General features: G+C 34.0%; 422 protein-coding genes, 2 tRNA genes, 2 pseudogenes and 2 riboswitches (2 of these 428 only partly in view). Of the genes and pseudogenes, 202 read left to right on the top strand and 224 right to left on the bottom strand.

The window, feature by feature from the left end; genetic code table 11:
• Together PXD56_RS10265 and PXD56_RS10260 are read left to right on the top strand one after the other, a co-directional pair.
• A protein-coding gene (locus PXD56_RS10265; protein WP_276493242.1) for a penicillin acylase family protein crosses the window boundary here: on the top strand, positions 1-621 show its end. Its footprint begins 1,773 nt before the window's first position; 621 of the gene's 2,394 nt are visible here — the last part of the coding sequence; its start codon lies beyond the left edge, outside the window; its stop codon occupies positions 619-621.
• 2 nt (positions 622-623) lie between these two features.
• On the top strand, positions 624-2,159 hold the full coding sequence (locus PXD56_RS10260) for a YifB family Mg chelatase-like AAA ATPase (protein WP_276493241.1): 1,536 nt from the start codon (positions 624-626) through the stop codon (positions 2,157-2,159).
• A 213-nt stretch (positions 2,160-2,372) separates the two neighbouring features.
• Here PXD56_RS10260 and PXD56_RS10255 read toward each other — a convergent pair whose 3' ends face one another.
• A complete protein-coding gene (locus tag PXD56_RS10255; RefSeq protein WP_276493240.1) occupies positions 2,373-2,936 on the bottom strand; it encodes a hypothetical protein in 564 nt (187 codons plus the stop codon).
• Between the two features lie 10 nt (positions 2,937-2,946).
• A complete protein-coding gene (locus PXD56_RS10250; RefSeq protein ID WP_036153892.1) occupies positions 2,947-3,393 on the bottom strand; it encodes a hypothetical protein in 447 nt (148 codons plus the stop codon).
• A gap of 214 nt (positions 3,394-3,607) precedes the next feature.
• On the opposite strand from PXD56_RS10250, the gene PXD56_RS10245 reads away from it, so the two are divergent.
• The 11 genes from PXD56_RS10245 (at position 3,608) to PXD56_RS10195 (ending at position 16,802) form a co-directional block, all read left to right on the top strand.
• Entirely contained in the window at positions 3,608-4,801 is a 1,194-nt protein-coding gene (locus tag PXD56_RS10245; protein WP_276493239.1) for an Nramp family divalent metal transporter, read from the top strand.
• On the top strand, positions 4,802-5,545 hold the full coding sequence (gene pxpA / locus PXD56_RS10240; RefSeq protein ID WP_276493238.1) for a 5-oxoprolinase subunit PxpA: 744 nt from the start codon (positions 4,802-4,804) through the stop codon (positions 5,543-5,545).
• Positions 5,542-6,279 (top strand): 5-oxoprolinase subunit PxpB, encoded by a 738-nt coding sequence (pxpB, locus tag PXD56_RS10235; RefSeq protein WP_338088451.1) that lies wholly within the window; start codon positions 5,542-5,544, stop codon positions 6,277-6,279. Before pxpA ends, pxpB begins: the two co-directional genes overlap by 4 nt.
• Positions 6,272-7,111: a 5-oxoprolinase subunit C family protein gene (locus tag PXD56_RS10230; protein ID WP_276493237.1), complete on the top strand. Its 840-nt coding sequence runs from the start codon at positions 6,272-6,274 to the stop codon at positions 7,109-7,111. Before pxpB ends, PXD56_RS10230 begins: the two co-directional genes overlap by 8 nt.
• A 392-nt stretch (positions 7,112-7,503) precedes the next feature.
• On the top strand, positions 7,504-9,180 hold the full coding sequence (gene ilvD, locus PXD56_RS10225; protein ID WP_276493236.1) for a dihydroxy-acid dehydratase: 1,677 nt from the start codon (positions 7,504-7,506) through the stop codon (positions 9,178-9,180).
• Between the two features lie 93 nt (positions 9,181-9,273).
• A complete protein-coding gene (ilvB, locus tag PXD56_RS10220; protein WP_276493235.1) occupies positions 9,274-11,007 on the top strand; it encodes a biosynthetic-type acetolactate synthase large subunit in 1,734 nt (577 codons plus the stop codon).
• Between the two features lie 17 nt (positions 11,008-11,024).
• The gene (locus tag PXD56_RS10215; protein ID WP_276493234.1) at positions 11,025-11,603 is read left to right on the top strand and encodes an O-methyltransferase; all 579 of its coding nucleotides are present in this window, start codon (positions 11,025-11,027) and stop codon (positions 11,601-11,603) included.
• Positions 11,604-11,666: 63 nt separating this feature from the next.
• The gene (gene ilvN / locus PXD56_RS10210) at positions 11,667-12,185 is read left to right on the top strand and encodes an acetolactate synthase small subunit (protein ID WP_036153906.1); all 519 of its coding nucleotides are present in this window, start codon (positions 11,667-11,669) and stop codon (positions 12,183-12,185) included.
• Between the two features lie 40 nt (positions 12,186-12,225).
• The gene (gene ilvC / locus PXD56_RS10205) at positions 12,226-13,701 is read left to right on the top strand and encodes a ketol-acid reductoisomerase (protein ID WP_276493233.1); all 1,476 of its coding nucleotides are present in this window, start codon (positions 12,226-12,228) and stop codon (positions 13,699-13,701) included.
• 157 nt (positions 13,702-13,858) lie between these two features.
• Positions 13,859-15,124 carry a threonine ammonia-lyase gene (gene ilvA, locus PXD56_RS10200; protein ID WP_276493232.1) on the top strand — a complete coding sequence of 422 codons (1,266 nt, stop codon included), beginning with the start codon at positions 13,859-13,861 and terminating at the stop codon, positions 15,122-15,124.
• A 91-nt stretch (positions 15,125-15,215) separates the two neighbouring features.
• Positions 15,216-16,802: an NADP-dependent glyceraldehyde-3-phosphate dehydrogenase gene (locus tag PXD56_RS10195; protein ID WP_276493231.1), complete on the top strand. Its 1,587-nt coding sequence runs from the start codon at positions 15,216-15,218 to the stop codon at positions 16,800-16,802.
• A 35-nt stretch (positions 16,803-16,837) separates the two neighbouring features.
• On the opposite strand, the gene PXD56_RS10190 is transcribed toward PXD56_RS10195, so the two are convergent.
• Positions 16,838-17,476 (bottom strand): tetratricopeptide repeat protein, encoded by a 639-nt coding sequence (locus tag PXD56_RS10190; RefSeq protein ID WP_276493230.1) that lies wholly within the window; start codon positions 17,474-17,476, stop codon positions 16,838-16,840.
• A gap of 110 nt (positions 17,477-17,586) precedes the next feature.
• A complete protein-coding gene (locus PXD56_RS10185; protein WP_276493229.1) occupies positions 17,587-19,740 on the bottom strand; it encodes a TonB-dependent receptor in 2,154 nt (717 codons plus the stop codon).
• Positions 19,741-19,997: 257 nt separating this feature from the next.
• Between PXD56_RS10185 and PXD56_RS10180 the strand changes: the two genes are divergently transcribed.
• On the top strand, positions 19,998-21,197 hold the full coding sequence (locus tag PXD56_RS10180; protein ID WP_276493228.1) for an MFS transporter: 1,200 nt from the start codon (positions 19,998-20,000) through the stop codon (positions 21,195-21,197).
• Positions 21,198-21,399: 202 nt separating this feature from the next.
• Entirely contained in the window at positions 21,400-22,668 is a 1,269-nt protein-coding gene (locus PXD56_RS10175; protein ID WP_276493227.1) for a serine hydrolase domain-containing protein, read from the top strand.
• A gap of 75 nt (positions 22,669-22,743) precedes the next feature.
• On the opposite strand, the gene leuB is transcribed toward PXD56_RS10175, so the two are convergent.
• From leuB to leuC, 4 genes are all read right to left on the bottom strand, one after another.
• Entirely contained in the window at positions 22,744-23,799 is a 1,056-nt protein-coding gene (gene leuB, locus PXD56_RS10170) for a 3-isopropylmalate dehydrogenase (protein ID WP_276493226.1), read from the bottom strand.
• A gap of 75 nt (positions 23,800-23,874) precedes the next feature.
• Positions 23,875-25,392: an alpha-isopropylmalate synthase regulatory domain-containing protein gene (locus PXD56_RS10165; protein ID WP_276493225.1), complete on the bottom strand. Its 1,518-nt coding sequence runs from the start codon at positions 25,390-25,392 to the stop codon at positions 23,875-23,877.
• 83 nt (positions 25,393-25,475) lie between these two features.
• Complete coding sequence (gene leuD, locus PXD56_RS10160) at positions 25,476-26,072, bottom strand: 3-isopropylmalate dehydratase small subunit (protein WP_276493224.1); 597 nt, start codon at positions 26,070-26,072, stop codon at positions 25,476-25,478.
• Between the two features lie 99 nt (positions 26,073-26,171).
• Positions 26,172-27,584 (bottom strand): 3-isopropylmalate dehydratase large subunit, encoded by a 1,413-nt coding sequence (gene leuC / locus PXD56_RS10155; protein ID WP_276493223.1) that lies wholly within the window; start codon positions 27,582-27,584, stop codon positions 26,172-26,174.
• Positions 27,585-27,785: 201 nt separating this feature from the next.
• Between leuC and PXD56_RS10150 the strand changes: the two genes are divergently transcribed.
• Together PXD56_RS10150 and PXD56_RS10145 are read left to right on the top strand one after the other, a co-directional pair.
• Positions 27,786-28,973, top strand: a complete 1,188-nt coding sequence (locus PXD56_RS10150) for a hypothetical protein (protein WP_276493222.1) — start codon at positions 27,786-27,788, stop codon at positions 28,971-28,973.
• 1 nt (position 28,974) lies between these two features.
• Positions 28,975-30,171, top strand: coding sequence for a hypothetical protein (locus PXD56_RS10145; protein ID WP_276493221.1), 1,197 nt, complete (start codon positions 28,975-28,977; stop codon positions 30,169-30,171).
• Here the strand turns inward: PXD56_RS10145 and recG are convergent.
• Entirely contained in the window at positions 30,164-32,269 is a 2,106-nt protein-coding gene (recG, locus tag PXD56_RS10140; protein WP_276493220.1) for an ATP-dependent DNA helicase RecG, read from the bottom strand. The genes PXD56_RS10145 and recG overlap by 8 nt on opposite strands.
• A 78-nt stretch (positions 32,270-32,347) precedes the next feature.
• On the opposite strand from recG, the gene PXD56_RS10135 reads away from it, so the two are divergent.
• Both PXD56_RS10135 and PXD56_RS10130 read left to right on the top strand, forming a co-directional pair.
• A complete protein-coding gene (locus PXD56_RS10135; RefSeq protein WP_276493219.1) occupies positions 32,348-34,417 on the top strand; it encodes a M1 family metallopeptidase in 2,070 nt (689 codons plus the stop codon).
• Positions 34,418-34,419: 2 nt separating this feature from the next.
• On the top strand, positions 34,420-35,334 hold the full coding sequence (locus tag PXD56_RS10130) for a patatin-like phospholipase family protein (protein WP_036153933.1): 915 nt from the start codon (positions 34,420-34,422) through the stop codon (positions 35,332-35,334).
• A gap of 92 nt (positions 35,335-35,426) precedes the next feature.
• Here the strand turns inward: PXD56_RS10130 and PXD56_RS10125 are convergent, their stop codons facing one another.
• From PXD56_RS10125 to PXD56_RS10110, 4 genes are all read right to left on the bottom strand, one after another.
• Complete coding sequence (locus PXD56_RS10125; protein ID WP_276493218.1) at positions 35,427-35,945, bottom strand: DUF7935 family protein; 519 nt, start codon at positions 35,943-35,945, stop codon at positions 35,427-35,429.
• A gap of 82 nt (positions 35,946-36,027) precedes the next feature.
• On the bottom strand, positions 36,028-36,798 hold the full coding sequence (locus tag PXD56_RS10120; protein WP_276493217.1) for an OmpA family protein: 771 nt from the start codon (positions 36,796-36,798) through the stop codon (positions 36,028-36,030).
• A gap of 25 nt (positions 36,799-36,823) precedes the next feature.
• A complete protein-coding gene (locus PXD56_RS10115) occupies positions 36,824-38,380 on the bottom strand; it encodes an FMN-binding glutamate synthase family protein (protein ID WP_276493216.1) in 1,557 nt (518 codons plus the stop codon).
• Positions 38,381-38,385: 5 nt separating this feature from the next.
• The gene (locus PXD56_RS10110; RefSeq protein ID WP_276493215.1) at positions 38,386-39,696 is read right to left on the bottom strand and encodes an amidohydrolase; all 1,311 of its coding nucleotides are present in this window, start codon (positions 39,694-39,696) and stop codon (positions 38,386-38,388) included.
• A 197-nt stretch (positions 39,697-39,893) separates the two neighbouring features.
• On the opposite strand from PXD56_RS10110, the gene PXD56_RS10105 reads away from it, so the two are divergent.
• Together PXD56_RS10105 and PXD56_RS10100 are read left to right on the top strand one after the other, a co-directional pair.
• On the top strand, positions 39,894-42,221 hold the full coding sequence (locus tag PXD56_RS10105; RefSeq protein ID WP_276493214.1) for an ATP-dependent helicase: 2,328 nt from the start codon (positions 39,894-39,896) through the stop codon (positions 42,219-42,221).
• A 45-nt stretch (positions 42,222-42,266) separates the two neighbouring features.
• The gene (locus PXD56_RS10100; RefSeq protein ID WP_276493213.1) at positions 42,267-42,890 is read left to right on the top strand and encodes an L-threonylcarbamoyladenylate synthase; all 624 of its coding nucleotides are present in this window, start codon (positions 42,267-42,269) and stop codon (positions 42,888-42,890) included.
• 70 nt (positions 42,891-42,960) lie between these two features.
• On the opposite strand, the gene PXD56_RS10095 is transcribed toward PXD56_RS10100, so the two are convergent.
• The 3 genes from PXD56_RS10095 to PXD56_RS10085 all read right to left on the bottom strand — a co-directional run bounded on the left by PXD56_RS10095 (position 42,961) and on the right by PXD56_RS10085 (position 45,377).
• Positions 42,961-43,815: an OmpA family protein gene (locus tag PXD56_RS10095; protein WP_276493212.1), complete on the bottom strand. Its 855-nt coding sequence runs from the start codon at positions 43,813-43,815 to the stop codon at positions 42,961-42,963.
• 101 nt (positions 43,816-43,916) lie between these two features.
• Complete coding sequence (locus tag PXD56_RS10090) at positions 43,917-44,918, bottom strand: glycosyltransferase family 2 protein (protein WP_276493211.1); 1,002 nt, start codon at positions 44,916-44,918, stop codon at positions 43,917-43,919.
• A 12-nt stretch (positions 44,919-44,930) separates the two neighbouring features.
• Positions 44,931-45,377, bottom strand: a complete 447-nt coding sequence (locus tag PXD56_RS10085; RefSeq protein WP_276493210.1) for a type I restriction enzyme HsdR N-terminal domain-containing protein — start codon at positions 45,375-45,377, stop codon at positions 44,931-44,933.
• Positions 45,378-45,403: 26 nt separating this feature from the next.
• Between PXD56_RS10085 and holA the strand changes: the two genes are divergently transcribed.
• A complete protein-coding gene (gene holA, locus PXD56_RS10080; protein WP_276493209.1) occupies positions 45,404-46,405 on the top strand; it encodes a DNA polymerase III subunit delta in 1,002 nt (333 codons plus the stop codon).
• 89 nt (positions 46,406-46,494) lie between these two features.
• On the opposite strand, the gene PXD56_RS10075 is transcribed toward holA, so the two are convergent.
• From PXD56_RS10075 to PXD56_RS10040, 8 genes are all read right to left on the bottom strand, one after another.
• A complete protein-coding gene (locus PXD56_RS10075) occupies positions 46,495-46,872 on the bottom strand; it encodes a DoxX family protein (protein ID WP_276493208.1) in 378 nt (125 codons plus the stop codon).
• Between the two features lie 238 nt (positions 46,873-47,110).
• Positions 47,111-49,522, bottom strand: a complete 2,412-nt coding sequence (locus PXD56_RS10070; protein WP_276493207.1) for an alpha-ketoacid dehydrogenase subunit alpha/beta — start codon at positions 49,520-49,522, stop codon at positions 47,111-47,113.
• Between the two features lie 157 nt (positions 49,523-49,679).
• Complete coding sequence (locus PXD56_RS10065) at positions 49,680-52,529, bottom strand: M1 family aminopeptidase (RefSeq protein WP_276493206.1); 2,850 nt, start codon at positions 52,527-52,529, stop codon at positions 49,680-49,682.
• An 8-nt stretch (positions 52,530-52,537) separates the two neighbouring features.
• Positions 52,538-53,224: an LOG family protein gene (locus PXD56_RS10060; protein ID WP_276493205.1), complete on the bottom strand. Its 687-nt coding sequence runs from the start codon at positions 53,222-53,224 to the stop codon at positions 52,538-52,540.
• A gap of 38 nt (positions 53,225-53,262) precedes the next feature.
• Entirely contained in the window at positions 53,263-56,094 is a 2,832-nt protein-coding gene (uvrA, locus tag PXD56_RS10055) for an excinuclease ABC subunit UvrA (protein ID WP_276493204.1), read from the bottom strand.
• Positions 56,095-56,209: 115 nt separating this feature from the next.
• Positions 56,210-57,046, bottom strand: coding sequence for a universal stress protein (locus PXD56_RS10050; protein WP_276493203.1), 837 nt, complete (start codon positions 57,044-57,046; stop codon positions 56,210-56,212).
• Positions 57,047-57,114: 68 nt separating this feature from the next.
• Positions 57,115-58,167: a response regulator gene (locus PXD56_RS10045; RefSeq protein ID WP_276493202.1), complete on the bottom strand. Its 1,053-nt coding sequence runs from the start codon at positions 58,165-58,167 to the stop codon at positions 57,115-57,117.
• 3 nt (positions 58,168-58,170) lie between these two features.
• Positions 58,171-59,682 carry a sensor histidine kinase gene (locus PXD56_RS10040; RefSeq protein ID WP_276493201.1) on the bottom strand — a complete coding sequence of 504 codons (1,512 nt, stop codon included), beginning with the start codon at positions 59,680-59,682 and terminating at the stop codon, positions 58,171-58,173.
• A 92-nt stretch (positions 59,683-59,774) separates the two neighbouring features.
• On the opposite strand from PXD56_RS10040, the gene PXD56_RS10035 reads away from it, so the two are divergent.
• Positions 59,775-60,176 (top strand): hypothetical protein, encoded by a 402-nt coding sequence (locus PXD56_RS10035; RefSeq protein WP_276493200.1) that lies wholly within the window; start codon positions 59,775-59,777, stop codon positions 60,174-60,176.
• On the opposite strand, the gene PXD56_RS10030 is transcribed toward PXD56_RS10035, so the two are convergent.
• The 13 genes from PXD56_RS10030 to PXD56_RS09970 all read right to left on the bottom strand — a co-directional run bounded on the left by PXD56_RS10030 (position 60,173) and on the right by PXD56_RS09970 (position 72,513).
• On the bottom strand, positions 60,173-61,654 hold the full coding sequence (locus tag PXD56_RS10030) for a mannitol dehydrogenase family protein (RefSeq protein ID WP_276493199.1): 1,482 nt from the start codon (positions 61,652-61,654) through the stop codon (positions 60,173-60,175). The two genes, PXD56_RS10035 and PXD56_RS10030, sit on opposite strands and share 4 nt — an antisense overlap.
• A 2-nt stretch (positions 61,655-61,656) precedes the next feature.
• Positions 61,657-63,375, bottom strand: a complete 1,719-nt coding sequence (locus tag PXD56_RS10025; RefSeq protein WP_276493198.1) for a purine-cytosine permease family protein — start codon at positions 63,373-63,375, stop codon at positions 61,657-61,659.
• A gap of 290 nt (positions 63,376-63,665) precedes the next feature.
• The gene (locus PXD56_RS10020; protein WP_276493197.1) at positions 63,666-64,481 is read right to left on the bottom strand and encodes a DUF6503 family protein; all 816 of its coding nucleotides are present in this window, start codon (positions 64,479-64,481) and stop codon (positions 63,666-63,668) included.
• 15 nt (positions 64,482-64,496) lie between these two features.
• Positions 64,497-65,231, bottom strand: coding sequence for an SDR family oxidoreductase (locus PXD56_RS10015; RefSeq protein WP_276493196.1), 735 nt, complete (start codon positions 65,229-65,231; stop codon positions 64,497-64,499).
• A gap of 12 nt (positions 65,232-65,243) precedes the next feature.
• On the bottom strand, positions 65,244-66,023 hold the full coding sequence (locus PXD56_RS10010) for a haloacid dehalogenase type II (RefSeq protein WP_276493195.1): 780 nt from the start codon (positions 66,021-66,023) through the stop codon (positions 65,244-65,246).
• 54 nt (positions 66,024-66,077) lie between these two features.
• Complete coding sequence (locus PXD56_RS10005) at positions 66,078-66,680, bottom strand: TetR/AcrR family transcriptional regulator (RefSeq protein ID WP_276493194.1); 603 nt, start codon at positions 66,678-66,680, stop codon at positions 66,078-66,080.
• A gap of 159 nt (positions 66,681-66,839) precedes the next feature.
• Positions 66,840-67,754, bottom strand: coding sequence for a helix-turn-helix domain-containing protein (locus PXD56_RS10000; protein WP_276493193.1), 915 nt, complete (start codon positions 67,752-67,754; stop codon positions 66,840-66,842).
• Positions 67,755-67,764: 10 nt separating this feature from the next.
• The gene (locus tag PXD56_RS09995; RefSeq protein ID WP_276493192.1) at positions 67,765-68,871 is read right to left on the bottom strand and encodes an MBL fold metallo-hydrolase; all 1,107 of its coding nucleotides are present in this window, start codon (positions 68,869-68,871) and stop codon (positions 67,765-67,767) included.
• 28 nt (positions 68,872-68,899) lie between these two features.
• Complete coding sequence (locus PXD56_RS09990) at positions 68,900-69,718, bottom strand: oxidoreductase (protein WP_276493191.1); 819 nt, start codon at positions 69,716-69,718, stop codon at positions 68,900-68,902.
• A gap of 218 nt (positions 69,719-69,936) precedes the next feature.
• Entirely contained in the window at positions 69,937-70,992 is a 1,056-nt protein-coding gene (arsB, locus tag PXD56_RS09985) for an ACR3 family arsenite efflux transporter (protein ID WP_276493190.1), read from the bottom strand.
• A 2-nt stretch (positions 70,993-70,994) separates the two neighbouring features.
• Complete coding sequence (locus tag PXD56_RS09980) at positions 70,995-71,606, bottom strand: arsenate-mycothiol transferase ArsC (protein ID WP_276493189.1); 612 nt, start codon at positions 71,604-71,606, stop codon at positions 70,995-70,997.
• 37 nt (positions 71,607-71,643) lie between these two features.
• Positions 71,644-72,111: a DUF6428 family protein gene (locus PXD56_RS09975; protein ID WP_276493188.1), complete on the bottom strand. Its 468-nt coding sequence runs from the start codon at positions 72,109-72,111 to the stop codon at positions 71,644-71,646.
• A gap of 72 nt (positions 72,112-72,183) precedes the next feature.
• Positions 72,184-72,513 (bottom strand): ArsR/SmtB family transcription factor, encoded by a 330-nt coding sequence (locus PXD56_RS09970; RefSeq protein WP_276493187.1) that lies wholly within the window; start codon positions 72,511-72,513, stop codon positions 72,184-72,186.
• Between the two features lie 273 nt (positions 72,514-72,786).
• Between PXD56_RS09970 and PXD56_RS09965 the strand changes: the two genes are divergently transcribed.
• Positions 72,787-73,443 (top strand): helix-hairpin-helix domain-containing protein, encoded by a 657-nt coding sequence (locus tag PXD56_RS09965; protein ID WP_276493186.1) that lies wholly within the window; start codon positions 72,787-72,789, stop codon positions 73,441-73,443.
• Positions 73,444-73,525: 82 nt separating this feature from the next.
• On the opposite strand, the gene PXD56_RS09960 is transcribed toward PXD56_RS09965, so the two are convergent.
• The 16 genes from PXD56_RS09960 to PXD56_RS09885 all read right to left on the bottom strand — a co-directional run bounded on the left by PXD56_RS09960 (position 73,526) and on the right by PXD56_RS09885 (position 89,253).
• Positions 73,526-73,960, bottom strand: coding sequence for a hypothetical protein (locus PXD56_RS09960; RefSeq protein ID WP_276493185.1), 435 nt, complete (start codon positions 73,958-73,960; stop codon positions 73,526-73,528).
• A gap of 74 nt (positions 73,961-74,034) precedes the next feature.
• The gene (locus tag PXD56_RS09955) at positions 74,035-74,637 is read right to left on the bottom strand and encodes a hypothetical protein (RefSeq protein WP_276493184.1); all 603 of its coding nucleotides are present in this window, start codon (positions 74,635-74,637) and stop codon (positions 74,035-74,037) included.
• Positions 74,638-74,695: 58 nt separating this feature from the next.
• The gene (locus PXD56_RS09950) at positions 74,696-75,370 is read right to left on the bottom strand and encodes a DUF2625 domain-containing protein (protein ID WP_276493183.1); all 675 of its coding nucleotides are present in this window, start codon (positions 75,368-75,370) and stop codon (positions 74,696-74,698) included.
• 264 nt (positions 75,371-75,634) lie between these two features.
• Positions 75,635-76,204, bottom strand: a complete 570-nt coding sequence (locus PXD56_RS09945) for a hypothetical protein (RefSeq protein WP_276493182.1) — start codon at positions 76,202-76,204, stop codon at positions 75,635-75,637.
• 29 nt (positions 76,205-76,233) lie between these two features.
• Positions 76,234-76,980, bottom strand: coding sequence for a hypothetical protein (locus tag PXD56_RS09940; RefSeq protein WP_276493181.1), 747 nt, complete (start codon positions 76,978-76,980; stop codon positions 76,234-76,236).
• Positions 76,981-77,045: 65 nt separating this feature from the next.
• Entirely contained in the window at positions 77,046-77,582 is a 537-nt protein-coding gene (locus PXD56_RS09935) for an ankyrin repeat domain-containing protein (protein ID WP_276493180.1), read from the bottom strand.
• 98 nt (positions 77,583-77,680) lie between these two features.
• A complete protein-coding gene (locus PXD56_RS09930) occupies positions 77,681-78,367 on the bottom strand; it encodes a hypothetical protein (RefSeq protein ID WP_276493179.1) in 687 nt (228 codons plus the stop codon).
• Positions 78,368-78,439: 72 nt separating this feature from the next.
• Positions 78,440-79,579 (bottom strand): alpha/beta fold hydrolase, encoded by a 1,140-nt coding sequence (locus PXD56_RS09925; RefSeq protein WP_276493178.1) that lies wholly within the window; start codon positions 79,577-79,579, stop codon positions 78,440-78,442.
• A 217-nt stretch (positions 79,580-79,796) separates the two neighbouring features.
• Positions 79,797-81,098, bottom strand: a complete 1,302-nt coding sequence (locus tag PXD56_RS09920; protein ID WP_276493177.1) for a metal-dependent hydrolase family protein — start codon at positions 81,096-81,098, stop codon at positions 79,797-79,799.
• A 107-nt stretch (positions 81,099-81,205) separates the two neighbouring features.
• Positions 81,206-81,586, bottom strand: coding sequence for a hypothetical protein (locus PXD56_RS09915; RefSeq protein WP_276493176.1), 381 nt, complete (start codon positions 81,584-81,586; stop codon positions 81,206-81,208).
• A 65-nt stretch (positions 81,587-81,651) separates the two neighbouring features.
• Complete coding sequence (locus PXD56_RS09910; protein WP_276493175.1) at positions 81,652-82,215, bottom strand: Crp/Fnr family transcriptional regulator; 564 nt, start codon at positions 82,213-82,215, stop codon at positions 81,652-81,654.
• A gap of 291 nt (positions 82,216-82,506) precedes the next feature.
• A complete protein-coding gene (locus PXD56_RS09905) occupies positions 82,507-85,620 on the bottom strand; it encodes an NACHT domain-containing protein (RefSeq protein ID WP_276493174.1) in 3,114 nt (1,037 codons plus the stop codon).
• A 98-nt stretch (positions 85,621-85,718) separates the two neighbouring features.
• Positions 85,719-87,356: an ABC-F family ATP-binding cassette domain-containing protein gene (locus PXD56_RS09900; RefSeq protein ID WP_276493173.1), complete on the bottom strand. Its 1,638-nt coding sequence runs from the start codon at positions 87,354-87,356 to the stop codon at positions 85,719-85,721.
• 94 nt (positions 87,357-87,450) lie between these two features.
• On the bottom strand, positions 87,451-87,609 hold the full coding sequence (locus PXD56_RS09895) for a lmo0937 family membrane protein (protein WP_276493172.1): 159 nt from the start codon (positions 87,607-87,609) through the stop codon (positions 87,451-87,453).
• A gap of 2 nt (positions 87,610-87,611) precedes the next feature.
• Positions 87,612-87,956 (bottom strand): hypothetical protein, encoded by a 345-nt coding sequence (locus tag PXD56_RS09890; protein ID WP_276493171.1) that lies wholly within the window; start codon positions 87,954-87,956, stop codon positions 87,612-87,614.
• A 133-nt stretch (positions 87,957-88,089) separates the two neighbouring features.
• On the bottom strand, positions 88,090-89,253 hold the full coding sequence (locus PXD56_RS09885; protein WP_276493170.1) for a DUF3095 family protein: 1,164 nt from the start codon (positions 89,251-89,253) through the stop codon (positions 88,090-88,092).
• Positions 89,254-89,511: 258 nt separating this feature from the next.
• Between PXD56_RS09885 and PXD56_RS09880 the strand changes: the two genes are divergently transcribed.
• From PXD56_RS09880 to PXD56_RS09850, 7 genes are all read left to right on the top strand, one after another.
• Complete coding sequence (locus PXD56_RS09880; RefSeq protein WP_276493169.1) at positions 89,512-91,362, top strand: tetratricopeptide repeat-containing sensor histidine kinase; 1,851 nt, start codon at positions 89,512-89,514, stop codon at positions 91,360-91,362.
• A complete protein-coding gene (locus PXD56_RS09875; RefSeq protein WP_276493168.1) occupies positions 91,362-92,099 on the top strand; it encodes a LytR/AlgR family response regulator transcription factor in 738 nt (245 codons plus the stop codon). The genes PXD56_RS09880 and PXD56_RS09875 overlap by 1 nt, the downstream gene beginning before the upstream one ends.
• 107 nt (positions 92,100-92,206) lie before the next feature.
• On the top strand, positions 92,207-92,617 hold the full coding sequence (locus tag PXD56_RS09870) for a hypothetical protein (RefSeq protein ID WP_276493167.1): 411 nt from the start codon (positions 92,207-92,209) through the stop codon (positions 92,615-92,617).
• 42 nt (positions 92,618-92,659) lie between these two features.
• The gene (locus PXD56_RS09865) at positions 92,660-93,631 is read left to right on the top strand and encodes a hypothetical protein (RefSeq protein WP_276493166.1); all 972 of its coding nucleotides are present in this window, start codon (positions 92,660-92,662) and stop codon (positions 93,629-93,631) included.
• A 12-nt stretch (positions 93,632-93,643) separates the two neighbouring features.
• Entirely contained in the window at positions 93,644-94,297 is a 654-nt protein-coding gene (locus tag PXD56_RS09860; RefSeq protein ID WP_276493165.1) for a hypothetical protein, read from the top strand.
• Positions 94,298-94,339: 42 nt separating this feature from the next.
• Positions 94,340-95,509, top strand: a complete 1,170-nt coding sequence (locus tag PXD56_RS09855; protein ID WP_276493164.1) for a DUF6882 domain-containing protein — start codon at positions 94,340-94,342, stop codon at positions 95,507-95,509.
• A 5-nt stretch (positions 95,510-95,514) separates the two neighbouring features.
• Positions 95,515-97,011 (top strand): M48 family metallopeptidase, encoded by a 1,497-nt coding sequence (locus PXD56_RS09850; RefSeq protein ID WP_276493163.1) that lies wholly within the window; start codon positions 95,515-95,517, stop codon positions 97,009-97,011.
• A gap of 70 nt (positions 97,012-97,081) precedes the next feature.
• Here PXD56_RS09850 and PXD56_RS09845 read toward each other — a convergent pair whose 3' ends face one another.
• Together PXD56_RS09845 and PXD56_RS09840 are read right to left on the bottom strand one after the other, a co-directional pair.
• Entirely contained in the window at positions 97,082-97,684 is a 603-nt protein-coding gene (locus tag PXD56_RS09845; RefSeq protein ID WP_276493162.1) for an MORN repeat-containing protein, read from the bottom strand.
• Positions 97,685-97,739: 55 nt separating this feature from the next.
• Positions 97,740-98,258, bottom strand: a complete 519-nt coding sequence (locus PXD56_RS09840; protein WP_276493161.1) for an NUDIX hydrolase — start codon at positions 98,256-98,258, stop codon at positions 97,740-97,742.
• A gap of 163 nt (positions 98,259-98,421) precedes the next feature.
• On the opposite strand from PXD56_RS09840, the gene PXD56_RS09835 reads away from it, so the two are divergent.
• The gene (locus tag PXD56_RS09835; RefSeq protein WP_276493160.1) at positions 98,422-102,015 is read left to right on the top strand and encodes a BamA/TamA family outer membrane protein; all 3,594 of its coding nucleotides are present in this window, start codon (positions 98,422-98,424) and stop codon (positions 102,013-102,015) included.
• A 139-nt stretch (positions 102,016-102,154) separates the two neighbouring features.
• Complete coding sequence (locus tag PXD56_RS09830) at positions 102,155-102,922, top strand: DUF481 domain-containing protein (RefSeq protein WP_276493159.1); 768 nt, start codon at positions 102,155-102,157, stop codon at positions 102,920-102,922.
• Positions 102,923-103,328: 406 nt separating this feature from the next.
• Here the strand turns inward: PXD56_RS09830 and PXD56_RS09825 are convergent, their stop codons facing one another.
• From PXD56_RS09825 to PXD56_RS09800, 6 genes are all read right to left on the bottom strand, one after another.
• The gene (locus PXD56_RS09825; RefSeq protein ID WP_276493158.1) at positions 103,329-106,445 is read right to left on the bottom strand and encodes a DUF5107 domain-containing protein; all 3,117 of its coding nucleotides are present in this window, start codon (positions 106,443-106,445) and stop codon (positions 103,329-103,331) included.
• Complete coding sequence (locus tag PXD56_RS09820; RefSeq protein WP_276493157.1) at positions 106,445-109,738, bottom strand: VCBS repeat-containing protein; 3,294 nt, start codon at positions 109,736-109,738, stop codon at positions 106,445-106,447. Before PXD56_RS09820 ends, PXD56_RS09825 begins: the two co-directional genes overlap by 1 nt.
• Positions 109,739-109,843: 105 nt before the next feature.
• Positions 109,844-111,403 carry a SusD/RagB family nutrient-binding outer membrane lipoprotein gene (locus PXD56_RS09815; RefSeq protein WP_276493156.1) on the bottom strand — a complete coding sequence of 520 codons (1,560 nt, stop codon included), beginning with the start codon at positions 111,401-111,403 and terminating at the stop codon, positions 109,844-109,846.
• 28 nt (positions 111,404-111,431) lie between these two features.
• Positions 111,432-114,485 (bottom strand): SusC/RagA family TonB-linked outer membrane protein, encoded by a 3,054-nt coding sequence (locus PXD56_RS09810; protein ID WP_276493155.1) that lies wholly within the window; start codon positions 114,483-114,485, stop codon positions 111,432-111,434.
• A 175-nt stretch (positions 114,486-114,660) separates the two neighbouring features.
• Positions 114,661-115,698 (bottom strand): substrate-binding domain-containing protein, encoded by a 1,038-nt coding sequence (locus tag PXD56_RS09805; protein WP_276493154.1) that lies wholly within the window; start codon positions 115,696-115,698, stop codon positions 114,661-114,663.
• Positions 115,699-116,658: 960 nt separating this feature from the next.
• Positions 116,659-116,732 (bottom strand) — tRNA-Met (locus PXD56_RS09800).
• A gap of 138 nt (positions 116,733-116,870) precedes the next feature.
• On the opposite strand from PXD56_RS09800, the gene PXD56_RS09795 reads away from it, so the two are divergent.
• Together PXD56_RS09795 and PXD56_RS09790 are read left to right on the top strand one after the other, a co-directional pair.
• Entirely contained in the window at positions 116,871-117,254 is a 384-nt protein-coding gene (locus PXD56_RS09795) for an START-like domain-containing protein (protein ID WP_036154073.1), read from the top strand.
• Positions 117,255-117,306: 52 nt separating this feature from the next.
• Positions 117,307-118,164: an aminotransferase class IV gene (locus PXD56_RS09790; RefSeq protein WP_276493153.1), complete on the top strand. Its 858-nt coding sequence runs from the start codon at positions 117,307-117,309 to the stop codon at positions 118,162-118,164.
• On the opposite strand, the gene PXD56_RS09785 is transcribed toward PXD56_RS09790, so the two are convergent.
• The 5 genes from PXD56_RS09785 to PXD56_RS09765 all read right to left on the bottom strand — a co-directional run bounded on the left by PXD56_RS09785 (position 118,161) and on the right by PXD56_RS09765 (position 122,691).
• Positions 118,161-118,721 (bottom strand): YqgE/AlgH family protein, encoded by a 561-nt coding sequence (locus PXD56_RS09785; RefSeq protein ID WP_276493152.1) that lies wholly within the window; start codon positions 118,719-118,721, stop codon positions 118,161-118,163. The two genes, PXD56_RS09790 and PXD56_RS09785, sit on opposite strands and share 4 nt — an antisense overlap.
• A gap of 111 nt (positions 118,722-118,832) precedes the next feature.
• The gene (locus tag PXD56_RS09780) at positions 118,833-119,105 is read right to left on the bottom strand and encodes an HU family DNA-binding protein (RefSeq protein WP_027066835.1); all 273 of its coding nucleotides are present in this window, start codon (positions 119,103-119,105) and stop codon (positions 118,833-118,835) included.
• Positions 119,106-119,278: 173 nt separating this feature from the next.
• Positions 119,279-120,226, bottom strand: coding sequence for a methionyl-tRNA formyltransferase (fmt, locus tag PXD56_RS09775; protein ID WP_276493151.1), 948 nt, complete (start codon positions 120,224-120,226; stop codon positions 119,279-119,281).
• Between the two features lies 1 nt (position 120,227).
• Positions 120,228-122,123 (bottom strand): RecQ family ATP-dependent DNA helicase, encoded by a 1,896-nt coding sequence (locus PXD56_RS09770; RefSeq protein ID WP_276493150.1) that lies wholly within the window; start codon positions 122,121-122,123, stop codon positions 120,228-120,230.
• The gene (locus PXD56_RS09765) at positions 122,116-122,691 is read right to left on the bottom strand and encodes an AAA family ATPase (protein WP_276493149.1); all 576 of its coding nucleotides are present in this window, start codon (positions 122,689-122,691) and stop codon (positions 122,116-122,118) included. The genes PXD56_RS09770 and PXD56_RS09765 overlap by 8 nt, the downstream gene beginning before the upstream one ends.
• An 81-nt stretch (positions 122,692-122,772) precedes the next feature.
• Here PXD56_RS09765 and PXD56_RS09760 point away from each other — a divergent pair, with 81 nt between their 5' ends.
• From PXD56_RS09760 to murA, 3 genes are all read left to right on the top strand, one after another.
• Positions 122,773-123,060: a DUF493 family protein gene (locus PXD56_RS09760; RefSeq protein WP_276493148.1), complete on the top strand. Its 288-nt coding sequence runs from the start codon at positions 122,773-122,775 to the stop codon at positions 123,058-123,060.
• A gap of 81 nt (positions 123,061-123,141) precedes the next feature.
• A complete protein-coding gene (locus PXD56_RS09755) occupies positions 123,142-123,801 on the top strand; it encodes a DUF4290 domain-containing protein (protein ID WP_276493147.1) in 660 nt (219 codons plus the stop codon).
• A gap of 16 nt (positions 123,802-123,817) precedes the next feature.
• Positions 123,818-125,125, top strand: a complete 1,308-nt coding sequence (gene murA, locus PXD56_RS09750; RefSeq protein ID WP_276493146.1) for a UDP-N-acetylglucosamine 1-carboxyvinyltransferase — start codon at positions 123,818-123,820, stop codon at positions 125,123-125,125.
• An 83-nt stretch (positions 125,126-125,208) separates the two neighbouring features.
• Here murA and PXD56_RS09745 read toward each other — a convergent pair whose 3' ends face one another.
• Complete coding sequence (locus PXD56_RS09745; RefSeq protein ID WP_276493145.1) at positions 125,209-126,207, bottom strand: pirin family protein; 999 nt, start codon at positions 126,205-126,207, stop codon at positions 125,209-125,211.
• A gap of 132 nt (positions 126,208-126,339) precedes the next feature.
• Positions 126,340-127,767: an amidohydrolase gene (locus PXD56_RS09740; RefSeq protein WP_276493144.1), complete on the bottom strand. Its 1,428-nt coding sequence runs from the start codon at positions 127,765-127,767 to the stop codon at positions 126,340-126,342.
• 261 nt (positions 127,768-128,028) lie between these two features.
• Between PXD56_RS09740 and PXD56_RS09735 the strand changes: the two genes are divergently transcribed.
• Positions 128,029-129,078, top strand: coding sequence for a DUF6340 family protein (locus PXD56_RS09735; protein WP_276493143.1), 1,050 nt, complete (start codon positions 128,029-128,031; stop codon positions 129,076-129,078).
• 3 nt (positions 129,079-129,081) lie between these two features.
• Here the strand turns inward: PXD56_RS09735 and PXD56_RS09730 are convergent, their stop codons facing one another.
• Genes PXD56_RS09730 through PXD56_RS09720 form a run of 3 tightly spaced genes read right to left on the bottom strand, consistent with a single transcriptional unit; the run spans position 129,082 to position 131,580 of the window.
• Positions 129,082-130,392, bottom strand: coding sequence for a cryptochrome/photolyase family protein (locus PXD56_RS09730; RefSeq protein ID WP_276493142.1), 1,311 nt, complete (start codon positions 130,390-130,392; stop codon positions 129,082-129,084).
• Positions 130,393-131,082, bottom strand: a complete 690-nt coding sequence (locus PXD56_RS09725; protein WP_276493141.1) for an SDR family NAD(P)-dependent oxidoreductase — start codon at positions 131,080-131,082, stop codon at positions 130,393-130,395.
• On the bottom strand, positions 131,083-131,580 hold the full coding sequence (locus PXD56_RS09720; protein WP_276493140.1) for an SRPBCC family protein: 498 nt from the start codon (positions 131,578-131,580) through the stop codon (positions 131,083-131,085).
• Between the two features lie 171 nt (positions 131,581-131,751).
• Here PXD56_RS09720 and PXD56_RS09715 point away from each other — a divergent pair, with 171 nt between their 5' ends.
• Both PXD56_RS09715 and PXD56_RS09710 read left to right on the top strand, forming a co-directional pair.
• Complete coding sequence (locus tag PXD56_RS09715) at positions 131,752-133,038, top strand: hypothetical protein (protein ID WP_276493139.1); 1,287 nt, start codon at positions 131,752-131,754, stop codon at positions 133,036-133,038.
• A gap of 77 nt (positions 133,039-133,115) precedes the next feature.
• Positions 133,116-133,961 (top strand): DUF2911 domain-containing protein, encoded by an 846-nt coding sequence (locus tag PXD56_RS09710; protein WP_276493138.1) that lies wholly within the window; start codon positions 133,116-133,118, stop codon positions 133,959-133,961.
• 71 nt (positions 133,962-134,032) lie between these two features.
• Here the strand turns inward: PXD56_RS09710 and galK are convergent, their stop codons facing one another.
• From galK to PXD56_RS09670, 8 genes are all read right to left on the bottom strand, one after another.
• The gene (galK, locus tag PXD56_RS09705) at positions 134,033-135,190 is read right to left on the bottom strand and encodes a galactokinase (protein WP_276493137.1); all 1,158 of its coding nucleotides are present in this window, start codon (positions 135,188-135,190) and stop codon (positions 134,033-134,035) included.
• A 19-nt stretch (positions 135,191-135,209) separates the two neighbouring features.
• The gene (locus PXD56_RS09700) at positions 135,210-136,946 is read right to left on the bottom strand and encodes a sodium:solute symporter family protein (protein WP_276493136.1); all 1,737 of its coding nucleotides are present in this window, start codon (positions 136,944-136,946) and stop codon (positions 135,210-135,212) included.
• A gap of 111 nt (positions 136,947-137,057) precedes the next feature.
• On the bottom strand, positions 137,058-139,589 hold the full coding sequence (locus PXD56_RS09695) for a PIG-L family deacetylase (RefSeq protein ID WP_276493135.1): 2,532 nt from the start codon (positions 139,587-139,589) through the stop codon (positions 137,058-137,060).
• Between the two features lie 82 nt (positions 139,590-139,671).
• The gene (locus PXD56_RS09690) at positions 139,672-140,250 is read right to left on the bottom strand and encodes a mechanosensitive ion channel domain-containing protein (protein WP_276493134.1); all 579 of its coding nucleotides are present in this window, start codon (positions 140,248-140,250) and stop codon (positions 139,672-139,674) included.
• A 1-nt stretch (position 140,251) separates the two neighbouring features.
• Positions 140,252-141,199 (bottom strand): septum formation inhibitor Maf, encoded by a 948-nt coding sequence (locus PXD56_RS09685; RefSeq protein ID WP_338088449.1) that lies wholly within the window; start codon positions 141,197-141,199, stop codon positions 140,252-140,254.
• Between the two features lie 22 nt (positions 141,200-141,221).
• Complete coding sequence (locus tag PXD56_RS09680; protein ID WP_276493132.1) at positions 141,222-141,809, bottom strand: Maf family nucleotide pyrophosphatase; 588 nt, start codon at positions 141,807-141,809, stop codon at positions 141,222-141,224.
• Positions 141,810-141,812: 3 nt separating this feature from the next.
• Positions 141,813-142,340: a KdsC family phosphatase gene (locus PXD56_RS09675; RefSeq protein ID WP_276493131.1), complete on the bottom strand. Its 528-nt coding sequence runs from the start codon at positions 142,338-142,340 to the stop codon at positions 141,813-141,815.
• Positions 142,324-143,088 (bottom strand): Rossmann-like and DUF2520 domain-containing protein, encoded by a 765-nt coding sequence (locus PXD56_RS09670; RefSeq protein ID WP_276493130.1) that lies wholly within the window; start codon positions 143,086-143,088, stop codon positions 142,324-142,326. Before PXD56_RS09670 ends, PXD56_RS09675 begins: the two co-directional genes overlap by 17 nt.
• A gap of 139 nt (positions 143,089-143,227) precedes the next feature.
• On the opposite strand from PXD56_RS09670, the gene PXD56_RS09665 reads away from it, so the two are divergent.
• Complete coding sequence (locus PXD56_RS09665) at positions 143,228-146,407, top strand: cytochrome c biogenesis protein (protein WP_276493129.1); 3,180 nt, start codon at positions 143,228-143,230, stop codon at positions 146,405-146,407.
• A 75-nt stretch (positions 146,408-146,482) separates the two neighbouring features.
• Here the strand turns inward: PXD56_RS09665 and PXD56_RS09660 are convergent, their stop codons facing one another.
• Positions 146,483-147,754 (bottom strand): M14 family metallopeptidase, encoded by a 1,272-nt coding sequence (locus PXD56_RS09660; RefSeq protein ID WP_276493128.1) that lies wholly within the window; start codon positions 147,752-147,754, stop codon positions 146,483-146,485.
• A 277-nt stretch (positions 147,755-148,031) separates the two neighbouring features.
• Between PXD56_RS09660 and PXD56_RS09655 the strand changes: the two genes are divergently transcribed.
• Positions 148,032-149,183: a trans-sulfuration enzyme family protein gene (locus PXD56_RS09655; protein WP_276493127.1), complete on the top strand. Its 1,152-nt coding sequence runs from the start codon at positions 148,032-148,034 to the stop codon at positions 149,181-149,183.
• Between the two features lie 25 nt (positions 149,184-149,208).
• Positions 149,209-149,925, top strand: a complete 717-nt coding sequence (gene bshB1 / locus PXD56_RS09650; RefSeq protein ID WP_276493126.1) for a bacillithiol biosynthesis deacetylase BshB1 — start codon at positions 149,209-149,211, stop codon at positions 149,923-149,925.
• Here the strand turns inward: bshB1 and PXD56_RS09645 are convergent.
• Both PXD56_RS09645 and PXD56_RS09640 read right to left on the bottom strand, forming a co-directional pair.
• On the bottom strand, positions 149,922-151,958 hold the full coding sequence (locus tag PXD56_RS09645; protein ID WP_420828445.1) for a tetratricopeptide repeat-containing sensor histidine kinase: 2,037 nt from the start codon (positions 151,956-151,958) through the stop codon (positions 149,922-149,924). The two genes, bshB1 and PXD56_RS09645, sit on opposite strands and share 4 nt — an antisense overlap.
• Before the next feature lie 273 nt (positions 151,959-152,231).
• A complete protein-coding gene (locus PXD56_RS09640) occupies positions 152,232-154,280 on the bottom strand; it encodes a tetratricopeptide repeat-containing sensor histidine kinase (protein ID WP_276493124.1) in 2,049 nt (682 codons plus the stop codon).
• Between the two features lie 157 nt (positions 154,281-154,437).
• Here PXD56_RS09640 and PXD56_RS09635 point away from each other — a divergent pair.
• A tRNA-His gene (locus PXD56_RS09635) sits at positions 154,438-154,513 on the top strand.
• 132 nt (positions 154,514-154,645) lie between these two features.
• Here PXD56_RS09635 and PXD56_RS09630 read toward each other — a convergent pair.
• From PXD56_RS09630 to PXD56_RS09620, 3 genes are all read right to left on the bottom strand, one after another.
• Positions 154,646-156,196 (bottom strand): M28 family peptidase, encoded by a 1,551-nt coding sequence (locus PXD56_RS09630; protein WP_276493123.1) that lies wholly within the window; start codon positions 156,194-156,196, stop codon positions 154,646-154,648.
• An 86-nt stretch (positions 156,197-156,282) separates the two neighbouring features.
• Entirely contained in the window at positions 156,283-156,972 is a 690-nt protein-coding gene (locus PXD56_RS09625) for an SGNH/GDSL hydrolase family protein (protein ID WP_276493122.1), read from the bottom strand.
• A 10-nt stretch (positions 156,973-156,982) separates the two neighbouring features.
• A complete protein-coding gene (locus PXD56_RS09620; RefSeq protein WP_276493121.1) occupies positions 156,983-157,441 on the bottom strand; it encodes a hypothetical protein in 459 nt (152 codons plus the stop codon).
• 113 nt (positions 157,442-157,554) lie between these two features.
• Here PXD56_RS09620 and PXD56_RS09615 point away from each other — a divergent pair, with 113 nt between their 5' ends.
• A complete protein-coding gene (locus PXD56_RS09615) occupies positions 157,555-158,001 on the top strand; it encodes a YfiM family lipoprotein (protein WP_276493120.1) in 447 nt (148 codons plus the stop codon).
• Between the two features lie 14 nt (positions 158,002-158,015).
• Here the strand turns inward: PXD56_RS09615 and PXD56_RS09610 are convergent, their stop codons facing one another.
• On the bottom strand, positions 158,016-159,500 hold the full coding sequence (locus PXD56_RS09610) for a S10 family peptidase (RefSeq protein ID WP_276493119.1): 1,485 nt from the start codon (positions 159,498-159,500) through the stop codon (positions 158,016-158,018).
• A gap of 220 nt (positions 159,501-159,720) precedes the next feature.
• Between PXD56_RS09610 and PXD56_RS09605 the strand changes: the two genes are divergently transcribed.
• The 3 genes from PXD56_RS09605 to PXD56_RS09595 all read left to right on the top strand — a co-directional run bounded on the left by PXD56_RS09605 (position 159,721) and on the right by PXD56_RS09595 (position 164,568).
• Entirely contained in the window at positions 159,721-160,857 is a 1,137-nt protein-coding gene (locus tag PXD56_RS09605; RefSeq protein WP_276493118.1) for a Gfo/Idh/MocA family protein, read from the top strand.
• Positions 160,858-161,046: 189 nt separating this feature from the next.
• On the top strand, positions 161,047-162,660 hold the full coding sequence (locus PXD56_RS09600; RefSeq protein WP_276493117.1) for a PhoX family protein: 1,614 nt from the start codon (positions 161,047-161,049) through the stop codon (positions 162,658-162,660).
• Between the two features lie 75 nt (positions 162,661-162,735).
• Positions 162,736-164,568, top strand: coding sequence for a cytochrome-c peroxidase (locus PXD56_RS09595; RefSeq protein ID WP_276493116.1), 1,833 nt, complete (start codon positions 162,736-162,738; stop codon positions 164,566-164,568).
• Here PXD56_RS09595 and PXD56_RS09590 read toward each other — a convergent pair.
• Genes PXD56_RS09590 through PXD56_RS09580 form a run of 3 tightly spaced genes read right to left on the bottom strand, consistent with a single transcriptional unit; the run spans position 164,565 to position 166,573 of the window.
• A complete protein-coding gene (locus PXD56_RS09590; RefSeq protein WP_276493115.1) occupies positions 164,565-165,329 on the bottom strand; it encodes a TIGR02757 family protein in 765 nt (254 codons plus the stop codon). The two genes, PXD56_RS09595 and PXD56_RS09590, sit on opposite strands and share 4 nt — an antisense overlap.
• The gene (locus PXD56_RS09585) at positions 165,326-165,883 is read right to left on the bottom strand and encodes a CPBP family intramembrane glutamic endopeptidase (protein ID WP_276493114.1); all 558 of its coding nucleotides are present in this window, start codon (positions 165,881-165,883) and stop codon (positions 165,326-165,328) included. The genes PXD56_RS09590 and PXD56_RS09585 overlap by 4 nt, the downstream gene beginning before the upstream one ends.
• A 9-nt stretch (positions 165,884-165,892) precedes the next feature.
• Positions 165,893-166,573 (bottom strand): ABC transporter ATP-binding protein, encoded by a 681-nt coding sequence (locus PXD56_RS09580; RefSeq protein ID WP_276493113.1) that lies wholly within the window; start codon positions 166,571-166,573, stop codon positions 165,893-165,895.
• 234 nt (positions 166,574-166,807) lie between these two features.
• Here PXD56_RS09580 and folE (PXD56_RS09575) point away from each other — a divergent pair, with 234 nt between their 5' ends.
• The 4 genes from folE (PXD56_RS09575) (at position 166,808) to PXD56_RS09560 (ending at position 169,538) form a co-directional block, all read left to right on the top strand.
• Positions 166,808-167,407: a GTP cyclohydrolase I FolE gene (folE, locus tag PXD56_RS09575; RefSeq protein WP_276493112.1), complete on the top strand. Its 600-nt coding sequence runs from the start codon at positions 166,808-166,810 to the stop codon at positions 167,405-167,407.
• A gap of 83 nt (positions 167,408-167,490) precedes the next feature.
• Entirely contained in the window at positions 167,491-167,790 is a 300-nt protein-coding gene (locus tag PXD56_RS09570; RefSeq protein ID WP_276493111.1) for a hypothetical protein, read from the top strand.
• Positions 167,791-167,843: 53 nt separating this feature from the next.
• The gene (locus tag PXD56_RS09565; RefSeq protein ID WP_276493110.1) at positions 167,844-169,064 is read left to right on the top strand and encodes a sulfite oxidase; all 1,221 of its coding nucleotides are present in this window, start codon (positions 167,844-167,846) and stop codon (positions 169,062-169,064) included.
• Entirely contained in the window at positions 169,065-169,538 is a 474-nt protein-coding gene (locus PXD56_RS09560) for a monoheme cytochrome C (RefSeq protein ID WP_276493109.1), read from the top strand.
• Positions 169,539-169,601: 63 nt separating this feature from the next.
• Here PXD56_RS09560 and PXD56_RS09555 read toward each other — a convergent pair whose 3' ends face one another.
• The 9 genes from PXD56_RS09555 to PXD56_RS09520 form a co-directional block, all read right to left on the bottom strand.
• The gene (locus tag PXD56_RS09555) at positions 169,602-170,156 is read right to left on the bottom strand and encodes a type 1 periplasmic binding fold superfamily protein (protein ID WP_276493108.1); all 555 of its coding nucleotides are present in this window, start codon (positions 170,154-170,156) and stop codon (positions 169,602-169,604) included.
• A gap of 34 nt (positions 170,157-170,190) precedes the next feature.
• Positions 170,191-172,584, bottom strand: a complete 2,394-nt coding sequence (locus tag PXD56_RS09550; RefSeq protein ID WP_276493107.1) for a TonB-dependent receptor — start codon at positions 172,582-172,584, stop codon at positions 170,191-170,193.
• A gap of 67 nt (positions 172,585-172,651) precedes the next feature.
• Positions 172,652-172,957 carry a DUF2645 family protein gene (locus PXD56_RS18625; RefSeq protein ID WP_420828444.1) on the bottom strand — a complete coding sequence of 102 codons (306 nt, stop codon included), beginning with the start codon at positions 172,955-172,957 and terminating at the stop codon, positions 172,652-172,654.
• Positions 172,958-173,015: 58 nt separating this feature from the next.
• On the bottom strand, positions 173,016-173,330 hold the full coding sequence (locus PXD56_RS09545) for a DUF6787 family protein (protein ID WP_276493106.1): 315 nt from the start codon (positions 173,328-173,330) through the stop codon (positions 173,016-173,018).
• Positions 173,331-173,360: 30 nt separating this feature from the next.
• Complete coding sequence (locus PXD56_RS09540) at positions 173,361-173,825, bottom strand: DUF6146 family protein (protein ID WP_276493105.1); 465 nt, start codon at positions 173,823-173,825, stop codon at positions 173,361-173,363.
• A 67-nt stretch (positions 173,826-173,892) separates the two neighbouring features.
• Positions 173,893-174,525, bottom strand: a complete 633-nt coding sequence (locus PXD56_RS09535; protein WP_276493104.1) for a DUF937 domain-containing protein — start codon at positions 174,523-174,525, stop codon at positions 173,893-173,895.
• Between the two features lie 70 nt (positions 174,526-174,595).
• The gene (locus PXD56_RS09530) at positions 174,596-175,546 is read right to left on the bottom strand and encodes a D-2-hydroxyacid dehydrogenase (protein ID WP_276493103.1); all 951 of its coding nucleotides are present in this window, start codon (positions 175,544-175,546) and stop codon (positions 174,596-174,598) included.
• 62 nt (positions 175,547-175,608) lie between these two features.
• Positions 175,609-176,673, bottom strand: a complete 1,065-nt coding sequence (serC, locus tag PXD56_RS09525) for a 3-phosphoserine/phosphohydroxythreonine transaminase (RefSeq protein ID WP_276493102.1) — start codon at positions 176,671-176,673, stop codon at positions 175,609-175,611.
• 70 nt (positions 176,674-176,743) lie between these two features.
• Complete coding sequence (locus tag PXD56_RS09520; RefSeq protein WP_276493101.1) at positions 176,744-177,808, bottom strand: acyl-CoA reductase; 1,065 nt, start codon at positions 177,806-177,808, stop codon at positions 176,744-176,746.
• 89 nt (positions 177,809-177,897) lie between these two features.
• On the opposite strand from PXD56_RS09520, the gene PXD56_RS09515 reads away from it, so the two are divergent.
• Positions 177,898-178,248, top strand: a complete 351-nt coding sequence (locus tag PXD56_RS09515; RefSeq protein WP_276493100.1) for a 4Fe-4S dicluster domain-containing protein — start codon at positions 177,898-177,900, stop codon at positions 178,246-178,248.
• A gap of 170 nt (positions 178,249-178,418) precedes the next feature.
• On the opposite strand, the gene PXD56_RS09510 is transcribed toward PXD56_RS09515, so the two are convergent.
• The 3 genes from PXD56_RS09510 to PXD56_RS09500 all read right to left on the bottom strand — a co-directional run bounded on the left by PXD56_RS09510 (position 178,419) and on the right by PXD56_RS09500 (position 183,199).
• The gene (locus PXD56_RS09510) at positions 178,419-181,181 is read right to left on the bottom strand and encodes a TonB-dependent receptor (RefSeq protein ID WP_276493279.1); all 2,763 of its coding nucleotides are present in this window, start codon (positions 181,179-181,181) and stop codon (positions 178,419-178,421) included.
• A gap of 365 nt (positions 181,182-181,546) precedes the next feature.
• Positions 181,547-182,563, bottom strand: a complete 1,017-nt coding sequence (locus PXD56_RS09505) for a FecR family protein (protein ID WP_276493099.1) — start codon at positions 182,561-182,563, stop codon at positions 181,547-181,549.
• 57 nt (positions 182,564-182,620) lie between these two features.
• Positions 182,621-183,199 (bottom strand): RNA polymerase sigma factor, encoded by a 579-nt coding sequence (locus tag PXD56_RS09500; RefSeq protein ID WP_276493098.1) that lies wholly within the window; start codon positions 183,197-183,199, stop codon positions 182,621-182,623.
• A gap of 201 nt (positions 183,200-183,400) precedes the next feature.
• On the opposite strand from PXD56_RS09500, the gene ychF reads away from it, so the two are divergent.
• Positions 183,401-184,495, top strand: coding sequence for a redox-regulated ATPase YchF (gene ychF / locus PXD56_RS09495; protein WP_276493097.1), 1,095 nt, complete (start codon positions 183,401-183,403; stop codon positions 184,493-184,495).
• Here the strand turns inward: ychF and PXD56_RS09490 are convergent.
• Together PXD56_RS09490 and PXD56_RS09485 are read right to left on the bottom strand one after the other, a co-directional pair.
• Positions 184,492-184,785: a chaperone modulator CbpM gene (locus tag PXD56_RS09490; RefSeq protein ID WP_276493096.1), complete on the bottom strand. Its 294-nt coding sequence runs from the start codon at positions 184,783-184,785 to the stop codon at positions 184,492-184,494. The genes ychF and PXD56_RS09490 overlap by 4 nt on opposite strands.
• Position 184,786: 1 nt before the next feature.
• On the bottom strand, positions 184,787-185,692 hold the full coding sequence (locus PXD56_RS09485; RefSeq protein ID WP_276493095.1) for a J domain-containing protein: 906 nt from the start codon (positions 185,690-185,692) through the stop codon (positions 184,787-184,789).
• A 238-nt stretch (positions 185,693-185,930) separates the two neighbouring features.
• On the opposite strand from PXD56_RS09485, the gene PXD56_RS09480 reads away from it, so the two are divergent.
• From PXD56_RS09480 to PXD56_RS09465, 4 genes are all read left to right on the top strand, one after another.
• Complete coding sequence (locus PXD56_RS09480; protein WP_276493094.1) at positions 185,931-187,796, top strand: DNA topoisomerase IV subunit B; 1,866 nt, start codon at positions 185,931-185,933, stop codon at positions 187,794-187,796.
• Between the two features lie 25 nt (positions 187,797-187,821).
• Positions 187,822-190,482: a DNA gyrase/topoisomerase IV subunit A gene (locus PXD56_RS09475; RefSeq protein ID WP_276493093.1), complete on the top strand. Its 2,661-nt coding sequence runs from the start codon at positions 187,822-187,824 to the stop codon at positions 190,480-190,482.
• 8 nt (positions 190,483-190,490) lie between these two features.
• Positions 190,491-190,919 carry a large-conductance mechanosensitive channel protein MscL gene (gene mscL, locus PXD56_RS09470; protein WP_276493092.1) on the top strand — a complete coding sequence of 143 codons (429 nt, stop codon included), beginning with the start codon at positions 190,491-190,493 and terminating at the stop codon, positions 190,917-190,919.
• A gap of 110 nt (positions 190,920-191,029) precedes the next feature.
• Positions 191,030-191,986: a sterol desaturase family protein gene (locus PXD56_RS09465; protein ID WP_276493091.1), complete on the top strand. Its 957-nt coding sequence runs from the start codon at positions 191,030-191,032 to the stop codon at positions 191,984-191,986.
• 114 nt (positions 191,987-192,100) lie between these two features.
• Here PXD56_RS09465 and PXD56_RS09460 read toward each other — a convergent pair whose 3' ends face one another.
• From PXD56_RS09460 to PXD56_RS09450, 3 genes are all read right to left on the bottom strand, one after another.
• Positions 192,101-192,910, bottom strand: coding sequence for a TerC family protein (locus tag PXD56_RS09460; RefSeq protein WP_276493090.1), 810 nt, complete (start codon positions 192,908-192,910; stop codon positions 192,101-192,103).
• Between the two features lie 2 nt (positions 192,911-192,912).
• The gene (locus tag PXD56_RS09455; protein WP_276493089.1) at positions 192,913-193,290 is read right to left on the bottom strand and encodes a hypothetical protein; all 378 of its coding nucleotides are present in this window, start codon (positions 193,288-193,290) and stop codon (positions 192,913-192,915) included.
• Positions 193,291-193,360: 70 nt separating this feature from the next.
• On the bottom strand, positions 193,361-193,717 hold the full coding sequence (locus PXD56_RS09450) for a helix-turn-helix transcriptional regulator (protein ID WP_276493088.1): 357 nt from the start codon (positions 193,715-193,717) through the stop codon (positions 193,361-193,363).
• A 260-nt stretch (positions 193,718-193,977) separates the two neighbouring features.
• Between PXD56_RS09450 and PXD56_RS09445 the strand changes: the two genes are divergently transcribed.
• From PXD56_RS09445 to PXD56_RS09435, 3 genes are all read left to right on the top strand, one after another.
• Positions 193,978-195,081, top strand: coding sequence for a M14 family metallopeptidase (locus tag PXD56_RS09445; RefSeq protein WP_276493087.1), 1,104 nt, complete (start codon positions 193,978-193,980; stop codon positions 195,079-195,081).
• Positions 195,082-195,197: 116 nt separating this feature from the next.
• Positions 195,198-195,677, top strand: a complete 480-nt coding sequence (locus PXD56_RS09440; RefSeq protein ID WP_027066901.1) for an Lrp/AsnC family transcriptional regulator — start codon at positions 195,198-195,200, stop codon at positions 195,675-195,677.
• Between the two features lie 84 nt (positions 195,678-195,761).
• Positions 195,762-196,283 carry a DinB family protein gene (locus tag PXD56_RS09435; RefSeq protein ID WP_276493086.1) on the top strand — a complete coding sequence of 174 codons (522 nt, stop codon included), beginning with the start codon at positions 195,762-195,764 and terminating at the stop codon, positions 196,281-196,283.
• Here the strand turns inward: PXD56_RS09435 and PXD56_RS09430 are convergent.
• Together PXD56_RS09430 and aroB are read right to left on the bottom strand one after the other, a co-directional pair.
• Positions 196,280-196,609: a hypothetical protein gene (locus PXD56_RS09430; protein WP_276493085.1), complete on the bottom strand. Its 330-nt coding sequence runs from the start codon at positions 196,607-196,609 to the stop codon at positions 196,280-196,282. The genes PXD56_RS09435 and PXD56_RS09430 overlap by 4 nt on opposite strands.
• Before the next feature lie 108 nt (positions 196,610-196,717).
• Positions 196,718-197,779, bottom strand: coding sequence for a 3-dehydroquinate synthase (gene aroB / locus PXD56_RS09425; protein WP_276493084.1), 1,062 nt, complete (start codon positions 197,777-197,779; stop codon positions 196,718-196,720).
• A gap of 110 nt (positions 197,780-197,889) precedes the next feature.
• Here aroB and PXD56_RS09420 point away from each other — a divergent pair, with 110 nt between their 5' ends.
• Positions 197,890-199,056, top strand: a complete 1,167-nt coding sequence (locus tag PXD56_RS09420; RefSeq protein ID WP_276493083.1) for a proline dehydrogenase family protein — start codon at positions 197,890-197,892, stop codon at positions 199,054-199,056.
• Between the two features lie 7 nt (positions 199,057-199,063).
• Here the strand turns inward: PXD56_RS09420 and PXD56_RS09415 are convergent, their stop codons facing one another.
• The 6 genes from PXD56_RS09415 to porX form a co-directional block, all read right to left on the bottom strand.
• Positions 199,064-199,453, bottom strand: coding sequence for a DUF4258 domain-containing protein (locus PXD56_RS09415; protein ID WP_276493082.1), 390 nt, complete (start codon positions 199,451-199,453; stop codon positions 199,064-199,066).
• Positions 199,454-199,524: 71 nt separating this feature from the next.
• Positions 199,525-200,724, bottom strand: coding sequence for an alanine dehydrogenase (locus tag PXD56_RS09410; protein ID WP_276493081.1), 1,200 nt, complete (start codon positions 200,722-200,724; stop codon positions 199,525-199,527).
• Positions 200,725-200,804: 80 nt separating this feature from the next.
• Positions 200,805-201,431, bottom strand: a complete 627-nt coding sequence (locus PXD56_RS09405; protein WP_276493080.1) for a hypothetical protein — start codon at positions 201,429-201,431, stop codon at positions 200,805-200,807.
• Positions 201,432-201,573: 142 nt separating this feature from the next.
• Positions 201,574-201,705 carry a hypothetical protein gene (locus PXD56_RS09400; RefSeq protein WP_276493079.1) on the bottom strand — a complete coding sequence of 44 codons (132 nt, stop codon included), beginning with the start codon at positions 201,703-201,705 and terminating at the stop codon, positions 201,574-201,576.
• A 220-nt stretch (positions 201,706-201,925) separates the two neighbouring features.
• The gene (gene tsaE, locus PXD56_RS09395; protein WP_276493078.1) at positions 201,926-202,339 is read right to left on the bottom strand and encodes a tRNA (adenosine(37)-N6)-threonylcarbamoyltransferase complex ATPase subunit type 1 TsaE; all 414 of its coding nucleotides are present in this window, start codon (positions 202,337-202,339) and stop codon (positions 201,926-201,928) included.
• Positions 202,340-202,349: 10 nt separating this feature from the next.
• Complete coding sequence (porX, locus tag PXD56_RS09390; RefSeq protein ID WP_276493077.1) at positions 202,350-203,894, bottom strand: T9SS response regulator signal transducer PorX; 1,545 nt, start codon at positions 203,892-203,894, stop codon at positions 202,350-202,352.
• An 86-nt stretch (positions 203,895-203,980) separates the two neighbouring features.
• Between porX and PXD56_RS09385 the strand changes: the two genes are divergently transcribed.
• From PXD56_RS09385 to hisIE, 22 genes and pseudogenes are all read left to right on the top strand, one after another.
• Positions 203,981-205,210: an HD domain-containing protein gene (locus PXD56_RS09385; RefSeq protein WP_276493076.1), complete on the top strand. Its 1,230-nt coding sequence runs from the start codon at positions 203,981-203,983 to the stop codon at positions 205,208-205,210.
• Positions 205,211-205,233: 23 nt separating this feature from the next.
• Entirely contained in the window at positions 205,234-206,250 is a 1,017-nt protein-coding gene (gene lpxD / locus PXD56_RS09380) for a UDP-3-O-(3-hydroxymyristoyl)glucosamine N-acyltransferase (protein ID WP_276493075.1), read from the top strand.
• A 2-nt stretch (positions 206,251-206,252) separates the two neighbouring features.
• Positions 206,253-207,653: a bifunctional UDP-3-O-[3-hydroxymyristoyl] N-acetylglucosamine deacetylase/3-hydroxyacyl-ACP dehydratase gene (locus tag PXD56_RS09375; RefSeq protein WP_276493074.1), complete on the top strand. Its 1,401-nt coding sequence runs from the start codon at positions 206,253-206,255 to the stop codon at positions 207,651-207,653.
• Position 207,654: 1 nt separating this feature from the next.
• The gene (lpxA, locus tag PXD56_RS09370) at positions 207,655-208,440 is read left to right on the top strand and encodes an acyl-ACP--UDP-N-acetylglucosamine O-acyltransferase (RefSeq protein ID WP_276493073.1); all 786 of its coding nucleotides are present in this window, start codon (positions 207,655-207,657) and stop codon (positions 208,438-208,440) included.
• A gap of 45 nt (positions 208,441-208,485) precedes the next feature.
• Positions 208,486-209,052 carry an elongation factor P gene (gene efp / locus PXD56_RS09365; protein ID WP_276493072.1) on the top strand — a complete coding sequence of 189 codons (567 nt, stop codon included), beginning with the start codon at positions 208,486-208,488 and terminating at the stop codon, positions 209,050-209,052.
• Positions 209,053-209,091: 39 nt separating this feature from the next.
• Positions 209,092-210,027, top strand: coding sequence for a UDP-3-O-(3-hydroxymyristoyl)glucosamine N-acyltransferase (locus tag PXD56_RS09360; protein ID WP_276493071.1), 936 nt, complete (start codon positions 209,092-209,094; stop codon positions 210,025-210,027).
• Positions 210,028-210,099: 72 nt separating this feature from the next.
• Complete coding sequence (sucD, locus tag PXD56_RS09355; protein ID WP_276493070.1) at positions 210,100-210,972, top strand: succinate--CoA ligase subunit alpha; 873 nt, start codon at positions 210,100-210,102, stop codon at positions 210,970-210,972.
• 106 nt (positions 210,973-211,078) lie between these two features.
• Positions 211,079-211,828, top strand: a complete 750-nt coding sequence (gene fabG, locus PXD56_RS09350) for a 3-oxoacyl-[acyl-carrier-protein] reductase (protein WP_276493069.1) — start codon at positions 211,079-211,081, stop codon at positions 211,826-211,828.
• A 67-nt stretch (positions 211,829-211,895) separates the two neighbouring features.
• Positions 211,896-213,923, top strand: coding sequence for a VWA domain-containing protein (locus tag PXD56_RS09345; RefSeq protein ID WP_276493068.1), 2,028 nt, complete (start codon positions 211,896-211,898; stop codon positions 213,921-213,923).
• A 10-nt stretch (positions 213,924-213,933) separates the two neighbouring features.
• Positions 213,934-214,749: a prohibitin family protein gene (locus tag PXD56_RS09340; protein WP_276493067.1), complete on the top strand. Its 816-nt coding sequence runs from the start codon at positions 213,934-213,936 to the stop codon at positions 214,747-214,749.
• A gap of 235 nt (positions 214,750-214,984) precedes the next feature.
• Positions 214,985-215,842, top strand: a complete 858-nt coding sequence (hisG, locus tag PXD56_RS09335; protein WP_276493066.1) for an ATP phosphoribosyltransferase — start codon at positions 214,985-214,987, stop codon at positions 215,840-215,842.
• 96 nt (positions 215,843-215,938) lie between these two features.
• Complete coding sequence (gene hisD / locus PXD56_RS09330; protein ID WP_276493065.1) at positions 215,939-217,222, top strand: histidinol dehydrogenase; 1,284 nt, start codon at positions 215,939-215,941, stop codon at positions 217,220-217,222.
• A 43-nt stretch (positions 217,223-217,265) separates the two neighbouring features.
• Complete coding sequence (gene hisC, locus PXD56_RS09325; RefSeq protein WP_276493064.1) at positions 217,266-218,306, top strand: histidinol-phosphate transaminase; 1,041 nt, start codon at positions 217,266-217,268, stop codon at positions 218,304-218,306.
• Between the two features lie 17 nt (positions 218,307-218,323).
• The gene (locus PXD56_RS09320) at positions 218,324-219,289 is read left to right on the top strand and encodes a DUF2167 domain-containing protein (protein WP_276493063.1); all 966 of its coding nucleotides are present in this window, start codon (positions 218,324-218,326) and stop codon (positions 219,287-219,289) included.
• A 119-nt stretch (positions 219,290-219,408) separates the two neighbouring features.
• A complete protein-coding gene (gene hisB / locus PXD56_RS09315; protein WP_276493062.1) occupies positions 219,409-220,545 on the top strand; it encodes a bifunctional histidinol-phosphatase/imidazoleglycerol-phosphate dehydratase HisB in 1,137 nt (378 codons plus the stop codon).
• Between the two features lie 32 nt (positions 220,546-220,577).
• Positions 220,578-220,922, top strand: a pseudogene (locus PXD56_RS09310) (four helix bundle protein).
• Between the two features lie 65 nt (positions 220,923-220,987).
• Positions 220,988-221,569, top strand: a complete 582-nt coding sequence (gene hisH, locus PXD56_RS09305) for an imidazole glycerol phosphate synthase subunit HisH (protein ID WP_276493061.1) — start codon at positions 220,988-220,990, stop codon at positions 221,567-221,569.
• On the top strand, positions 221,569-221,991 hold the full coding sequence (locus PXD56_RS09300) for a GNAT family N-acetyltransferase (RefSeq protein WP_276493060.1): 423 nt from the start codon (positions 221,569-221,571) through the stop codon (positions 221,989-221,991). Before hisH ends, PXD56_RS09300 begins: the two co-directional genes overlap by 1 nt.
• A gap of 3 nt (positions 221,992-221,994) precedes the next feature.
• Positions 221,995-222,726 (top strand): 1-(5-phosphoribosyl)-5-[(5-phosphoribosylamino)methylideneamino]imidazole-4-carboxamide isomerase, encoded by a 732-nt coding sequence (hisA, locus tag PXD56_RS09295; protein WP_276493059.1) that lies wholly within the window; start codon positions 221,995-221,997, stop codon positions 222,724-222,726.
• Positions 222,719-223,234, top strand: a complete 516-nt coding sequence (locus PXD56_RS09290) for a DinB family protein (protein WP_276493058.1) — start codon at positions 222,719-222,721, stop codon at positions 223,232-223,234. Before hisA ends, PXD56_RS09290 begins: the two co-directional genes overlap by 8 nt.
• A gap of 122 nt (positions 223,235-223,356) precedes the next feature.
• On the top strand, positions 223,357-224,112 hold the full coding sequence (gene hisF, locus PXD56_RS09285) for an imidazole glycerol phosphate synthase subunit HisF (RefSeq protein WP_276493057.1): 756 nt from the start codon (positions 223,357-223,359) through the stop codon (positions 224,110-224,112).
• A gap of 219 nt (positions 224,113-224,331) precedes the next feature.
• Positions 224,332-224,940 (top strand): bifunctional phosphoribosyl-AMP cyclohydrolase/phosphoribosyl-ATP diphosphatase HisIE, encoded by a 609-nt coding sequence (gene hisIE / locus PXD56_RS09280; protein ID WP_276493056.1) that lies wholly within the window; start codon positions 224,332-224,334, stop codon positions 224,938-224,940.
• A gap of 45 nt (positions 224,941-224,985) precedes the next feature.
• Here the strand turns inward: hisIE and PXD56_RS09275 are convergent, their stop codons facing one another.
• The 4 genes from PXD56_RS09275 to PXD56_RS09260 all read right to left on the bottom strand — a co-directional run bounded on the left by PXD56_RS09275 (position 224,986) and on the right by PXD56_RS09260 (position 226,866).
• Complete coding sequence (locus PXD56_RS09275; RefSeq protein ID WP_276493055.1) at positions 224,986-225,684, bottom strand: DJ-1/PfpI family protein; 699 nt, start codon at positions 225,682-225,684, stop codon at positions 224,986-224,988.
• A 151-nt stretch (positions 225,685-225,835) separates the two neighbouring features.
• Positions 225,836-226,270, bottom strand: coding sequence for a GNAT family N-acetyltransferase (locus PXD56_RS09270; RefSeq protein ID WP_276493054.1), 435 nt, complete (start codon positions 226,268-226,270; stop codon positions 225,836-225,838).
• A gap of 20 nt (positions 226,271-226,290) precedes the next feature.
• The gene (locus PXD56_RS09265) at positions 226,291-226,479 is read right to left on the bottom strand and encodes a hypothetical protein (protein WP_276493053.1); all 189 of its coding nucleotides are present in this window, start codon (positions 226,477-226,479) and stop codon (positions 226,291-226,293) included.
• A 66-nt stretch (positions 226,480-226,545) separates the two neighbouring features.
• The gene (locus PXD56_RS09260) at positions 226,546-226,866 is read right to left on the bottom strand and encodes a winged helix-turn-helix transcriptional regulator (protein ID WP_276493052.1); all 321 of its coding nucleotides are present in this window, start codon (positions 226,864-226,866) and stop codon (positions 226,546-226,548) included.
• 116 nt (positions 226,867-226,982) lie between these two features.
• Here PXD56_RS09260 and PXD56_RS09255 point away from each other — a divergent pair, with 116 nt between their 5' ends.
• Positions 226,983-227,495 carry a lactoylglutathione lyase family protein gene (locus PXD56_RS09255; protein WP_276493051.1) on the top strand — a complete coding sequence of 171 codons (513 nt, stop codon included), beginning with the start codon at positions 226,983-226,985 and terminating at the stop codon, positions 227,493-227,495.
• A 78-nt stretch (positions 227,496-227,573) separates the two neighbouring features.
• On the opposite strand, the gene PXD56_RS09250 is transcribed toward PXD56_RS09255, so the two are convergent.
• The 3 genes from PXD56_RS09250 to PXD56_RS09240 form a co-directional block, all read right to left on the bottom strand.
• Positions 227,574-229,382 carry a glycoside hydrolase family 2 protein gene (locus PXD56_RS09250; RefSeq protein WP_276493050.1) on the bottom strand — a complete coding sequence of 603 codons (1,809 nt, stop codon included), beginning with the start codon at positions 229,380-229,382 and terminating at the stop codon, positions 227,574-227,576.
• Between the two features lie 394 nt (positions 229,383-229,776).
• Positions 229,777-230,628 (bottom strand): hypothetical protein, encoded by an 852-nt coding sequence (locus PXD56_RS09245; RefSeq protein ID WP_276493049.1) that lies wholly within the window; start codon positions 230,626-230,628, stop codon positions 229,777-229,779.
• 146 nt (positions 230,629-230,774) lie between these two features.
• The gene (locus tag PXD56_RS09240) at positions 230,775-231,494 is read right to left on the bottom strand and encodes a DUF1853 family protein (protein ID WP_276493048.1); all 720 of its coding nucleotides are present in this window, start codon (positions 231,492-231,494) and stop codon (positions 230,775-230,777) included.
• Between the two features lie 481 nt (positions 231,495-231,975).
• On the opposite strand from PXD56_RS09240, the gene PXD56_RS09235 reads away from it, so the two are divergent.
• The 3 genes from PXD56_RS09235 (at position 231,976) to PXD56_RS09225 (ending at position 235,974) form a co-directional block, all read left to right on the top strand.
• A complete protein-coding gene (locus tag PXD56_RS09235) occupies positions 231,976-233,127 on the top strand; it encodes a vWA domain-containing protein (RefSeq protein ID WP_276493047.1) in 1,152 nt (383 codons plus the stop codon).
• Between the two features lie 15 nt (positions 233,128-233,142).
• Positions 233,143-234,612 carry a MoxR family ATPase gene (locus tag PXD56_RS09230; protein WP_276493046.1) on the top strand — a complete coding sequence of 490 codons (1,470 nt, stop codon included), beginning with the start codon at positions 233,143-233,145 and terminating at the stop codon, positions 234,610-234,612.
• Positions 234,613-234,825: 213 nt separating this feature from the next.
• Positions 234,826-235,974 (top strand): Calx-beta domain-containing protein, encoded by a 1,149-nt coding sequence (locus PXD56_RS09225; RefSeq protein ID WP_276493045.1) that lies wholly within the window; start codon positions 234,826-234,828, stop codon positions 235,972-235,974.
• An 83-nt stretch (positions 235,975-236,057) separates the two neighbouring features.
• On the opposite strand, the gene PXD56_RS09220 is transcribed toward PXD56_RS09225, so the two are convergent.
• The 3 genes from PXD56_RS09220 to PXD56_RS09210 form a co-directional block, all read right to left on the bottom strand.
• Positions 236,058-237,554, bottom strand: coding sequence for a sensor histidine kinase (locus PXD56_RS09220; protein WP_276493044.1), 1,497 nt, complete (start codon positions 237,552-237,554; stop codon positions 236,058-236,060).
• The gene (locus PXD56_RS09215; RefSeq protein ID WP_276493043.1) at positions 237,551-238,249 is read right to left on the bottom strand and encodes a response regulator transcription factor; all 699 of its coding nucleotides are present in this window, start codon (positions 238,247-238,249) and stop codon (positions 237,551-237,553) included. The genes PXD56_RS09220 and PXD56_RS09215 overlap by 4 nt, the downstream gene beginning before the upstream one ends.
• 231 nt (positions 238,250-238,480) lie before the next feature.
• Entirely contained in the window at positions 238,481-238,966 is a 486-nt protein-coding gene (locus PXD56_RS09210; protein WP_276493042.1) for a hypothetical protein, read from the bottom strand.
• Positions 238,967-239,253: 287 nt separating this feature from the next.
• On the opposite strand from PXD56_RS09210, the gene PXD56_RS09205 reads away from it, so the two are divergent.
• From PXD56_RS09205 to PXD56_RS09195, 3 genes are all read left to right on the top strand, one after another.
• Positions 239,254-240,039, top strand: coding sequence for a tRNA pseudouridine synthase A (locus tag PXD56_RS09205; protein WP_276493041.1), 786 nt, complete (start codon positions 239,254-239,256; stop codon positions 240,037-240,039).
• A 27-nt stretch (positions 240,040-240,066) separates the two neighbouring features.
• A complete protein-coding gene (gene corA / locus PXD56_RS09200; RefSeq protein ID WP_276493040.1) occupies positions 240,067-241,161 on the top strand; it encodes a magnesium/cobalt transporter CorA in 1,095 nt (364 codons plus the stop codon).
• Between the two features lie 188 nt (positions 241,162-241,349).
• Positions 241,350-241,892, top strand: coding sequence for a hypothetical protein (locus PXD56_RS09195; RefSeq protein ID WP_276493039.1), 543 nt, complete (start codon positions 241,350-241,352; stop codon positions 241,890-241,892).
• 73 nt (positions 241,893-241,965) lie between these two features.
• On the opposite strand, the gene cysM is transcribed toward PXD56_RS09195, so the two are convergent.
• Both cysM and epsC read right to left on the bottom strand, forming a co-directional pair.
• A complete protein-coding gene (gene cysM, locus PXD56_RS09190; protein ID WP_276493038.1) occupies positions 241,966-242,850 on the bottom strand; it encodes a cysteine synthase CysM in 885 nt (294 codons plus the stop codon).
• A complete protein-coding gene (epsC, locus tag PXD56_RS09185) occupies positions 242,843-243,634 on the bottom strand; it encodes a serine O-acetyltransferase EpsC (protein ID WP_276493037.1) in 792 nt (263 codons plus the stop codon). The genes cysM and epsC overlap by 8 nt, the downstream gene beginning before the upstream one ends.
• Positions 243,635-243,728: 94 nt before the next feature.
• Here epsC and PXD56_RS09180 point away from each other — a divergent pair, with 94 nt between their 5' ends.
• On the top strand, positions 243,729-244,409 hold the full coding sequence (locus tag PXD56_RS09180; protein ID WP_276493036.1) for a DUF2461 domain-containing protein: 681 nt from the start codon (positions 243,729-243,731) through the stop codon (positions 244,407-244,409).
• Here PXD56_RS09180 and PXD56_RS09175 read toward each other — a convergent pair.
• Positions 244,398-244,805, bottom strand: coding sequence for a glyoxalase (locus PXD56_RS09175; RefSeq protein WP_276493035.1), 408 nt, complete (start codon positions 244,803-244,805; stop codon positions 244,398-244,400). The genes PXD56_RS09180 and PXD56_RS09175 overlap by 12 nt on opposite strands.
• A gap of 286 nt (positions 244,806-245,091) precedes the next feature.
• On the opposite strand from PXD56_RS09175, the gene PXD56_RS09170 reads away from it, so the two are divergent.
• On the top strand, positions 245,092-245,496 hold the full coding sequence (locus PXD56_RS09170; protein ID WP_276472572.1) for an acyl-CoA thioesterase: 405 nt from the start codon (positions 245,092-245,094) through the stop codon (positions 245,494-245,496).
• Here PXD56_RS09170 and PXD56_RS09165 read toward each other — a convergent pair.
• A complete protein-coding gene (locus PXD56_RS09165; RefSeq protein WP_276493034.1) occupies positions 245,493-246,782 on the bottom strand; it encodes a dipeptidase in 1,290 nt (429 codons plus the stop codon). The two genes, PXD56_RS09170 and PXD56_RS09165, sit on opposite strands and share 4 nt — an antisense overlap.
• A gap of 142 nt (positions 246,783-246,924) precedes the next feature.
• Between PXD56_RS09165 and PXD56_RS09160 the strand changes: the two genes are divergently transcribed.
• The 6 genes from PXD56_RS09160 to PXD56_RS09135 are packed head-to-tail and all read left to right on the top strand — an operon-like array spanning position 246,925 to position 256,634.
• Positions 246,925-248,685 carry an ATP-binding protein gene (locus tag PXD56_RS09160; RefSeq protein ID WP_276493033.1) on the top strand — a complete coding sequence of 587 codons (1,761 nt, stop codon included), beginning with the start codon at positions 246,925-246,927 and terminating at the stop codon, positions 248,683-248,685.
• 1 nt (position 248,686) lies between these two features.
• Positions 248,687-249,052, top strand: a complete 366-nt coding sequence (locus PXD56_RS09155) for a response regulator transcription factor (protein ID WP_276493032.1) — start codon at positions 248,687-248,689, stop codon at positions 249,050-249,052.
• 14 nt (positions 249,053-249,066) lie between these two features.
• Positions 249,067-251,511, top strand: a complete 2,445-nt coding sequence (locus PXD56_RS09150; protein ID WP_276493031.1) for a HEAT repeat domain-containing protein — start codon at positions 249,067-249,069, stop codon at positions 251,509-251,511.
• Positions 251,504-252,934 carry a glycosyltransferase family 2 protein gene (locus tag PXD56_RS09145; protein ID WP_276493030.1) on the top strand — a complete coding sequence of 477 codons (1,431 nt, stop codon included), beginning with the start codon at positions 251,504-251,506 and terminating at the stop codon, positions 252,932-252,934. Before PXD56_RS09150 ends, PXD56_RS09145 begins: the two co-directional genes overlap by 8 nt.
• A 5-nt stretch (positions 252,935-252,939) precedes the next feature.
• Positions 252,940-255,321 (top strand): sulfatase-like hydrolase/transferase, encoded by a 2,382-nt coding sequence (locus tag PXD56_RS09140; RefSeq protein ID WP_276493029.1) that lies wholly within the window; start codon positions 252,940-252,942, stop codon positions 255,319-255,321.
• A complete protein-coding gene (locus PXD56_RS09135) occupies positions 255,321-256,634 on the top strand; it encodes a YaiO family outer membrane beta-barrel protein (RefSeq protein WP_276493028.1) in 1,314 nt (437 codons plus the stop codon). The genes PXD56_RS09140 and PXD56_RS09135 overlap by 1 nt, the downstream gene beginning before the upstream one ends.
• Here PXD56_RS09135 and PXD56_RS09130 read toward each other — a convergent pair.
• Both PXD56_RS09130 and PXD56_RS09125 read right to left on the bottom strand, forming a co-directional pair.
• The gene (locus PXD56_RS09130; protein WP_276493027.1) at positions 256,624-257,916 is read right to left on the bottom strand and encodes a PI-PLC domain-containing protein; all 1,293 of its coding nucleotides are present in this window, start codon (positions 257,914-257,916) and stop codon (positions 256,624-256,626) included. The two genes, PXD56_RS09135 and PXD56_RS09130, sit on opposite strands and share 11 nt — an antisense overlap.
• Positions 257,917-258,675: 759 nt before the next feature.
• Positions 258,676-259,539, bottom strand: a complete 864-nt coding sequence (locus tag PXD56_RS09125) for a sigma-70 family RNA polymerase sigma factor (protein ID WP_036154298.1) — start codon at positions 259,537-259,539, stop codon at positions 258,676-258,678.
• 172 nt (positions 259,540-259,711) lie between these two features.
• Here PXD56_RS09125 and PXD56_RS09120 point away from each other — a divergent pair, with 172 nt between their 5' ends.
• The 4 genes from PXD56_RS09120 (at position 259,712) to PXD56_RS09105 (ending at position 265,143) form a co-directional block, all read left to right on the top strand.
• Positions 259,712-260,221 carry a DUF6155 family protein gene (locus PXD56_RS09120; protein WP_276493026.1) on the top strand — a complete coding sequence of 170 codons (510 nt, stop codon included), beginning with the start codon at positions 259,712-259,714 and terminating at the stop codon, positions 260,219-260,221.
• A gap of 3 nt (positions 260,222-260,224) precedes the next feature.
• On the top strand, positions 260,225-261,154 hold the full coding sequence (locus PXD56_RS09115; protein WP_276493025.1) for a 2-hydroxyacid dehydrogenase: 930 nt from the start codon (positions 260,225-260,227) through the stop codon (positions 261,152-261,154).
• Positions 261,155-261,252: 98 nt separating this feature from the next.
• Positions 261,253-262,764 (top strand): DEAD/DEAH box helicase, encoded by a 1,512-nt coding sequence (locus tag PXD56_RS09110; RefSeq protein ID WP_276493024.1) that lies wholly within the window; start codon positions 261,253-261,255, stop codon positions 262,762-262,764.
• 165 nt (positions 262,765-262,929) lie between these two features.
• Entirely contained in the window at positions 262,930-265,143 is a 2,214-nt protein-coding gene (locus PXD56_RS09105) for a hypothetical protein (RefSeq protein WP_276493023.1), read from the top strand.
• 49 nt (positions 265,144-265,192) lie between these two features.
• Here PXD56_RS09105 and PXD56_RS09100 read toward each other — a convergent pair whose 3' ends face one another.
• Both PXD56_RS09100 and PXD56_RS09095 read right to left on the bottom strand, forming a co-directional pair.
• Positions 265,193-265,429, bottom strand: a complete 237-nt coding sequence (locus PXD56_RS09100; protein ID WP_276493022.1) for a hypothetical protein — start codon at positions 265,427-265,429, stop codon at positions 265,193-265,195.
• A 410-nt stretch (positions 265,430-265,839) separates the two neighbouring features.
• The gene (locus PXD56_RS09095; protein WP_276493021.1) at positions 265,840-266,076 is read right to left on the bottom strand and encodes a hypothetical protein; all 237 of its coding nucleotides are present in this window, start codon (positions 266,074-266,076) and stop codon (positions 265,840-265,842) included.
• Positions 266,077-266,508: 432 nt separating this feature from the next.
• Between PXD56_RS09095 and PXD56_RS09090 the strand changes: the two genes are divergently transcribed.
• Complete coding sequence (locus PXD56_RS09090) at positions 266,509-267,747, top strand: glycosyltransferase (protein ID WP_276493020.1); 1,239 nt, start codon at positions 266,509-266,511, stop codon at positions 267,745-267,747.
• Between the two features lie 78 nt (positions 267,748-267,825).
• Entirely contained in the window at positions 267,826-268,707 is an 882-nt protein-coding gene (locus tag PXD56_RS09085; protein WP_276493019.1) for an NAD(P)-dependent oxidoreductase, read from the top strand.
• Positions 268,708-268,954: 247 nt separating this feature from the next.
• On the opposite strand, the gene PXD56_RS09080 is transcribed toward PXD56_RS09085, so the two are convergent.
• The 10 genes from PXD56_RS09080 to PXD56_RS09035 form a co-directional block, all read right to left on the bottom strand.
• On the bottom strand, positions 268,955-270,118 hold the full coding sequence (locus PXD56_RS09080) for a hypothetical protein (RefSeq protein WP_276493018.1): 1,164 nt from the start codon (positions 270,116-270,118) through the stop codon (positions 268,955-268,957).
• A 304-nt stretch (positions 270,119-270,422) separates the two neighbouring features.
• Positions 270,423-271,523, bottom strand: a complete 1,101-nt coding sequence (locus PXD56_RS09075) for an SAVED domain-containing protein (protein ID WP_276493017.1) — start codon at positions 271,521-271,523, stop codon at positions 270,423-270,425.
• Positions 271,516-272,001, bottom strand: coding sequence for a Mov34/MPN/PAD-1 family protein (locus PXD56_RS09070; RefSeq protein ID WP_276493016.1), 486 nt, complete (start codon positions 271,999-272,001; stop codon positions 271,516-271,518). The genes PXD56_RS09075 and PXD56_RS09070 overlap by 8 nt, the downstream gene beginning before the upstream one ends.
• Positions 271,986-273,674 carry a ThiF family adenylyltransferase gene (locus PXD56_RS09065; protein ID WP_276493015.1) on the bottom strand — a complete coding sequence of 563 codons (1,689 nt, stop codon included), beginning with the start codon at positions 273,672-273,674 and terminating at the stop codon, positions 271,986-271,988. Before PXD56_RS09065 ends, PXD56_RS09070 begins: the two co-directional genes overlap by 16 nt.
• On the bottom strand, positions 273,675-274,736 hold the full coding sequence (locus PXD56_RS09060) for a cyclic GMP-AMP synthase DncV-like nucleotidyltransferase (RefSeq protein ID WP_276493014.1): 1,062 nt from the start codon (positions 274,734-274,736) through the stop codon (positions 273,675-273,677).
• 206 nt (positions 274,737-274,942) lie between these two features.
• Positions 274,943-276,130: a TlpA family protein disulfide reductase gene (locus tag PXD56_RS09055; RefSeq protein WP_276493013.1), complete on the bottom strand. Its 1,188-nt coding sequence runs from the start codon at positions 276,128-276,130 to the stop codon at positions 274,943-274,945.
• Positions 276,131-276,328: 198 nt separating this feature from the next.
• Positions 276,329-277,315 carry a hypothetical protein gene (locus PXD56_RS09050; RefSeq protein WP_276493012.1) on the bottom strand — a complete coding sequence of 329 codons (987 nt, stop codon included), beginning with the start codon at positions 277,313-277,315 and terminating at the stop codon, positions 276,329-276,331.
• Positions 277,316-277,367: 52 nt separating this feature from the next.
• Positions 277,368-278,024 (bottom strand): suppressor of fused domain protein, encoded by a 657-nt coding sequence (locus tag PXD56_RS09045; protein ID WP_276493011.1) that lies wholly within the window; start codon positions 278,022-278,024, stop codon positions 277,368-277,370.
• Between the two features lie 69 nt (positions 278,025-278,093).
• Positions 278,094-278,924: a hypothetical protein gene (locus PXD56_RS09040; RefSeq protein ID WP_276493010.1), complete on the bottom strand. Its 831-nt coding sequence runs from the start codon at positions 278,922-278,924 to the stop codon at positions 278,094-278,096.
• 67 nt (positions 278,925-278,991) lie between these two features.
• A complete protein-coding gene (locus PXD56_RS09035; RefSeq protein WP_276493009.1) occupies positions 278,992-279,279 on the bottom strand; it encodes a hypothetical protein in 288 nt (95 codons plus the stop codon).
• A 131-nt stretch (positions 279,280-279,410) separates the two neighbouring features.
• Between PXD56_RS09035 and PXD56_RS09030 the strand changes: the two genes are divergently transcribed.
• Positions 279,411-281,255 carry a PLP-dependent aminotransferase family protein gene (locus tag PXD56_RS09030; protein WP_276493008.1) on the top strand — a complete coding sequence of 615 codons (1,845 nt, stop codon included), beginning with the start codon at positions 279,411-279,413 and terminating at the stop codon, positions 281,253-281,255.
• Between the two features lie 17 nt (positions 281,256-281,272).
• On the opposite strand, the gene PXD56_RS09025 is transcribed toward PXD56_RS09030, so the two are convergent.
• The 21 genes from PXD56_RS09025 to PXD56_RS08925 form a co-directional block, all read right to left on the bottom strand.
• Entirely contained in the window at positions 281,273-282,253 is a 981-nt protein-coding gene (locus PXD56_RS09025; protein WP_276493007.1) for a PLP-dependent cysteine synthase family protein, read from the bottom strand.
• A 113-nt stretch (positions 282,254-282,366) separates the two neighbouring features.
• Complete coding sequence (locus tag PXD56_RS09020) at positions 282,367-282,741, bottom strand: VOC family protein (RefSeq protein ID WP_276493006.1); 375 nt, start codon at positions 282,739-282,741, stop codon at positions 282,367-282,369.
• 82 nt (positions 282,742-282,823) lie between these two features.
• Positions 282,824-283,639 (bottom strand): helix-turn-helix domain-containing protein, encoded by an 816-nt coding sequence (locus PXD56_RS09015; RefSeq protein WP_276493005.1) that lies wholly within the window; start codon positions 283,637-283,639, stop codon positions 282,824-282,826.
• A gap of 190 nt (positions 283,640-283,829) precedes the next feature.
• Positions 283,830-284,642, bottom strand: coding sequence for a bifunctional hydroxymethylpyrimidine kinase/phosphomethylpyrimidine kinase (gene thiD / locus PXD56_RS09010; RefSeq protein WP_276493004.1), 813 nt, complete (start codon positions 284,640-284,642; stop codon positions 283,830-283,832).
• Positions 284,630-285,283 (bottom strand): thiaminase II, encoded by a 654-nt coding sequence (gene tenA, locus PXD56_RS09005; protein WP_276493003.1) that lies wholly within the window; start codon positions 285,281-285,283, stop codon positions 284,630-284,632. Before tenA ends, thiD begins: the two co-directional genes overlap by 13 nt.
• Complete coding sequence (gene thiE, locus PXD56_RS09000; RefSeq protein WP_276493002.1) at positions 285,262-285,903, bottom strand: thiamine phosphate synthase; 642 nt, start codon at positions 285,901-285,903, stop codon at positions 285,262-285,264. The genes tenA and thiE (PXD56_RS09000) overlap by 22 nt, the downstream gene beginning before the upstream one ends.
• Positions 285,896-286,687: a hydroxyethylthiazole kinase gene (thiM, locus tag PXD56_RS08995; RefSeq protein ID WP_276493001.1), complete on the bottom strand. Its 792-nt coding sequence runs from the start codon at positions 286,685-286,687 to the stop codon at positions 285,896-285,898. The genes thiE (PXD56_RS09000) and thiM overlap by 8 nt, the downstream gene beginning before the upstream one ends.
• Positions 286,688-286,896: 209 nt before the next feature.
• A complete protein-coding gene (locus PXD56_RS08990; protein WP_276493000.1) occupies positions 286,897-287,595 on the bottom strand; it encodes a thioredoxin family protein in 699 nt (232 codons plus the stop codon).
• 2 nt (positions 287,596-287,597) lie between these two features.
• Positions 287,598-288,116, bottom strand: coding sequence for a TlpA family protein disulfide reductase (locus PXD56_RS08985; RefSeq protein ID WP_276492999.1), 519 nt, complete (start codon positions 288,114-288,116; stop codon positions 287,598-287,600).
• A 95-nt stretch (positions 288,117-288,211) separates the two neighbouring features.
• On the bottom strand, positions 288,212-289,312 hold the full coding sequence (locus tag PXD56_RS08980; protein WP_276492998.1) for a polysaccharide lyase family 7 protein: 1,101 nt from the start codon (positions 289,310-289,312) through the stop codon (positions 288,212-288,214).
• A 98-nt stretch (positions 289,313-289,410) separates the two neighbouring features.
• Entirely contained in the window at positions 289,411-290,367 is a 957-nt protein-coding gene (locus tag PXD56_RS08975; RefSeq protein WP_276492997.1) for an NAD(P)-dependent alcohol dehydrogenase, read from the bottom strand.
• A gap of 17 nt (positions 290,368-290,384) precedes the next feature.
• The gene (locus PXD56_RS08970; protein WP_276492996.1) at positions 290,385-291,317 is read right to left on the bottom strand and encodes a carbon-nitrogen hydrolase family protein; all 933 of its coding nucleotides are present in this window, start codon (positions 291,315-291,317) and stop codon (positions 290,385-290,387) included.
• 34 nt (positions 291,318-291,351) lie between these two features.
• Positions 291,352-292,077, bottom strand: a complete 726-nt coding sequence (locus PXD56_RS08965) for a siderophore-interacting protein (RefSeq protein ID WP_276492995.1) — start codon at positions 292,075-292,077, stop codon at positions 291,352-291,354.
• Between the two features lie 71 nt (positions 292,078-292,148).
• Positions 292,149-293,000 (bottom strand): SDR family oxidoreductase, encoded by an 852-nt coding sequence (locus PXD56_RS08960; protein WP_276492994.1) that lies wholly within the window; start codon positions 292,998-293,000, stop codon positions 292,149-292,151.
• A gap of 25 nt (positions 293,001-293,025) precedes the next feature.
• Complete coding sequence (locus PXD56_RS08955) at positions 293,026-293,652, bottom strand: ferric reductase-like transmembrane domain-containing protein (protein ID WP_276492993.1); 627 nt, start codon at positions 293,650-293,652, stop codon at positions 293,026-293,028.
• A 1-nt stretch (position 293,653) separates the two neighbouring features.
• Positions 293,654-293,851 (bottom strand): hypothetical protein, encoded by a 198-nt coding sequence (locus PXD56_RS08950; RefSeq protein ID WP_276492992.1) that lies wholly within the window; start codon positions 293,849-293,851, stop codon positions 293,654-293,656.
• Position 293,852: 1 nt separating this feature from the next.
• A complete protein-coding gene (locus PXD56_RS08945; protein WP_276492991.1) occupies positions 293,853-294,479 on the bottom strand; it encodes an O-methyltransferase in 627 nt (208 codons plus the stop codon).
• Between the two features lie 78 nt (positions 294,480-294,557).
• On the bottom strand, positions 294,558-296,012 hold the full coding sequence (locus PXD56_RS08940; RefSeq protein ID WP_276492990.1) for a hypothetical protein: 1,455 nt from the start codon (positions 296,010-296,012) through the stop codon (positions 294,558-294,560).
• A gap of 206 nt (positions 296,013-296,218) precedes the next feature.
• Positions 296,219-297,076 (bottom strand): helix-turn-helix domain-containing protein, encoded by an 858-nt coding sequence (locus PXD56_RS08935; RefSeq protein WP_276492989.1) that lies wholly within the window; start codon positions 297,074-297,076, stop codon positions 296,219-296,221.
• Positions 297,077-297,179: 103 nt separating this feature from the next.
• Positions 297,180-297,692: an ankyrin repeat domain-containing protein gene (locus PXD56_RS08930; RefSeq protein ID WP_276492988.1), complete on the bottom strand. Its 513-nt coding sequence runs from the start codon at positions 297,690-297,692 to the stop codon at positions 297,180-297,182.
• 55 nt (positions 297,693-297,747) lie between these two features.
• A complete protein-coding gene (locus tag PXD56_RS08925) occupies positions 297,748-299,268 on the bottom strand; it encodes a catalase (protein WP_276492987.1) in 1,521 nt (506 codons plus the stop codon).
• Between the two features lie 108 nt (positions 299,269-299,376).
• Here PXD56_RS08925 and PXD56_RS08920 point away from each other — a divergent pair, with 108 nt between their 5' ends.
• Positions 299,377-300,300, top strand: a complete 924-nt coding sequence (locus PXD56_RS08920) for a hydrogen peroxide-inducible genes activator (protein ID WP_276492986.1) — start codon at positions 299,377-299,379, stop codon at positions 300,298-300,300.
• 9 nt (positions 300,301-300,309) lie between these two features.
• On the opposite strand, the gene PXD56_RS08915 is transcribed toward PXD56_RS08920, so the two are convergent.
• From PXD56_RS08915 to PXD56_RS08895, 5 genes are all read right to left on the bottom strand, one after another.
• Positions 300,310-301,299 carry a 2-hydroxyacid dehydrogenase gene (locus tag PXD56_RS08915; protein ID WP_276492985.1) on the bottom strand — a complete coding sequence of 330 codons (990 nt, stop codon included), beginning with the start codon at positions 301,297-301,299 and terminating at the stop codon, positions 300,310-300,312.
• Between the two features lie 74 nt (positions 301,300-301,373).
• Positions 301,374-301,946 carry a DUF2911 domain-containing protein gene (locus PXD56_RS08910; protein WP_276492984.1) on the bottom strand — a complete coding sequence of 191 codons (573 nt, stop codon included), beginning with the start codon at positions 301,944-301,946 and terminating at the stop codon, positions 301,374-301,376.
• A gap of 165 nt (positions 301,947-302,111) precedes the next feature.
• Positions 302,112-302,666 carry a porin family protein gene (locus PXD56_RS08905; RefSeq protein ID WP_276492983.1) on the bottom strand — a complete coding sequence of 185 codons (555 nt, stop codon included), beginning with the start codon at positions 302,664-302,666 and terminating at the stop codon, positions 302,112-302,114.
• A 213-nt stretch (positions 302,667-302,879) separates the two neighbouring features.
• Positions 302,880-303,641 (bottom strand): SDR family NAD(P)-dependent oxidoreductase, encoded by a 762-nt coding sequence (locus PXD56_RS08900; RefSeq protein WP_276492982.1) that lies wholly within the window; start codon positions 303,639-303,641, stop codon positions 302,880-302,882.
• Between the two features lie 113 nt (positions 303,642-303,754).
• A complete protein-coding gene (locus PXD56_RS08895) occupies positions 303,755-304,483 on the bottom strand; it encodes a phosphatase PAP2 family protein (RefSeq protein ID WP_276492981.1) in 729 nt (242 codons plus the stop codon).
• A gap of 182 nt (positions 304,484-304,665) precedes the next feature.
• On the opposite strand from PXD56_RS08895, the gene PXD56_RS08890 reads away from it, so the two are divergent.
• Entirely contained in the window at positions 304,666-305,508 is an 843-nt protein-coding gene (locus PXD56_RS08890; protein ID WP_276492980.1) for a 1,4-dihydroxy-2-naphthoyl-CoA synthase, read from the top strand.
• A 391-nt stretch (positions 305,509-305,899) separates the two neighbouring features.
• Complete coding sequence (locus PXD56_RS08885) at positions 305,900-307,816, top strand: hypothetical protein (RefSeq protein ID WP_276492979.1); 1,917 nt, start codon at positions 305,900-305,902, stop codon at positions 307,814-307,816.
• Between the two features lie 283 nt (positions 307,817-308,099).
• Here PXD56_RS08885 and PXD56_RS08880 read toward each other — a convergent pair whose 3' ends face one another.
• Together PXD56_RS08880 and PXD56_RS08875 are read right to left on the bottom strand one after the other, a co-directional pair.
• Complete coding sequence (locus tag PXD56_RS08880; protein WP_276492978.1) at positions 308,100-309,434, bottom strand: serine hydrolase domain-containing protein; 1,335 nt, start codon at positions 309,432-309,434, stop codon at positions 308,100-308,102.
• A gap of 64 nt (positions 309,435-309,498) precedes the next feature.
• On the bottom strand, positions 309,499-309,903 hold the full coding sequence (locus PXD56_RS08875) for a DUF2452 domain-containing protein (protein ID WP_276492977.1): 405 nt from the start codon (positions 309,901-309,903) through the stop codon (positions 309,499-309,501).
• A gap of 107 nt (positions 309,904-310,010) precedes the next feature.
• Between PXD56_RS08875 and PXD56_RS08870 the strand changes: the two genes are divergently transcribed.
• From PXD56_RS08870 to PXD56_RS08855, 4 genes are read left to right on the top strand one after another with little or no spacing between them, the layout of a single operon-like run.
• Entirely contained in the window at positions 310,011-311,522 is a 1,512-nt protein-coding gene (locus PXD56_RS08870) for an FG-GAP-like repeat-containing protein (protein ID WP_276492976.1), read from the top strand.
• A 5-nt stretch (positions 311,523-311,527) separates the two neighbouring features.
• The gene (locus PXD56_RS08865; RefSeq protein ID WP_276492975.1) at positions 311,528-311,953 is read left to right on the top strand and encodes a 3D domain-containing protein; all 426 of its coding nucleotides are present in this window, start codon (positions 311,528-311,530) and stop codon (positions 311,951-311,953) included.
• On the top strand, positions 311,950-312,612 hold the full coding sequence (locus PXD56_RS08860; protein ID WP_276492974.1) for an N-acetylmuramoyl-L-alanine amidase: 663 nt from the start codon (positions 311,950-311,952) through the stop codon (positions 312,610-312,612). The genes PXD56_RS08865 and PXD56_RS08860 overlap by 4 nt, the downstream gene beginning before the upstream one ends.
• A 22-nt stretch (positions 312,613-312,634) precedes the next feature.
• The gene (locus PXD56_RS08855) at positions 312,635-314,098 is read left to right on the top strand and encodes a M14 family metallopeptidase (RefSeq protein WP_276492973.1); all 1,464 of its coding nucleotides are present in this window, start codon (positions 312,635-312,637) and stop codon (positions 314,096-314,098) included.
• Between the two features lie 72 nt (positions 314,099-314,170).
• Here PXD56_RS08855 and PXD56_RS08850 read toward each other — a convergent pair whose 3' ends face one another.
• Positions 314,171-315,001 (bottom strand): OmpA/MotB family protein, encoded by an 831-nt coding sequence (locus tag PXD56_RS08850; RefSeq protein WP_276492972.1) that lies wholly within the window; start codon positions 314,999-315,001, stop codon positions 314,171-314,173.
• 204 nt (positions 315,002-315,205) lie between these two features.
• Positions 315,206-316,297: a vWA domain-containing protein gene (locus PXD56_RS08845; RefSeq protein WP_276492971.1), complete on the bottom strand. Its 1,092-nt coding sequence runs from the start codon at positions 316,295-316,297 to the stop codon at positions 315,206-315,208.
• A 210-nt stretch (positions 316,298-316,507) separates the two neighbouring features.
• On the opposite strand from PXD56_RS08845, the gene PXD56_RS08840 reads away from it, so the two are divergent.
• The 3 genes from PXD56_RS08840 to PXD56_RS08830 are packed head-to-tail and all read left to right on the top strand — an operon-like array spanning position 316,508 to position 319,228.
• On the top strand, positions 316,508-317,512 hold the full coding sequence (locus PXD56_RS08840; protein ID WP_276492970.1) for an XdhC family protein: 1,005 nt from the start codon (positions 316,508-316,510) through the stop codon (positions 317,510-317,512).
• A gap of 2 nt (positions 317,513-317,514) precedes the next feature.
• Positions 317,515-318,141, top strand: coding sequence for a nucleotidyltransferase family protein (locus PXD56_RS08835; RefSeq protein WP_276492969.1), 627 nt, complete (start codon positions 317,515-317,517; stop codon positions 318,139-318,141).
• A 1-nt stretch (position 318,142) separates the two neighbouring features.
• The gene (locus tag PXD56_RS08830; protein WP_276492968.1) at positions 318,143-319,228 is read left to right on the top strand and encodes an amidohydrolase family protein; all 1,086 of its coding nucleotides are present in this window, start codon (positions 318,143-318,145) and stop codon (positions 319,226-319,228) included.
• A gap of 3 nt (positions 319,229-319,231) precedes the next feature.
• Here the strand turns inward: PXD56_RS08830 and PXD56_RS08825 are convergent, their stop codons facing one another.
• Complete coding sequence (locus tag PXD56_RS08825) at positions 319,232-319,378, bottom strand: hypothetical protein (protein ID WP_276492967.1); 147 nt, start codon at positions 319,376-319,378, stop codon at positions 319,232-319,234.
• Between the two features lie 147 nt (positions 319,379-319,525).
• Between PXD56_RS08825 and PXD56_RS08820 the strand changes: the two genes are divergently transcribed.
• Together PXD56_RS08820 and PXD56_RS08815 are read left to right on the top strand one after the other, a co-directional pair.
• Positions 319,526-320,014 carry an RNA polymerase sigma factor gene (locus tag PXD56_RS08820; RefSeq protein WP_276492966.1) on the top strand — a complete coding sequence of 163 codons (489 nt, stop codon included), beginning with the start codon at positions 319,526-319,528 and terminating at the stop codon, positions 320,012-320,014.
• A gap of 2 nt (positions 320,015-320,016) precedes the next feature.
• Complete coding sequence (locus tag PXD56_RS08815; RefSeq protein WP_276492965.1) at positions 320,017-320,616, top strand: hypothetical protein; 600 nt, start codon at positions 320,017-320,019, stop codon at positions 320,614-320,616.
• 2 nt (positions 320,617-320,618) lie between these two features.
• Here PXD56_RS08815 and PXD56_RS08810 read toward each other — a convergent pair whose 3' ends face one another.
• Positions 320,619-321,248: a GntR family transcriptional regulator gene (locus tag PXD56_RS08810; protein WP_276492964.1), complete on the bottom strand. Its 630-nt coding sequence runs from the start codon at positions 321,246-321,248 to the stop codon at positions 320,619-320,621.
• 153 nt (positions 321,249-321,401) lie between these two features.
• On the opposite strand from PXD56_RS08810, the gene PXD56_RS08805 reads away from it, so the two are divergent.
• The 3 genes from PXD56_RS08805 to PXD56_RS08795 all read left to right on the top strand — a co-directional run bounded on the left by PXD56_RS08805 (position 321,402) and on the right by PXD56_RS08795 (position 325,110).
• A complete protein-coding gene (locus PXD56_RS08805; RefSeq protein ID WP_276492963.1) occupies positions 321,402-322,184 on the top strand; it encodes a hypothetical protein in 783 nt (260 codons plus the stop codon).
• Between the two features lie 1,494 nt (positions 322,185-323,678).
• A complete protein-coding gene (locus tag PXD56_RS08800; RefSeq protein ID WP_027067021.1) occupies positions 323,679-324,137 on the top strand; it encodes a cold-shock protein in 459 nt (152 codons plus the stop codon).
• A gap of 16 nt (positions 324,138-324,153) precedes the next feature.
• Positions 324,154-325,110, top strand: a complete 957-nt coding sequence (locus PXD56_RS08795; RefSeq protein WP_276492962.1) for an EamA family transporter — start codon at positions 324,154-324,156, stop codon at positions 325,108-325,110.
• Here the strand turns inward: PXD56_RS08795 and PXD56_RS08790 are convergent.
• Complete coding sequence (locus PXD56_RS08790) at positions 325,082-325,666, bottom strand: pseudouridine synthase (RefSeq protein WP_276492961.1); 585 nt, start codon at positions 325,664-325,666, stop codon at positions 325,082-325,084. The two genes, PXD56_RS08795 and PXD56_RS08790, sit on opposite strands and share 29 nt — an antisense overlap.
• Positions 325,667-325,786: 120 nt before the next feature.
• On the opposite strand from PXD56_RS08790, the gene PXD56_RS08785 reads away from it, so the two are divergent.
• Positions 325,787-327,340, top strand: coding sequence for a DEAD/DEAH box helicase (locus PXD56_RS08785; protein WP_276492960.1), 1,554 nt, complete (start codon positions 325,787-325,789; stop codon positions 327,338-327,340).
• 96 nt (positions 327,341-327,436) lie between these two features.
• Here the strand turns inward: PXD56_RS08785 and PXD56_RS08780 are convergent, their stop codons facing one another.
• The 5 genes from PXD56_RS08780 to PXD56_RS08760 all read right to left on the bottom strand — a co-directional run bounded on the left by PXD56_RS08780 (position 327,437) and on the right by PXD56_RS08760 (position 332,020).
• On the bottom strand, positions 327,437-327,865 hold the full coding sequence (locus tag PXD56_RS08780) for a hypothetical protein (protein WP_276492959.1): 429 nt from the start codon (positions 327,863-327,865) through the stop codon (positions 327,437-327,439).
• A 65-nt stretch (positions 327,866-327,930) separates the two neighbouring features.
• Positions 327,931-328,464 carry a carboxymuconolactone decarboxylase family protein gene (locus PXD56_RS08775; RefSeq protein WP_276492958.1) on the bottom strand — a complete coding sequence of 178 codons (534 nt, stop codon included), beginning with the start codon at positions 328,462-328,464 and terminating at the stop codon, positions 327,931-327,933.
• 113 nt (positions 328,465-328,577) lie between these two features.
• Positions 328,578-328,754 carry a hypothetical protein gene (locus PXD56_RS08770; RefSeq protein ID WP_276492957.1) on the bottom strand — a complete coding sequence of 59 codons (177 nt, stop codon included), beginning with the start codon at positions 328,752-328,754 and terminating at the stop codon, positions 328,578-328,580.
• Positions 328,755-328,844: 90 nt separating this feature from the next.
• Positions 328,845-329,687 (bottom strand): helix-turn-helix domain-containing protein, encoded by an 843-nt coding sequence (locus tag PXD56_RS08765; RefSeq protein WP_276492956.1) that lies wholly within the window; start codon positions 329,685-329,687, stop codon positions 328,845-328,847.
• An 80-nt stretch (positions 329,688-329,767) separates the two neighbouring features.
• Positions 329,768-332,020 (bottom strand): TonB-dependent receptor, encoded by a 2,253-nt coding sequence (locus PXD56_RS08760; protein WP_420828443.1) that lies wholly within the window; start codon positions 332,018-332,020, stop codon positions 329,768-329,770.
• Positions 332,021-332,233: 213 nt separating this feature from the next.
• On the opposite strand from PXD56_RS08760, the gene PXD56_RS08755 reads away from it, so the two are divergent.
• Positions 332,234-333,334 carry an alkene reductase gene (locus PXD56_RS08755; protein WP_276492955.1) on the top strand — a complete coding sequence of 367 codons (1,101 nt, stop codon included), beginning with the start codon at positions 332,234-332,236 and terminating at the stop codon, positions 333,332-333,334.
• Between the two features lie 64 nt (positions 333,335-333,398).
• Here PXD56_RS08755 and PXD56_RS08750 read toward each other — a convergent pair whose 3' ends face one another.
• On the bottom strand, positions 333,399-333,683 hold the full coding sequence (locus PXD56_RS08750) for a hypothetical protein (protein WP_276492954.1): 285 nt from the start codon (positions 333,681-333,683) through the stop codon (positions 333,399-333,401).
• 185 nt (positions 333,684-333,868) lie between these two features.
• On the opposite strand from PXD56_RS08750, the gene PXD56_RS08745 reads away from it, so the two are divergent.
• The 3 genes from PXD56_RS08745 to PXD56_RS08735 all read left to right on the top strand — a co-directional run bounded on the left by PXD56_RS08745 (position 333,869) and on the right by PXD56_RS08735 (position 336,828).
• The gene (locus tag PXD56_RS08745) at positions 333,869-334,498 is read left to right on the top strand and encodes an SDR family oxidoreductase (RefSeq protein ID WP_276492953.1); all 630 of its coding nucleotides are present in this window, start codon (positions 333,869-333,871) and stop codon (positions 334,496-334,498) included.
• A gap of 145 nt (positions 334,499-334,643) precedes the next feature.
• Positions 334,644-335,834, top strand: coding sequence for a PQQ-dependent sugar dehydrogenase (locus PXD56_RS08740; protein ID WP_276492952.1), 1,191 nt, complete (start codon positions 334,644-334,646; stop codon positions 335,832-335,834).
• Positions 335,835-335,988: 154 nt separating this feature from the next.
• Positions 335,989-336,828, top strand: coding sequence for an aminotransferase class IV (locus PXD56_RS08735; RefSeq protein WP_276492951.1), 840 nt, complete (start codon positions 335,989-335,991; stop codon positions 336,826-336,828).
• A gap of 14 nt (positions 336,829-336,842) precedes the next feature.
• Here the strand turns inward: PXD56_RS08735 and PXD56_RS08730 are convergent, their stop codons facing one another.
• The gene (locus PXD56_RS08730) at positions 336,843-337,685 is read right to left on the bottom strand and encodes a hypothetical protein (RefSeq protein ID WP_276492950.1); all 843 of its coding nucleotides are present in this window, start codon (positions 337,683-337,685) and stop codon (positions 336,843-336,845) included.
• 292 nt (positions 337,686-337,977) lie between these two features.
• Here PXD56_RS08730 and PXD56_RS08725 point away from each other — a divergent pair, with 292 nt between their 5' ends.
• Positions 337,978-338,169, top strand: a complete 192-nt coding sequence (locus PXD56_RS08725; RefSeq protein WP_027067037.1) for a cold-shock protein — start codon at positions 337,978-337,980, stop codon at positions 338,167-338,169.
• Positions 338,170-338,225: 56 nt separating this feature from the next.
• Here PXD56_RS08725 and PXD56_RS08720 read toward each other — a convergent pair whose 3' ends face one another.
• A complete protein-coding gene (locus PXD56_RS08720; RefSeq protein ID WP_276492949.1) occupies positions 338,226-338,981 on the bottom strand; it encodes a helix-turn-helix domain-containing protein in 756 nt (251 codons plus the stop codon).
• A gap of 240 nt (positions 338,982-339,221) precedes the next feature.
• Here PXD56_RS08720 and PXD56_RS08715 point away from each other — a divergent pair, with 240 nt between their 5' ends.
• The 19 genes from PXD56_RS08715 (at position 339,222) to PXD56_RS08625 (ending at position 365,708) form a co-directional block, all read left to right on the top strand.
• On the top strand, positions 339,222-339,617 hold the full coding sequence (locus PXD56_RS08715) for a type III secretion system chaperone family protein (RefSeq protein WP_276493277.1): 396 nt from the start codon (positions 339,222-339,224) through the stop codon (positions 339,615-339,617).
• Positions 339,618-339,629: 12 nt separating this feature from the next.
• Positions 339,630-340,343: a PspA/IM30 family protein gene (locus PXD56_RS08710; protein ID WP_276492948.1), complete on the top strand. Its 714-nt coding sequence runs from the start codon at positions 339,630-339,632 to the stop codon at positions 340,341-340,343.
• 4 nt (positions 340,344-340,347) lie between these two features.
• Positions 340,348-341,058, top strand: a complete 711-nt coding sequence (locus tag PXD56_RS08705; protein WP_276492947.1) for an OB-fold-containig protein — start codon at positions 340,348-340,350, stop codon at positions 341,056-341,058.
• Positions 341,059-341,072: 14 nt separating this feature from the next.
• Positions 341,073-343,139, top strand: a complete 2,067-nt coding sequence (locus PXD56_RS08700) for an SPFH domain-containing protein (RefSeq protein WP_276492946.1) — start codon at positions 341,073-341,075, stop codon at positions 343,137-343,139.
• Positions 343,140-343,198: 59 nt separating this feature from the next.
• Positions 343,199-348,088 (top strand): DNA repair ATPase, encoded by a 4,890-nt coding sequence (locus PXD56_RS08695; protein WP_276492945.1) that lies wholly within the window; start codon positions 343,199-343,201, stop codon positions 348,086-348,088.
• Between the two features lie 209 nt (positions 348,089-348,297).
• Positions 348,298-348,744, top strand: a complete 447-nt coding sequence (locus PXD56_RS08690) for a KTSC domain-containing protein (RefSeq protein WP_276492944.1) — start codon at positions 348,298-348,300, stop codon at positions 348,742-348,744.
• A gap of 29 nt (positions 348,745-348,773) precedes the next feature.
• Positions 348,774-350,075, top strand: coding sequence for a DEAD/DEAH box helicase (locus PXD56_RS08685; protein ID WP_276492943.1), 1,302 nt, complete (start codon positions 348,774-348,776; stop codon positions 350,073-350,075).
• A 36-nt stretch (positions 350,076-350,111) separates the two neighbouring features.
• Positions 350,112-351,662, top strand: a complete 1,551-nt coding sequence (locus PXD56_RS08680) for an SDR family NAD(P)-dependent oxidoreductase (protein WP_276492942.1) — start codon at positions 350,112-350,114, stop codon at positions 351,660-351,662.
• Between the two features lie 121 nt (positions 351,663-351,783).
• A complete protein-coding gene (locus tag PXD56_RS08675) occupies positions 351,784-353,742 on the top strand; it encodes a hypothetical protein (RefSeq protein ID WP_276492941.1) in 1,959 nt (652 codons plus the stop codon).
• Positions 353,743-353,745: 3 nt separating this feature from the next.
• On the top strand, positions 353,746-354,573 hold the full coding sequence (locus PXD56_RS08670; protein ID WP_276492940.1) for a DUF2490 domain-containing protein: 828 nt from the start codon (positions 353,746-353,748) through the stop codon (positions 354,571-354,573).
• Between the two features lie 21 nt (positions 354,574-354,594).
• Positions 354,595-355,431, top strand: coding sequence for an MORN repeat-containing protein (locus PXD56_RS08665; protein WP_276492939.1), 837 nt, complete (start codon positions 354,595-354,597; stop codon positions 355,429-355,431).
• A 169-nt stretch (positions 355,432-355,600) separates the two neighbouring features.
• Positions 355,601-358,594: a WD40/YVTN/BNR-like repeat-containing protein gene (locus PXD56_RS08660; RefSeq protein ID WP_276492938.1), complete on the top strand. Its 2,994-nt coding sequence runs from the start codon at positions 355,601-355,603 to the stop codon at positions 358,592-358,594.
• A 158-nt stretch (positions 358,595-358,752) separates the two neighbouring features.
• The gene (locus tag PXD56_RS08655) at positions 358,753-360,084 is read left to right on the top strand and encodes a TolC family protein (RefSeq protein ID WP_276492937.1); all 1,332 of its coding nucleotides are present in this window, start codon (positions 358,753-358,755) and stop codon (positions 360,082-360,084) included.
• Between the two features lie 5 nt (positions 360,085-360,089).
• On the top strand, positions 360,090-361,301 hold the full coding sequence (locus PXD56_RS08650) for an efflux RND transporter periplasmic adaptor subunit (RefSeq protein WP_276492936.1): 1,212 nt from the start codon (positions 360,090-360,092) through the stop codon (positions 361,299-361,301).
• Between the two features lie 5 nt (positions 361,302-361,306).
• Positions 361,307-362,050 carry an ABC transporter ATP-binding protein gene (locus tag PXD56_RS08645; protein WP_276492935.1) on the top strand — a complete coding sequence of 248 codons (744 nt, stop codon included), beginning with the start codon at positions 361,307-361,309 and terminating at the stop codon, positions 362,048-362,050.
• A 2-nt stretch (positions 362,051-362,052) separates the two neighbouring features.
• Positions 362,053-363,273 carry an ABC transporter permease gene (locus tag PXD56_RS08640; protein WP_276492934.1) on the top strand — a complete coding sequence of 407 codons (1,221 nt, stop codon included), beginning with the start codon at positions 362,053-362,055 and terminating at the stop codon, positions 363,271-363,273.
• Positions 363,274-363,301: 28 nt separating this feature from the next.
• On the top strand, positions 363,302-364,312 hold the full coding sequence (locus tag PXD56_RS08635; RefSeq protein ID WP_276492933.1) for a sensor histidine kinase: 1,011 nt from the start codon (positions 363,302-363,304) through the stop codon (positions 364,310-364,312).
• A gap of 1 nt (position 364,313) precedes the next feature.
• Entirely contained in the window at positions 364,314-365,057 is a 744-nt protein-coding gene (locus tag PXD56_RS08630) for a LytR/AlgR family response regulator transcription factor (protein ID WP_276492932.1), read from the top strand.
• Between the two features lie 147 nt (positions 365,058-365,204).
• Positions 365,205-365,708: a GreA/GreB family elongation factor gene (locus PXD56_RS08625; protein ID WP_276492931.1), complete on the top strand. Its 504-nt coding sequence runs from the start codon at positions 365,205-365,207 to the stop codon at positions 365,706-365,708.
• Positions 365,709-365,802: 94 nt separating this feature from the next.
• Here the strand turns inward: PXD56_RS08625 and PXD56_RS08620 are convergent, their stop codons facing one another.
• The 3 genes from PXD56_RS08620 to PXD56_RS08610 form a co-directional block, all read right to left on the bottom strand.
• Positions 365,803-366,360 carry a DUF4494 domain-containing protein gene (locus PXD56_RS08620; protein ID WP_276492930.1) on the bottom strand — a complete coding sequence of 186 codons (558 nt, stop codon included), beginning with the start codon at positions 366,358-366,360 and terminating at the stop codon, positions 365,803-365,805.
• Positions 366,361-366,527: 167 nt separating this feature from the next.
• The gene (locus tag PXD56_RS08615; RefSeq protein ID WP_276492929.1) at positions 366,528-367,202 is read right to left on the bottom strand and encodes a LytR/AlgR family response regulator transcription factor; all 675 of its coding nucleotides are present in this window, start codon (positions 367,200-367,202) and stop codon (positions 366,528-366,530) included.
• The gene (locus PXD56_RS08610) at positions 367,195-368,259 is read right to left on the bottom strand and encodes a sensor histidine kinase (RefSeq protein WP_276492928.1); all 1,065 of its coding nucleotides are present in this window, start codon (positions 368,257-368,259) and stop codon (positions 367,195-367,197) included. The genes PXD56_RS08615 and PXD56_RS08610 overlap by 8 nt, the downstream gene beginning before the upstream one ends.
• A 191-nt stretch (positions 368,260-368,450) precedes the next feature.
• Here PXD56_RS08610 and PXD56_RS08605 point away from each other — a divergent pair, with 191 nt between their 5' ends.
• The 8 genes from PXD56_RS08605 (at position 368,451) to PXD56_RS08570 (ending at position 375,002) form a co-directional block, all read left to right on the top strand.
• Positions 368,451-368,732, top strand: a complete 282-nt coding sequence (locus PXD56_RS08605) for an EF-hand domain-containing protein (protein ID WP_276492927.1) — start codon at positions 368,451-368,453, stop codon at positions 368,730-368,732.
• Positions 368,733-368,761: 29 nt separating this feature from the next.
• The gene (locus tag PXD56_RS08600) at positions 368,762-370,222 is read left to right on the top strand and encodes a CotH kinase family protein (RefSeq protein WP_276492926.1); all 1,461 of its coding nucleotides are present in this window, start codon (positions 368,762-368,764) and stop codon (positions 370,220-370,222) included.
• A gap of 92 nt (positions 370,223-370,314) precedes the next feature.
• Complete coding sequence (locus tag PXD56_RS08595) at positions 370,315-371,067, top strand: hypothetical protein (RefSeq protein WP_276492925.1); 753 nt, start codon at positions 370,315-370,317, stop codon at positions 371,065-371,067.
• A 32-nt stretch (positions 371,068-371,099) separates the two neighbouring features.
• Positions 371,100-372,137 (top strand): YHYH protein, encoded by a 1,038-nt coding sequence (locus PXD56_RS08590; protein WP_276492924.1) that lies wholly within the window; start codon positions 371,100-371,102, stop codon positions 372,135-372,137.
• Between the two features lie 10 nt (positions 372,138-372,147).
• Entirely contained in the window at positions 372,148-372,780 is a 633-nt protein-coding gene (locus PXD56_RS08585) for a hypothetical protein (protein ID WP_276492923.1), read from the top strand.
• Positions 372,781-372,904: 124 nt separating this feature from the next.
• Entirely contained in the window at positions 372,905-373,702 is a 798-nt protein-coding gene (locus tag PXD56_RS08580) for a YHYH protein (protein ID WP_276492922.1), read from the top strand.
• A gap of 5 nt (positions 373,703-373,707) precedes the next feature.
• Entirely contained in the window at positions 373,708-374,331 is a 624-nt protein-coding gene (locus tag PXD56_RS08575; RefSeq protein ID WP_276492921.1) for a toxin-antitoxin system YwqK family antitoxin, read from the top strand.
• Positions 374,328-375,002: an SCO family protein gene (locus tag PXD56_RS08570; protein ID WP_276492920.1), complete on the top strand. Its 675-nt coding sequence runs from the start codon at positions 374,328-374,330 to the stop codon at positions 375,000-375,002. The genes PXD56_RS08575 and PXD56_RS08570 overlap by 4 nt, the downstream gene beginning before the upstream one ends.
• An 81-nt stretch (positions 375,003-375,083) precedes the next feature.
• Here the strand turns inward: PXD56_RS08570 and PXD56_RS08565 are convergent, their stop codons facing one another.
• From PXD56_RS08565 to PXD56_RS08545, 5 genes are all read right to left on the bottom strand, one after another.
• The gene (locus tag PXD56_RS08565) at positions 375,084-375,761 is read right to left on the bottom strand and encodes a type 1 glutamine amidotransferase domain-containing protein (protein WP_276492919.1); all 678 of its coding nucleotides are present in this window, start codon (positions 375,759-375,761) and stop codon (positions 375,084-375,086) included.
• 42 nt (positions 375,762-375,803) lie between these two features.
• On the bottom strand, positions 375,804-376,802 hold the full coding sequence (locus PXD56_RS08560; RefSeq protein WP_276492918.1) for an NADP-dependent oxidoreductase: 999 nt from the start codon (positions 376,800-376,802) through the stop codon (positions 375,804-375,806).
• Positions 376,803-377,031: 229 nt separating this feature from the next.
• On the bottom strand, positions 377,032-378,426 hold the full coding sequence (locus PXD56_RS08555; protein WP_276492917.1) for an NAD-dependent succinate-semialdehyde dehydrogenase: 1,395 nt from the start codon (positions 378,424-378,426) through the stop codon (positions 377,032-377,034).
• A 20-nt stretch (positions 378,427-378,446) separates the two neighbouring features.
• Positions 378,447-379,187: an SDR family oxidoreductase gene (locus PXD56_RS08550; RefSeq protein WP_276492916.1), complete on the bottom strand. Its 741-nt coding sequence runs from the start codon at positions 379,185-379,187 to the stop codon at positions 378,447-378,449.
• Between the two features lie 358 nt (positions 379,188-379,545).
• Entirely contained in the window at positions 379,546-380,442 is an 897-nt protein-coding gene (locus PXD56_RS08545) for an AraC family transcriptional regulator (protein ID WP_276492915.1), read from the bottom strand.
• A 188-nt stretch (positions 380,443-380,630) separates the two neighbouring features.
• Here PXD56_RS08545 and PXD56_RS08540 point away from each other — a divergent pair, with 188 nt between their 5' ends.
• The 12 genes from PXD56_RS08540 (at position 380,631) to PXD56_RS08485 (ending at position 390,572) form a co-directional block, all read left to right on the top strand.
• Complete coding sequence (locus PXD56_RS08540; protein ID WP_276492914.1) at positions 380,631-381,680, top strand: L-dopachrome tautomerase-related protein; 1,050 nt, start codon at positions 380,631-380,633, stop codon at positions 381,678-381,680.
• A 57-nt stretch (positions 381,681-381,737) separates the two neighbouring features.
• A complete protein-coding gene (locus PXD56_RS08535; RefSeq protein WP_276492913.1) occupies positions 381,738-382,514 on the top strand; it encodes a glycine betaine ABC transporter substrate-binding protein in 777 nt (258 codons plus the stop codon).
• A gap of 75 nt (positions 382,515-382,589) precedes the next feature.
• Positions 382,590-383,219, top strand: coding sequence for an alpha-ketoglutarate-dependent dioxygenase AlkB family protein (locus tag PXD56_RS08530; RefSeq protein WP_276492912.1), 630 nt, complete (start codon positions 382,590-382,592; stop codon positions 383,217-383,219).
• Positions 383,220-383,285: 66 nt separating this feature from the next.
• Positions 383,286-383,585 carry a putative quinol monooxygenase gene (locus tag PXD56_RS08525; protein ID WP_276492911.1) on the top strand — a complete coding sequence of 100 codons (300 nt, stop codon included), beginning with the start codon at positions 383,286-383,288 and terminating at the stop codon, positions 383,583-383,585.
• Between the two features lie 210 nt (positions 383,586-383,795).
• On the top strand, positions 383,796-384,455 hold the full coding sequence (gene nfsB / locus PXD56_RS08520) for an oxygen-insensitive NAD(P)H nitroreductase (protein ID WP_276492910.1): 660 nt from the start codon (positions 383,796-383,798) through the stop codon (positions 384,453-384,455).
• Between the two features lie 15 nt (positions 384,456-384,470).
• Positions 384,471-385,478, top strand: a complete 1,008-nt coding sequence (locus PXD56_RS08515; RefSeq protein ID WP_276492909.1) for a zinc-binding alcohol dehydrogenase family protein — start codon at positions 384,471-384,473, stop codon at positions 385,476-385,478.
• A gap of 30 nt (positions 385,479-385,508) precedes the next feature.
• On the top strand, positions 385,509-385,976 hold the full coding sequence (locus PXD56_RS08510; RefSeq protein ID WP_276492908.1) for a cupin domain-containing protein: 468 nt from the start codon (positions 385,509-385,511) through the stop codon (positions 385,974-385,976).
• 1 nt (position 385,977) lies between these two features.
• A complete protein-coding gene (locus tag PXD56_RS08505) occupies positions 385,978-387,084 on the top strand; it encodes an L-dopachrome tautomerase-related protein (RefSeq protein WP_276492907.1) in 1,107 nt (368 codons plus the stop codon).
• Between the two features lie 146 nt (positions 387,085-387,230).
• Positions 387,231-387,704: a Dps family protein gene (locus PXD56_RS08500; RefSeq protein ID WP_276492906.1), complete on the top strand. Its 474-nt coding sequence runs from the start codon at positions 387,231-387,233 to the stop codon at positions 387,702-387,704.
• Positions 387,705-387,754: 50 nt separating this feature from the next.
• Positions 387,755-388,024, top strand: a complete 270-nt coding sequence (locus tag PXD56_RS08495) for a UBP-type zinc finger domain-containing protein (protein WP_276492905.1) — start codon at positions 387,755-387,757, stop codon at positions 388,022-388,024.
• A gap of 11 nt (positions 388,025-388,035) precedes the next feature.
• Positions 388,036-389,682 (top strand): FAD-dependent oxidoreductase, encoded by a 1,647-nt coding sequence (locus PXD56_RS08490; protein ID WP_276492904.1) that lies wholly within the window; start codon positions 388,036-388,038, stop codon positions 389,680-389,682.
• Positions 389,683-389,696: 14 nt separating this feature from the next.
• Positions 389,697-390,572 (top strand): AraC family transcriptional regulator, encoded by an 876-nt coding sequence (locus PXD56_RS08485; RefSeq protein WP_276492903.1) that lies wholly within the window; start codon positions 389,697-389,699, stop codon positions 390,570-390,572.
• On the opposite strand, the gene PXD56_RS08480 is transcribed toward PXD56_RS08485, so the two are convergent.
• A complete protein-coding gene (locus PXD56_RS08480) occupies positions 390,569-390,979 on the bottom strand; it encodes a hypothetical protein (protein WP_276492902.1) in 411 nt (136 codons plus the stop codon). The genes PXD56_RS08485 and PXD56_RS08480 overlap by 4 nt on opposite strands.
• 170 nt (positions 390,980-391,149) lie before the next feature.
• On the opposite strand from PXD56_RS08480, the gene PXD56_RS08475 reads away from it, so the two are divergent.
• The 12 genes from PXD56_RS08475 to PXD56_RS08420 all read left to right on the top strand — a co-directional run bounded on the left by PXD56_RS08475 (position 391,150) and on the right by PXD56_RS08420 (position 402,227).
• Positions 391,150-391,995 carry an enoyl-CoA hydratase/isomerase family protein gene (locus PXD56_RS08475; RefSeq protein WP_276492901.1) on the top strand — a complete coding sequence of 282 codons (846 nt, stop codon included), beginning with the start codon at positions 391,150-391,152 and terminating at the stop codon, positions 391,993-391,995.
• 186 nt (positions 391,996-392,181) lie between these two features.
• A complete protein-coding gene (locus PXD56_RS08470) occupies positions 392,182-392,457 on the top strand; it encodes an alcohol dehydrogenase catalytic domain-containing protein (RefSeq protein ID WP_276492900.1) in 276 nt (91 codons plus the stop codon).
• Positions 392,458-392,541: 84 nt separating this feature from the next.
• A complete protein-coding gene (locus PXD56_RS08465) occupies positions 392,542-393,165 on the top strand; it encodes a zinc-binding dehydrogenase (RefSeq protein ID WP_276492899.1) in 624 nt (207 codons plus the stop codon).
• Positions 393,166-393,414: 249 nt separating this feature from the next.
• Positions 393,415-394,380, top strand: coding sequence for a 2OG-Fe(II) oxygenase (locus tag PXD56_RS08460; protein ID WP_276492898.1), 966 nt, complete (start codon positions 393,415-393,417; stop codon positions 394,378-394,380).
• Between the two features lie 84 nt (positions 394,381-394,464).
• Positions 394,465-395,253 (top strand): SDR family NAD(P)-dependent oxidoreductase, encoded by a 789-nt coding sequence (locus PXD56_RS08455; protein WP_276492897.1) that lies wholly within the window; start codon positions 394,465-394,467, stop codon positions 395,251-395,253.
• Between the two features lie 81 nt (positions 395,254-395,334).
• Positions 395,335-396,453, top strand: coding sequence for an esterase-like activity of phytase family protein (locus PXD56_RS08450; protein WP_276492896.1), 1,119 nt, complete (start codon positions 395,335-395,337; stop codon positions 396,451-396,453).
• A gap of 184 nt (positions 396,454-396,637) precedes the next feature.
• Positions 396,638-397,261, top strand: coding sequence for a MarC family protein (locus PXD56_RS08445; RefSeq protein ID WP_276492895.1), 624 nt, complete (start codon positions 396,638-396,640; stop codon positions 397,259-397,261).
• Between the two features lie 44 nt (positions 397,262-397,305).
• Positions 397,306-397,857, top strand: a complete 552-nt coding sequence (locus tag PXD56_RS08440) for an NAD(P)H-dependent oxidoreductase (RefSeq protein WP_276492894.1) — start codon at positions 397,306-397,308, stop codon at positions 397,855-397,857.
• A 40-nt stretch (positions 397,858-397,897) separates the two neighbouring features.
• Positions 397,898-399,805: a monovalent cation:proton antiporter-2 (CPA2) family protein gene (locus PXD56_RS08435; protein ID WP_276492893.1), complete on the top strand. Its 1,908-nt coding sequence runs from the start codon at positions 397,898-397,900 to the stop codon at positions 399,803-399,805.
• A 232-nt stretch (positions 399,806-400,037) separates the two neighbouring features.
• Positions 400,038-400,628: a DUF6515 family protein gene (locus PXD56_RS08430; RefSeq protein ID WP_276492892.1), complete on the top strand. Its 591-nt coding sequence runs from the start codon at positions 400,038-400,040 to the stop codon at positions 400,626-400,628.
• A 181-nt stretch (positions 400,629-400,809) separates the two neighbouring features.
• Positions 400,810-401,421, top strand: a complete 612-nt coding sequence (locus PXD56_RS08425) for a DUF6134 family protein (protein WP_276492891.1) — start codon at positions 400,810-400,812, stop codon at positions 401,419-401,421.
• Positions 401,422-401,447: 26 nt separating this feature from the next.
• Positions 401,448-402,227: a patatin-like phospholipase family protein gene (locus tag PXD56_RS08420; protein WP_338088445.1), complete on the top strand. Its 780-nt coding sequence runs from the start codon at positions 401,448-401,450 to the stop codon at positions 402,225-402,227.
• Here the strand turns inward: PXD56_RS08420 and PXD56_RS08415 are convergent.
• The 6 genes from PXD56_RS08415 to PXD56_RS08390 form a co-directional block, all read right to left on the bottom strand.
• The gene (locus PXD56_RS08415; protein WP_276492890.1) at positions 402,224-402,835 is read right to left on the bottom strand and encodes a DEAD/DEAH box helicase; all 612 of its coding nucleotides are present in this window, start codon (positions 402,833-402,835) and stop codon (positions 402,224-402,226) included. The genes PXD56_RS08420 and PXD56_RS08415 overlap by 4 nt on opposite strands.
• 111 nt (positions 402,836-402,946) lie before the next feature.
• Positions 402,947-403,846, bottom strand: coding sequence for an EamA family transporter (locus PXD56_RS08410; RefSeq protein ID WP_276492889.1), 900 nt, complete (start codon positions 403,844-403,846; stop codon positions 402,947-402,949).
• A gap of 137 nt (positions 403,847-403,983) precedes the next feature.
• Positions 403,984-405,141 carry an iron-containing alcohol dehydrogenase gene (locus PXD56_RS08405; RefSeq protein WP_276492888.1) on the bottom strand — a complete coding sequence of 386 codons (1,158 nt, stop codon included), beginning with the start codon at positions 405,139-405,141 and terminating at the stop codon, positions 403,984-403,986.
• Between the two features lie 45 nt (positions 405,142-405,186).
• Positions 405,187-405,819, bottom strand: a complete 633-nt coding sequence (locus PXD56_RS08400; RefSeq protein WP_276492887.1) for an NAD(P)H-dependent oxidoreductase — start codon at positions 405,817-405,819, stop codon at positions 405,187-405,189.
• A 10-nt stretch (positions 405,820-405,829) separates the two neighbouring features.
• Positions 405,830-406,501 carry a Rossmann-fold NAD(P)-binding domain-containing protein gene (locus PXD56_RS08395; RefSeq protein WP_276492886.1) on the bottom strand — a complete coding sequence of 224 codons (672 nt, stop codon included), beginning with the start codon at positions 406,499-406,501 and terminating at the stop codon, positions 405,830-405,832.
• 1 nt (position 406,502) lies between these two features.
• Entirely contained in the window at positions 406,503-407,087 is a 585-nt protein-coding gene (locus PXD56_RS08390) for a TetR/AcrR family transcriptional regulator (protein ID WP_276492885.1), read from the bottom strand.
• Positions 407,088-407,333: 246 nt separating this feature from the next.
• Between PXD56_RS08390 and PXD56_RS08385 the strand changes: the two genes are divergently transcribed.
• The 3 genes from PXD56_RS08385 to PXD56_RS08375 all read left to right on the top strand — a co-directional run bounded on the left by PXD56_RS08385 (position 407,334) and on the right by PXD56_RS08375 (position 411,248).
• A complete protein-coding gene (locus tag PXD56_RS08385) occupies positions 407,334-408,548 on the top strand; it encodes a patatin-like phospholipase family protein (RefSeq protein WP_276492884.1) in 1,215 nt (404 codons plus the stop codon).
• A gap of 125 nt (positions 408,549-408,673) precedes the next feature.
• The gene (locus PXD56_RS08380; protein ID WP_276492883.1) at positions 408,674-409,714 is read left to right on the top strand and encodes a leishmanolysin-related zinc metalloendopeptidase; all 1,041 of its coding nucleotides are present in this window, start codon (positions 408,674-408,676) and stop codon (positions 409,712-409,714) included.
• 199 nt (positions 409,715-409,913) lie between these two features.
• The gene (locus PXD56_RS08375; protein WP_276492882.1) at positions 409,914-411,248 is read left to right on the top strand and encodes a DEAD/DEAH box helicase; all 1,335 of its coding nucleotides are present in this window, start codon (positions 409,914-409,916) and stop codon (positions 411,246-411,248) included.
• Positions 411,249-411,323: 75 nt separating this feature from the next.
• Here the strand turns inward: PXD56_RS08375 and PXD56_RS08370 are convergent, their stop codons facing one another.
• On the bottom strand, positions 411,324-412,184 hold the full coding sequence (locus tag PXD56_RS08370; protein ID WP_276492881.1) for a sigma-70 family RNA polymerase sigma factor: 861 nt from the start codon (positions 412,182-412,184) through the stop codon (positions 411,324-411,326).
• Between the two features lie 181 nt (positions 412,185-412,365).
• On the opposite strand from PXD56_RS08370, the gene PXD56_RS08365 reads away from it, so the two are divergent.
• Entirely contained in the window at positions 412,366-413,490 is a 1,125-nt protein-coding gene (locus PXD56_RS08365) for an aminopeptidase P N-terminal domain-containing protein (RefSeq protein WP_276492880.1), read from the top strand.
• Positions 413,481-413,720, top strand: coding sequence for a M24 family metallopeptidase (locus PXD56_RS08360; protein ID WP_276492879.1), 240 nt, complete (start codon positions 413,481-413,483; stop codon positions 413,718-413,720). The genes PXD56_RS08365 and PXD56_RS08360 overlap by 10 nt, the downstream gene beginning before the upstream one ends.
• Positions 413,721-413,775: 55 nt before the next feature.
• Here PXD56_RS08360 and PXD56_RS08355 read toward each other — a convergent pair whose 3' ends face one another.
• Complete coding sequence (locus PXD56_RS08355; protein WP_276492878.1) at positions 413,776-414,468, bottom strand: nitroreductase family protein; 693 nt, start codon at positions 414,466-414,468, stop codon at positions 413,776-413,778.
• A 269-nt stretch (positions 414,469-414,737) separates the two neighbouring features.
• Between PXD56_RS08355 and PXD56_RS08350 the strand changes: the two genes are divergently transcribed.
• From PXD56_RS08350 to PXD56_RS08330, 5 genes are all read left to right on the top strand, one after another.
• Positions 414,738-416,006, top strand: a complete 1,269-nt coding sequence (locus PXD56_RS08350; protein ID WP_276492877.1) for an aryl-sulfate sulfotransferase — start codon at positions 414,738-414,740, stop codon at positions 416,004-416,006.
• Between the two features lie 209 nt (positions 416,007-416,215).
• A complete protein-coding gene (locus PXD56_RS08345; RefSeq protein WP_276492876.1) occupies positions 416,216-416,956 on the top strand; it encodes a hypothetical protein in 741 nt (246 codons plus the stop codon).
• Between the two features lie 153 nt (positions 416,957-417,109).
• Entirely contained in the window at positions 417,110-418,414 is a 1,305-nt protein-coding gene (locus tag PXD56_RS08340) for an NCS2 family permease (RefSeq protein ID WP_276492875.1), read from the top strand.
• The gene (locus tag PXD56_RS08335) at positions 418,405-419,205 is read left to right on the top strand and encodes a 5'-methylthioadenosine/adenosylhomocysteine nucleosidase (protein WP_338088444.1); all 801 of its coding nucleotides are present in this window, start codon (positions 418,405-418,407) and stop codon (positions 419,203-419,205) included. The genes PXD56_RS08340 and PXD56_RS08335 overlap by 10 nt, the downstream gene beginning before the upstream one ends.
• Before the next feature lie 163 nt (positions 419,206-419,368).
• Positions 419,369-419,668, top strand: a complete 300-nt coding sequence (locus PXD56_RS08330) for an EF-hand domain-containing protein (protein WP_276492874.1) — start codon at positions 419,369-419,371, stop codon at positions 419,666-419,668.
• 101 nt (positions 419,669-419,769) lie between these two features.
• On the opposite strand, the gene PXD56_RS08325 is transcribed toward PXD56_RS08330, so the two are convergent.
• Positions 419,770-421,113, bottom strand: a complete 1,344-nt coding sequence (locus tag PXD56_RS08325; protein WP_276492873.1) for a hypothetical protein — start codon at positions 421,111-421,113, stop codon at positions 419,770-419,772.
• Between the two features lie 119 nt (positions 421,114-421,232).
• Here PXD56_RS08325 and PXD56_RS08320 point away from each other — a divergent pair, with 119 nt between their 5' ends.
• The gene (locus PXD56_RS08320; RefSeq protein WP_276492872.1) at positions 421,233-422,519 is read left to right on the top strand and encodes a putative glycoside hydrolase; all 1,287 of its coding nucleotides are present in this window, start codon (positions 421,233-421,235) and stop codon (positions 422,517-422,519) included.
• 25 nt (positions 422,520-422,544) lie between these two features.
• On the opposite strand, the gene PXD56_RS08315 is transcribed toward PXD56_RS08320, so the two are convergent.
• The 8 genes from PXD56_RS08315 to PXD56_RS08280 all read right to left on the bottom strand — a co-directional run bounded on the left by PXD56_RS08315 (position 422,545) and on the right by PXD56_RS08280 (position 434,549).
• Positions 422,545-424,572, bottom strand: a complete 2,028-nt coding sequence (locus PXD56_RS08315) for an NADPH-dependent 2,4-dienoyl-CoA reductase (RefSeq protein ID WP_276492871.1) — start codon at positions 424,570-424,572, stop codon at positions 422,545-422,547.
• Positions 424,573-424,829: 257 nt separating this feature from the next.
• Positions 424,830-425,690: an outer membrane beta-barrel protein gene (locus tag PXD56_RS08310; RefSeq protein ID WP_276492870.1), complete on the bottom strand. Its 861-nt coding sequence runs from the start codon at positions 425,688-425,690 to the stop codon at positions 424,830-424,832.
• 396 nt (positions 425,691-426,086) lie between these two features.
• Complete coding sequence (locus PXD56_RS08305) at positions 426,087-427,298, bottom strand: cytochrome-c peroxidase (RefSeq protein ID WP_276492869.1); 1,212 nt, start codon at positions 427,296-427,298, stop codon at positions 426,087-426,089.
• 144 nt (positions 427,299-427,442) lie between these two features.
• A complete protein-coding gene (locus PXD56_RS08300; protein ID WP_276492868.1) occupies positions 427,443-428,897 on the bottom strand; it encodes a vanadium-dependent haloperoxidase in 1,455 nt (484 codons plus the stop codon).
• A gap of 171 nt (positions 428,898-429,068) precedes the next feature.
• On the bottom strand, positions 429,069-431,564 hold the full coding sequence (locus tag PXD56_RS08295; RefSeq protein ID WP_276492867.1) for a TonB-dependent receptor plug domain-containing protein: 2,496 nt from the start codon (positions 431,562-431,564) through the stop codon (positions 429,069-429,071).
• 31 nt (positions 431,565-431,595) lie between these two features.
• Positions 431,596-432,504 carry a FecR family protein gene (locus PXD56_RS08290; RefSeq protein WP_276492866.1) on the bottom strand — a complete coding sequence of 303 codons (909 nt, stop codon included), beginning with the start codon at positions 432,502-432,504 and terminating at the stop codon, positions 431,596-431,598.
• A gap of 37 nt (positions 432,505-432,541) precedes the next feature.
• On the bottom strand, positions 432,542-433,063 hold the full coding sequence (locus PXD56_RS08285) for an RNA polymerase sigma factor (protein ID WP_276492865.1): 522 nt from the start codon (positions 433,061-433,063) through the stop codon (positions 432,542-432,544).
• A 187-nt stretch (positions 433,064-433,250) separates the two neighbouring features.
• A complete protein-coding gene (locus PXD56_RS08280; protein ID WP_276492864.1) occupies positions 433,251-434,549 on the bottom strand; it encodes a Na+/H+ antiporter NhaC family protein in 1,299 nt (432 codons plus the stop codon).
• Positions 434,550-434,595: 46 nt separating this feature from the next.
• A riboswitch (SAM-I-IV-variant riboswitch) is annotated at positions 434,596-434,692 on the bottom strand.
• A gap of 196 nt (positions 434,693-434,888) precedes the next feature.
• On the opposite strand from PXD56_RS08280, the gene PXD56_RS08275 reads away from it, so the two are divergent.
• The gene (locus PXD56_RS08275) at positions 434,889-435,971 is read left to right on the top strand and encodes a serine hydrolase domain-containing protein (protein WP_276492863.1); all 1,083 of its coding nucleotides are present in this window, start codon (positions 434,889-434,891) and stop codon (positions 435,969-435,971) included.
• Between the two features lie 15 nt (positions 435,972-435,986).
• Here the strand turns inward: PXD56_RS08275 and PXD56_RS08270 are convergent, their stop codons facing one another.
• The 9 genes from PXD56_RS08270 to PXD56_RS08230 all read right to left on the bottom strand — a co-directional run bounded on the left by PXD56_RS08270 (position 435,987) and on the right by PXD56_RS08230 (position 446,665).
• Positions 435,987-436,736, bottom strand: a complete 750-nt coding sequence (locus PXD56_RS08270) for a hypothetical protein (RefSeq protein WP_276492862.1) — start codon at positions 436,734-436,736, stop codon at positions 435,987-435,989.
• Positions 436,737-436,858: 122 nt separating this feature from the next.
• Positions 436,859-437,233: a response regulator gene (locus PXD56_RS08265; RefSeq protein WP_276492861.1), complete on the bottom strand. Its 375-nt coding sequence runs from the start codon at positions 437,231-437,233 to the stop codon at positions 436,859-436,861.
• A 112-nt stretch (positions 437,234-437,345) separates the two neighbouring features.
• Entirely contained in the window at positions 437,346-439,409 is a 2,064-nt protein-coding gene (locus PXD56_RS08260; protein ID WP_276492860.1) for a tetratricopeptide repeat-containing sensor histidine kinase, read from the bottom strand.
• A 213-nt stretch (positions 439,410-439,622) separates the two neighbouring features.
• Entirely contained in the window at positions 439,623-440,963 is a 1,341-nt protein-coding gene (locus PXD56_RS08255; RefSeq protein ID WP_276492859.1) for a DUF3526 domain-containing protein, read from the bottom strand.
• Positions 440,964-442,403 carry an ABC transporter permease gene (locus PXD56_RS08250; protein ID WP_276492858.1) on the bottom strand — a complete coding sequence of 480 codons (1,440 nt, stop codon included), beginning with the start codon at positions 442,401-442,403 and terminating at the stop codon, positions 440,964-440,966.
• 2 nt (positions 442,404-442,405) lie between these two features.
• On the bottom strand, positions 442,406-444,886 hold the full coding sequence (locus PXD56_RS08245) for a TonB-dependent receptor (protein ID WP_276492857.1): 2,481 nt from the start codon (positions 444,884-444,886) through the stop codon (positions 442,406-442,408).
• Positions 444,887-444,909: 23 nt separating this feature from the next.
• On the bottom strand, positions 444,910-445,599 hold the full coding sequence (locus PXD56_RS08240; RefSeq protein ID WP_276492856.1) for an ABC transporter ATP-binding protein: 690 nt from the start codon (positions 445,597-445,599) through the stop codon (positions 444,910-444,912).
• 240 nt (positions 445,600-445,839) lie between these two features.
• The gene (locus tag PXD56_RS08235) at positions 445,840-446,142 is read right to left on the bottom strand and encodes a hypothetical protein (RefSeq protein ID WP_276492855.1); all 303 of its coding nucleotides are present in this window, start codon (positions 446,140-446,142) and stop codon (positions 445,840-445,842) included.
• Between the two features lie 142 nt (positions 446,143-446,284).
• The gene (locus PXD56_RS08230) at positions 446,285-446,665 is read right to left on the bottom strand and encodes a Fur family transcriptional regulator (protein ID WP_276492854.1); all 381 of its coding nucleotides are present in this window, start codon (positions 446,663-446,665) and stop codon (positions 446,285-446,287) included.
• 81 nt (positions 446,666-446,746) lie between these two features.
• On the opposite strand from PXD56_RS08230, the gene PXD56_RS08225 reads away from it, so the two are divergent.
• The 9 genes and pseudogenes from PXD56_RS08225 (at position 446,747) to PXD56_RS08185 (ending at position 454,806) form a co-directional block, all read left to right on the top strand.
• Positions 446,747-447,151: a MerC domain-containing protein gene (locus PXD56_RS08225; RefSeq protein WP_276492853.1), complete on the top strand. Its 405-nt coding sequence runs from the start codon at positions 446,747-446,749 to the stop codon at positions 447,149-447,151.
• Positions 447,141-447,809, top strand: a complete 669-nt coding sequence (folE, locus tag PXD56_RS08220; RefSeq protein ID WP_276492852.1) for a GTP cyclohydrolase I FolE — start codon at positions 447,141-447,143, stop codon at positions 447,807-447,809. Before PXD56_RS08225 ends, folE (PXD56_RS08220) begins: the two co-directional genes overlap by 11 nt.
• Before the next feature lie 22 nt (positions 447,810-447,831).
• Positions 447,832-448,092, top strand: coding sequence for a hypothetical protein (locus tag PXD56_RS08215; protein ID WP_276492851.1), 261 nt, complete (start codon positions 447,832-447,834; stop codon positions 448,090-448,092).
• A gap of 33 nt (positions 448,093-448,125) precedes the next feature.
• Positions 448,126-448,203: pseudogene (locus tag PXD56_RS08210) on the top strand (DUF4625 domain-containing protein); the annotation flags it as partial.
• A gap of 215 nt (positions 448,204-448,418) precedes the next feature.
• Positions 448,419-449,192: a 3-keto-disaccharide hydrolase gene (locus PXD56_RS08205; RefSeq protein WP_276492850.1), complete on the top strand. Its 774-nt coding sequence runs from the start codon at positions 448,419-448,421 to the stop codon at positions 449,190-449,192.
• Between the two features lie 34 nt (positions 449,193-449,226).
• On the top strand, positions 449,227-449,991 hold the full coding sequence (locus tag PXD56_RS08200; protein WP_338088452.1) for a DUF5995 family protein: 765 nt from the start codon (positions 449,227-449,229) through the stop codon (positions 449,989-449,991).
• A gap of 327 nt (positions 449,992-450,318) precedes the next feature.
• Positions 450,319-453,813: a prolyl oligopeptidase family serine peptidase gene (locus tag PXD56_RS08195; RefSeq protein WP_276492849.1), complete on the top strand. Its 3,495-nt coding sequence runs from the start codon at positions 450,319-450,321 to the stop codon at positions 453,811-453,813.
• 430 nt (positions 453,814-454,243) lie between these two features.
• Positions 454,244-454,408: a Lacal_2735 family protein gene (locus PXD56_RS08190; RefSeq protein WP_276492848.1), complete on the top strand. Its 165-nt coding sequence runs from the start codon at positions 454,244-454,246 to the stop codon at positions 454,406-454,408.
• A gap of 44 nt (positions 454,409-454,452) precedes the next feature.
• On the top strand, positions 454,453-454,806 hold the full coding sequence (locus PXD56_RS08185; RefSeq protein ID WP_276492847.1) for a DoxX family protein: 354 nt from the start codon (positions 454,453-454,455) through the stop codon (positions 454,804-454,806).
• Positions 454,807-454,812: 6 nt separating this feature from the next.
• Here PXD56_RS08185 and PXD56_RS08180 read toward each other — a convergent pair whose 3' ends face one another.
• Positions 454,813-455,175, bottom strand: a complete 363-nt coding sequence (locus PXD56_RS08180) for a DoxX family protein (RefSeq protein ID WP_276492846.1) — start codon at positions 455,173-455,175, stop codon at positions 454,813-454,815.
• Between the two features lie 98 nt (positions 455,176-455,273).
• Here PXD56_RS08180 and PXD56_RS08175 point away from each other — a divergent pair, with 98 nt between their 5' ends.
• Positions 455,274-456,527: an NAD(P)/FAD-dependent oxidoreductase gene (locus PXD56_RS08175; RefSeq protein WP_276492845.1), complete on the top strand. Its 1,254-nt coding sequence runs from the start codon at positions 455,274-455,276 to the stop codon at positions 456,525-456,527.
• Between the two features lie 2 nt (positions 456,528-456,529).
• On the opposite strand, the gene thiH is transcribed toward PXD56_RS08175, so the two are convergent.
• The 5 genes from thiH to thiS all read right to left on the bottom strand — a co-directional run bounded on the left by thiH (position 456,530) and on the right by thiS (position 459,946).
• Positions 456,530-457,642: a 2-iminoacetate synthase ThiH gene (gene thiH / locus PXD56_RS08170; protein WP_276492844.1), complete on the bottom strand. Its 1,113-nt coding sequence runs from the start codon at positions 457,640-457,642 to the stop codon at positions 456,530-456,532.
• A 3-nt stretch (positions 457,643-457,645) separates the two neighbouring features.
• Positions 457,646-458,410, bottom strand: coding sequence for a thiazole synthase (locus PXD56_RS08165; protein WP_276492843.1), 765 nt, complete (start codon positions 458,408-458,410; stop codon positions 457,646-457,648).
• A 66-nt stretch (positions 458,411-458,476) separates the two neighbouring features.
• Positions 458,477-459,064, bottom strand: a complete 588-nt coding sequence (gene thiE, locus PXD56_RS08160; RefSeq protein WP_338088442.1) for a thiamine phosphate synthase — start codon at positions 459,062-459,064, stop codon at positions 458,477-458,479.
• Between the two features lie 21 nt (positions 459,065-459,085).
• Entirely contained in the window at positions 459,086-459,721 is a 636-nt protein-coding gene (locus tag PXD56_RS08155; protein ID WP_276492842.1) for a thiamine phosphate synthase, read from the bottom strand.
• 36 nt (positions 459,722-459,757) lie between these two features.
• Positions 459,758-459,946, bottom strand: coding sequence for a sulfur carrier protein ThiS (thiS, locus tag PXD56_RS08150; protein WP_276492841.1), 189 nt, complete (start codon positions 459,944-459,946; stop codon positions 459,758-459,760).
• Positions 459,947-460,063: 117 nt separating this feature from the next.
• A riboswitch (TPP riboswitch) is annotated at positions 460,064-460,157 on the bottom strand.
• Between the two features lie 164 nt (positions 460,158-460,321).
• Here thiS and PXD56_RS08145 point away from each other — a divergent pair.
• Positions 460,322-461,373: the 5' portion of a hypothetical protein gene (locus PXD56_RS08145; protein WP_276492840.1), read on the top strand. Its footprint extends 559 nt past the window's final position; 1,052 of the gene's 1,611 nt are visible here — the first part of the coding sequence; it begins with the start codon at positions 460,322-460,324; the stop codon falls past the right edge of the window.

Genomic DNA, 461,373 nt, shown 5'->3' with positions numbered 1-461,373 from the left:
AGATGGGTGTATTACTTTTTAGAAAATACCTTTGAAGACGAATTGGATGAAGAGTTGTTCAATCAGTTTATAAATACCCACTTTGTAAAGCGATTAATTGCGCCGTTATCTAAAGATGAGGAATCTGTATGGTTAGATGATGTTAATACATCCGATATTCAAGAAAGCATGGTAGATATTGTGAACAAATCTTTTATGGATGCAGTAGCTTCATTAGAAAAAGATTTTGGTAATAACATGAATTATTGGCGATGGGAGAGGGTTCATAGTCTTGAGCATCCTCATCCTATTGGTCAAATAGCGGCATTACGCTCCTTTTTTAATGTAGGTCCTTTTTCTGTTAACGGTACAAGGGAAGTGATTAATAATTTGGCATTCTCATATGACGAAACTGGTTTCTACAAAACTACTTCAGGACCTTCTACAAGAAGGCTTGTAGATTTTTCTGATGTAGAGAACAGTATTAGTATTCTACCTACCGGGCAATCAGGTAATCCGTTTAGTAAACACTACAGAGATCAAGCGGAAATGTATGTAAACGGAAAGTTTCGTAAAATGATGATGAATAAGAATGAAATTCAAAAGAGTAAAGAAATCCTTACATTTAAGCCAAAGGATTAAAAATGCTTACAAAAGTTTATGGGAGTGCAGTATTTGGTGTAGAGGCCACTACGATAATTGTTGAAGTAAATATTGATAAAGGAATTGGTTATCATTTAGTAGGGTTGCCAGATAATGCTATTAAAGAGAGTAATTATAGAATAGCAGCCGCACTACAGAATAACGGATATAAAATTCCGGGCAAAAAAATCACTATAAATATGGCTCCTGCAGATCTTCGAAAAGAAGGCTCTGCTTATGATCTTACCTTGGCTATTGGCATATTAGCTGCATCTAGTCAAATAAAATCAGAAAATATAGATAAGTATATTATCATGGGCGAACTGTCTTTAGATGGTAGCTTGCAGCCTATAAAAGGAGCTTTGCCAATTGCTATTAAAGCGCAAGAAGAAGGTTTTACAGGTTTTATTCTACCAACTGCCAATGCTAAAGAAGCGGCAATTGTTGGAGATTTAAAAGTATATGGAGTTGATAACATAAGACAGGTTTTAGACTTCTTTGATCAAGGTACTCCGCTTGAGCAAACCATCATAGATACTAGAGAAGAGTTTTATAAGAATCTTGATTTTCCAGAATTTGATTTTTCTGACGTAAAGGGGCAAGAAAGTATTAAACGCTGCATGGAGATTGCTGCTGCTGGCGGTCATAATATAATTCTAATTGGTCCGCCAGGTGCTGGTAAAACCATGCTTGCAAAAAGGTTGCCTTCAATTTTACCACCAATGACCTTGCATGAAGCTTTAGAAACCACTAAAATTCATAGCGTGGTCGGTAAGATTAAGAACATGGGATTAATGAGTCAGAGACCTTTTAGAAGTCCCCATCATACAATTTCGGATGTCGCCCTTGTAGGCGGCGGAGCATACCCGCAACCGGGAGAAATTTCCCTTTCTCATAATGGGGTTTTGTTCTTAGATGAATTGCCAGAATTTAAGCGTGGAGTATTAGAGGTAATGCGCCAACCTTTAGAAGATAGGGAAGTAACTATTTCTAGAGCTCGTTTTACCGTTACCTACCCAAGTAGTTTTATGTTGGTGGCAAGTATGAACCCAAGTCCGGGCGGATACTTTAATGACCCAGATGCTCCCGTAACTTCATCACCTGCTGAAATGCAGCGGTATCTAAGTAAAATATCTGGTCCTTTGTTGGATCGAATAGATATTCATATTGAGGTTACTCCCGTACCGTTCGAAAAATTATCCGAAGAACGAAAAGGGGAGAGTAGTGTAGACATTAGAAAGCGGGTTACTGCAGCTAGAGAATTACAGACTGCTAGATTTGAGGGTATGGAAAATGTGCACTACAATGCTCAGATGAATACCAAGCAAATTCGTGAATATTGTAAGTTAGATGATAAGTCCAAAGCCTTGTTGAAAAATGCGATGGAGAGATTGAACCTTTCCGCCAGAGCGTATGATAGAATTTTAAAAGTAGCAAGAACTATAGCTGATCTAGGCGGCGCTGAAAATTTAGATGGCAACCATATTTCTGAAGCCATTCAATACCGCTCATTAGATAGAGAGGGGTGGTTGGGGTAATCTTTAAAGCTAATTTAATCTGCACGTTGTAATTTTTATTAATTAAGCTGTAGTAGACGGGATCTAACCAACATGAACGTGCAAAGAGAAGTTCTTTAGATTTTAAATGAACAAGAATTGAATGGTAATTATATTTCAAAAAACCATTCAAAACTGTTCACCAACTTGAGAGGGTTGGTTGGGGTATTACTGTTTGTAAAAGAGTAGTATTCCTTAAGAATATAACTCTTCATTATTAATATCGTCTTCGTTATTTTTTGGTGTTGTAAAAATGTCTTTAAGTATGTAACTGGTTACAATGGTTAAACCAAGTGTAAGTACAGGTATAGAGTAATTCCATGTTAATAAATGCATGAGTCCACCACAGATAAGGGTGATTACACCTATAACCATTACAAAATTCCATATAATTTCTGTCATGCTATTGTTTACATCTCCGTCTTTAGACATGAAGTAGGAGGTGCCTTCCATTGCAAACCATGCAATAAAAGTAAATGCCGTTCCAATTTGAAAAAATAAAGTATGGGTAAAATCTAAAATTGTCAATATTCCGTTGGTGGTCCAAAAAAGTACCAAAGCCATTTTAATTAAATCGACCGATTTTTTTTCTTCCTTTTTTGAAAAGCGGACTGTATATAATATCAGTATGGCGGCAAAGGATATAAAAATTATTCCTTCAGAAAACGGATAATGAAGTATTCGCATAACCATACCAATTAAAAGAGTTGCTATTGCAGCCCTAATGGGGTTTCTAAATGCTTTTTTAGAATTTTCCATATCTAGTTTTTTAGTTAATAACTTTAATGTTGGCTTTTAAGCCTTCCATTATTCCAATAATATTATTTACGGTTTCATTTAAATAATAGCGTACTACAATATGCGGAATTCTAATGGTGGTAAAACCATTTTTAAATGAGTGCATTGCTTCTTCTAAATTATTGATAGCCTCATGTTCTGTCAGCTTTTCATATTCAGAATCAATTTCAATATTGAGTTTTACACGAGAAATGGCAATGTCAATAGACTTTTTACCGTCCCACCATTCTAACATAGAATTTACACCTGCTTCTTTCAGCGCATAATAAAGCTGTATAGCCTCTAGTGGTGTGTTGTGTTTATTTATCAATAACTTAATTCGTTCATGGTGTTTGGCACAAAGCTCTACACCTGCACTTTCCATTGCATTTTTGTGATCTAAATAACCGAGTTCTTTCTTACATTCTAAACAAATCATTAATAGGTTAAGTTTAAGGTTTGGGGATAGCTATAACCTACTTCTTTTTGGATTATTATGTAATCTCGATGAATGACATCCAAGTTTTAGACGAACTGCATTTTTTTAGATTAACGGCATTTTGAAATGTTAAAATTGTGGTGAAAATGTTTCTGAGTAAGGTGAAGAAAGTCAGATTTACGAATTATATTTACATGAACTATAATTTTAATAGATGTTTAAGAAATTAGGTCCGGGAGTACTGGTGGCTGCGGCGTTCATTGGTCCGGGAACGGTTACGGCATGTACCTTGGCAGGAGTGGATTTTGGGTTTAGTTTGTTGTGGGCCATGTTGTTATCTATCATAGCAACATATATTCTTCAAGAAATGTCTGCACGTTTAGGTATAGTAACACAAAAGGGATTGGCAGATGTAATTAAGCAAGAGCTGCATAATCCTTGGATTCGTAATAGTGTTATCGCTCTTATCTTTTCTGCCATTATAATAGGTAATGCTTCTTATGAAGCTGGTAATATTGGTGGTGCCACCTTAGGTATGGAAGCCTTGTTTGGAATGGAATACAGTAATTTATACCCTTTTATATTAGGTGGTCTTGCATTTCTCTTGTTATATCTAGGTAGTTATAAAGCCCTAGAGAAAGTGTTTATAGTGTTGGTCCTTATTATGAGTTTGTCTTTTGTTATGACAGCTATATTGACCAAGCCAGATGTTTGGCAACTATTAAAAGGTCTTTTGGTACCTATGGTTCCTGAAAAAGGTATTCTTACCATAATAGCTTTGGTTGGTACAACCGTTGTTCCATATAACCTCTTTTTACATGCTGCCTTGGTCAGTGAGAAATGGAAATCTAAAGATGATCTAGAATTGGCTAAAAGAGATACTTTGGTATCTATAATATTAGGGGGGCTGGTTTCTGTTAGTATAATTATTTCTGCTGCGGCTATAAATTCATCTGAGGTCAATAATGTAATTGATATGGCAAAAGCTTTGGAACCACTGTACGGGTCTGCTGCTTTGTATTTTTTAGGTATTGGTATGTGTGCTGCTGGTATTACTTCGGCAATTACGGCGCCCTTGGCTGCAGCTTATGTTGCCAATAGCTGCTTTGGTTGGAAAGCTGAGTTTAAAGATGCTAAGTTTAGAATGATTTGGATGGTTATTTTAGGGCTGGGTGTTTTCTTTTTGTCCTTCGGAATTAAACCTATTGAGATTATCAAATTTGCTCAGATAACAAATGGATTGTTGTTGCCTGTTATTGCGGTCTTTTTATTGTGGGTTGTAAATAGAGCGGGAGTGATGGGAAAATATAAAAATTCTATGTTGCAGAATATTTTCGGCGGACTAATTATTCTCCTTTCCGTTTTATTAGGTGCTAAAAGTATACTAACCGTTTTAGGTGTTTTATAGATGACGAAAAGAAGTATAGATATTAATTGTGATGTTGGGGAAGGTATAGGTAATGAGAAAGACCTGTTTCCAATGATAAGATCTTGTAACATTGCCTGCGGTGGTCATGCAGGTTCAAAAGAGATTATTCAATTTTGTTTAGAACTGGCAAAGAAACATCAAGTTAAGGTTGGTGCGCATCCGTCATATCCCGATAGCCAAAATTTTGGACGGGTAAGTATGTCAATTCCGAATGATGAGCTTGTTGAAAGTATTCAAACACAGTTGGAGTTATTTGAATCTGTTCGCGAAGAATTAAATATACCATTGCATCATATAAAACCTCATGGTGCTTTATACAATGACATAGCTAAAGATGAGCATTTGGCAGAAACCTTTTTATCTGCAATTGCACCTTATAAAAGTAGTGCTTTGTTATACGTTCCTTTTAATAGTGTCATTCACAAACTTTCAATTAAAAACGGATTCAAAGTTTTAGTAGAAGCTTTCGCAGATAGAAATTATAATGATGATTTAAGTTTGGTGTCAAGGAAAGAGAAAGACGCCTTGATTACGTCTGGAGAAGAGGTCTTAAATCATATTTTATGCATGTATAATGATAAGGTCGTAAAAACCATAACAGGCAAGAATGTAAATATTAATGCTGATACCTATTGTATTCATGGAGATACTCCCACTGCATTGCAAATTTTGGCGTATCTTTCAAATGAATTGCCACATCATAATCTACAAGTAAAATCGTGAATTCCCCTAAAATAAATATTAAACCATTTGGTGCTCATTCTGTCTTGATAGAATGGCCAAACGAGGTCAGTGAAATTATATTAGAAAAGATTTTACATTTCGAAAGGTTTTTGACCAAAGAAGTGTTTACTGATAAAGCGTGGGAGCTAGTACCTTCTTATAATTCTCTTTTGATTATAAACAGAACAAAACAACTTGATTTTCAAAAATTATCCTCTGACATACATAAGTGGTACATACAATTGAAAGAGTCGCCAAAGCCAGATAGATACTTATGGCGATTACCTGTTTCGTATGACTTGGAGTTCGGTCTTGATTTAGAGGAAGTGGCAAATCAGCTTCATAAAACAAAAGAAGAAATTATTGCTATGCATACGGGAGCTACATATACCGTTTTTGGTATTGGCTTTTTGCCCGGCTTCATGTATCTAGGTGGTATTGATAAGGAATTAGAATTACCAAGAAAAGCTACTCCAAGACCTAAAGTAATAAAAGGTGCTGTTGGTATAGCAGGAAAACAAGCAGGTATTTATCCGCAAGAGTCACCTGGTGGTTGGAATATTATAGGTAATTGCGCGGTGCCAATTTTTGATGCTACAAAAGAGAATCCCTGTTTTGTGAGTGTTGGTGATAAAATTGAATTTTATAGAATATCAAAAGCTGAACATGACCTTCGTAAGATAGAAGCTGAAGTAGGAATTTATAAACCTGAAAAAATTAAGATAGATGCTTAAAATTCTAAAAGCAGGTTTTTACACAACCATACAAGATGCAGGTAGATTTGATTATAGAAATAAAGGTGTGCCGGTTTCAGGAGTTATGGATGAGATTTCGGTTTTTAAAATCAATTCTTTACTTGAGAATGAAGAATCTGCAGCAGTGTTAGAAATTACCATGACAGGACCAACGCTTATCTTTGAAAAAGAAACATATATAGCACTTGGTGGGGCAAAAATGTCAGCTACGTTAAATAACCTACCTATTCAAAATTATAAGGTATATACGATAGAAAAAGGAGATATACTTTCTTTCGGTAAGTTAGAAAAAGGTTTTAGATCGTACTTGGCCGTAAAAGGCGGATTTACTTCTGAAGAAGTTCTAGGTAGTAGGTCTTTTTACCAACCGATAACAAAATATAATAGATTAACAGATAATGATGCCGTGTCTTTTTCTGTTCAACAAGATTTTCAACCTAAAATATCTGAGATTAAGGTAGATTCATTTTTAAATGAGTCTGTTCTTGAAGTAAATAAGGCCCCTGAATTTGATATCTTGACCGATAAGCAGTTAGAAGAAATTTTCTCTAGAACATTTACCGTTGCACATGAGAATAATAGAATGGCTTATCAGTTAAGTGAGACTATACAGCCCCATACCGTTTCAATGCTTACTTCTGCAACTATACCTGGCACGGTTCAGCTGACACCGGCAGGCAAACTAATTGTATTAATGAAAGACGGTCAAACCACTGGTGGCTACCCCAGAGCTGTTCAGTTAACCGATAAGGCTATTTGCATATTGGCACAAAAGAAGGGTGGAGATTCTGTAAGTTTCAAATTGGTGTAATTTATTACTTTTTGTACAGATTTTGTTAAGCTGTTAATTATGACCTATTTTTTAAGTACTATTGTAGTATGATAATATCAAAATTAAATATTGAACTAGTCATTGTCATTCCTATGTAGGGGTGATATAGCTTTTCATTTTATAGAAAAACCTGTATCAGAATTAGTTGATACAGGTTTTTTTTATAATGCTATAATAAAAATGGTCAGTTTTGAAGTATTGAATATGATATAAATTGACTATTTAAATTATTGATATTTAGTTATTTATGTGGTTTTTTGATAAAATGAATTTGTATTGTCTATTATAGTTAAAAATTGAAATTTTTATAAACTTTTATCTTTGGTTTAGTAGTATTTAAGAAATCAAGATAAGCATACGAGATTTATATTATGGAATTAAATAAATACAGTAAAAACGTTACTCAAGATCCAACACAACCAGCAGCACAAGCAATGCTTTATGCAATTGGTTTCAAAGATGAGGATTTTAATAAACCTTTAGTTGGTATTGCAAGTACAGGTTATGAAGGCAACCCTTGTAATATGCACTTAAATGATTTAGCAAAATTGGTAAAAGAAGGCGTTAATTCTAAAGAAACTGTAGGATTGATTTTTAATACTATTGGTGTTAGTGATGGTATTTCTATGGGTACACCAGGAATGCGTTTTTCATTACCATCTAGAGATATTATTGCAGATTCTATGGAAACTGTAGTACAAGGTATGTCTTATGATGCATTAGTAACAGTTGTAGGTTGTGATAAGAATATGCCAGGTGCATTACTGGCAATGTTACGTTTAAACCGTCCTGCAATATTAGTATATGGTGGTACCATAGCTTCTGGTTGTCATGAGGATAGAAAATTGGATATTGTTTCTGCGTTCGAGGCATGGGGAGAGAAAGTAGCTGGCACCATGGACGAGAAAAATTATAGATCTATCATTAAAAAATCCATACCGGGAGCTGGTGCTTGTGGTGGTATGTATACGGCAAATACAATGGCTTCTGCCATAGAAGCTTTAGGTATGTCCATGCCATATAACTCTTCTAACCCTGCAATTAGCAACAATAAAGAAGAAGAGTGTATCGCAGCGGGTAAACAAATGCGTATTCTTATTGAGAAAGATATTAAACCTCTGGATATTGTTACCCGTAAGTCTTTGGAGAATGCTATTCGTTTAGTAACCATTATGGGAGGTTCTACCAATGCGGTTTTACATTTCTTGGCAATTGCAAGAGCTGCGGATATAGATTTTACGCTAAAAGATTTTCAACATATAAGTGATACTACACCATTTATTGCAGATTTAAAACCTAGTGGTAAATACTTAATGGAAGATGTTCATAGAATAGGAGGTATACCAGCTGTTTTAAAATATTTATTAAGAAACGGTCTTTTACATGGAGATTGTTTAACCGTAACCGGAAAAACCTTAGCGGAGAATCTAGAGAATGTTCCAGATTTAGAAGAAGGTCAAGATGTTATTATGCCTTTAGATAAGCCTATTAAGGCAACAGGTCACTTAAGAATGTTATATGGTAATTTGGCAGAGAATGGTTCTGTAGCAAAAATTACAGGTAAAGAAGGTTTGTTGTTTAAAGGAACAGCAAAAGTATTTAATAGTGAGTATGATGCCAATGATGCTATACGCGGAGGTGAAGTGGAGAAAGGAAATGTAGTCGTCATTAGATATGAAGGTCCTAAAGGAGGTCCGGGAATGCCAGAAATGTTAAAACCTACTGCTGCTATTATGGGTGCAGGTCTAGGTAAAGAAGTAGCATTAATTACAGATGGTCGTTTCTCAGGTGGTACACACGGTTTTGTAGTAGGGCATATTTCGCCAGAAGCACAAGAAGGTGGTACTATCGCTTTAGTTAAAGATGGAGATACAATTACTATAGATGCTGAGACAAATTCTATAAATGTAGAAGTGTCAGATGAGGAATTGGCAAAGCGTAAAGAAGCTTGGGTAGAACCTGCTTTAAAGTTTAAAAAAGGAGTGTTATACAAATATGCTCGTTCCGTATCTTCTGCAGCACAAGGTTGTGTTACCGACGAGTTTTAAATAACACCGACTAGATTTTAATTAATACTAGACGGATTTTAATATCAGGTTATTGTAACTCATATATACAATACTTGAATTTGATTATTAATTATGAAAACAGTAAAAGAGAAGAAAAAAGGTACAGATTCCAAGAAAACTATAAAGATTTCTGGAGCAGAAGCAATAATTCATTGTTTGTTGGCTGAAGGTGTCGAAACAATGTATGGCTACCCTGGTGGTGCAATTATGCCCGTCTATGATGAGCTATATAAATTTCAGGACAAGTTGACCCATATTCTTACAAGACATGAGCAGGGTGCTACGCATGCAGCGCAAGGATATGCTCGTGTTTCTGGAAAAGTGGGTGTCGCTATCGCAACTTCTGGTCCTGGTGCTACCAATTTAGTCACAGGTCTTGCAGATGCACAGATAGATTCTACCCCTATGGTATGTATTACTGGTCAAGTTACTAGGCAACTGTTAGGTACCGATGCTTTTCAAGAAACTGATATTATTGGTATCTCTACTCCGGTAACGAAGTGGAACTATCAAATTACCGAGGCTTCTGAAATTCCTGAGGTAATGGCAAAAGCTTTCTATATTGCTAAATCTGGTAGACCTGGACCGGTTTTAGTTGATATTACTAAGAATGCACAAATAGATGCGTTTGATTTTGCATACGAGAAGTGTACAGCAGTTAGAAGTTATAAGCCGGTACCTAAACCAAAAATGAGTGCTATAGAAGCTGCTGCAGATTTAATCAACAGCGCTAAAAAACCATTTATAGTTTGGGGACAAGGTGTAATTCTTGGTCAGGCAGAACAAGAATTGAAAGATTTGGTCGAGAAAGCTGGTATTCCTGCTGCATGGACTATTATGGGTGCATCAGCTTTAGATACGGCTCATCCTTTAAATGTAGGTATGGTGGGTATGCACGGTAATTACGGACCAAACCTAATGACCAATGAGTGTGATCTATTAATTGCCATAGGTATGCGTTTTGATGATCGTGTAACGGGTAGGTTAGAAGATTATGCAAAACAGGCCAAGGTTATTCATTTTGAAATTGATCCTGCTGAAATAAATAAGAATGTTCACGCAGATGTGGCTGTTCTAGGGAATTCAAAAGATACTTTAGGTCTATTATTGCCATTGATAAAAGAGAACAAGCATGAAGCTTGGCATAACGGTTTTAAGGAGAAATATAAAATAGAGTTTGATACGATTATAAAAAATGATATTCACCCAACCAAAGCTGGTTTGACCATGGGTGAGGTAATCGAAGAAATAAATTTAGCATCTAATAACAAAGCGGTTATAGTTTCTGATGTAGGTCAGCACCAAATGATTGCTTGTAGATATGCCAAATTTTCTCAGTCTAAAAGTAATATTACTTCTGGCGGATTAGGAACTATGGGCTTCGCATTACCAGCTGCTATTGGTGCCAAAATGGGTGCTATGGATAGGGAAGTGGTTGCTATTATCGGTGATGGTGGTTATCAAATGACCATTCAAGAATTGGGTGTTATTTTTCAGCATAAAGTACCTGTTAAGATTGTTGTATTGAACAATGAGCACTTAGGTATGGTACGCCAATGGCAAGAGTTGTTCTTTGAGAAGAGATATGCATCAACCGTAATGGTGAATCCTGATTTTGTGAAAATAGCTGAAGGATACAGTATTGAGGCAAAGCGAATTTCTGAGCGTAAAGATTTAAAATCTACTATTCAAGAAATGATGGCTTCTAAAGAGCCTTATTTCTTAGAAGTTAAGGTAGAACAAGAAGATAATGTTTTTCCAATGATACCTTCTGGAGCTTCGGTTTCTGAAGTTAGATTGAAATAGCAGCAATATTAAATCTCATGAACGATACTAACATACAGGACATTCCAAAAATACACACGGAGATAATTCGTAAATCTGAGGAAATAGGATTTACAATGCCGTCAGACTTGTACGTTGGTAGCTTTCTCAAAACCTTGATAGCTTCAAAACCAAGCGGAAGATTTTTGGAAATAGGAACTGGTATTGGTCTTAGCCTTTCTTGGATGATAGAGGGTATGGATGCTGATTCTAAATTAATATCCGTAGATAACGATCCAGAGTTAATTTCAATAGCCACTAGTTATTTTGGTGATGATAATAGGGTTGAGGTTGTTTGTAAAGATGGTGCTGATTGGATTAAAGAGTTCTCAGGTGCTAAATTCGATTTAATTTTTGCAGATGCTTGGCCTGGTAAGTATAGTGAAATCGATGAGGTTTTGGATTTGATAAATGTTGGCGGATTTTATATTATCGATGATATGACCAAACAACCCAATTGGCCAGCAGGTCATGAGGATAATGTTATTGAACTAACGGCATATTTAGAACAACGTAAAGATTTACAATTGACCAAAATGAATTGGTCTACAGGCTTAATAATGGCCGTAAAGAAATAGTATAGAATAATTATAATGACACCATAAAATCCTTTTGTAGAAAGGAATAGGTAATTAAAGCTTATGGAAAATAAATGGTTTACAATATCGGTATATTCAGAAAATAATGTTGGATTACTGAACAGAATATCTGGTATCTTTTTAAAGAGACATATTAATATTGAGAGTTTAAATGTCTCTAAATCAGAGATTGATGATGTTTCTAAATTTACGATTGTAGCGCATACGACGGAGAAATGGGTACATAACATTGTCGGTCAGATTGAGAAACAAATTGAGGTTATAAAAGCATATTACCATACTGATGATGAAACCATTTATCAAGAATCTGCTTTGTTCAAAATAGCATCGGGACTTCTGTTTGACGAGCGTCAAATTCAGAATATTATTAAGGATAATAATGCGCAGATCGTAACAGTATCAAGAGACTTTTTTGTCATCGCTAAAAGTGGCAGAAGAAATGAAATTGATGAAATGCACGATCAGCTAAAGCCCTACGGTATTATGCAGTTTGTACGCTCTGGTCGTATTTCTGTTACTAAAGATGAAATGAAAATTTCAGCGATACTAAAAGAATTTTAAATAAAGAATCTAAACAATAATCAAATAAAGTAAAAACAAAATGGCCAATTATTTTAATACGCTATCATTAAGAGATAAATTAACGCAACTTGGAAAATGCCGCTTCATGGATTCGTCTGAGTTTGCAGATGGCGTAAATGCTTTAAAAGGCAAAAAAATTGTAATCGTAGGTTGTGGTGCACAAGGTTTAAACCAGGGGTTGAACATGAGAGATTCTGGTTTGGATATCGCTTACACACTTCGTGATGCTGCTATAAAAGAAAAAAGACAATCTTTTGTAAATGCATCTGAAAACGGATTTACAGTAGGTACCTACGAGGAATTGATTCCTACTGCCGATGTTGTGATCAACCTTACACCAGACAAGCAGCATACTGCCGTAGTAGGTGCTGTTATGCCATTAATGAAAAAAGGTGCTACACTATCTTATTCTCACGGTTTTAATATTGTAGAGGAAGGTACGCAGGTTCGTGAAGATTTAACTGTGATTATGGTAGCTCCTAAAAGTCCAGGTTCAGAAGTACGTGAAGAATACAAAAGAGGGTTTGGGGTACCAACTTTAATTGCGGTGCACCCAGAGAATGATCCAGAAGGTAAAGGTTTAGCTCAGGCAAAAGCTTATGCTGCTGGTACAGGTGGTCACAGAGCCGGTGTATTAGAGTCTTCTTTTGTTGCAGAGGTAAAATCAGATTTAATGGGAGAGCAAACTATTCTTTGTGGTTTGTTACAAACAGGTTCTATTCTTTGTTTCGATAAAATGATCGAAAAAGGTATTGATGCCGGTTATGCCTCTAAATTGATACAATACGGATGGGAAACTATTACTGAAGGTATGAAGTATGGCGGTATTACACATATGATGGACCGTCTTTCAAATCCTGCTAAAGTAAAGGCATTTGAATTATCTGAAGAATTAAAAGATATTATGCGTCCGTTGTTCCAAAAGCATATGGATGATATTATGACCGGTCATTTCTCAAAAACTATGATGGAAGATTGGGCAAATGATGATAAGAACTTGTTAACGTGGAGAGCTGCAACAGGAGAAACTGCTTTCGAGAAAACGCCTGCAGGTAGCCAAGAGATTACGGAGCAAGAATTTTATGATAATGGTGTTCTAATGGTGGCTATGGTAAGAGCTGGTGTAGAATTGGCTTTTGAGGCAATGACAGAATCAGGTATTATTGCTGAGTCTGCATACTACGAGTCTTTACATGAAACTCCGTTAATAGCAAACACGATTGCACGTAAGAAATTGTTTGAAATGAACCGTGTTATATCTGATACGGCAGAATATGGTTGTTACTTGTTTGATCATGCTTGTAAGCCTTTATTAACTGATTTTATGAAAGGTATTGAGACCGATGTTATTGGTACAAACTTCTCAGGAGATATTGATAATGGCGTTGATAATGCACAATTAATTGCTATTAATAAAGCGTTACGTACGCATCCGGTAGAGATTGTTGGTACTCGTTTGCGTGAGTCGATGACGGCTATGAAGCCTATCGTATAAATTTATAATCTTTTATAGATATACCGATTGTCCGGTTGAGTGCATTCTTAAAATTGTAAACCTTTGTGGTATAGCAGTTTTTAAAGAGTTGCCCTTAAGCGGACAATTTAGGTTTCATACTGATTTATAAAGTTTACAATTAAAGAATTTGAATACTATGAAAGGGACAAAGCCGGCATATTTTCCGCAATTAGATGATGTATTACAAGCGGCACAGACCATTTCTGAAATTTCAGAAGTAACGCCACTAACTGAAAGTATAAGATTGTCAAAGCAATTTAATTGTCAGGTGCGTCTAAAACGCGAGGATCTACAGCGCGTTCGGTCTTATAAGATTAGAGGTGCATTCAATAAAATAAGTTCTTTAACAGAAGATGAACGAGCAAAGGGTGTTATTTGTGCAAGTGCGGGTAATCATGCTCAAGGTGTTGCTTTTGCCTGTTATCACTTAAAGATTAAAGGCACCATTTACATGCCTTCGGTAACGCCAAAACAAAAGGTGGAGCAAACGAAATTATTTGGTGCAGAATGGGTAGAAATAGTTTTAGAAGGTGATACGTTTGATGATGCTTCTTTAGCGGCTAAAACTTTTGGTGATAGTACGGGTAAAATATTCGTTCACCCGTTTGATGACCCCAAGATTATTGAAGGTCAAGCTACCGTGGGTCTAGAGTTGATTGAGCAGGCAAAAGAACCTATAGATTATCTTTTTGTTTGCATTGGTGGTGGAGGTCTAGCATCTGGACTAATTAGTGTTTTTAGTCAACTTTCACCCAGTACCAAAATTATTGGAGTAGAACCTAAAGGTGCTCCTTCCATGAAAACTTCTATTGAATCTGGTGAAGTAGTTGCGCTTAACCATATCGACAAATTTATTGATGGTGCTGCGGTCAAGAAAGTAGGTAGTTTAACGTATCCTATCTGTAACTACTATTTAGATAATATGATTACGGTAGATGAGGGGAAAGCATGCCAAACTATTTTAGATCTTTATAATAGAGATGCCATAGTGGTAGAACCTGCAGGTGCATTATCTATAGCTGCCTTAGATCAATATAAAGAAGAGATTACCGGAAAAAATGTCGTCTGTATTATTGGCGGAAGTAATAACGATATTACAAGAACCGCAGAGATCAAAGAGCGTGCTTTATTGTATGGTAAATTAAAGCATTACTTTATTATTCGTTTTCCTCAAAGACCAGGGGCGTTAAAAGAATTTGTGGTAGATATTTTAGGACCTAACGATGATATTACACATTTTGAATATTCTAAGAAATCTAGCAGAGAAAATGCGCCTGCGGTAGTAGGTATAGAACTTAAGCATCCAGAAGATTTAAAACCTTTGATAGAACGCATGAAAACTAACAATTTTTATGGCGATTATATAAATGACAAACCAGATTTGTTTGAATATTTGGTTTAAACTACTTTTAGTATATCAGATTCAATTTCTATTAATTTCAGAAATTAATCTACTATACAATTATCAATCATAGTACAAAATAGAAAATGAAATGAGCGATATTAAAATTCCAGAAGAATTTCAGATTACGTCTACTATAGACCAAAAGCATTACTTGGTCAACGGTGAATTAAAGGAATGGAAAGGAGATACCACAGCGGTTTATTCTACTATTTCTTCGACCAAGGAATATAAACCAACTTTACTGGGGAGTATTCCAGATTTGCAAGAAGCAGAGGCTTTAGATGCTTTAAATGGTGCGTTGAGTGCATATGATAAGGGAAAAGGTGTTTGGCCAACCATGCACGTTAAAGACCGTATTGAGTGTATGGAGGTTTTTGTAACCAAAATGAAAACCAAAAGAGAAGAAGTTGTAAAATTATTGATGTGGGAAATTGGTAAATCGTTACCGGATTCTCAGAAAGAATTTGATCGTACGGTAGAGTACATTGAAGATACTATTGAAGATTATAAGCAATTGGATCGTGACGCTGCTAAGTTTACAAAACACGATGGCGTATATGCGCATATAAAAAGAGGACCTTTAGGGGTTGTTTTGTGTTTGGGACCATATAACTATCCGTTAAACGAAACATTTGCGTTGTTGATTCCTGCAATTATTATGGGGAATACTACCATTTTTAAACCTGCAAAACATGGGGTTTTATTGATTACCCCACTTTTAGAAGCTTTTCAGACTAGTTTTCCAAAGGGTGTGGTAAATGTATTGTTTGGTCGTGGTAGAACCGTTGCTGCACCAATTATGCAGACAGGTAAAGTAGATGTTCTTGCCTTAATAGGTAATAGTAAATCTGCCAATGCTTTACAAGATCAACATCCTAAAAGCAATAGGTTGCGTTTGGTGTTAGGTCTAGAGGCTAAAAACCCAGCTATTATTTTACCTGATGCCGATTTAAATTTGACTGTTAATGAATGTTTAGCAGGTACATTATCTTTTAATGGTCAACGATGCACTGCGTTGAAAGTAGTCTATGTTCATGAAGAAATTAGTGAAGAGTTCAATAAGAATTTTGCGAATAAGGTTGATGAATTAAAATTTGGAAATCCGTGGGAAGATGGAGTAAAATTAACTCCGTTACCAGAACCTGATAAGGCAGCTTATATTCAAGAGTTAATTGATGATGCCCTTTCTAAAGGAGCAAAGATTATCAATAAAAAAGGAGGGAAGCATTTTGATAATTATATATGGCCTGCAGTTCTTTATCCTGTAACTAAAGACATGAGGGTGTATAAAGAAGAACAGTTTGGTCCAATAATACCAATTGTACCTTTTGCTGATATTGAAGAGCCTTTAGATGATATGGCAGAAAGCAACTATGGTCAACAAGTAAGCTTGTTCGGTAAAGATGTATATGCTCTTTCTCCGTTAATAGATACTTTGGTGAATTTGGTTTGTCGTGTAAACTTAAACAGCTCTTGCCAAAGGGGACCAGACGTTTATCCGTTTACCGGAAGAAAAGATTCTGCTCAAGCAACCTTAAGTGTTCATGATGCATTGCGTTCATTCTCTATTAGAACATTTGTAGCATTTAAAGACAATGAATTGAATACTGAAATTATTGAAAATCTATTAGAAGCTAAACTTTCTAATTTTGTAAGTACGGATTATATATTATAAGGGTCCTAAATTAAGACTTAAAATAACCTCTCCTATTAATTAGGGGAGGTTTCTTTTTTACAGTTGCTGCTGATCTCATTTGCTCGTTCTAAACCTGAGTATGGGTAGTAGGGTATGGTTTGTTCTTCTTCGTTAAATAATATAATTGCACGTTCAATATCTTCACAATACGGAGCTATAGATTTACCGAAGAATTTAGCGGTTCCCATATCCCATTCGGTTTTACCTAATAATACTCTTGGGTTGTTTGGTGCTATAGCTTGTGCTTTTTGATAGATAGCAATATTCTCACCTGATAAGGTCATGCCATATTTTGCACCATCAAAAGCAATATATGCAGTATTCAAAAGGGCATATGAAATCATAATTTCTGGGTTGTCTTTTGATATTGCCGATGCATTATCCAAAAAGCCTTTTGCCCTGGTTAACTTTGATGTTAATAGAGCTTCGTCTTTTAAACCAAAACTACTTACAATTTCAATCAGTCCGGCATAATAAGCGGGTAGCCAATTGTCGGTTTCTGCAGATGCTATTCTTTCAAATAGTTGTACGGCTTCTGTATTTTTTTGTTGTTCCCATAAAGCAAAAGCATCGTTCATCCCTTTTTCATAAGGTGTTTGTGCGCTTATACTAAGAGTGAAAATAAATGTGGCAATTAGTAATACTGATTTCATGATGTATAGTTTTTTGATGTTATTTATTGTTGTTCAAATATCTTTTAATTCCCTTGTTTTTGATAAAATAGATGACTCAGTTGTAGGTTCTTTGTAGTGAATCGTAATTTTTAAAGATTATCTAACTGATTGTCATTTTTATTGTCGCTTATCGTCCAAAAGAAACCTATGAAAAAGAAGCGGTCTGCTGCGGGTGTAATTGTTCTTCTATCGAATATTCCGTCCATATTGGTTTGGTCAGCGTATTGGTATCCGTTTACATTTTTGGTTCCTAATACATTGCTGACAGATAGGTATAATATTTTCTGCGGACTTATTAAATACGCATAGTTGACATTTAAGGAATTGAAACTTTTTGCTTGTTCTGTTAAGAAACCGCCTTTATTTGGGTCTGTATATGTTCTACCCGAAGCATAATTATAACTGAAGCCTACTTGACTTTTCCAATCTTCTACCCATCGCTTTACCACTAAAGACGCATTGTGTTTTGATGCAAAATCAGGTGTTGCAGATGTTGGGTAATTCTGGTAATCCCTTTCTGTATCTAAGTAAGAGTACGACATCCAGTATTCTGTATTTTTAATTGACTTATTATCTCTCCAGAAAATATCCAATCCTTTAGCATATCCACTTCCTTCATTGTTATAAGTAGAAGTAGGCAAAGCGAACGGAGTGTCATATTTTACTAAATCTCCGTAATTCTTATAATATGCTTCAGCTCTGAATATCTGCTTATTTTTTACATACTGGTAGTTGGCAATATAATGGGTGGTGTTTTCGGCAATGAAATCACTACTATATTTTAAGTAATCGTTTTTGGGGTTTTGAAAGAACTCACCATATGCCAATGAGAATTGCGAATTTGTGCCAGCTTTATATGCCAATGATAATCTTGGTGAAATAGTAAATTCTTGCAGTAGTTCAGAATATTCTCCTCTAATACCAATCTTAGTGGCAAATTTTTTAGAGAAGAATACATCTGTTTCTATAAAGCTGCTGAGAATATTGTTATCTAATTCAAAATCGTTTTCAAAGTTTGTATCTAAATAGTTTTCTGTAAAGTTTGTTGCGAAATATTCTGCACCAAAGTTTAATTTGTAACGACTAGAAAAGAATTTTTTAAATGCGATTTTTAGATGAGCGGAGTTTTCAACATCCGTAATGTCAGCATCACTATACTTTATTTCAGAACGGTCATTGGCAAAGCTAACACCTGTGGCAATACTCCAGTCTTTTTCTAAAAAATCTTGATAAGATGTATTAATGTATAGATTTCTATTTTTTAACCCGAAGCGAATACCATCTACTTCATTGATATCTTCTTGTGTTAAATCAAAATTTGCAGAACTGTAGGCTCCGTATACTTTTAGTAATCCGTCATTATTGAATTTATATCTATACACAGCTTCACCACCAACAGATTCAATTGGCTTGTGCCATTCATTATTGTCAGGATACAGTTTTTGGTAAGGGGCTAGATTTATATAAGATGTATTTATACTCAAAGAGCTTTTTTTCCATTTTTTAGTATTGCCAAGACCAAAACCAACTGTCATAATAGAAATTTCGGTTTTTTCTTCTTGTGGTTCGTTTATACTATTTAAAAGTAGAACACTTGATAATGCTTGACCGTATTCTGCAGAATAGCCGCCGGTAGAAAATGTAATTCCTTTAAATAAGAATGGAGACAATCTACCTCTTGCCGGTATATTATTTGCAGAAGGGGAGTAGGGTGTAAACACGCGCATGCCGTCTACAAAAATTTGGGTTTCTTCAGCATCACCACCTCTAACGAACAATCTGCCATCTTCCGCAACATTAGATGTACCTGGTAACGTTTGTAAAGCTCCTACAAAATCGCCAAGTGCACCTGCCGTAGTTACAATATCTAATGGTTTTAATGCGGTTACCTTGGCATTATCGCCAGCGTTGAAAGTTCCTGCGTTTACGGTTACGGCATCTAAGGTATTAACATCATCTTTTAGCTTAATTGTAATACTGCTGAAATTGGCAATGTCGTCTGTGTTAGAATATGTTTCAAATGAAATAGATGAAGCTATCAATGTTTGTGTGCCAGTTGTAGTTGTTTCAAAAGTAAATAGTCCATTTTCATTGGTAGCGGTACCATCATAAGTTCCGCTCAAATAAACATTTGCTCCCATGATGGGTGTTCCCTGTTGGTCAATCACTTTCCCTGATATAGTAGATTGAGCAAATAAACTATAACAGAAAAGTGTAAGTAATAAGAATAATAGCGTCTTCATTGTTGATTATATTTTTTGATTGATATCACAAATATGAATCGTAAGAGAAGGTTTAAATAAAATGGTTTTCTCAATTGTAGTATTTGGGTACTGAATTGATAGAATTCATTCTTTTGAAGAAATTATAGTAGGTTAATTATTAACATAAATATGGTAATTAATGCGTGTTTTAACCCGTATAATGGTTTTAACTTTGCGTTTGTAAACTATTGATCGAGAACCTATAGTGTATATGTTGAACTTAAAATTTATAAGTTATGGATACTATAAAATCAAATAAAAAAGCGCTATTTGCTTTAGCCATTGGTGGTTTTGGAATTGGACTTACCGAATTTGTTATCATGGGAATTTTGACCGAAGTTTCAGGTTCTTTAGGAATTACGATTCCTCAAGCCGGTCACTTTATTGCAGCCTATGCACTAGGTGTAGTGGTAGGTGCGCCGTTGTTAACGGGATTAGGTTCTAAGCTAACTCCTAAAAAAATGCTATTTCTTTTAATGATATGGTTTACCGTTTTCAATACTTTATCTGGACTGGCAACGGGCTATACGAGTTTGTTGTTCATGAGATTTCTGTCTGGTATACCTCATGGTGCCTTTTTTGGCATTGGTGCTGTTGTTGCTACAAAATTGGCAAAAAAAGGAAAAGCTGCTCAAGCTATTTCAATTATGTTTTCAGGTCTTACGGTTGCCAATGTAATTGGAGTACCAATAGGTACCTATTTAGGACAACAGTTTAGCTGGAGTGTTTCTTTCTTTCTAGTAGGCTTTGTCGGTTTATTGGCTTTAGGAAGTATTTACCTGTGGATGCCAAAAATTGAAGTCGAAGAGGCAGAAGAGAAAGTCAGTGTTTCTCAAGGATTGAAAAATACAGAGCTTTGGGCTTTGATCGCGCTAACCACTATTGGTACAGGTGGGTTCTTTGCATGGTATAGTTATGTTGCTCCATTAATTACAGATGTTGCAGGTTTGCCAAACCATTTTGTTGGCTATGCTATGATGTTGGCCGGTTTAGGTATGGTAGTCGGTAATTTCTTAGGAGCGAAAATGGCAGAGTTGTTTTCTCCATTGAAAGCAGTAATCATTAGTTTATCGGTAATGAGTGGTATTCTTATTTTAAACATGTTTATAGCAACTAACCCATATTTGTTAATGGCATTGACTTTTGTTATTGGAGCAATATCTTTTACGGTTGCAACTCCTATTCAAATGGCTATAATAAATACTTCAAAAGGCTCAGAGATGTTAGGGTCTTCTATGAACCAAAGTGCGTTTAACATGGGTAATGCTTCTGGGGCTTATTTAGCCGGATTACCAATTGCATTTGGCTACGGAATTATTTACTCTAGTTTAGTAGGTGCCGTTCTAGCTTTTTCAGGCGTTGCTATTGCTATAGCTTTATTAATAGTTAGAAAAAGAAAAGAAATTAAATATAGAAAAATGGCGATGAGCTGTTAAGATATAGATTTAATAATTGTAAAAAAGGAACTTGGGAAACAAGTTCCTTTTTTTTGTCGTAATATTCAGGCGGACGTTAATTTGTACTTTTCTTTTTGCCTTATAATCAGTCCGTTTGGATGTTAAAATTTTCAATTTGTGCAGTTCATCGGTAATTTTATTCTTTTTATCACGTTGTTAGAAAACCAAAACTTACAACGCTGTGTCACGTACCAAACTATTTCTTGGAGCCATAATAATGGTTCTTCTACTATTTGTTCTTACGGCTTCTTCATTTAAGCCAGAGCATTCTAAAGCGATTATTTCAAATCCTAATTCCCTTAAAACTCTTGCTGAGAAAAGGGAAATCAAACTATATAACATACGTCAAAAAGCATTGAAAGATGCACTGACCGATTATTTTAATAAAGCCATTAATTCTGGTGATATTGTTGGCGCAGGTGTTAGTATTGTTAGTGGAGATTCTGTTATTCTTTCTGATGGATATGGTAAAAGAAGCTATAATGGTAAAGAATCTGTTGACGGGGAAACCTTATTTAGATTAGGTTCTATCTCAAAAGGATTTACCGGTGTTCTAGCAGCTAATTTAGCGAGTGAGGGAAAACTAAGCCTAAACGATAAAGTAGCAGATTATTTACCTGATTTTCATTTTGGTAATCAAAATAACACCCAAAAAATTGAAGTTGCACATTTACTTTCGCATACAACAGGAACCCCGTATCATAGTTATACAGATTTGGTAGAGGCTGGGTATACTATGTCATCCATCAGTGGAAAATTTGATAAAATTAATCCAATAGCTGCACCTGGTGCGCAATATAGCTATCAGAATGCTATGTTTTCCGTATCACAAGAAGTAATGCTAAAAGCCACAGGAAAAGATATTCAGACCTTATTGACAGATAAATTCTTTGAACCTTTAGGGATGAATTCTGTTTCTATGGATCATAAGACATTGATGAATTCAGAGAATATTGCTTTGCCACATGTAAGAAGAGGACATAGATGGAGAACTGTATTGCCAAGGGATAATTATTATAATGCAATTGCTGCTGGCGGAATTAATGCTAACTCAGAAGATATGGCAAAATGGATGCGTTTTTTATTAGGTCATAATTCTGATGTAATGTCCAAAGATGCTATGTCACAAGTTTTTGAACCTTTTGTTGAATTGAAAGGACATCGTAAATATTATCAAAAATGGCCTGGGCATGTGAGTTCAGGTTACGGATTTGGATGGAGAATACACACGGTAAAAGAAAATGAGAATGCACCTGTAGAAACTATTTGGCACCATGGAGGTAGTGTAAACAACTATAGAAATGAAATTGCTCTTTTTCCTGAATCTGATTTAGGTATTTGTGTGTTAATCAACGGACCATCTAAATTGGTGAAAACGGTTATACCAGATCTTCGAGCAATTGTAAAGAGTATTTACGAACAAGAAATTGCAATAGCTACAAGCATTTAAGTAGGCTGTAATTAGTAGATATAAAAAATCCCTTTAATCATTGATTAAAGGGATTTTCATTTTTAAGTATATTTTTTAAATGTTGCTAGCTAACCAATCGCCAACTTCACTAGTTTTATAACTCTTACCGCCATCGGCCAGATCTTCGGTTACATAACCTTCGGCTAAAGATTTGTTTACTACGCGTCTAATTTCTTCAGCTTCTTCTGTCATATTCATATCTTCAAAAAGCATAGCTGCAGAAAGTACGGTAGCTAAAGGATTAGCAATGTCTTTACCGGCTGCTTGCGGATAAGAACCGTGTATTGGTTCATATAAAGATACTTCGCTACCTACCGAAGAAGAAGGCATAAGACCCATTGAACCTGCAATAACAGAAGCTTCATCGGTTAAGATATCTCCAAATAAGTTTGCTGTAATGATTACATCGTATCCTTTTGGCCATTGAATTAAACGCATAGCTACTGCGTCAATGAACTCATATGAAACTTCAACCTCAGGATAATCTTTTTCCATTGCCTGTACAGTCTCTCTCCAAAGTCTAGAAGACTCCAATACGTTGGCTTTATCAACACAACATAACTTTTTAGAACGCTTCATTGCAAATTCAAAGCCTTTTTTGGCTAATCTTTCAATCTCAAAACGTTGGTATGTCATGGTGTCATATGCAGTATTGCTGTCATCTTTTCTTCCGCGTTCACCAAAATATATACCACCGGTTAATTCTCTTAATATAATTAAGTCAGTACCTTCTATACGGTCTTTCTTTAAAGGAGACTTTTCTATTAGTGAAGGGAAGGTAAAGGTTGGTCTTACGTTTGCAAACAAACCTAGTTTTTGTCTCATTTTTAATAATCCTTGCTCTGGACGGACTTTTGCCGATGGATCATTGTCAAAACGAGGATGACCTATAGCACCGAATAAAACGGCATCTGCATTTGCACAAATTTCATGTGTTTCATCTGGATAAGGCTCACCAACGGCATCAATTGCCGCAGCACCGGTTAGAGCCGGTTCCCATGTGATATTGTGCTCATATTTTTTAGCAATGGCATCACATACCTTTACTGCTTGATCAATAACTTCAGGACCGATACCATCACCGGCCAATAAGGCAATATTTAATTTCATGGTTTAATTGCTTTTCGCTTTTCGCTATGCGCTACACGTTATACTATCATCGTATTACGTTTAAGCTATTTATTATTAAATTATGTTTAACATTTTCTCGGTAGCTTTAATGGCGCTTACCGTTTGGTCAGAATCTAGCCCTCTAGAGGTAAACTCTTTTCCATCCAATTCCCAAGTGATAACTGTTTCGCATAATGCATCAGAAGTACTACCTGGTGGTATACGTACAGCATAATCGGTTAATTTTGGTAATGGTTTTTTCTTTGCCAGATATACTTTTTTTAGTGCATTCATAAAAGCATCATACTGTCCGTCTCCTTGTGCATGGGCTTCGATTACTTTACCGTCTATTTCTACTGATAGGGTAGTGGAAGGCATTAATCCCATAGCATGAGTTAATACATATGATTTTATAAACACTTTCTGCTTATAATCCGCAGTATCCAAAACATCGGAAATAATGAAGGGAAGGTCATCTTTAGTAACACGCTCTTTTTTATCACCTAGTTCTATAATTCTAGCAGTAACTTTTTTTAACTCTTCATTGTTTAAGGTTAAACCAAGCTCTTGTAAGTTTTTTTGAATGTTGGCCTTACCAGACATTTTACCTAATGCATATTTACGTTTTCTACCAAAACGCTCTGGCATAAGTTCACTAAAATATAAATTGTTTTTACTATCGCCATCGGCATGTATACCGGCAGTTTGCGTAAATACATTGTCACCAACAATGGGTTTGTTGGCAGGTATGGTAAACCCTGTAAATGCTGAAACCAGTTTACTTACCTCGTATAGAGATGTTTCGTTTACATTGATTTCAACTTCTGGTAGAAAGTCGTTGATTACGGCTACGGCACTTGCCATAGGTGCATTACCGGCTCTTTCTCCCATACCGTTTACGGTAAGGTGAAGTCCATGACAGCCTGCTTTTACAGCTTCCATGATATTGGCTACCCCTAAATCGTAGTCGTTGTGACCATGAAAATCGAAATGGAGTTTTGGAAATTTTTCAATGATTTCAGATAGATAGGCATATGTTTCTGTATGCGTTAAAATGCCTAAAGTATCTGGCAATAGAATTCTTTTTACATTCTGGGTAGAAAGAAATTCTAAAAACTCAAAAACATATTCTTTTGAATTTCGCATACCGTTACTCCAATCCTCCAAATAGATATTATTTATAATACCTTTTTCAGTGGCTTGTCTAAATATTTCGGCAATTTCAGAAAAATGCTGTTCAGGAGTTTTCTTTAACTGATACTTTAAATGGTTCATAGAACCTTTAGTCAGCAAGTTTTGGGAAATTGCCCCAGATTTCTGCATCCAATCTAAAGAGATACCGCCATCTACAAAAGTTAGTACTTCTACACGTTCAAGAAAACCGTTTTCCCCAGCCCATTCGGTAATCTTTTGAACAGCATCTAACTCTCCATCAGATACACGAGCAGATGCAATTTCAATTCGATCTACTTTTAGTTCTTCTAAAAGTAATTTAGCCAAGGTCAGTTTTTCCGATGCAGAAAAGGATACGCCTGAGGTTTGTTCACCATCCCTAAGGGTGGTATCCATTATTTCTAACTTTCTTTTTTTCATGTGTTCTAAATGCCATTTTTCAAAAGGAGAAATGGCATTGGGTTAGTTAACGTAAATGCTCTGTACTGTTGTGATATTTCAAATTATAGCGGAGTGTTCTCAGCAAATGTCTCAATATCTTTTTTGATGTTCAATAAATAATCGATATCATCAAAACCGTTAAGCATGTTGTTTTTCTTATAATCGTTAATGTCAAAAGACTCACTTTCACCAGTTGGCAATAATGTGATTTTTTGCTCTGGAAGATTAATTTCCAATTCAGTAGATGGGTCAGCTTCTACAGCATCAAAGATTTTTTGTAAAAACTCAGCGCTTACCTGTACTGGCAATACACCAATATTTAAACAGTTACCTCTAAAAATATCTGCAAAGAAACTTGAAACTACGCATCTAAATCCGTAGTCATAGACCGCCCAAGCGGCATGCTCACGAGAGGATCCTGAACCAAAGTTCTTACCACCAACTAAGATTTTTCCGCTGAATTTATCTTGATTCAAAACAAAGTCTTCTTTCAACGTATTGTCTTGATTGTAACGCCAATCTCTAAATAGGTTGTCGCCAAAGCCTACACGCTCTGTAGCTTTTAAAAATCGTGCAGGAATTATTTGATCTGTATCTACGTTCTCTATTGGTAATGGAACCGCAGTTGAAGTTAATATGTCGAATTTATCGTATGCCATTTTTTATAGCTTTTTGCTTCTGGCTATTAACCATCAGCTTGTATTATTATCAATATTGTTTTGCTAAAAGCCAATGGCTAATAGCTAAAAGTAGACTTGTTATACAAGTTCAACCATTAATTCTCTTGGATCTGTTACTTTACCGGTTACGGCAGCTGCAGCAGCAACTAGCGGACTAGCCAATAAAGTTCTTGAACCAGGTCCTTGTCTTCCTTCAAAGTTTCTGTTAGATGTACTTACCGCTAATTTACCAGCCGGTACTTTATCATCGTTCATAGCTAAACAAGCGGAACAACCAGGTTCGCGAAGTTCAAAACCAGATTCTGTCAAGATATCAAGTATACCTTCTTCTTTTATTGCAGATTCAACTTTATGTGAACCAGGTACCAACCATGCCGTAACATTGTCAGCTTTCTTTCTTCCTTTTACAATAGAGGCAAAAGCTCTAAAATCTTCTATACGTCCATTGGTACAGCTACCAAGGAAAACAAAATCAATTGGTTTGCCCATCATACTATCACCTTCATTGAAATCCATATATTTCAATGATTTCTGGTAGGTAGTAGCACCACCTTGAACAGCATTGGCCATAGGAATGTCATTGGAGATTCCCATACCCATACCTGGGTTGGTACCGTAAGTGATCATAGGTTCTATAAGGGAACCGTCAAAAGTTAATTCTTTATCGAAAATAGCATCCGCATCTGTATACAAAGTTTCCCAGTATGCCATTGCTTTATCCCAATCTGCACCTTTAGGTGTAAATTCACGTCCTTTTACATATTCAAATGTCTTTTCATCAGGAGCGATCATACCACCACGGGCACCCATTTCTATACTTAGGTTACAAACGGTCATACGACCTTCCATACTCATATCTCTAAAAATTTCACCAGCATACTCTACAAAGTATCCTGTTGCACCAGAAGTGGTTAATTGAGATATGATAAATAGAGCAACATCTTTAGGTGTAACCCCTTTGCTCATTTTACCGTTAATATTAATACGCATTCTCTTTGGCTTAGGCTGCATAATGCATTGTGTAGCCAATACCATCTCAACTTCAGATGTACCAATACCAAAGGCAATAGCACCAAAAGCACCGTGTGTAGAAGTGTGCGAATCTCCGCAAACAATAGTAGCACCTGGTTGGGTAATACCATATTCAGGTCCTACAACGTGTACAATACCGTTTTTAGCATGACCTAATCCCCAATATGATATACCATATTCATTGGCATTTTCTTCTAACATTCTTAATTGGTTTGCAGAAAGTGGATCGGCAACCGGCAAATGTTGGTTAATTGTAGGAGTGTTATGGTCAGCCGTTGCAAATGTTTTCTCAGGATGCATAACAGGAATACTTCTGTTCTTAATTCCTAGAAAAGCAACAGGGCTAGTTACTTCGTGTACCATATGTCTGTCAATGAACAGTACATCTGGACCATCTTGTATTTTATGTACTACGTGGGAATCCCACACTTTGTCAAATAATGTTTTTGTTGCGCTCATGTTCTATATAATCTAAGTACACAAATCTATTAAAATCAAGGATTTCTTGGAAATTAACACACTTGAAAATTACGATGTTCAACGGGAAAGTTGTGATATTTTGACAGATTGATAGTACCGCTTATAAGGGTAAAATGTCTTTTTATCTAAAGTTTGTTTTATTGAGTTTCGTACTTCTTTTTTTAGTGCTAAATTTCTGACATGAAAAAACTGACCGTACTGGTATTGGCCATTTTGTTTATTTCTTGTGATAAGGATAGCGCTGAAGATTTTGAAAATAATTCTTCTAGTTCTGATTTAGGTTATAGAATTATTGGAAGATATTATGATTTAAATATAAACGGAGGAACAGCAAGCCAAGAATTATATGAATATGAGAATTATGATAATGACTATGACCCAAATAGCTACTCTAATTTAATTTCTGAAACTGGCATAGATATTTTAAACTATAGGGATTATTTTGCTAATGAGTATGGTATAACCTTAAGAGAGAATAATTTTAATGTTGATAACTCTTTTTACTATAAAGATTTTAAAACCAATCAAATTTTAAAAATTAATATGCCTCATATACCAACTAATGAATGGTCTTATTGGCACTATGAACGTTCATTTTATTTTCTATATAGAGATGATTCTACCTATGATAGCAACGATGATTCTCTAGAATATAAATTGAAAATTATAAACTTTGAAACTAATCAGGAATCTGAACTCAATGTTGGTAGATTTATATCAGCTGAGTATGGAAAATTTCAGGTTGAATTAATTGGGAATATTGTTTACTTTTTAAGACTTCCAGATTTTTTTATCAATGAAGGTGAAGTTTCATTAGTGTCAATTAATCTTGATAGTTTAGAAATTATTGAAAACAGTTCCAACTTTAAATCTGACAGGTACAATTTAATAACAGATAGCTCAAAAGATTGTTATCTTTTTGGGCAGGATTTTAATTATAAATATAATTTGAATTCTAACTCTTTTGAAGAATTAAGTATACCTGGAGAATCAAATTATTTAGACCCTGGATTTACCAATAAAAGGTATGATCAGATAGTTGTTAACAATAAAGTAATCTCATATTTTACTCCTCCTGCTCCAAGTGCAGAGCTGGCGCTCCCAGTAGTTTTAGATTTAGAAACTGGTCAAGTTACCATTATTCAGTTTAGTGAGGAACCAACTCAATTTGAAGATGATGAAATTGGACCTTGGAGACCATTTATAAAGTGCTTTAGTGTTGATTCTAAAACTGAAACAATTATTGTAGGAGTAGAGAATCAATTGGGTGCAGAATTCCAATCTCAAGGTGTGTTTACAGTTGATTTTACAGGTAACATTTTAAATAAACAAATGATTCCTATTTTGCCCATTCAAATAATTAAATAGTATGAAAATAAAACTGACCTTAATAATATCAGCCATTTTGTCTATTTCTTGTAGTGATGATTCTGTTGACCCCATAACACCAGATGTTATTGTTGAGGAAGAAATTATTGAAGATGAAGAAGTGGTTGAGGAAGTTTCATTTCCTACCTTAGTTGCAATTAGCAAGAACGTTGGATATTATTATGGGATGAAGATAAATTCTCTTTCTGATAATGTTGAAATAACAAATTTGTCCGAAACATTGGATTTAGGAAATTTTGGATCTTCAAATGTCAGTTTTTATGATGGTATTTTTACACATGGTTCATTAGATTATAATATGGATACAGGATATCAAGCTAAAATTTCACAATTTAATTTTATTGAATCCAATACTTTTGTGTTAGATGGTTTTTGCGACCCTTTAAATCTTCCTGCTTCTAGTCAGGCTGGTATTAGCGGCTCAGAAAATTATTTTGTACATACCTACTTAAATTCTTTATATAGTGTTGATGTACCTCTTTATTTGAATTCTTGGAATAATACGGATGAAAGTTGTAATGAATTTTTATTAGGGAACGGACCACTTTATAATTCTAAATTATTTGGCAATTACTTTCTTGGTTTCAAGTTTAGAGAGGTGCAAGACGAGAATATTACTTTAAACAAAGAATTATGGTTAGTTGATTTAGATAGAAATCAAGAACCATTAATGTTTGAAATGGACTCAAGTTTCAATTTTGCAACCATAAACTCAGATACGCTTTACTTAACATATATCAATGGTGATTATAAAGTATATGATATTAAGACCAACACATTGATTAATGAGGGAAATAACAATGTGTTTTCAGAGTATAATGGAAATTATATATTTAAAACTTCTTTTTCCGACAATCAAATGGTTTTTTATAAACCTACTTTAGAGTTCAATACTTTGTCTGCATTTACACCTATATTATTCAATTTTAGGGAAAATAAAATTGTTGATTTGAATGTTAAATTTGAAGAAATTTATACTCATTTAGTTGAGAGATACAATGAATCATATGCGGTAATTAATTGTTCTTTAGATTTTGAGAATGAAGTAGTAATAATAGGGTGCAATAATTCTAGACCTGATGATATAGGTTTATTGCTCTATTGTGATTTTTATGGTAATATTTTAAGAGAAGTAGAATTGCCTTATTCACCGGATTTTGTCAATATAATTAACTAATATAAGTCCAGATATTCTTATGCCTCACCAACTGGGCATACATGTGTCTAATAATTAGATTCTCTGGTTTGCTTAGTGAAGGATCTTCTTTTAACAATTGTAATGCGTAATAGCGAGCCGATTTTAAGATGTCGTTATCCTTTACGATATCAGCTATTTTTAGATTCAACAATCCACTTTGTTGGGTACCCATAATATCTCCGGGTCCGCGAAGTTTTAAATCTACTTCTGCAATTTCAAACCCGTCATTAGTGGCTACCATGGTTTCTAATCTAGTTTTAGCTTCTGTAGATAATTTATGACTTGTCATTAGAATACAAAAACTTTGATCGGCACCACGACCAACACGACCACGTAATTGATGTAGTTGCGAAAGCCCGAATCGTTCTGCACTTTCAATAATCATAACCGATGCATTAGGCACATTTACACCAACTTCAATTACGGTGGTGGCAACCATTATTTGTGTTTCACCTTGTACAAAACGGTTCATTTCAAATTCCTTATCCGCCGGTTTCATTTGTCCGTGAACAATGGATATTTGATATTTTGGCTGTGGAAAATCACGCGCTATACTTTCGTAGCCATCCATTAAATCTTTATAGTCCATGGCTTCAGACTCTTGAATTAATGGGTAGACGACATATATCTGTCTGCTTTTTTCAATTTCATCACGTATAAATCTAAAAACTTTTAATCTATTGGCGTCATAGCGGTGTACAGTCTTGATAGGTTTACGACCAGGTGGTAATTCATCAATGACCGAAATATCTAAATCGCCATACAAACTCATGGCTAATGTTCTAGGTATTGGTGTTGCTGTCATTACCAATATGTGAGGTGGAAACTCATTTTTGTGCCATAATTTAGAACGTTGGGCAACTCCAAAACGGTGCTGCTCATCAATAATGGCTATTCCTAAATTCTTATATTTTACCTTATCCTCTAAAAGGGCATGGGTACCAATAAGTATACTTAATTCTCCATTTTCTAATTGTTCGTGAATTGGTTTACGTGCCGATTTCTTAACGGAACCAGTAAGTAAAGCACAGGTGATTTCAGTGCCTTCAAGTAGCTCAGAGATACCTTGAAAATGCTGGTTGGCAAGAATTTCTGTGGGTGCCATTAAACATGCTTGAAATCCGTTATCAATAGCCAAAAGCATGGTCATTACCGCTACAATGGTTTTACCAGAACCTACATCTCCCTGTAATAAACGGTTCATTTGGGCATTGCTTCCTAGATCTGAGCGTATTTCTTTTATGACTCGTTTCTGCGCTCCGGTAAGTTCAAAAGGCAATTTATTTGAATAAAAGTCTTTGAAATATTCGCCTACTTCATTGAAGGGAAAGCCCTTTATCTTTTTCTTTCGAGAAACATTTTTACCAATGAGTTGTAGCTGAATATAAAAGAGCTCTTCAAACTTTAAACGCCATTGCGCTTTTGCCAATAATTCTTGACTTTTAGGAAAGTGAATATTGAACATTGCTTCGCTTTTGTTCAATAATTTAAGGTCGTGCAGTAATTTATCGGATAGGCTTTCCGTGAATTTACCGTTGATTTCAATAAATAGTTGCTGCATCAATTTACTGATGACTTTATTGGTAACTCCTTTATTACTTAACTTTTCTGTAGATGGGTATACGGGTTGCATGTACACCTTGGTACCTTGTTCGTGCGCTTTCAAAGGTTCCATCTCTGGATGTGGCATTGAAAATGTACCGTTGTACCAGTTGCATTTTCCAAAAATGACATATGGTACATTTAGTTTTAAATTCTCTCGTAACCACTTTTGACCACGAAACCAAACCAATTCTATTTCACCTGTATCATCTTTAAAACGAGCTACTAAACGCGAACCTCTTTTTTGCTCTACTGTTTTTAAATGAACGATTTTTCCAATAATCTGAACATCGGCACTGCTACGTTGTAATTGACTTATTTTATAATATTGGGTTTTATCAATGTACCGATTAGGGAAAAGATTCAGCAAGTCTTGGTAAGTGCTTACTCCTAATTCAGACTTTAAGGTTTCGGCTCTATTAGGACCAACACCTTTTAAGTACACAACGGGAGTTTGCAAGAAGTTTGCGTTCATGGCACTAAAATAGGCTTTAGGTAGATTTGCGACAAACTAAAGTATTAAATTTGATTTTCTACTAGCTTATTAATTTGCATGAAAAAAATAGTTTTAGCCTTTATTCTTTGTTTTTGTTTCTATTCTTATGGTCAACATCAAGATAAAGTAGATTTCATTAAAGCTAAGGTCTATCTGAGCCCAATACCCAAAGAGAAAACGATTAAAGGCGGAGTAATTTATCGTTTTAATGTATTGCAAAATGTTGATTCTGTATTTCTTGATGCAAAGAATATAGCTATTTCAAAAGTAGAACTCAACGGAGAAAAGGCAGATTTTACAACCACAGAAAAGACGATTTCCATTAAACATAAATTCAAAGAGGGAGAATCGCATAAACTGATGATTGAATATATAGCCAAGCCTAAACAAACAGTCTATTTTATTGGTTGGGATGATGATTTAGAAGGCAATGAACAAATATGGACTCAAGGTCAAGGAAAATATACGAGCCATTGGCTTCCTAGTTTTGATGACATGGAAGAAAAGATAGAATTTGACCTGACTATTGAAGTTGCTAAGAAATACCAAGTTATTGCAAATGGTCATTTACTCATGAAGACTAACCTTGCGGATGAAGATCCCATTTGGATATTTGATATGAAAAAACCAATGAGTAGTTATTTATTGGCTTTTGCTATTGGTAATTATGATAAGCAAGTTTTAGAATCTGAAAGCGGTGTAACGATTGAAAATTACTATTATCCTAATGATAGTCTAAAAGTTGAACCTACATATAGATACACTAAAAAAATTTTTGACTTTTTAGAAAATGAAATTGGTGTAGAGTACCCTTGGCAAGATTATAAACAGGTGCCTGTACATGATTTTTTATATGCAGGCATGGAGAATACAAGCGCTACTTTTTTCTCTGATGCCTATGTTATTGATTCCACTTCATTTGTTGATAGAAATTATGTGAATATCAATGCGCATGAATTAGCACACCAATGGTTTGGTAACTTGGTGACGGAAAAGAATAGCGAACATCATTGGTTGCATGAAGGCTTTGCTACATACTATGCATATTTGGCTGAAAAAGAAGTTTTTGGTGATGATTATTTCTATTGGAAATTATTTGACACGGCTAAAACATTACACGAGATATCTGAAAGGGGAGAAGGAGAGAGTTTATTGAACCCCAAAGCTAGTAGTCTTACGTTCTATGAAAAAGGAGCTTGGGCTTTAGCCGTCTTAAAAGATAAAATAGGTGAAACTGCTTTTAAAGAAGGTATAAAAACATACTTGGATAAATTTGAGTACCAAAATGTGACTGTTGCCGATTTTATGGATGTGATGGAAGAGACGAGTGGAAAAGATTTGAGTGAATTTAAAGAGGTTTGGTTGAAAGGAAAAAATTTTCCTGAAGAGAGCGCTAAACTCTTTTTGATGAAAAATAACGCTTCATTAAAAATGTTTTATACTCTAAAACATGATGATGAAAGTACTTTTATTTCATCTGAAATTTTAAAGGACCCAGAACTTACTACTAGACTAAAGCTTGAATTACTCAAGTTAAAAGATGATATTTCTGAATTGGAACTTTCTTCTTTAATTGCAAGCGATGATATAAGAATACGACAATTTGCAGCTCAGAAAATGAGCGAGATTCCAGAGGTTTCAAAAGAATTGGTTGAGCCGTTGTTATTGGATGATAGTTACATTACTAACGAACTCATGCTTTATAATTTGTGGAGTAGTTATGACTATAATAGAAGTATTTATTTAGAAAAAACTAAAAACATAGTTGGTTTACCAAATAAGAATGTGCGGTTACTTTGGTTAACATTAGCTTTGTTTACGCCCGACTATAGACCTACAGAAAATGTTTATTTTCATCGAGAGCTTGTTGGTTATACTAGTGATATTTATAATCCAGAAATACGACAAACAGCTTTTCAATACCTTTCAGAAATAAAAGCGCTTAATGGAGATGCGTATGCTAATGTAATAAAGGCGACCAACCATCATTCTTGGCAGTTTAGAAATTATGCGAGAAAGTTATTTGATACCTTGTGGAGCGACCAAGAACAGAAAAAAGAAATTGAAAAGATTGTAAATCAACTAAATTCATCAGATTTGCGTTATCTTAAAACGAAATTAAATTAATAATGAAAGCATTAGTTATTTCTGGTGGTGGTAGTAAAGGAGCCTTTGCAGGTGGCGTTGCCCAATACCTTATTCAAGAAGAAGGAAGAAAGTATGATATTTTTGTGGGTACTTCTACCGGTAGTCTACTTATCTCTCATTTAGCACTAGGCAAACTAGATAAGATCAAAGAAATATATTCTAATGTTAATCAGAAAAGTATATTTAATAACTGTCCTTTTTTAGTAAAGAATATTCGTGGTAATGAAGAAATTTCAATTAATCATTGGAACGTGTTTAGAAACTTCATGACCGGTAAAAAGACCTTTGGCGAAAGTGAAAACTTGCGTAAGCTAATAGAAAATAGTTTAACAATAGAAGAGTTTGAAACTCTAAAGAACGGTGATTCTGATGTTGTAATAACTGTGTCTAATCTTTCATTGAATCAAGTAGAGTACAAGTCTATTAAAGATTGTACTTATGAAGATTATTGTGATTGGATTTGGATATCGGCGAACTATACACCATTTATGAGTTTGGTACGCAAAAACTACTGCGAATATGCCGATGGTGGCTTAGGTAGTATTGTACCTATTGAAGAAGCAATAAAAAGAGGTGCTACAGAAGTAGATGTCGTTGTGCTTCATACAGAGGTCAACTACATGAATAGGGTAGCTTCGCGTAATCCTTTTGAGCTGATCACAACAATGATGAGTTTTATTTTAGATCGAATAGAACATCAGAATATTAGAATCGGAAAATTGGTTGCCAATCAAAAAAATGCAATCATCAATTTATTTTATACACCTACTATTTTAACAACTAATTCTTTAATTTTTGATAAGGCAAAAATGACACTGTGGTGGAAGCGGGGTTACCTTTATGCAAAGAATAAGAATGAAGAAACGAATCCTATTGAACCCAACGAGCATGAATAAATATTATAATGTAGTTCATTGGTAATGATATAAAACGAAAAAAGCTTTCCATATGGAAAGCTTTTTTATTCTTGTAAAGACTATTTAATCAACTACCATAAATCGCCAATTTCTCTTTTTACAAAAGATAGGGCAGTAGCTGAAGGTGAAGTTTTATCCATAGTTTCATTAAGGATATCTTCTCTTAATTTATCTGCAGTTTCTGTATTACTCATGGCTGCTTTTCTAATCATTTGTATCGTAGCACTTTTTGCAGCTTTGATAACGTTCCAGCATTCATCTGTCATATAGATTTGCTGAGAAAGGTTATGTTCAAATTCAGTTTCAACGCTTTTAATCAATAGATTTTCATAAGCGTTTTTATCATCGCTTTGTGGAGCAACACGAACTACCAAGCTAGGTATTGCTATGCGTTCCAAAAATAACGCCATTCTCTCATAAGCTTGTAAACGTACGGGTAATGTGTCTTTTTGTGAATCTTTATGTAATAGAAAACGCCTTCTTCCTTCTTCATTATTAGTGTGCATTCTAAAAAAATAGAAAGCAATGGCACCAGTAATAACTGAGGGTATTAAATAAGCGAAAAGTTGAAAAATTTGGTCGGAGTTCATTTTTTAATTAGTTATTATTTACGAAATAAGAACGTCCAAATTTCTCAATTAGTATAGTGGTTTATCGATGAAATGCTTAAAATTAATTTTTAGCGTCTCCCTTCGCCATATCATAAAATGCTTTATAATCTGGTTGAAACTTTATTTGTAGTGATTCACGTAAGCCACCATCTTGCCCAACAGCTACAATTCTTTCTCCGTTAACGCCAAAATCTTTAATTAAAATACTGGCAATAGCAGTGGCTTGCTGTAATGCTATATTCATTTCACCTGTAATATTAAGGCTTGCAACTGTAATGACACTTTTTGGATTTGCATTTGCAACCTTAGCTACATTCTCGATCCAAGTTCTAGATTCGCTAGAAGGGTTAATACCAACACCATCTGTAAAGAAGAAGTCTAACTTTTCTGAAATAACTACAGAACCCTCGGTTACACCAACTTTTGCGTTTTCGCCTAGTACTTGTTTTGCATTGGTCAATATTACAACCGCCGTAGAATCATTACTGGCAACGGCATCGGTTACCCCTTTTAGCTGCTTTTCTTTTCTTTCTAAGGCAGCCATGGTTTTATTGATATTCTCTGAATTCTGACTAGATAATGCAGCAAAACTATTTAAGTTCTTCATTAACGTAGCATTTGCATCTTGCAATTCTGTTACTTGAGACTGGTATTCATCTGAGCGTTGGTCTGCAAGTTTCTCATTACGTTGAGATGTGCTTACCATTTTAGAAATAGAATCTAGTTTAAATTTTAATTCTTGATTTTGCTCAATCAATTCACTTTTTTTCTGAGCCTGAATTGTGCTTAATCCTAAAAGGAATAAAGAAGCACCTATAAAAAATCGTTTCATAGTAATATGCATTAAATAGTTTAATCTACATTTTGCCGCCAAGATACGAACAGTCTTTTAAATCTTGAACTCCCGTGAACGGTACTTTCGCTTTATTATACCCGTAAGTAGAAGCTAAACTTTTATTTAGGTCGTTGTCATCTACGTTGACCTGAACATCATCCATAGTAAATTGACTTGGATGCTCATAGCCTGCAGCATGTGTTATTTCTAAAAACTCTTTTCTGAAAGTAGTGAAATATTGTGCCAGCCTATCAGATTTTAATGGCACATTTATACCTTTTTGCAACCATTTGCTTTGCGTAGCAATACCTGTTGGGCAAGTATTGTTGTGGCAAACCTGAGCTTGAATACAACCAATACTCATCATGGCTTCACGAGCAACATTTATACAATCTACCCCCATGGCAAATGCCATAGCCGCTTTTGCAGGAAAGCCTAATTTTCCGGAACCAATAAAGACAATTCGTTCTGTAAGTTTTCTGTTCAAGAATACTCTGTACAGACTTGAAAAGCCATATACCCATGGCAAAGAAACGTGATCGGCGAATGAAGGGGGAGCGGCACCGGTACCACCTTCACCACCATCTACGGTGATGAAATCAGGTCCTTTTCCTGTTTCTAACATAATATCAGCCAATTCTTCCCATTGATCTAATTTTCCTATGGCTCCTTTAATTCCTACCGGTAAGCCAGTTTCATTGGCAATATTTTCTATGAGTGCCATTAACTCGGTTACATTAGAAAAAGCTTTATGCGTTGCAGGTGATAATACATCTTTACCTACTTCAACACCTCTAATTTCAGCTAGTTCTGGAGTAATTTTTGCACCTGGTAAAACCCCTCCTTTTCCTGGTTTCGCACCTTGGGATAATTTTATTTCAATAGCTTTAATACAAGGATTGTCTTCTACTAGCTTTTTCATTTTCTCCATAGAGAAGTTGCCGTCTTCTGTTCTTACTCCAAAGTAACCGGTACCAAAATGAAATACGATATCTCCACCATGCTTGTGATAAGGAGATAAGCCACCTTCGCCGGTATTATGATAAGCACCTGATTTTTGGACACCTTTGTTCATTGCTTCGACCGCAGCAGCAGATAAAGACCCAAAACTCATGGCAGATACATTGACTATACTACCTGGTCTAAACGGTTTTCTACGATTGTTATGCTGACCCATAACTTTTGCACAAGGTATGAAACTGGGCTCCGTTGCATTTGGGTGATTTGCAGGCACTTCATAACCTATCATTCTATTCTTAACGAATATATGCTGATGTGCATATAAATCACGATCAGAACCAAAACCTTCATAGTTGTTCTCCTTTTTTGCAGAAGCATAGATCCAGCCTCTTTCAATTCTATTAAAAGGAAGCTCTTCTCTATTATTGGCAACAAAATATTGTCGCATTTCTGGACCAATGCTTTCTAGCCAATAGCGTAGGTGACCTACAACGGGGAAGTTGTGTTTTATTGTATGTCTCTTTTGTATAAAAATATCATAGATTGCTACTATTAAAAGAAACAAAAAAATCCAAGTCCACCATGGTAGACTTGGAATACTATCAAGAAATTGATTCATCAAAATTATCCTTTTGGTTGCATTTCTAATCTTGGAGTTTTGTCATTGTCTAAATAATCAAAACTCATTTGCGTTAATGTTTTTACTCCTAACAACATACCACTATCATCTATTAGAAAATCTGGGGTATGGTGTGGGTAGGACTCCGTAGTGCCTGGTGTCATTCCTCCTAAAAAGAAAAATAGACCTGGTACTTTTTCTTGGTAAAAAGAAAAGTCTTCAGCACCCGTTACAGCTTTGGCAACTTTAACATTTTCAATTCCGGCTACAGCTTGTATGGTTGGTATCATTTGTTCTGTAAGTTCTGGATTGTTATAGGTAATAGCTGTTCCAGAAGCAATATCTACAGTTGCTTCTCCTTTGTATGCTTCGGCAATAGATTTCACCATTTCTTTCATACGTTGGTTAAGTTGCTTTTGCATGTCATAATCCAAAGTTCTAATAGTACCTACAATTTCTGCAGTTTCTGGTATAATATTGTTACGAACTCCAGAAGTAATTTTACCAACTGTAATGACGGCAGCTTCATTGGTTAAATTCATTTCTCTACTAATAATAGTTTGTAGACCATCAATTATTTTAGCGCTAATAAGAATAGGGTCAACACCGGACCATGGTTGTGAACCGTGGCTTTGTTTTCCTTTTACATTAATTTGAAATCTCTGTGCAGCGGCCATAGTACCACCAGACTTGTAACGTATTGTTCCTACTGGCGTTTGTGAATTTATGTGTAGACCAAAAATAGCATCAACATCAGGGTTTTGTAATACACCTTCTTTTATCATTAAAGCAGCACCACCTTCTTCTCCTGGAGGAGCTCCTTCTTCTGCTGGTTGAAATATAAATTTAACAGTTCCTTTTATCTTGTCCTTGTTTTTTGACATTACTTCGGCTACGCCCATTAATATTGCTACATGTGTATCATGACCGCAAGCATGCATAACACCCACTTCTTTACCCTGGTATTCAGATGTAACGTTACTCTTAAATGGTAGGTCATTTCTTTCTGTTACCGGTAGGGCATCCATGTCTGCTCTCAAAGCAACAACCTTGCCTGGTTTATTACCTTTTAATATACCCACAACTCCTGTGTGTGCTACCCCTGTCTGTACTTCTATACCTAATGACTCTAGATGTTTGGCAATTTTTTTAGAGGTCTCAAACTCTCTGTTAGAAAGTTCTGGATGTTCATGAAAATACCTTCTCCAATCTATAACCTTATCTTCTATTGCCTTATAATCTTTTTCCAGATTTGGTCCTTGCGCCTGAACGGAAACCCCAAATAGAACAATGGCCAGTAATCCCAGTTTTTTCATAATGAATATTTAAGTTAGTAAATGTAGTTGTTTAACAAATATATTGATGTATAGGTCATAATACTAAGAATGTGTTATTGTTTTTTGATTAATTATGAATTTGAAAAAAATAGATGCTTTTGTTTATAAATCTAAAACACTTCACTTTTACTATCCCTCATTTATGGCTAAATTTACGTTACTAAAAGAAAGAAAATTTGAGCTCATTTATAGATGAATTGAACGATGCCCAAAAAGCTCCTGTTTTGCATAAAGACGGACCTTTAATGGTTATTGCTGGTGCCGGGTCAGGTAAAACTCGTGTACTTACATATAGAATTGCACACCTTATGGCACAGGGGGTAGATTCCTTTAATATTCTGTCCTTAACATTTACCAATAAGGCGGCACGTGAAATGAAGGAGCGTATAGCGCATATAGTTGGTGCCAGTGAAGCAAAAAACCTGTGGATGGGAACCTTTCACTCGGTATTTGCCAAGCTTTTACGTATAGATGGTAGTAAGTTGGGATACCCTGCTAATTTCACTATTTATGATACACAAGATTCGCAAAGACTTATTGCTTCTATCATCAAAGAAATGGGGCTAGATAAGGATATTTATAAATACAAACAGATTCAAAATAGGATTTCCTCTTTTAAAAATAGCCTTATCACCGTAAAAGCTTACCGTAATGATCCAGATTTGGTAGAGCAAGATGCCATGGCTAAAAAACCAAGAACAGGTGATATCTATGAGAATTATGTAGATCGCTGTTTTAAGGCCGGAGCCATGGATTTTGATGATTTACTGTTACGTACCAATGAGCTTTTAACGCGCTACCCAGATGTGTTGGCAAAGTACCAAGATCGATTTAGATATATTTTGGTAGATGAGTATCAAGATACCAACCATTCTCAATATTTGATTGTAAAGGCTTTGGCCGATCGTTTTCAGAATATATGCGTGGTAGGGGATGATGCACAAAGTATCTATTCTTTTAGAGGAGCGAATATTAGTAATATTTTGAATTTTCAAAAGGATTATGAGAATGTAGGGATGTACCGTTTAGAGCAGAATTATCGTTCTACAAGAAATATTGTAAATGCTGCCAATTCCGTAATCGGGAAAAACCAAAATCAGATTGAAAAAGTAGTTTGGACGGATAATGATGATGGTCCGGCTATTAAAATTCATAGAAGTACAACCGATGCCGAAGAAGGTAGGTTTGTAGCAAATTCTATTTGGGAACATAGAATGCAGCAACAAATGACCAATGGTCAATTTTGTATATTATATAGAACAAACTCCCAATCTAGGGCTATGGAAGATGCCTTACGTAAAAGAGATATTCCTTATCGTATTTATGGCGGACTCTCATTTTACCAACGTAAGGAAATTAAAGATGTGTTGTCTTACTTGCGTTTGGTCATTAACCCTAAAGATGAAGAAGCTTTAAAAAGGGTGATTAACTTCCCTGCAAGGGGAATTGGTGGTACTACGCTAGATAGATTAGTTGTTGCTGCCAATCATTACAACCGTTCCATTTTTGAGGTTATGGAAAATATAGACCGCATAGATTTAAAAATAAATGCGGGTACTAAACGTAAATTGACAGATTTTGTAACCATGATCAAGAGTTTTCAGGTCATGAACGAAACTGTAGATGCCTTTGCATTATCTGAACACATAGCCAAGAAAACCGGTGTTCTTTTAGAGTTTAAGAAGGATGGAACTCCAGAAGGTATTGGTAAAATGGAGAATATTGAAGAGCTATTAAATGGTATAAAAGATTTTGTTGAGGGTCAGAAAGAGATTGATGAAGCAACAGGAAACATTAGCGAATTCTTAGAAGATGTTGCCCTTGCTACCGATTTAGATAATGATACTGGTGATGACGATAGGGTTGCATTGATGACCATTCACTTGGCAAAAGGACTTGAGTTTCCATATGTATACATTGTTGGTATGGAAGAAGATCTGTTTCCGTCTGGTATGAGTATGAGTACGCGTAGTGAATTGGAAGAAGAGCGTAGGTTATTCTATGTTGCTTTGACCAGGGCAGAGAAACAAGCGTATTTAACATATACCCAAAACAGATACCGATGGGGTAAATTGATAGATGCAGAACCTAGTCGTTTCTTAGAGGAAATTGACGAGAAATATGTAGAGAACCTGACTCCATTAGATGGTGGTTACCGTTACAAATCCCTTATTAATGCCGATATATTTGGTGAAGTTGATAAGAGCAGGTTGCGTCAAGAAAAACCAAAAAGAGGCACGCCTCCAATTGTTGGCCAACCAAATACTGGGCAACTTAAAAAATTACGTAAACTAAAGCCTCAGCTATCCGAACCTGTTGGGAATACCAATAAAATTGATCCAAACCTGACAGAAGGTTCATTAATCAATCATACGCGTTTTGGTCGTGGTAAAGTGGTGAAAATTGAAGGTGCGGGTAATGATAGAAAGGCAGAAATTATGTTTGATAAAGGAGATATAAAAAAGCTATTGCTACGTTTCGCCAAATTGGAAGTGTTGGGATAGTTTTGGTATATTTAGTATCAATATGGTTTTTAAAACCAATGTGCTATGGCAGAATTCATTAAAATATACGACGAGAACCCAAACCCTAAAGAAATCAAGAGGGTAGTGGAAGTATTGCGTAAAGGTGGTTTGGTTATTTATCCTACAGATACGGTTTATGGCTTAGGTTGCGATATTACCAATACAAAGGCATTGGAGAAAATTGCACGTATTAAAGGAATAAAACTAGCAAAGGCAAATTGGTCTTTTATATGCACTGATCTTAGTAACCTGTCCGATTATGTACGGCAAATTGATACTGCCACTTTTAAAATACTGAAAAGGGCTTTACCGGGACCGTACACTTTTATCTTACCAGGTAACAACAATTTACCTAAGGAGTTTAAAAAGAAAAAGACGGTAGGTATTCGTGTACCTGACAATAGCATTGTCAAAGCCTTGGTTGAAGAACTGGGTAACCCTATTGTTTCAACTTCTATTCGTGATGAAGATGATGTTCTTGAATATACCACAGATCCTGAATTAATTTATGAGAAATGGGATAACCTTGTTGATATTGTTATTGATGGTGGTTATGGCGGTAATGTAGGTTCAACCATTATAGATGTTTCTTCAGGTGGTACTCCAGAAGTAATTCGGGAAGGTAAAGGAAGTTTAGATATTATTTAAAATCAAGAAAATTAGGCATAAAAAAAAGCGGCTCTTTTGAGCCGCTTTAATTTTATATACTAATCAGTAATTAGTTATTGATAGCAGGATCTTTCATTCCTTCTTCAATCATACTATAGAACTGATCGATTTTTGGAAGAACAACGATACGAGTTCTTCTGTTTTTAGATTTTTCAGTTGAAGATACCGGTACATATTCAGCTCTACCAGCAGCAGTCATACGCTTAGGATCAACATTGAAATCATTTTGTAAAATACGTACAACGGCAGTAGCACGTTTAACACTCAAATCCCAGTTATCCAATAAAGAACCGTTACCTCTGTAAGGTACATCATCAGTATGACCTTCTACCATAAATTCAAAATCAGGCTTGTTGTTTACTACTTTAGCAACTTTACCTAAAACTTCTTTAGCTCTACCAGTAACGTTGTAGCTACCACTGCTAAATAATAATTTATCAGAAATAGAAACGAAAACAACACCTTTTTCAACGCTGATTTCAATATCCTCGTCATCCATGTTTCCAAGAACACCTTTTAAACTTTGTACCAAAGAAAGGTTTACAGAATCTCTACGTGTAATAGCGTCATTTAATTTACGGATCGTTAAATCTTTTTCTTGTAAACTTTCTAAAGATTTCTCTAGGTTCTCAGCACCTTTGGTAGTCAAAGTTGTTAAGTTACCCATATTGTTAATCAACTCTTGATTGTTAGCTTTCAAGAAAGCATTCTGATCTTCTAAAGTTTGAAGTCTAGATGAAGCTGTTGCTTTTTCTTCTAAACAATCGTTTAATTTAACTGTAGCTGAATTCAATAAGTCTTGTGCACTTTTGTGTTTAGCTTCAAGATCCGCGTACTTCTTTGAAGATACACATGATGAAAGTAAAAGCGTTACTCCAAGACATCCTAATAATACTTTTTTCATAATTCTATTCTATTATACTTATTTAAGTGGTTTACTCAATTTTTCGCATCTAAGCGACTTCAAAATTATATAATTACAAAGTCACTTATATGTGTTGTTAGTTAATCTTTTACTAAAATGTTAAAATTACTTATCCTATGTACGAAGTAAGACCATACAATGGACTTCGTAGCATAGTATTTTCTGAGAAATTGTGTTTTTTCCCTCTTTTTATACATTTTTCTAAACTGTCTGTAAAAGCTCAAATGTGCCCTAAAAATAGCGAAGAAGTGCTTGAATCTTAACTGGAAAAGAAAACGTATTGCCGCAATACCATCTAAAAGCAATCTTAAGAAAATAATAATGAAAGCCTTTCTTCTTGGAAGGTTTTTTGTAATCGAGAATAAGGTGTTTCTAAAGTTTAGATATGTTTTTTTGGGATTCATGTTACTTAGTGTTGAACCGCCTAAATGAAATACTTTAGAAGTACCCACATAAAATATTTTGTAACCATGGTTTTTGGCACGCCAGCATAAATCTACTTCTTCTTGGTGTGCAAAATAGTCTTCATCAAATCCGTTAAGTTCATGAAAGACTTCCTTTTTAATAAACATGCATGCCCCTGTTGCCCAAAATATTTCTCTTACATCATCGTATTGACCAACATCTTTTTCTAAAGTCTGAAATACTCTTCCTCTACAGAACGGGTAGCCTAGTTGGTCTATAAAGCCACCGGCTGCGCCTGCATATTCAAAATGATCTTTTTTAAGTAAGTCAAGAATTTTAGGTTGTAGTATAGCTGCTTCAGGTACCTTGCTAAAGGTTTCTTTTATAGGGGTTAGCCAGTTTGGCGAGACTTCTACATCTGAATTCAATAAACAAAAGATATCTGCATCTACATGAACCAATGCATCATTATATCCTTTGGTGAAGCCACCATTTTCAGTATTCTGTATAATTTTAACGGTAGGGTAGTTTGCTTTCACAAATGCTACCGAGCCATCTGTTGAGGCATTGTCGGCAACATATATATCTGCATCAGGAGAATAATTGATAACAGAAGGTAGGTACCTCTCTAAAAGTACTTCACCATTCCAATTTAATATGACTACAGCTATCTTCAAAACGATCGCAAATTAACGGCTAAAATCAGGAATTTCCTTCATAAATTCATATTTTTCCGCAATAAGGTCTGTTTGGCAGTAATAATGTGAGAGTCCGTTCGTGACCATTAAATAAGTGGCATTCAATTTAAAATTGTATTGTGCTATTTGATCAAAAGTCATTTGAGATATGGAAACCTCTGGAGCTTTACATTCTACAAGTATATGCAGTTGACCGTTGGGTTTAAAAACTACAACATCATATCTTTTCTTTAAACCATTAAGGGTTATTTGTTTTTCTACGTTAATATGGCTGATTGGATATTTCTTTTCTTGGATAAGAAACTGTACCACATGTTGCCGAACCCATTCTTCTGGAGTAAGCACCAAAAATTTTTTACGTATAACGTCAAAAATCAAGGTTCTATTTTCGCTATTTTTGACCCTGAAAGTGTAGCTAGGGAAATTTAGTGGCTGCATTATACAAAGTTGATGATTTTTTCTGAATGGATGAAGCTGTACAAATAGTCAATGCAATTAAGAAAGGACAGATAAGTCCTATTTATTTCCTGTATGGGGAAGAAGCTTATTTTATTGATAAAATATCAGATTTTATAAGTGCCAATGTGTTGACCGAAGAAGAAAAGGGTTTCAACCAAATGGTGTTGTATGGTAGAGATGTATCTATTGAGGATATCGTTGGTAATGCCAAACGTTACCCCATGATGGCAGAAAAGCAGGTGGTAATTGTTAAAGAGGCGCAGCACTTATCACGTACTATAGAAAATCTATGTTCGTACGCAGAAAATCCGCAACAATCTACTGTACTTGTTATTTGCTATAAGTATAAGAAGCTTGATAAGCGTAAGAAGCTACATAAAATTATCAAAAAGAACGGTGTAGTTTTTGAAAGTAAGAAACTATATGAGAACCAAGTCAGTGATTGGCTAAGAAAGCATTTGGTAAGCCGCGGTTATACCATTTCTCATAAAGCCGCTCTGTTGTTGGTAGAATACTTAGGAACGGATTTAGGTAAAATTAGTAAGGAGCTTGATAAGCTAAAATTAGTTTTGCCAAAACAGACCGAGATAAATCCACAGCATATAGAAGAACATATTGGTATAAGTAAAGATTACAATAATTTTGAGTTGAAAAGAGCTATAGGTGATAGGGATATCGTGAAGGCTACTAAAATTATTAATTATTTTGCCCAGAACCCAAAAGACAATCCGTTTATACTGACAATTACCTTACTGCATTCATTTTTTACGCAGTTATTGCAGTATCATGGGCTAACGGATCATTCACCAAAAAATGTAGCTAGTGCATTGCGTATAAACCCTTATTTTGTAAAAGAAATTCAAACTGCTGCAAGAAACTATCCAATGAAGAAAGTAAGCGGAATTATCTCTAGTTTACGTGAAATGGATTTAAAAGGAAAAGGAGTAGGGGCTACACCAATGAAAGAAGCAGATCTTTTAAAAGAACTACTTTATAAAATTGTTTAGCTATTGCTAAGTAATCGTAATTCAAATGCTTTGATGTTTGCTTGAAACTATTAGTTATAGTTTTTAATACTTAGCGGACTTGCATTTATTTAGTTTTTATCTATTCCAAATTTACCTGGTCCTACCAATGAAATAGTGATAAAAGCTACTAAGTAAAACAATGCTTTTTCTTTTGTACTAAAATCATCGGCACCATGAGCAACAAATGCTGCAACTGCCATAGTGATTACTGATGGTATTGCTGCTAAACGCGATTTAAAACCAATGATTATTAAAATAGGACAAATGAATTCACCTATAACCGCTAAAAATAAAGATGGGGCTTCCCCAATACCAAAAGGGTCGGCAAATTGAAAATCTCCAGCAATCAGTTTTTGAAACTTTGGAAGACCATGGGTCAACATCATAGCTGAAATTGCTATTCTAAAAAAAGCTAAGCCGATATCTTTTAATATAGTGTTTTTCATTTTAGAAAATATTTACTTTAAAAGTATTGATTTTTTTTTGTTTTTCTGAAATATAACAAATGTTGTGCCCGTTAATATTGGTTTTTCTTTTTATAAAATTTAGATGTTACTTAGTTTTCAGGTAGTTAAAGAAAGACGATTAAAAATTAAAAATGTTTCGTTTTTTTGAGCAGTTTTCTAAGGCATAAAAAAACCCCAATTTACATGGGATTTTTCTTACTTAAATGTTGTGTTTTACCTATCTTAATTTAGGATAATCATTTGGTTTTACTTCGTGCATAATTGCATATACCTTTTCAAAAATATCCTCTCTATTAGGTTTTGAAAAGTAATCACCATCAGTTCCATAAGCGGGTCTGTGCGCTTTGGCACTTAAAGTTTGTGGAGCACTATCTAAATATTGAAAAGCACCTTGTTTTTCTATGATTTCATTTAGAAGATATGCAGAACATCCGCCAGGTACATCTTCATCTATAACCAGTAATCGGTTCGTTTTCTTTACACTTTCCAGTACTTCCATTTCAATATCGAAAGGTAATAAGGTTTGTGCATCTATCACTTCGGCATCAATACCTACTTCAATTAATTCTTTAGCAGCTTTTTCTACTATACGTAGGGTAGAGCCATAAGACACTAATGTAATGTCACTACCTTCTTTCATCTTTTCAACCTTACCGATCGGTGTACAGAATTCACCAAGATTTTTTGGTTTCTTTTCTTTTAATCGATATCCATTTAAGCTTTCTATGACCAATGCAGGCTCGTCACTTTTTAATAGTGTGTTGTAAAAACCTGCTGCCTGGGTCATATTTCTAGGGGCTAAAATGTACATACCTCTAAGCAAGTGTATCAATCCGCCCATTTCAGATCCAGAATGCCATATACCTTCTAGTCTGTGACCTCTTGTTCTAATAATTAACGGCGCTTTTTGCTTGCCGGCAGTTCTGTATAGTAAAGTTGCCAAATCATCTGTAAGTGTGGATAAAGCATAAAATATATAATCTAAATATTGAATTTCGGCAATTGGTCTAAGACCTCTTAATGCCATGCCAATACCTTGACCAATAATGGTAGTTTCACGAATACCGGTATCTGCTACACGTGTTTTACCGTATTTCTCCTGCATACCTTCAAGACCTTGGTTAACATCACCAATGGCGCCTGTGTCTTCTCCAAAAATTAAGGTGTTTGGATATTTTTCAAATAGCTTGTCAAAATTGTCTCTAAGTATAACTCTACCATCTACAAGTTCGTTGTCTTCGTTGTACTCTGGCGTAATACCAGTAACGTTTGTGGCTTTATTATCATTCTCACTATATAAATGAGAGCTGTATTTATGTTGGGTTTCTTCAAGAAAAGTAGCTGTCCAGTTAATTAGATTTTGCTTTTCTTGTGTATGTTCTCCTAGTAAATAACGTAAAGATTTTCTAGCCGAAATTGCCAAGTCTTTTCGAAGGGGTTCTTCAGTGGCTATTAAATCATTTTTTAGTTTATTGAGAAAATTCTTGTTCGGACTTTTAGCAGCTGCTTTTTCTATCAAATTTAATAATACTGACTTCTCTGATAGATTATCTTTCAAATACTCGTCCCAAGCTTGCTTTTTTGCTTCTCTTACCGAACGTTTAATTCTCTTTTCAATAGATTCTAATTCTTCTGAAGTAGCAATGCCAGATTCTAAAATCCACTCTTTAAAACGTTTATTGCAGTCATGGTCACGTTCCCATTCTAATCTTTCGTTGTCTTTGTAACGTTCATGAGATCCAGACGTAGAATGACCTTGAGGTTGTGTTAATTCATTTACATGAATAATTACCGGTACATGTTCCTGTCTTGCTATATCTGCAGCATTTTCATAAGCATGCATTAAAGCCGTGTAGTCCCAACCGTTTACTCTTAAGATTTCATATCCTTTTTCTTTTTCAGTTCTTTGAAAACCAGATAAGATTTCTGAAATATTTTCTTTGGTAGTGTGAAATTTTGCCGGTACAGAAATACCGTATTCATCATCCCAAATGCTAATAACCATAGGTACCTGTAGAACACCTGCAGCATTTATAGTCTCAAAGAACATGCCTTCGCTAGTACTGGCGTTACCAATGGTGCCCCAAGCAATCTCGTTTCCGTTTACCGAAAATTTAGCGCTGTCAAGACCTTCTTGGTTTCTGTAAACTTTAGACGCTTGTGCAAGACCTAAAAGTCTAGGCATTTGCCCTGCGGTACATGAAATGTCTCCGCTACTATTTTTTTGTTTGGTTAAATCTTTCCAACTTCCATCTGCATTTAAACTATGCGTTAAAAAGTGACCACCCATTTGCCTACCGGCACTCATAGGTTCTTTTTCTATGTCTGTGGTTGCGTAAAGGGCATGGAAGAATTCTTTTGGCTGTAATAGACCTAAAGCCATCATGAATGTCTGGTCTCTATAATAGCCACTTCTAAAATCGCCATTTTTAAATGAACGTGCCATGGCTAACTGAGGTAACTCTTTACCGTCACCAAAGATGCCGAATTTGGCTTTGCCCGTAAGCACTTCCTTTCTTCCCAATAAGCTACAAGTTCTGCTTAAAAAAGCGACTTCATAGTCATTGATAATTTGTTCTTTGAAATCTTCAAAAGAAATATCATTACTGGTTTTAGAAGAAACATCCATGTATTAAACGTGTTTTTACAAAATTACCGAATCAAGTACTTTTTAGCAACGCTGTAGTCAGTTAATTTATTCCATATTTTTCAATAAAAGTGATATTATTTTGAAAATATCTTAATTTAAGCTTAAAATTCTACTGACCGTATTAGAATTTCTTAGTTTAAAACCATTTTCTTGTGAATAGTCCTGTTAGGGTTTTTGGACTTACGGTTATAATAAATCTAATTTTTTCACCGTAGCTAGGTTGAGAAACTTCCCAGCCATTATTTGAGTGTAAAGGAAGGTAAAGTTCAAAGTAATCTGTTACAAGATTTAAACGTACTCCAGAATCGTAAACAAACTTGCCATCTATTCCTTTGTTTTTTACCAATCCGGCATCACCATATAACTCAATCCATTTCCAAATATTGAAACTACCGTTAACAGTAGCCATCCAATCATTTGAAAATCTGTAGCGTTGATCTAAAAAAGATTTAAATCCGCCTTCGGCAATAATAATTTGTTGACTATAAATGCCTGAATCTTCTGAACGACCTAAATAGCCATAATCAAAAAGATAATCGGTTGGTCTATCTAATGCAAAACTGAAGAAATCTGTCTGTGTTTTATTACTAAGAAATTTACCGGCAAAAAACCTTAGATTTAACTGTCTGTTGTTCTCGAATAGCTTTCTGTACTCATACTCAAAAGATAGCTTACTGAAATTACCTGCTAGTTGAAAATCTGCAAACCAAGAATTATAATCCAATATACCATTGTTTCTACTAGAATAGCGTGCATTGAATACACTGTAATCTGGATTTTCTGGATCGTTGGCCAAACTTAAAAGTGTTGGGTCAAAATCTCTAAAAATGTTTACATATCTAAAAGAGAGGAATTCCCTTTTGTTCGATAATAAATCTGCTGGTCTAAAGCCAAAACTTACAGATGGTGTAATAGATGAATATCTAGAATTTTCATTGAAGTGAGAGGTGCCTGCACCAATGTTATATTGGGCAACATACAATCCACTTTTACTTAAGTACTTTCTATAACTGAATTTTCCTGAGCCTACAAAAGCTTTCTCTTTAAATGAATAGGAAGGGGAGAAGTCATAAACAAAAGGTCTTTCTAAGAGGGTTTTGTTATATAATCGCATACCCGGAGTCCATCCATCATAAACATTGAAGCTCAATACAGGAACATAGAAAACCTGATTGTAGTATGGGTTTTCAGCATCTTTAAAAAAGGTAAACTTTAATTTTTTATTACTTGATAGAAAACCTTTTAGCGATTTCCAATTGTCACGTTGGTTGAATTCTGGTATTTTTTGGTCATAGTTAAGTACCAACCTATCTTCTTGATTATTTGGAATAGTAAAGGTTTCTTCTAGCTCAATATCCTTAAACCAATATTCAGAAACTACAGAATCTTTCTTAAGCCCAAAAACTGAAATTGGTACGTTGGTACCTTCTTTATTTTTAATGGTAACCTGAAGTGAATCTGTTTCTTTCTTTACTTTTTTTATTTTAAAATCAATTTTACGATCGGTAGAAACATAGTCTCTAAAAAACCAATTGATATCTTGCTCTGTAGATCGTTTTAGTATGGATTCAAAATCATCAACCTTTACATTGTTTAGCTTATAGTATTGAAAGAAGGTCTTTATACTTTGATCAACATGTTCTTGACCAATGTAATCTGCTAAATAGGCCAACCCTAGACCAGCCTTATATTTATTAGCGATTTTCTGGTTGAATTTTATTAGTGAATCGTTAGAGGTTTGTAATGCTTGATCTAAGTTTTTACGTGCAGTAAGATTGTAAAGAAATGAATACTGATCATTAAAATCCATTTTTGCCAATTCAAAACTTCTAAAGCCCCAAATTTTAGAAAGCTTACCCATTAACTTTTGATCTGGGTAATATTTTTCTACGTAAGCAATCATTAGATAATTTGCTATAGCGCTATTTAACCACTGTTCTTTACGCGGATTTAAGAACATGGTTTCTCTTAAAATACTATTGATTGCCGTTTTTAAGAATTTCATTTCAAACTGAAACTGTTCTTTGTAGGGGCGTATAAACGAGGGAAGTTGATTTATACCGTAGAGTGGGTCTTTGCTATAATCTAGCTCACTTACTAAAATTTTTTCATGCGGATAATCACCTAAGTTGTTATGAATAAAGTTGGCAACTTTATTTATGGATAATCCTTGACCGATCGGGCTGTACCTTGGAGCACTAATGTCGGTCATAAAAGTCATATAGGGCGTTCTATGGGTATGGAAATTTTTCTGTGTATTCAGAATGATTTCACCACCGCGCTGCAAGTTTCCCTTCAATTGGGCAAACTGTCCATTAGGAAAGGTTGATTCGGTTTTAACATCAAAATTAGAGGCTAGGTATAAGCTATCGGGATATTTAAAATTTATGGTGGTATTGGTTTCGTTCATATAAAGATCTTCAAGATTTTTATTTGAATATAGATGCCATTTACCGTCGTATACCGCTGGCGTTAAATACCAATCTTTTAAGTAATAATCTCCTCTACTGCCATAGCCGTAGCGTGTGTATTTGTTAGGAGGTAATTTTACTTTATAGGTTATGAAGATTTTTGTTGATGTTTTGGGTGCTAGTACATCATCTAAGGTGACCTTTAATATGTCTTTGCCTTCTGTTCTGCTCCATTCAAGACCATTATAAGCGTCATCAACAACGCTAATTATAGTTGTTTTGCCACGTTCATCTGCTTTTGCAAGGTGAAGCGATTTTTTAAATTCTTGGGCAAACCTTTTTGCTAGTCCTGTGTTTTTATCTGAATAGGCATTGGCCCAGTCATTAAAATAAATAACACCTAAGTTGTAATTAGAATTATTGTAATAGGTGAATTCTTGACGAATATCCAATTCTTTGGTATACTCGTTTAAACTAACGGTAAGCTCAGTTTCATACTGTGCATAGGAACTGGCTACATTTGTAACAAAAGTTACTATGCACAGATAGAAAAGTAATTTTAATCGTTTAGTCAAGGCTTAAATTAAAAATTAGGACTCATGCTGTGTCCTTTGTAAAATGAATCTATAATTTCAACAACCTCTTCTTCTGTATCTACTATTTTAATAAGATTAAGATCTTCTGGGCTAATAGTACCCATTGTTAGCATGGTACCTTTTATCCAATCCATAAGTCCGGTCCAGAATTCGCTACCAACTAATATGATAGGGAACTTTCCAATTTTATGTGTCTGGATTAGGGTGATAGCTTCAAAAAGCTCATCTAAGGTTCCAAAGCCACCAGGCATTACAACAAAGCCTTGAGAGTATTTTACGAACATTACTTTTCTAACGAAGAAGTAGTCAAAATCTAAACTCTTGTCATTGTCAATGTACGGATTGTCGTGTTGCTCAAAAGGTAAGTCAATGTTAAGACCTACAGATGTGCCACCGGCAAGATTTGCTCCTCTATTACCTGCTTCCATTATACCTGGTCCACCACCGGTTATAACCCCGTAACCTGCTTCTGCGATAGATTTTGCTATAGATACGGCTAGCTTGTAGTACGGGTCTTCTTCTTTTGTTCTAGCTGAACCAAAAATAGACACACATGGTCCTATTTTACTCATACGCTCAAAACCGTTGACGAATTCGCCCATTATTTTAAAAATGGCCCAAGAGTCATTCGTTTTTATTTCGTTCCAGCCTTTGTGATGTTTCTCTGATCTCATTCTTTATTTTATATACTCTTTAGATAAATATCTAATTGTTATTTCAATTCTCTCTTTAAAAACTTTGCGGTGTAGCTTTTCTTGTCTTTGGCAACTTGTTCCGGAGTTCCTTTTGCTACTAATTGCCCGCCAGATCGCCCACCTTCGTAACCAATGTCAATTATATAATCTACCATTTTAATTACGTCCATATTATGTTCAATAACTAACACGGTATTACCTTTGTCTGCTAATTTATTCAAAACTTCCATCAAAACCCTAATATCTTCAAAATGAAGTCCGGTTGTAGGTTCATCTAAAATGTAGAACGTATTACCTGTATCTCTTTTTGATAGCTCTGTTGCCAACTTAATACGTTGCGCTTCACCACCTGAAAGGGTAGTGGATTGCTGCCCAAGTGATATATAACCTAGACCTACATCTTGTATGGTTTTTAACTTACGATGTATTTTAGGAATAAGTTCAAAAAATGATACCGCTTCGTTAATGGTCATTTCTAAAACATCTGAAATAGATTTGCCTTTATATCGTATTTCTAATGTTTCTCTGTTAAATCTTTTACCGTTACAGGTTTCGCATTCCACATAAACATCTGGTAAGAAGTTCATTTCTATAACCCGAAGACCACCACCTTGGCAAGTTTCACAGCGACCACCTTTTACGTTAAAACTAAATCTACCAGGTTTGTAACCTCTAATAGATGCTTCTGTTGTTTTGGCGAACAAAGAACGTATTTCACTAAAAACACCGGTGTAAGTAGCCGGGTTTGATCTTGGAGTTCTACCTATTGGCGATTGGTTAATATCAATAACCTTATCTATATGCTCAAGCCCCGTAATTTTTTTATACGGCATTGGCTTTTTGACACCATTGAAATAATGGGCATTCATGATAGGGTAAAGCGTTTCGTTGATCAATGTCGATTTGCCACTACCAGAAACTCCCGTAACTCCGATCATTTTTCCTAATGGAAACTTGACCGTTATATTTTTTAAATTATTCCCCGTACAGCCAGATAAAACAATTTCCTTGCCATTACCAGGTCTTCTTTTCTTTGGAACTTCAATCTCCTTAACACCGGTCATATAATCGGCGGTAAGGGTATGAACATTCTTTAATTCTTCTGGTGTACCTTGAGATATAATCTCGCCTCCATTTTTACCTGCTTTTGGTCCAATATCAATAACATGGTCCGCACGCTCTATCATATCTTTGTCGTGTTCCACAACAATCACGGAGTTACCTATGTCCCTAAGAGATTCTAAAGACTTGATCAAGCGCTCGTTATCACGTTGATGTAAACCAATACTTGGTTCATCTAAAATATAAAGAACACCTACTAGTTGCGAACCAATCTGTGTTGCTAACCTAATTCGTTGTGCCTCGCCACCAGAGAGCGATTTTGAACTTCTGTTCAGGGATAAATAATCAAGCCCAACATCTAATAGAAACTGAATTCTAGTACTTATCTCTTTAATAATCTCTTCGGCTATCTTAAGTTGGTTTCCGCTAATTTTTTTATCTAGACCTTTAAAAAATGCAGCTAGCTCAACGATATCCAAATTTGCCAGTTCAGCAATATTTTTGTCTTCAATTTTGAAATAGAGCGATTCTTTTTTAAGACGAAACCCAGTACATGACGGACAAGTAATTTTGTCCATATATTCTTTAGCCCACCTTTTAATAGAGGTTGAAGCAGCTTCTTCAAACTGATTTTTTATAAAATTTGAAATACCCTCGTAATCAATTTTATAGGTGCGCTTAACACCTAAAGATTTAGAATCTACTTCAAAACTTTCTTTGCCACCATTCAATAGAATTTCAATAGCTTCTTTAGGTATTGATTCTATAGGGTCGGTAATCTGAAAATTATAACGTTCTGCAATAGTTTCTATCTGCTTGAATGCCCATGATTTTTTATAGTCGCCCAAAGGTGCAATACCACCTCCTTTAATAGATAGTTTTTTGTTTGGGAATATTTTTTTCTCGTTCACTTCATAAACATGCCCTAAACCTTTACAATTGGGACACATGCCTTTTGGCGAGTTAAACGAAAAGGTATTGGGCTCGGGAGTAGGATAGGAGATACCTGTTGTAGGGCACATTAAGTCTCTACTAAAATATCTAGGTACCTCAGTACCTTCTTCAAGTACCATTAATACATTATCGCCACTATACATGGCCGTATTTATACTTTCAGATAATCGCTTATGAAAGTCTTCACTTTCTGCAACTTTTAATCGATCGATAACAATTTCTATATCGTGGGTCTTATAACGATCCACTTTCATCCCTTTAACAATGTCCTTTACTTCACCATCTACCCTGACTTTTACAAAACCCTGTTTGGCAATTTGTTCAAAAAGTTCGCGGTAATGACCTTTTCTAGATTTAATTACCGGAGCTAGGATGTTTATTTTTTTATCTAAGTAAGACTCAATGATCAAATCCTTAATTTGCTCATCGCTATAGCTTACCATCTTTTCACCTGTATTGTAACTATGTGCATCTGCGGCACGGGCATAAAGCAATCTTAGAAAATCATAAATTTCTGTGATGGTACCTACCGTAGATCTCGGTGATTTGGAGGTGGTCTTTTGTTCTATGGCAATTACAGGAGATAGGCCGTCTATCTTGTCAACATCCGGGCGTTCCAAACCGCCTAGAAACTGTCTTGCATACGCAGAAAAAGTTTCTATATAACGTCTTTGGCCTTCTGCATAAATGGTGTCAAAAGCCAAAGAAGATTTTCCACTACCTGACAAGCCGGTTATTACAACCAGTTTATCTCGGGGAATGGTAACATCAATATTTTTAAGGTTATGAACGCGAGCGCCCTTAACTTCTATATTTTCTTCAAAATTAATCATGTATTCATAGCAAAGTTGCAAAAGTACGATTTTGAAGGCTAATTACATATGTTATGTTATTGTTTGAAATGTGGAAGAAACTTAATTTTTAACCCATATCATTAAAACATAGTACTTACTCATGCATAACCAATAAAGGTACCGTAGTTTCGTAACTAAGTTGTTCTAAGGCGTTGTTAAAGAACAACTGCTGAAACAAGTTTAAATTTTTAGCGACCATAGTGAGCATTTCAATTTTGTTATCGGCAATGTGTGCTACTATGGCTTCTCTAATGTTCTTGCCAAGAATGTTTTCAAAGCTATGGCTTTCAGTGCATATTTCTTTTAAATAATCATGTAGATATGCTTTGTTAATTACTTGTGCGTTTGTAAAGTTTGGTCTTGATTGCGACATATGTAATACTTCTAATTTCGCATTAGAAATTTCAAGAATTTCTGTTATCGAATTCAATATAGGGTAGGTGTAGAACAAATTGAAATCTGTAGGAAAAGCAATTTTAGATGGTTTTTTTGCAATGATGTTATTTGGTACTACCAGTACGTTACAGGCAATTTTTGTAATGACATTACCCGTATTACTGCCCATAATGGTAGCTTTTAAACTTGAGGCACCTTTTGTGCCCATAACTATTAGGTTTATCTTTTTCTCTTCTACTGTTTTTCTTGTAATATCAATGAAGTTTCCGTATTCCTCAAGTATAATGTATTTATGTGCAGTATTTGGGCAACAAGATTTTATGTGGTCAATAGTATTGTTGAGTTTATCTTTTACGCTAATTTTTTCTTTTGAATTTAGTGTCACAAATGAATTGGCGGCGATGTCAGAATTGCTTAAATCATCTACATGCAATACATAAAAAGTGCATTGCATATTTTTGAAAAAGCACACAGCGTATTCAAGTGCATTCCAAGAATTATCGGAAAAATCAGTGGGAATTAAAATATGTTTCATTCATGTGACTTACTCTACAAATGTAAATCCATATGGAAACTTAATAAATGATATATATCAGATTTCAATTAATTCACATATTGTAATGCCTTGAGCTCAACTATTTGAATGTTTCTTCCTTCTATAGCTATAAGTCCTTCTTTTTTAAAACCTGACAGTGTTCGTATTAAACTTTCAGTAGCAATACCTGCTACACTGGCTAAATCGTTTCGAGATATTCTAATTGGCTCATCTGGCTTGGTATTCATAATATCAGCAAACTGTAGTAGGGTCTGTGCTGTTTTTCTGCGTACAGAACTGTATGCCATTTGTAATAATTGAGCTTTAATATTAGAAATATTGGCAGATAACAGCTCCATTAATTCTAATGAGATAGTCTTGTTCTCATTCAATATATCTTTTAGGTTCTCTTTTGATATGCCTGCAAGTTCTACGTCTACAAGTGCTGTGGCAGATTCCTGATACGGTTCATTGTTCAAAAAAGAGGTAAAGCCTAAAAAGTCATCAGCTTTGGGTAAAGAAGTGATTAGTTCTTTACCATCAGAGTCCATATTATAGCATTTAATTAGCCCTTTTAAAACAAGATAGATTTTATTGGAGCGTGCGCCTTCTTCATAAATAGTTTCTCCTTGCTTAAAATTAGTAAGCTCACCATTATCGTCAAAAAAGTTTTTAAGTTCATGAATGGTACGCATTTCATTTTCAGAAACACCATGTTCTTTAGATGTTTCATCTTGCATTTGCTTAAGAAGTTCTGCCTTTGCTAAACGACTTTCAATGGCACTCATTAACTCTTCTTCTTCAAATGGTTTGGTTAGGTAGTCATCTGCCCCTAGATCCATTCCTTTTCTAATTTCTTTATGTTCTGTCTTTGCAGAGAGAAATATAAAAGGTATCTGTTTTGTCTTTTCGTTATTAGATAGGTTTTCTAAAACGCCATAACCATCAACTACCGGCATCATAATATCGCAAACTATAATGTCGGGTAAGTTTTCAATGGCAGTTTCAATACCAATTTTACCATTTGGCGCGGTTGTTACATTGTAACCGGATAATTCTAAAAGCTCTTCAGTATTCTCGCGTAAGGCTTTGTCGTCCTCAATCAATAAAATTCTTTTCATCTTCTAGTTGGTTTTCAATTTTGGAATAGATAATGTAAAAGTTGACCCTTTATTTATAACACTTGAAAACAAAAGACTACCGCCTAAATTTTCTATATGCTGTTTTGCAATATTTAAACCAATACCAGTGCCTTGGGTCAATAATGCATTCTCTGCCCTAAAATAACGATTAAATATATGTTTCTGCTCTTCTTCTGCTATGCCTATACCTTGATCAATGACTTTAATGGAGTAGCCAGTATTCAATATTTCTACTTTAATATTTATGGTAGTATCCTCTGGTGAATACTTTATGGCATTATGTATCAAGTTTGATAATGCCAGCTCTAATGTCTTTTCATCAAAATTGATGTTCAAGTCATCTATGTTATCTGGATAATGAATCTGTTGACCAGATTTTAGTAACATATTACTATTATAAACTACTTCGTTTACAATTTTGCTTAAAGGAAATTCTTCAATCTTATAATTGACCTTACCAGATTCTAAACGCTCTACGGATAAAAAGTCGTTAAGAATGGTGTCTAGGTATTTTACTTTATTTTTAATGGTGGTAACGTGCTTATCTCGTTTGGGTTGTTGATCTGTTTGTGTATACTTGCCTAATAAGGTTATTGAAGTTAAAATACTGCTTAATGGTGTTTTGAACTCATGAGATACTAATGATAAAAATCTTGTTTTTAGTTCATTAAGTTCTTTTTCTACAGCTAAAGCTTCAGTAAGTTGTTGAGTACGTTCCTCAACTATATTTTCTAAGTTTTCAGTGTAATTTTTTCGTTCTGTAATGTCTAATATAAATGCTACATATACTTTCTTTTCACCTAGTGTAGATAATTGTAAGTGTACCTCAACCGGATATGTAGTGCCATCTTTTCTACCGTGTTTTGTTTCAAATTTAACTTTGGTGGTCTCGTTCTTTAGTAATGGTGATATTAAGTTTTCAAATTCAGAAGTTGTCATATCCGGTTTAATATCTACCGGAGTCATTTGAAATAATTCATCTATTGAATAACCAATATTTCTTTGTGCTTCTTTATTGACATTTAGGAACTTAAAATTTTCGGCATCAAAAACAAAAATCTCATTTAATGATTCATCAAAAATACGTGCCCAATGACTTAGTTCTTCTTCTCTGTTCTTACGTTCCGTTATGTCGATTACCAATGCCATAACGTAAGAGGAACCATAAAACTCAAACGGATTAAGTCCGGCTTCCACAGGAAATTCTTTACCATCTTTACAAATACCGTACAGATTTCTACCATGACCCATTTGGCGCTTATCACTTTTTGCAATAAACTTTTCTACATGGGCATCATGACCGGCATGATATCTTTTTGGTATGAGAACATCCAAGGGTTTGCCCAACAGTTCTCCTTTTTCATAACCAAACATTTGTTCTGATGAAGTGTTGGTGGCTACTACTATTTGGTTAGAATCTACCACAATAATACCTTCTGAAACACCTTCTGAAAGTAAATTGAAAATGTCACTATTCTCTTGAAAATCCTGCATATATCAAATATATCAATTAACACTGATTATTGTCATATTAAAATTATTGGTTACTTCATATTTTTACGCTGAAATCAACTAAAATTGTTACTATGGAAAATACAGCGAAGACAATGAACGGACTCTATGAAAATTTAGGTAAGCTTTTTTATGCTGTGGCCATAAGTGATGGTACCGTACATAATAATGAATGGGAAAAGGTTAAAGAATACGTAAAAGAAGATTGGTTATATATAGATGATTTTACCGATCGCTACGGTACAGATGCCGCAAACCAAATTGAAATTGTATTCGATGTTTTAATGGAGACTACAAAAAGTAGTGAGGAGTGTTTTGATGAATTTAAAGAGTTCTATAAAATTCATCCTCATGCATTTTCAGATAAAATAAAAGCCTTGACCAAAAAAACGGCCAAGGCTATTGCAGATTCTTTCTCAGGAAATAATAAATCTGAATTAATTGTATTAGCTAAAATTGACTTATTGTTCAATTAAAGTGCTTTCATTATTTCTTTGATGTTGGGATTGGCATAAATTTTTTGAACCAAATCGCTATAGAGATTCGTGAATTTATTTTCATTTATTAGGTTGCCGAATAGTGATTCTTGTCTTATGAATGCCAACGGGTCTGTTTGGGTTTTGCTTGCAGCTAGGTGCAATTGCTCTTGCATAGCATCAATAATCTCAATGGGGTTGCCATCTTTATCGACTCCTTTATCACTGTAATAACACCATGCAGCAATAACTAAAGTGGCAAATTTTATGCTTCCGCCGTTTGCTAAATTATCTTGAATTGTAGCAATTAAAAATTTAGGCAATTTAGCGGAACTTTCAGAGCAAATACGGCTAACACTGTCTTTAATGTTAGGGTTGGCAAACCTTTCTAGTAAACTGTCTTTGTAGGCAGATAAATCTATACCTTCTAGTTTGTCTAACACCGGAGTGGCTTCTTTGTCCATGAATGCCCTTAAGTAGGTAACGAACAAATCATCTTCCATACAAGCATTTATAGTTAGGTGACCATGTATAGCCCCTAAAATACCAAGTACGGAATGACCTGCATTTAAAAGACGTAATTTCATCTTTTCATATGGCTTTACATCTGGTACAAACTGTACGCCAATTTTTTCAAATTCTGGTCTTCCGTTAGAGAAGTTGTCTTCAATTACCCATTGAATAAATGGCTCACAAGTTACAGGCCATTCATCTTTTAGACCATATGTGTTCTCTAAATAATCAATATCTGCTTGGGTAGTTACAGGAGTTATACGATCTACCATACTGTTAGGGAAACTTACTTCCTTTTCAATATATGTCGCTAATTCTTCATTTTGCTTTTTTGCAAAGGTCAATAACATCTCTTTGGCAACATCACCATTATGTTGAATATTGTCACAAGACATCACGGTGAATGCTGGTAAACCCTCTTCTTTTCTTTTTTTAATGGCAGCGGTTAAAAACCCATATATAGTTTTAGGACTATTTGGATGTTTAAGTTCGTGTTGTACATCTGCATTTTCAAAATCGAATTCACTCGTTGCCGGATTAAAATTGTAGCCTCCTTCGGTAATAGTTAACGACACTATTTTTGTGTCAGGATGTGCCATTTGTTCAATTACCACGTCTGGTGTATCATATCCCAATTTAAAGTCGATGATAGAACCTAATACTTGAGAATCTATTTTACCATCCGGATGCTTTATAATCAACGTATACATGCCGTCTTGTTTTTGCAAAACGTCATGAATTTTTTGATCACCCTCTCGTAGCCCAACACCACAAATTCCCCATTCAGCGGCATTTTCTTTTTCTTGAAGTAAGTGTGTGTAAAAAGCTTGATGGGCTCTATGAAAACCACCAACACCAACGTGCACTATACCTATTTTAAGTGATGCCCTATCAAATGTAGGAGTAGGTAATTGTTTGCTTATTTCTGCTAAATTACTGTTATTCAGCATGATTTCTTTTGTCATTTTTAGCTTAGTTTTTTTGATTTGCCACGTAGTAATGCCCAATAAGCAGTAACAAAGTAAGTTACGGTACATATAAAGGCATAGCGATAAAATGTTTCTCTATTTTCAACATAGATATTTTCGTTTGCACTGTCAAACAGTACAATACCTGCCAATACCAATGTAATTATAAGTGCAATGATCGACACCAGTTTTATAACCTTAGATAGTACCGAAGTGTCTTTCTTAGGTTTAGTCTCTAGTTTGCTTTTTTCTTCTTGGTATGCTTCAATTTGTTCATTTCGTAGTCTTTCTTTTTCCTCAGCTTGTGGGTACTTGTTTTTGGCTCCGTATTTGCCAGCAAGAACCGTGTAAATAGCGATGGTGAAAATCCATGTAGGTATAAATAGATAGAAGAATGACATAACGTTTAATGCATTCAAGCCAAAACCGAATACCAGCCCTAATCCCCATGATACAATTGCAGGTGTGCTAAAAGTTAGGTTACGGTAAGATGACCAATAACGTGTATATCCAATCTTTGGAAATATCTGATGTTCAGCGAACACAATACCACCAACAGGCACGACCAATAAACCGGCATAAGTTAATAGTGGCAGTATTTGTGAAAATACAAATGGAAAACAAGCAATGCTAATGGTAATCAAGCCAACCACAATGGTTGTTTTCTTACGTGAATGTTTGTGAAATATAGCCTGTGCAGCTAATCCAGCTCTGTATAGGTTAGTAATTGCAGTAGTCCATCCGGCAACTATTACGATAACAAAACCAGACCAACCCAATGCGTAAAATGCAACGTCTCCCGGGTCTAGTTCTACAATAGTTTTACCTATGATAACTGCTGCACCTGCTCCCATAATCCCTGCAGCTATCCAAGCCACATAGTGCCCAAACATCATGCCTGTGCTGGTGGCAAGACCGTAAGATTTCTTTTTGGCAAAACGTAACAAAGCCATATCTATTAATCCGAAATGGGTAATTGTATTTGCTGCCCAAGCGAAGCCAATGACTTCAACCAGGCCAATACCGGGTTTGCCGGCACTATCTACTCCTGTCCATATGGATTGGTCTCCGAGTGATATCAAATCGTTCCAGCCATTAGGTAATGTAGTGCCCAATACATCTAAAGAAAGAGCTGGTAATAATACCATGGCACCGCTCGTAAACATTACAAAAAGCCAAGGTGCGCAAATACCTGAAAATTCAGATACTGCATTAAATCCATATAACGCAATGGATACCACTACGAGTCCAACGCAAAAAACGATGACTACAAACCACATGTTGGTAGGGTACCAATTTAATTGAGCGGGAATATCAAAAGCAAAACGCACGGCAGTAGCTGATACGGTAATCATTGCTGCGGATATGACCGAGAAAATAATGACGTTTGCCCAATTGTAAAGTTTGGTCATTGAGTCTCCCGCAATTTTGTTGAGATAGGTGTAAAGGCTTAATCTTGTCTCTACTGCTATGGGTGATGTAATGAATGTCCAACTTAGAACGGCTAGAATATTACCTATTAAAAGCCCAAGTATAATATCCATTGTTTTTGCCCCTAAGGCAACAAACGTTGCGCCAATTACAAATTCTGTTGCTGCAACGTGTTCAGCGGCGTACAGACCTGCAAAGTGGGTCCAATCATGTAACTTATGTTTTGCAACGGGTAGTTGTTCTTCGTTTAAATTTTCAAACGTGGAGTAGTCGGAGTTTGTTGACATAAGTTGAGTTGGTTGTTAGGTCGTTAATATATCTTAAGTTGTTTACCGTTTAAAGGCTTTTAGAGTTATTGGCTGATTTTAAACAGACTTGCAATGTATTTAATTTTGATAAGAACCTATATTAAAATTTGTTAATCTTCCACTAGTCATTGGTTGTGGCAGGTTCTGCTTTGCTGTTGAATGATAGTGTTTTGATTATTTTACTAAGTAAAAAACGATTTGCCAAAAGGCAAATCGTTTCTATAAGTATAACTTAGGTATTACTATTTAAAAATTTAGTTATCAGATACTTATTTTTTAAATTCTTGAGGTTTTAAGCTGTTGTCAAAACTAATGTTAGACCAATTTACGGTTATCCATGGAGCATCGCTTACCGCTGCTTTCCAAGTAGATTTTTTATACTTTCTTTTTGTAGGTATTAACATTCCGTCTACATCTTCATATTCTAATACCATTAAATTAGGTGTTTCCATTGCTCCAAAATCAGCAACGGTAAATAGAAATTGATCTACCAAATGGGTGTTTTTATTGATGTATAACTGATAAATATCCGTAGGTTTTGAGTTTCCAAAATCAAAGGACACTTTAACGATTTCATACGGAGTGTTTTTCAGGGTTTCTTCGCCAAGATATTCGTATGATACACCTTTGTCCATTAGCTTTTGAAACATTGTAAACCAATAAAAATTGGTAGGTCTGTTAAACGCCACTCTTTTTAGAGCACTGCTATCCAATATAATTTCACCATTGTTTTTAAGCCAAAACTCTTTGCCATCATAGCCTTGTTCAATGGATCCTTCAAGATTACCTAATGTTCTTTGGTGCTTTTCGTATTTACCGTAAGATAGTTCACCGTCAAAAATGTATTTTTCATTAGAAATATCTGTTTTGCCATCTGGAGTTTGGTAAGTGTAAGTATATACTACATCCTTTTTACTGCGTAACATTTTATAATCGCCTACTTTTTCAAGCATTTTAGAAACAAGTTCTTGACCTTTGTTTTCAAAGGTTGGTGTACTTATTTCTTCTTTTTTGACACTTTTTTCTCCTTTGCAAGAAGTTATTAAAATGGTAAAAACTAGTAGTGTGGTAATTTTAAAATTCATATTGTTTATTAAGGTTTAAATTAGAGCACCGTTGGCGCCAATGGTTTGACCAGAAATCCATTTAGATTCATCACTTGCCAAAAATAGTACAACCCTAGCGATATCAATAGGCTGTGCAAGTCTGTCAAAGGCATTCATAGAACTCAGTTTGTCTATAAATTCCTGTGACTTCCCTTTCATGAACAATTCTGTTTCTGTAGCTCCAGGTGCCAAGGCATTAACAGAAATTCCTCTGCCTATTTCTTTAGAAAAAACACGTGTCATCTGTTCTACGGCTGCTTTAGAAGCAGAATATAAAGCGTAGGTAGGGAACATTAGTTTTACGGTGCTAGAAGAAAAGTTGATAATATTTCCTTTATCCGCAAGCTTAGTGTTAGCTTCTTGTAAGGTGTTAAATATACCCCTAACGTTAACGTCAAATAACTTACTGAAATCTTCTTGGGTGCTATCTTTTAGCTCCTTTGAAATCATAATTCCAGCATTGTTTACCAATACGTTTACTTCGCCAAATGCAGCGATAGTTTTATCGAACAGTTGTGTCACTTGTTCTCTATTACTGACATCAGCTTTAATGGCGATTGCTTCACCGCCATTAGCTTTGATTTTGTTTACGGTCTTTTCTGCGTCTTCAGAACTATTGGAATGGTTTACAACCACTTTGGCTCCATTTTCAGCTAAGAGAAAAGCAACTTCTTGACCAATACCCCTAGAGGCACCGGTAACGATGATAACTTTGTTTTCTAAGTTCATTTCATTGATTTTTTATAGGCTGATTAATTTCTTGGCTACCAATGTTAAATCAGGTTCGTTAATCTCTGGAGTAGGGGATAAAGGGTATAGTTGTGCACCAGGTCTACTGATAAAGGCTCCTCTCCAATTTGCCCAAAGTGCTCCTGAAATATCCCAGCCATGAGCAGCTACAAGTAAACACTCTTTTGGTTGTATGCTCATTTTTCTGGCAGCCCAGTTATATGCATCTACATGTGGTTTAAATTTTCCCATATCTTCAATGCTTAAGCGTTGATCAAAGTATTTGGTCAATCCAGAATTTTTAAATTGAGTTTCAACTCCTTTGTTTGATGAGTTGGTAAAAGAAACCAATTTGTAACCCGCATCTTTTAAAGATTGTAAAGCAGATGGAACTTCTGGGTGTGCAGGCAATGAACGAATAGGGTCTACAATAGATTTTTTTGCTTCGTCATGACTTAGGGTTATGCCGTTGTTTGCTGCAACCATTTGCAAAGCTGCAGTACCAATAATGGCAAAATCATTGTATTGATTTGCAACTGTAGACACAAGTGAATATTGCAACATAGTCGTAAACCATAGCGGTAACAAATCATTTCTGCCGTTCAGCGCTTTAGCAACGCTATCTTTCATAGCTGTTAAATCTAAAAGGGTTTCGTTAACATCGAAGAATAGTACTTTAGGTCTTTCAAATAATTCTTCTTTTTTATTAGCAAACCCTAGGGCAGGTATGGCTGCACCGGCAGCACCAAGGATGGTCGATTTTTTAATGAAGTTTCTTCTGTCTTTGTTCATAGTATCTGTAATTTTAAAAAACATTCTAAGCGGTATGTTTTTTGGTAAAAAAAATTATTGTTTTAATTGTTTTAAGTAAATAGATAGCCCGTTTAAATATTCGTCCATCACTTTGTCATCATCATAAAGTTTACGAATTCCACGTATTCCTTCAAAAGCACTAATTAAATAAATTGCGGCTGCAGCACTTGAAATTTCTTTTTTAATAGAGTTCTCTGTCTTTCCTCGTTCAATTAACTCTATGAGAGCTCTTTTCCATTCCTCAATGATGTTTTTCAACGCTCTTTGGTATACCTTTTCATTATCCCCAATTTCATTGATAAGATTATTTGTGGGGCAACCGTGTTTCTTTTCATACATGCTGAAAGACTTAAGACTGTTTAAAAAAGTATCTTCTAAAATAGCATATGCATTACCGTTTTGGTATAGTGGGTATACCATTCTTTTTTGAACTCTACTTTGTAATTTTTGTGTAATTATTTCTATGCCTAGTTCTTTTTTATTTGCATAGTGATGATAGAAAGCTCCTTTTGTCATGGTAGTCGCCTTCATTATTTTGTCTATACTAGTAGTCTTAAATCCATCTTCATAGAAAAGTTTAAACGCCTCATTGAGTATGAGTTGTTTTGATAATTCAGACTTTAAGGACTGTTTCATATCGTAAATATGCTTAATAAAATACGGAGTAGAATGTTTTTTATAATGTTTAACGTATTCTTAACTAGAAAATAGTTAGTTGTCTTTGGTTGAAGTAAAAAACGTATTTAGAGAATACTGGTCAAAAAAAAATGAAAGTTACTGATGCCAAAAGTATTTCTAATTTAAGTTTAATCTATACTCATTAGGACTCATAGAAGTTTTCTTTTTAAAAATTTTGCTAAAATACTGTGGATATTCAAACCCCAAAGAATATGCTATTTCACTAGCACTTTTCTTTGAATTTAATAGTTTGTTCTTTGCTTTTTCTATGATATATTGGTGAATGTGATCTTGGGTTCCTTGTCCGGTTTCTTTTCTAAGCAAATCACTCAAGTATTTAGCTGAAATATTCAACGCTTCTCCACAATATTGTACCGTTGGTATACCAAGCTCAATTTGTTTGTTTTGACTGTAGTATTCCTTTAGTAGCTTTTTAAAATTAGCTGCTATGTCCTTATTTAAATTGGTACGTGTGTAGAATTGTCTGTCATAAAACCTAACACAATAATTAAATAACAATTCTAGATTAGAAATAATAATGGTTTGACTATGAGTATCAATATTACCACTGTATTCTTTTTCAATTTTTTCTACTATTTCCGTTATCGTTTTTCTCTCGTCATCTGATAAATGTAGGGCTTCGTTAGATGCGTATTCAAAAAAAGTAAACAGGTCTATTTTCTTACCTAGTTCAGATTTTCTAATTAAATCTGGATGAAACATCAGCGTCCAACCCTGGTCTGAGGTATTAATATTTTGTTTTTCAAATTCCATTATTTGATCAGGAGCCATAAAAATCATAGAACCTTCTTGGTAATCATATGAATTTCTACCATAGTTTTTAATGGTAAAAGCACAATTATCTTTTAAACTGATATGATAAAGTCCTAAGGAGTATTTAAAATTTTCTAGACCTATCTGGTCCCAATTTTCGCCAATTCTTAATACGGAAATTAAAGGGTGTTTTGGTTTATCCAAACTAAAGTAAGAATGAACATCTGCAACATTATTAATTTTAATAATTTCCTTCATAATAAATCACTTAAATATTCTGCCACCAGTTGGGGTAGGTGGTAACTGAATCTTTTACTATTATTTCTTGCCCAATTTGTGGTGCGATCACTTTAATATTTAGTTCGGCTGCCTTTGTTTTAACTCTTATAATTGGATCTGTCCATTCATGCAAGGCTAATTTAAAACCTGCCCAATGAATAGGCATTATCTTTTTTGCTTTTACGTCTAGGCCGGCTTGTGCTGTTTCTTCAGGCATCATATGAATATCTGACCACAATTTGTTGTATTGACCGCATTCCATCAAGGCAAGATCAAAAGGACCGTATTTGTTCCCTATTTCTTTAAAATGATCTGCATAGCCACTATCACCACTAAAGAAGATATTTTCGTTTTTTGAGGTTATGACCCAAGAACTCCATAAAGTACTTTGGTTGTTATTTAAACCTCTGCCAGAGAAATGCTGTGCTGGCGTACAAACAAATTTAAGGGAGCCTAACTGTGTTTCTTGCCACCAATCCAATTCTGTTATCTGTGAATCTGAAACGCCCCAAGATCTAAGATGGTTACCAACGGCAAGTGGCGTATAAAAATGTTTTGTTTTATCCTTGATTTTCAATACAGATTCATAATCTAAGTGGTCATAATGATCATGAGAAAAGATTACGGCATCAATTTGTGGTAATTGATCAATGGCTATTGGGAACTCTTTATTGAATCGTTTTTCTCCTAAAAGTGGGTGAGGGGCTGCAACGGCTCCAAACATTGGGTCTATTAAAATATTTTTTCCATCGATCTGTAATAGAAAAGAGGAATGTCCAAACCAGATTAATCTAGCCTCTCCATCATAATCTGCAATATGTGTAGTATCTAACTTTTTAGGCACCAAATCTTCTTTGGGGCGCCCATTGGGTACTTTGGTGGTGAAAAAGGTATATGCCAAACTTAACTTGTCAGAAAAGGATAAGTCTTCTGGTACGGGATTTACATTTCGGAATTTACCATTGCTAAATTGTTGAGATTTTGAGTAAGTCAATTTTTGTTCTTTGGTGCTATTACCCCCAAAACTCGGATAAAAATTGGTAAATGCCAGAATGGCGATAACCAGTAGACCTATTATTACTAAGGTTGTTATCATTATTTTTTTTAATATTCTTTTAATCATGCTATTTATATTGACTCATAATCACTTTGTCAAATATACGGTCACCAAACCATTTACGCATTGTTATGGCGAACTTGGCAGAGTACCCTTTTACGTATCTGATTTTCGGATTTTTTACCGTAGCTGCTTTGGCTATCGTTTTTCCTAATACTTGCACATCTGTAAAGCGATCATTGGTAAAGTCTTTTTTCATAGTTTCTGCCACAGCATTTGCAAATGTAGCGTAAGTACCTGAACCAGAGGTTTCTTTTAAGCTTTCAGCAGCAATTAATCCCCAAGGGGTCTTGATTCCGCCTGGTTCTACAATGACCACATCAATTCCAAATGGTTTAACTTCTAAACGTAGGCAATCGCTCCAACCTTCTAAAGCATGTTTGGTAGCGAAATACCATGCACCCAAGGGTAAGTATACCTTACCTCCCATAGACGAAATGTTTACAATTCTACCATAATTGTGTTCTCGCATTTTTGGTAATATTAATTGTGTAATGCGTGCCAAACCAAATAAATTAACTTCGAACTGCCTTTTAGCTTCTGCTATGGAAACATCCTCCACAGTTCCATAAGAGCCATAACCAGCATTGTTGATTAGAATATCTATTTTACCTTCTTTATCTAGTATTGTGTTTACGCACGATACAATAGAATCATCTTTGGTAAGATCTAAAGGTACAATTTGTATTCCCTGTAGCTTTAAATCTTGCATTTCTTCTACTCTTCTTGCAGCACCATAAACAATATAGCCTTGGCTGTTTAGAATGTTGGCCGTAGATTTCCCCATGCCAGATGATGCTCCTGTAATTAATACTATCTTACTCATGCGTATTCTTTTAAATGTATAAATCAGTTTTACCTTGGCAAAAGTAAAGGGATACATCTTTCTAACTGTATGCTAATTGCCGAATATTGAATACTTTTTTCCTATTCTATACATCTTACGACTTCAGCAAAAAAAAATAGCCTCTATGCACAAGATTTGTAGATAGAGGCTAAGTTTTATATTACTATTATTTATGTGTTCAAAAGTGACAAAGTTATTTATACCACTGGCTTGTTGGCTACATTAAAATATTTCTTTTTTAACCAAAAGGAGACCTTTACTAAAAATATAAGTGCAGGTACTTCAACTAAAGGGCCGATTACGCCGGTAAATGCCTGACCAGAATTTAGACCGAATACGGCAATTGCAACGGCAATGGCCAATTCAAAATTGTTTCCGGCTGCGGTAAAGGCTACTGAAGCGGTTTTATCATATGCTGCACCTGTTGCTTTGGTAAAGAAAAAACCAATAATGAACATTAAGGTGAAGTAGATTAGTAACGGTACTGCAATGATGAGTACATCCATAGGTATTTCTACTATTAACTCTCCTTTTAATGAGAACATGATTACGATGGTAAACAAAAGTGCTATCAAAGTCAATGGCGAAATGGTAGGTATAAACTTGGTGGTGTACCATTCTTCACCTTTGAGTTTTACTAAAATCAATCTACTTAGTATTCCCATTAAAAACGGTAATCCTAAATAGATAGCTACACTTTCAGCGATCGTACCAATAGAGATATCTACAATTGCACCTTCAAAACCAAAGTAGGGTGGTAGTACGGTAATAAATATCCAAGCATAAAAGCTATAGGCAAATACTTGGAAAATACTGTTCAATGCCACCAATCCTGCTCCGTACTCACTACTGCCATCGGCAAGATCGTTCCATACCAATACCATAGCAATACAACGCGCCAGACCTATAAGTATTAGACCAACCATGTATTCTGGGTAGTCAGACAAAAAGGTAATTGCCAAGACGAACATTAAAACGGGACCAATGACCCAATTTAGTATCAAAGAGATAGATAGAATTTTAGTGTTTCTAAACACTTTGGGTAATAACGCATAGTTTACTTTTGCCAATGGCGGATACATCATTAGTATTAACCCGATGGCTATGGGAATGTTAGTAGTACCACTATTGAAAGTGTTGATGATATCTGGAAAACTTGGAAAAAAGTAACCAATACCAACACCTAGAGCCATAGCAGCAAAAATCCACCAAGTTAGGTTTTTATCTAGAAAACTTAATTTTTTAGATGCCATTTTTACTTGTTGATTTGTGAGAATACATAACAAAGTTCCGTTGCAATCTGAATACTTCTTTCAGCATATTTCTCTGCTTGCTGCGGCGTATTATCAAACGCTTTTGGATCTTCAAAAGTGATAGGTACCCTTTTTTCTGCACCCGCAATAAAAGGACAGCCACTATCTGCTTGTGAACAGGTCATTACTGCTGCAAATTGTGAAGTTGGATTAAATGAATCTTCATAAGATTTTGAAAAACCAATGACCGGATGCTCATTCTCAGAAAACTTAATAGCATAAACAGGATTACTAGTATCTGATAATTTTTGAATTTGAAAACCCTGATTCTTTAATGTTTCTTTTACCATAGGAAAGAGTGCCGTAGCCTCTGTGCCACCAGAATAGCAAAATACATTGTTAATATTAAAATAGGTAGCCATTGTCTGTGCCCATACTTGAGAAAGGTGACTTCTTCTAGAATTGTGGGTACAAATAAAGTTGATTCTAATAGCTGAATTAGCGGCTTTTTTCTGCTGGATAAAATCTATTAACGGCTGTAATACTTCTTTGCGATCTTTTGTAATTAAATCAGTTCTTAAGGAGCTTATCAATTGCTCTATTTTTGGTAGCATAGTTATTTCTTTAATACTTGTTCTATTGTAAGTTTGATTAACAGCATCCACTACCTGGAGCACAGCTAGATTGTTGGTCCATTTCAGAAAGGTTCAGCTTGGGTTTCTCTGCAGGTATACCACAGTTGTCTTTTGCCAAACAGTCTGTTTGTTTAGATGTTAATCTAAAATTGGTACCGTCAAAATCTAATCCGAATTTTTCAATGGTTTGTCCTTGGTATTCCACTTCAATTTCTAAATCTTCTATGCCTAATACCTTTTCAGAAAGTTCAATGATATTGATCAATTTTTCTGGGTGTAACCTATGGTCATAATCGTTTGCGTTCCATAACTGAAAATTCACAACTTCCTCATTACGGACAGTACCACCACAGTCTATAAAATTCTTGGTAATCTTGCCCACTTCTGTTACATGAAAATGGTTTGGTACTAATTCTCCATTTGGTAATTCAAATGCTATAGTATCTAGTTCTGCCAAATGATTTTTAATTTCTGATAATTTCATAATCTTGTTTTTAAAATAAATGTATGTTGTAGTATGTTAATCGTAATAAAGCGATAAATGAATGTAAATTTTTTAGCAACAATTGGTATTTGGTATGTCTTGATTCAAGAATTTCAGCATAATATCTTTCATGCTTGACCAGTTGTCTTTATCTATACAGTAGCAAACACTGGTGCCTTCAACGTTTCCTTTGATCAATCCTAAATTTTTCAGTTCTTTTAGATGTTGAGAAATAGTGGGTTGTGCCAAACCAATTTCGTTTACCAAATCGCCACATATACATGCATCTATTTTAAATAAATGCTGTAAAATAGCAACACGTGCCGGATGACCAAATACTTTGGCAAACAATGAAATCTTGTTTTGTTCGTCAGTAAACATTTCTGTTTTTGCTAATCCCATGCTTTAAGTTAATTGTTTCATTGCAATATTACGATAATATATTTTAATTATAAAATATTATAGTTTTTTTACATCATTGGAATCTATTCTATTTGTAGTAGAACAATAATCATAATATATATTTAATAATAAGTTGTAAGGTTTTTAATTAAAAGGAGTTTCAATAGGCTTAATCTTATCTAATTTTTAAAATCTGCTAATATTTTAATGCAAACTTTTGAAAATGAGTAATTTCTATGTAACTTTTATCTAGAATTAAAACACTACGGAAAAATGGCATTAACAAAAGAAACAAAAGGAAAGGGTACGCATACTACGGTTACGTTTACAGTTGGGGCAAATGAAGCACCAAGTGAGGCAAATGTTATATTGTTGGGAGATTTCAATGATTGGCAAACAAACGATAGTTCATACCAAATGGAAAAAAAGAACGGATCGTACGTAAAGAGTATTAAACTTGAAACTGGTAAAAGTTATGAGTTTAGATACTTGAGCGAAGACAAAGGCTGGTTCAACGACCATGCTGCTGATGCTTATGTTCCATCTCCATATGCAGGTATAGATAATAGTGTTGTTGATTTAACCGCATTACCGGCGAAAAAGAAACCGGTTAAAAAAGCGGCTGCCAAGAAACCTGCCGTTAAAAAGGCAGTAGCTAAGAAACCTGCTGCTAAGGCAAAAAAAGATGATTTAAAGAAAATAGAAGGTATAGGTCCAAAAATTGCATCTATATTGACAGAGAAGGGTATAGGTACCTTTGCTAAATTAGCAGGAGCATCTGTTAAAACCTTAGAGGGTATTTTAAAAGAAGCTGGTCCGCGCTATACTATGCACAAACCAGGTAGCTGGCCAAAACAAGCTAAATTAGCTGCTTCTGGAGATTGGGATAAATTGAAAACATTACAAGATAAATTAGATGGTGGTAAATAATCGCCTATATTATATATAACAAAAGCCCTAAGATATATTCTTAGGGCTTTTTGATTTATAGGCATCTTTTAAATCTCTTGTATTATTTCATAGCAGTTTGGTAATCTATGATAAACTTTTTCATCATACTTTGTAGTTCTGTTTTGTCTTTCTTGCTCATCTTAATAATATTAAGCCAAGCAGTACCAATATCTTTGGGGGCAAAAGTTGAAAAGTTCTTAATAACCACTAAGTCCTTTTCCTTAGGATGGAATGTTAGTCCTTTTTTGGTGATTTTTATATTATCTGCGTCCATTTTTAGAACAGGAAATGTTAGCTGCATTGCATGTTGAAGTCCATTGTAGAAGTAAATGTTACCTTGTGTGGCATTTATTTTTGCGTAATAATTTCTATTACTTTCACTATGTTCTTCTATAAAAGCATTGATTGTTTCTACTTGCGTTTGTAATTCTTGTGCGCTACTTATTTTTACAAATGAGATTATTAAAACAATAGCTACTAATACTTTTTTATACATGATAATTATGGTTTAAGTTGAGCTTAAGTAACGTCAAAGGAGCTGTTTTGTTGTCTGAAAAAATATGCAAAGTATTACTTGCTGCAGTTATTATATTCTTCAACAACTGCCATAATATCATCTTTATTAAAAGTTTTATTTCTTAATTTAGAAACTAGGGTAGGACAATCATTAAAATATTCAATTGCACGCTTTTTAAAAGACTTTGAAGGTCTTGCGGTAAATAGAGGTGTGGCAATTGTCTCATTAGCCCTCTGCGCATAAAATTCATTTAAATTATGAAAAGAGATGACTCCAGGTCTTGTTGAGGTCATGCCCACAGATCTACCATAAAGTGTAACTGGGCCTGTGCTAACAATGCAGAATATTTCTTGCTTCTTTTTAGAAACAGGGATGTATTTGAAATAGGCAATTTCTCTTTCAGAGAATATAAATTTTATTAACTCTACTTGATCTTCATTAAATACAGATTTACCTCCGTTGACTTTGTCCTTAACCCTTACTTTAGATTTTCCGTTAAAATGTATTAAGTCTTTTGATACAACAGGAATCTTAACTTCACCCTTTACAGTCTTACCGTTTTTTAAAAGAACCTCTCCATTTGTCCATGTATATTGAGAAAATGAAATGAAGGTGTTGATGAAGAAAAAAAAGGTCAATACTATATTTCTGGTCATTTTTATAATTGTAATTCTTGAAGTGTAGTAAACCTCTTATTTTAATATCTAAACTAGTTTAATCACCATTGTTTAATTGCTTTAGCGCACCTTGTTGAAATGCCCATATCTCTGAAATTGTCACTATTTTTCTTGTCAAATCGTCAATGTGATTATGTGCTGTCCATAAGAAAGGATAGAATGCGATACCTTGATTTCCATTAATTTCAGTTATTTCCTTTTCCCAACCGGTCCAACGTGCGTTGGCATAGAATTGAGACAGGTCACCAGTAAATGTCCACCATAGAAAATCAGAATAGCCAATATCTATTGACTCCCATTCTAAGGCATCTGGCGCGAAATAATATATATTGCCTAAATCATCGCCTAATGCACCACCATTTATTACGAAAAATCCGCCGACTACATCATCTGCAACTAAGAATATAGATGGTTTATCTCCATATTCTTTAAACGTTTTCCCTTTATTCCATTCGGGTAAAGTTCTATCTAATTTTTGGTTACCAGAACCCAAAATTCTAATCCAGCCATGGTCAATTAAGAGACCGCCAGTTTCGTATATTATAGCACCCATTGGTGAGCGAGTTGACACTTGAGTTTGATACAGTGCATTATCTGCTTCTTTCTCGTTTTTGGGTAGAACTTCAATTTTGTTGGTTGCATCTTTTATCCATTCAGCAACCAATGCCCAACCAGGTTCATCAATATTTATTAATTCCTTTATTGCTTTCATACTAATTAATACAGCTTTAATTATTTGTTCTAACTACTGCTTTTGATACTGCAATTTTTCCTTCAGCATATGTTATTTCTTTCTCTTAAATAAGAATTTATCGATTCTGTTTAATGTACTACCCAAAAAATTCCAAAATTTATGTAGAATTCCATCAAAAATTACGTCAACGAAGAAACTAACTATTGCATCAAAAAGCATCTTGTGTATTTATAAACTTTAAACTATTGAATGGTATTTAATTAATAGGGTAGTGGTCCTTTGTTATTTAGTTATCGCCCAATCTTGACCTTCGTATGCTGCCCAAGAACAATCTTCGGGTTTTTTTAAAACACTTTTTACCATTTCAATTAGTTTGAGATCCTCATCTTTAAAAATAGCTTCTCCGTCCATAATGATTGCTCTGCTTAATTCATCATGCATTTTGTCTTTGTTCTGTACTAAATAGTTTAATTGCCCTAGTCTAAGGTGTAAAAACGGATTACCGACAGTGTCTTTAAATTGCATTGCAAAATTGAAATTATCAAAAGCGTCTTCGATCCATCTTTCAGAAAAGCATACTTCTGCGATATGTATAATTACATATCTACCTGCTCTAGTTCTTTTTTGATCATCAGTTAACGATTCATAAATTTTCATAAGCTCTTCAACCCTGGACTTCACATCTAAATTTTTATTAGATGTGATTTTGTCTATCTCTGTTACTTTATCTGCTATTGACTTTGGTATGTCAATGTACTGCTTGATTTTTGAAATGTTCGCTTCTTTTTTAGATTGTAATTGAACAGTTTCTTGTTTTTTGTCGCGTTTCTTTAAAAAGTCAAATAGCCCCATATTTTTTCAGTATTTAGAATATCGTTTTCTTATATTTTTTTCATCAGCGGTTTTACCTTATCGAAAAAAGATTGATAGTCATTATTTTCATCATATGTAATACCAGGAAACCCGCAATAGTCAAAACATATTCTTAGATAATTTATGAAAGATGTTTCGTTGACTTCATTCAAGAATCTACCATCTATAGTTTGTTTTTTTGTTATTTCTAAAGAATATGGCTGTCCGCCACTTGCATTATCTTTATGTAAATCATCTGCAGATAGATCTAGAAATGCACATCCAAATTCTTCATCATCAACGTATGGTTGAATATTTTCAATCCAGTCTTCATTAATTACTTCTTCAACTATACTATCTATGCTAGCTACTTGTATAGGATCTGCCATATTCCACATAAATTTAGAATTGGTTTCATAGTCCCACACAAAATTTACGCCGCCAACGATTCTATAAAAATATTTTAGAGATAATGGTACATAGCCGAAGGGGCTTACCGCACTGTCTAATTCTTTTATAAGCGACTCAGTATTTACTAATGGTTTGTGTAAGGGTCTTTCAAAGTTGAATTCGAATTCTGTTTTAAATAGATATCCTATTTCTATAAGTTGATTGTAGATGATTTGTGAATTAAAATGAACTCTTTCAAAGGTTTCTGTAAGTACTTTGTCAATATCAATTTTGTCATCAACACTTAGCGTATCAAAGTCTAATTTTTCTATTTCGTTATAGACCGATGTAGTTTCTCCGTCCATATATCTTTCGTAAAAAGTCATTTTTTAAAAGCTTTAAATGGTTTGTATGTAGGTTATAAGAATCGAAATTTATCTAACTTTTTATGCTAAAGCAAAAACCTTAAGTCCCATTCTTTTTCGTTTTGGTTGCTATCAATACCTTCTCCAATACGGTTTATAATGTCTCTAGGTGATAAATCGTGATTGTTCTTTGTGTCTACAGAACTGCCTTTAGATACCAGATATTTAATAATCTCTTTTTGCTTTTCATTTCCTCTACACATCATAACTGCATTCCATAGCGGAGTATTTCCGTTTTTATTTTTTATATCTATTAATGCTCCATTTTCAATAAGCACTTTTACAATTTCAAAATGAGCGTTCGCTACTGCACAATGTAATGCTGACCTACCATTGGCTCTTGCATTTAGTTTGTTGTCTACATTAAAACCACATTCTAAAAGAAAATTGGTCATTTCTGTTTGTGTGTAGTGTTCTTGATAGCCGTACCCAGCATAGGATATGAGTAGATTGCCTTTGTCATAAGAATCATTAGTGCAAAAGTTAACTCCGTTATTTTTATGTATGATTAAATCAGAAATAGTACTCTCAAAAATTAGACTGGTAAGTTCTTGTAAGGTCATTTGTTTTTAGAGATTTTATTGAGTAGAAGATAACTTCTTAGAGTTCTGAACTAATGCTGTTTATCTGGTAATTGTGTGATGTAGTTTGTGTGCTTATTTTAGATTGTAATAATTTTTAAAACTTCACGCTTTCGGTTGAATAATTCAACATTGTCATTGTCAGTCCATTTTACAACACCTAACAAAGGATAATACTTTGGGTATAATGGTTCTGTTTCAGATACGAGTTCTCTTTTTAGAAGATGTTCTTCCTTATCTAAAATATCAAGGTAAATTCTTAGCGTCTCCATTTCATGTTCAACCCATATACCTGCCTTATGTTTTCTATTTTTAGCACTTCTTAGCTTTCCAAAATAATATTGATTTATAAATTCATCTGCTATACATTTTTTAGCAATTGCATTTATTAAGTTTAAATCTATGGTCTCTGTTTTTTTACTTATTTCTTGAAATGCTCTTACAATGGATTTTAATAAAAAATCAGATTTTTCGTAACTAGACAATGTGAAATATTCATCTAAGTCTTTAAATGGTAATTCTAAAAAAACAACAGAAACGTCATATACCTCATCAGAACAACAGAAGTTTATTTTTTTCTCGTCTTTTGTAAGTGATATACACACCTTCATGATTTTACCACCTATTTTTTTCTTAGACTCAAGTAGTAATCGTAAAAATAGCTCTTGAATTAAATTAGAGCTTATGTTTGCTTTTTTTACAACGTCTTGAGGATAGCCAGACTGGTAAACAAGACTTTGAAAATCAATTTGTAAATCTCTAATCATATTCTAAAGTTCTTTATTAACTGTGATTAAAAATATTTACCCATAAATTAATAAACGGTAAAAACACTGGTATTATTCTTTCAATTTCAACAACACCTCTTTTCCATGTTCATTATCAGGATTTAATGCTATAGATTTCTCATACATTTCTATGGCTTCCGTTTTTTTATCTGCCATCAATAACGCTTCACCATAACTGTCATAAGCATTTGCACTATTAGGAAATAATAGGGTAGTTGTTTTAAATATGTCTAGAGCCTTGTCTAATTCTTGGGTTTGTAAAAAAGAATATCCTAATGTATTTAAATCATGTTCTGATCGATTATGAATCTTAGTTTCAATTGATAAGTCAATAGCATTGTCCAACGCCTTTTGTAAGACTACATTTTGTTGGTTTTTATCTAATGTTTCTGAATAGGCTTTAATAATGGCGTTGATAACTAAAGCAGGATTATCATTAAATACAGCATGGCTGCTGCTTTCAGCTATAATATTAGTTACATTGTTGTTTTTCTCGCCTAAATCAACATGGACTTTTTTCCATCTGTCGGAATATTCTTTTGGATATACCGGGGCAGATTTATCAGGAAAAATATTTGTAACAGGAATGTTTTTAGGAAACTGTTTGTTTCTTAATGAACGCATAATCTCATTGTAATTGAAATTCAAGTAATAATCGCCAGTACCCTTTGGTATGGTGTTTATGTCAACAAACATGTCTCTCATCGCTAAGAAATCTTCATTCCAGAAATCACTTAGGGTTGCATCAATTAAAACAATGGATTTTACGTTCTTAGGATGTTTATTTGCATATAATAAATTATAAAGTCCACCGTAAGAATGTGATACCAGAATAATATCATCATCGTATCCTAATTTTGATAGTCCCGCTTCAAGTTCTTTTATGCCGTTTTCAATTCCGAAATCTGAATCATTTTTTAATGCCGGATTTAATTCACTCTGTCCAAAACCTGATCTGTCATACGTTATTAATGTAGTACCGGTAACTTTATGAATTCTTTCTAAAATAGGTGCCCAAACAGTACTGTTATCACCACCACCTGCTTCAAATAGAATAGGAGTGCCTTCGCCTTTCATAATATTAAAATGCATGTTGTAACCACCAATATCAACTGGTTTATCTAGAGATTGAGCGTGGACGGAGAATGATAAAGAAAAAATTGTTAAGAAGGCAAAATAGAACTGTTTCATTTTTATGAGGTTTAGTTGATTAGTTAGCTGTAATAAATACTTATTCGCCTAACACACAATAATTAAGCCAAGAATTGCAGATAAAAATTATAGTAATAATGTAATAATCCAGCTAAAAGTATTTAATTCTAAACACGATATATTTTTAAGAAAAATAGGAGTGAATCTAGCTGTTTACGGTAATAGGAATTAGTGCGGTTTAAAATGACTAAGCATTTTATTCTATTTCATTCTCATATATTTTACCATCTTTCATTACAAATACTACATTGTCTAAAGCTGTGATGAAATCATTATTGATATTGCCCTTTACGGCTATAATATCTGCATTTGATTTTGTCGTTAACTGACCAATTTGGTTATCTTGTCCTAAGAAAAGAGCTGAGATATATGTGCTAGATTGAAGTATATCCAAAGGCTTCATGCCTGCTTCTGCATAGTATCTAAACATGTCTTTAGATGATTTTCCCCTAGATACTTTTATATCCGTGTAATTATCAGAACCGGCAACTATTGGCACTCCTCTTTCAATAGCCCTTTTAAGTCTTTTATTCATTCTTTCTACATAACCATCGATCCAATCAATGTCATCTTCATCATAACCGGCTAAAGCTACATAAGTATCCATGTACGTTTTACTATTTTCTGTAGGAACGAGAAAAATTTGCTTTTCAGACATCATATCTAAAGTGCTATCATCTAAGTTAAATCCATGCTCTATACCATCTACGCCAGCTTCAATGGCATTTAAGGCGGACTGATTTGTAATTGAATGAGCGGTAACTTTTAAATTGTATGAATGTGCTACGTCAACAATAGACTTTATTTCTTCAACAGTTAAATAAGTTTTGTTGGGTATATTATCTGCACAAATTTTAATGACATCAACATTTTGGTTTACATGTTCGCGAACTGCATTTTTTGCATCCTCAACATTTTTAATGATTCGGTATTCTAGCTCAACTATATGCTGATGCTCTGGCAAAACCCCATAAATTTGTCCACCTTCAGCAGCTAAAATAGGACCCGATGCAAAAATACGCGGACCTTCTATAGTGCCTTCGTTAATAGCATCTCTAAGCGCTACATCAAGATATAAACCAGAGTTTCCAAGATCCTTTATGCTGGTTATTCCTTCAAGTAAATAGCTTTTGGCTCTTTTTGCTCCACGCAACGTTCTCAAAGCATCACTTTCCATTGTAAGGGAATGAACGCTATGCTCTGCAAAATCTTCATTAGCCTCTTGAGAAAAAAGAACGTGGGTATGTGCATCTATTAATCCAGGTAGTACAGTATAAGCAGTTAAATCTATTACTTCGGTATTATCAGGCAGAGATTTAAAATCACTAACGTCAACAATTTTAGTTCCTTTAACATGTATAAGCTTATTTTTTAATAATCTGTTGTTTTTACTATCGTAAAGGGTACCCGCTTTTATGTAGGTGCTTTTTTGTTGTGCTATTGATTTTAATGGCAAAAATGCCAACAGAATTACTACTAAATAATATCTTTTTTTCATGTCTTGCCAATTCGGTTTAAGCTTACAGTTCAGTGAATGGTAAGTTCACTGACGCTGACTCCGAATTTAGTAAATAAATGGCAAGAAAAGTTTTAACTATGTTCTAGTTATGAATTAGTTGTAGAAGTTTTTTTCAAAGCTATTGTTTGGTTTACTCCCATAAACAAAACTATGAGTGCTATTGCTCCAATAATCCAATTTCCTATTGGTGTTATGGCAAACGGATTTAGTAGTATTAAAACTAGACTCCCTAGAACCCAAGTGTAATCTTGAACTATAATCCAAATGACCGCTAGTTTTCTTTGTTTACCTATTTCATACCATATGGTAAGGGAAAAGTATATTAAGATAACCCCTGTAACCCAGAAAACAGTGTTATTGTCAGTTCCAAACAGTTTTGCCAAAGACTTATGTGATAAAATCATTATTGCCCCTGAGATGCTTGAAAAAATGGCATTGATTTTTAATGAATTTTGCAAGTGGTTCATTTAAAGAAAATTTTGTTTGTGCAAATTTCTCTAAACAAAGCCTAATCTCTCTTGACAAATGGTAGTTAATGCATTTTTCTTAATCTACTTAAAGATTCTGGTGTAATGCCTAACATTGAAGCAATATATTGTAAAGGAACATATTTAAATAGTTCAGGTTCTTCTTCAAGCAATTTATTATAACGTTGTTTTGCTGTTGTATGTAATTGAGAAAACATGCTCTGTTCCAATAACGCAAAAGAATTAGCTAGTAAAATATTATCGAATTCTAACCATTTAGGTTCTGTCTTATTTAGCTTAAAATGATGCTCTCTGTTAATGGTATACAGTTCACAGTCGGTAATTGCTTGTATATTCCAGTTGTTGCTGGTTTCAAATATAAAACTGGATAATGATGTAATAAACTTGCCTTGACTACCGATCCAAAACGTAATTTCCTTACCATCTACAATATCATACATTCTCATATGGCCAGATGCTATAAAAGCCATTTGCCTGCAGATTTTACCAGATTTAAGAAAGAACTCTCCTTTAGTCACTTTTAAGGGTGTAAAAACGTTAAGAATGTTTTCCATTGAGCTGTTCTCAATAGCTACATGACTTAAAATACAGTTTTTCAATTCTTCCATAGTGTACTATGCTACCATTTTATGTTTAGTTGGTACGTAAAATTGCGAACACCTAACATTTAATTATGCGCTATTTAAATACTATGATTTACATGGCGATTTAAAGATTGGTGTGCTATGGTAATATAGTATTGTGTATTTATTATAGAAGGTAACGTTCAGTATAAGAAATCGTAGGGGAGTTTGAAACTCTACCCTTTCAATTTATCATTTAGCCAAGTCAAAAATTTTTGTAATTATTTTTCTTTTTTCGTTATCAAAATTTTGGTTTGGCGGTTTTCAACCGAAACTCTAAATTTTCAATTTACCGCCAGAACCCCTATGTTTTTTAGCCCTTGTTGTGTGTAATCTTTCTGTTTCTTTTAATATTATACCTAGTTCTTTAGCGTATTCTACAATGTGATTTTCAGATCTTCTAAATTTTGTATTCTCTTCAATTAATACTTTTTCTATTTCAGCTTTATCAAAAGATATTTTTAAATGAACACTAAGAAAAACAGAGACTAGCTTGTCGTATTCGTTTAATGGAGAATTAAACTTTTTTGTAACAATATTTACAATGTTATCAATGCCTAATATTGTTTTACTCATCTTGATTTTAGGGTTTAATAATGTTTTTATTGCCCATGTACATATTCTATTAAGATTTTTTGAATCGTCATATTTACTCCAGATCCCAAGAAGTCCTTTAAGAAGGTCTAGTCTTAATTCATCTGGAAGATTAAATGATTCGTTAAACCATGCAATACTCCAAAATGTAGGTAGAGACAGATGTTTGTCATTAGATTTTATAAAAAATAATAGTTTTTTTGCTATTTCTGTAAAATCATATTGTTGTTTGTTAATAGTACTATTGGAGTTTGATAAATTTTTGTTTTCAAAACAAAACATCATTAACCCAAATAATGCAATGGTTTGCATTTCTTTTTTGGAGTTATTTAAATCAATTAATATTGAATCTAAAATTTTCTGTTCATTTTTTTTTAACTCATTTATATATACTTCTCCAATTAAACTGCCAGTAGGTATCGAGAATTTATCATTAAACTTATCAAAATATATTTTATGAATTTTTTTCTTGAAAGCATCTTTAAACTTACTGCTTAAAATTGTATCTGTTGCAGATTTATCTCTTATTCTATATCTGCTTTTAGAATACCATTCAATAGCATTGTCAAGCAAGTCTGGAGTGATTTGAATCTCATTGGCAATACAACTACCTAAAAGTTCAGCAGGTGAAATTGAATTTCTTTTTTCATTTAGTTTATTAATATCTTCATCATCTGTAAATGTTGATAATTCAATTAAGTGTTGTATTAATTCTTTGGAATCTCTTTTTAATAAAACTGCAACTAAAGGGATAACTTCCTTCCAACTTTCGTCCGCTATGTGAGGTTTGATAATTTCAAGTGTTGTTTTATCGACTTCTGTTTTAGGTAAGAACTTTTCTACTACTGCTTTTGCCGTTAAATGTTCTTGAAAACTTAGGTGTAAAAATTCATATATTTGAACAATTTCACCAGAATCATTTTTTTTATGTCCTGACATTATTAACAAACTACTTCTAGATTCAACTCTTTTGATAAAATCAGGAATACTAATTTTGGTGTAACCTAATATGTCAGGCATTTGTTTACGAGCAGATAAAAGACACTTTTTTAGATCATTTAATGTAATTGTTTGTTCTCCTCTTGAAGTCATCCAAAATGCTACATATGCTAATTGAGGTTCTGCCTCTTCAATATCCAATTGTTCATGCCCCTCAACATTCCAAGTAACCATTAGAAGCTTAATCATTTCTTGATATAAAACACTTTTTCTTGTCGGTAGATAGCCTGCCCATCTTTTTACAAAAAGTAAGGTTGTCAATAGAAGTGGATTTTCAGCTAATGTTTTTATTCTGTTATCATTAACAATAATCTTTGCTAGATTAATAGCTTCTTTTTTAGTCTTTTCTGAATTGTCTACAATTTCTGAATGCCATTTTACCGATAAGCTTTCAATTTCTATCGAATTAAGTGGAGCTAATTTGTAATTAGAACAATAGTTTACTAGTATACCTCCAACAGCTCTAAACCCAGCTTCTCTTGATGTTATTACAATATGTATATTGGGGTAAGTAGCTATAAATGTACGCAATTGATTAACGAATGAAACTCTATTTCGATCATCTGAAATTTCATCAAGGCCATCTATCAATAAAAGAGCTGTTCCTTTTTGTAAAGAATTTGAGACTATACTGATAAACGCATCTGTACAATCATTTATTTCTGCACGATTTGGGATGTTATGAATGATTTCTGTTATGCTAGAAGATACTTTTTCTCCTAATTCTCTACAACGAATAAATATTGGAAACCATTTTTCTTTAGGAAGGTTGTCATCAATAAGTTTTTTTCTAGAAGAGAATGCATATGCAACTGCTAACCGTTTTATTAATGTTGACTTGCCCCCTCCAGGTTTTGCTAAAATTGCTAATCTACTATTCTTATTTAAGACATTGCCGATATTTATTCTTTCACCTTCTATAAGGTCATTGAAATCCTTTTGTTGGTTCGATATCATTTCCAAACTTGGAGTTATGAAAATTTTTTCCAACCGAACTTTTACCGATCCTGCATCCTTATCGGTTGGTAAACCCTCAAAATGAATTTCACCACATTCATTCTCTAAATATTTAAAATATTTCTTTTGAGTTTCTAGTACTTTTGGAAGTTTGTTATTACTACACAAAACTTCTAATCCTGTAAAGTTTTTATCTAACTTTTTGTCGAGTCTTATAATTTCATCAGATAGTTCTTTGACTAAGAGCTTTCCTTCTGCATGAACAAATGCGACATGTGTTATTTTCTGACCGTTTGAATAATATATTGCCCAGACCCAACCTTTATTATATGCTACTAAGTCGGCTGACATTTCAAGTGTGAGTGAATTAGTGTTTACAGAGGTAATTGCTTTTTCTAAAGGAACTATAATTCTCCCTTTTACTAATTCATCAATGATTTGTTCTGGTTTTAAAAGAATTAATCTTTCATTATTATTATCTAATTCTTGTTCTATCGCAGTCTCTTTGTAGCCTGAAAGAGATACAAAATAGCCAGTAACACTATGGTCTTTGTATATGTCTGATTTAGAGTATTTTCTTTTTTCTGCATCCAAAGCACCTACAAATTTATTTATGTCGCTCCCACCTATTGTAGCTTTGTGAGCTTTGCATTCTGCTATTGCAATTTTATTTTCAATCCTATGAACAGTCTGCAAATCAATTTCTCTGCCTGATTTATGAACATCAAACCTCGGTTCATCATAACCTAAAGCATGGAATAAATCAGACATTAATCGACAAAATAAATCACCTTTTTTATTATGAGTTAGTTCTAATGCAATTATTTTTCTAAATTTCATATTATCTTGGTTAGCCTACATACAACAATTGTATATAACACTTGTTATATATATCTTTTATATCTACAATTTAGCTATTTAAAAAAATTAAAGAAGAATTACTTCATCAAATTAATTTCAGCAATGCTCTTAATTCTGTTGCGCTCTAAGAAAGCATCAACAGTTTCAAAGTGTTCAATAACGCGCTGCTCTTTGAATTCAAATACTTTTTGCGATAATCCTTGTAGAAAATCTCTATCGTGAGATACTAGTATAAGTGTACCATCATATGTTGCCAAAGCTTCTTTTAAAACATCTTTAGATTTCAAATCCAAATGATTGGTAGGCTCATCTAATATTAAAAGGTTCACGGGTTCTAATAATAACTTCACCATTGCCAAACGTGTTTTTTCTCCACCGGAAAGCATGCTAACTTTTTTATCGATATCATCGCCACTAAACATGAAACGTCCCAAAATATTTTTAATTTGGTTACGTATGTCCCCAAAAGCAACCTCATCTACGGTCTGGAAGATGGTTAAGTCCGGATCTAACAATGACGCCTGATTTTGGGCAAAGTAACCTACTTTAACATTATGACCTAACTGACAAGTGCCTTCTACGGGAATTTCGCCTAAAATGGCTTTAATCATGGTAGATTTACCTTCCCCATTACGCCCTACAAATGAGACTTTCTCACCTCTAGCAATAGACATATTCGCATCTTTAAAAACAATATGGTCATTATAAGATTTAGAAACATCTTTTACCGTTACAGGATAATCACCAGATCTTGGAGCGGGAGGGAAGCGGAGCTTTAATGAAGAGTTGTCTATTTCATCTATCTCAATTATTTCTAACTTTTCTAACATCCGTTCTCGTGATGTTACTTGATTGGTTTTAGAGTAGGTGCCCTTAAAACGTTCTATAAATGCCATATTATCGGCAATGAATTTTTGCTGCTCTTGGTAGGCTTTTATTTGATGTGATCTGCGGTCTTCTCGTAATTGTAAATAATGGCTGTAGTTTGCCTTATAATCATAAATACGCCCCATAGTAACTTCAATGGTGCGGTTGGTAATATTATCAATAAACGCCCGGTCATGAGAAATGACCATTACGGCATTGGCTTTGTTCAACAAAAAATCTTCTAACCAAATAACAGACTCTATGTCTATGTGGTTGGTAGGCTCATCTAGAAGAATTAAATCTGGCTTTTGTAATAGAATTTTAGCCAATTCAATCCGCATTCGCCAACCACCACTAAATTCATTGGTTTGCCTAGTAAAATCTTCTTGTTTAAATCCCAGTCCTTTTAGGGCCTTTTCAACTTCTGCATCATAATTAACTTCATCTAAGGCATAGTATTTTTCACCAAGATCAGATACTTTTTCTATAATGCTCATATAAGCATCACTCTCATAATCTGTTCTAGTCTCTAGTTCTTTATTGAGCTTTTCCATTTCATCGCGCATGCTAAAAACATGCTTAAATGCCTTGGCGGCTTCTTCAAAAACAGTGCAATTATCCTCTGTCAGTAGATGTTGTGGTAAATATGCTATTACGGCATCTTTTGGTACTCTTACATTACCACGTGTACCTTTTTGCTCACCAGCAATAATTTTCATCATTGTAGATTTACCCGCTCCGTTTTTACCCATTAGGGCAATTTTATCGGTGGGGTTTATGACGAAAGATACGTCACTGAATAGGGTGGTGCCACTGAATTCTACGGCTAGGTTATCTACTGAAATCATGCTATAAATTTAAAAATGCAAAACTAATAATAAGTTGTGGTGCTTGTTAAAAACTGCATTAAAAACTTATAGCGCTACTCTCAAAGTTTTAGTTTTAGGTGCTGGTCTTGTTACTCAACCAATTGTAGATTAATAGTACTACCGCTAATAAAAGAAGAAGGTGAACTAAGGCTCCCATTACTTTAAATACAACAAAACCCAATACCCAGCTTATTACCAATGCGGCAACTAAAATGTATATTATATTTTTCATGTTTATTTATTTACGGTCCAGTTCATAATTTCATCGTGAATCTCTTGTTCAGATTTTTCTCTTCTTTTTGCAATTGTACTTATTAATGCTTCAACACTGTCTTGCTCTCCATTATCATCAATATCCTGTGTTTCGGGAAAATTTGATAAGTATTCATCTCTTACTGCTAACCACTGCTTTTCTAAATGTAAATCATATTTTGCCGTGGCTACTCCGCCATTGTTTACCGGTTTTCCTATGGCTTCGTTTACATTTCTGTTTTTGGAGACCCCTTTGTTTTGCATAGTATCATTTTCTAAGCCGCCTGTACTTTTTGTTTTGTGAATGCTTTTATCTTCTGTAATCATTGGTATAATTTTAATTATTACTAATGATAGCAAGGTACCCACACGTGTACACATAGATTTGCTCTAATATTATATTAATTGACTTAATAAAAATGAGGATGTCATTGCTCTATGCAATAATCAGGGGCAGAATTTATTGGGGACTTGCCTTTTTCTTGACCTTAAGCATTTTTGCTGCAGACGTGTAGCCACCTTCTGTGCCGTCTACAAAATGGGAGTGACTGGTTTTCATATCCAGTACATAGCAAGACATTACAGATGCATGCGTAACATGAATACCATATTTTATTTTATGTTCGCTCTCTAGTTGGTCTAGGTAATCTATGAATAAATCTATTTTATCTTGCTCTGCCGTAAAAATGGTATTAATCATGCCGTCTAGCATAAAGGAATGTGATAATTGACCAATTTGCTTTAAGTATTGTTTTCCGCTTTTTGATAGGCTAAAATATGCACGGCCGATATTGGTCTTGATCCAATTTTTAAAGAAGTAGAACCAATTTTTATCTGCAAGACTCACTTTCATTTCTTCCCAAATCTTATATAAGCTGGCGTCTAGTTTTAGACGTTCACTCTTTATGGGTTGCCGATCTGTAAATGACCCGAAGATATCATCCATTTTGGTAAGCACCTCTCTGTACACATCTTGTTGCGCTTCTTCTTTGACGGCATCTAGTAATAAGCAAACAACCTTGGCTTTGTTTTGTTCAGGATTCACTTCTTCCCATCTGCACTCCATTCCTTCTAAATTCAATAAATTTCTATTGAATTCTGAATTTGATAATTCTTTAAAATTAGATTTTATGATTTCTTCAGCTTTATGTAAACCGTTGCCAAGAATTATGGGAATGGTTAGCCGTTGGGTCAGTTGGTGTTTGGCAATCTTAAGATGACACTGTTTTGATAGCAGGTCTTTTACAGGAACATAACCTACCCGTAATATCAATTTGGTCTTTATCTTAATATGAACGCTGTAATTGTCTAGCACGGTTATTACTTTGTCAAGTAGGCTAGAAGGTATGAGGAAAGTAGCGCCGTCACCACCAAAAAAATAAGGAATTTCTATATTCTGTTTAAATTTACGAACGGTATTCAGTACGGAGATAATACTACCCGTTGCCGTTAAATTTACTTGATGATGATTACCATCTACTACTGCTTGCGTGGAATTCTGTATGTCTACAACAACCACATGCCATGTTTGTGGCACATCTAAAAAATCAGAATCACTCGCTAATAATTCTGCAAGTGGTTTTTTAGACTTCTTGAGTTCAGTATAGAATTTGGTGTTTTTCATTCACTAATGGTTGCTCATATTTTACAGTGAAATTACAAGAATATTCTTTTATTCAACGCTAATTGAAAAAAGCTTGTGAGATAGGTTGAATTTCTTTTTTGGTCTAGAAACAAGTTTTACACATCGCACATAAATTTAGCAAAGTATATTAATACACATATTCTAAAATATTTAACTAAAACCACTTAGCAAAATAGTCATATAAACATAGATGATTCCTTATTTTAGCAGGCTCAAACCACACCCAGATTTATCAATATGCCTGTAATTTACTTGAGCTCAAGACGATTAAGTTTCTGCGCTTTTCTTTTTCTATTATTTTTTTCGTGTACTAAAGATGATACCATACGCCCAGGCATAGAAAAGAGTTTACTAGTCATAGATAGCTTAACTCAAAGGCAACCTGAACGATCTCTTTTAAAGCTTGATAGTTTATTGCAGAATACTAAGCAATTGACAACCCTAGAAGAAGCTACATTGTTGTTCAATAAGGGAGAAGCTTTATATCTAAACGATAAATATCAAGAAGCTTTTAATACCCACAGCAAATGTCTTGAGCTATTTGTAACGTTGAACGATACATATAACGAAAGTAGAAGTCTAATTACGTTAAGTGGTGCTTCTTTACATATGGGAGATGTAGAGACTTCACAGATATATGCGTTAAAAGCTTTGAGCCTAGCGCAATTAATAGGTGATAAGCGCATTGAGGGTAAAGCATATAATCAGCTGTTTAAACTTCATTTTCAGCTTAAAGATTACGATAAGGCCTTAACATACATACGTGCTACCGACAGCCTTTTTGCTATTGGTAATGATACTACCTCTATTATTGCCATTAAGGGGAATATGGCAAGCGTTTACCTAAAGCTGAAGGAATATAATAAAGCGCTAACCAGTTTTTCTGAGGCCATGACCTTAACGCAATCTCAGAAGGACCCCAAAACCATGGTCAGTATTTTGAACAATATTGGTTATACCTATATAGAGGCTGGCGAGTATAATAGCGCAGAAAAGTTTTTAAGAGGTTCTGCTACCTTGAACAAGAATATAAAAGCTATCAATGCTGCACCTTACAAAGGCTTGGGAAATTTGTATCTGTTACAATCAGAGAATGACTCGGCAAAGGTAAACTATGAAAAAGCGTTACAGATATATACTGCTAATCATAATCTAAAAGAAGAAATAGAGGTTAGGGATAAATTGATTGCGATTTCTATTATGAACGGTGATTATACCACGGCACTAGACCACCAAATAGTTAGAGATAGCTTACAGCTAAATGTGAGTACTTTAGAAAAAGACAGGCTTTTAAACTTTGCGAACGTAAATTATGAGGTAAAGCAGAAAGAGACAGAAATTAGCCATCAAAAAGAAATTAATAGCAGAAATCAATTGCTTTTGGCAAGTGCGGTTATGCTCTTTGTTCTTATACTAATTGCTACGGGATTCTATATCTACAACACCAAATTGAAAGCGGCCAATAAAGCATCTAATCTAGAGCAGAGCCTTTTGCGGGTACAAATGAATCCGCATTTTATATTTAACACCTTGGCGGCTATTCAGAATATAACTTTAGAAGGTAATCCTATAAAATCATCGAACTACATTGCTCGTTTTTCTAAACTTATTAGGCAAAATTTCGATTATGTACGAAAGGAATCCATCACTCTTGATAAAGAGATTTCTATGATTAAGAACTACATAGAAACCCAGCAATTACGCTTTAACAATGTGTTTACCTATGCTGTTGAAGTTGAAGATGAAATAGATATCAACACTATACAGGTACCGCCAATGCTATTACAGCCTTTTGTGGAGAATGCTATAGAATACGGTTTAAAAGAAAAGAAAGTGGGTGGGGAACTTCTTCTCAAAATAGATAAGGATGTTGAAGGACTCTTATTCGTTATCCTAGATAATGGATTAGGTAGATCTACAAAGGCAAAGAAAGAAAAGCTGACCGAAGAATTACATGCCACATCTATATTTTTAGAGCGTTTAAAAATGAGAAAAAAGGGAGAGGAAAAATCTTTTGTAATTAAAGATCTCTACGACGAAGACAATAAACCTACTGGAACCAAAGTATATTTTAAATTGAAACTCTAATGATAAAGGCAGTTATAATAGAAGATGAGTTTAATGCACTTAATACTTTAGATAAGCTCATTACATACACTCAAAAAGATATAGACGTCATTGCTAAAATAGATAATGTTGAAGAGGCTATATTGTTTCTAAAAGATAACCATCCTGATCTTGTTTTTTTAGATATTGAACTTATTGGTGGTAATGCCTTTCAGATATTAGAATCTTTGAACAGTATTGCTTTTAAAATCATTTTTACTACCGCCTATGATGAGTTTGCAATTAAAGCCATAAAATTTGATACTATAGATTACTTGTTAAAACCAATAGATTCTGATGAGCTATCTGCTTGTATTGATCGGTTTAGAGTAGGGTTCAAAAAAGAACAGGTATATAAAAATGCCGTAGAGAAGGTATCTGAACTTGATGAGAAAGAATTACAAAAGACTTTATTGATCAAAACTGCCGATGCACAGTATTTTCTTCAAATAGCAGATATTGTCCGTTGCCAGTCAGACGGTGCCTATACTACCTTTCATACTACGGATAAAAAGATAATGAGTGCTCGTAATCTAAAGTACTATGAAAACATATTAAGTGAGCACACTTTTGTTCGTGTTCATCAATCTCATTTGGTGAATGTAAAATATATAAAGGCAGTGAATGCCAATAATACTGTTCGTCTTTCTAATGATGAAACCATACCGGTTGCAACACGTAAGAAATCGTATTTGAAACAGATTTTAGATACTTTGTAACGGCAGATATAAAACAGAGGTATGCACTTATAAAACGAATTTAAAACCTACTAATTCAAGCTATAGTTTTGAGGTAAATAAACAAATAACCCTTAAAAATATAGATCATGGGATTAAAAGAAAATCGTTTTACAAAAACCTTTCAAGAAGAGCAATTTCCAGAGTTAAAAGCTCAGGTTATTGAAGCTGCAACGTTTAATGTTCCTTTAAACATTGAATGGGAAACTTTATTTGAAGATCGCTTTATGCATCTTTACAATGACTCTTATCCAAAAATTTATTTCTTACCGCTTATAGCTGCTTTAAAATCTATTACTGCAGATGATATGGGTAAAGAGGCTTTAGCAGAAAGTTTAAAAGAAATACATATTACAAATACCAAAGACCACCATAACCCTAAGAACGGATTTACTTTTGCTGACGGAGTATTAACTATTGATCATAGTCCTATTTTAAACGCAGATAATGTTGAAGAGCGTACTACTGTATTGTCAGAATTATTAGAAAATAATTTGTAGTCACCATTTACAACTAAAGTGAAATTGGTTAAAAATAGAGCTATGTTCAAATTCTTTATATGCGTTATTGTACTTGTTGTTTTATTGTTTGTGGTAAGCTTTAAGTTGTCTGATGTTAAAGCAAAAAGAGACCTTGCGGCACACCTACATGAGTATCATAACAATAAGTATGAAATTCTAACTTTTAAAAGAAACTTTAATGCTGCCAACATGAACCCTAATCTTTATTGGGTAGAGTTAGAGCTGAAGGAAAATAAAGAGATAATTATAAGTTTTGAGTGGAATGCAAAGAATAAAGATTTACATTTTTCTTTTCATAATAGTAAAGATAGAAGCATAGAGTCTTTGACCCGATATCAACAAGAGGTGATTGTTTTAGAAAAAGAATTACTAGCGTTGCTTAAAGATGATGCCTTAAATGTTGATGTAGATGTTTTTAACCACACTTTAGATGTAAGCTTAGAAGCGGAGCCTACCTTAGATGACTTTCATTATTTTTCAGAAAAAATATGCAAAGTTGTTACCAATTACCCAGATGCTTGGGATTTAGAGGGGCATGTGTATTTTAAGATCAAAGGTGAAAAAAAGGGTTTTTATGAACTTATACTTATACCTAATACTATTGACGATAGTAATGATTCGTTTAGATATAAGCACAACGCCATAGTTACTAATAATTATGGCTCTGTAAAAGCGGAGTACATTGATCAGGTAATACAAAAAGAATTTTCTAAACCTGATGCTCCTGTTTATCTGAATCAGATATGGGTACATCAAAAATGTTTTAACACATTTTACATTTCCTTTACTAAGCATGCGCCCCAAGAAAATGCTACTGAAAATAATAGGTTGACAGAAGGGGTGGGAGTTGGTGTGGTAAAAATGACTTACCCAAATCTAGAACTGGATACCTATACTTATTACGATTATAAAACCACCTCTAAAGAAGGTATTAACCACTACTTAATTAGTCAGTTACCAGAAGATTATCAATTTCTGGTCTCAGAATCATAATTACATAATATCATGGAAAAATCATATTACCAGGCGTTTGTAGCACAAACGCCAGAAGAAATTCTATTGTCCGTTTTTAAGAAAGAGGAAGATGTACTGGTTGGAATTTCATTGGATGACGGAGCCTACTTAGAAGGTATTGTATTAGATATTTCTAGAGTAGACGGTCACCTTAAATCTGTATGTATTCTATTACCAGAAAATAGGGTATCCTATTTTAATATTCATCGCATTTCGATGATAACGATTAAGCAACCTAAGAAAATGGTAGTAGAACTATCTAAAGGTGCAATAAGTAGACCTATTACCACAACAGATGAAAAGCTGACTGTTTTACAACTTAAGCGATGGTTGTTGAATTCACTGAACGAATTGGGTGGTCAAATACAAGAATTTAATATAGAAAGTATTCCTGTAGATGATTTGAACAACAGATTAAACGTACAAGATGTTTTTGGGGCACTTATTACTGTTGTACCCCAAATCACTGCAGATGCTTTAGGTAAAGATGCCTGGTCTAACGTTGAAAGTATTGTCTTAAAACAAGCAGAAACATTACAGCTAGAAATCACAGATAAAGTACTGACAATTTCTATAGCCATAGATAAAGCATTGCCTAATAAACTATCTGAAGTTATAGAGGATAAGCTTCTTCAAATATTATAAACAAACAACAAATCATTTATCAATAATTAAAATTAAAACAATATGGGACTTAAAGAAAAAAGAATAATTAAAGCATTTGAAAACGATTTATACCCTGCATTACAGGCTGATATTAATGCAGCTGCAGGTCATAATGTAGATATGGAGATTAAATGGGATACCTTACAGGAAAATCGTTTTTCTCATATATATAACGATACATTTCCAAAAATATATTTTCTGCCATTAATTGAAGCTTTTAAAGCCATATGTGTAGATGATATGGGTATTGATTTTTTAAAAGCAGGATTGAAAAAGGTAATCATCATTAATGAAAATGATCACCATAATGAAGAACGTGCTATTACTTTTGAAGATGGTGTTCTAAAAATTGATCATAGTCCGGTAATTAACGCAGACAAGGTTGAAGACCGTACTGCTAGAATTGTTTCTTTATTGGAGGATAAGCTAGAGTCTTTTGCTGAAGCCGGAAATTCCAATACTACTTCAGCATCTGCCGAAAGTACAACGAATGAATCTACTGAAAGTACACAAAAGAAAACAATCGACATTAATGAAATGTACAACCGATCTTTTGTAACATCTTTAGAGAAACAAGAGATTTTCAATGAAATGGTTAAGGGATTGGACTGGAGCTGTGATATGGCTGAAGGTAAACTAACTTTCGGAGAAGATAAGGTATTTGATATTCAAGTATTTGGTACATATTCAGAGAATGAAAAAAGTTGGATGTGGGCATGGGCAAATACACAAAGCGGAATATCTGAAACATTTTTACAGACCTCTTTAGCGGTAAAAGCATTTGGTGAAGCATTAAATATAAGTGATTTTACTACACCTAAGTTAGAAGTAAAAAGTGATCCCGGTGCGTTTTTTGCTACCATTGCAACGGCATCGATAGGTGAAAGTTGCTATGTACCCTTAACTTTTAAAGGTGTCATAGTTTATGTAACCATAAAATCTGAAGAAGCAGATAGTAAAGCTAATAATACAGCTGACTCAATTTGTTCTCATATTTCAAAAGTAACGTCAGAATATAATTTTCCTCATAAGTTTAGCCTATACTTTTATCTAAAAGCCAAAGGCTATGATGTAGAGTTACCAGGTAATAATCTTGTGGCGAAAAAAGGAGAAGATCAAATTTTAGGGATTTTTGACCTTAAAGGAAAATTAATGAAAATTTCAAATTCAAAATTAACCACTCAAGTTTAAAAACTATGAATACATATACATCACAAACATTAGCAGATTTAGAAAAGGAACACCAGGCGGCAATACATACGGCACAAGAAAGAATGTTGACCGAATTGAATGATGCGCAAGCTTCTGGTAATCTTGAAAAAATACAAGAAGCTAGTGTAGTTTTTCAAAATATTACTACCGAACTGGCAACCGAATATACCAAAAAAATAGAGGAGATAAATGCTTTGAACCATAAGGAAACCGTAGCTGATGAACCTGAAATTTATACCAATACACGAACAGATATAGATTTAAATTTATTGGTTTATGATGGTGATAGAGATTATGTAATTGAGTTTCAACAAGATGAATTAATACAAGGCACGTTAGAAAAAATAAATCAAAATAGTGGAAAATTCAAATCAAGAAAGCACTTATTAAAATCTAGTCTAAGGTTAACTAAGACTTTGGCGCCTATGCTTCATCAGATTGGAGACCATTGTAAAGATATACTAAAGCTAAAAGCTGATATAGAATTTTTTGTTTATCAGAATGATATGTTTAGTGCATCATGTTATCCGCCAGATGATAATAAATTATATATTATTTTGTCATCAGGTATTTTAGAACGATTTTCAAAAGATGAATTAACCTTTGTTGTTGGGCACGAGATTGGTCACGTTCTATTTGAACATTTTGATTATCCGGTAAGGCAAATTTTAGATACAGGTGAAAATGATTTAGCACCAATACATGCCATGAAATTATATGCATGGAACAGAAATGCAGAAATTAGTGCAGATAGGGCAGGTCTGTTATGCTGTCAAGATTTTGAAGCTGTTGGGCGTACATTTTTTAAACTATCATCTGGTGTAACTACAGACTCTTTAGATTTTCAATTGAATTCTTATATAGAACAGTTTGTAGATTTAGAGGAGGTTTTAAATGATGCCAACCACGATCCTTCAGATTGGTACAGTAGTCACCCATTTAGCCCATTACGAATTAAAGCATTAGAGCTATTTAACAAGAGTGAAACTTATGCCGCTTTCAATGATAGTATTACGGGCGAAATTACCGAAGAGGCAATGGAGGTAGAAATTAAACGAATAATGTCGTTAATGGAGCCAGAAAACCTAGAGGAAGAAGGTGAGCATTCAGAGAAGATTCAGCGTTTAATGTTTTTAGGGGGTTATTTAATATCTAATGCTGATGGTGTGGTAGATGATTCTGAAATACAAGCTTTAAGTAGTATTGTGGCTCCTAAAATTTTCGCCAACTGTATGATGACCATTAAGGGGCTTACAGAAGATGAAATGATCAGTGAAGTGCAACAGCTTACACATGATCTGCATATTGTACTTTCTGTAATGCAAAAACTGAACATTCTAAGAGATCTATCTATAATCTCTTATGCTGACGGTCATATAGATGATAGCGAAGTCAACGTGTTGTATAACATTGCAAGGCTTTTATATATCAATACAGATTTTATTGACCGTGTCATTAGCGATGCTCAAGGTATTGAGTAGGTTCTTTGTTTATGAAGAAAAAGGCAGCAATTTAATATTGCTGCCTTTTTTATTTATACGCATTTATAAATCAAAACCCTAACGCTTCTAAAACTTCAATTTTTGGTAATTCTTTACTTAATATGCTTTCAATAAAAATACCTGATTTGTAACTGCCATCTCTAAAATAGATGATTCCGTATCCGCTCCAAATACCATCTTTGTATTCGCCAATATATTTTATAACATTTTGATAGTTTTCATTACTAAATGGTTTGTAGTTAGACCATTTGGTAATTCCGAATCCGTTTTTTTCATCATTCGTATAAGTACCCATAAAGCTATAATCTAAACCTTGTGACAAGGTCAATCCATTAGGGCTCGTATCTTTCCAATTACTGAAGACGTAACTATTTTCTTTTGGCTTATGTTGAATACCATAACCATTATAATTATGGTTGCTACCCTGACCTATATACCAGCCACCATCTTCTAATTCCCAATTTACAATATCATATTTTTCATTAGTCTCAAGACTATTAGAAGGTCCAAACAACCAATACCAAGAATTAATGTTCTGTAATTTTTCATTTTTATAAAATGCTTCTGTCGCTTCTTTTTGGCGGTCAGTTTGCCCAAATAAAGATTGTGTAGCTATGCTTAAGACTAAAAAGCTTAATAAGGTGTGTTTCATTTATTAGATATTGTTCAATTAATTATAGACGGCATTTTAAAGTGCCAAATAGTTTTTAAGGCATTTGCTTTACCAATAGTTCTAATAGAAAAGTTTCTCTTTCAATAGACATTCCCTTTTTAGAACTTTCAAGCATGGTTTTCTTGTTGTGTGCAATAGCTTCGTATATATTTACCCACTTAGCGGTCATACCATTTTTAATTTCATAATGTTCCATTTTAGAATCGCCTAACACTGTATTAATATCACAGGTGTAGCAATAAGAAATCATATGTTGAATGTCAAAATCTGATTTATGCCAAGGTCTATATTCTTCATATACACCGAAAGGTTTAATGTTTCTTATATCTAAAGCTCCGGTTTCTTCACTCAGTTCGCGAATCATACCTTCAATTTTATCTTCACCTTCATTTAAGCCACCACCCGGTAAACTATAGTCTTCATATCGTTCAGTATAAAGTAGTAAGATAGTATCTCCAGACATAGTAATGCATCTGGTTGCCGGTCTTGTAAAAATCGTTTTGTTATCTAAAGAAATAATATCTGGATGGTAGTGAGTTTTTAAATGCTGCATTAAGGTTTTGTAAGCTAAAAGTCTGTAGGTTTATAATTCTTATTTCGGCCTTCAAAAATAATAAACCTTTTGCCCAAATGAAAAGGAGTCGGTACCGCGTTTTTTATGGCTACTTAAAATTCTTTTTGAGTTAAGAGCCATAGCATGGTCAACGTATTTTTGTATGGACAGTTCATCAACCAAACAAACACTCTACATGCGTATTCATATCATAATTTTTATATTTTTTTTGGTAAATGGTTCTCTGTTTTCTCAAACTACAGAAGAATCAAAATCTACACATTCTAAAGAGGTTTCCCATACTTTTTACATGACTTCAAATGTCGGTAATGTTCCTTTTGAAAATGCACAGAAGGTATTGGAAGAGATTAATTTGGCATCTAAGAATGACGAAAATGCCACTCTATTATTACTGGGTAACACTGTCAATAAAAAAGGATTTTCAGAAAAGGATGAAGAGCAAGGTATAGCAAAGAACTATTTAAAGCCTTTGATGAGTATATGGGATAATTTTAATGGCAATGTAATTATAACCCCAGGACAGAATGAATGGCAAACGGGAGCACCACAAAGTATTGATGATCTAGAATCTTTCTTGCAAGATAATAGCAAGGCAAAATTTTGGCCTAACGATGGCTGCCCTATTGAACGAGAAACTATAAATGATGATGTTGTTCTTGAAATGGTAGATTCTCAGTGGTTTCTTGAAGATTGGGATGATCACCCTTACATAAATCAAAAATGTGAACACAAGACCAGAGACCAATTTCTGGCGGAGTTTAAAGATGATTTAAAGGATAGTCAAGGGAAAACGGTCATTGTTGCCGTATACCAACCCGTAATGAGTAATTCTAAGATTTCTGTAGTAGATAAAATGGGCGGCTTTACACCTCAATCTTATCAAAATAAAGAGAATAGAAATTTACGTGGTAGAATGGAAACTATTGCTAGCCAGTTTAACGATGTTATTTTCGTTTCTGGTAAAGACAGAAATTTACAGTACTTAGAAGATGACGGCATTCCGCAAATTATAAGTGGAGCGGTGGGTAAAACAGAAAGAGCAAGAGCTTCAAAAGATGACCATTTTGAATCTGAGTCAAATGGGTATGCTAAATTAAGTATTTATAAAGATGGTAGTTCTGTAGTAGAACTTGTAGAAGTAAATAATGAATCTAAAGCGGTCTTTACCAAAGAGATTAAAAGAGAGCGCTTATCTATTGATGAGGTTTCTTACCCTGAAAGAACTGGAGCTACAACTGCAAAATCTGCTATTTACACTGATGAGGAAACAGACAAAAGCGGATTTTATAAATGGTTTTGGGGCGATCACTATAGAAGCTTATATAGTAAAGAAATTGTGGCGCCTATTTTACAAATAGATGAGTTACCAGATAACGTAAGACCAATATCAGAGGGCGGGGGAACGCAGTCAAGATCTTTAAGACTTATAGATGATAATGAAAATGAATATACATTGAGGGCGCTGCGCAAGAGTGCATTACGCTTTCTACAGACAAATGCAATAGATAATCATTATGTAGAAGATTACCTTAAAAATACTGTAGCTCAACGCTATTTAATGGATTTTTATACTACTGCACATCCTTACGCACAATTTGCCATGAACGATTTGTCTGAAAGCCTAGATGTATTGCATGCAAATCCTGAAATATATTATGTACCTAAACAGAAAGGTTTGGGCATTTATAACGAAGATTATGGCAATGCCCTATTTATGTTAGAAGAACATGCCGGTGACGAAAATAAAGATTTTGAGACCTTTGGTAACCCAGATGAAATTATTAGTACTACGGATCTTCGTTTAGAGCTAATGGAGACTAAGGATTCTTATGTAGATGAACCAAGTTTTATTCGTGCTCGTTTGTTTGATATGTTGGTGGGCAATTGGGATCGTCATCAAGATCAATGGCGTTGGGCGCAATTTAAAACAGAAGATGGTAAAAAAAGATATGAACCAATACCACGAGATTGGGACCAGGCTTTTCCTAAGTATGATGGTACTATTATCGGTTTGCTGAAATTTACATTTCCACTGCTACGAAAAATGGAATCTTATGATGCTGATGTAAAGAACGTTAAGTGGTTTAATCTTTCTGGATATCCGTTAGATAAGACCTTTATAAAGACAGCAAAGTGGGCAGATTGGAAAGATGAAGTAAAATTTATACAAGAACATTTATCTGACGACGAGATAGAAGCCGCTTTTAGTTCTTTACCTAAAGCTGCGCAAGACAATAGTATAGTAACTATAAAAGAGAATTTAAAATCAAGAAGAGATAAGCTAGAGCAAATCGCGAAAAAGTATTATGAATACTTGAATAATTTTGAAGTGATATTAGGTACTGAGGACGATGATAATTTTTTAATAACGAGAAAGAATAATGGGGAAACAGAAATAACCATTGCTCATGACACTCTAATTTTTAATAACGCTTATTACAAAGACCAAACTAAAGAAATTTGGATATATGGGCTTGATGGTCAAGATTCCTTTAAAGTGGAGGGAGAAGGTTCCAATTTAATTAATGTGAGGATTATTGGTGGCAAGAAAAATGATACTTATGATTTTGAGAATACGAAAAAAGTAAAACTGTATGATTATAAGAGTAAGAAGAATACTATTGTAAACAAAAGTTCAAAAAAATGGCTAACGGATTCTTATGATATTAATACCTATGATTATCAAAAAAGAAAGTATAATGAGAATATTGTTTTTCCAAGTGTTGGTTATGATGGTGACACCGGTTTTAGAATAGGACTTAAAGACCGTTTTACTACATATGGTCTTGCCAATAACCCATTTAAGTCTCAGCATACCATAGGTGCGGAATATTATTTTGCCACCAATGGATTTGCATTAGAGTATAATGCAGAATTTGCTAATGTATTTTATAAATGGAATTTAGGATTTGATGCTAGATACGCTAGTCCTAATTTTACTATGAATTATTTTGGTTCTGGTAATGATTCTCAATATGATAGAGATCAGGATCGCGATTATAATAGGGTGCGTATTAGACAATGGAATTTCTCTCCTTATCTAATCCGAAAAAGTGCGAGCAGTAGTTATTACTTAAAATCATCTTTAGAGTCTTTTGATGTTTCTAATGATGATGAAAGGTTGGTTGGGCAAGTATTTGCAGCTGACAATGATGTATATGAGCAACAGTTATATGTAACGGGTGAATTGGGCTACGGTTATAAGAATGAAAATGATCCCGCATTTCCTAATAGAGCAATGTCTGCAGATATAGCTGCTGGTTATACCACTACAATAAATGGTTATGATAATAGATTTGCATATGTAGCACCTTCTTTGGCATTAACATACCCATTGCACCCAAGTGGTATAGCGGTGCTGGCAACCAAAGTAGCCGGTAAAGCAATTTTTGGTGATGATTATGAATTTTATCATGGATCTGTAATAGGTGGTAACACTAGTTTGCGCGCTTATAGAAACGAACGATTTAATGGTAAATCATCATTTTATCAAAGTACAGACCTAAGGGTAGGAGTAACCCGTTTTAGAACTAATTTTATTCCTATACAAATGGGAGTTAGTGCCGGGTTTGATTATGGGCGTGTATGGTCAGATAATGATAATTCTTCAAAATGGCATAACGATTATGGCGGGTCTGTGTGGATTTCTGGATTTAGTGCACTTACCGGCAATTTAGGATTGTACCACGGCGATGACGGAAATCGTTTAGTATTTAGTTTAGGTTTTAATTTCTAATTACATCCACTTTAGAAGTAAGCTAAACTTTAAACCTTGTTAAAATAGACTTGAAATAGTCTTCTCTTAGAAAAGATTTTGCAATAATTTTGTGACACCTGAATTAAGAGTATTTGAAAGGCTATTTCTAAAATATTGTATGAAGTTTATTTTATCCATTTTTATTGTTTCTATAAGTTTTATGAGTATTTCTGCTAATGCTCAATTAGTTAATATAGAATCTAAACGAATGCATACAGATTCGTTGAGGTTTGTTTTGAATAGCGACTTGCTGTTTAATTATACCGATAACAATGGGGAATATATTCTGCAGGTAAAATCCAATGTTGCCACTCAATTTAAGTCCAAGAATCTAAAAAGTATCTATTTTTTGATAGGTAATGTGAGCTTAATAAGATCAAAGGATGAAGATTTTCAAAATTCTTATTTTTTACATGCTCGTTTTAATCAGAAAATAACAGATGTAGTTCGTTTTGAGGCTTTTGTGCAAAATCAAAGTAATGAGAATTTGACCATTTCAGATAGAAATCTTTTAGGGGTAGGCTTACGTCTTAAAATTTTCGATAAATCTGGTACTCTTGCCTATTTAGGAAATTTATATATCTATGAAATTGAATCTGTGGCCACGACCGATCAGAAATTTTATAACCATAGAAATAGCAGTTACCTTTCCCTAAATCAAAATTTTAAAAAAGTTAATTTAGATATTACGGGTACATTTTATTTTCAACCGTTATATGATAATATAAGCAATCATAGAATACTAAGTCAGTTCAAGGCTCAAATGCCACTCACCAAAAGAATCAGTTTTTCTGCACTCTACAACTATGCTGTAATTAATTTTAACTCTGATCTAGAAGACGACCGGTCTTCTAATGTGAGCTTTGGGTTTACTTTAGATTTGTAGTTCAGTATAAGAATTGATTACTTAATATGTGTTTAAATTATCAGGTCGCATAGCGAAAGTTTAGTTATAAATTTGTTCCTTTGTTTAAATCAACGATTATTTTAAAATATAATCGTCACCATCTTTAAAAGCAGCAACACTAGTGCGTTATTTATTTAAAGGACTAGTTTTGTAAAAGTTATTTATACATTCTTCTTTCGCTATTAAAGTATTTAAAATAGGTGCAAACAAACTTTGTTGCTCTTTAAATTAATTTAACGACCTGATGTACTCCTTCCATCTTCTATATAATTCTTGTTATGCTCAGTTATTTTTTTCATATATAGATGTTGTTAGTATTGAACAGCATCAATAATTTGTTTAAAAAGTGCTTATTTTGAAGAATGGCTATAGAAGGTTGTTTTATTTAAAGTTTACTTAATAACCTTAGTTGCTCTAGCTCTAATTCTGATATGTTTTTTTGAGCCCTAAGTATGTCTACAGCATCCGTATCATTGTTGAAAATAGCAATAGCTATTTTACTAAGTACGCCATCTGTTTTATTTAATAAGTTCTCAAGTTCCTTCTTGTTAAGGTGAAGCTGTTTAGCAGCTAATAAGCCTGCAAGATGGTTTGTAGTATTTCTTGTATAGTGGCTTTTAGTATATGTAACAGCGGAATTTAATAGTGCTTTACTTTTGACTGTTTCGTTAAGCTTATTAAGTGTTATTGCAAGTAAATAATCTGTAATTCTTTCATCTGGTGAGTATGGTTTGCCTACACCAATATTTTCAGGCCATTGTTTAGCTTTTTCTAATATGGCTTTTGCTTCGATATAATTCTTTTTTAAAATAGCATTTAAGGCTAGTGCCTGGTATGTTTTTTCATAAATTTTTCTACTTTCATTAGCTAGCTCAAAAGGAAGTACATTAATATTTTCGAGTATTATTGCTACTTCACTGTATTCTTCTAAACTTAATAAAGATTTGGCATGTGCCAAAGCTATGTTATAGTTTTCAGGGAATTTTTTAGTTGCTTTTTTAGAAAGATTATAGGCTTTTTCAAAATCTCCAATATTTTGATATAGCAGAATATTTTCTTCCCAAATCTTCCAATTATTTGGTTGTAAATCTAACGCTCTTTGTAAATCAGTAATAGCTAGTTTTTTTGAGTTTTCATCTAACTTAGATTGCAGAAGTTTAGCTCTAAATTGATAAAAAATAGGGGAGTTGGGTGTATTTTTTAATTTTTCTAAGATAGTAATACCTTTGCTCTTTAAGCCTACTGCAATATAGTTTTGAGCTAAGTAATATCTTAGTTTCCAATTGTCATTTTTGGCGCTAGCCCAGTTAAGAACAGGAATAGTTTCTCTGCGATAAGGGAATACAAAATCAACTTGCTTATTAATAGCTGAATTTAACAAGACTTCACTTTCATGAGGACTTGTAATTTTTTTTAAAAAAGCCAACCACAATTGATTTTTTACGGTTTCTTTACTCATAGATAGAGCTTCAATTGCTTTTTGGTCAAAACCCAGCTCTTTGTAACGTAGTGCAATAGTTAAAAAAGATTCTTCTTTAAATTCATTTTGTATATTCAAATCATTAACAATTGTATTTGAACTTTTGTTTTCAAGAGCAATAAGATAGTTTAATGGGTCTATATGTATTAAGTCCTCTTTTGTCTTACCAAGAGCTTTACTGTCATTTTTTGCGTTTGCGGCAAGTAATAATACTTCTCTTGCGTTCACGTTATACGTATTAAAATCTAAGGCTTTCTGTGCGTAGGTTTCGGCACGTGTTAGTTGTTTGTTAGCTAAATATAACTCGGCTATTTGTGCATAAGATACCGACCTGAATTTAATATCGCGAGCTGCCCACCCTAAAGATTCTAATGCATTAACGGTATCATTATTTGCTCTATATGCTATACCTGCCATGTAGTTAGCACTTGCATTATAGGTGTCCATTCTTAAAACGGTGTTTGCATATGTTAATGCATCATTATAATTACTTTTTCGATATTCTAGTTCCGCCAATTTGGTTAGGGCAACGCTATGAGAAGGGTCAATATTAAGTAAGTTTTTAAGGTGTTCTTCTGCCTTTTTATATTCACGGTATTCTATAGCTTCGATACCTGCAAAAAGTAATTTTTCTGTTTCAGAAACATTTAAATCCTTATCAGAGAAAAAAGGTCTTTTTAAATCCTTCGGCTTATTTATAGGCTTATATTCTAACTCAGTACCCAATACAGATACTTCGACATTTGCCGGTGTTGTTGTGACTATTTTTTTAGAATAAATTTCCATGGGCTTTAAATTCAGAGTTTCTATAATGGTTTCTTGACCATTAAAAATTTGAATTTTAGTGTCTAAATTTTGTAAAGCATTTACTTTTATATAGGTTTCTCCATCTACAGTTTCTACATTTAAAACACCTTCTGGTGAAGCATCAACCATACCGCCAATTTGCTTAAATGGAAACCAAATTTCGCTCCATTTGTCCATCATATAGGGGTCGAAACCTACTTGACTAATTGGGTTAACGGCATTAGTAGGTTGGTATTGGTCAAAAAGTCTTCCCGCTTGAAATTCAATATATTGCCCATCTGTATCAGTTAATAAATCTTCCCAAATTCCGCCAGATCTAGATAATGCCCATAACCAAAGTTTTTGCCCTGGCATTTCTTCATATAAAGACCAATGTCCAAAACCAAATTCTGTGTCATGATAATATCCTCCAAAAAAATCATCAAACTCACCTACAATATGATAAGATTTAGAAGAGCCAAATTTATTTTCATTGTACATGGCTAGGTTGTGCTTTTCTTTATCTATTGGCCATGAATGTGAATTTCCATTATGTTCTAAATGCTTATTGCCAGGAATGAAAAATTCCAAGTCATTACTTGCTTTAGCAGCCCCGGTCATCCAATTATAATAAGATGTAGTTAGAGGAGAGGCATTGTACCAATATGCATTGGTTTCAAAATACGCTTTATCTTTTTCTAACTTAATCTCTACGGTCCATTTTGTATTTGATGGTAAATCTATATTGCTTACAATACAACTGACACTTCCATCTAAATTAGTTTTAGTTATATAATCTACTGGAGTTGCTGTTGAAGGGTGGTGACCAATGATACCAAAATTAAACTCAATACCGCCAGAAGTCCAAGGACCTCGCATGGCAATATTTCTAAATTTTATTACTTCATTTTTATATAAAAATTCCTCTCCTGTACTCTTTTCAATAGCACCCCAAATTTTACCACCAATTTCTGGAAGTATTTGCACTTTTATATAATCATTTTCTAAGGTTACAACTTTCCATTCTTGCTTTTTAGATGTATGCTCGTATCTTTCAAATTTAAAATAGGGAATTATTTTCGGGTTTTCAGCCGATATGGGTACAGGGTTAGGTTCACTAAAACCATAGGTTTCCAATGATAGTATTTCTTCTTTAATTGAGATAGATTGTGCCGTGGTAGAACTATAAAGCCCACTAATCAATAATACTAAGATAATCTGAATTTGTGTTCGCATTAAAAATTAAGTTTATACGTTCTAGGAATTTGATTGTTTCTTGAAAATATGATAACTGGTTCTTTGTCCGCGTTAATGATGGCTTTAATATCCCTTACTTCACCATCTATATTGAGTCCACTTTTCTTTTGGTCAATAGCTTTAAAATCTCCTTTTCCATCGCCTAAAAGAAAGCTGCCTTTATTGGCATCATACCTGCCATATTTAACTCTAGTGCCAAAAAAGTTGCCAGCCATAAGTACATCTAAATTGCCATCTTCATTAAAGTCATCTATAAGAATACCGTAGATAGGAGCAAATTGGGTAGAAGCGGGTAGGGGCGTTATTTTAAAATTATTTTCACCAAGATTTTCTATATAACTACTAGCAAAGTAATTGGCTTCTAGTATATTGGTGTTATTTAATTCTTCTGCAGTGAAAATATCTGAAATTTTTTGGTCCGCGTAATCTGAGTAATTAATGTATTTTCCTTTTAAATAGCTGAGTTGACCAATTAAATCATCCTTCGAGAAAACAGGATAGCTTTCTCCTTTTATATATGAAGTTAATATAGGGTCTAGTGAACCGTTTTCATCAAAATCCTTGACATACAGCAGAACGGGTTCTTCTTCAGAAGCTTTTAATTGGGAGTTTAAACCAAAATTACCGACGATATAATCAGTATCACCATCATTGTCGAAATCACCAGGCTTAATAGTATTCCACCATCCTTTTGTATTATTTAGGGTTGAGTTTTTGATTTCGGTTAGTTTGCCACTTTTATTTTCGAACAAACGAATAGCCATAAACTCACCAACTATGATTAAATCTTCAATACCATCTCCACTAAAATCGCTCCATAAGGCATCTGTAATCATCCCTATATGATTTAATTCTTCATTTATAGACGTTGTAACATCTGTAAAATGACCTTTACCATCATTCTGTAGTAGATAACTTTTTGGAGCTGTTGGGTATTTTCCAGGTACTAATCTTCCACCAACGAACAAGTCTAAATCTCCATCATTGTCAACATCGTTAGCACGGACTACAGCACCGCTTGTTTTCATGTTTGGTAATGCATTGCTCAATTTTGTAAATTTACCTTTACCGTTATTTAGGTACAGCCTATCTTGTAATTCTGCAGCATTCTGTTCAAATTCATTACCACCACTAACTACATATAAATCTAAATCTTTATCATTATCAGTATCGAAAAAGAGCGCATTTGTATCTTCTGATATTGCGTCATCTATTAAATCCGATAGGGCAATACTAAATTCTCCATTATTTTGTTGTATTAATATTTGTCCGCTTTGACCTTTGGCACCTGCAATAAACAAATCTTCTAGACTATCACCATTTACATCTCCTTTTGCCATTTTTGGACCTTGAGTAGAAAGTTTATGAGGCAATAATTGTTCTGTTTTAAAATCTATATAATTGTTTTCTTGATGTTTGAAAGGAATTAGACTATCTATTGATGTATCAACAAAATATTTTATAGCATTTGTTTCACCAATTGCAATGGGTTTTTGTGCATCAATTTGTTGTAGTTTAATGGTTTGGTTGCTAGGTATATTCTGCAGTGTTTGTACTTTAAAATCTGGCCAAATAATTGTTAGCTTCTGTATAGTGTCATTTTTTCCTAAACCAAAGACAACCGTATTATCTACCGAAGATTGATAACCTCTTGTAGGCATGGTTTCTTGGGTAAAAACTTGATCATTTGTAGTTATAGATATTTTTGAACCAATACCATATGTATTTAAACCTTCACCTTTTAATTGTATTCTTAGGTAATTATGCTCTTTTAACGTTTCACTATTATTTCGATAAATAAAAGCTTCTTCTTCTATATTATTGACGATTAAATCTAAATCACCATCATTATCTAAATCTGCATATGCAGCTCCGTTAGAAAGTGATTTGTTATCTAATCCCCATGCTGAATTTACTTTTGAAAAAGTAAGGTCTCCATTGTTTTGATACGTGTAATTTTCTTCAATTGTAGCAGGAGAATTTTCCAGTAACTCCATGATTACTGTTTGTTTTCCTGTTTTATTCTCTTTTAATTTTTCTTGGACAGCAAAATTTATGAAGTCCATATTGGTGTAATCTCTTTTATATCCATTTGTGATAAAAACATCTTTGTAACCGTCATTATCTAAATCTGCAAAAAGTGAAGCCCAACTCCAATCGGTATTTGATATGCCAGAAAATTGACCTATTTCTGAAAAGGATTCTCCTTTGTTATTTAGTTGTAGCATATTACGCATGGTTTGGTTGTAAAAACCTGAGTTGACTAGCAGTTGGTATTTGTCATAATTATCTGGACCAGAGACCATCTTTTGACGGTAATTGCCTTCTGGTAGCATGTCTAACGTAATGATATCCATATAACCATCATTATTGATATCGGCTATGTCTGAACCCATAGAAAATAGTGATGTATGTCCAATATATTTCTCAAGACTTTCAGAGAACGAACCATTTGTATTATTGATATAGAGGTAGTCTTGTTCGTTATAATCGTTGGATACATAGATATCTGGCCAGCCGTCGTTATTAATATCAGAAATGGCAACCCCTAAACCAAAACCTAGAACATTAGAAACTAAACCAACGTCTGAGCTCACGTCTTTAAACTTGCCATTATCATTACGATACAATTTATCTGAGTATGCTGGATTGTTTTTTTTCTTTAATGAAGCAGTAATTTGACCAAAACCTGCATATTCTTGTGTGGAGTGATTAAGGATGTAAGCATCTAAATCTCCATCCTTATCATAGTCAAAGAAAGAAGCTTGTGTGGAATAACCAGAATTGGCTAGTCCGTATTTTGAGGCACTTTCTGTAAAAGTTAAATCGCCATTATTTATAAATAATAAATTTTGACGCATTTTAGGACTAGGTGCTGCAGACCTACATACATAAATGTCCAGCAATCCATCACCATTTACATCTGCCATTGTTGTGCCTGTATTCCAAAGGCCTTCTGCAAAGACTCCTGCTTTTTCTGCTACTTCATCAAATTCAAAATTCCCTTTATTTATATACAATCTACTGCCAACCATATTACCGGTAAAGTAAATATCTTGTAAGCCATCATTGTTTAAATCACCAACTGATACGCCGCCGCCATTATATAAATAACCATATTCTAAAACATTGAATGCTTCTGTTTCTTTTAGAATATTCTTGAACTTTATACCTGTGACATTAGCTTCTAATTTGGTAAAAAGCTTTTCTTCTTGTGTGGAACATGAAAAGACTAGAATGAGTAAAATAAGGAAAGAAAATAACCTATACATTGATATAAAAAATTTGGTGATCTCTTCTAAGATAGTGTGAAAAAAATAGTAAAAAAAAGCACCAATGTTTAAGTTGGTGCTTTTTGAAAAAAAATCCGAGGAAGATTATTTTTTATCCCACCAAAGTTTGGTGTTATTATTGTCAGCTCCGTTAAGTTCTGTACCATTAATAGCTGTTGATACAGATTCAAAGTTTGTATCAAATTGCGAAGAAACATAAACCATTCTTCTCATAATTTCATCTACAGCAACATCAGCATTTTCTGATTGTACACGAGCATATTGTTTTGGGTAACCTGTTCTTCTAAGTTCTGCCCAAGCTTCCCAACCATTAGGGTATAATGCTAACCATTTTTGAGTAATAATTTGCTCTAATTGTATTTCCGGATCTGTACCAAATGCTACAGGTATATCAGCTACCGGTTGTGCACCTGCTTCAAAAGCTATAGGTGTATTGGTACTAGCAATATATGCAGCAATAGATGTAGCATCACCAACTTCTCTATGCTCCATAGAAGTTGTAATTCCTAAGCCGTAAAGCTCTTCTGCGCTGCCGCCCATTGCCCAACCCTCTAAGGCACCTTCTGCACGTAAAAAGTATACTTCTGCAGCTGTTAATACTTCTATTGGAGGATTTTCACCACCTAAGGCAACGTCGATATATTTAGTAGCAAGGTCAGAATGGCTAGCATTTTTGCTAGTCTCTAATGAAACTTTAGTTTGTCCGTTCAATAACCCTTCATAAGAACTGCCATCGCCATCACTATCACCTTCTATAGCAGGAGCGAAGTACTGTGGTAAACGTGGATCTTCATATCCTTCTAGAATACTTTCCATAGTTGCACTCATTCTAAATTCTCCCCAGTCTGTAATAGTCTCCAATGGGTTTCTGTTTGTCTCATCTACAGATACGTATGCATTCTCATCATTTGTCATAAATACACCTGCAGCTACAGCTTTTTCAGCTTCAGTCTTCGCTAATACCGGATCTACATATTTAACTCTTAAAGCTAAACGTAGACGAAGGCTATTTGCAAAGGTTAGCCATTTTGCAGGGTCACCACCATAAGTACGGTCGCCACTAGTAAAAGCAACTTGATCTAAATTGGCATTTAGTTGTTCAACGGCTTCATCAAGAGTTACAAAGAAACTTCTGTAAATATCCTCTTGAGAATCATAAGGTATGGCTTCTAATTCTGTATTACCAACTTCTAAATATGGAATTGGTCCCCAGTAATCTGTGATTCTATGAAAAGCATTTACTTTCCATATTTTAATCATTGCATTACCTACTACATTACCTGTAGCCTCAGTAGCATCTTCCACTAAAATTATTTGAGGTAAAGACTCTTCATAAAAAGAAGTCCAAGCCAAATCGGCCCAGCCACCTACTTGTACATATCGGTCCGAATCAAAACCTGATGCTGTGGTTGCAAAATACTGACACCAGATATCCGCAAAAAGATTTTCACCAATTTGAAATCTCCAATCTTGACCAAACATAGTAGTATACTGTGCTTGTGCAAAAGCTTGACCTTGTAATAATTCACTTTCTTCAATTGCTGGTATAGCAAAAGACAACGGGTCTGTATTTGTTTCTTCAAAATCACCGGTACAGCCTGCTAGAAGCAAGACCAGACCAAGGAATAAACTTATATTTTTCATGAATTTCATATTTTAGATGTACAATTTTTTAAAATCCGAACTTTAGATTTAGACCTAAACTTCTTGTAGTAGGTGGTGAAAAAGATTCATAACCATCAGAACTGGATAGAGAAGGATCTGTTATAACCTCTGGATCTATACTCGCATTGTTATAAATAAAGAAAAGGTTTCTACCCACTAAGGTTAGTTTTATATTTCTAAAAGGAGTTTTATCTATTAGAGTGGAAGGTAAGCTATAACCTAAGGTAATTTCTCTCATTCTAATGTTAGATGCATCTTCAACGAATGCTTCACCCACTGGTGCGTTTCTACCACCAATTGCAGTCCAGAATGTTTCAGCATCTGTTTGGATATCATTGGTAGAACCATCAGACTTCACTACTTCTAATCCACTAAATACATTGTCTCCGAAAACCAAAGTGCCATCACGACCTATTGTTGTAGCTTGTAAAGCACCGTCTGAAGCTAATATTGCATTGGTAAGTGATCCCACAACACCCCCTTGGCGAATATCAATTAAGAAACTCAAACTAAGGTTTTTGTAACGAAAAGAATTACTAATACCACCTAACCAATCTGGATTGTAGTTGCCAATTAATACATCTTTACCATCTGTTACTTGTGGTGTTCCATCATCATTTACTAAAACTCTTCCTTGGTCATCTCTTACAAAACCTCTTGAATACATGTTACCCCAGGGATCACCAACATTTAATTCAAATTGTCTAAAGAATGGGTTGCCAGATTCTAATACCAATGATTCTAAGTTATTAGCTAAGCGTAGTACTTCACTATCGTTTTTACTAAAGTTTACAGAAACATTCCAACTAAAATCATTAGTCTGTATTGGTGTACCCGTTAAGATAGCTTCAATACCTTTATTTTGAATATCTCCACCATTTACGAACCTAGTACTGAACCCAAATGCTGGATCAACACTTACTGGAAATAATTGGTCAATACTATTACTCTTATAGTATGTAAAGTCTAAACCTAAACGATTATTGAAAAAGCGTGCATCAACACCAAATTCTAATGATTGTGTACGTTCTGGTTTTAAATCTGTATTTGGTTGAGAAGCTTCTAATTGAACAAAACCACCAGCTACTGTATTTGCTGTACGGAAAATTGCGTAAGGGTTAGTGTCGTTACCAACTTCTGCATAAGAACCTCTAAATTTTAGGTATGAAATAGGCTCTGGCATTGTGAACATATCAGAAATAACAGCACTTAAACCAGCGGAGTAATAATCAAATCTATTGTTTTCAAAAGGTAAAGTTGAACTCCAATCGCTTCTATATGTTAAGTCTAAAAATAAAGCATCTTTATAACCAACTTGCCCAAAAGTATAAAGAGAATTTACTTTTTCTTTGTTAAAATCTTGTTCTGCTGTTAATGTCAATGCATTACTTATAGCAAAAATGTTTGGAGCGTTTAAACCTTGGTTATCTGTGAAAACATATTTGTCTTCAGCCATACGGCTATTGCCACCTAAATTAATGTTGAAATTAAAATCGTCGTTTATTTCTTTGTTATAACTTAATAAGAAATCTGAGTTCCATTCAATAGAGATAGTATTTGTTGTTTCATAATCACCATTATCTGCCACTATATAAGAATCATTGTAATCTCTATCTTCTCTAAATGTTGTACTGTTATCTACAGCAGTACGTACCATTAGACTTAGGTTGTCATTAAAATTATATTTTAACGAAGCATAACCAATAACTCTATCATTAACACTTTCATTAAGGTTACGGTTTATAGTCCAATAAGGATTGGCGCCACCATTATCACCTGGTTTCCAGTAGTTTTGTAATACGTTACCATCTGTTGCAGTATATTCAAATACTTTTGCATCAACAGTACGTATGTTTCTTGGCAACCTATAAGCATGTCTCCATGGATTGGTAAAGGCTTCACCGGTATCTAAGATGTTGTCTGTTTCGGTTCTAATGTAATTTACCTTGGCACTTAGTTCAATTTTATCATCGAACATTTTGTTATCTATTTTTAAGGTAACATTATGTCTTGCTAATTCATTACCAGCAACAATACCTTCTCTATTTTCATTAGTATAACCAAAAAATGTTCTTACTTTCTCGTTACCTGTTCTAATAGAAACGTTATTGGCAATATTGATACCTGTTTGCATAAAGTCATTAACATTGTTAGACTGTGATGTATAAGGTAAGCTCTGTGTTATATCTGGACTAGGAGACCAGTTTACTACAGAAGATCCATCAAAACTTGGTCCCCAAGAACCTGTAGACGTTGGGTTAAACACACCGGCACTACCTTGACCATATTCATTTTGGTAGTCATACATAATATTACCTGTATTAGCAGTAACTGTAGTACTAAAATCAATTGTAGTAACATCGCTGGTTCCTGTTTTTGTAGTAATAAGAATTGCTCCATTGTTAGCTCTTGCACCATAAAGTGCAGCTGCATTTGCTCCCTTTAAAACATTTATAGAAGCAATATCATCTGGACTTAAGTTAGAGATATCTCCTCCTAAAGGTACACCATCTACAATATATAAAGCTTGGCTACTACCAGCAATAGAACGGTTACCTCTTAAAACTACTTTTGATGACCCACTAACACCACTACCTGATGTTTGTATAGATAGACCAGCTACTTTACCCTGTAAACTGTTTACCAAATCTTGCTGTGGTCTTGCCTCATCAATACTTTTAGTATCAACACCTTGGGTAGCATAGGTTAAAGATTTTTTTTGTCTTTTAATACCTAGGGCCGTTACAACAACTTCGTCTAGTTGACTAGCATCTTCTGCCATGGCAACGTCTATTGTATTAGAAGTACCTATTGTAATGTTTTGTGTTTTTGTGCCTATATAAGAAAAGACTAATACATCACCTTCAGAAGCACTGATAGTGTAAATACCATCAAAATCGGTTTGTGTACCATTCGTAGTTCCTTGTACCAGAACATTTACACCTGGTAGCGGCACTCCGTCGTTAGCATCGGTGACTACACCAGTCACCATTTTATCTTGTGCTAAAACGGGGAAAGCCCCCATAATTAGTACGAAGAACATGAAAATTTTTTTCATCATAATGTTAAATTTAAAAAGATTTTGGTTCTAAATATTCTCTTAAAGTAATGTGAATGTAAACTTAATTATCTAATGTGCGAGTAGATTAACGTTAAAATGTGCTCGAACACACTATAATTTTAGGATTGTGTTTATTTTATGCTAAAAAGATGAATATTTTATAGTAATTGATTAGTTACAAATAATAATCTACATTTTCGCTGGTAATAATATCTATAGGAAGTAGATTGCTAATGGGAACTTTTTTGCCAAACAAGAAGTATTCGGCATAGTAGCTTATGCTTAGATATGCCTGTTCTTTGGGTCTTTGGTGAATAAGAAAGTTAATTTTCCCCTTTTTTAAGTAAGTGACATTTTCAGGGATTAAATCATAACCAACAATAGCACAATCTTTATTAATTTTTGAAACAATTTCAGCAACTTCATGAACATGGGAGTTCGTAATAAATAAAGCACCTAATTTGGGATGTTCTTTTAAATATTTGGTAATGTCATTAACGAATTTAGTTGGGTTGTTCATTTCGAAGTTTATCGATTCTAAAATACGAAAACTGCTATTTTTTTCTGTAAAGTAATTTTTAAAACCTTTTTCTTTAAGTAGAAGGTGTGGTTCTAAATTAATATGTACAATGCCTATATCACATTTTGATTTTGAGGTTTTATAAATTAAATCTGCAGCTATTTTGCCACTCTGCACTAAATCTTGACCAACATAACTTTCAGCATTTTTAGATTTTATATGATTGTTGAAGAGTGCAACTTTTATATTTTTCTTTTTACACGTTTTACTTATCAAAAAAAATTCTTTTTCAAATAGGGGAATTATTAAAAGTAAATTGGGAGAAACACTTATAGCTTCAATAGATTTTTGATGAAAATCTTCTTTTTGAAACGGGTTGTATATAAATTTCTCTACAAGTACGCCAAATGGTCCAAATTCTTTCTCGGCTTCTTTGATGCCTTCATGAGCTGGTTTCCAAAAAATATCTATTTCGTAATCTGGTATTAAAATAGAAATTCTATAAACTTTATTTTCTTTAAGATTCCTAGCTATAGGGTTTGGTTGATATTCAATTTCTTTTAAAATTTTCTCTACTTTCTCTAATGCTTCCTTAGAGACTTTTCCTCTTTTGTGTAATACTCTATCTACAGTACCTTTAGATACACCGGCTAGCTTGGCAATATCTTTAATGGTCATTTTTTTTTGCGTCATTATATAAAGTAGAAACTGTAATTATTGTTTTAGTGGAATAAGATTTATTGGTGTAGATTTTGTCCAACTAATTTTCAATATAGCATAAATACCCAAATCAACAAGTATTTAAATTTACAAATTGATTTTTTTACTTGTCTAAAAAGAGATAATCAGTTCTTATTAAATTAAAATTTTAAAAATATTGATTAAATGTTTTGGGAGTAGATGCGTAATCGCTTACCGTACAATCTACGCAATGATTATGTGAATCTTTTCAATCTAAAATATAACAACACACTGAGAAGCACATGATACATGAAAACTATAATTTTTTTGAGTTTTTAATGGATTTTGAAAACATATATATGGTCTATTCTATCTTTTTCTATAGGTATTATAGTATCAAATAATACATAGATTATTAATATAGGTGATAACTGAGTAACTTATTTCTGAAATATTGTTTTCTACTTTTGATAAGGTTAAGAAATATTTATCATAATGAAAATTTAAAGGTATCTTGATCGTGAATAACAAATTACGAATACCACATTATTAATGATATACTATAAATCATTAAATTTTTCTCAATAATGTCTATAAAACCTAAATTGATTGCTTAGAATAGAAAGGAATTGTTGAAAATTCCATTAAACTCTATTAATAGATGCATTAAAATCAACTAATTACTTTACTGATGAACAAGAAAGGTTTCTTATTTTTTTGAAATCAAATTTTACCAAAAGTATTTTACTTAAAAGAGGACTTTATCGAAATAAATGTCTCTAGAATTTATTTTTTTGGTTAAATATTTTTTCTTTGATTAAAAATCTGTCATTAAGAATTACTGCTATAGTATCTTTTATACATAAATCAAACGTGTTCAGTCTTGTGTTCTATTTACCTAAGGATGAGATTTGAGTATAAAAAAAGCGGTTTAGAATTAACTAAACCGCTTACATTGTGCCTTTTAATCTGTAGCGAGAGGGGGGCACGATCCCCCGACCTCCGGGTTATGAATCCGACGCTCTAACCAACTGAGCTACCTCGCCATATTATTTTTAAACGGCTGCAAATATAGTGGTAATTTATTTGTTCTTCAACAAAAGTTGATTAAAAAAATAATACTCGTCATTTATTTTTTTATCATTTAGAAATATATATATTGCCCGTATTAAAGTAGCATGCACATGAGCGATAAAATAAAATTTGAAATAGAGTTTGTAATTCAGTCTTCACCACAGATGTTATATCAATACTTGGCAACGCCATCTGGCTTATCAGAATGGTTTGCAGATAATGTGAACTCTAGAGGTGAAAAGTTTACATTTATATGGGACGGAGCTGAAGAAGAAGCTAAATTATTAAAAAGAAAAACAGACGAGTTTGTACGTTTTGCTTGGGATGAAGCAGAAGATGATAGCTTTTTTGAAATGAAAATAATTGTTGATGAAATCACTAAAGATGTTTCGTTATTTATAACGGACTTTGCGGAAGATGATGAAATTGATGAATCTAAAATGCTTTGGACCAACCAAGTGTCAGATTTAAAACAGGTGTTAGGATCATCTTAAAAATAGCCTTATTTACAGTATCTTTGAGCCTTAATTTTTTAAGGCTTTTTTTATGTTCAATTTCAATGGCGAACTTCTTGAGGATAATACTTCTTTTTTAAATGAAAAGAATAGGGGAGTACAGCTTGGTGATGCCGTTTTTGAAGAATTACGTGTTTTAAACGGTGACATTATTTTTTTAGAAGATCATTATTTACGCTTAATGTCTTCCATGAGAATGTTACGAATGGAAATTCCTATGAACTTTACGATGGAGTTTATGGAAAAGGAAATTCTAAAATGTATTTCTGAGAATGATTTAAAAGAAGCCAAACAAATAAAATTCATCGTTTTTAGAAATAGCCAAAATGATTTTTCTGTTTCTGATAATACCATATCTTACTTTATTACAAGTAGAACATTAAAGAATCCGTTTTTTGTTCTAAATGAGGATGCTTATGAAGTTGAACTTTTTAAAGATTTCTATAAGAACTCTAGTATGCTCTCTAATTTAGATTCTAATAACAAGGTGTTAAACGTTGTAGGTGCTATTTACGCTCAAGAAAATGATTATCAAGATTGTTTGTTGCTAAATGAAAGAAAGCAGGTTATAGAAGCTTTAAATGGCAATTTGTTCGTGGTAAAGGGTAATCAAATTAAAACTGCACTTGTAACAGATGGTTGTATAAACAGTGTTTTAAGGAAAAAGCTCGTTGATATTATAACCAAATTAAATGATTTTGAATTTATAGAAGATAGTATTTCGCCTTTTGAACTTCAAAAAGCAGATGAATTGTTTATTGTAAATAATATTGATGGTATTATTTCAGTTACAAAATATAGAAAGAAGCAGTTTGTCAATGCAATTGCCAAAAATCTAATAGGTAAATTAAATGCAGCGGCAAGAATGTCTTTGACTAAAACTGTTTAGTTTAAACTAGGATTTTCTGGTGCGTTAGACCATAATAAATAATCACCACCTAGCTGTATCATATTTTCTTTCCAAATTGCTTTTGCAGCTTTTTGTATAATTCTGCTTTCATGTTCGTTTTCTACAACGATCCATGATTTAGAAGTCAATTCTTCATCTAATTGTAAAGAAGACCAGCCAGAATAACCTAGAAAGAACCTAATATCATCTTGCGAGATAATCTCTTTATTAATAAGCTCTACGGTTGTTTCAAAATCACCGCCCCAATAAATGCCATCAGAAATCTCCACACTGTTATCAATTAAATGAGGCACTTTATGAATAAAATATAGATTGTCTTGTTCTACAGGACCACCGTTATATACTTGAAAAGGAATTTCAATTTCAGTTACAAGCTCGTTTATTTGGTATTCTAATGGTTTATTTAAAATAAAACCAACAGAACCTTCATTGCTATGTTCTGCTAACAGTACAACGGACCTGTTGAAAGAAACGTCTCCTGTTAAAGACGGTTCGGCAACAAGTAATTTTCCTTTGGTTGGTTTTAATGCGATCATATATTTACTATGATTATATACCTAAAGTAAGACAAATCCTTCTAAATGCAAAAACATAGAAATAAAAAAAGCGCCAATTAAGGCGCTTTTAATAAATTTATCAGTGTAAAATTAGTTTACAGCTTTACCTAAATCAGCACCTGCTTTAAACTTTACTACATTTTTAGCAGCGATTTGGATAGTTTTTCCAGTTGATGGATTTCTACCTTCTCTTGCATTTCTTTTAGATACGGACCAAGAACCGAAACCTACTAAAGAAATTCTATCTCCTTTTTTAAGAGAATTTTCAACATTTCCCAAGAAAGATTCCAATGACTTTTTAGCCGCAGCTTTTGTGATGCCAGCGTCAGCTGCCATTGCATCGATCAATTCTGTTTTGTTCATAATGTGATAATTAATTGTGATTAAATAATTTATACCTACTAACAAATTTATATGGATTTCTGAGCAACACAAGTAAAACAAGGGGAAATCCCTTGTTTTGTTGATAACTCAGCGTGTTTGTTAATAAAGTAGGTTTTTTTTTACGTTTCTCGCAGCCCAACAAACACGGGGTCTCACCCCATTTTTGCGTTTTTTTCTAAATTAAGACCATTTAACAGATCTCTCACAAACATCCTTTTCTTACCTTGAAGTTGTATTTCTTCAAGATTTAAGTATCCGCCTTGCACTGCAACTTTCATATCTTTTTTAGTAAAAATCAGTGATCCGGTTGGCAAGTAATGTTCTTCAACTTCTATACTTGCTTTATAAATTTTGGTAATTATGGTTTGGTCACCGTTTGTTAATGTTGTCCAAGCCGCAGGGTATGGACTTAAGCCCCTTATAAAATTGTATATGTCCTCTGCAGTTTTGCCCCAATCTATTTCACAGGTTTCTTTAAATATTTTGTGCGCATCTTTTAAATCATCTGAGTTTGGTTGTTTTGTAGTCTCAAAATTTCCTTCTTGAATTCTTGCAACAGTTTTTACAACGGTCTCAGCACCTAGGTGCATCAACTTATCATGTAAGTCTTCTGCATTATCTGTTTTTTCTATAATTGCTTCATCTTGCATTATTATAGCACCGGTATCAATCTTTTCATCAATAAAGAATGTTGTTACTCCAGTTTTTGTTTCACCATTAATAATAGCCCAATTAATAGGAGCGGCACCTCTATATTGTGGTAATAAGGATGCGTGTAGATTAAAGGTTCCGTATTTTGGCATGCCCCACACAAGCTTTGGTAGCATTCTAAAGGCAACTACTATTTGTAAATTGGCATTTAAAGATGCTAGCGTGTTTAAGAAGTCAGAGTCTTTTAAGTTAGTAGGTTGTAAGATATTTAAGTTTTGTTCTACGGCATATTTTTTAACTGCAGATTCATTTATTTTACGTCCTCTTCCGGCTGGTCTGTCTGGTGCAGTTATGACACCAACTACATTATAATCCTCTTTTACCAGTTTGTCTAAAATGCCTACGGCAAAATCTGGTGTTCCCATAAATACAATTCTCAATGCTTCCATATTATAATAGTTGGTATTCGTTTGTAGTGTTTAATGATATAAAGTTGTCTTCTAAAAGTTCTTGCAAAGCTGTAATTACTATTTCTTGTGTTGTGTTCAGTCGTTGTTGTAAAACTCTAGAGTTTGCCGTTTGTTCTTTTAGTATTTGAATAATTTTAATTTTGGCATGCACAACATCGGTATTGCCAATTTTCTGGCTAAGGCATACATCGCAGATACCACATTCTTTTTCTTGAACTTCCCCAAAGTATTCCAACAACTGAATACTTCTACATATACTGTCATTTTCAATGAAGTTCAACATCTTTGTAACCTTCTCTACTTTAAGCTGGTTTTGTTCTTCTATATTCTTAGCAAACATGTTTATGGTACGGTCATCGTCTCTTGGTACTAAAAAGACCATTTCTAAATCACTTGAGACACTTTGATATTCAATAATTTCATCTTTTGCCAACACCTCAAAATTCTGATGTATCAATGATTCTGGTAGTGATGTTTTTTTGGATAATAAATACGTGTTTATTTGAGTGTCAAATTCAAAGAGACCGCCATAGGTTCTTAATACTACTTTTATAAAATCGGCTAGTTTAGGGTTATTATCAATGTATCGATACAATGTATCCTTATCCGTAATAAATTTAATGGTGATTTTTTTAGAGAAATTTTCAGATAATGATAATACAGAGTTTCTATCTAGGAGCTGTAGTGCATTGTAGGTTAAAAATGTATTCAGTTTATAGATGCTACAGAATTCATTAAAATTAAGATGGAATTTTGCTTCTGTAAATTCTCCATATCCTATTTGAAAAAAAGTATTTAACTTTCTGTAAATCATTTTTACATAAGCTACATCAGGTAAAATTTCAATGAATTGCTTTTTTACTAAAACCTTATCAGTGGTATTGGTAAGTAAAATTGCCTTGGCAAAAGCACCATTTCTACCAGCTCTACCTGCTTCTTGAAAGTAATTTTCTAAACTATCTGGAATTTGATAATGAACTACCAATTCAACATCTGGCTTATCTATGCCCATACCAAAGGCATTGGTAGCAACCATAATTTGAACTTTATCTTGTAGCCAGAGATTTAGACGTTCCGTTTTCATTTTCTGCTCTACACCACCGTGGTAAAAGGTTGCCTTCAAGTTGTTCTGTACAAGATATCTAGATAGTTCTTCTGCTATACGTCTGCTCCTAACATATACAATGGCACTATGTTCTATTTTTTGACAGTATTGTTTTAAGCGACCGTTTTTATCTTCGGTCATTATCACTTCAAAACCAATATTTTTTCGAAAAAATGAATCTTTGACTACAAAAGGATAGGTAAGCTCTAATGATGTGATAATATCTTCACTAACCCTTTTTGTAGCTGTGGCTGTAAGTGCTACCATGGGAGGGGTAGGGTGAAGCTCTCGTAATATGGAGCAGCTTAAATATGCGGGTCTAAAATCATGGCCCCATTGAGAAATACAATGTGCCTCATCTATAACGAACATAGACACGTTCATGGCTTTTATGCGTTCTTGAACCAGTTCTTGTTGTAAGCGTTCTGGAGAAAGATATAAGAATTTATAATTGCCGTAAATACAATTATCCAATAACTTATCTACTTCCGTAAATTTCAGTCCGCCTTTTAGACCTATAGCCTTAATACCTAGTTTTTGAAGGTTATCGACTTGATTTTCTATTAATGCTACTAACGGCGAAATAACTATGCAAATACCTTCTTTCATTAAGCCCGGTACTTGAAAGCATAGAGACTTGCCACCACCAGTTGGCAATAGCCCTAAAACATCTTGACCATTAGATATGGCATTGATAATTTCTTCTTGAGAGCCCCTAAAGCTGTCAAAACCCCAATATTTAGATAAGATTTCTTTTGGTGTATTACTCACCCGTTTTGTTTATAATATCTACAACAAATTGCATACGATTTTCAATAGTACCAAAAGGAACTTCTATTGGTGTATACCCCAGATTAATATATGTGTTTTCAAGCTTTTCGTGTATTCCACAAGCTTGTTCAAAATTTTCCATTCGTTCATTATCTTGAACATAAATTTCTTTCCAAGGTGGTAAAATCAATACCTCGTCATATCTGTGTTCTAGGCATAAGTCTGCATAATGTTGCTCAGATGGCTGACCAAAATAATCCATATACGCAATAACATCCGGTAACCCACGATCATAGAATAAATGATCTTTTTTTATGTTTTGACCATTGATGAAATGTTGTAAACGGGCATTGATCAACTCATCGTTAAAACTTTTAGAATCTTCAACGAAATCAATAGGGTTTACTAATTTTTCATCTAATGCAACATCGCCTAAGGCGTCTAAGGTCATTGTTCTGATCACCTCATGAAAACAATGGTAGCCATTTTCTTCAAGTGAAGATATTAACACTGTTTTTCCCGTTCCCGGACCTCCTGTTACAACAATTCTCTTGCTTTTCAAATTCATAATTTATGAAAGCAAAAGTACAATAATCAACAGTATTAAAAAACTGGTACATTACACTTATCTTTGCATAAAATACTAGTGATGGACGAAAATAACCCAGAAGAATTTTATAAAAAATTACACGAGCAATTAACAGAAACATCAAAATGGCCCTCTAACTATCTGTATAAATTTATTGTAGAGACAGAAACGAATAAAATTGATAAAATAAATACCATTTTCGATAATACCGGTGCGGTTATTAATTTAAAGAAATCTAAAAACGGTAAATACACCAGTGTCTCAATAACAGTGAATATGGAAAGCCCAGATGCGGTTATAGAAAAATATAAAGAGGTAGGTAAGTTAGAGGGCGTAATATCCCTGTAAAATAGCATTTCATCTATAATTTTCTTAATTTGGCATCGTTATAAGAATACTTCTCAAACACAATAAGCTAAAATTTTCAATTTGCAATTAGTAGAAAACCTAGAATATAATACAGAGCGTGAGCATTTGATTATACCAGAGTATGGCCGTCATTTTCAAAAAATGGTGAATCATGCAATATCAATTGAAGACCGTGAAGAAAGAAATAAAGTTGCGCAAGCAATTATAAGCGTTATGGGAAATATACAACCCCATTTGCGCGATGTGCCTGATTTTCAGCATAAACTTTGGGATCAATTATTCATTATGTCCGATTTTAAGTTGGATGTAGATTCTCCCTTTCCTATTACCTCTAAAGAGATTTTAAGAAAAAGACCTGATGCCTTGGAGTACCCTCAAAACTTTCCTAAATATCGTTTTTATGGAAACAACATTAAACGTATGATTGATGTTGCCGTTGAATGGGAGAAGGGTGATAAGCGTTCCGGTTTGGAATATGCTATTGCCAATCACATGAAAAAGTGCTACTTAAATTGGAATAAGGATGTTGTTGATGACAAAGCAATTTTTAAGCATTTGTTTGAATTAAGTGATGGCCGTATCGACTTAGCCGCAGAAGGCGAAAGTTTAACCGATAGCGGGCAATTCCTTAAGAACAGAGTAGCAAAATCTCCTCGTTCAAATAATTCAGGTAAGAAAAATCAAAGAAATAATAATAACCGCGGTAAAAAACGCTATTAAATTTCCACTTCTCTAGATGGGGACATTCAAAATTGAAGGAGGGCATCAGTTATCTGGTGAAATAACACCTCAAGGAGCAAAGAACGAAGCACTTCAAATACTTTGCGCAGTACTACTTACAGACCAAAAAGTATCGATTACCAATATTCCGGATATTGTCGATGTAAATAAACTTATAGCGCTTTTAGAAGATCTTGGTGTAAAAATCCAAAAGAAAGGCAAAGGCTCTTATACTTTTAAGGCAGATGACATTAACTTAGAATATTTACAATCTGATCAGTTTAAACAAGATGGTAGAGGCTTAAGAGGTTCTATTATGTTGGTAGGACCGCTATTGGCACGTTTTGGTAAAGGTTATATACCTAAACCAGGAGGCGATAAAATTGGTCGTAGACGATTAGATACACACTTTGAAGGTTTTATTAAACTAGGTGCCAAATTCCGTTACAATCGCGAAGAATATTTTTACGGGGTTGAAGCAGATAAGTTGAAAGGTACTTACATGTTATTAGATGAAGCCTCTGTAACCGGAACTGCGAACATTGTTATGGCGGCGGTTTTGGCAGAGGGTCAAACAACAATCTACAACGCGGCTTGTGAACCGTATTTACAGCAGCTTTGTAAAATGTTAAATAGAATGGGCGCCAAAATATCTGGGGTTGGTTCTAATCTTTTAGTGATTGATGGAGTTGACAAATTAGGAGGTACGGATCACCGTATGCTTCCTGATATGATTGAAATAGGTAGCTGGATAGGTTTGGCGGCAATGACCAAAAGTGAATTGACCATTAAAGATGTTAGTTGGGATGACTTAGGTCAAATACCAACAGTATTTGGTAAGTTAGGCATCACTTTAGAAAGAAAAGGTGATGATATTTATATTCCTGCCCATGTTGATGGATATGAAATACAAAACTATATAGATGGTTCTATTCTAACCATTGCCGATGCACCGTGGCCAGGTTTAACACCTGATCTATTAAGTATCATTTTAGTAGTTGCTACACAATCTAGAGGAGAAGTTTTAATTCATCAAAAGATGTTTGAAAGCCGTCTGTTCTTCGTTGATAAATTATTGGATATGGGAGCAAAGGTTATTCTTTGTGATCCGCACAGGGCTACAGTAATTGGTCATGATTTTAAATCCACTTTAAAAGCTACTACAATGACATCACCAGATATTAGAGCTGGTGTTTCATTGTTAATTGCAGCTTTATCGGCAAAGGGAACTTCTACGATACATAACATTGAGCAAATAGATCGTGGTTACGAGAATATTGATGAAAGATTACGTGCAATAGGAGCTAAGATCGTTAGGGTCTAAGTTTTTATTGAATTATATAAAAAACTTCATAATCAGGTTTAAACATGATTATGGAGTTTTTACTTTTTAGAGCCTTTCTAATGTTATTTTTCAATTAAAGTACCATCAGGGTATTTTGCAAATCTTCCTCTGCCGACTTCATGCACATGATCAGGGTGCCTCCATGGCCAACCACCAAATTGGGTTGTTCTGAATTCATTCATCGCATTTTGTAATTCTTGATCGGTATTCATAACAAACGGTCCGTATTTAACCACGGGTTCATCAATGGGTTTGCCTTGTAAAACCAAAATGCTTGCTTCGCTGCCAATAGCCTTAACGATTATTTCTGAATCAGCCTCTACTTCAATACCATGATTTTGAGGTATTGATTCACCTAGAACGTTTATTGTATCGCCTTCATAGAAATAAATGGTTCGAGTTGAATCTTTATTTGCCTTTGGTAGGGTTATAGACCCTTTTAGTTCAATTTTTATATTCCAAATGACTACATTGTTATCTTCATCTGCAGCCCATGAATCTGGAGCTGGTTCTAAGGCTTGTGTATCATTAAAATTACCAGCTATTATTTTAACAGTGGATTTTTCTAATTTCAATACTGGAATATCTTCATTCCATAGCATTTTAAAATGAGGGTCAACGAATTTACTTTTTGAAGGTAGATTCAACCAAATTTGAAAAAGCTCCAGAGTGTTTTCTTTATCTGTATGTATAAGTGGAAACATTTCTGAATGTTGAACGCCACTACCGGCGGTCATCCATTGTACATCTCCTTCTCCAAAACGACCTGCCGCACCTAAAGAATCTGAATGATCACAGAATCCTTTATTTGCTATGGTAATCGTTTCGAATCCGCGATGCGGATGTGCAGGAAATCCTGGTACTGTAGATCCGTGATACATTCTGTATCCGTCTTTAATTTGAAAATCATTACCTAGATTTCTTCCCTCTAAAGAATCAGCAGGACCGAGTTCTCCATTTCCTTTTGGATAATGGTCTAAATGATATGCGCAGAATAAAAAAGGATTTTGCGTTTGCCACGGAAAACCCAATTGAAAAATTTGTTTTATGTTGTTATTCATAATAAACAAATTACATAGAATTAATGAGCTGCATTGTTAATTTCAACCCAATTGTTTTAAGGGTCTGATTGTTCACGTTAATTGAAAAAAAAAGAAGCTACCTGTTAAGATAGCTTCTTTATAAATTCTCTTTTATTCTCCATCTAATGGTGGTGGACCATCGATCATTGGTTCGTAAACTTCATCACCTTTGCGGGTTTTAAATTCTTCTTTAACCTTGGTCACTAACTTAGGGTTCTGAAATAAATCTAGCATGGTCATACCCATAGCTTTAGATGCATGTATCATTCCTTTATGTCCTATAGACATTCCGCCACAAGCAACAACTGCCCATGAATGCCAAGGAGTGCCCGTAGGTGCTACAGAAACACCTAGGTTTATGTTTGGGACATTCCAGCTTACATCTCCTACATCTGTAGAACCGCCACCTGGGGTTTCTAATGTTTCTCTTAATGGATGTACTGTACCATCTAGGCCAACTTCAGGTTTGCCTGTGGCTTTTTGTATGGCTTTGCCAAATATAGTTTCTTCTTCGGTATACGTAATTGGACCTAATAATTCAAGATTGTTCTGCATGATTTCTCCTCCTGATCGGTTTACCAAAGTTTCGTAAATACCTGAAACCAATGAAATTTTATAATCAACATTTGCCATAATAGCCGCACCTTCTGCCATTGCTTTTACACGCTCATAGGTAGGTAGCATTTTTGAACGTTTAGGGTCTCTTACACGAACCCAAAGCTTGGCATAATCTGGTACAACATTTACTACCTGACCACCATCTTGTATATGGTAGTGAATTCTTGAACTTGGTAATATGTGTTCTCTGTAATAATTGATTCCGGTTGTGTACAGTTCCAAAGCATCTGAGGCACTACGACCATTCCATGGATCCATTGAGGCATGTGCTGCCTGACCATAAAATTCTACAACGAAATCTATTAGTGATAATCCGCTTTGCACATCGGCTTCAATACCTGCAGATGGATGCCAGCTAACATTAACGTCAACATCATCCCAAAGTCCGGCTTTTACCATCCATACTTTTGCGAAATATTTTTCTTCGGCTGGTGTTCCAAGAAACTTTACGGTTCCTTTAATTTTTCCTGCGTCCATTAATTCCTTAATAGCAATTGCAGATCCTAAACTAGCTGTGCCAAACATGTTATGTCCACAACCATGACCGGCAGCACCTTCTTTTAATGGCTCTTTGATAGGTGATGTTTTTTGAGAAATACCTGGTAAGGCATCAAACTCACCCAAAATACTGATTACGGGACTACCAGAGCCATAAGTTGCCGTAAAAGCTGTTGGTATATCAGCAACGCCTCTTGTTACTGTCATTCCATTCTTTTCGGCATAATCTGCTAAAATTCTTGAAGATTCAGTTTCATCAAATGCAGTTTCTGCAAGTGCCCAAATAGAATCACTAATTTTAATAAGTTCTTCTTTGTGTTTTTCAACGGAAGAAATAATTAGATTTTTGTCCTTGCTCATTTTTTGAGCAAAAACCGATGCACTCATGCAAATGCACAGTGACAATAGAAATGTTTTTTTCATTATAGTTGTTTTGGTTATTTGAGCTCTAATTCTGAATTGTAGCCTATACATCAGGTTAAAGCATTAGTAAATATACCAAATAAAATTCTTTAATTCACTGAGGTTAAAACGTGCTCGTCATGAGTATATGGCGTTTTTTTAAAACTACCAGTCATTTTTTTGTTTTTTTAAATTTAGGCACTCAACAACCATTAATTATATAATTTAATAGCTCATTTTTCGTTATTACTTAAATCTTAATTTTTTTAAAAATATCGACTTATGAGAAATATAGCTTCTAAATTGTTGATGACTACTGCGTTTTTTTCAATTATAGCTTGTAGTTCCACCAATAGGATGACCATGGGTATAACCCAGCCTGCTCAAGTAGCTATACCAAATGATGTTGCAAGTGTGGGGATAGTAGATAGAAGTAGTGCTTCAGAAAATAATAAAGTGTTAGACGATATTGATAAGATTTTATCCTTAGAAGGACTTAATTTAGATAAAGAAGGTGCAAAGAACGCTGTTAGCGGACTTAAATATGAATTGGAGCGTGGTAACCGATTTGATGCCGTTAAGATTATTGAAAATCAAAAGGATATTGAAAAAGGTCTGCGTGTTTTTCCATCTGAAATTTCTTGGGATATAGTAGATCGTATCTGTAAGGAAAACAGTGTTGATGTATTATTTTCTTTAGAATTTTATGATACTGATACTGCAGCCAATTATGAATTGACAACAGTTAAAATACCAAATAATTTAGGAATTGAAGCAAACGTACCAGGTCATAGAATAGAATTGAATACAGCTGTAAAAAATGGGTGGAGAATTTATGACCCGGTAAATAGAAGAATTATAGATGAGTATGTATCTAGTAATAGTATGTATTCTACCGGAGAAGGAATTAATCCTGTAAAAGCATTTGAAGCTGTTGTTGGTAGAAAAGAAGCTGTTTTAAGTGCAAGCTCAAAATTAGGCGCAAACTATGCCCTATTTACTAGACCTGAAAATATAAGGATTGCTAGAGACTATTACATAAAGGGAAGCGATAATTTAGAAATTGCCGATAGACGTGCAAAAGCTGGTGACTGGGATGGTGCTGCAGAATTATGGAATGCCGATTTAACCCATGCTAAAAGTAAAATAGCCGGTAGAGCTTATTACAACATGGCAATTAGTAATGAAATAAACGGTAATCTTAATGCGGCTATAGACTTTGCGACTAAAGCTTACACAGAATACGAAAATAAGGACGCATTACGTTATATCAACATTCTTAAAAGAAGAGTAGTTAATCAACAGGAGTTAAATCGTCAGCTTTCTAGGTAGATTTTAGCTTACCGCTGCCTTATAGGTCTCTAAACATCTTTCTCTAGCCATTTTATGATCCACCATTTTTTCTGGATATTTATCTGTACCGTATTCTGAAATCCATTCTTTGATATACTTTTTACCCTTGTCAAATTTATCTACTTGGGTCATAGGATTGAATATTCTAAAATACGGTGCAGCATCTACACCGCTACCTGCAGCCCATTGCCAGTTTCCAACATTAGAGCTCAACTCATAATCTAAAAGTTTTTCAGCAAAATAGGTTTCTCCCCAGCGCCAGTCTATTAGTAGATGTTTGCAAAGAAAGCTAGCTACCAACATTCTAACACGATTGTGCATATAACCGGTTTCATTTAATTGGCGCATACCGGCATCTACTAAGAGATACCCAGTTTCACCATTTTTCCATTTTTCAAACTCGTCTTCATTATTTCGCCATTCTATGCGGTCATATTTGGCTCTAAAAGCATTGTTTACAGTATGCGGAAAGTGATATAGAATAGTCATAAAAAACTCTCGCCATATTAATTCGCTCCAGAATACTTTATTGTCTTCTGCGATAGCCTTTTTCATCATTTTACGAACAGATACATTACCAAATCTTAAATGGGGTCCTAATCTTGAAGTACCGCTTTCTTTAGCGGGAAAATTACGGGTATCTTCATAATTATCTATTAGGGTAGGGGTTACGTCATATTCAGGTACCTCTATTTTAGACTTCTCAAAACCAATATCACTTAATGATAAATTTGGTAGACGTGAATTTTTAATAAGGTTAGATAAGTATTGACTAGTGTAATGTATTTCTAAATCATTCTCCGCATTAAATTGTTCTTGCCACTTATTTTTATAAGGTGTGTATACCACATATGGTTCTCCATCTCCCTTTACAATTTCAGATTTTTCAAAAATTACCTGGTCTTTAAATGTTTTAAAAGAAATATCTTTTTTGGATAAAAAGGAAGCTATTTTTTCATCACGTTCTTTGGCATATGGTTCGTAGTCCCTATTAGTATAAATAGACATTACCTTATACTCTTCAGTTAGATTTTTTATTACATCTAATGGTTTCCCATGAAACATTGCCAATGAACTGTCATTTTCATTTTGTAGCTGCGTTCGCATGTGTTGTAAGGTCTCATGAATAAAGGTAAGCCTTGCATCGTCTTTCGGTAATTTGGAAAGAATTTCTTTGTCAAAAATAAAAATAGGCAACACAGGGTAGTCTCCCTTTAAAGCTTTAAGAAAACCAACATTATCGTCTAATCTTAAATCTCTTCTAAACCAAAATATAGATACTTCTTTCGACATTTAATTAATATTTAAAGTTGATAGTCCACCATCTACTCCAATTATCTGCCCGGTCACCCAAGTGCTTTTTTCGGTTAAAAGAAAAACAGCTGCATTGGCAATATCTTCTGCGTTACCAACTCTTTTTAATGGGTGTCGTTCACTCATCATTTCCCGTTTCTTATCATTGTTTAAAAGTCTTTTTGCCAATGGTGTATCAACTAAAGAAGGAGCAACCACGTTAACCCTTACTTTTGGTGCATACTCCGCGGCCAATGATTTGGCAAAGCCTTCAATAGCACCTTTTGCTGCAGAAACGCTTGTATGAAATGGCATTCCGGTACCCACCGCAATAGTACTGAAAAAGACCATACTTGAACCTTCATTCATTTTTGAAATAATTTCTTTGACCACTTTTATCATAGAAAAGAAATTAAGTTCCATATCATCTTTTATGGTGTCCAAAGACATCATTTTAAAAGGTTTTAAATTTATGCTGCCAGGGCAATACACAAATCCATCCAGTTTTTCTGGTAAAACGGAAACATCTAGTTCATCCGTAGTAACATCAAAAGGTATATGCGTTATATTTTCATGTTGTAAATCTTCTTCTGAACGAGATGCTACAAAAAGATGATGTGTGCTTTGTAATTCTTTAACTATTGAAAGTCCTATACCATGAGAGCCACCAATTAATAATATGTTTTTCATTTAAAATGATTTAAGTTGAAGTTGATTTGGTATGGAATCAACCGTACCAAAAAGTTCTTTTAATTTTTGCTCACGAAATTTAAATATTTCCATCAGCTGTTTTTTGACAATTATAGGATGTGCTATTTGACCTAATAGTCCTAAAGGGATTTTATAATCTATAATATCTTCCATAATAACACCTTCATCAATTTCTTTGATAAAGTGTTTATGGTGCCACAGTGCGTAAGGTCCAAACCTTTGCTCGTCAACAAAGTAATTGCCTTTGTCTACGTGCGTAATTTCTGTTACCCACTTGGTAGTATAGCCAGGAAAAGGAGATACCTTATATTGAATAATTTGACCAGGAAACATTTCTCTATCTGCACCATCTAAAATATTAAAACCCATATGTTCAGGAGTAATTACTTTCAGGTTAGCAGGGTCAGATAAAAACTTCCATGCTACTTCTTTGGTAATGGGCAATGCTTGTTTAGAATGTAATTGATATAGTTTCATAGATAGAATAATGAAAATGCTTCTTCAAGCATATGTCTAACAATATTCAAAAATAGTTAAACAATTTTAAAAATGATTTGTTATTAGCTTAAAAATTAACTTTATCGATTAAATTGAATTTAGGTCACTTAAATACAGTTGATTAACTTTATTCTAGTTTATTTTGCAACAATGAGACATTTTGTTCAACAGTTTTGGTCTGTATTACTTTTCATTTGCTCGTTTTCTTTAGCCGCGCAAGAGAATGTACAAACTGTGGGCGACTTACCGGATGATGTATTTGAAACATCTGGTCTACTATATTTTAATGGTAATCTAATAACTCATAATGATTCTGGTAATGAAGCTGTATTATATGAGATAGATTTACAATCACTTTCAATTATTAGAAGGGTAATTATCAGTAACGTTACCAATATTGATTGGGAAGCTATATCACAAGATGATGAATATATCTATATAGGTGATTTTGGCAATAATGTGGGGACTAGAAAAGATTTGGCGGTTCATAGAATTTTAAAAGAAGATTTTTTAAATGCTAATACGGTGTCTGCTGAAACCATTAATTTCTCTTATGAAGACCAACAGGATTTCGAAAATTCTGGAAATAGTGATTGGGATGCAGAAGCATTTTTTGTGATTGACGATCGTTTAGTGGTCTTGACCAAACAATGGAAATCTTTAGGGTCAGTTGCTTATGAATTTTCAAAATTTCCGGGCACATATGTAGCAAGTAGGGTAGGCGCTATAGATGATATAGGACTAATTACAGATGCAACTTATGATACGGAGTCTAATAGATTAGTGATAATTGGTTATTCTTCTATTCTAAGTCCGTTTGTTGGTGTTGTGGAGCATTTAAATTTTAATGCTGTTTTTGAAGGGTATATACAACAATCATTAGGACTTAATTTTATTCAAGCGGAAGGATTAACCCAGACTAGTGAAGAAAATTACTATTTCTCTTCGGAGTATTATTCTAGGCAAACGCCTACTATTGAGTCAACTTCAAGATTGTTTTCTTTTCAGATACCGACTATAGAAGAAGAACCTACAGAACCAGAGGAACCTGAAAACCCTCAGGAACCAGAGAATCCAGAAGAGCCAGAGGTTCCTGATAACCTAGAAGAACCTGAGAACCCTGCTGAACCTGAAATTCCAGAAGAATCTGAAAATCCTGAAGATCCAATATTACCTGTGTTTCCTGAAAATACCGGTAAAGAAGATGAATTGATTATATATAGAGATAATGTCTCTAGTCGCTATTATTACGCTATCACAACTGATAAAACAGTTTTTGGACAGGTGATTTATGACGTTACTGGTAAAGAAGTATGGCAAAATACCGGAGATATAGGTAAGAAAGGAATCATATCCTATCATTTAGAATCTTCTATTTACTACTTGGCTTTATTTTTAGAAGATGGTGTAGTAGCTACTTCTTTTGCTGTTTATTAGTATTTAAGAAATTGTTAACATTTCTACCCCTCCTTTATAATTAGTTTTGCTAGAAATAACTAATCAGTAAAACAATCATGAACAAAGTAGTACTCTTTTTATTAGCAATTGTTGCTTCCTTAACTGTTGAGGCACAAATAAATACACCTGCACCAAGTCCGGCTGCAAAAATTATACAAATTGTAGGTTTAACAGAAGTAAGCATTGACTACTCTAGACCTTCTATGAGAGGTAGAAAAGTGTTTGGTAACTTAGTACCTTTTGATAAATTATGGAGAACTGGGGCAAATGGTTATACCTTGGTAACTTTTGATGCTGACGTAACTATTGCGGGTAAGGAAGTAAAAGCGGGAACATATTCTATTTTTACTAAGCCAGGAGCTTCTAATTGGGAAGTTTTTATTTATACTGACACCGTAGGTGGTGGTACACCAAGTAACTGGGAAGAAAGCAAAGTAGTAGCTAAGTTATCTGCACCGGTCTACAACATTGAAATGCCTGTTGAAACTTTTACGATCACTTTTGATGATGTAACAAGTAATGGTGCTAATATTGGTATCATTTGGGAAAATACATATGTTGCAATTCCTTTTACTGTTGATACGGATGCTACTGTAATGAGTAGTATTGATAAGGCTTTGAACGGACCATCTGCTGGTGATTACTACGCAGCTGCAGTGTACTATTCTAGCGAAGGAAAAGATATTAATAAAGCAAAAGAGTGGATGGACAAAGCTATGTCCATGACTGAAAAACCAGCATTTTGGCAACTAAGACAACAATCATTAATCTTAGCAAAAGCGGGTGATAAAAAAGGAGCAATTGAAGCTGCTAAAAAATCATTAGTTGGTGCCACTGCAGCTGGTAACAATGATTATATTAAAATGAACAATGATTCTATTAAAGAGTGGAGTTCTAAATAATTAGTATTATTATAAAAGAAAAAAGTCCGAGTTATTAAACTCGGACTTTTTTTTATGGTAGTTTTTAATCCTTATTCGAACATTTTAACTCCGTCATCAATTGCTAAATGGTAATATTCGGCATCAATATTGGTTTGTTCTTTATATTGTTTTAGCATAGATTTTATACCTGTATCTAGATTTTCTGTTTTCATTAGATTAATGGTACAACCACCAAATCCGCCTCCCATCATTCTAGAACCTAAAACTCCATCTAAGTTTTCACCAATTTTAACCAGTGCATCTAATTCACTTGTGGTAATTTCATACTCTTTGGACATCGCCCAGTGACCTTCTTTTAAAACAGCACCAACAGCATTTGCATCGCCATCCGTTAGTACCTTCATCATTTTACGTACACGATTATTTTCTTCAATTACATACTTGGCGCGTTGGGCATCAATAGCACTCACATCATTTTTAACAGTAGATAGGTCTTCTAAGGTCACATCTCTTAAAGATGTTATTTCTGGTCTATGTTTTTGAACTTGCTTTACAATGTTTTCACAAGAAACACGCCTTTTATTGTATTCAGAATCTACAGCTAAATTATGTTTGATGTTAGAATTCACTAAAACCCAGCTATAACCCTCTAAATTAATGGGAATGTAACTGTGGCTAAGGTCTTTGCAATCTAAGAAAAAGGCATTGCCTTTTTTGCCAAATAGAACGGCATATTGATCCATTAACCCACAATTTAATCCTATTTTATGTTCTGCTTCTTGTGCAATTAATGCAATATCTTCTCTTGAAATTTTCTTATCTGATACTTTGGTAATTGCATATATAAAACCACAGCATAATGCTGCAGAAGATGAGAGTCCTGACCCTATAGGTATATCTCCGCCAAAAACGCAATCCATTCCTTTTAGAGGATATTCTTTTTCAACAAGTATTTCTATAATTGCCTTAAAATAGTTGCCCCAAAACGATTTAAATATATTATGCTCACCATTTAATTGAAAAACAATTTTTTCTGGCTGAGTTAAAAAGGTTTCAACTTGAATTCTGTTTTTATCATTACTTGCTACGGCAAAATAAATGCCTTTTTCAATAGAAGCGGGTAGTACTAAGCCTTCATTATAATCAGTATGTTCACCAATTAGATTAATTCTTCCGGGGGCTTTTATTATTGTAGGCTTATTGGTATAATTTTCTTTAAAATAGGACGCTATTTCTTTATGTATCATTAATAGTTGTGTGTTATTCTTAGTTGGTGGCTAATGGTTTTTTTAACATGCGGTCAAAGGCTTCAAATATAAATGATATAACGATGACCAAAGCTGCACCAAAAAAGTTAAGCCATAGATATCCTAACTTTTCCTGACCGGTAGGATAAATATGAATTAAGTAATAATAGATAATACATATGATAATCTGTGTGACCACTGCTGCGAAGAAAACAGCATTTCCTTTTATAAACTTAAAGAAAAAAGCAATTAAGAATATACCTAAAACATTGCCGTAGAAAATACTACCAATGATATTCACTAATTGTATTAAATTATCAAATAGGTTTGCTACACAGGCTATTAATATGGCTACTATTCCCCAAATTAACGTGAAAAACTTTGAGGCTTTTACATAGTGTTCTTCAGATAAGTTTTCTGTTTTTCTATTTCGCTTGTAAAGGTCCAATGCGGTAATGGTGCCCAATGCATTTAATTCTGAAGCTGTTGATGACATGGCAGCAGATAAAATAACGGCTAATAATAAACCAACTAAACCAGTGGGTAAATTATTTAATATAAAGTGGATAAATACATAATCTTTATCATTGGTTTCAACAGCGTCATTTGCCTGTTTTATTAATGATTTGGCTGCAATACGATTAGTGCTATCCTTTTGGTTAATTCGTATTATTTGTTTTTTTGCCTCTTCAACAGCAGTAAATTCTTTTATTTCTAATGCAGCAGAAAACTTATTTTGAGCTATTCTTTTTTCTGCTTCCAAAGCAATTTGACCTTCTTGAAGTAGTTTATAATCTTCAGCGTAACTAGATTCCATCACCGCTTGTGTTGCAGACGGATTAAAGTTTAATGGTGAAGGATTGTATTGATAGAATACAAATACCATTACACCTACCAAAAGAATAAAAAATTGCATTGGTATTTTCAGGACAGCATTGAAGATTAGACCAAGCTGACTTTCTCTTACAGATTTACCGGATAGATAACGTTGCACTTGACTTTGGTCTGTGCCAAAATATGCTAAAAACAGAAAAAGTCCGCCGGTAATTCCACTCCAAACTGTATACCTGCTTGACGTATCTAAATCAAAATTTAAAACTTCTAATTTGTTACTGGCACCTGCAATTTTCATTGCTTTACTAAAGGTAATATCTGATGGTAAATAGCCTAATATGAAAAAGAATGTGATAAACATACCCGTCATAATAATAAACATTTGCTGTTTTTGAGTAACGCTAACAGCTTTAGTACCACCAGATACGGTATATATTATCACTAATGAACCAAGTATGATGTTTAAGGTGCGTAAATCCCATCCAAGAACTGCAGATAGAATAATTGAAGGTGCAAAAATAGTAATACCTGCCGCTAATCCTCTTTGTATTAAAAATAAGACAGCTGCTAAAGAACGGGTTTTAAGGTCAAATCTGCCTTCTAAAAATTCATAGGCGGTGTAAACCTTCATTTTATGGTAAAGTGGAACAAATACCATGCAAATGATAATCATTGCCAAGGGTAGTCCAAAATAGAATTGAACAAAGCCCATACCATCATGAAATGCTTGGCCGGGAGTAGATAAAAAAGTAATGGCACTGGCTTGGGTGGCCATAACCGACAGACCAATAGTCCACCATTTAGATTCGCTGCCACCACGAACGTAGTCATCTACATTTTTACTTCCTTTTGTTTTCCAAACTCCATACACAACGATGAAAAGAAGTGTGCCAGCAAGAATAATCCAATCTAATCCTTCCATATTAATTGAATGAAGTCATTACATAATAGAAAATAAGAACATATATGAGATTTAGCACCAGTACAATGCTATACTCTTTTTTCCAAGTTTTATTTTCATCTCGTTCTTTACTCATCCTTTGATTTTGGCTTTTGTTTCTACTTTATCCTTTCCAACGGATAGCATGTTAGAGAACAGTTTATATGCACCAGGAACGCCCACTGGTAATTCTCTAAAAAAGCTCAGTCCGGTATAAATATAGTTTCCCTTTCCGTATGGGGCAATTAATAGGCTTCCTTTTGTTGATTCTTCTCCTTCATCGTGCATTTCTAGAACAGGTGTAAATTTTTCACTCCATTTATTAGGAAAATATAAGCCTCTTTCTTGAACCCAACCATTAAAATCACTTTCGTCAATTTCATTTGGAAAATGTACAAGCGAATTATCTTTTGCGATAATCTTTACATCAGAATTTTCATTGGTAACACGGTCTCTAGAGATTTCAAGGTCATAAGGAGCAATATTTTCAAATTGAGCGCCCCATCTACTAGCTGTGTTGTATTGAACAATTACCGTACCGCCATTTTTTGCATAATCTAATATAAAGCGTTGCTTAAATTTTAGCTCATCTACTACATTATAAGCTCTAATGCCTAAAACAACTGCGTCATATTTTTTTAGCGATTCATCTGTAATTGTTGAAGGGTCTATGAGTTGAACATTATAGCCAATTTGTTCTAAACTTGTAGGTACTTCATCACCTGCACCCATTATGTAACCAATGTTTTCACCTGCTTTTTGAATATTTAAACGCACAACCTTGGTTTCTGAAGGTAACAGTACCGTTTGGGTAGGTACATGGTCATAGGCAATATTTACAAGTTCTTTGGTTATTTCTTTACCGTTTAATTTAATAATGGGAGAGATGCTACTTTCATTTTCAGTGGCTGGTGGTGTCAATGTAAAGTAAACGGTTTGTTCATCACCTTTTTTAGCAATTGAAAACTGTTGTGATTTATTATCTACTTGCCATTCCTTACCATATTTTAACTCTATAGTTCCAGAGATACTGTCCTTATGTGCCTTGATGGTAACTGGTATTTTCTTTTGAGATGCATCAGCAAAAATTAAAACCTTATCTGTAAAGCTTGCGGTAGCCTCTGGTACGACTTCAAAAGGTTGATATATTTCTCCTTTATCTGGTTTAGCATATTTGTAAACAACCGGTTTTGTAAAAGGAATGGATACTCCATTTATAGTCAAATTGAATGTTGCATTAAAAGCTCTTGGAGTTTCTGGTTTGCCTATCAATTCTGTATTCTTAACAGTATATGTGCCTAAAGTTCCTTTTTCCATCAACCAATAATGGCTTGTGAAATTTGTGGAAACCGGAATATCTAAATCAATTTTCTTTTCTAATAATTGATTGTTCTTTAAGATACTATTTTCAATATTCGTATTCTGCTCATTAAGAAATACCGATTTTAGTTCAACCTTAATATCACTTCTGTTCAATGCTTGAATTTGAACATCTACATGTTGACCAGGGTTTGTAAACGAGGTTTTTGTAAAAGCCTCTAAGTGTAATCCTGATATTGCAGAAATAATGGTAGTTAATTCCGTTATTTTTAAATTCTTCCAATGTTCATCAGTAACATTTTTCAATAACTGATATGCTTCTAATAATTCTGGTAAATGAACCGTTGGATTTTTAAAATTGAAATTTTCTTGTACATCATAAAGAATATCGCCAATTGCCTTTCCGCCATCAATTCTATTCCAAGTAGTATCTATGCCATCGAAAGGATCAGATTTGTCTTTTGGTAAATCGCCTTTTAGTAATTCTATATACTCATCTTCTGAACCTCTTGAACTTAGTCTTCCAAAACCTTGGCAAAGATGTTGGCTGCTTGCCAATGAGGCAATTTCATTGTTAGACTTGCCTAAAATAGGGTAGTAGGTGCCTACATCCATATGCAGAAGATTAGTTTTATCCGCCGCTTTAAATTTTTCTTGACTACCGTAAAACCACCAAGAGGTATTAAAAAATAGTCTTCTTGGCTGCCATGTGCTGGTTGATGATAATTGTTCTGGAAAGGCGTTTGTGTCCTTGGCAAGGTCAAAGGCGTCAAAACTGAGCATTGCCGATGATGTATGATGACCATGTGTAGTGCCAGGTGTTCTATGGTCAAATCTATTTATGATAACATCTGGTTTAAACTTGCGTATAGTTCTAACAACATCAGCAAGAATATCTTCTTTGTTCCAAATTTTTAAGGTTTCGCTGGGTTGTTTGGAATATCCAAAATCATTTGCGCGGCTAAAAAATTGTTCGCCACCGTCAACACGTCTTGCGGCAAGTAGTTCTTGTGTTCGTAATACTCCCAAAAGCTCACGTAATTCCGGTCCAATTAAATTTTGTCCACCATCACCTCTGGTTAAGGATAAATAACCTGTTCTAGCCTTGACATCATTTGCCAAATAAGCGATTAAACGTGTGTTTTCATCATCTGGGTGAGCTGCAATGTAAAGTGCTGTTCCAAGAAAATTCAGTTTTTCGATGGAGTGATAAATATCTGTGGCAGAACTACTTTTAGGGTTTTGGGCTTTGAGGGTGCTGAGTACAAAAAGACTAGAGGTTATAAACCCTAATAAATAACGCATTTTATGTTGGTTTTGGTAGTAATTCCAAATATAATAAGATTAGGTACTAAGCATACTTGTTTTTACAACTTCTTTAACAAAATCATGTGGTTTGGTCTTCCTGTTCTTCAACACTTATAAACTCACCTTGTTGATAGGTAGATATTAGAATAACCCCTTTTTGAAGTAAAAGGTTATTAGGGTAGGTCAAAATTTCACCGTTACTTCTTCTTAAATGCAGGTGAAAGGCTCTAATATCCTCAATTACGAATTTGTCCAAATCTGTATTATTCGGGTCTAATAATTCTTTGTCCAGAATACGTATGGTATTGCCAATTTTGAATGGAAAAGAAAAGAAAATAATAACACCTGCGGTTATGTTACTTAAAATAGACCATTGTGCAAATAATGCCACGCCAATAACGGCAAATACAGAGGATAGCATTACCCCTAAATCTTGATAATTTACACTCCAAACCAATGTAAGTGCAACTATGGCAATTACGGACAGGGCAATATTAACAAACTTGATTATCAGGTTGGTTCTAACAGGATTGAAATCACTTATTTTACTAACCTTTCTTACAGCAGTAGTAAACAAAAATTTTAATACAAGAATAACAATTAAAGTAATGAGACTGTAGATAAGCTCATTATTATGTTCCGTAATAAATTCTTTCATATTATAACCCTAAACTATCGCGTAAAGATAAATCCTTATTAGATTTTTGTTGCCAATAGGGTGTTGTAATCCTGTTAATTCTTGTGGCTTTTGAAGTCAGTACTTTTTTATTGGCTCCATAACCATCATGGAAAGTGTCTGTCCAGCTTTCTATTAAATACGGAAATTTATCTTCAAAATTTATTTTTAATGTACGTTCTAATTCTGGGTAATTGATTTCATAGGTCTTTGTGCCATTTGCTTCAGATAATGAAGTAATAGCTTTGTAAGCCTTAAATTCTTTATGGGTTAATCGTATAAATTCTAAAGACGGAATCATTGAGATTTCACCTGTTGGTAAGTCAGAAGGGTCAATTCTTACTTTGTTCCATATTTCGTTTTCAAGAAGCGCTTTGTCCAAATGATACTGTTTGTCACCTTCAGATTCAAAATAAGAATGGCTCATGATTTCAAAATCATCTTTATTGTTCAACTGAGCATAAACGTGACCACACCATTCTTGAGATGAAAAAGATAATTTAAGAGCATGTTGATTATCATGTACAGGATAAAAACTGCTTGTCATTATAGAGTAGGGGTAAATACCTGTGATATAGTTTTTAGTAGAATTGAGTTTTAAAACAGGAATATTACTCTTGTTGCTATTATCAGCTTTTACTTGAGCATCTGGTAAAAAAGGTTCGGTAACATATATCATCACAGCTGTACCTTCTCTCATTTCACCATATCTAGCTTGTTCTAGTTTATATGAGGTGATTTCTGCTGTGCCATTGTACCAATAATCTTTAAACTCTTGCGAGAGCTGTTTTTTAGGAACTTCCTCATTTAAAGGAATTTTTGCCATGGCTAAAGTATTGCTATTAGTATTTGTTTGTTCTTTGCAGCTGGTCAAAAATATTGCTACTACGAAAATGCTGTAAACTGTCGTTTTTAACTTTAATAGTTTCATACTTGTCATGGGTTTTAATATACTATGTTACCAATTGAGATAAGGTTTTGTACACAAGTTGTGTTGGTAAGCCAACAACGTTGGTATACAAACCTTTAATTTCTTCTATTCCTATAAGTCCGATCCATTCTTGAATGCCGTATGCACCTGCTTTATCGTACGGTTGATATTCTTTTATATAATGACGAATTTCTTCTTCCGATAAATTTTTGAACTTAACTTCAGTAATTGAATGTTGTACAATCTGTCGTTCAGTTGTGGTGAAACATACAGATGAAATTACTTGATGCCAATCTCCCGATAGTTTTTTGAGCATTTCTTCAGCTTCTGAGCTATCTTCTGCCTTGGCTAAAGATTCATTGTTATGCCATACAACCGTATCAGATGTAATAAGAATATCGTTGGACTGTAGCTCGGGTAAAAATACTTCTGCCTTTAATTTTGCCAGGTAATCTGATATTTCAGCTCCTTTTAATTCAGGAGGATATATTTCATCAACAGATTTAATTCTTACTTCAAAGTCAAGCTCCATTTCCTTAAAGAACTGATGCCTTCTTGGAGAGCCAGATGCTAATATTAAATGGGAATCCTTTAATTTGTTCTTCAACATTTATTAATCGTTTGCGGCACTAAAGTGACTGGTCCAATCTCCACGTACTTTTAATACTTGTTCTATAACATCACGTACACAACCATTGCCTCCATTAATGTGAGAAATATACTGGCTTACACTTTTTACTTCGGCAACTGCGTTTTGTGGACATGTGGCTAAAGCTACTGCTTTCATTGGTGGAATATCTGGTATGTCATCGCCCATATACAATATGTTCTCTGGTTCAATATGATTAATACCTATATATTCCTCTAAGGCATCCATCTTATAGTGGGCTCCCATGTAAATATCGGTTACGCCAAGAGCTTTTAGCCTAATACGAACACCTTCATTAGTTCCTCCTGTAATAATACATACATTGTATCCTTTTTTTAGGGCAACTTTTAAGGCATAACCATCTTTAACACTCATTTTGCGTAACAACTCTCCTTCGCTGGTAACTAAAAGACTTCCGTCAGTAAAAACCCCATCAACATCAAAAATAAATGTGGTGATGTCTTTTAAATATTCTTTATAACTCTTTTCCATGTTTTTCTTTTATTGCGTTGCTTAAAAGGGTGTACAATTCCCTTTGATGTTTGTCTTTTATAATTTGTAAATGACTGTGTAATGTTTTTTGGTCTCCGCGTTTAGCAGGTCCCGTTTGTGCTTGTAAAGGTGTTAGCGTATTTAATTTTGCAGCTGTTTCATTTATTAACGGCTTTAATAAAGAGAAATCGATATTATGTTCCGCACAAATATCAGACCCAATGGTATACATATAATTAGTGAAATTATTAACGAATACCGCCGCTACATGTAATGTTTTTCGCTGTTCAGAATCTATTTCAACGACATTGTTACTAATGCATTTACCTAGTTTTGTTAATGTCTCTAAATCTTTTTTATCGGTTGCTTCTATGCATATAGGAATATCATCAAATGAAATAATTTTACCTTTTGTAAAGGTTTGCAATGGGTAAAATATGCCGACTTTTTTTACAGAATTTAAAGCTGTAAGTGGGGTTGCACCAGAAGTATGTACTAAGAGAGAATCTAAATCTTTAAAGTATTCCGCAACACTGCCAATAGCATCATCAGATATGGCAAGTATATACACATCTGAGGTAATTTCATGTTTAAAATCTGAACTTATGAGCGCTTTGTTCTGTACAAATGCTAAATGTTCTTTATTTCTGCCAATTACCTGTTTTACGGTTACATTTGCAGACTTTTGGAATGCATGAAACAGATTCTGGGCTACATTGCCGGTACCAACTATCACTACTGATATCATGCTAACAAAAGTACGAAGTTTATAGAAGTCTTGTTGTATTAAAATTAACACTTTCCGTGAAGTTTAAAAGAGGTAAAAGTCATCCGTAAATGATGAAAAGACCTTATTTTTGCATCTTGAAAATCAACTCCTTGCTTCCATGACGGAAATGTTCAAAAAAATATTCTTTTCTACTCGTTTAATGTCCATTTTATTTATCGTTTTCGCTACGGCAATGGCGTTCGGTACTTTTATAGAAAGCTGGTACAGCACAGAGACAGCAAGAATCTGGATCTATAATGCATGGTGGTTTGAAGTAATCATGGTGTTTTTTGTAATTAACTTTTTAGGGAACATTTCAAGATATCGCTTGTTAAGATTAGAGAAATGGCCAGTATTGGTATTGCATTTATCTTGGGTATTGATAATTATTGGTGCTTTTGTTACACGCTACATCAGTTTTGAAGGTATGATGCCCATACGTGAAGGAAAAACAGAAAATGTATTTTACTCTGATAAAACTTACTTGACTGTCTATGTAGACGGTGAAATTGAAGGAGAGGCTAGAAGAAAAGTACTAGAAGATGATTTAATTGTTACGCCTGAAGCTATAAAATCTAATTTACCATGGAAGGCTGATTTCAACGGGGAAGATTTTGAAATTTCTTACGTGGACTTTATTAAAGGTGCTAAACAAGGTTTGTTGCCAGATGCTAATGGTACCAAATTTTTAAAAATTGTTGAAGCTGGTAATGGTGAGCGTCATGATCACTATTTAGAAGATGGTAAGGTGGCTAGTATCCATAATGTATTGTTTGCTTTAAATAATAGGACTGAGGGCGCCATTAATATTTTTACGACAGATTCTATCTATCAGATATATTCGCCATTTGAAGGTGATTATATGCGTATGGCTGATCAAGTTCAAGGGAAGTTGGTAAAAGATAGCTTACAACCCTTGGTATTACGTTCCTTATATAATACTGCCGGAATGCAGTTTGTTTTGCCCGATTCTATTACACAAGGTTCATATGGTATTGTTGAAATACCTGAAGCCGAGAAATCTAAAGTAGATCAGGACGCCATAGTCTTTGATGTTACTGCTAACGGAGAAACAAAACAGATTAAATTGCTGGGTAATAAAGGACCTTCAGATTTTAGTGAAAAAGTTAATATTGGCGGACTTGGTTTTTCAATTAGATATGGTTCTAAGGTTCATGAATTACCATTTGGAATTAAGCTAAACGATTTTATTGCTGAAAAATATCCTGGAACGGAAAAAGGGTATTCATCATATATGAGTAGAGTAACTGTGGAAGATGAACGACCTTTTGACTATGATATTTTTATGAACCATGTTTTGGATCATCAAGGATATCGCTTTTTTCAATCTAGTTTTGATCCTGATGAAAAAGGAACTACGCTATCTGTAAACCATGATTTTTGGGGTACTTGGATTACCTATATAGGTTACTTTTTATTGTACATAGGGTTAATGGGAATTATGTTTTTCGGGAAAACCCGTTTTAAAGATTTAGCGGATTCTTTGGATAAGTTAAAAGTTAAAAAGAAAAAGATGTTTGGGGTTATAGCCGTTTTAATGGCATTCTCATTTTCTTCTTTTGCACAAGACCAGCATTCACCAGAAGAAGGACATCAAGAAGCACCTTCTAAAGCACAGATAGATTCTTTGCTAAAAGTTAGTATGGTCAGTAAAGAGCATGCAGATAAGTTTGGTAAGTTAGTGATACAGGATGAAGGTGGGCGTATGAAGCCAATTAATACATTTTCATCAGAACTGCTTCGTAAGTTAAGCTTAAAAGATTCTTATTTAGGATATACCTCTGATCAGATATTATTATCAATGATGATGAATCCTGCGGTTTGGTACAATACGGAGTTCATTGCTTTAGATAAAAAATCACAGAACGATAGTATTAGAAATGTAATAGGTATTCCGTCTGGTCAAGAATATGTGAAAGCTACAGATTTCTTTGATTCTAAAGGGCAGTACAAATTAGAGCCTTTTTTACGCGAGGCAACAGCTACTACAAATCCGAATAAATTTCAGCAAGATTTTAAAGATGCCAATATTAGATTGAGTCTTTTGAATCAAGCTTTAGGGCAAGATATTGTTAAGATATTTCCATTGTTGGACGATGAAAATAACAAATGGATATCTGCCGTAGAATATAGGGGAGGGCAGTATGAAATTAGAGATTCACTATATTCTAATTTTGTAAAGAATGCGATGCCTTATTACTTAATGACTTTGGGTAAAGCTCAACAAAGTGGTGATTATGCTTCTGCAGATAAATTGTTAGCGGCATTTCGCCAAAATCAGCTTAATCACGGTAGTGAAGTTTTACCGTCACAGCAGAAAGTAGATCTTGAGGTGATCTATAATAAATTGAACATTTTCAATAGGTTGTATCGTTTTTATGCGCTTGTTGGTTTGTTGATGTTCTTCACGTTAATATTCCAAATATTTAAAGATCGTTCTATTTGGCGCGTGGCAATTTATTTCTTCAAAGGAACCATAATGCTACTGTTTTTGTGGCATACAGCCGGTTTGGTCATGCGTTGGTATATTTCTGGGCATGCACCTTGGAGTAACGCCTATGAAAGTATTTTATATGTAGCTTGGGCAACTATGGGTATCGGTTGGGCATTGGGGCGTAAGAGTGATATGACATTTGCAGCATCAGCCTTTGTAACTTCTATGCTTTTATGGATAGCGCACCAAAGTTGGATAGACCCTTCTATTGCCAATCTACAACCTGTTTTAGATAGTTATTGGTTAATGATCCACGTTGCTGTTATAGTAGGTAGTTATGGTCCGTTAACCGTAGGTATGATTTTGGGTCTGGTTTCATTGATTTTAATGATTTTGACGACTGAGAAAAATAAAGAGCGAATGGCAATCAATATAAAAGAATTGACCATAATTAATGAATTGGCTTTAACCACGGGACTTGTGATGCTTACTATTGGTAACTTTTTAGGTGGGCAATGGGCAAATGAAAGTTGGGGTCGTTACTGGGGTTGGGATCCAAAAGAGACCTGGGCGTTAGTTTCTATTATGATATATGCTTTTGTAATTCACACACGATTAGTGCCAGGACTAAGAGGTAAATGGACATTCAATTTTATGAGTGTTGTTGCCTTTGGTAGTATTATGATGACTTATTTTGGGGTTAACTTTTACTTGGTAGGTCTGCATAGTTATGCAAGTGGAGCACAGGTAATTACGCCAACTTTTATATACTACTTAGTTGCTGGTGTACTAGTGCTGGGTGGAATTAGCTACTGGAGATATAAAGTTAATTATAGCAAATAGTATTAAATACAACATATTAAAAAGCCTCATGGATATTTCATGAGGCTTTTTCTATTTTAAACAATCTCTAGTTATTTAATTCTGATTGTCAAGTAAATCCATTAATTCTTCAGCAGCTACTTTACCTTTTTCTTTCAAGAAATCTCTAGGGGTGTTATCTCCTAATTCAAAAACAATGGCGGGCATGCCATGATTTACATAAAAGTAATTACGTGATACCATGGTTGGTTTTATATCTTTAGAAGGCTTTACATTGGTATGTTTTTGAGGTAGTCTTTCAGCAATATTATTAATCCAGTCAAAAACAATTTTGCCTTTTTTTCCTGTAATCGTGGTATCTATAGGGTAGTAGATGTCATCCCAGGTGGAATGGAAATCTGCTCCAAAAACAAATTCATATCCTTCAGACTCTTTTTTGATAAGAAAATCTCTGACGCTTCTTGTCTCTGGCTGATTGAAATCTTGCCAATCTCTGTTTAAATCTATTCCGCCCATGTTGTGTCGCCAATTGCCATTATCTACTCCATCAGGATTCATTAACGGCACTACGAACAAATCATAGTTGTCTCTAAATTTTTGGGCTTTTGGCGAGTCTCCGCTTAACGTTTCAATAAAAGACTTCATGGCTAAGAATCCGGTAACTTCTGGAGGATGTTGTCTAGAAATGACCATAACGGCTTTTTTATGTTCACCGTTGCTAACTTCCATCAAGTTCATAGCTCTTTTTTCTCTACTTTTTCCTATTTCATAGGTAGATATAAACGGTTTGGTAGATAAAGAATCAATCCAGTTTTTTACTCTAGTAGAACCATATAATTCTTGAGCAGTAATGTATGTAGGTTCTTCGCTACTATTTATTTTAATTTCTACGATTTCAGGTACCGCCTTTATTCCAAAATCTCCCGTTCCTTTATTTATTCCTGTAAAATTGGCGCTATCTAACGGTGTAAAATTTTGACCATCAGTACTGATTTTAGGATAATATCTACTTCTAGAATCTTGATAAGTCATTTTAATAGTGATGGTCTTAGGTGTTTTTGACCAAACTTTGAAAGCATACCACGGGCTCACGTTTACCGGAGTGTTTTCTGCTGTAATAAGTGCTGTATAATGATTGTTTCCGTCAGAGGTGATTCCGTTTAATCGACCGCTTTCAAAATCGTTGCTAAAGAATGTGGTTTCATTGTCAAAAGTCCAAATGCCCTTCCATTGTTTTTGAACAGGTTTGGATACTGTAGAAACAACGGCATTTTTACCCTGACCTTGATAGCCTTTAGCTACCGGCTTTTGATTTTTACAGGATATTATGGTGATGATAAGTAATACGGAGTAAAAAAGTTTTCTCATTTTATTAAATATTCTTGAAATAATGTTCTGTGGTTTGTTGAATAAATCTATCAACAAAAATTGGATTGCCTTTATATTTTGTGCTGAAATTTTAAAGTATTCAATATTTCTTAAAACTTGTATTCAATTTTTAAGGTAGTCATGAGATACTTTTTTTGAAAGGTTCGTACTAATATTAAGACATAGATAAAGTATCCAGAATTAAGGTATCTGTTAAGTTGAATAAGATTCATTTACATTCTAATTCCTTACCTTTATTTTCTATAATTAATTGCACATGAATTCGAATAAAAAAGGCTTGAACACCATATGTACCCACGTGGGTGAATTAGAAGATAAACAACATAGAGGAGCGGTATCTCCTTTGTACATGAGTACATCATATGCTTATGAGGATGTAGATGTAAAACGTTACCCAAGATACTTTAACACACCTAACCAAGAGGGTTTATGTAAAAAAGTTGCAGCTTTAGAGCATACGGAATCTGCTCTTATTTTTGGTAGTGGAATGGCAGCTGTAAGCACTGCTTTATTGGCATTTTTAAATGCCGGTGATCATGTTGTTCTGCAACAAACGCTGTATGGAGGAACATATAATTTAGTAAATGAAGAGTTTTCTAAATACGGAATTGAGTATTCATTTACCATCGGATGGCAGGCAGATGCTTTTGAGGCTCAAATTAAAGAGAATACAAAGGTTATTTATATAGAGACCCCGTCTAATCCTCTACTTACTATTACAGATTTAGAGGCTGTTGCCGCAATTGCTAAAAAGCACGGAATTATTACTTTAATTGATAATACGTTTGCCAGTCCTGTAAACCAGAACCCTGTAGATTTTGGAATAGATGTGGTTATACATAGTGCAACAAAGTATATGGGTGGCCACTCAGATATTTGTGCTGGTGCCGTGGCATCTACTACAGAGAATATGGAACGTATTTTTCATTTAGCTAAGAACTTTGGTGGTAGTCTAAGTGATTATACGGTATGGTTACTGGAAAGAAGCATGAAGACTATGGGTATTCGTGTTAGGGCACAAAATGAAAATGCAATGGCAATGGCGCATTTTCTTGATGGTTTAGCGGATATAGAAAAAGTATATTATCCAGGTTTACCAACGCACCCAGATCATGATATTGCCAAAAAGCAAATGAAAGGATTTGGCGGTATGTTATCTTTTGAGTTGAATGCAAATTTGAATTCATCTCAATTTCAGAAAGCTTTACAATTAATCAAACCTTCAATGAGTTTGGCAGGGGTAGAGAGCACTGTTCTTTCACCTACACAAACATCGCATGCTTTAATGAGCGCAGAAGTAAGGGCAGAGCAAGGTATTGCGGACGGATTAATTCGTTTCTCTGTAGGTATTGAAGAAGTGGAGGATTTAAAGCAAGATATTTTACAGGCTATAGCACAGATAAAATAGGAATACCCATAAGAATTAGTATAATATGAAGTTAGATATTTTAGTTTTTGGAGCACATCCTGATGATGCGGAACTTGGTGCAGGTGGTACCATTGCAAAAGAAATTGCTTTGGGTAAAAAAGTTGGTATAGTTGATTTGACTCGTGGCGAATTAGGAACAAGAGGTTCTGCAGAGATACGTGACAAAGAATCAGCTGCGGCTGGAAAGCTTTTAGGGGTATGGGTACGTGAAAATTTGAGATTTAGAGATGGATTTTTTATAAATGACGAGTCGCACCAATTAGAGATTATCAAAATGATTCGCAAATACAGACCTAATACGGTTTTGTGTAATGCAATTGATGATAGGCATATAGATCATGGTAAAGGAAGTAAGCTTGTTAGTGATGCCTGTTTTTTAAGTGGATTAAGACGTATTGAAACTAAAATAGGAGAGGAGAGTCAACAAGAATGGAGACCAAAATTGGTGTATCATTATATTCAATGGAAAAATATAACTCCAGATTTTGTTGTTGATATTAGCAGTTATATAGACGCCAAAACAGATGCTATTTTGGCATATAGCTCTCAATTTCATGATCCTAATAGTAATGAACCGGAAACGCCGATAAGTAGTAAGACTTTTATTGAAAGTGTACATTACAGGGCAAAAGATTTAGGTAGACTGGTGGGTGTTGACTATGCCGAAGGTTTTACTGTAGAAAGAATGGTAGCTGTAGACTCTCTTGATCACTTAATTTAAGCGGATTCTTTATATCTATTTTGTATACGCGGTATGGTAAAGTAAAAGCTTGATCCTTTACCTATGGCACTGTGTACCCATATTTTGCCATTATTTTTCTCTACCATTTCTTTACATAAAGAAAGTCCTAGGCCAGTTCCTTTTTCATTATTGGTACCGTATGTAGTATGGTTAGAGTCCTTTTCAAATAATTTGTTAATAATATCTTCGCTCATACCCATACCATTATCCTTCACGTATATCTCGCAAGTTTTAATCTTTTGTATGGCGCCAATAACTATTTGCCCATTGTTTGGTGTAAATTTTAAAGCGTTGCTTAATAAGTTTCTAATAATAATATCTATTTGGTTGGGATCTGACCAGATTTGACAGTTTGGCTCAACTCTATTAATTAAAGAAATTGATTTAGCTTCGGCAATTTCAGATAGTAGTGCCATATTCTCCTCTACGATAGAATCTAAATTAGTAACTGCATGCTTGGTAATAGATCCATTCATTTGTGTTTGCCCCCATGACAGTAAATTATTTAGGGTGAAAGATATAGTGTCAATATCAACTTTCAACTTAGGAACAAAATTCAGGAATTCGTCCTTAGTCATTTCACCTTCTTTAAATAATTTTAAGAGACCTTGAAAAGCTCCTATTGGCCCTCTTAAATCATGACCGATGATAGAGAATAATTTGTTTTTAGTCTGATTTAATTCATTTAAATACGCCTGCTTTTCTTCTAAATCATTCTTTTTACTTCTTAACTGTTGATTTAGCTTTTTCTGTTCTTGTTCATTTCTATGAATTAAAAATGTAATGATGGCGAAAATGAAAAGGATAACTATAAATACATAAATGTATATTTTTTGTTTTGCCAATTCTTTCTCGTTTTCAAGAATAAGTTGCTGCTTCTGCTGATCATATGCAACTCTAGTTTTAAGCATGTTCAATGCTTTTTCATTATTAGCTGCTGAAAGAGATTCATAGGTAACTTGATAAAGTTCATGATACCATAATGATTTTTCAAAGTCTTTCTTCTTTTTGTAAATTTTTGATAGGTTGTGAGAACTTGTTTTAATACCTGACCTAATGCCAATTTTTTTAGAAAGATTAAATGCATCCATAGCATATACTTCTGCTATACTGTCCTTTTTCAAATTAAGGTAAGCTTCTGTCATCCCATTTAAAAGCTCTATTTTGCCTCTGTCATCTTCAATTTCTTGATGTAAAAGTTCGCTTTGTTTGTACCAATATACAGCCCAATTGTATTTATTTTTTTTAAGATATATTTTGCCTTTTATCTCATAACAATAAGCTAACCACTCTAATATTTTTTCTTTTTCAAACGTAGCAATACTAATATTAACATTATACATTGCATAATTTAATTCATTCAATTCTGCATACGTAGATGCTATATTGCTTAAAGTTTCTGCTAAATAAACTGGGTTACCTATTTCTTCATGAATACTTTTAGACTTTTGTAGAAAAACCATTGCCTGCTCGTAATCTTTTTGTTCGCTATACAAATGGGCAATATTGTCATTTACTATTGACATGGAATTTTTGTAATCATATTTTTCTGCAACCTCTATAGTATATAAATACCATTTTAATGCATTTGAGTAATCACCTTTATATCCATACTCTTTAGCTAAATCATTAGATGATCTAACTTTTAAAAAGCTTCTATTATGCTTATCAGCTAGATTGTATGCTGTTGTAAAATTTTTGATTGCTTTATTTACTTTGCCTTTGTCAGAATAATATCCACCATAGGTATGGTAGGAATTAATTTCACCATTAATATAATTGGCTTTTTTACTAAGTTCAAGAGCTTCTTTACTTAAAACAATTACACTGTCTAAATTATGATAACGATACTCTCTTGCTATATCTAAAAGATTATTTATATACAATGTATCTAATGAACTAAAATTTTTAGAACTTTTAATTTCGTTCAATTGTTCTAGAAGCGATTCTCTTTTAGAATTTTGTGCAGAGACTGATTGTTTACCAATCGTAAATATTAAACACACAACCATACAACGTTTCAGTAGGTTGTTTAATAAAAATGGTTTGTGGTTTTTAGAATTCATTTACATCACTCAATTGTGTGATGCTAAAATTACTTTAGAAAGAGGGGAGAAGGTAATAAATGTTGTGAAATGCTAATTATTGTGTGTTTCAACGTTCTAGATATGTAGTTCATCGATGATTTAGTTTTTTGTAGAAAAAATATGAATCAATTGAATTTGAGATATTTCAAAATTTATTAAAGGTATTTATGTGAATATCAAGGGAAAATAACCTTAATCTTAAGCGCTATCCGCTGGTAGTTCAATAATGAATTGACTTCCTTTATTAGGTTGACTTTTAACCATTATATCTCCATTATTTTTAATGACCATTGCTCTAACCAGTCTTAAACCTAATCCAGTTCCTTTTTCTGAATTGGTTCCGTAATTACTAAAATTTTCTGTGTTGCTGAATAGTTTTGATACATCTGCCTCTGTCATACCAACACCAGTATCTGAAACTTGAATAACTAAATTTTTATTTTTTATTTCGGTTGAAATAGAAATCATTCCTTTGTTAGGCGTGAATTTAATAGCATTATTGATTAGATTTCTGAATATGATATTAAATTGCTGTAAATCGGCAAAAACCTTGTGATTTATAGCAACTTGATTATTAATTACAATTGACTTTTTCTTAATTTCATTTCTATATAATTGTAGGATAGTATCTAATTCATATTTAACCGAAATACTTTTTATGTTAATGGTGTTGCCTTGCATTTGTGTTTTACCCCAATGCAAAAGATTATCCATAGTAAATTGTACCTGATCTAAATCTTCTTTTAATTGAGGGGCAAATTTTTCAAAGTACTCTTTTCCTTCAGCGTCTTCTAGGTAAAGTGTTAATATTTCATTTAATGATATTATCGGTCCTCTCAGATCATGACCAACAATAGAAAATAGACGATCTTGATTATCATTAATTTGGGTAAGTTTAAGTTGGTTCTTATTTAATATTTCAGCTTGGTTAGCTAGTTTTTTATTTAGTACCTTTTCTCGGTTATTAGCTCTTAATATTACAAATACAATAACCATTAAGGCAAAAAGTCCAGCTAAAGACCATTTTACATACTTTCGTTGTTCATTTAATGCTAGTTCGTTTTCTGCTTTTAAATCTTCTTTTTCCTTTTCAAAATTTAATTTTGCATTAAGCATCATTAAATTTCTTCTGTTTTTTTTCTTAAAATTGTCATTAGAAAGTTTTTCCGTTAATTCAAGATATTTTAAAGATTGAGCTACATTACCATTAATTTTGTTTACTTTGTACAGTGTTCTGTATGCTTTTTCAAGCCCTTTATCATAATCGGAAGATGCGTATAGTTTTGCACTTTCATTTATTATTTTCTCAGCTTTTACTAAATTATCTAACCCTAAATAAGATTTTGCTAAACCGTATTTAATATCTGCTTTTGCTTTTACATCATTGAACCCTTCATGAATATTTAAAGCCTTTTGATAATTTACTAAAGCATTTTCAAAATCATTTAACGCCAAATAATACAAACCAAAAGTAGAATAGGTCCATGCTAACCATGTAGTTTGATTATTTTTTTCAAAAAGTGCTAATGTTTCATCCAATTCAATCTTTGCTTGTTCTAAATTTCCTAATTCAATATTTAAGAATGCCATATTACTCAGCATCATAATCTCTTTAGTTGGGTCATTTAATTTTTTAACGTGCTTAAAAGCTACAGCATAGTATTTTAAAGCCTCATCACTGTCCTCTAGGCGACTAAAAATAGTGCCTAAATTCATGTTCATTCTGAATAAGTGAAATTGGTCACTGTTCTTTTCTGCAATGGCAAGAGTATGCAGGAAATGTGTATAGGTTGACGGATAGTCATTTTTAAAATAGTATCCTTGACCCAGAACATTATATATTTTCATTTCTGTTTTTGGAAAATTGCTTAGCTCAGGATTTTTTACGGTTTCTAAAGAGAAGTCAATAGATTTATCGGTTTGACCAGTATATAGGTATAATGTTGCAAGATTAGCCAATGCTTCAAGTTCGCCTTGTACGTAATTATTTTTCTTACTCAGTTCAAGTGCTCGTTCTGTATTGATTAACATGGAGTCTTGCTCTATTAATCTTTGATAATAAGAGAGTTGGTTTAAGTTATCAATATACTTCAAGTCATTTTCAGAAAAATTAGGACTTTTAGCTAATTTTGAAATTTTTTCATGATAAAACTCTATACTATCTTTTTGGGCTACAGCACTAGAAATGCTAAAACAAATTAAAGCGAAGAGAAAAATAATATGCTTATAATTTGATATAGAATACATTAAGTTGCAGGTGTAATATAAGTAGGTTGTGATATTTAAAACATCAAGTTAAAAATAATTTTGACAATCTTCTCTTAAAATAAATTATTTCTTCAAAATTCAATTTAATATTTGTCAGAACTGTATAAAAAAATTATCTTTGCACTCGCTTACAAATGGTGGTTGTAGCTCAGCTGGTTAGAGCATCGGTTTGTGGTACCGAGGGTCGCCGGTTCGAACCCGGTCTTCCACCCTAAAGCAAATAAAAAGTCTTGGATTTATTTCCAGGACTTTTTTGTTTTAAAAAATTCTTTGTTAGATATTAAGTATATAAAAGAAGCCTAATAGTAAACTATTAGGCTTCTTAAATTTATAAAGTAGTTAAGTTAGTCTACTTTTAATTTTTGGTCTCTATTCGCAATTTCCCAAGCGGTATAGAAAACTAATCTACTTCTGTTTTCTAAAAGGTCATAGTTTATTTTATCTGGCGTATCACTTGGTTTGTGATAATCATCATGGGTGCCGTTAAAATAAAATATAATAGGAATATTGTTTTTGGCAAAGTTGTAGTGATCACTTCTGTAATAGAAACGGTTAGGGTCGTTCTCGTCGTTGTATGTATAGTCAAGTTCTATATTCATGAACTTTTTATTTACTTCTTCAGACAGGTTGTGAAGCTCAATACTTAACTTGTCCGAACCTATTAAATAGATATAATTACGATCTCCTTCACGTTCAGGATCTATTCTACCGATCATGTCAATATTTAAATTGGCTACAGTATTTCCAAGTGGAACAATAGGGTCAACGTCAGTGTAATATTGCGAACCTAATAATCCTTTCTCTTCACCTGTAACATGCAAAAATAGAATAGACCTTTTAGGACCCATACCTGCATCTGCTGCTTTCTTAAATGCCTCTGCTATTTCTAAAAGGGCAACTGTACCGGATCCATCATCATCAGCGCCGTTGTTGATTTCTCCGTCACCTGTAATACCAATGTGATCAAGGTGAGATGAAATTACCAAATATTCATCTGGTTTTTCAGAACCTTTGATCATTGCGGCAACATTTTCTGATCCAATTTTATCATTAGAGCTTTCAAAGCTCAATTCTACTTTTTTAGAAAGTACTTTGGTTTCACTATCGGTTTCTATGTTTGAAAGTAAACTTTTAGCTAGCTCATGGTCAATGAATAGGCTATAGAATTCTGGTGCGCTGTTATCAACAACTTCCATTCTGCCACTGTTATTTTGCTTCATAGATTCAAATCTTCGTTTAAATCTGCTAAAATTATCTGTATCATAATACAATACCCCAATTGCACCCTTGTCAACTGCAATTTGTATTCTCTTTGTTATTGATTCTGACATATTGCTCCAAATAGAAGCTTCAGTAGTTCCGGAAATAGTATAATTACCGTCTGCTTTCTTTGGCTCGCCAGATTTTAATAAAACAATTTTTCCTGCTACATCTATATCATTATAACTAGAGTAGTTGGTGTCTTCAATACCGTAACCAACATAAACTATTTCATCTGTTGTGGTATTTGCAGCGGTAAAAGTTAAAACGTGTTCACCAATTGGAAAATCGGTACCGTTTACGCTTAGTTTTCCTTTTGGAAGTTTACTAATTTCTAACGGTACTTCTTGAAAATAGTTTCCGTCCGTTTTAGCAGCAGGAATACCTAATTTTTCATATTCAGCTTTTATATATGCAATTGCTTTTTTCTGACCAGGTTGACCGGTTTCTCTACCTTCAAACTCATCTGATGCATAAATGTACAAATGGTCTTTTAATTCTGTTTCTGTGATAGATTCTGCAAACGTAATTTCTGATGCTGCCGTTGATGCTTCAGAAGCGACATCTTTAACGGTTTTTTGAGAAGAATTACAAGAAATGGCCGTAGCGACCAGTAGGAATAGTGTTTTTTTCATTTTATAGTAATCAAATTTTTTCAAAAATAATCAAATCTTAGCTAGTATGAATAGCTAGATATTACATTCAAATATTTTGATATATCTTATTTATTCAGAGCTTCTGAAATAGCAGCTTCTACTAAAGGCTCCATCACTTTGTAACCTTCAACGGTTGGGTGTACTTCGTCGGCAGCATATTTCTTTGGAAGACCGTTACGCTCATCAACCATAGCAGAGAAATAGTCCAAATAAATATGACCTTTAGCATCTGCATATGCTTTGATCATTTTATTTAATGCAATAATTTTACCTGATGGTTCTAAACCTGGTTTCCATGGGTAATCGTATGCAGGTAGCGTAGAAGATAAAATGACTTTAATACCATTTGCATGTGCCAATTCTGCCATTCCTTTTATGTTATCCATAATCATCTCTAAAGTGGAAGGACCAGTGTTTCCGGCTATATCATTAGTACCCGCTAAAATAGTTACTACTTTAGGATGTAGTTCAATGACATCTTGTCTAAAACGTATTAGCATTTGTGGAGTTGTTTGCCCGCTAATACCTCGGTTTATGTATGGTTTGCCTTTAAAAAACTCTGGTCGGCTATTTAACCAACCTATAGTAATGGAGTTGCCCATAAATACAATACGATCCTCATTGGCCTGTAATTCTGGCACAGATGAATTCGCTTCTTTAAAATGTTTTAAATCTGCCCAATCTTGTGCGTGTATAGTAGTTAACCCTAATAATGACAGCATACATGATATAATTAATACATTTACTTTCTTCATTTTAAATTTTTTATGCTAGTTGAATTTTTTCTTGTTCATCTTCAGTAACAGGAATACTTTTAATGATATGCTCTTTGTTTGGTCGCTGTACTGCCAAGTAGGCTATTAAACAGATTGAAATGACCAATGGTAATGCATTACCAGAGGTGTTATACGCAAAGAGACCTATGAAAGCTGGTATTTCTATAAATGTATATTTAAGTTGTAATGCAGACTTATATTTTCTTAATTTATCTTCTAATTTGGTTGCTATTTGAATACTGGAAATCATTTTTTTAAAGATCCACTGACTTCCAAAATATCCTACCATTGCAAAAAGTGGCACTACATACAATAACATACCCTCAATAGCAGTGTTAGAGTTGAATGAGTTTACTTTATAAATTACCCAAATGGTAATAATGACCAATACACCTAACAGTAATAAATGTAAAATTGAAAGGCTTTTAATAAAATTCTTTAAATCCATAAGCTATATAATTTTCTAAGATAATATAAATAATAAGCATACAGAATAGATGCCTTTATTAGTATTACCATTTACATGTTGTTCATCTAACAGAATTTTTATCTTTGCCCTGTATGAAACAAATACTTGCGCTTCTTCTTTTCTTGTTTTACGTGCATAGTTCTTATGGTCAGTTTGAGCAAGATAAAGTGCTGCATTTTTTAGGTGGAAATCTTTATGGATTAGTTGGTGCGGGTATTGCAAATGAAATTTCTGACGGAGATAGAACTTGGACGTTTGTTGGTGCCGTAGGTGGTAGTTTGCTTATTGGTTTGGCAAAAGAAGGTATTGATCAAAACCAATACGGAGGATGGAGTAATGAAGATTTACTAGCTACCGTTCTAGGTGGTGTTACAGTAGGCGTTACCATAGATATTTTTAAAAAGAAAAAGCAACGTAAAAGAGAGCAATTGTTTAGAGATGCAATTAAGTCTGCCGATGTTGGGTTTCAAAAGAAATTCCCAACAGAAACAAATTCATTGCTTGTATTGGGAATATCTACTACTGTTCTAGAAAAATAATTTTCTAAGGCTTGTTAATATTTAGCGCTTTTATCCGTGGCAATGGTGCGCTTAATAAAGTCACGAATATCATCATTTGCATTTTTCAAATCTTCTCTTCTCAAATACATCATGTGCCCTGATCGGTAGCCTTTAAAGCTAAACCTATCTTTCATTCGTCCGCTTGGGTCTACTTGCCACATGGTATATTTTGCATTAAAATACGTAGTTGCTCCATCATAATAACCAGATTGAATCATAACGTTCAAATATGGGTTTTGAGCCATTGCCTGTCTTAAATTATCCCTTGTATTATCGTTTTCATTGTTCCAAGGGTGTACAGGACCAAAAAGATTGTATTTCACATCGGTTTTAAAGTTCAATTCTTCTTGTAGATAGTAATTGATTGCTGGTGTAAAACTATGCAGCCAAGACGTAATTTCAGAATTGTAATCTGGTTTCATACCAGCTAGTTGCTTATCAATACCTAAATATCTAGAATCTAATCGTCCTACGGTGTAACCACCTTTTTCTTTTAATAAATTTTTCCAAAAGAAAGAAGTTGGTACTACTAGGTTTTGATTTAAAATGTCTTTTTTATCTAATCCTGAATAATAAGCCATCTTATCCGCTATGGCGTCTTTTTCAGTAGTATCTAAGAAACCGCCTTTTGCTAATGCGGGCATCAATTTATCAATGGTATAAGCTTCTGATTCAGGTAAAATTTCCAATAAATCTTTGCTTTGTAGCGCAGGTGGCAAAGCATTATGATGCCATGCCGCCGCAGTGTAATATGGTAAGTTGATAGCTTCTGCCACAGGTCCTGAATTACGAATTACCTTATAATCTGCCGGAGAGACCATAATTACGCCGTTCAAATACATCCATTGTTGGTTCTGCAATGCTAAAGAAAGTCCCATAACACGTGTGCCACCATAACTTTCACCAATAATATATTTTGGTGACCGCCATTTGTTGTTTCTGGTCACAAAGGTGTTTAACCACTCGGCTAAATACTTTATATCGGCATTTATGCCGAAGAACTTATCTCTATCAACATCTTTACCGCTTGCAGGTATGGTTCGGCTGTATCCGGTATTTACAGGGTTTACGTAAACGATATCGGCAACATCCAAAACTGAATACGGATTTGCACTTACGCCATAAGGCTGTACTGGGTAACCTTCATCGTCAATTTTTAAAACCTTTGGTCCTGTATATGCAAGATGCATCCAAACAGAACCAGATCCCGGTCCGCCATTAAAGGATATCAACAATGGTCTTGCAGCTGAGTCTTTGATATTATTTCTTGTATAATAGGTGTAATGTAAAGAAGCAATAGGTTTTGCATTTTCATCCCATACAGGTTGCGTGCCCGTTTGTGCCGTGTACGAAAAGGTTGATCCATTAATGGTGGCCGTATGCTGTGTTGTAATAACAGTGTCTATAGGTAATTCTCTAGACTGCCCTATGACAACGCTAGCCGCCAAGCAAATTGATAATTGTACTATTTTTTTCATGGTTTGATAAGGTTCTGTTGTCTAACGAAAATAACAATAATCAATCATATTTATGTACTCAAACATCTAATTGAAGTTTTAATATCAATTAATCATTTATGTGGATTATTATAAAGAAAAAGATATAAAATGGTAGTGTAGATTAATAATGTAAAAATGAGGTTGGCAATTATGAACTTCAATGTTTTTTATTTAATTTTCTTAAGAATTGAATATACATATGAAACATATAACAAGGCGCTCTTTTACTAGTTTAACTTCAAAGGGTCTTTTAGGAACAGCATTACTTGGCAGCATACCATTTGCAAAAGGGTTTACTCCTGGGCAAAACAATAAAAAATTGGGTATTGCATTGGTAGGTTTAGGTAGTTATAGTACATACCAATTGGCACCTTCGTTACAAGAAACTGATCATTGCTATTTAGCGGGTATTGTAACCGGTACAAAAGAAAAAGAATCTGTTTGGAAAGAGAAATACAACATCCCTAAAAAGAATATATACAATTACGAGAATTTTGACGATATAGTAAATAACGATGTTATTGATGTGGTATATGTTGTTCTACCTAATAGTATGCATGCCGAATTTTGTATTCGTGCAGCTAAGGCAGGTAAGCATGTTATATGTGAAAAGCCAATGGCTATAAGCGTAGATGAATGCGATGCTATAATTAATGCATGTAATGAGAATGGTGTAAAGTTGGCTGTTGGTTACAGAATGCAAAGTGACCCCTATACCCATGAGGTGAAAAAGTATGTGAAAGAGAAAACATTTGATGATGTACTATTTGTTTCTTCAGATGCTGGTTACGTTTCTAATGGAAATCCTGATCAATGGCGTTTAGACAAATCTCTTTCAGGTGGAGGAGCCTTAATGAATATGGGGGTTTACGCTATACAAACCAGTATATATGGTGCAGGACAAAATCCTATTTCAGTTTCTGCGCAAGAGTTTAGTACTCGACCAGAATATTTTAAGGATACCGATGAAACAATCACCGCTCAGTTTAAGTTTGCAAATGGTGCGGTTGCTCATATGATGACTTCACATAATGCAAATGGTAATAGGTTAAAAGTTCATGGTAGTAAGGGTTGGTTTGAGCTGGATCCCGCTCATAGTTACGGACCAATAAGTGGGCGAACTTCTAACGGAAATACCATAGAATTTCCTTTCAAGAAACAACAAGCATTGCAGATGGATGATTTTGCAAAGCATTTATTGTTAAATACTAAAAACATAGCCCCCGGTGAAATGGGAAAAAGAGATATGATTATTGTTGAGGCTATTTATAAATCAATTTCAGAAGGCGGTAAAGAACAGCCGTTAGCATTAGGTAATTTGGGAATAGTGTCATAAGCATCTTTTAATCAGTAGATTAAAAATTAATTAACATAGCCTTCAAGTTTTGATTACTTCAATTTCAACTTAATTTTACATCTTAACATAAGCATAAACTTCTGTTCATCTATTGCTAATTTTCAGTAAACCTTTCTAAAAGCTTGTCTGTATAGTTTTGGCATTCATAACCTAAAAACTATATTGATAATGAAAAAATCAAAAGATTTACTATTAAAAGCTATTTTCCTTTCTTGCCTAGGAATTGCAGTAATGAGCTGTGAAGGAGAAGATGGTGCTGATGGTATTAATGGAACAAATGGCATTGATGGTGTAGATGGCGCTGATGGTGTTGACGGAGAAGATGGTCAAGATTTAACTTTAGCAGAATCAATTCCATTAACTAGTTCTGTAACTCCAAATGAATTATTTGAGCTTAAAGGTGCTTTTGCAGGTTCTGCCGAGCTTAACATGATAATGTCTTCTGCAGATATATTAGAGTCAGACTCTACGTTTGTATACGGATCTTATATGGACGGTGCTGCCCTTTTTCCTGCTGAAGATGGTAACTATGCTTTAATCAATAATTTAGAAGCAGATTACTCTATTGCAAGAATAATGTTAAACTCTGAACTTCAACCTTTGCAAGGAGATTACATCGTTAATTCTACAGCTACCGCATTTACGGCTATGTGTTCTGGTTCTGCCATAACGGTAGAAGAACACGGATTTGGTCCATTATATCTTTCTGGAGGAGAATGGGGCGGTAATGCTAAAGGTGTTTATAAGGTAAATCCTTTTAGATCAAAAGAAGATAGAGTAGAGGTAGAGAGATTGCCTGCTCTTGGAGAATGGTCTACAGAGAACGCTGTTGCAATAGGTAAGGATGCCTACACTTCACAAACAGTTATTTTTATGGGAGATGACCATAGTGATAATGTGTACCCTCAAGCTCATTTTGGAATGTACGTAGGTCAAAGAGGTGACCTTTACGGCGGAAAATTATATGTTCTACGAGGAAAGAATCCTGTGGAGTCACTACCAGGAGAAGGCGGACAGTTATTTGAAATGGGAATGTCTGAAGATATTGCCTATGACGTAGAATGGGTAGAAGTTACTGAAAGAACTATTGATGAGCTTAACCAAGAGGCTATTGATTTAGGCGCTATAGGTTTTCAAAGAATTGAAGATATTGATTGGAGAAGAGGTTCTGCTGAAGCTCAGAGAGAAATATACTTTAATGCAACGGGTAGAATTCGCGGTGACAACCCTGATCTTAATTTAAGAGGTACAGGTTTTGGTCGTGTCTATAAATTAGAATTGAACGAAAACGACCCAACAGCGGACGCTGTTCTTACCGTAGTTGTAGATGGTGATGTTGAAGGTGGTAAAGGTGATGGTATGCATTCTCCTGATAATATTCTTGTAACTGAAAACTATGCTTACATTCAAGAAGATCCAAACGGTTATTCTGACTTAAACGCTGATATTACTGGCTTTGCGAAGTTGTGGCAGTTAGATTTAAACACAGGTAATTTTGTTGAAGTGATGGAGTGTAATCAAAATTTTGCATCTAGCGTTGGTATAGGAAATACCAGTAGTATGTGGGAGATTACTGGTTTATTCGATGTTACTGATATCATTGGTGCATCTGAACCAACCTTTATTGGTGGTGCTCAAGTACATGGATGGAATTATAGTACTACACCTGACACTGCAGTAAGGGCTGACGGACTTAAATTTGTTGATCCAACTGCAATTAGTGAAGGTAGTGCTTCATTAGAAGGTTCTGTTCTTTTTAAGTTGACAGGCTTACCTAGATAATTAGTTTTATTTAATCAAATTAAAAGGTTCCCTTAATTGGGAACCTTTTCTATTCATATAATTTTACAAAGTAACATGAGAGTATTTCATTGCAAATGGATTTTTGTTGGGCTTATTAGTTTTCTTTTTTCTTGTAAAAATGATAGTACAGAACCACTCTTGGCTATAAATAAGAATGAACAATCAATGTTCAATGACCAAATTCGTGAACAGTATTTTATGGCATTAGATAGTACTTCTTACTATATGAAACAGATAGATACTTTAAATACACTGTCAAAGAATAAAAGTCTATTTCTAAAAAGTAGGAAGTGGTATAAGCGGGTAGAACCTATGTTAATAGCATATGACTACGAAAATTATATATCAATGAACGCTCCAAATTTATTGAAAGTAGAAATTGATGATCATCAAGATATAAGAATTCAAAAGTCAAAAAGTTTTCAGGTTTTAGAAGAATTACTTTATGATGAAAATGGCTTTTCTAATAAAGAACTAAATGATGTTTTAGAGTATTTAAAAATTAGAATACCGTTTATAAGAAATAATCATATTCTTATAACTCAAAGAGATAGGCATCATTTAAAAATGATAAGAGATGCAGTCGTTAATATTGCTACTAAAGGGATAACTGGTTTTGATTCTCCTATGTTATCAAATTCATTAAACGAAGCTGTTTATAATTACGAAACCATATTAAATGTTATAACCATTTATAAGGATGCTTTTGCAAGTAAAGATTTGTATACCAAATGGCAAACTGAAATCAATACAACTATTGATATGCTTAAAAAAGGAAGTTTTGATGAGTTTGATCGCTATTCATTCATAAAGCTACATACCAATAATCAATTGGAATTAGTTGATAAAACAGCTAAAGACTGGAATATTGAATTGAGTAAATCTAGAGCATTAGACCCAACTGTTACCAATCTATTTGATAAGAATTTTTTTAATATGAAAATGTTCTCTATGCAAAAATCTCCTGAAATTACGGAAGAAAGAATTGCATTAGGTAAGCAATTGTTTAATGACAAAGCTTTATCAAGTACGGGCACAATAAGTTGCGCTAGCTGTCATATTGAAGAAAAGGCTTTTACTGATGGTCATGCAAAAGCATTGGGTGTAAATGGCAAAGAATTACAACGCAATTCACCTACATTGACCTATGCAGTTTATCAGCGTTCATTGTTTTTTGATGGTAGGGCAGACGGACTTGAAGATCAAATTGTTGGTGTTACCAATAATAAAAATGAATTTCATATCGATTTAGATAAATTAGAGGAGAAAATTCAAGAAAAACCACAATATAAAGCACAGTTCGATTCTCTATATCATGGTGAAATATCAAACATGAATGTGCGTAACGCCATTGCTACATATATTAGAAGTTTGGCGACTTTCGACTCTAAATTTGATAGAAATATAAACGGGCTAGAAGAAACGATGAGTGAAGAAGAAGTTAATGGTTTTAATCTTTTTATGGGTAAGGCAGCTTGTGCAACATGTCATTTTCCACCGGCTTTTAATGGTACTGTACCACCTAAATATATGGAGAGCGAATTTGAGAATTTGGGTGTTCCTAAAAATGCAAGTTTTGAAAATCCGGTTTTAGATGATGATTGGGGGCAGTATTACCCGTATCAAGTAGATGAAAAGAAACATTTTTTTAAGACTGCTACAGTGCGTAATGCAGATTTAACAGGACCATATATGCACAATGGCGTATATAAAACCTTAGAAGAAGTAGTGGAATTTTATAATGTTGGTGGTGGCTTAGGTATGGGGTTAGATGTACCTCATCAAACCTTACCTTCAGATTCTTTAAACTTAACCGAAATAGAATCTAAGGCTATTATCGCCTTTATGAAAACACTGACGGATAAGCAATTTGAAAAACTGAACTAAAACTTTTCAAATACTCCCAATCCAAACAAGGCAAAATCATATTTAACTGGGTCCAACGGATCCAGTTTTCTTAAATTTTTATCTAACTCTGCAAGTGCTTTGGCATCGTTTTGCTTACGTTTCAGCAAACCTAGTTTTCTTGCTACGTTACCTGAATGAACATCTAAAGGGCAGGATAATTTTGATGCATTTATATGCTTCCAAATACCGAAATCTACGTTTGTAGATGCGTCTCTTACCATCCACCGTAAAAACATATTTATTCTTTTTGCCGCAGAACCTTTTAATGGGTCAGAAACATGCTTGGTGGTACGTTGCTCATACGGTAATTCAAAAAATATTTTCTTGAATTCGGAAATTGTGGGCTGTAGACTATCCTTTGCTTGATGAGTTGTAAAAACTCCCTCTAATCCATTATGATTTTTATAGATATTTTTAAGGCTTTGAATGAAATAGGTTAGGTCAATATCATTGAAAGTTCTATGAACAAAGCCCGCTAATTTTTCTAAATCATCATCCGTATGATTTAATATGAAGTCATATGGACTTTGACCCATTCTTTCCATAAGTTTATGAGAATTATTAATGATGCTTTTTCTATTGCCCCAAGCAATAGTTGCTGTTAAAAAGCCACTAATTTCAATATCTTCTTTGGCTGTAAAAAGATGTGGAATTTGAATAGGGTCTGTTTCTAAAAATTCAGGATTGTTGTATTGAACAACCTTCTCGTCTAAAAAAACTTTTAATTCACTTTTTGTCATTCAAAGGAAATATCTAAAAATTGCATAACTAGTACAGGTATCACCAAAACCATATTATAAAAGGCATGTAGGGCCATTGACCAAACTAGACCATATTTAACTCGTATAAAACCTAAGATAAACCCAACACCAATTTGTGGTGCTACCAATAGTGGTGAAAACAATAATACTTGAGTATTCATTTCAAAGTTACTAATGTGCATGAACCCAAAGGCAATGGTAAAAAGATAAAATATAGGTTTAAAGAATTTAGAATTTTTAAAAAAGACTAAAGGTCCTCTAAACAGTAATTCTTCAAAAAATGGAGCAATTATGACGGCTAAAAAAAATATTAGCAAACCAGAATAGTTTTCGAACAAATCGTCCATAGCATGTTTGCCCATATCTAGTTGCAATAAATTTTCAACTATACTAGCAACCATTAGTAGTAACATGCTAGTGCCTAATGCTATTAATAACAACTTAAAAAAGGTGTTTAATTTATTAGAAAATGATGTGGTTATATCTTGTTTGTAAAACGGATTCTTGGCAAATAAAAGTAGTTCTTGTAGCATATTTATTGCTTAGGCTAAAATGATTTCTTTATCTACAATTTTACCATCTACCATAGTTAATTTACGATCTGCCATTTCTGCCAATTCACTGTTATGGGTAACGATTACAAATGTTTGTCCAAATTTTTCTCGCAATTCAAAAAACAATTTATGAAGGTTGTCAGCACTTTCAGAGTCTAGATTTCCACTAGGTTCATCAGCAAAAATAATAGATGGGTTATTGATTAAAGCCCTAGCAACTGCAACCCGTTGTTGTTCTCCACCTGATAATTCTGAGGGTTTGTGATTATAACGATGAGACAGCCCTAAAAAATCTAAAAGTTCTTTAGCTCGTAATTCAGCATCTGCTTTTGGTGTTTTTTTTATGAATGCGGGTAAGCAAACATTTTCGATTGCCGTAAATTCTGGTAATAACTGATGAAATTGAAAAATGAAACCTATATGTTCATTTCTAAATTTTGCTAAATCTTTGTCATTTAGATTTGTTGTCTCAATATCATTTATAAGTAATGTGCTATCCTTTCTATTAGACTGTACATCTAACGTACCTAATATTTGTAACAATGTTGTTTTACCAGCACCAGAAGCGCCAACTATAGAAACTATTTCTCCTTTTTTTATATGAAGATCAACTCCCTTTAATACTTCTAATTCTCCGTAATATTTATGAATGTTAGAAGCTTTTATCATGGGGTAGGGTGTATTTAAAGTACAGATTAATTGAAATTCAAAATTAACGAAAAAGGATGATGCTAAAAATAGTTATTTGTTTTTAGTTCCTTTCATAATATACTTTACGTAACGTGATTAGATAAAGCAATGCTGCAATATGAACTATTTATGATATTTTTACGTTTGATGATGGAAGAAAATATTAAATTTGTTCAACCTATAATTAATTAGGTTAAACACAAATATGAATTTATGTCCCCTTATAAAAATTTAGAAGAGTACAATCTTGAAATTACCGATGAAGTTAAAAGCAGATATTCATCTATTATTAACGAAATTGGTGAAGATGTAGCTAGAGAAGGTTTGGTTAAAACTCCTGAGCGTGCTGCAAAGGCAATGCTTTTCTTGACACAGGGATATCAACAAGATGCTGTAGAGATACTACAAGGGGCAATGTTCAAAGAAGATTATGATGATATGGTTATCATAAAAGATATTGAACTATATTCATTATGTGAGCACCATATGTTGCCATTTTTTGGTAAGGCGCATATTGCATATATACCTAACGGACAGATTGTTGGTCTAAGTAAAATACCTCGTGTAGTTGATGTTTTTGCTAGAAGATTACAGGTGCAAGAAAGGTTAACGCATGACATTTTAGAGTGTATAAATAATACGCTAAAACCAAAAGGAGTTGCTGTTGTAATTGAAGCTTCGCACATGTGTATGATGATGCGTGGTGTTCAGAAACAAAATTCGGTAACTACAACATCAGGATTTAGAGGTCAGTTTGAAAAGATTGAAACTAGAAATGAATTCTTGAAACTGATCAGTGCCAAACTTTCATAGTCTATTCTATACCTCATAGTATTTAATTTTTAAAATTTGGCATCTTTGTTGCATTCTTTAATTAGAATAACTAATTTTTCAATATGTCAATTTTAAAAGATAAAAAATACAAGCAGCTTTTTATGGGCTTGCTTTTTGATGGTATAGGTATGCTATCATTTGCTATACCTTTTGTAGGGGAATTTTCTGATATTGTTTGGGCACCATTATCCGCTTGGTTAATGACACGTATGTACAAAGGTAAGGTAGGTCAAGCTGCAGGTATATTTACTTTCGTAGAAGAGATTATACCAGGGTTTGATGTTATACCATCATTTACCTTAATGTGGTTATATACTTATGTTTTTAAGGGTGCTAAAAAAGGTCAGACAATAGAAGTCTAAACATACTTTTAATTTTATAAAATCACTTAACTTTATCTAAAATACCATGCGTTTTGAAGAGAAGAAGTTTTGTTTCAAAATCTAGTTTAGGTGGTCTAGCAGCTTTACTAGGAGTAGATATCGTTTTTAAAGAATTAATGCCAGAAGGTTACACACCTGTAGCCTTGCAAGATAATAATCCCTTTAAATTATTTGATAAGGATAAAGGTATGGTCATTTTAAATGACAAACCTTGGAATATAGAGGCGCAAGCCCACCTTTTAGATGATAAAGTAACTCCCAATAAATCTATTTTCATTAGAAATAACGGACTCATTCCTGAGGTAATAGATATAGAAAATTGGACACTTACCATTGATGGGGAGTCTGTAAAACAAACAAAAACATATTCACTCGCAGAGTTAAAATCAAAGTTTAAACATCATTCTTATCAATTGACACTTGAATGTGGTGGTAATGGTAGAAGTGAATTTGATCCGCCTGCTAAGGGAAACCAATGGACTATAGGTGCGGTTTATTGCGCCAATTGGACAGGTGTTAGACTACGCGATGTTTTAGAAGATGTCGGTATCAAAGACGATGCTGTTTACTTTGGTTATCATGCAGCTGATATTCATCTTAGTAGAGACCCAAATAAGGAACCCATTTCTAGAGGAGCACCAATGGCTAAGGCTCTACAAGATGAAACTATATTAGCCTTCAAAATGAACGGAGAAGATATTCCTTTAGCACACGGTTATCCATTGCGTGTAATTGCAGGTGGGTGGCCAGCATCTGTTTCAGGCAAATGGCTGAAACGCATAAGCATTAGAAATATAGTTCACGATGGTACAAAAATGACCGGTACTGCTTATAGAGTGCCTTGTAAACCAGTAGCCCCTGGGGAAAAAGTAACAGATGAAGATATGTGTATTATAGAATCAATGCCGGTTAAATCTTTAATTACATATCCTAAATCTGGTGCTACATTATCCAAAGGAAAAAAATTAAATATTAGAGGGCATGCTTGGGCAGGTGAGTTAGAAGTTACTAAAATGGAATATTCTATAGATTTTGGCGCTACTTGGAAAACGTGTACAATAGAAAAACCTGTCAATAGATTGGCTTGGCAACATTTCTCTGCAACTATTTCATTTCCGCAAGAAGGGTATTATGAAGTTTGGGCAAAAGCTACCGATAAAAACGGAGTAGGTCAGCCAATGTTACTACCCGGATGGAATCCTAAAGGGTATTTAAATAACGCTTGTCATAGAATAGCTGTAAAAATCACCTAGATGAAAAAGCAAAATAATGACAAAGTAAAACACAATGTTAAAGTTCTTTTTAGTAAGATTTGGTTAGTAGGTGTTATTCTAGCTATTATAGCTGCTGCGTTGATATACTTTGTTAAAGATTTAAATCTATCTAACAAGCCTGAAACAGAAATTGTTCAAATACCCGATGATAATGATTTTGATAGAATAGAAAACGGTATTCACATAAACACTGGATTTATAGATGCACCAGGAATGACAGAGACCATACAGAACTGTACCAATTGCCATTCTTCTAAATTGGTTATACAAAATAGAATGAGTGGAGAAAGATGGAAATCTACCATTAAATGGATGCAGGAAACCCAAAATTTGTGGGATTTAGGAGAGAACGAAGCTATTATTATTAATTATTTGGTAACGAATTATCCTCCTAAAAAAGTGAGTAGGAGAGCGGTACTTTCAGATGTTGAGTGGTATAAACTAGAAGAATAGATATAAAAAAGCCTTTGAATTAAATTCAAAGGCTTTTTGTTTAAAATAAGCTGTAGTTATAATTTATTCTACTACTACGGTAAATGTTTGAGCAATGTCAGTTTCTCCACCTGCATCTGCCAAAGTACCATCGTTTGGTTTCGTTGGCTCATGACGTAATGTAATAGTTACGGTACCTGAACCTGCATCACCAGTAGTTAATTCAAATTCAAGACCTATAGGGTTTCCGTCTCCATCTTCATCAGAATAAGTTACTTCTGCAATAGAACCAGTCAATCCAAAGAAAAATTGGTGCTCATCAGATTCTTCAGCTACTTCTTCAGTAATATCTTCTGCTGGAGTTTCAGTTTCATTCAACAATTCTATACTTCCTGAATATGTTGTATTGGCTGTTAAATTGTCTGCCGTTATAACAGGAGCATTTGGACCATCTCCATCTAAATCTTGAGATTGTAATGTTGCTGTACCTTCAGCACTTGTTAAGGTAACTGTCATTGTAGTGATAATTTCTTCTTCGTTTACAATTTCTGGTGTATCGTCATCACTAGAACATGATGTCATTACTGTTGCCATTAAGCTTAATGCTAAAACTGTTTTTAATGCTTTGTTTCTTTTCATAGTTGTACCTGTTTTCATTTGTTAGTAATTATTATTAATAGTTAAAAATTAGGCGCAGACTTATATTTCTGCCCATATCGTCTACAAAATATCGTTGGCGATTTAGATAATCACGATAATTGGTGTTTAATAGGTTGCTTGCACTAAGACCTACATTTAAATCTTTTTTATTTTTTATAGTAAAAGATGCTTCGGTGTTCAGTGATAAAAGGTGATAAGCATCTGGTGGTGTATTGATGTCCAATATTACATTTTCTTGCTGTTCTGGAGAAAATACCTCAATGTTATCAGGGTGTCTTGTTTGTTCAAATACATACTGACTTTCTAAGCTAACAAGAAAGTTGTTCCATTTAGGGTTTGTATATGTAATGCTATTTGTGAAATTGGCAGCAGGTATATTTATAAGTGGCGTATCTGTTTCAGTATCCGTTCCTCTTACCCACGCAAATTTATGATCTGTTCTTATATGTGATGACCAATTATTATATAACGAAGCATCTACACCTAATAGTACGGCATCAGTCTGTCTATAAGACCATACAGGAAAAGCTCCTCTAATTGTGAATTCTACCCCTGTTGGTTCAACTAGTATAAAGTCTTTTATACTGTTTAGAAATGGAGCAACAGTATATCCCCAGGTAATGGTGTTTCTTTCTAAAGATGCTGAGAGTTTGGATGATGTTTCACTTTTAATTCTTAAATCTCCTAATTCTATACGTGCCGCAGAATGGTGTAGACCATCACTGAATAATTCTGACGGATTGGGAGCCCTTTGCGAGTACGCATAATTAAAACGTAAATGATCTTTATCATTCAAATTATAATGCAATCCTGCTGTGCCAGAGAAATTATGGTAGTCAAAAACAGGATTAACTAGTAATTGAGTACCTAAATCTTCAATAATGATATCGGCAAAGTCTACATCATATCCACGTTCTTCCCAACGGGAAACTCTATAGAACTTTTTAGCATCTATTCTACTAAAGTCATAACGAGCACCAGCATCTATAGTCCAATCATTATCAATCTCATAGCTACCGATGGCGAAAAGACCAAAGTCATATTTATCATAATCAGGAATTAGTCTTCTTACGCCTGTATCAGGATTTGCAAAGTTGGTTTGATATCTACCTAATGCACCTACTTTGAAGTCAAAACCTTCTTTAGCATCAAATTTAATATTGGTTAAAACAGAATGTGTTGTTAGTTTTAAATCTAACGATGCTTTGTCTGCATCATCACCTACACGAATATCATATTCAAATCTCCTGTTTTGTTGAAAATCATATTGAGTAGTCCATTTTCCAAATCCTTCAAATCTACGATAGTAGCTAAGTTTTCCTAAATGATGGGTTACCTCTTGATTAGGTTGGGTAATATCATAAGTAAAATCATTTATTATACTAGGTACATCACTATTGATGGCATTAATTAAATCATCTACGTTACCAATATGTGAGGATCTCAGTATACCGATTTCTGAATTAAAGTAAGAGTAATACCCATCCCAGCCTTTTTCAAAATCACGTTTTCCAATATTTAACGATAAACCACTTTCATTAATACCAGTGTTTGAAAGTATATAATCCGGTGCTTCTAAATCTCCTAATTTTTTGTAAGATCCCTGGGCTTTAATGTATAACCCAGATTTGTATGATTTGGTCAGCGAAGATGTAACGTTACCGCCACGACCATTTGATGAAAAATTTAATTGCGTTTTACCAAATAAAGAATCTGTTCTAACCACTGGTAATGGTTCTAGCACAATTACTCCGCCAATAGCATCGCCACCATATTCTATTGCAGCAGCTCCTTTAATAACGCTAATGTTCTGGTTAGCATTGACATCTACGTTAGGGGCATGTTCTTCTCCCCATTCCATGTCCTGCATGCGTACGTTATTGTTTAGAATTAAGATTCTACTACCGTTTAAACCTTGTATTACTGGTTTAACAATATTTCCACCAGTATTCAAGGTTGAAACACCTGCAATTTTCTTTAAAGCATCGCCTAAACTATTACCGCTATTTCGTTCTATATCTTTTACGGATAAGACATTTTCTTGAGCAGAATTGGTAGCTTTAGGTACATCGCCAATTACCTTCACTTCTTTTAGCTCTTCTAAATGATGTTCTAGTCTAATCTCTGAAAAGGTATCGCCATTAATTGTTATCGTAACAAATTTGGTTGTACACTCTGGGTGTGATATTTCTAATTCTATAACTCCATCACATAGATTTTTAAAGGTAAATTTTCCATTTTCTTTAGAAACTGTAGAAAGATTTTTACCAGTGATATTAATAGTTGCACCACTCAACGTACTGTTGTCATGGAAATCAACTATTTCTCCTAGTAAAATTGAATGGCAATCTTGAGCGCAAATAAATGAGCTACAAAAGATTGCGAAAACATATAAATAATTTTTCATTATATAAGTTTAGCGCGTATATGTATCGATGTAGAAATGTATATCGATATATTCTTTGGATAGGGTATTAACCTAGGAAAGGAGGGGGTCTACCAAATATGGCATACCTGAAATAATTTGAAGGAGCCTCTAAAACTAAAGGTGAGATACTTTTACCGGTAAATTTTATAATTGGTAAAAGAATAAGTAATAAAGTAGCAACAAAGGTGAAATCTGAATTGTGATTCTGTACTGCCAAATCACAAATGCTACAATTCTCTATTGAATCGACTGCACTGTCTTGATGAGTATAAACGTGAAAAGAAGTCACCTTAATTAACATAAGGCAAAACAATATAAATACAGAAAAATATGTAAATATTGATTTTTTCACAGAGCTAAAGTACTAAAAGATGTAGAACTGAATGTTAAATAAAACCTAACAAAAATGATTAGAATAGAAATCCTAAACCTAATCTTGTCAGCATTTTTTTTTCAAAAGCCCAAAAGAATTTGAATTGTCCAAATAACCAGCCATATATTACTAATAATATCTGATAAAATGGAAAAATCAAAAGAATTCGTAAAATCCAGTAAATTGTTGTTCCCCACCATGCATCAGGAAAATTACCTTGTTGTAAGCCAATTAAATTTAAAAAAGGCTTCGCAACAAAGACAGAAGATGATCCTGTTATGGCAAATACAATAAAAATAATGGTTAATTGAAAATTGCTGGTTACGCCCCAGCGCTCTTTTAATTTCTGCATGACGTGTATTGAATGCCGCAAATATACTTTTTATATGCGGGGTACAAAAGGACCTAATCGTTGATTGTACTTTCTTTGAAAATAGATGAAATAGTTATATAATTTATAGTTGACTTCATATCCATAATCTATTTGGCTAGAGTAATTAATTTGTAGTTCATATAAATTGGGGTCAAATCTAGAGGGTTGTAAAACTCTATTGTTCCATTCTAAAACCATGATGTAATTTCTATTTTCAAGAAAACTCTGAGAATAATATCCCTCAGGCTTTGCAATGGAGCTTAACCAGACATTAAAACCTGGTTCTATAATAATTATTTCGTATTCAGTTTTATCACTTGAAATTGTAATAGTGTCACCTTGAACTTGTTTAAAGGCCTGCTCTTCATCACTAGATATAGCTAATGATTCTTTTGTAGATCCGCAACTAACCATAAATGATACAAGTACAGTAAGCAATAACAAATTGTGAAATAGTAAATAGGTCTTTTTCATAGAATATAATATACAAAAAAACCCGCTTGCAGCTGCAAGCGGGTTGTATAAATAGAATTTTATAAGATTATTTGCCGAATAGACCTCCTAAAAGACCTCCGATACCGCCACTACTTTTATTGCCACCCATTACCATACCGGCAACGTCATCTAATATGCTACCATCACCATCAGCATCTAACAAAGAAGTAATTAAGCTTTGATTTTCTTGTGGCTGACCACCTAACATGCTACCTAAAAGAGCATTCATGCCAGTACCGTCACTAACGTTACTTTGTGCAGTTTGCTTTCCTATCATTCCCATAACTATAGGAGCAGCTATTTTTAAAATTTGTGCAACTGATCCTGAATCTATTCCAGATTTTGAGCTAAGGGCACTTTCTACCTGAGGTTGTTTGTCACCAAATACATGACCCAAAATACCTGCACCGTCTGCCATAACGCTATCATCAACGCCACCGCCAAAAAGATCGCCTAAATTGTCTAAAATACCACCTGAATGATTACTAGATAATGCACTCATTAAACCTTGGGCACCTTCTGGGGTAGAAACATTTTTTTTCATAGCGCCAAGTATTAATGGCATAGCCATACTTAGTACGTTTGCAGTTTTGTCTGCTGGTTGATTGGTTTGACCTGCAACTCCGCTAATTAATTGTTGCCCCATTGGGCTATTTAATAAATCTAATAATCCTGCCATTGTGATAAGTTAATTTAATGTTTATGCTGTAAAATACGAAAAAGAGTCAACATTATTGCCTTTTAAGCTGCTATTTTAATAGTGATATGATTTGTTCTGCTAATTCTAAGCCTATTCTCTCTTGAGCTTCTAATGTGGCTGCACCAATATGTGGTGAAAGAGAAATACTGGAATGCATCAATATTTTAATTTCTGGTTTTGGTTCAGATTCATAAACGTCTAAACCTGCAAATGCGACTGTTCCATTTTCTAATGCTTCTATAAGTGCAACTTCATCTAAAACACCACCTCTTGCCGCATTTACGATACCTACACCTTTTTTCATATTCGCAAATTCAGATGCACCAAGAACGTAATTGTCTTGACCTGGAATATGTAATGAAATATAATCTGCCTGTTGAAGTAAATCTTCTTTCTGTGTATTCTTTAAATTGAAGGTTACTTTCTGACCATCAAAAAAAGAAAGCTCAAGACTAGTTTGGTCCACTTCTGGGTCACAATACATTACCTTCATGCCTGCGCCAATAGCAAGTTTTGCTGTTGCTTGACCAATGTTTCCAAAACCGAAAATACCTATAGTTTTTCCTCTTAGTTCAGTACCTTTTGAATATGACTTTTTAAGTCCTTTAAAGTTGCTATCACCTTCTAATGGCATGTTTCTATTGGCGTCATATAAAAAACGTACACCACCAAAAAGATGACCAAATACCAATTCTGCTACAGATTCTGATGAAGCTGCAGGTGTGTTGATAACGTGTAGACCTTTTTCCTTTGCGTAATCAACATCAATATTGTCCATGCCAACACCACCGCGACCTATTAATTTTAGGGTAGGGCAGGCGTCTATTAAATCTTTTCTAACCTTAGTAGCACTACGTACCAATAAGGCGTCAATCTTATGTTCGTTTATATAATTGACAAGCTGTTCTTGTGCAACAGTTGTTGTTGAAATTTCAAATCCTGATTTCTCTAATGCGGCTATACCGTTCTGAGAAATACCATCATTTGCTAATATCTTCATATGTTATTCTAAAATTTTTATGTGGAGTAGGTTGTAATTGCAAAGTGTTGCAATGTACTTGTTTACCCTTTTCGCTCCATTTCACTCATTACATCAACCAATACGCCAACACTTTCTAATGAAAGGGCATTGTACATACTAGCTCTATAACCACCTACAGAGCGGTGACCGTTTAAGCCATTAATCCCTGCTTCTTTTAGCATACTGTCAAAAGTTGATTTTAAAACCTCATCTGTAATATTGAAGGTTGCGTTCATTAAAGAGCGATCTTCAATATTTGCAAAACCTTCGAACACAGGGTTTAAATCTATTTCAGAATATAATAATCTAGCTTTTTTCTCATTCACTTCTTCAATAGCGGCAATACCACCCAAGTTTTTAAGCCATTCTAAAGTAAGCATTGATGTATATACAGCAAATACAGACGGAGTATTAAACATGCTATCTTTTGCAATATGCACTTGATAATCAAGCATAGAAGGAATTTTTCTAGAAACTTGTCCTAAAATGTCTTCTTTAACAATTACTAATGTTGTCCCTGCAGGACCCATGTTTTTCTGTGCACCTGCATAGATTAAATCAAACTGAGAAAAATCCATAGTTCTAGAAAAAATATCAGAACTCATATCACAAACTAACGAGCAATCTGTTTTTGGAAACTTCTTAAATTGAGTTCCAAAAATGGTATTGTTAGAGGTAATGTGTAAATAATCTAAACCAGTTGGTACTGAATATCCTTTAGGAATGTATTTAAAATTTTCATCTTTAGAAGATCCAACTTCAACTACGTCTCCAAATAATTTTGCTTCTTTAATTGCTTTATCGCTCCAGGTACCAGTATTTAAATACCCAGCTTTTTTTTCTAATAAGTTATATGCAACCATTAAAAATTCAAGACTGGCTCCGCCTTGTAGAAATAGTGCTTTATATCCTTTATCCTTTAAATCTAATAGTTCAAGTGCTAAAGATCTTGCATTTTCCATCACGGCAACAAAATCTTTACTTCTGTGTGAAATTTCTACAAGTGAAAGTCCAGAACCATTGAAGTCCATAACTGATTCAGAAGCTTTTAACAATACTTCTTTTGGTAATATACAAGGACCGGCGCTAAAATTATGTTTTTTCATTTGTGTGTAAATTAAGGATGCAAATGTCAGGATTTTTTCAAGATTTGTCTATACGTAACAGTATTTAATTCTACGATGTTCTCAACAAGAAATCAACCGTGTCTATAGCATCAGCATAATCGCTTAATGATGGTTTTTGAGTATTCCCAAATGAAATTTCACCTTCAGTAAAACCAGAAGATACAATACATTGAATTTTATCTTCTTGATTTTTTAAAGTTGACTTTAAGCTAGAAATGTCATCATAATATTCATAAAATAACGATGCAATAGGGGAGCCGAAACTTTCTTCTTGCTTTAAAATAAGAAAACCGTTATCTAATATCTTAAACTCGCTCATCAAGTAAACAGCCTTATTGTAGTCGTAATTGTTGGCATATTTATTATGGTTTATAATATCGCTATATGGAAACATTGCTTTAAAGAATGTATCTATGGTGTAATCTTTTGGAATATATATTTTTGAGACACTTCTGCATCCCAATCCAAAATATCTAAAAATATCTTCACCTAAAGCTGTTAGTTCTTCAGTTGTTTCTTTACCGTTAAGTACTGCTACAGAGTTTCTGTTTTTACGAATAATATTAGGTTTCTTACTAAAGTAATATTCAAAATATCTTGCAGTATTGTTGCTGCCGGTTGCTATTACGGCATCATAATTTTCAAGCTTTTCTTTTGTGAATGTTACCCTGTCATTAAAAATAGGTTCTATCTCTGTTAGATAATCAATAAGTAAGGGTATAAGTTTTTGGTCGTTACTTGATAGTTTTACCAGCGCCTTATTTCCGGTGATCAAAACACAAAGAAGATCGTGAAAACCCACCAAAGGAATATTGCCTGCCATTATTAAGGCTACGGTCTTTTCTTTATTGGATTCTAAATCATAACCGCTTAACCAATAGTCTATACTTTCTTTAGTGAGCGTATTGCCCCATTCCTGAAAGGCATGTATACAATTTTCTTCTGAAAACCACCCATTATAGTGTTGTGCTCTTTCGGCTTCAGTTTTAAATCGTTCAATCCATTTGTCATTTAAATGCTCAGAAATGGTATTAGTTGTGACTAAATCACAAAATGTTCTCAGAAAATTTCCAAGTTTAACAAAAGCTTCTATACTAGGGTTGCTATGGGTCATTATATTTGTATACTAGTTCACTAGGAATTACCTTTGTGCAAAAATAAGCATGCCCGTTCTTTTTTGGGCATTTTAACGTAGAAGAAATTATGGCAATTATAATAACAGACGAATGTATTAATTGTGGGGCTTGTGAACCAGAATGTCCTAATACCGCAATATATGAAGGAGCAGATGAATGGAGATATGCCGACGGTACTTCTTTGGATGGTAATGTTGTATTGCCAGATGGTAAAGAAGTTGATGCCAATGATGTTCAAGAACCTATTAGTGATGAAGTATATTATATAGCACCAGATAAATGTACAGAATGTATGGGCTTTCATGAAGAACCACAGTGTGCCGCTGTTTGTCCGGTAGATTGTTGTGTACCAGATGATGATAATGTAGAAACAGAAGAAGTGCTTTTAGCAAAGCAACGTTTTATGCACCCGGAGTAAATTGTATTTATTAGGACCTTTTTTGAATTGGTCTTTTCCTGTAGGTGAAATTAAAAGCGTTCTGTGTTAAATATGCAGTAATAGATTTTAAATCACTTAACATACTTATATTAAATGAAAAAAGCTACCTAAATCAATAGGTAGCTTTTTTTAAATAAACTAAATCAAAACTAAAATTTATAATTCAACGATAGGTTGAACATTGTACCTAGTTGGCTAAAATGGTAACCATCATACGTCATTTGAGAATAACGTTGGTTGAAAGTTATCAAGTTAGATTGTGTTTGTGTCTGTGCTGGATCAGCCAAAATAGCATCACCTGCAGCATTCTGAGAAACAAAATTCCACTCAGGTAATACATTTAACAAGTTGTTGATGTTAAGTGCTATCGTTAACTTCTCTGAAGCACTAAAATTAACACCCAAATCAGTAACTACTTTAGGATCAAATTCAGTACCAAGGTTGAAATTACCATTTGCATCAGTACTTAAACCTTGTTGGAAAAAGCTTGTTTTACCAAATAACGTATTGTTTAAAGAGAAACCGAATTTGTTAATTTCATAATTTGCTCCTAAAATCCATTTTGTTTTAGGTCTTGAAGTAAAAAACAATGCTTCTTGTGTTTGGTTTACTACAGACTGACCAGAGTTTGCAACTAAGTCAATGTCCTTTACAGGTCCGTCAAGTTCATTCTGTATAGTATAGTTACCAGATAAATTTAAGTCTAAGCTACCTTCTCCAATTTCTATTCCTTTATATGCAAGAACTACATCTACACCAGAGGTTTTTGTATCAATGGCATTAGAAAAGAAACTAACATCACTTAAGTTGTTGTTTGCTAAAAGAATGTCTAACGGATTTGTTGGATCTCCGCTACCTCCAATTTCATTTCCTAAAACAATTCTGTCTTTTACAGCAATATTATAGTAATCAAAAGTATAGCTAAACTTAGAAATTTTACCACCAAAACCAACTGTAAAGTTTGTAGATGTTTCAGCATCTAATTGAGGTATACCCAATAATTTAGCTTGTGTAGATACATTGTTGATTAAACCACCAACTTGTATACCTTGACCTGGTACAAAGCTATACTGCGCTTTTTGCGTATAAATTTGGTGTAGGGTAGGAGCTCTAAATCCTGAAGATATAGAACCTCTTAATGTAAATGCATCACTAAACTTGTAGCGAGAACTGAACTTATAAATAAATGTGTTACCAAAATCAGAGTAATTTTCTGTTCTGATAGTTCCGCTTAATAAAAAAGCATCAGATACATCATAATCTAAACTTAAATATCCACCAATGTTATAACGGTTGAACTTTCCTGAGTTTTGAGGAGAAGCACCTGCAAATGAATCTGCACCACCACCATCATAAGAAGCTAATTCACCTTCTATGATTTCAAAAGTCTCGGTTCTGAACTCGGCACCAACACCAATGCTTACTTTATCAGATAATAATCTTGAAATATCAATGTTTCCAACATTGTGAGAGAATCTTGTTCCTCCTGGATCAAATGATTGCTGACTGTTTTCTCTATATAGTTCCGATCCTTCTGTAATTTCACCATCATCAACAGATCCATTTCCATTTGCATCTATGAATACTGATGGAGAATATACAATGTTTCTATTGTGTGTATTGTTAACTTTATAAGTTTGTAAGTTTCCACCTGTTGTAAAACTAGCATCAATATTCCAATCATTTATAGTCGATTTGAACCCTATTGTAGCATTATAGTCACTTAATAAACCTTCAAATGTTGGTAAGTAACCGTCATAACCACCTGCGTTGTTTGGGTTTTCGCCAGGAAAAAAGTCTGCCAAGTAAGGATATTCCTCAACCGTTCTCCAATATGGAGTTCTGTAGTTTGCAAAACTATTTACTGCCTTGTAGACATAAGCTGCATTACCATAAAGAGAAGTGTTTTCACTTAGGTCATAACCTAAATTCAATGAGAATTTAGCTGCGGCAGTTTCAGGAGAACCATTAATATTACCTGCATCTGGGCGTCTAGATAAAAATTCTTGAACATCAGCAATATCCGCTCCAAAATCACCAGCTTCACCAGCAGCATCAACTGTGCCTGGTCTATTGGCTTGGTTTACTTTTGATAAATCAACGGTATAGTTTATGAAACCTTTGTCTTCACCAATAGATGATCCGTTATTTACTGAAACACCGAACATTTCACCGTCACCTTCAGAAGTAATACCTGTTCTTATTGTAGCGGATCCATCATTAGGAGAATCTTTAAGGATAATGTTCATTACACCTGCTATAGCATCAGAACCATATTGGGCAGAAGCACCGTCACGTAAAATTTCAACTCTTTTAATCGCATCTGTTGGTATAGCTGAGATATCAGCACCTGTTTCACCACGGCCAGGAGATGTTTGTGTATATAATAAAGCACTTAAATTCTTACGCTTACCATTAATTAAGATTAATGTTCTAGATGGTCCCATGTTTCTAATTTCATATGGATCCAATAAAGATGTTGCATCATTTACAGGAGTTTGTACCGTATTAAAAGATGGTATTTTATACTGTAATGCTTTATCAAAAGTAGCTTGACCTGTTGAGCTTAAATCTTTAGCACCAATAACATCTACAGGTAATGGCGTGTCTGCATTACTTCTAGGTGCCGTACGTGATCCAACTACGATAAATTCATCTAGTTGCATACCCTCGGATAGTTGTACGTTAATGGTACTTTTTCCTGCTGTAGATACTTCTTGTGTTGCAAATCCTATATAGCTAAATACAAGTTTAGTGTCACTCGATACATTAATGGTATAGTTACCATCGAAGTCAGAAGTAGTACCGTTTGTTGTTCCTTTTTCAACAATGTTAACACCTGCCAATGGCATACCAGAATCATCAGTTACTTTACCGGTAATACTATTTTGAATTTTTTTATTCAAAGTCATTGCCGTAATACCGTTTGTGGTAGAATTGATTTTAAGAACTTTAGCTCTTTCCGTCTTTTTATGGTATACCACATAATATTTATTACCTAGATATTCAAAATCAAAACTAGTCTTGCGTTCTAGTTTGTTGATGATTTTATCTAGCACTGGGAATTTGTATTCCTCCGGGTTTAAGCTGGTAGACGATACTAGTGCCGGGTTGTAGGTAAAATAAACCTCATGTTTTGCACTAATTTCGTTAAGAAACTCGCTTAGAGTTACATTTTCTTTCAGTTCATCAGCTGCCGTCGCGCTGGTAATGCTTGAAAAAAGCATTACTGCAAGCAGTAATCTTATAAGTTTGTTTGTTCTCATAAATAAATAGTTTAGTTAATAATAGGGTTCTCTTGTATTCGTAATGTATTCTCTTTGTTTATTATTCTTGTATTCGTTGCCTTTTCAATAGCGGCAATACATATTTTTAAGTTTTGATTAGGAATACCACCGGATATGGGTATTTCTTTTAAGTGCTCAAATTCATATTCAACCTCTAATCCATAAGTGGTTTCTAGGTTGAACATCACCTCTTTTAAAGGAATTTCGTTAAATGCATAGGTACCTCCTCGCCACAGCGCATATGGAGTTTCGATATCTACTTTTTTATGTGTAAGTTTTTTGCTTTCATTAGAAAATGAAACTATTTCACCGGGAATCATTTTGGTAATTTCACCATTATTAAGTTCTAGATGAATAGAACCTTCGTCAAGTACTACGTTTGTTTTTTGTTTTCTAGTATTTACATGAAATTGTGTACCTAAAACTTCAACCTTAAGATCTTCTGTAATTACCCAAAACTTTGCATTTGTACTTGGTATTGGTTTTACTTTAAAGTAAGCCTCTCCTTTTAAATGTATAAGACGTGGATTTTCATTATCATACCAAATTTTAGAATTTCCATTTAAAACGACAGAAGTACCATCTGGTAATTTTAAATCAATGATTTCTCCAAAATTAGTCTTGTGTGTAGTGTTTGTATTATCTGTAAGATAAGAATAGCTTGTCCAAGTTATTAAAACCAGAATTACAGCAGCTGCAGCTGTCAAAAAGGTGCTATTTAAAGTGCCTTTTTTCTTTTTGTTTGTTTTCTTTTCAATATCAAGGTTTATTTTAGGAAGAACATTTGATAATGCTTCATTTACCTTGTCATTGCTAGGGTATTTTTGATCGAATTTTACACCTATTATAATGTCTTTGGCATTTTCTGCCGTAACTACATGTTCTGGATGATTTTTTAACCAATTATTCCAGTAGGTAATATCATTTTTATTTAGACCTTTTGCCCAATTTTCAAATGAGGAATCAGATAAAAAATAATGTAAGTCGAATTTATTTTTGTTGTTCATTTAGCATGGTATTCCATTTATAAGAGATTCAATTCTTAAAAATATACCCTACTTTTTTTAACTTTTTTTCAAAATATTTTTAATCTGTTGATTTTCAGATGATTTACGAAGTTTTGTTAGTGCTTTTTGAAGTACATTTAAAACACTTTGGTAGTTCATATCCATTACTTCAGCAATGTCAGAACTTTTCATACCACTATAATATTTTAAGTATAAAACCTCTTTTTCCCTAGGAGATAGTTTGTTTATAAGGTTGGCTAGGGTAGTGGTGCAAAGGAATTGTATTTCTTGGTGAATGGATATTTCTTCTGCAGAAAACGTGAAATTAGATTTAAAAAGCTGTGCTTCTGAAATAGGAAGGTTATTTTGACTCTTTTGCAATTGCTTTATTAATCTTCTTTTGAAGGATACAAATAGGTATGCTTTTAAATTGTTGATTGAATTTTGCTTTTCTCGATTTTCGAACAATTGAATAAAGAAATTTTGAAGGCAATCTTCTGTTAATTCTTGATTGTTGCTAAGCTTTACTCCGTAAACATATAATTGTGGATAATACTTTTTAAAAAGAAGACTAAAGCCATTTGCTTCGCCCTTTTTAAAGAAATACCATATTGTTTCATCTGAGTGAAGTTCCATCTATTATCATCTGTTCTGCTACCAAAGTAAGAATTATTTCACAAAAAGTGTTAAAAAACTTCATTTTAAATATCGCTCAGCTAAATTAATTGGATAATATTTAAATAATCACTATAAAATCTTCCATAAATGTTAGACGAAAATTTGAGTGCAAAATCTTCAAGTAAAAACTATATTTGCATCCTTGAAATATGATTAATTATGAAAGCAGGTATTGTAGGATTGCCAAACGTAGGTAAATCAACACTTTTTAATTGTTTGTCTAATGCTAAAGCGCAAAGCGCAAACTTTCCGTTCTGTACTATTGAGCCTAACATTGGCGTGGTTAATGTACCGGATGCAAGATTGAAAAAGTTAGAAGAACTGGTAGACCCTGAAAGAGTATTGCCTGCAACTGTAGAGATTGTTGATATTGCCGGTCTTGTAAAAGGAGCCAGTAAGGGTGAAGGTTTAGGAAATCAGTTTTTAGGAAATATTCGTGAAACAGATGCTATTTTGCATGTGTTGCGTTGTTTTGATAATGATAATATAGTTCATGTTGATGGTAACGTAGATCCAATTAGGGATAAGGAAACTATAGATATGGAGCTTCAGTTGAAAGATTTGGAGACTGTAGAAAAGAAATTGGAAAAAGTAAAAAGAGCTGCCAGAACTGGTAATAAAGATGCTCAAAAGGAGGAAGCTGTACTGTTGGCCGTGAAAAACGGGTTAGAGGCAGGTACTTCTGTTAGGGCTATTGAAATAGAGGAAGAGTCTAGGTTAGAATTTGTGAAGCCACTTCAGTTTATTACAGACAAACCGGTGATGTATGTTTGTAATGTTGATGAGGATGGTGCTGTTTCTGGTAACGCCTATGTTGAAAAAGTAAAAGAAGCGGTTGCAGCTGAAAATGCAGAGGTTATCTTTTTGGCGGTAGGTACTGAGGCTGATATTACAGAACTAGAGACTTATGATGAGCGCCAAATGTTTTTGGAAGATTTAGGCTTAGAGGAACCAGGTTCTGCTAAACTAATTCGTGGAGCTTATAAATTACTCGATTTAGAAACTTACTTTACTGCTGGTGTTAAAGAAGTTCGTGCTTGGACAATTCCTGTAGGGGCAACTGCTCCGCAAGCTGCGGGAGTTATACATACCGATTTTGAGAAAGGATTTATTCGTGCTGAAGTTATTGCTTATGATGACTATGTTGCTTTTGGTAGTGAAGCAAAAGTCAAAGAAGCCGGTAAAATGAGAGTAGAAGGTAAAGAATACATCGTTAAAGATGGCGATGTAATGCATTTCCGTTTTAACGTTTAATGTTCGTATATAGTCAACCGGTCACGTAGCTGTTTTAATTCTTGCTCTAATCGGTTGACTTTTTTTATCATATGGTTTAAGGTGTCTATGCCTTCCATGTTAATGCCAAGGTCTTCCCGTAATCTATATATTCGTTCAATCTCCACTATATATTGTGGATCTACGTACATTTTATTTTCAATTTGCTGTACTTCAATCATTTCAAACTCAAGAAGGTCGTCTATAAATTTCATTGGAGTTCGAGTTTGTTGGCAGTATACCTCAATTTGTATGTAATCTTCTGAATTCATATTATCGTAATTCTGAAAGTTGTTTAAATAATTCTTTTTCTTTTTCTGAAAGCTTGGTTGGTGTGATAACCTTGTAGGTGATATATAAATCTCCGTGTGCCCCTTTTTTCTTGTAAACTGGCATACCTTTTCCTTTTAGCTTTACTTTAGTGTCATTTTGAGTTTCAGGCTTCACTTTTAGTTTTACTTTGCCCGTCAATGTTTCTACTTCAATTGAGCTGCCTAAAATTGCATCGTATAAAGAGATAGGTTCATTTTTATACAAATCGTTCTTTACTCTTTTAAAGTTGGTGTTGTTATTAATCTCAAAGGTTAGGTAGAGGTCTCCTTTAGGTCCGCCATTTACACCTTCGCCTCCATATCCAGAGATTTTAATGGTTTGCCCATCTTCAACACCTGCCGGTATGGTTATTCTAATTTTTTTAGAGCCTAGGTCTAAAGTTTGCTTTTGGTCTTCAAGAATGTCTAACAGGTTTAATTTTAACGTTGCATTTAAATCTTGACCCTTAAACTGACTAGATCTTTGTCTGCCGCCACTGCTAAATCCTCCGCCGGCACCACCAAACATTGATTCAAAGAAATCTGAAAAATCTTCATTTGATCCGCTAGCGCTAGAATTGCTTCTTCTATTTCCGCTAGAGGAGCTGCGCTGGTTTCTTTTTGCTTCTTCAAAAGCATCGGCATGTTCCCAGTCCTTGCCGTATTGATCGTATTTTTTTCTTTTTTCGGGGTCACTTAAAACCTCATTCGCTTCATTAATACGTTGAAATTTTTCTTGTGCAGTTTTGTCATTCGGATTTAAATCTGGATGAAGCTTACGTGCTAATTTTCTATATGCCTTTTTAATATCGGCTTGTGACGCCTTCTTGTCAATTTCAAGAATTTTGTAGTAATCAATAAATTCCATAGTTATTAAAAATCTACTTTAAAGGTATAAAAAGTACAATTTTTCGACAATGACTTTTGTCAGTAATTTGTAACTCGTTTATAATAGATTTTAGCTTTATTGATTTTTAGGTTACGGTGATTATGGTAATGGCTATCAACAATAAGCTTCAATTTATTGTTAATTACTTTAACAGATAGGTGTTTTATTTTTTGCTGAGTGGTGCTATCTTTAACGCAACTTTCTTAAACTTTCTTAAATGTCTCAAGACACAACTCAATATACTGAAGATAACATACGCTCGCTTGATTGGAAAGAACATATCCGATTACGACCTGGTATGTATATCGGTAAATTAGGAGATGGTTCGTCAGCAGATGATGGTATCTACATTTTATTGAAAGAGGTTATCGATAACTGTATTGATGAGTTTGTTATGGGTGCCGGTAAAACCATTGAAATATCTATTAAGGATAAAGTGGTCAAGGTTAGGGATTATGGTCGTGGTATACCTTTGGGCAAAGTAGTAGATGTTGTTTCTAAAATGAACACAGGTGGTAAGTACGATAGCCGAGCCTTTAAAAAATCTGTGGGTTTAAATGGTGTAGGTACCAAAGCCGTAAATGCATTGTCTAGTTTTTTTGAAGTACAATCTTCAAGAGATAATCAACTAAAAACCGCTCAGTTCAGTTCTGGTAACTTAGAGAAAGAAATTGGTCCTGAGGAAACTGGTAAAAGAAAAGGTACTAAGGTTACTTTTATTCCAGATGATTCTATTTTCAAAAATTACAAATATAGAAATGAGTATGTAGAGCGCATGCTTAAAAACTATGTTTACCTAAATCCGGGATTGACCATTGTTTTCAATGGTGAAAAATTTCATTCTGAAAACGGACTTAAGGATCTTCTAGAGGATAATAACAATGTTGAGGATATGCTTTATCCTGTTATTCATTTAAAAGGCGATGATATTGAAGTTGCCATTACACATAGTAGAACACAGTATAGTGAAGAATATCATTCTTTTGTAAACGGTCAGCATACAACACATGGTGGAACGCACCAAGCTGCTTTTAGAGAGGCTATAGTGAAAACTATTCGTGATTTTTATGGTAAATCTTATGATGCTTCAGATATTAGGAAATCTATAATCTCCGCAATCTCCATTAAAGTAATGGAGCCTGTTTTTGAAAGTCAGACCAAAACAAAATTAGGATCTACTGAAATGGGAGGTAAATTCCCAACGGTAAGAACCTATATTAACGATTTCGTTGGTAAATATTTAGATAACTACCTTCATAAAAATGCCGATACAGCTGAAAAACTTCAGCGCAAGATTATGATGGCTGAGAAGGAGCGTAAGGAGCTTTCCGGTATTCGAAAATTAGCTCGTGATAGAGCGAAAAAAGCGAGTTTGCACAATAAAAAGCTTCGTGATTGTAGAATTCACTTAGGTGATATAAAGAAAGATAGAAGATTAGAGACTTCTTTGTTTATTACTGAGGGAGACTCAGCATCTGGATCTATAACAAAGTCTAGAGATGTAAATACACAGGCGGTATTTAGTCTTAAGGGTAAGCCGTTGAACTCTTACGGTATGTCTAAGAAGATTGTGTATGAAAATGAAGAATTCAATTTGTTGCAGGCCGCATTGAATATAGAGGAGTCTATTGAAGATTTGCGATACAACAATATCATAATTGCAACCGATGCAGATGTAGATGGTATGCATATTCGTTTGCTATTGATTACATTCTTTTTGCAGTTTTTTCCTGAGCTGATTAAAGAGAATCATTTATACATTCTGCAGACTCCATTATTTAGGGTTAGAAATAAAAAAGAAACTATTTATTGTTATAGTGATGAAGAGCGCCAAATGGCAATAAACAAATTAAGCGGTAAACCTGAAATTACTCGATTTAAAGGATTGGGAGAAATATCACCAGATGAGTTTAGACACTTCATAGGTGATGATATTAGGTTAGAGCCTATTATGCTTGACAAGGCTATGTCCATTGAGGAACTGTTGAGTTTTTACATGGGTAAAAACACACCGGATAGACAAAAATTTATTATCAACAACCTTAAAGTTGAAGTAGATTTAATTGAAGATAAAGTAGTATAAACTAGATTAATACGATTGCTTCTGAATGGGAGAAAATGACGATTTGAACGAAGAAATAAACGAAAACCTTTCTGAAGAGAATAATGAGCATTCAGATTCCTCTGAAGCACTGACCAGAGTTTCTGGCATGTATAAAGATTGGTTCTTGGATTATGCATCTTATGTAATTTTAGAGCGAGCGGTACCTGCAATAGAAGATGGGTTTAAACCTGTGCAACGCCGTATTATGCATTCTCTAAAGGAGCTAGATGATGGTCGTTACAATAAAGTGGCTAATGTAGTTGGTCATACCATGCAATATCACCCTCATGGTGATGCTAGTATAGCGGATGCAATGGTGCAAATTGGACAAAAAGACCTGTTGATAGATACTCAAGGGAACTGGGGTAACATTCTAACAGGTGATAGGGCTGCTGCTTCAAGATATATTGAGGCTAGGCTTTCTAAGTTTGCGTTAGAAGTTATTTTTAGTCCTAAAATTACGGAGTGGCAATCTTCTTATGACGGAAGAAAGAAAGAGCCCGTTAATCTGCCTGTTAAGTTTCCTTTATTGCTAGCTCAAGGTGCTGAAGGTATTGCCGTTGGTTTATCTACAAAAGTACTTGCCCATAACTTTGTAGAGCTTATTGATGCTTCCATAAAGCATTTAAAAGGACAGCGATTCAAAATATATCCAGATTTCCCAACTGCTGGTATTATAGATGTTACCAATTATAATGACGGACTCAGAGGTGGTAAAATTAGAGTTCGTGCAAAGATATCTCAATTAGATAAGAATACTCTAGTAATCAATGAGATACCTTATGGCACTAATACTGGTAGTTTAATTGATTCTATTCTAAAAGCGAATGATAAGGGCAAGATTAAAATCAAAAAAATTGAAGATAATACAGCAGCGGATGTTGAGATATTGATACATCTTCCATCCGGTATTTCGCCAGATAGAACCATTGATGCTTTGTACGCTTTTACGTCTTGTGAATCATCTATTTCTCCTCTTGGCTGTATAATTGAAGACAACAAGCCTTTGTTTATAGGTGTTACCGAAATGCTTAGAAGATCTACGGATTCTACGGTCGATTTATTGAAACAAGAGCTAGAAATTCAGCTAAAAGAACTTGAAGAGCAGTGGCATTTTGCTTCTTTAGAGCGTATTTTTATTGAAAACCGTATTTATCGTGATATTGAAGAGGAGGAAACTTGGGAAGGTGTTATTGCTGCTATAGATAAAGGTTTGGCTCCTTTTACAAAACATTTGAAACGTGCCGTAACGGTAGAAGATATTACCAGACTTACGGAAATACGTATTAAAAGAATATCAAAATTCGATTTAGATAAAGCTCAGCAGCATCTAGAGAGTTTGCAAGAGCGTATTGCAGAGGTAAAACATCATTTGGCTAATCTTATTGAATTTGCTATTAACTACTTCAAGAACCTAAAGGAAACTTACGGTAAAGATAGAGGTCGATTAACTGAAATTCGTGTTTTTGATGACATAGAGGCAACTAAGGTTGCTATCAGAAATACAAAGCTTTATGTAAATAGGGAAGAAGGATTTGTTGGTACTTCTTTAAAGAAAGATGAATATGTGACCGACTGTAGTGATATTGATGATATTATCATGATAACCAGTTCTGGTAAGATGATGGTGTCAAAGGTAGATTCTAAGATATTTGTTGGCAAGGGAATTATTCATGTTGCGGTATTTAAGAAGAAAGATAAACGTACAACGTATAACCTTGTTTATAAGGACGGAAAAGGAGGTCCTACGTACATTAAACGTTTTAATGTAACTAGTATCACTAGAGATAGAGAATATGATTTAACAACAGGTAAGGCTGGCTCTCAAGTATTATATTTCTCTGCTAACCCTAATGGGGAGGCTGAAGTTATAACGGTTTTACTTCGTCAGGTGGGTAGTATTAAGAAGTTAAAATGGGATATTGACTTTTCAGATGTGCTAATTAAGGGTAGGGCTTCTAAAGGTAATATTGTCACCAAGTACTCTGTTAAAAGAATTGAGTTAAAAGAAAAAGGAGTGTCTACACTTAAGCCTAGAAAAATTTGGTTTGATGATGTTGTTCGTAGATTGAACGTAGATGGTAGAGGAGAGTTGCTTGGCGAGTTTAAAGGTGATGACTTAATTTTAGTGATCAATCAAAAAGGGGTAGCTAAAACATTTTTGCCGGTACTGACTTCTCATTTTGATGATGACATGATAGTGTTAGAGAAATGGATACCTGAAAAGCCTATTTCGGCTATTTACTGGGAAGGTGAAAAAGAACGGTTTTATATTAAAAGGTTTTTAATAGAAAACGAAAATAAAGAAGAATTATTTATCTCTGAGCATCCAAAATCATATTTGGAACTTGTTTCTACAGATTGGAAGCCAATGGTTGAAATTGAATTTCCTAAACCTAGAGGCAAGGAAGCAAAAGAAAATGAATCAGTTGATGTTGAAGGATTTATATCGATTAAAGGAATTAAAGCTTTAGGTAATCAATTCATTACAGAAAAGGTTAAAAATATAAATCTTCTAGACCCTTTGCCTTACGAGCCAGAAGTTCCTGAAGAGGTAGAAAATATGGAAGTCGTAGATGAAGAGTCTGTTGCATCTGGTGAGGAAACCGAAAAGTCTAAAGGTGAAGATGGTGCTTCTGCTGATGAGCTTACTTTATTTGATTAACCTTAATTATGAAAAAATTTTTCCAAGAGTTCAAGAATTTTGCCATAAAAGGCAATATGATAGATTTGGCTGTAGGTATCATTATAGGTACAGCTTTTAATAAGGTGGTAAGTACAATTGTTTCAGCAATAATAATGCCGCCACTTTCATTATTGACCGATGATGTAAATCTGTCGAATAAAAAATGGGTTCTTCGTGAAGCTTCAGAATCGGTAGAAGAAGTTGCAATTGGTTATGGAGAGCTTATTGAGTCATTAATAGATTTTGGAATTATAGCGTTTACCATATTTGTTATGGTAAAATTTATAAATAGGTTTAAAGAGAAGTCTGAAGACCCTGAAAACAAAGAGGTGGAAACTCCTAAAAACATCGCTTTACTTTCTAGTATGGAAAAACTTTTGCAAGAACAAAATGCTATACTTAAAAATAAAAACTAAATAATCTGTTTAATTATTGAGAAGTCTTATCGCTAGATAGAATGTTAAGATTAGACAAATTCTAAGAATAATTGCTTTTATAACTACCTTTACAAAAAATAAATTATTTAATGGATTTCACTAACCCCCTGGTGTATGGCGCACCAGCTTTTATTGCCTTTATTTTATTAGAATTAACCTACAGCAAAACTCATGGAGATGATGATCTTTATGACTGGAAGGATTTTGCAGCAAGTAGTGTTATGGGAATTGGATCAGCAATTATTGGTCCTTTGCTTAAAGTAATTTTATTAGTAGTTCTTTTTGAATATGCTTACGAATTGTTTAACCCAATGGTAGATGGTGTAAGAACCAATATAATGGGTTATGAGTCTTTTGGTTATGCTTGGTATGTGTGGTTGCTTTGTCAATTGGCAGATGATTTTACCTACTATTGGTTTCATAGGGCTAATCATGAGATTAGAATTTTATGGGCGGCTCATATTGTTCACCATTCATCAGATAACTTTAATTTAGGTACTGCTATCCGTAATGGTTGGTTTACGTTACTTTATAAGCCTTTTTTCTATGTTTGGATGCCAATAATTGGCTTTCCTGTGGAAATGGTGGTTGTTTGTTTAGCTATTGAGTCTTTCTGGCAATTTCAATTGCATTCGCAGTATGTTCCTAAAATGGGATTCATTGAGAAAATATTTAATACCCATACCATGCACCAAGTGCACCACGCACAAAATGTGGAGTATCTGGATAAAAACCACGGCGGATTCTTAAATTTCTTTGATAAAATCTTTGGTACGTGGAAAGAATATGATGAAGACATTGATGTAAAGTTTGGTGTTATTCATGCTCCTAACTCTAATAACCCTATAGTAATTCTTACTCACGAGTTTAAGGATATTTGGGCGGATACTAAGAAGTCACCGAAATTAAGTCATAAATTGATGTATATATTTGGACCTCCAGGGTGGAGTCATGATGGTAGTACCATGACGGTTAAACAGCAACAACGCTTGTTTAAAGAACAAAAAGAGGCTAATCCGGGTGTTTCCTTTGATAGGCCTAATTAGATTAGTCTAATCGTATAAAATTGATTTCAGGTTATCTTAAATCAGTTTTACAAATAAAAAAAACCGATTGAGCATTTGCTTGATCGGTTTTTTTATTGAAATTATATTAGAGTGTTAGTCCTCTGTTTCTGTAATGGGTTTCTTGTTCTTTTTCATTCGTAAATCAAAGAACTCTACCATTAAGGAGAATGCTATTGAAAAGTATAAATAGCCCTTTGGTATGGTGCCAACTTCATTGCCAAATACTACTAAATGGCATAAATGTGCTGATTCTGCAATTAACATAAAGCCAATTAATATTAAGAAAGATAAACCTAGTATTTGTATAGAAGGATGTCTGTTAACAAATTCACCCACAGGGTTGGCGAATAACATCATAATAACAACAGAGATTACTACTGCAACTATCATCAATACAAGTGCATCGTTAGGGTTGGGAGAAATTCCGTTGGTCATGCCTATTGCGGTTAGTATAGAGTCAAATGAAAATACAATGTTGATTACCGTTATTTGAAGTATAGCATTAGTCAATGAGGTTGACCTGGCTTTTTTCACTTCGCGTTCGTCATGACCTTTGTCTTCAACTTTTTCATGGATTTCCTTCGTACTCTTGTAAAGTAGGAATAAGCCGCCTAGAAAGAGTATAATGCCTTGTCCGCTTATTCCACCGGTAATCCATTCACTATCAAATACCCAAAATGGCTTTTTCATTGAAGTGAGAAGGGTTATGCCAAATAATAAGATTATACGCATGACCATTGCCAGTACCAAACCTATATTGGTTGCTTTTTTTCGTTGTGCTGGCTCTAATTTACCTGCTGCTATTGAGATAAAAATGATATTGTCAATTCCTAAAACAATTTCAAGAAAAGTTAAGGTAAGTAGTGCAATCCAGGCATCTGGATTAGAGAAAATTTCGAACATGGTTAGTTGGTTTTAATTGCGGTTCCGGTTTTAACTATTAATTTTTTATTGGGGTCTTTTACTGCGCTTTTATATTGAAAGGTGTATGAAGAATCTGTTGTGCTTATAATTTTATAATGTATGGCTACTTTGCTATTAATATCTTGTAAAACGAATTCGCAATCATTGAACCAGCGTACTGTGGAGCTATCTATTTTGTTTTCATAATAGTCTACGCTGTAATCTTCGGTTCTTGTAAACCTTCCTTCTTTAGTTATATCGCCAACTTCATATGTAAACTTAAATGAGCCGGTCTTGTATTTTTCACAATCACGTTCAGGTTCATAACAAGACCCAAGAATTAGGCATAGTGCCATGGTAAAAATTATATTTTTCATCATGCTGCAAAATAAAGAAAATAGGAAAGAAGTAGTTATAAAAAGAGAAGAATAGTGCTATGTTATGTTGGTTTTAAAACTCGGTATATGTTTTAAAAGTTCCGTCACTGTAAAACATAATTATGCGTTCCAAGCTTCTGTCTTTACTATTTTCTCCTCTTTCTATTTTAGTTTTTTTGGGTTGGGTAGTAGGGGTGGTTTCGGTTTTAGGATAGCTTCCCTTACCGTATAATAGCCATTGTAAATCAACCTCGGGAAAAGCATCGTTTACCTTCATGATGAATTCTAAACTAGGTTTGTTTCTTCCGTTCAATAGGTGAGAAATGCTAGATCGTTGTACATCAATTAAATCTGCAAACGCAGCAGAGGAAAGTTCATTGTGCGCTAAAATTGTCTTTAATCTTTTAAGAAAAGAAGTGGGGTCAAGCATGTTTACAAAGTTAATCTATTCTTTAATTCAGAATTGTTAATCTTATTTTTATTGCTGATTTATTATAAACTTATATTGAATATATACTTTAAATTATTAATTGTAAAATACTGAATAATAGTATTCTAATTTATTTACACTGTGATTTGTTAAAATTGTAAACAATGAGCCGTAATAGTATTACGTTATTAAATAAATCTAAGTTTACAATTGTAAACTACGCCTGTAGTATTTTTGTATTTTATAAAAGATGTTTGATAATGAAGGAATTGAATTATAATAAAATATGTGTTTCAGAAATTTCTGGAAGATATATAAATTACGACCACCTGAATGAATTTTTAAATGCGCTACCCGAAGATTTTAAAATTAAGGTAGAAGGTAAATCTGTACGCAGTGAGTCTATTAAAAGTATTGAGTTTGGAAATGGATCTCAGCGTATTTTAATGTGGTCTCAAATGCATGGTAATGAATCTACAACCACTAAGGCTGTAATAGATTTATTGAATTATTTGAAACATGACAATTTAGAAGTAAATGAAATTTTGCAGGCATGTACTATAAAAATAATTCCTATTCTTAATCCTGATGGTGCTCGTGTGTATACCAGGGTGAATGCAAATAGAATTGACCTCAATAGAGATGCACAAGAACTAACACAACCTGAAAGCCGTGTATTAAAAAGAGTATATGAAGATTTCAAACCTGATTTTTGTTTTAATCTACATGATCAAAGAACTATATTTAATGTTGGCAATACTAATAAACCGGCAACGGTTTCTTTTTTGGCACCGGCCTTTGATGTAGAACGCAACAATTCACCTTCACGTGAAATTAGTATGCAACTGATAGCTGCTATGAATAGTAAGTTACAAGAAGAAATTTCTGGACAGATTGGAAGATATGATGATGCATTCAATACCAATTGTGTTGGTGACGCATTTCAAATGAAGAAAACACCAACTATATTATTTGAAGCAGGTCATTTTAAAGATGATTATCAGAGAGACATAACTAGGGGGTATATTTTTAAAGCATTGTTAAAAGCTTTGCAAACAATAACGTATAATCAAATTAAGGAATATACGGTAACGGACTATGAAGCTATACCGGAAAATGGAAAACAATACGTAGATATTTTAATTATTAATACGGATTTTGCTGCGAACAAACTGACAAAGGACGAGATTGTGGCTATACAATACAAAGAGGTGTTAAATGATGCTCAGCTTAAGTTTGTACCAAGTTTACATACGTTCGAAAAAGAACCAGTCGAGATATTTGGTCATAAAACCTTGAATTGCAATGATGAAAAAGATATTGAATGGCTAAAAAGTAATGACTTGTTGAATCTACTTGTGTGATTTTTGTTGTTTAATTTCTTTGAAATAGTGAAATTGTTTACGGTTTCATTAAAAAAAATGAAGTTTCAATGAATTTAATGTGATTATTTTTTATTTTTGGCAAAAATTGTACAACTATGGGTAAAGTCAAATTAGACGAAATAGACCACCAAATTCTGGATATGTTGATTGACAACACCAGAACTCCTTTTACTGATATTGCAAAGAAACTTCTTATATCTGCCGGTACGGTACATGTAAGAGTAAAGAAAATGGAAGAAGCAGGAATCATAAAAGGTTCTTCGCTTACTTTAGATTATGTAAAGCTAGGTTATGCTTTTATTGCTTACGTTGGTATTTTTCTTGAAAAAACTCACCAAACGAAATTTGTTTTGGAACGTTTAAATCAAATACCTAACGTAACCATTGCACATATAACTACAGGTAAATTCAATATTTTCTGTAAAATTAGAGCAAAAGATACTACACATGCTAAAAACATTATCTTTAAAATTGATGATATAGATGGTATTAGCAGAACAGAGACAATGATTTCATTAGAAGAAAGCTTCAACGATAAAAAACGTTTGATGCATACTATCTTCAATGAGTTATAAATAAAGTTAATTAACTAACTTAAAAGAAGCCCGGTTATATTTTATGATTGGGCTTTTTTAGTTGAAAATATTTAAGTTTTTAGAATGAGGGTTAAAGATTTACAAGAAGACGAATTACAATTTTTTTATAGTACTTATTTAAAAACTCTTGATGAGCAAGAAGAACTGAAATCTGCTTTATTAAAGGGTCGAAAAAGTATAGAAGACTTAGTACATGGTTTAACCGATGAACAACTTCTGTTAAGCTACGGAGAGGGAAAATGGACAGTTGCTGAAGTTTTGGTCCATATAATTGATACTGAACGTGTGTTTCAGTATAGAGCATTTAGAATTTCTAGAAATGATAAAACCCCTTTACCGGGTTTTGATCATAATATCTTTGTGTTAGAGAGCAAAGCTAATCAACGTACTAAAGAAGATATTTTAGCTGAATACCTGAATGTTCGTGATGCATCAATAAGTTTGTTTGATGCAATGCAAGATGAAAACCTTAGACGTGTAGGAACTGCCAGTGGTATTCCATGGTCAGTTGCTGCATTGGGCTTAGTAATTAGCGGACATCAAAAACACCACGAAAATATACTGCAAGAGCGTTATTTTAATTAATCGAGCTCCTCTTCGGTTTCTGTTTCAAAATTAAGATAAAGAGCTTTGGTCATATCTTCTGAATTCATAACTTCTTCCGGAGTTTTTGATTCTAGCTCTTTTTCAATGTTCTCTTCAAAGTTTGCTATGAAGTTAGAAAGGCTTTTACTTATTTTAACTAGGTATAAAGTGTCGTTGGTTTTAATTTCAACAGCTTCTACAAAATCTCCTTTGATGTTTTTAAATGATATGATGTCTTCATCACCATATCCATGAGGATATGTTTCTATCAAAAGGGCAGCTAATTGGTGGTCTAATTTACGGTAATCTATAAGGCGTCGTGTCATAACTATTTTATTTATAGTAAGTTGTAATTATCTATAACTAAACTAGTCATTATACTTACATCTCATATTATAGAGTTGTGAAAGTACTGTTTTTGGTAGGTGAAGTTTTTAAACTTTGTAGTAAGCGAATGCTTCAGTGAATAATTCAACAGGAATTTCAACATCAACTACGGGTTCTCCAATAGCTTTTAAGAGTACAAAGTTTACTTTTCCGTGAGAATTTTTCTTATCGTATTTCATCAACTTTAAAATACTTTCAATATCATTATTGGAAAACTCAACTTTATCATATTTATCTAAAAAAGTAGATTTAATATCATCTAAAGATTGTTTTGATAGTCCAAGAAGTTTATGAGATAGATACCCTTCTAAAATCATGCCTACTGCAATTGCTTCGCCGTGCAATAGCATTTCTTTAGTTTCACTCTCTAAAAAGTAAGATTCTACGGCGTGACCAAGTGTATGACCGTAATTTAAAATTTTGCGTATGTTCTGTTCCGTAGGATCTTGCAATACAACTTCATTCTTTATTTGAATTGATGTGAGAATATGATTTTTCATATCCTCTAAATTTTCAGCTTGTTTCAATGCTTCCCAATAGCTGTGATTTTGAATGAGTCCGTGTTTTAGCATTTCGGCATAACCGCTAATTACTTGTCTCTTTTCAAGTGTGTCAAGAAAATCTGGAACTACTAGTACCATTACAGGTTGGTTTATGACACCTATTTGATTTTTTAAAGCACCAAGGTCTACGCCGGTTTTGCCGCCAACAGAAGCATCAACCATAGATAGTAGGGTAGTGGGTACATTAATGAAATCAATACCTCTCTTAAAGGTTGAAGCTATAAAACCGCCCATATCTGTTAGGACTCCGCCTCCTAAGTTGATCATAATGCTTTTACGGTCAGCTCCTAATTCAGACAAAGCTTCCCATACACCAACACAAGTTTCAATATTTTTATTGATCTCGCCCGATTCTATTTCAATAATTTCAAATTGATATTCACCATTTATCTCTGCCATAAAATTTGGCAAACAAAGTTCGTGTGTGTTCTCATCAACCAGTATAAAAACTATAGAATATTTTTTATCGGCTAAATGAGCATTTAAAGCTTTAAAGGCTTCTTCTTTAAAATGTACTGCGTAAGAATCTGAAATTATAGAATCCATTGAAAAGATGGCTTTTTGTGTTTACAATTCTACCGCAAAATAAAGGTTATTTTTAGTCTTAAGATTATAAAATCTGTGATTATATTTGATCGTTATAGAAATTATAAAGAATGGACCAAATTTTTGAAAATACTGCAACAGCATTTGCCTTGAAAACTGATTCGGAATTAGAAAGAGCTTACTTTCTTTTTAAAATGATTTCCAATGAGCCGTTAGTAAAAATGGGTTCGGTAATTACCAATTTTGCATTTAAAGCGCATTTACCAGTTGAAAGTTTAATAAGAGCTACTGTTTTTGATCACTTCTGTGGAGGTGTGAACGAACGTGACTGTTTACCTGTTGTAGATCGTATGTGGGAAAAAGGAGTGTGTTCTGTACTTGATTATTCTGTTGAAGGCAAGGAGGAGGAAGACCCTTTTGATGCGGCTACAGAAATCATTTTAACGATTTTGGATTTTGTAAAGGAGAAAGAAGCTATACCGTATGCTGTTTTTAAACCAACGGGGTTTGGTCGTTTTGCTCTTTATCAAAAAATTAGCGAAAAGAAAGCACTTACTAAAGCTGAAGAAGCAGAATGGCGGCGTGTAATTAATAGATTTGATAAGGTTTGTAAGAAAGCGCATGATTTAGAGGTTTCTTTATTAATTGACGGGGAAGAAAGTTGGATGCAAGATGCCGCAGATAATTTGGCTGAAGACATGATGCGTAAGTATAATAAAAAAAAGCGTATTGTTTTTAACACTCTGCAAACATATAGATGGGATCGTTTGCCGTATTTAAAATCATTGCATGAGCGTGCCGTAAAGGATGGGTTTTTAGTGGGTATGAAAGTTGTGCGCGGTGCCTACATGGAAAAGGAAAATGATAGAGCAAAAGAAAAAGGCTATACTTCTCCAATTTGTAAAACAAAGCAAGAAACTGATGATAATTTTAATGCTACTGTTGCATATATGATCGATCATTTAGATACACTTTCAATATTTTCTGGTACACACAATGAAGAAAGTTGTTATCGATTAATGCAATTGATGGAGGATAGGGGGATTGCAAAGAATAATACCCATATTTGGTTTGGACAGTTGTACGGTATGAGTGATCATATATCTTATAACTTGGCTGCTAATGGATATAATGTGGCTAAATATCTGCCATTTGGACCTGTACGTGATGTTATGCCTTATCTAATTAGAAGGGCTGATGAAAATACATCTGTTGCCGGGCAAACAAGTAGAGAATTGTCCTTATTGAAGAAAGAAAGAAAACGCAGAAAAATGTAATTAGAATTTATTCTCTTTCAACTTTTTGAATGGTAGCTTTTTCTCTGCAATTTCTAACAGTAAAAGTATAATCTCGTTCCTTGTAGTCAGACTCTATAATGTATGTTTTACAGGGAACGGATTTTGTATCACTTTTGCTAAAATCAACATCACCTTCGGTTAAGATATACGTAACGGCTATAGAATCTAATTCAAACTCTTGAAGCTTTTGTTTTGCTTCGTCACTATAGTACATAGATTTTGAGCGAATGTCTTTTAATGTTCTGCAGTCTGGTAGATAACAAAAATACACTCCCGTTTCTTGAGATTTTTTCTTTAAGAAAAAAGTTAGAAATACAATACCAATAGATAATCCTACCAAGAAAAAACCTAACCTTTTTATAAAATCCGCATTCATACTTTACCAATCATTAAGACTGCGAAATTATGCCTTTTATTATGGATAGAAAAAGTATTGCTATGCCTATTCTAGAAAATTAAAAAATTAATATCGCTGTATTGTAAATCAAACCATTCGCCAACAGACTTATTGGTTAAAATGCCATGATACATATAAAGTCCGTTACGTAGACCTTTATCAAATCTAAGTGAATTTTCTAAACCACCATCTTCACCTATTTTCAATAAGTACGGAGTAAAAATATTGCTAATACTTACTGATGCTGTCTTTGGGTATCTTGATGGTATGTTAGGTACACCATAATGAATGACATCAAATTTCTTTCTAGTGGGTTTATTGTGGTCGGTTATTTCACTGGTTTCAAAACATCCGCCTGTGTCAATACTTACGTCAATTATGACAGCGCCTTTTTTCATGTGTTCCACCATAGTACTGGTTACAACAACTGGAGATCTGTCTTTACCACGAGTTGCACCAATTGCGACATCACATCGTTTTAAAGCTTTTAATAGATTTTTTGGTTGAATGGTAGAAGTATAGACCGTTTGTTTTAAGTTGGTCTGTATATTTCTAAGTTTGGTTATAGAATTGTCAAATACTTTTACGTTTGCTCCAATACCAATTGCGGAACGTGCTGCAAATTCACCTACTGTACCTGCGCCAATAATAACAACCTCTACAGGTGGTACACCACTGATGTTTCCAAACATTAGTCCGTTACCATTATTATTAGCTGCCATTAATTCTGCGGCAATTAAAACAGATGATATGCCGGCAATTTCACTAAGCGATCGTACTGCAGGATATTTCCCTTCCTCATCACGAATGTATTCAAAGGCAATGGCGGTAATCCGTTTTTTTGCCAATTCTTCAAAATACTCCTTGTATTGTGTTTTTATTTGAAGCGCAGATATAATTGTTGTTTGCGGATTTATATATTCTATTTCTGTTAGCGTAGGTGGTTCTACTTTTAGAATTAACGGACAGGCAAAAACCTTCTTGGTATCTCTTGTTATTTCCCCGCCTGCAGTTACGTAATCTGCATCTGAGTAATGGGCGCCTTCACCTGCTCCAGATTCTATTAAAACTCTATGTCCGTTTGCTGTTATGGCATTGACGGCATCAGGGGTAAGGCAAATCCTTTTTTCTTGGTATTGATTTTCTTTTGGAATACCAATAAATAATTCTCCTTTTTGACGTAAAACTTCTAGGGTTTCCTCTTGCGGAATTAATTGTTGCTTACTAAAAGGGGAGGTGGGTTGATTCATAACTTATTAATGAGTTGCTCAAATCATTGACTTGAAACTCAAATGTACAATTTTTAAAGAAATCAATGAATTGTACTTATTTATGATGAAGACTTAGATTTCATATGAAACAAGCTTTGTATACGATCTTGTATATGTTTGAAAATCTTTTCTAGGTTCCCTGTTGAAAGTTTAGTTTCAATATCCTCTGAAATGGTAGGCATATTAAAATTACCTTCAGTATCTAAGTTGTCTTTAACTTTTTTTTTTGAGGTATTTAAATCTTTTTCTTTTAGTTCTTTCAACTCAGCATCCATTGCTTCTAAATCAATTCCTAAAACATATTTGTCATACAATTTAATTCTCAAAAAGTAAACAAACGGAATAATTATGATACAGATAGGTAGCAGCCAAAGCAGATTTTCTGTATCAATGTCGTTATCGTAGTTGTATAGCACTTCAAAAATTTGAAAAGCATACATAGCGATTGGTATAAGAATGATATGATACCACCAATTTTTTACAGTAAGGAACCAAAAAATCAATAAATATAATGGGACTATTTTGCCCATCATAAACCATATGAAAGTAGAAACATCTGCAAATCCATGGCTTTCTATAGTCATACCTAGTATGGTTAAAGAGCTATTGTTAGCCTCGGGAATATATTCGTAAAGCTTATATAAAAAGGGAGATATAGCTATAAAGAAAACCATTATGGATTCCATAAGAATTTTTCTTTGAGCTTCCTTATTTTTAATCTTGCGCGCCATTAATAATTATCTATAGACTTTTAACGACGTGATTAAGGAAAAAGTATAAAAAAGGACGTATTTGAATACGTCCTTTTTCAAAAGGAAAAAATCTAAATTAAATTTTTTCCTTTAATTTTCTTTTATCTATTCCAACTTGTTGATTATCAATGTCAATAATCGGTGCAGTCATTGCTAATAAAAATACGCCTAAAGCGATTGAAGCTAGTAATGTTTTTTTGTTTTTCATTTTCAAGGGATTTTTGGTTATACTAAATATTTAGTTTGTCCTACAAACGTAAGAAAAAATATACAACTAAATTCCCTTTTGTCGTTAAAATTATGTACTTAAACCGATTTTTTGTGCATTTTGTCGAATTTTTGGTTTTTCATCGAAAAAATGCAATAAATATTTATTCAGAATGATGTTTCGCTAACATTACCAGGTAATTGTTTTTTACGGAAGGTTATTATTGTGAGAGAATTAGCTTTCTAGTAGTTTCATCTAAGATCTCAATAGTAATATTTTGAACTTCCTTAGGTAGCAGACTGGGAATTTTTTCCGGCCATTCCATAAAAACCCAAACACCAGAATCTAAGTAATCGTCAAGCCCCATGTCCATAGCTTCTTCTTCGTCTTCTAATCGATAAAAATCGAAATGATAGCCCAGTAATTCCCCCGATTCTAAAGCATATTCGTTGACGAGTCCGAAAGTAGGGCTGCTAACATTATCCGTACTACCTAATTCCTTTATCAATGTCTTAATTAACGTAGTTTTTCCTGCACCCATAGGAGCATAAAAAGCTAGGGACTTACTGCTGGTGTGTTCAATGATTTGCTTTGCAACATTTCTTAATTCACTTTCTTGATAAATGAACTCCATCTTTCATAAATTATTTAGGTTCCAAAACTACAAAAGGAATTATCATTTCCTCTAAAGAAACACCGCCATGTTGGTAAGTATTCCGATAATAACTTACATAGTGATTGTAATTATTAGGGTATGCAAAAAACAAGTCATTTTTAGCGAAAATATAAGAGCTACTCATGTTAATGCTTGGCAAGTGAATTGATTTTGGGTCTTTTGCGGCTAAAACATCATTCTTTTCATACGTTAGACTTCTACCGGTTTTGTAGCGCAAGTTTAAGCTTGTATCTCTATCTCCAACAACCTTAGAGGGTGATTTTACGTTTATGGTTCCGTGGTCTGTTGTAATAATTAACTTCATTCCCAAAGTTTGTGCTTGTTGAATGATTTCTAACATTGGTGAGTTCTTGAACCAACTGGTAGTCAGTGACCGGTAAGACTTGTCATTAGATGCCAACTCTTTAATTACTTCCATTTCTGTTTTTGAGTGTGAAAGCATATCTACGAAATTGTAGACAATTACCGTTAAGTCGTTATACTTTTGTCCTTTAAAATTTTGACTAAGGTGTTTACCTTGTTTTAAGCTGCTAATCTTATGGTATTCCCACTTTAAATGTAACCCCAATCTCTTTAATTGGGAGCCTAAAAATTTATCTTCAAATAAGTTTTTACCGCCTTCGTCTGTATCATTTTTCCACCATTCTGGATATTTCTTTTCCATGGCAAGCGGTGTTAATCCAGAAAATATGGCATTACGTGCATATTGTGTAGCCGTTGGTAGAATACTATAATAAGAATCTTCCTTTTTCTTTTTGTAGAATGTGTTCACCGTATCTTCAAAAGCGTACCATTGATCGTAACGTAAATTGTCAACTACTATTAATAGTGTTTTTTGGTCTTTAATTTCTGGAGCTATCCATTCTTTAAATAAGGTATGAGACATTACCGGTGCATCTATATCCGTAAACCAATCTTCATAATTACGTTCCACAAATTTTCCGAATTGTTGATTTGCTTCTGTCTTTTGAGATTCCAATATTTCAAACATACCGCTGTCCTCAATTTCTTCTAACTGCAATTCCCAATAAATAAGCTTCTTATATAATTCTGCCCATTCTTGGTAAGTGTTTACCATAGAGAGATCCATTGCAATTTTTCTGAATTCTTGCTGATAGTTACTAGTAGTTTTTTCTGAAACTAATCTTGAGTGGTCTAAATTCTTTTTTAAGGAAAGTAAAATCTGGTTAGGATTTACTGGTTTTATAAGGTAATCTGCGATTTTAGAACCAATGGCTTCTTCCATTATAGATTCTTCTTCACTTTTGGTAATCATAACTACAGGTAAAGAATTATCTATAATTTTTATTTCTGAAAGTGTTTCAAGTCCAGATATACCGGGCATGTTCTCGTCTAAAAAAACGATATCAACCCTTGTTTCCGCTAACTCTTCTAAAGCTTCTTGTCCACTTTGGCAGGTGATTACACTATAGTTCTTAGATTCTAAAAAGATGATATGTGGCTTGAGTAGATCAATTTCATCATCTACCCACAATATTTTTATTTTGTTCATTGAATTATTATTTGACAATAATCAAATTCTATGCTAATGCTTTTGTATAACTTTGAAATGTTAATTCCAGAAAAGACGACGTTATCTTGAAGACATCAAACAAATTGAAAATTTTTAATGACCCAATTTACGGATTTATCCGAATTCCCAATGCGCTCATTTTTGACCTCATTGCAGATCCTTACTTTCAAAGGCTTCGTAGAATCTCACAAATGGGCTTATCTTATTTAGTATATCCAGGTGCACATCATACAAGATTTCATCATGCTTTAGGTTGTATGTATTTAATGCAGAAATCTATTCAAGTGCTTCGTTTTAAAGGTGTTGAGATAACCGAAACAGAAGAAGAAGGGTTATTATGTGCTATACTTTTGCATGATATTGGTCACGGTCCTTTTTCTCATGCTATGGAGCATAGTATTGTAGAAGGTGTAAGTCATGAGTTTATTTCTCTTCAATTTATGGAAGAACTTAATGGTCGTTTTAACGGAAGTTTAACGGAAGCCATTTCCATATTTACCGGTAATCATTCAAAAAAATTCTTAAATCAATTGGTATCTAGTCAGTTAGATATGGATAGGTTAGACTATTTAAAAAGAGATAGTTTCTATACAGGTGTTGCTGAGGGCAATACAAACGCAGAGCGATTAATTACTATGCTGAATGTAGTTGACGGTAATTTAGTAATTGAAGAAAAAGGCATTTATTCGGTAGAGAAGTTTCTAATGGCACGCCGTTTTATGTATTGGCAAGTTTATCTTCATAAGACTGCAGTTGTAGCAGAGCGTTTGCTGATTAGTATTTTAAAGCGGGCTCGTTTCTTGATTGAAAAAGGTGAAACTTTAAATTCTAGTGAGGCTTTACATTTTTTTCTGACACACCATATAGACATTAATAATTTTGATAATGAGACCTTGGCAAGATTTGCCAAACTTGATGATATTGATATTCTGGCAGCTTTAAAAGAATGGCAATTTTCTAACGATTTTGTTCTGGCTTCTTTATGCGAGATGATTATCAATAGAAAACTACTTCATATCAAAGTAAAAAAAGAACCTATTAGCGATAGCAAGTTTTTAATGCACTTAAACGGAGTAAAAAACCAGTATAATCTTACAGATGAAGATGCATCGTATTTTGTCTTTAAGGGCGAGCTTAAAAATAAAGCTTACGATAGGCAACATCAGACTATCAACATTTTAAGGAAAAATGGAAAGATTACCGATGTTGCCAAATTATCTGACCACCTTAATTTAAATGCGCTTTCAAAAACGGTAACCAAATATTATATGTGTTATCCTAAAGAAGGGGTTTAACAATTTTTCTTACTTTTACGCTCATGAAATTTACAGCAGGTCAGATTGCAGGTATCTTAGAAGGAGAAGTGCATGGAAATCCAGAAATAGCCGTACATAAACTTGCTAAAATCGAGGAAGGCGAAGAAGGTTCCCTTACTTTTTTAGCTAATCCTAAGTATACTTCATTCATTTACAAGACAAAAGCATCAGTTACTATAGTAAACAAGAGTTTTGTTCCAGAACAAGATTTAGATACTACTTTAATAAAGGTAGAAGATGCTTATAAGTCGTTTTCAAAATTATTAGAATATTATAATCAAGTAAAGAACAATAAGGTAGGCATAGAAGAACCAGTATTTAAATCAGAATCTGCTACGTATGGTACTGATGTTTATATTGGTGCTTTTGCATATTTGGGCAACAATGTTTCTTTAGGGGATAACGTAAAAATTTATCCTAATGTATATTTAGGCGATAACGTAACAATTGGTAATAACGTTACTATTTTTGCAGGTGCCAAGGTGTATTCAGAAACTGTAATCGGTAATAATTGTGTGGTAAATAGCGGCTCAGTGCTTGGTGCTGACGGTTTTGGTTTTGCGCCAAATGAAAATGGAGAATTTGCCAAAGTTCCACAGACCGGTAACGTTATTTTAGAAGACAATGTTGATATTGGTGCGGGTACTACTATAGATAGAGCAACTTTAGGTTCTACCATCTTGAGAAAGGGAGTAAAGCTAGACAATCAAATACAAATTGCGCATAATGTTGAAATTGGAGAGCATACAGTAATTGCCGCTCAAACCGGAATTGCTGGTTCAACTAAGATCGGTAAGCATTGCATGATCGGTGGTCAAGTTGGTATTGTTGGTCATATAGTAATTGGCGATAACGTTAAAATACAAGCACAATCGGGTATAGGCAGAAATGTAAAGGATAATGAAGTACTGCAAGGTTCGCCCGCATTAAATTATGGTGATTACAATAAATCATATGTTCATTTTAAGAATTTACCAAGAATAATAAGTAGAATCGACACCTTAGAAAAGAAAGATTGACGATGAGCACAACAACTATTAAACAAAGAACAATAGGTAAAGAAGTAAGCCTTACGGGAGTGGGTTTGCATACCGGAAGTGACGTAACTATAAAGTTTGTCCCTGCGGATAAAAACCATGGTTATGCCTTTAAAAGGGTTGACCTTGAAGGCGCTCCTGTTATACCTGCAGATGCCACATTGGTGAACAATACCCAAAGAGGAACAAACCTTGAGAAAAACGGCGTAAAAATTCAGACTTCAGAGCATGTTTTGGCTGCTTTGGTGGGTTTAGAGATAGATAATGTTTTAATTGAATTAAATGCCGCAGAACCACCGATTATGGATGGTTCTTCTAAATTTTTTGTTGAAGCTTTAGAAAAAGCCGGTATTGTAGAGCAAGATGCATTTCGTGAAGAATATGTAGTTAAAGAGGTTATCTCATATAGAGATGAGAAAACGGGTAGCGAAATAACCATAATTCCTTCAGATACTTACCAAGTTACAACTATGGTAGATTTTGGCACCAAGGTTTTAGGTACTCAAAACGCTACACTTGAAAAAATTTCTGATTTTAAGGCGGAAATTGCAGATGCACGTACATTTAGCTTTTTACATGAATTGGAAGCTTTGTTGGAAAACGGACTTATTAAAGGTGGTGATTTAAATAATGCCATTGTTTATGTTGATAAGGAAATTTCTGAAGAGACCATGAAAAAATTAGAGAAAGCCTTCAATAAGAAGAAGCTTTCTGTAAAAGCAAATGGTATATTAGATAATTTAACTTTACATCAGCCAAATGAAGCTGCACGTCATAAACTGTTAGATGTTATTGGCGATTTAGCTTTGGCAGGTACAAGTATTAGAGGTAAGGTTATTGCTAATAAACCAGGTCATTTTGTAAATACCCAGTTTGCTAAGAAAATAGCGCAAATCATTAAGTTAGAGAAGCGTAATAATGTACCTAAATACGACCTTAGTTTACCTCCATTAATGGATATCCATAAAATTATGGATATGCTGCCACACAGACCTCCATTTTTATTGATTGATCGAATTTTAGAACTTTCAGATTCTCATGTTGTGGGTATGAAGAACGTTACTATGAACGAACCTTTCTTCGTGGGTCATTTTCCTGGAGCTCCGGTTATGCCCGGGGTATTGCAAGTAGAGGCAATGGCACAAACAGGCGGTATTTTAGTTTTAAGTACCGTTCCCGATCCTGAAAATTATTTAACGCTTTTCATGAAAATTGATAAGGTTAAATTTAAAAGACAAGTACTACCTGGAGATACATTAATTTTCCACTGTAGTTTAATTACCCCCATTAGAAGGGGAATATGCCATATGCAAGCGTATGCTTATGCCAATGACAAATTGGTAAGTGAAGCTGAAATGATGGCTCAAATTGTAAAAAGAACTTAGAATGAATCAACCTTTAGCCTATATACATCCAGGAGCTAAAATTGCTAAAAATGTAGTAGTTGAACCTTTTACTACTATCCATAATAATGTTATTATTGGCGATGGTACTTGGATCGGGTCTAATGTGACGATAATGGAAGGCGCTCGCATCGGTAAAAATTGTAATATTTTTCCCGGTGCAGTAATATCTGCATCTCCACAAGATTTAAAATATGACGGGGAGGAGACTACCGTTGTAATTGGTGATAATACAACTATTAGAGAATGTGCTACAATACATAAAGGTACATCTGATCGTATGAAAACGGTAATTGGTAAAAACTGCCTTATTATGGCGTATTGCCACGTTGCGCACGATTGCCTTGTAGGTGATAATTGTATTTTTTCAAATAATTCAACATTAGCGGGTCATGTTACCATAGGTGATAATGTAATTCTTGCAGGTTTGGTTGCAGTGCACCAGTTTGTGTCCGTAGGTCAACATGCTTTTGTAACGGGTGGATCTTTGGTAAGAAAAGATGTGCCACCTTACGTAAAAGCTGCTAGAGAGCCGTTATCTTATGTAGGTATCAATTCTGTAGGATTAAGACGTAGAGGATTTATCTCTGATAAAATTAGAGAAATACAGAACATTTATAGAATTCTTTATCAAAAGAACTACAATAACACACAAGCTGTACAAATTATTGAAGCTGAGATGGAAGCAACTCCTGAGCGTGATGAAATATTACAATTTATTCGTGATTCTCAGCGTGGTATCATGAAAGGATATTTCAGCAATAATTAAACTATTACTTTAAACTTAAGTTAACAATATTAATACTCATTACGAATGGCATCTACATCAGATATACGAAAAGGACTTTGCATAAGATATAACAATGATATCTATAAAATAATTGAATTTTTACACGTAAAACCGGGTAAAGGTCCTGCTTTTGTTCGTACAAAATTAAAAAGTGTAACCTCAGGGAAAGTATTGGATAATACCTTTTCTGCTGGTCATAAAATAGAAGATGTTCGTGTAGAAACACGTTCTTATCAATACCTGTATCCAGAAGGGGAGACGTATCATTTCATGAATACAGATGATTATAATCAAATTACCCTTGAAGAAAGTTCATTGGATGCACCGGGACTTTTAAAAGAAGGTGAAGTGGTTAAGATTATGTTCAACACAGAGGATAATATGCCACTTTCTGTTGATATGCCTGCTAGTGTAATTTTAGAAATTACATACACTGAGCCAGGGGTTAAAGGAAATACGGCAACGAATGCCACAAAACCGGCAACGGTAGAAACTGGTGCAGAGGTAAATGTACCGTTATTTATAAACGAAGGTGATAAGGTTAAAATTGATACTTCTAACGGTTCTTATATGGAACGTGTTAAAGAGTAATTTTCTTTATTCATCATTAATTAGACTAAAGCCTGTCAATTGAAATTTCCGACTACTTTTTCGCTAAAACAAATCGCAGATATTATATCTAGTGAATATGTTGGGCATGATGATTTCCCCGTGCTGGGAATGAACGAGATTCATGTTGTAGAATCTGGAGACATCGTGTTTGTGGATCACCCCAAGTATTATGATAAGGCGTTAGAGTCTAATGCTACGGTAATCTTAATCAATAAGAATGTTGAATGCCCTAAGGGTAAAGCGTTATTGATCTCAGATGATCCGTTTAGAGATTTTAATAAGTTAACCTCTTTCTTTCAGCCTTTTGTGCCTAGTAGTCAGAACATTGCTGCAACTGCAAAAATTGGAAAAGATACTCTAATTCAACCAAACTCATTCATTGGTAATAATGTAGAAATAGGTGATAATTGCCTAATTCATTCTAATGTTACTATCTATGATAATTGTGTAATAGGTAATAGTGTAACCATACACGCTGGTAGTGTATTAGGTGCAGATGCCTTTTATTATAAAAAACGACCAGAAGGATTTGATAAATTAATTTCCGGAGGAAGGGTTGTATTACAGGATAATGTAGATATTGGTGCACTTTGTACTATTGATAGAGGGGTTACCGGTGATACTACCATAGGTTTTGGTACCAAATTGGACAATCAAGTTCATGTTGGTCATGATACCGTTATAGGAGAAAAATGTTTGATAGCTTCACAAACGGGTATAGCTGGTTGTGTCATTATTGAAGATGAAGTTACCATTTGGGGGCAAGTTGGTACAAATAGTGGAATTACTATTGGTGCTAAAGCGGTTATAATGGGGCAAACTGGAGTTACGAAATCTGTGAAAGGTGGCAAGAGTTATTTTGGTACACCTATAGAAGAATCTCGAGAAAAATTGAAACAATTGGCTTATTTGAAACAAATTCCACAAATAATTAAAAAAATGGATAATAAATAAGTGCGTTAATGCTTTAAAATTCATTAACAACTTATATTTTTGTTCTAACAAAAAAAATAAAATTACAGTAGTATGAGCGTATTAGTTAATAAGGATTCAAAAATAATCGTACAAGGTTTCACTGGTAGTGAAGGTACTTTCCATGCTGGACAGATGATTGAGTACGGTACTAATATCGTAGGTGGTGTTACTCCAGGTAAAGGAGGACAAGAGCATTTAGGTAAACCAGTATTTAATACGGTTGCCGAATCTGTTGAGAAAGTTGGTGCAGATACTACTATCATTTTTGTTCCGCCAGCATTTGCTGCAGATGCAATAATGGAAGCTGCAGAAGCTGGTATAAAAGTTATTATTACAATTACAGAAGGTATTCCTGTTGCTGATATGGTGAAGGTTGCCAACTATATTAAAAATAGAGATTGTCGTTTAATAGGTCCTAACTGTCCTGGTGTTATTACTCCTGGTGAGGCAAAAGTTGGTATTATGCCAGGTTTCGTTTTCAAAGAAGGTAACGTAGGTATTGTATCTAAATCTGGTACATTAACTTATGAGGCTGCTGATCAAGTAGTACGTCAAGGTTTAGGTATTACAACTGCAATTGGTATCGGTGGTGATCCAATTATTGGAACGACTACAAAAGAAGCTGTTGAACTTTTGATCAATGACCCAGAAACTAAATGTGTGGTTATGATCGGTGAAATAGGTGGACAATTAGAGGCAGATGCTGCTCAGTGGTACAAAGCTAGTGGAAGTAAAAAACCAGTTGTTGGTTTTATTGCCGGTGAAACTGCTCCTGCAGGTAGAACAATGGGTCACGCAGGTGCTATTGTTGGTGGTAGCGATGATACTGCGCAAGCTAAGAAACAAATCATGAGAGATTGTGGTATTCACGTAGTAGATTCTCCTGCTGAAATTGGTTTGAAAGTAAAAGAAGTAATGGGTTAAGAACTCATATTTTTCATATAAAATCCCGTTTATAGCGGGATTTTTTTTAGCCTATAAATTAAACAAAAGGTATATTTGATAAACTTCGGTTTTAAATAACGGACTTATGAAATTATTAGAAGATAAAAACGTCATAATTACAGGTGCAAGTAGAGGAATTGGTATGGGTATTGCCCAAGTTTTTGCCGATCACGGTGCCAATGTTGCATTTACATATAGCTCAAGTGAAGCTCCAGCATTAGAATTGGAGAAAGAACTAACTGCAAAAGGTGTAAAAGCAAAGGCTTACAAAAGTAACGCTGCTAGTTTTCAAGAGGCAGAAGAATTGGTAGCTAAAGTTTTGGAAGATTTTGACGGAAGAATAGACGTATTAATCAATAACGCCGGCATTACTAAAGATAATCTGCTTATGCGTATGTCAGAAGCTGATTTCGATGCGGTTATCGATATTAACTTGAAGTCTGTTTTTAATATGACTAAGGCGGTTCAAAGAACTTTATTAAAGCAACGTAAAGGCTCAATTATTAATATGAGTAGTGTTGTTGGGGTAAAAGGTAACGCAGGACAAACAAATTATGCAGCTTCAAAAGCAGGTATGATCGGCTTTACAAAATCTGTAGCTTTAGAATTAGGTTCTAGAAATATTAGATGTAATGCCATTGCGCCAGGATTCATTGAAACTGAAATGACCGATAAGCTTGACGAGAAAACTGTACAGGGTTGGAGAGATGGTATTCCATTAAAAAGAGGCGGTAGCACTGAAGATATAGCTAATGCTTGTCTTTATTTTGCATCAGATTTATCTAGCTATGTTACGGGTCAAGTATTGAATGTTGATGGTGGTATGCTTACCTAGGTCAAAATAAATTTACTTTGGGGCAGTAATACGCTGTTCCTTTTTTAAGATCAACTTTATAACATACATGGAGAGCATAACGGTATTGTATATTATTCTTGCTGCGATAGTAGCGCTGGGTATCGTTGTTTTTCAGTACATATATAAGCAGAAGGCTAAAAGCAAGATTCATTGGCTTTTAGCCTTTTTGCGTTTTATTGGTGTTTTTGGATTGTTGGTACTGCTAATTAATCCTAAGTTTTCACAGAAGACATATACATTAGAAAAACCTAATTTGGTTATTCTTGCCGACAACTCTACCTCAATATTAAAAAGTGAAGATGATTTACAGCTTTTAATTTCTGAATTAGAGAATTCTAAAGAGGTTACCGACAGATTTAAAATAGCATCCTATACATTTGGATCAAAATTAGATGCTCTTGATAGCTTATCTTTTACTGAAAAGAATACTAATATTTACAAATCACTTTCTGCTTTAAAAGATATTTATGCTCGCGAACAAACAGTAACTATTTTGTTTTCAGATGGTAACCAGACTATTGGTGCGGATTATAGTTATGCAAAAACAAATCCTGATAATACTATTTACACCGTAGTCTTAGGAGATACTACCAAGTATAAGGATATTTCGGTTGGACCAATTCTAACGAATAAGTATGCTTTTCTAAAAAATAAATTCCCATTAGAAACCTATGTTTCTTATCAAGGACAAACATCTGTTTCTGCAACGGTATCGGTGAAAATGAACGATAAGGTTGTACACAAAGAAAATTTAAAATTTGATGGGGAGTCCAATTTCAAGAATATTGCCATAGAAATCGATGCCAATTCTGTAGGTGTAAAAAAATTATCTGTAGAAGTAACTCAATTACCAGAAGAGCTAAATATAGAGAATAACCGAAGAAGCACTAGTATTGAGGTAATCGATGAAAAAACTAAAATTGCTTTAGTATCAGATATTATCCATCCAGATTTGGGAGCACTAAAAAAGGCTATTGAAAGCAATGAACAGAGAGAAGTATCTATTCTAAAATCAAATGCCAAGAATAGTATCTTAGAAGAAATTGATTTATTTATATTTTATCAACCAACGACAAAATTTAAAAATGCTTTTGATTTTGCCAAAAGTATGAATGTCAATACATTTATTATAGCAGGTTCAAAAACAGATTATTCTTTTTTAAATATGAATAATGTTGGACTTGAGATAGAAAATGGATATCCTGAGCAAGAAGTTTTCGGATTACTTAATAATGGGTTTACAAAATATGACATCTCTAAGTTTGATCTTACAGATTTTCCTCCATTGATTAGTGATGCGGGACCTATTTTAATTACAGCACCCTATGAAGCCTTGTTAGGTACTCAAATAAAGGGATTAGATGTTCAACAACCATTACTGGCTGTTATGGAGCAAAATGCTGGAAAACAAGCTTTTTTACTAGGGGTGAATCTATGGAAATGGAGAATGCAGACCTACAGAAATACAAACAATTTTGTCAATTTCGATGAATTTATCGGGAATTTAATTCGTTATCTGACCAGCTCAAAAAACAAAGCAAGGTTAAATGTGGATTATGAGAAGGTGTATGAAGGTAGTAGTAACACCGTAATCACTGCAACTTATTTTGATGAAGCATTTTTATTCGATCCAAATGCCAGAGTTACTATTAAAGTAACCAATTCAAATACTAAAAAGGTACAAACAAACCCAATGGTTTTAAAAAACGGGTATTTTGAGGCTGACCTTTCTAACTTAATTGCCGGTTCTTATGAGTTTGTGGTTTCGGTAGAAAATGAATCTAAATCAAGTTCAGGAAGTTTTGTTATTTCAGAATTTGATATGGAAAATCAGTTTGTATCTAGTGATGATGCTAAAATGGAGAAATTGGCTGTAGATAATGGCGGTAAATTATTTTATCCATCCCAAATAAAAGCTTTGGTAAAAGATTTAAAAGGAAATGATGCATATGTGCCTACAGAGAAAAGCACTGAAAATATCGTATCTTTGGTTGATTACAAATTGCTTTTGGGGCTTATAGTATTTGCCTTTGCAGCAGAGTGGTTTATCAGAAAATATAACGGATTAATTTAAAAGAACATTCATGGACAAGTTGCCAAAAATTGCGTTACCCGCAGTCTTTATTTTTATAGTATTAGTAATTGCATTTTCAAAATCTACAGTAACAATTGGGTCAGGTGAAGCTGGTGTATTGTATAAAACGTTTGGAAATGGTGTTGTTACAGATGAACCACCTTTAGGAGAAGGGTTTCATTTGGTGGCACCATGGAACAAAGTTTTTGTTTATGAAGTAAGACAGCAAGAAGTTCTAGAAAAAATGAACGTACTTTCTAGTAATGGTCTTGACATTAAATTAGAGGCTTCTGCTTGGTTTGAACCTATTAAAAATGACTTGGGTAAATTACACCAAGAAAAGGGTGAAGACTATGTACAACGTGTTTTATTACCAACAATTAGATCCGCTGCTCGTTCGGTAGTTGGTCGTTACACACCAGAGCAATTATATTCTAGCAAGAGAGATGCTATTCAACAAGAAATATTTGATGAGACTCAAAAAATAGTTGAGCGCGAGTATATTCAATTAAATGAAATTTTAGTTAGAGATGTTACGTTACCGCCAACAATTAAAGATGCTATTGAAAGAAAATTGAAGCAAGAGCAAGAGTCTTTAGAATATGAGTTCCGTTTGGTTACTGCTAAGAAAGAAGCAGAAAAAGTAACTATTGAAGCTCAAGGTAAGGCAGATGCGAATAGAATTTTAAGTGCTTCATTAACAGATAAAATTCTTCAGGATAAAGGTATTGATGCAACGTTGAAATTGTCTGAATCGCCTAATTCTAAAGTAATTGTAGTTGGTGGTGGTGAGTCTGGACTTCCTCTAATTTTAGGGAATAACTAAAACACGTACTTAATTATTTTTGTTTCATTTTAAACTTTTGTTTTGTGAAATGAAAAATACCTTTTACTTTTACAGTATAATGAAAAATAGAACTACACATCATCATTTCCATATTCACGCTCAGGCGAGGTAGGAATGTATTGTAGTAGAACAACATATTTTAAAAACCCGTTTGAGCAATCAAACGGGTTTTGTATTTAAATCTCTTTTGGTTGCCAAGCATTAAATTAAGAAAATGACTAAAATTAGAATTGCTATTCAGAAATCGGGAAGACTTAATGAGGAGTCCCTTCAAATTTTAAAAGACTGCGGAATTTCCATAGACAATGGTAAAGACCAATTGAAGGCATCGTCCAGAAATTTCCCTATGGAAGTATTTTATTTAAGAAATGGTGATATACCTCAATACTTAAGAGATGGAGTTGTTGATATTGCTATTATTGGCGAAAATGTCTTGATTGAAAAAGGAGAAGACATTTCAATTGCAGAAAGGCTTGGTTTCTCTAAATGTAAAGTGTCCTTGGCTGTGCCAAAATCAGTTGACTATGATTCTGTTAAAGATTTTGAAGGAAAACGTATTGCAACCTCTTATCCAAATACAGTATTAAACTATTTGAAAGATAAGGGAGTTACGGCAGATTTACACATTATCAATGGTTCTGTAGAGATTGCACCCAATATAGGTTTAGCAGATGCTATTTGTGATATTGTTTCTAGTGGTAGTACACTGTTTAAAAATAATTTAAAAGAGGTTGAAGTAATGTTGACCAGTGAAGCTGTACTTGCGGTCTCACCTAAAATTACTGCAGAAAGAAAAAAACTTTTAGAAAAACTACAATTTAGAATTCAATCTGTTTTAAGAGCTAGGGGTTCTAAATACGTTTTATTAAATGCACCTAATGATAAATTAGACGGTATACTTAAACTATTGCCAGGTATGCGTAGCCCAACGGTTTTACCTTTGGCTGATGAAGGTTGGAGTTCTGTACATACAGTAATCAATAAAGACAAGTTTTGGGAAGTAATTGATGAATTGAAGAAAGCAGGAGCAGAAGGCATTCTAGTTTGCCCAATTGAGAAAATGGTATTGTAAATAAGCCTTTAGCTTTTAGCCTTTTGCTATTAGCTAAATTAAATGTTTGTGTTTTGCCAAAAGCCAAAAGCTTAGGGCTAATAGCTAGTTAAAGAAATGAATAAAATTTATAATCCAAATAAAACAGATTGGGCTGACGTTTTAAAACGACCAACCCAAACCGTTGCCGATATTGAAGGTTTGGTGAACGGCATCTTTAAAGAGGTTTCAGATAACGGCGATAGTGTTCTTAAAAAATATACAGAACAATTTGATAAGGTTAGTTTAGATAATCTTTTAGTTTCCAAAGCTGAAATTGAAGAAGCTAAATCCTTAGTTTCAGATGAACTTAAAGCTGCTATTCAGTTAGCAAAATCCAATATTGAAGTTTTTCATAGCGCTCAGAAAACGGGTAGGGTTGAAGTAGAAACTGCTGCGGGTGTTTCTTGTTGGCAAGAAAAAAGACCTATCCAAAAGGTAGGTTTGTATATTCCCGGGGGTACGGCTCCTTTATTTTCAACTATTTTAATGTTAGCAGTACCGGCTAAAATTGCTGGTTGCTCAGAAATAGTTTTATGCTCACCACCAGATAAAGAAGGGAAATTAAATCCTGCCATTCTGTATACTGCAGATTTATGCGGTGTTACTAAAATTGTAAAAGTTGGTGGCATACAAGCAATAGCGGGTATGACATTTGGGACTGAAACGATACCACAAGTATATAAAATATTTGGACCAGGTAATCAATATGTTACGGTGGCAAAACAGATTGCAACAAAATACGGTGTTGCTATAGATATGCCCGCTGGTCCGTCGGAATTATTGGTTGTTGCTGATGATTCTGCAAACGCGGCGTTTGTTGCTTCAGATTTATTGAGTCAGGCTGAACATGGCGTAGATAGTCAGGTAATATTGGTTTCTACTTCTAAAGAAATGATTGATGCGGTTGAGAAAGAAGTAGCTGTACAGTTAGAAGATTTACCACGTAAAGAAATAGCGAAACAGGCAATTGCCAACAGTAAGCTAATTTATATTGATAACGACCAAGAGGCAATTGACTTAATCAATGAATATGGTCCAGAGCATTACATTGTATGTGTAGAAAATGAAGATTTTTATATCGACAATACTCAAAATGCCGGTTCTGTTTTTATTGGTAATTATACACCTGAAAGTGCTGGGGATTATGCTTCTGGCACCAACCATACTTTACCAACTAATGGATATGCCAAGCAGTATAGTGGCGTTAACCTAGATAGTTTTATGAAAAATATGACTTTTCAAAAAATTACCGAAGAAGGTATTCAGACAATAGGTAGGGCTATTGAACTAATGGCGGAAGCAGAAGGTTTAGAGGCTCATAAAAATGCAGTTACTTTAAGATTAAATAGTTTAAAATAATGTCATTTTGCCTAGGGACAATGACCAATATATTGTTGAAATAATGAGTTTCAATTTAAACAACATAACTAGAGAAAACGTAAAAGGCTTAAGTCCGTATTCATCAGCACGTGATGAATATGTTTCAGATGGTTCTACCATGGTTTTCTTAGATGCAAATGAGAATCCGTTTGAAAACGGAGTCAATAGGTATCCAGATCCTCAACAGCGAGGTTTAAAAGCAATTTTAGCTGAACAGAAGGGGATTAAAGAAGAAAATATTCTTTTAGGTAATGGTAGTGATGAAGTACTTGATTTGTTGTTCAGGGCTTTCTGTGAACCTAAACAAGATAATATTATCACCTTGCCACCTACATACGGCATGTATAAAGTGCTTTCTGGTATAAATATGGTAGAAAATAAAGAGGTTTTGTTAACCAATGATTTTCAGCCAAACGTTTCTGAAATAAAGAATACCATTGATGAGCATACAAAACTGTTGTTTATCTGTTCTCCCAACAATCCTACAGGTAATAGTTTCTCAACACAAAACATAGAAGAGCTTTTAAATTCTTTCAACGGATTGGTAGTAATTGATGAAGCCTATATCGATTTTTCATCTGAAGAAAGTTGGACATCGAAACTATCTGAGTATCCAAATCTAATTGTAACACAAACCTTATCAAAGGCTTATGGTATGGCAGGTATACGTTTGGGTATATGTATAGCATCCGCAGAAATTATTGCTGTAATAAATAAGATTAAACCTCCATATAATGTGAATCAACTTACCCAAGAGAAAGCAACTTCTCGAGTTTTGGATACAGCATCTGTAAAGAATGAGGTAAGTCAAATTTTAGCGGAAAGGATAAAAGTAGAGGAGACTTTAAAAACAGTTTCATTTGTTGAAAGAATCTATCCTACGGATGCTAATTTTATTCTAGCAAAAGTGGATGATGCTACTTTGAGATATGAGCAATTATTGGCACAAGGGGTAGTAGTAAGAAACAGAACTACACAACCTTTGTGTGAGAATACCCTTCGTTTTACTGTGGGTAGTGCCACAGAGAATAAAACACTTGCTAAGGCGTTAAAAATGATATAACCTTTAAACCAAAACCAATGAAAAGCAAGTTCATTTATTTTATCGCCTTATTAATAACAGTTAGTATAGCTCGAGCTCAAGATATCGAAAGACTAGAATTTATAGCAGATAGTTTAAACTTAAGTGAGGAAGATACAGAGGCACTGATTAGTTTTAAGCTTTATTCAGATAGTCTTGAAAATACCTTTACATACATCTACGATAGGTCTATGTTAAATGGTGACGTAGCTAAAATTATGGTACCAGAAGGCTATAAATTTTTAGATAGTGAACAAGCACAGCGCGTACTTACGGATATATGGGGAAATCCCAGAGATGAGTCGGTAATGGGGCTTTTGTTGAAAGAAGATGAATCGCCGGTTGAAACAAGCTATGCTATTGAAATTTCATATTCAGAAGATGGATATATTGAAGATGATGATGCGCAAGATATGGATTACGATGACTTGCTAAGTGAAATGCAGGATGATGTTAAGGAAGCAAATCCGCAAAGGTCTAGTATGGGTTACCCTACAGTGGATTTAATTGGCTGGGCATCTAAACCTTATTATGATTCTGAAAACAAGAAATTATATTGGGCTAAAGAATTACTTTTTGAAGATGAAGAGGTAAGTACTTTGAATTACAATATTAGAGTTTTGGGTAGAAAAGGGTATATGAACCTGAATGTTATCGGTGACATGGATACTCTTGAAGATGTTGAGAATAATTTAGATCCAATATTGGGTAGCGTATCATTTAATACCGGGTACAAGTATTCTGAATTTGATCCTGATTTTGATGATGTAGCGGCTTATGGTATTGGCGGCTTAATAGCAGGTAAGATTTTAGCAAAAGCCGGTTTTTTTGCACTGATACTTAAGTTTTGGAAATTTATAGCAATTGGGGGAGTAGCATTATTTGCAGGAGTTAAAAAGTTCTTTCTTGGAGATAAAGAACAAACGGTAATCGAAGGTCCTAAAGATGATTCTAAATTGTCTTAGTATTTACTTGATAATCGAGATTTAAATGCTCCTACGCTTGCGTCAAAGTTTTAATTATAATTTCATTTCAATGCCCTGTAGGCTTGTTCTGAGGTTATTTACTATTATATGAAAAAGAAATGAAAAAAAGAGTACTATTTATTGATCGTGATGGCACTATAATCAAAGAAACTGTAGATGAGCAGATAGATGCTTTTGAGAAGATGATTTTCTACCCGAAATCATTTACATATCTAGGCAAGATTGCTAAAGAATTAGATTATGAATTGGTGATGATTACTAACCAAGATGGTTTGGGTACTGATGTATTTCCAGAAGATATGTTTTGGCCGGTTCATAATTTTATTCTTAAATCCTTTGAAAATGAAGGGGTAGTTTTTGACAAGGTCTTTTTAGATAGAACTTTTCCGCATGAAAATGCCGATACTAGAAAGCCCGGTACCGGGCTTTTGACAGAGTATTTTTCTGAGGATTATGATTTAGAGAATTCTTTTGTAATCGGTGATCGACTTACAGATATGGAATTAGCCAAGAACCTTGGGTCTAAAGGTATCTTTATCAACGATGAAACCAATTTGGGTACTGGCGAGATAACGGTAAAAAGAGATGAGCTAGATAGTCATATCGCAATTGAAAGTAATGATTGGGAAAAGATTTATGAGTTCTTGAAGTTGAATGATAGAACTGCTGAGATTCATAGAAAAACCAATGAGACAGATATTGCTATAAAGCTAAATCTAGATGGTACCGGTAAAAGTGATATTAAAACCGGATTGGCATTCTTTGATCATATGCTAGATCAATTGGCTCGTCATGGGCAAATGGATTTAACCATCAAGGTAGATGGTGACCTTGAAGTTGATGAGCACCATACTATAGAAGATACCGGTATTGCATTAGGTGAAGTATTTCATACCGCATTAGGAAACAAGCTTGGTATTGAACGCTACGGATTCTGTTTACCTATGGATGATTGTTTAGCGCAATCTGCCATAGATTTTGGAGGACGAAATTGGCTAGTATGGGATGCAGACTTTAAACGTGAAATGGTAGGTGATATGCCAACAGAAATGTTTCATCATTTCTTTAAATCATTTACTGACGGAGCAAAAGCAAATTTAAATATCAAAGCAGAAGGTACCAACGAGCATCATAAAATTGAAGCCATTTTCAAAGCCTTTGCCAAGAGTATTAAAATGTCTGTAAAAAGAGATGTTGAGAAAATGGTATTACCAAGTACGAAAGGAGTATTGTAAGGTACAAGGTTAGATGTTAAAAGTACGAAGTGATGCAAGATTTAAAAAAGCGCACAAAACAATTTGCTGTTGATTGTTGGTTATTTTGTGAACAAATTCCACGATGTCGAGAATTGGATGTATGGGTACGTCAATTGATACGAAGTTCTAGCTCGGTTGGTGCAAACTATAAAGCTTCGCAAAGAGCTAAATCAACTGCTGATTTTATAAATAAACTTAAGATAGTTTAAGAAGAAATAGATGAATCTGCATACTGGTTAGAATTATTTTCAGAAGTCAATTCTAATAGAAAAGAAGAGATAATCAAATTGCATAATGAGACTAAAGAACTTTTGGCAATAATTGTAGCCTCTATAAAAACGACAAGAGCAAATTGAAAGTAGAATATGAAAAATAAGATAAACACTTTGTACTTTGTACCTTTAAAATTGTATTTGTGCTTATGAAAATTGTAATAATAAATTACGGAGCTGGAAATATACAGAGCATAAAATTCGCTATAATACGATTGGGTTACGAAGCTGTTTTAAGCAATGATGTTCAAGAAATACAGAATGCCGATAAAGTTATTTTTCCAGGAGTAGGGGAAGCAAGTAGCGCTATGCATAAGCTTCGTGATAGTGGCTTGGACAAAATTATTCCAACTTTAAAACAGCCTGTTTTAGGTATTTGCTTGGGCATGCAATTAATGTGTAATTCATCTGAAGAAGGAAACACAACCGGACTAAGAATTTTTGATGTTGATGTTGTTAAATTTGATGATACGGTAAAAGTTCCACAGATAGGATGGAATCAAATAACCAATCTAAAATCTAGACTCTTTAAAGATGTTGAGGAGAAGGAGCATATCTATTTAGTTCATAGTTTTTACGCTCCTATTTGTGCTGAAACTATTGCTACTTGTGATTATGGTTTAGCTTATAGTGCTGCATTAAAAAAAGATAATTTTTATGGTACCCAGTTTCACCCGGAAAAGAGTAGTGATGTAGGGCAGCGAATTCTAGAGAATTTTTTACAAATGTAATGGAGCAAGATTATTTTATTTCAACTGATAAAAACCTTTTCAATATAGAAGCAATTCAACAATTTATTGCCAATTCATACTGGGGAGATAATAGAACATTAGAAGAGGTAAAAATATCCATTGAAAACTCATACTGTTTTGGAATGTATACTCTTGAAAAAGAACAAGTGGGTTTTGCCAGAGTAGTTACAGATTATATTTATTTTGGATATTTTATGGATGTGATTATCCTAGAAAAATTTCAAGGTAAGGGATATGGTAAGATGCTATTGAAAACAATGTTAGAAGATACTACCATTAAAAAACTTAAAACATTAGCATTAAAGACTAAAGACGCCCATTTGTTTTATGAGCGGTTTAAATTCAGTAAAATAGGAGATTCACCATTGTGGATGTCTATCGATAAACAAATTTTAGATTAAAGAATGAGAATAATACCAGCCATAGATATCATAGATGGAAAATGTGTTCGCCTTTCAAAGGGTGATTACGATACCAAAAAAATATATAATGAGAATCCGTTAGAAATCGCAAAAGAATTTGAAGCTCACGGAATTGAATATTTGCATTTGGTTGATTTAGATGGCGCAAAATCAAAGCATATTGTAAACCATAAAGTGTTGGAGCAGATTGCTTCTAAAACTAGTTTAAAGATTGATTTTGGTGGCGGATTAAAAACCGATGAAGATTTGCGAATCGCTTTTGAAAGTGGTGCCAAACAAATTACCGGAGGTAGTATTGCGGTAAAAGACCCTGATACTTTCCTTGGTTGGATAGATAAACATGGTTCAGACAAAATTATTCTTGGAGCAGATGCAATGGATGAAAAAGTTGCGGTTTCGGGTTGGTTAGAAGAATCTAAGGAAGAATTGGTGCCGTTTATACAGTCTTATCAAGAAAAAGGTATTCAATATGTCATTTGTACGGATATAAGTAAAGACGGCATGTTAGAAGGTCCCTCTTTTGATTTATATGCTAAGATTATAAACGCTACGGAAAAGGGGGTAAAATTAATTGCCAGTGGTGGAATATCAACTTTTGATGAGTTACCAAAATTATCAGAAATGGGCTGTGAAGGGACTATAATTGGTAAAGCTATCTATGAGAACCGAATAAGCCTAAAACAACTAGAATCATATATTTTAAGTAATGGATAAAGAAGATCGCTTAGTTCAAGAAATTGTTGAGAATGCGTTATACCGTATGAACGAAAGTACGCGTATGATTAAGAAAAGTCTTGTTGAAATTTCAGAAGAAGAAATTTGGCAAAAGCCTAATTCATCTTTGAACAGTATGGCGAACCTTATCTTGCACCTGTGTGGAAACATGACACAATACGTTATTTCTTCCTTGGGTGAAATGGATGATAATAGAAATAGAGATGCTGAGTTTTCCGTGAATTCTGGGCTAACCAAAGAAGAGTTATTACATAAATTAGAAGATACGGTAGACTCAGTAAAACGTATCATTTTTGATTCAACAGTAGAGAAGTTGATAAAAGTAAGGTCAATACAGGGAATGTCTTTTTCCGGAGTTGGTGCCATTATGCATGCCGTTGAGCATTATTCTTATCACACCGGTCAAATAGCTTTTTACGTGAAACTGATAAAAGAGAAGGACTTAGGATTTTATGACGGAGTTGATTTGAATATTAAAAATGAGTAACGAAAAAATAGTATCAAGTACAGAGTACAAAGTACCAAGTACTCGCGTTGCTGTATTTAATTATTTAATATATATAAAGAACACTTAGTACTTATTACTAAGTACTTAATACTTTTAAAAAAATGCTTGCAAAAAGAATAATTCCTTGTTTAGATATCAAAGACGGTAGAACTGTAAAAGGCGTAAATTTTGTTGATTTACGTGATGCTGGTGATCCAGTTGAACTAGCCGAAATTTATAGTCGTGAAGGTGCCGATGAATTGGTTTTTCTAGATATTTCTGCAACGGAACAGAAAAGAAAAACTTTGGCAGATTTAGTATATCGTGTTGCCGAAAAGGTAAATATTCCTTTTACCGTTGGTGGTGGTATTTCATCTGTTGAAGACGTAGATGTATTGTTACATAACGGTGCAGATAAGGTTTCCATTAATTCATCCGCGGTTAAGAATCCCCAGTTAATTAATAATTTGGTTGCTAAGTTTGGCTCGCAATGTATTGTAGTTGCCATAGATGCCAAGCAGATTGATGGGGAGTGGATTGTTCACTTAGTGGGCGGCAAGGTACCAACAGAACGTAAATTGTTTGAATGGGCAAAGGAAGTGGAAGAACGTGGAGCTGGAGAAATTCTATTTACTTCTATGGATAATGATGGTACAAAAGACGGATTCGCAAATGAAGCTTTGGCTAGATTATCAACGGAATTGAATATTCCAATAATTGCTTCTGGTGGTGCAGGAAACATGCAACATTTTTCCGATACTTTTATCGAAGGAAAAGCAGATGCGGCATTAGCGGCAAGTGTTTTTCACTTTAAAGAAATTGGTATACAAGAATTGAAGACTGAGTTGAAGGAGAACGGTATTCCGGTTAGAGTTTAGTTTTCAGTGTTCGGTTATCAGTTGGCAGTCGCAGTGTTCAGTTTTGATTATCGCACTTCGGCTACGCTCAGTGACCTGATTAATATTATAAAAAACAATGTCATCTTGAGCGCAGTCGAAGGCTTGGGAACATCTATATTCACTTTGGCTACGCTGAGTGACCGATTTTAAAATTGAAGGTTTAAAATAGAATAAAAATAAAATTAGAATACAATACATATGGAGTTTAATACACCAAATTGGGATAAAATGAGTGACGGATTAGTACCAGCAATTATACAAGATGCTCGTACTAAGAATGTATTAATGCTTGGCTACATGAATGCTGAGGCTTTGAAGAAAACTACTGATAGTGGTAAGGTTACTTTTTTTAGTCGCTCAAAACAGCGCTTATGGACTAAAGGTGAAGAAAGTGGCAACTTCTTAAACCTGGTATCCATTAAAAACGATTGTGATAACGATTCTCTTTTAATTTCTGTAAACCCTGTGGGACCTACTTGCCATACGGGCACGGATACGTGTTGGAGTGAAAAAAATAATTCTAATTTTGGATTTTTCTCTGAATTAGAAAATACTATTGAAGAACGTAGAACAACTGCAGATGATAGTAAATCATATGTAGCTTCATTATTTAAGAAAGGCATCAATAAAGTTGCTCAAAAAGTAGGGGAGGAAGCCGTTGAAACCGTTATTGAAGCTATGGATGATAATGATGAATTGTTCTTGTACGAGAGTGCAGATCTACTTTTTCATTATTTAATGCTTCTACAAGCAAAAGGGTTTACGCTTAAAGACATAGAGGCTGAATTAATGAAAAGAAAGAAGTAGATTATATAAGTTATAATGATATGTTCTTGCTATTGATGTAGTTTATCATTTTGCAGTAAAGGTATCATTATCTTTATCTTCTACCCAGTTGTATTCTATTTCCCAGGCAACATTTCTAGCGAATTCTAAACCGTGTCGGTCGGCTAAAAATCCTAAAGCCATATCCATGCCGGCACTTACACCAGAAGAAGTATAGTAATTCTCGTCTACCTTCCAACGAGCCTGTTTGTCCCATTTTACACCGGGTCCATTGGTAACAACCCATGCAAATGCACGTTTGTTAGAGGTGGCTTGTCTTTTATCTAAAAGTCCTGATTTTGCTAAAAGTGCGCTTCCTGTACATACGGTCATTACATATGAGCTTGAAAGACTAATATTTTTAATAGATGTTATTAATTCATCATTTTCAACTTCTACTCTTGTTCCTAAGCCGCCAGGAATCAAGAAGGCAAATGGCTCTTTATTAATATCTGCTAACTTTTCTGTCATGATTGGTACTTGGTGTCTATTGGTAACTATACCACCATCCATTGAATAGAATTTTAGTGTATATAAATCTGTTAATCTTCCAAATATTTCAGCGGGTCCAAAAACATCAAGGGTTTCATAATTATCGAATAACAAAAATGCAATTTCTTGTTTTTTAATTGCTTTCATCTGGTTGGGTTTTTCTTGAGCAGATAAGCTTAAATTGAAAAGTAAAAGAATTGAAAATGCTTTTATAAGTGTGCTAAAAATCTGCATAAGTGCTATTTAAATATTATGGATAAGAAAACTGTCGTTCTAAAATAATATAATATTTAATGTATTACAGGAGATTACTACTTGGCATCTTAAATACTTGATATTATTATCAATAAGTTAAAAAACAGTCTAAAATTTTCAGAAATGGGTATTAAAATAATCGTTCCATGATGACATAATCTATTTCTCCTGTCACAAACGTGTGGTCCGTGGGCATCATCTGGAATTTTTGATAATATTTCAATTTACTTACTCTGGCATTACACCAAATTTTAGAGGCAGATTTTTTAATGGCAACTTGTATGATCTCATTTAGTAGAAGAGAGCCATACCCTTTTCCTTGGTGATTTGTTAGTGTAGCAAACTTTCTAAATTGAATTTCTCCGTCATCAATAAATAAAGATATCACTGAAATTATTTCGTTATTTAATACAAGTCCGTAATGTAGACCATTGTCGTCATTAATAAGCTTTACAAAATCCAAAGGCTTATTGGGCCACATTACCTGATGTCTAATTGGTAAGGTTTGCTGAGAAGTTATTTCAATTATTTTATGAGACATATAGGAGAGTAACAGGTTACTCAAATGTAAATAGGTTTAATGGGTTATTCAAGTTCTAAGTTATCTTGAAACTTATCTACTGAAACCCACTTAAATTGTATAGGAGACCAATCATCTTTACTTTCATACGAAGCGCTGTTCTTTAAATAAACGGTATCATCTTTAGTAAATACATGCTGCGTATCAATTACTTCTTGTGAATAGACTTTAGTAGGTTTCTTGTTTTTGATCAAACCGATATTTTTTTAATAAAACCCATAATTCTAAATTTTGTTGTGTTAACTATAAGTTAATTAGTTTTAAACTAGATTATTAGAGGTGTCTTTTGCTCCCCATGAATCTAAACTCAACAGAATATTTTTAAGCGATTTGCCACGCTTACTTAAGGCATATTCTACTTTTGGAGGTACTACAGGAAAAACCTCTCTAGTTATTAATCCGTCTTTTTCTAATTCTCTTACGGTTTGGGTAAACATTTTGTTTGATATACCTGGTACTTTTTTCTGAAGTACGCCTGATCGTAGCGCACCGTCTAAAAGATGAAAAAGTACAATTGGTTTCCATTTTGTACCAATTAAATTCATGGTATGGTCTAATGGACAATAATTTTTTGAACTCATATGAAATATAACTAACTATTAATCAGTAATTAACTCTTTTTGGTAACTATAGTACTTTTAGGTAAGTTATTGTCAATAAGGCAAATATAGATTTATTTTGTATTAAAATTAAAACTATGAATACAAATAAAGAGTACCCAAAATCATTTTCACATATAGGTATTACGGTTCCAGATTTAGAGAAAGCAGTAGCATTTTACGCAGAGGTAATGGGCTGGTATGTTATTATGAAACCGTCTAAAATCAAGAAAGAGAAAGAAACCGCTATCGGCTTAATGTGTATTGATGTATTTGGTGATGATTGGGAAGAATTTGAAATTGCCCATATGTCTACTTCTGATGGAATAGGAGTAGAGTTATTCTCTTTTCCTCACGGAGTAAAAGAAGCTCCGGAGTTTAACCCGTTTAATACTGGGTTGTTCCACTTTTGTATACAAGACCCAAATATTGAAGAATTAGTGGCTAAAATAGTAGCTTTTGGTGGTAAACAAAGAATGCCTATTCGTGAGTATTACCCAAAAGACAAACCATATAAAATGTGTTATGTAGAAGATCCTTTTGGTATTGTGTTTGAAGTGTATACACACAGTTATGAGTTAACGTATTCTTCTGGTGCTTATACCGGATAACACTATTTTTAAAATAAAAAAAGCGATTGATTACTACTAAATAATCAATCGCTTTAATTTGTTTAAGATTCAAAATCTTTATTTTTTATCCATATCTAGATAATACTCTTGTAACGTGAAAAAAGCTTTCTTTTTCATGCCTTGTTCAGAGATTAATCCTTTTCGGTTAAAATCATCTTGAATTCTACGTAGTGGACGCCTTGAGGAACGGAAATCCATTAGAATCCAAGGAGATAGACCAGCCATAAAATCGATATTTTTCATCATCTCAATATTCGATTTAAATAAGGCATCTTGGTATTCTTCGGTCCACCTTTCATTAGCATCGCCATGTAATCCGTATAAAGCACCTCCACCAATTTCACTCATGATCATTGGTTTATTGTAAGCACTTGCCCATTTGATACTACTACATGAATCCACATCGCCATAGTACCAACCGCAGTAATTATTAATACCGATAACATCAACAACTTCACCTAAAGGATCTTCTATTAAATTACCATCATCACCTTTGCCTTGTGTATCTAAAGCAGCGGTTATTAGCCTTGTGTTATCTAACTGACGTGCTTTCTTTGCCAAATTACCTATAAATGATAGTCGTGGTTCACTTTCTGGTGTTTCGTTTGCCATAGACCATAATACTACAGATGCTCTATTTTTATCACGAGAGATCATCTCCGTAAGCTGATTTTCAGCATTGGCGTAGGTATCTTCATTATCGAACTGAATAGTCCAATACACAGGAATTTCTGACCAGATTAAAAAGCCCATTTTTTCAGCTTCTTTCACCATTGCTTCGCTATGTGGGTAATGTGCCAAACGTAAAAAATTACAACCCAACTCTTTTGCCCAATTTAATAACACCTTACATTCTTCGACCGATACTACACGACCTGTTTTAAATGCTGCTTCTTCATGAATACTGATACCTTTGAGAAAGGTTTCCTTTCCATTAATCAATATTTTAGAACCGTCTGTGGTTACCGTTCTAAAGCCTATTTGATCTACAAGCTTTTCGGTAGTCGTTTCTACAAGTACTTCATATAACTTAGGAGAATCTGGCGACCATAATTTTGGTTTTGCATTAATGGTAAAAGATGCTTTGCCATCTTTTACAGTTGCTTTTGTAGATTTCTTTAGCTCAGGTATTTTTACATTAACAGTTGCGCCATCATTGGCATTTGCTACTGTTACCCATCCGTTAATAGTATTGGTAGTGCCTTTTGCTAATTGAAGGGAATAATCATCAATATGCGTTTTAGGTACATTTATTAAGTGAACAGACCTTGTAATACCACCGTAGTTCCACCAATCTTGGTTTACGGTTGGTACATTTTCTTTTTTACGTTTGTTATCCACTTTTACTACAACAAAGTTGTTACCTTCAACAAGCTTATCGGTGACATTGAATTGAAACGGAGTGTAGCCACCAACATGTTTTCCTATTTTTTCGCCATTCAAATAAACGATTGCTTCGTAGTTTACGGCTTCAAAATATAAAAAGCTTTCTTGATTTGGAGTAGGAGTAAAGTTGAAATCTTTCTTGTACCATAACGTACCTTCATAATAGTACAATTTATCCATTTGTGTGTTCCAATCTCCTGGAACGTCTAATTGTAGACTGGTGTCAAAATTATATTCTATTAGGTCTGATGGTGATTGCATTTTGGCGTTCTTAAAATATCCTTTATCATATTCTTGCAGTCTATGATTATAGAATCCGTTTTCTAATGGATCCACGATAATATCCCATTTACCGTTTAATGATGTTTTTTCTCTAGCATCTATATTCTGTAGTAAATCTGCATATGTAGTTTCTTGTGCAGTTATTGAAATACTGAATAAAATAAAAAATAGTAATGTAATGTTGTTTAAGCTTTTCATTGGATAAGCTGAGTTTTTAGAGTTAGAATCGAAATTTACCGTTTTAATTAAAAACAGGGGAATGTTTTTTAAAAACAAATTTGAATTTAACTTTTACCTACTAATAATTGAGATTTTTTACTAATCTATTAGATAAAGAACATGATCTACAAAGAGAGCTAAATACAGGTTTTAAGGTGGCTTAAATTTTTACTGTTGTTGTATAAAATTTAGTGATTTGTAAGTAGCGTTAAGTGAAAAGTAGTTAACTTTTGATTAAGCACTTTACCAAAACTTTTTATTTTGTTTTTATTTTTTCATTTTTAAAGCTAAATCAAAAAGTTTTGGCGGACACCTAAATAAACACATACCTTAGCTTAAAGCCTGAATCAATTATAGCAATTGTTGTATGCAGCTATTTTTCAGTTTCTTTTTGTTCTTTAGATTCCTCAATTGCTTTTTCAACAACATTTTCTTTTTCTTCAGTTGCCGATGATGTTTTAATCTTACTTTCCCTATATTCTTGACTTGGCCAAATTTTATCTAATTCTGCTTCAAGAAGTTCATTTAATTGTAAACAACATTCATAAGATTGCAGAAAGTATTGAACCGTAACAGGTAAAAATACATCGGTATTTAATCTAGCCATTACACCTGATTTAGTTCGGTATATTTCATTTGCTATTCCATTATTATGAATATGAATATCTCTTGTGGCTTTTAGTTCAATATACTTATGAAAAATTGGGTTTTCCAATAAATTGACACCGACATATTTGTTAAATTCATCAGCATAATCTTTTGGTGATTTATAAGCTATATCATTCAGAATACTATCAACTATATATAATTTGATTTCCTCTAGCGATTTTGCATTAAGCGCCTTTTCAACATCAATTTTTCTTTTGTTAGGTATTTTGTTTGGGTATTCTATCAATATTTTTCGTAAAATATCATTTAAGAGAGTTTCCATTAATGTGACCAATTTTAGAATACCATCAATTGGTAACTTATCTAAAGCTAATAATTGATAGCGTTCAATTAATTCTTGTTTAGTATAATTCCGAGTATGGTTTATTAAAGTATTGTCCGGTCGAAGTCCAACAGGATAAGTAATTGGTATTGTTTCTGATTCCTCACTTTTTACGGACTCAATAAACTTTTCATATGAAATATATGTTAATTGAGCCATTTCTCCTTGAAGAAATAAAACAATCCTTGAATTATTAATCATTTCGTTAAGTCTATCGCCAAATGGTTTTTCCATAGTTTATTTTAATTGCATACAACGTACGATTATGTGCACAATTACACATATCTCAATTTTAAAAGTAATCTAATTCGTACTCAATATAAAACCTAATTCTTAACAGTTATAAACAAATAGTTAAGGATTTTTTTTAATCTTTAAATTCACCACCACACCACAAAACACTTTTCAAATTCAATATCGCTTTTCTTTATCCAAACCATAGGAGAGCTGTTGTTTTCAAGTCTTTCTTCAATTATTTCAATAACAGCATCGTGAGAAACCCATAGTACTTCTTCAAAAGGATGAAACACCCACTCACTTTTGTTAGGAATATAGAACTTGTAATCTACAAATTCAGGAGTATTGAACTCCGCCATTCCTAGCCAGTAACCCACAATGCAATGGGAGTTTATTGGTGATATATCTAAAGATGCGTTTTTATAGGGTTGAAACAATTGCGCTTTATAACAAACTTGTTGTTTTACTTGTGTAGCATCTATTCCTTTATCTAAGAGTGCAGCACTACCAATTTTGGTATGTATCAGTGAAAATTGATTGTTCTTAATTTTCTCTAGCTTTTTATAAAATGCATCACTTACATTTGGTCCGATTAATTGATGAATAGGGTTTTCAATTGCGGTGTCAATCAAGTAAAACTTATAAGTGAGTTCAACATGAATCAATTTTCTGGTGGCTATTTCGTTGACTATAAAGTCTATCTCTCCAATTGTCTGTTTTCCGTCTCTAATTGGCATATTATGTAATAACACCTCATATGCATCACTTTCATCTAATAACTGCTTACATACATATTCCATTTGATGCCCCAACCGCAATTTCTCTGGAATAGCTATCGGAGTAATCTCATTCAAGTCTACCACAGGAAACTCAAATTGCCTAACGCCAAACTGTACACCTTTCCAAATTGGTGGCGTAGCTAAAAAGCTTTTGAGTTGGTTAATAGTTGTTTGTTCTTTATTGATGATCTTTTGTTTAGTTGATGGTTGTCTATTTTTCGTTAATTGTTGCTCGTTGGTTATTAGTTGTTCGAAAATTAAATTGTACCAATATTCGGTGACTGAGCGTAGCCGAAGTTACTTCATTATAACGCTATGCCCAAAACGCAATGCGCAATGCTCGGAGCGCTTTTCGCCAATCGCCGTTTGCCTTTCACTTTTCTTCAGGAGCTATCCTAAAGAGAGAAGTGCACAGCGTATTGCGACCAGCGACCAGAGTCTAGCGTCCAACTCAACACGAACAACCAACAACTAAAAACCAACAACCAACAACCAAACTTAAACAACAACGTTAACATTTCTTAAATACCAACGACATCCAACGTAAAAGTGTTAATTTTATAAGATGGCTATGAATGAAAGAAAAGGGTTTCGCTTTAAAACTTATGAAGCACCCGAACAATCGATTTTTGATAAGCTGTTTGATATTTTTCAAGAGCTTATTACACATACTTCTGGAGACTTTGACGAGGCTATAGATTGGTTACGTGAATTGGATAAGGAATATGAACTTACAACCGAAGATTATACTATTGATGACTTTATTGAAGATTTAAAGGCTAAGGGCTACATACGCGAAGAGTTTAAAGATGGTGGTGGTGACGGGCAAGATGGTGAAGAGGGTTCTGGTGGCGGAGATATTTCCATTACCGCAAAAATGGAACGGATTATACGACAACGTGCGTTAGACCAAATTTTTGGTAAACTAAAAAGGAGTGGTTCTGGTAATCATAAAACGGGTAAATCTGGTCAAGGAGATGAACATACAGGTGACCTTAGAGAATACCGTTATGGTGATGGTCTAGAAAACATATCTATGACAGAGAGTATTAAAAATGCTCAAATTAATCATGGTATGGGTAGTTTTCAATTAAGTGAAGAAGACCTAGTTGTAGAAGATACGCAGCACAAAGCGCAGATGAGTACTATACTAATGATAGATATTAGTCATAGTATGATTTTGTATGGTGAAGATCGTATAACTCCCGCTAAAAAAGTGGCTATGGCGTTGGCAGAATTGATTACGACTAGATACCCAAAGGATACTTTAGATATTCTGGTATTTGGTAACGATGCCTGGCCAATACCTATTAAGGATTTACCGTATTTAAAAGTAGGTCCGTATCATACCAATACCGTTGCCGGTCTACAATTGGCTATGGATATGCTTCGTAGAAAGCGTAATACCAACAAACAGATTTTTATGATTACAGATGGCAAGCCAAGTTGTCTTCGTATGCCAGATGGTACGTATTACAAGAACAGTGTTGGTTTAGACGATTTTATTGTGGAGAAATGTTACAATATGGCAAGGCAGGCACGCAAACTACACATACCAATTACCACATTTATGATAGCTCAAGATCCTTATCTAATGCAGTTTATTCGCCATTTTACAGAGGCAAATAAAGGCAAGGCATTCTTTACGGGATTAAAAGGATTGGGAGAAATGATATTTGAAGATTACGAAGCGAACAGAAAAAAAAGATTGAAATAAGAATAAGAAAATTTTATGAAATTAGATTATAAAAATATACATACGTTAGGGGAGCTTAAGACTGCCGGATACCAATCAAAAAGCGTAAAAGACGAATTACGTGACAATCTTATAGACAAGATTAAGAAAGGTGAAGATGCTTTTACGGGAGTTTGGGGTTATGAAGATTCTGTAATACCTGAATTAGAGCGTGCTATTCTTTCTCGTCATAACATTAATTTATTAGGACTTCGTGGTCAAGCGAAAACCCGTTTGGCGCATTTAATGGTGAATCTATTAGATGAATATATTCCGGTAGTAGAAGGTTCAGATATCAATGATGATCCTATGAAGCCTATGTCTAGATATGCGATGGAATTAATTAAGGAGAAAGGCGACGATACTCCTGTTTCTTGGATGCATAAAGACGAACGTTTTGCTGAAAAATTAGCTACACCAGATGTTACCGTGGCTGATTTAATTGGTGATGTAGATCCAATAAAAGCGGCTAACTTAAAATTATCTTATGCAGATGATAGAGTAATCCACTTTGGTATGATACCGCGTGCCAACCGTTGCATTTTTGTAATCAACGAGTTGCCCGATTTACAAGCACGTATACAAGTGTCATTATTCAATATATTGGAAGAAGGTGATATTCAGATTCGTGGGTTTAAATTAAGGTTACCTTTAGATATACAGTTTGTATTTACGGCAAACCCTGAAGATTATACCAATAGAGGTAGTATAGTTACTCCGCTAAAAGACAGAATTGGATCTCAGATATTAACACATTACCCAGACGATATTGAAATTGCTAGAAAAATTACCGAGCAAGAGGCAAAATTAGATGTTCGCCAAACAGATGCTGTTTATGTGCCAGATTTAGCAAAAGACTTATTAGAGCAAATTATTTTTGAAGCTAGAGATAGTGAGTATGTAGATGCTAAAAGTGGTGTAAGTGCACGTACCAGTATTACTGCTTTTGAAAACTTGTTAAGCACTGCAGAACGCAGATCATTACTGAATGGTGGTGATAGTACTATGGTTCGTTTAAGTGATTTCTTAGGAATTATTCCTGCAATTACCGGTAAAATAGAACTGGTATATGAAGGAGAGCAGGAGGGAGCAGATGGTGTAGCGGCTATATTGATAGATGATGCCGTAAAAACTCTATTCCCAAAGTATTTCCCTAAAATTAATAAGTTGGAACGTAAAGATGAAGAAACCGTTTATGATGAACTATTGCATTGGTTTTTTCAAGGTGAAGGTTTTGAATTATTAGATGATTTTACAGATGAGGAATACAAACGTGCTTTAGATAGTATACCTGCATTGAACCAGCTCTTAAAAGACCATCAGCCAGATTATGATGCTAAAGATGCATATTTCTTAAAAGAATTGTTGTTATGGGGATTGGTTTCTTACAAGAAATTGAATAAACAACGTTTTACAGATGGGTTCGAGTTTAAAGACCTCTATAGCAGTTTCTTAAAAGATATTTAATAATAAAAAGCCCTTTCAATCCTGAAAGGGCTTTTTTATGAAATTTAATTACTAAAATTTTAAATGTGTTTATGTGTTGATATACAGATTATTATATTATGATTTGTAAGATTTTACTTTCTTATGTATTTTATTACGGTTTTCGCTTATAAACCTATTAACATACCTTTAACCTAAGATTTAATATAACCATTAATTAATTTAAGCATTATTATGAAAAAACCTCTGATGTATTTATCAGTTGCTGCTCTATTATTTTCGTGTACTAAAACAGAAGAAGTAGAAGTAGAAAAATTAGTTGAAGTGCCAACTGCAATCGATTTGTCAAAAGTGTCGCTTGCTTCAAGTGCATCTATGACTACAGAATCTGATGAACAAGTAATTATTATTTCTGCAGCAATTGAAGCTGCACAAGAAGAAACTGTAACAATACAGTTAAATTTTGCAGGTTCAGCAGCCCTAAATTCTGACTATTCTGTTAGCTCAAGTTCAATAACTGTTCCTGCAGGAGAATTAACCGGTACAACAGAACTTACTATAATTTCTGATGGCGTATTTGAAAGCGGTGTAGAAAATATCGTTATTAGTTTAGCAGAATTACCTAATACAATTACACCAAGTGATAATGGAAGTTTTGTACAAATTGATATTACAGACGGCGAAGCTTTATTAGGTTTTGAAACTTCATCTATTACTATTGAAGAGAATTCATTTTATACCCTGAACTTTAATTTAAGTAAGCCTTTAAACGAAGATATAGTAGTTTATTATAGTAGTGTTACTGAAAACAGTAATTACGCTGTTGAGGGTAATGGAGAATTAATTATTCAAGCAGGTCAATCTTCAAAGTCGGTTACGGTTGACGCCAATGATGGTCGTATAACAGCTTCAGATGAAAAAAGTATTGTTGTAACTATAAATGGCGTGGAAAATGATGATGTTACTATAGGATCAAATGCTAGTATTGCAATAACAACTACTGAAATTGATGAAGGTTTACAGATATCCAGTACATGGTCTACACAAAGTGATTTATTTGAATTAAGAGTTACTGATTCTAACGGTAATACGGTTGAATCTGCATCATCTTTTAATGCAGGTAGTGAATCTTTATTTATTAACAAATTAGATTTCTCACCATTAACAAATGGAACATATTCTATAGAATTGATTGCTTATCTATTTGATGGTTTAACTTCCGAAACGGTGACTTTTAATTTCTTAGATGAAGTTGGTGGTACCTATGGTGGTCCATATACATTTATTGCAAATAATAGATTTGTAGATGGAAACATAGAAGTATTTGAACTACAGGTTTTAGATGGTGTTTATACCATTACTCAAACAAATACTTCTAATTAATAAAAGAAAATATAATTTTATAGTATAGAAAAGCCCTATCCGTATTTGGATAGGGCTTTCTCTTTTTCATAGCAAAGTTAAATTCATTGCAATTGATAAGTGGGCAGTTTAAAAATAAAAGAACTTCCTTCATAGGGTTTACTTAAAACTACTATGGTAGTGTCATGTAAATCCATTATTTTCTTTACAATCGCCAAACCAAGACCCAAACCTCTTTTTTGAGTATTCTTGTCTACCTGCTTATATCTGTCAAATATAAATGGCTGATCGTTTACCGCAATTCCAGTACCTGTATCTGTAATATTAATTTCTATTTGTTTGCCCATTTTAATTAGGCTTAAGGTAACCTTTCCGTTTGGTTGGGTATATTTAATAGCATTTTCAATTAAATTCTGTAGTGCTCTTTCTACCAAACCTATATCAGCATAGACCATGCAGTTTTCTTCAGGGTTTTCTAACTGAAGCTTTATTTGTTTCTGTTCTGCCAATATTTTGAATTTGGCAATCAAATCATGAGAAAGCTCTGTTATAGAAAATGGCTCTTTAATGGGCGTTACTTGTTCTGCTTCTAATTTGGAATATTCAAACAGTTGATTGATTAAACTTGAGAGCTTATCTATATTATTATGGGTAATTTCTAAATATTCCTCTTTTTGACTTTCGGTAAGTGAATCTTTTTTAATCTGTAATGTTTCTATATAACCTTTTAAAACAGCCAACGGTGTACGTAGGTCATGAGACACATTGGCAATTAGTTCTCTACGTAAATTATCAACAGACTTCATCTTGTCCATATTATCAACGATTGTGTCTGCCATTTCATTGAAAGATAAAGCCACCACTTCAATATCAGATTGTTCTGGGTTTTCTATTCTAATATCTAAATCGCCTTCTTGAAACTTTCGAACTGTTTGGGTAATTAGCCTAAGGTTTTTAGTTAAAAACCAAATACTTAACATTCCTATTAATGCTGCAAATAGCATTGTTAATATAATTGCCCCAATACTCAGTTTTGTAAAATAAGAACTAAAAAGACTATCGCTAATAAGTGCTAATTCTTTGCCTGCAACGATTATATAAATAAATCCTTCATGACCATCAATAGAGAATGGAGCCGCAGAGAATATATTTTGTTCTTTTGCATTCAATGGGTCATCTCCCAGAACAAATTCTTCGCCTTTTGTTTCGATAAATCTTTCAATTGGCTCCAAAGCTACCGATTTCATAGGTTCGTTTTCATTATGCTCTAAAACTACGGAGTATAATATATCACCAGACTTATTCAGCAGATAGACTTCAATACCGCGATTAACGGCCATCATATCGTGCATTAAATCTCCAAATAGTTCTTTGTTTACACTGCCATCCTTTAAAAAAGGTGCTGCGTTTTCAAATTTTTCCTGTATTACATGATCAGCAACATTTGCATTCATACGCTGTGTAATAGCTTGGTTGTAATCCAAGGTCAGGTAACCTGTAATGAAAACATATGATGCACCCATTAAGATGATTAGAAATATAAAAGCTATCCAAAGTTTCTTTATCAGTTTAGGAGTAAGGGTTTTACCGTTGTTTATCATGCCATTATTTCTTCATTAAATTTATAACCAACGCCCCAGGTAGTTAGTATATAGTTTGGGTTAGCCATATCTGATTCTATCTTAGCTCGTAATCTGTTAATATGAGAATTTACAGTATGCTCGTAGCCTTCAAAATTATAGCCCCAAATAATATTTAATAGTTCTGTTCTAGTGTAGTTTCTTCCTGGGTTAGATGCCATAAGAACCAAGAGTTCAAACTCTTTTGGCGATAGTTCTATTTTGTAATCCCCTAAAACTACTTTTCGTTTATCAATATCTATTTTTAGTCCCTCTGCAAGAATTATGGAGGTATCTTCTTGTTGCTTTTCTACTTTATTGGTACGTCTTAATACTGCTTTTATACGAGCCAATAACTCTCTAATGCTAAAGGGTTTTGTCATGTAATCATCCGCACCAATTTCCAGACCTAAAACCCTATCGATCTCTTCAGATTTTGCGGTGAGCATTATTACCGGGGTGTTTTTTGTTGCTCGTAATTTTCTACAAACTTCTACACCATCTAGACTTGGTAACGTAAGGTCTAATAGTATTAGTTCAAAATCATTTTCTAAGGCTAATTGCAGTCCTTCATTTCCATCCATAGCCATAGTAGTTTCATAGCTGACATCAGATAAATGAAGTTCTAAAAGTTTAATGATTTCAGGATCATCCTCAATAATTAATATACGTTTCATAGTCAATTACGAATTAAGAAAAAAAGTATCACAGAAAAATCACATTGTAAAGAAAATAGTCTAAAACAAGATAATTTTGCTTCGTAATTGGTCGTGTAAAATTTTGATAATTACATGGTCACCAAATAATTATTCTGTTTTGTTTTAATTTTTTTAATGAAAAACCACAAAATACTATGCAAAAAAAAACCTCGATAATTTCTTATCGAGGTTTATATATGTTTCTGATTTTTAGTTGTTCCAGTGATCTACATGTTGGTTCATATCGTCAAATATGTAGGTGCCTACCATTTCTTTTCTATAAACTATGGCTAACAATGTTACCAGTAATAGAATAGCATAAAGTGCTAACATGACATAACCCAAAGGTAAAAATGTGCTTGGTATCAAATGATTTTCAAAATCTGAATAGCTAGTTAAAACTATCATCGTATCTACCATTTTATAAACGTATACCAATGACACTGCATAAAGTGCATACTCTAAAGTTCTCATTGGTGGATCGCTTAGTTCATTCTCGCTAATTTTAAACCATAGTACGTATAGAAATACAAAGTGAATGATCGATAAAATTGGGAAGAGATAATTTTCAATTTTGAAAAAGTAAAACTTATTGGTGTATAACCCGTAAAAACTAAAAATATTCAATAAAAAAAGTACAACAATAGATACAATTAATGTTCGCTTCCAGGTCAGTAATCCTTTAATGGCATTCATAAAATATAGTTTTCAAGGGTTCAGGCGAACCATAGTTTCGTTGCAATTACGGGGAAGCTGTGGTAATAGATAAAACAATTCGATAAACGGTTAACTTCGTTGTTCAAGTCCTTGATTTTAAGTCTACCATACCCTAATATTACTATAAATTCTATTAATTAACAATAAAATACTTATAATTAAATTGTAAGGGTGTATAGTACTATTACCACCTTAAAAGTTGCTATTATAGCAATTCAATGAAACTGTGTATTTACTTATGTATATAATGTAATTACATTTACATTATGAAGAAACAGCGTTTTTGTTATTTGGTACGACTGCAGTATTTAGGTTTTAGATTTAATGGTTGGCAGGAACAACCAAAGCTTAAGACTATTGTAGGTATGCTGAATAAGACATTTACCTTTTTATACCCAAACGCTCCCTATAAAATTTTGGGTGCCGGTAGAACCGATTCTAAGGTTTCCTCACTTGACGGAGCTTTTGAGCTTTTTGTTGAAGAACCTATTTCAAATTTAGATTCTTTCTTAGAAGATTTTAATTACAATCTACCATCAGATATTAGGTTGCTTTCCATAAAGCCTGTTGATCAACATTTCAATATTATAAAAGATAGCAAGACCAAAGAGTATCATTATTTTTTTTCTTTTGGAAAAAAGAATCACCCGTTCAGTGCTCCTTTTATAACTAACTATATAGATAGGCTTGATTTAAATTTAATGAAACAGGGTGCTTCTTTATTTGCTGGTACGCATGATTTTAGTGTGTATACCGCATCATTAAAGCCAAATACCATTACCGTGCGCGAAATTGATTCTTGCTCTATTATAACTAATAATATTCTTACAGCTAATTTTTTTCCTGAGCAGAGTTATATTTTAAAGGTTGTAGGACGCGGTTTTATGAGATATCAAATTCGTTTGATTATGGGGGCTTTGGTACAATTGGGTAAAAATGAAATTACCTTAGATGAAATCAAAGAATCTTTAGTTACGGGGTCAACTCATAAGCTGAATACCATTGCCCCAGGATCAGGCTTAATTTTAAATAAACTTGATTTTAATAATTAGATTTTACTTTATCAATATAAATTGTTCATGGCTACAAACAAGAAGCATAACTTTCCAAGAAGGAAAAAGAAAAAATCTCGCCAACAATATAAGCTAGGCAAAGCTCCAGGAACCATAAGTTATATGGGTGATAAGGAGCGGAGTGATAGTATCATTTATAGTACTACTTACAATGCCAATGAATTCGAATCAAATGCGTTTGTAAACTTAGACCAGTTTTTAGCCGAAGAACATTCAGATAAAATTAATTGGGTAAACGTTGTTGGTATTACCGATGAGCCTTTTATAGAAAAGCTAGGAAAACATTATAACCTAAACCCTTTGGTACTTGAAGATATTGTTAATACTGAGCAGCGACCTAAAATTGATGAATATGAGGATTATATTTTTGGAATATTTAGAATGCTCTACATTTCTGAGCAAGATGAAATTATAGGGGAGCATATTGCTATTGTTTTACATGAAAACACCGTCTTGGTTTTTCAAGAGGTAAAAGCTGATGTTTTTAACGGATTGCGTGATCGAATTAGCGGTAAGCTAGGTCGTATAAGAAGTAGGGGAGCAGATTACTTATTTTTTGCATTGCTTGATGCCATTGTAGATAATTATTTTTTAGCCATTGAAAACCTAAATAATCGGATAGAGAATTTAGAGGAAGATGTGTATCAAAACCCTGAGCCTATAGTAGCTCAAAATATTCAGCAGTTAAAAAAGGAAATTTTAAAGATTAGAAGTTGGATATATCCTGTTAAAGAATTGATAAGCAGGTTAATAGATTCTGAAAATCCTAGAATTACAAAAGACACCAAATTATTTTTACGAGATGTTTTAGATCATGCCATAGAAATTAATGAAAGTTTACAGATTTACCGTGAAATGTCTATGAGTTTAATGGAAATGTACATGAGTAATATGAGTAATAAAATGAACGAGGTCATGAAGGTATTGACCATAATGGCATCTATTTTCATTCCTTTGACTTTTATTGCCGGTATCTACGGTATGAATTTTGACCATATGCCAGAACTCCACTATAAATATGGATACTATGTTGTTTGGGCGGTAATGATCTTTCTTTTTGTTGGAATGATGATTTATTTTAAAAAGAAAAAATGGCTATAGTATCATATTCCTATTAGTTGATTAGTTCTTACTGGTCTTGTTTTTCAATACCAAATCCATTAATTATTAATTTTTATGGGTTATTGGTTTTTACCGTTTTCAGATATCTTGCCAATATCTAAAATATTAGATATGAGGGACTTAATATTGAATTATTTAAGTCAAAAAATTAATTTAAAAATTTATATATGAAAATTAGAAGTATGTATATGTCAATTGCTGGACTGTTACTAATAACAGGAACTGTATTGGCACAAGAGAAAAATCAAGAAGTATTGGATACTAAAATATCTAAATCTTATACGGTAAACGATGGTAGCAAATTAGTAAAGAATACTGTTGAGATTACTACAAAACGTTTAAATACCATAGAACGCTCAAAAGAAGATGAAGGCAAGGTAGATCAAGATAGGGTAGTAGATAGTGTATCAACCATTATTAAAACAGTAAATATAGATAATGACGATGATGATGCCTTTGATGAGAAAATAGTGTTCAGTTATGAATCTAAAACCCCTGAAGATTTTGTTTTAGTTTCTAAAAATGATGAATTGGTAGTAGCAATGAACGAAGGCGAGAATTTGAAGGTTGTTGAAAATATTAGCCTTAAGAGTAAAAAGATGATGAACGATAAAACTACATATGTATTTACCAATGAACATGGTGAAAACTTAGAGTTTTTGGTTGAAGAATATAGTAAGCCTGACGAAACAATGATGTTAGAAAAATAATCTTCCAACATTTTAGAATATAAAAAAGAGCCGATAAAACGGCTCTTTTTTTATTTATATTATAGTCTATAATTTAATTGAACAAGTTTGATGATAGATAACGATCGCCGCGATCACAAACTATAGAAACAATAACACCATGGTCTATTTCTTGTGCTAAGCGCAAAGCTACGGTAGCAGCACCACCACTGCTCATTCCTGAAAAAATACCTTCTTCTTTTGCCAACTTTCTTGCCATTTCTTTTGCTTCAATCTCAGATACTTCCATAATGCGATCTACTTTCTTTGCATCGAAAATTTTAGGTAAATACTCTTGTGGCCATTTGCGAATGCCCGGTATGCTAGCATTATCACCAGGTTGAACCCCTACAATTTGTATATCGCTATTTTGCTCTTTTAAATAGGTAGAAGTACCCATTATTGTACCTGTGGTGCCCATTGCAGAAACAAAGTGACTTACTTTACCTTCAGTATCTTTCCATATTTCTGGTCCAGTAGTATTATAATGTGCTTTCCAGTTATTTGGATTGCCAAATTGGTTCATCATTATATACCCATCATTAGTAACTTTTTTTTCTGCATAATCACGTGCACCTTCAATACCAACGTCAGAAGAAGTTAAGGTAACTTTGGCACCATAAGCTCTCATGGTTTGTACACGTTCTATTGTAGAATTTTCAGGCATTACCAATTCAATGTCAAGACCATAAACGCCGGCAATCATTGCTAATGCTATTCCGGTATTACCACTAGTAGCTTCTATTAATTTATCATTGGCGGTAAAATCTCCATTATCAAAGCCGGTTTTGATCATGTTGTAAGCGGCGCGGTCTTTTACACTGCCACCCGGGTTATGACCTTCCATTTTAAAATAAACGGAAACATTTGGGTTTGTATTTAATACTCTTGATTTAACTAGCGGTGTATTACCAATTAAGGATAGTAATGAATTAGACATGGGGTAAGGTTTTTATTTTAATTTCTGGTGTATGAAATACTGTTGAGTGTGGCGCTACAGATGCGGTTATCCAAGCGTTACCACCAACAATGCTATTAGCGCCAATTATGGTGTCTCCTCCTAAAATTGTGGCATTGGCATATATAGTTACATTGTTTTCAATGGTAGGGTGTCGCTTGGTCTGTTGTAAATTCTTAGCAACAAAGAGTCCGCCCAAAGTAACACCTTGATATATTTTAACGTCATTTTTAATAATGGCAGTTTCACCGATTACAACGCCTGTGCCGTGATCTATATGAAAAGATTTTCCTATTTGAGCACCAGGGTTGATATCAACACCTGTTTGTCTATGTGCGTATTCTGTCATTAAACGGGGTACTAACGGAAATCCGGTTTTATAAAGTTCATGTGCCAATCTATACACGGAAATGGCGTAAAAACCTGGGTATGCCATATATACTTCCTCAATAGATAAAGAGGCAGGGTCACAGTTTACGGTTGCTTCTGCGTCTAAATTTAGACTTTCAAGAACTATTGGTAATTTCTCTACATAATTCTCCCAAACCTTTTTACAAGGTTTATCACTTTCCCAACATGCCAAGTCTACAAGTTCATCAAACTGCTGTTCTAACTTATCTAGACTTTCAGCAACTGGGGTTTCAATATCAAATAACATATAAAAAAGAAGGTCCGTAAATTTCTCGGTATTCTTTTTTAAACGAAATCTTAAATTCGGTTGTTTTTTGTGGGTATTAATCTTTTCGATTATAGATCGATGGTCCATGTGTCTTCATTAGTTCATCAAAATTAACCAAATAAGTAAAAGTACTTCTCTTCTTATGGTTAACTTTAGCTTAAAATCACAACAGCTAAGTCGAATGTTAGAAACGAATATTACAAAAAGTACATTTCAATTTTTAAATAAATTGAAGAACAATAATAATAGAGAGTGGTTTACCGAACATAAAACTGAATTTAAAGCAGAAGAAACCAAAGTAAAAAGCTTTTTTAATCATGTGCTTGACCAACTAAAAGCACATGACGAAATTGAAAAATTAAAAGTTTTTAGAATTTATAGAGATGTTCGGTTTTCTAAAAATAAAACGCCTTATAAAACTCATCTTTCAGCTTCTTTCGCTAGAGCGGGAAAACACCGCAGAGGCGGTTATTATATTCAGATAGCGCCAGGCAACAGTTTTATTGCTACAGGGTTCTGGAATCCTGAAAAAAATGATTTGCTACGTATAAGAAAGGAGTGGGAGATAGATACCACAGACCTAACCGATATTATAGAGGACAAAAAGTTCCAATCTATTTGGGGAGAACTAGTTGGTGATGAATTAAAAACGGCACCAAAAGGTTTTGATAAAGAAGACCCTAATATTAAATTTATACGCAAAAAACAAAACATCTTCGTAAGAAACTTTACGGACAAAGAGGTATTGTCAGATGATTTTGCAAATACGGTAAATGAAAGTTTTGTAGCTATACGCCCTTACTTTGATTTAATGAGTAATATTCTAACCACTAATTTAAATGGCGAATCTTTATTGGACTAAATCATATTTTTCAAAATATTGAATTTGATCTTGAATTCTTTTTACGACCATATTCATCATTCTTTTATTTAGGGCAGAAGAGTTTTTAATATATAACTCGTATTCTTCTACGGTAAACTGACCAATGATCATTCCTTTTAAAGAGTTTCTGAACTTGATATCTTTTTGTATTGATTTGGCAATATAATCCATGCGTTTATCAATCTTTAGCTCGTAAAAGCTATTCTTCATTTTATTGATATAGTTCTGGTAAGATGCTAGGAGTAAATCGTTTTGTAGCTTTATTATTGGGCGTAATGTCTGGTTTTGAAACCTTTCATCATCACTCATATTGGGCATTATTTTGGCAGAGGCAATTAAAGGGCGTATAGATTGCAATTTCTGTGTCCTGTCCATTATATTTTGATTTTACCTAAAGGTACATATTAGATAAAATTGATATTTAACCCTTGTAATAAGTTTTTAACCTGTTATGAACAATTAAGCTAAACTTTCTACATTCAAAAAATAGTGTATAAAATTAGCGTTCTAATAATTCTGTTAAGCAACAATTGTTAATATGTAAGTTATTAAATACGCAATTGTTACAATTGGTAAATCGGTCTGCTTAGAATGACGAAATAGTAGTATTGAAAATTTTTAGACCTAACTTTGCATAGTAGAATTTCAAAATAATAAAGCTATGAGATTTCATACTAGAAAATTAGTTAAGCCAGGTGATTTAAACTCTAACGGTACATTGTTTGGAGGTAGGTTATTAGCTTGGATTGATGAAGAAGCGGCCCTTTATGCCATTATTCAGTTAGAAAATGGTAAAGTGGTTACTAAATATATGTCAGAAATTAATTTTATGAGTGCCGCTGTAAAAGGTGATGTCATTGAAATTGGTATTGAGGTAGTTAAATTTGGTAAAACCTCATTAACCTTAAATTGTGAGGTGCGTAATAAAATGAACCACGAAACTATTGTTACCGTAGATAACATTATTATGGTTAACCTTGGTGAAAACGGTAAGCCTGCGGCACATGGTAAAACAAAAATAGAATTTGTAAAAGACAGACTAGCGGCAATGGGTGAAGATAATTAACTTTCACCCATTTCTTTTGCAACTGCCTGTACATCATCAAGTACACGCATAAGGTTACCACCCCATAATTTTGCTATTTCTTCTTCAGAATATCCTCGTTCTACAAGTTCTAGGGTTACATTAAAGGTTTCAGAAGCATCGCTCCAACCTTCAATACCACCACCGCCATCAAAATCAGAACTTATGCCTACATAATCAATACCTATTAGTTTTACCATGTAATCTATGTGGTCAACAAAATCACCAACGTTTACAGCCTCTGGTGCATCAGTTTTAGTAGCAACTAATTCCTTACCTATTTTTAAAACCTTCGGGTAATTATCCATAAAAGCTTCTTTTTCGGTATCGGATAAACTTGAGAATTGAGAACGTTCATACCAAGTAATGTTCAAAGAATCGGCTACTTGTTGATATATCGATTTCATATATGCTGCTCTAGCTTCATGCTTTTCTGTATTTAAATAAGAACTGAAGGCTACGGTTTGTACAACTCCACCATTTTCTTTCATCAATAATAATTGCTCGTCATCTAAATTTCTACTATGGTCACATAAAGCTCTTGCTGATGAATGAGAAGCTATAATTGGTGCTTTAGACAAGGCTATCATTTGTTTCATGGCTTCTTTTGATGGGTGAGAAACATCTACCATAATACCCAATTTATTCATTTCAACTACCGCTTGCTTTCCTAAATCACTTAAACCATTATGTAACCAAACATCATCGGCTTCACCTGTGTTAGAATCAGAAAATTGACTATGACCATTATGTGCCAAGGAAATATAACGGGCACCTAAATCATGGTAAGTTTTAAATTGGGACATATCCGTACCAATTGGGTAGGCATTTTCAACACCGATCATGGCCGCTTTTTTTCCGGACTCAACAATTCGTGTTACATCTGCAGAAGTTAATGCTAATTCTATATCATCAGGAGCTATTTCTTCGCATAATTTATGAATAGCATCAAATTTAGACATGGCGTTCTCTTTTGCCTTGGCATAACCCTCATCTGTAAGTGTATCTTGACCGGTATAAACAATCAACCAAGTGACATCTAAACCGCCTTCTTTCATCTTTGGTAAATTAACTTGAGAATCTAGCTTCTGACTGTAATTTACACTATCTGTGAAGTTTTTAATATTGATGTCATTATGGGTATCTATAGTGATAACATCATCATGAATTCTACGTGCTTTTTCAAGTGTAGTTTCTTCAATTTTCTCTTTTTTTTCTCCGCAAGAAATTAAGGTTGTAAAACACAAAAAATAGATAAGCTGTTTCATATAGTAAGTTTAGACCTACAATTTAAGTGTATTCACAACAAATAACCACCCTTTGAGAACTTTTTATTGTTCACACAACTGTATTGATGCATTTTTAAGTAATTATAAATAACAACCCCCTTAAACTAAAGAATACCTATTTATGGCAATTTCAAAATCTAAGGATTTACTTGGTCAATTATCTCAATTAGAAAGAACTGTGAGCGAGTTCTCTTTTGAAGAATTAAATACCAATGATGCTAATGAGTTAAAAGACTCTTTTAATTCATTTAGAAATAGTTTGGAAAAACATATTTATAGCCCAAAAACTGCGCAAATTGCACATAAGAAAAATGAAACTTTTGATACTGTTAAAAAGGAGGTTTCTGAGAAGCAGTTTATAGCCAACGTTAGCCATGAAATTAGAACACCATTAAATAGTATTATAGGTTTTGCCAATCTTTTAAAAGAAGAAAAGCTAACGCAAGGCCAGCATAAAAAGGTAAATGCCATACAATTTGCATCTAATACACTATTAAATCTTATTAATGAAGTTTTAGAATATTCTAAAATTTCTTCTGGTAACACAAATTTTGAGTCTGTTGAATTTAACCTACATAGTTTACTTAAAGATGTTATGTTTTTATGTGAGACTTTAATTGTAGATGGCAAAGTTGAATTATTAATTGATATAGATGAAAACGTGCCTAAAATAGTTAAAGGTGACCCATCTAAATTATCTCAGGTCTTATTAAATCTTTTAGGAAACGCCGTAAAATTTGTTGATAGGGGATATATAAAACTAGAGGTATTTACGAAACAGAGAAATGACAATGAGTTTCTTGTTGAATTTTCAGTTGCCGATACCGGTATTGGCATAACTCAAGAAAAAATCGATACAATTTTCAACGGGTATACCCAAGCGGAAGATGATACTGCTAAAAAATATGGCGGTACCGGACTTGGATTAACGATTACCAAAGAAATTATAGAGAAACTTAACGGTGAAATTGAAATTGATAGTACTGTAAATAAAGGTACTACGGTAAGATTTAGAATGCCATATACCTTAGGCAAAACAACTAAGGCTCCTATCAACAAATTACAGAAATCGACTGATAAAATAGACAGTGAGTTGTTGGCTGGTACTGAAATATTGGTATTTGAGGATAATAAAATGAACCAACACTTAATTGTTGAACAGCTGACCCAATGGGGCTGTACCGTTCATGCTGATATAGATTTGGATAAAGGCTTGTATTTACTTTCCTCTAGAAAAATCGATTTAATTCTGATGGATTTAAAAATGCCAGGTCAAAACGGATTTGAGGTATCTAAAGCCATTAGAGATCACAAGAATTCAAGAGTAAATTCTGTTCCCATTATTGCATTTAGTGCAGATTTTACGGAACAGGATAGCAAAGACTGTAAAGAAATAGGAATTAATGATTTCCTATTAAAACCATATACCCTAGATAATTTGTTGAATATCATTTTAAAAAATAAAGAGATCAAAAATGAACAAACAGATTTCTCATCAATACTACAGAAACCTATGATAGAACCTAAAGAGACCACGGTTTTAGATTTGAACCATCTAATGAAAGATTGTTTTGGAGAAATAGATATGTTAAATGAGTTGGTGAAGTTGTTTAAACTCAATGCCATTGAATTTATAGGCAACGTAAAAATTCATTTAAAGACCCAAAACTTAAAAGAAGTTGCCTTGTCTGCCCATAAGCTAAAAGCTGGGTTTGCAATGATTAAAGCAGAAGGCATGCGAAACTTAATTATTGAGCTAGAGAAGAGTTGTAAAACCAATCAGCCTGAAAAAGTTGAAGAATTATATGAAGTGTTCTTGAGTGATTATCCAATATTGGAGGATAACATAAACAAGAGTTTAGAACTAATGAACAAGAAGTAAGATGGGTAAAAGTGTACTATTAGCAGATGATGACCAACTTTTAGCTTCCTTATTAAATTTTAGGCTGAAAAAAGGCGGCTATTCAGTACATCATTCAGCCAACGGAAAAGAAGTAAAAGAATATTTAAAAAATGAAATGCCAGATATTATTGTGAGTGATATTATGATGCCCTATTGTTCAGGTATCGAACTCATAGATTATGTGCGCAACGAACTAAAATCTAAAACACCTATCATAATTATTTCATCGGCAGGTAATGAACAGAACGTTCTAACTGCTTTTGAGCTAGGTGCAAATGATTTCATTACTAAACCAGTAAGTCCAACAGAATTATTAGTACGCATTGCAAGAGAGATAAATAAATAACTAAAGATTATAATTTGTTGATTCCCCCAAATCAAATTAAAATATCGCTGATTTCCGCACCAGAATTCAATTTAGAATATCTGTGGTGGCTGACAATACTGTTTTTTGTATTGGCAGTAATTTACTTTGTAGGTGTTTTTGTAATTAGAAACAGAATTACATCTAAAAACAGCCGTACAAAAGACAAGAAGGTCGAGTTTTCCCCAATGATTAATGAATTTCTCTTCTATGAAGATTCAAATACAAAGGAGGAAAAAATGAATTACCTAAATCTAAAAGTTCAAATAAGAGAATTGATCAAGAATAATTTTGATCGAGATGTACTCACTGAGGTAATATTAGATTTAAGAAAAGATCTTTCAGGTAGCTCACAGTCAGTTCTTATTGATTTATATCAAGATTTAGGGCTGCATAATGATGCATATGAGAAACTTAGAAGTGGTAAATGGCAGGTGGTCTCTAGCGGGATTTTAGAATTGACTACTATGGAAGTAGAAGATTCATACGGATTAATCATAAAATTCATAAACCATAGGCAAAGCACAATTCGTAAACAAGCTGAAATTGCAGTAGTTAACCTTAAAGAAGAAGGTATAAAGTACTTTCTTGATAATACAAAGTATAAAATTGCCGAATGGCAACAATTAAAGCTTTTAGATGTACTTAGACATAAACCAAATTATACCCCTCCACAATTTGCTCTTTGGTTAACGTCTACCAATACCCACGTGGTATTATTTTCTTTACGATTAATAAAATATTATAACCAAAACGAAGCTGAACAATCCATTATAACGTTGTTAAAGCATAAAAAACGTGAGATACAGGCAGAAGCTATTGAGTGTATCAAAGGTTTTCATTTTGTAAATGCTTTACTGACTTTAAAACTTGTGTACACCAAGGCAAGCCATGACATTAAAATAGCCATTTTAGATGCTATTGGTGAGTTGGGAACAACCGCAGAAGTTCCTTTTTTAGAAAATTTACAGCTAACGGAACGCAATTTCAATATTAAGAGTAAAGTCATAGGAACATTAAATAAAATTGATCCTGAGAGAATATTACCTACTAAGAATATAGCGACTTCAGATTTTTATGATGTTGAATTAGAAGATTTAACGCCTAAAGTGGAAAATGATGCAGTTGATATTCTAGAAGAAGTACCGTTACATGATACCATAAATGAAATTTCTACTGAAATAGAAATAGATGTTGAAGGCTTAAAAGATTCAACTGAAATAGTTTCAAGTGATGAAAGTGAAGAATTAGACCATCAAAACAAAGAAACAATTATTGAAGAGTTGGTTGATGAAGATTTACCAGAAGAAGAACCCATTGAGCAAGAAGTTCTTTTAGTGGATTCATTATCTAAACCAGTAACAGAATTAGAATCAAAGATAGAATTAGAAGCGGAACCAAAAGTTCAGCAAATAGATATAAATAAAGTGAATTCAATAGATGATATCGATTTAAGCTTTTTACCACATATTAAAAGCGACGACTCCATAACCGAAAATATAGAAGCGACTACAACCAAAATTAACCCTGTAGTTGAAACTGAACATGAGGAACAACATAAGGAAGATCTTTCTTTAAATTTCCTTCCTTTTGTGGTGGAACAAACCTCCGTTGAAGAGGAAATATTGACCTCTGAAAAGGAAGACCTTGAACTAGCATTTGTTTTAGATGATGTATCTATTCAAGAAGAGCAAGAGGAAAAGTCTAAATTGAATACCAATAAGGGTCCGGAAATAATGATTGATGAAATTGATTGGTCTTCTGTTCATACAAATACCGAAGAGCAAACTGAAGTTATCATTAAAGACGCAGATAAAAAAGAAGCAATGATCTCATTTGAAAATGATGGTATCTCTTTTTCTCCAAATTTCATGCGTAAAAAGGAACTTGATGCCATGGTTCTGTTAGAGAACATATCAGAACTTGGCGACTGCCGTGAACTTATACTTTTATACCAAATCATTGAAGAAAACAATTCTGATGTAGTTGTAAATAGGGCTAATGAATTGATTCAAAAATTCTCCTACCAATCTCCTCGTCCAAACGAATTGTTCTCAAATGACAACGACCTTACCAATAGTGTTTTTGCAGAAGTATACCATCTTGCAGATAAAGAGACTAGACATATGTTGTTAGATGAAATGATGGTAGTAGGTGATAGTAAAGAAATAGAGTTACTTGAAAGTATTTTAGAATCTGGGTCAAAATCCCTTGTTGCAAAAGCTACAGAAGTTTTGGAGCATATAAAGACACAATCTGCTCTTGATATAGAAACTACTAGTACTTCTATAGACGAAGATTCCATTTTTAATCTAGATTTTGAACTAGAATTAAATGAGCCTGCTGAACAAAAGAATATTGAGCCTAGCGAAAATGGTTCTACATTGTTTGATCAGTTATGTTCCATGTCCAATTCTTTATACAACAAGTTAAATGGATAGTGAGCTATTTGGTGTGGTACTCGAATACATCAATTTTGTATTCTTTGTATTTACCATAATTCTGTTTATCCTGTTTTCTCTAATGGCATATTTCTCTACAAGAAATTCGCTTCATTATAGAAATAAGAACAGCTTTACAGATATATCCAAAATAATGGCTTCCCCATTAGCTCCTACCATAACGATCATTGCACCTGCGTACAATGAAGGGTTAACAATTGTAGAAAACATTCGTTCCTTATTATCGCTCCAATACGTTAATTATGATGTAATGGTGGTTAATGATGGTAGTAAAGATGACACTTTACAGAAACTTATAGATTCATATGACCTAGAGAAAATTGATATAAAAATGGACCCGGATTGGAAATCTAAACCAGTTCGTGGAATCTATAAATCTAAGAACAGGGCTTTTGAAAAACTAACCGTAATCGATAAAATGAACGGTGGTAAGTCTGATGCTCTAAATGCCGGTGTATCATTGTCTACCAGTAAATATGTAGGTTGTATAGATGTTGATTGCCTTTTACAACCAGACGCTTTGTTACATGTGGTCAAATCATTTTTTCAGCGCTCAAAGAAAAGGGTTATAGCAGTTGGCGGTGTTATACGCGTAGCTAATTCTTGTGTTATTCAAGGTGGTCAGCTAGAAGAAATCAGGTTGCCTACAAATTGGTTGGCAAGATTTCAATTGTTAGAATATACTCGTTCTTTTATTCTAGGTAGAATGGCTTGGGGTAGAATAGACAGCCTGCTCATCATCTCTGGTGCATTCGGGTTTTTTGAACGTGAAATAGCATTGGCCGTAGGTGGTTACGATACCAATACCGTTGGTGAGGATATGGAAATTGTTTTCAAAATGCGTCGGTATATGCATGATAGAAAAGAACCTTATACCATTGAATATATTCCAGATCCGTTATGTTGGACAGAAGTTCCTGAAGACCTTAAGATTTTAGTAAACCAAAGAGACCGTTGGGCTCGTGGTAATCTAGAGACATTGTTTAAGCATAAAGACATGTTGTTCAATTCTAAGTATGGTAGATTGGGCTTGTTGAGTTATCCCTATTGGTTTTTCTATGAATGGCTTTCCCCGTTATTAGAGTTTTTTGGTTTTTTTACCATTTTGCTATTTGCTTATTTAGGTATTCTTAACTGGGAATTCTTTCTCATGATTACCCTGGCCATATTCCTGTTTTCTATCATGATTTCTTTCTATGCCATTCTGTGGGATGTGTATTCATATAATCAATACAGAAAAACAAAAGACATTTTAATATTAATGGGCTTGGCAATTTTAGAGCCATTCATTTTTCACCCTATTGTAGTATATGCTGCGGTTAGGGGTAACTATAAAAAATTATTCAAGATAAAATCTGGTTGGGGATCCCAAGTTAGAAAAGGTTTTGCAAAAGCATCCTAATAAAAATGAACACAAGTAGTATAGATAGATATTCTTTAAAGCAGTATACGCGGCTTATGATATCCTTTTTTGGATGTTTGTTCGTGCTTACGCTTTTTCAATATGGTATGCTGTACTATAAAGGTGTTATCGATACTATTTTTTCCATAAGTTTTTTAAAAGCTATTGTACACCAAATAGGTTTTACCGCATTAATGGGTATTGTCATGGTGTTTCCTTTTAATTTTTGGGAAAACTTACGTCCTAAATATGGTTTTAATCTCGTATTTGGACTGCTAAGTTTAGTCTTGATAATTGAAGCTGTCCTTACTGCATATTACTGTACTACTTTAGTTCCTTTAGGATCGGATATTTTAGGGTACAGCTACGCCGATATGCAAATAACCTTGGCTAATTCTGGTGGTTTCATGATTTCAATTTATCTGCTTATCGCTTCAATTGGCTTAATAGGTCTTTTTTTAGGACTTTATAGAATTACCTCTAAGTTTTATCATAGAATTAGTAAAATGTATCCGTTTACCATTGTACTGTTTAGTCTATTTGTAGCTTCATTATTTACAGATGGTAAACCTATTAATCAGAATAAAGTACAATACTTGGCTGTAAATGTTTACAATACCAGTACTGAAGATAATTCATATACATCAACAGAAGAATATCCTTTGGTACAAGGTGCCAATATCGAAAATGTACTGGGCGAATATTTTGAGCTAAAAGAAGAAAAACCAAATATCGTTTTTGTAATGGTTGAAGGTTTGGGTAGAGATTTTGTGGGAGAAGGAGCAGAGTTTGGCGGGTTTACTCCGTATTTAGATTCCCTTACCACCAAATCATTATACTGGGAGAATTTTTTGAGCAATACAGGTAGAACTTTTGGAGTATTGCCGTCACTGCTAGGTTCTTTGCCTTTTGGTAAAAGCGGTTTCATGGAGTTGGATGAATACCCAAATAAACTGACCATGTTCAGTGTGCTTAAAAACAATGGTTACCATACTTCTTTTTATCAGGGCACCAACAGTTCTTTTGACAAAGTAGACCGATTTCTACGAAGTGAGAATGTTGATTTTGTATTGGATAAATCTGGATTTGGAAATAAGTATAAACAACAAGCAGAAGATGCCGCGGGTTCTTCTTGGGGATATCCTGATAAAGAATTATTCAAAAAAAGTTTAAGTCTAGAAAGAAGTAAAGATCAACCTAGGCTAGAGGTGTATATGACCATTAGTACACATGAACCCTTTGTACCACCAAATCAAGAATTTTTTGAAAACCAGGTAAAGGATATATTGGACAAAGGCGATTTCAATTCTAGAGTAAAGAAAATTGTAAAAAAGAATGATAATGTTTTTGCAACACTTTTATATACGGATAATGCTATAAAATGGTTTATGGAGTCTTACAAATCTCAACCTAATTATGAGAATAGTATTTTCATTTTTACTGGGGACCATAGACTTATACCTATACCACAGCGTAATAATATTAGTCGTTTTCATGTACCGCTCATCATGTATAGCCCCATGTTGAAAACAACCCGTAAAATGAGTTCTATTTCTTCTCATTTTGATGTTACCCCTTCTATACTGGCATTACTCTCAAATTCATATGAATTAAAAATGCCTAAGAAAGTAGCATGGATGGGTGGTGCCCTAGACATGGAAACTGCATTTAGGTCCACTAAGAACATACCTTTAATGCGAAACAAGAATGAGCTAAAGGAATATATCAGTAAAGAAAAATTGTATACTGATGGTGACATTATGGAGCTTGATGAAGATATGGATATCAGTTCTACTTTTGGTGGTGGTTCTGTAGAGAAAACTTTAGAGCGTTTTAAATCTGTGAACCACTACGTTACTACAGAGAACAAGATAATTCCTGATAGTTTAACCATTTTCTCAGTACAGAAAGAGAAATTTACTCCCGCAGAAATCACCTGGATCAATAGTATTTATGACGGTAGTAATTTTGACCGATCTTTCTTTAAAGCTAGAGATTTGGCTTTTGATAAAAAATGGGATGATGCCCTTTTACTTTGTCGTTATATACTTTCAGAATCACCCAGTCATATAGATACTAAGATTCTAACGGGCAGATTACATATTTGGAAAGGCAATTATGAAGAGTCGGTTAAAATTTTGAAAGAGTGTATTGCTATGAACCCCAATTATATTGATTCTTATGCAGCACTTTTTGATGTGTATTTCTGGTATGACAAATATGCTGAAGGACTTGCCTTGGTGGATATAGTTCAAGAAAATAGTGCCAGCGCCAATGAAATTTCCAATAAGATTTCTAGAGCTAAGAATTCTGCACGAAAAGCGGGTATCAATATTCACAAAAGCACAAATAAAGATGCTAAAAATACGTTAGCATCCATAGAATAATGAAGAATAGCTACTTACATATGGTTCTATTGGTTTTGTCATCCTTTATTTTAAAGGTTAATGGTCAAGATATAAACAGTGCTGTGCCTTCTTTTGAAACTGCCTATGCCTTAGCGTATGAGGGTAAAACCAATACCGCTCATAACATGCTCTACAATTTGGTAAACGCGGCTGAAACTGAAATACAGACTTCAGTACTTTGGGCCAGTACCTTAAGTTGGCGAGGGGATTATGATTTAGCGAGATCGGAATTCAATAGCATTTTATCAAAGGACAAAACTAACAGAGAAGCTTGGCTTTCCGCAGTCAAAAATGAATTGTACACAAAGAATTATGCAACGGCATTAGGTCTTGCCAACAAAGCTTTGGTTCATATAGAAAATGACCAAGAATTAAAAAGGTTACAGACTGTAGCTACAGATGGAGTGCATGGAACAGCATATAACCCAGATGGTTGGTTTAATGTTGAAAGTAAGGTCAATACCAAATTTACCGATGCCAAGAATTCATCTTCATCTGTTAACGATGCCGCTATAGCAGAAACTGAAAATATACATACAACGCCCGTAACAGAAGAGAAGTTAAAGAATACGGTTATGGTCAATAGTGCCGTTACGTTTTTCGACAAACGCTTTGATCCCATCACCACCTCTAGTATTTCTTATAAAAGGCAAACTCCCTTTGGTGCTATTATACCAAGAATTAACAATAGCAATAGAGTGGGTAAAAACGGTATTCAGCTAGATTTAGATTTGTATCCTAAAATTGCAAAAGGATTTTATGCGTATATCAATTATGGCTATTCTGAGTCTGAGTCATATCCAAACCACAAAGTTGGTGGAGATGTGTATTACAATCATAAAAGCGGAATTGAATTTTCAGCCGGCGGTAGATTAATAAACTTCGCTACTAAAGATGTCAAATCTATTACCAATTCATTGGGGTATTACACGGGTAACTACTATTTGTCCTTACGCTCTTACATTACGCCAGAGTCTAACAATCTTACCAATGTATCTGGTAATTTACTGGTGCGTAAGTATCTAAAGGATGCTAAAAACTATATGGGCTTAAATGTAGGTTATGGTTTTTCTCCTGAGTTGAGACAATTTACATCTGGTGATCAGTTATTGGCAGAGACACTGTTATATATAGAATCTCAACGTTTAAGTTTTGAATACCAATTTACCAGTAAAAACAATCTTAGTGCCTATAGAACTAATGTAGGCGTATTGCGCCAGGAGCAATCTTTTGATCCTGGTAGTTATTTTTATTCTATATCTGCAGGTTTAACCTATGAGTTTAATTTTTAGACTGCATAACAGGTATCCATTTATCGGCGTACATACCGTAGACCAGGCCTAATTCATTATCGTAGACATATTGTTCATCTTTACCGGTATCAAAGTTTACATTGAAGACATAAACCTTTATTCCGGCATCTCTTAACTGTAGCATCAGTTTCTTTTGACTAGCTATTATTCTTCTAGATACCGCAACATGCTTAACGTTATTTACTTTAAGAAAGTTTACTTTATCACCTTTAATGGCTAATAAGGGCTCTTGAGATATCATGGTATGTATGCCATGCTCAGATGCTTTTTCTACAGCCATTACGCTAAATAGTTCCATTATTAGACGGTCTTTATCAACAAAGGCATCAGCAAAGGCAATTGGGTCGTTTACTTTATCTGTAATCAATGTAGCATCTTGGTGATTTTTAAACCACGTATTAATGCCGTCCATATCTAAGGTGGTATAATCGCCATATATCTTTTGCTTCATGAATTGGGCATGCGTAGGGGGTAGGCTTCCCGTATAATCTGTAAATCTTGCCCACATGTTCCAATCATGTGCCGCTACTAATTTACCGTCTGATGTCTCTATGATATCCAATTCAAAATTTCGGAATCCTTTTTTATAATTTTCATCTAAAGCATGTTTAGAGTTGGTAGATTTTACCCCGTCAATTTCTCCTCCTGCATGGGCAATATATCTATCTATACTAGATTCAAATTCATAAACTTCCCTTGGAAAGTAAATTTCCTTGTTACTACCAATGTTGTTAATGTCAATAGTTTCAGTAATAGAATTATCATTTACCTGTTCGGTGATAGTACCATTAATATGATGCATGATGTAGGCTTGTCTTCCTTTCAAGCTACTTAACTGTATAAACCCCAATTTGCTCAATTGTTTTTCATACCCAATTAATTGTGCTGCCGCAGAATCATGTGCCAATATTGCAAATACTGCTTTAGCATCTATCATTTTAGTAAGTACTTCTATAAATGCCTGAACATCTTCTTTACTGCCGTAGGTATCAAAAGTCTTAAATTCAAACTTGTTTTCTGTCTGTAGATGAATAATGGTTAATCCGCGTTCTATAGCTTCGGTTTGTGATGCATAGGTAAACGTGCTACGTTCGTGTGTATTAAAACTATGACTGTTTAAAACTAAGGTTGTCGCCTCTAAATTTTTAGCGGAAGGTAAAATGAGATCTGTACCATCTGCCTTTGCCGGACTGCCAATAAAAAGGAGGATAACTAGTACTATAAATTTATAGCTTAAAAGAATAGGGGAGAATCTCTTCATCTAAAATTAGTTTTGAACTTTATCAAAGTTATAGGAATTATAAATAAATGGCTTACAATAAAAACGTAGATGTATATAAGGTATTGTAAACATATGTTTTAATGTGTTACAGAAGTGGTATTCATTTAATGTTCCAGAAAGAATAAACTTTAGGTAACCTTGATTTAAAGGTTATTTCATCTTTTTATATATGCTTTTACCACGTAACTGCCTGTAAATAAGTCGATTTTAAAATTTATATCGATAAAACACCAATAAACAGGTTGAAATGCACTCTTGAAACCCCTATAAAACCTAGTGTTCATAGCTTTTTAACCTTAAACAACACTTTTTTGTATGTTTTACAACAGTTTTAAATTGGTTCACCACAATTTGTTGTCACACTCTTAACATCGGTATATATTTACTTCAAGATATAATCACCCAAATCAAGATTAACTTTTAATCCTACAATATGCTTTACGACACTTACGGAGAAGAATACTTAGTTTTTCTTCAAGATTTAAACGAAATTCTTAGTATCAACGAATTAGCTGAGTTGGACTATATGTAACCCAAATTATAACCTAAATAAATATTTCCATGGCACATCAAAATCAAGATTTTTCATCGTATCAAAATTTTATTCAGGATCTTAATAGCATCTTGGTAAATTTCAATATCAACAAATTAACATATTCTTAGTGTTCCCAAACATTAGGTAAAAAGAAAGCGCCCGTTAAAAACGGGCGCTTTCTTTTTTTAAAACAATAATACTATTTAGCCTAAATACGTTTTAAGCAATTTGCTTCTAGAGGCATGACGTAATTTACGTATTGCCTTTTCACGAATTTGTCTTACACGCTCTCTTGTTAAATCGAACGTTTGACCAATTTCTGCTAAAGTCATTGATTGTTGATCACCAATACCATAATAAAGCTTTACAACATCTGCCTCTCTTGGAGATAATGTATCTAACGCTCTATTAATCTCAGTATTTAATGACTGCTGTAATAAAATATTATCTGGTCTTGGAGATTCACCTGAACGTAAAACGTCATATAGGTTAGAATCTTCGCCTTCACGTAAAGGTGCATCCATAGATACGTGTCTACCTGAATTCTTAAGTGATTGCTTCACTTCAGAAACCGTCATTTCTAATTCTTTTGCAATTTCTTCTGGAGAAGGCGGACGTTCGTGAGCCTGCTCTAAGTAAGAAAATGTCTTTTTAATCTTATTGATTGATCCAATTTTGTTCAATGGTAAACGAACAACCCTAGATTGTTCAGCTAAAGCTTGTAGTATAGATTGTCTGATCCACCAAACGGCATAGGATATAAACTTAAATCCTCTTGTTTCATCAAATCTTTTTGCTGCTTTAACTAAGCCTAAATTTCCTTCATTAATTAAATCCGGTAATTTAAGACCTTGATTTTGGTACTGTTTTGCTACGGAAACTACGAACCTTAAGTTCGCTGTCGTTAATTTTTCCAAAGCTGCTTGACTACCTTCTCGAATCTTCTGCGCTAATTCTACCTCTTCATTCGCTGTAATCAAATCAATTTTACTGATATCTTGCAAGTATTTATCTAAGGATTTCGATTCACGATTCGTTACCTGCTTGATAATCTTTAGTTGCCTCATATGTTTGTTTCGAATTTAGAAGTTGTACAAGTTTACAGTATAGTGCAATTAATTCAATTTTCCTAATGAATTAGACTATACTTCTACAGCATTTATTAGCTTTAACAAAGATTTAAGCTTTTAGGCGGTTGTTTTTGTAAAGCTTATTTTTGAATATACACACTGAATTTTTATGAGTAAAAGGGCATTAAAAACTTATCTAACCAAGCTTCCCAAAAAGGCGCTTGAAGAACAAATACTAGAGCTTTACGAAAAATTTCCTGCGGTAAAGACCTATTATGATTTTGCCTTCAACCCTAAAGAAGATAAGTTAGTGCAAGATGCCAAGGCAAAAATTTCCAATGAATATTTTCCGTTGAAGCGACGCAGGCCAAAAGCAAGACGTTCCGTTGCCCAGAAATTTATAAAGCATTTTATTAAGCTAGGCGTAGACCCTCACTTAGTTGCAGATGTTATGTGCTATAATTTAGAAATTGCACAGACGTTCTCAATGGAGAAGAATGTGCCCGATTCTTTTTATAGAAGTATGCTCAATTCATTTAATGAGGTTATTCAGTTTACTACCGTTCAAGGAGTTTTTCCAGAATTCAGAGAACGTATCCTAAAAATTTACACAGAAACCCAAAATCAAAAATGGCTTTTTGAAGATGAATTCTCAAAGGCTTTAGATATTATAGATTAACATATGGCAATAGTAGTTATACGACAAGACAGTAAAATTGAACTTTGGAAATATGCATTGCAGAATGCTGATAAGACTATAAAAGTATACAGTTATCTTGAGGACCACCCAAAAGAGGACATCACCATGGCGGTGATATGGAAACATCCCAAGGGTTCATTGTCCGGTTATCCTAATCTAAAATGTATAGCTTCTGCAGGCGCTGGTGTCGATTATATTTTTGAAGACGATACGCGCCCTAAAAACATTCCTATTACCCGTATTATAGACCCATACCTTGCCAGTGATATGTCTGAACATGTGCTGGCGGTAATTTTAGCACATCTTAAAAACTTAAATGCTTATAAGTTAGACCAGGTGGTTAATGTATGGGAGCCTAAAGATTATTTGAGAATTAAAGATGTTACCGTTGGTATTTTAGGTCTTGGTGAGCTAGGTGCGCTTACGGCAAGCGATCTTTCCTCATATAAATTCAATGTACAGGGTTGGAGTAGAAGTAAAAAATCAATAGCAGGTGTACAAACATTTTATGGGACAGAAGAGCAAAAAGAATTTCTAAAGTCTACTGATATACTGGTGTGTCTTTTACCGTTGACCCCTGCAACTGAGGGTATTTTAAATAAAGAGCTTTTATCCCAACTTCCTAAGAATGCATATGTGATCAATGTTGCCCGTGGCGGGCATATGGTTGATGATGATTTAATTGCTTTGTTAGATTTGCATCATTTATCAGGGGCTTGTCTAGATGTGTACCATACAGAACCATTACCTAAAAGTCATCCGTTTTGGAATCATAATAAGGTACATATGACGCCACATTACGCAAGTGTTTCAGATACCAGTTCCGTGATTCCTCAGATCGTGGAAAATTATAAAAGCTTGGCTACTGGAGAAAAATTGCAAAATTTAGTAGATTCTGACAAGGGATACTAAAATTGTTTTTTCAAGTTTTTTATTTCCTAGACCCATAAAAATCTCATAATTTTATAAGGTTTTTGCATTATTAACATAAATAAACGCCTACAAACCTTTTGAAGCTACAAAACGATATTACTGAGAAAACCCTGTACGATTATCAAGAGGCGGATCTTCATTCTATTTTTAAATATTTAGAAGAGAACGGTGATAATTCTAACCTTCTTTACCAATTGCCTACTGGTGGTGGTAAAACTGTGGTTTTCTCTGAAATAGCCAAACGCTATATTGCAAAGACCAATAAAAAGGTCATTGTTCTTACCCACCGCATAGAATTAAGTCAGCAGACTTCTAGAATGCTGAACGGTTTTGGTGTTAAGAACAAAATTATAAATAGCGAAGTTAAGGAGTGGCAAGACCAAGACGAGTTCATGTGTTTTGTAGCCATGGTAGAAACGCTTAATAATAGGTTACAAGAAGAAAAGGTTGAAATCAATAATATAGGTCTCGTAATTATTGATGAGGCACACTACAATTCATTCCGTAAACTTTTTAAATTCTTTGAGAACTCCGTAATCTTAGGGGTTACCGCAACTCCGTTGAGTTCCAATATTAAACTTCCCATGAAAGACAACTATAAAAAGTTGATTGTGGGCGAGTCTATAGAATCATTGATTCAGAAAAAATTTTTGGCAAAGGCGAACATGTATAATTATGATGTTAGCCTACAAACCTTAAAACTAGGTATTAGCGGTGATTATACGGTAAAGTCTTCAGATGAGCTTTATGGTAATCACAGTATGCTGAACAAGTTGGTTTCTGCATATAATGAAATTGCAAAAGGTACCAAGACCTTAATTTTTAATAACGGTATAAATACGTCTAGATACGTTTGTGAAACCTTTAGAAAAGCCGGTTATAACATACGTCACCTAGATAACAAGAATAATGCCGCAGAGCGAAAAGAGATACTTAAGTGGTTTAAAGAAACGCCAGATGCTATTTTAACCTCTGTAAGTATTTTGACAACCGGTTTTGATGAACCTAGTGTAGAAACCATTATTCTTAATCGTGCTACACGTTCGCTTACCCTTTATTTTCAAATGATCGGTCGTGGATCCAGATACCTTCCTCATAAAGAAGAGTTCAATGTTATTGATATGGGGAACAATGTTGCCCGTTTTGGATTATGGAATGCCGGCATAGATTGGCAAGAGATTTTTCATTTTCCAGATTTCTATTTAGAGAATATCAAGAACGATGAAGAGATTGAACGTGAGTTTGTTTATGAAATGCCTGCCGATCTACGTGCGGAATTTGCAAATTCTACCGATATAGATTTTGACATAAAAGCTGAATACAAGAAAAGTTTTGCGAACGGAGAAAAATCTAAACTGGTGTTGGAAAAAAGTATAGAACAGCATGCAAAAATTTGTGTAGAGAATTCTGAAGATGTTTTTGATGCCCGTATTCTAGCCAAAAAATTGAAGGAAGAAATCAAATATCGTGTTCGTCAGTATTCCTACTGTATAATGAACAATACCAAGAACTACAAAGAATGGCTAGAAGAAGATTATGAGCGAAAATTACGTTCTAAGATTTCTAAGTTGTTCGCCGCTAAAATGTGATTTTTACTGGGGATTAGGTATTCAGAATTATCTCTTATCTGGTTATCGATTCTATATTCTAAAGAGGTCTTTATTATCTTATTTTGAAAAATGGACACGGCGTTATCTAAATCGCTAGAAGTTGGTTAAATTCAAGTGCTTGAATCACTAGAACGCTCTCAACTAATGAAAAACAACTTACTTCTCTTTATCCTTGTTTTAACAATTATATTTTATGGCATTACCGGTTATCATTTTTTAACGGGTTGGCATCCTCTTGTAATGATGTGTATTGCCATCATTATTGGTTTGCTTATCAATGTAATGATTTACGGTCTCTTAAACCTTATTGGTAAGGCATTGGGTACTATTCCATTGAAATCTACAACGGCTGTTCTTAGTACTATTGCTGTTTTAACCATTTTAAAATATTTTGGATTTGGATGGCCAACCTTGTTCTATAGTATCATTATAGCATTAGGTATTGCATTTTGCATAGCTTTATACAGGTATCAACTAAAACGTAACGCATTTTCAAGTCTTTTTCTTTTCATCACCTTTATTGGTGTGGGGTATGTATTCTATGCTTTGTCAAATGATGGTACGGACCCGTACGATAAAGAAACACCACTTGCTTTTGCAGAACAGAGTCAGTCGTTAATTCCAGAAGTATCAATCAATAATCCTGCTGCAGTAGGTCCTTATACCGTGAAAACATTTACTTATGGTAGTGGTACGGATGAGCAACGAGAAGAATTTTCAACAGGAGTTGCCTTTAAAACCAATGCTGTAGACGGCACATGGTTGATACCTGATTGGAAGGATAAAAAGAAAAAATGGCGCGAACAGTATTGGGGTTTCGGGGCTAAAAACTTTCCTTTAAATGGAAGGGTATATATGCCAGAGGGCGACGGACCTTTTCCTCTGACCTTAATTGTACATGGCAATCATAACATGATAGATTACTCTGATGACGGCTATGGCTATTTGGGTAGTTTATTGGCAAGTAGGGGAATTATAGCTGTTTCTGTAGATGAGAATTTTCTGAACGGTCATTGGTCGGGAGATTTTAGGGGTAAAGAAATGCCTGCCCGTGCCTGGTTGTTGTTAAAGCATTTAGAGCAGTGGAGAAACTGGAACGGTAAAGTAGGGCATGAGCTTTCTAATAAAGTAGATATGGACAATATTATGCTTGTGGGGCATTCTCGTGGTGGTGAAGCGGTTTCTATTGCGGCAGCCTACAATCCGCTACCTTATTTTCTTGACCAGGCAAAAGAGAAATTCAATTTTAATTTTAATATCAAAGGGGTCGTGGCTCTTGCGCCAACAGACTATAGGTATGATCGTAAAATAGTATTGAAAAATATCAATTTTTTGAGCATACAAGGTTCTTATGATGCTGATGAAGTTAGTTTTTGGGGTATGAGACCTTATCGCCGTTTACAGTATACAGATTCTATTTCCCGATTTAAATCGGGTGTATATATTCATCATGCCAATCATGGGCAGTTCAATTCTACTTGGGGAAATTCAGATTTTGGAGCTCCGTCTAAATGGTTATTGAATTTACAACCCTTGTTAAAAGAAGAAGGACAACAAGAAGCTGCCAAAGTATTTATCAGCGCGTTTGCAGAGGCTACTTTAAAAAACAATCAAGAATACCGTTCTATTTTTAAGAACGTCGCTAGTGCCAAAAAGTGGTTGCCAGTGGAGCATTATCTAACTTCTTTTGAAGCTTCTAATTTTCATACCATTGCTGATTTTGAAGAAGATATAGATGTTACTACGGCAAAAGATAGTACGCAGCTAACAGCTACGAATATGGCACTTTGGAAAGAACAGAACTTACCAACGCGTGATAAAGGGAGCCAAGAAAATAATGCGGTCATATTGGGTTGGGATTATGAGAATTCAAATTTGTCTAGGGATAAAGCTATTTATGATATTAAGTTATCTAAGCATGACTCGCTACCCATTTCGGCAAACACCAGTTTACAATTTACTCTTGGGGCAGGCGACCATGAGTGGTTAAATATTAATTTGACGGAAGAACAGAAGGAAGCGAAGAAGAATGACGAGCCACGAGAAGTTCCTCAATTAGATTTCACCATTCAGCTTACTGATGAATTTGGACAGACCAGTGCTTTAAAAGTGAGTGATATAAAAGGTATTACCAAACCGTTGAAAACTAGATTTACCAAGTTCAAATTTTTAGATAAAGATATGATCGGTGATGATTGGGAGGTGCAATTGCAAACCTATCATTTTCCTTTAGAGGCATTTACAAGTAAGAATCCGGAATTTAAGTCCGATAGTTTAAAATCGATTTCCTTTGTTTTTGATCAGACCGATTATGGTGTAGTAGTGCTAGATGAACTAGGTATTGCTGAGGAGAAGTAAGTTGATAGATTAATGGAAAAGAAGGCAAGTATTAAGATAATGCTAGAAATTAAGCCATTTTAGGTTTGTTAGCTTTAGTGATAAAGTTCAAGTCTTTTTTAATTCTAGAATTTTTGAATTTGTATAAACGAGCAACTTCAGTTTCTTTCGCTGCGTTCAATTGGTCAACTGCTTCTGTTACAATAGTTGTTTCAACAGTTTCGATCTCTACCGTAGTATCGTTATTCTGAGCTTGAGCGTTAAAGCTTAAAAAGATGATGAAGATGATTGTTGCTATTGTTTTCATGACTTGCGTTTGTTACACTTATAAAACGCAGGATACCTTGTTTTGCTAGGGTATGAATCGCTGAAAAACACCAAATTCTCGTTAGTTGACACAACCTAAGATAAAGTGTAAAATAGCCTCGATTAACGACAAGCACCCCTTTTTCACCTTACCGATATTTAGTGTCGTTAACCGATAAGAGCTTATTTCAAGAGTATTTTATTTTGGATATAAAAGGAGAAAAGGAAAAGAGCCGGGATTTAAGAAACAACAAACAAGTATTACTAACTGTTCACTGCTAATTGTTAATTGAAAAGAGCCAACAATTAACAACCGACAGCCAACAACTTATTATTGTTAATTAAAATATTGATAAATGTAAATTGTAAACTTGATGAAGTATGAAAGTAACTACTTTGGAAAACTAAGAATTAAGCCATTTTAGGTTTGTTAGCTTTAGTAATGAAGTTCAAGTCTTTTTTAATTCTAGAATTTTTGAATTTGTATAAACGAGCAACTTCAGTTTCTTTCTCATCGTTCAATTGGTCAGCTGTTTCAGTTACAATAGTTGTTTCAACAGTTTCGATCTCTACGGTAGTATCGTTATTCTGAGCTTGAGCGTTAAAGCTTAAAAAGATGATGAAGATGATTGTTGCTATTGTTTTCATGACTTGCGTTTGTTACACTTATAAAACGCAGCATACCTTGTTTTGCTAGGGTATGAATCGCTGAAAAACACCAAATTCTCGTTAGTTGACATAACCTAAGATGAAGTGTAAAATAGCCTCGATAAACAACAAGCACCCCTTTTTCACCTTACCGATATTTAGTGTCGTTAACCGATAAGAGCCTATTTCAAAAGTATTTTATTTTGGATATAACAGGAGTACAGGAAAAGAGCCAGGATTTAAGAAACAACAAACAAGTATAACTAACTGTTCACTGCTAATTGTTAATTGTTAATTGAAAAGAGCCAACAACCAAAAACAAACAACCATCAATTGCTAATTGCAACCAGCCACATTTGCCAACTCCTAACCATTTACCGAACTTTGTACCTAGCACACTTTACTAATCACTAAATACAAACTACATATCCCTTGAATACCTCTAAAAGACTTCTCGTAATCGCATTAGTATGGCCAGAACCCGCTTCAACGGCTGCCGGAGTGCGGATGATGCAACTTTTAGAAGTCTTTGAACAAGAGGGATATTCCATCACCATTGCCTCTGCGGCATCTAGGTCTGAGTATTCGTTTGATTTTTCAACTACCAAGTACGCTACTGCAGACATTAAAATGAACGACGCATCGTTCAATGATTTTGTAAAACAACTTGACCCAAGTGTGGTGTTGTTTGATCGGTTTTTGAGCGAAGAACAATTTGGATGGCGAGTGGCTGAAAACTGCCCAAATGCATTACGAATTTTAGATACCGAAGATTTACATAGTCTTCGTCATGTGCGAGAACTATGTTTTAAAAAAGAAATTCCGTTTACTACAGATGCTTGGTTAGCAGATGATAAAACCAAACGAGAAATTGCCAGTATTTATCGGTGCGACTTGTCTTTAATTATCTCTAGTTACGAATTAGAATTATTGACCGATGTTATCATAATAGATAAAAGTCTATTGCTGTTACTTCCTTTTATGGTTGATGAAATTACCAATGACACCAAATGGAACCCATTAGATGAGCGAAAAGATTTTATATTCATAGGTGGCGGAAAACATGCCCCTAACATAGATGCAGTTAAATATTTAAAAACTACTATTTGGTCACAAATTCACACTCAATTACCAGAAGCCAAATTACATATTTATGGTGCGTATTTGCCACAGCAAATTTTAGAAATGAATAACCCTTCAACGGGATTTCTAGTACATGGCAGGGCAGTAGATGTTAATGAAGTTATGAGTTCCGCTAAAGTGTGTTTAGCTCCGCTACGTTTTGGTGCAGGAATAAAAGGGAAACTACTTTCTGCCATGCAAAATGGTACGCCTAGTATTACCACAACCATTGGTGCGGAAGGTATGCACGGTATTTTAGAATGGAACGGTTATATAGAAGATGACCCTTCTAAATTTGCTAATGCCGCTGTACGTTTGTACACAACTCAACCTGAATGGCAAAATGCTCAAAAGCAAGGCAAAACTTTGATTAATACTTTATATGCTAAAAGCAGCTTAGAAAGTATTCTTATAGAAAAAATATACCAACTTCAAAAAGGGATGAAAACTCACAGAACACAGAACTTTACGGGAGCTTTATTGCAACATCAAACTATGACTGCTACCAAATTCATGAGCAAGTGGATTGAGGAGAAGAATAGGGGATAGTTGCTTAGTTTCTTTTTTAAACTAGTAAAATATGTTAACTAGCAGATTTATATCTTTGCACTAAATAATGAAACAAATATGAAAAACCCTACTATCGGATTTATAGGACTCGGCCTAATGGGCGCCAACATGGTTGAGAACCTACAAAAAAGAGGATTCCAACTAAATGTAATGGACCTTAACAAAGATGCAGTAGCAACTGTTATCGCTCGCGGTAATGCTAAAGAAGCTGCCTCTCCAAAAGAATTAGCTGAAAATAGCGACATTATCATGTTCTGTTTAACGACTTCTGCTGTTGTTGAAAAAATCGTTTACGGTGAAGATGGTATTCTTGCTGGAATTAAGGAAGGTTCCGTTTTAATCGACTTTGGAACATCAATTCCTGCATCTACACAAAAAATTGGAAAAGACCTTGCTGCAAAGGGCGCTGGTATGATCGATGCTCCGCTTGGTCGTACACCGGCTCACGCAAAAGACGGATTGCTAAATATTATGGCTGCAGGCGATAAAGATACCTTTGAGAAGGTAAAACCTATATTAGATCAACAAGGGGAACATGTATTTCATTTAGGACCTTTAGGTGCAGGGCATACAACTAAGTTGATTAATAATTTCATGGGTATGACAACTGTTGTAACTATGTCACAAGCTTTTGCAGCAGCAAAACTTGCTGGTGTAGACGGGCAACAACTTTTTGATATTATGTCTTCTGGACCATCGAATTCACCCTTCATGAAGTTTTGTAAAAACTACGCAGTAGATCATGTAAGTGATTTAGGTTTTTCTATCGCCAATGCAAATAAAGATTTAGGTTATTTTGTACAGATGATGGATGATCTTGGTACAGAATCTAAGGTTGCTTCTGCTACATCTGCTAGCCTACAGGCTGCTTTCGATGACGGTATGGCAAGCGCAAATGTTCCTGAAATTTTCGATTATTTCGTGAAGTTGAAGAAATAATTAATTTGAGATATTTTTAGTTGTGTGAAATTCGCACAACGGTCAAGCTAAGCTTGGTGCGTAAGTAAGGAAACTTTTAGTTTTACTGTACGCACGAAGCTTAGTTTTTATTGATTAAAACTAAATACGAACTCCTAAATGCTACCAAGTTTATGAGCAAATGGATTGAGGAGAAGAATAGGGGCTTCGTTGGTAGTTTTTTGTAGATTAGTATTAGGTGCTCAGTGCTTAAAATATTCAATACTTTTTAATAGATAAATTTAGCCGGAGTAACTTCTGGAATTATAACTAAATAATCATATCCTTTTATTACTCTTTCTAATGTTTTGTCATTAATTTTCAGCTTACCTGAAGTTATTTTTTTCAATATTTCTTTATTATTAAAAACATGCCACTCATTTTTTTCCATTGTGTCAAAAAATGGCTTGTAATGTTTGTAATCATTACTATTTGGGTCTAATGGTTGATTCTCAATACCTTTTAAAGGTACTCCTTGAATTCCACTTTTACCAATGACCATAATATGTAAAGAGGACTCAAATTCACTGTCTGCAATATTATGTATCAAGTTTCCAATGTCTTGAATTTTTAATAAACTCTCTCCTTTAGGTAAATGTATTGCTCCGTATTTATATAAATTTTTAGAATTTACTATCAATTCATAATTCTGCATTATATTATGTTTCATTAATTGAACTCTAAGGTGATGATCACCGTTCAAATAAATGTTTTGCGATAGTTTTAAGTCCTTTATGACCTTCTGTTCGTAATTGCTTAGCTCAAGGCTATCTAGCTTATTTAACTGTTTAGTGAACTGATCCGTAAGAAAGTAGGGGCTATTACCCTTTACCATTTCATCAAAATAAATGGCAGATTGTTTTTCAATATCTGAGTATATTGATTTCGCAATCTTATTTTTTGATTTCTGTTTAAGTTCTGATGCAATTAGTCTATCTGACAATAAAATTATTTGATCGGTACCAATAACTTTTGTTCCTGAGTTTACTAACTGTTGCATTAGTTTAAATTCTGGCTCTAGCGCATAGAATGCGAATGTATTACCAAATTCAGCGTTAAATTTATCTAAGTCAGCAGTTGACAAGTTTTTTATTTTTGTCTCTAATGTATTCCCTAAATATGGACCTACTTCACAGAAAAAATTATCAAATTTTACTTCTTTATTAAATTGAGAAATAAAAAATGGTATTTCATTAAAAAAATGATCTTCCCCAATTAAGATATTGTTATGGGTTTTTATTTCACCTAAAATTTCATCCCATCCTTTTCCTGTAAATTCATCATCCTTTAAAATAAAAGTTTGAGTATTCTCTTTAATAATAGATGATAACGTTTCCTGTGCTTGTGCTACTTGTACAAATGAGATAAGAATTATTAAGTATATTTTTTTCATGTAATTATGACGAACTATTTTGAAATATGTTACAGTTTGATCATTTGGATAAGGTTTATTAATCACCTACGCGTTATAAAACTAGAATAACAGACTTTATGTACAACCAAGTTTAGGAGCAAATGGATTGAAGAGAAGAATAGAGATGAATTAGTGGGGTTTCGTTATCGGTTTAGTATTAGAATAGTATCCGATTGCGTGGCACTTTTCTATCAAATTAAAGAGTGTTGCTAAGGGCTACAACCCTCTGATTTAATGCTGATTCGGCTGTTATTTTTATACATTGTTATGTCTGGTTTTTTCTTTAGAAATTTATGATCTCATCTTTATTGCTATCATATGCCCATGAAAAACATGGTGTATCACTCCTAGTATAATTATAAACACGCATATTTGGATGAATAGATTCTGATAAAACTGTACCAAATTTGAAAGCAAGTGAATTTGGACCAGCATAAAACAAATGAACTGTTTTGATATTTGGGTCTGTTGATATTTCATCCATCAATTGTCTGAACTGCTCTGAAAGTGTATTTATTTCATTAATAGTTTTAAAGCGATCCCTTTTTCCATGACCAATATTAGACATACTTAGTTCGTAAATTTTGTAATAGTTTGGAATAACTTTTAAACATTCATCTTTAGAAACATTAAAGGTGGTACTTATCGATAATATTAAATCCTCAGATGAAGCTTTATGAATATTTGATTTTTTAATAGAAAATTTATTAGATCTTATCAATAAATTCTTGACCCTAGAATAAGATAATTGATTCCATTTTTGCTTTTTTCTGTTGTAGTCAAAAACATTTATTGTTTGAGTGTCACTTAATTTTACACCAAGCCTATATGTTAAAGGAATTCTTGAAATCCCCCAATATGCAAGTTCATGATTTATAAGAGAATTCTTCAGATTTATAATGTCCGAAATTATATAATCTTGATTAATAAGTGCTTTGTTATATTCTTTCTTCCTATCGAAATTAATTTCATCAATCAAAATATTGTGAATATTAAAACTTCGAAAATCTTTACCTGCTACTTTTTTATTGAAATCAGGAAAGTTTGTTGCTTGTAAACCCTGTTGCTTTATCGCTATTAAATTACGAGAATACTTGGTTTTATACCATAATTCATACTTTTTCTTTAATAAAAAAAAAACAATAGAAAGGATAATAAAGACTAAACCTAAAATTAATTCTACAAAATTAAAATCATCTACTTGGTTATATGCCAGTTCTATATTATTTGCGCTAAAATTAAAAATAAATAAATCCCACCAATTTAATGTAAAACTATCTGCGACTAAAGTTGATCCTAGAGTAAAAACACCTATACATATTTTGTTGTAAAGACTAACACTTAGCCACTTAAATTCTAATTGTTTGTATTTAAATTCAAACATTTGCTTTTTTTAGTTTAATAATTTTCTCATTTTCATCTGTTAACCAAACTTCTATACTTTCTCTTCCAACAATGATGGAAACCAGAAAGTCTAAAAATAATTTATCCCTTTTCACACGCCTTTTCCAGTCATCTTTATCAACATAAGAGGGTGTTGGGTTATCTTCGGCATGCGTATGCCATTCCCCAAAATAATTTTCAGTTTTATCAGATTCTTTCCATCTTTTATCTACTATTTTTTGATGTGATTCTTTACGCCTTTTAAAATAAAATCTTTTTCTAATATCACTCTTAAATGGAGTTGTTATTTCATCGATAATTAAGTGATTAGTTTCTTTTAATATTCTCCCTAATATAACACCACCTGCTTCAGTACTTTCTGACTCTATTTGTTTAAACATTGAAAGTTCTTTAATTACGTCTCCATTAATTTGAAGTATGCCATTACCAGGTAATTTAAACCTTATAGCTTTGCACATGTTTCACATCTTTTATTTTTATATAAATATCTTACTTTATACAACTCCTCATCACTCAAATTATACCTTTCAGATAAATTAAAATGATTATTAATAAATACTTCACTATCTCCTTTCCAAGATATTATTGGGTTATCATTTTCTTTTCCCAAAAAATATGACAATGCAAGCTTGACACAACCTATAGCAGACTGTTCCGCATCCAAGACACCATATGGCGTAAATACGCTTGAACAACTCGTTATACTTTTAATAAATGATTGATTGTCAGAATAAAATGCAGCAGTGTTATGATTTGTTTTTTGATCCATTAAACAGCGATAGCATCCTTTCTTATTTTGGTTATTTAATAAAATACTATGACCTCCAATACCATAAGGTTCAACCCACGTAACAATTAGAGGCGTATTGTAATCTTTTACCAATAAATCGTTTAACCACAAATTAACAGTTGGATTACCAGTCGCTGATATTATTAAATCATAATCTTTAAGTTTAACATTTTTGGTCTCAATTGCTTTTTCAATTTTATTATTTTCTACAGATATCTTAGTTGTAATAGCCGAAATTTCTATAAAAGATTTTAAGGCTTCTGTTTTAAACTTACCAATAGAGTTTATTCCTAAAACATGCCTATTGATATTATCCAAATTAAATTTATCATTATCAACAAGAGTGACATTAACAACGCCAGATTTAACTAATTTATGTGCTATAAAACCACCTACAGAACCGCAACCTACTATTAAAACTTTCTTTTTACTTAGATTATCGAAAGCTCCTCCTCGTAAATTAATATACTTAGAATCAATTCTAGAGATATAATAAACATCTATTTCAACTGCCTTTGAACTTTTTCCAAGTCCCTTCTCTTTAATATTAAATCCTATTAAACAGTCACTTAAATTTGGAGCCTGAAAATGCAATAATATATTAGTGGTTTTAAGAGTAAACATTAATTTGTTTAATTCTAACTTTTTTGACTTTTGTAAGCTTGATTCAATAATATCTAGAAATTCTTTCTTATACCATTTCTTATCAAATTCATGTGGTTCAATTGGTAAGTCAATATGAGCATATACGAAAGGATTTAACTCTCTTAGTTTTTCATTATTATAATTTAGCAAACTTTTTAAATTATATCGTTTAAGCTTACTTTTGCTTTCACATAAAAGCACCTTATTCTTATATTCATAAGCACAGATTTTTTTTACATCTTCAGAAACCTCTAAAAACGATAAAAGACCAGTTTTTGTATGTTTGTTTGCTCGCAAATAATTATCAAATTCATTGAAAAAATCATCTCTATTAACTCCAGCAATTCCATCAATTAGGGTTGATACTGCTAGCTTTATACTCTCCTCAATAATTCCTTTGGGATTTTTAAAATCAAGAACTAAACCTTCATCATGAGCAAAGCAGACATATCCATCAGGGTCTATGTGCGGTATAAAACCAAATTGATTGTACGATTTTATAAAGATGATTGGTTTTCCTAAGGGAAAATTATCTTTAAAACCAATATTGAACAACTCCTTTTTATCTTGAAAGATCATCTCAAATTTGAAAAGAAAAATGACACCTCTATTTGGCTTTGATGAGGAATCAATTTTTTCAATTTTTGAAATAAAGTCTATGGAGTTCAAACATTCTGTTATTTCTTTTATACGCATTTATGCAGATTCTCCTGAGCTTGTCACAGCTGGTCTTGAGGATCTCTCTGAAATTGCTTCTTTTTCAATTACAGGAAAATCTTTTCCTAAAACCTTGTGAATTAATTTAGTTGCCTCATGGGGATCAATATTCTCCTGTGCTTCTTCTAAGTTGGTCTTTAAGGCAATTAGTTTCTCCTTGAACATATCCATTTGTATGGTGGTCATTTCTGAAAAGAGATTATTATAAGGAGATACAGGTAAATAAACTTCTATTTCTGACCATATGCTTGAATTATTAATCTGCGTAACTGTGTATAATAAGGCATCCAAATCATCTACCTCAATTTCGTTAGTAAAATTATTTTTTACGCAAGGGCTAAAGTGTTTATATGTCAAAGCTGTTAAGACAATCCCTGTTGGTTTTCCTGTTCCACTATTTTCACCTTTAAACTTTTCTTCTTTCCACCTTTTAAGAAATTTTATTATTCTTTTAAATTGTTTTCGTTCTTCAGATTCTTGAAATTTATTATTAATTTTTTCTTTTAGTTCTTTTGGCGAGGATTCATCCCATCTCTTTTCTGCAGTAACAGACGTTTCTTTTCCTCGTGCTAAATAATATTTCCCATCCTCGTTTTCACCTGCGTATATTGCAAAGTCCACATGATATTTTTCTTCACCAGCTTTTGTATACTGAACTGTGATACACGGTTTCTTCCACAAAACAGTTCTATTAGCTTTTGTATCTAACGCTTCAAATATCCATTTTTTTACTGTAGTCGAGTTTGAATAATCGTCTTTATTAAGGTTCAGTACTATTGCAACATCAATATCGAAGTCACCATCATCGATGGGCTTAACACCTGTATACATTGCATAACTTCCCTGATTGAACCATTTAAAATTGATTTTTTCTTCAGGTTCTTTATCTTTATTTTTTTTATCAAAGTAGGTCTTAATATCATTCAGTAAAATATCTCGCTTTTCACGGAGTATTTTATTACTTTCTTCCTCACGATTTAAATCCTTGATTCTGATTTTATCATGAAAATCTCTAAAACATTTTTGTATTTGTTCGTTCATATTATTTATTTTTTTGTTAGGCTGTGTCAGCGTAAATGAGACAAAACGAGGAGCTAAGAAGAGTTTCAATTCTTTTTAGCTTTATTATTGTTATGTTTCGGGGAGAGAAAGCTAAGTTCTATATTTCAATAGTTGTACGCAAGTACTTACAATATGAGTTGTAATCAAGTTATTAACGAAATGGCTAATTGGAATATAGTTTCAGCTTATTTCTCAAAACTACTTCTCACCAAATTTATTAAATCTTGGCCATGCAAATTTTTAGCAATGACCACTCCGTTACTATCTAGAATAAAGTTCGCAGGAATGGTACGAACACGTATTTTCTTTAAAAATGGGGCATCATCACCTTGCAAATCAGAAGATTGCAACCAGCGGTCGGCTCCATCGCGTTTTGTAGCGGTTTTCCAGGCTGCTTCATCACTTTCTAAGGCATAGGCAACAATTTGTAAACCTTGTTCATGATATTCATTATAAAGCGGCACTAGAACCTTACGGTTCTCTAATCTGCAAGGTGCACACCAAGATGCCCATAAGTCAATTATTGTAAGTTTTTTACCTAATACATCTTTGATATATACGGTATCTTTTGACAACAAAGGAAGTTGAGTGTTCGGGAATTTATCGCCGATTAATACAGGTAAATTAGTCGGCTCACTTTTTTCACAAAGCTGTTTTACCCACGGGTGATCGGCTTCATTTTCCTTCCACTTCGTACATTGATTCACTAAAAATTCAGGCACGCGTTCGTAATCATTTTCTGGACTTACCCATCTTAACGCTACCAATGCCGGCAGAAGATAGGGAGTGCTATCTGCAAACTCTATTAAAGCTGTCTTGTATCGTAAACTAGCATGTTCTTTTGCCATTAATTCACCGCCGTCTTCTACATTCCAATGCTGATTGGCAAGAAAGGTTTGGTATGCTTCCGCTTTGATATCTCTTACCGCTAACAAAGCGCTATTCAAATCTGAAGGGTTTTCTAACGTAAAACTTTTTTGAAATTCATCAAACCGCGCTGAGATTTGAATTGGTTCTCCAGATTGCCAAACAATAGGCATATAGTTTGCTTGAATTGGGTCATTGATTTGCAAATAATTGCCCACTTTCCCTGTAGGTTGTACAGCTAATTCTAACAATACAGATTCTTTTGTATTTGGTAGGTTGTGGAACTCAAAACTACCATCAGCATTTACAATGGCGGAGTCTATTACTTTACCTAAATAGGAAGCTGCTACATGCTGTAAGTCTTCAGGTTGAATTAAGTAGATTTTGGTGTTTTCTTTATCTAATCCTGTTAGCGTACCCGATATTGCAGCAGGTGAATTACAAGCGGTTAAGCTTAGAACCAATAAGATAAGACTGGTGATTATTTTTAAAGGGGTAGTGCTCATTTTAATCAATTTAATACCAATGGTAAGCTAAGTGAATCTTTAAAACTTAGGCAAGCTCAGCACAAGGTCTTTTTAGCGGATGAGAACGAAGGTCGTTTTTTAAAAATACAATGCAATGGCAGTAAGTAAAATTTAAAAAGGGAAAACTGCAATTAGGACAACCTAACTTATCACTTTGATGTAAAATAATCTATGTAGTTAGTTATGTTTTTTCCAATCATTTAAGATTACTGTAAAATCACTCATCATTAGCTCAAAATCATAATCTAGTTTCTTCAATTTTTCAGAAATCTTATTTAAGGCAACTATAAAATATTCGCCTAATTGATGTTTTTGTTCTGAATGCGTTAATTCACTAAATCCTTTTTCAAAATGTATTTTAATTCTGGTTCTTCCTGTATCTTTTCTCAAAGGTCCATACTCAAATCTATTTCTCAAAAAATAACCGTTTTTTTCAATTTCTTTTTTTGAAAACATTTTTTGTATTTCTACATAAGCTTTTTTACTACTTATTTTTTTGTCGCTTTCATTTATGATGTAGTTAGTCTTACAATGGTCGTCGTCAAAAAAACTAAATGAACAGGTTATAATAATTCTATTGATACTTCTACCATATTTTTCAGGCTGCATTTTTCTATTTAATGCTATTTGAAGGTCATTTTGTAATGACTCAATTACTTGCTTTGAATTTTCATAACAATTGCTAAGTCCCGCTCTAATCCATATTGGATTTTTAGGTATCCAATTTCGCTGACTTAAAAGTTTAATATTTTGAATATGTTCTTTTGTAATGTAATCTGATAAAATAGTTTCTCGTTGCTGGCTATCATCTGGACTTGCATGGAAACTAGTTCTACCTTGCTCCATGGTATAGCCATCCTTTCTTTTTGACCAAATTGCATCTACAAACCGAAACTCTCCAAACCTATTAAGAAAATAAGTCATTGGGTTGCCATTAAAAAACATTCCTCTTAATGCTTCTACTGGTTCGTTATCACCCCAACCAATAATTGCTAAACTTTCACAAATACGTACAGCTTTATTCCACTCTTCAGCATTTTTATAATCCGCATATTTTGAGAATTCACTTAAAAGTTCACTTCTTAAAACTTCTATATTAGTTTGTTGAAACAAATAAGCTTCTAATTCAGTAAGGGTTTCAAATTCAACTATTTCGTCTATCATTTTAATCTTTTATAGAGAGTTATTCTAAATCGAATCACATTAATTACAGCAATTATTCCCTCCCCAAATCTGTTACCAATAACGGATTATCTTTCTTTAATTCATTAATTAGTTTTTCAACTTCTGTAGTTTTAGGGTTTGCTTTTAACCGTTCTACTTCCTTTTCTGTAATGCCTACTAATTGTAAAAAAGCAACTTCACCGTGTGGTGTTTCTATAGTACCAAGTTCTGGATCTATGGCAAATACAAAACCGGTAATTTTTGTGTCGGTATTTAAACGAATAGGTCCGTTGGCAGGTATAAAATGATTTTCTTCAAACCATTTTCCGCTTTCAAAAACATAACGAGCCAAGTTATTCATTACTTGAATTGCCCAAATAGGTTCGTCTTTATCTTCTTTAAAAGGCTTTAGTCTAAAGGTAAATTCAAATCCCCATTTACTAAATTCTTCGTCTGTTTTATCTTCATTATAATACAGCTCAGACATACCATAACTTACAATATGTTTATGAGGTTCTTGGTTTGTAGCCTCATAAATACTAGCACCATCTATGGGGTCAGTACCGCCAATTGAATAATGCATACCACATAAAGGTCCGTAATGTTTTGGTTCGGTTTTACCGTACACTTTTTCTAAAGCATTGTCTATTGACCACCAACCAACAGCATCTTCTTCTGTAAATTCTTTTTTATAGACTTCTTTATCCATTCTTTATTATCTAAAGCACAATAGTCTCACAAATGGTTTTATAAGACTATTGATATTATTACTTTCATTTTAAATGCTGTACAGAGAACCATGCACAACTTTATAATTGTTGACATGAAATTCGTTTCTATCATTAAATGCTATAAACGGTAGTAGTCCGTCAGAGCCTATAGCTTTTCTAGGTAATTTATCATTTTGACTATCAGAAAAGCCTATTGTTGCCACTCTAATATCATTTGAGATAACCTTTTTATTATCGAATTCAAACTCGTAGGCGTCTAATAAGTTTTGATCAAGTTTAATGTCAAAGGTAGAATCTGGATTATCTAAATCATGGTATAGTCTTATCATTTGTTCTGATAAACTATCAGGTAATTCTTCCTCTTCTTCATCTCTAAAATTATTTAGAAGTTCACTAATTGCTTTTAAGAACAAAGAGTTGTTCTTGAACTCCCCATCTTCAACCAAAGCACAAACTAGCATACCATAGCCAACATCTTCATTTACATTCCATAATTGTGGCGCGCATTGTACTACGGTAGACAAAATGACTTCACCCTGTTTTACTTTTTCTAACCATTTGTCTTTACCTATTAGTGGTGCCGACATGCTTTTCTTAAACAATTCTGAATTGACATCAATTTTTGAATACATAAATGGCTTTAGTAAACCAACGTCAGTAGGATTAGGAATTTTACTTTTTTCTATTTCAACATTTTCGAATCTAATACGATCTAAAAGTTGATTTTTATTTTCTCCTTTTTCATATTTCTCAAGCAATTCTTTTACATCAAAGCCTTGACCTTCCATTTCTTTTAATTGTTCGTACGTGTAATCTTCCGTATCAAAACCGGTATCAACTTTTCGCATTAGATTTATGAACATGTCTTTTAATCCCATATTATAATATTTAGTTTAGATTGAATTATTCTAGCTTACAACATTTTGTTTCTTAACCTATTATATGTTAAATCCACCATATTAAATACAATATCAATAACCCAAAAAAAGTATAAATACTTCCCATTAATCTGCTATACCATTTTTCTCCTATGGAGTTTAACCAATCTCTTTGTTTTGTACTTGCAGGACTAACAATCCAACCAAACCCTTTAAATCTTTCTATTCTAAATAGATGTGCAAGACCAAATAGAATAATAATTACAGCAATAATAGTTTGAACAACATTTGGGTCAGAAAAGAAAGATTCTTCAGATTGTAATACAATTAATGCTTTTATAAAAGATATTTTCATACTTCAATTTATATAACAAATGCTTTAAAATGTAGGGGGGATGAATACATAACGTCCTATTAAAACATTTTGTATAATTTTCAAATAGTTTTAATTATTATGTAATTTCGAAGGGTCTAAAGACAAGAACTATGGAGGTTAGTAGCATGAAGAGTTATATTAAAGATGTATTAGAACAGATGCCAAGTGATTGGTTGAACCTAACTACGCATCGGTTAGATATTTACGATGAAGAATTGGCTAAAGTGCAGTTCTTAAATCAATTTGAAATTTTAGCAAAGGAGAATAATTCTAGTTCATCTGCACTTAGTAATTTACCTACTGCTTATGATTATATTCGTCTTGGTCACCCATTGTCTTGTATTTTAGAATGGGCAATAGGTAATTTGAACAATATCGCACCAGACCAGGTGATTAGTTTTCTATCAAAGACGACTCCTATTTTATCCATCCTTAGAACAAATTTATTAAAGAATAGAAATACGCTTATTGCCTATACGGGAGAACTACCCAGTTCTTTTGATGCCGATGTATTACGTGAGATTTACGGCTATACTTTTGAATTAAAGAAAGTTGATGATATTGCAGATATAGTGGCGTTCAACGGTAGTACTATTTTGGTATCGCATCAAGAAGAAATTTCTGCTTCTGACCTTGCTACTAATATTGATTTTTACATAGATATATATGCCAATTTAGGTAGTGTTTTATTGGTTAACGGAGAACAGAACAACACTTATATTTCAGATATTCAGCATGTGAGACGAAGAGAGACTGTAGCAATGACTCCGGCTAATTGTCTTGATGCGCTACAATCTTTAGTTAAGCAACCTTCTACTCAAATTCATAAAACAAATGTAGCTGAGAATAAGGCAAAGGTATTAGATGCCATAAGGGATGTTTCTAGTGCCAATACAACTCCGTTAGTTGCTTCTAGCGGATTATCTATTCAATATGCTATTATGATGGGCTTGGTTCATCATGCTATTGAAAATCATAAAGGGAAAGCGATTAAAATTGTTGTTCCCCCAAATTGTTATGGTGGTACTAATGACCAAGCAAGACGTGTTGCTGCTTGTAATGATGCTATTGAGATTGTTGATTTACCTGTAGATGGTGATAATGATATGGTGCAAAGTATTGATATCGTTTTGGCTAAACTTGCGAAAGAAGATGCCATACCTTTTATCATTGCCGAAATACCTACAAACCCAAGAGTTGAAGTACCAGATGTTCATAAATTAAGAGCTGTTTTAAGTTCTAAACGAAAAACGGCAAGTGGGAACGAAGCTATAGATCCTGTGTTTATTTTAGATCAAACGTTCTGCCCAAATGTTCACTTTCTAGGTGATGCAGATATATTATCAAACGTTAGAACAATTTCATTTGCTAGTGGTTCAAAATTTCCAAGTGGCGGTAAATGCACTGCAGGATATTGTATTGCAAATAAAATAGCGGAACCTTTAATGGATAAAATTGCCTTGCATTTAAGTCTTTGCGATAATGAAGCTACTGACTTACAGTATGAAATTTTAGCAAAGCAAATGCCATCAATGATACAAAGAATTCACGATGCATATGTGAATACGCTTGATTTTGTAAACTTTATAAAGCAAACCTTACCTACCGCTAAAATCAATTTTGTATCTGAAGAATTGGCAAAAGAAGGATTTACGCCATCTGTTTTTTCATTAGACTTGCCAACCAAAGGTGATAGCCCTGAAGAAAGAGAAACGTACAAACGAGAAATGAACCATAGGCTAATCAACCTAATGATAACCGAAATACCTAATGAGAGTAAATATTGTGTTAGCTACGGACAGTTAAATGGTTGTTACTGGACAATACCGGCAACTTCTACCCAAGGCACCACTAAAGAAGATGATAAGGATTATATAGCCCGTGTATCACTTTCTCCGAATATGGATGTGGAGCTACACAAAAAAGTATTTCTAAAGTTTGTTGAAAGCATGTAAAAACTGTTTGAAAAAGGCTATTCTATATAGCCTTTTTCACGCATCCAATCATCATTGAACATTTTACCAATATACCTGCTGCCGTGGTCATGAAACAACACTACGACAACATCATCTTTTGTAAAATGTTCTTTTAATTGCAACACTCCTTTTATGGCTGATCCTGCAGAATTGCCCAAAAACATGCCTTCTTCTTTCGCTAAACGTTGTGTATAAACAGCACCGTCCTTATCGGTTACTTTGGTGAAACCATCAATAATGCTGAAGTCTACATTTTTAGGTAAAATATCTTCACCAATACCCTCGGTTACATATGGGTAAATTTCCTTTTCATCAAAAATTCCTGTTTCATGGTATTTTTTGAATACACTACCATAGGTATCAATTCCCCAAATTTTAATATCCGGATTTTGCTCTTTTAAATACTTGCCTACCCCAGAAATTGTACCTCCAGTACCAACACCAACAACAAAATGTGTGATTTTACCATCGGTTTGTTTCCAGATTTCTGGTCCCGTGCTTTCGTAATGTGCTTTTGCATTACTCGGGTTATCATACTGGTTTACATACCAGCTATTTGGAATTTCTTTCGCCAATCGTTTAGATACCGAGTAATAAGATCTTGGGTCTTCTGGTTCTACCGCTGTTGGGCAAACCACAACTTCAGCACCTACAGCTCTTAAAATATCGCACTTTTCTTTTGACTGTTTATCTGCCAGAACAAAAATACATTTGTACCCTTTTATAATTGCTGCTAATGCCAGCCCCATACCGGTATTACCTGAAGTTCCTTCAATAATGGTTCCGCCAGGTTGTAGTCTTCCATCAGCTTCTGCATCCTCAATCATCTTCAACGCCATACGGTCTTTAACCGAGTTGCCAGGATTAAAAGTCTCGTATTTGGCTAATACTAAACATGGTAACTCTTCTGTAAGTGTATTTATTTTTACAAGGGGAGTATTACCAATGGTACCAAGTATATTTTCTGCGTATTCCATAGCTGATTTTAAAGTCACCCAAAAGTATAAAACTAGATTGGTTCTAGCAATATTGTTGCAGATACATCAATATTTGAATAGGTTTTCTACAGCAATGGGAGAGTAGGCATCTGCTATCTTCTGGAATGTAGCCCAATAGTATTTCCGTCCCTATCCATAAGAATTGACACAAAGCCAAATTCACCAATAGACATTTTTGGTCTAATAATTTTTCCACCGGCTTTTTCTGCTAGACTTTCTTCTGTTGTGCAATCGTCAGATTCAAAGTAGATTACTGTATTGTTACTATTAGCTACAAAGTCTTCTTTTTCAACTAACGCTCCAGTAATATTTAAACCTTTTGGGTCAAAAGGAAAGCCAGCTTGTTTACCGAATTCAATTGGGAAGTCTACCAGTTTTATATTAAACACAGTTTCATAAAATTCTTTAGCACTTTTTAAGTTAGAAACATTGATATCAAACCAGTTTACAGGATTTACGTTTTTCATTTTTATAATTTTATATTATTGCTTTATTGCATTGCAAATATGCCATGACTTTGAAATATAAAATTGTAAAAATGGGACAAGGCTATTTTTTACTATCAAAAATTAAGGACATTTTTAAATCGCTACCATAAAACTCTTTAGGCGTTAGTCCGGTAAATTCTTTAAAATCCTTTATAAAATGTGCTTGATCAAAATACTCGTTCTTATAAGCCAAATCAGTTAAACTTGTAACTTCTTTATTTAATAATGATTTTAAGGCATTTTGAATTCTTACCGTTTTTGAGAGTTGTTTGGGACTTAAACCAATGGTAGATGAGAATTTACGAGTTAATTGCCTGCGATGAATATTATTTTGCTCAGAGAGTTCATATACCGAGAATTGACCGTTTGCTTCTATAATGGTGTCCACCGTTAATTTTACAATATGGTCAATGGTGTTCTTTTCGGTCAGTCTATCCAATAAAAATGTTTCTATCAATTCTATTCTTTCAGAAGTAGAATTTGCATTTAAAATCTGATTTCCTATTTTTTTTCCATCTTCACCAAAAAGTTTATCTAACGGTACAGCCGTATTTTGTATTTCTTTTATACCAAGATTGGCAAAAGGGAAGAACCCGTTTGGTTGGAATCTAACAACAAATGAACCTGTAGTTCCAAGTGGTTCAACAATATAAGGTTTTGTCAATTGCCCAATTAAAAAGCACCTGGGCAGAATAATACTTTCATTATTTTCTTTATGATGTTTGTACGTATCGGCATAATGAAAGATAAGCTTCATTGTACCATCTGGAATGATAGTATTCTTTAAAGGTGTGTTTTCAAAATTACTTTCCAAATTCCAATAACATTTGACCCAGTCCTTTAAATTCTCTTGTGGTTCAAATATTTGGTGATTCATACTATAATTTTCTCTTGTTCTCCTTTTGTACTGAAACGCTGTACATGATTAATGCAGCGGTTTATAAATGCAATTTCAACTCTTTACCAAGCTCATTTACTGTATACTGTCTAATTTCGTTATTTTATAATTTGAAAACAACTATTTGCAAAAAGGCTTATTTTCTAATAGTTAGGTTGTTTTTTATAGGCTACAATCCAAAATGATTAATTGGTCCGTTGCCAAGACCTAAGGTTTTATGCTGACCGGCAATGATGGCTTGGTTTACATAATTGCAACCATTTCTAATAGCAACTCTCATTGGCTTTCCTAAGCTTAAAAAAGCGGCAATGCTTGATGATAGGCTACAACCTGTACCGTGAATGTTCTTTGTATTGACCCTTGGGTTGGTAATTATGCTTAATTCTTTTGTTTCGTGAATGTAAAAAACATCGGTCATTACTATGGTGCCATTATCAATATGTCCGCCTTTTAATAACACAGAGGTTTGATAACGTTCTCCAATCTTCTTTGTCATCTCTTCCATATTTTCACTATCAATTCTTTCATCGATCAATAGCTCTGCTTCTGGAATATTGGGCGTAATTAAATCAACGTGAGGCAAGAATGTTTTTAAACATGAAATGGCATCATCGGCAATTAATTTATGACCAGATGTGCTCACCATAACAGGATCTAAAACAATATTCTTAGAATTATATTTTTTTAGTTTTTCTTGAACCACATTAATAACTTCACAAGAATGAAGCATACCAATTTTAACGGCTCCGAATTTAATATCACTCAACACTGCATCTAACTGCTTTTCTAAATGCGGAATGGGTATTGCGTGTATATCTGTTACACCAGATGTATTCTGTGCTGTAGTGGCGGTAATTACCGTTGCGGCATAGGCACCACAAGCACTAATACTTTTAATATCTGCCTGTATACCTGCGCAGCCACCAGAATCGCTGCCGGCAATAGACAATACACTTTGGTAAGGTGTCTTTATATTTTCCATGGTTCTTTATTATAGGCGCTGTCCCAAAACATCCATTCTAGTTTGGATGCTTTTTCAAAAGCAGTTTGCATTTTTTGCAATACTTCTTCAGAAGCGTTTGCTGCATATTTGTTGGTGATGGTTATTGCATTATTTACGGAGGCTGCAAATTCTTCTCCGCCATAGGTATCTATCCAATCTTGATACGGATTATCTGCTTTGTTCGTTTGGTTCGCCTGTATATAATCTCCAATTTCCTTGTAAATGGTAAAGCAAGGCAATACGGCAGCCAAAGCTTCTTCTAATGAATGATTTGCCACGATGCGGGACAAATAACTAGTATATAGTTCGCAGGTAGGAGAGGGCTCATGTGCCAATTGATTATCTTTTAAGAATATTTGATGCAAGGCATTTTCAACATTGATGATTCCCGTAGCGGAATCTAAAAAAAATTGCGTGTCATCTACATGCTCACATTTTACCCCAATTGTTGCCAGTACTTTTTTGTACTCCGCCAAATACATGGCATCTTGATTAATGTAAAATTGAAATACCTCAGTCGATAAAGTTCCGTTCATCAGTTCTTTGATAAAGGCTTGCCCTTTTATAGCTTCCAGAATATAATCTGTTTGTGTTCTTGCTAGTTTGTACCAGTCTTGCATACTATTTTTTTAAGTTCACTTGTTGCCGCTTCAGGATTATCTGCTTTAGATATGGCGGATACAACTGCTATTCCGTCCGCTCCGTTGGCTATAATTTCTTTAGTATTGTCTTTGTGAATCCCGCCAATGCAGACAATTGGTTTTTTATAGAATTCCCGAATTTCTTTCAATCCCGATAAACCCAATGGTTCTGCTAAATCGGTTGTCTTGGTATTCGTTGAAAAAATAGGGGAGATGCCAATATAATCTGCCGACTTAGCATCTTCTTTTACTGCTTGATATTTATTGCTGACCGATAGTCCAATAATCTTACTATTGCCCATTAATCTACGTGCAACATCATAAGGCATATCTGACTGACCAATATGTACGCCATCGGCATCTATGGCAAGGGCTATATCTAACCGGTCATTTATAATTAGTGGAATCTTATAGGTATTACATAATGTTTTACAATGCAGTGCGCGTTTATAAAACGTAGCCGTATCACAAGATTTCTCTCGTAATTGAATGATTGTTGCGCCACCTTTTAAAGCAGCTTCCAGTATTTGAAAAAAAGAGTTGTCTTCCTTAATACTATCATCCGTAACATACATTAAAGCGTAATCTACTTTAGGCATTTGTCTTCACTTTAGCAGCCAAAATTTCAGAATCGATATCATATAGAGCATCATAAAAATTCATTTGAAAACTTCCTGGACCTACACTTTTTTCATTTGCCATATCTCCAGCAACACCCATAATTGCCATTGCAGCGGTTGCGGCTAAGTGAGCATCTTCTTCCACTCCTAAACAAGCGCCCGCCATAGCTGTTGCCGTACAGCCCATGCCGGTGATTCTAGCCATTAACGGACTACCATTTTCTATTTTGCTAACGGTGTCTCCTGTGATGATATAATCTGTTTCACCACTAATGACAACGGTGTTATTGTATTTCTTTGATAATGAGGTTGCGCCTTCAATGGCATCTTGTGTAGCCATAGTACTATCGACCCCTTTGGTAGAATTCGTCAATTTTGCCAATGCCATAATTTCAGATGCATTACCACGAATTACAGTAGGCGTAGCAGCTTCTATAATTTTCTGTGCTACTTCTGTTCTATAGGCAGATGCACCAACGCCAACCGGATCAAATACAAACGGAGTATTGGTAGCCTTTGCTTGTTCGGCTGCCATAAGCATACTATCTACCCATTTTTCACTTAAAGTTCCCATATTGATTACCAAAGAAGAGGAAATAGTAACAATATCTTTTACTTCTTCTATAGCGTGAGCCATAACAGGAGATGCCCCTACAGCCAACAGTGCATTGGCGGTGTTGTTCATAACCACATAGTTGGTGATATTATGTACTAATGGACCTTCGGATTTTACCTGTTCTAACACGATTGAAATACTACTCATTATAATAGTCGGTTTTAGAGATTCTATTCATTTTTGAACGGAGTCATCTAAGTTCGCTATTTTTAGAAAAAAGGAAAACAATATGGTGTTTCTATTTTGATAAGTTATTAACGAGGTGTTTATTACAATTAAACCTGTATTGACCTAAAACATAAAAAGCATCGATGATTCTAGATCATCGATGCTTATTTCGTAAAATTTGAAACCCTTTATTTTGCCTTAACCGGGCAACCAATAGCTTTTGTAAAAGTAAGTTCTGGAGTTTTGCCCTCTTCTAATGCTTCAATAGCATTTTCTACATACTTTACATTTGCTTTTTCTGCAGACCTTGCATTATCATCAATGGTACCAATATATTGAACTTTCATATCTTGATCTAATAAGAATACATGTGGTGTTCTAACGGCACCATATTTAGGAAAAACACTATGTTTCTCATCTGCTAAATATACATAGGGAAAATTCTTTTCTTCAGCCCTTGCTTGCATCGCCTTAAAATTCTCCTTGTCATTATCTTCGCTTATATTAGGGTTGATGGTTACTACAGAATATCCTTTAGGCGCATATTTCTTATGTAGTTCGATCAATCGGTCTTCGTACATTTTAGCAAACGGACATTCATTACAGGTAAACACTACGATATAACCTTTTGCATTATCAATGCTCGATAATGAAAACATAGAATCATCTACATTTTTAAGGCTAAAATCTTCTGCTACATCTCCTATTTTATACCCTCCAATTTCTTCTAAGGTTTTGCTTTGAACCGGACTATGACCTCCTCCTGGAGGACCTTTACGCTCACCATTTGGTGGTGGTCCTTTTCTATCTTGTGCGTTAATTGATCCAGTAAAAAGCAGACCGCCAAACACTAGGGCAGCGGTAAAGAGAAAATTAAACTTCTTCATTATTATTTAGTATTAAAAGTGTTATGTATTTCATTTTCTAGATCGTTTAAACTTTCAAAAGCGCGTTCGTGGTACGTGCGCTTATTCTTATTGAAAATTATGGTGAAAGGAATTGCACCAGACCAACTTGGGTCAATCTTATCGATCCAACTATTGGCGTCTGGGTCATCTAACAAAACTACTTTGGCCGTGATGCCTTTTCGTTTTAAAAAAGGTTTAAGTTTTGTTTCAATATCTTCAGGAAAATCGAGACTAACAAATAATAATTCCACATCATTATTTTTACTATACTCCTTGAAAACGGGCAATTCTTTAATACACGGAGCACACCACATGGCCCAAAAGTTGACAATGTGAATGGTACTTTCTTCCGTGTTCAATAACGGCTCTAAAGATTCAAAATCATGTACTGTTATTTGGCGTTTACCATCAGTATTATCCAAGGCTTGAGCAAAAGACTGTTGTTTGGAAATTACCGAAAAAAGGAAAATCGTTAAAATAACTCTATAATATTTTTGCACAAAAAAGGTCTTACTATTTATAAGTAAGACCTTGAACTAACATAAAGGTTTAATTGCCTTATATTTTTTTTATAAAACTATAAGACAATTGAAGATTAATCATTTTTTGTAAAATATCCTTCATTTGATACAGCAGCATCACTAACACTTATACTAGCTGTTTTAAACCACACTTCTGCATAGTTACCATCTGCATATTGTTTTTGAATATCACCACCGTGGGTTTCCGCTCCAGAGCACCAGTTCATATTTACATCTGGAGATTTACCATTGGTTTGGTTATAAGCTCCCAACTTAAAAAAGCAACCTTCACCCGCGTAAGCCTCTTTGCGTTCTACACCATCTTGACCAATTAGAAAAAACAAATCTCTCGTTTGCTGAGGAATATCTGCTTTAGTAGCATATTCAGATGCTAACAGATTTTTTGTAAATGTTTTGGTTTCATGTCCTTCACTCGTAAATTTTAAACTCATAATGCCGTCTTTTACCACAACCTCATAACTAAATTCTTCACCCAAGGCAATACCATCTTCTGGTTCTGCGGGATACGTATCTGCCGTTTCACCAACTACAGAAAAGTCATTTCCCCAAACGGCATTAGAATAGTCCCATCGTTTAGCATTGTCATCTCCGGCGGTGTTAATTTCATAATGCCAGAATACAGAACCTTTAGTGTGACCTGGGAATTTTTTATAAAATATTTTTAGAGGTTCGTTTTCAAAAGCATCGGCGCTATGAATTTGACCAACTACCACTGCGTAGGTAGCTGCAACACGAGCATCACCCGTTGAAGAAACATTCATCACTTTCAAAGTTGCCGTTAGTTTATCGTCCGCTGTCTTTGGATACCACTTTTTAATCTGTGCCAATTCTGTTCTGGTGTTATTAGAGGTTCCGTGTGTATCACCACCGTTGGGAGCTTTAAAAACGACCCAATCTTCTTTGCCGTCATTTGTGGTATAGAAAAAATCTTTATTCTCGAAGTTATTGGCAATTCCGGCATTTGAACCGTCACCTAATATTAATTTCCAATCATCAAAAAACGGAATTACATCACTTGCGTAAACAGTCTCATCAGACTCTTTTTCTATGGATGTGTCTTCAGTTGAATCAGATGTTTTTTTGGTAGTATTCTTGCAACTAGTAAAACAGAAAACTAGTAGTAATGATGCTAAGGCAATTGTATGTTTTTTCATTTTTCTTATGGTATGAACCGATAAGATATGAATAGTTTAAGGGTTTTAAGAAGAATGATAGAATAATTGTTTACCGGAATGTGAGAGGATCGTGATATTTAAAGAGCTTTATTCCAAACCATAACCACTTTACCTTGTGTTCGCATCTTCTCAATATGAGCTATAGCATCTGGAATTTCAGTGTATGGGAATGTCTTTTCTAATTGTACTTTGATTTTGCCTTCTTTTACTAGTGATGCTAATATTTCTAAATCTTGGGTATTGGCTTCGGCTGTAAATTGGGTTAACGTGAACTTACTAAAAGCCTTTTTTAAAAGAACAGAAACCATATGACCCATTGAGGTGAAACCGACCATGACACCTCTTTTTCCCATTCTTGTGTAGTCAGAATGGTTTAGATTTCCGTGGGTATCAATAATTACATCATACTTACCATTATGCTCGTGAATGTTTACTTTATCATAGGAAATGACATTTTTTGCACCAATAGAATTTACAAAAGCGATATTTTTAAAGGAGCAAACTGCTGTGACTTTAGCTCCATAGGCTTTTGCTATTTGTACAGCAAAGTGACCCACACCACCTGAAGCACCATTGATTAAAACAGATTCCCCTTCTTTAATTTTTCCGTGGGTAATAAGTGCTTGGTATGCGGTTAAACCCGCAACAGGAATACCTGCCATAATAGGGAAATCTACATGCTCTGGCATCTTAGCACAAACTTGTGCTGGTACACATGCATATTCTGAAAAAGCACCACCACCTAGCATTTCACCAAACACGTGGTCGCCAACTTTAAAATTGTCTACACCGTTTCCCACTTCTATAATAATGCCTGAAAAATCAGCACCTAGTATGGTATCTTTTGGTTTGAAGAGTCCGAATGAAAATCTAGCAAAAAAAGGTTTTCCTCGTAAAATGTGCCAATCTGCAGGATTAGCGGAATTTGCCATTACCTTTACCAAAATATGATTGTCTTTTACCACAGGTTTGGCCACTTCTTCTAACTGAAGTACTTCTGGTCCGCCATATTTATATTTGGTAAATGCTTTCATGAGTTTTAATTATTAGATTATTCAAGAGCCTTTTCAACCTTCATATCTGGCTGATTCACAGCATTAAACTCAAAAATATCGTTACGAGAGTAATGACCAATAACATCGAAATCTAATTTTGCATTTATAATTTCGTCTAATTCAATTTCTGCAACCAATGCCCCTGTTTCATCAAATAATGGACCTGCAATTATTTTACCTAATGGAGAAACGATAACACTACCACCACGGCATAAATTTTCAGGTTCATTTTCAACCAAATGTTGGTATTTTTCCGGATACATTGATTTTGTATAAAACTGATTACAGCCCAACACAAAACACCTGCCTTCCAGAGCAATATGTTTCATAGTAGAAGTCCATTCTTCACGTGAATCTGCCGTAGGAGCTATGTAAATTTCTACGCCTTTTTGATACATTGCCATTCTAGCCAAAGGCATGTAATTCTCCCAACAAATTAGTCCGCCTAACTTCCCTATTTTAGTATCAAAACTCACAAGGGACTTGCCATCGTCTTCACTCCAAATGATACGCTCACTACCCGTAGGTTTTATTTTACGGTGAACACCCAAAAAACCGTCAGTAGGGGAGATGTATAGCATTGAACAATACAAACTACCATTGTTAGATTGCTTTTCTGTTACACCGATAACCAAGTATAAGTTCTCTGTCTTAGCAAGTTTTACTAATCTTTGCAATTCCTTGCCTTCTAAATCTAAACTGTTATTTCGATATTCTGAGTACAGCTTTCTTCCTTCATCTGTTCTACTACCTACAACTGCACCAAATGAAAATCCTCTTGGATATCCTGGTATAAACGATTCTGGGAACACTATGAGCTCCACACCATCTTTAGCGTGCGTTTTTACCAGGTTTTCTATTTTATCGATAGTTTTTTCTATATCAAAGAAAACAGGACTATCTTGAATCAGGCAGACTTTTAATTTCATGGGTATTGCATATATACCCTGTAATATATGGTAATTATTCCAATCCTTTTTTATCGGGATTCCAGAAAGGTTTTGTTTTTATCTGTTTGGTACTCCAATTCAATTCTTTTCGGAAATAATTGGTCAATGTAATACAAACGCGACTATCACCAGCGAGATACACCATTGTATCGCCTTTCATCTCTGGAATTATACTATTTAATTTTTGGATGATTTCTGTGGATGGATTTTCACTCATCACATGAAAATCAAACGGATTTGACCCATCAACATCTGCAAAAAAATCATTGTTGTGTTGACTGTAAATTAAACTCTTAATATGCTTATTATCTGGAAGATTTCGATTGATGATATACAAGTGTGATAGTGCCGATAAATCACCGATCATTAGATAACTATCAGCAGAATCATCAACTAAAAACTTGCCTTTTTTCCATTTAAAATATACCGTATCATTTGTGGCACAGGTTTCTACCCATTTTGCTCCGATGCCTTGACTATGTGTTGCAATAGCGATATCTAAAGTGTTCTTCTCTTTGTCGATATCCCAAACACTATAGCTTCTGACTTTATCTTTTAAAGAAATATCATCTTTACCAATACCAACACCTAGTCTTAAAAAGTGTCCTGGTTCAAAATCATAGTTATCAATGCCATCACTCTGAATCCGGATTTTATAAACCGAATCTGACAGTTTTGTTTTTTCTATAATGGTTCCCTTTTCAAGGACCTTTTTTATGATGGATTCAACTATTCCCATATTCTATTATTCAAAATTAAAGACAAAGTATAAGGTATTTAGAACACCATATACTTTGTCTTTAAATGTAATTAGCTATTATTCTTAAAATCAGAAATCATCTCAAAAAGAGATTTTGGTGCCCTACCAGTTGCTTTCTCATAATCTGAAGGCACATTATTTGCTCCGCTTTTTATACCCTCGTAAATGCCTGCAATTACGGTACCCATAAAATCACCTAATGCAGCTTTTCTATCTGCAGCATAATTTTCAACAGTTACCGAATTGTAGATTAGATTGGTACCATACACTTTATTGATGTTTTCTGCCAATTCACTTTGCGTTACAGGCTCACCGACTAGATTGTAAATATTACCATTATGCTTGTCTTCGGTGAGCATTTTAGCATAAGCAAAACCTAATTCTTCTCTACTGGTATAAGTACATTTACCTTGTCCGGCACAGTTCTCGATTCTACCTTCTTTTACATAGGTATCTATATATTCTAGATCTGGTTCTATGTAAATTCCGTTTCTGCCAATAACCCATTGTAAACCTGATGCTTGAACGTCTTTTTCTGTCTGTCTGTTGCTCTGCACTATAGGGCTGAATGCATTTTTATCTTCATCACCGACAATACTGGTGTACACTATTTTCTGAAGGCCATTTTGCTTGGCTGCTTCTATTACATTTCTGTGTTGTTCAATACGTTTTTGAGGTTCGTCCATACCAGAAACTAAAAGAACTGCATCGACCCCTTGTAATGCCTGGTTAAAGTCTTCGCGACTATTGTAATCACCTTTTCTAATCTCTACGCCTAAATACGTTGCTTTTGTAACGGTTCTTGCGATACCGATTACATTTTCTTTACCAATTAAACTTACTAGATGCTTAACAATAGATGCACCTAATTTTCCGCTTGCTGATGTTACTGCTATTTTCATAATATATTATTTTAATGTCTTTACCTTAAGCTATGCTTGATTTTTTTGTTCTTAATGCTATCAATTTCTCTTTAATAAATGGTATTCTAATGATAAAACCAATACCAACGATTATAGCATAAACTAGCCATGTTTTTTCTAAAATAGCTACATGTAAAAGACTAAGTATAATTGCTGCATATGCCCAACTCTGAAGTTTTTTCCATGTTCTTTTTAGTTTCTTCATCCATTTTCTATTTGATGTAAATAGCAGTGGAATCAATATTAAAACAGCAATAAAACCAGCTACATAATTTACTTGTGTAAAGGTTTCTAAAAAGCCTTCTGCCCAAATAAAAATAACAAAATGTAACAAGCTCCAAACTGCTGCTGCAATACCCATTGCTTGACGTACAAAGAGGTTATTGACACCGAAAAGTATGAAGAATGGGGTACAGGTTAGTACGGCTGTCATCCATCGAATAGCAAACTCGCCCGAAATATGATAGAGCATTTCTAAGGTAGACATACCTTCTTTACCACCGTTCTCGACCAAACTTAAAGCAATGCCATTGGTTGTATCAATTTTAAACATGCTGCTTAAAATAAACAATGGAATAATTGCTAAAACAGCAACTATCATCCACCCGTAATTTTTTTTTAAAAATCCCATATTACAAAGTAGCTTTTAACGCGTTCAACTCTTTTTCTAAAGCCTCAGCTTTTGCCTTAAACTTTTGCATGGCTTTTTTCAATTGACCTATTTTTTTGAAAGCCTCTTCATCTTGAACTGCTTCATAAGTTGTTTCGCCGTTTTTCTCTTTAAATTTTGACTTGCTGCCACATGTTGGGCATAATGCTATATCGCTCATGTTATTTAATTTTTATAATGACTACTTTACCTCCATATTTTGATACTAAATGGTACTTCTTGTTTTGACTAATAGCACTTAAAAACCGCTGTGTATCAGACATATCTGCATTATCAACATATATAATGGTGTTGTCATGAAAATTTGGTTCTAGCATTTGAAATAGCGATAAGTATAAATCTTTCCAACCATCTAGAAATAACAAATCTATAGGTTCTGAATACCGTTTTAAAGTTTCAATGGCATTACCAATTCTACCTTCTATAAGATGATTAACTCCAGCTTTTTTAAAGTTCTCAATGGCTTTTTCTGCCTTAGATGCGATTAGTTCAGTTGTAATAATACTGCCTTCTGTTTCTAATATACCTTCTGCTAAATACAATGTAGATATACCAAAAGAAGTACCGAATTCTACAATATTTTTTAACTCGTTATCTTTTATTAACTGAACGATATCAGTGCCTTGTTTTTTGGTGATGGACAGATATGCGTCTTTAAAATCTGAAGGTGTCATCGGACCAATAATACTTTTTGCCAAGGCTTTCATTATTCTTAATTGGTCGTACTTGGCGTCTTCAAATAATTCAGCCAATGTGACTTCAATTTTGTTATATGCTGTAGTTATCATATTATTTGAAATTATGAAAAGGAATAGCTGTGGTAATAACTATTCCTTTTTTATTACTTATGTATTTATACCAAAATGTTAGAATTTACCATTTTCGTTCTTCCATTCAGATTTTACTGGTATAGGAGCAATAACATCCCAGTGCTCTACTATTAAACCACCTTCTAATCTGAATAAATCGTAGTAAGCAGTATGCTCTCCTTTACCGAATTTACCTTCGCTTACACTTAATAGAAAGTTACCTTGACCTAAGACCATATGAAGATTATCATATTCCATTACCAATCCGTTTTCTGCGAAGTACTGCATTGCTGCCCCAAAACCATCTAAACCATCTGCCACCGCAGGATTATGCTGAATATAATTGGTAGGATTAATGTAGTTAGTCACTTTATCCATCTGGTGACCTAATAATACATTCTCAATAAATCCTCTTACTACAGCTTTATTAGCTTCTGTTTTATCTAAATCTGATAGCGCAGTTGTACCGTCAAACTGAGTATGTCCGCTTGGGTTTGGTTTTTGAACCGGTAATAAATTATCCCAGTGTTCTACAATTAATCCGTCTTCGAATCTGAAAATATCAAATGCGGCTTTTGGACCGAAAAAATCATATTCTGTATGTGTAAAAACATAATCTCCATCTTGAAAAGCACGAATAACCTTTGCTTTAAATCCGCCTTCTGGAGCATTGTGCATTAGTTCGCCAAAACCTTTTAAACCATCTGCAACACCTAAATTGTGCTGAATATATTTATCTGGATTGATGTATGAAATTGGAGTTTGATCTCCTGTATTAAAACTGTTCAATAAAGCAACTACTTTATCTTTATTCGTTAACGTTACGTTCTTTAAAGAAGTTAAAGATTGATATCTAATCATATCGATACTTGACTGATCCATCATGCCCATAAATTCTTTGGCAACTGCAGCATTCATGAAATCTTGAATTACAGCATCTGAATGTGCTTTAGTATCCCAATAGGCAAGGGCAACTTGTTCACCAGCGTCATTTTTACCGGTAATACGTTGTAAAAAGCCAGTTTGCTTTTCACTAAATTCTGGTCCAACTCTGTCATTGACCTTATTGAAAACTTCAGCATTGGTTCCTTCTTTTGTTTTAAAGGTCATTACCTCTGTAAATGTGCTATTACTTGCCGTAAATTCATCGGTTATGGTAAATCGTGACATCTTCATTGTTGAACCTTCAATCATGTTGGCATAGGTTGCAACAGATTCATCTGCCATGAACTTATCCATAGATGTTTTTGCATCTGCTAAAGATTTCCAATATACCAATACAACATATCTACCTTGTTCATCTACACCACTTTGGCGTCTTATGTAACCAGGTTGTTTGCTAGTAAATGTTTCTTCTATTTCAGCGTCAAGGGTATTGAACTCTAATTTGCTTGCTGTAGTTTTAATATTGAAGCTAGTTACCTCTAATACAGTTTCTACTTTTTTGTCTTCATTATTACAACTAGCTATTGCCATTGTAAAAAGACTTAATGCTATTAATTTCGATTTCATAGTGTTCATTTTAATTTTGTTGATTTGTGTTATTTTACACTGCAAAACTAAAGTGAGACTACTTATATAGGATTATCAAAATGATGCTAAGAATGGTAAATATGAGATTTTCCCTAATATTAAAGAGGATACATATTTAAGACTTGTGTCCTTTAAATTTAAAATTGTATTTGTAAGAATGGCTCTTATTATTGCCTTTAAGTAGGTTATTTATTCTTAAATGCCTTAGGTGATAATTGAACTTTATTTTTAAAAAATTTGGTAAAATTGGTCAATTCATCAAAACCCAATTCAAAAGCAATTTCCTTAAAACTTAAATCTGTACTGACAATTGCGCGCTTGGCTTCTAAGATTACATAGTTATCTATAAAGGTTTTGGCTGTATCTAATGTAAATTCTTTTACTACTTCATTCAAGTTTTTGGTAGTAATTGATAGCATTTTTGCGTAATCTTTTACGTTTCTAGTTTTTATGTAGTTTTCTTCGACCTGGTTTTTAAACGATATAAAAACAGCATAATTTTTTGAATTATTTTGAAGAACGTTTTCATTGTTTTTGCGTTCTAACTTCAATAAATATAAATCTAGAAGCGCCGCAATAATATTATTACGAGCAAAGGAATTACTGTTTGCCAATTCTAAATTTAAATGATTTAAGAACTTGTTATTTAGCTCTTCATAACTAGAAATAGGAGAGGTAACATGATAATTATATAGGTGGGAAATAATATTGATGGAAGATTTTGAAAAGTGATTCATAACAAACTCCTCCGTAAACAACACTAAAAAGCCTTTATAAGTTGCATTTTTTTGAAATGCATGAACTTGACCTTTTGCTAATTTTAGCACTGTTCCTTTATTTAACTTGTAGTCAATTAAATCTACTTGATGCGTACCGTTGCCCTCTGTAACCATTAACAACGCAAAAAAATGAATTCGATGTGGAAGGGTAGGATTGTGGTCCTCAATCTCAGGAATTCTAGAGAAAAAATTGGTTAGATTTAAACACTCAAAACTATTGGAATTGTCAGCATCTTGAAATGATACGTTGGGAATATTTTTCAAGGTTTACGTTTTTATTACATATGTTGGTGTAATAAAAATAAGCTATTTCAAAGTGTTGAAATAGCTTATAACTGAACTATTAAATTTCAAAATTTATAAGTTATTATTTTAGTAGGGTAACAATCTCTTCATTACCCTGCATTTGCGCATGTTTTAGAGCCGTGTTTCCTCTATTATCCATGATAGAAGTTTCTGCATTATGATCTAATAAATAACTAGCGATATCTTTGTGACCAAAAGTACTGGCATAAATTAAAGCCGTTGCATCATTGTAATTCTGCAAATTAACATTGGCTCCATTATCTATCAATAATTTGGCAATTGGTAAATTTCCTTTAAAACAAACTCCCATAAGGGCAGTATTACCTGAGGAATCTTGAGCATTTATATCACATTTATTTTCAAGTAAAAAGGCAACAGCATCTATTTGATTATAATAAGCAGCCAAAATTAAAGGGGTAAAGCCCTTTTGATCTTTTTGATCAATGCTAATATTATCTACTGTGTAAATTTCTTTTAATTTGTCAACGTTGCCGTTTCTGGCAGCATCAAATAGTTCTTGCGCTTTCATAGTTGTTGTAAAAATTAGGATAGTAATTAGTAGTAAATGTTTCATATTATAGTGAATAAATGGTCAATAAAAATTAATTCCTCACCCATTGAATTAATTTTTAGTTCATGAAATCTTTTTGAGAAAAACCTAACTCTTTAGCTACTCTCATTCCAAAATCTCTATCTGCTCGGTAGAAATAACCGATCATTGTTTTTTGAATGTTCTTATCGGTTACCTGACCTAAATCACCTGTCAAATTTTTGATCAAGTTATCTTGTTGCTGCTTATTTAAACTTCTGTAGAATTCACCTGGTTGGGCAAAGTCGTTTGTTTTAGAAATTTTCTTTTGTGTGATGGTAACATCAGTCAAAGTAGTTTCTGATTGTTTAAATTGGTGATCTTCTGCCAATGCAGCTTTTTCGCTAGGTTGGTAGTTTACATCCGGATTCTCGAATCTTTTGTTTCCAGCGCTATTCCAACTATCAGAATTGTAATTATTAGGTTCTTCCAATGGCTTGTTTATTTCCAATTGTAAAAAGTTGGGTCCTAAACGGTGTCTTTGTGTATCAAAATAAGAAAACAGTCTACCTTGCAATAATTTGTCTTCAGAAGGTTCTACACCAGGAATCAATGCTCCAGGTGAGAATGCAATACTTTCAACCTGCTCAAAGTAGTTAACAGGATTCTCGTTCAAGGTCATAGTACCTATTTTTATTTTTTCAATCTTATCCGCAGGCCAGTCCTTTGTAGCATCTAATGGCCAGAAGTCAAAAGAATGTATGTCTTCTGGTTTGATCATTTGTACATATAAATCCCATTGCGGATAATTCTTATCATCGATATCTTTTCTAAGACTTACCGTAGCATGTTGCCAATCTTTAGCTTGTTGCGCCCCAGCTTCTTCAACGGTTAAATTTTTCTCTCCTTGTTTAGAAACCCAAGAGTATTTTACATAGGTTACTTTACCTTCTTTATTTATCCATTTATATCCATGTACACTGCTACCGTTCATGAATTGGTAACCCTTAGGTATACCAAGATCAGTATATAGCCTGGTTAACATGTGCGTAGCTTCTGGAACATGTGAAAAGAAATCAAAAAACCTATTTGGGTCTTGTTTATTGGTCACCGGTGAAGGTTTTAACGAATGCACCATATCAGGAAACTTTATAGCATCTCTAATAAAAAATATAGGTAAGTTGTTACCAACAATATCATAATTACCTTGCTCTGTATAAAACTTAACGGCAAAACCTCTAGGATCTCTAGCTGTTTCTGGTGAACCTTTACCGTGTATAACGGTTGAAAACCGAACTGCCAAATCTGTTTTTTTCCCCTCTTTAGCAAATACTACCGCTTTTGTATATGCCGACATATCTTTGGTTGCCTCGAAATAGCCTGAAGCACCTGCTCCTCTTGGATGTACTACTCTTTCAGGAATACGTTCTCTATCAAAAGCAGCCAATTTTTCAACTAAATGAATATCTTCTAATAATACAGGACCGTATTCACCTACTGTTTTAGAATTTTGGTTGTCACCTACGGGAACACCCCCGTTTGTGGTCATGGTTTGATCAGTTTGAGAGAAACTTAATAAACCAATTGAAAGCATGATAAATGATGCTAATTTGTTTTTCATTTTATATAGATTTAATTTATATGTTTGTGACAAAATTCAATCAGTAGAGCTTATTAATCAAATTAATACTTTATATACTTGTATTGATAAAATTAATATATAGAAGAAATGACCTTACAACAGTTAGACTATGTTGTTGCCTTAGATACTTATAGACACTTTGTTACGGCTGCAGAAAAGTGTTTTGTCACTCAACCAACCATTACCATACAGGTTAAAAAATTAGAAGAAGAAATAGGATTTTTAATTTTTGATAAAAGTAAATCGCCATTTAAACCAACAGAACTGGGTGAAGTATTTATTATTAAAGCCAAAATCATATTACATGAGGTACATGAACTTAAGAATATGGTGAATGTGGAGCTTGACAATATTGAAGGTGAGTTTAAAATGGCGGTTATACCAACTATATCTTCTTATCTAATACCTTTAATTGCTGGTTCTTTTTCTAAAAAATACCCAAATACGGTTCTAAAAATTCAAGAAATGGAGAGCGAGCAGATAATAATGGGACTGCAAAAGAAAGAGATAGATTTAGGTATACTTGTTACTCCATTAAACGAACCATACATAAGAGAAACCAAACTGTATAATGAACCTTTTATATGTTATGCCCAAACCAATAGTTTTAGTGAAGGCAAGAAGACCATAACCGTTAAGGAAATGGAACAATTAAACAATATTTGGCTTTTGGAAAAAGGGCATTGCTTTAGAAACCAAGTATTGAATATATGCGGACAAACAAATACCGATGGCAATATTCAATTTCAAAGTGGTTCTATAGAAGCATTAAAAAAAATGGTAGACAACTACGGTGGTTACACTTTGGTACCAGAAATGGCCATTAATGATAACGACCTAGGGCAAATACGTCATTTTGTAACACCAAAACCAATTAGGGAAGTGAGTTTGGTTAGTCACCACACGTTTTCAAAAGAAGTTTTAATAGATGCTTTAAGACAGGAGATTTTAAAGAACACTCCATCAAATTTTGTTAAAAATGAGCGCTTTATTAAAATAAACTGGAGATAATAATTGTGTTTACACTACTTCGTTAGTCAGTTCGTTGTTATTTTCAAAATCCTTGATATTATCTAATGTAATAACCGTAATCTGGTTCATAGCTTCTTTGGTGAAATATGCTTGGTGAGAAGTAATCAACACATTAGGGAAACTTAATAATCTTAAAATCATATCATCTTGAATAATATGTTCAGATAAATCTTCAAAAAATAGATTTTCTTCTTGCTCATATACATCAATACCTAAATATCCAATTTTCCTGTCTTTTAATCCTAAAATGGCATCTTCTGTTTTTATTAGGGCGCCTCTGCTGGTGTTGATAATCATAACACCACTTTTCATTAAATCTATAGATTCTTTGTTTACTCTATGCTTGGTATGTTGGTTTAATGGGCAATGAAGCGAAATAATATCAGATTGTTTAAAAACTTCCTCTAAAGAATGAAATTCAACGCCCATTGCTACCAGCTCTTCATTTTCAGAAATATCATAAGCAATTATTCTACAACCAAACCCCTTTAAAATAGCGCAAAATGTTGCACCAATTTTTCCTGTTCCAATTACACCTATGGTTTTATTGCTTAGATTGAAACCAATAAGGTTTTTCAATGAAAAATTACCTTCACGAACACGGTTGTATGCTTTATGCGTTTTTCTGTTTAACGTAAGTATTAATGCTAAAGCGTGTTCTGCAACTGCTTCTGGTGAGTATGCAGGTACTCTGACCACTTTAATGTTAGCTTTTTTGGCAGCATCTAAATCAACGTTATTATAACCTGCACAACGTAGCGCAATCAATTTAATACCATTTGAAGAAAGTATTTTTATTGTTTCTTCATTAACCAAGTCATTAACAAATACACATACTACATCACAATCTGCTGAAAGTTTTGCAGTATCTGGATTTAATGCGGTTTCAAAAAACGAAAAATTATAATCGTATGCTGTATTATATTTTTCAAAATATTCTTGATCGTAAGATTTTGTACTGAATACCGCTATTTTCATAAAAGGCATATAATAGATTAATTATCATTCAAAGTTAATTTTATGTCCCTATAATTATATGACAACTATCAGTTTTAGTAGCTAATTGGTATCTCAACTCTATCCATGTCCCAAGCAATGTACATTACAGCTACACCTTGTTCAGAATCTTCAAATTGAATTGTAAATTCTTCTACAGGTGCATTACTGTGTAATACATGCGCATCTACTCTTAATACATCATTATTTTCATCGTAACTATAATGACCCCATTGGTCTACATCCTTATTGAATACAATCGTCCAAATGTCTTCTGTAGGTAGTGCATACATGGTATAGGTACCTTTACGAAGCAATTTTCCATCTATTTTTACATCTTTATAGACTTTAATTTCAGTAGCTTCATTAGCACCTAAACGCCAAATTTCATTGTATTTGACCATACCGTCAAAAACTACACGTCCTTTTTTCTGAGGTCTACTGTAATCAATCCTTACAATTAGAGTATCAGGTAGATTTCTCTCGGGAGCAAATTTTATGTCGTGAGCAAAGTGATCTGGTAAGTACACTCTATCTAACGGACTTTTATCCAAGCCTCTGAAATCTTGGGAATATCCAAGGTTTATACATACAGTGCATACTATTAGCGCCAACAAAAAATTTTTCATACTTGAGTTGTTTGTGGTTATTTATATAGGAAATTTAAGAATTATCAGTTTAGCATTTCAGTTTATTATAGATTTTATGTTCCAAAATGAGACATTCTGAAATTAAAAAAGGCTGATTAGTAAATTCTAATAATCAGCCTTTAAAACATAGTTATTGTTTATTTACTAAAATATATAATAGCCAACAGATACTTGAACTACTCCATTTTTATATTTATCTGAAAGGCCGTCTACATCATTAATATCAGATAAGCCTAAATTGTAGCGAACGGCAAAGTTAATATTGCTTCCTAATTTGTAGCCTAGACCAACATTTAAAGATAAATCGGTTTTATTAAAAAATTCTTTTACATCAGTATCTTCATTTTTTGCCGAAACTAAAAAACCGAATTGTGGACCTGCCTCAATGCTTAATCCTTTTGTAACGTAATATTTAGCCAAAAGTGGAATATTTACATAATCTAAGTTAATAGTATCATCATCTTGGCTATAGCCTTGACCCGAAAATAGTACCTCGGGCTGAAATGAAAAAGAGTCGGAAAGCGGCACCTCTGCTACCAGACCAAAATGAAACTCGGTAATAGGGTCTAAATCGTCTGTGTTGTCACCATTAATTTGCGCAAAATTGATACCGGCTTTTGCACCTAATTGAAAATCTTGTGCATTAGTTGTTGTAAATAAGAGAAAAGTGGCTACAGTGAAAAGAAAAATTTTTTGCATGATTTTTTCGATTTGTTTAATTACAAATAAAACTTATTTATGATGATTTTTCTCACTTTTCACATAGGTTTAACTTTTATAAAAATGTGCAATAAATAACTGATTATCAGATTTTAACAAATTTGTTAATTACACTATTAGTTTGTTTTAAGAATTATCCAAACCGGGATTCACAATTTATATATGTTAAAAAATAATTCTTAAATTATGGTTTTATAGCATCAATCCACCAGTTGCTTCTATACGCTGCCCATTGATCCAACCTGCATCTTCTGTACATAAAAAAGCTACAATACCACCAATATCTTCTGGTTCACCAACTCGACCAAGTGCGGTGTTACTACTAATTTTTTCACGTCTTTCCTCATTGTCCTTATTTGCACCACCACCAAAGTCTGTTCCTACAGCACCGGGAGCCACAACGTTTGCTCTTATTTTTTTATCACTTAGCTCTTTTGCAATAAACTTTGTAAATACATCTATCCCACCTTTCATACTTGCATAAGCAGATGAGCCAGGTATGGTTACACGCACCAAGCCAGATGATATGTTTATAATGCCACCACCGTTATTTAATTGTTCAACGGCATGCTGAGTTAAAAAATAAACACCTTTTAAATGAATGTTCATCATGTCATCAAAATCAGCTTCGGTAGTTTCTAGAAATGGTTTGTAAATTCCTGTTCCGGCATTGTTTACCAAATAATCAAATTTAGCTGTGCGGTAATTTTCATTTAAATACATGGAAATCGTTTTAAAGAAACTAGAGAAATTAGAGGTGTCACATGTATCTAATTGAAACGCCACTGCTTTTTGACCTAATTTTTCAATCTCTTTTACAACTTTCTCCGCAGCATCTTTTTTTGAGTGATACGTCAATATAACATCCAAACCTTTCTCAGCGATTTTTAATGCTATGTTTTTTCCTATTCCGCGGCTACCACCGGTAACCAGTGCTATTTTTGTTCTGGACATGATTCTATTTTCTGAAAGTTAATTTGTGTGGCTTTTATACTTCACTAAAGTATTAAAATCTATTCTTTAGCAGAGTTTAAGCTAGGTTGTTTTTTATTAAAATGGAATTATATTTATGTTTTGGGATCGTGTCTAAACAGCTCAATTAAATCAAAAACCAGCACACAGAAAACTACCCAAATGAATCCGGCAATGAATCCGCCTGCTATATCCGAAGGAAAATGAACGCCTAAGTATATTCTACTAATACCAATACTTAAAATGACCAATATTAAGACAGCTATCAGTATATATTTTATCACCTTTTTAATATTAAACTTAGTGACTAGAAATATTAAAAAACCATAGAAGGCCATCGCGCTCATTGCATGTCCGCTTGGGTAACTCAATGTTTCTACAGAAACTAAATGTTCAATGCCTGGTCTTGCGCGATCAATAAATCTTTTAAGTATCATATTAGAAATAGTCGCCAATGCTAAAATTAAGGTTGCTTGAACTACATATTTCCATCTTTTGAAAACCAAAAGGGATAGAAGTAAAAATATGGTGAGTACAATGAGATAACCATAGGTATCACCAACATACGTCATAAATTTAAAATAGGATGTTAGTGTTGGCGTTCGGTAAGAAATGACATAATCCGTAATTGCCGTATCATAAGTGGCTAGCGTTTCTGTCTTTAAGGTTTCTGTCAATTCTACAAATAAATTTATACCACCAACAACTATGAACAAAGCAATAATAACAGTAATTACATAGGGTAGTGTTGTGTTGTATTGGTTTAGTTTATTCGCTAAAAATTCACGAAGCTTTTTTATAAATGTAAAAAGAGATTGTTTCATGAAAAGTGCTATTCTTTATTCTGTAAACATAGTCGTATTTGTTCATATCTAATGTTTCAATGAAATTGATAACTAACTCGATTAATTTGACCTGACCATTTTAAAACTTAACTGCATATTCTAATTTGGACGAGTATACCATGAACCCTTATCTTTATACGATAATAGAATTATTAGAAATTATGAAATCACCCGATTGGAAAACAGCGATAGAATTTGATGATATTACCTATAAAAAATGTAACGGTGTAGCCCGTATTGCCTTTAATAGACCTAATGTGCGAAACGCTTTTAGACCACATACTACCAGCGAACTTATTAAGGCCTTTTATGATGCTCAAGAAGATACCTCTATAGGAGTAGTATTACTTTCAGCTGAAGGACCATCTACTAAAGACGGAATTTGGTCTTTTTGTTCTGGTGGTGACCAAAAGGCTAGGGGAGAGAAAGGATATGTTGGTCAAGATGGTCAGCACCGTTTAAACATTCTTGAAGTACAACGAATGATTCGTTTTATGCCGAAAGTGGTTATCTGTGTGGTACCAGGATGGGCAGTTGGTGGCGGTCATAGTTTACACGTGGTTTGTGATATGACTTTGGCTAGTAAAGAACATGCCATTTTTAAACAAACTGATGCTGATGTTACCAGCTTTGATGGCGGATACGGTTCTGCTTACTTAGCCAAAATGGTAGGACAGAAAAAAGCTCGTGAAATATTCTTTTTAGGTAGAAACTATTCTGCACAAGATGCTTTTGAAATGGGTATGGTGAACGCTGTAATTCCACATGATGAATTGGAAGATACCGCTTTTCAATGGGCACAAGAAGTTTTAGAGAAATCACCAACTTCTATAAAAATGCTGAAGTTCTCAATGAACCTAACCGATGATGGTATGGTTGGACAACAAGTTTTTGCAGGAGAAGCAACAAGACTGGCGTATATGACCGAAGAAGCTAAAGAAGGTAGAAATGCTTTCTTAGAAAAACGCAAACCTGATTTTGGTAAAGATAATTGGCTACCGTAAAAATGGCCGCTAGCTTTTAGTTATTGACTTTTGGCATGATTAAAAAAAGTTTGTTGGAAAGCGAAGCGTTTCCTAATTATTTAAGCAGTACTTAATACTTAGTACTTTTTACTTAATACTTTTTCATCTGTCCACCGTTACTTCCTACTGGAAACACCCTAAACTAAAAAGAGCCCGATCATTGAAGATTAGACTCTTTTACGAGAACACTATATGAAAATGAAAAATTTTTATTTCGTTTTTATTCCATAGTTTAAGTAGCCACCCCTTCCTGTGTTAAAAAGAAATGATGTGTAGAGATTAAAACATGTTGTGAATACCCGTGTTTATGTTTTTAAAGGCAATGAAATTATATTTTCGTCGTTAAACCAACTCAATAAATAATCAAATTATGCTTAAAAAACCTATTGCACTTTTTTTATTGATCTTGTCTTTTTTAGGATGTTCTAAAAATGAATCTGATGATTCACCTGAAACTCCGGAAGAGGAGATTTTGAGTGATGCCAAAGAGATTATTTCATTTAAGGTAAGTATTGACGATGAAGATTACACGGCCATAATCAGGAACGACAGTGTCTTTTATACTTTTCCTTCTACCACGGATTTAACTGCTTTGGCACCGCTAATCACCTATTCCGAAATGGCGGATATAGATCCCGCTTCGGAAGAAACGGTAGATTTTACCGGTCCGGTTAAATATACGGTAACAGCTGAAGACGAATCTCAAAAGGAATATACAGCCGTATTGGACAAATCTGATTCCGATAATGAAATTACACTGGTAACATTTGAGAATTCGGGCAGTTATAGCACGGGTTTTTACGGGCAAAATCCGGCAGATATAGATACGTTATATTATACGTTTACCTTTGCCGATATAACAGATTTAAAAGCACAGATCGAGGTATCTGAAGGATCTACTTTAGAGCCGGATCCCGCCGGAATAACTGATTATTCTTCTCCGGTCAAATATACAGTGACAGGAGCCGACGGCACAACTAATGAGATTCTTGTTTTGGCTAAGAATAGACCACTTGAAGAAGTGAGAATAGATGGTTTTGTTTCAAGTGAATTTGCTGATGTGCCTTTAGGAGGCGATATAACGTTCGAGGTGAATGAACTCACACCTTATCGCGATAGTATCCAAGTACGGTTGTTCAGTGATTTGGAGTCCTTTGACCTCGAGGTAAAGAGTATTAATGAAGAAACCAAAGAAATAACGGCAACCCTACCCGATTCCTATATAAATCACAGATTTGAACTTGAAGTTTCGATAGCAAGTGATAATACCGATGAATCTGACGGGTTTAGGTTACTTAAAGGAAGATCGAATTTCACAAGGGTGGTAACCCCTTATAACGATGGCAATCTAATACCTGTTGAGAAGGCAATATGGCCAGGGCATGGTTTAGATTTGTATGTGTATATAAAAGATGATGCTGTGGATGATCATGAATTTTTTCTGTTAAAGGATGGGGTCTATTATGAATTGATTAAAAAAGATGAGTATAATACATCCATTACATCAGGTGTTAGGGTTGAGATGCCGGAACTTCCAGATGTATTGCCAGCAGAAGGTAACGATTTTAAATTGGTCATACGAAATGCCGATGGGGATGAAGTATTTGACCTTGTCAATAGCGAAGGAAATACAATAGAGGTTGTTTTTGCCAAGGAGCCGGTAGTTAATTCTATAAGTACTGCTTCTGTACGCAAAGATGGAACTTTTAAAATATTGGGGGAAAATTTGTTTAATGGTCCTGTTATTGGTTTTGCCAACTCAAACTTTTTAAGGGAAAGAAGTAATGTGTTGCTAAGTGATGGTATGGGTAATTACTATTATGTTTATAGTGAAGAAGTAGATGCTAACGGAAACCTTATCGTTGATCTTTCATCTCGCCAATACATGCCAACGGGAACCTATCAAGTGGCTTATTCCAGTAACTATACAATCTATCCCTTAGAATACATCGGTTACAGCATTACTATTACACAACTGCCTTCAGAGCACCCTACTTTAGAGGTTGCTGACTCAAAGCTATATAGCGATAGCAATGCTACTTCTGCAAAACAGATTCTTTTGACTTTCAATGAAGATATTGGGGATTATACTATAAAAAGAATCGTAACAGGTAAAAATGAAAATGTTGTTGTAGAGAATTATTTCACTTATCCCACCACGGTATTAACAGGGGCTTTATCCAATGAAGATTATGCCTTAACGGTGAATGATCGCGACGGTTATGTTGTGGTAGAGGATAATGGCGTTGAGTATAAAATCTATTTTACTATGCAACTAGAGGATTAAAATAAATTGAGTAACTATATCAATGCCCCATATGTATGGGGCATTTTTTGTTTCTGTTTTTTTAAATACGTGATAAACTAAAAAGAGTCCGATCATTGAAGATCAGACTCTTTTACGAGAACACTATATGAAAATGAAAAATTTTTATTTCGTTTTTAATAACACTGTAAATGTATATATCATTTAGGGTTCTCTGAAAATATTGTTGCCAGACAAGAGAATTCTGTTGTGAACTACTTCAAAAATGTGGTATTGTATTGAAAAGGTTAAAATTTTGCCCCTTTTATCGAATAGATGCTATAATCTCTTTCAGTAAGGTATTGAATTGCTCATCTGTCTGTTCTTTCAATCCGGTTCTCACAACTACCAAATCTTTAGATGGTATGATGAAGATGCGTTGTCCTTGAAATCCGTTTACTGAATATAAATCTGTTGGTATGTCTTCATATTTACTTTCAGCGTTCAACCAAAAATGAGCCCCGTAGGTTCCATTAGAATTTATTGTAGGTTTTGCTACATAGTCTGACCATGATTCAGAAAAAATACGTTCCCCATTCCAGTCACCCTTGTTTAAATATAGTAATCCGAATTTTGCCCAATCTCTTGTTGTTGCCCATCCGTACGATGATAATATATAGTTTCCGGTTAAATCGGTTTCTAAAAGCATAGAACTCATCCCTATTTTATCAATCAGTTCTTTGTAAGGAAAATCCAAATATTGTTGGTGTGTATTAAATTGATCTCTGAGTATGCCAGAAAGTAAGTTTGTGGTACCAGAAGAGTAATTCCAAACTGCTGTAGGTTGAGCCACTACTTTTTTATTTCGTTGTGCCAAGGTCATATCAGAATCTAAGAATAACATACGGGTAACATCAGATATTTTAAAATAGTTCTCATCCCATTCCAATCCGCTTTGCATGCGTAAAAGATGATTAAGTGTGATATTCATTTTCTGATTCTTCATCCGTATTTCATCAGAAAATGGTTTATAATCCATATCAATTTTATCTTGATATTCTAGAATACCGTATAGCGTAGCCAAAATGCTTTTGGTCATAGACCAGCCTAGAATTTTGGTATCTTTCGTGAACCCACGAATGTACCGTTCACCAATAATTTGGTTTTCATGTACTACTAAAAGGGATCTTGTTTTTTGCTCTGGATCTTTAAAAGCATTTTCAAAAGCAACTTCTAATTTATCGTAAGCTACATTGTCTAAAACAGTATCCATTACTCCGTTATTACCGTAGGGGAAAGGCAATGTATCTTTTGCAATAAACCTGTTAGGTACAATATCAAAATTATGCTTAGAAAACTCTTTGTTGGTTAGCACTGCCCCAAGTCCCTCTTTATATACGGCTGTTCTTGGCATAAGTCCGTATACCTTGGCTGTAGCAGATTTCTCAGCTTCTAATACATCACAATCTGCCAATTTGATCAGCGGCATATTATTATCGTTCAATGTAATATCCGCAGGGTCTCTATCTGCTATAAAAACACTTGAAGCCATGTTTTTAGATGCATAGCCAGAAATTAAATTTAGTTTTGGATAATTAAAATATGCTGCGGCTATTAGGCAAATTAAGGCAATACCCAGAATCCATTTAAGCTTTTTCATTCGTGATTTATTCGTTTAAAATTAATTAAGAGATTGTTGCCAATTCCTAACTTTAGTCATTCTTTTACGCGACCTTTTCCCATGTTTTATCTGGACCTAACTTAAAGCTGCCTAAATAATTAAAATTACATTCTTCCGGTAAAATCAAGGATAAGAATGTGCTTTCATCTTTAGCTTTGTACAAATGATATTCTTTACCTACAATGGGTTCAAAACTAAACTTTGCACTGTAGACTAAGTTATTATATTCAAAATTGTCCATCAGTTTTTTATACGATTCCTGTAAGGCTTCATATTCTGCCTTAAACTGATTATTGGCACTTACAATATGAGTGTTTTTCCAAGAAGTAACGTCTGGCGGCGTTATTTTTGGAGCAGATACTCCCGTTGCAAAAGGTGATAGTTTTCCGTGATACTCTTGGGTGTCTTCGTTGAAAACAACATTATCTGGTTTCTTTTCTTTTTTCATAGCCCTACAAATTTAAAGAAAAGCAAGCATTTATATCTTGCTAGATTATTTAGGTATAGGTATCTTCCATTATTCAATTCTAAATTCAATAAAACCATCAATTTCTAATGGATTTTAAACCTGTTATATTTTTTATCCTATTATGCTCTTTTCTATCATGTAATACAAAGAAAAGCCAGAAAGAAGTAGTGTTGTATGAGACTTATTGTGCCAGTTGCCATATGGCACCAAGCATCAATGATTTACCAAAACATATTTGGAAAGACAATGTGCTGCCAGAAATGGGTGCACGGTTAGGTATCATTACACCAGAACATCATCCGTATTACAAACATTCTTTTGATGAGCAGATTGCTATTATAAAAACAGGTATTTATCCATCTAGACCAATAATTAAGGAAGAAGACTGGAAGCTTCTCGCAGATTATATCGTGAAAATGGCACCTGATAGTGTTGTCAATAATCCGTTGAAAATTAAAAATTCTGAGTTGTCTCAATTTAAAACCAAGCCAGTCACTCTAGATAGTGTTAAGGGTAATCTATATACTTTTTTAAAGATAGATACCGTAAATCATCAAATACTAACTGGTAATAGGAGAGGAGCACTATCCGCTTATAATTTAAATACAAAAGAAAATATAGTACTGGGTAATTTTAATCAGGCTATAACAGATGCACGTATTGTGGGCGATAGCATGTTCATTACCAATATGGGCGTTATGGACCCAAATGAAATACCAAGAGGCAAAACAGTTTTGAGAAGCGGCAGTGCTACCGCTGTTTTACAAGATTCACTACACAGACCAGTACATACACTATATATTGATTTAAACAATAATGGAAACGAAGAGATAATCATTAGTGAGTTTGGTAACCTGAAAGGTAAATTAACACTACTTGAAAAGGATACTTACGGATTCTATAAAAATAAAACGCTATTAAATTTACCAGGGTCTATACGCGTAATAGCAAAAGATATGGACCGTGACGGAAAAAAAGATTTAATAGTTATGGCAGCACAAGGTGATGAGGCTATCTATATATTATATCAAAAAGAGAACTTGAATTTTGATATAGACAAAGTTTTACGTTTTAATCCTGTATATGGTTCTAGTTGGTTTGAACTGGTAGATTATAATGGAGATGGTTATGATGATATCATTACGGTAAATGGCGATAATGCCGATAAATCTATTATACATAAGCCTTACCATGGCATGCGTATTCATATAAATGATGGTAGTAACAACTTTAAAGAAACCTATTTCTACCCTTTAAACGGTGCAACCAGAGTGATTGCTAACGATTTTGATAAAGATGGTGATGTAGACTTTGCTTTATTGGCTACTTTTCCTGATTATGAAAAGCACCCGGATTATAACATTGTGTATTTAAAGAATGAAAATAGTGCCGATTATAGGTTTACTTCAGAACATTTTGCAGATACTAAAATGGGTAGGTGGTTTTTAATGGATTCTGCAGATATTGATAATGATGGTGACGAAGATTTGGTATTAAGCGCCTTGAATTATTCATTTACTCCTGTCCCAGAATATCTAAACGAAGCATGGAAGGAAAGTTATACCGACCTTTTAATTTTAGAAAATAAGCTACATTAGTAGGTATGATAAAAAAATCATTCGTTTTAGTTTTCTTGATAATAGCCTTTAGCTGTTCAGAAAAACCTGTGGATGATAAGTATAATTGGGTTCCTTTAGAAGTTACGGCTACTGCATATAACTCACTTCCGTACCAAACATCTTATGAACACCCGGCTATTACAGCGTGGGGAGATTCTATAAAGCCGGGTCTAAAATGGATTGCCGTCTCTAGAGATTTGCTAAAGAAAGGGTTAAGCTATAACACCATGGTAAAGATAGATACCTTTGACGGGGTCTATTTAGTTAAAGATAAAATGCATTCTCGTTGGCGTAACCGTATTGATATTTATATGGGTGAAAATGTCAAGAAAGCAAAAGAATGGGGAAGAAGAAAAATAACTATAACGTATGCTGTTGAAAAAGATAGTCTAGAAATCAAGGAAGAATGAAACAACATATAGTTTACCTTATTTTAGTTTGTATTTTATCTGCTTGCTCTACAACCAAAACCATTGTAGAGTATCCTATTACATTTAATGAAGAACGTAAGTTATTGACATTAGAGTATCTTCAAAACAGATACGGTCTAGAACAAGATTCTCCAAAAATTGAACCTAAAATGATAGTATTACATTGGACGGTTATACCAACATTTGAAGAATCTTTTGAAGCATTCAACCCTGTTACTTTACCAAATTGGAGACCAGATATAAAAAATGTTAGCGGTTTAAATGTATCTTCTCAATTTATGGTAGATAGAGATGGTACCATTTATCAATTATTACCGGAAACAACTATGGCTCGCCATGTCATTGGCCTAAACCATTGTGCTATTGGCGTTGAGAATGTAGGCGGTAGCGAAGATTTACCTTTGACCAAAGAGCAACTAAAATCTAACATTTGGTTGGTAAAGTATTTAAAGGATAAATATGATATTGACTATTTAATAGGTCATTATGAATACACCTTATTTGAAAATCACCCACTTTGGTTAGAAAAAGATGAAGGTTATCGTACCGTAAAAACTGACCCAGGATCTGAATTCATGAATAGCGTTAGAAATGCGGTCAAAAACTTAAATTTCAAAGAATTACCCAAAACAAATTAGAATTTAAAAAGAAGGACTTTAAATGAAAAAAATACTACTCTCCATACTAAGCTTATGCACCCTTTCTGCAATTGGGCAATCAGATAATATTACTACCCAGTTATACGATACCTATGAGAACTATAAAGAAAGTTCTATTGGTAAACGACGTATTAAAAGAACCGATATACAACCTCTTATTGACAAACTTGCTACCAATGACAAGTTTAAGGTAAATACGGCAGGTACATCTATTGGCGGTAGAGATTTAAGTTTAATCAGTATTGGTACCGGCGATACCAATGTTTTTCTATGGTCACAAATGCATGGTAACGAACCTACAGCTACACAGGCTATTTTTGATATTTTAAATTTCTTTGACAGTGCAGATTTTAAAAAAGAGAAAGAAGCTATTCTAGCTAACTTAACAGTTCACTTTTTACCAATGCTAAACCCAGATGGGGCTGAGCTTTATCAACGCAGAAATCTATTGGGCATTGATATCAATAGGGATGCGTTGCGTTTACAGTCGCCAGAATCTCAAACATTAAAAAGAGTGCGAGATAGTCTTAATGCAGATTTCGGATTTAACCTTCACGATCAAAGTACTTATTATAATGCCGAACGTACCGATAAACCAGCTACTATTTCCTATTTAGCCCCTGCCTATAATTATGAAAAAGACATCAATGAAACCCGTGGCAATGCTATGAAAATCATTGTTTTTATGAATGATATTTTGCAGAAGTATGCTCCTGGGCAAGTGGGTAGATATAATGATGACTTTGAACCTAGAGCCTTTGGCGATAATATTCAAAAATGGGGAACAAGTACTATTTTAATAGAATCTGGAGGTTTCCCCGAGGATATTGAAAAACAGGAAATAAGAAAACTGAATTACACTTCTATTTTATCTGCTATTTATACTATTGCTCAAAAATCTTATGAATCAATCAACATTGAAGAATATGAGAAAATTCCGGAGAACGATAGAAAACTGTTCGATTTAAAAATTGTTGGTGCCAATTATGAACTTTTGGGTAATACGTATACTATTGATTTAGGTATGAATCAGATTGAAGTAGATTACCCGGACCATAACTCCTTTTGGTATAGTAGTAGAATTTTAGATCAAGGAGATTTATCTACCTATTACGGGTATGAAACCTTAGATGCTACTGGTTATACTATAACGCAGGCAAAGGTATACCCAAAGACTTTAAATACTTTTAGTGAAGTTGAGAACTTGAACTTTAACGACCTATTAAAACAAGGTTATGGTTATATACGTTTGTCTAAGTTTCCTGCCAAACACATTAATTCGCCATTTCCTGTTCATTTAATAGGTGCAAAGTATATTATTCCTGAATTGAATTTAATGCCAGGAATAAACCCGACTTTCTTTTTAGAAAAAGACGGTGTTATAGAATATGCCGTGATTAACGGGTTTTTAGTTGACTTAAAAAAATCTGACATTCAAGTACCAAACGGAATGATATTTAGATAATAGGTTTAGATTTAGAGCATAAAAAAAGGGAAGCATTTGCTTCCCTTTTTATTTCATATAAAACTCAAATTCTTATAAAGCGTCTTCAGCATCTAAAAGTGCAAAGAACTTATCTAAGTTAGGTAAGATGATAATCTTTGTTCTTCTGTTCATTGCCATATGTTCCTTAGAATCATTTTCAACTAAAGGCAAGTAACTACTTCTACCTGAAGCAATTAATTGAGAAGGATCTACATCATATTCTTTCTGTAGTTTACGTACAATAGAAGTAGCACGTTTTACACTTAAATCCCAGTTATCCGTAACCATAGGAGTGTTAATTGTTCTAGAATCAGTATGACCTTCAACCATCACTTCCATACTTGGCTCAGACTTGATTACGTCAGCCAATTTCTGTAAAATTTTGTTTGCTTTGCTACTTACATTATAACTAGCAGTGTTGAACAATAATTCATCAGAAATATTAATCATTACTACAGTCTTATCAATGCTAACATCAATATCTTCACCTTCTTCAGAAATTGATTGCTTCAATTTGTAAGAAACTGCCAAGTTCATTGAATCCTGTAATGTTTGTGCACCAGCTAATTTTGCAGGGTCAACATTTTTCAATGTATTTCTCATCTTAGCTTTTGTATTGTTACTCATAACGGCAACATCATCAACACTTGTGAACTGGCTATCGTTCATCTCTTTTAATGAGTTGATTTTTGAATTGTACTCGTCTACGCGAGCTTCAATTTTTGTCATTTGAGCTTGTAGCTCTTCTTTCTCAACTTGTGTCTTTTGTAAAGTACTTTGAGTTTGAGATAAGTTATCTTCTAAAGCAACATATTTCTTTTTAGAAACACAAGACGATAAAAGTGCTACCGATACTATAGTAACTAAGGATAATTTTTTCATTTTGTTCTTTTTAATTAATATTAGTCTAATCGGTTTTATATACGGCACAAATCTAAAATCAGATGTTTAAGTTATTGACTTAATCCATTTCCGCCTGCAAATAACTAGTGCAAAGAGATGATTATCAATATGTTGTTCATTTCAATTTTGAGCAAAAAAAAGAAGCATTTTCATGCTTCTTTTTAAATTTTGTTGGTGATTTACCTATTCGCAACCACCTGTAAATCCGTTTGCGCTAAATTTGGTTTGCACTGCACCTTGTCTAGAACCTGTATCAATTTCTATTGCTAAATTGTTTTCTCCACTACCATCTCTTTTAGGGCTACAGTATTCAAATAAGTAAAAGCTATTTGCTCTTTCAGATACCTTTTCAGAGATATCTCTAAATGTATTTTCTAATTCATCTTTATTAGTAGCAAATACACTTGCCGTTTTACCAACTGCAGTTAATACCCCAGTATCTATTTCTGCTCCAAGTCCAATGCTAAAGAAAGATATATTCGCATTTGCTTCATTTACTTTTTTCAATGCCGCATCTTCTGTATAACGAGAAGCCTGATCTGTACCATCTGTAAACAACACTACCGATGCAGCACCAATTTTGCCGCCCTCAGTTGATACCTTGATTAAATCAGACGCAATATCTGTAGACTTTATTACAGCACCATATAAATCTGTAGAAGGGTCGTTACTGATATCATCTGTAATACCATCAACTGCTTCCATAAGTTCAACTCTTGAAGATGTCAATTCATTTAATAGGTGTAATTCATCTTCACCATCAAACCAATAAATAGCCATTTTTACAGATTCTGCAGCTGTTTCTGGCATAACGGCTTCAATGAAACTTGTAGAAGCTAATTTTAATTCTTCTAAACTACTGCTCAATACACTATTACTTAAGTCTAACACAAGTAAAGTGTTATTTGAGAAAATTTGTGAGTTAGGCGATATACGTGCCGATGATTCTGATGTAGAAATGGTATTAAAACAATCATCGTTTCTACCTTGCTCGTAAATTGTAAACTGATTTGCCGTTAAACCTGGAACGGGATTTCCGCCGGTATCAGACACTCTAAAAAATACCGAAACCTTACCAGGTAAAGTTGTGTATTGTTCTTGGATTGATAATACAAGCTCTCCTTCTTCAAGGCCTAAACAATCATCAACTACGGTTCCTTTTCCTAGTCCGTCACCTGTATTTAGGTCAAAACTTACATCATCATCTGCATTACCACAAGATACTATTAGAGTAAGTATAAAAAACACACTGAATGTTTTCAAAAAATTCTTCATATTCAATTATTACGGGTTCAACTAGCAGAACGGTCAAAGTTTATTTAAATTATAAGGAATGAAAAAATAAATGTTAAAGATTGTTAAAGCGGAAGATATTGTGGGTTAAAAATTGTGTGAACACCCATATTTATTTGGGTTTAAGACAAATAGCATTTAGGAATGTTAGTATTAATTTTAGTACTTTAGAAGGTGTAAAATCCATGGTTAATGACTCACGAATTCAAAAAGATAATTAAGGAGTACGGCATTGCTAAATTGGCAAATGTTAGGTGCGTTCTTGCTACGGTAGTAGCTTTAGATGGTTCTTCTTACCGTAAACCTGGGGTTCGTATGCTTATTCGTGAAGATGATGTTATGATAGGGGCTGTCAGTGGCGGTTGTGTTGAGAAAGAAGTTTTGTTTCAAGCACAATCCGTTTTCGAGAATCGAGCTACAAAACTTATGACCTATGATGGTAGGTTTAGACTAGGTTGTGAAGGTTTACTTTATATATTAATAGAGTCCTTTACACCAGAAGAAGCGCTTATAGCTGATTTTAATTCAATTATCAAAAATCGGAAATCGTTCAAGCTAAGCACATCTTATATCAAAGAATATGGTGAATTAGAGGGATATGGCACTTTTATACACCTGAATTCAACTACTTATACATTTAATTCAGGTACTAAAAAACAAGAAAATAGTCTGCACTTCTTGCAGACAATGCAACCTTGTCAACGACTTTTATTAATAGGGGGTGAGCACGATGCTGTTCAATTAGTTCATTTTGGATTAAGTATGGGATGGGAAGTGAATGTTGCCATTACTCCTAAAGAGAATAAGTCTATTTCAGATTTTCATGGAATTGATGCATTATTGGATTTTGAGCCAGAAGAACTTCCTGTTGAAACTATAGATAACAATACCGCTGTTCTTTTAATGACACATAGTTATGTAAAAGACTTAAAGTATTTAATGAGATTAAAAAATAGTAAACCTACCTATTTAGGTATTCTAGGCCCCATAAAAAGAAGGGAAAAATTACTTTCTGAATTGTTGGAACACGATATGGATATTGATATGGATTTTATTGAAAATATTCATGGTCCTGCAGGATTAAATATTGGTGCAGAAACTCCACAAGAAATTGCTATTTCAATTTTAGCAGAAATATTGACCGTTATACGCAAGACACAACCCGTAAAGTTGAGAGATAAATTGAATACAATTTAAAATTGGAGAAAAAACTACAGATAGCAGTACTCATCATGGCAGCTGGCGCTTCTAGACGTATGAACGGTATAAAGCAATTAATGCCATGGAAAGACTCAAACTTCTTATTGGAAACGGTTAAAACCGTTCAGCAGAGTCAAGCCAATTCTCTGCATATCATATTAGGTTCAAATGCTGAGTTTATTACTTCTGAATGTCGTTTTGTCGAAAGTGATATTAGTGTGATTGTAAACCCTAACTGGGTAAACGGACTTGGAAATAGTATTGCATATGGAGTTAAAGCCGTACTTAAAGAGAATACAGATATAGACGGAATTTTGATTTGTCTTGCTGACCAGCCTTTATTGAGCTCCAATTATCTAAACATGTTGATAAAAGAATTTAAAGAGAATACTTCAAAAACTATTGCAACAAACTACGGTAAAAAGGTAGGTGTACCCGCATTGTTTCCTAAATTGCAATTTCATAATTTGTCTCAATTAGAAGGGGACTTCGGTGCAAAGGAACTTTTAAATAAAAATGGAAATGCTATAATTTCTTTAGAAGCATCAAATCAGATTATTGATATTGACACAAAACTAGAATACGACAAATTAATCAATAGAACCAAAACAGATATTAATCCATAATATGAGACTAAAATATACGTTCCTTACGCTTTTTACTTCCTTGGCTATTTCAACAATTACAGCTCAAGAAATGGGGTTTGAAGAGTACAATCCCAAATCTACCTTAGTAGTACCTGGAGCAGAAATCACAAAAGCAAAGTTTCCTTTTATTGACGTACACAGCCATCAAAGAGACATGTCAGTAGAGGCATTAACTGGTTTAGTTTCTCATATGGATGCCATGAACGAAGCTATCATGGTTAACCTAAGCGGTAGATCTGGAGCAAGCCTAAAAGAGAAAATAGATAATATCAATAAAAGTTACCCTAATAGATTCGTCGTTTTTGCAAATGTTGATTTTGAAGGTGCTAAAGATATGGAGTGGGGAGAACAAGCTGCAGCACAATTAGAGAAAGATATTAAGAATGGAGCCAAAGGTTTAAAAATTTTTAAAAGTCTTGGATTAAGAAATAAAGATTCTGACGGTAATCGTTTAGCAATAGATGACCCTCGTTTAGATGCTATTTGGGCAAAATGTGCAGAAATGGGTGTCCCTGTTTTAATACACGCGGCAGATCCAAAGCCTTTTTGGGATGAAATGGATGCGGACAATGAGCGCTGGTTAGAATTAAAAACCCATCCTAGAAGAAAACGTACTGCTACAGATCCTGCTCCTTTTGAGCAGATTATTCAAGAGCAACATAATGTGTTTAAAAAACATCCTAAAACTAAATTCATAAATGCTCATATGGGCTGGCATGCCAACAATCTTGAAAAACTTGGTGAGTTGTTAGATGCTATGCCAAATATGAATGTGGGTATATCTGCGGTAATAGCTGAATTAGGAAGGCAACCTCAGAATGCTAGAGCCTTTTTTATAAAATACCAAGACAGGATGCTGTTTGGTAAGGATAGTTGGAAACCAGAAGAATTTCCAACATACTTTAGAGTACTTGAAAGCAACGATGAATACTTTCCTTATTACAAGAAATATCATGCATTTTGGTCCATGTACGGATTGAACCTACCTGATGAAGTTCTGAAAAAACTATATTATCAAAATGCGTTAAACCTTATTCCGGGCTTAGACACATCTTTGTTTGAATAGTGGTTATACTTTTTTAAGTACCACTGCTTCATCAACTACCGGGATATCTTTTACATCTTGAAAAATACCGCACGAAATTTCTTTCTTAACTAAACTTTGTGTGGCTTTTCTCTTTGTCAACGCCTCAATTTCTGGGTTTAAAAACTGCATACCTTTATTTATTTTTTTAATAAAACGCACATATATACCTCATGTTGTATGAGTTAGCTTGTTTTTGTTTTAATTTAAAAAAGAATTCATTTGAAAGTGTGACAATAGAGATAATATGTATACTAATGGGGAAATACGTTTTTATATATGCAGAAAGAAGAAGTCTTTACTGATTTAATACGTGAACACCAGGCACTATTATATAAGGTGACCTCTATTTACACGGATAAGAAAGAAGATCAAGAAGACTTGTTCCAGGAGATAGTCTTTCAACTTTGGAAATATTTTGACTCTTTTCGCAACGACTCCAAAATTACCACATGGATGTATCGTGTAGCAATGAACACGGCAATAACATTTGTTAAAAAGAAAAAAAGAAGACCAGATTCGGTTTCTGTCGCCGATGTTTTCATTACTCAATCTGATTATAAAGATGATGTTTTAGAAGAGCAATTAAAGCTGCTATATCAACAATTACAACACTTGAACACTTTAGAAAAAGGACTCATTTTTCTTTTGCTTGAAGGTAAAAGCTATAAAGAGATAGCACAAATAACAGGACTAAGCGATAGCAATGTGGGTACTAAAATATCCCGTATAAAGAAAAAATTAAAAACTAACATGACAAAACAATAATCATGGATATAGAAGAACTACAGTCTGCATGGACACAAATGAGCAATGAATTAAATCAACAAAAGAAATTAACGAACCAAATAATATTAGATATGACAAAGCAGAAATATCAGAATAAATTTACCACCATAACCAAGTATGAAACTTTAGGAGCCCTTATCTGTTTTGCTATTGCATTCTTTATACTCATAAATTTTCAAAAATTGGATACGTGGTATTTACAGGTATGCGGTATACTTACCCTGTCATTTTTAATTGTATTACCGGCAATGGTACTTTCTACCTTAAAAAGGATAAAAAACATTGATATTTTAAATGGTTCGTATAAAGACAACTTAAAACTTTACTTAAAGACCAAGAATAGACTTTTAAGATTGCAACAAATAGGGATAGCCGTAGGTTTTATTGGGTTGGTTTTTATAGTTCCCGTAACCTCAAAAATAATATCAAACAAAAACGTCTTCTTAACCAGTTTAAAAACAGAGCAATATCTAATATTTGCTATTACTATGGTTGCCATGGTGTTTTTCTGTAAATGGGCGTATAACGGTTATCTTAAAGTAACCCGGTCTGCGCAAGAACTATTACAGGACTTAGAGTAATTTTATTCCGTAAGTTTCTTTTGAATATAATTTAAAATCAACATCCAATTCATTTTTAATAGGAGGGAAGCTGTGGGTACATTGTCATCTGCAATTGCAGAAATAATGGATTCGTGTTGATTGTCAGATTTGTTGTAGAATGAATCGTCATTGGTAAAGGCGCGCTCATAAAAGAAAATGCGGGTCTTTAAATCATTTAGAATCTTTAGGGCAAGATTATTTTTATAGTTTTTGGTCAATAATCTATGAAACTCTAAATCTGCTTGTATTCTAGAAATAGCATCAGTGGCATTTTCAAATACCTCTTGCTGTTTCTTAAGTTCAACAATATGTGCTTCAGTAAACTCAGAGTTTTCAATAGCCATAACCTCCAAATTGGCTACTAGTTCATATAAATCTTCTGCTTCTTCAACATCTAATTCCGCTATTATAAAGCCTCTATTAGGTACGGCCTTAATAATATGCGATTGTTGCAATTGGGTTAGCGCCTCTCTAATAGGAGTAACACTTACTTTTAAATGTCGGGCAAGGGCTGCCAAATTAATCGTTTTTCCGGTTTTTAGGTTACCTGTGACCATCTCTGACAACAGATAATCCCGCACTTGATCTCTTAGGTTTTTTTTGAGCAGCATGTATCAAATATAATATATCGTATACGATTATAACTATTCTTAAATACAGTTTATTGTAAGACAAGTAACTACAGTGCCTGTTAATATGTAAATTATCAATACTAGGGTTTAGATTTCAACGTTTTATAGTTACAACCCTACAAACAATTCAATATGAAAAATCTAACATCTAATTTTGTAAAAGGATTATTCCTTTCAGGAGTATTATTAATGGCATACAGCTGTAGTGAAGATGACAGCACTACTGAAGAAGTTACATTAACGCAAACAGAGCTAAAAGCAGTTCTAGAAACCGACGATATAACTGGCGGTATTGATTTGGCATTATATGAGTTATCATCTAATAACAGTAGTACAGGCAAAACCTTAAGCAGTGATTGTTACAGCGCCGTATATTCTGATACAGGTTATGTTGCCACATTCAATAATTGTGTATTAAATGGTTCTAGAAATGTAAACGGTACATTAGCTGTAACTTATGATCAACAAGGAGAAACCGGTTCGTTCACGGCAAGTTATGTTGACTTCTATGTAGGAGAAACTAAAATTAATGGTACAAGATCATTTTCTTTCAGTACAAGTTCAAATGATAATGCTATAACTTTTGAGGTTACTAGTGAAATGACAGTAGAAATGGAAGATGGTTCTATCATTTCTGATAGCGGCACCAAGTCTACAACTATAGCCTTTAATGAAACTGCAACCTACAGTATAGAAGGTAGCTGGACAGTAGTTTTTGAGGGTAACACCTATAATGTCACGGTAAATAATCCATTGACCAGTGAAGTAACTTGTTTCTATGTCTCAGGTGGTGATATGGATGTCTCTAAGAATGGACTTTCCGTAAACGTAGATTTTGGAGATACAACTTGTGATAATGTAGCGTTACTTACATATCCTAACGGTGTTGAGGAGGAAATTACTTTAGAAGATTAAATTTAAATTTTAATATAAATTGGAAAGGATAAGATCGTTTAATCTTATCCTTTTTTTTGCTAATTCAGAGAAGCAATTGCAAACGCTTCTATACCCTTTCTCAAAGTTGTTTCAATTTTTTACAACTTTTAATTACTAAGAAAGGCGCCCAATTTTAAATTCGAAAAACGATTAATGTGTATGATTTCTACTTGCAACCCATTGTACTCGTTTGCTGTTTTTAAAACTTGAAAAGAATGTATTTCTTCTAGATTCTGTTGGTGTATTTCTGATAAAAGTTCTCATGATGTTCGTTTTTAACCGGTGATTAACCGAATTGATTAATGTTTTTTTTGATTGATGATTTTTAATGAGTGTGATGTCTAGATGATGCCCATTGTACTCGTTTACTATCCTTAAAACTTGAGAAAAATGTATTTCTTCTAGATTCCGTTGGTGTGTTTCTGATAAAAGTTCTCATGATGTTCGTTTTTTAACCGGTGATTAGCCGAATTGATTAATGAATTTTTTGATTGTTGGATTCTTAATGTGTGTGATGTCTAGATGATGCCCATTGTACTCGTTTACTATCCTTAAAACTTGAGAAAAATGTATTTCTTTTAGATTCTGTTGGTGTGTTTCTGATAAAAGTTCTCATGATGTTCGTTTTTTAACCGGTGATTAGCCGAATTGATTAATGATTTTTTTGATTGATGAATTCCTAATGTGTGTGATGTCTAGATGTTACCCATTGTACTCGTTTACTATTAATAAAGTTTGTAAAAAAGGTATTTCTTCTAGATTCCATTGGTGTATTTCTAATAAATGTTGTCATGATATTCGATTTTTAATCGGTGATTAGCCGTGTGATTGATGAATGATTATTGAATTTAATATTAATGGGTATGATTTCTTGATGCTGCCCATTGCACTCTCTTACTATTTTTTAAACTTGAAAAGAAAGTGTTTCTTCTTGTTTCTGTCGGTGTGTTTCTGATAAAAGTTCTCATGATATTTAATTTTTAATTGATGATTAATAATTTTGTTATACTTACTAGACGACGAATGTTTTATTTTGTTACAGTACTATGCATAAAAAGGTACTATTTTTAACAAATTAAATTATCGAATTTTACGTATTATATTGTTTTTCAGTGTTTTATATATTTTATTATAAATTTAATTTTAACAATTCTTAATGATTAATCGCAGATTCTATATTTATTAGAGTAGGAGAAGAGGTGAAAAGCATTCAAATATTACTATATAAAGTGTTACTAAATTCATTTTAAATAGATGCAGTACAAAACTTTAGTAGTTTGAGCCCAGTTAATGCTAAATAATTGAAATACAAATCATATCTTTGTAGAACTTTAAAGGGATGCAGATGATTCTTGCAATGACCTTACAACAAACGGAATTATAGTTTACTCAAAAACTTACCGTTCGTTATACACGTCACCACGTATTTCAATTCCTTTATTGCAAAATCTATTATTATCATTAAAATTACGAATGGCAAAATCGCAACAAACATTTAATAAAACTGAAAAAGAGAAAAAACGCTTAAAGAAGCGTGAAGAAAAGAAGAAAAAAATGCTTGCTCGTAAAGCAGCTGCAAAAGAAAGTGGTACTTCTGGTATTCCACTTGCTTATGTAGATTTCAATGGAAACTTGGTGGACACTCCGCCAGATCCAGCAATGAAAGTGGAAATTGAAGCGGAAGATATCGTTTTAGGTATTCCAAAGAAAGAAGAAGGTGATGTTGAAGAATTTGATCCGGTAAGAAACGGTAAAGTTTCTTTCTTTGATACTACAAAAGGATTTGGTTTCATAATCGACGCTGAGAACAATGAAAAATATTTTGTTCATGTTAGTGGTCTTATCGATGAGATTATGGAAAACGACAAAGTTTCTTACGAGCTAGAAAAAGGCATGAAGGGTATGAACGCCGTTCGTGTAAAGAAAATCTAGTCCTTAATAATTTTCTATGGCGAAAATGCAACGTAACACCGTTCTGGTAGTAATGTCATTTTTTGCCATTTACTTCATATGGGGTTCTACCTATTTATGGAATAAAATTGCAGTAACCGAATTACCTGCCTTTATGTTGGCAGGTATTCGTTTTCTTACCGCAGGCACTTTAATATTCATTATTTCTAGAATATTAGGTTTACCATTAAAAATTTCAAAACAAGAATTCAAGAACACTTTTAAAGCAGGCTTTCTATTTCTTACAATAGGTAACGGAATAGTGGTATGGGCATTACAATATGTAGATAGTGGATTTGCTGCATTAGAAGTTTCTGCACAACCATTGGTGGTACTAATAATGATGCGCGTTCTTCACGGAAAGAAAATTCAACCTATGTCAATTATAGGTGTTGTTCTTGGAATCACCGGTATATTTTTATTGGTCAGTCAAAAAGAAATCATAGCTCAAGAGGGTGCCGTTTTAGGTATGGTACTAATTTTTCTATGTATGCTAAGCTGGTCTTACGGCAGTTTGTTTGTGAGTAAGGCAGAATTACCTAAAAACTTCTTTGTAAATACAGGTTATCAAATGTTTACAAGCGGATTATCCCTTGTTTTAATAAGTATGTTACTAAGAGAGCCTTGGTCTTTGCCATCCACTTGGTGCACACCGGTATTATGGTCAATGTCATTGCTCATTGTTTTTGGAAGCATTGTTACCTTTACCGCTTTTAATTACTTATTACGAATAGTTTCACCAGAAAAAGTGGCAACATCTACTTATGTCAACCCTATAGTTGCCATGACTTTAGGTTGGTATTTTTTAAATGAAAATATAACTCTGCAGTCGGTAATTGCATCAATAGTATTGCTTACCGGAGTTTACTTTATCAACACAAAAAAGAGCCTAACTATTTTATCTCGTTTTTCAGGAAAACGAATTCCTAAAAAGATGGCAAAAGATTTGAAGTAATAACCACTTCTCTAGGTTGCATTTCTCCTAATACTATCTCGCCAATTCTTACACGTACTAAACGAACCGTTGGAAAACCAGCAGCTGCCGTCATTTTACGTACTTGACGAAATTTACCTTCCTTGATTATTATACTGACCCAAGAAGTAGGTCTATGTTTTCCAATTCGTAATGATTTATCTGCATCGGGCAGGGCAGGAGGCTCACTTAGTATGGTCACTTTACATGGTTTGGTGGTATACTTTTGACCGAATACGCCAATAGTTATTCCTTCTGATATTTCTTTAATTGCTTCCGTGGTAATTAAACCATCTAGCTGTGCTAGATATTCTTTTTCTATTCCTGATCTATTAATAGTATCGCTCAACTTTCCATCTGTTGTCAATAACAATAAGCCTTCAGACTTTTCATCTAGTCTACCCACAGGCATTAATCCTTCAGGAAAATCATGAAGCTCACTCAAAAATCGTTTTTTACGGAGCTGACGATCTTCACCAGAGGTCATTTGGCTCAACATACCCACAGGTTTATATATTTTAAAATGGAAATGTTCCAATAATTTATATGCTTACGATTAATTTAGGTTACATATGGTCGCAAAAGATACCCTTTTTAACCCATGAATTAGTAATGTACTAGTGAGAATGTTACCTTTGTATACTCCAGAGAAGATTTTATGCAAGAGACAGTTTTTGAATTACAGGATAGAAAGACCGACAAGGAACTTTACAGCTATCAACAAGGAGCTATTCAACAAATTTTTGACAAGTTCGATTCAGAACGAGATGATTATCACCTTCTATACCAACTACCAACCGGTGGTGGTAAAACAGTGATTTTTTCCGAAATAGTACGTCAATATCTTAAAAACCACAATAAGAAGGTTTTGGTAATGACACACCGTATTGAACTTTGTAATCAAACATCATCAATGCTTACTAGTTTTGGTGTTGTGAACAAGGTAGTAAACAGTAAAGCCAATCTTGACGACCATGAACGTTACAGCTGTTACGTTGCCATGGTAGAAACCTTAAACAATAGGTTAAACGACGACCAATTGGATATTTCTGATGTTGGTCTGGTCATCATTGATGAAGCGCACTATAATTCTTTTACCAAACTTTTTAAGTTCTTCGATAATTCTTTTGTTCTTGGTGTTACGGCAACCCCGTTAAGTTCTAATAAGGACTTACCAATGAACAAAAACTATGATGAACTTATACCTGGTGAAACTATAGAAAACCTTATTGCCAATGATTTCTTGGCAAGGGCAGAAGTATTTCAGTATGACATGGGACTTACCTCTCTTGAAATTGGATCTAACGGTGACTATACCGTAAAATCTTCGGCTGACCTTTATACAAGCCCCGCAATGCTAAACAAGCTTTTAGAAGCTTACACCAAACATTCTAAAGGTAAAAAGACATTGATTTTCAACAATGGTATTGAAACTTCTATTCAAGTATACCATACTTTTCAGGCTGCAGGCTTAAATGTTATGCATCTTGATAATACTGCCACTAAAAAGCAGCGTAAAGAAATTTTAAAATGGTTCAAAGAAACACCTGATGCTATATTGACATCGGTAAGTATTTTGACTACGGGTTTTGATGAACCTACCATTGATACTATTATATTAAATAGAGCAACAAAATCATTAACACTTTACTACCAAATGATAGGTAGGGGTTCAAGGGTTTTGAATAACAAATCTAAATTTACGGTTATTGATTTAGGAAACAACCTTTATCGTTTTGGACCATGGGGAGCAGATTTGGATTGGGGAGCTATTTTCAAGTCTCCAAACTTCTACATGGACCGTATTAAAGATGACGAGGAAATTGAAAGTGATTTTAAGTTAGATTTATCTGAAGAGGTTAAAGCAGAATTTAAAAACTCTAAAGAAACTTATTTCGATATTAAAGAAACTTATAAAACCGCAACGTTTGCCGGAGAATCTTCAAAAGTGGTTTTAGAAAGATCTATTGCGCAACATGCTTATATGTGTATTGAAAATAGTGAAGATGTTTACGATGCAATTGCTCTGGCCAAATTACTAAAAGAAGATATTGATAATCGTATTCATGTATATGGTAAGTGTATTAGCAAGAGTACTTATAATTTTTTAAGTTGGTTGAAAGATGATTACCAAAAGAAATTGAACGCTTACTTACGTGAAAACTTTGATAGGGTATTTGAAGATATACATGGGCATCCGCCAGAAGATTAATGTAAACTAAATATTTTCTATTTCTATAGAATTTATAGAATATAAAAAGGGCTGTTCATTTAAGAACAGCCCTTTTTATTTATAGCTAATTACTTCTTATTCAACAATAAGAGAATATTGAGGTGTTGGGTTTAAAGGACAGAAATATACGTATTCCCCTTTTTCCAATTTCGTTTCTTTAGAATGACCAACAGTATTATTTTTTACGGCTGCAGTTACATATGCAGTCTGAATGTGATTTTCTGGTTTAGAGGCATCTTTACCTTTTTTAACCAATACCAAACCTACATCTTTACCTACATTGTTGTTTGCAACATCAAAAACATAAGTACCTTCACTTACAGTAATTGATTTTTGCGTAAACTCACCCGCAGTTTGTTCTAGTGCAATTTTCTTTACACCATCATTCATTTTCATTTCTTTTGAACCTTTTTTCATCATTTTGTCTTTCATCATTTTGTCTTGTGCGTTTGAATTAAATGTGAAAGCTAATACGATTACTAAAATTGATAATACTTTTTTCATGTGTTTAAAATTTAATGAGCTTTTGCTCTAATGGATGTTAATAATTATTGTTTTTAAAATTGTACTTATAAAGAAACTGCTACAGGAAAATCAACTGGCACCTGTGTAGTACTATGAATGTAGTTTGATATTGTTTTGTCACCTACCAATGATATGGTGTCAATTAGATTTGCTTTTGTATACCCTTCAGCAAAATAGTTTTCCAAGACTTTTTCATCTGTACGTCCTCTATTCTCAGTTACATTTTTTGCCAATTGCGCCAAGGCGTTTAATTTAGAATCAAAAGAAGCTTTACCTGCTCTTAGCTCCAGAATTTGCTCGTCAGTAAATCCGTTCATTTTACCTATTGCCGTATGTGCAGACAAACAATAGATACAGTCATTTACTTGACTTACTGCTAGATTAACAACCTCTTTTTCTTTTGCGGATAATGATGTTTTAGCATTGGCAAAATTCAAATAGTTTTCTAAAGCTGTATCGCTATTTGCATAGGTTGCATATAAATTAGGTACAAAACCTAATGCTTTTTCTAAATTATCGAAAATCGCCTGATTGTTTTCGCTTACTTCTTCTCTTGTAGGAACATTAAATGTGCTCATATTTTTATCTTTAATTATTATTGATTTATTCTTTAATTTATCTGGTACAAAGGTATAATCGGGGTACTGTTCGTATCATGTAGAGAATTCCTTTCTACATGTCAATTTTTCTTTTATAAAAATGAACCGAATGCTTTTGTTAGTTTTGAAGACCCATCAGAATCACAGTAGTAATCTGATAAATGGTTGCGCTCACAATGTTTTTTAGCATTGATGGCAGTGTTGATTTTCGTCTTCTTAGATGTAAATATCTCTATTAAATTGAAGATTGATTTATGTTTTAAGTTCATGTCTTTGTTGTTTTAATTGTACACTACAAAGATGTATGTATTAAGAATCTTAAAACGGGCAATTTCACCCAAGATATTGTCAATTTTTCCCTAAAATGATTTTTTAAGTTGTTTCTTAAATTCAGAAGGAGACTGTAGCGTTTGTTTTTTGAATAAACGACTCAAGTGAGATGCATCATCAAAACCAATTTCATAAGCAATTTCTTTAGTGGTCTTATCTGTGTAGATAAGTAATCGCTTTGCTTCAAGTATAATACGCTCATGAATAATTTGTAGGGGAGTAGTATTAAATTTTGAAAAAGTGTTTGAAAGGGTTTTAGGAGACTTAAATAATTTGTCTGCATAAAAAGCAACCGAATGTTCTGACTTGTAGTATTCTTCAACTAACAAATTGAAGCCTCTGAGCAAATCTACTTTTACGTCATTGGCAGTTTCGCTAAACCCTTCTTTTGCTTTAAGCAGTCGTGTGCTCATAATCATAAAACGAGCCATAAGCATACGAAGCATTTCTGCCTGTATGGTATCTTCCGTTTCTAATTCATCAACAAAAACTTCGTGTAACGTATCAAACTTTCGTTGTTGTTTTTCTCCTAAGTCTATAACAGGAATATGTGCATTACTAAAAAATAATAGCCCTGCGCAGCTTACTTCTTGATCGTGGTCTTTAATACAATAGAACTCTCTGTTAAATTGATAGACAATTAAATTACTGCCTTCAATATAGTGTAAGAACTGAATTGGTGTTAATGCCAGTAAACTATGCTCAGAAATAGTATATGGTACACCGTCTACTTCGATCAAAGCTTTTTGGGTAGTAGTTCTAATAAAAATATAGATTCCGGCTTGCTTTGGTTTTCTATAAGATTCTAATAATAATTCATTACCAATTTTCAGTAATCCACCAGTACTAAAATCTTTAAAAACTTCTTGCATCTTGCTTTGGTCTAAAAAAAGGATGATTCATTACAGAAGTAACAAATCATCCTTTTTATAATCTCTAAACAATATTTTTCTTAAAAGCTTACAGAAACCTTTCCTCTTAAATAAAAAGGAGTACCAGGAGTAAAATGAATTTCTTCTACTGATGCAGTCTCATTGAATAATCTACTTTCGGTAGCGAACTGAGTTTCGTTCCATTCAGTATCAAATAGATTTTCTACGATTACACCTACTGTCCAATTCTTAATATGGTAGTTTAGGTTCAAATCGGTAACGAAATACCCTTCTGCAACAATACTATTATCTTCATTCGCAGCTCTGTCACCTAAGTATCTATAGTTTAGGTTTCCTGAGAAATCACCAATATCACTAAAAGATAATCCCCCTACAGCAGTAAAATCTGGTGCTAAAGGAATGTAGTCTTCGCCATCTGCTTCTTCTGTACTTCTTGCATAGGTGTAATTTATATCACTATACAGATACAACCAATCTAACATTTGATATCGCGCACCAACTTCTACACCAACTCTTCTTGTTTTTCCACTAGGCTCAACAATACCGGCATCGCCCACATACACAAATTCTTGATCTAAAAACAGACCCCACAACGTAGCATTCAATACTAATTTATCTACCGGTTTAATAATTGTTCCCAAATCTACTCCATATGCTCTTGGAAGAATATCTCTGCCTTCGTTTGCAGTTACTACACGTGCATCGTTAGAGTGAAAACCTAAGCCTGTTTTTAAGAATAACTGCCAGTCTTTATTTACGGCGTAAATTGCATTCAACTTAGGACTTACTATTGCCTTGCTTTCGCTTTTATTATCATATACTTCACTTAGTTTGTTTTCATAGTCGAAGTTGAAATAGTCGAAACGAACAGACGGATTAAATGTCCAGTTTCCTGTTTTGTACTCTCCGTCAACAAAACCATACATATTAGTTTCGTCTACATCACCAAATGCATATTGTTCTAAAACTGTCTTTCTATTTAAAGTGTGCTCTAAGGTTACATCATCTACGTTATCATTTCTCAATCCTATACCAGCAGAATATTTAAACCTATCATCTGTACCAACAGCAATATCAATTTGTTCAAAAACAGTTTCAGCACCCATTATGGTTCTATCTTCATACTGGCGAATTTGGTCGCCATTAACTGGGTCTTCTAAAAAGAAAGTGAAATTCGAGAACAACTCAAAATCATATTTGCTCACAAATGCTCGTGTTTTTAGAAATTGATCTTCACCTAAAAATTTAGTGTGATTCAACATGATATTGGTTCTACTGGTTTGTCCACCTTCTGTATCATCTATCGCACCGAAACGACCTATAATATTTTGGTCTATTGCTCTTTGTGGAATTTGACCAGAAGCATCCCACTTGCTTTGAAAATGAGAGGCAGTTAATGTTAATTCCTCTTTCCCAATATCTTTATAATTATATCTCCCAAGAATATTTAAACGATTAAAGTTCTGAGGAGAATCAAATGGTCCATCAGTTAAATACACCTCAGATGCTACATATGCGCTACTCTTGCCGCTTTCCAAAATATTGAATAGACCTACAAATCTGTTTGTATTAAATTGTCCCGCCTCATAAGAAACCATACTCTTGTCAACACTTTTCTTCAGACTTAAATCTACAAATCCGGCAGTATTAAAATCGCCTTTATCCGCGTAATACGGACCTTTTCCAAAGTTGACATTATCTATAGTTTCTGGTATTACAAAGTGTAAATCTGCATACCCTTGTCCGTGAGCATGAGATACCATATTTACCGGCATACCATCTACGCTAATAGCCACATCTGTACCGTGGTCAATGTCAAATCCTCTCAAGAAAATCTGTTCGGCTTTACCACCGCCGGCATGTTGACCTATTAATAAACCTGGTACTTTTCTTAAAATCTCTTGAGATGATTTTACAGGATCATTTTGTACATCTACATTCACAATCCTACTCATGGCATCAACTTTAGAAACAACTACAACCTGCTCTAAATTGATACTTGACTCTTCTAAAGAGATATTTATACCATTAGTTAAATGATCTTGATTTACAACAAGAATGAATGTTTTAAATCCTAAGTTGGAAAAATAAACCGAGTCATTTACCGATGTAGAAGTAAGTGAAAATGCACCTGATAAGTTTGTATGGCTATGTTGACCTGAAGTCTGATTAAAGATACCTACATTTTCTAATGCTATACCTTCTGTATCGGTAACACTACCTTTTAAAGTTTGTGCATTCACAATAGTAGTTGCACCTAATATAAAAATATATACGGTAAGCATTAGTGCCCAGTTACGGCTATAAATCATAAAATATTATTTTGGAAAAGTTGTCATTATCTATACCTACGATAAAAAACTAAGAAGGTTTTAAAAATTTAGAATGGCAAAAATATGACACAGGCTGAACAATTCATTTTTTATACGTTTTATAACAATGTTTTAACGATAAGAGTCAACAAACTTCTTGTAATAATTTGAACTTTGTTCGACAAAAACATACAGTTAACAAAATTTAGATATATGAGCAATCAAGCATTATTGACCCCTTTTCAAAACACTTTAGACCTAAGGAATAGAGTGGTCATGGCACCTATGACTAGAAGTAGAGCTGCAAATGAAGGAAATGTGCCTACAGAAGATTTACACGTGCCCTATTATACACAAAGAGCTTCTGCAGGACTAATTATTACAGAAGGATCCCAAGTTTCTAAAGATGCGGTTGGCTATGTTAATACAGCTGGTATTTATTCTGCAGAACAAGTAGAAGGCTGGAAAAAAGTAACCAAAGCAGTTCATGATAAAGGCGGAAAGATATTTATACAACTTTGGCATGTAGGTAGAATTTCTCACCCAGATTTTCATGAAGGCGAATTGCCTTTAGCTCCATCTGCAATAAACCCTAATGCAAAGTCTTATACTCCAGAAGGATTTAAAGATACCGTGACACCAAAAGCCATGAGTATTGCTGATATTAAACAAACGGTTTTAGATTTTAAAAATGCAGCAATAAATGCAATTGAAGCAGGATTTGATGGTGTTGAAATACATTCTTCTAACGGATATTTATTTCAACAGTTTTTTACCGGAACATCTAATCACAGAACCGATGAATATGGTGGGAATATAGAAAATAGAACCCGATTCTTTTTTGAAGTTTTAGACACTATGAAAGAGGTAATTCCTCAAGAAAAAATTGGAGTTAGATTCAATCCTTCTCTAAACGGTATGTTCGGTATTACCTTGGACGAAGAAACCATACCTACTTTTGAGTATATCATTAAAAAATTAAACGACTATAATTTGGCCTATGTACATTTATCAGAACCATTTAACGATGTTTCTAATGTACCGTTTGCGGTAGAACACATTGCCAAACATTTTAGACCTCTTTATAACGGCACCTTAATGATTAATGCCGGTTTCAATCAAGAAACGGGCAATAAGGTAATTGAAGAAGGTAATGCTGATTTAGTAGCGTACGGTAAACCTTTTATTTCCAACCCTGATTTGGTAGAACGTTTTGAACATAACCACCCACTTGCAGAATGGGATACGGATACCTTCTACACCCCAGGAAAAGAAGGCTATTTAGATTATCCTGCATATGAGGAAAACATTTAAAATTTAGGTTATATTAAAAAAGGCAGCCAATGGCTGCCTTTTTTTAATTTTACTTTGTAAGATATTATATGTCATCGTTATTGTGTTCCAAATTTTCATTTTCAGCACCACCTAAACTATACAATTGATTTTCTTCATCTTTTAAAGATTTTGAAGTTTTATTTTGAGGTAGATTTCTGCCAGGTATATCTAAATCTTTTCCTGCAAAATCAACTTGTCTATTTCTATTGTCTAACTGACTATCATCACCATTATCTGTACGGGTATTTTTTACCTTTTCTCCTAATGCTTGTAAATCATCTTCTGTAATATCAGAATTATAAGTCTCTGTTTTATTTTCAGTTTTCATATCTATAATTTTTTTTGAAAGTTACTTTCTTTTAATTGTAACTATTATCACAAAACAAATGGTTATGAGCTCATTTAAAAGAGCATCTTAAAACATAACAAACAATCGTTTAGCATTAAGATTTTCTTTTTAAGAATTAATGATAGCAATAGATTTTAGCCAACTTGCAAATAAATAATTAGAAAATGGAAAATGTATTAGTTGCTGGTGCTAACGGTACCACAGGAAAAAAAATAGTTAACCTTTTAAAAAGCTCTCAATACTTTGAACCAGTAGCCATGGTTCGTAAAAAAGAACAGCAAGAACAATTTGAAAAGGAAAATATAAAAACAGTTTTAGGTGATTTAGAAAAAGACTTGTCACACACTGTAAAAGATATTGATAAAGTAATATTCGCTGCCGGATCTGGCGGTAAAAAAGTTGTTGAAGTAGATCAAGAAGGCGCTAAAAGTTTAATTGACGTATCTAAAAATGCAAACATTAAAAAGTTTGTAATGCTAAGTTCAATGGGCGCGGACAACCCTGAAGAGGCTAGTGATTTAAAGGAGTATTTAAAAGCAAAGCATAATGCAGATGAATATCTAAAATCTCAAAATTTAATGCACGCTATTGTTAGACCAGGTTCTTTGACAAATGATTCGGGCACCGGTAAAATTGAACTAAAATCTAAATTGAATAAACAAGGTTCTATTACTAGAGATGATGTGGCGCAAACCTTGGTAAGGTCTTTACATGATGATGCCGCCATTAATTCTACTTTCGAAATTATACAAGGAGATACTCTTATTGGTAAAGCAATGGATGGTAACTCTTAAATATTAAAATGTTGTTTGGTTGGTTAAAGTCGATCCTAACTTTGTTACGGGTCGGCTTTTTTGATTAAAATATTTTACATCTCATCAATAAATCTTGATAGTAAATCATGTTGTGTATCTTCGTACAATACTAAACAACTTCTATATGAAAATATCATTTTTAAAACTAACTATGGTTTTGTCCGTAGTTATTGCATTACATTCCTGTAAACAGAATCAGAAAGAAAATAGCGAGAGTACAGCAAAAGAGATTGAGCTTGATAGTACAGATTTAGCTTTGCTAGAATTAAACCTTCCTGAAGGATTTCAAATTAAAGTTTTTGCTAGGGGAGTAGATGGCGCTCGATCTATGGCAATGGGTGATGATGGAACACTGTTTGTAGGCACAAGAACTGAAAATAACGTTTATGCTATTCAAGATACTGACGGTGATTTTAAAGCGGATAACATTATAGTACTAGATACTATGGAAGTACCTAACGGAATTGCCATGAGAAATGGTGATTTATATGTTGCGCAACCAGGTAGTCTTTGGAAATATCCTAACATTGAAGACCAAGTTGGCGGTGAATTGAAAAAGGAATTGATTTATGATGATTTTCCGACCGAATTTCATCACGGATGGAAATATATAGCCTTTGGACCTGATGACAAATTATATGTACCCGTTGGTGCTCCATGTAACATTTGTAACCGTACGGATGAAGACGAGCGTTTTGCAACAATTTCAAGAATGGACCCAGACGGAAGCAATAGAGAAATATACGCAAGAGGTGTTAGAAATTCAGTTGGTTTCGCTTGGCATCCAGACACTAAGCAAATGTGGTTTACAGATAATGGTCGTGATATGTTGGGCGATGACATCCCACCGTGTGAGTTGAATACTGTTACAGAAGCTGGACAACATTTTGGTTATCCATTTTGTCACGGAGGTATAGTTAAAGATCCTGAATTTGGAGAATTAAGACCTTGCTCAGATTTTGTTGCCCCTGCTTTACAGTTAGGTGCCCACGTAGCTCCATTAGCTATTAAGTTTTATACTGGTAACATGTTTCCTGCAGAGTATCAAGGCAAAGCTTTTATTGCTGAGCATGGCTCCTGGAACAGAAGCAAGAAAGTAGGTTACAGAATTATGATGGTTGATATTAAAGATGGTAAAGCTATTAACAGTAAACCTTTTATAGACGGATGGTTAAATGAATCTGAGCAGAAAGCATCTGGCAGACCAGTAGATATGTTAGTTTTAAAAGATGGATCAATGCTTATATCTGATGATTTTGGAGATGCTATTTATAGGCTTTCCTATAATGATACAGCGCTAGCAGCCAACAATTAATGAATAGATAATATGTATAAAAAAGCAGCTACTAAGGCTGCTTTTTTTATGCGAATATGCCAGAATTGTTCGTTCTGTGGCTATATTTATAGTTCATTTTTAGATTTGATCTATCCATAATATTTCAATAACAACCAACAGGTTATAAAACAATATGAGTTATCCAGATAAAGTTTATTTAAACGGACAGATTGTAAATTCTGATGAAGCTAAGGTCTCGGTTTTCGACCGCGGATTTATTTTTGGTGATGGTCTTTATGAGGTTATGGTTCAAATAAACGGAAAATTCTTTTATGAAAAAGAGCACCTAGAACGTCTACAATCCGGTTTACATAAAATCAATATAGATTTTGATACAAGCCAACTTTCAATTGGAATAAATGACTTATTGAAAGCTTCGCTGTTAACCGAAAAGGACTGTATGCTGTATATACAGATTACTAGGGGAGTGGCACCACGTCAACACTCTTTTCCCTCAAGTATAAAACCAACAGTAATGATGTATGCAGTACCGAAAGCTTTACCTGAAATAAACTTGGTAAATGCACATGTAATTACACGAAAAGATTTTAGGTGGTCTAGATGCGATATTAAAATGACTTCTCTTTTAGGTAATGTGATGTTAAACGAAGAAGCCATGCAACATGAATGCTATGAGACCATATTACATAGAAACGGCATGTTCACCGAAGCTTCTCACAGTAATCTATTTTTTGTTAAAGATGGGGTCGTTTTAACCCATAAAGCAGATGAATATATTCTTAACGGAATTACTAGAATAGTAGTAATTGAGCTTTGTAAATCACTAGGTATAGAGGTGAGAGAAACGGCAATTTCATTAGAAGATATAGGAAGTGTTGATGAAGCTTTCTTAACAGGAACTAGCACTCAAATTGCAGCTATTCAAAAAATTGATGAGTACCAATTATATACAGGAAATAAAAAAGGCCCCATTACTAAAAAGTTACAAGAGGCCTTTTCTAAATTGAAATAAATGCTTGTCTATTACTAGTCTATCTTAAAATAAGTGAAAAACTCATCTGCATCTTTTATTTTCATAAGGTCTAGAATATAGCATACTTCGCTTAAATCAGAAAAATCTAATCCGCCTTCGGCAACACTTTCATTTAGATATCTGCCGTCCTTACCATTGTATTTGTTTCCTAAACTAATGGCGGTATTCCAAACATTAGTTAAATGCTGATTATTAATTTTAGATTCCCAATCTACCTTACTGTCAGACTTTAAGCCTGGTGTACCATTGCCCACAGCATTGCCATCGGCTATTTTGTGATAGTCGGTTGCTGTTTTTACATACATTAACTTAACTGGTTCAGTGACAGATTCGTTCCAATCACTATGTTGAACCACATGAATATGATCTTTAATTTTTAGAGAAGGGTCTTTTGTTCTAATTTTCTTTACCCAGTCTGCAGTAAAATCTGATTGCCCAGCTTCAGCTATCCAAATTGACCCACCATTTTCAATGATGCTCATTGCCTTACTCACAACTATATCTATAGATGCTTCCCATTCCTTATCCGCATCTGCCCAATTACTTTTAAATGCCAATTTCATTAGCTCATTTGGCGGCACATATAATCCTTCTTGAATACCATAAGTGCCGGCAACAGCTAAATAATTTAAATCTTTATAATCTGGGTGATTTAAAAGTGTAGCCAAACCGGCTGAAGTATGTAAATCGTCTATATCAGTTTTACAATCTAACTGAACAAGCAGTAAATCTTTAGAAATATCGAATTTAGATTCTTGAGCTATAGCAGCGTTAGATAAAAGTAAAGTAAACAATACCCCAAAAAGGGCATTTTTAAATAAAAAGAATTTTTTCATTGTAATGAGTATTTGATGTTGATATTAGTTGTTTCTACTAAAGTATCATAAAATATAATTACTCAATTGAGTATTAAGGACTAAAACTTACCCTCTTTTTATATTTGAGATAAGTTATTTTGTATGAATTTGAGAAGAATTGTGCCTGCAGATGACCTTTTAATTCAATTTAAGTACGAAAACTCTTAAAGTATTCACAAAAAATAGATATAAAACTACTTTAAACGCTGTTTGTCAACTATTGGCGTCATCTTTGCCTCTTAATAAGTATTATAATTTAAATTACATTACAATGAGTAAAGGAACAGTAAAATTTTTCAATGACACAAAAGGTTTCGGTTTTATCACTGAAGAAGGAGTTGAAAAAGATCACTTTGTACACATTTCTGGTTTAATCGACGAAATTCGTGAAGGCGATGAAGTTGAATTCGAACTTAAAGAAGGTAACAAAGGTTTAAACGCAGTGAACGTTAAAGTTATCTAAGACATATATACATTCAAGTTTAAGAAAAAGCCCTTCAGTAATGAAGGGCTTTTTTATTATAGATCATTTTTAAGTCTATCAAAGTCTTTTTCCAATTGAAATAACTTTTCTTCCAAATTAAAATTGGTTTCGGGCAATCTATGATAGAACACATACCGCACTCGCCACATTTCTTTTATATCTTTAAATTGTAAGGTAACATCGTCTACATTTTTGTGTTCTGCACGTAATACAAAATGATCATTGGTAATAAACAATCTTCGTAAAATGATATTTTGGTCCGTAACGGTAAAAACTAAAGTGCCATTATTTAATTTAGAATAAACATTTGGCGGAATAAATTCACCAATGGCAATATCTTTAGGAAACATACCCGATTCATTTTTGCTCATTTCTAAATTCTGAACAGTATAAGCCCTAAATTTCTTATCAGGATTTATAGGTAATGATAAAAATGGTAAATCTTGTATGTAAGAATCTTTATCAAAATACTTAATATAATCAGATTGATTTAGGGTTGTTATACACGGCACTTTTATAAAAAATTCTTGTTCGCCTAAATCTTGTTCTACTGTTAAATTTCCTTTGAACTTTAATAAATTATTTACCGTTAATTCTGTCGTTAACAGATCATCTATAGGGATGCTAAAATAATTAGCAATCTTTATTAACGTCTCTAATTTAGGTTCACTTCTTCCTTCTTCATAAGCACCCAAAGTGCCTCTCTTTAAGTCAAAAAGCTCCGCAAACGCTTGTTGGCTGAGACTTTTTAAGCTTCTTATTTTTCTAATATTCTTTCCGAAATATGACATTTTTTGCTAATAATATTTGCAATTGATAAAAATATATTTATATTTGTCTAACAAAATTAGCAATAATTATTTAGAATGCTATTGTTTTGAGCAAGTAATTTTAGTTTAACCTTTTTAAAACACAATATTATGTTCATCGTAGTTGTTTACATTTTGGCACTCCTTATATAATTAAGGAAAACACACCAATAATATTTTGTATTATTGAATTTAAGAATCCACCTACAAAAACCAACACATATGAAAAACCATTTTAATATAACCAGAGATTATCTACTTCAATTAAACTTTAATATCGTTAAAGAAAATAGAGGAGAAGGTATTTTGGTTGTAGAGAAAGAAGATTCTGGAATAAAAAATCTGATTTTAGGAGTATCGCCTCCAATTCTAATTATGGAACAATTTATATTTTCTGTCCATAATCAATCAGAAAAAATCTTTAAAAATTTACTTCAGAAAAATAGAGATATCATTCACGGCGCTTTCGTTCTAGATGAAACTGCAAACCGGGTCATATTCAGAGATACTTTACAAATAGAGAATATGGATCTTAACGAGTTTGAAGCTAGTCTAAATTCATTAAGCCTGCTAATGAGTGAATACTCTGACCAAATAATTGAATTTTCTAAATATTAAAAATAAAAAATCATGAATATATTTAAAAGACTATTTAAAATAGGAGAGGCTGAAACCAATTCAGCAATAGATAAGATGGAAGACCCTATAAAGATGACAGAACAAGGCATTAGGGATATGAAGCAAGATCTGGAAAAAAGTTTAGAGGCGCTTGCACAAGTAAAAGCACTTGCAATACGTTCTAAGAACGATCAAGACGTTTACAAGAACAAAGCTAAAGAATATCAAGACAAAGCCATTATCATTTTAAAGAAGGCAAATAGTAAAGAAATGGATGTTTCAGAAGCAGATAGACTTGCTAAAGAAGCTTTAATGCAAAAAGAAACCAACGAAAAGCAATTAGAAGCTACAAAAGTAGAAACTGAAAAATTTGAAGCTAACGTAAGCCAAATGCAAGGTAATGTTGAAGCTTTAAAAGCTAACATTGGTAACTGGGAGAATGAGCTTAAAACACTTAAAGCACGAGTTAAAGTGAGTAACGCTACCAAAAATCTTAACAAGCAAATGGCTGAATTGGATAGTACCGGTACAGTTTCTATGCTTGAAAGAATGAAAGATAAAATAGCGCAAGAGGAAGCCTTGGCAGAAGCTTATGGTGATATTGCAAATTCTAGTAAATCTATTGATGAAGAATTAGACAAAGCTGCTGATACTACTGAAGCCGCCGCAGATGATGAACTTCAAAAATTAAAAGAACAATTAGGGTTTAACAAATCCAAAAAATAAAAATTTGAATCAACTAATAGACATATTATTTTCAGAGGTAAATATTACATTGACCTTATTGTTGATACTCCTTCTGGTGTATTGGATCATTACCATGATAGGTGGTCTTGATTTTGACCTAGATGTTGATGTAGATATTGACGTAGATGCGGATATTGATTTTGACTCTAGTATAGAAGGTGGTAATCTTGATTTTGAAGATATCTCTAATACAGAGGTCAATCAAGATGATGTTTTAGGAAAAAGACGCAGACCATTAAAATGGTGGCAAATTTTCCTTATCTATTTCAACTTTGTGGGACTACCTTTTATGTTCACATTTACCTGCTGGATATTTGTTTGGTGGTTGATGACAACCTTATTGACGACCATTACGTTAACATATGAAAACTATATAGGTTTCATAATTATGTTAGCTGCATTTTTTCCAGCACTATTTGTTAACAAACTATTTACCACTCCATTTAAGGGCTTCTTTAAGCACCTGAACAAAGATGGTGATGCGCCTGTAGATTTTTTAGGAAGGCAAGCTATATTGTTATCAAACATTAGTGAAGATAAAATGGGGAATGCCGAAGTTAAAGCAGAAGGTAATAGCCATTCTATTTACGTAAAATCATTAGACCGTAAACCGTTAACCTACGGTAGCTCGGTATTAATTATCAAAAGATCTGCGGATCATACACACTTTTTAGTACAATCTTATAACCAATAAAACTTAAATCATTTATGGAATCCATCTTTTCAATTATCGGTATTGGTCTGGGAGTAATCCTCTTCCTTATCATTGTTTATTTTGCAATTATTGCTATGTTCTACAAAAAAGTTCATCAAGGTCAAGCCTTGGTCAGAACCGGATTTGGAGGAACTAAAGTAGCTACGGACAAAGGTCTTTATGTTGTACCCGTATTTCACCGAGTTGAAGTAATGGACATTTCAGTAAAGAAAATACAAATTGAAAGACTTGCTACAGAAGGCTTAATTTGCAAGGATAACATGCGTGCAGATATTAAAGTTGCCTTCTTTGTTAGGGTAAACAACGAAGTAGACCTTATTAAAAAAGTTGCTCAGACCATTGGTGTGCAAAGAGCTTCTAAGCAAGAAACTCTTGAAGAGCTTTTTGAAGCCAAGTTTTCTGAAGCCTTAAAAACCGTTGGTAAGAAATTCGACTTTATTCAATTATATGAAGCTCGTAGAGAGTTTAGAGATGAAATTGTAGATATTATTGGAATTGACCTAAATGGTTACACCTTAGAAGATTGCGCCATAGATTATCTGGAGCAAACTGCCGTGTCACACCTAAAAGCAGATAATATTCTTGATGCTGAAGGTATTAAGAAAATTACGGATTTAACCGCTGCACAAAACATTAAAGCCAACCTTATTAAGCGTGATGAAGAGAAAGTAATCCGTAAACAAGATGTTGAGGCACGTGAGGCTATTCTTGAACTAGACAAGCAGTTAGCTGAAAAAGAAGAACAGCAAAAAAGAGAAATCTCAAATATAAAGTCTCGTGAAGAAGCTGAAATTTTAAAGGTTTCTGAAGAAGAATTGTTGAAATCAGAAACTGCCCGTATTGCCACTCGTGAAAAGGTGAAGGTTGCTGAAGAGAACATGGAGCGTCAAATTATTGTTGCGTTAAAGAACAAACAACGTACCGATGCAGTTGAAACGGAAAGAGTTGAAAAAGACAGACTTTTAGAGGCTACGGAAAGAGAAAGAGTTGTTACTCTTGCGCAGATTGAAAAAGAGAAAGTTGTTGAAGTTGAGAAGAAAAATATTCAAGATGTTATTCGTGATCGTGTTACCCTTGAAAAAGGAGTAGTGGAAGAGCAAGAAAACATGAAAGATATTCAAGCTTTCAAAACTGCAGATCGTGAGAAACAAGTGAAAATTACGATTGCCGAAGCAAACGCTCAAGAAGACTTAATTAAAACGATTAAAGCTGCAGAGGCTCAAAAAGAGGCTGCTAAACAAAAAGCGGAAGAAATCAATATTGAAGCATTGGCACATAAAGAAGCTAGTGAGAAAGAAGCAGAAGCCCGTAAAATTTTGGCTGAAGCAACAGCAAAAGAAGAAGCAACTGTTGGTATGTCTGAAGCTCAGGTGATGCATGCTAAAGCTGATGCTTTTGAGCGTGAGGGAATTGTACAAGCAATCATCATTGAGAAAAAAGCAAAAGCTGAAGCTACCGGTATTGAAGCTAAAGCAGAAGCAAAACGTAAAGACGGATTGGCAGAGGCTGATGTAATCAAAGAAAAAGCTTTAGCAGATGCCGCTGGTATTGAAGAAAAGGCAAATGCAATGAAGAAACTAGATGGTGTTGGTAAAGAGCACGAAGAGTTTAAGTTGCGTTTAGATAAAGAATTACAAATAGATCTTGCGCAGATTAATATTCAGAAAGATATTGCAGATGCACAAGCCCAGGTTATTGGTGATGCATTAAAAGCTGCCAAAATTGATATTGTAGGTGGTGAGACTATGTTCTTTGATCAAATTATCGGACAGATTACAAAAGGTAAAGGTTATGATAGATTGGTAGAGAACAGTACCAATATACAAGACGTAAAAGATGCTATTTTAGGCAGTGACGACGTTAAAGGTAATCTATTGGAAAAGGTTAAAGAATTCGCGGATAAATACGGTATTTCATCTGAGGACCTTAAAAATGTAACTATTGCTAATTTACTGATGGACTTAAAATCTAAGTCTAATGACAGCGATGAGCAGACGTTATTTAGCAACCTATTTAATCTTGCTAAAGGATTAGGTATGGGCGATAAAAAGCTAAAATAACATAGTGTCTAGAGTTTTTAAGTGAATTATTAATGTAATACTAAAGCCTTGTTATTTTTATGGCAGAAGAATCCCGAACAGACAAAACGGAAGAACATATTTTAGATGGCGGTACTTATGATGTAATTAAAAACCGACTGCAAAAGCAGAAGGAACTATTACAGAGTAAACTGATTGAGCTAAATGATGATAGAAAAACCGTTTTTGGATCATTAGAGACCAAACTTATTGCTAATGATAGAATCAATACGGAAAACAATTGTATAGCAAGAGATATCGTTTCTTTTGGTGATACTTGTCTGTTTGGGTATAACGTTCATTTTGGACTTAGAACTGAAATAAACATTAAAGATGTTTTTAGTAGTTACACTTTTGTAGACAATAGTTTTAAAGCTTCTGATCTTAACTTGTTAGATGACGAAACTTTTAAGTCTGATTTTACCAACTTATATAAATATTATAGAAATACGATATTTTCCAATTTTGCCATAATTGGAAATTATCTTCATATGGTCTTTCAGTTAAGCGAAAGTCCTACCGACATTAAAACCTTTAAATGGTTGTTGGTAGAAAACTCGCTTAAGTATATTGATAACCGTAGTGAACATGAATATAAATTTCCTGTTCAGCAAGAATTTAAATGGCAAGAAGCTACTAGAGATATGCACCGTTATGGTGAGCATTCTCACGTTTCTATCAAAGACAGGGTTTTTGTGGAAACTATTGGTGGTGACCTTACCATAAAAATTGAGGATAATACCGCAGAAGGTAAAGGTATTTTAGATGAACCTGTAGAATATGTTGATCAGACTTTAGATGATGGTCAGTATCGTTTTGGAGATTTAGGCAATCTATTGGTACTAGAAATAAAACCATTTCAAGAATCTCCTCGCTATTTTGTTTTTAATGACAAAATGAGAGAGGTTCAAAAAATAGACTCGGTTAAAGATGCTTGTATTTTACTGCCAGATGACCAGGGAATCATTTTCCCTACGGGGTATTATTTGCAAACGGGGGAGTATCATATTTTTGATAGCTCCATTCCAAATGTGAAATTTCAAGAACGTATTATTTCACCTAACGGTGAAGATTTTCTTTATGTTTTTTATTCCGCAGTAGAAGGGCTTTATAACCTAATGTCTTATAATATTATAAGTCAGGTTATTAAAACACCTATTATTTGTAACGGATTTACAATTTTGGAAAATGGTGAGCTTTGTTATTTTAAAACAGAGCAAGAACAGACCAAACACCATGTGGTTCAAATTTGGCAAACACCGTATTTAAAAGGGGATTATGTACCTTCTCAACATGAAGATACCTTATTATACAAAATTGGTAACAAAGATATTGTAAAGGCTATGGCAGAGGTCAATGGCTTAATTACACTATTGAACAAAAATGATAATTACGCAGGTCTATATAGTGATATTGCAAAATTCTCTAAAGATATTTTAGATGCCTATTATTGGTTGCCAGAGCCAGAAACACATCAATTAAATGAGCCAATTGAAGAAATCAACAAGGCTTCCAATGCTGCTATTGATGAGTTTGAAAAAGTAGTACAACTTCGAAAAAATGCTCAGAATCAAACCAAGCTGATTCAACAAAACTCAGAAGAGTTATTTAATAAAATCAAGAGCACTTCTTTTAAGAGTATAGATGAGTTTGTGGCGTTGCTTACAAGATTACGGTCTATTAGAGGCGAGGCTATTTCACTGAAAGAAGTGAGGTATATTGATTTAGAATACCTAGAGGTACTTGAAGAGCAAATAGCGGAGCAGACCAAGAAAATATCTGAGCGTTGTGTTCAATTTTTATTGAACCCGAATGCATTACAACCTTACCATGACGCATTAAAGGACAAAAAGGAATTTATAGCTACCGTTGAAAAGGTTATAGAGGCTAAAGAAAAAGAAGCTGAAATAAATGAGATCAGTACCGATCTTGAAATGCTTATTGATATTGTCTCAAATTTAGAGATTGAGGATACGGCTCATTCCACAAAAATAATCGATGATATTTCATTGATTTTCTCAACCATAAACGAGCTTAAGGCTGCATTGAAAAACAAGAGAAACTCTCTTGGTATTTCTGAAGCCAAAGCTGAATTTGCCGCACAACTAAAATTGATCGATCAAAGTATCATCAATTACTTGGATATGGCGTCTACACCAGAAAAGTGTGATGAATACCAAACCAAAACATCTATTCAATTAGAGGAGCTAGAAGGTAAGTTCACTGATTTTGAAGAATTTATTGAAACCATTATTGAAAAAAGAGAAGAAGTCTACGCTGCTTTTGATGCTAGAAAAAACTCTTTAATCGAAAAAAGAAATAAAAAGTCTAGTGCGCTGGCCAACGCTTCTAGTAGAATATTAAAAGGGGTTCAAAAAAAGGCACAGAGTTTTAATTCTGCAGTAGAAATCAACGGTTATTTTGCTTCAGATTTAATGATCAATAAACTTCGAGATATCATTGCGCAATTACAAGAGCTCGATGATAGCGGTAAAGCCGAAGAAATTGAAACCCAATTAAAGACCGCTAGAGAAGACGCTCTTAGAAAATTAAAGGACAAATTAGATCTCTACGAAGACGGTGACAGTGTTATTAGATTGGGAAAACATAAATTTGGAGTCAACAAGCAGCAGTTAGACTTAACCATTGTTTTTCATGATAACGAACTAAACTATCATTTAACGGGCACTGATTTTTATAAGGTTCTGAACAATGAAGAATTTGTAAAGAACAGGCACTTATGGAATCAAGAGTACGTTTCAGAAACAGATGATATTTATCGTGCCGCATATTTAGCCTATAAATTATTTTCAAAATTCACAGAAGAAGATTTACTTCCTTTAAGTGATGAAGAGTTGTTGAAACTTGTTCAAGAACAAAGTAGAAATGATTATTCCGAAGGTTATATTAAGGGTGTTCATGATGTAGATGCTTCGCGCATACTAAAACTCTTAGTACATAAACATCATGAATTAGACTTGCTTACTTATCGACCGGAAATAAGAGGATATGCTCAATTTTTTTGGAATGATTTAGAGGACGATGTTAGAAATGAGCTGGATAAAGGTTTAAAATCTGCAGGTGAGGTTTTACAATACTTTCCTGAATCTAAAGAGTATGCTTCAATAATTGAAGAGTTAACATATAAAATAGAAGGTTTCGCAGAAGAAACGAAACTTTTTGATGCAGTTTTGAGTACAGATATTGCCGAGTATTTGTTTGAAGAATTGAAATCTGACTCAGAGTTTGTATTCAGCAGTTTTGCTATTCAACTGAAAGATGAATTTTTTAAACTTTTAAAGTCTCAACAAGCGGATCTGAAGTTTAAGAAAAGTGTTGAAGATGCCGGTGACCTTGAAACTAAAGTAAGGTTGGCAAAACAGTGGGTAGGGGCGTTTTTAAAATCTAAAAAAGATGTAGATACCTCCATCAATCTTAATAGATATGAAAATGAAATTGTATCTGCGCTTTTATTCAGAGATGAATCTGCTTCAAAAATCAAGGCTGTTTCACCTAACGAGGTTTTAAAAGATCTTAGAGGTTCTCATGGTACTATAGTTGAAGGTGTCTATTCATTTAACTACCATGATTTTGTATCTAGATTAAACTTATTTGTATTAGACGAAGTACCAGCATTTTTAAAGTTCAAAAAGACCAAACTAGATATTACAGAGAAATTAAAAACCGATTTAAAACTAGAAGAATTTAAACCAAGAGTACTTACTTCTTTTGTTCGAAATAAGTTAATTGATGAAGTGTATCTTCCAATTTTTGGAAATAATCTAGCGAAGCAATTAGGCACGGTAGGGGCTAACAAACGTACAGACAGAATGGGTATGTTACTTTTAATATCTCCACCAGGTTACGGTAAAACTACTTTGATGGAATATATTGCCAATCGACTAGGTTTAATATTCGTCAAAATCAATGGTCCTGCAATTGGTCATGAAGTAACCAATGTTGATCCTGCTTCTGCCATGAATAGTGCCGCAAGAGAAGAACTTAAAAAGCTGAATCTTGCTTTTGAAATGGGCAATAATGTCATGCTATATATTGATGATATTCAACATTGTAATCCAGAGTTTCTTCAGAAATTCATTTCCCTATCAGATGGTACACGTAAAATAGAAGGTGTTTACGAAGGGCAACCAAAAACGTATGATTTACGTGGTAAAAAATTCTGTGTAATTATGGCAGGTAACCCATATACGGAAAGTGGAGAGAAATTCCAGATTCCAGATATGTTGGCCAACCGTGCAGATATTTACAACCTTGGTGATATTATTGGTGAAACAGAACATTTATTTAGATTAAGTTTAGTAGAAAATTCACTTACCGCAAATCCTATTTTACAACAATTGGCAAGTAAAGAATTTGACGATGTTTATACCCTAGTTGAACAAATTGAATCAAAGTCTGATGAAGGGCAACTAATAGGTAATCACTCTAGTCAAGAAGTAGAGGAATACAAAAAGGTACTTGAAAAAGTACTTAGGGTAAGAGATGTATTGCTGAAGGTAAACGCTACGTACATTAAAAGTGCAGCTATGCAAGATGAATACAGAACAGAGCCTTCGTTCAAACTTCAAGGGTCTTATAGAGATATGAATAAATTGGTTGCACAGATCGTACCTATAATGAACGAAAGAGAGTTAAATACGCTTTTGCGTTCACATTATGAAAATGAAGCCCAGACGTTAACCGGTTCTGCTGAAGCCAACTTATTAAAATACAATGAACTTATTGGCAACCTAACGACTGAAGAGGATTCTCGTTGGAGCGCTATAAAAGAACAATTTGTCAAAAACAATAAGCTAAAAGGATTTAGTAATGCCAATGAAATGGCTCAAGTACTTTCACAGATGATGGAGTTTTCTGAAAATCTTGCAGGTATTAAGTCTGTACTTGAAAAAGGTCTTAGAAATGAGTAACAAATGATTACCGTTAGCAAACAAGCTCAATACACGCTTGCGAATCATTGATTTAAAATTTATATACAATTCGATGCCTGGCTGACCGTATGGAAGGCATCAAAGCTTTTAAATCTTGATCATCAAGTGATTATTTTCTTTTATTACTGAATTTCAAGCTTTCACGTCAAAATAAAGATGTAGTTTTGCACCCGCAAAAAAGCTGCATTATGAAGCGTATTAATGAATACAAGAAACTCTTTGGGGTTGAGAAAGAAATTGAACTCAAGGCACTTAAGTCTACATATAGAGGTTTGGTAAAGGAATGGCACCCAGACAAATTTCAAGACGGTGATGAGAAAAAAGAAGAAGCAGAGGTTCAAAGTCGTCGTATAATTGACGGTTACCACTTTCTAGTAAGTATTGCTCCTGAAACTAAAGAAGCCAACAAAGAAGAATATAATCTATCAGTTTTATCTGGTATTGCAGATTTTCAGCATAACGGTTTGGTTTTAGAAGTAACCTTTGTTGATGGTGCTACTTATGAATATTTCGGTGTAACGAAACCAATTTTTCAAAAAATGATCAACGCTAATAAGTTGAACAGATTTGCAAAAAGAACAATATTCCCAAATTACCTTTACAGAAAATCTAAACGAGAGCTTCAAGAAGCATAATCGTATAATTAAATGGTAATAAGAAACGCATGAAAAATCAACAAGAGATTTTATCAAAATTGAATATTGATGCGTTGAACCCGATGCAAGTGAGTGCATTAGACACCATCTCTTCATCAAACAATACCATATTATTATCTCCAACCGGTACAGGAAAAACGTTAGCTTTTCTTTTACCGGTTTTAGAATTTTTAGACCATAATAATCCTGAAGTTCAGGCATTGATATTGGTTCCCTCCAGAGAATTGGCAATTCAAATAGAACAGGTTATTCGTAATATGGGTACTGGTTTTAAGGTGAATGCCATTTATGGCGGTAGATCAATGTCAAAAGATAAAATAGAACTAAAGCATACTCCTGCTATTTTAATTGGTACACCCGGTAGAATTTTAGACCATTTTATGGCTGATCGTTTCACCAAAGACCATATTAAAACATTAGTTCTTGATGAGTTTGATAAGTCATTAGAAGTTGGCTTTGAAGAAGAAATGAGTGAAATTCTAGCAGAACTTCCTCATCTTAAAAAACGAATTCTCACTTCTGCGACAGAAGGTGTCAAGATTCCCAAATTTGTTGGTTTAGAAAACCCGAAGCGCGTAAATTTCCTTAAAAAGGATACGCCATCACAACTTACCATCAGCACCGTAATTTCAGAAGATAAAGACAAGCTAAAAACGCTTGTGCAACTATTGAAATATATAGGGGAAGAGCCAGGCATTATCTTTTGCAACTTCAAGGATAGTATTGAAAGTGTTAGTGATTATTTAAGTAATAAACATATACAGCATGAGTGTTTTTCCGGTGGCATGGAACAGAAAGAACGTGAACGTGCTTTAATTAAATTCAGAAACGGCAGCAGTCGTATATTAATTGCTACAGATTTAGCTGCTAGGGGAATAGACATCCCTGAATTAAAGTTCATTATTCATTACGAATTACCACATCGTATTGAAGAGTTTACCCATCGTAATGGTAGAACTGCCCGTGTAAATGAAACTGGTACAGCCTATGTTTTACAATGGGATAAAGAATCTTTACCAGAGTTTATAAAAAAATCCGAGGGAATAAATATTGGAAAAACGAAGAGGCTAGGAGACCCTCTTTGGGAAACCTTGTTTATTTCTGGTGGAAGAAAAGATAAAATATCTAAAGGTGATATTGCCGGGCTTTTTTTTAAGCAAGGTGGTCTAAACAGAGACGAATTAGGGGCTATTGAGCTTAAGCAAGATTGTGCTTTTGTAGCCGTACCCAAGAGTAAATCTGACCAACTTGTAAATGAGCTGAACAATTCGCGTTTAAAAAAGAAAAAAGTGCGCATTACCGTACTTTAACCATAGTTAGTATTTTTGCCCTCTTAAGGTAATATGATGAAGGATAAACAACACGAGAACGAAACTGATATCGATCTAAACGAGATTGAAAGTTGTATTGAAATTTTAAATCGTTTGGTTACGGATACCAACCAGATTTTTGAAATACCTGAAGATAGAAGAATTGCCTTGATTAAAGCTGCCGGTCAGTTATCTAGACCTAGCAAGCAAGAGTTTGCCAGAAGGGTTAAAGATGCCAAACGTAACGAAAAAAGAAAGCAAGCGGTTCGTGATAAACATGCTCGTAAAGAAACCGGAATTCGTAGTGCCCGTGAAGCACATGTTTTTGTTGCGCCAAAATTATTACCAGCTGCAGAGTTAGCCAGCAAAGATTTACCTGAACTTACTACGCCACGTAATTGCTACGTTTGTAAAGCTGAATTCACCAAGCTTCACCATTTTTATGACACCATGTGTAGTGATTGTGGTGATTTTAATTATGCAAAAAGATTTCAAAACGCCAATGTTAAAGGACAGGTTGCCGTTATAACTGGTTCTCGTTTAAAAATTGGTTACCATATAACTTTAATGTTGCTTCGTGGTGGAGCAACGGTTATTGCTACTACTCGTTTTCCTGTAGATTCTGCGCTTCGTTTTTCTAAGGAGGAAGATTTTATGGAGTGGGGGCACCGCCTTAAAATTCATGGTTTAGATTTAAGGCATATACCCAGCGTTGAAATATTCTGCAACTTCATAGAACAGCAATATGATAAATTAGACATCTTAATAAACAATGCCGCACAAACGGTTCGTAGACCTTCAGGATTTTACCATCACTTAATGGAAAATGAAGAAAAAGAAATTTCTTCACTACCTAAGTTTGCGCAAATGGTATTAAGTGATCATGAGAGTTGTCTTCAGGAGTTAAAAGGATTTAGTAAGCAAGCATCGCCTAACCAAAATATGCCGGTAACATGGCATGGTCCTGAACCGGGTATTGGTATTAGGGCTTCTGCAAAGCTTTCTCAAATTCCATATAGCTTTGACAATGCATTGGTAGCGCAAGAAGTTTTCCCAACAGGGGAATTAGATGCCGATTTACAACAGGTAGATTTACGTAAGACCAATAGCTGGCGTTTAAAATTAGGTGAAATAGAAACTACTGAAATGATCGAAGTTCAGTTAGTAAATTCTGTTGCTCCGTTTGTGCTTTGTAATCGTTTGGCAGAATTGATGAAAAAAGAAAATACAGGTCAGAAACACATTATTAATGTTACTGCAATGGAGGGTAAATTCCATCGTTTCTTTAAAGAATCTCGCCATCCACATACAAATATGGCCAAAGCTGCATTAAATATGTTAACCCATACCGCTGCAGGAGAATTGGCTAAAGACGGAATCTTTATGAATGCAGTTGATACAGGTTGGGTTACAGATGAAGACCCTGCTGAATTAGCTAAAAAGAAACAAGAAGTTCACGATTTTCAGCCTCCTTTAGATATCGTGGATGGTGCAGCAAGAGTTATGGATCCATTATTTGACGGTATTAATACTGGAAAGCATTGGTGTGGTAAATTTTTAAAGGATTACTTCCCAATTGATTGGTAATATCACAACGTTTAAATGTTTTTATTGCTTCATTCTCAATTGTTTAGAAACGTTTAATAAATAGTTAAAATTTATACGTTTCTAATTTACTAGTCTGAATCTATTTTCGTTTTTTTGCGGCATGATTAGGCTAACTATCAAAGTATTACTACAATTTCTTGCATTTATCATCATCGGAATTTCTATTCCAATGAGTGCTCAAGAAACACAAACCTACAACGGACCTCTGCAAATAGGAAAGTATAACGGTAAGGCAACATATTCTTATAAGCTTGTTGATAACGATACTGTTCTTCATGGAGATTTTACGGTTCTGCGTTCCAATCTTCAAGAGCTTTTACAGAAACAAGACTATTCGTTTCAATTTAAAGGTGCTTTTGTTGACGGTACTGCAAACGGACCATGGAAATTTCAATTTGGGGAATTTAACTCCAAAAGTCAGTCCGAAGTTATAGATTACCAATACCGTGTTCTTGTTAGTGGAATTCAAAAATCCGCTAGCGGAAAAATTCAAATGGGCAAACCTAATGGTAAATGGACCATTTTAGAAGAAAAGATTGATGACTCTGAAATATCTAGTACGTTATTTAAAAGTATTGTTTCTTTTGATAACGGTGTTCCACAACAGAACTTTAGTATAAATAATGAAAACTATACACTTGTTGGTAGGTTTTTAAGAGATGGCTTAGCGCATGATGAGTGGTCGTTATTTCCAACAAACGGAATGGACCAATCTGAAAGCTGGTATTTTAAAGATGGAATTCTACAATCTATCAGAGTAGATGATGACAATGACCATAAAACTATAAATGCTTACAAAGCTTATAACGGTAAAACAAAGGTGATCAATCTTGACGCCGGCTACATTAAAGCTTTGGAAATTCAACTTTCTCAAGTAGATGTTGATATTCTACATCATAATAGTTTACCAGAGCTTCTAAAACAGAATGCAGCACGTTATCAAGAAGTTGATGACATTTTATCTGAGCTTGGAAAATCTGAATTTCTTCCTGAGTTTAAAGTTAAGGTACCATACTACCCTTTAGATTCTTTAGATGAATCAAAGGTAGATAGCATTGTAGCCTATTACAAAAAAGCAAATGCATTAAGCGAATCTATATTACATAACTCGCAACTGAACATACTAAAGCTGTCTGATGTACAGACGGCATATCAATACAATACAGTACTTCATTTAAAAGAAAATTTTCTTAAACCCATTCAAGAAATTGTAAGTTATGATTCTTTGGGTATTTTGGAATACACATCGCGCCAGCAGCTAATAAGCCATGTTTTTCCAGCAGGAATGCCAGAATCTAAAGTGGATATTAAAATGCAAATTGATAGTGTTGAATCATCTAAATCGTATTCAATTCCGTCTTCAGTACTGACCAATTCTACAAACTCTAACCTAGAAAATATTGAGGCCGTTGCTAAAATGGGTTATGACGGTATTCAAGCAATTGCCAACGAGGTAAAAGAGACCCTAGCACATGAAAAAAGGCAAAATGAATTGGCAAGCCTAGAAGAAGAAATCATTGTGCAGAACGATTCATTGGTAACTTTTATTGAAGCTATAAACGATAGTATTCCGTTAAAATATGCCAAATCGTTACAAAAAATTAAGTCTTTTGCCAGTACTACTTTGAACGATTACTCAAAAGTGAAATCTGCCAAAAACAGATTAACGGAAGCTAGAAACACCGTTAAGTGTTTAGAGAACTTAAATGCTTTATCTTTTACGTTTTCCCAATTGCCACAATATAAAACTACCATAGAAGAAAGTTATACTGATCGAATTTGGAATCCGTTTATGGCAACTCTAATGGATGAGGATATTAAAAAGAAAATTACATCAGCTTACTCCAAAATTTTAGAGCCTTACTTTTTAGATGAAATAGCGCAGCATTTATCTTGTGATTCTGTAGGTGCTTTAAATGATACTATTAATGCCACTCATACCAAAGTTTTAGAACTGAAAGATAAAGACACCAAAAAACTGGAACGGAAACTGAAAAAAGAAAAAGACCCCGTTGCCATATTAGAATTGTTGAATGTACAAAACACTACAAAGCAATAGCCTATGAAAACGTTTCGTACATATTTCGTCAACCTGGTATTCTTAATTTTTCTTGCTTTTCAAATAACGGCGCAGGAAAAAGAAGTTGTTGAATTGCCAGAATATTCAAAGTATAAGGATTTAGGTACCAAAACCTGGATCAATACTTATGGTAATATTAGAATAAGTAAGCGCCTATTTTGGGACGCCCAAACACATCTTAGATTAGAGGAAACAGAAGCTACTCCATTTTTTGGTCAGGTTGCACAAGTTTATAACAGACATGCAATAGGGTATATTCATTCCAAATATTTTAATGTGAGATTAGGCGGGGTTTTGAGACTTAATTTCAATACAGATGAAGCTTCTACGGACCGTAATCTAGTACCAGAGTGGCGTATTTGGCATCAATATCAGTTTGCACAATCTCTTGCTAGTATGATGATTTATCACCGTATACGTATTGAACATAGATGGACGCAAAGTTTTGTGGAGAATAGTGAGTACATTTTCAGAAATAGATGGAGATATATGTTCAGAATGAAGATTCCATTGAACAACCACAAGCTTAAACCTAAGACCTTTTATGTTGCTCCAGAAGCAGAATTGATAATGCAAAGTGGAAAAGCGGTAGTTGCTAGCCCCATGGAAGATTTACGTTTAACCACGACCCTAGGATATATTTTAACGCCTAGACTAACCGTTGCTGCCGGTGCCATGTATTCTCAAGGACAAGATTTAACCAATGGAGGATATTTTAAACAAAGTTGGGCAATGCGTTTTCACGTATATTATTCACCAGATTTTAGAAAGGTGAAAAACAAACTTCCAGAAATTCATTTAACGGACTAGAAGTTTAGCTAATAGATAAGTATGAAAAAGAAGGATATTACATTGTACGGTTTGCTTGCTATTATTTCTGTATTAGCACTCTATTTTGGTGTAAAGTCTAACACTTTACAGAATGAAATAGGGGAGAGCAGCAAAGCAAAAAAGGAGCTAGATGTATTGGTTACAGGTAATAAAGAGTTGGTAGCAATTGACTCTGTTTTAATGGAGGGAGATTATAACAAGGCGATTGAATCTTACAATACTACCCTACAGAATCATGAAGAGTTAAATACCGTTATCCCTTTACGTATTGCGCTTGCACAGAAGTTAATGCAAAATAATACGGTTAACACTACAGAAAAGGGAACAGAAAAGATTGCCTTAGATTCAACGGCTATTGCACCAGTTTCGCAAAGCGAAATCAGAAGTATAGATTCTTTAAATTTTGCATTAGAAAAAGCGCGTGTTCAAATTACTAATATGCGTAAGCAGTTGAACAATAAATCCTTTGGAGAATATCTTAGTTTTACTAGTAAAAAAGGTACTGCATTACATTATGTTGGTCAGGTGAAAAATAATAAAGCCAATGGTATCGGTATTGCGGTATTGGAAACGGGCAGTAGGTACGAAGGCGAATGGGAAGACAATCTACGCGAAGGTAATGGTACCTTTTATTGGGCAGATGGTCAGTATTATATTGGCAGCTATAAGAATGATATGCGTAATGGAGAAGGCACCTATTTTTGGCCTAACGGTGAAAAGTATAAAGGGCAGTGGAAGGACGACATGCGCAATGGTAAAGGTATTTTTCATAAAAAAGAAGGTTCTGTCATAAGTGGTATTTGGGAAAATGACAAGCTCAAAGAAGCTGATAAGTAGACCAAGTTTTTTCATACCACTATTTTATCTAAAATTTTAGCACTAGATCAGGTCAAATCTTAATAAGCAATTGTCAAATTAAGAAAATCGTAAAAATTTCTTTCATGGTATGTTTTGCGTAAAGGTTTAAGTAACTTTAGGTTTTAACCAACCTATTATCTACACTTAAATGAAACCTTACTTTCAACAACTTGCAATTGCAGTATTTGCATTAGCCTCCACAACACTATTTTCTCAAGATTTTTCAGCTTTACAATACCGTACCGTTGGTCCACAAAGAGGTGGTCGCGTAACTACCGTTACCGGCACTCCTGTTTTGCCCGGTACATTTTATTTAGGTGCCTCTGGCGCCGGTGTCTGGAAAACGGATGATTATGGAACTACATGGAATAATATTTCTGACGGATTTTTTGATACTCCATCTATAGGTGCCATTGAAGTTGCACTAAATGACCCCAACATTGTGTACGTAGGTACCGGTTCTGATGGATTGCGTAGTAACATTATTAGTGGAAAAGGCATGTACAAGTCTATAGACGCAGGTAAAACATGGAACCATATAGGATTAAAGAATGCAGGACAGATTGGTGCTGTGGAAATTGATCCTACTAACAGTAATATAGTTTGGGTTGCGGCCATTGGTGATGCTTTTAAAGAAAATGAAGAACGTGGAATCTATAAGACTACGGATGGCGGTACTACATGGGAAAAAATGTTGCATATTTCTAACACAACCGGATTCGCAGATTTAGAATTACTACCCGGTAACCCTAATGTGGTTTATGCTGCCGCTTGGAAAGCACAACGTACACCTTGGACAATTATCTCTGGTGGCGAAAATAGCGAAGGCGGAATTTACAAATCAGTAAACGGAGGTAAAGATTGGATAAAACTGGAAACGGGCTTACCTCAAGGTTTAATCGGTAAAATTGATTTGGCAGTTTCTGCCGTTGATTCTAGTATTTTATATGCAGTAATTGAAGCTCCTGGAAAAGAAGGTGGCGTTTATAAATCTGTAGATCAAGGAAAATCTTTTATTCAGACCTCTAGTAATATAGGGCTTGTAAACAGACCTTTCTATTATACAAATATTGAGCTTGACCCAACAAACCCTGACATAGTTTATAGTAATGCCAACCCATTATTGAAATCTATTGATGGTGGTAAAAGTTGGAAAAGAATGACTGTTCCCCATGGTGACAATCATGATATCTGGTTGAATCCTAATAATCCAGATTTATTGATTCAGTGTAATGATGGTGGTGCAAATGTTTCTCATAACGGCGGTAAAACATGGTCTTCGCAATTTAACCAACCTACGGCAGAAATATATCAAGTAGCGGTAGATGATCAATACCCATATTGGATTTATGGAGCACAACAAGATAATACAACCATTGCCATACCAAGTTCAGCCCCTAGCGGTACTTCTGCACAGGGTACTCAAGTTATGATTGAAGTTGGTGGTTGTGAAACCGGTCCATCAATACCTAAACCAGGCAATCATAATATCGTTTATAATAATTGTAAAGGTCGTTTTAGCGTTTACAATAAAATTACCGGAGTAGGTAGGGAATACTCTATAGGAGCTTCTAATATATATGGGCACAATCCTAAAGATTTAAAATATCGTTTTCAACGTGTAGCTCCCGTTCATGTTTCACCACATGACCCAGATGTTGTGTATATGGGCTCTCAATTTGTACATAAAACTAGAAACGACGGAGTCATTTGGGAAACAATTTCGCCAGATTTAACAGCTTTTGAAGCTGATAAACAGGTGAATTCCGGTAGTCCAATAACTAGAGACATTACAGGTGAAGAATATTACAGTACAATTTACTCTATACGAGAATCTAAAGTTAAAAAAGACCTTATTTGGACAGGCTCAAATGACGGCGTAGTTTCTTTAACACAAGATGGTGGACAAACTTGGACGAACGTAACGCCTAAAAAAATGCCAAAAGGAGGTAGAGTTGAATCAATAGAACCTTCTCAATTTAATCCAGCAAAAGCTTATATATCAGTTGATAGACATTTATTAGGTGATCCTACTCCATATTTCTATAAAACCGAAAATTATGGTAAAACTTGGGAATTATTGACAAACGGAGTTCCATCAGATTATACGAGTAAAGTTTTACGTGAAGACCCAAAAACGGCAGGTCTGTTATATGCCGGTACAGAATATGGCATGTTCGTTTCATTTAATGATGGTCAAAAATGGAAGTCATTTCAACAAAACTTACCCGTTACACCAATTACCGATATTATCATTAATAGAGGAGATTTGGTATTAAGTACAATGGGTCGTGGATTCTGGGTATTGGATAATATTACTTCATTAAGAAACCCATCAATGGCATCTTTAAAAGATACGACTGTTTTGTTTCAACCAGATAACACAATACGTTACAGAACTCCGCGACGTGATAAAGGTTTCCCTAATTATCCAAAAACGGGAGTTTTAATTGATTATTACCTACCTAAAGATGGTAAAAACAATGTGCAATTAGAAATTTTGGATGCTAATAAACAGACAATAGCAACTATCATCAGTGATTCAACCAAGATGAAATCCAGTAAAGAAGAAGTGGATAATATGAGTTTGAGCATGTCTTTCAGCTACTTTGACACAAAATTGGAAACTAAGAAAGGCTTGAATAGATTTCAATGGGATATGCGCCAAAAAGGCGCTTGGAGCGATAATAAATCTAGAAGCTACAAAAACGGACCTATAGTGCTACCAGGAAGGTATACAGTTAAATTAACTGTAGACAAAGAAACCTATGAGCAGCCATTTGAAATTTTGGTTGATCCACGATTAGCCGAAGAAGGGATTGATGAAACTATTATAACAGAGCATTTAGCTTTTGAAAATAAAGTACTTGATTTATTGACTGATGCAAGAAAATTTCAAAGTGATTTAGAAGCACAAATAAAGAAAAGCAAAGGCACTAAAAAGGAATCTTTGGAATCTGTTTTAAAGACAATTAAAAATGACAAAGGTGCTTATCCACAGCAAATGTTGGTTCCTCAAATAGCCTATTTATCATACATTGTTGGTGGTGTAGATAAAATACCAGGTCAAGAAGAAGTAGAGCGACTAAAAGACCTTCAGCAGCAGTTAAATACTGTGAAACAACAAGCACAATTAAATTAAATGGATACAGGCAATTGCTGTTTTAAATAGCAATTGCCTGATATTCTCGTCGATAAAATTCGACTTTCTACATATACAAACTACCTATTCTTCTATTCCTTTTTATTAAGGTAGTATAAAGTTTCACTTTTGGAGTGTTAATTAAAAACACGCTTAAAATGAAACAATTTATAATTATAACAAGCATTTTATGTGCTCAGTTTGGTTTTTCGCAAGAAACAGAAACTGAAGAGGCATCAAAAATATGGTCCTTAGAAGATTGTATTTCATATGCCATTGAAAACAATATCACCGTTAAAGATGCCGAAATAAATGCCAATATTTCTGAAGTAGATTATAAAACGGCTAAATCTGCCAAACTTCCTAATCTATTCGGTAGCGCATCTCAAAATTTTTCTAGTGGTACCACTATTGATCCTATTACAAGTGATTATGTTTCTGATCAGATACATAGTACAAATTTAGGAGTTAACAGTTCTATGACGCTCTACCAGGGTAATCAATTAAGCAATCAAGTAAAGCAAAATAAACTTTTAATAGAGCAAAATAGTTTACTGGCGCAAGAGGCTAAAAACAATATTGTTATAAGCATTTTAGAGTCATATCTACAGGCATTATACAGCAAAGAGGGTATCACCATTGCAGAAAATAATTTAGCTGCATCAGAAAAAGAAGTGCTAAGAGCAAAATCAAGGTTAGAAGCCGGTACCATAGCATTAAGCGACTATACAGAGGCACAAAGTCAAGCAGCTACCAATAAGTATAATATTATTGCCGCTAAAAATGATTATGAGCTTAACATTATAGACCTAAAGCAATTGTTGGAATTATCGCCTTTAGATGATTTACAAATAGAAACGGTAGATGAAAATCATGATTTAATTCATTTAGAACTAAACAAAGAAGCAATCTACACAAATGCTTTATCGTATTTGCCAGAAGTAGAGGCCAGTACCACCAATATCTTGATTAACGAAAAAGAGTTAGAAATAGCCAAAGGAGGTTATTTACCTACGTTGTCATTAACAGGTAGTCTTGGTTCTGGGTATACAAGTATTAGCGACAATACTTTTTATGATCAACTAGATGTCAATTTTAACCAGAGACTTGGTTTAAGCTTAAGCGTTCCAATTTTTAATAGAAACAAGACTAAATCTGCTGTACAAATTGCTGCATTAAATATAGAAAAAGCAGAAATACAAAAGCAAGTAGTAGAAAAAGAAGTTATTAAAAAGGTAGAAACAGCTTACCAATATGCACTTTCTTCTCAAGAGCAATTAGTTGCTGCAGAAGCATCACAAAGTGCCGCAGAACAATCTTATAACCTTGCACAAAAAAGGTATGAGCTTGGAGATTTAAGTACTACCGATCTAGTGGTAAGTCAGAATACATTTACCAATGCGCAACAGAATTACATACAGTCTAAATACCTAAATATTTTATACCATCAATTATTACAATTTTATCAAGGAAACAAAATTAAACTTTAGTCAAAATGAAAAATAAAAATAAAATCATAATAGGAGGTGTCGTATTGGCCATCTTTGCTTTTGTTGCTTACAGCTTTCTAAAAGGTAATGACACAACAGCTATTGAAGTTAAGACCATAGCGGCAAGAAAAGGTAATGTTACCACAATGGTAACGGCTACCGGAACCATTGAGCCAACTAATCAAGTAGACGTAGGTACACAAGTGTCTGGCGTAGTGGAAAAAGTGTACGTAGATTATAATAGCGTAGTTACCGAAGGGCAACTTATTGCAGAATTGGATAAAACCAACCTAAAAGCAGCTACTACACAAGCCCAAGCAGCTTATGATAATGCTATAAGCCAACGTAATTATTTACAGACCATTTACGAAAGGCAGAAAAGTTTATATGAAAATCAAGTTATTAGTAAGTCTGACTTTGATGATGCTCTTTATAATTACGAAACGGCTAAAGGTACAGTAACACAGCGTTTATCAGATTTGCAACAAGCGAAAACAAATTTAGGTTATGCCAATATATATTCTCCTATAGACGGTGTGGTATTATCTAGAGATATCGAAGAAGGGCAAACCGTTGCGGCTAGTTATAGCACACCTACATTGTTCACCATTGCACAAGATTTAAAAGAAATGCAAGTGGAGGCAGATGTTGATGAAGCGGATATAGGGGAGGTTACCGTAGGGCAACGTGTTAGCTTTACCGTAGACGCCTATCAAGAAGAAGAATTTGAGGGCGAAGTTACACAAGTACGGCTAGATCCTACCGTGACATCTAATGTTGTAACCTATACGGTTGTCATTAAAGCTGATAATCCAGATTTAAAATTAAAACCAGGGTTAACGGCAACCATATCAATCTATACGTTAGAGCTAAAAGATGTTTTATCGATAGAGGCAAAGGCTATTAATTTTAAACCTACACCTCCGGAAATGATGGCTTACAATCAACAAGAGAATATAATTGTTGATCGTCCTGAAGGCGGATCAAGGCAGGATGGTGATAAAGGAACAAAAGTATGGGTATTGGAAAATAATGGAGCTATATCTCCTAAAGCGGTAACTCTTGGTGCAAGCGATGGTGTTAACGTTCAAATTCTTGACGGAATTAACGAAGGTGATAAATTAGTATACAGCTTAAAATCTGAAACAACACAAACAGATGCTTCGGCAGGAGGAGAAGAAAGTCCGTTTATGCCACAACGACCTGGAAAAAGATAAGCGCTATGAGTAAAGAAATCATAAAAATAGAAAATTTAAAACGTGAGTTTACCATGGGTACCGAAACGGTTCATGCTTTACGTGGAATTTCATTTACCATAGAAGAAGGTGAATTTGTTACTATTATGGGATCTAGTGGTTCTGGAAAAAGTACCATGCTTAATATTTTAGGTTGTTTGGATCAACCTACTTCAGGAAATTATGAGATTGATGGTGTTGCCATGAAAGACTTGAGCAGAAATGAACTTGCTACCATAAGAAACGAAAAAATAGGATTCATTTTTCAATCGTATAATCTCTTGGCAAGAACATCGGCTATTGAAAACGTTGAGTTGCCTTTGCTATATAACAGTAAGGTTTCTACAGAAGAACGTAGAGAACGTGCTGTAAAAGCACTTGAAATGGTTGGACTAGGGGAAAGGTTGCATCACACACCATCACAATTATCCGGAGGTCAGCAACAACGTGTAGCTATAGCAAGGTCATTGGTAAACAACCCGGTTATGATATTGGCAGATGAAGCTACAGGTAATTTGGATACCAGAACATCATATGAAATAATGTCGTTGTTTCAAGATCTAAATAGAAAGGGAATTACGATCACTTTTGTAACACACGAACCTGATATTGCAACATTTAGTAGTAGAACTATTGTTTTGAAAGATGGTAACATTATTCAAGATTACAATAATAACAATATACAGTCTGCAGCAGAAGAATTGGCGAAGTTGCCACAAGAAAATCATTAATTATGAGAATACTTAATTTATTAAAAATTGCATATAAAGCTATCGTTCTTAATAAGATGAGAACTTTACTGACCATGTTGGGTATTATAATTGGTGTAGCATCGGTTATAGCAATGCTAGCCATTGGCGAAGGATCTAAAGAGAGTATACGATCTACCATATCTAGCATGGGGTCTAACATGGTTACCATAAGCCCTGGTACAGATGACCGTGGACCGGCTAGAGGTAGTGGTGGCGATGTTCAGACACTAACTTTAGATAATTATGAAACAATAAAGGAAAAAGCGGACCTATTGAGCTATGTTACCCCTGTTGTTAACGGAGGCGGACAAGTAATTAACGGAGCCAGTAACTGGCCAAGTAGTATATACGGTGTAAACCCTGACTATTTGGAAATTAAGGCTGTAGGTCTACAAAGTGGCAGTATGTTTACAGATGCCGAGGTCAAATCTTCCTCTAAGGTGGTTTTATTAGGCCAAACCGTAGTAGACAATGTTTTTCCTGATGGGCAAAATCCTGTTGGACAAATGATTAGGTTTGATAACATACCTTTCAAGGTAATAGGAGTGTTGGAAGAGAAAGGAGAAAATACCTTTGGGCAAGATCAAGATGATGTAGTTATTGCTCCATATACCACAGTGCAAAAACGTATTTTAGCTATAGATTACTTGAACCAAATCATGGCGTCTGCCATTAGTGAAGATGATGCACAAGAAGCGGTTACACAAGTAAGTGAAATATTACGCGAAGAACATAAACTACTGGATACCGAAGAGGATGATTTTTCAGTACGTTCTATGGAAGAACTGATATCTACTTTTAGCTCAACAAGCGAAATGTTGACCGTATTATTGGTTGCCGTGGCTAGTATATCTTTACTTATTGGTGGTATTGGTATTATGAATATTATGTATGTATCCGTGAAAGAAAGAACTAAGGAAATTGGTTTACGAATGGCAGTTGGTGGCAGGGGATCAGATATTTTAATGCAATTTCTAATAGAAGCTATTTTAATTAGTATAACAGGAGGTTTGCTGGGTGTATTATTGGGCTTAGGAGCTACGGTGTTTATTGAAAAGTTCTTACTTTGGCCTACAAGTGTCGCTTTATATTCAATTGTGGTGTCATTTGCGGTTTGTGCCGTAACAGGTATATTCTTTGGTTGGTACCCTGCAAAGAAAGCATCTGCTTTAGACCCAATTACAGCTTTACGATACGAATAAACAGATTATGTATAAAAACAAAAAAATTATGATTGCTCAGCACCTTCTCATATGGTTGGTGCTGTTTAGTATGCCTTTTATTCTTTCGTACAGCGAAGATCAAGACTTAAATAGGTTGATTGCGCATTTCTTTATACCTATGCTTTTCTATGCAATTATATTCTACACTAATTTTTTAGTATTAATCGATAAGTTCTTATTTACCAAGAAAACCTGGACTTTTATAGGAATCAATTTAATTATGATCTCACTGTTTATTCTAGTAAAAGAACAACTAGAGGATAATTTCTTTAAAGAGCTTATTAGAAAACCTTTAGAAAATGGTAGAGCTGGTCCTCCATTTAAATTGTTTATCTATGTACAGATGTTATCTTATGCGGCACCATTGCTTTTTTCAATAGCAATAAAATCAACAAAAAGGTTGGTTAGAACAGAAGCAGAGCGTAAAGAGGCGGCAAACTTTAAGCTACAGACAGAGTTGCAACATTTAAGGTACCAACTGCAACCGCATTTCTTCTTTAATTCTTTGAATAATATTTATTCTTTAGTTGATTTATCGCCAGACAAGGCAAAATCAACCATTCATAGCTTAGGTAAACTTATGAGATACCTGCTTTATGAAACCAATACGGAGCTAGTTTCATTAAGTAAGGAAATTGAGTTCATGAGAAAATATATAGAACTCATGAAACTTCGGTTAACCGATAATACGACTATAGAATCTAGTTTTCCTATTAGCGAACCTAACATTAAAATTTCACCTCTACTATTCATATCATTAATTGAAAATGCTTTTAAACACGGTGTTTCCGCAAACAAAAAGAGTGTTATCTCCATAGATATGATTACCAAAGAAAATGATGTTATTTTTAAAATAGAAAATTATAATTTTCCAAAGGAAACTAGCGATAAAAGTGGCTCTGGTATAGGTTTACCTAACCTGGAGAAAAGATTAGAATTATTATACCCCAATAAACACATTTTTCAAAAAGAAATAAAAGACGGTATATATTCGGTGTATTTAAAAATTGAAATTTAATATGGAAGCTACTCAAATTACCTGTATGATTGTTGACGATGAACCCATGGCTGTTAATCTGGTAGAAAGTTATGTAGAAAAAACACCATATTTAAAATTGATAAAAAAATGTAGTAGTGCCATTGAAGCTATGCAATTTTTAAATTCAGAACAGGTAGATCTTCTTTTTCTTGATATTCAAATGCCCGATTTAACGGGAATTGAATTTTCTAAAATGCTACCGAAAAATTCTAAAGTAATTTTTACCACTGCGTTTGACCAATATGCTCTAGAAGGCTTTAAAGTAGAGGCTTTGGACTATTTGCTTAAACCTTTTGATTATGCTGAATTCTTAACTGCTTCTAACAAAGCGTTAGAATGGTTTAAATTGGTTAGAAGCAATAAAACTGTTCAAGCTCAAGAACCTTCTCAAGAGAAAGAGTTTCTTTTTGTAAAATCAGAATACAAGCAACTACGCATTAAACTTGCAGATGTAATGTATTTTGAAGGATTAAAAGACTACATTAAAATTTGGCTTAAAGATAATCCTAAACCAATATTGACGCTAATGAGCCTTAAGAGCTTAGAAGAAGAACTACCTAAATCTCATTTCATGCGCGTTCATAGATCTTTCATAGTATCTCTAAAATATGTTGAAGTAATAGAGCGTAGCCAAATCATTATCAACAAACAACGCATTACCGTTTCTGAACAATACAAACCTCAATTTCTAGAGTATATCAATAATAATTCATTGAATACATAACATTAGTTTATTTAGAACGAGGCATTATTATTTCTAAAAAATTACCTGAACGTTATCGTACAATTACCTTAATAGAGGTAATTATAATTTGCATCTAATTAATGTCCCCTAAGCTGAAATATTAATTTTAATTAAAATTGATATAAAATGAGCAGAGGGTTTGTAAAAGAAGAAGATCAAGAAGAAATACCAATGGTACCACCAAGGGCAGATTTACCTAATGCTGTAACCAACTATGTTACCTCAATAGGATATAATAATCTGTTAGCCGAAAAAAAGTCACTAACAATTGAAAAAGAATCTTTGCAAACTAATGATGAAAAAGAACTGCGTATAGCCAACAATTTAATCAGTGCAAAAATGCAATTGTTAAACGAGCGAATTTCTACTGCAAAAATTGTAGACTTAAGTAAACAACCAGAGAACGAAGTTCGTTTTGGTGCAACCGTTCTTGTAAAGATTGATAATGCTACTACCATTCAACAATTTCAAATAGCAGGTGTTGATGAAGCGGACATAGCAAAAGGCAAAATTTCATTTTTATCACCTATTGCGCGTATGTTAATATCCAAACAGGTTGGTGATACTACTTCCTTAAATTTAGGTAAGGTTAAATGCGTATTTAAAATCGTAGCTATTTCTTACTCGTAATAATTACAACTCTATATTGTTCTAATCTTATGGTATATAAAACAAAAGGGACCCAATTGGGTCCCTTTTGTTTGTATTATTTAACTAAAAGTGCTTATTCTTCACTTGACATTACGTCACTTAATTCTAGTTCTTCATCCATAGAATTATCTACCGGTACTGAATCTTTTAAAATATTAAATTTCTCTACACGTTCCATATCATCTTCCTCTCCAGAGAAATAAGGAAAAACATCCATAATAGGAGATTCTGAAATAGATGGTACCGAGTATTCGCCCATTGTATCTTTCATGACACTAATGGTATTGTCATAAGCTTCTTTTACATCGTTTGCCTGTATTAGCAAATACATGTTGGTTTTACGTTCTTTACCACTTTCTTCATCAAAGGCAATTAAAGAAACTTTTGATTTAAACCAACGGTCTGAATTCTCAAACGGATGAATTTCAGCAAAATTTGCCACCTTAATATTGGTAATTTTGATTTCTTCGGTATCACTTAAGTAAGCAGACATTTCTTCGGTAATTCTACTTTCTGCTTCTGTATAAGATATAGCATCTACCAAAAAAGGTTCTGTCTTTACCTTCAACATTCCTGAAGCTTCGTCTAATTTTCTGTATTTTATTTTACACTCGTACCACGTTGCACTCATATTTTCCATTTTTTTTGGGGTGCTAAATATACTTCTTAGTCATAGTTTGCAACACCTAAAAAAGCAATAGATATTCACAATCTCAATTGAAAAATTGTAGATGCTTAAAAATTAGATACTTATATTAAACTTAAATATGATATTGTTTTGGGAAATAAAATTAGTGCTTAAAACAACTCTTCTTTTACCAAATCATAGTAAGAATCACTCACCGGTATTATGACATCTGAAAGCAAAAGATCTCTTCCTTTTAGCCCTGTAACACTGTTTCTATTTATGATATAAGATCTATGAACTCTCATAAACAACGAGCTAGGCAACTCTTGCTCTAAAGTTTTTAAGCGTTGGTTACTAACTATTTTTTTGTTAGCTAAATGAAATGTAACATACTCACTATCACTAACTATATATTGTACATCTTCAAACTTTACTTTATGTAAATCGTAACCAGATTTAATAGTAAAAGAATTAGACTTTTCTACTGTATTATTAGTTTTTACCTTATTTACTGCAGTGACAAAGCGTTCAAAAGTAATTGGCTTTAAAAGGTAGTCTACGGCGTTTAACTCATAACCTTCCAGGGCATATTGTGAGTAGGCAGTTGTGAATATTATTTTGGTATTTGCGTTCACCATTTTTGCAAAATCAGTACCCTTTATCTCTGGCATTTGAATGTCTAAAAACAAAAGGTCTACAGAATGCTCTTTCATAAGTTGCAATGCCTCTAACGGGTTCTCCGCTTCACCAACTAGATGTAGAAAATCTAATTTTGATATATAGGATACCAGCAGGGAACGAGCAAGTTCTTCATCATCTACTACTATACAATTTATGCTAGTCATGCAACTGTAGTTTTAGGTTTACTTTAAATGCTTTAGTGGTTTCATTTATTGTTAAATTATGTCGGTTAGCGTACAAGATTGCCAAACGTTTTTTAACATTCTCTATACCAATTCCACCAACATCATCTTTGGTTATTTGGACCTCAGGCTTACTATTCTCTATTTCAAAATCTATATGATTTGAAGAAGCAGTAATCTTCAAGTTAATAAAAGTGCCTGTTATCTTTTCAATATTACTGTGCTTTAAGGCATTTTCCAAAAAAGGAATCAATAACATAGGCACTATTTCTACATTTTGGTCTTCAATTGAAAAAGATGTAGTAATAGGGTATGTTTTACTACTTTTTAAGCAGAACAACTTAATATAATTTTCAATGTAATCTATCTCTTTATAGAGTGGCACTATCTCTTGCTCACACTCATACAATACGTACCTGAGCATATCAGACAAATAGCTTATACTTTGTTGTGTTCTTGTAGAATCAATAGCAGATAAGGCATAAATATTATTTAAAGCATTGAAAAGAAAATGTGGATTGATCTGTGATTTCAACAGTTTTAATTCGGTCTGTAAAGCTTCGTTTCTATTTAAAATTATTTCTTCTTCTTTTCTCTGAGCAAATAAAAATAACTCTACCAAAGTGGCTATTGCAGAAGCGATAGCTATTAAAAGAAGGTTGATGAAAAATTTTGAAGGTGGTCTACGGTTGGCTGCTATACGTGGTCCGTCTTCAAATCTAGGACCTGGACCAGGCCTTGGACCGGGAGTCATTTGTGTGTCTAAACCTATTACCGTGTCTGGTACAACATTAGTTAAAACGAGTGTTACAACCACAACGGCAGCTATCGAAATTAATGTGAAAGCTACATATTTCTTCTTTAATAATAATTGTGGAATGGTAAAGTATATAAGTATGGCAATAACCACAATTTGGCAGATTAATGCCGTAACATTTTCACTTACAAATTGAAAATCACTACCACTAAATATCCAGGCGGTTGCCCAAATTAAAAGCCAAAGGACTACATGAAATAAAAAATTCTTATGTCTGTTCATGATGCAAATAAAAGGAATAAAAACTCAAACATATCTAGTAAATAGCACTTTAAACCGTTGATAAATAAGCATTCACCATTTAAAATATAGTATTCACTTAAAACTAAACGGCAAACACTTAATACGCTCATATGGCATTCAAGTTTCTTACATCTTTGTAATGAAATTATTAATCATTAAAAATAAAACATATGAAACGTATTACTTTAAAAACAGGATTATTATTTGCTATGTTGGTCGCTTTTGGAACCGTAGCTGTAAACGCACAGTCTAAAGGGGAAAAAAGAGAAAGACCTACTTATGAAAAATTAATTAAAGAAATGGATGCCGACGAAGATGGTTTGCTTTCTAAAGAAGAAGTGAAAGGGCCTTTAAAAGATAATTTCACTGAAATAGACACCAATGAGGATGGTTACATTTCTGAAGAAGAATTTGATAATGCACCTAAACCAAAAGGGAGACCAAGAAACTAAGTGTCATTAATCATTAAAAAATAGCACAGATGAGTATTAAAAATATTAAGGTTGTTTTACCGGTTCAAAAAATACTATTGTTCTTATCTATCACTTCTTTCATTGCTTGTAGTGATGATGATAGTATTGTTGATACTGATGTAGATGATGAAATTGCAGAAGAGGAAGAAGAAGTTAGTACTACGGTTGACGATAGTGATTTTGAAGCGACAGATTGGACTACGGCTACACATAGTAAAGATGCCGATCCAGATTTTGAAGAGGTATTTGAAGATAATGCTGTAAAACGCCTTGATATTGTTATTACCGAAGCTCGTTGGGAAAATATGCTTGAAAACATGACAGAACTTTACGGTTCTTTTGGAAGTTCTGGACAATCATCACCCGGCGCAGCTACATCAACTGACGAAGATCCAATTTTTGTGCCTGCAGAAGTTTTTTATGAAGGTACAGAATGGTATAGGGTAGGAGTTCGTTTTAAAGGTAATTCTAGCTTACAATCTACTTGGCAATCTGGAAACCTAAAACTTTCGCTTAAACTTGATTTTGATGAGTTTGAAGACGACTATCCACAAATAGATAATCAACGTTTTTATGGTTTTAAAAAATTAAGCCTTAAAAATAATTACGATGATAAATCTATGCTTCGTGAAAAAGTTGCTGCAGATGTATTCCGCAACGCCGGGTTAGCAGTTTCTAACACAGCTTTTTATACGCTTTACATAGATCATGGTGATGGTCCTATATATTTTGGACTTTACACACTGGTTGAAGAAGTTGACGATACTGTAATTGATGAACAATTCTCTGATAACGATGGTAACTTATATAAACCAGATGGTGATGCCGCAACTTTTGCTGCAGGCACTTATGATGAAGATGAGTATGTAAAAAAGACAAATGAAGATGAAGCAGATTTTTCAGATGTTGAAAGTCTTTTAAATATCATTAATGATGCATCTAGAACTACAGATGCCGCAACCTGGAGATCAAATTTAGATGCGGTACTTGACACAGATGTGTATTTAAAATATTTGGCCACCAATACGGTTATTCAAAATTGGGATACCTACGGTAGAATGTCTCACAACTATTACTTGTATAATAACCCAGATACTGATAAACTAAATTGGATTCCTTGGGATAACAATGAAGCTTTACAAGATGGAAAACAACAAGGTGCGGTAGCGTTAGATTTTTCTGATGTAAATGCATCAGAATGGCCTTTATTGTCATACATCTATAATGATGAAGAATATCAAGCAAAATATGACGCTTATGTTCAAGAAGTTATAGAAGGTCCATTTAATGAAACTACAATTCAAGCTTTATATACTACTTATTCAACTTTGGTTGAACCTTATGCCACCTCTGAAAATGAGGGATATACATTCTTGAACTCTAGTGCAGATTTTCAAAATGCGATAAACGAACTTAATACACATGCTACTAGTAGAACAGCAGCAGTTAATAGTTACTTAAACAGATAACACTTGTTGAATTTAGCCCAAGGCTTCATGAGAAATCGTGAAGCTTTTTTTAACTATCGGTGTTAATTGGGGTTGTAATAAAATTGCTAACAATGGTATTGTTCAGAAAAGTTAGAAATAAACTTTTACGCTTAGAAAAATTTAAAACATATTTCATTTACGCACTTGGGGAAATTGTGCTCATAGTACTAGGTCTCTTAATTGCTTGGAAAATTAACGACCTAAATGAAATTAGAAAAAATAGAATAGTAGAAGTAAAAATTTACAAAAGTTTAAGTCAAGAGCTAGATACAAATTTGGTTGTCTTAGATAGTGCAATTGTAGACTATACAAAGAGTATTCAAATGCTACAGAATACAATTAACTATTTGGGCGATCAACCCAGCGAACTTACACAGAAAGCAAAGTCTTTGATCGTTAATTTAAACTATGACAAAACTATTGTAAGAAATGAAGCTATTAATTCAATAAATGCCACCAGTAAGTTTGAGTTTATTGAAAGTGACAGCCTTAAAGAATTGATTGCTGCATACCCAAATGAATTAGATAGCTTCAATAACCAGCAAAATAAAATAGAAAATATAATAACAGAAAGGCTAAAGCCATTAATAGAAAAACATATTTCATTATTAGAAATTTTACCTAAAAACAGTTATAGCTATCATCGTGTTAAAAATTACGGCATACAATCTAACTACCCAGATTTATTGGAGAACAGGGAATATCAAAACGGGGTTATAGACCGGCTCATACAAACTAAAAATCAATTGGTCATAGCTAAGAGCTTAAGGCATAAAACGGAAAATATTGCAACAAAATTAAATCAAGAATTACACAGACCTTAATCATATTTAATTAATAATCTAAAAATAATATTATGATACAACAAAATAAATATTCAATTTTTGCATTCGCATTTTTTGCATTCTTAGCATTAAATTTTGGTAGCTGTAGTAGTGATGATTCTTCACTAGACGAAGATGTTACCATAGATGAAAATGACGAAACAGACATGTCTACCGATGATTTGGCCATAAATGTTGACGCTTCGTATTTTTTAACTAGTGATGGTACGGTTACTATAACCACAGTACCCTGTACACTTTCAGATGGTACTTCTACAGATTGTTATGAAATAGTAACCAATAGTCTACCTTCTGATCACAATATGGGACCGTGGTGCCCAGGGAATATTTCTGATGATGATACAGCCGGCGGTATTTGGTTAGAAGGCGGGGAAGTTTATGATGTAGACGGAGCTTTCGTAGAAAATATGGCTGAATTTTATAATGACTCTAATTGGCTAATGTACGATGCAAATGGCGATATCTATATTACAGATACTGAAGATGACTGCATTAACGCTGCAAATCCAGATGTTGGTGAAGCATATGAAAACTTCTGTGTAGAATGTCTTCCGTCTTATATTACCAACCTTTCACAAACATTTACTATTCCTGTTACCCCCGTTGCGCAATCTACAGATGTGTACTTTTCAACTGCTGGTCAAGGAGGCGGTCCAGGCACTGTTAGCACTTTACCATCTACACGTGGGGTTGCTTTAAACGGTATAGAATTTTCTGCTCCGGCACCTACAGATAATATTTTAGGCGCTTATACACTTGCTCCTTTTGATGATGCCGGCGGACATATCAATGTACATCAAGGATACCATTATCATGCAGCTACGGGCTTTAGTACTACTATTGCGCAAGAAGACGGTCATGCCGCTTTAATAGGATACGCCATGGATGGTTATGGTATTTATGAATATACCGATGCCGATGGTAATGCGCCTACCGGCTTAGATGATTTACGCGGTCACACAGATGACACTCGCGGTTATCATTACCATGTAGACGAAGCAGGAAATAATAATTTCATTAATGGATTACACGGTGCTTACGCCGAATAAAAATAGCGGTATGAAAAAATATATCTTATTAATAATCATAATGTGTTCATCAGCTATAGGCTTTGCTCATAGCCCTGATGCTTCTACTCTAGTTCTAGCAGAACAGAAGAATAGTACTTGGGTCTTACAAATAAATGCATCGCTAACAGCTTTTCAACAAGAAGTTAGAACTCATTTTGCCGATACACCTTATAAAACACCCGAAGAATTTCAAGAGATGGTATTAGCACATATCAAGAATAATTTACTTATTTCTTTTAATAACGGTGAACAAATAACTTTAGGCAAGGGTATTGTAAAACTTGGACATGAGACAAAAGTCATTTTTGAAATAAAAGATATACCAGCCTCAATTGAGTCTGCAGTAATTTCTAATAAGGTGTTTGACGATATAAGTAGAAACCAAAGTGTATTAATGGTTTTTAAAGAAGGTTTTGTTAAAGATCATTTCAATTTAAACCAAGCTAATGACCATACTATTGCACTCTTGGTCAAAGACAATAAGTTCGTTGAAACGGCGCAACAGAATGCAAATATCTCACCTTCATTGATTATAATCTTTCTATTGGCATTTATGGGGTTAGGATATTTGATTAAAAAAATGCTTAAATTAAAGACGAAGTCTACTGTTCAAGATGATTAATCTTATTTAAATGATTGATTCACTTAAACACTATGGTCATTCGCTGATTTTATAAATATTGCAAACAATTAATTATTAGTATTGTACCAATAAAATCGACAAATAAAATTTAAACTTACTTGTTATGAGAAAAAAAATATTTAAAAGAGTTCCCTCTATATCCATCGTTTTGGCACTATCCTTTATCACCTTAATTGCTTGTAGTAGCGATAGTGTTGATGATGGTGTACTAGAAGATATAGCTTCAGATGATTCTAGTACCGATTCTGATGATGATGAAATTGCTACAGAACTTCATGCTGCGTATGCTGCTTTTAATACAGATGCTGTTACCATTTATTTAGATGGTTCTGAAGTTGTTATTGAGACTACAGGTTTACCCAATCATGAAACCGTTTACTGGGGAGAGGGAAATTCTTTGTATAAAGATGAACCAGATGTAGCCCTTACACCTAGCATCATGTCCAGTAATAACAATGCTTATACCATACGTGTAGATGCTACCCCAAATTTAACAGGTAGTACCGTGCAAACAGATTTAGGTACTATTGGTATTGCGGTAAGTGGATCTTCTTTGTTTAATGATCAAGAAGGTGGCGGGGCATTGGATCAAGCAGCAGCTAGTCTAGATTGGACAGGAGCGCATATAGGCCCTGGGGTGTATCATTATCATCTAGAACCAAAAGCATTTACCAATGATGATGAAAATTTGGTAGGTATACTTTTAGATGGTGTATTTCTATACGGAAGAAAATGTAGTGCTACCGGCGATTACCCTACAGATTTAGATGCCTCTGGCGGTCATACTTCTACAACGCAATATTCAGATGGTGAAGAAGAATATCACTATCACATCATTAACGAGGTTTATTCAACAACTGGATCTTATATAGCATTTGCAGGTCCGTTTCAAGGATATTAATAGTTATGAAAATTACTTCTCTTTTCACATTCGTTTTTCTTTTGTTCATTTCATTGAGCGGTTGTAAACATACAACCGAAAAATCTCAAAGTAACAAAGAGCAATTGGTCATTGAAAACGTAACAAAGTTTAAAGATGAGTTAGAACTTAACCAATTAGAAGGAACATGGTATTACAAAAACTCACCTTATGATGGCTATTCTTTAGTTTTACACGAAAATGGACAATTGGCTGAAAAGGTGGGTTTCATTGATGGCAAAAGACAAGGCGTTGCGCAACGGTTTTCTACAACCGGTGCATTGCGGGTAGAATATCATTACAAAGACAATCGTTTAGAAGGTTCTTATAAAACCTGGTGGAAAAACGGCCAACTTGCACAAGAAGCCAGTTATGTAAATGGTAAGATACATGGCGTAGAGAAAAAATGGTATACAGACGGTCAATTGGCAAAAGAAAGACAATTGGTCAACGGTAAGGAAGAGGGTTTGCAAAAAGCTTGGCTTCAAAATGGAACCCTGTATGTAAATTACGAAGCTAAAAATGGACGCATATTTGGATTAAGAAGAGCAAATTCTTGTTACCAATTAGAAGATGAAACTGTGGTTAGATCAGAAAATGAAGCATTATGAGAAAGACTCTATTTTATATAGCTGCCATATTACTTTTTACGGGTTGTAAACAGACAATCAAAAAAGAGAATATACCGGTAACCGAAACCAGTAGGGTAGAGCACTTACCCTATTACAACGATGAATCTTTTACACCACATTGGTTGACACCAAATACTGAAGAGGAAAAGCAATTTCATAAAATTCCTGATTTTAAACTTGTTGATCAACTAGGGGATACGCTCACCCAAAAATCATTTGATGATAAAATTTATATCACTGATTTCTTTTTTACAACATGCCCTGGTATTTGTCTGAAAATGACCAATAACATGACCAAGGTGCAAGAGGCATTTCTAGATAATCCTGAGGTTGCTATTCTTTCACATTCCGTAACTCCGTCTATTGACTCTGTATCAGTACTAAAAACATATGCCGAAAAAAATGGAGTTATTAATTCTAAGTGGCATTTAGTTACCGGAGACAAGACTGAGATTTACAATTTAGGGAGAAACGAATATTTTGTAGAAAACGATTTAGGTATTCCAAAAGATATTAATGACTTTCTACACACAGAAAACTTCTTATTGATTGATAAGAACAAACATATTAGAGGAATCTACAACGGACTAAACCGTGCTTCAATAGCACAATTGATAACCGATGTAAATGCCTTGTTAGAGGAGAGTTAATGTCAATTAACAAGATGTTTAACAAATTAAAAGCCCGTAAACTATTGTTTACGGGCTTTTCAAATTATTTACACCATGCTTTTACTTTAAAGCAGCTAATAATTTCTCTGCTACAGCTTCAGATGAAGCCGGGTTTTGACCTGTAATAAGATTTCCATCCTGTACAGCGTATGAAGCCCAATCTTCTTTCTTAGAGTAGATTCCGCCATTTTCTTGTAGCATGTCTTCAACCAAAAAAGGAACTACTTCTGTCAATTGAACAGCTGCTTCTTCACTGTTTGTGAATCCGGTTACTTTCTTACCTTTTACTAATGGCTGACCATCAGTTCCTTTTACACCTTTTAATGCTGCTGGAGCGTGACAAACAAATGCAACTGGTTTTTCTTGTTCATTAAATGTTTCTATCAATTTAATAGAAGTAGCATCATTAGCTAAATCCCATAACGGTCCGTGACCACCTGGGTAGAAAACTGCATCAAAATCAGCGGCATTTACATCAGCCAATTTTTTAGTATTGTTGATTACGTTTTGAGCATCTTTGTCTTCCTTATAACGCTTTGTATCTTTTGTTTGAGCGTCTTCAGAATCACTACTTGGGTCAATTGGTGCTTGTCCACCCTTTGGTGTTGCAACCGTAATTTCAGCGCCTTTATCTAATAATGCGTAATACGGAGCCGCAAATTCTTCAATCCAAAATCCTGTTTTCTTTCCTGTGTCTCCTAATTCATCATGAGACGTTAATACAAATAATATTTTCATTTTTTTTGTTTTTAAGTTATTGATTTATAATGTGTTTATGTTCTAGACTTTCACTATCATTTTACCTTTATTCTTACCATCCATCATATCTAAGAATGCTTTTGGTGTATTCTCAAAACCTTCAACCACAGTTTCTTTATATTTTAATTTCCCTTCACCCAGCCAAGCTGCTAATTGCTTCATAGCTACAGGAAATTTTTCTGCGTAATTAGAAACGATGAACCCTTGCATCAAAGCACTGTTTTTAACCAAGAAAGGTTGTACAGCGACTGCCATAGGGGTTTCCGTCTTGTTATATACAGATATAGCACCACAGATAATAATACGAGCAAATTGATTGATGTTGAATAACACGGCATCAGAAATTGGTCCGCCAACATTATCAAAGTAGACATCCACTCCGTTTGGAGCCGCTTCTTTAATAGCAGCTTTCATATCTTTGGTTGTTTTGTAATTGATACCGTGGTCAAAACCGAATTCTGATTTCAACATATCTATTTTTTCATCTGAACCGGCAATACCGATAACATTTAGTCCTAGAATTTTACCAATTTGTCCTACTACGCTACCAACGGCACCTGCGGCACCAGAAACCACTAAGGTTTCTCCTTTTTTAGGTTTACCTATTTCATGAAGACCTAAAAATGCCGTTAAGCCCGTCATTCCAATAATTCCTAAGAATGCACTTAACGGAGCTTTACTTTTATCTACTTTCTGTAAACCTTCACCTGTGGAAACCTGTTTTTCTTTCCATTGCAATAGTCCAGAAACAAAATCTCCTTTTTGAAAATTATCATTTTTAGAGTCTACAACTTCTGCAACTATACCAGAACTAATTGGCTCACCAACTTTAAATGGCGGTACGTAAGATTTGGCATCACTCATTCTACCACGTAAGTAAGGATCAACAGATATATAATTTGCCTCCAATAGAATTTCTCCATCAGAGATAGTAAGATTATCGTTTAATTCTTCAAATTCAAAATCTGAAAGAGTAGGGGTACCTACCGGACGTTGTTTTAAATTAATTGATTTATTCATAAGTCTTTCGTTTAAGTTTTATATCACTTTTAAAATCCTCATTGTAATATTTACTTCTTTACAATTTCACAGATTAAATAAAGGTTTGACAACCATTTGTTAATCACAATCCAAAGGTATTACAAAAAAAGAATGAACATTCATTTTTTAACATAGCTTTATAAAACGAATTCATTTTTATATTCAAAAAAAGCATCTATAAAGATGCTTTTTAATGCTTGCTGCAATTTTATTTCATAATGGTAATGGCTTTCACATTTACAAATTCTTTCATACCAAAACCACCGTGTTCTCTTCCATATCCAGAATCTTTAACACCGCCAAAGGGCATCATAGGGTTTGCTAAACCAAAAGAATTTATAAATATCATCCCTGTATCAAAATGCTTTTCCGCTAATTCAATGGCTTTATCAACATCTTTAGAAAAGATTCCGCCACCTAATCCAAATCTGCTATCATTAGCTATACGCATAGCATCTTCATTATCTTTTGCTTTAATTAATGAAGCAACCGGTCCAAATAATTCATCGTCGTACGCTGGCTGACCTGGCAATACGTTACCCAACACAGTAGCAGGGTAGAAGTAACCTTCCCCTTCAGGAATTTTTCCTCCGCATAATATTTCTGCTCCTTTCTCTACACTTTCTTCAAGTTGTTCATGAATCTTTTTTCTCAAATCTTCACGAGCCATTGGTCCTAATTCAGTTTCTTTTTTCTTAGGGTCTCCAATTTTCAAAGCGTTCATTGCTTTCACGAACTTTTCTTTGAACTCATCATATACTTTTTCTGTAGCCACAAATCTCTTAGCGGCTATACAGGTCTCTCCATTATTATAGATTCTACCCATAACACTTTTTTCTACAGCCAAATCAATATCGGCATCATCTAGCACCAAGTAAGCATCATTACTACCAAGCTCAAGCACTGTCTTTTTCAATTGTGCACCAGCCAATTCACCAATTTTTTCTCCCGCAACCGGGCTACCGGTTAAGGTAACACCTCTAATTAATTTATGTTCTATAATCGCATTAGACTGCTCATGATCAATAACCATGACATTGAATAAATTCTCAGGTAGACCAGCTGTATCAAATATAGATTTCAACAATTTTGCCGTACCTGTAACGTTAGATGCATGTTTTAGCAAAATACTGTTACCAGCCATTAAGTTAACAATAGTATATCTTAATACTTGATAACTTGGGTAGTTCCATGGTTGAATACCATATATAATTCCCATCGGTGAATAGGTTATAATTCCTCTTCCTCCATCAGATAATTTTTTTTCTTCATTTTTTAAAAATTCTGGAGCGTTTTCTGCAGAATAATCGCAAATTGATGTACAAAGGTCGACTTCATGCTCGCTTTGAGATAAAAGTTTACCCATTTCATCGGTCATTAACTCTGCTAGCTCTTTCTTATGATTCTGTAATTCTTTACCTATAGATTTTATAATCTCGCCGCGTTCTTCAATGGATTTCATTTTCCATTTCAAAAATGCTTTTTGAGAGTTTTGAATGCTTTCCTCTACTTGATCATCTGTCATATATGCGTATGTGGACAGTGTTTTTCCTGTAGTAGGGTTAATTGTTTTGAATGTATCTTGTTTTGTTGTCGTAGACATAATTTGTTTTTAAATTTTATTTATTGTTGTTCACTTGGTACCAAATACACATCATTGATGTTTACTCTATTTGGTTGTGTTAAAACATAGTAGATGCTGTTAGCAATATCTTCTGCTTCTAAGGTTTCCATCTTTTGCATTTCTTTCATCATCTCTTTAATATCCTCATCGCTAATGGTGCTTGTCAAATTAGTAGCGACTGCACCAGGTTCTATAGAGGTGATATTAATTCCGTATTTCGGTGCCAATTCTTGACGCAGTCCTTCTGAAAACATTTTCACTGCAGATTTGGTTGCACAATACACTGCACCACCTGGAAAATATCTATTTGCAGCCATTGAAGAAATATTAATGATATTACCGCCTTTGTTAGCTTTTAGCTCTGGTAATACTGAAGCAACCCCGTTCAGGACTCCTTTGATATTCACATCTACCATCTTATCCCACTCGTCAGTTTTAAGTTTTTCAACAAATGATAAAGGCATTAATCCTGCATTGTTGATTAAACCTGATATTTTACCGTATTCGCGTTTAGTTTTAGAAACAACATTTTCGAAATCTGCTTTCTTTGTTACATCGCCCGCTACCACTAAGGCTTCTCCGCCTTTTTCATTAATGTTAGATTTCAGGTCGTTTAACTCATCTTCGCTTCTCGCCATTAAAACAACCTTAGTTCCATTTTCGGCTAGTTTTATTGCTGTTGCTTTGCCAATTCCGCTTGATGCTCCCGTTATTATAATTACTTTATCTTCTAATTTCATAGTGTATTAATTTTGATTTGAAGACAAGTTAATAGGTATGAAATGACTCTTTTAGCTAGATTAAATGAAGTATTAACCGATATGGAAATGAGGTAAGATTGAAACTTTACGAGTCAAAAAAACCAACGAAATAGAACTCCCTAGCAAGTACACAAGTAATTACACTAGCAATATGATAAATGCTATCGTTAATAATAGGGTAGGGTATTCAGTGGTCATTTAATATATGACCGTAAGCTATATAATAGCATATACAGCAATGTATTAAGTTGTTCTAGACCCAAAAAAAAGTAGAAAACAGACAATTATCAAATCCTCTATATCGTCGGCAAAAAGATTAATTAAAAAAAAAGATTGTTTAAGCACTTGCTGTTGGTGTGCAAGACGCTCTTTTCAATAACATATATTCTCCCTTTGTTTTAAAATCACGAATAGATGAACCTGTATAACGTTTAAAAGTTTTTGAAAGATGACTTACATCGGTAAAACCTAAATCATCTGCAATTTGTGTTAATGTGTAATCTGAATTTAAAAGGCGAATCTCTACTAACTTCAGTTTTGCCTTAATGATATATTCTCGCAAAGACATGCTCACTTGCTTTTTAAAATATTCGCTTACATACGTAGGTGACATCATAAAAACATCGGCTAAATTTTCAACTTTCAATAATTCAGTCTTGTCAATATTGGTATTTATATAAGTCAGCATTTTAGTAATTCTTTCATCAGAATTGTTCTTTGGTAATTCAAAGTAGTTGCTCTTTTTAATATTGCGAATTAAGATTTCTAAAATACTAGTCATTAAACTGGTGACTAGGTTTATAGATTCTTCTCCATAATTTCTAGATTCTTGAAGAATCATACCAATTAGGTTTTCTAAATAGCTTCTATCTAATTCATTTTTAATAATATCTCCTGGTAACTGATTGTAATTAGATAATATAAACGAAGCTTCTTTAAACCACTCATTTCTATCAATGGTAATTCTGTTTGCATTCTTAAAAAATGAATCAGTAAATTTTAGAAATACAAATCTGGTAGGTTTTTCTATAGTAAAAGAATGGCATTTTAACGGAGGCAATAAAAACATACTATTCTTCCCATAGGCATAATCATTATAATTAATGCACTGTGTGCCTTGTCCATCTTTAATTAGAACCAACTCAAAAAAATTGTTCTTAACCGGGCGTTGTTTCCAATCCGTTAACTCTATTTCTTGTATTTCAAAAGGTTTGTATGCTTCTAATACTTGCATTTTAATGGTATTTATGGAATAATAGGACAAATTTAGGTTAAAAAATAGGTTTCAAACTAATTCACCAACTCATTAACCTTTATTTATACACTAATTACCAATTTACGTACATCATTAAAGCACGTTACCTAGGGTAATTTTGCCTTGTATTAAATATTTAAATGAATCTAAACTTAAAAAATAAAGAAATGAAAAGACTACTATTAGTATCGGTATTGGCATCTGTATTAGTGATGTGTAAATCTGCAAATGAGAAAAAACAAGCATATAAAGAAGATGCAATAGAAATGGTTTCAAAAGAAATTAAAACAGTAGAAACCGTATTTTCAAGTCAAGATATTAGACCTGGTAATTTAGCGCTTACAAGTAACGAAAGATTATTTGTTACTATGAATCCTTTAGTATCACCAACAACTAAAGTTTTTGAACTGAATAAAAATGGCGAAAATGTAGCTTACCCAAATGCCGAATATGCAACGGGTGAAAATTCTATTTTCAAAGCTGTTATAGGAATTAGAGCAGACAGTAAAGACAATCTTTGGATGTTAGATATGGGAACCAAGCAATTTGTGATTTGGGATACTAAAAATGAAAAAATAGTAAAAACCATTGCTATTCCTGATGCTGTTGTAAAACCTGCTAGCTTTTTACAAGATTTTGTAATTGACGAAAAACACAATCGTGTCATTATTGCAGATATGACTCAAGGCGATTTAAAAAGTGCTCCTGAGCCTGCTTTTATCGTTATTAATACCGAAAATGGAGAAGCAAAAAGAATGGCACAAAGTCACGTATCAATGATGCCAGAAATTGAAGGCGGATTCGCATTAAACCCAATAGCTATTGACCCACATAATGATTGGGTATATTACGGAGCATTACACAGTAAAACAATGTACAGAGCACCCGCAAGTAGCTTTGAATCGGATGAAAAATTATTGAGCACTATTGAGAAATTCGGAGTAAAATCATTTTCTGACGGAATGGAAGTTGATGCAAACGGGAACGTTTATGTAACTAATGTTGTGGATGGTGAAATAGGATTATCAACAAAAAATGAGTACAAAACTTTGGCTAAAATCCCTGAAGGACAAACCTGGCCTGATGGTTTGTATGTAGCAAATGACGGATTCCTTTACGGAACAGTTGATCAGTTAAATAGAACTGCTGCCCTAAACAATGGTAAAGAAGAAAGTGTTGGACCTTATTTAGTAATCAAAACTGAATTGGTAAAGTAAATTCCCCCAATGTACAAGCGCATCTTTTAAAGGTGCGCTTTTTTAATGTGTATAATTATGAAAACAATACTAAAAATAGGGGTTACCAATTTATCTTTTCACCGTATTGCAGCTTCTTTGGTTGCTAATACGTTATTAGAAATGGGTTTTAATGTGGAACGCGAATATGCACCACATCGAGAGAATTTTGAGCGATTAAAATCTGGACAAGTAGATATGTTAGCTTCGGCTTGGTTGCCATCTAGTCACGGTATTTACAAAAGTGATGTAGAGAAGGAAGTTCCGTTGCTAGAATTGGGTTTGCACTACAAACCGTATGCGCTTTGGGGAGTTCCAAATTATATATCTGAAGAAATAACTGAGGTTTCAGATTTACTAGAGCCAGAGGTAGTTTCTAAAATGAAAAAGGATATTCAAGGTATAAACTCTGGAGCAGGAATAACCCGTTTTTCTATTGAAATGATGGAAGCCTATGGATTAAATGCTGCGGGTTATAAATTTCACACAGGTACAGAAGACGATTGTTTTAGCGCTTTTGAAAATGCAGTTGCCCATAAACAATGGATGGTGGTACCTCTTTGGAAACCACAATTTCTACATTATAAATACAACATTAGAGAGTTAAAAGAACCTAAAGGATTATTAGGTATTGTAGACAAAGCGGTTTTATTACTTCGTGAAGATAAAAAGGATTTATTTACCGATGCGCAATTGAAAAAACTAGATGGTTTACATTTTACAAATGATATTATTGCAGCACTAGATTATCAGGTTTCTCGTGAAGGAAAAGATATTGACAAAGTGACCAATAACTGGTTGCAAAATCAATCTTAATTAGCATTTGCTTTTAGGTAAGTTTAGGGCTGAATTTCCGACGAACTAGTACAACATAAAGAGGAGGAATAACAAATGGATTTATTTAATCAGGCGGACTTATTTTCAACAAACGAAGTCCGTAAAATAGAATTTGATTTACCAGGAGCTGATGTTACTTTATTCGAGAATTTCTTCAGTTTAGAAGAAAGCAATAAGCTGTATAATAGCCTATTACAAAACACTCCATGGCAGCAAGAGCAAATTACCATTCATGGAAAAGATGTAGACTACCCTAGATTAACAGCTTGGTATGGAGATGTTACCAAGGATATTAAATACACGAATACAAAAAGTACAATGCATTTATGGAATGCTGATTTACTTTTTATTAAAGAGCGAATAGAGAAGGAGGTCAATGTAAAATTTACACGTTGTTTGCTTAATTATTATAGAGATGGCAAAGACAGTGTAGATTGGCACCAAGACTATAAAGGAGACCAACGTAAAAACACAGTTATTGCATCGGTAACTTTTGGAGAGACCAGACCTTTTCGATTAAAACATACTACCCGTAAAGATTTAAAACGTGTAGCTATTCCTTTAGCTCACGGAAGCCTACTTCTAATGAAAGGTGCTACTCAAGATAACTGGAAACATAAAATACCAAAAACAAAAAAACAGATTCATCCAAGAATTAATCTTACGTTTCGGTGGATCAACTAACCTTATATTTACATACATTACGTTTTGATTGTATACTTTTAGCAAATTAAACTTAAGTAATATCCTATGAAAAAATCTTATTTAACGGTAGTCGTGCATATTTTAGCAAAAGAAGAATATAGTGAAGATGTAAAAGCGGAATTACTAAAACTTGTTGGTCCTACTAGAGGTGAAGAGGGTAATATTTCATATGACCTACATCAAGATAATTCTAACCCAAATTTATTCTTATTCCATGAGAAATGGGTTAGTCAAGAATTACTTCAAAAACATTCTCAAAGTAAACATATTGCTGAATATAAGGCTGCAACCGAAGAGAAGTTAGTTGATGTCACTTTGTTTAAAATGACAGAACTGACCAACTAACTTTGTATTAATAAAGGTTTCCCTATAAATTATTATAGTTTAATTCAATAAAATGAATTGAATCAAGTGCTTTTTGGCTTAAAATTAAGATTTCACCTCTATAAAACCTCTATTTATACCTTCTTCTCCTTTTTTTATACATTATAAAAACTTTATTTCCTATTTACCTTTGCCATATAAATAGGATTAACCTTATTAAAACATATAAAAATGAATTTACACGAAACATTAAACTGGAGATACACAACAAAGGAATACGACACCACCAAGAAAATTTCTGATGCAGATATGGCAGAAGTCAAAAACTTGTTAAGAATGAGTCCTTCAAGTGTAAACCTACAACCTTGGCATTTTATAGTTGCTGAAACTACAGAAGGTAAAGCACGCATTGCTAAGGGGACTCAAGGTTTTTTTAGTTTTAACGAGCCAAAAGTAACTAATGCTTCAGCTGTTGTTTTATTTTGTTCAAAAATTGATGCAGATGATACCTACTATCAGCATATTGCAGATACAGAAGATGAAAGCGGTAGATTCCCTAACCAAGATATTAAAAACGGATTTTTAGGTGCTGTAAAAGCTTTTACAGGTATTCATAAATACGATTTAAAAGACTTACAACACTGGATGGAAAAGCAAGTATATCTTAACATTGGAAACTTTTTATTGGGAGTTGCAAGTTTAGGAATTGATGCTACACCAATGGAAGGTATTGATGTAAAAGCTTTGGATGAAGAATTCGGTTTAAGAGAAAAAGGATACACTTCTTTAGTAGCTGTTTCTTTAGGATATAGAGCTGAATCTGATTTTAATTCAACTGAAAAAACTCCTAAATCTAGATTACCAGAAAGTGAAATTTTCACGTTAATATAATAACACGAAGCTAATATGAAAGCAATAGGATACAAGGAGAACCTCCCAATAGAGGATGTAAAATCTCTTCAAGACATCGAAATAGATACTCCCAAAGCAAAAGGAAGAGATATTCTAGTTGAGATAAAAGCCATTTCCGTAAACCCGGCAGATTATAAAGTAAGAGCAGGTATGCCTGTTGAAGGCGATGATTGGAAAATTATTGGTTGGGATGCTACTGGGATTGTAAAAGAAGTTGGAGAAGATGTTACGTTGTTTAAGGTTGGTGACGAAGTTTGGTATGCGGGCGATTTCACGAGACAAGGAAGTTATGCTCAGTATCAAGTGGTAGATGAGCGTATTGTGGGCAAGAAACCATCTAGCTTATCTTATGCTGAAGCTGCGGCTTTACCATTAACTTCTCTTACGGCTTGGGAAATGTTGTTTGATAGATTAGAAGTTGCAACTTATGATGCCAGTAAATCTATTCTAGTAATTGGTGCTGCAGGTGGTGTTGGTTCTATTTTAGTACAATTAGCCAAGAAGCTTACAAAACTGAACATTATAGGAACGGCTTCCCGTGAAGAAACTACAGATTGGTTAAAAGAATTGGGTGCAGACTCGGTTATTAACCACAGAAATAAATTGAGTGAGGAATTTGAAAAATATAAGCTACTTGCTCCTGATTATATTGTGAGTTTAAATGCTACCGAGCAGCATGCAGACGAGATTGTAAAAGTGATAAAACCACAAGGTAAATTTGGTTTTATTGATGACCCTAAGTCATTTAATGTCATGCCTTTTAAAGGTAAGGCTGTGTCTACTCATATTGAATTGATGTTCACTCGTTCTATGTTCCAGACGGAAGATATGATTGAGCAGCACAACATCTTAAATGAGGTTTCTAAATTGATAGACAACGGAACTATTAAAACCACTTTAGGAGAAAACTTTGGAACCATTAACTCAGAGAATATGCGTAAAGCCCATGCTTTCTTAGAGACAGGAAAAGCAAAAGGTAAAATTGTTTTAGAAGGATTTTAGACGCAATGAGTACAATAATTTAAATAGAAAATGAAAACTACACTTAAAATATTTCTTATAGCAGCAATTTTTGCTGGTACTTCGGCAAATGCACAGGTAAATACGATTGATTCCGTGGCGACTTCAAAAGTGCAGCATTTCAATTTTGATGAAATGGAATCAGAAACTATTGGCAAAGGTATTCAGCGTAAATGGTTTCATGGAGAAAAAGGTCAAATGACTATTTTCAATTTGGAAAAAGGGGCACATATTCCATGGCACAAGCATCCAAACGAGCAGATTACCTATATCATGTCCGGTAAGGTTAAAATTAAGACTATTATAGACGGCAAAGAAAAGTTTGTTATTGTTTCTGGTGGAGAGGTAATTGTATTCCCAGAGAACATACCTCATGAATTTTGGGCTTTAGAAAAAACGGTGGATTTAGATGTTCATGTTCCTGTTCGTCAAGATTGGCTTTCTAAAGAGTTGCCTGATTATTTGAAGAAAAGCGAATAACATGAAAAAACAACTAATTTCACTAAGTATACTACTCTCTGTTATGACTGCAAATGCGCAGAAAACGTTAGCCAAAGCAGAAGTTTTTGCTACTGTAGATCAAGCTGTGGGGAATATTGCTTTCACCAATGATGGCGATTTGGTATACAGTCATCATCCATTTTTTGGTCCAGAAATTAGAGTGGTCAAGTTTGATAAAAAAACAAGTACAACCACACCGTTTCCAAATTTGGAATGGAATACGCCAAGAGCTACGGATGATAATTATTTGAGCAATGTTCTAGGTATTCGTAATGATGAAAACGGAATTATCTGGATGCTAGACATGGCACAACGTGATAACGTAACACCAAAAATAGTGGGCTGGAACACTCAAACTAATTCATTAGAACGTATTTATTATTTACCAAAATCAGTAGTGCCAGCAATCTCACAACCTAATGATATGGTGGTAGATACCAAAAACGGTTATTTTATTATAGCAGATGAAGGTATTGGCAATGGAGGTGATGGTAGCAAAGCAGCTTTTATTATTGTTGATATGAAAACTGGTAAAACACGTCGTGTTTTAGAAGGTACACGTACAACCTTACCAGAAAATACACCAACGGTAATTGACGAAAAGCATTTGGCTGTAAACGGTAAAGATTTATTGATTGGGAATGACGGAATTACTGCTGATGCTAATTTTGAATATATTTATTACGGTCCTTTAAACGGCACCAAAATTTACCGAGTTAAAATATTAGACCTTGTAGACGAGACTTTGACCGAGGCATTGTTGGATAGCAAAATTGAAACCTATTCAGAAAAACCGAACAATGGCGGAATGTCTATTGATAAAGAAGGCAATCTATATTTAACGGCTTTGGAAACGAAGAGTGTTGCTGTAGTTCTAGCAAAAGACCGAAGTGTTCACACTATGATAAAAGATGATAAATTGGTCTGGCCAGATGGTGTAAGTTACAACCATGTAGATGGATATATGTATGTGTCTGCAGCGCAAGTAAACAGAGGAGCTCCATTTAATGAGGGTAAAGATCAATCTACAAAACCATTCTATATTTTCAGATTTAAACCAGTAGTGGAAGGTGTTTCTTTTAGATAATCATTTTATAATCAATTAAAATTGTTTTCTCTATTGCGTCAAAACTAGTATTAAATGAGCGATTAACTGTCTTGAAGTTAATCGCTTTTTTATGATTCTTTCTTTAAATTTATAGAACGAAAGAATAACATATTAAATATAAAAAAATGAAAACAAACATCGGAATTACAGAAGACAATAGAGCAAAAGTTGCCGAGCATTTATCTAAAATATTGGCAGACGAATTTTTAATCTACACAAAAACCTTAAGAGCACATTGGAATTTAGAAGGTATCGATTTTCATACCAAACATGTGTTTTTTGAAGACCACTATAATACTATCAAAGAATTTGTTGACGGTGTTGCAGAACGTATTAGAAAAATAGGTCATTATGCACCCGGTACGTTAAAGCAATTTTTGCAGTTAACACATTTATCAGAAGAGATAGAAGGTGATAATTCTAGCTTAAACTATATGAAAGTCTTATTAGCAGACCATGACACCATAATAGTAGAAATTAGAAAAATCATACCAACTATAGAAGATGATTTAGAAGATGTAGGAACTGCAGACTTTTTAACAGGTCTATTGCAAGAACATGAAGAAATGGCTTGGATGTTACGAGCTAGTTTAAGTTAATTTACCTAAGTAACTGATAATCAAAATCAGATTAACAACACCAAAAAGTTATGCAGCAGAAAACTTGTAGTCATATCAATGCAATATCCAAGTTAAAAACTGCTACAAAGCATATTTGTGAAGAGTGTGTAAAATTAGGTGACACATGGGTACATTTGCGTACTTGCCAAGATTGCGGTAAAACGCTTTGTTGTGACGATTCTAAAAACAAACATGCTACTGCACATTATAAGAGTACGGGCCATCCAGTAATTAGTTCTGCAGAACTTAATGAAAGATGGCTTTGGTGTTATAAAGATGAAGCTTTTGTGAACTACTAAACCAATTCAATATGATCGATCCAAAATTTCCTGAACTAACGAATGCTCAAGTAGCAAAGTTAAAGACTTATGGTACTATAGAAACCTATAAAGAGCCAACGGTTGTTTTAGATTTTGGAGATCAACATTATGATTTCTTCGTGGTACTCTCTGGCGGAATTAGAATTATTGACCCAGATCAGAAAGATGATAATCTTACTATTCATAAAAAGCATCAGTTCTCAGGTTCAAGCAGTATACTTTCGCACCGTACAGTAGGTGTTTGCGGTGAGACCTTAGAAAATACACAACTTTTACGTATTAAACCTGAAAAATTAAAAAGTGCCATCGCCAAATTCAGTGATATTAGTGATGTATTGCTTAATGCTTTTTTGCTACGTGAAGATGCGTTAAAACACAGTATTCAAGGAATTAAGTTAATTGGTTCTGAACATTCAAATGAAACATATGCCATCCGTGATTTTATGGATAAGAATGACATATGGTATAAATACATAGATTCTGACAAAGAGGAAGGATTGGTTCAAATGTTAGAAACCTTCAGTTTGACAACTGATGACCTACCTGTTTTAATAAATAGTCAGAATGAAATTTCTATTCGTCCAACAATTGATGAAATAGGGGAATGTACAGGAGTCAGAATTAAATTAGATGATGAAGTTTATGATGTGTTGGTTGTAGGAGCCGGTCCTGCTGGTTTAGCTGCCAGTGTTTACGCAGCTTCTGAAGGATTAAAGGTATTAACAATTGACAGCAATTCTCCAGGAGGTCAAGCAGGAAAGAGTTCTAAAATTGAAAATTACTTAGGGTTCCCTACTGGAATATCAGGTAGAGACTTAGCAAATAACGGTTACATTCAAGCCCAAAAATTTGGTTGCACCATTTCAGTTCCACACAGGGTAGAAAGTATAGAGCGTAAAGCAGATATTTACGAGGTTCATGCCAGTAACACGTCTCCAATAAAAGCTAAAACTGTAATTGCCGCTACAGGTGCCGCGTATAGAAAATTGCCCTTACAAGATATAGATAAGTTTGAAGGCGCGGGCGTATATTATAGCGCAACATCTATGCATGCCAATATGTGTAAAGACAGTGACATTGGTATTGTTGGCGGTGGTAATTCTGCAGGTCAAGCCGCAATATTCTTATCTAATTATGCGCATAAAGTTTATGTAATTATTAGAAATGAAGATATTGGTGCTAAAATGAGCGACTATTTGGTTCAACGTATAATGGCTTGCGAAAACATAGAAGTATTGACAAATAGCAATGTTGTAAAAGTTGATGGCGACACCTATTTGGAAGAGGTGACAGTCAAGAAAAATGAAACTTTAGTGGAAAATGATATTAGTTACCTTTTCACTTTTGTAGGTGCAAAACCTTGTACAGAGTGGTTAGATACCATTATTGATACCGACGCCAAAGGTTTTGTCCATACCGGACTTTCCATTTGCGACTACGCACTAAAAAATGAATCTGAATTCAATCAGCGAAAACCCTACACGTTTGAAACCAGTTTACCTGGTCTCTTTGCTGTTGGCGATGTGCGTTCGGGTTCTGTAAAACGTGTTGCTTCCGCCGTTGGTGAAGGCTCTATAGTAGTTAGCGATATTCATAAGTTTTTGGCGCAAGACAAATTTGCCACTACCACAAATTAATGCATCTTTACACCATGGCACGTACTATCATTGAAAATATTGTAATTGCTAAATACGAAGAACAAACCTTGTTTGAATTTTGCAAATACACGACTATTCGTTTTTTTGAAATACTATATTTTGAAAAGGGAACAGGTTCTATAAAGATCAATGGTAAAACTGTTCCCTATACTGCCAATAGTGTTTTTGTTTTTATACCTGACGATATTTATATCGTAAACCCTGAAACCGCCACAACTACTGTGGCCATTAAGTTTTTAAAGAGCTTCTTTAGAAATACAGCTACACAGAACGAAACACTGCCCGTTAACGATTGGTTTCGAAAAATTGAGGAAATTTTAAATAGCGAAAGCCACGAACTTCGTGAAATGCAGTTCGAAACGGAATCTGACAGGTCGCACTTGGTTTCCTTAATAAATATGGTCGCTACTGAATATATGAGAGAGCAGACCTTTGATATTTTTATCATTCAAAACTCAGTATCAGTTATTCTACATCTGATTGCCAGAAACATTCAATTTATAAATACGGCAGATACCGTTAAGGAGGTTAAATCATCTAAGATTCAGCAAATCATCAACTATATTCACGCCAATATCTACAATTCTGAATTACTTACTACCAAGCGTCTGGCAGAGGAATTTCATATGGCAGATAATTACATGAGTGAATACTTTAAAAAGCATACCGATGTTTCTTTGAAGAAGTATATCATAAACTATAAATTGAAGCTTGTAGAAACCCGATTAAAATATACGGACTTGCAGTTCTCAGAAATTGCGTTGGAATTAGGTTTTACAGATTCCAGTCATTTAAACAAGACTTTCCAAAGTTATAAGGGAATGACGATTGGGGCTTTTAAAGCTAACATAGCTGCACAGGCAAACTAGATACCATCGAAAATCCCAGAGATAAATTCTCCAACGCCTTCAAATATTCCATCGAATACATCTCCAAAATCTAACCAAGACGCATCAATATCCAAGTCCGGAATATCTGTCCAATTAGATGCCGTAGAAACTGATAAACCACTTAACATTTCTGTTTTCATAGCTACATAATCACAAGCTTCCCCTGTAACTTTATGATATAAATCAAAAGCTTCGTGAGATGTAAAAACTGACATTGCCCAACAAGATAAATCTACATAGTCATACCATTTACTTTTTCGGTGGGCTTTTTTCACCTCTTCGGGTGTATAGTATTTCTTCTTACCATTATCTTTTACTAGTATTTCACCTATATCAGAAATAAATTCTTTTTTATTCTGTGGTGCAGGTTCACAGGATGTGCTCATAGAAAGTTTGATTATAAAGCCAATTAAATTACTTACTTAAACTTGAAAAAGTAGCATTTACCTCATTTTTTACCAAAACCACTTTGTTTTTTACCCATTTGAAACTTGCGTCCCCAGATATCTTTGTACTGTAATTAATACAGAACGAATATCAACCAAAATATAATATTATGGACTACAAGAACTTTCAAACATTTACAGCAGAACAAAAAGGCGGAATTTTAACAGTTGACATCAACTTCGGACCCGTAAACGTACAGGGACAAGAGATGCTGGCAGATTTAAGCAGTTTATGCTTACGATTAGAGCGTGATAGAAGCGTAAAAGTTGTGGTTTTTGAATCTTCAAATCCGGGATATTGGGTATGCCATTATGATACCAACTTACTTAGAGATATGTCTATGGAAGCGGTACCAAGAAACGAAGTACAGTTATTGGACCTACAAGCCGTATTAGAAAGATTAAGCAACGTGCCACAAGCAACTATCGCCAAAATTGAAGGTTTTGCAAGAGGGGGCGGACACGAAATGGCGTTGGCTTTAGATATGCGTTTTGCAGCTAGAGGAAAAGCGAAATTTATGCAAATGGAAGTTGGTATGGGAATTTTACCTTGTGGTGGTGGAGCTTCACGTATGGCTAGACAAGCAGGTTTAGGAAAAGCATTAGAAATAATTTTAGGTGCTAAAGATTGGGATGCAGATGAGGCTGAAAAATTCGGAACTATAAACAAAGCTTTAGACGCAGATGAAATTGGTGCTTATGTAGATGCTTTGGCACAACGTATTTCTCAATTTCCAGCAGATTCTATTGCAGCTTCTAAAAGTGCTGTATATGCTTCTATAGATTTACCGATAAAAGAAGCTTTAAAAGAAGAAGCATATCAATTGTTTCAGGCAACAAGTAGAACTCCGGCTATAAAACGTTTTGCTTATGCAGACGATAACGGAGCGCAATTTGACCATGACAACCAAAAGAACCGGGAACAAATGGTAATGGATATTCAAGAAGTGAATTAAGGGCGCTGAGCGCCATGCGCAATACGCTTAACGCCATACGCAGGTCGCAATCTGAAAATATGTGTTAAGCGTGCCGCGCGGAGCATCTAGCGCACAGCGAAAAACGAAAAACCAACAACGATTAACGAACAACAATTAACGAACAACAATTAACGAACAACAATTAACGAAATAAAAAAAATAGATATGAAAGCAATGTTACTAAATGAATACGGAGAAAGCGCAAATTTCGAAGTATCAGAAATAGCAAAACCAACAGTAAAAGCAAATCATGTATTAGTAAAAATAGCGGCATCTAGTGTCAATACTATTGATATGATGATTAAGAATATGGGTGCAGATTTACCTTTATCGCCGGCTGCACCAGCCTTGTTAGGTATGGATTTTTCTGGAAAAGTAGAAGCCATTGGAGAAGGAGTAGAGGGTTATAAAGTTGGGGATGAAGTTTACGGTTGTGCTTGAGGACTAGCAGATTTACCTGGTACATTAACAGAATACATTGTTGCCGATAGTAGTTTAATTGGTCACAAACCAAAAGACTTAACGATGCGCGAAACTACAGCCTTACCATTAGTAGCAATTACAGCATACGAAGGGTTAACAAGAGCAGGTGTAAAATCAGGGAAAAAAGTATTAATACATGGTGGTTCTGGCGGTGTTGGTCACTTAGCGGTTCAATTAGCGAAGTACTTTGGAGCAGAAGTTTTTGCAACAGGAACAGGCGACAAACAAAAAGCGATTATTGAGAAATTTGGAGCAACCTTTATTGATTTTACTACAGAGAAAGTAGCAGATTACACAGCAAAATATACAGATGGTGGATTTGATGTTATTTTCGATACGGTTGGTGGTGCAAACCTGACCAATTCTATGGAAGCAATTGCCTTAAACGGACACATTTCTACAACGGTTTCCTTGTTAGAAATTGATTTAACTCCGTTGCACTTTAAAGGAGCTTCTTTACACGTAGTTTTCATGTTAATACCCATGTTACACAACTTCAAAAGAGCTAAACATGCCGAAATTTTGGAGAAACTGGCTAAAATTTCCAATGAAGGGCACTTAACGCCAGTTGTAGATGAAAATCAATTTTCATTAGAGCAAGTTGGTGATGCATATGCACACTTAGCCAGTGGTACAGCTATAGGTAAAGTTGTGGTTGAAAACTAAATAATAGTAAATAAATATTCAGGAGAATTAGAGTTGCTAACTCTAAACATGCCGATTAATATGTTTTGTTGAATGCCCCAGAAATGGGGCATTTTTTTGCTTTAAAATAAAACCTTGAAATTTACCTAAACAACCGTTTTTACTACCAAAAAATTACTGGTGTCTCATACTACCTTTGTTATCAGAATAAGTAAATAAATAAAACCAAAAGATGCTCTTAATGAGGTTTTGGTAAAAAACAAATATATCATGAAAACAACAACAACAAATACTAATGCACTCGCACAAGCTCGTGCACTTACAGTACCAACTCGCGAAGCTTCATTAAACCGTGATCCATCTGTGTCACAATTTTGGAATAGTAACCGAGAGTTACTTGAAGATGCATGGAGAGAATGGGAAATTGAAAACAAAGACAGTTTATTAATTCCTGATGAAACGCTACTTGACCCAAAATTGAGAAAAGCGATAAACGATGCTTGGGAAAATCCAGAAAAAGAAAATGCTGTAGCTGATTTATGGGAAGAAATTATCCCTGGAGTGTATTCCGCTCAGTTTTTTGATTTAGAACGCTTAGCGGAATTTCGCAAGTATTTAGAGGATACTGTAAATTCTGAAATCCCTAGACGTGCACCTTATGGTATTCAATTGAATCGTTATGGGATTATGCTAGATCCACGCTCAGAGGGACACCTTGCAGCACCTAATTTTCAGGCATTTTATAACGAAATCATGGATCGTTATATGCGTCCGATCGCTCGTTTGTTATTGGGTACTTATGGTTATGATAACCAAACATTTGGCTTTTCTATTCAGTATAACCCGGATAAAGACAAAGATTTGCACGCCCATACCGATGCTTCTGCTGCTACCTTGAATATTAATATCAACTTACCTGATGAAAAATTCACAGGTTCACAAGTTGATTTCTATGATAAGACCACAGGAAAAACGGTACAAACTACTTTTGAATCAGGCAAAGCAATAATTCACAGAGGCAATGTTGCGCACGCTACGCACCCAATAACCAGTGGGCAACGCAGTAATTTGGTAGTTTGGTTGTACGGAGACCACATGCAAATTCCAAGAGGCAGTGTAAGTAGCTATGGTATTGCAAATAACTCAGCATCTAAAGTTGTTACAACAGAAAGTATAAGTGCTCGTGAGCGTTGGAGTGTACCAAACAGTCCTAAAGACACCTTTGCACCTTTTTAAAAGACCACAAGTAAAATAGATACAACTTTATAAAAAATAGCAGACAAATTTCTGCCCATATTTCATCAACAGTAAAAAGCAAAAATGAAACATATATTAATTACAGGAAGTACTGACGGAATAGGAAAATTATTAGCCTTGCGCTTAGCAAAAGAAGGTCATTTTGTTGGGGTTCATGGTAGAACTGAAGCTAAGTTAAATGCCACCGTAACAGAAATCAAAGCAGAATCAAAGAATGATAATGTGGTAGGTTTTTTAGCCGATTACTCAAACTTGTCAGACGTAAGAATGATGGCAAAAGAAGTCACCGAGAAAATGCCGAAAATTGATGTTTTGGTCAACAATGCAGGTATTTTTAAAGCTAAAATTCATACTGCTACGAATGGAGTAGATGTTCGTTTAGTAGTGAATTATTTAGCACCGTATCAATTTACAAATGCCGTATTACCGCTATTGAAAAAAACAGATGCACCTAGAATAGTAAATCTTAGTTCTGCAGCCCAATCTCCAGTTTCTTTAAATGCATTACAAGGCGGTATTAGTTTAGGAGCTAATGATGCTTATGCACAAAGCAAGCTAGCCTTAACAATGTGGAGTTTTTATTTAGCAAAACAAGAACCATCAATTTCTGTTGTAGCAGTAAATCCTGGTTCCTTATTAAATACAAAAATGGCTAAAGAAGCTTATGGTCAGCATTGGTCTCCTGCAGAAAAAGGTGTAGATATTTTGTATGATTTAAGTATGACGGACAAAGCAAAAACTTATGCTTATTTTGACAATGACAAAGGCGAATATGCACAAGCACACCCAGATACTTATGATGCTAAAAAAGTTGAAGCACTACTTTCATTGACAAAGACATTGGTTAATTAAAACGTAGCTTGTTATAATTTGATGCTACCTTTGTATCTCAGAAACTCACACGAATTAAGGTTGGTTATTAAGCACTGGTAAATGAAGAGAATTACAGGAACGTTCATAATATTTACAGTGATATTTACTGTAATCTCTTGCCGATACAATAATGAGGTCAAAAAAACTAAGAACGATTTAAAACTTCGTTTTGTAGACGAATATGTTTTACCGGACGCAACTACATTTGCAGACACAAGGGTAGGGGGATTATCAGGAATTGATTATGCTAATGGTAATTGGTATGCCATAAGTGATGATAGTGAATACTCTAGATTTTATACTGCTAAGCTTTCTTATGATATCAACGGATTTGACTCCGTTGATATAACATCAGTTACTCATTTAAAGGATAAAAACGGCAACCTATTCTCTAAAGGAACAGTTGACCCAGAATCTATAAGATTTGATGATGGATACTTCATTTATACAAGTGAAGGAAACATAAAGAATGGAACAAAACCCTTTGTCCGTATTTCAGATTCAAGCGGAGTCTATGTCAAGGAATTTGATTTAACGAACCGCTACTTACCAAATATTAATACGAATTTAGGACCACGTCATAATGGTGTATTTGAAGGCATTACATTGAGTCACAATAAAAAAGGGTATTGGGTTGCAATGGAATTACCGTTGAAAGAAGATGGTGAAGAACCTATCTTAGAAGAAACAGATTCACCTGTAAGAATTGCTTTTTTTAACAAGGGAACTGGGCTTTTAGAAAAGGAAATAGTATATGAATTGGACAAGGTTGCTCGTGCCGCAGCTGACGGAGCTACTTTTGAATTGAATGGTATCGTAGAGATTCTAGAATATGATACAAATAAGTTTTTTGTTTTAGAACGTTCATATTCTATGGGATATACCGACGGTGGTAATACCGTTAAGATTTACGATGTGGATGCAAGCAATGCAACGGATGTTAGCAATATTAGTAGTTTAAAAGAAACTAATTATACTAAAGCAACCAAAAAACTTATGTTCAATTTTGAGAATATTCGTAAAGAACTTACCAACGGTATAGTAGATAATATTGAAGGCATCACTTTTGGTCCAAACTTTAAAAATGGTAATCAATCATTAGTCGTGGTAGCTGATAATAATTTTAGTCTTTATGGTCCTCAGCTCAATCAATTTATTCTATTCGAAATTTTAAAATAAATAATATTTCATTCGCTATCTGGAATATTTTTGTAAATCATTTATAATCATAATTTTATAAGAGACAAGAATTTCATTTGCCCCTCTATTTTTAAGAAGTATAATTATTCTTTAAAGCTTTTAAATAGTTTAGGAATTTTAATAAAAAATCTAGTTCTTGCACGATTAATTTTTGCTCATAATAATGGATGATTTAATAACATTTTCTATTGCTGTTTTTACTGGCTTTTTTGCCATTACCAACCCAATTTCTAACATGACCGTTTTTTTATCGCTTACCCAAGGTGCCGATAATAAAACGAAAGAAGATATCAATAAAAGAGCCAATCTTATTGCCTTTATAATTGTATTAGTATTTGTCCTTTTAGGAAAATATATATTCGAATTATTTAATATTAGCATTCCTGCCTTTAAAATTACCGGCGGTATACTTATATTTTTTATTGGTTTTGAAATGCTTCAATCAAAACAATCTAACGTTAAGAATATTAAGCACGTAAACATCGATGAAAACATTGCTGTATCTCCTTTGGCTATTCCAATTTTAGCCGGTCCGGGAACAATAGTTACTGCTATGAACTTTGTGTCTAGCGCACAACCTGTACATATTGCTATTGTAATAGCAGTATTCGGTTTTATGAGCTTGTTGACTTACCTAACCTTTAGGCTAAGCAACTTTATTGTACGCTTAGTGGGGTTCAATGTTATTTCAGTAATCGGTAAAATAATGGGTTTGATTATTGCCATAATTGGTACCGGTATGATCATAGAAGGAATAAAAATCTCATTCAATTTGATTACTAAATAATTGCCCAACTCAAGCAATCATTATTTTTCTTAATTTACCGTAGTATGAAAAAGGTACTTGTTTTATTTGCTCACCCTAAGTTTGAAAAGTCTAGAGCAAATACAATTTTGGTAAATTATATAAAAGATAAAGAAGGTGTCACTTTTCATGACCTCTACGAACAATATCCAGATTTTCATATAGACGTTTTGTTCGAGAAAAAATTATTAGAAGAGCATGATGTTATAATTTGGCATCACCCTCTGTACTGGTACAGTTGTCCGCCTTTATTAAAACAGTGGATAGATATGGTGTTGGAGTTCAATTGGGCTTACGGGCCAAATGGTAAAGCGTTGACTTCTAAAATTTGCCTGAACGCCATTACTACGGGCGGCAGTAAAGAACTGTATTGCTCCCAAGGTAGTAATAGTTATACCATTACAGAGTTTTTAAGACCTTTTGAACAAACGGCTAATCTCTGCCTTATGATCTATCACAAACCATTTACCGTAATGGGTACTTATAAATTGACTGACGAAGAGCTTAAAAACTACGGAGAAAATTATAGTACTTTAATCGATAAGCTTCAAAGTATGGAAACTGTTTTGACCCCTTAACCGCTATTCAATTGATTACAGCTTATTTAACCAACCAATTATGACCGGAAGTATACTTTTTGATGCTATTGTTTTTTTATTAGGGGCAATTATCTGTGTTTCAATTGCCAAAAGATTAGGTCTAAGTTCTGTTTTGGGGTATTTGATTGCGGGTATTTTAATAGGTCCGTATGTGTTGGGCTTTATTGGAGAAGAGGGAGATGATATTCTTCATTTTGCCGAGTTTGGAGTAGTAGTGATGCTATTCTTGATCGGACTCGAAATTGAGCCGAAAAATTTCTGGAACATGCGTAAATCTATTGCAGGTATGGGCGGTCTGCAGGTTGCCGGTACCATGTTGCTCTCTTACCTCTTTTTTATACTGTTGAATTTTGACTGGAAAGTTGCCTTGGTAATTTCTATGGCTGTAGCCTTATCATCTACGGCTATTGCCATGCAGACCATTAATGAAAAAGGACTCATGGAAACAACCTTTGGCAACGCGGCATTTTCCATATTATTATTCCAAGATATCATCGTAATCTTTATGTTAGGTGCAATCCCTCTTCTTTCAAATTCAGATGGTGAAGCTGTTGTTGACAGTCATGAAACCACCGGTAACCTTTTAAATACTTTACCCATGGGTTACCAAACACTTGCTATTATCTTATCTGTAGTTTTGATTATTGTGGCAGGTCAATACTTAATTGTACCCATGCTACGTAGAGTTGCAAAAACGGGTGTAAGAGAACTTCTGTTTGCTTCCGCCTTGTTAATTGTATTCAGCATATCATTTTTAATGGAATATGTAGGGCTATCGCCTGCCTTAGGTGCATTCTTAGGCGGTGTTGTCCTTTCTAGTAGTGAATACAAGCATGAACTAGAAAGTAATCTTGAACCCTTTAAAAACCTTCTTTTAGGTTTATTTTTTATAGCCGTAGGCGCCTCAATTAATTTTGTAGTCATTGCTAAAATACCATTGACCATTGGCGGTATTTTGTTGGCGGTAATATTGATCAAAGCATTGATACTTTTTATTATCGGTAAAGTATTCAAGTTAAAATTAGACCAAAATTTGCTATTGACTTTCGGCTTGGCACAAATTGGGGAATTTGCCTTTGTATTATTATCCTTTGCATTTCAATTGAATATCTTGAATCAAGAACAAATGGATATCATGTTGGTAATTACAGCATTGACCATGTCGTTAACACCTATTATAGGTATAATTAACGAACGTTTTATCTTGCCTAAAATTGGAACAAAAGAATCTATTGAAAGACCTATGGACCATATTGCTAAATCGCAAAACGTGATTCTGGTCGGTTTTGGTCACTTTGGCAGTACCGTTGGTCGTTTTTTACGTTCCCACGGTATAGAGGCAACTATACTGGATCAAGATTCCAATAGAGTAGATGTACTGCGCAAAATGGGTTTTGAAGTATACTATGGTGATGCTACCCGTATAGACTTATTAGAGTCTGCCGGTATTGCGCAAGCTAAAATTTTAATTTGTGCTATTGATAACCCTAGTGTTACCAAAGAAATTACAAAAATGGTGAAAGAGAAGTATCCACATGTAGAACTAATGATCAGAGCTCAGAATAGAAATGATGCTTATGAATTGTTGAATATGGGTATGGAGAATATATATCGAGAATCTCTAGATACCTCTCTATCATTGGCTAAAGATGTTTTAAGTAAACTTGGTTTCAGAAAATACACCTTGAACAGACAAGTACAGAATTTCATTAAATATGATGAAACCAGTCTAAGAAGATTGGCAACTGAACCAAAAGGAAATGAAGATTACATTTTTAAAGTTCGTAAAGAGTTAGAAGAGCAAGAACGGTTGTTAGAAGAGGATTTTAAAAGAGGCATCGTTGAATATGACAATCATTGGGATAGTGAGTCTATTAGAAAAGTGTTAGAAAACCGGCAAAACAATACTACTACACAAGCTGAGTAAAAACCCTAGAATTAAATCTAAAAAGCATTTAAATTACGATTACCCAGTAAAATAAGATCTTTTCAAAAAAAATGGGTTTTAGACTTCTATAAAATACACGGGTTCGTAGATGAAATTTCCTTGAACGTCTATTTCAGAAATTTTTACATGGTTACAGATTAAACCACTACTACATTTACATGTCAAAGAATTGAACGTAAAAATAAAAGTTTAACCTTTTAAATGTAAAACGATGAAAACAAATACTAAAACATACGTAATACTAGGATTATTATTAGTTGCATTTGCTATACCAAGTACAGCACAAACACGTAAAAGAACGTCAACAAAAACAACGACTACTAGAACTACTACAGTTACAAAAAATCCCGGTAGAGTATCAAGTAAAAAAGTTCAGTATAAAACACCCAAGAAAAAAGTTACAGCAGTTAGGACTGTGCCTAACAAAACTGTTGTAAAACATAATGGACAAAGCTATTACTATTCCAACAATAAGTATTATACTGCATCTCGTGGTAGATATATCGCTATAGCACCTAAAATTGGATTTAGAATAAATAGTTTACCATCTAACTATTCTAGAGTACGTTATAATAACCAACTGTATTTTAATGTTGGCGGCACCTTTTACGTAGAAGCAAATTCTGGATACGAAGTTGTTGATCCTGAAATTGGTACAGTGGTTAACGAATTACCTGATGGATATGAGAAAGTAACTATTGATGGATTTACATACTATGAATACTCTAATATACTTTATGAAAAAATACAAGTAAATGGCTCTAGAGCCTATGAAGTTGTAGGTATCATTGATATGGAATAAATAAAATTGGATGTTGATTATTACAAACGCTTATGGATTTTTCCATAGGCGTTTATTGTTTTTATGCTTCCTATATTCCTCTTTTGATAAAACATGACGCTGGTTAGTTTTTCTAAACAGAGATTTACTTAGTTTTATAGTAGTTAATTTAACGAATATGACTCATTAAATTCTTCTTAACATGTCTTCAACCCATCTTATTATAACTTTTTGCTCCCTTCTTTTTTTAAATTTGAATGGCGATAAGATTAACTCACAACCTTATAATACGCTTAGCTTCAATATCATTCACAAAGATAAAATTGTTGGTAATTTACACGCGACAAAAACCATTAAGAGCTCAAGGGTTAATTATCAAAGTATAACCACAATCAACACCAGAATTATTAAAGAAATTGAAGTGAATTACGAGTATGATGTTACTTACGAGAATAGTCTTCTAAAAACAGCCAATGTATTAATAGAAGTAAATAACAAGCCGCATGCAAATATCACAACTAGCTGGAAAGAAAGCTACTACCAAATTACCAAGAACAATAAAAAAGAAAAGGTAGTTGAAAGTGATATTACATATGCTACCATTTTATTATATTTTAAAGAGCCATTAGACATACAAAAATGTTACTCTGAGCAAGATGGCAGTTTTAATACAATAGTTGCTTTAGGCAACCATATCTACAAAAAAATTAATGCGAAGGATCAAGAAAATATTTACCACTATAAAGATGGATTTTTGAAAAAAGCAGAAATCAATGGCGGATTGGTAAATTTTGAAATAGTTGCTCAAAACTGATTAATAGTTAATAAATAACACCAAACATGATACATACCGGTTTAGTACTTTCAGGAGGAGGCATAAGGGGAGTAGCGCATATAGGAGTAATCAAAGCTTTAGAGGAGCATGGTATTTACCCCACTCACATATCTGGTACTAGCGCAGGTGCTATTGTTGGAGCATTATATGCCGGTGGTGTACATTGGGCAGATATATTAGAATTTTTTAAAGTGATTCCTATCTTTCATGCTAAGAAATTTGCGCGAAGAAAGCCCGGATTTCTGGACACAGAAAAGTTTTATGATGAATTTAAAAAGTTCTTTCCAGACGATGCTTTTGAATCGCTTCCAAAGAAACTATACATCACTGCTACTGATATTATTAAAGGTGAATTAACCATTTTTGATAAAGGAGAACTGATAAAACCTGTTTTAGCATCTGCCACTTTCCCTGGCGTATTTTCACCTGTAGATATTAATGGTTCTTACTATGTAGATGGTGGAGTGTTGAACAATTTTCCTATTGAGCCATTGCAAACTCACTGCGACAACATTATAGGCAGTTATGTAAATGCACTGAAAAGTATTGAAATAAATGATCTAAAGCATTCTTATAATGTTCTTGACAGGGCCTATAAAATAAAATCTGCATCAGAATCTATTGCCAAGTTTTCTGATTGCGAGCTTATCATTTCCCCAGAAGAGCTATGTGAATATGCTACTTTTGACATGAGATCCATTGATCCTATTTTCGAGATTGGGTACAATAGTGCTTTAGATGTTTTAAAAGCACAAGGTTATTCAAAACAAACACCAATTAATTAGGCTTTTACATGAGTAGAACGTTCCATAAAGAAATCTTCAAAACGTTCTAACTTAGGGTGCATTTTTTCCGAGTATATTACATATTGGCATTTCATAATACTCTGGGCAACCGTAATCATTGCCGTGTAGTCAGATTTTTGAATTAAAAAATCACCATCATCAATACTACATATCTTTAACTGCGAAGTACTTACACCATTTAACAAAAACAATTTATGTAGGGTAGTAGGGGTAGTTATCAAAATATCTATACCCTCAAATATTTCTGACTTTTGAATATCTATATGCAATTCTTTATAGCTGGCATAAAGTCTAACATCGGTATACTTGGTGTATTCAAAAAAGGTATCATAAAGTTCCAAAACCTTTTCCTTATTCTCAACTACAACAACGGCTCTTGGCGCATTGCCCTCTGCTTTACATTTTAGTTTTTGCAATGTGGTTAAAATTAACGTAGTCGTTTTTCCACTTGCTTTTGGTGCCGTACAATAAACATTTGCCCCACTTTTTATAACAGGAATACTTTTTTTCTGAAACGGAGTTGGTTCTGATATGGATAGAAATTCCAATCTCTCTAATAAATGCTGATTCAGTTTTTTAAATGACATATTGCTACCTTAACTAATTACAAATACTGTTACCATACAAAGATACAGCCTACAAATGGGCTAACCCCAATATACCTAGGTATTTTATATTGGTGAACTTCAGATACTTTTTTATGAATACAAAATAAGAAATACCCCCAGCAGAATACCTGCCAAAGGCACCAATTTCTTTCGTTTGTTCTGCTCTTTAAAAATAAAACCACCCACTACAACGGCTATAAGTATTTGACTTCTTTTGATTGCAGATAACAACATAATCAATGCATCCGGATCTTGTAATGCTTTAAAATAGAAATAGTCGGCCGTTTGTAATAGAAGCCCCACCATTGGTATGGTCCATCGCCATTTAAAAGAGCCTTTTAGATTAGAATTAGTTGAACGTGTAATAAGAACTACCATACCAATTATCAACATGGTATAAGTACAAAACCAAAACTGTAGGGTAGGAGGGTTCAGTGCCAAACTCTGTATTAAAAACTTGTCATACAAACCACTTGATGCCCCTAAAAATGTGGCTCCAATAATGGCATAAATCCATTTGTTACTTTTAAAATTAATGCCTTCTTTTTTTCCAATTCTAGAATATAGAAAAACAGAAAATATAATTAAGAAAAAACCGATCCATTGCCAAAAATTGGGTCTTTCTTGGTAAATAAGAATTGCGCCAATAAAAGTAAAAAAAGGTCCTGCCGATCGTATAGGCGTAACAATGGTAATAGGTAAATGCTTCAAAGCCTGATATGCCAACACCCATGATGAAGCCATAATCATTGCCTTTATAAATATAAAACCATGTGTTTTTAAAGATATACCAGATACAAATAAATCAATACCCTGTAATTCTTCTGGATAATATTTAGAACCTATAAATAATGGTAAAAACAATAAGAATCCGGCAATTAAAGTACCTAGCAGTACAGAAAAAGCATCATTGCCTTGTACAGCATGTTTCTTGCATAAGTTGTGCAACCCTAAGAAAAGAGCCGCTAATAGTCCAAGGTACATCCACATAATGCGCGCGAAGATATTGGTTTTTCACTGTTCTACCTTCTTGAATTGAAAATCAAATGCTCTTTATAATTGGCTATACCAAATAAAAAAGGGCTGCCTTATATAAGATAGCCCTTTTCAAAACTCATAATATATTCTTAGTAAGCCATTTTCACAATTTTCTGTGCGTCTTCTGGCATTAAAGCTTGACGCTCACCTAATTTCCATCCACGGTCCGTAAAACGTTTTGCAATTTCTTCTGCAGTACCTTCATAATCTTTCGTGTAGTCAGATAACTTGGTGTCAATACCTAATTCATGAAAGAATGCTTCAGTTTTTTCTATTGCAGCATATGCTTTATCATCAATACTACCTTCCGTAATATTCCAAACACGTTCACCGTACTGTGCTAATTTCTCTTTTTTAGCTTCAAAATTGTACTTATAATGACTTGGTGCTATTACAGCTAACGTACGTGCATGGTCTATACCAAACAATGCGGTCAACTCATGACCCATCATGTGTACTGCCCAGTCTCCCGGCACTCCTTTTTGAATTAATCCGTTCAACGCCATGGTACAGCTCCACATAAAATCTGCAGCTGGTTTATAGTCCGTTGGGTCTTTTAAAACTTTTGGAGCTACTTCAATCAAGGTCTGCAAAATACTTTCTGCGAATCTGTCTTGTAACAATGCATCTATAGGGTATGTCATGTATTGCTCTAGCACATGGGTAAAAGCATCTGTAATACCGTTTGCCAACTGGCGTTCTGGAATAGATTTTATAACCTGTGGATCTAGAATTGAAAACTCAGGAAATAATCCTGGTCCGCCCATTGCTAATTTCTCTTTGGTTTCCGCTCTTGTGATGACCGAGCCTGAATTCATTTCTGAGCCCGTTGCCGGTAAAGTTAGAACGGTACCAAAAGGCATTCCTTTTTTAGTTCTAATGCTTTTCGTTAAAATATCCCATGGAGTATCGCCTTCATATACGGCTGCGGCAGATAAAAATTTAGTTCCGTCAATTACAGAACCACCACCAACTGCTAGCAAATAAGTGATTTTTTTATCTTTAATCAGCTGTAAAGCTTCTAACAAGATAGCATATTCAGGGTTGGCAGGGATACCACCAAACTCTATGACTTCAATACCAGACAATGCTGTCATTACTTGTTCGTAAATACCATTTTTCTTGATACTACCACCACCATATAGCATTAGTACTTTTGCATCTTCTGGTATTTCTTTGCTTAATTTCACTATAGTATCCTTACCAAATATAATTTTAGTGGGATTCTTAAATTCAAAATTGTTCATTTTCTTTTTCTTTTAATTTTTTTCTTCACTTACATTAATGACCGATTATTCAATAACGGTAACCAAATCATCCATTGGTTTTCTAACCTTTACCAAATTCACCAACCAATCTTCACTTTCATTTCTGTACCCTAATGGTAATAGTACGGCACTGCGCAATCCTTTTTCGCGTAAACCTAGAATTTCATCTACTTTGGCAGGATCAAAACCTTCTATAGGGGTTGCATCTACTTTTTCAAATGCCGCTGCAGCAATAGATTGAGAAAACGCGATGTAAGCCTGCTTAGCAGCATGGTTAAAGTTTTCTTCCGGATCTTTCTGCGGATACATATCTAACAACATCTTACGGTAATTTTCCCATCCTTCGTTTTTGAAACCACGAATTTCATTGGTCAAATCGAACATGTAGTTGATTCTATCTTCTGTATAATTATCCCAAGCTGCAAATACCAAAAGGTGAGAACAATCCGTAATCATAGATTGGTTCCAAGCTACAGGTCTAATCTTTTCTTTAATATCTTGATTTTTAACCACTATAATCTCAAACGGTTGCAATCCACTAGAAGTAGGGGCAAGGCGGGCTGCCTCTAAAATACGTTCCACTTTATCTTCAGCTACCTTTTCGCCGTTCATTGCCTTGGCGGCATATCTCCAATTTAATTTATCTAATAATTCCATGTTAATCTTTCTATTTTAAGTTGCGTTTTGCTAATTGTTCTATATCGTTCGATGTTATGACAACATCTGTATTACTCGTTGTATTTGCTAAATTCAACATTGCTTGGGCAATGTTTTCCGCATCAATAATTTTGTATTTTTTCAGTGGACCAATAAATAGCGGCTGAATAACTTTGAAAATAACCAAACCTATTTTCTCCAACACTCTTTGTTCATCTCTTTCTCCACCAATTAAAGATGGTCTTAAAATAGATGTGTTCTGTATTCCTTGGTTAACTACATCTTGTTCCATTTCGCCTTTTGTTCTATTGTAAAAGACCTTACTTTTTTTGTTTGCTCCCATAGCAGATATGACTAGATAAGTAGAAATATCATTTTCTTTAGCCAATTTAGCTGCAGCTACAGGAATACCGTAATCAATTGCTCTATATAATTTCTTATCCGGGGTTTTCTTTACGGTAGTACCTATACAACAGTATATTTCGTCTGCTGTAAATTCGTTTTTAAACTGATCAAGCTCTAATAGGTTGCCTATATATTGTATGACCTTATTTGGCAATCCGTCAATACGTGTTCTTGAAAATAGTTTTATGGTTTCATATCTATCGTCATGAATTAACTTCTCTAACAATAAACCTCCGGTTAAACCAGATGCCCCTAAAATGATAGCCGTCTTTTTCATATTACTGACAAACTTTTATACTGCTCCACGCCGCTTCATATGCTTGCTCCATTTGCTCATCATCCAAGGTAACGGAACCACGATTTTGAGCAATCATTAAAAATGAAAGCGGATTAATGGCATATGCATACAGCATATAATCTGAAACAGGCTTAATTAGACCTTCTTTCTTACCACGTGCCCATAGATTTAGTAATGGCTGTAAATGTTTAATGCCCTCTTGTCGGCTTTCCTCATCTATCATTGGGGTATTATCACATTGAGCTAAAAACATTGCATGAGCACTTTCTTTAAGTTTAAACTCGGCAATACGTTTCCATATAACCTCAAAACCTTCTTGAACGGACATGGCATCATTGTACGTGGCAAACGCATAAGCAGTATAACTAGCTTTAACCTCTATATAGGTCTTGTTCACCAAGTCTTGCTTATTCTCAAAATATAAGTAAATGGTAGCTGGGGACACACATGCCATTTTTGCAATTTTGCTCATGGGTGTGGCATGAAAACCGTCATTGTTTACCAACTCTATGGTTGCATTAATCAATGCATTACGTTTATCTATACTTTTTTGAAGTGCTGCCATTTGTATTATATCTAGATACAAAGTTACAGAAAATGAACGTTCATTCTTTTTTATTAACACAACTTTAATTTATCAGCTTAACTATAAAAGAATAACATGATATCCTCAACTATTCTAAGAACATTCTATAATAGACTTATCAGATATAATAGTACTTTTAGATAGTTCAGTAAAGGTAGTTCCCGCGTTGCTTTTTAATTACCTATTCAAGTACTTATCTTTAGGTTATTAAATTAAGCCATTCATATGTTTAAAATTCTTTCTTTAGATGGCGGCGGTAGCTGGGCAATTATACAACTTCTTACTCTTAAAGACAGGTACGGTAACATTAATGGTCATCAAATTTTACAACAATTCGATTTAGTTATTGCCAATTCTGGCGGTAGCATTGTTCTTGCCGCACTTGCAGAAAATTATACTATTGACAAGGCAATATCCTTATTTAAGGAACAACAGAATAGAGAACTGATTTTTCATAAAAACTCATTTAAAGACCGTTATTTCCCAGTAGATTACCTCGGACTTTTCAATGCCGGATTTGGACCTAAGTACAGTGCCAAACGTAAAAAAGAAGCTTTTGAAAGTTTATTCCCAGAAGTGGATAGTGTACAAATGAACGAACTGCCTAGATTAATAGGTAAAGAATCATTAAAACTAGTAGTTGCTACATATGATGCGCTAAATAACAGAGCAAAATTTTTCAAGTCTTTTTCCTCAAATCCAGAAGGGTATGATTCGGTAAGGCTAACACAAGCCATAAACGGTTCTTCTAATGCTCCTGTTCAATATTTTGATTTCCCTGCCAGATTTAAAGCTCAAGGAAGTGATATATTTTACGAATTATGGGATGGTGCCTTAGGCGGATTTAACAATCCTATTTTAGCGGGAATCATTGAAGCCTACAAATTGGGTGTAGATTTAAAGACCATACAGGTAGTTTCTTTAGGTACAAGTAACTCTCTTATGTCTGTGGATGCCAAAAAAGACTTTTGGAATTGGAAACAAATCGCTTTAATTTTTAGAAGGAAAAAATTTGCCTTCTCTAGATGGAAACCGCAATTAAACTTCTTTAAAGAAACAGTTTTACACCAAGCAAAAACAATTTTGTATCAACCACCGGATACCGCTAATTATATTGCCATGATGTTCTTGAAAGCATCTACCGGCATGCTTCTTAACGACCAAATAATTCGCTTATCTCCATTAATTCATTTTGATGCAAATACACCAAACGAGGTAATACCGTTAGTTCAAGAATTATATAAACTAGATATGGACCTGACAAAAGATGAAGAGATTGATACGCTGATTAGATGCTTTAACGCCTGGAAAGCCGGACAGCTTTACAACCAGCCCATAGAGTTTAAAGTAGAGCGTAATAATGATTTAACGCTTTTACAAGGAGATAAATGGTATCAAGAAGGTATGGATAGATGGAATTCTTGGGAAATGAAAAATTAGTTTTATATAAATTTTAAGTAGTGTTGCAATTAAGTTAACAAAATGTTAATTTTAACAAAAACAAATCATAATTTTAATTTACACTGTTAAAATAAATGATTTTAAATACTAAACACTATATTTTTATGAAGAACACATTACAAAAAACAGGTAAATTTTTAGCTTTGGGATGCGCCATGAGTGCATTTTTTATAACCTCTTGTACAGAAGAAAAATTAGATTCTGAAATTGAGTCCGCAAAAGATACTAAGACGCTAGAAATTGCCCTAAAAGCACCAACTAGTACCCCCATCATAATTGATGATTTAGGTGTTACTACATTGCAAACTGAAAAATCTAGCAATGCTACCAAAGGTAGGTACAACATTACACTCAAATATTTACTACCACCTACAGCAAGACAAGCAGAGGTTTTTGAAGCTGCCGCTGCAAGATGGGAGCGTATAATTATAAAAGATGTTCCAGATGTGGGCGGTCCTATACCATCGGCATTTGAAGGTTTTCCAGATATTGAATCAGTAGATGATCTTGTGATTGAAGTTGCTTTAGCACCTATAGATGGTCCTGGTGGCATCTTAGGTCAGGCGGGTCCCCAATTTGTTCGTACCGAAGATTTCTTATCATTGACAGGCGTTATGTTCTTTGATGTTGATGATTTAGATTTTTTAGAAGAAATAGATTTATTCGAAGAAGTTATTGTTCATGAAATGGGACATGTATTAGGTATAGGAACTCTTTGGAATACCGCTCCTTTCGGATTTGATAGAACCTTAAGAGCTGGCCCTGATAGCAATCCATATTTTACTGGAAAGAAAGCTAATGTATTTTGGAATGCAGAAGGTGGTAAATACGAGTTACCAATTGAAAACATGGGTGGTCCAGGTACTGCGTTAGGTCACTGGAGAGAATCTACCTTAAACAACGAATTAATGACAGGTTTCTTAAATCTTGGAGAGAATCCTTTAAGCCGAATAACTGCAGGATCAATGAAAGATTTAGGTTATGGATCTGCCTCTGTCGGGGAATCTTATGACTTACCACGTGGTACAGAAGGTGTTGACATTAACGAGCTTGGTGATTTTGGCACAGCTGAAAATCAAGGTTTAAATATTGCTAAAATGGAGGAGTTAGTTCCTTTAAGAGGATTTGTCAATGCAAAAAAGTAATTCTTAAGTAGCATAACTATAATACACCCTTAAGGTATTATTTCATTAGGCTTGCATCATAAACATATGATGCAAGCTTTTTTTATATTCCCATTTTCAAAGACTTAATTTAGAATTTGATTTTAAATAATACCAATAACCTTATTCTAACATACCATTACCTAGCACAACTGTACCTATCTTTGCCTAAAATTATTTTATGTCAAGCCAGTTTTCAGATTTAGGAATTTCTAACGATTTACAAGAAAATCTAGAAGAATTACAGATTACCGTTCCTACAGATATTCAAAAAAAGTGTATTCCTGTTATTCTTGAACAGAAAGAGGACCTTGTTGCTTTGGCAAAAACCGGAACCGGAAAAACAGCTGCTTTTGGTTTACCATTACTACAATTAATAAATACAAAAAGTACTACGGTACAAGCTGTTATTTTAGCTCCTACTAGAGAATTGGCGCAACAGATACACGCAAATTTATTGTCATATGTAGGTAATAACCCAGAGATTTCAATTGCTGCACTTTGTGGCGGAATCCCTATTAAACCACAAATAGAACGACTTAAAACACCAACACAGATTATTGTGGCAACACCTGGTAGACTGGTTGACTTGGTGAAACGAGAGGCTTTAGATATCAAAAAATTAAAGTACTTGGTTTTGGATGAAGCAGATGAAATGGTTACTGCATTAAAAGAAGATTTAGATACTATTATTGCAGGAATACCTAAAATCAGACGTACATTTTTATTTACCGCTACCATGAGCGGAGCTATAAAACAGTTGGTTCAAAATTACATGTCTAAACATGTAGTACATAAAGAAGCAGATATGGCTACCCTTGGTCATAAAGGTATTGACCATAAATATGTAGTTGTAGAACCTATTGAGAAATTAGAAGTGCTAATGCATTTTTTAAATACCAAAGATGGACAACAAGGTATTATCTTCTGTAAAACAAAAGCAGCCGTAAATAAGCTAGCAAAGAAACTAGCTATCAATAAGTTTTCTTCTGGAGCATTGCACGGTAGCTTAACCCAAGGAATCAGAGACCGCATTATGGGTCAGTTCAGAGAAGGGCATATCAATATTCTTGTAGCAACTGATCTAGCTTCACGTGGTCTAGATGTTAAAGAATTGGCTTATGTGGTAAATTATCATTTACCAGACACCTACGATGCGTATGTGCATAGAAGTGGCCGTACGGCTAGGGCAGGGGCAACCGGACTTTCATTAACCATTCTACAAAAAGAAGAAGTTGCCGAAGTATTCGATTTTGAAAAAGAATTGGGCATTTCTTTCTCCAAATTTCAAAAGGCAGATGCGCAAAGTATTGAAGAAAACAACACCTTACTTTGGGCTAAAAAAATATTTAAGACAAAACCTAACCGCGATATATCAGACGAATTTAAAACCAAGGTCAAAACTATATTTCATCACTTAACCAAAGAAGAATTAGTGGAAAAAATATTAGCAAATCATATTGCCCAGACTACAAGTTTGGACAGTAAAATGAAAGAGCCCAACAGAAAAAAATAACATCGACTATTTTTTAAAAACTGAAAGCCGACCCAAAGGGTCGGCTTTCAGTTTATGTGTAGTATAAATTTTTGCTTATAAATACGCTCTTAACATTTCGTTTTGCGATTTATTGCGAAGTTTACGTACCGCTTTTTCTCTTATCTGTCTTACTCTCTCCCTGGTTAGGTCAAAAAGCTCACCAATTTCGCTTAAACTTTTGGGGTTTCTTTCTCCTAAGCCATAATACAACCGTACAATTTCGCTTTCTCTACTTGGCAATGTATTTAATGCTTGATTAAGGTCTGTTTTTAGAGAGTCCATCATCATATTCGCATCAGGTCTGTTTGCGTCTTTATTGCTCACAACATCATACAAATTAGATGATTCGCCTTCTTGAAAAGGAGCATCCATAGATAAATGCTTACCTGAATTTTTTAATGCAAGCTTTACCTGCGTGCTACTCATATCAAGTTCTCTGGCTATTTCAACTGTACTTGGTGGTCTTTGTAATGATTGTTCAAGGGTAGAGTAGACCTTGTTAATTTTACTGATTTCACCAATTTTATTCAATGGAATACGTACCATACGAGACTGCTCTGAAATAGATGACAGTATAGACTGTCTGATCCACCATACGGCATATGATATAAACTTAAAACCTCTTGTTTCGTCAAAACGTTTTGCGGCTTTTACCAAGCCAATATTTCCTTCGTTGATTAAATCTGAAAGTCGTAATCCGCTACCTTGATATTGTTTTGCCGTAGATACTACAAAACGTAAGTTGGCATTTACTAATGTATTTAGGGCATTCTGATCTCCTTCGCGTATTCTTCTAGTTAACTCCACTTCTTCATCTGCGGTAATCAAATCAATTTTTGATATTTCTTGAAAGTACTTTTCTAATGATTTAGTGTCTCTGTTTGTAATTTGCTTAGTGATCTTAAGTTGCCTCATATATTATTTTTGTTTTTATCGTTACTATAACTTAAACTATTTTTTGATGATATCCTAATGAAATTGATTATTTGTTGAAATTATTTTAATAAATTCTAAAATTCAATTCATAAAATTTAGTAATTTTCTTCAAATTGATGTTATTTTATCAAATCATTAAATTCTAGACAACCCTAAAACCATGAAAACAACCATCGCTTTATTTATCCTATTATTTTCTAATGCATTTCTTTTTGCACAAACTCCTGTGCAATCCTATTTTGAATGGACAGAATTGCCTTTTTCTAAAGAAGAATTAAAGCAACGTCGAGAAAATTTAATGAATTTTTTAATCGAAAGCGAAAAATCAGGTTTGGCTGTGATACCTACTAATGATGGGTTTTCGTTTGGAGAAACTTTTAGACAAGCAGATGATTTTTACTATTTCACCGGTCTTGAATTACCTAACGCTATTCTTGTGCTGAATTTAGAGAATAAATCAGCCTCTATTTTTACTCCTGAACATGATTTACGATTTGAAAATGGCTCTAGAAAAAATGATTTCCCCGGAAGACCTTTGTTAAATGACGAAAGTATATCTGATAAAGCTGGTATCAGCCTAGATTCCATTAAAGATTTTGCTTCTGTAATGAATACAGAAAGTACCAAAGAAAACACTGTTTTGATTAATAGTGGTCGGCAAGGCAATATTAGATATGCATCTGAAGATTACATTGCGACCTATTCTCCTGTTCAAGTGCTTTTACAGGCTTTGCAGAATAAACATAAAGGATTGAAGTATGAAAATATGTACGAAGCTATTGCCAATGTTAGAATGATTAAATCTAAAGCAGAAATAGAAATCATTAGAAAGGCTGCTACCATAACAGTAGAAGGTATTAAGCAATCTGCTAAAAAAATTAAACCTGGGGTAGATGAGCGTTACCTAGAAGGTATTTTGGAAGGTGATTTTAAAATTAACGGTTCTCAACGACTGGCTTTTGGGTCCATCATTAAGTCGGGACCAAATTCTCATTGGCCATGGAGAATATTAGCTACCCACTATAACCGTAGAAATAGAGTGATGGAAAGTGGCGACTTGGTTATTTTTGATGTCGGTTGTGAATATGAGCAGTATGTTAGTGATATTGGAAGAACATTCCCGGTTTCTGGTAAGTTTACCGAAAGGCAGAAAGAGATTCTTGTTATGGAAACCAATATTGCAGATGAGATAATCAAGTTTCTTAAACCCGGAATTACCTTTAAAGACGTACAAACACTAACCAATAGTATTATTCCTGATGATGTAAAAAATATATGCAAGTAGGTTTGTTCTTTGGTCACCATTTAGGACTCTCCACCGGCGACCCAAACTTAGCTACCGCAGCATTAAAACCAGGTATGGTATTTACGGTTGAACCATGGTATTACAATCATGATGAAAATATATCTGTCTTTACTGAAGATATGATTCTTATAACTGAAGAAGGTTGTGAAGTGCTAAGTGCCGACTTACCCAGAACCCCTGATGCTTTAGAAGGTTTGATGAAGCTATAACAAACTCATTTTAATTTATATAAAATTAGAATTTAAGCTTACATTACTTAAAGTGTTACTCATAGAATTCAGAAATAGCTTCAATTGGTTTTCTTTCAATATCCGGAACATAGGTTGGCGTCTTTGGGTAACCAACCGGCAATAATAAAAATGCGCGTTCATTACTTGGTCTATTCAATAGTTTTGCTAAAAAATTCATGGGGCTAGGAGTATGCGTTAACGTAACCAAACCTGCATTATGTATCGCAGTAATTAACATACCGGCGGCAATACCAACAGATTCATTTACATAATAATTATTTACCTTTTCACCATTCTCACCTAAATCATGTACTTTCTTAAAAACGATTATAAGCCAAGGAGCATCTTCTAGAAATGGCTTATACATATTTGTACCCATTGGCTCCAAATCTTTTAACCAACGTTCGCTCATTCTACTTTCATAGCTTTCTTTCTCTTCTGCTTCTGCAGCTTCTCTGATCTTTGATTTCAACTCCGCATTAGAAACAGCGCAAAAGGTCCAAGGTTGTTTATGCGCACCAGAAGGTGCAGTTGATGCTGTTTTAATAAGCGTTTCAATAACTTCTTTAGGTACTGGTGTTTCTGCATATTCCCTTACGGATCTTCTTTCATCTAGGTGCTTATAAAAAGCCTCACTCTGTTTTATGAGCTCTTCTTGAGATAAAGCATTTTCTTTATAAAGTACATGCGTATGTCCGTTTACAGATATATGAGATTCGGCAGCCATTATTGAAGTGAAGTTTTAATTGTTATTTCTATTCTCAAAGATATTGCTTTTTTAAGGTATTGTTTTAATACTATCTACTACTCATTTTATATGCACAGGTCAGTTCATAAAAATTCGGCTAAAACCATTTACCGTGAATAAACACGGTTTTACTTATTCTTCATCCAAATACACTGATTGTTTCAATTTTGCATAAAACCTAATTCTATATTTATCCTGTAGCTTAAACGACTTACGCAAATTATATTAAATCTTAAAAACAACTAGTTATGAGTAAATCAACTTTTAAGATAGGTTTTTGCACTGTTTGCATAATATCTATGTTTATTACTTCTTGCAGTGACGACGACACTGACTTGACTCTTTCTGAAGATACTTCAACAACTGAAGACTCTGAAACTGTTAGCAGTACTGTAGATTCTAACTCTTATATATTAGCAGTTGCACCAGATGATGGTGTATTCTTAATTGATCATGACGGTAATACATTGTTTGACTGGGACTTTGAAGGGGACCAATTGGGAAATGATGCCGAACTGCTTAGCGATGGTAGTCTTGTAGCCACTATTAAAGTAGATAACCCTCAAATAAACTATGGTGGTTATGGGGGTAGTTTTAGAAAAATTAATGCTGACCAAACAATTGATTGGGAAGTTAATTATTCAAGCGACAATTACATTTCACACCATGATGTCAACTACTTATCTAACGGCAATATTATTTTTCCTGTCTGGGAAAAGGTAAGTGCTGAAGATGCTCAAGAATTGGGGTTTTCCGGTAATTTTGATATTTACCCAGAAGCCATTATAGAAATGAACCCATTAACACAAGAAATTGTTTGGGAATGGCATGCCATAGATCATATTGTTCAAGATGATGATGAAAGTAAAGAAAATTTTGGGGTAGTAGGTGACCTACCAAATTTGATTGATATCAATTACAATGATGACCAAACCGATGGTGATTTAATGCACGTTAACGGCATTACTTTAGATGAAACAAATGATTTGCTATATATGACGGTAAATTTCTACAGTGAGATTTGGGTTATTGATCATAGTACATCAACTGAAGAAGCAGCTTCTAATACCGGCGGTAATTATAACTTAGGGGGTAATTTGGTGTACCGTTTTGGAAATCCTTTAGCTTATGACAATATTGGGGAAGTCACTATGAACAGAGTGCATTACCCAAACTTATTCGATGATAATAAAATGTTGGTTTTCGTAAATAACAAATATGACAATCAATCTGCAGTAGCTGAATATCAGTTAAGTCCGCCGTATGAATTAATTGCAGGTCAAGATAACGAACCAACAATTACTTGGGAGTTTACAAATAGTGATTTATATAGTAACGGATTAGGTAGTGGTGTACGAATGAGCAATGGTAACACACTTATTGCGGAAGGCACTGGCGCCATTTGGGAAGTGAATAGTGATGGAGATGTATTATGGAGATTTACAAATTACAGTAGACCATGGCGGGCATACGCTTTTACTAAAGATGATGATGCCATAACAGCTTTGGGTCTATAAAAATAGTTTTTGGTTTAGATTGATTGGTAAGAAAAAGCTCTAGCAGAAATGTTGGAGCTTTTTTGCAAATTAAAATCTCACTAAATTATATCTTTCGTTTATTAGTTGATGCCCTTCACCAATAGTTAATTGACATTCACTTAATTTTCTTTAAAAACACTAATGTTAATGGTAAGTTTGTTTAAATAACAGAAATCTAATAGCTAAACATGAAATTATATTTTAAATTTTTAATGCTGTTTGTATGTATGAGTACTCAAGCGCAAAATACAGTAGATAACATAACCTACAACAGTAAATTAGACCAAGATAATGTTTATGTGGAGTTGAGTACTACAGATGAACCTACCATGATGTCTATGTTACACCGTGGCTTCTATGTCTACTTTGATGAAAAAGGAAAAAAGAAAAAGAATGTTTCCGTTCAATACCCTTTAGAAGTTAAAATGCCGCAACGTCCAGATAGAAATGAAAGAGGAAGCGATAATAGAGATGAAGAAAAGGAAAAAATAGGACCCAATATACCTTTGCTAATCGAAGAAATGCCGAAAACTGCCAAATACATCAATTACGATTCTGAGCAAGAATTTCATTTAGACTTAAACAACTTAGGTATCAATATTAGCTATTTATTTAATGAAGAGTCAAAAGAATTAATATACAGGCTTTCTATTCCTAGGAGTAGCATAGCGGATAGTGGTACTGAGTTTTCAAAACTGTCTATAGGTATCGTTACTCCGAAGATGGAGACACCAAACAAAGATCAAAACTCAAATATAAGTTTTGGAGGGGGCGGACAGGGCAGAGGATCTGGAGGAGGAAGAGGTCAAAGAGGCTCTGGAGGCGGTCAAGACCGTGGTGGTCGTGGCGGGTCTCAAGGTGGACCATCACAACAAGATGAAAGACCAAAAGAAGTTTCTATTAATATATGGTTCAGTGCTCATATGTAATTTCCTCATTACGCATTTTATTAAAACTAAAAAACATACGATAAACTTCTCTATTCAATAATATATGTAGCCTAAACTGCTTATTTAAAAAATGTTCTTAAATTTTCTTAGTAATTGGTGTATAAAGACACTTTTCTTACTATTTTAATTTTAATGAGAGATAAGAATAGGTTTTTTCGAACTGAAATTTTAGCTGGTGTCAGTTCATTTCTAGCAACTTTTTATATCATTATTGTCAACCCTGCAATTCTCTCAGCCTCTGGAATGCCTTTTTCCGCAGCGGTAACTTCTACAGTTTTAGTCTGTGCATTTGGTAGTATAATGATGGGTATTTATGCAAAAAATCCTGTTGTTATAGCTCCTGGTATGGGTCTTAATGCATTTTTTACTTATACCGCTGTATTAGGTCTTGGCTTAAGTTATGAAACTGCTTTGGGCGCTGTATTTTGGGCCGGAGTTTTGTTTTTAATTTTAAGTGTTCTTAAAATCAGGGATAAAATTGTAATTGCTATTCCACACGCCCTTCGTTATGGCATAGCTGCCGGTATAGGTTTATTTGTATCATTTATAGGGTTACAAAATGCTTGCTTTATCATAGACGACAAAGCTACATTAGTTGGGCTTGGTTCCGTAAAAGACCCCATGTTTCTTACATTTTTAATAGGGCTTATTGTTACTGCTATTTTGGTTTCAAGAAAAGTTACCGGTGCCATTATTATCGGTATTATATTGACTACAATTTTTGCCTGGCCTATAGGCAGGTGGTGGGGAGATGCATCCCTAATAAATTATGGAGTTCCTACTATTGTAAATTATACAGGTGTTTTCTCTATGCCAGATTTTAGTTTACTATTTAAAGCGGATATAATAGGTTCCATTCAATATGCCTATCTACCTGTAATTTTTGTATTTGCATTTACAGATTTATTTGACAGCCTATCTACATTTGTAGGTCTTGCCGAAGCCTCTGGTTATAAAGATGAAGACGGTAATCCTAAGAACCTTAAAAAATCATTGTTAGTAGATGCAGTCACAACTATATTCTCTGGTTTAGTAGGCACCAGTTCCGGAACTGCATATATTGAATCTGCCGTGGGTATTCGTGAAGGAGGAAAAACCGGACTTACAGCAATTACAGCTGGATTGTTATTTTTACCCTTTTTATTTTTCTCACCGCTTTTATCAATTGTTCCCAGTATTGCAAGTTCAATAGCTTTGGTTTTGGTGGGCTCGTTTATGATGAAACCCTTAACAAAAATTGACTGGACTATGGCAGATGAGGCAATCCCGGTTTTCATAACCATGATTTTAATGCCACTTACATACAGTATAACCACCGGCATAATATTCGGTTTTCTAACGTTCACATTACTAAAGTTATTTACGGGAAAGAAGGGTGAAGTCAACCCTATTCTTATCATTATAAATATTTTATCTCTTCTCTACCTATGGCTATAAAACATTTTTTACTAAGTATTTTATTATTGATAGTATGCTCAGCATACGGGCAACGTATAGCAATAATGGGTGCTATGGACGAGGAAATAGATCTGTTAAAAATGAAATTAGTCAATGGAAATGAAATTCATGAAAATGGAATAACTTTTTACACCGGAAAGCTGAAAAATAAAAATGTAGTTCTCTTTAAAGCAGGAATAGGTAAAGTTAATGCCGCATATAGTACGGCAATTTTAACCGCTAAATTTGATATTGATGCTTTAATATTTACTGGTGTCGCAGGAGGGTTACATCCAAATATTCATCCAGGAGATATTGTAATAGCCGATTATTTGGTTCAATATGATTTTGGTGAATTAAAAAATGGTGAATTTCAAACATGGGCGTCAAGAAATTTAATTGATAATTCTAAAAATTCGTTGTTATTACCTGTAGATTCTATATTATTGGAACAAAGTAAGCTAGTAACTAAAAGTATTAAGCTCAAACCATTTAACGGTAGAATTCCACAATTTTATACGGGTACCATAGCAACGGCAGATACGTTTGTTAGTGATGCTGCAAAAGCTGAATATTTATACACAAATTTCAATGCAATGGCTACCGAAATGGAAGGTGCCGCAGTAGCTCAAATTTGTACCATGTTAGAACTTCCATATGTTATTATAAGAAGTTGTAGCGATAATGCCAACACTTTAGCCCATACAGATTACTATAAATTTGTTGAAATAGCATCTGTAAACTCTGCACAGATGGTTCTAGGTCTTTTAGAAAAGGTAATACAAGAATGAACCTTGTAATTGAAAAATAATTTTCTTTATTAAAACGGATGAATTCTATAATTTCATCTAGTAATAATCTTATTATGTAGTCTTAATTATGCTATTGGTATATATTTTATTTACTAGGTTTTGGAATTAAATTACATTTGCACTGAAATTAAAACACAATACCATGAAAAAAGTAATTGCCACATTTATTCTTGTAGCTTCTTTAACTAGCTGTAATAGCGTTAAAAATATGGATACTTCTCAAGTATCTAATGCTGCACAATTATTAGGTTCTTTAAGCTCAAATTCTACAGTTCAACAAGTAGCTAGCTTATTTAGTCTTTTAGATACTAACAATGATCAAGCTATTAGCTCATCTGAAGCTATAGGAGAAGTTTCTGAAAATTTTGATGTTTTAGATGCTGATAATAGCTCAAGTCTTAACCTTACAGAATTGGAAGGTATTCTTGGATTATTAAAATAAAAAATAGTTCACATAAAAAAAGGCGTATTCATATGAATACGCCTTTTTTGTTTCTATACACTTAAAATATTTTGCAATTAAAAATGATTTTAATAAAGAATCTATTGATTAAAAGAAGGTAACTCCACTACATATGATTCAACTGAAGTACCATCTTCGCTACCGCTCCAGTCAGAACCAAAAAGTACTCTTGTACCAGTGGGGCTAATTACTACGTGTGGTTCTCCCCAATAATCAAACTCATCTTCATCAGCTCTATGATGCCCAATTCTATACACCTTTATATTACCAGGCTCTACATAGGCAATTACCAGTTCTTGATCCAATAACGCTTGCCCGTCTCCTTCAAAGCCTATCATAGAAGCAGCTATCCATCCTGGGTTTTTATGTGCTACAGCAGAAATATGAGTTCCGGTTTTTGGATAGTCATACCCTAAATCTTCAGAGATGACCGGTAAACAATTTCCCGTACTTAAATCAAAGGCAATGATATTCCCAAGGCAACCACCATTTGGTCCGGCATCAAAACATACTGAAAAGTCAGTATCTGTGCCATCTGCCATTTTACCTAAACAAGAATGTTCTGGCTTACTTTTATTGAGTCTCGCTTTAAAGTTGCCATTGGCATCATAAGATGATACGTTATGACAAAATAAATTACCGCTAGGTGCTGGCATTGCTGCCGTATAATTGACATTATCTAAATTAAAGGTTACTAATTCTTGTGTAGACAATCTATAAGAATAGGTTTGATTATTATCACATCTAAATCCGATTACATCAGAATCCCAGGACATCATCTGTACATCGTTACCCATACTAATACTTCCGGTACAGTTAGTTATTTCTTTAAGATTCACAAGTATATCCTTAGTTCTAGATGATACGGTATATTTAATAAAATCATCTGTAACGGCATCCAAATAATATAAAAAATCAGGATTATTAAAATCCCAAAAGAGCTGCTCCAAATCATCGGGTCTAACATTATCAAGGTTACGAATAAACTCATAGGTCATACCGTTCAATAATTGATGAACTCCATTAGTTTGATCGTACAAAATCATTCTAGTTTCATCTGCATTCCAAGCCTGTATGGTACTATACATTGGCTTTATAACTCCGCCAGCACCTGCATTAGAAATTCTTCTAATGATTGTACCAAATGACGGGTCAACAATAGTTTGCAAATAATCTGGCTTCGCTACATCTTGCATGGGGTGTGGTTCTAAGTCGTTCGCAATAAGCTCAGTTGCCACCTCTATTGTTGTTGCATTTTCATCAGGTGTAGGATTCGTTTCTTCCGCTTCTTCAACTACTTCTTCTGCTGTTTCAGTTTCAACGTCACTACTGTCATTTACTGGTAAAATAGCTTCTTCATTGGTGCAGGCCATCAATGTACAACCCATTGACAATAACCATAGGTAAGTCTTTAAATTTTGCATTGTGTTTTAATTTTGGGGTTGATTTATGTACGTTAAGAATTGGTGATTTAGTTGTTAAAACAATGATTTTCCGTAATTTGAGCCAGATTCCCCAATCTTTAAAGCCTTAAATATGTATCATGAAAAAAGGTATTTTAACATTTATTTTATCCATAGTTACATTGCTTTTTTTAGGATGCAGTAGTGATAAAAATGAAGATGAAATAGAATCAAATAACTCCCCAAACCTTAATATTTCTGAAGAAACTAATGTCTTAGATGAAATCGTAACTGATACTTTAGTAAACCGAACTAAACTATTTTGGTTATACCTACATCATGAAGAAATACCCGATGCATTAATACAAACCGAAGCTCCTAGACGAGATTTAGTAGTTATGAATGCTTGGTTTCAGGAATATGTACCAAAGTTCAAATCTATAAATCCAGAAATTAAGACTTTAGTTTACAAAGATCTCACTTCCACTAGAAGCTATGCCGTAGAAAACGGAGAAGACAATGAATATTTATTACCTACAGGAGTAGGTTTTGCATATGCAGATACCAATTATCCTGAATGGTTCTTGGTAGATGAAAACGACAATAGATTAGAATACACTGGTTATGCAAATCATTGGCAAATGGATATTGGCAATACGACCTACCAACAATACTGGGCAAACCAAGTTGGCAATGAACTTGTGGTTAACGAATGGGACGGTGTTTTAATGGATAACGCTATTTATAAAAGAGATACTTATCATGAGAATATTTATCCTGCAAATTATGATAATGACGAAGATTTTCAATTGGCATATGAGGCTATGCTATCCGTCATTAATACTAGACTTCATCAGGATAATAAGATAGGACTTGCCAATATAACCGATACTAGATTACACCCCGGAGTTTGGGACAGCTATCTACAACAGTTAAACGGCGCTTTAAATGAATGGTGGCTTGTTTTTGGTAATGGAAATTATCTGTCTGATTATCCACAAGGCTTTATGCCTCAAATTACCGAAGTTGCTGGCAATGAAGCTAAAAACAAAATAACCCTGGTGCAACCTCATACCTCTATAATTGACAATCAAGGATTTTATTATGCTTTTGCAAGCTACTGGCTAGTTAACAATGGTAACACCTATTTTTCTGAACAAGAAATTACCGATGACTATAATGACCCATCGCCTTGGAGAGATGAGTACAATTGGAATTTTGGAGAAGCTATTGGCAATTATTCGCAATTAGAAAACGGACTCTACAAAAGAGAGTTTACTCGTGCATTAGTTTTCGTAAACGCCAGTGAAACAGCTAGCATACAAATAGATTTAGATACAACATATTTAAATGAAGTAGGGGAAGAGGTAGATACTATTGTGTTGAACGCCTTAAGTGGAACTGTTTTAAGAACATTAAACGAATAACCATTTTTAACCTCATTCAACTTCATTAAATTTTAGCGGCTAATCTACAAGCCTGATTTATTGCACGTTTAGCATCTAATTCCGCAGCAACGTCCGCACCACCAATAACATGTACTTTTACGCCTTTTGACTGCAACGGTTCTAATAATTCTTTAAACGGCAATTGCCCGGCACAAATGATAACAGAATCTACTGCAAGTAACTTCTGTTCATTGTTTTGGATATAGTGCAAGCCTTCATTATCAATTTTAGTATACTGAACTTCATTGATAAACTGTACTTTTTTCTTTTTTAAGGTAGATCTGTGAATCCAGCCTGTGGTTTTACCCAACTTGCCTCCAAACTTACCTTTACTACGCTTAAACATAAATATTTCTCTAGGCGATGGATGAATTTCTGCCTGTATATTTTCAATACCGCTACGAGCTTCTAAAGTTTTATCAATACCCCATTCTTTAAGCCATGCATCAATATTTAAAGCGGTACTTTCTCCTTCATGTGCCAAATATTCAGAAACATCAAAACCGATTCCGCCTGCACCGATAACCGCTACTCGTTTACCAACCGGTTTTTTATATTTTAAGACATCTATATAATTTAATACTTTAAGGTGGTCAATTCCTTCTATTTTAGGGCTTCTTGGTTGTATTCCGGTAGCCAAAATAATCTCATCAAAATGGTCTTTTTGTAAGTCATCTGCAGTTACTCTAGTATTTAGTCTTACTTCTACGTTATGCAGCTCTAACTGCTTTTTAAAATATCTTATTGTTTCATAAAATTCTTCTTTACCGGGAATTTGTTTTGCTAGATTGAACTGTCCTCCAATTTCACTTTCAGAATCGAATAATGTTACGTCATGACCACGCTGCGCAGCAACTGTAGAAGCCGCCAAACCTGCAGGACCAGCACCAACTACGGCAATTCTTTTCTTTGTTTCTGTTGGGTTATAATTCAATTCCGTTTCATGACATGCACGCGGGTTCACCAAACAACTAGCTACCTTACGTTCAAAAACATGATCTAAACAAGCTTGATTACAACCTATACAGGTATTTATTTCATCAGTCCTATTGCCTTCAGCTTTGTTTACCCATTCTGGATCTGCCAAAAATGGACGTGCCATAGAAATCATGTCTGCATGACCTTCCGCTAAAACTTTCTCAGCAGTTTCTGGCATATTAATTCTATTAGAGGTAATTAACGGAATAGACAATTTCTCTTTCATCCTTTTAGTAACCCATGTAAATGCAGCTCTAGGTACAGATGTTGCAATGGTTGGTATGCGAGCTTCATGCCAACCAATACCTGTATTAATAATGGTAGCACCTGCTTTTTCAATTTCTTTGCCCAATGCAACCACTTCTTGCCAAGAGCTTCCTTTTTCCACCAAGTCTAACATAGATAGACGGTAAATGATGATAAAGGCTTCGCCAACAGCTTCTCTTGTTTGTTTAACAAGTTCTATTGGCAAACGCATTCGGTTTTCATAGCTACCTCCATAATTATCGTTACGCTTATTTGTTCTATCAGCAATGAATTGATTGATCAAATATCCTTCTGAACCCATAATCTCTACTCCGTCATAACCCGCTTGTTGAGCTAGTTTGGCTGAATTAACGAAGTCGTTGATTGTGCGTTTAATACCAGATTGTTTTAGTTTAAATGGTTTAAAAGGGGAGATGGGTGATTTAATTGCTGACGGAGCAACGGCAAAAGGATGATACCCATACCTGCCCGCATGCAGTATTTGCATACATATTTTACCACCTTCTTTATGTACGGCATCAGTAATGACCTTATGATGTGTTGCATGTTTCTTTGTACTCATTCGGGCAGAAAAAGGACCTGTCCACCCTTGTATGTTAGGTGCTATACCACCAGTAACTATTAGACCAACACCGCCTTTGGCTCGTTCAGCAAAATAAGCGGCTATTTTTTCCACTCCATTTTTTTCCTCTTCTAACCCGGTGTGCATAGAACCCATTAAAATTCTGTTTTTAAGGGTGGTAAATCCTAAATCTAAAGGCTCAAAAATGTGTTTGTATTTGGTCATTTTACTAATTGTTTTATTTCATTTACTATGCATGCATAATAGTTGAAGATACGTTTAATTACTGAACCTTTTGTGAGTAACTATATTTTTTCAACAAAAAAGGTTACAGATTATTTGAAAAAATAACATAGTAACCATCTTTTAGGTTCTTTAGAAAAATGAATTCAATTCTATATTTTATTAATGAAAAGAAATAAAAAGCCCCTATTAAAACTATTGTTTTAATAGGGGCTTACTAATTGTAAATTCTTTAAATATTACTCCTTACTTACTTTTGCAAATTTATAAGTAACACCTATGTTTAAACCAAATGATGAATAAGGTACTTTTTGAGAAAGTTCTTGAGTAGTGTCTGTATTTGTATTAGACAACTCGTCTACATATGTAGTATTTCTATCAATACCTTCTGGCAGATTATCAATAGTATACAAACCACTAACGGCAACAGTTCCATCAGGTAGTTTTACATCTGTATTAAACTCAGAGATTTCTGAATCTTTACGCTTTAAACTGATTCCATAATATTCTACTTCTGCAAAAATGCTGAAATTGGAATCTAAGTCATACTTATACCCAAGTGCACCTACAAAACCTAAAGGAAAATGACCATGAAAATCTTCTTTGTAGTTTGTTTCAGAGTACGATCCGTTTGGCACTCCAAAAGCTTCTGCTTCTGCTTCAGAAAAAACAGATTTCTGATAGATAACACCTTCTGTTTTTCCGCCTAATTTTATTAATGCTCCAAAACGACCGTAAATATTATTTGTAAACTTGTAAACTACAGATGCTGAAGCTCCAAAAGCACGTGCTCTTGCCACTGCATTTACCTCTGTACTTGGCAAATTAACAATTGATACGTCTTGATCTGTTCCTTGTAAATAACCAACCCCTAAATCAACACCAAAAGATTCATCGAAAAAATAGGTACCTCTTAATTGAAAATTTACGCCTTCTCCATAACTACCATAAGAGTTTTCGGTATCAGAGATATTAACTCTTTCTCCTAATTTCATGGTTGCACTACCAAATGCCAATCCTGAACTTGCAGATACTTGCCATTGCCCGTAAGATACCGAGCTTACTAAAACAGCTGCACAAACAGCGATTAAGTGTTTCATAATAAATGATTTATAAGTTGAAATTTGATTAATCTAATTATTAACGAAGCAAAAACAAACTTTCACAACCATCTCATAAACAATGTCTTAAGCTATAAAACTTAAATAAATACCTACAAGTTTAGATGTACCTCTTTAATTAGTCTATCAAAGTTACCTTATTAGAGAAAGTTCTTATATCTATGCTTTTGGTTTAACACTCTGTTTAATATTTACGTTTTATTTACACACATATTTTATCAAATACATAATGTAACAGACCCAAATATTACTTATTGATAATATTTTAAGAAATCACATCACTGTGCACCCATAATTCATGGAAACATCTCTATATAATAATCGATGATATCTTCTTATTTACTACGTAATAACCATTAACATGTTACGGATAATCTATTCTAAAAAGGGGCTGGCATATTTTTCGTCGTTAATAAAAGCATCATCGGTTAAAGTATTTAGAAAATCAACCAAGGCTTGCTTATCTGCGTCAGACAAATTCAATCTTCGAACATTATTACCTTGTGTTAATCTATTATCTAAATTAGGGTTGTTTTGTACACCACTATTATAATGTTCGATAACCTCATCTAAAGTCTCAAACCTACCATCGTGCATATACGGTCCGGTTAAGGCTATATTTCTTAATGACGGCACTTTAAATTCACCTAACTCATTGTTGTTTCCGGTTACACCACCAACACCTAAATCTGTAATAGTGGCATCCAACCCATTGTTTCTTGCATCATCTCCTACAAATACATTAGTGGCATGGCAATCAAAACATCTTGTTTGATTACTCATAAATAATTGTTTACCTCTATTTTCAGATGTCGTAAAATTGGGAAAATTGTCATCTATATCTTGTGTTTGTGCCAAGCCTTCATCAAACTTAGATTCGTAAGAAACCATTGATCTTATAAACTGTGATAGTGCCAATGCTACGCGATTGCTTGTTATAGTTGCATCGCCAAAAGCATTTGTAAATAAAGCTGCGTAATAGGGCTGTTGTGTTAGTTTCGCTTCAAGTTCAGGCAATGATAACCCCATCTCAACCAAGTCCTGTATCGGTACCAAGGTTTGTTCTTCTAAGGTTGCTGCTCTTTCATCCCAAAAGAACCTTCCATTCTCGTAAAATCTGGCATTTGCCAACCCCATAGAATTTCTTGCAGTCAACTCTCCATTAAATCCTGTACTTAATGCATTGGGATCAGAAAATCCGTTTTCTTGTATATGGCAGGAAGCACATGAAATGGTGTTATTCATAGATAGGTTTTTATCGTAGAACAGAACCCTACCTAAAGTTGCACCATTATCTGTTGTAGCATTATTATTGGGAGTATTATCCTCATCTCTGACATCATTGTCAAAGAAAAAGTCAGGTAAAAGAATATTGGCATAATTAAAAGGTGTATCTGGTAGGTTTAAAATGGAATCATCCACCTCAACAATATCTGATGTTTGTTCTTCTACCGTGGTATCAACTTCAGTATCATCTTCAACCAAAACAACTTCTTCATCTTCTTCAGGAATTTCTATATACTCATCTTTTCCGCAAGAAATATTTATAAATGTCATAAGACATAAGGTGACAACATACTTTTTCATATTAAATTGATTTTAAAGGAATTGATAAAAATTGAAAAGTAGTTTTTTGTCATTCTGGTCATTTAAATTTTGGAAGGATAGATGCCTTATAATTGTAAAAGTTCCGCCGGCAACGGCGAAACCTTTACAATAAAGAGCTTAAGTTTAAAAATTTGGGGAAAGATTGAAACTGTTTATTGCTGCTGAAATTTCATATCCTAAACGAGCACCTTCATCGCTATCTGCTTGTATATGAACACCCAATGGTATTCTAGAATATCCATTTTCTTCTGCCATTTCAGAAAAAGAATTGAAGGTTCTAGAATCACTTCTAAATTCTGATCGTCCGGCATGGGTTCTGTCCGTGAAATTGATTGCATCACCACCAAATATGTCCATAAAAACTCCCGATGCCACAGCTGCAAAGGTTGCATGACCTGAAGGATACGCAGGAAAGGCAGGATTTGGAGAGGAAATAAACCGTGCTAAATTCGTTTGAAAATCGTCATTTATATATTCTAAAATATATCTACTTGGACGCTCCGTGTTGTAAGTATATTTATCATCCCAAGCCGAAACTGCCGCATCATTCATGGCAAATCCCAATTTTAATAATAGCTCTAAGGTTTCTTCAAAATCTAAATCTTCTTGCTCAATTAACTGATTGGCGATAGAAAACTGACGTCCAGGTGGACTCATCATCAACCCTTCTACATCATCTGACCAAAACTCAGATATCCACAAATCTTCATTATCTTCAAATCGTGCCGTGGTTGCCGAATTATTAACAACCTCCATTTGTTGGTAATAACCACTATTTCTATTCTCATTATGATCAAAAGGTGGGGGCGTACTAGAGGTTTGTTCAGGAGAAATTACAAAAGTTCTAACTTGGTTCCAATAAGGAAACCAAGCACTTTCACCTTCAGATGCAGCCCATAAACCAAGTCCTACAGGTGCCACGTATGAGGCAGGATTAGGATCTAATTGTTGTGTTTCCGCAGCATTGTCCGTTTGACTATAGGCAATGACCATTTCCGCTACCAATGCTCCCCACTCCTCAGAATCCTCTATTTCTTCTTGAGATAAATTTTCAGATAATTCTTCTGCCATTTCATTTTCTAAAGTGGCAATACCGGCTTTAGCATTGTTGGATACACTGAACATGAAGTGATCGAATACCAAAGCATAACAAGTGTTCAGTGCTAAATTTCTATCTACATTATCAGCCCTATCATCTTGGTCTAGATTAAAACCTTGCAATTGATTTCTAGTAGATCCATAACCATCCATATCAGCTACTGCTGTTTCATAACCAGCTAAATGAATATAAGCAAGCGCCCTTGCCGTAGTATTTGGTCTTAATCCGTTGGTGTAACGATCTAGTATTAACCACAGATCGTTCCAATCCTTGATAAGCTGTACTGTCTCTTCTGAAGGGTTTAAACCATTGTTTCTGTTGTTCTGTCTTCTAGCTGTCAAAGAATCTTGTTCTACTGTATTAAGATCTTCTACTTCGGTTTCGCTTAGTTCAAGTACATCAAGTTCATCTTTGGCACAAGCTTGTACTAAAATCACTGCTAGAATTATTATTAACCATCTTAACTGATTATTTCGCATAACATTTTTTGTATTAAGGTTACTGTTTAATTGAAGGCTTTATTTATGCCTTTTCCTTAATACGATTAAGAGTTCAATTTACCCAACCCCTAATTTGAAAAAAAATAGAATTAATTTTAGAATACTGAAAAATTGGTAAGATTGAATGGTGTTTTAATACTAGTAGACCACCTAAAACTGTATGCTAAGTTGTAGGTTAGGGGCGAAGCCTATAGTTTTACGATAGGGGTCATCTACCGGTGGCTCATTCTGAAATATGTTTACGATATTATCTTGGTCATAAAGATTTACAAATGATAACCCCACAATGCCCTTCCAACCTTTTCTAGCATTAGTGAATTCATATGTCGCTGATACGTCTAGTTGGTGCATACTAGGAAAACGATTAGTATAGCCAATATCCAAATCGCTTTGTGAAATTGAGCTACTACTATCAAAATCCGATACAATTACCGGCATACCGGTAAAATAGCCCCAGGTTACCGCCAAATTAAAAGGATCTATATGCCATAAACCTGTAACATGTAAGATATGGCGTTGGTCAAAAAATATCGGCAAGGTTTCATCAAAGTCCGTATTTACCTCACTTAGCGAATAACTGAACATGGTTTCAAAATTGTTCCATCTCTTTTTTACAAACAAATCAGCACCCATACTTTTTAGCTTTCCTTTTTCTAGCGTATCCGTATTGGTCTGTAATGTTACGTTTTTGGTATTTCTAATATAAATTTCCAAATCTACCAACCAGCCAGATTTGTTGTACAAAGCCCCAAGCATAGTTTGGTAACCCTCCAATACCGCTGTGGTTTGATCAGGTAAATACCAGAATTGCGTCTGATTATTGAAATCATCAAAATCATCACGTAATTTTTTTTGAATGAATTGATGTGATCGACCTGCCGAAGTTTTTAAGTATAATGCATCACTTGTTCTAACATTTATTGAAATTCTAGGATCTACATAGAATCTTTTATTAGGATCGTAATAATCTGTGTGCATCCCAAAATTAGCCGTTACCTTGTCGTCCCAATTCTTATTAAAGGATGCGTACATACTATGCGTCATTGCATCTTGATCTCTACGGCTGTCAATACTATTCTCATCATTTCGCTCATCAAACCTTAAACTATATTCTGTTATTGTATACCCTGTTTCTAGAGCGGTATTTTCGTTTAGTTGAAATTCTACTTCAGTGATGAACCTAGTATCGTCAATGGTATTGGAGTATTTCTCAAAACTTGAACGCTCCGATACAGAAAAACCTTCACTTTTATTATCTATAAATAGTGATGATTTGCTAAACCTTGCCTGTGCTTTAAGCTTCTCTGAGAATGTACCTTCCCACTTTACTGTCATACCCCAGTTATCTAGAGACAAATCCCTAAAATCTTTATTATCCTTATCATCAGCATCTTCTAAAGTTGCCGACAATAGGTTTTGAATACTGATATAACTAACGGTTACCTTATGGTTTTCATTAATATCATATACGAGTTTTGAATTGATATCATAAAATCCTACTTTAAAAAATTCACTATTAACATCATCGGCAACATCCTCTAAACGACTGCCCTGAAAATTAAGATTAGAGAAGGCCGTTAATTTTGGGGAATTAATACTAGGGTAATTAGACCTAGCAGCAATATATAAAGCCAATTTATCTTTTACTAAAGGCATTTGAATAGTTGCCCCTGCATAAACGGTATTTGCCTGTACTTCATATAATGTAGAATCTGGCACTGTATTATTAGTGGTCATATGAATTAGACCGCCAACGCGACCTCCCCATTTTGCAGCTAGCGTATTTCGTTGTAATTCTATTTCACTAACGGTTGTAGGGTTATAAGGCGCTATGGCTCCATAAAAATGACCATTATGGTAAATAGTAATATCGTCAATTTCAATTAAGGATTGATCAAAGGTACTACCTCTTAAATTTAAACTACCTGGCTTACCGCTTGGCGTATGTACACCTGGAATATTCTTTACTACATTAAAAACATCGCCATCTGTTTCACCGGCAAGCAAACCCAATGTCTTCATATCTATTTGAAAAGTGTTATCGCTGATCTTAGCATTAACGCCTCTCGTCAAATAATCGGTTATCTGAACTTCATTCAAATGAATCATAGCGTGTTCTAAGCGCACAGGTGTTTTTAATGCCAACAGTTCTGACGCTGTTAAGTGCAATGTATTATAAAACGCGGAACGGATATGGACAGAATCTAGCGGGAATAAATTCTTAATCGTATAATTAGATTTTGTAGGATACAAAAACCGCTCTTCACCATTGTTTACTTGAACCGTAATATCACCAAGAGATTCAGAGGTTGCTGCATCTTCAACGGTAAATAAAATATCTTTTCTTATAGGTACTACCATATATGAGTTGATTCCATCTTTAATAAATTTGATGGGAGCCTCTTCATTTATATTTGCTAAACAATTTTCTAACGATTCACAATCATGTGAAGAGGAGGGAAGTTCAACTTGTTCTAAAAGTGTGTGGTTATAGATAAAATCTACATTGTAAGTGGCTTTTAATTCATCTAAAAAATCCACTAATTTTAATGCAGGAGCGTTTTGAGAAAATGATACGCAAGGAAAAAAAATACAACACCAACTAAGAACAAGAAACTGAAGTAACGTTCTCTTATGCTTATACATAGGTCTCATATTATGCTTTATACGTTCAATACTATTCAAAAATAACGGTATTACCTTCTTGAAGCTCGTATTTAATTTCCATTGTGGTAAAAATGGTATTTAAAGTTTGTTGTAAATCTTTATGCGCTATTGTACCCGTAAACTGAAGTGCATCATACTTTTGCGGAAGATTGACCTCTACATTATAATAGCGTTTCACATCTGCTATAACTGTTTTTAGCGGAGTTCTATCATAGGTACTTAAACCATTCATCCATTCCGGACTTAAATATTCGTGTTCATCTTTTTCAAGTTTGCCATTTACTAAAAATACACTTTGCCCTTTCGTAATAATTTCTGAATTGTTTTTATACGTAACTTCTATTTTGCCTTCATAACAATACACCGAAAAATCATTGTTCTGTGTACTTACATTAAACTGAGTACCCAATACAGAAACTTTTGCTGTAGGCGTTTTTACGACAAAAGGAGCACCGCTGGTGACATTAAAAAATGCTTGACCTGAAAGGTTGAGCATTCTACTGTCTTTCCAATCATTTTTGTTATATGTTATACTTGATGCCGCATCTAGTTCAACCAAAGAACCTGTTGGTAGTTCAACTGTTTTACTCTCTGCTATTTCTGTAGCTACCGTAGTGGAGCTAGTTGAAGTCAAATACCAAACCAAGCTAAATGAAATTAAAATGGCTACACTTGCGGCAATACGCAGCCAGGTTTTATTACTATTTTTTAATGGAACAACCGTCTTATTCTCTTCTTTTAACTTGGTTAAACCTGCATCTACATTAAATGGTTTTACCTTCCAAGTATCTATATCATCAATTACGGTTTTAAGCGCATCTAATTCACCCGATTCTTTCAACTGGTCTTTCTCTTCTTCACTTAAACGACCATCCATCCAACGGGCAATTAAATTATTATCTTCCAAATGCTTGCTCATACCAGTAATACGTTTAAAAAATTATTTAACCAACCTGCTAAATAGAAAAATCTTTAATTTCTGTAATCGTATTCAATTTTATTAAAGCCTTTGATATACGTTTTTCAATGGCTGTTTCGCTTACATCTAGCCTTATCGCAATTTCTTTATAGGTTAGCTTATCTATTCTATTCATTAAAAAAGCTTCGCGTTGTTTTTCAGGTAAACTTGAAATGACGGACTCTAATTTTAATCGAAATTCTTTTGTTCTTAATTTAAAATATGGATCTTCATTATCTAGTTCTTTCACCAATCCTTTTTCAAATTTCAAAGCAACTTTCTTATTACGTAATGTATCGATCATTAGATTTCGTGAAATACTATATAAAAAACTGGCTACTTTTTTATAAACTACCGTACTGCATATAGACCACAATTTAACAAAAGAATCATGTACAATATCTTCTGCCCGCTGCATATTACCAAACTTGTAGTAAAGATAGTTTCGCAAACTTTCTGCATGAGTTCGATAAATGTTATTATAAACGCTCTCTTCGCAAACCGATGGTTCTTCTGCCATTCTTTGATATTATGAATAAGATCTTTTGTAAAGCCTGATACCCCAATATTAACGATTGAAGCCATTAATTGCAAGATACTCTAAAGTAAAATACCTCAAGATAATACTTAAAGCATTCAAATCTTGATTATACCCTATTACAGAATATATAGAATACAATTGGGAAAAATCTCATCAAAAAATATTATTACCCTCGTAATGGTCTTAATCCAATAAATAGTAACGTATAGATAAACAAAAGCAATAAATACCAAGTATTACTTACCAAATCTAAATAATCTATTTTCCCTTTAGAGAAACTTAAAATCATTAAAACTTGTGCGCCATAAGGTAATAGACCTTGAAAAATACAAGCAAAAATATCTAAGATCGAAGCAGTTTTCTTATTATCTAAATAGTACTCGTCATTTATAGTTTTTGCAATAGGACCGGCAATTATAATTGACACGGTATTATTGGCAATTGCCATGTTAATTGTACTCACCAAAGTGGCTATACCAAATTGTGCGGATTTCTTATTTTTAATCAGCCTTCTAATATTGACCAATATAAATTCTATACCGCCATTTCTTGCTACTAAGGCTGCCAGCCCGCCGGTCAACAAAGACAAAAGAAATATTTCTGTCATATTGGTAAATCCCGCATAAGCAATTTTAGCAGATTCAATTAGCGTGAAGTCTCCATAAACAATACCTAATGCAACTGCTGCTAAAGAACCTAGCAAAAGGTTTACAAATACATTAATCCCTACAATTGACAGAACAATTACTAATACATAGGGTAAAATCTTTACAATATCATAGTTATAGATAGTGTTTTCAGATACGGCGGACTCTAATCCCAATCCTTGAAAAATTAATATTGCGGTGGTAAATACTGCAGCTGGTACGGCTATTTTAATATTCTGTTTAAATTTATCGCTCATTTTACAACCTAAAGATTGTGTTGCCGCTATGGTGGTATCTGATATTACGGATAAATTATCACCAAACATACTACCGCCCAATAACGCACCACAAAGTATAGCCAGCTCTGCATTACTTTCTTCTGCAAAACCTACTACAATAGGTGCCAAAGCAACTATTGCACCAACCGAAGTTCCCGTTGAGACCGATAAGAACCCGGCGATAATAAAAATACCTACGTATATGTATTGTATAGCAATGAGGTCTAAACCAAGATTTACTATGGCATCTACACTACCTGTTTCATTAGTAATTGCCGCAAAAGCACCTGCCAATAAGTAAATAAGGCACATTGTCAATATCTTATCATCACCACAACCTTTTAAGAGCGTCTCTATTTTATTTGAAATAGATTCCCTAAAGATGATAAATGCAACTACAATACCCATAATAACTGCAATAGGAGCGGGTAGAGCATAGAAATCATTCTGATAGATGCCTACTCCTAAAAAAGTAAATACAAATACGAACAGGGGTATTAAAGCAGAAAATTTTGGGATAATCTTTTTAGCAACTTCCATTTCTTTTTATTCTATTAAAAAAGGAATAGCAACACTAGATGGATAATGAATTAACATTTGTTCCAATTATTGGCTTATCTATTTAGCACCTTGCTTGTTATTGCAGGTTGCTATCTCCTTTTTTGAGATTCTTGATAACAATTTTAAGGCGGCAAATGTAGTCTATAAATCTTTCTACTAAATCTTAAAAAAAGTTAATTTCTGTAAATAATATTCCTACAGAATTCCTCCTACATAATTACCTTAAATTTAACTTTCATTATTGTTTCATTAACAACCTTGCGTATTTTAATGGTCGAAGTTTGGCATCATAACATTAACTAATTCAACCATTTACATATGATTAAAAATTACTTCAAATCTATTTTTACATCCTTTTTATTTGTTTTAAACGTTTCATGCACTACTGAAATAGAAGAGCTAGGCGAAGATTTTGATTGTGCTAAACTAGACTTATTTTTTTCTAAAATTGAAGAGAAAAATTTAGGAATGGGCAGTATTTCTATTTTCAAAGATGGTAAAGAAGACTATCAAACTTCTTTTGGTTTTATTGATGTTGAAAATTCGATTTCAGCCAATTCTGCCTCTAAATATAGAATAGGCTCCATTTCAAAAACATTTACTGCTACAATGATTATGCAGCTAGTTGATGAAGCCAAATTAAGCTTAGATACTAAACTTGACAACTACTTTCCTGAAATACCCAATGCCGAGATTATTACTATTGAACATTTACTAAGACATAGAAGCGGACTTTTTAATTATACAAGTGGTGAATTCGAATTAGGAAGAAATTTTGAATCAGCCTCGCGCTCTGAACTTATAGACTATTTCATAGATAATGGAACCATATTTGAACCAAATGATAAGTACGAGTATTCAAATACCAATTATGTTTTATTATCCTTTATAATAGAAGATTTAGATAACAAGACATATGAACAATCTTTAAATGATAGAATAGCCGTTCCTTTAAATCTAATAGATACTTACAATGGAGGGGTTACCAATTCTGAAAACAATGAAGCTTTTTCATATACTCTTGAAAATGATAAATGGATACCTATTTTAGAAACACATTACACCATACTTCAAGGCACTGGTTCTATTGTATCTTCTGCTAATGGAGTAAATATCTTTTATCAAGCTTTATTCGATGGTAAGCTAATTTCTGAAGACTCATTGAGTCTTATGAAAACTATGGTCGATGGTTATGGATTTGGACTAAACTCTCCTGCATTCTATAACAAACAAGGATTTGGTCATGCCGGTAGTATTGATGGGTATGGATCATCAACCGTATACTTCCCATCAGACAATGTAACTATTACCTATGTTAGCAATGGTATTGTAATGGTGCCAAATGATATTTTAATAGGAATATTGAGTATTTACTCTGGTCTAGATTATGATTTGCCATAATCTAGATGAGATAACCTAACGTTTTTTAACCCATGAATCAATACCGAATGCTTTGTTCAATTCTGATATGAGTTGCTTCTTTTTTGATTCGTTCGCGCAATCAACAGGTACACTTATATAAGTTAGACCTTTAGGGTATGCGCCTTTTGCATGGGTATATCCTAAGGAGTTTAATTTTGTAATTATAGCAGTTATATTATTCTGATCTTTGAAAACACCAACCATAGCCATACAATTTAATTTGGAGGTTGTATTGGCTACCGATGTAGTTTTTGATTTTACTGGTACAACATCTTCTTTATTAACAATTGGCTCTTTAATTTCTTTAGTCTCAACACGCGTACTTACAGTATCTACTATAGTTTCTATAGATTCAATCGATGATTCTTTTTGTGGTGTATCTACTATTTCTTTCTTACTAACCGATTCTATTTTATCAGCTTCTAAATCAGCTTCTGTAAGTGTCGTATCAGAAATAATTATTGCTATTTTTTTATTAGGGTCAATAGCATCTCTTGCAGGTATGGTTACCGGTACATAGATGTCTGAATTTGTATATACATATTCTCGCTCTTTAGAATGATAAGAAGCGGGTAGTGGAGCTTCTTCCGTTATTTCCAAATCAGCAGTGACATCTGTTATTTTATCCTCCTTCTTAAACATATACATGTAAATAAAAATAGAGAATAGGGCTATTACGGCAATGGCAATTGCAAAGTCCCATCTGTCTTCTTTACTACTAAAAATATCTTTATTGGGGGTCATGGTTATGTTTGTTTAGAAATACAATGATTCACATAAAAAGTAAATATAACCAATCTAAATATTATGAATGTTACAAAGATGTTGTTCCCATCTTCAAAATAATGGTAAGACCAATAAAACTATTAGCCTACCTTTTTACCATACATATGATAATAAACTGAATCTATTGAATGATGGATATCTGTTTTTGTAAAAGGTTTGGTAATAAAATCTATACACCCAAGTTCTCTTGCCACTTCTTCAAATTCTTGTTTGGTAGACGTTGAAATAAAAGGCAACCTATTGCTAAACATCTCTAAGAAAGAAAGACCGTTCATACCAGGCATTTCTATATCAGAAATAACAAATTGCGGTTTGTTTATTTGAATATGTACCCACGCGTCATATGAGTCTTCAAAGGTGGTTACCTTACCGACCAACGGATGCGTTTTTGCAAGCTTTTCTGCTAACGACAGCCAAAGGTGAGAGTCGTCTACAATTACTAATTCGAGTTTCATTAATCTGAGTTTGAGGTTTGAGAGACGAAAAGTACCCCATTGTCTCAAAATGAAAAATTAATTCTGTTGAAAGGTGTGAAAGTGTCTATATATGTTAAATTTTCATCTACAATTAAGAAGCAACTTTAAGATTAACTAATTCTTTAGGTATTGTAAAAAATACTGATGTTCCCTTATTAGGTTCACTTGCAACCCATAATCTACCACCATTACTTTCTACCATTTCCTTACATATTGATAATCCTAAACCAGTACCTTTTTCATTACTGGTACCATATGTTGATTTAATATGCTTTTTTTGAAAAAGCAAAGCTTGTGTTTCTTTATCCATACCAACACCATCATCGGCAACTTCTATTTGTAGTTCATCTTCCTTTTCAGTAACACTAATGACTATCTCTCCTTGCTTATTTGTAAACTTAATGGCGTTACTAACTATATTTCTCACAATAATAGTGATATGGTTACTGTCACTATAACTAATAGTATTTAACGGTATATTATTTACTATATTAATTTCTTTCTTTTCAGCTAAAGGAGTCAATATGGAAACCGTCTTCTTTACAATTGCACAAACCTTAATATTAGAACTATCTAAGACAATGCCTTTCATTTGTGTTTTTGCCCATATTAATAAATTATTCAACATTTCAGAAATACCTTGGATATCTCTTAAAGCTTGTGGAAAAAAAGTATTATAATCTTCCTTACTGATAGTCTCATTCGAAGTCATTTTCATTAGAGTGTAGAAAGAGTTTATAGGTCCCTTTAAATCATGGGCAATAATTGAAAATAGCTTATCTTTTGTTTTATTGGTTTCCTCTAGTTGTGCCTCACGCATTAGTAAGGCATCTTGTTTTTCTCGTAGTTTCTTATTGTATTTCTTTTGAAGTTTACCTGTTCTATATAAGAATATAAGAAATAAAGAAACAATGGCAAGTGCAGCAATAGCTATATAAACATACATCTTTTGTTCAGCAATAGCTTTTTCTTGATTTTCTATTAACTGTCGTTTTTCATTTTCATATTTTGTTTTACTACGTAAAATTCCAAGTCCTTTTTTAAATTTCTCTGTTGAACTTTTCTTATATAAATCCATATATGTAGATTGATACGTATATGCTAGTTTGTCTTGCCCTTTAAGATGGTAAACTTTAGATAAAATTAAATTTGACTCTTTGATTGATCCGGCAATTTGTTGCTCTGTAGATATCGCTAAACCTTTTAAGCCATATTCCTCAGCCTTCTCAATATTATTCATTTCTAGATAACACTTGGCTAGACCATTATATACAAGCGTATACCCATAACTAAAATCTATTTCATCACATAATTTTTCTGATTCCAAAAAATACCTCAGTGCTTCCTTAAATTTATTTTGTTCTAATGCTATAGTCCCTTTTTGCTCAAAAGCATGAGCCATCCAATCTATTGTTTGTTGTTTTTTAAAATACTCCAAACTCTGATTTACCACTCTTTCAGCCTCTTTAAAGTTACCCATATCTGCATATACAGATGCCATGTTTATTAGAGTATAAGCCAATACTTCCTCATTTTCTTGTTCTGCACTAAGTTTTCTTGCTCTGACCAGAAATGTTAAGGCTGTCTCATTGTCGTCATTATTACCATACAAATTTGCAATGTTGACATTGATACCTATCATTCTATCTACATCGTTGATCTCTGTAGCAACAGCTAATGCTTCTAGAAATTTAGTCAATGCTTTATCCTCTTCGCCTTGTAACCAAAAGTCAAGCCCCATATTATTCAGCGCTGCTAGCTTTGGTTTATTAAGTTTATAAGTATTAGCTATATCTAAAGCTTTTGTATTATACTCATATGCTTTTTCAATTTTACCATCTTCAAAATACAAATATGCATAGGTAGATAACGCTCTGCTTTCTCCAGATTTGTATTGCATTTCTAGGCTTAGATCATATCCTTCCTTTAGCAAAATTGAAGCACTATCGGCATTTGACCTCACTTTTAATTTTGCTAATTCTAGTACCAAATCTATATATTCTTCATTTTGCTGTTTAAAATCTGTGGAAGATTTTAATTCTTCAATTTTTGCCAAAGTACTTTGTTCTGATTGCGCCAATAATGTGCCTATACTGAAAAGCATTACAAAAATTGAAACATAGAAGTGAAACGCAGTAAAAAATACCTTTTTCATGATAAAAATTTTGAAAAAAGATACTTTACATTTATAGAATAAAAATATTAATGTTGTGAACTAGTTTAATTTGTAAGTAAATTCACACAAAATGTATGTATTAAAATTTTGTGCTATTCAAAAATTAGCTGAATACAGATTCTAAATAGAACACATTAGCAAGATTATTAACTTAAATAGATACTAATATAGTAACTATATACAGGTAGTTAATCATAGCTTTCTAAGATTGAAAACTCCTATTAAACCAATTATTAAAGTTATTAGCAATGTTGGTAATACTAACTTCAACCAACTAAAATTATCATCTACTTGGTAAAATTTTAAATCGTGTTTTGTCCAGTCTACTGAACTCTCTGATTTTTCGCTGAATATTTTATCATAAAAACCCAATCTTAAACTTTCATGAAATTTGGTAAGTGCATTTAAAAATCCTAAATGACTTATCATATCTGTACCAGCTAAGTTATTCATACTCAATTGGGCATGCATAGTTGGTATAAAAAATGCTACTTTTTCACTCACCTTATTACGTTGCATAATTTTCTTTGTCATTTCTTCAATGGTTTCTTTAGCTGCTAAATCTCCCATATGCTGCATGCCGTAATACCAGATCCAGCTAAATCTATCTTGTGGTACTTCATAATTTATATACTGCGGATAAGCTCCTATAAAACCGTTCATAGTAACATCTTTTTCCATATCCCATTTTTCATGATAACCATCTCTCTGCTCGACCATTGCATCTAAAGCTTCTGGCACTTGGTAGGTGTTAATTACATAGTTATTCACTAATGCAGGAACCAATATGGTCAATACTACCCAAATTGAGATTAACGCCAATGCATTAAAGCTTGAATTTTTTAATAGCGATACCATCCAGAAACATAGAGCGCTCCAAAACAGTAAATACAAAATACTTTGTAGAAAAATAGCCCAAAAATTAGCGTTCATTGAAATTTGCAAAATGGTACTTGCTAAAAACATGAGAGTAATTAAAACTGCAAATACAAAAAGTATTCTCACAGCCATTTTTTTTAATAAAAACCCAGCTTTTCTTGATGTCTGTGCGACTAAAATTCGCCAAGTGCCCAGTTCTTTTTCCTCTGAATACAGATTAAATGTCATAGCTATCAGCACCAACGGAAACAAGTAAATAATTACAAAGCCCAAGTCTAAATTACCCGACATTAATAATGACGGGTTCTCAAAATCCGTGTCATATTTTTGCCCTTCAAGACCACGAATGGTTACGGCCTGTAATAGCGGATTAACATCACTCTGCCCTATAGATATTGCACTTATATTTTCAAGCTTTTTTGCCAAAGTAAAACGCAAATAATATAACAGCAGACCTAAATCTTCACTATGGTATTCTATATTCTTTTTAACACTTTCTTCTTGAAATACTTGGGCTGCCGCTATTGTTTTCTCTTGTTTTACCAAGAATTGTTTTCCTATAAGAATGCTGATAACACCAACAGACAGTAACAAAACAAGACTAACCAAAAATATTTTCGTTCTAAAAAAGGATTTAAATAACAAACTATACATCTATATGGCTTTTAGGTTTGTTGACAATTTCAATAATCCAAATACGGATAAAAGGCTCCATAATAACAAGGCTATTAAAGAGGTCAACTCATTTTTAAATACCTCTGTTATACTTAAAAAATGATATTCAAAAGGAGGAAACTCTTTCCAGTAATCACTTGATATGGTATTAGGTCCTTCTTTACTTTTATTAGGAATAAAGTCCATCTGTAGCTGATTCATATCCTGAGCTAATTTGAAGCGATAGGTTTCTGCCTCATCCTTAAAGTGAAGAAAAGATTGAAAATCTGTGCCCGAGAATGCCATTGATAAATTTTTAATTGCGGAATACGGATTTATGAATGCGGAATAACGCTCTAAGTTGTTTTGTTTATGATATACTTCATAAAGTTCTTCTTGATGTTCTAAGTAAACTTCAGCACTTAATTCCTCGCCCTTAGACATTACAAATCCTCCGTAATTAAAAGGAAGATCTTCAACTTCTGTTACCTTATTAGCTAATAAAACAGAGTCTTTCAATGCCTTAAAATGTGGGTCATCTGGATTGTGACTATCACCAAGTGCAATTAAATCATGCTCTACAGCAGTTTCCATTTCTATTTTAGAAGGAGTGGGGTATAGGTAGAAACCCATTGCCTGCAATGACTTTGGCACTATAATCACGAATAACAGCCAAATACCTAACAGCTTTACCAAAGCGCCTTTAGCAGTAGCGCTAAAGGCGGAAACCAAAATAGTTATGGCACTTAATATACCGAAGAATAAAAAATAGGAAATTAGCAAAACCGCATACCTCAATAAACTATCGGTATGCATGCTATCATGAGATTCTAACAGAACAAAAAGAAGCAATACCAAGAAAATGGAAGTCAGAAAAATGAGCGACAGGCTCCATAGACCCAACCATTTTCCAAAAACGATTTCTTTTCTTGTTATTCCTTGTCCTATTAAAAGTTTGAGCGTTCCGTTTTCTCTTTCTTGAGCTATGGTTGCAAAGCCCAAATAGAAAATTAATAACGGAACGATAACTTTTAGTAGCATTGCTAGGCTTACTTCCCCAAAACGTAAAAGCCCGGTAGACATACTGGCTTCAGAAAAATTAACGGTATTCTGCTTATGTGCCTCCAAGAAAACGGCATTGCCCACAAAATTTTCCATGCCTAGGTCAAACACACTTAAAACGTGTTTTAGTCTAAGTGCAAATGAGCCGTAATGAGACATTCTATGCGGATGCTTATCTGGGTTGTTTTCCCAGCTTTCTTGAACTTCTTCTTGAATTTCGTCTCGAGTAAAGTTTTGGTCATGATAATTCTCCCAGCCACTGTACGCAGAAAAGAGTAGCAAGAATAGCATCAAAGTAGATGCTATCAACATGACTTTAGATCTAAAGGCATCTTGCCATAATTGGCGCGCTAACAATTTTATTACGTTTTTCCTCATTATTAGAATTTATAGGTTGCATTTAGCAATACATTTCTAGGAGCTCCAGGACCTAGTCTAGAAGGGTTAAGACCACCTAACCAATACGTTTCATCAAACAAATTGTTCAATTTTAAGGTTAGTTGGATCCCTGTATTATTAGGCTTGTAATACACCGCTGCATCAAATACAGTGTATGATGGTAATAATAGTCTATCTGTATCGTATGTAGGGTTGTACCACGTATATCGCTCATCCATAAATTGAGCACCCAAACCAAAGCCTATTCCTTTTAAGGTTTCATTTGTAAAATCATATCGCCCCCAAATATTTGCATTGTGTTTTGGAGCCCCACCTATAGGTTCACCAATGAACTCTTCTATGGCGTCTTCTACAATTTCTGCATCTGCAAAACCATAAGATGCGGTAATTTGAAAGTTAGATGATATGTAACCGGATACATCCATCTCAAAACCTCTACTTCTTTGTTCACCTCTGGTTGTTAAATTATCCAAATCATAGGTATCACCTAAAAGGATATTTTTTTGAGTAATGTTGAAGATAGCAAGGTTGGCAAATATTTTTCCGTTTAAGAATTCACCCTTTGCCCCAAACTCCGTTAAGCTACTTTCAAGAGGATCAAATCTACTTGGTGATGTAGACCAAAAGAAACCCTCTGCGGTTGGTGATAAAGAAACAGTGTTGGTGTGCGGCTGAAAGCCTTCTAAATAAGTAGCATAAGCGCTAATGGTATTAGAGACTTCATAGGTTAAACCTAATCTAGGTACTATAGCATCGTTTGTAAATTCTTGCTCATCGCCTTCATAATCAAAAATATCTGTAAAACGCTCATATCTTAGGTTTACCAAAGCTGAAAATTTACCTACCTTAAACTGGTTTTGAATATAGAAACCGTTTGAAGTGTTCAAATTTGCAGGAATACTCAATTCTGCCAGATTATACGCATTTGTATTTCTAGCACCGTTAAAAGGGTCTTCTAAATTAAAATGAGGTACTGCAGGTACTGGCATAGTAACACCGTCTACCACCATTTGCTGAAAGTTAGCTGCATTTGCAGGATCATAGTTAGATTGACCACCATCTACCGTTAAGTATCTTCTGGCACGCAAGAACCCAGCACCAATTTTTCTTTCCCATCGTGTAGCGTCATAACCAACCAACAACTTGTTGGTAATCTTATCCGTTTTAATATCGTACGTAAAGTAGGTGCTAAAATTATCTGTTTCCCAATATTGTTGTCTTTCATCATAACGCATTCTAGCTAGCGTAGGTATCACATTTCCATCAATATCTACCGCTGTACCATCAACTCTATGTTCTGCTAAATCTTCATCCCAAGTCTGTTTCATAAACTGGGCATTGAAACCTAAATTATCAGATAACTTTTTACTGAAGTTAGCCATGAATATAAACTCCTTGTTCTTGTAATGATCGCTAGATGCACCAACGTTCATCGTAATTGGGGTACTATCTAAATCATATTCGCCATTAATTGCACCAAAAATTGGCTGACCTCTATCTAAATTACCAACAGCGTCGCTATAAATCATTTCTACATTTAACGATGTAGTTTCATTTGGGATATAACTTAATGAAGGCGAAAACAAAATAGCATTGTTGTTTACCACATCTCTAAATGAATCTGCTTCCTGAATAGCAGCATTAAAACGATATAATAACGTTTTTGATTCGTTCAACGGACCCGTAAAATCAGCCGTAGCCCTAATGGTTCCAAAACTTCCTGTTGTTAACGAAACTTCACTACGTTTTTCTGCCAATGGTTTTTTAGTTACCATGTTTACCGTACCACCTGGGTCTGCACTTGAAAAGGTTACCGATGATGGTCCTTTTATTACTTCAACACGCTCTAAGTGAGAGGTAATTGGTTGTAGAAAATAGTATTGACGTGTACGCATACCGTTTAGTACCTGCCCGTCATCTGCCTGAGTAATACCTCTAATATTGTAATGATTATATAAACCTGTAACAGATACGTTACTTACGGTTTTTACCGCATCGGGTACTTGAAAAGCTAGACGGTCTGCAATTAATTCTTTGGTTACAGATGTAATTGCCTGTGGTAGTTCTTTATTGGCAATCGCTACTTTTGTTGCAGAGAAAGAGTAGTCGCTATTGTAATCTGTTCTGGCTCTACCAATAACTTCTACTGACTGTAATTGCTCTACATTCTCCTGTAATTTTAAACTGCCTAAATCATAATCTTGTAATTGATCAAAAGTTTTTTGAAAACTCATAGATTTCATACCTATGTAGCTAACTGTTATTTGATAATTTCCGGTTTCTTTTAAATCAAAACTAAAATTTCCGTCTGCTTGAGACGTGGTGCCAGCTTTTTTAGATGTATTTTCATAAGAATAAGAAATAGTTGCACCAAAAATGGGTTGTCCTTCTTTATCTATAATTTTACCCGTTACTAAATTCTGGGCAAGTGTTACGTTACATACTAGCAATGCTAGTATCATTTTTATATAGTTGTTCATGTGTTCTAAATAGTTTCTAAGTAAAGTTGATTTAATTCATTTGCGTTAATCTCGCTGGCTTTTAGCTGCTGCGCCAAAACACCTTCTTTCATGATACCAATGGTGGTACCTAATTCTACGGCATTAAAAATATCATGCGTAGCCATAAAAATGACTTTGCCCATTTGAGCAAGTTCTTTACAGATTTTGGTAAATTCCGCTGTAGCCTTAGGATCTAAACCAGAAGTAGGCTCATCCATAAATATTACTTCTGCGTTTTTGGCAAGTGCAACCGCAATTCCCACCTTTTGGCGCATTCCTTTAGAATAAGCTGATAATCTTCTGTGCTGGGCATCTGGCTGTAAGCCTGTTTTGCTTAAGAAAGCTTCTAATTCTGATGTTGAATACGTAAAGCCAGCTAACTTGCTAAAGAAATTAAGATTCTCTATACCTGTAAGGTTACCGTATAATTGAACTGTTTCTGGTATGTACGCGGTAAGTTGATTAGTATCATCTTTTCCAACCTCCTTATCGCCAACAAAAGCTTGCCCGCCATCTTTTTTAATGAAGCCTAAAAAAATGTTTATGGTGGTAGTTTTCCCTGCACCGTTTTGTCCTAACAAACAAAATATCTCTCCTTTTGAAACCTCAAAAGAAACATCTTTTAATGCCATTTTCCCATTATAGGACTTGGTTATATTATGTGCTTTTAGCATATAACTATTGTGTATTAAAATTGGTAGTACTTGTAGCAACACATCATTAAACCGCAATTACCACGATCTTTGAGCATTTTAAAATTGTTGAAATTTACCTTAGAATAAAGGCATTGTCCATATGGCAGATATCGTATTATTAAAGATTAATAAGCTAAAAAAACCACGCTTAAAAATCTTAATAACAATGAAAAATGATTTAATACCCAAACTTCAGGTATCTAAAACATAACATACGGACTAAATAAATTGTGGGGGAGGTCTAGTAAAGAGATAACTAGATAAATGCCTATCGTTTAAGGCTACAACTGGAGCGGCAATGGTAATCTTTGGCTCACAATCATAAAATTCTATTTGCGGAACAACAAGTGGTTGCGTCTTTAAAAGCGGAGTAAAATTAACAGCTGTGGTTATATGACAAACCTCGCAATGTTGAATGTCATTATCGTCTGCATGATGAGAAAGCGAGTGCAAGCCCGCCACCTTGAACAATAGAATCAAGGTAACATAAAATATGGCAATAAGATGGCTACTGTTTTTCATCTGCAAGCCGTAAAAATAAATATTATTATGATTTAATTAAGAATTAATCTTAAAAAACTATTTAATAAAAAATAGGGTTTTATTCCAGCAACAACTATAGTTAAACTCCCGATGCTTATTTTTCAACCAATTCTATAAGAGGTTACACAAAACACTCTTCGCATTTACCTTGAATCAATAACTGCGATACTTCTATTTTTCTATTCGGTATTTGAGGTAGTGGTACGGTAAATGACAAACAATCAACTCTGCCACAACTAAGACATTGAAAATGAGGATGAACATCTTTATGCTCTTTTGAAGTACAACCGTTACATTTTGCATACCATTTTAGACCCTCTTTTCCTAAGAAGGAATGCAGAATACCATCGTCTTCTAGCTTATCTAGCACACGATAAATAGTAGTCTTATTAAATGTATCTCCTAACTGCTCAATTAGTGCCTTCGCAGAAATAGCCACTGCACTAGTATTGAATTCGTTAAGCAAAACTTCTACCGCCTTGGTTTTTCTAATTACTCCCATATAACAAATATAACGCAACCTTGTTGCATTAACAAATTTTATATCTACATTTGCAACTCAGTTGTATTAACACAAATTTCAATGATATTACTTAAACAAAAATCTGATATTTTAGGCAGTTTAGCCAGTACACTTTGCCTTGTTCATTGTATTGCCACACCTTTATTATTTCTAGCTCAAGCTAGTGCCACAACATTATCTAGCGGTCCTCCTACTTGGTGGAAATCTTTGGATTATTTATTTCTAATTATTTCATTTGCTGCCATTTTTTGGACTACAAAAACCACCACAATTAATTGGTTAAAACCATTAATGTGGATAAGTTATTTTGTATTATCCGCAATCATAATAAATGAAAAACTAGAACTATTTCCTATACCTGAAGTAGCCATTTATGTTCCTACCGTAGCATTGGTAATACTTCATTTATATAATAGAAAATACTGTAAATGTGCTACTGATAATTGCTGTGTAAATGAAGGATAAAGAACATATAGATATCATAGGAGACAACCATATTTCCTCTAGCGTAGAAACGCCGCTAAAGGCAGATGCCTTTGACAAAAGTGATGATGAAAAAATAAAGAATATTCAGCATCATTTTTCCAAAATAATGGAAGAACTGGGCTTAGATTTAACCGATGATAGTTTGTCTGGCACCCCATACCGTTTTGCTAAAATGTATGTAAAGGAATTGTTCTACGGTTTAAATCCAAAAAACAAACCTAAACTTTCAGTTTTTGAGAATAAGTATGAATATAAGAAAATGCTTATTGAGCAAAACATCACTATAGATTCATCTTGTGAGCATCATTTTTTACCGATCACTGGTCATGCACATATTGCATACATCCCAAAAGATAAGGTTATCGGTTTGTCCAAAATTAATCGGTTGGTAGATTATTACTCGCACAGACCACAGGTACAAGAACGTTTGTCATTACAAATTTTAAAAGATCTTCAAGGTATTTTAAATACCAAAGATGTCATTGTAATGATTACCGCTAAACATCTTTGTGTATCATCAAGAGGTATTAAAGATAAAGACAGTTTTACCACCACTATTGAATATGATGGCGAGTTTAACAAAGCTAAAATAAGAGCTGAATTTTTTAATGCATTACAGAACGGAGACCATTTATAAATTCATCTAAACCAACACAGTTATGAAAATAAAAGACACAGTAAACATTCATTACCCTAATGCAAAAACTGGTGATGAAATAACAGAAAGTTATTTATCTCTCTTAGAAACGGAGTATAAATCTGATCTTAAAAAGATGTTGTTTGCTACTTCTGTCTGTTCAGATGATGTTAATGTTTCTACAGATTTCCGTAAAGTTTTAACTAGACCGTTTACCTACATACTGGCACAACAGAAAAAACAGAACTGGGTCGTTAATTCAGAATTCGTTAGTCTAGGCTAATAATAAGTTTTAGCACATTAGGATACCGGCGATTACCACTGTGCATACTCGGTAACAGATGCAACTGGTTGGCAGAGCAGAACTTCAATAGATATCAAAATTGTGGAGTAAATTTTTTTCTATAAAAATAGTCATGGTAGTGAGGAGGTTGTACTTCAGCTATTCTATTGGTCAACATCTTTAAATTATAATGCAGTCATAAGTTATATTGTAAATTATTAGTGATTTTTGCTTTTAATATCAAGTGGTATTTTCAATTTGTAATCACTACTTTAGTTCTGATAAACCCGGCTGCATTTATCAACTTATAATTTCAGATTACACCAATGACTAAATATTCCCTTTACATTCTTACATCAATAGTGCTTTTCACAACCTCATGTAAAACCGATAAAAAAAAGGATTTTGAGATTTTACGTTCTAAAGAAATAGCAGCTCAAAACAAGGTTCACAATGAGTTATTGGATATTGAAAAAGAGCAGGGTTGGAGCTTACTTTTTGATGGCGAGTCATTAAAAGGCTGGCATCTTTTCAATAAACCGGATTCCACACAATTCTCTGCATGGGAAGTAAAAGATGGAATGATATTTTGCAATGCTACGGATGAAAGTAAAATATTTGGAGATTTAGTTACCGATAAGTCTTATGAAAATTATGAACTGCAGTTCGATTGGCAAATGGCGCTTCGTGGAAATGGAGGCGCTTTTATCAACGTACAGGAAACACCAGAATATAAGGCTACTTACAACACTGGTATAGAATACCAATTATTGGAACCAGAACATATGGATACAGCAACTCCTTTAAAAAGACCCGGTACCATATGGGGCTTGGCGCCACAGCTAAATACCGTTGAAGCTAACCCGGTAGGGCAATGGAATACCACCCGTATTATTCAGAAAGACGGCAAAATTCAGTTTTATCTCAATGGTATACTTACTGCCCAGGAAGAAATAAACTCCGCCGCTTGGAAAAACAAAGTTGCCAAATCCAAATTTCAAGACGCACCTGGTTTCGGTAAAGCGACAAATGGTAAAATTGCATTTCAAAATTGGTATTTTGAATCTTGGTTTAGAAATGTAAAAATTAGAGAGCTGTAAACCATACTTTAGATATTAAACGTCATATTTTAAAATCAATACTATTAGCCGACCAACCACCATACAAGAAGTTTTACTCCAATTAGATGCCATTATAGAAAATGCCATCTCTAGCAACGACCGTATTGGTTATTTTGCCTTTTTATACAGGCGGGTTACCGCTGAAATTCTGAATGAAGTACAATTAGGCAATTTCGAAAATAATGCTAGAATGGAAATTTTTGATGTTGCCTTTGCCAACTACTATATTGATGCATACAATGGTTATACCGCAAACCAACCAATTAGTAAATCATGGCAGTTTGCATTTGATACCAAAAATGACACGCTAACCATTCTACAGCATATCATGTTAGGCATCAATACCCACATTAATCTTGATCTAGGTTTAGCAGCAAGCACTGTAATGCAAGGCAAAGAAATAAGTGATATAGAAAATGATTTTAATATCGTAAATACCATTCTTGGTAATATCGTCAATGAAATGCAAGACCGCCTTAGTCGTGTATCTCCATTACTATTTCTTCTTGATCTCGCAGGAAAAAATACCGATGAAGAAATCATAAACTTTAGTTTAGCTAAAGCTCGCGAACTTTCATGGATAAATGCAAATCTACTTTGGGGATTAGGAGATGGTCACCAAGATGCCGCTATTCGTCAAATGGACAACACCGTGTTAAGCCTAGGCGAATTTATAAAAGCACCAAAATCAAAAATAGTTACTTACGCACTAAGGCTTTTAGGCAAGTTTGAAGAAAAGAATGTGGGTAGAGTGATTTCTAGGTTAAGAGAGGAGTAAACTACTATTTTTTCTGTAGAAGCAATTCATTTACACATAACATTCTATCAAACAAACTATTACCACATTTAATTAAACCATTTTCGGTTCAAAAAAAGAACATTTATAATTTTCTTTAGCATCAAACTTTACCAGAAGTTTATGAAAATAAGATTGCATTTACTTTAAGCGTTATTTTTATTTGTAAACCTAAACACTTAAAGTAGTAAGAAAAATATGCTTAATCAGTCTTGTTTATTTATAATGCCTTTAGTGCGGTCAATGGCACTTTGTAGATGAAGAAAAGATGTATGGCTTACAAAACTTACTACGATTCAATTAAAAAAAATGATAACCAACTTTTACAGAATTTCTCTTCTTATTGTATTTCTATTTCTAACTATTACATCTTTTTCGCAAACAACCGTCATTGGCACCGTTGTAGATAAAAAAGATGCTTCTGCATTACCATATGCCTATTTAAAAATTGATGATATTGCATTAGGTACCGTGACTGATGGAGATGGCAGATTCAGAATAATTATTCCTGAGAAGTATACGAACTACAATATTACCTTGGGTTATGTTGGTTATAAAGATTTGCACCTTACAATCAAAGATTTTATAGCTAAAGACGGCGATGTTTTTGCAATGGAATCATCTAATCTCGAGTTAATGGAAGTTGTGGTAACTCCGAAAAAAATGCCTAGCGCCAAAGCTTTATTAAGAAAAGTAATTAAAAATATTCCAGATAATTATGCCAGTTCTCCAACAATGATAACTGGTTATTATCGTGAAACTCTCAAAGAAAACGGAGTATTTATTAAATATTCAGATGCCGTTTGCGATTATTATGCAGAGCCGTACAGTAACAAAAATTATAAATGGAAAGAGTACCAAAACCCTAGTGATTATTCATTCAGTATTGGTTCTTTTAATTTTTATTCCAATTCACTACATCGTGTTCATTTTCATCATCGAACCTTAAAAAATGAACAAGTAGCTATTATCAATTCACGCTCAAGTAGTAATTTAAGTAACAGAGATTTTGAAGCTAATATTGAAGGCGGACCTTTAGGTCTATTCGCTAGAAATAGGGTTAAGTACCAACAGAGTTTTTTAGGTAATAAGGCAAATAGAGATTTTACATATAAAATTTCTGAAGTGGAGAATACATCTGGGGGCTGGCTATATGTACTTGAATTTGAAACTAAAATTACAAAAGAGGAATTAGATGCCATTGCATCTCCTAACAATAGAAAACAGTGGAATAAAGCTAATAAACATAAATTACTCAAAGGAAAAATTTATATAGACCAAGATGATTTTGCCGTAATACACTATGAATGTTCAGTACCAAATAAGCTTAAAGAATATTTCTGTGGATATGGAGATATGCAAGTGAAGCATTTTGATTTTAAGTTAGATGTTAGTTACAAGAAAAAAGGGAATCAATATTATATTGATAAAATGCGGCACGAAGATGAGTTCATATACAAGGATACTACCGATATTACCACCACATATTATTCTGCCATTTCTGAATTCAACACCACTAATATTGACCTAAACAATCAAACTAAAATATCCGAAGAAGAAAACTTTGCAAATACGACTTCTAATCAATTATATGAACTTCCTTTAGAATACAATGATGATTTCTGGAAAAACTATACTACAGAAAACCCTATTTCCGTAATAAATACTACGATTAGGACCGATATGGAGTCTGATAAATCTCTCGAAAAACAATTTCGAGATAAGCATATTAGAAATGATTCTTTGCCAGCGCCAATTGCTAAAAAAGAGCCTTTTATTTTTAAAATGCATGGTGAAAATATTACAGATAATTATGCGTGGTTAAAAGACACCAAATCACCTGTAAACAATAAACCTGTAATGGATTATTTACGAAAAGAAAATTCGTATACGGACAACTACAATATTCCTCTTAAAAAAGCACAACGAACTATTTATAAAGATTTGATAAAGAGTATCGAAAAAAACAGCTCCTCTTTACAAGCAAAAAGGAACGGTTATCTCTATTATAGTACCTACAGCGAAGATGACGAATACCCTGTTTACTATCGTAAAGCTATAAAAAATGATAGCGTTCAAGAATTATTAAATGTAAATAAAATGGCAAAAGACAAGGCCTATTATAATGCAGGGGTAGGACCTGTTAGCCCGAATAATCAGCTCATTTCAGTTTATGAGAACACTACCGGAAAAGATGAATATATCTTAAAAATAAAAGACCTAAGCAAGAACATATTTCTATCAGACTCCATTAATAATGTTGGCAACATGGTTTGGCTTGACAACTCAGCATTTTTATATGTTGATGTAGAAAAAGAAACCTTTCAAGCATCAAAAGTATATCGACATATACTTGGAACAGATGCTAAAAACGATTCCATCATTTACGAGGAAAAAGACCCTAGTTTTAGTGTAAGTATCGAAAAGTCCAAATCTAAAGAGTATATTTTCTTAAATACTAGCAACAGTATCTCTTCTGAAAGCTGGTATTTAAAAACTAATACACCTAATGGTCAATTTAAAGTTGTACGACCCCGAGAAAAAAATCATATTTACCATACCACACATTACAAAGACAAGTTTTATATACTTACCAATAAAAATGCCATCAATTTTAAAGTAGTTACCACAGCAATTGATGATACCCTAAAAGGTAATTGGAAAGATTTTATTCCTCATCAACCAGGTATTCTTATTCAAAACTTTCAAATATTTGATAATTACTTTGTAATCAACGAAAAAGAAAACGCACAATCTCGCATTAAAATAATTGATCAAGCTACTAACGAGAGTCATTTTATTAAAACAGAAGATGACTTTTATAATATTCATATCGGCTATAATCCAGATTTTAAAACTGATAGTTTACAATTTAGCTATAGTTCTTTTATATCCCCTTTTACAACTTTTAACTATAACATGAAGACCAAAGAGAAAAGCTTGGTCAAACAACACGGTAAAAATAATGCCTTACCTTTTATGAAGTATGTAATAGAAAGAAAATGGGTTACCGCAAAAGATGGTAAAAAAATTCCACTTACACTTATTAGTAATAAATGGCGTGCAAAACGTAGACTTACTAATCATAAAGTATATTTAACGTCTTACGGTGCTTACGGTTATGGTCAAGAGCTCAATGGAGGTCCAACAGCGCACCATTTGGTAAATAGTGGTTATGTCTATGCTATTGCACATGTAAGGGGCGGAGATGATATGGGCAAGGAATGGTATGAAGAAGGTAAAATGTTTCAAAAGAAAAACACCTTTTCAGATTTTATAGCTTGTGCCGAATATTTAATTGAGGAAAATTATGCAAAAGAAGGTAGTATCGTAGCAGAAGGAGCTAGTGCCGGTGGTTTGTTAATGGGTGCCGTAGTCAATGAGCGACCTGAATTATTTAATACCGTTATTTTAAATGTGCCATTTGTAGATGTTATCAATACAATGTTAGATGAGAATTTGCCATTAACGGTTGGGGAGTTTGATGAATGGGGCAATCCTAAAAATAAAAAGGAGTATGAATACATTAAATCTTACAGTCCTTATGATAATGTTAGAGCTCAAAATTATCCTAATATGTTGTTCTTTACAGGACTCAATGATACTAGGGTAGGGTATTGGGAACCTGCTAAAATGGTTGCAAAACTAAGAGCTACCAAAACCGATGACAATGTACTATTATTAAAAACAGATTTTTCTAATGGTCATAGTGGTAATTCCGGTCGCTTTGCCGGTTTTAGAGATAGTGCCTATAAATTAGCTTTAATCTATGATTTAAATACCATACCAAAAGATACTCCTTAAAAATTTTTATAATGAGGATTAGTTGGTAAAAAGCCAATTGTACCTTACTTAAAATATACCGTTGCTCTATCGTAGAACATGCTTACAGTCACAATCTTGAACTGTATTCGCTATTGCTCAAATCAATTGCTAGATATACAACTGTTTTCGAACTTCTGTAGGCGAGATATCTTTATTTGATATCAAAACACCATCTGCTGTTATATCATTTGCAATCTCAAACTGATTTTCAATAAGCAGTCTCATTTAATAATGCCCCGTAATTATTATTACTTCGGCAGCCATTTTCAAAAACTTCTTTTCTGAAACATCTGCTAGTCATAGAACATATCATTTAGTTTTGTTTAATTAAACATATAAATAATTAAACATTTTGTATATTTATCCCCTAATTTATTTACACATAAGTAAATAAGAAATATAAAAAGCTATGTTCAGTATATTTAAGAAAAAATCAGAGATTGATAAATTACGTGATCAATATGCAAAACTTTTAAAAGAAGCGCATACTTTATCGACTACCAATAGAAAAATGAGTGACCAAAAAGCATTCGAAGCTGATGAAATAATGAAGAAAATTGAGAAACTATCTTAGTTTATTTCCTCTAAAATTTTTCTTCAAGCACATAAAATAGTTAAATGAATATACTAAACTTAGCTATACTCTTATCAAGTATAGCATTTTTATATTACGGTACTGAATGTTTGCTATCTCAAAAAATGAAAGATGAGTTTGCAAGATTTGGTTTGAAAAATCAAAGGATTTTAACCGCATATCTTCAACTTTTAGGTGGATCGGGATTAATAGTTGGATATTTCTTTTCACCTATTTTATTATTCGCAGCTGCAGGGGGACTAACATTATTAATGTTATTAGGGTTTGCCGTGAGAATAAAAATTAAAGACAGCTTGCTTGAGTCATTACCATCACTAATATTAGCTTTGGTAAATTTATTCATAGCAGTACGTTATTTCCAACAAATTAATTGGTAATAACCTTTATACAAAGGCTATCACCAAACATAATGTCAAAAACAAAGCGGCAGGAAAAGATTTGAACAAAGGGTCTTTTATCTTAAAGTGCATAGCTATTGAACCCAACAAAAAAGTCGCTAAACCTAAAGCTGCCGGTTGCTTTAAAACTGGAAACCAAATGGCTGCCAATAATAAAATAGCGAGTGTTACTTTAAAAAAACCTACGATATAACATATCTGTTTTGATAAGCCATAAGCCTTAAATTCTTCAATAATGGTTGTTGCTTTACCTCCACGCCATTTTGTTGCTTTTTTATTTTGAACAAGCCATACATTTAAAATACTAATACCAACGATAATTTGAAATGCGATTATTATATAATTCATGATTTTATAGATTTGTAAAATATTTATTTCAGTAAGACTACTTCAAAAATACTAATTTTGTTTAAATTTAAACTAAATTAGTTAAACAAAATAATGAAATGAACAAACAGGATAATAAAATACATATCATTGGTGCTGGAATCAGTGGATTAATAGCCGCAACAGTACTAGAACAACACGGTTTTTCTCCTGTAGTCATTGAAGCTACCGATAGGGTAGGCGGTAGAGTCAAAACTGATATTATAAATGGGCATCAATTAGACCACGGATTTCAAGTTTTGCTAACGGAATACCCTGCAGCCCAAAAGTATTTAGATTACGAATCTTTAGAATTACAACATTTCTTACCTGGTGCTTCTATTTTTAAAAATGGAAAACAAGAAACAATCGGTGATCCGCTTAGAGATGCTTCTTTATTGTTTTCCACGCTTATTGCCAGTATTGGTACCTTTTCCGATAAATTGAAAATACTCAAACTAAATACCAGACTTAAGAAAAAAACTATTGAACAGATATTCAATGATAAAGAACAATCTACATTTTCCTATTTAACCGATTTTGGGTTCTCTACAAAAATGATCAACGACTTCTTTAAACCTTTTTTTAGCGGAATTTTTCTTGAAAACAAATTAGATACTTCTAGCAGAATGTTCGAATTTGTTTATAAAATGTTCGGTGAAGGTAGCGCTGCATTACCCAAAGATGGTATTGAAGAAATTCCCAAACAACTATTACATCAACTAACAAGTACTACTGTAAAATACAACACGGCCGTGTCAGCTATTGAAGATGGTAAAATACTACTAGCAGACGGTCAAGAAATAGAGAGTGATTTTATAATTATCGCAACAGAAGCGAGTTACTTTATTCAAAACTTAAAAAATCAAGCTTTAGAATGGCAAAGCTGCGACACCATATATTTTGAAGTGGAACATAGAACAATTGAAAAACCTTTAATTGGATTAATTCCTGAGAAAAACGCTTTAATCAACAATATCTTTTACCATACAAGTTTAAAAACAACACTGAACAATGGTAAAGAATTACTGTCTGTTACGGTGGTCAACAATCAAGAGTTATCCAAAGACAAATTAATAGCTCAAGTTCAAAAAGAGTTAACTGAACTTTGTGGAATCACTTCAAGTACATTCATAAAACACTACAGCATACCTAAATCGCTTCCAAAATTAAATGATTTGCAATATGAGATATCGCCGTCAGAAACACGGCTAACCCAAACGATATTTTTAGCTGGAGATGTTCAACTAAACGGCTCTCTAAATGCTGCAATGATTGCCGGTGAGAAAGCTGCGCTTGGTGTTTTAGAAAATTTACAGGGGGTATTTAAATAAATTTACTCCCAATTATTAGTCCAGTCTTTCCAAACGACATCAAGTCCGTTACCCTTCAGCATAGCGGTGATTTCTTCTGTTGGTCTTTCGTCAGATATTTCAAACTGCTCTAAAGATTCTGGTGCAACGGCATAACCGCCTGGGTTGGTTTTAGACTCGGCACTTATGGAGGTAATTCCTAGATTCACAATATTATTTCTAAACACTTCACTTTCTCGTGTAGACATTGACAATTCAACATCTTCATCCAATAATCTAAAGGCACAAATTAGCTGTACCAAATCTGGGTCGGTCATTTCCACCTTAGGCTCCAATCCGCCCGAATGCGGTCTTAATCTGGGGAAAGAAATGGAGTACTTCGTCTTCCAATAGGTCTTCTGTAAATACTTTAAATGTAAGGCAGTAAAAAAACTATCTGCACGCCAATCTTCTAATCCGAATAAAGCGCCTAATCCTATTTTATGAATTCCGGCTTTACCTAAGCGATCCGGAGTATCTAATCTAAAATCAAAGTTCGACTTTTTACCTTTCGGGTGGTGTTTTTTATACTCTTCTCTATGGTAGGTTTCTTGGTATACCAATACCGCATACAAACCATTATCAATCAATAGCTCATACTCATCTTGTAATAAAGGTTGTACTTCTATAGTAATATTAGAAAACTGGGCACGAATAAGTTTCAGGGCATTGTTGATATAATCAACACCAACTATTTTATTAGCTTCACCTGTCACCAATAAAATATGGTCATAACCCTTCGATTTTATATAGGCAACCTCTTTTAATATTTCAGCATCGGTCAACGTACGGCGAGGAATCTTGTTGGTCATACTAAATCCGCAATAGGTACAAATGTTTTGGCATTCGTTACTTAAATACATGGGCGAATACATTTGTATGGTATTCCCAAAACGTTTTTTCGTCAATTGCCTACTCAATTGTGCCATCTCTTCTAAATATGGTTTGGCAGCAGGCGAAATCAATGCTTTAAAATCTTCTAAATCTCTTTTAGCGTTACTTAATGCACGTAACACATCGTCTTCTGTTTTAGAAAATATGCTTTGTAAAGTCTCTTCCCAATTATAAGTATCGAATACGTTTTTAAAACTGCTCATGTTCTAATTTAAAAAACTGGTTAGCGGACTACTGGCTGCTGCTTTTTTGTGGACTACAGGTGCCAATTTTGCTTCAAAAGCCATTCTACCAGCAGCAACTGCCATTTTAAATGCCTTTGCCATTTCCACTGGATTTTGAGAAACTGCTATCGCCGTATTTACCAACACGGCATCTGCACCTAATTCCATCGCATAGGCAGCATGTGAAGGCGCACCGATACCGGCATCTACAATTACCGGCACATTACTTTGGTCAATAATAATCTCTAGAAAATCTTGAGTCTTTAACCCCTTATTGCTCCCAATTGGTGCTCCCAAAGGCATTACGCATTGCGTACCAACTTCTTCTAATCTTTTGCACAATACGGGGTCGGCATGAATGTAAGGCATGACCACAAATCCTAATTTCACCAGCTCTTCGGCTGCTTTTAGGGTTTCTATAGGGTCGGGGAGAAGATACTTTGGATCAGGATGTATTTCTAGTTTCACCCAATTAGTCTCCAAAGCTTCACGAGATAATTGTGCCGCAAATACAGCTTCTTTGGCATTACGCACTCCCGATGTATTTGGCAATAGGTGGATATGGGTATGATTTAAGTGCTGTAAAATATCATCTTGTTCATCTTCAACATCCACACGTTTTAACGCAACCGTAACCAATTCACTTTCAGAGGCTAATAAAGCTTCTCTCATTACTTGAGATGAACTGAATTTTCCCGTTCCGGTAAACAGTCTTGAGGTAAAGTTTTTATCCGCTATTTGTAACATATTATTTTCTTTTTTCTTCTGATATCCAACGTTCTTCTTGTATCGGACCTCCGTTGATTAGCTTCTTCAATTCTGGTATGCTGTTGAAGTTCCTGGTATTTCACCCGAAATAGCGATGCCGTGAACACCTGTTTTCATTATTGCGGTAATATCATCGGCGATAATGCCACCAATGGCAATAATGGGTACACTTGTATTCAATTCTTCAAGTATGGTCAGGTAACCATTCAAGCCTAAAACGGGACTCAGATTTTCTTTGGTCTCCGTGAATTTAAATGGTCCCAAGCCAATATAATCCACTTTTTTAGCGATAAGCGCTTCGCAATCTTCAAGCGTATTCGCTGTACCGCCAATAATTTGCCATGAAGCCAATACTTTGCGGGCGGTAATTGGGCTAGTATCGGTTTTACCCAAATGCACACCGTCCGCTTTTACCGCAGCGGCTACTTTGTAATAATCGTTTATAATTAATCGGGTCTGATACTTCGCCGTTATTTCCCTTGCTTGTATGGCAGTTTCATGTACCACTTTTTCTGACTGGTTTTTTAATCGTAATTGCACCAATTCAACGCCAGAAGTACATGCTTTCTGTATGTTCTCTAAATGCTCTTGCGGAGTCTTACCTTGCGATATATAATGTAATGTTGGTATCATGTTCTGTCTTTACCTAAATGCTTAAAAATTTTTATTTCTGATGGATGTTCTCTTCTTTTCTTGAACGGCAACTCCATATTGCTTTTTCAATGCCACAAAGCGCTCTGCCGGATTTTCCATATTCCATACTCCGCCTAACACTCCTATACCCTTAAAACCAAGCTTGATAGTAGGATTTACTGTTTCATCATTAATGCCGCCCATACCTACAATATATTTATCGATATGATTGACATTGAACCCTTTGCCTTCGTATCCCTCTTTAGAAATGGACGAGAAAACGGGACTCAGTAAATGATAATCGAACTCAAAATCGCACTGTGCCAATACTTCTGGATCATGAAAAGAAGAACTGATGGTTTTACCGTACATATCCAACTTTTTAAAATATTGACCAGGGTTGTCAATATGGTCTATTCTTTTTTGCTCTTGAAAATGAACACCTTTTAAATCATATGCATTGACCAATTCATGAAAAAGATGCACCACAATTCTGCTATGGTATTTTTCATCAATTGCATCTAAGTAATCGCAATGTTCTTGATAATTTTTAAATGGTTTTCTCAAATGATAATATACCAAACCCTCTTGAAATAACTGATGTAGTATTTCAATTTCATTAGGTATATCTTTTTCTGGTGCTATTAGTACAATCATACTTTTGAGTTAAGTTTCTTAGTGAAAACCTTATTTCTATCCACCTTGTGTTGCTTTAATGACTAATACCTCATCATTCTCGTTCAGCGTTTTGACTTTCCATTCTGTTTTAGAAATAATATTTTCATTCACTGCAACGGCGATTCCTTTAACAGAAATACCTAATTCGTCAATGATTTCATTGAGCGTGGTATTGGGTTTTAATAGGTGAGGGGTGTTATTCACTTTAATATTTATCATCTGTCATATTAATTTATCAAATCGCATATTTCAATATTGATTTTGATTAATGTGTAAACAGTAGGAATAAAAAACGAAATGAAAATTGGAAAGCACAGAATATAAATTCCGATAACTTTTTCCTACGTTGATATGAATCAAATCAGGTTCAAAGGATATTTCTCAAACTATGAAATAGCTACTCCTAAAGTCTACATTGCTAATTTAAGAATTAGATGGTAGATAGGTGCTTTTGAAAATGAAATTATTAATTTTTACTAGAGAAATTCCTTCTGAATTAAGCAGGACTAAAATCATTGAAGTAATAAACGTTAATTAATATTAAGTTTGTTAAATATGTATTTTCAAATTAAAGCTTTTATGAAGATTTTTATATTTCATTTTTTATTATTGTTCCCTTTTATTTTTATCGCACAGAACAAAATTCCCTTCAACCATACGCCTAATGGAGAAATAGTTTTTGACACCTATGATTCATTTCTAAATGAAGAGTATAATGGACTTAATTTTTATTGGGAAAATGAAGTTGAAAATTATGAAAAAGGGATGTACTATTTACATAATGAAGCAGAAGGTATTCCTGCATTAATATGGATGCAAAATGAACAAAAAATCAAAGTAAAAAGTTTTCGTGAAAACTCTTACACGAAAATCGATATGACTAACCTAGCATATTACACAACCAAAATAGATTCATTTATAGTTTCAAAGAATATATATCTCAGAGATCAAACTATTAAAACACCAACAGTCTTACAATACCTGGGTGAATCTGAAGAAGCTGACTATGCTATGTATTACAATATTAAAAGTGGTGCAGTTAATAAAAAGAAAATTCTTCAATTAAAGAAATCTGAAAAAGAAAAGTGGGAAGAACTAGATATTAATACAGATCATCCCAAAAAAATACTTAGGTTTTTTAAAGTCTATAATGAATTAAATAAATTTTATGATAAGCAAGAACTAACTATCAATGATTTTTTGAATACTCTAAAATGCGAAGAGTATTATAATCACTACAAGAACAACACAAGGATATTTTATGACAAACTATGGAGAGAAGTAAAAAAACCAGATTTAGCGGCTTATTATGGTAAAGTTACAGCGGTTGATGATTCTATTTATACTGTTGAGATAAGTAATGATAAAAAGCAAAAGTTATATGAACTCAACTATTCTTCTTTATATCCTTTAAAACGCCATGGGAAATTAGTAGTTTATAATGAAGATGAAATAAAAATGGAACGTATTTATGAATTCGGTGATTTAATGTCTTCTAAAAAATATAAAGACGGGAGTCTTCTTTTCCACTTTGATTATGTTAAATTTCAGAGAGCCAAAAAGTCCGACATCTTAAAGCGAAGAGCTGTTCAAATTGGTAAAGAAAAAATTAAAACATATAATTCAATAAC

It is taken from the genome of Maribacter zhoushanensis (genome assembly GCF_029350975.1).
GTDB classification, from domain to species: Bacteria; Bacteroidota; Bacteroidia; order Flavobacteriales; family Flavobacteriaceae; genus Maribacter; species Maribacter zhoushanensis.
The sequence above is the reverse complement of the archived record's forward strand: the minus strand, read 5'-3'. Positions and strand labels throughout refer to the sequence as shown.

What these genes read in the sequence shown, in the direction of transcription:
- PXD56_RS10260 (WP_276493241.1), top strand. Translation starts at nt 624, where the DNA reads ATGCTTACAAAAGTTTATGGGAGTGCAGTATTTGGTGTAGAGGCCACT.
- PXD56_RS10255 (WP_276493240.1), bottom strand. Translation starts at nt 2,936, where the DNA reads ATGGAAAATTCTAAAAAAGCATTTAGAAACCCCATTAGGGCTGCAATA.
- PXD56_RS10250 (WP_036153892.1), bottom strand. Translation starts at nt 3,393, where the DNA reads ATGATTTGTTTAGAATGTAAGAAAGAACTCGGTTATTTAGATCACAAA.
- PXD56_RS10245 (WP_276493239.1), top strand. Translation starts at nt 3,608, where the DNA reads ATGTTTAAGAAATTAGGTCCGGGAGTACTGGTGGCTGCGGCGTTCATT.
- pxpA (WP_276493238.1), top strand. Translation starts at nt 4,802, where the DNA reads ATGACGAAAAGAAGTATAGATATTAATTGTGATGTTGGGGAAGGTATA.
- PXD56_RS10230 (WP_276493237.1), top strand. Translation starts at nt 6,272, where the DNA reads ATGCTTAAAATTCTAAAAGCAGGTTTTTACACAACCATACAAGATGCA.
- ilvD (WP_276493236.1), top strand. Translation starts at nt 7,504, where the DNA reads ATGGAATTAAATAAATACAGTAAAAACGTTACTCAAGATCCAACACAA.
- ilvB (WP_276493235.1), top strand. Translation starts at nt 9,274, where the DNA reads ATGAAAACAGTAAAAGAGAAGAAAAAAGGTACAGATTCCAAGAAAACT.
- PXD56_RS10215 (WP_276493234.1), top strand. Translation starts at nt 11,025, where the DNA reads ATGAACGATACTAACATACAGGACATTCCAAAAATACACACGGAGATA.
- ilvN (WP_036153906.1), top strand. Translation starts at nt 11,667, where the DNA reads ATGGAAAATAAATGGTTTACAATATCGGTATATTCAGAAAATAATGTT.
- ilvC (WP_276493233.1), top strand. Translation starts at nt 12,226, where the DNA reads ATGGCCAATTATTTTAATACGCTATCATTAAGAGATAAATTAACGCAA.
- ilvA (WP_276493232.1), top strand. Translation starts at nt 13,859, where the DNA reads ATGAAAGGGACAAAGCCGGCATATTTTCCGCAATTAGATGATGTATTA.
- PXD56_RS10195 (WP_276493231.1), top strand. Translation starts at nt 15,216, where the DNA reads ATGAGCGATATTAAAATTCCAGAAGAATTTCAGATTACGTCTACTATA.
- PXD56_RS10190 (WP_276493230.1), bottom strand. Translation starts at nt 17,476, where the DNA reads ATGAAATCAGTATTACTAATTGCCACATTTATTTTCACTCTTAGTATA.
- PXD56_RS10185 (WP_276493229.1), bottom strand. Translation starts at nt 19,740, where the DNA reads ATGAAGACGCTATTATTCTTATTACTTACACTTTTCTGTTATAGTTTA.
- PXD56_RS10180 (WP_276493228.1), top strand. Translation starts at nt 19,998, where the DNA reads ATGGATACTATAAAATCAAATAAAAAAGCGCTATTTGCTTTAGCCATT.
- leuB (WP_276493226.1), bottom strand. Translation starts at nt 23,799, where the DNA reads ATGAAATTAAATATTGCCTTATTGGCCGGTGATGGTATCGGTCCTGAA.
- PXD56_RS10165 (WP_276493225.1), bottom strand. Translation starts at nt 25,392, where the DNA reads ATGAAAAAAAGAAAGTTAGAAATAATGGATACCACCCTTAGGGATGGT.
- leuD (WP_276493224.1), bottom strand. Translation starts at nt 26,072, where the DNA reads ATGGCATACGATAAATTCGACATATTAACTTCAACTGCGGTTCCATTA.
- leuC (WP_276493223.1), bottom strand. Translation starts at nt 27,584, where the DNA reads ATGAGCGCAACAAAAACATTATTTGACAAAGTGTGGGATTCCCACGTA.
- PXD56_RS10150 (WP_276493222.1), top strand. Translation starts at nt 27,786, where the DNA reads ATGAAAAAACTGACCGTACTGGTATTGGCCATTTTGTTTATTTCTTGT.
- PXD56_RS10145 (WP_276493221.1), top strand. Translation starts at nt 28,975, where the DNA reads ATGAAAATAAAACTGACCTTAATAATATCAGCCATTTTGTCTATTTCT.
- recG (WP_276493220.1), bottom strand. Translation starts at nt 32,269, where the DNA reads ATGAACGCAAACTTCTTGCAAACTCCCGTTGTGTACTTAAAAGGTGTT.
- PXD56_RS10135 (WP_276493219.1), top strand. Translation starts at nt 32,348, where the DNA reads ATGAAAAAAATAGTTTTAGCCTTTATTCTTTGTTTTTGTTTCTATTCT.
- PXD56_RS10130 (WP_036153933.1), top strand. Translation starts at nt 34,420, where the DNA reads ATGAAAGCATTAGTTATTTCTGGTGGTGGTAGTAAAGGAGCCTTTGCA.
- PXD56_RS10125 (WP_276493218.1), bottom strand. Translation starts at nt 35,945, where the DNA reads ATGAACTCCGACCAAATTTTTCAACTTTTCGCTTATTTAATACCCTCA.
- PXD56_RS10120 (WP_276493217.1), bottom strand. Translation starts at nt 36,798, where the DNA reads ATGAAACGATTTTTTATAGGTGCTTCTTTATTCCTTTTAGGATTAAGC.
- PXD56_RS10115 (WP_276493216.1), bottom strand. Translation starts at nt 38,380, where the DNA reads ATGAATCAATTTCTTGATAGTATTCCAAGTCTACCATGGTGGACTTGG.
- PXD56_RS10110 (WP_276493215.1), bottom strand. Translation starts at nt 39,696, where the DNA reads ATGAAAAAACTGGGATTACTGGCCATTGTTCTATTTGGGGTTTCCGTT.
- PXD56_RS10100 (WP_276493213.1), top strand. Translation starts at nt 42,267, where the DNA reads ATGGCAGAATTCATTAAAATATACGACGAGAACCCAAACCCTAAAGAA.
- PXD56_RS10095 (WP_276493212.1), bottom strand. Translation starts at nt 43,815, where the DNA reads ATGAAAAAAGTATTATTAGGATGTCTTGGAGTAACGCTTTTACTTTCA.
- PXD56_RS10085 (WP_276493210.1), bottom strand. Translation starts at nt 45,377, where the DNA reads ATGCAGCCACTAAATTTCCCTAGCTACACTTTCAGGGTCAAAAATAGC.
- holA (WP_276493209.1), top strand. Translation starts at nt 45,404, where the DNA reads ATGGATGAAGCTGTACAAATAGTCAATGCAATTAAGAAAGGACAGATA.
- PXD56_RS10075 (WP_276493208.1), bottom strand. Translation starts at nt 46,872, where the DNA reads ATGAAAAACACTATATTAAAAGATATCGGCTTAGCTTTTTTTAGAATA.
- PXD56_RS10070 (WP_276493207.1), bottom strand. Translation starts at nt 49,522, where the DNA reads ATGGATGTTTCTTCTAAAACCAGTAATGATATTTCTTTTGAAGATTTC.
- PXD56_RS10060 (WP_276493205.1), bottom strand. Translation starts at nt 53,224, where the DNA reads ATGAGATCAGAGAAACATCACAAAGGCTGGAACGAAATAAAAACGAAT.
- uvrA (WP_276493204.1), bottom strand. Translation starts at nt 56,094, where the DNA reads ATGATTAATTTTGAAGAAAATATAGAAGTTAAGGGCGCTCGCGTTCAT.
- PXD56_RS10050 (WP_276493203.1), bottom strand. Translation starts at nt 57,046, where the DNA reads ATGAAACATATTTTAATTCCCACTGATTTTTCCGATAATTCTTGGAAT.
- PXD56_RS10045 (WP_276493202.1), bottom strand. Translation starts at nt 58,167, where the DNA reads ATGAAAAGAATTTTATTGATTGAGGACGACAAAGCCTTACGCGAGAAT.
- PXD56_RS10040 (WP_276493201.1), bottom strand. Translation starts at nt 59,682, where the DNA reads ATGCAGGATTTTCAAGAGAATAGTGACATTTTCAATTTACTTTCAGAA.
- PXD56_RS10035 (WP_276493200.1), top strand. Translation starts at nt 59,775, where the DNA reads ATGGAAAATACAGCGAAGACAATGAACGGACTCTATGAAAATTTAGGT.
- PXD56_RS10030 (WP_276493199.1), bottom strand. Translation starts at nt 61,654, where the DNA reads ATGACAAAAGAAATCATGCTGAATAACAGTAATTTAGCAGAAATAAGC.
- PXD56_RS10025 (WP_276493198.1), bottom strand. Translation starts at nt 63,375, where the DNA reads ATGTCAACAAACTCCGACTACTCCACGTTTGAAAATTTAAACGAAGAA.
- PXD56_RS10020 (WP_276493197.1), bottom strand. Translation starts at nt 64,481, where the DNA reads ATGAATTTTAAAATTACCACACTACTAGTTTTTACCATTTTAATAACT.
- PXD56_RS10015 (WP_276493196.1), bottom strand. Translation starts at nt 65,231, where the DNA reads ATGAACTTAGAAAACAAAGTTATCATCGTTACCGGTGCCTCTAGGGGT.
- PXD56_RS10010 (WP_276493195.1), bottom strand. Translation starts at nt 66,023, where the DNA reads ATGAACAAAGACAGAAGAAACTTCATTAAAAAATCGACCATCCTTGGT.
- PXD56_RS10005 (WP_276493194.1), bottom strand. Translation starts at nt 66,680, where the DNA reads ATGAAACAGTCCTTAAAGTCTGAATTATCAAAACAACTCATACTCAAT.
- PXD56_RS10000 (WP_276493193.1), bottom strand. Translation starts at nt 67,754, where the DNA reads ATGAAGGAAATTATTAAAATTAATAATGTTGCAGATGTTCATTCTTAC.
- PXD56_RS09995 (WP_276493192.1), bottom strand. Translation starts at nt 68,871, where the DNA reads ATGATAACAACCTTAGTAATAATAGGTCTACTGGTTATCGCCATTCTG.
- PXD56_RS09990 (WP_276493191.1), bottom strand. Translation starts at nt 69,718, where the DNA reads ATGAGTAAGATAGTATTAATTACAGGAGCATCATCTGGCATGGGGAAA.
- arsB (WP_276493190.1), bottom strand. Translation starts at nt 70,992, where the DNA reads ATGGCATCTAAAAAATTAAGTTTTCTAGATAAAAACCTAACTTGGTGG.
- PXD56_RS09980 (WP_276493189.1), bottom strand. Translation starts at nt 71,606, where the DNA reads ATGCTACCAAAAATAGAGCAATTGATAAGCTCCTTAAGAACTGATTTA.
- PXD56_RS09975 (WP_276493188.1), bottom strand. Translation starts at nt 72,111, where the DNA reads ATGAAATTATCAGAAATTAAAAATCATTTGGCAGAACTAGATACTATA.
- PXD56_RS09970 (WP_276493187.1), bottom strand. Translation starts at nt 72,513, where the DNA reads ATGGGATTAGCAAAAACAGAAATGTTTACTGACGAACAAAACAAGATT.
- PXD56_RS09965 (WP_276493186.1), top strand. Translation starts at nt 72,787, where the DNA reads ATGGCATTAACAAAAGAAACAAAAGGAAAGGGTACGCATACTACGGTT.
- PXD56_RS09960 (WP_276493185.1), bottom strand. Translation starts at nt 73,960, where the DNA reads ATGTATAAAAAAGTATTAGTAGCTATTGTTTTAATAATCTCATTTGTA.
- PXD56_RS09955 (WP_276493184.1), bottom strand. Translation starts at nt 74,637, where the DNA reads ATGACCAGAAATATAGTATTGACCTTTTTTTTCTTCATCAACACCTTC.
- PXD56_RS09950 (WP_276493183.1), bottom strand. Translation starts at nt 75,370, where the DNA reads ATGAAAGCAATAAAGGAATTAATAAATATTGATGAACCTGGTTGGGCA.
- PXD56_RS09945 (WP_276493182.1), bottom strand. Translation starts at nt 76,204, where the DNA reads ATGGGGCTATTTGACTTTTTAAAGAAACGCGACAAAAAACAAGAAACT.
- PXD56_RS09940 (WP_276493181.1), bottom strand. Translation starts at nt 76,980, where the DNA reads ATGACTTTTTACGAAAGATATATGGACGGAGAAACTACATCGGTCTAT.
- PXD56_RS09935 (WP_276493180.1), bottom strand. Translation starts at nt 77,582, where the DNA reads ATGACCTTACAAGAACTTACCAGTCTAATTTTTGAGAGTACTATTTCT.
- PXD56_RS09930 (WP_276493179.1), bottom strand. Translation starts at nt 78,367, where the DNA reads ATGATTAGAGATTTACAAATTGATTTTCAAAGTCTTGTTTACCAGTCT.
- PXD56_RS09925 (WP_276493178.1), bottom strand. Translation starts at nt 79,579, where the DNA reads ATGAAACAGTTCTATTTTGCCTTCTTAACAATTTTTTCTTTATCATTC.
- PXD56_RS09920 (WP_276493177.1), bottom strand. Translation starts at nt 81,098, where the DNA reads ATGAAAAAAAGATATTATTTAGTAGTAATTCTGTTGGCATTTTTGCCA.
- PXD56_RS09915 (WP_276493176.1), bottom strand. Translation starts at nt 81,586, where the DNA reads ATGAACCACTTGCAAAATTCATTAAAAATCAATGCCATTTTTTCAAGC.
- PXD56_RS09910 (WP_276493175.1), bottom strand. Translation starts at nt 82,215, where the DNA reads ATGGAAGAATTGAAAAACTGTATTTTAAGTCATGTAGCTATTGAGAAC.
- PXD56_RS09905 (WP_276493174.1), bottom strand. Translation starts at nt 85,620, where the DNA reads ATGAAATTTAGAAAAATAATTGCATTAGAACTAACTCATAATAAAAAA.
- PXD56_RS09900 (WP_276493173.1), bottom strand. Translation starts at nt 87,356, where the DNA reads ATGATTTCAGTAGATAACCTAGCCGTAGAATTCAGTGGCACCACCCTA.
- PXD56_RS09895 (WP_276493172.1), bottom strand. Translation starts at nt 87,609, where the DNA reads ATGAAAAATATAATATACATTTTAGTTGCCGCATTGGTAATAAGCTGG.
- PXD56_RS09890 (WP_276493171.1), bottom strand. Translation starts at nt 87,956, where the DNA reads ATGATTACAGAAGATAAAAGCATTCACAAAACAAAAAGTACAGGCGGC.
- PXD56_RS09885 (WP_276493170.1), bottom strand. Translation starts at nt 89,253, where the DNA reads ATGAAAAACACCAAATTCTATACTGAACTCAAGAAGTCTAAAAAACCA.
- PXD56_RS09880 (WP_276493169.1), top strand. Translation starts at nt 89,512, where the DNA reads ATGCCTGTAATTTACTTGAGCTCAAGACGATTAAGTTTCTGCGCTTTT.
- PXD56_RS09875 (WP_276493168.1), top strand. Translation starts at nt 91,362, where the DNA reads ATGATAAAGGCAGTTATAATAGAAGATGAGTTTAATGCACTTAATACT.
- PXD56_RS09870 (WP_276493167.1), top strand. Translation starts at nt 92,207, where the DNA reads ATGGGATTAAAAGAAAATCGTTTTACAAAAACCTTTCAAGAAGAGCAA.
- PXD56_RS09865 (WP_276493166.1), top strand. Translation starts at nt 92,660, where the DNA reads ATGTTCAAATTCTTTATATGCGTTATTGTACTTGTTGTTTTATTGTTT.
- PXD56_RS09860 (WP_276493165.1), top strand. Translation starts at nt 93,644, where the DNA reads ATGGAAAAATCATATTACCAGGCGTTTGTAGCACAAACGCCAGAAGAA.
- PXD56_RS09855 (WP_276493164.1), top strand. Translation starts at nt 94,340, where the DNA reads ATGGGACTTAAAGAAAAAAGAATAATTAAAGCATTTGAAAACGATTTA.
- PXD56_RS09850 (WP_276493163.1), top strand. Translation starts at nt 95,515, where the DNA reads ATGAATACATATACATCACAAACATTAGCAGATTTAGAAAAGGAACAC.
- PXD56_RS09845 (WP_276493162.1), bottom strand. Translation starts at nt 97,684, where the DNA reads ATGAAACACACCTTATTAAGCTTTTTAGTCTTAAGCATAGCTACACAA.
- PXD56_RS09840 (WP_276493161.1), bottom strand. Translation starts at nt 98,258, where the DNA reads ATGCAGCATTTAAAAACTCACTACCATCCAGATATTATTTCTTTAGAT.
- PXD56_RS09835 (WP_276493160.1), top strand. Translation starts at nt 98,422, where the DNA reads ATGGACAGTTCATCAACCAAACAAACACTCTACATGCGTATTCATATC.
- PXD56_RS09830 (WP_276493159.1), top strand. Translation starts at nt 102,155, where the DNA reads ATGAAGTTTATTTTATCCATTTTTATTGTTTCTATAAGTTTTATGAGT.
- PXD56_RS09825 (WP_276493158.1), bottom strand. Translation starts at nt 106,445, where the DNA reads ATGCGAACACAAATTCAGATTATCTTAGTATTATTGATTAGTGGGCTT.
- PXD56_RS09820 (WP_276493157.1), bottom strand. Translation starts at nt 109,738, where the DNA reads ATGTATAGGTTATTTTCTTTCCTTATTTTACTCATTCTAGTCTTTTCA.
- PXD56_RS09815 (WP_276493156.1), bottom strand. Translation starts at nt 111,403, where the DNA reads ATGAAAAATATAAGTTTATTCCTTGGTCTGGTCTTGCTTCTAGCAGGC.
- PXD56_RS09810 (WP_276493155.1), bottom strand. Translation starts at nt 114,485, where the DNA reads ATGATGAAAAAAATTTTCATGTTCTTCGTACTAATTATGGGGGCTTTC.
- PXD56_RS09805 (WP_276493154.1), bottom strand. Translation starts at nt 115,698, where the DNA reads ATGACGCAAAAAAAAATGACCATTAAAGATATTGCCAAGCTAGCCGGT.
- PXD56_RS09795 (WP_036154073.1), top strand. Translation starts at nt 116,871, where the DNA reads ATGAGCGATAAAATAAAATTTGAAATAGAGTTTGTAATTCAGTCTTCA.
- PXD56_RS09790 (WP_276493153.1), top strand. Translation starts at nt 117,307, where the DNA reads ATGTTCAATTTCAATGGCGAACTTCTTGAGGATAATACTTCTTTTTTA.
- PXD56_RS09785 (WP_276493152.1), bottom strand. Translation starts at nt 118,721, where the DNA reads ATGATCGCATTAAAACCAACCAAAGGAAAATTACTTGTTGCCGAACCG.
- PXD56_RS09780 (WP_027066835.1), bottom strand. Translation starts at nt 119,105, where the DNA reads ATGAACAAAACAGAATTGATCGATGCAATGGCAGCTGACGCTGGCATC.
- fmt (WP_276493151.1), bottom strand. Translation starts at nt 120,226, where the DNA reads ATGGAAGCATTGAGAATTGTATTTATGGGAACACCAGATTTTGCCGTA.
- PXD56_RS09765 (WP_276493149.1), bottom strand. Translation starts at nt 122,691, where the DNA reads ATGAATTTGAAAAGCAAGAGAATTGTTGTAACAGGAGGTCCGGGAACG.
- PXD56_RS09760 (WP_276493148.1), top strand. Translation starts at nt 122,773, where the DNA reads ATGGACGAAAATAACCCAGAAGAATTTTATAAAAAATTACACGAGCAA.
- murA (WP_276493146.1), top strand. Translation starts at nt 123,818, where the DNA reads ATGGGGACATTCAAAATTGAAGGAGGGCATCAGTTATCTGGTGAAATA.
- PXD56_RS09745 (WP_276493145.1), bottom strand. Translation starts at nt 126,207, where the DNA reads ATGAATAACAACATAAAACAAATTTTTCAATTGGGTTTTCCGTGGCAA.
- PXD56_RS09740 (WP_276493144.1), bottom strand. Translation starts at nt 127,767, where the DNA reads ATGAAAAAAACATTTCTATTGTCACTGTGCATTTGCATGAGTGCATCG.
- PXD56_RS09735 (WP_276493143.1), top strand. Translation starts at nt 128,029, where the DNA reads ATGAGAAATATAGCTTCTAAATTGTTGATGACTACTGCGTTTTTTTCA.
- PXD56_RS09730 (WP_276493142.1), bottom strand. Translation starts at nt 130,392, where the DNA reads ATGTCGAAAGAAGTATCTATATTTTGGTTTAGAAGAGATTTAAGATTA.
- PXD56_RS09725 (WP_276493141.1), bottom strand. Translation starts at nt 131,082, where the DNA reads ATGAAAAACATATTATTAATTGGTGGCTCTCATGGTATAGGACTTTCA.
- PXD56_RS09720 (WP_276493140.1), bottom strand. Translation starts at nt 131,580, where the DNA reads ATGAAACTATATCAATTACATTCTAAACAAGCATTGCCCATTACCAAA.
- PXD56_RS09715 (WP_276493139.1), top strand. Translation starts at nt 131,752, where the DNA reads ATGAGACATTTTGTTCAACAGTTTTGGTCTGTATTACTTTTCATTTGC.
- PXD56_RS09710 (WP_276493138.1), top strand. Translation starts at nt 133,116, where the DNA reads ATGAACAAAGTAGTACTCTTTTTATTAGCAATTGTTGCTTCCTTAACT.
- galK (WP_276493137.1), bottom strand. Translation starts at nt 135,190, where the DNA reads ATGATACATAAAGAAATAGCGTCCTATTTTAAAGAAAATTATACCAAT.
- PXD56_RS09700 (WP_276493136.1), bottom strand. Translation starts at nt 136,946, where the DNA reads ATGGAAGGATTAGATTGGATTATTCTTGCTGGCACACTTCTTTTCATC.
- PXD56_RS09695 (WP_276493135.1), bottom strand. Translation starts at nt 139,589, where the DNA reads ATGCGTTATTTATTAGGGTTTATAACCTCTAGTCTTTTTGTACTCAGC.
- PXD56_RS09690 (WP_276493134.1), bottom strand. Translation starts at nt 140,250, where the DNA reads ATGAAAGAATTTATTACGGAACATAATAATGAGCTTATCTACAGTCTC.
- PXD56_RS09685 (WP_338088449.1), bottom strand. Translation starts at nt 141,199, where the DNA reads ATGAAACTATTAAAGTTAAAAACGACAGTTTACAGCATTTTCGTAGTA.
- PXD56_RS09680 (WP_276493132.1), bottom strand. Translation starts at nt 141,809, where the DNA reads ATGTTGAAGAACAAATTAAAGGATTCCCATTTAATATTAGCATCTGGC.
- PXD56_RS09675 (WP_276493131.1), bottom strand. Translation starts at nt 142,340, where the DNA reads ATGGAAAAGAGTTATAAAGAATATTTAAAAGACATCACCACATTTATT.
- PXD56_RS09670 (WP_276493130.1), bottom strand. Translation starts at nt 143,088, where the DNA reads ATGATATCAGTAGTGATAGTTGGTACCGGCAATGTAGCCCAGAATCTG.
- PXD56_RS09665 (WP_276493129.1), top strand. Translation starts at nt 143,228, where the DNA reads ATGACGGAAATGTTCAAAAAAATATTCTTTTCTACTCGTTTAATGTCC.
- PXD56_RS09660 (WP_276493128.1), bottom strand. Translation starts at nt 147,754, where the DNA reads ATGAGAAAACTTTTTTACTCCGTATTACTTATCATCACCATAATATCC.
- PXD56_RS09655 (WP_276493127.1), top strand. Translation starts at nt 148,032, where the DNA reads ATGAATTCGAATAAAAAAGGCTTGAACACCATATGTACCCACGTGGGT.
- bshB1 (WP_276493126.1), top strand. Translation starts at nt 149,209, where the DNA reads ATGAAGTTAGATATTTTAGTTTTTGGAGCACATCCTGATGATGCGGAA.
- PXD56_RS09645 (WP_420828445.1), bottom strand. Translation starts at nt 151,958, where the DNA reads ATGGTTGTGTGTTTAATATTTACGATTGGTAAACAATCAGTCTCTGCA.
- PXD56_RS09640 (WP_276493124.1), bottom strand. Translation starts at nt 154,280, where the DNA reads ATGTATTCTATATCAAATTATAAGCATATTATTTTTCTCTTCGCTTTA.
- PXD56_RS09630 (WP_276493123.1), bottom strand. Translation starts at nt 156,196, where the DNA reads ATGAAAAAAACACTATTCCTACTGGTCGCTACGGCCATTTCTTGTAAT.
- PXD56_RS09625 (WP_276493122.1), bottom strand. Translation starts at nt 156,972, where the DNA reads ATGAAGAAAGTAAATGTATTAATTATATCATGTATGCTGTCATTATTA.
- PXD56_RS09620 (WP_276493121.1), bottom strand. Translation starts at nt 157,441, where the DNA reads ATGGATTTAAAGAATTTTATTAAAAGCCTTTCAATTTTACATTTATTA.
- PXD56_RS09615 (WP_276493120.1), top strand. Translation starts at nt 157,555, where the DNA reads ATGAAACAAATACTTGCGCTTCTTCTTTTCTTGTTTTACGTGCATAGT.
- PXD56_RS09610 (WP_276493119.1), bottom strand. Translation starts at nt 159,500, where the DNA reads ATGAAAAAAATAGTACAATTATCAATTTGCTTGGCGGCTAGCGTTGTC.
- PXD56_RS09605 (WP_276493118.1), top strand. Translation starts at nt 159,721, where the DNA reads ATGAAACATATAACAAGGCGCTCTTTTACTAGTTTAACTTCAAAGGGT.
- PXD56_RS09600 (WP_276493117.1), top strand. Translation starts at nt 161,047, where the DNA reads ATGAAAAAATCAAAAGATTTACTATTAAAAGCTATTTTCCTTTCTTGC.
- PXD56_RS09595 (WP_276493116.1), top strand. Translation starts at nt 162,736, where the DNA reads ATGAGAGTATTTCATTGCAAATGGATTTTTGTTGGGCTTATTAGTTTT.
- PXD56_RS09590 (WP_276493115.1), bottom strand. Translation starts at nt 165,329, where the DNA reads ATGACAAAAAGTGAATTAAAAGTTTTTTTAGACGAGAAGGTTGTTCAA.
- PXD56_RS09585 (WP_276493114.1), bottom strand. Translation starts at nt 165,883, where the DNA reads ATGCTACAAGAACTACTTTTATTTGCCAAGAATCCGTTTTACAAACAA.
- PXD56_RS09580 (WP_276493113.1), bottom strand. Translation starts at nt 166,573, where the DNA reads ATGATAAAAGCTTCTAACATTCATAAATATTACGGAGAATTAGAAGTA.
- folE (WP_276493112.1), top strand. Translation starts at nt 166,808, where the DNA reads ATGTCCCCTTATAAAAATTTAGAAGAGTACAATCTTGAAATTACCGAT.
- PXD56_RS09570 (WP_276493111.1), top strand. Translation starts at nt 167,491, where the DNA reads ATGTCAATTTTAAAAGATAAAAAATACAAGCAGCTTTTTATGGGCTTG.
- PXD56_RS09560 (WP_276493109.1), top strand. Translation starts at nt 169,065, where the DNA reads ATGAAAAAGCAAAATAATGACAAAGTAAAACACAATGTTAAAGTTCTT.
- PXD56_RS09555 (WP_276493108.1), bottom strand. Translation starts at nt 170,156, where the DNA reads ATGAAAAGAAACAAAGCATTAAAAACAGTTTTAGCATTAAGCTTAATG.
- PXD56_RS09550 (WP_276493107.1), bottom strand. Translation starts at nt 172,584, where the DNA reads ATGAAAAATTATTTATATGTTTTCGCAATCTTTTGTAGCTCATTTATT.
- PXD56_RS09545 (WP_276493106.1), bottom strand. Translation starts at nt 173,330, where the DNA reads ATGCAGAAATTAAAAGAGCGCTGGGGCGTAACCAGCAATTTTCAATTA.
- PXD56_RS09540 (WP_276493105.1), bottom strand. Translation starts at nt 173,825, where the DNA reads ATGAAAAAGACCTATTTACTATTTCACAATTTGTTATTGCTTACTGTA.
- PXD56_RS09535 (WP_276493104.1), bottom strand. Translation starts at nt 174,525, where the DNA reads ATGGCAGGATTATTAGATTTATTAAATAGCCCAATGGGGCAACAATTA.
- PXD56_RS09530 (WP_276493103.1), bottom strand. Translation starts at nt 175,546, where the DNA reads ATGAAGATATTAGCAAATGATGGTATTTCTCAGAACGGTATAGCCGCA.
- serC (WP_276493102.1), bottom strand. Translation starts at nt 176,673, where the DNA reads ATGAAAAAACATAATTTTAGCGCCGGTCCTTGTATATTACCAAAAGAA.
- PXD56_RS09520 (WP_276493101.1), bottom strand. Translation starts at nt 177,808, where the DNA reads ATGACCCATAGCAACCCTAGTATAGAAGCTTTTGTTAAACTTGGAAAT.
- PXD56_RS09515 (WP_276493100.1), top strand. Translation starts at nt 177,898, where the DNA reads ATGGCAATTATAATAACAGACGAATGTATTAATTGTGGGGCTTGTGAA.
- PXD56_RS09510 (WP_276493279.1), bottom strand. Translation starts at nt 181,181, where the DNA reads ATGACTTTGAATAAAAAAATTCAAAATAGTATTACCGGTAAAGTAACT.
- PXD56_RS09505 (WP_276493099.1), bottom strand. Translation starts at nt 182,563, where the DNA reads ATGAACAACAAAAATAAATTCGACTTACATTATTTTTTATCTGATTCC.
- PXD56_RS09500 (WP_276493098.1), bottom strand. Translation starts at nt 183,199, where the DNA reads ATGGAACTTCACTCAGATGAAACAATATGGTATTTCTTTAAAAAGGGC.
- ychF (WP_276493097.1), top strand. Translation starts at nt 183,401, where the DNA reads ATGAAAGCAGGTATTGTAGGATTGCCAAACGTAGGTAAATCAACACTT.
- PXD56_RS09490 (WP_276493096.1), bottom strand. Translation starts at nt 184,785, where the DNA reads ATGAATTCAGAAGATTACATACAAATTGAGGTATACTGCCAACAAACT.
- PXD56_RS09485 (WP_276493095.1), bottom strand. Translation starts at nt 185,692, where the DNA reads ATGGAATTTATTGATTACTACAAAATTCTTGAAATTGACAAGAAGGCG.
- PXD56_RS09480 (WP_276493094.1), top strand. Translation starts at nt 185,931, where the DNA reads ATGTCTCAAGACACAACTCAATATACTGAAGATAACATACGCTCGCTT.
- PXD56_RS09475 (WP_276493093.1), top strand. Translation starts at nt 187,822, where the DNA reads ATGGGAGAAAATGACGATTTGAACGAAGAAATAAACGAAAACCTTTCT.
- mscL (WP_276493092.1), top strand. Translation starts at nt 190,491, where the DNA reads ATGAAAAAATTTTTCCAAGAGTTCAAGAATTTTGCCATAAAAGGCAAT.
- PXD56_RS09465 (WP_276493091.1), top strand. Translation starts at nt 191,030, where the DNA reads ATGGATTTCACTAACCCCCTGGTGTATGGCGCACCAGCTTTTATTGCC.
- PXD56_RS09460 (WP_276493090.1), bottom strand. Translation starts at nt 192,910, where the DNA reads ATGTTCGAAATTTTCTCTAATCCAGATGCCTGGATTGCACTACTTACC.
- PXD56_RS09455 (WP_276493089.1), bottom strand. Translation starts at nt 193,290, where the DNA reads ATGATGAAAAATATAATTTTTACCATGGCACTATGCCTAATTCTTGGG.
- PXD56_RS09450 (WP_276493088.1), bottom strand. Translation starts at nt 193,717, where the DNA reads ATGCTTGACCCCACTTCTTTTCTTAAAAGATTAAAGACAATTTTAGCG.
- PXD56_RS09445 (WP_276493087.1), top strand. Translation starts at nt 193,978, where the DNA reads ATGAAGGAATTGAATTATAATAAAATATGTGTTTCAGAAATTTCTGGA.
- PXD56_RS09440 (WP_027066901.1), top strand. Translation starts at nt 195,198, where the DNA reads ATGGGTAAAGTCAAATTAGACGAAATAGACCACCAAATTCTGGATATG.
- PXD56_RS09435 (WP_276493086.1), top strand. Translation starts at nt 195,762, where the DNA reads ATGAGGGTTAAAGATTTACAAGAAGACGAATTACAATTTTTTTATAGT.
- PXD56_RS09430 (WP_276493085.1), bottom strand. Translation starts at nt 196,609, where the DNA reads ATGACACGACGCCTTATAGATTACCGTAAATTAGACCACCAATTAGCT.
- aroB (WP_276493084.1), bottom strand. Translation starts at nt 197,779, where the DNA reads ATGGATTCTATAATTTCAGATTCTTACGCAGTACATTTTAAAGAAGAA.
- PXD56_RS09420 (WP_276493083.1), top strand. Translation starts at nt 197,890, where the DNA reads ATGGACCAAATTTTTGAAAATACTGCAACAGCATTTGCCTTGAAAACT.
- PXD56_RS09415 (WP_276493082.1), bottom strand. Translation starts at nt 199,453, where the DNA reads ATGAATGCGGATTTTATAAAAAGGTTAGGTTTTTTCTTGGTAGGATTA.
- PXD56_RS09410 (WP_276493081.1), bottom strand. Translation starts at nt 200,724, where the DNA reads ATGAATCAACCCACCTCCCCTTTTAGTAAGCAACAATTAATTCCGCAA.
- PXD56_RS09405 (WP_276493080.1), bottom strand. Translation starts at nt 201,431, where the DNA reads ATGGAATCCATAATGGTTTTCTTTATAGCTATATCTCCCTTTTTATAT.
- PXD56_RS09400 (WP_276493079.1), bottom strand. Translation starts at nt 201,705, where the DNA reads ATGAAAAACAAAAAAACATTACTAGCTTCAATCGCTTTAGGCGTATTT.
- tsaE (WP_276493078.1), bottom strand. Translation starts at nt 202,339, where the DNA reads ATGGAGTTCATTTATCAAGAAAGTGAATTAAGAAATGTTGCAAAGCAA.
- porX (WP_276493077.1), bottom strand. Translation starts at nt 203,894, where the DNA reads ATGAACAAAATAAAAATATTGTGGGTAGATGATGAAATTGATCTACTC.
- lpxD (WP_276493075.1), top strand. Translation starts at nt 205,234, where the DNA reads ATGAAATTTACAGCAGGTCAGATTGCAGGTATCTTAGAAGGAGAAGTG.
- PXD56_RS09375 (WP_276493074.1), top strand. Translation starts at nt 206,253, where the DNA reads ATGAGCACAACAACTATTAAACAAAGAACAATAGGTAAAGAAGTAAGC.
- lpxA (WP_276493073.1), top strand. Translation starts at nt 207,655, where the DNA reads ATGAATCAACCTTTAGCCTATATACATCCAGGAGCTAAAATTGCTAAA.
- efp (WP_276493072.1), top strand. Translation starts at nt 208,486, where the DNA reads ATGGCATCTACATCAGATATACGAAAAGGACTTTGCATAAGATATAAC.
- sucD (WP_276493070.1), top strand. Translation starts at nt 210,100, where the DNA reads ATGAGCGTATTAGTTAATAAGGATTCAAAAATAATCGTACAAGGTTTC.
- fabG (WP_276493069.1), top strand. Translation starts at nt 211,079, where the DNA reads ATGAAATTATTAGAAGATAAAAACGTCATAATTACAGGTGCAAGTAGA.
- PXD56_RS09345 (WP_276493068.1), top strand. Translation starts at nt 211,896, where the DNA reads ATGGAGAGCATAACGGTATTGTATATTATTCTTGCTGCGATAGTAGCG.
- PXD56_RS09340 (WP_276493067.1), top strand. Translation starts at nt 213,934, where the DNA reads ATGGACAAGTTGCCAAAAATTGCGTTACCCGCAGTCTTTATTTTTATA.
- hisG (WP_276493066.1), top strand. Translation starts at nt 214,985, where the DNA reads ATGACTAAAATTAGAATTGCTATTCAGAAATCGGGAAGACTTAATGAG.
- hisD (WP_276493065.1), top strand. Translation starts at nt 215,939, where the DNA reads ATGAATAAAATTTATAATCCAAATAAAACAGATTGGGCTGACGTTTTA.
- hisC (WP_276493064.1), top strand. Translation starts at nt 217,266, where the DNA reads ATGAGTTTCAATTTAAACAACATAACTAGAGAAAACGTAAAAGGCTTA.
- PXD56_RS09320 (WP_276493063.1), top strand. Translation starts at nt 218,324, where the DNA reads ATGAAAAGCAAGTTCATTTATTTTATCGCCTTATTAATAACAGTTAGT.
- hisB (WP_276493062.1), top strand. Translation starts at nt 219,409, where the DNA reads ATGAAAAAAAGAGTACTATTTATTGATCGTGATGGCACTATAATCAAA.
- hisH (WP_276493061.1), top strand. Translation starts at nt 220,988, where the DNA reads ATGAAAATTGTAATAATAAATTACGGAGCTGGAAATATACAGAGCATA.
- PXD56_RS09300 (WP_276493060.1), top strand. Translation starts at nt 221,569, where the DNA reads ATGGAGCAAGATTATTTTATTTCAACTGATAAAAACCTTTTCAATATA.
- hisA (WP_276493059.1), top strand. Translation starts at nt 221,995, where the DNA reads ATGAGAATAATACCAGCCATAGATATCATAGATGGAAAATGTGTTCGC.
- PXD56_RS09290 (WP_276493058.1), top strand. Translation starts at nt 222,719, where the DNA reads ATGGATAAAGAAGATCGCTTAGTTCAAGAAATTGTTGAGAATGCGTTA.
- hisF (WP_276493057.1), top strand. Translation starts at nt 223,357, where the DNA reads ATGCTTGCAAAAAGAATAATTCCTTGTTTAGATATCAAAGACGGTAGA.
- hisIE (WP_276493056.1), top strand. Translation starts at nt 224,332, where the DNA reads ATGGAGTTTAATACACCAAATTGGGATAAAATGAGTGACGGATTAGTA.
- PXD56_RS09275 (WP_276493055.1), bottom strand. Translation starts at nt 225,684, where the DNA reads ATGCAGATTTTTAGCACACTTATAAAAGCATTTTCAATTCTTTTACTT.
- PXD56_RS09260 (WP_276493052.1), bottom strand. Translation starts at nt 226,866, where the DNA reads ATGAGTTCAAAAAATTATTGTCCATTAGACCATACCATGAATTTAATT.
- PXD56_RS09255 (WP_276493051.1), top strand. Translation starts at nt 226,983, where the DNA reads ATGAATACAAATAAAGAGTACCCAAAATCATTTTCACATATAGGTATT.
- PXD56_RS09250 (WP_276493050.1), bottom strand. Translation starts at nt 229,382, where the DNA reads ATGAAAAGCTTAAACAACATTACATTACTATTTTTTATTTTATTCAGT.
- PXD56_RS09245 (WP_276493049.1), bottom strand. Translation starts at nt 230,628, where the DNA reads ATGGAAAAACCATTTGGCGATAGACTTAACGAAATGATTAATAATTCA.
- PXD56_RS09235 (WP_276493047.1), top strand. Translation starts at nt 231,976, where the DNA reads ATGGCTATGAATGAAAGAAAAGGGTTTCGCTTTAAAACTTATGAAGCA.
- PXD56_RS09230 (WP_276493046.1), top strand. Translation starts at nt 233,143, where the DNA reads ATGAAATTAGATTATAAAAATATACATACGTTAGGGGAGCTTAAGACT.
- PXD56_RS09225 (WP_276493045.1), top strand. Translation starts at nt 234,826, where the DNA reads ATGAAAAAACCTCTGATGTATTTATCAGTTGCTGCTCTATTATTTTCG.
- PXD56_RS09220 (WP_276493044.1), bottom strand. Translation starts at nt 237,554, where the DNA reads ATGATAAACAACGGTAAAACCCTTACTCCTAAACTGATAAAGAAACTT.
- PXD56_RS09215 (WP_276493043.1), bottom strand. Translation starts at nt 238,249, where the DNA reads ATGAAACGTATATTAATTATTGAGGATGATCCTGAAATCATTAAACTT.
- PXD56_RS09210 (WP_276493042.1), bottom strand. Translation starts at nt 238,966, where the DNA reads ATGAATGCCATTAAAGGATTACTGACCTGGAAGCGAACATTAATTGTA.
- PXD56_RS09205 (WP_276493041.1), top strand. Translation starts at nt 239,254, where the DNA reads ATGAAGAAACAGCGTTTTTGTTATTTGGTACGACTGCAGTATTTAGGT.
- corA (WP_276493040.1), top strand. Translation starts at nt 240,067, where the DNA reads ATGGCTACAAACAAGAAGCATAACTTTCCAAGAAGGAAAAAGAAAAAA.
- PXD56_RS09195 (WP_276493039.1), top strand. Translation starts at nt 241,350, where the DNA reads ATGAAAATTAGAAGTATGTATATGTCAATTGCTGGACTGTTACTAATA.
- cysM (WP_276493038.1), bottom strand. Translation starts at nt 242,850, where the DNA reads ATGTCTAATTCATTACTATCCTTAATTGGTAATACACCGCTAGTTAAA.
- epsC (WP_276493037.1), bottom strand. Translation starts at nt 243,634, where the DNA reads ATGGACCATCGATCTATAATCGAAAAGATTAATACCCACAAAAAACAA.
- PXD56_RS09180 (WP_276493036.1), top strand. Translation starts at nt 243,729, where the DNA reads ATGTTAGAAACGAATATTACAAAAAGTACATTTCAATTTTTAAATAAA.
- PXD56_RS09175 (WP_276493035.1), bottom strand. Translation starts at nt 244,805, where the DNA reads ATGGACAGGACACAGAAATTGCAATCTATACGCCCTTTAATTGCCTCT.
- PXD56_RS09170 (WP_276472572.1), top strand. Translation starts at nt 245,092, where the DNA reads ATGAGATTTCATACTAGAAAATTAGTTAAGCCAGGTGATTTAAACTCT.
- PXD56_RS09165 (WP_276493034.1), bottom strand. Translation starts at nt 246,782, where the DNA reads ATGAAACAGCTTATCTATTTTTTGTGTTTTACAACCTTAATTTCTTGC.
- PXD56_RS09160 (WP_276493033.1), top strand. Translation starts at nt 246,925, where the DNA reads ATGGCAATTTCAAAATCTAAGGATTTACTTGGTCAATTATCTCAATTA.
- PXD56_RS09155 (WP_276493032.1), top strand. Translation starts at nt 248,687, where the DNA reads ATGGGTAAAAGTGTACTATTAGCAGATGATGACCAACTTTTAGCTTCC.
- PXD56_RS09145 (WP_276493030.1), top strand. Translation starts at nt 251,504, where the DNA reads ATGGATAGTGAGCTATTTGGTGTGGTACTCGAATACATCAATTTTGTA.
- PXD56_RS09140 (WP_276493029.1), top strand. Translation starts at nt 252,940, where the DNA reads ATGAACACAAGTAGTATAGATAGATATTCTTTAAAGCAGTATACGCGG.
- PXD56_RS09135 (WP_276493028.1), top strand. Translation starts at nt 255,321, where the DNA reads ATGAAGAATAGCTACTTACATATGGTTCTATTGGTTTTGTCATCCTTT.
- PXD56_RS09130 (WP_276493027.1), bottom strand. Translation starts at nt 257,916, where the DNA reads ATGAAGAGATTCTCCCCTATTCTTTTAAGCTATAAATTTATAGTACTA.
- PXD56_RS09125 (WP_036154298.1), bottom strand. Translation starts at nt 259,539, where the DNA reads ATGAGGCAACTAAAGATTATCAAGCAGGTAACGAATCGTGAATCGAAA.
- PXD56_RS09120 (WP_276493026.1), top strand. Translation starts at nt 259,712, where the DNA reads ATGAGTAAAAGGGCATTAAAAACTTATCTAACCAAGCTTCCCAAAAAG.
- PXD56_RS09115 (WP_276493025.1), top strand. Translation starts at nt 260,225, where the DNA reads ATGGCAATAGTAGTTATACGACAAGACAGTAAAATTGAACTTTGGAAA.
- PXD56_RS09105 (WP_276493023.1), top strand. Translation starts at nt 262,930, where the DNA reads ATGAAAAACAACTTACTTCTCTTTATCCTTGTTTTAACAATTATATTT.
- PXD56_RS09100 (WP_276493022.1), bottom strand. Translation starts at nt 265,429, where the DNA reads ATGAAAACAATAGCAACAATCATCTTCATCATCTTTTTAAGCTTTAAC.
- PXD56_RS09095 (WP_276493021.1), bottom strand. Translation starts at nt 266,076, where the DNA reads ATGAAAACAATAGCAACAATCATCTTCATCATCTTTTTAAGCTTTAAC.
- PXD56_RS09085 (WP_276493019.1), top strand. Translation starts at nt 267,826, where the DNA reads ATGAAAAACCCTACTATCGGATTTATAGGACTCGGCCTAATGGGCGCC.
- PXD56_RS09080 (WP_276493018.1), bottom strand. Translation starts at nt 270,118, where the DNA reads ATGAAAAAAATATACTTAATAATTCTTATCTCATTTGTACAAGTAGCA.
- PXD56_RS09075 (WP_276493017.1), bottom strand. Translation starts at nt 271,523, where the DNA reads ATGTTTGAATTTAAATACAAACAATTAGAATTTAAGTGGCTAAGTGTT.
- PXD56_RS09070 (WP_276493016.1), bottom strand. Translation starts at nt 272,001, where the DNA reads ATGTGCAAAGCTATAAGGTTTAAATTACCTGGTAATGGCATACTTCAA.
- PXD56_RS09065 (WP_276493015.1), bottom strand. Translation starts at nt 273,674, where the DNA reads ATGCGTATAAAAGAAATAACAGAATGTTTGAACTCCATAGACTTTATT.
- PXD56_RS09060 (WP_276493014.1), bottom strand. Translation starts at nt 274,736, where the DNA reads ATGAACGAACAAATACAAAAATGTTTTAGAGATTTTCATGATAAAATC.
- PXD56_RS09055 (WP_276493013.1), bottom strand. Translation starts at nt 276,130, where the DNA reads ATGAGCACTACCCCTTTAAAAATAATCACCAGTCTTATCTTATTGGTT.
- PXD56_RS09050 (WP_276493012.1), bottom strand. Translation starts at nt 277,315, where the DNA reads ATGATAGACGAAATAGTTGAATTTGAAACCCTTACTGAATTAGAAGCT.
- PXD56_RS09045 (WP_276493011.1), bottom strand. Translation starts at nt 278,024, where the DNA reads ATGGATAAAGAAGTCTATAAAAAAGAATTTACAGAAGAAGATGCTGTT.
- PXD56_RS09040 (WP_276493010.1), bottom strand. Translation starts at nt 278,924, where the DNA reads ATGGGATTAAAAGACATGTTCATAAATCTAATGCGAAAAGTTGATACC.
- PXD56_RS09035 (WP_276493009.1), bottom strand. Translation starts at nt 279,279, where the DNA reads ATGAAAATATCTTTTATAAAAGCATTAATTGTATTACAATCTGAAGAA.
- PXD56_RS09030 (WP_276493008.1), top strand. Translation starts at nt 279,411, where the DNA reads ATGGAGGTTAGTAGCATGAAGAGTTATATTAAAGATGTATTAGAACAG.
- PXD56_RS09025 (WP_276493007.1), bottom strand. Translation starts at nt 282,253, where the DNA reads ATGGAATACGCAGAAAATATACTTGGTACCATTGGTAATACTCCCCTT.
- PXD56_RS09020 (WP_276493006.1), bottom strand. Translation starts at nt 282,741, where the DNA reads ATGAAAAACGTAAATCCTGTAAACTGGTTTGATATCAATGTTTCTAAC.
- PXD56_RS09015 (WP_276493005.1), bottom strand. Translation starts at nt 283,639, where the DNA reads ATGAATCACCAAATATTTGAACCACAAGAGAATTTAAAGGACTGGGTC.
- thiD (WP_276493004.1), bottom strand. Translation starts at nt 284,642, where the DNA reads ATGGAAAATATAAAGACACCTTACCAAAGTGTATTGTCTATTGCCGGC.
- tenA (WP_276493003.1), bottom strand. Translation starts at nt 285,283, where the DNA reads ATGCAAGACTGGTACAAACTAGCAAGAACACAAACAGATTATATTCTG.
- thiE (WP_276493002.1), bottom strand. Translation starts at nt 285,903, where the DNA reads ATGCCTAAAGTAGATTACGCTTTAATGTATGTTACGGATGATAGTATT.
- thiM (WP_276493001.1), bottom strand. Translation starts at nt 286,687, where the DNA reads ATGAGTAGTATTTCAATCGTGTTAGAACAGGTAAAATCCGAAGGTCCA.
- PXD56_RS08990 (WP_276493000.1), bottom strand. Translation starts at nt 287,595, where the DNA reads ATGAAGAAGTTTAATTTTCTCTTTACCGCTGCCCTAGTGTTTGGCGGT.
- PXD56_RS08980 (WP_276492998.1), bottom strand. Translation starts at nt 289,312, where the DNA reads ATGAAAAAACATACAATTGCCTTAGCATCATTACTACTAGTTTTCTGT.
- PXD56_RS08975 (WP_276492997.1), bottom strand. Translation starts at nt 290,367, where the DNA reads ATGAAAGCATTTACCAAATATAAATATGGCGGACCAGAAGTACTTCAG.
- PXD56_RS08970 (WP_276492996.1), bottom strand. Translation starts at nt 291,317, where the DNA reads ATGAAATTAAAAGTCTGCCTGATTCAAGATAGTCCTGTTTTCTTTGAT.
- PXD56_RS08965 (WP_276492995.1), bottom strand. Translation starts at nt 292,077, where the DNA reads ATGGGAATAGTTGAATCCATCATAAAAAAGGTCCTTGAAAAGGGAACC.
- PXD56_RS08960 (WP_276492994.1), bottom strand. Translation starts at nt 293,000, where the DNA reads ATGAAAATAGCAGTAACATCAGCAAGCGGAAAATTAGGTGCATCTATT.
- PXD56_RS08955 (WP_276492993.1), bottom strand. Translation starts at nt 293,652, where the DNA reads ATGGGATTTTTAAAAAAAAATTACGGGTGGATGATAGTTGCTGTTTTA.
- PXD56_RS08950 (WP_276492992.1), bottom strand. Translation starts at nt 293,851, where the DNA reads ATGAGCGATATAGCATTATGCCCAACATGTGGCAGCAAGTCAAAATTT.
- PXD56_RS08945 (WP_276492991.1), bottom strand. Translation starts at nt 294,479, where the DNA reads ATGATAACTACAGCATATAACAAAATTGAAGTCACATTGGCTGAATTA.
- PXD56_RS08940 (WP_276492990.1), bottom strand. Translation starts at nt 296,012, where the DNA reads ATGAAATCGAAATTAATAGCATTAAGTCTTTTTACAATGGCAATAGCT.
- PXD56_RS08930 (WP_276492988.1), bottom strand. Translation starts at nt 297,692, where the DNA reads ATGAAACATTTACTACTAATTACTATCCTAATTTTTACAACAACTATG.
- PXD56_RS08925 (WP_276492987.1), bottom strand. Translation starts at nt 299,268, where the DNA reads ATGAAAAACAAATTAGCATCATTTATCATGCTTTCAATTGGTTTATTA.
- PXD56_RS08920 (WP_276492986.1), top strand. Translation starts at nt 299,377, where the DNA reads ATGACCTTACAACAGTTAGACTATGTTGTTGCCTTAGATACTTATAGA.
- PXD56_RS08915 (WP_276492985.1), bottom strand. Translation starts at nt 301,299, where the DNA reads ATGAAAATAGCGGTATTCAGTACAAAATCTTACGATCAAGAATATTTT.
- PXD56_RS08910 (WP_276492984.1), bottom strand. Translation starts at nt 301,946, where the DNA reads ATGAAAAATTTTTTGTTGGCGCTAATAGTATGCACTGTATGTATAAAC.
- PXD56_RS08905 (WP_276492983.1), bottom strand. Translation starts at nt 302,666, where the DNA reads ATGCAAAAAATTTTTCTTTTCACTGTAGCCACTTTTCTCTTATTTACA.
- PXD56_RS08900 (WP_276492982.1), bottom strand. Translation starts at nt 303,641, where the DNA reads ATGTCCAGAACAAAAATAGCACTGGTTACCGGTGGTAGCCGCGGAATA.
- PXD56_RS08895 (WP_276492981.1), bottom strand. Translation starts at nt 304,483, where the DNA reads ATGAAACAATCTCTTTTTACATTTATAAAAAAGCTTCGTGAATTTTTA.
- PXD56_RS08890 (WP_276492980.1), top strand. Translation starts at nt 304,666, where the DNA reads ATGAAATCACCCGATTGGAAAACAGCGATAGAATTTGATGATATTACC.
- PXD56_RS08885 (WP_276492979.1), top strand. Translation starts at nt 305,900, where the DNA reads ATGCTTAAAAAACCTATTGCACTTTTTTTATTGATCTTGTCTTTTTTA.
- PXD56_RS08880 (WP_276492978.1), bottom strand. Translation starts at nt 309,434, where the DNA reads ATGAAAAAGCTTAAATGGATTCTGGGTATTGCCTTAATTTGCCTAATA.
- PXD56_RS08875 (WP_276492977.1), bottom strand. Translation starts at nt 309,903, where the DNA reads ATGAAAAAAGAAAAGAAACCAGATAATGTTGTTTTCAACGAAGACACC.
- PXD56_RS08870 (WP_276492976.1), top strand. Translation starts at nt 310,011, where the DNA reads ATGGATTTTAAACCTGTTATATTTTTTATCCTATTATGCTCTTTTCTA.
- PXD56_RS08865 (WP_276492975.1), top strand. Translation starts at nt 311,528, where the DNA reads ATGATAAAAAAATCATTCGTTTTAGTTTTCTTGATAATAGCCTTTAGC.
- PXD56_RS08860 (WP_276492974.1), top strand. Translation starts at nt 311,950, where the DNA reads ATGAAACAACATATAGTTTACCTTATTTTAGTTTGTATTTTATCTGCT.
- PXD56_RS08855 (WP_276492973.1), top strand. Translation starts at nt 312,635, where the DNA reads ATGAAAAAAATACTACTCTCCATACTAAGCTTATGCACCCTTTCTGCA.
- PXD56_RS08850 (WP_276492972.1), bottom strand. Translation starts at nt 315,001, where the DNA reads ATGAAAAAATTATCCTTAGTTACTATAGTATCGGTAGCACTTTTATCG.
- PXD56_RS08845 (WP_276492971.1), bottom strand. Translation starts at nt 316,297, where the DNA reads ATGAAGAATTTTTTGAAAACATTCAGTGTGTTTTTTATACTTACTCTA.
- PXD56_RS08840 (WP_276492970.1), top strand. Translation starts at nt 316,508, where the DNA reads ATGACTCACGAATTCAAAAAGATAATTAAGGAGTACGGCATTGCTAAA.
- PXD56_RS08830 (WP_276492968.1), top strand. Translation starts at nt 318,143, where the DNA reads ATGAGACTAAAATATACGTTCCTTACGCTTTTTACTTCCTTGGCTATT.
- PXD56_RS08825 (WP_276492967.1), bottom strand. Translation starts at nt 319,378, where the DNA reads ATGCAGTTTTTAAACCCAGAAATTGAGGCGTTGACAAAGAGAAAAGCC.
- PXD56_RS08820 (WP_276492966.1), top strand. Translation starts at nt 319,526, where the DNA reads ATGCAGAAAGAAGAAGTCTTTACTGATTTAATACGTGAACACCAGGCA.
- PXD56_RS08815 (WP_276492965.1), top strand. Translation starts at nt 320,017, where the DNA reads ATGGATATAGAAGAACTACAGTCTGCATGGACACAAATGAGCAATGAA.
- PXD56_RS08810 (WP_276492964.1), bottom strand. Translation starts at nt 321,248, where the DNA reads ATGCTGCTCAAAAAAAACCTAAGAGATCAAGTGCGGGATTATCTGTTG.
- PXD56_RS08805 (WP_276492963.1), top strand. Translation starts at nt 321,402, where the DNA reads ATGAAAAATCTAACATCTAATTTTGTAAAAGGATTATTCCTTTCAGGA.
- PXD56_RS08800 (WP_027067021.1), top strand. Translation starts at nt 323,679, where the DNA reads ATGGCAAAATCGCAACAAACATTTAATAAAACTGAAAAAGAGAAAAAA.
- PXD56_RS08795 (WP_276492962.1), top strand. Translation starts at nt 324,154, where the DNA reads ATGGCGAAAATGCAACGTAACACCGTTCTGGTAGTAATGTCATTTTTT.
- PXD56_RS08785 (WP_276492960.1), top strand. Translation starts at nt 325,787, where the DNA reads ATGCAAGAGACAGTTTTTGAATTACAGGATAGAAAGACCGACAAGGAA.
- PXD56_RS08780 (WP_276492959.1), bottom strand. Translation starts at nt 327,865, where the DNA reads ATGAAAAAAGTATTATCAATTTTAGTAATCGTATTAGCTTTCACATTT.
- PXD56_RS08775 (WP_276492958.1), bottom strand. Translation starts at nt 328,464, where the DNA reads ATGAGCACATTTAATGTTCCTACAAGAGAAGAAGTAAGCGAAAACAAT.
- PXD56_RS08770 (WP_276492957.1), bottom strand. Translation starts at nt 328,754, where the DNA reads ATGAACTTAAAACATAAATCAATCTTCAATTTAATAGAGATATTTACA.
- PXD56_RS08765 (WP_276492956.1), bottom strand. Translation starts at nt 329,687, where the DNA reads ATGCAAGAAGTTTTTAAAGATTTTAGTACTGGTGGATTACTGAAAATT.
- PXD56_RS08760 (WP_420828443.1), bottom strand. Translation starts at nt 332,020, where the DNA reads ATGATTTATAGCCGTAACTGGGCACTAATGCTTACCGTATATATTTTT.
- PXD56_RS08755 (WP_276492955.1), top strand. Translation starts at nt 332,234, where the DNA reads ATGAGCAATCAAGCATTATTGACCCCTTTTCAAAACACTTTAGACCTA.
- PXD56_RS08750 (WP_276492954.1), bottom strand. Translation starts at nt 333,683, where the DNA reads ATGAAAACTGAAAATAAAACAGAGACTTATAATTCTGATATTACAGAA.
- PXD56_RS08745 (WP_276492953.1), top strand. Translation starts at nt 333,869, where the DNA reads ATGGAAAATGTATTAGTTGCTGGTGCTAACGGTACCACAGGAAAAAAA.
- PXD56_RS08740 (WP_276492952.1), top strand. Translation starts at nt 334,644, where the DNA reads ATGAAAATATCATTTTTAAAACTAACTATGGTTTTGTCCGTAGTTATT.
- PXD56_RS08735 (WP_276492951.1), top strand. Translation starts at nt 335,989, where the DNA reads ATGAGTTATCCAGATAAAGTTTATTTAAACGGACAGATTGTAAATTCT.
- PXD56_RS08730 (WP_276492950.1), bottom strand. Translation starts at nt 337,685, where the DNA reads ATGAAAAAATTCTTTTTATTTAAAAATGCCCTTTTTGGGGTATTGTTT.
- PXD56_RS08725 (WP_027067037.1), top strand. Translation starts at nt 337,978, where the DNA reads ATGAGTAAAGGAACAGTAAAATTTTTCAATGACACAAAAGGTTTCGGT.
- PXD56_RS08720 (WP_276492949.1), bottom strand. Translation starts at nt 338,981, where the DNA reads ATGTCATATTTCGGAAAGAATATTAGAAAAATAAGAAGCTTAAAAAGT.
- PXD56_RS08715 (WP_276493277.1), top strand. Translation starts at nt 339,222, where the DNA reads ATGAAAAACCATTTTAATATAACCAGAGATTATCTACTTCAATTAAAC.
- PXD56_RS08710 (WP_276492948.1), top strand. Translation starts at nt 339,630, where the DNA reads ATGAATATATTTAAAAGACTATTTAAAATAGGAGAGGCTGAAACCAAT.
- PXD56_RS08700 (WP_276492946.1), top strand. Translation starts at nt 341,073, where the DNA reads ATGGAATCCATCTTTTCAATTATCGGTATTGGTCTGGGAGTAATCCTC.
- PXD56_RS08695 (WP_276492945.1), top strand. Translation starts at nt 343,199, where the DNA reads ATGGCAGAAGAATCCCGAACAGACAAAACGGAAGAACATATTTTAGAT.
- PXD56_RS08690 (WP_276492944.1), top strand. Translation starts at nt 348,298, where the DNA reads ATGAAGCGTATTAATGAATACAAGAAACTCTTTGGGGTTGAGAAAGAA.
- PXD56_RS08685 (WP_276492943.1), top strand. Translation starts at nt 348,774, where the DNA reads ATGAAAAATCAACAAGAGATTTTATCAAAATTGAATATTGATGCGTTG.
- PXD56_RS08680 (WP_276492942.1), top strand. Translation starts at nt 350,112, where the DNA reads ATGAAGGATAAACAACACGAGAACGAAACTGATATCGATCTAAACGAG.
- PXD56_RS08675 (WP_276492941.1), top strand. Translation starts at nt 351,784, where the DNA reads ATGATTAGGCTAACTATCAAAGTATTACTACAATTTCTTGCATTTATC.
- PXD56_RS08670 (WP_276492940.1), top strand. Translation starts at nt 353,746, where the DNA reads ATGAAAACGTTTCGTACATATTTCGTCAACCTGGTATTCTTAATTTTT.
- PXD56_RS08665 (WP_276492939.1), top strand. Translation starts at nt 354,595, where the DNA reads ATGAAAAAGAAGGATATTACATTGTACGGTTTGCTTGCTATTATTTCT.
- PXD56_RS08660 (WP_276492938.1), top strand. Translation starts at nt 355,601, where the DNA reads ATGAAACCTTACTTTCAACAACTTGCAATTGCAGTATTTGCATTAGCC.
- PXD56_RS08655 (WP_276492937.1), top strand. Translation starts at nt 358,753, where the DNA reads ATGAAACAATTTATAATTATAACAAGCATTTTATGTGCTCAGTTTGGT.
- PXD56_RS08650 (WP_276492936.1), top strand. Translation starts at nt 360,090, where the DNA reads ATGAAAAATAAAAATAAAATCATAATAGGAGGTGTCGTATTGGCCATC.
- PXD56_RS08645 (WP_276492935.1), top strand. Translation starts at nt 361,307, where the DNA reads ATGAGTAAAGAAATCATAAAAATAGAAAATTTAAAACGTGAGTTTACC.
- PXD56_RS08640 (WP_276492934.1), top strand. Translation starts at nt 362,053, where the DNA reads ATGAGAATACTTAATTTATTAAAAATTGCATATAAAGCTATCGTTCTT.
- PXD56_RS08635 (WP_276492933.1), top strand. Translation starts at nt 363,302, where the DNA reads ATGATTGCTCAGCACCTTCTCATATGGTTGGTGCTGTTTAGTATGCCT.
- PXD56_RS08630 (WP_276492932.1), top strand. Translation starts at nt 364,314, where the DNA reads ATGGAAGCTACTCAAATTACCTGTATGATTGTTGACGATGAACCCATG.
- PXD56_RS08625 (WP_276492931.1), top strand. Translation starts at nt 365,205, where the DNA reads ATGAGCAGAGGGTTTGTAAAAGAAGAAGATCAAGAAGAAATACCAATG.
- PXD56_RS08620 (WP_276492930.1), bottom strand. Translation starts at nt 366,360, where the DNA reads ATGAGTGCAACGTGGTACGAGTGTAAAATAAAATACAGAAAATTAGAC.
- PXD56_RS08615 (WP_276492929.1), bottom strand. Translation starts at nt 367,202, where the DNA reads ATGACTAGCATAAATTGTATAGTAGTAGATGATGAAGAACTTGCTCGT.
- PXD56_RS08610 (WP_276492928.1), bottom strand. Translation starts at nt 368,259, where the DNA reads ATGAACAGACATAAGAATTTTTTATTTCATGTAGTCCTTTGGCTTTTA.
- PXD56_RS08605 (WP_276492927.1), top strand. Translation starts at nt 368,451, where the DNA reads ATGAAACGTATTACTTTAAAAACAGGATTATTATTTGCTATGTTGGTC.
- PXD56_RS08600 (WP_276492926.1), top strand. Translation starts at nt 368,762, where the DNA reads ATGAGTATTAAAAATATTAAGGTTGTTTTACCGGTTCAAAAAATACTA.
- PXD56_RS08595 (WP_276492925.1), top strand. Translation starts at nt 370,315, where the DNA reads ATGGTATTGTTCAGAAAAGTTAGAAATAAACTTTTACGCTTAGAAAAA.
- PXD56_RS08590 (WP_276492924.1), top strand. Translation starts at nt 371,100, where the DNA reads ATGATACAACAAAATAAATATTCAATTTTTGCATTCGCATTTTTTGCA.
- PXD56_RS08585 (WP_276492923.1), top strand. Translation starts at nt 372,148, where the DNA reads ATGAAAAAATATATCTTATTAATAATCATAATGTGTTCATCAGCTATA.
- PXD56_RS08580 (WP_276492922.1), top strand. Translation starts at nt 372,905, where the DNA reads ATGAGAAAAAAAATATTTAAAAGAGTTCCCTCTATATCCATCGTTTTG.
- PXD56_RS08575 (WP_276492921.1), top strand. Translation starts at nt 373,708, where the DNA reads ATGAAAATTACTTCTCTTTTCACATTCGTTTTTCTTTTGTTCATTTCA.
- PXD56_RS08570 (WP_276492920.1), top strand. Translation starts at nt 374,328, where the DNA reads ATGAGAAAGACTCTATTTTATATAGCTGCCATATTACTTTTTACGGGT.
- PXD56_RS08565 (WP_276492919.1), bottom strand. Translation starts at nt 375,761, where the DNA reads ATGAAAATATTATTTGTATTAACGTCTCATGATGAATTAGGAGACACA.
- PXD56_RS08560 (WP_276492918.1), bottom strand. Translation starts at nt 376,802, where the DNA reads ATGAATAAATCAATTAATTTAAAACAACGTCCGGTAGGTACCCCTACT.
- PXD56_RS08555 (WP_276492917.1), bottom strand. Translation starts at nt 378,426, where the DNA reads ATGTCTACGACAACAAAACAAGATACATTCAAAACAATTAACCCTACT.
- PXD56_RS08550 (WP_276492916.1), bottom strand. Translation starts at nt 379,187, where the DNA reads ATGAAATTAGAAGATAAAGTAATTATAATAACGGGAGCATCAAGCGGA.
- PXD56_RS08545 (WP_276492915.1), bottom strand. Translation starts at nt 380,442, where the DNA reads ATGCAAGTATTAGAAGCATACAAACCTTTTGAAATACAAGAAATAGAG.
- PXD56_RS08540 (WP_276492914.1), top strand. Translation starts at nt 380,631, where the DNA reads ATGAAAAGACTACTATTAGTATCGGTATTGGCATCTGTATTAGTGATG.
- PXD56_RS08535 (WP_276492913.1), top strand. Translation starts at nt 381,738, where the DNA reads ATGAAAACAATACTAAAAATAGGGGTTACCAATTTATCTTTTCACCGT.
- PXD56_RS08530 (WP_276492912.1), top strand. Translation starts at nt 382,590, where the DNA reads ATGGATTTATTTAATCAGGCGGACTTATTTTCAACAAACGAAGTCCGT.
- PXD56_RS08525 (WP_276492911.1), top strand. Translation starts at nt 383,286, where the DNA reads ATGAAAAAATCTTATTTAACGGTAGTCGTGCATATTTTAGCAAAAGAA.
- nfsB (WP_276492910.1), top strand. Translation starts at nt 383,796, where the DNA reads ATGAATTTACACGAAACATTAAACTGGAGATACACAACAAAGGAATAC.
- PXD56_RS08515 (WP_276492909.1), top strand. Translation starts at nt 384,471, where the DNA reads ATGAAAGCAATAGGATACAAGGAGAACCTCCCAATAGAGGATGTAAAA.
- PXD56_RS08510 (WP_276492908.1), top strand. Translation starts at nt 385,509, where the DNA reads ATGAAAACTACACTTAAAATATTTCTTATAGCAGCAATTTTTGCTGGT.
- PXD56_RS08505 (WP_276492907.1), top strand. Translation starts at nt 385,978, where the DNA reads ATGAAAAAACAACTAATTTCACTAAGTATACTACTCTCTGTTATGACT.
- PXD56_RS08500 (WP_276492906.1), top strand. Translation starts at nt 387,231, where the DNA reads ATGAAAACAAACATCGGAATTACAGAAGACAATAGAGCAAAAGTTGCC.
- PXD56_RS08495 (WP_276492905.1), top strand. Translation starts at nt 387,755, where the DNA reads ATGCAGCAGAAAACTTGTAGTCATATCAATGCAATATCCAAGTTAAAA.
- PXD56_RS08490 (WP_276492904.1), top strand. Translation starts at nt 388,036, where the DNA reads ATGATCGATCCAAAATTTCCTGAACTAACGAATGCTCAAGTAGCAAAG.
- PXD56_RS08485 (WP_276492903.1), top strand. Translation starts at nt 389,697, where the DNA reads ATGGCACGTACTATCATTGAAAATATTGTAATTGCTAAATACGAAGAA.
- PXD56_RS08480 (WP_276492902.1), bottom strand. Translation starts at nt 390,979, where the DNA reads ATGAGCACATCCTGTGAACCTGCACCACAGAATAAAAAAGAATTTATT.
- PXD56_RS08475 (WP_276492901.1), top strand. Translation starts at nt 391,150, where the DNA reads ATGGACTACAAGAACTTTCAAACATTTACAGCAGAACAAAAAGGCGGA.
- PXD56_RS08470 (WP_276492900.1), top strand. Translation starts at nt 392,182, where the DNA reads ATGAAAGCAATGTTACTAAATGAATACGGAGAAAGCGCAAATTTCGAA.
- PXD56_RS08465 (WP_276492899.1), top strand. Translation starts at nt 392,542, where the DNA reads ATGCGCGAAACTACAGCCTTACCATTAGTAGCAATTACAGCATACGAA.
- PXD56_RS08460 (WP_276492898.1), top strand. Translation starts at nt 393,415, where the DNA reads ATGAAAACAACAACAACAAATACTAATGCACTCGCACAAGCTCGTGCA.
- PXD56_RS08455 (WP_276492897.1), top strand. Translation starts at nt 394,465, where the DNA reads ATGAAACATATATTAATTACAGGAAGTACTGACGGAATAGGAAAATTA.
- PXD56_RS08450 (WP_276492896.1), top strand. Translation starts at nt 395,335, where the DNA reads ATGAAGAGAATTACAGGAACGTTCATAATATTTACAGTGATATTTACT.
- PXD56_RS08445 (WP_276492895.1), top strand. Translation starts at nt 396,638, where the DNA reads ATGGATGATTTAATAACATTTTCTATTGCTGTTTTTACTGGCTTTTTT.
- PXD56_RS08440 (WP_276492894.1), top strand. Translation starts at nt 397,306, where the DNA reads ATGAAAAAGGTACTTGTTTTATTTGCTCACCCTAAGTTTGAAAAGTCT.
- PXD56_RS08435 (WP_276492893.1), top strand. Translation starts at nt 397,898, where the DNA reads ATGACCGGAAGTATACTTTTTGATGCTATTGTTTTTTTATTAGGGGCA.
- PXD56_RS08430 (WP_276492892.1), top strand. Translation starts at nt 400,038, where the DNA reads ATGAAAACAAATACTAAAACATACGTAATACTAGGATTATTATTAGTT.
- PXD56_RS08425 (WP_276492891.1), top strand. Translation starts at nt 400,810, where the DNA reads ATGTCTTCAACCCATCTTATTATAACTTTTTGCTCCCTTCTTTTTTTA.
- PXD56_RS08420 (WP_338088445.1), top strand. Translation starts at nt 401,448, where the DNA reads ATGATACATACCGGTTTAGTACTTTCAGGAGGAGGCATAAGGGGAGTA.
- PXD56_RS08415 (WP_276492890.1), bottom strand. Translation starts at nt 402,835, where the DNA reads ATGTCATTTAAAAAACTGAATCAGCATTTATTAGAGAGATTGGAATTT.
- PXD56_RS08410 (WP_276492889.1), bottom strand. Translation starts at nt 403,846, where the DNA reads ATGTGGATGTACCTTGGACTATTAGCGGCTCTTTTCTTAGGGTTGCAC.
- PXD56_RS08405 (WP_276492888.1), bottom strand. Translation starts at nt 405,141, where the DNA reads ATGAACAATTTTGAATTTAAGAATCCCACTAAAATTATATTTGGTAAG.
- PXD56_RS08400 (WP_276492887.1), bottom strand. Translation starts at nt 405,819, where the DNA reads ATGGAATTATTAGATAAATTAAATTGGAGATATGCCGCCAAGGCAATG.
- PXD56_RS08395 (WP_276492886.1), bottom strand. Translation starts at nt 406,501, where the DNA reads ATGAAAAAGACGGCTATCATTTTAGGGGCATCTGGTTTAACCGGAGGT.
- PXD56_RS08390 (WP_276492885.1), bottom strand. Translation starts at nt 407,087, where the DNA reads ATGGCAGCACTTCAAAAAAGTATAGATAAACGTAATGCATTGATTAAT.
- PXD56_RS08385 (WP_276492884.1), top strand. Translation starts at nt 407,334, where the DNA reads ATGTTTAAAATTCTTTCTTTAGATGGCGGCGGTAGCTGGGCAATTATA.
- PXD56_RS08380 (WP_276492883.1), top strand. Translation starts at nt 408,674, where the DNA reads ATGAAGAACACATTACAAAAAACAGGTAAATTTTTAGCTTTGGGATGC.
- PXD56_RS08375 (WP_276492882.1), top strand. Translation starts at nt 409,914, where the DNA reads ATGTCAAGCCAGTTTTCAGATTTAGGAATTTCTAACGATTTACAAGAA.
- PXD56_RS08370 (WP_276492881.1), bottom strand. Translation starts at nt 412,184, where the DNA reads ATGAGGCAACTTAAGATCACTAAGCAAATTACAAACAGAGACACTAAA.
- PXD56_RS08365 (WP_276492880.1), top strand. Translation starts at nt 412,366, where the DNA reads ATGAAAACAACCATCGCTTTATTTATCCTATTATTTTCTAATGCATTT.
- PXD56_RS08360 (WP_276492879.1), top strand. Translation starts at nt 413,481, where the DNA reads ATGCAAGTAGGTTTGTTCTTTGGTCACCATTTAGGACTCTCCACCGGC.
- PXD56_RS08355 (WP_276492878.1), bottom strand. Translation starts at nt 414,468, where the DNA reads ATGGCTGCCGAATCTCATATATCTGTAAACGGACATACGCATGTACTT.
- PXD56_RS08350 (WP_276492877.1), top strand. Translation starts at nt 414,738, where the DNA reads ATGAGTAAATCAACTTTTAAGATAGGTTTTTGCACTGTTTGCATAATA.
- PXD56_RS08345 (WP_276492876.1), top strand. Translation starts at nt 416,216, where the DNA reads ATGAAATTATATTTTAAATTTTTAATGCTGTTTGTATGTATGAGTACT.
- PXD56_RS08340 (WP_276492875.1), top strand. Translation starts at nt 417,110, where the DNA reads ATGAGAGATAAGAATAGGTTTTTTCGAACTGAAATTTTAGCTGGTGTC.
- PXD56_RS08335 (WP_338088444.1), top strand. Translation starts at nt 418,405, where the DNA reads ATGGCTATAAAACATTTTTTACTAAGTATTTTATTATTGATAGTATGC.
- PXD56_RS08330 (WP_276492874.1), top strand. Translation starts at nt 419,369, where the DNA reads ATGAAAAAAGTAATTGCCACATTTATTCTTGTAGCTTCTTTAACTAGC.
- PXD56_RS08325 (WP_276492873.1), bottom strand. Translation starts at nt 421,113, where the DNA reads ATGCAAAATTTAAAGACTTACCTATGGTTATTGTCAATGGGTTGTACA.
- PXD56_RS08320 (WP_276492872.1), top strand. Translation starts at nt 421,233, where the DNA reads ATGAAAAAAGGTATTTTAACATTTATTTTATCCATAGTTACATTGCTT.
- PXD56_RS08315 (WP_276492871.1), bottom strand. Translation starts at nt 424,572, where the DNA reads ATGACCAAATACAAACACATTTTTGAGCCTTTAGATTTAGGATTTACC.
- PXD56_RS08310 (WP_276492870.1), bottom strand. Translation starts at nt 425,690, where the DNA reads ATGAAACACTTAATCGCTGTTTGTGCAGCTGTTTTAGTAAGCTCGGTA.
- PXD56_RS08305 (WP_276492869.1), bottom strand. Translation starts at nt 427,298, where the DNA reads ATGAAAAAGTATGTTGTCACCTTATGTCTTATGACATTTATAAATATT.
- PXD56_RS08300 (WP_276492868.1), bottom strand. Translation starts at nt 428,897, where the DNA reads ATGCGAAATAATCAGTTAAGATGGTTAATAATAATTCTAGCAGTGATT.
- PXD56_RS08295 (WP_276492867.1), bottom strand. Translation starts at nt 431,564, where the DNA reads ATGTATAAGCATAAGAGAACGTTACTTCAGTTTCTTGTTCTTAGTTGG.
- PXD56_RS08290 (WP_276492866.1), bottom strand. Translation starts at nt 432,504, where the DNA reads ATGAGCAAGCATTTGGAAGATAATAATTTAATTGCCCGTTGGATGGAT.
- PXD56_RS08285 (WP_276492865.1), bottom strand. Translation starts at nt 433,063, where the DNA reads ATGGCAGAAGAACCATCGGTTTGCGAAGAGAGCGTTTATAATAACATT.
- PXD56_RS08280 (WP_276492864.1), bottom strand. Translation starts at nt 434,549, where the DNA reads ATGGAAGTTGCTAAAAAGATTATCCCAAAATTTTCTGCTTTAATACCC.
- PXD56_RS08275 (WP_276492863.1), top strand. Translation starts at nt 434,889, where the DNA reads ATGATTAAAAATTACTTCAAATCTATTTTTACATCCTTTTTATTTGTT.
- PXD56_RS08270 (WP_276492862.1), bottom strand. Translation starts at nt 436,736, where the DNA reads ATGACCCCCAATAAAGATATTTTTAGTAGTAAAGAAGACAGATGGGAC.
- PXD56_RS08265 (WP_276492861.1), bottom strand. Translation starts at nt 437,233, where the DNA reads ATGAAACTCGAATTAGTAATTGTAGACGACTCTCACCTTTGGCTGTCG.
- PXD56_RS08260 (WP_276492860.1), bottom strand. Translation starts at nt 439,409, where the DNA reads ATGAAAAAGGTATTTTTTACTGCGTTTCACTTCTATGTTTCAATTTTT.
- PXD56_RS08255 (WP_276492859.1), bottom strand. Translation starts at nt 440,963, where the DNA reads ATGTATAGTTTGTTATTTAAATCCTTTTTTAGAACGAAAATATTTTTG.
- PXD56_RS08250 (WP_276492858.1), bottom strand. Translation starts at nt 442,403, where the DNA reads ATGAGGAAAAACGTAATAAAATTGTTAGCGCGCCAATTATGGCAAGAT.
- PXD56_RS08245 (WP_276492857.1), bottom strand. Translation starts at nt 444,886, where the DNA reads ATGATACTAGCATTGCTAGTATGTAACGTAACACTTGCCCAGAATTTA.
- PXD56_RS08240 (WP_276492856.1), bottom strand. Translation starts at nt 445,599, where the DNA reads ATGCTAAAAGCACATAATATAACCAAGTCCTATAATGGGAAAATGGCA.
- PXD56_RS08235 (WP_276492855.1), bottom strand. Translation starts at nt 446,142, where the DNA reads ATGAAAAACAGTAGCCATCTTATTGCCATATTTTATGTTACCTTGATT.
- PXD56_RS08230 (WP_276492854.1), bottom strand. Translation starts at nt 446,665, where the DNA reads ATGGGAGTAATTAGAAAAACCAAGGCGGTAGAAGTTTTGCTTAACGAA.
- PXD56_RS08225 (WP_276492853.1), top strand. Translation starts at nt 446,747, where the DNA reads ATGATATTACTTAAACAAAAATCTGATATTTTAGGCAGTTTAGCCAGT.
- folE (WP_276492852.1), top strand. Translation starts at nt 447,141, where the DNA reads ATGAAGGATAAAGAACATATAGATATCATAGGAGACAACCATATTTCC.
- PXD56_RS08215 (WP_276492851.1), top strand. Translation starts at nt 447,832, where the DNA reads ATGAAAATAAAAGACACAGTAAACATTCATTACCCTAATGCAAAAACT.
- PXD56_RS08205 (WP_276492850.1), top strand. Translation starts at nt 448,419, where the DNA reads ATGACTAAATATTCCCTTTACATTCTTACATCAATAGTGCTTTTCACA.
- PXD56_RS08195 (WP_276492849.1), top strand. Translation starts at nt 450,319, where the DNA reads ATGATAACCAACTTTTACAGAATTTCTCTTCTTATTGTATTTCTATTT.
- PXD56_RS08190 (WP_276492848.1), top strand. Translation starts at nt 454,244, where the DNA reads ATGTTCAGTATATTTAAGAAAAAATCAGAGATTGATAAATTACGTGAT.
- PXD56_RS08185 (WP_276492847.1), top strand. Translation starts at nt 454,453, where the DNA reads ATGAATATACTAAACTTAGCTATACTCTTATCAAGTATAGCATTTTTA.
- PXD56_RS08180 (WP_276492846.1), bottom strand. Translation starts at nt 455,175, where the DNA reads ATGAATTATATAATAATCGCATTTCAAATTATCGTTGGTATTAGTATT.
- PXD56_RS08175 (WP_276492845.1), top strand. Translation starts at nt 455,274, where the DNA reads ATGAACAAACAGGATAATAAAATACATATCATTGGTGCTGGAATCAGT.
- thiH (WP_276492844.1), bottom strand. Translation starts at nt 457,642, where the DNA reads ATGAGCAGTTTTAAAAACGTATTCGATACTTATAATTGGGAAGAGACT.
- PXD56_RS08165 (WP_276492843.1), bottom strand. Translation starts at nt 458,410, where the DNA reads ATGTTACAAATAGCGGATAAAAACTTTACCTCAAGACTGTTTACCGGA.
- thiE (WP_338088442.1), bottom strand. Translation starts at nt 459,064, where the DNA reads ATGATACCAACATTACATTATATATCGCAAGGTAAGACTCCGCAAGAG.
- PXD56_RS08155 (WP_276492842.1), bottom strand. Translation starts at nt 459,721, where the DNA reads ATGATTGTACTAATAGCACCAGAAAAAGATATACCTAATGAAATTGAA.